The following is a 448578-nucleotide window of genomic DNA, read 5'->3' on the forward strand; positions in this document are numbered from 1 at the left end:
GGCGTTGCATTCGAGCCAGAGCGTCTCGCCCGACCCGAGCTCCGCCACGCCTTCGGTGACGCCGAGGCGGAGGCGATGCTCGCGCCAAGCCGAGGCCGGCGCCGCGGCCGGCGCGAGCCAGCGACGGCCGAGATCGGCGAGGCGAGGATCGGGCACGCCTTCGATGCCTGCGAGCGACCAATGGACGGCGCCCGCGGCGGGCTCGATCGTGATCGCGCGACGCAGCCGATAGAGCGTCAGGCGCCTGGCCAGCGCCTCTGCCTGATCGGCCTCGCAATCGATCAGCACGGCATCGCCGTCGGCCCAGAGAATGAAATCGAACAGGGCCTTGCCTTGCGGGGTGAGGAGACCGGTCCACAGCGGGTGGGCCGCGTCCAGCGTGGCGACGTCGCTGGTGACCAGCCCCTGCAGGAAGCCGCGGACGTCATCGCCGGCGAGGCGGATCAGGGCGCGGTCGGCGAGCATCGTCGGGGTGGTTTCGGCCATGGCGAACAGGTAGGGAGGCGCAGGACATAACGAAAGGGCTGGCGATGGCGACGTTCGATCTCAAACTGAGCGGCGGGACAGTACACACGCCCGGCGGGCCGGTGCGGGCGGATGTCGGCATATGCGACGGCAAGATCGTGGCGATCGGCGAGGCAGGCGATGCCGGGGAGGTGATCGATTGTACGGGATTGGACGTGCTGCCCGGCGTGATCGACACGCAGGTTCATTTCCGCGAGCCGGGCATGATCCACAAGGAGGATCTGGAAACCGGCAGCCGGGCCGCAGTGCTCGGCGGCGTGACCGCGGTGTTCGAGATGCCCAACACCAAGCCCAATACCGACAGCGCCGAGGCGATCGCCGACAAGCTGGCGCGCGCCAAGGGGCGGATGTGGTGCGACCATGCGTTCTACGTCGGCGCGACCAACGCCAATGCGGCCGCGCTGGCCGAACTGGAGCGGTTGCCGGGGACGGCGGGGGTCAAGATCTTCATGGGCGCCTCGACCGGGGACTTGCTGGTTTCGGAGGATTCGAGCCTGGCGGACGTGCTCGCTTCGGGCCATCGGCGGGTGGCGATCCATGCCGAGGACGAGCATCGGATGAACGATCGCAAGGGAGAACGCGTCGCCGGCGACCCCGCGTCGCACCCGGTGTGGCGCGACGACGAGAGCGCGATGCTGGCGACGCAGCGCATCCTGAAGCTGGCGCGAGCGGCGAAGCGGCGCATCCACGTGCTGCACGTGACGACGCCCGCCGAGCTCGAACTGCTCGGACGGAACAAGGATATCGCGACCTGCGAAGTGACGCCGCAACACCTGACGCTGGCCGGCGAGGAAGCGTATCCGCGGCTGGGGACGCTGGCGCAGATGAACCCGCCGATCCGATCCGGTGCGCATCGCGATGGCCTGTGGCACTGGCTCAACCAGGGCGTGCCCGACGTGATCGGATCCGACCATGCGCCGCATACGCTGGAGGAGAAAGGCAAGGCCTATCCCGACTCGCCAAGCGGCATGCCGGGCGTGCAGACGCTGCTGCCGCTGCTGCTCGATCATGTCGCCAAGGGGCGGATGAGCTTGCAGCGATTGATCGAGCTGACCTCGGCCGGCGCGCAGCGGATTTTCGGGATCGTCGGCAAGGGCCGGATCGCGGCGGGCTATGACGCCGATTTCTCGATCGTCGACCTGAAATCGCAATGGACGATCGACGAGAGCTGGCTTGCCTCGCGCGCGGGCTGGTCTCCGTTCACGGGGATGGCGCTGACCGGCCGGCCGGTGGGAACCATCATCCGCGGCCGGCGCGTGATGTGGGAGGGCGTGCTTGCTGATACGGCGAGCGGCGCGCCGATCCGGTTCGAGGCGACCGAATTCGCGGCCTGACCGGTGCGCATCAACCGCGCGATCTACCATGATCTGCTGGTGGCGCGGCGCGAGACGGCAGCGGCACTGGCGGGGTGGAGCGACCGATTGCTCGTGCTGGCGGGGCTGGCGCTGATCGTCGCGGGGACGCGGCAAGCGACCGCGGACGCGCCGATCCGGGCGATCGAGGGCATCGCCCTGCTGATCGGCGGCGCGATCGGCCTGGAATGCGGTCGGCTGGCGGCGCGGCGCCTGAGCTTCCATCGCGATGCCTATCTGTTCGCCGCCGATGTGCTGTCGCGCGCCGGCGGCTGGCGATATCGGCTAGGCGTGGGGTCGGTGGTGGCGCTGGTCGTTGCCAGCACGGCGGTGGTGATCGATCGGCGTGCCGCGTTTCCGGCGCTGGCGGGGGCGACCGCCGGACTTGCGCTGGCATTCGCGAACCAGCGAGCGGGCGCGCGGCTGACCGGTTCGGTTCGACCGAGCACCGACCTGCTGCGCCATGGCGTGGGCGCGACCGGTGCGCTGGCGATTGCGACGCTGCCATTGTGGTGGCCGACCGCGCCGGCCTGGGTTCCGGCGCTGCCGATCGCGGCGATCGTTGCGATGATGAGCCCCGCCGACGCCGAGGTGGTTCGATTCGAGGCGCGGATCGGTCGTCGGCCGTTGACGGCACTCGTGCGGTTGCGGCGTGCGGCATTGTGGCTGATCGGGCTGACGTTGATCGAGGCGATCGTCGAAGGACCGGCGGCGGCGGGGATCGCCGCGCTGATCGGGCTCATTCTCTTGTGGTGGGCGGCGTTGCGGCTGCTGGCCTGGCGGATGGCCGGACGGCGCAGCGGCGAACTGATCGTGATGGCGCTCGCCGCGGCGAGCGGCGTTGCCGGTGCGTTGGCGATCGTGCTGGCGCCGGCTGCGCTGGCGGCGGGATCGATATGGCTGTGGCGGCGATCCCGCACGGCGACATGGTTGATCGCATGACCAGCCTGGCGGTCGAGCAGCTTCGCGTCGAGCGTAATGGCGCGATCGTGGTCGATGGCGTCGGGCTCGGCGTCGACGGCGGCAAGTGGTGCGGGGTGATCGGCGCCAACGGATCGGGCAAGACCAGCCTGTTGCGGGCGATCGCCGGGCGCTTGCCCACGGCGGCGGGCCGGTTGCTGATCGACGGCGTGGACCATGCCGGCGATCGCGCCGCGCGCGCCCGGCGGATCGGGTTCGCGCCGCCGATCGAGACGCTGCCCGATGCCCTGCGCACGCGGGACGTGCTGCGGCTGGCAGGTGACACACTGGATGCCGCGATCGAGCGATTGGGGCCATTGCGATCGGCTTTGGGGATCGACGCCCTGATCGATCGGACGATCGGAACCTGCTCGGCGGGCATGCGGCAACGCGTGGCGATCGCCTGTGCGTTTGCCGGCGGACATGATGCGGTGGTGCTCGACGAGCCGTTCAACTGGCTCGATCCGGTAGCGGCGTATGACGTACGGATGGCGCTGCGGCAGATGGTAGAGCGCGGATTGCTGCTGGTGACGGCGCTGCACGATCTCGCGACGCTGATCGCGGCGTGCGACCAGGGCTTGCTGCTGAGCGACGGCAAGGCGGCCTTGACGATCGATCCGGCCGATCTGGTTGCAGCGCGGGCGGCGCCGGCGGATTTCGAGCGGCGGATGATCGGGTTGCTGCGCGGGCGATCCTGATCGGCGGGTTACGGATACGGTGCGGCCGACAGGGTGTCAGGATCGAACCGGCGCCAGCGAGCTTGTTTCAGGACCGATGTGCTTCATCGCCGTTGAGCGCGCCGGCCGGCGTTGCGCCATGGATGCTGAAACGAGTTCAGCATGACGGCAATTCAGGGGCCGCAGACTAGCTGCGCCGGATGCAGGCGCGGGCGAGGCGGCGGTCCTCGAGCGAATAATAGAGCCATACGGCATCGTCACGGTCGATGACCGACGCAGCGAAGGCGATGTCGGTGGCGGTGCGGTCGGCGACCGGGGGTGGGGTGATGAGCGGCTCGATGCCGCGATCGACGACATGGCGGCAGTCGCGATCGAACGCGACCCAGCCGATCCGCCAGCGCGCGTCATGCGTCGCGCCGTTGTAGAACATCACGGGAAAGCCGGGATCGGTCATCAGCATCGGGCCGGTGGAGAGATGCCAATTATCCCACGATTCCTTGCGCGGCAGGAACGGGGTGGGCTGTTCCTCCCAAGGCCCGGCCGGGCCATCGCCGATCGCCAGGCCGACGCGCGAGGCCTCTCCGGTCGCATATTCGTACCACAGGCGCCAATGGCCGTCGGCAGTGCGGCCGATCGTCGCCTCCTTGGTGTTGCCGGTCGATTTGGTCGATGCGAGCGCGATACCCTGTTTGACGAGGCGATCGGGTGACGGGCCGGTCGCATAGAGCATGTTGCCATGGGCGTGATCGGCGGCGACGCCCGTATAATAGACGATGTAGCCGTCATCGGTGCGAACCACGGTGGGATCTTCGACACCGCCGCGATCGAGCGCATCGGGGCCGGGCGTCAGCGCGGGATTGTCGTCCATCTGAAAGACGATGCCGTTGTCGCTCCAGCCCGCCCAGATCATGCCTGTATCGGTGCGATCGCCGCCGGCGGGCGGCACCGCGCGGACCATGATGCCGAGACGGCCGTCGGGCTCGGTCCAGACATAGGGGCTCATCAGATTGCGCTCGGATAGCGCCGATGGGCCTTCGAGGATGACCGGTTCGAGCGCCTCGACATTGAAATCGATCCGGGTGGTGCGCCGCGTCATGCGCCGACGCCCAGCAGGAGCGACAGCCCGCCATCGACGGTGAACGAGGCGCCGGTGACGTAGCTGGCTTCATCCGAGGCGAGCCAGCGCGCCATGGCGGCGACTTCCTCCGGCCGGCCAGCGCGCCCGATCGGGATATTCGCTTCGAGCTTGTGGCGATAGGCGAGGTCTTCGACCGCGCGCTCGTTCATCGGCGTGAGGATCATGCCGGGGCGGATCGAATTGACCCGGATGTGGTTGCGCGCTTCCTCGATCGCCAGCGTTTCGACGAGGTTGGTAACGCCGGCCTTGGCCGCGCAATAATCGGCGCCGCCGGCGCGGACGACCGCGGCGTGGATCGAGGAAATGTGGATCAGGGCCGCCGGGCCGCTGGCCTTTTCCCTGCCACGGATGAAGCGGCGCGAGACGTTGAACGCGCCGGTCAGGTCCGTCGCGATCATGTGCTGCCATTGCGTGTCGGCCATGTCACGCACCTTGACGCCCGCCATGTTGATGCCGGCTGAATTGACTGCGACCGAGGCCGGGCCGAACGCCCGTTCGGCTTCGGAAAAGGCGCGATCGACCGAGGCCGGATCGGCGACGTCGCACTGGATCGCTCGCGCGGTGCCGCCGGCCTTTTCGACGGCCGCGACCGATAAGGACGCGGCGGCGGTGTCGTTGAAATAGAACACGGCGACGGCGTCGCCGATTGCGCCGAAGGCCGCCGCGCACGCCGCGCCGATTCCCGATTCGGCGCCGGTGACGACGACGCTGCGCTGGTTGGTCATTTTGTTCTCCGCTGGTTCGCAGGGTCAACGCCGGCGGCGCGGGCGCGGTTGCGTGAAAAATCCTTCATCAAAACGGGGAGAAGCGGGATGGATGTGGATGCGCTGATCGACGCGGTGATCGCGCGTGAGGGCGGCTATGGCACCGATCCGGCCGATCGTGGCGGCGCGACCTGCTGGGGCATCACCGAGACGGTGGCGCGGCAACAGGGCTATAGCGGGGCGATGCGCGACATGCCGCGCGACACGGCCCGGGCGATCTACAAGCGGCTTTACTGGGAGCGGCCGGGGCTCGACCGGGTAGCCGAGCGGGCGCCGAGGCTGGCCGCTGAATTGTTCGATACCGGCGTCAACATGGGGCCGGCGGTGGCGGCGGGCTTCGTGCAGCGCGCGCTGAACGCGCTCAATCGCGGGGCGAGCGATTATCCCGACGTCGCCGTGGATGGCGCGATCGGCGCACAGACGCTGGCGGCGCTCGACGGCTATCTGCGGCGGCGGGGCGCGGCGGGGGAGGCGGTGCTGATCCGCGCGGTCGATGCCCTGCAGGGCGCGCGCTACATCGATCTTGCCGAGGCGCGGCCGGCGGACGAGGCATTCGTTTATGGTTGGCTGGCCAACCGGGTCGGCGGCCATGACTGAGCCGGGCGACGACGGCTGGACGCGCCGGGCGCGGCCGACCTTCCTCTACGTGATGTATGCGATGATCCTGTGGGCGATCCCGATGGGGCTGATCGCGGCGATCGATGCGGCGCGCGCGGCGGCGATGACCGCAGCGATCGCGGCTTATCTGCGCGCGATCCCGGAGCCGCTCTACACGCTCTTCGGCACCGGGTATCTCGGCTACACCGTCGCGCGGCAATGGGGGAAGGCGAAGGGGCAGCCTTGATGCCCCGTCCGCCGCTCTAAGGCTGCGTCGCCAGCAGGTAGGTCTGGCGGAGCGTGTCGATCGGCTTGAGGCCATCGGCGGTTTCATGGTGCCAGAAGGTCCAGCCGTTGCAGGCGGGCGCATCCTGAAGCAGCGCGCCGAGCTTGTGGATCGAGCCGGATTTGCCGCATGGCGACGCGAGGCTGCCGTCGGCGCGGACGGTCGCCTTCCAGCGGCGCTTGGCATCGGTGAGCACGGCGCCGGGCGTGAGATAGCCGTTTTCGACCAGCACGCCGAACGCGACCTTGGGCTGCTGCTTCGGGCTCTGCATCGTCGCCAGCGAGGATTCATCGAGCGGCAGCGCGGCGGCGATGCGTTCCTTGGCCGCGTCGATATAATCGCCCTCGCGTTCGATGCCGATCCAGCGCCGGCCGAGGCGCTTGGCGACGGCGCCGGTGGTGCCGGTGCCGAAGAACGGATCGAGCACGATGTCACCCGGCTTGGTGCAAGCCAGGAGGATGCGATAGATCAGCGCCTCGGGCTTTTGGGTCGGGTGGACCTTGGTGCCGTTCTTCTTCAACCGCTCCTGCCCGCCGCAGATCGGGAATTCCCAGTCGGAGCGCATTTGCAGCTCATCGTTCAGGGTCTTCATCGAGCGATAGTTGAAGGTGTATTTCGCCTTCTCGCCCTTCGAGGCCCAGATCAGCGTCTCGTGCGCGTTGGTGAAGCGCGTGCCGCGAAAGTTGGGCATCGGATTGGCCTTGCGCCACACGATGTCGTTCAGGATCCAATAGCCGAGATCCTGCACCGCGGTGCCGACGCGGAAGATGTTGTGATAGCTGCCGATCACCCAGATCGTGCCATTGTCCTTCAGGATACGGTGCGCCTCGGCCAGCCAGGCACGGGTGAAGGCGTCGTACGCGGCGAAGGTATCGAACTTGTCCCATTCGTCGTCGACCGCGTCGACATGGCTGCCGTCGGGGCGGAACAGCTCGCCGGCGAGCTGGAGATTGTACGGCGGATCGGCGAAGATCATGTCGACCGACTTGGCCGGCAACGCTTTCATATGGGCGATGCAATCGCCGCGCAGGATGCTGTCGAGCGGCATCGCCGAAGGCGCCGCAGCCTGCGTTGCCTTAACCTTTTCGAGTACCGCCATTCTTGCCCCCTTGATTGGACGCGCGATCCTGCGGAGCGGCGCGCCCGGGTCAAGCAGAGTTTAGTTAACGCTCGCGGTTGCCAATTCGTTAACGCTGCGGAACATTTTTGGACCATAGGCAGATGTTGAGTCCGCCGCGCGGCGCGAGACTCAACCCCTAGTGGTGTGACTCGAAAGACTCACATCGACCGTAAGTGGCAATTCGGCCTGGGCGACAGGCGCGAAGCTGCGGCGGTGGAGCGGGCAGGGGCCATGCTCGCGCAGCGCGCGCAGGTGCCCGGGCGCCGAATAGCCCTTGTTGGTATGCCAGCCGTAGAGCGGATACGTCTCGGCATGGGCGATCATGATCGTGTCGCGGGTGTGCTTGGCGATGATCGAGGCGGCGGCGATGCACATCGCCTGCGCGTCACCGCCGACGATCGGCGTCGCGGGATAGCGCCAGCGGGGCAGGCGGTTACCGTCGACGAGAACATGGCCGGGCGCGCAGCCCAGCGCGTCGACCGCGAGCGTCATCGCCTTCATCGTCGCCCAGTAGATATTGAGCTGATCGATCTCCTCGGCCTCGACCACGCCGATGCCGACGATCGCGCAGGCCATCAGCCGGTCGTGGAGGCGATGACGCTCGGCGGCGGTCAGCTTCTTCGAATCATCGATGCCCCGCGGGCACCCGCGCTCGGGCAGGATCACCGCCGCAGCCACCACCGGTCCGGCAAGCGGCCCGCGCCCGGCTTCGTCGACGCCGGCAACGGGGGCGAGGTGAAGCTGTTCGTGTTTGCGGCTCGGCATCAACCTTCCAGCTCTTCGTACGGATTATGGCCGAGCGCATGCCCGATCGGCCCATGACCTTCGCCGAAACCGGGCGCGCTGATCAAGGCGATCCGGGTGAAACGGACGGCATCGGCGAACGCTTCGTCGATTGGCATCCCCCGCGCAAGCCCGGTGGTGAGCGCGCTGGCGAAGGTGCAGCCGGTGCCGTGGGTGTCGTCTGTATCGAGGCGCTTGCCGTCGAGTTCGCCCAACTGCTGGCCGGTCGGAGCCAACAGGCTGTCGACCACGCGCGGGCCGCTGCCGTGGCCGCCCTTGACGGCGAGGTGACAGCCGTGTGCCAGCACCGCGTCGACCCCGCCGAGCGCCTCGAGTTCGGGCGCGTTGGGCGTTACCACGCTCGCGACGTCCATCAATCGGGCGAAGGCCGCGATGGTCGCCGCATCGGCGAGCGTCGAGCCCGACGTGGCGATCATCACCGGATCGAACACGATCGGGATATGATCGTCACCGCTATGGCGGCTGGCTCCGATCTCCGGTGCCTGTTCGTGCGACTCCGGCTGGGCGACCGGTTCTCGACGGCGGGGAAATGACGGGGCGGCGAGATAATCGGCCACCGCGTTGGCCGTCTCCGCCGAGCCGAGCATGCCGATCTTCACCGCATCGACGCCGAGATCACTGACCACCGATTCAATCTGGGCGAGCACCATCTCGGCCGGCACGGGCATCACCTGTTGGACGCCGAGCGTGTTCTGCGCGGTGATCGCGGTGATTGCGGTCATCGCGTGGCCGCCGAGCATCGTCACCGTCTTGATGTCGGCCTGAATGCCGGCACCACCGCCCGAATCGGAGCCGGCGATGATCAGGACGCGGGGGATGCGGCCGGTTGTCACGCCGGCTGCCCAGGCATCGTGCCGGGCCGTAGATAAGCGAACATGTGCGCCACATAATCGGCCTTGCCGAGGTCGACACCCTGATTGCGCAGGATCGCATAGGCCGCCATCACGTGGAAATAGAATTGCGGGACCGTCCAGTCGCGAACATATTGCTCGGCTGTAAGATCGAAGATCATCCCCATCGGCAGATCGTGGGCGATCAGGCGCTGCTCGTCTTCATCGACAGGATCGGCCGCGAGCGACTGGACGAGCGCGATCGTCTCGTCGATGCGCGCCTTCGCAGCGGCGATCGTGCCGGGATGATCGCCGCCGTTGCGCCCTTCATCGAGCAGCGTCCCGATCGTCGGCGGGAGCGACTCGCCTTTGAGGCGGTACATACCCTCCTGCGCCTGCACGCAGGCAAAGCGGATCTGCGTAGAGAGCGGGAACATGGCGGAGGCGAGGCGAGCCGAGAGCAGTGCCTCGGCCTCGGCGGCCGGCTTTTGTGCGGCCGCTTTGTCGAGCCAACCTGACAGCGCCTTGAGCATTTGCACGTAGCTTGGCACGACGAAATCGAGCAACGTCATTATATTTCCTTCTTTACCTAGGGTTCTGACCCTAACCGGCCACGGCGGCGCAGATGCGGTTCACCACGGCCTCCACCTGCGCAGGATCGTCGCCTTCTGCCATCACGCGGATAACCGGCTCGGTGCCCGATTTGCGGATCAGGAGGCGGCCCTTGCCATCGAGTTCGGCTTCGGCCGCGGCGATCAGCGCCTTGACGCGATCATCTTCCAGCGGGGCGCCGGTATAGCGGACGCTCTTGAGGCGCTGGGGCAGGGGATCGAAGCGGTGGAGCACCTCGCTCGCCGGAGCGCCGGCCTGGACGAGCTCGGCGAGGATCTGCAGCGCGGCGATCAGGCCGTCGCCGGTGGTGGCATAATCCGACAGGATGATATGGCCCGATTGCTCGCCGCCGACATTGTAGCCGTCGCGCCGCATCGCCTCGAGCACATAGCGATCGCCGACCGCGGTGCGGATCAGGCCGAGGCCCTGGGCCTCGAGATGGCGTTCGAGGCCGAGGTTGGACATCACCGTCGCCACCAGCCCGTTACCGGCGAGCTTGCCGCGCTTCGCCCAGTTGGTCGCGATCGTCGCCATCAATTGATCGCCATCGACGATCTTGCCGGTTTCGTCGGCGACGATGAGGCGATCGGCATCGCCATCGAGCGCGATACCGAGATGGGCGCCCGAGGCGACGACGGTTTCGCACATCGTCTCGGGCGCGGTCGAGCCGACGCCCTTGTTGATGTTGAGGCCATTGGGCTCGACGCCGAGCGCGATCACGTCAGCGCCCAACTCCCACAGCGCCGAAGGCGCGACCTGATAAGCGGCGCCGTTGGCGCAATCGACGACGACCTTGAGGCCATCGAGCGTCAGGCTTTCCGGAAAGGTCGACTTGGCGGCATGGATATAGCGGCCCCGAGCGTCCTCGACGCGGCGGGCGCGGCCGATATTGGCGGGCTCGGCGAGCGGGATATCGCCTTCGATTAACGCCTCGATCCTGGCTTCATCCTCGTCGGACAGCTTGTAGCCGTCCGGCCCGAACAATTTGATGCCGTTGTCGGCGAAGGGATTGTGGCTGGCCGAGATCATCACGCCGAGATCGGCGCGCATCGAATGGACCAGCATCGCCACCGCGGGCGTCGGCATCGGGCCGACCAGCACGACGTCCATGCCGACCGCGGTGAAGCCCGCAACCATCGCATTTTCGAGCATATAGCCGGACAAGCGCGTGTCCTTGCCGATCACCACGCGATGCTTGTGATTGCCGCGGACGAAATGCGCGCCGGCTGCCATGCCGACCTTCATCGCCATCGCCGCCGTCATCGGCGCGTGGTTGGTGAGACCGCGAATACCGTCGGTACCGAAATATTTTCTTGCCATCGTGCGTCGTTTCCGCCCCGCTATAGCCTTCAGGGAATCTCAGCCTTGTAGCGGCGGGAAGAAAGGAGCGCGAGCATGTCTCAGCCGACACGAATTCTGTTGGCGTTGGTTGCCGGGCTGGCACTCGGGATCGCGGCCGCGAGTCTCGGCTGGGCCGACACGCTGGTGCCGATTTCCCGGCCGGTCGGTCATCTATGGCTCAACGCACTGGAGATGACGATCATCCCGCTGGTGATGGCGCTGGTGGTGACGGGTATAGCGGCGACCGCCGAGGCCGCCAACGCGGGGCGGATCGCGGCGCGCGCGATCGTCACCTTCATCATAATGTTATGGCTGTTTTCGGCGCTGGCGGCAGTGATGGTGCCGTTGTTGCTCAAGGTGTGGCCATTGGGCGCGGACGCGGCGGCAAGCCTGCGCGGTGCGCTGTCCAGCGCCAAGCCGGTCGGCACCGTGCCGGGCTTCGGCGACTTCCTGGTCGGCATCGTGCCGACCAACGCGCTGGCGGCAGCGGCGAGCGACGCGTTTCTGCCGTTCATCGTCTTCACCCTCGTGTTCGCCTTTGCGCTGACCCGCCTGCCGGCCGAGCAACGCGAGCGGCTGACGGGCCTGTTCGAGGCGCTGCGCGATGCGATGCTGGTGATGATCGGCTGGGTGCTGCTGATCGCGCCGCTCGGCGTTTTCGCGCTTGCCTTCACGGTGGGCGCGCAGGCGGGCGTGGCGGCATTCGGGGCGCTGATCCACTATATCCTGATGGTCTCGTCGGTCGGCGTGGTGATCGGCCTGCTCGGCTATCCGGTGGCGATGATCGGCGGCCGCGTATCGCTGGTCCGCTTTGCGCGTGCAGTGGCGCCGGCGCAGGCGGTGGCGCTGTCAACCGAATCGTCGCTCGCATCCTTGCCGGCGATGCTGCGCGGGGCTGAAGACCTCGACGTGCCGGTCGCGGTGTCGGGCGTGGTGCTGCCGATCGCCACCGCGATCTTCCGTGCGACGAGCCCGGCGATGAACCTCGCCGTTGCCATCTACATTGCCCATTGGTTCGGCGTGCCGCTGACGGCGACCACGCTGGCAACCGGCCTTGCGGTGGCGGCGATCACGACATTGGGCTCGGTCAGCCTGCCGGGACAGATCAGCTACGTCGCGTCGATCGCCCCGATTGCCGTCGCGATGGGCGTGCCGCTGGCCCCGCTGGGGCTGCTCGTCGCCGTCGAAACGCTGCCCGATATCGTCCGGACGGTCGGCAACGTGACGATGGACCTTGCGGTTACGACGATGATCGCCGCGCGGGGGCCGCGAAGCGATGGGTTCGACGAGGGAGACACGCTGCTGCGGGCAAGCTGATGAAACGGCGCCGGAAAGGTGCACCCCTTTGGATCACGGTTCGTCGACGGAACAAAACGCTTCGTCGCGCCGTTTGTTATCCATCGTAAGGGAGTGAAGCCCATGAAGGACGTTCATCTGCCGCGTTACGGCTATCGAATGCATTATCGCGAAGGCGAGGTGAACCATTGCCCTGGTTGCAGCCAGACGCAGTGGATCGTTGGGCGCCTGACCGCCGAATGCGCCTTTTGCGCGACCGCTATCCCAGTGCGCGCCGCCGGTATGACGGGCACGGGCCTGTTCCGCGTCGGGCAGCGGCCGGTGAGCCGGTTCCCGATTGCCGCGTAATAGGGCGGATCGTCACCCTGAACTCGGTTCAAGGCCGTGGTGCCCCATCGCCGTCATTCACGCCGGTTGGTGTTGTGCCATGGATGCTGAAACGAGTTCAGCGTGACGACGCTCAAGCGGCGAATGCGGGTGGATCGATCGCGTAGAGCATCGCCGCCGGCGCGCACGCCGCGGCTTCGAGGCCGAGCGCCTCGGGCACGATCTGCGCAACGTAGAATTGCGCGGTGGCGCGCTTCATCGCCAGAAAATCGGGATCGCCCTCGCTATCCGCCGCGATGCGCCCCTGCCGCTCCATCAACCAGCCACACACCGCCACCGACAGCATCGTGAGGAACGGATAGCTGCCGGCCAGCCGGTCATCGGATTCCGCCGCCAGCAGGTGTCGCGCAACACGCTCGCACGCATCGACCAGCTGGATGAGATGTGCATCCCGGGCTTCCGCGCGCATGTCGGCGACCAGCCGGGCAAACACGCCGCCATTGTCCATCGATAATTTCCGACCCACGAGATCGGCGGCCTGGATGCCGTTGGTGCCTTCGTAGATCGGCGTGATGCGCGCATCGCGGAAATACTGGGCGACGCCGGTTTCCTCGATATAGCCCATGCCGCCATGCACCTGCACGCCGAGGCTCGCGACCTCGTTGCCGAGATCGGTGCCATGCGCCTTGGCGAGCGGAGTGACGAGTTCGAGCCGCTCGCCAGCGGCATCGTCACCCAGCGCGGCGCGATCGACTTGCGATGCCGCGTAATAGACCAGCGCGCGCGCCGCCTGCGTCTGCGCCTTCATCCGCATCAGCATGCGGCGGACGTCGGGATGCTCGATGATCGCGGCCGGCTTGCCCGCGCGATAGCCCTGGATGCGCTCGCGGGCATAAGCGACCGCAGCCTGCGTCGCGGCTTCGGCCACCTGCACGCCCTGCAGGCCGACGTTGAGCCGGGCATTGTTCATCATCGTGAACATCGCGCGCATCCCGCCCAGCTCCGGGCCGATCAGCTCGCCGATGCACTCGCCATTGTCGCCGAACGACAGCACGCAGGTCGGCGAGCCGTGCAATCCCATCTTGTGCTCGATCGAGACGACGCGGATGTCGTTGAAAGCGGCCGGCCGACCATCGGCATCGAGCCGGTATTTGGGCACGAGGAACAGCGAGATGCCCTTGGTGCCGGCGGGCGCGTCCGGGGTGCGCGCGAGCACGAGGTGGACGATGTTCTCCGCCATGTCGTGATCGCCGAACGAGATGAAGATCTTGGTGCCGGTAATCGAATACGTGCCGTCGCCGCGCGGGGTCGCCTTGGTCTTGAGCGCGCCGACATCGGAGCCCGCCTGTGGCTCGGTGAGGTTCATCGTGCCGGTCCAGGCGCCGGTCGCGAGGTGCGGGAGGTAGGCCGATTGCTGCTCCGCGCTGCCGTGATGCGTCAGCGCCTCGATCGCGCCGACGGTGAGGGTGGGGGCGAGCGCGAGGCTCAAATTGGCGCCGCCCAGCGTGTCGAGCACGGCGGCCTGAATGACGAACGGCAGGCCTTGCCCGCCCCATGCCTCGGGCACGCCGATCGTGCCCCAGCCGCCCTCGACATAGGCCTTGTAGGCGCGAACGAAGCCTTCGGGCATGACCACGCCGCGCTCGGTCCATTTTGCGCCCACCGTATCGCCCTCGCGGTTGAGCGGCGCCCATTCGCCCATTGCCAGCTGGCCGATGCCGTCGAGCACCGCGTCGATCACATCGGGGCTGGCGGCGGCGAAGCGATCCGCGGCGGCGAGATCGCCGATGCCGGCGATATGATCGAGCACGAAGCGCTGATCGGCAGTGGCGGCGGCAAACGGCATGGCGTCCTCTCTTGTCGTTCCTCGCCGGGCGCTATAGCGCCGCACGCATGACGGCGCCAAACCGCCCATATGAAACGCGCACCTTCCCCTACGGCACCGCCGCGATCGCCGAGGCGGCACGGCTGATCGCGATGGGCGAACCGGTCGCGGTGTCGACCGAAACGGTCTACGGCCTCGCTGCCGACGCGACCGATTCGGCGGCCGTCGCGCGCATATACGCCGCCAAGGGGCGGCCTAGTTTCAACCCGCTGATCGTGCACGTGCCCGATCTGGCAGCCGCCGAGCGGATCGCGGTGTTCGATGAATCGTCGCGGGCACTGGCAAAGGCTTTCTGGCCGGGGCCGCTGACGCTGGTGCTGCCGTTGCGGCCCGACGCCGGGATTGCGGCGCTGGTGACGGCGGGGCTCGACACGATCGCGCTCCGGGTGCCGGCGCATCGCGCGATGCGGGCGCTGCTCGCCGCGACCGGCAAACCGCTGGCCGCGCCATCGGCCAACGCCTCGAACCGGATCAGCCCGACGCGCGCCGAGCATGTGCTGGCGAGCCTCGACGGACGGATCGCGCTGGTGGTCGACGACGGGCCGACCAAGGCCGGGGTGGAGTCGACGATCGTCAAGGATGGCGCGATCCTGCGCCCGGGGCCGATCACGGCGAGCGAGCTCCGCGCTGTTCTGCCGGACGGGAGCCGGGCCGATAGCGCATTGCCGGCCTCAGAAACGGCGCAAGTGACCGCGCCCGGCCAGCTCGCGAGCCATTATGCGCCGATCAAGACAGTCCGCCTGAACGCCCGGCAAGCCGAACCCGACGAATGGCTGATCGGCTTCGGAGCGATTGCCGGCGATGATACGCTGTCCTCGTCAGGCAACCTTGTCGAAGCGGCCGCGCGGCTGTTCGACGCGCTGCACCAGGCCGACTCATCGCCGAAAGCGCGCATTGCGGTGGCGCCGGTCCCCCGCAGCGGCGTCGGCGTGGCGATCAACGACCGTCTTGCCCGTGCGGCGCATCGCGGCTGACGATACCTTTACGACGCCGAAACAACCCCTAAACTCGCTATGCCTCGCGAGTCGCAGGCCCGACGGGGCGATGACAGGAAGGGGGTTGCCATGACCAACATCCAACGTGGATTTGCGGAATTGTTCGGAACGTTCTGGCTGGTGTTCGGCGGCTGCGGCGCGGCCGTGCTCGCGGCTGGCGTGCCGAGCGTGGGGATCGGCTATGCGGGCGTCGCGCTGGCGTTCGGCCTCACGGTGCTGACGATGGCCTATACGATCGGCCATATTTCGGGGTGTCACCTCAACCCGGCGGTGACGATCGGCTTGTGGGCCGGCGGCCGTTTCCCGGCCAAGGACATTCCGCTCTACGTCATCGCGCAGGTGATCGGTGCGATCGCGGCGGCCGCGGTGCTTTACCTGATCGCCAGCGGCAATGCCGATTATTCGCTCGCCACCAACGGGCTGGCGGCGGACGGCTTCGGCGCGCACTCGCCACAGGGCTATTCGATGCTGTCCGGGCTGGTGAGCGAGACGGTGCTGACGTTCTTCTTCCTGCTCGTCATCATGGGATCGACCGACAGCCGCACGCCGGCCGGTTTCGCGCCGATCGCGATCGGGCTGTCGCTGACGCTGATCCACCTGATCAGCATCCCCGTCACCAACACGTCGGTCAATCCGGCGCGCTCCACCGGGCCGGCGCTGATCCAGGGCGGCTGGGCGTTGCAGCAGCTCTGGCTGTTCTGGGTGGCGCCGATCGCCGGCGGCGTGATCGGCGGGCTGGTCTACAAGACGCTTGGCGCCGACGCGACCAGGCGGCCGGACATTACCGGCGATCCGCTCTGATCGGACGGCAGGGGGCGTGACGCGACCGCGCCGCGCCCCTTAACGCCGGCATCAGGCGCCGGCGGTTTCCTTGACGCGGTTGGCGAAGCTCTTGCGGAGCTTCTGCAGCTTGGGCGGGATCACCGCCAGGCAATAGGGATTCCGCTGCCCTTCGCCTTCCCAATATTCCTGATGGTAATCCTCGGCGGGCCACCATTGGTCGGCGAGTTCGATAGAGGTGACGATCGGCGCCGGCCAGTTCGCCTGGTTGCGCTCGATCGCTTCCAGCGCGGCGTGGTGCTGCATCTGGTCCTGCGGGAAGATCGCCGAGCGATATTGCGTGCCGACGTCGTTGCCCTGCCGGTTGAGCTGGGTGGGATCGTGCGTCGCGAAAAAAATGTCGAGCAGATCGGCATAGCGCACGGCCTCGGGATCGTAGGTGATGCGGATCGCCTCGGCATGGCCGGTCTCGCCCGAGCATACTTCCTTGTAGGTGGGGTGGTCCTTCGAGCCGCCGATATAGCCGCTTTCGACCTTGGTGACGCCGATCACGTCATTGAACACTGCCTCGGTGCACCAGAAGCAGCCGCCCGCCAGGACCGCGGTTTCGCTTGCCATAATGATACTCCTTCTGTTTGTGGGCGGCACCGGACCGCTCCCCCATGTAATACTGCCGTTGGGCGGATGGGGAGGGGGCCGGTGCCGGACGGAATGCACGTCGTGCATTCCCGAACTCGGCCTGAATGTAGTGTGCCAGTCAGCAAAGGGAAACCGTATGGCCAAAGGTAGCGTATTGGTGACCGGCGGCGCCGGCTATATCGGCAGCCACGCGGTGCTGGCGCTCGCCGATGCCGGCTGGGACGTTGTGGTGATCGACAATCTCGTCACCGGCTTTGCCTGGGCGGTCGATCCGCGTGCCACGCTGGTCGAGATGGCGGTCGAAGACCCGGCGGTGCGCGAGGTGATGCGCGAGCATGACGTGTCCGCGGTGATGCACTTCGCCGGATCGGTGGTGGTGCCCGAATCGGTCAGCGATCCGCTCAAATATTACCGTAACAACACCGCCGCGAGCCGCTCGCTGATCGAGAGTGCGGTGGCCTCGGGCGTGAAACACTTCATCTTCTCCTCGACCGCCGCGACCTATGGCATTCCCGAGGTCGTGCCGGTTTCGGAGGACAGCCCGAAACAGCCGATCAATCCCTATGGCACGTCCAAGCTGATGACCGAGATCATGCTGAAGGATACTGCCGCTGCACACCCGATCAATTATTGTGCGCTCCGGTATTTCAACGTCGCGGGCGCCGATCCGCAAGGCCGCTCCGGCCAGTCGACGGCGGGGGCGACGCACCTCATCAAGGTCGCGGTCGAGGCGGCGACGGGCAAGCGCGATCACGTCTCGGTATTCGGCACCGATTTTGCGACGCCCGACGGCACCGGTGTGCGCGACTATATTCACGTCAGCGATCTCGCGGCTGCGCATGTCGATGCGCTGGAGGCGCTGATCGCCGAACCCGGGCGCAATCTGACGATGAACTGCGGTTATGGCCGCGGCTATTCGGTGCTCGAGGTGCTCGACGCGGTCGATCGCGTAACCAACATGACGATCGATCGGCGCCTGGAGGGCCGCCGCGTCGGCGATCCCGACGCGCTGGTTGCGGACAATGCCCGCATTCTGGAAACGCTGCCCTGGCGCCCGCAACGCGACGACCTGGACCTCATCGTCCGCGATGCGCTTGCCTGGGAGCGCAAGCTGGCCGAGCGCGGCTGAGATGACGCATCGCCTGCGCTCGCTGCTGTTCGTTCCCGGCGACCGTCCCGACCGGATGGAGAAGGCACTGGCTTCGGGAGCCGACGCGCTGATCCTCGATCTGGAAGACGCCGTCGCCCCGGACGCGAAGCCGGCGGCGCGTGAGGCGGTGGCCGCGTTCCTGCGCAAGGCACGCACGATCTCGCTTTATGTCCGGATCAACCCGCTCGATGGCGGGCTGGCCGAGGATGATCTCGCCGCGGTGTTGCCGGCCCGCCCCGATGGCATCGTGTTGCCGAAAGCGGAGGGCGCCGCCTCGCTCCGCGAACTCGATGCCCGGCTCGACGGTGCCATCGCCATCCTGCCGATCGCGACCGAAACGCCGGCGGCGATCTTCGCGCTGGGAAGCTATGGCGGCGTCACGCCCCGACTCGCCGGCCTGACATGGGGCGCCGAGGATCTGCCCGCGGCGATCGGTGCGGCGACCTCGCGAGAGGCGGACGGCAGCTATACGCCGCCCTACCAACTTGCCCGCTCGTTGACGCTGTTCGGCGCTCATGCCGCGGGCGTCGCGGCGATCGAGACGGTCTATCCCGATTTCCGCGATCTCGACGGGCTCGCCGCTTACGCCAAGCGCGGCGCGCGCGACGGGTTTGCCGGGATGATGGCGATCCATCCCGCGCAGGTGGCGGTCATCAACGCGACCTTCACGCCCGGCGCGGACGACGTGGCCCATGCCCGCCGTGTGGTCGCCTTGTTCGCCGCCAATCCGGGCGCGGGGGCGCTGAGCCTCGACGGCAAGATGATCGATGCGCCGCACTTGAAGGCAGCGCGCGCCTTACTCGCCCGCGCGGGCGAGCCGGATGTGCGCGCCGATTGACCACCAGGCGAGCGCCCAGAGCGTGCCGAAACTCCAGCCGGCGAGCACGTCGCTTGGCCAATGCACGCCCAGATAGACGCGGCTGATCCCGATCGCCGTCACCAGCACCACCGCGACGCCGATCACGTATCGCCGCAATGCTTCGTTGGGGATCACCTGGGTCAGCAGCGTCGCCAGCGTCAGATAGACGATCGCGCTGTTCGCCGAATGCCCGCTCGGGAAGCTGAGCGACGTCACCTCGACGAGATGCGGAACGACGTCAGGGCGCGGCCGCGCGACGACATGTTTGGCCAGATCGACCGCCAGCGAGCCCGATACCGTCGCCGCAAACACCAGCCCCGCCGTCAGCCACAAGCGTTCCACCGCCAGCGCGCCGAGGGTGACGACGATGGCGATCGTCAACACCGTGATGCCGCCCAGGGCGGTAACGTCGATCATCGCCGATCGCAGCCAGTGCGGCCCGATCGGCAGGATGAGATTGTCGGTATGCCGGGCCGCGAGCAGCAGCATGCGATCGAAGGCAAATTGATGTCCGCCGTCGATCGTCCAGCCGGCGACGACGAGAATGAAGATGGCGAATGCCACGGCGCCGCCAGCCGCCATCAGCCATGGCGGATGGCGTACGGGCTCGGGAACAGCGCCCGGCGCGTCGGCGCCTTCGGCTTCGGGCAGATGAGGATGCGTCATCCGCCCGGTGATAACGCGCCGGGCGCGCCTGTCATCCCGCTTGCGTTGCCGACAGCGCCGCGTCGAACGCAGCGTCGAGCGTCGCGCCCTGCGCCTGGACCGTCGCCAGCCGCGCCTTTGCCTCGGCGAGCTGGTCACTGCCCAGCACGGCCTTTGCCTCGGCGATGTTGTTTACCAGCTTGCCGATCAGGTCGATCACGAGATCGATGTCGGTAAGCACGTCCGATGCCGAAACGCCCATATTCCCCTCCCTTATTTCGACGTCCGGCCAGCGAGCGCATCGATCGTCTCGAGCGTGCCGTCCAGCGACTCGATCGCCGCCGACGCATCGCCGCCGCTCGCGACGATCATCCGCGCCTCGTCCCGATAGGTGCGGGCCTGATGCACCGCGTCGCCGATCGCGGCGTCCTGCGCCGGCGTCAGCGCGCCGGATTTGATCGCGGCGGTCGCCGCTGCCTCGCCGCTGTTATAGGCGAGTTCGGCCAGCGACAGGGCGGTCGTGCTCTTGAGCGCGATCGCATCGGCGCTTGCCATCGCGTTGCCGTTGTCCAGGCCATTTGCCGGCGCGCATGCCGCAAGGCCGAGCGTCATTGCCCAAGCCATCCATTTCCATTGCATTTTCCGATGTCCTTTCCGATTTTCGAGATCGGAACAAAAAATGAACATTTTCCAACATTGCAAGCTGGAGCGATCAGGCGTTAGCTTGAGCTGCTGCAAGGGAGAGGACCATGCAAAGTGATTGCGAACGTATTCACGCCAATCTGGAGGCGATCGGCATCCGCGCCTCGGGCACCGCGATCGGGCTGTTTCAACTGTTGAAGGAATTGCGCGATGCCGGCGTGCTCGGCCACGATGCGATCGGCCGGATCAGGGAGGCGATCATCACCGATCTCGCCGCGTCCCGCCCGCGCTCACAGACTTTGGCCGAATATCAGACGCGAGTGCGCGAGCGGATGGATACGCTGCTGCCGCTCGATCAAGAACCGGTCGGCACGGCGGCGACTCAGCATTAAGGCGGTGGAGCGTCTGGTGGGTCCGCCGGGATTCGAACCCGGGACCTCTCGATTAAAAGTCGCTTGCTCTACCGACTGAGCTACGGACCCGCCAGACGGCGTTCGCCCTAGGGTGAGCGGCGGCGCGGGTCAACCATGTGCGCGAGTTGGCGGATCGTGCGCCCCGTCACGGGATCGCGCCAGGCGGGCGCGATCGTGGCGAGCGGCCGGAGCACGAAATCGCGGTCACGAAACAATCGGTGCGGGATGGTTAGCGCCGGGCTCGACCAGGCGCCGCCCGACCACAGGACGATATCGAGGTCGATCACCCGCTCGCCCCAGCGGCGACCGCGCCGCCGCCCGAACGCGCGCTCGATCCGCTTGAGCCGGGCCAGCAGCGCATCGGGCGGTTCGGCGCTGTCGAGCAATATGCAGGCATTGGCGAAGCGGCGGATCGAGGGGCCGATCGGCGCCGTTTCGATGATCGGCGAGACGGCGACCGTGCCGCCGAGCGCGCCGATCGCGGCGCGCACTTCGGCGCGCGGTGCGCCATGCCGCCCGCGCCGGTTCGATCCGATCGCGATCGCGTAGCGCCAGCACGGGGTTGTCCGATCCATGCCGCCGTGCCTATCGAGGCGGCATGCCGCCGCCAAGCCCGATCCCCGCCGCCGAGGCGCCGCACGATTGTCCGCGCTGCCCGCGGTTGGTCGACTTTCGTGCGGGTCTTCGTGCGGAACATCCCGATTGGTGGAATGCGCCGGTATCGGCCTTCGGGGATGCGCGTGCCTGGCTGGCGATCGTCGGCCTGGCGCCGGGAATGCGCGGCGCCAATCGCACCGGCCGGCCGTTCACCGGGGATTATGCAGGCGACCTGCTGTTCACGACGCTGGCCAAGTTCGGCTTTTCGCACGGCGAGTACCGATCGCGCGCCGACGACGGCCTGAAACTACAGGGCGCGGTGATCCTCAATGCGGTCAAATGCCTGCCGCCGCAGAACAAGCCGACGCCGGAAGAAATCCGCACCTGCCGCCCATTCCTCGAGGATGCGCTCGCGGCACTGCCCGACGTGTGCGTGATCGTGGCGCTCGGCCAGATCGCCCATCAGTCGGCGGTCAAGGCGCTCGGCGGCCGGCTGCCCAAAGCGCGCTTCGGCCATCTCGCCGAGCATCGGATGCCCGATGGGCGCGTGCTGATCGATAGCTATCATTGCTCGCGCTACAATACGAACACCGGCCGGCTGACCGCCGATATGTTCGAGGCCGTATTCGCCCGCGCGCTGGCAGTTCGCGACGAGATGACGGCGCGCGCCTGATCTGCTAAGCTGCTGGCACGGTTACGGGAGGTCGCGATGCGCAAGCTGTTTTCCTTGCTGCCGATATTCGTCGTCGTTTTGTTTTCCGCCGGCGAGCAGCCGCCTGCCTCATCCGGCAAATGCCCCGAGGCCAAAATAACCGACGCCAGGCGCGATCAGCCGGTGAAAGCACATCCGCTCAATCGCGAACCGGGCGCCAAACAGGAAATCGCCGTCCTGCATTATGACGCCGATCATTGCGTCAAGCCGATCGTCGTGCGCGACGATGTCGGCGGCAAATCGAAATAGCGGTCAGATATCCTGAACGAGCCGGCCGTAAAGCTCCGGCCGCCGATCGCGGAAGAAACCGAAAGCGGCGCGGTGACGCTTGACCCGGTCGAGATCGAGCGTCGCGGTGATTACGCCTTCTTGCCTACGATCGAGCTCGGCCAGGATGTCGCCGCGCTCGTCAGCGATGAAGCTGGTGCCGTAGAAGGTCTGGCCATGCTCGCAGCCGACACGGTTGGCCGCGACGACCGGCACGACGTTCGACACTGCGTGGCCGATCATCGCCCGCCGCCATAGCCGCGCAGTATCCAGACTGTCGTCGTGCGGCTCGCTGCCGATCGCGGTGGGGTAGAACAGCACTTCGGCGCCCATCAGCATCATTGCGCGGGCGGTTTCGGGATACCATTGATCCCAGCACACGCCGACGCCGAGCTTGGCCGCCGGCCCGTCCCACACCTTGAATCCGGTGTTGCCGGGGCGGAAATAGAATTTCTCTTCGTACCCCGGTCCGTCGGGAATATGGCTCTTGCGATAGACGCCCGCGATCCTGCCGCCCGGCTCGATCATCGCCAGGCTGTTGTAGTGATGCGGCCCGTCTGCCTCGAAAAAGCTGGTCGGGATCCAGATGCCGAGCTCGTCGGCAAGGCGCTGCATCGCCTGCACCGAGGGATGCTCGGCGGTCGGGCGCGCGGTGGCGAACAGGCCTTCGTCCTCGATACGGCAGAAATATTCGCCTTCGAACAATTCGGGTGGCAGCACCACCTGCGCGCCGCGTGAGGCCGCCGTGCGGACCAGATCGCCGACATGGGCGATATTGGCCTTGGTATCGGCCGAAAAGGCAAGCTGCAGCGCGGCGACGGTGATCTCGGTCATGCGCCGCTATCTAATCGGTGCGGCTGCAAATGCCAGAGCGCGTCAGGCGTCGCTGTCGCCGCGATGGACATGGACGCCCGATTCATTGGCCATGCCGGGGGCGCCGGCGCCGCGATGCACATCGACGCCGAAGCTGCGCACCACGGCCGGTTGGGCGGCTGCGGGCGATTCATCGTCGATGGGGCTCGCGGTAGCTTCTTCGGCGGCGCGGTGGATGCGCACGCCCGCCTCGAGCGTCTGGACGAAGGCGTCGGTGGCTTTCTCCGGCGTCCGCACCGCGATCGCCGGGGTGGGTTCGACGCCGCCATAGGTCTGGCGATAAGCCAGCGCGCTGCCCCAGGCGCCGGGCAGCTGGAAGAAGACATGGGCGCCGATATGCGCGACTTGCGCGACCTTGGCGTCCCACCACGGATGCACAGCGGTGGTGTGATAATAGGTCGCGGCGCCGACAGGCTCGTACACGAACCCGGCCAGAGCCTGGGCAGCGATGCGGCGGGCGCGGTCCCAGGCGGCCGGCTCGCGGCGGCCGGCGAGCGACCCGTCGCAGGTAAAGGTGAACTGGCACCCCGTCTCGCGCGACGAGCCTTCGTAGACGGTGCCGCACACGCTGTTGGGAAAGGCGGGGTTTCGCACGCGGTTGAGCACCACCTGCGCCACCGCCTCCTGGCCCTCGACCGGCTCCGACCGTGCCTCGTAATAGATGGCGGCGGTGAGACAATCGAGCGCGCGCTCGGCGTCGCCGGGGCTGGCGGCGGCAGCCAGGAACGGCGGCGCGGCGGTGAGATCGACGACGATGCTCGGCCCTGCATCGGGCGCGGCGGCGAGCAATGCCGCGGGCGGCCCGGCCGGAATATCGGCAGGGCGCTGCGGCGTGGGGGTGCTGACGGGCGCGGGCCTCGCCGCCGGCGGCGCGACGCGCGCCGTCTCGACCGCCGACCCCACGCAGGAGGTGGCGGCCATCAAAGTGGCCAGCCCCAAGGCGATACGCGTGTGCATGTCCCCGCTCGACAGTTGCGAACCGGCCGGGGATAACCGCGAAGGCGTTGTGATCCGGTTAACTGTGTGCCCGTGGCCGAAAGCTCGGTCAGGGGGCGCCAAACAAAGGCTTGTTGCCCGTTGCCCGGCTGCCGCCTTATCTATGGCTCATGCACGTGACACCAAATACGCTAGACCTGATCGGCAACACGCCGCTCGTCCGCCTCAAGGGGCCGAGCGAGGAGACCGGTTGCGACATCTTCGGCAAGTGCGAATTTGCCAATCCCGGTGCTTCGGTGAAGGACCGCGCGGCGCTCTACATCATCGAGGATGCCGAGGCGAAGGGGCAACTGCTTCCCGGCGGGACGATCGTCGAGGGTACCGCGGGCAACACCGGCATCGGCATCGCGCTGGTGGCGAATGCCAAGGGCTACAAGTCGATCATCGTCATGCCCGAGACGCAGAGCCGGGAGAAGATGGACACGCTGCGCGCGCTCGGCGCCGAGCTGGTGACGGTGCCGGCGGCGCCCTATTCGTCGCCCTGCCATTTCGTCCACACCTCGCGCCGCATCGCCGAGGAAACCGAAAACGCGATCTGGGCCAACCAGTTCGACAATATCGCCAACCGCCGCGCGCATATCCACGGCACCGCCGAGGAGATCTGGGCGCAGATGGAGGGCAGGGTGGATGGCTTCACCTGCGCGGTCGGCACCGGCGGCACGCTGGCCGGCGTCGGGCTGGGGCTGAAAGGCAAGGACGAGCGCGTGACGATCGCGCTCAGCGACCCGTATGGCGCGGCGCTTTATGAATATTATGCCCATGGCGAGCTCAAGTCCGAAGGCTCCTCGGTTGCCGAGGGGATCGGGCAGGGACGGATCACCGCCAACCTCGAAGGCGCGCCGGTCGATACGCAATTCCGCATTTCCGACGAGGAAGGGCTGGACTGGGTTCGCCGCCTGTTGGCCGAGGAAGGCCTGTGCCTGGGCCTGTCCTCGGGGATCAACGTGGCGGGTGCGGTGCGGCTGGCGAAACAGCTCGGCCCGGGCAAGCGGATCGCAACGATCCTGTGCGATACGGGCTTCCGCTATCTGTCGACGCTCTACAATCGCGACTGGCTCGAGCAGAAGGGGCTGCCCGTCTTCCCGTGGCTGGCCGAAGCGCAAGGCTGATCGGCATCGGAGTCGCGTCGGCCATTGCCAGTCGGGGGGCCTGCCCCTAGGATCGCTGGCGGATTGCATGATGACGGACGGCCAGCATACCGCGCAAACGGCGCAGCGCGTTAAGGTGGGCATGACCGGGCTCGCCGTGGTGCTGCTGCTGCTGGGGCTCGCCAGTGCGATCTTCACCACCGCGAGCAAGGACAAGCCCGTCGATGTCGCGGGCGGGCCGAAGGCAGACGTCGTCGCCAATATCTCGATCACCAATGATAATGCCCCGGCGGCGGCCAGCGGCGAACCGCTGGCCGAGCTCGGCGTCGCCCCGAGCGCGCCCGACGCCAACAGCCAGGCCGGCAACCAGATGATCATCGTGCCACCGACCGCCGTCACCGAACCACCCGCGCAGCAGCCGGGCCACTAGTCATCTGAATCCAAAGTTCGCATTATAAATGTCGTCATGCTGAACTTGGTTCAGCATCCATGGCGCAACGGCAGCCGATGCGCTCAACGGTGAGGAAGCACCATGGACCCTGAAACAAGTTCAGGGTGACGGTTCAATCTTGATGCAGCGAACTTCGATTCCACCATACTAGGCACCCGACCCCGGATTCATGCGGCACCTGCCGTCACGCTGAACCTGCTTCGGCATTCATTGTGCGATCAGCTCAATCGTCATCGGCTCATGGCCGCTCCGCGAGAACGGGGCGGGAACAACGTGCGTACTGCGCATGATTTGCCGCGTCTTTACACTTGTTGACCCGCAAAATCCCCATTTCTCCCGTTGCATCCCCAGCTTCCCCTTGGTATTCCAGTATCGGACAGAGGGGGCAGGCTCCTTGTTCGCTGAAATGGCGTGGCCGAGGGGCGGTGAAGGCCGTTTTTCGGGGCAAGGGAGTCGTGCGCGCCGCTGCCGAGGTAGGTGGGCGTGTCGGAACGGGAACTTTATCAGGGCTATGGCCTGCAGGCCGTCGACGAAAAGGGGCGCGTGGCGATCCCGGCGTCGCTGCGCGGCAGCGTCGAGGCCAACAATCCCGATGACGGCGAAGGCAAGGCGATCCGCAAGCTGATCCTGTCGACTCACCCGCGCGAGAACTGCCTGATCGGCTATGACCTGCGCTATACCGCCCATCTCGCCGAGCGCCTCACCGCGCGCGAACTCGCCAATCCGGGCGATGACGGCGACATCGATTACAACATCAAGCGCAAGGGCGGCGGCGCCGCCGAATCGCTGCCTTTCGACGCGAGCGGACGGTTTATCCTGCCCCCGTTCCCTCGCTTTCAGGCGCAGATCGGCGCGCATGCCTTTTTCTGGGGCGTGCTCGATTTCTTCGAGGTCTGGGATCCGAAGACGCTGATCGAATGCGACAGCGCCACCGACGTCCAGAAGGCGGCGGCACGTTTCTTCATGGCCGAGAAAGGCATCGCGCTATGACCGCGCCCGGGGCCGACATCCGCCACGTTCCCGTCTTGCTCGACGAAGTGATCGACGCGCTCGCCATCCTGCCCGGCGAACGGCACGTCGATGCGACGTTCGGCGCCGGCGGCTACACCCGCGCGATGCTGGCCAAAGGCGCGACGGTGTTCGCGTTCGATCGCGATCCCGATGCGATTGCCGAAGGCGAGACGCTGGTGCGCGACGGCGAGGGGCGGCTGGCGCTGATCGAGGCGCCCTTCTCGGCGATGGAGGGCGAGCTTGCCGCGCTCGATGCGGTGCCGGTCGATGGCGTGACGATGGACATCGGCGTTTCGTCGATGCAGCTCGATCGTGCCGATCGTGGCTTCTCGTTCCAGGCCGACGGGCCGCTCGACATGCGGATGAGCCAGGCGGGCGAAACCGCGGCCGAGTTCGTCAACGAGGCCGCCGAGGAGGAGATCGCCGACGTCCTCTACCAATATGGCGAGGAGCCGCGCTCGCGGCGCGTGGCCAAGGCGATCGTCGCGGCGCGCCCGCTGACCCGCACCGCCGAACTGGCCCAGGTAGTGCGCAAGGCGCTCGGCTATCGTCCGCATGACAAAAAGGACCCGGCAACGCGGACCTTCCAGGCGATCCGCATTCATCTCAATCGCGAGCTCGATGAGCTGACCGATGGCCTGGCCGCGGCCGAGCGCGTGCTCAAGCCCGGCGGCCGGCTGGCGGTGGTGACGTTTCACAGCCTCGAGGATCGGCTGGTCAAGCGCTTCCTCAGGGAGCGTTCGGGCGCAACGCCCGCCGGATCGCGGCACCTGCCGCAGGCGGCGGCGAAGGATGCGCCGAGTTTCGAGATCGTCGGCCGCGCGGTGCGTGCCGGCGAGGCCGAGGTGGCGCGCAACCCGCGCGCGCGTTCGGCGACCTTGCGAGTGGCGCGGCGCACGGCCGCGGCGGCGTGGACAAAGGGGAAGGCAAGATGACGGCGACCTACAGGCTCAAGGGGCTGGGGTGGCTGGCGATCGCGGTGATCGCGGCGCTCGGCTTCTATCTGGTCTCGCTTCAGGTTTCGGTCGAGCGCAAGAAGCTCGATCACGTGAACCGCCAGATCGCGGAGGCGACGAACGATATCCGGTCGCTGCAGACCGAATTTTCCACGCGCGCCAATCTCGCCCAGCTCGAGCGCTGGAATGGCGATGTTCTCGCTCTCAGCGCGCCGACCGCGGCGCAATATATGTCGAGCGGGCAGCAGCTTGCCTCGCTGGGCAGCGAGGCGCCCGATGGCGCCGAGGTGCAGATGGCCTCGCTGGTGATCCCGACGCTGCCGGTGGTTTCCTCGCCTGATTCCGATGGTGATGCCGACGACGCTGCGTCGCAGTCTCCCGCGCGGGCGATGACCGCGGCGGCCGAGCCTGCTCATGCGAAATCGACGCCCGCGAAGGTCGAAGTGGCGAGCGCCAAGCCCGCTGCCGATCCGCTGGCCGCGATCGTCAAGGCGGCGGCAGCGCGGTCGGCCAAGTCTTCCGCCGCCTCGCATGCCAAGGAGCAGGCGATGGCGATGCTCGACCGCAAGCTGCTGAGCGACGCGACGCTGGGCGATCTGATGAGCAAGGCGCGCGCCGAGACGGCGTCGCTCAGGTGAGCGTCGCGCTCGCCCGCCCTCTGCCGCAGCGCGGCGGCAATGCGAAGCGGCATGCACTGCTGGCGACCAGCCATGCGCGGCTGATGATGCTGCTGCTGCTGTTCGGGGCGGGCGTGGCGATGATCGTGCTGCGGCTCGCCTGGCTTGCCGTCTTCACCCAGCCGGCGACGAGCAGGGATGCCGCCGCGGCGCTGGTGCCGTTGCGCGCCGATCTCGTCGATCGCAACGGCGCCCCGCTGGCGCGGACGATCGATGCCTGGTCGATCGGCGTGCATCCGCGCGACATCATCGGTGATCGCCGCGCGATCGCGCAGCAGCTCGCCCAGCTCATTCCGGCGCATGACGAGAGCTATTTCTACGCCAAGCTGACGCAGGATGTGCCGTTCACTTATATCGAGCGTCGCGCTCTTCCCGGCACGGTGGAGCAGGTCAATGCGATCGGCGAGCCGGCGATCGTCTTTTCGCGCGAGCCCGAGCGGCTCTACCCGCAATCGAAGCTCGCCGATCATGTGCTCGGCTTCGTTGATTATACCGGCCATGGCGCGCTAGGCATGGAGCGCGCGCTCGACACGAAGCTGCTCGACCAAGGCTCGCGTAGCCAGCCGATCGCGCTGTCGATCGATGCCCGCGTGCAGGCGGCGATGGAGAGCGAGCTTGGCGCGGCGATGGCGACGTTCCAGGCCAAGGCGGCGGTCGGCATCGTCGAGGACGTGCATACCGGCGAGATCGTCGCGATGACCTCGATGCCGCAGTTCAACCCGAACCGGATCAAGGACGCGACGCCGGACGAACTGCGCAATAACGCGACGCAGAGCGTGTTCGAGCTGGGATCGACTTTCAAGCCGATCACCATGGCCGAGGCGATCGAGAGCGGCACCGTCACGTCGATGGCGCGTCGCTTCGATGCGACCAAGCCGTTGCAAGTCGGCCGCTTCACCATTCACGATCTTCCCAGCGATCCCAAGCGCTGGCTCAACATTCCCGAAACGCTGATCTATTCCTCGAACGTGGCCACCGCGCGGATCGCCGACCTGATCGGCGAGCAGGGCATGAAAGACATCTTCCACAAGATGCACTTCGATACCCGGCCCGACATCGAGCTGAGGGAGAAAGGCAGCCCGCTCTGGCCCAAGTTCTGGGCGCGCACGACGACGATGACGACCGGCTATGGCCACGGCATAGCGATCACCCCGCTGCAACTCGCCAACGCCTATGCGACATTGGTCAACGGCGGCATCTGGCGGCCGACGACCTTGCTCAGGGTTGCGCCGGGGCAGGCCGCTGCCGGCGAGCGGGTGCTTTCGCAAGCGACCAGCGACCGGATGCGCCAGTTGCTTCGCCTGGTGGTGCTGAAGGGCACCGGCCGCCGGGCCGACGCGCCGGGCTATCGCGTCGGCGGCAAGACCGGCACCGCCGAAATCGCCGACGCGGGGGGATATGACAAGCACCGCAACGTCGCGACCTTCGCCGCAGTGTTCCCGATCGACAGACCGCGCTATGTCGTCATCACCATGCTCGATGCGCCGCACGCCACCGCTCAGACCTATGGCTGGACGACTGCTGCGTGGAACGTGGTGCCCGTCGCCAACCGCGTGATTCAGCGCATCGGTCCCTTGCTCGGCGTGCTGCCCGATATGTCGAGGGACATCGACGAATCGGACTTGCTGCCGCTGTTATGGAACGGGCCGGGCAGCGACGATGCCGGCAAAGGTGCGGACCAGTGAAGCTCGGCGATCTTACCGGGAGGGGTGAGACCGCGACGGTTTCCGGTTTCGCGATCGATCACCGCAAGGTCGCGCCGGGCACGGTGTTCGGCGCCTTCCAGGGCACCCGCGTCAATGGCGAGGATTTCATTCCCGCCGCCATCGCTGCCGGCGCCATCGCCGTGGTGACGCGGCCCGGCGTCACCGTCGAAGGCGCCGCGCACCTGGTCGACGACAATCCGCGCCAGCTGTTCGCCCGACTGGCCGCGCGGTTCTTCGCGCCGTTCCCCGAGGTGACTGCCGCCGTCACCGGCACCAACGGCAAGACCTCGACCGTCGAGCTCACCCGCCAGCTCTGGCGCATGGCGGGGCATCACGCCGCGTCGATCGGCACGCTGGGCGTGACCACCGCCGACGACAGCGTATCGACCGGACTGACGACGCCCGATATCGTCACCTTCCTGTCGAATGTCGCCGGCCTCGCGCGCGAAGGCGTGACTCATGTCGCGTTCGAGGCGTCGAGCCACGGCCTGTCGCAATATCGCACCGAAGGCCTGCCGGTGCGCGCGGCGGCGTTCACCAACCTCAGCCGCGATCATCTCGATTACCACAAGGACATGGCGGATTATTTCACCGCCAAGATGCGCCTGTTCGCAGAGGTGCTCGATCCCGACGGCGTCGCCGTGGTGTGGGCCGATGATGGCGAGCATTCCGCGCGCGTCATCGATCTCGCGCGCGAGCGCCGCAACCGACTGATTACCGTGGGCGAGCGCGGCGACACGCTCCGCCTGCTGTCGCGCGCGCCGACGCTGCTCGGCCAAGGGCTGGTGATAGAGGCCGAGGGCCGCGAGCATAAGGTAACGCTGCCGCTGATCGGCGCTTATCAGGCAGCCAATGCGCTGACCGCGGCGGGCATCGTCATCGGCACCGGCGGCGATGTGGAACAGACGATTGCCGCGCTCGGCCGGCTGGCGCCGGTGCGCGGGCGGCTCGAGCGCGCGGTCATCACGCGGGCGGGCGCGCCGGTCTATGTCGATTACGCGCATACGCCCGACGCGCTCGAAGCAGCGATTGCCGCGCTCAAGCCGCATGCGGCAGGCCGGTTGATCGTCATGTTTGGGGCTGGCGGTGATCGCGATCCCGGCAAGCGCGAGCCGATGGGCCAGGCCGCCGCGGCCGGCGCGGACACGGTGATCGTCACCGACGACAATCCGCGTACCGAGGATGCCGGCAAGATCCGCCGCGAGGTGATGAAGGGCGCGCCCGGCGCGACCGAGATCGGCGGTCGCCGCCAGGCGATCGCCGCGGCGATCGACATGGCCGGGCCGGAAGATATCGTGCTGCTCGCCGGCAAGGGGCACGAACAGGGGCAGATCATCGGCGACATGGTGCTGCCGTTCGACGACGTGGCAGTCGCGCGCGAGGCGGCGGCATGAGCCTGTGGACCTCAGCCGAGATCGCCGTTGCAACCGGCGGCAAGGCATCCGCCGATTTCGTGGTCGACGGCGTCACCTTCGATTCGCGTGAAGTCGGGCCGGGCGATCTGTTTATCGCGCTCAAGGGTGAGACGACCGACGGACACAAATTCCTCGATCAGAGCTCCGAGCGGGGAGCTGCGGGTGCGGTGGTCAGCGTATCGACCCCGCACCCGCATGTGCTCGTCGCCGACACGATGGCGGCGCTCAACGATCTCGGGCGCGCATCGCGCGCGCGCTCCGCAGCCAAGATCATCGGCGTCACCGGCTCGGTCGGCAAGACGGGGACCAAGGAGGCGCTCTACGCCGCTCTCGATCGCGTTGAGCCGGGCCGGGCGCACCGCTCGCTCAAGAGCTACAACAACCATACCGGCGTACCGCTCAGCCTCGCCCGGATGCCGCGCGCGACGCGGTTCGGCGTGTTCGAGATGGGCATGAACCATGCCGGCGAACTGGCCCAGCTCACCCGTCTCGTGCGCCCGCATATCGCTATCGTCACCGCGATCGCGCCGGCGCACAGCGAATTCTTTCCTGACGAAAGCGCGATCGCCGACGCCAAGGGCGAGATTTTTCAGGGCCTCGAGCCCGGCGGCACCGCGATCGTGCCGTTCGACAGCCCGCATCGCGATCGCCTGATCGCCGCGGCGAGGCCCTATGCCGCCGAAATCGTCACTTTCGGCCTCGGCGAAGGCGCCGACGTCCATGCGGTGGACACGATGCGCACCGAGCGCGGCACCTTCGTCAATGCCCGGCTGGGCGATGAGGAACTGAGCTACACCGTCTCGCAATTCGGCGCGCATTGGGTGTCCAACTCGCTCGCGTTGCTGGCGGCGGTACGCGCGGCCGGCGGCGACCTCGCGATGGCCGGGCTCGCGCTCGCCGAACTCGGCGGCATTGCCGGGCGCGGTGCGCGGTTCATGGCTCAGGTTGGTGACGGCGAGGCGTTGGTCATCGATGAAAGCTACAACGCCAATCCCGCGTCGATGGCCGCGACGCTGGCGGTGTTCGCCGACGAAACCGCCACCCGCAAGATCGCGGTCCTCGGCGATATGTACGAATTGGGGGAGGGCAGCCGCGCTTTCCACGAGGGGCTTGCCGGGCCGGTCAAGGCGAGCGGCGCCCAGATGGTCATTCTGGTCGGCGAAGCGATGGGCGCGCTGGCGAATGCGCTTGAGGGCGAGGTCGATTTCGTCCATGTGCCCGATGCTCAAACCGCGCGCGACCGGCTGAAGGCGATGCTGGCGCCAGGCGATGCGGTTCTCATCAAGGGTTCGAACGGAGTGGGGCTCGCCACGGTCGTCGCCGGGCTGGCGGGTGGAAAGACGTAAATGCTGTATTGGATCGCGGAACATCTGCACTTCGCCGGCCTGCTCAACCTCTTCCGGTATCTGAGCTTCCGCACCGGCGGCGCCGTCGCCACCGCCTTGTTCCTCGGTCTGTTGATCGGCCCCCGGTTCATCGGCTGGCTGCGCATCCGGCAGGGCAAGGGCCAGCCGATCCGCGACGACGGCCCGCAGAGCCATCTCGCCAAGCGCGGTACGCCCACCATGGGCGGGCTGATGATCCTCACCAGCCTCAGCGTATCGATGCTGCTGTGGATGGAATTCGCCAACCCCTATGTCTGGGCGTGCCTGTTCGTCACGCTGGGCTTTGGCGCGATCGGTTTCCTCGACGATTACGACAAGGTGACCAAGGCGAGCACCAAGGGCGTTTCGGGGCGTGTCCGCCTGCTTGCCGAGTTCATCATCGCGGCAGTCGCGGCGGCGCTGATCACGCACGAGAATGGCACCCATCTCTATCTGCCGTTCGTCACCGGCGTGTCGATCGATCTCGGCTATTTCTACATCGCCTTCGCGGCCTTCGTGATCGTGGCGTTCGGCAATGCGGTGAACCTGACCGACGGGCTCGATGGCCTCGCGACCATGCCGGTGATTATCGCCGCCGTCGCGTTCATGATTATCGCCTATCTGGTCGGCAACGCGAAATTCGCCGATTATCTCGGCATCCCACACGTCGAGGGCGCGGGTGATCTCGCGATCTATTGCGGGGCGATCGCCGGGGCGGGGCTTGCTTTCCTGTGGTTCAACGCGCCGCCGGCAGCCGTTTTCATGGGCGATACCGGCAGCCTCGCGCTGGGCGGCGCGCTCGGCGCGATCGCGGTGACGGCGCATCACGAGATCGTGCTGGCGATCATCGGCGGCCTCTTCGTCGTCGAGGCGTTGTCGGTCGTCATCCAGGTGTTCTTCTTCAAGCGCACCGGCAAGCGCGTGTTCCGCATGGCGCCGATCCACCATCATTTCGAGCAGCTCGGCTGGAGCGAACCGACCGTCGTGATCCGCTTCTGGATCATCGCGCTGGTGCTGGCGCTTGCCGGCCTGTCGACGTTGAAGCTGCGGTGATTACCAGCACAGCCTGGCGCGGCAAACGCTATGCGGTGCTTGGGTTGGCGCGCTCGGGCGCGGCGACGGTGTGTGCGCTGGTGGCGAGCGGCGCCGAGGTTGTGGCTTGGGACAGCGATGCCCAGCGATGCGAAAGCCTCGTAGAGTCGGTCCAAGAACTTGCGGTAAATCTTGATGCAGTCTCGTTGCAGATTGCTGATCTCGAAACGATTGATCTGGCCGATTTCGACGCGGTGATCGTCTCGCCGGGCGTCCCGATTAACAAGCATCCGATCGCCGCTAAAGCGCGCGCCGCAAACGTCCCGATCATCGGCGATATTGAGCTGTTCGCGCAGGCACGCGCCGAGCTGCCGCCGCACAAGGTCGTCGGCATCACCGGCACCAACGGCAAATCGACCACCACGGCGCTGATCCATCATATCCTCGAAACCGCCGGCATTCCCGCGCGGCTTGGCGGCAATATCGGTCTGCCGATCCTGGGGCAGGAGCCGTTGCCGGAAGGTGGCGTCTACGTCCTCGAACTGTCGAGCTATCAGATCGACCTGACGCAGAGCCTCGATTGCGACGTCGCGATCCTGCTCAACATCACCCCGGATCATCTCGATCGCTACGCCGATTTCCAGGCCTATGCCGACAGCAAGGCGCGGCTGTTCGCGATGCAGTTGCCCGACCACACAGCGATCATCGGCATCGGCGACGCGCCCTCGGCCGCTATCGCGCGCAGCCTGTCGGCGCGTGGCGAGCACCTCACCAAGATCGCGCCGGGCGTGTGCATGGATCAATCGCGCTGGCCGTCGCTGCAGGGGCCGCACAACGCCCAGAACGCGCTGGCCGCGATCAACGCCGCGCAGGCGCTCGGCGTGCCGGAAGCGGCGATCGACCGCGGGCTCGAGACGTTTGCCGGCCTGCCGCACCGCATGCAGCGCATCGGCGAGCGCGGCGGCGTCGCCTATGTCGACGATTCGAAGGCGACCAATCCGGAAAGCGTCGCGCCCGCGCTGGCCGCGTTCGATCGCATCCACTGGATTCTCGGCGGCCTTGCCAAGAGCGACGATCTCGATGCCTGCCGCCCGCATTTCGATCGCATCGCCCATGCCTATACGATCGGCGAGGCGGGGCCGCGCTTCGCGGAACTGCTCCGCCCGCACATGCCGGTCGACGAGAGCGGCACGCTGGACGTCGCGGTGACGACGGCGGCGGAGAACGCGCGGCCCGGCGAAACCGTGCTGTTGTCGCCCGCCTGCGCGTCGTTCGATCAGTTTCGCGATTACGAGGCGCGCGGCGATGCGTTCCGCGCCGCGGTGGAGGCTCTGTCATGACCGATGCACGCGCCGAACCCGCCGGGCTGCTCGCCCGGATCAAGCCACGCAGCGGGCGTGGCGACGCCACGCCGCTGGCGATGTGGTTCTGGGATATCGATCGCGTGCTGCTGCTGATCGCGCTGGTGCTGATCGCGATCGGCCTCGTCGCCGTCGCCGCGGCATCCCCGGCCAGCGCCGTTCGTTATTCGGGCGGATCGCGGCATATCGCGCCGCTTTATTATTTCTGGCGACAGCTCGGCTGGGTGGCGATCTCGCTGCCGGTGATGTTCGTCGTCTCGATGCTGCCGATCAACACGGCGAAGCGCTTCGCGATCCTCGGCTGCATCGTCTGCATCGCGTTGCTGGCGATGGTGCCGTTCGTCGGCGCGGCGGTAAACGGCGCGCGGCGCTGGTTCGGGGTGGGTATCGGGCAGTTCCAGCCGTCCGAATTCCTCAAGCCCTTTTTCATCGTGACCACCGCCTGGCTGTTGTCGCTCCGCGCGCAGGACAAGGATTTGCCGGTCTTTCCGATCACGCTGGCGATGACCGCCGCGATCGGCGCCTTGCTGATGCTCGAGCCCGATTTCGGCCAGACGATGATCTTCGGCCTGGTCTGGATGGCGCTGCTGATGGTCGCGGGCACGCCGTGGCGGACGCTGGTGACGCTGATCGGCTGCATCCCGGTCGGCCTGCTCGCCGCTTACACCTTCTATTCGACCGCGCGGGTGCGCATCGACGCCTTCCTGTTCCCGGATACCGATACCGCGCAGATCGACCATTATCAGACCGATATGGCCCACGCGACGCTCACCGCCGGCGGCCTGTTCGGCACCGGCCCCGGCGGCGGCGTCATGAAGTTCAAGCTGCCCGAGGCGCATACCGACTATATCTTCTCGGTGATCGGCGAGGAATTCGGGCTGATCGCCTGCGCGATCGTCGCGTTGCTGTTCCTCGCGCTGGTGATCCGCGTGTTCGTCAAGCTGCTCGACGAGCAGGACGAGTTCCGGCTGCTGGCGGCGGCCGGCCTCGCGACGCAATTCGGCGCGCAGGCGATGATCAACATCCTCGTCAACACCGGGCTCGCCCCGTCGAAGGGTATGACGCTGCCGTTCATCAGCTATGGCGGCTCGTCGATGGTCGCGCTGTCGATCGGCATGGGGCTGCTGCTCGCCTTCACCCGGCGAAACCCCTTCTTGACGCGGTCGCCCTATATCGTGCGATGGAGCGGACGATGACACGCGAACGCCACTTCGTCCTCGCTGCCGGTGGAACCGGCGGCCATATGGTTCCCGCTGCCGCCCTGGCGGCCGAGCTTACGCGCCGCGGCCACCGCGTCGCGCTGGTTTCCGACGAGCGGGGCGTGCGCTTCCCCGGCCTGTTCGAGGAAATCCAGACCCACATCCTGCCTGCCGGCCGCATGTCCGGCGGGCCGCTCGGCTGGATTAAGGGCGCGCGCCAGGTGCTCGCCGGCCGCGCGATGGCGGTGCAGCTCTATCGCACCTTCAAGCCCGAGGCGGTGATCGGCTTCGGCGGCTATCCCGCGCTCCCCGCGCTGCTCGCCGCGTTCAAGGCGAAGATCCCGACCGCGGTGCACGAACAGAATGCAGTGCTGGGCCGCGTCAATCGCCTCGTCGCGCGCAAGGTCGATGCGATCGCCACCTCCTATCTCGAGGTCGAGCGCCTGAAGCTCGATTGGCAACCCAAGACGCATCTCGTCGGCAATCCGGTTCGCGAGGCAGTGCTGACCTTACGCGATCGCCCGTTCCCGCTGCTTGAGGAAGACGGCATCTTCCGCGTCCTCGTCACCGGCGGCAGCCAGGGGGCGAGTGTGCTCAGCCAGGTGGTGCCCGATGGCCTGGCGATGCTGCCGGTCAGTTTCCGTCGCCGCCTGCAGGTGACGCATCAGGCGCGGATCGAGGACATCGACGCCGCGCGCGCCAAATATGCCGAGCTGCAGATCGCCGCCGAGCTCGCCACCTATCTTCCGGACATGCCCGAGCAGCTTGCCTGGGCGCACCTTGTCATCGCTCGCGCCGGTGCCTCGACGATCGCCGAGCTGACGGCCGCGGGCCGCCCTGCGATCCTCGTGCCTTTGCCGATCGCCACCGACGATCACCAGACCGCCAATGCCCGCGAGATCACGCAGGCCGGCGGCGCGCGGACGATCAGCCAGAAGGCGTTCACGCCCAAGGAACTCGCCAAGCAGATGCAGAAACTGGGGCTCGATCCGGTTGCACTGCAGAATGCCGCCGCGCGCGCCAAGAGCTGCGGCCGGCCGAACGCGACGCGCGATCTCGCCGATCTCGTTGAAGGCCTCGCGCCGGCGCGCGAAGGCGGTCAGGAATATGGTGTGCCGCTGCCGCAGGGCGTGGCGGCATGAAGGGCGTCGGCACCGATATCGGCACGATCCATTTCGTCGGCATCGGCGGCATCGGCATGTCGGGCATTGCCGAGGTGATGCACAATCTCGGCTATTCGGTGCAGGGCTCGGACCTCAGCGAAGGTGCGACGGTGCAGGCGTTGCGCAAGAAGGGCATCGCCGTCCACATCGGCCACAAGCCAGAGAATATCGGCGACGCCGCGGTGGTCGTCGTATCGACCGCGGTCAAGCGCGGCAACCCGGAGGTCGAGGCGGCGCTCGAACGGCGCGTGCCCTTGGTGCGCCGCGCCGAGATGCTCGCCGAGCTTATGCGGCTCAAGTCCACGGTCGCCGTGGCCGGCACGCACGGCAAGACGACGACGACCTCGATGGTCGCGGCACTGCTCGATGCCGGCGGCGTCGATCCGACTGTCATCAACGGCGGGATCATCAATTCCTACGGCTCGAACGCGCGATTGGGCGCGAGCGACTGGATGGTGGTCGAGGCTGACGAGAGCGACGGCAGCTTCCTGCGGCTTGACGGCACGTTGGCGGTGGTCACCAATATCGATCCCGAACACCTCGATCACTATGGCGATTTCGATGCGGTGAAGCGCGCCTTCGTCGAGTTCGTCGAGAACGTGCCGTTCTACGGCGCCGCCTTCCTGTGCCTCGATCACGCGGAAGTGCAGGGCATCGTGCCGCGCATCCGTGATCGGCGGATCATCACCTACGGCTTCGCCGCGCAGGCCGATATTCGCGGGCAGAACGTGGTGCCGTTCCCCGGCGGCAATCGCTTCGACGTCGTGGTGCGCAACCGCGATGGTGACAGCCGGATCATCGAAGGCGTCGAGCTGCCGATGCCGGGTCGCCACAACGTCCAGAACGCGCTCGCCGCGATCGGCGTGGCGATCGAGCTGGGGATCGACGACTCGACGATCCAGCGCGGCTTCGCGGCGTTCGGCGGGGTCAAGCGGCGCTTCACCAAGGTCGGCGAGGTCGAAGGCGTGCCGATCATCGACGATTACGGCCACCATCCGGTCGAAATTCGCGCGGTGCTGTCGGCCGCGCGCGAGGGCACCAAAGGTCGTGTGATCGCGGTCGTCCAGCCGCATCGCTACACGCGGCTGCGCGATCTGATGGGCGAGTTCCAGACCGCGTTCAACGATGCCGACATGGTGCTGGTGACGCCGGTCTATGCTGCCGGCGAAGCACCGATCGAGGGTGTCGACGCACTGGCGCTGGTCGATGGGCTCAAGCGTCGCGGGCATCGCTCGGCGGCGACGATCGCCGATGCGGAGGCGCTGGCGGCAACGCTGGCGGGCACGATCCGCGAGGGCGATCTCGTCGTGTGCCTGGGGGCCGGCGATATCACCAAATGGGCGGCCGGGCTGGCCGAGGCGATCGAGACCGCGCGGGTGCCGGCATGACCGTTTGCTATGCTCTCCCGCCCCTCAAGGGCAGCGTCGAGCATCACGGCAGCCTCGCCGATTTCATCTGGTTTCGCACCGGCGGCGCCGCGGAATGGCTGGTCCGGCCCGAAAGTGTCGAGGATCTGGCGAGCTTCATGGCTGGGCTCGATTCGGAAACGCCGGTGCTGCCGGTCGGGGTCGGCTCGAATTTGATCGTGCGCGATGGCGGCGTGCCGGGCGTGGTGGTGCGCTTGCCCAAGGCGATGGCGAAGGTATCGGTCGAACCCGGCAACCGCGTCCGCGCCGGTGCCGGGGCGATGGGTATCACCGTCGCCAGCGCCGCGCGTGACGCCGGGATTGCGGGCCTCGAATTCCTGCGTGGCATTCCCGGCACCGTCGGCGGCGCGGTGCGGATGAATGCGGGCGCCTATGGCCGCGATGCCAGCGACATCCTGATCGAGGCGACCGTCGTGACGCGGGCCGGAGACATCGAAACATGGCCGGCCGAGCGGCTGGGCTATACCTATCGTCATTCGGCATTGCCGCCGGGCGCCGTCGTCGTCGAGGCGCTGTTCGAAGGCATGCCGGGCGACAAGGCGGCGATCACCGCCGAGATGGATCGCATCGCTGCCGAGCGCGAGGCCTCGCAGCCGTTGCGCTCGCGCACTGGCGGTTCGACTTTCAAGAACCCGGACGGCGACAAGGCCTGGCGCCTGATCGATGCCGCCGGCTGCCGGGGCTTGCGTCGCGGCGACGCGCAGGTCAGCGAGAAACATTGCAACTTCCTGCTCAACCTCGGCGAAGCCAGCAGCGCCGATATCGAGGCGCTGGGCGAGGACGTGCGCGAGCGGGTGAAGGCGGCATCCGGCGTGACGCTCGAATGGGAAATCCAACGCGTGGGGGTGGCCGAATGAGCGGCGCTCTTAAAACCACTCTGCACATCGCCGTACTGATGGGCGGCTGGTCGGCCGAGCGCGAGGTGTCGCTGATGTCCGGCGCGGGCGTCAGCGACGCGCTGGAGAGTCTCGGTCATCGCGTGACGCGGATCGATATGGGCCGCGATGTCGCGCTTCGGCTCGCCGAGGCGAAGCCCGATCTGGTGTTCAACGCGCTCCACGGCACGCCGGGCGAAGATGGCTCGATACAGGGCATGCTCGACCTGATGGGGCTGCGCTATACGCATTCCGGCATGGTCACGTCGGTGATCGCGATCGACAAGGTGCTGACTAAGCAGGCGCTGGTGCCGCACGGTATCCCGATGCCGGGTGGCCGCATCGTCAGGTCTGCTGATCTGTTCGCGGGCGATCCGCTCAAGCGTCCCTATGTCCTCAAGCCGGTCAACGAAGGCTCGTCGGTTGGCATCGCGATCGTCACCGAGGACGGCAATTACGGCAATCCGATCGGGCGCGACGTTGCCGGGCCCTGGCAGGATTTCGAGGAGCTTCTCGCCGAACCCTATGTCCGCGGGCGCGAACTGACCACCGCCGTGCTCGGCGATACCGCGCTGGGCGTCACCGAATTGCGGCCCAAGAGCGGCTTCTACGATTACGACGCCAAATATACCGACGGCATGACCGAGCATCTCTTCCCGGCGCCGATCCCCGATGACATTGCCGCGGCGTGCAAGCGTATCGCGATCGAGGCGCACCGGCTGCTCGGCTGCAAAGGGTGCAGCCGCGCCGATTTCCGCTGGGATGACGAGTGTGGCGAGGACGGCCTCTTCCTGCTCGAGGTCAACACGCAGCCGGGGATGACGCCGCTCAGCCTCGTTCCCGAACAGGCGCGCCATGCCGGCATGTCGTATCCCGAACTCGTCCAGCGCATCGTCGACGAAGCGATCAGGGATTCCGCTCGATGAGCCGCACGATCCGCCGGGGTCCACCGCCGCGACGGCCGGTCGTGCGCGGCCGCAAGCAGCAGCGCAAATCGATCGGCGATCGATTGATCGCGCTGATCGGCATTTCCGAAGAAGCGCTGCAGCGGCTTGTCACCTGGACGATCGTCGCCGTGGTCGCGCTGCTCGGGCTGGGCGCGGCGACATGGCTGGGCGTGCCGGGCATGGTCGGCACCGCGCTTGCCGAAAGCCTTGGCCGCGCCGGGCTCAAGGTCGAGCAGATCCAGATCACCGGGTTGAAGCGGATGGACGCGCAGACCGTCTATGCCATTGCGCTGGACCAGAAATCGCGCGCGATGCCGCTGGTCAGCCTGGAGGACGTGCGCCAGCAATTGCTGCAATATGGCTGGATCAAGGATGCGCACGTTTCGCGGCGGCTGCCCAACATGCTGCTGATCCATGTCGATGAGCGCACGCCGGCAGCCGTTTGGCAGGACAATGGCAAGCTGATGCTAATCGACGCCTCGGGCGTGCTGCTTTCCACGGTGACGCCGCAGGCGATGCCCAACCTGCCGCTGATCATCGGCCCCAACGCCAACACACAGGAGCCGGCCTACCAGGCACTGCTCGATGCCGCGCCTGCGCTGCGCCCACGCGTGCGCGGCGCGACCTGGGTTGGCGACCGCCGCTGGAATATCACCTTCGATAGCGGCGAGACGCTCGAGCTGCCCGAAGACAATGCGCCGGCCGCGCTCGTCAAGTTCGCGGAGATGGATGGCACCGATCGTCTGCTCGGCCGCGGCTTTACCCGCTTCGACATGCGCGATCCGACCAAGCTGGTCGCGCGCAAGGGCGACGCGATGGAGAGCCATGACGTCAGCGAGGATTCACACGGCGCGCCAGCCGTGTATGATGGCGGCACAGGGGGCCACGGCCAGTCGGCCGGCGGCATCGAACAGGGGTAATCAGGGGGATGGCGAAGGCAGCACCTGAAGGACTGATAACGGCGCTGGACATCGGCTCGTCCAAGGTCTCGGCGATGATCGCGCAGAAGGGAGACGGCGGCGAGCTGATCGTGCTCGGCACCGGCCAGCGCGAGAGCCGCGGCGTCAAGCGCGGCTATATCGCCGACATGGCGGCGACCGAGCTTGCCGTTCGCGAGGCGGTGGAGCAGGCCGAGCGGATCGCCGGCACCAATATCGAGAACGTCTGGGTCAGCTTCTCGGCGGGCGGCCTGGTATCGGATGTCGCCTCGGTCGAGGTCGAACTCGGCGGCCATCAAATCGAGCAGGCGGATATCGACGAATTGCTGCAGGCCGGCCGCGAGTCGATCGACCCCGCTGGCCGCATGGTTTTGCATGCTCAGCCAACGCTTTACACGCTGGACGGGTTGACCGGCGTCAAGAAGCCGCTGGGTCTGCATGCCGATCGGCTGGGCGTGCATATCCATGTCGTCGCCGCCGACGGATCGCCGGTGCGAAACCTCGATCTGTGCGTGCGCAGCGCGCATCTCGAGGTTAAGTCGATCATCGCCTCGCCGGTGGCGACCGGGCTTGCCTGCCTGAGCGACGAGGAGCGCGAGCTCGGCGTTGCGTTGATCGAGCTGGGCGCGGGGATCACCAACGTCTCGCTGTTCGCCGGCGGCATGCTCGTCGGCCTGACCTCGATTCCCTATGGCGCTGCCGATATCACCGACGACATCGCGTCGGCGTTCGGCACGCGGCGCGCGCAGGCCGAGCGGATGAAGTGCTTCCACGGTTCGGCCAACATGAGCCCGCGTGACAATCACGACATGATCGAAGTCAAGCCGATCGCCGAGGACGACGCGACCGAAGGCAATCGCATCACCCGCGCGCAATTGATCGGCGTGATCCGCCAGCGGCTCGAGCATCTCAGCGGGCAGATCCAGGCCGCACTCAAGGAGCTCGGTTTCGATAGTCCGGTCGGCCGTCAGGTCGTGCTGACCGGCGGCGGGGCTGAATTGAACGGCATCGCCGACTATTTTCAGCAATCGCTGGGCCGGGCGGTGCGCGTCGGGCGTCCGCGTGGCCTGGTCGGCCTGCCCGAGGCGCATTCGGGCCCGGCCTTCGCGACGCTTTCGGGGCTGGTTTATTATGCCGCGTCGAACCCGGTCGATCTGCGGGCGACGGTGCGTGCGGACCAGACAGTCCATCGCCAGAAGGGATTCGCTGCGATCAGGCGGTTCGTTTCAGCGGTGAAGGCGAATTATTGAGTAATTATGACGCGCTCCCCGGATTTGGTCTTTCACCGGCTTCGGGCATCGTGCAAAAGCAGGGTTAATTGAAGTGCAAGCCTCCGCGTATCCGGGAGGCAGGGCGGAGACAGGGCGAATGAGCATCGAATTCCTTCCACCGGACGTCGACGAACTGACGCCGAAGATCAGCGTGATCGGCGTCGGCGGCGCCGGCGGCAACGCGATCGCCAACATGATGCGTGCGGAAGTGCAGGGCGTCGAGTTCCTCGTCGCCAACACCGACGCACAGGCGCTGAAGCAATCGACCGCGCCGCAGCGCATCCAGCTCGGCGCCAAGATCACGCAGGGGCTCGGCGCCGGCTCGCGGCCGGAGATAGGCCGCGCCGCTGCCGAGGAGACGATCGATCAGGTCGCCAAGAGCCTCGAAGGCGCGCACATGTGCTTCATTGCCGCCGGCATGGGCGGCGGCACCGGCACGGGGGCGGCGCCGGTGATCGCCAAGACCGCGCGCGACATGGGTATCCTGACCGTCGGCGTCGTCACCAAGCCGTTCGCGTTCGAGGGCAGCCGCCGCGCCAAATCGGCCGAGGCAGGCATCGAGGAACTGCAGAAGTTCGTCGACACGCTGATCGTCATCCCCAACCAGAATTTATTCCTGATCGCCAATGCGAACACGACCTTCAAGGAAGCGTTCCAGATGGCCGACGAGGTGTTGCAGCAGGGCGTGCGCGGCATCACCGACCTGATGGTGATGCCCGGCCTCATCAACCTCGACTTCGCCGACGTGCGTTCGGTGATGCAGGAGATGGGCAAGGCGATGATGGGCACCGGCGAGGCCGACGGCGACAGCCGCGCGATCGAGGCGGCGCAGAAGGCGATCGCCAACCCGCTGCTTGATGGCGTCAGCATGCAGGGCGCCAAGGGTGTGATCGTCTCGATCACCGGCGGCGAGGACATGCGCCTGCTTGAGGTCGACGAGGCGGCCAATCACATCCGCGAGCTGGTCGATCCCGACGCCAACATCATCTGGGGCTCGGCGTTCAATCCGGAGCTGGAAGGCAAGATTCGCGTTTCGGTGGTGGCGACGGGCATCGACGCCGGCGCACCGGGGCAAGCTGCTTCGGTCGAAACGACGCGTGCCTTCTCGTTCAACACGCCGCGCAAGGCGCCGGCACCGAGCCCGGCCCCCGAGCCCGAAGTGGCCGACGAGGAGAAAGCTCCGGCCGCCGAGGAGGCTGTGGCGGCTGATGCGACCCCGACGGTGGACGAGGCTGCGGTTACCGAAGCCGCGAGCCACGCCGAAACCGAGGCATCGGCGCCCGCCGAGAATGCCGATGCGGGCGACGACGAGCTGGTACTCGGGGCCGATACGGTCGTCCCCGAGCCGGCGCCCGCCGCGCCCAAGGTGTTTGGTGACGACCTGCCGCCGCCGTCACCCAATGCGGCGCGCCGCCGTTGGCTGTCCGCTGGGACGCCGGCAAGCGACGAGCCGGCGGAAGCCGAAAAGGAAGCCGCTCCGGCGCCCCGCGTGAAGCTGGGCGGGACGCTGTTCGAGCGTATGTCGAACATTACCCGCGGCTCCGCGCGCGATGAAGAGGAAGAAGGCGATCAGGATCCGCTCGACATCCCCCGCTTCCTGCATCGCCAGAACAACCAATAGCAGGGCGGCGCGTGCTGGTCGACGCTATGCGTCGGCTTGCCGCGCGCTACGCCGTTCGGCCATGATGCGTTCAGCCTCGACCGGGTCTAGATTTTTTCATCCATGAAGACCTACATTTCGTTCGGCGGCGCTTTCACAGCTTCTATTTGCGCGTTCATTGCAATGCCGGCCCCGGCGGCTGGACTGCAAGTTGCTCATCCGCCCGCATCTTCCGTCCTCGTCCCGCCGCCGACCCCCGATGCCGACGCATTGGCGGAGCAGATGCGTATCCTGGGCAAGGAGCCCAAGAATGCCGATGCACTGATCAAGGCCGGCGAACTGACGCTCAAGCTTGGCGACCCGACTGCTGCGGCGGTACTGTTCAGCCGCGCCGAAGCGGAGCGGCCCCACGATGGTCATCTCAAGGCCGATGAAGCGGCGGTGCTGGTCCATATGGAGCGTCCGGGCGAGGCGCTGCGCCTGTTTCAGCAGGCCGAGAGCATGGGCGCCGACATGGCTGATTTTGCCTCGGAACGCGGGCTTGCCTACGATCTGATAGGCCAGCAGGAGCGCGCGCAGCGCGACTATCGAACCGCGCTTGCGCAAAATCCGGACAATGCCGAGACGATGCGTCGCTATGCCTTGTCGCTGGGCATTTCGGGGCAACGCGATCGAGCTCTTGCCGAGATCGATCCGCTGGTTCGGCAACAGGATCATGCGGGCTGGCGCGACCGCGCGTTCATTCTGGCGATGACTGGCGATCCGGACCAGGCCGACAAGATCGCCAAGGCGATGCTGTCGCCCCAGATGGCGGTCGGCCTCGCGCCCTTCTTCCAGCGCCTGCCGCAATTGTCGCCCGTCGACCGCGCGTTCGCCGTGCATTTCGGCGAGGTGGCGTCGACGCCCCAGCGCGTCGCCGATGCGCGCCTGGTGCCACCGCTGCCCCCGCTCGCACCCGAACCGGTTTCGCCGCCAGTCGAGGTCGCCGCGGCGAAGCCGGCCAAGGAAAGCCGCGCTCAACGCCGGGCGCGCGAGAAGGCTGAGCGCCGGCAAGCAAGTGTAGCGCAGAGCGCGCGCCAGGAATCGAGCACGGCAGGCGTGGCTGCGAAGGCAGCGCCGACGCCTGCTCCGACGCCGGCCCAACTCGCCGCCACGGCGCCGGTCGCGCCTGCGCCGTCGTCGGCTCAATCGCAAGCGACGTCGCCCGCGCCCGCGGAAGCGGCCGTCGCACATCAGGCGGCGTCCACGCCGCCGCCGCCCAAGGCGGCGCCGACACCCGCGAAAGCCGCGCCGCCGGTCAAGGCAGCGACACGAGTCGGGCAGGAGGATGATATCCTGCATCAGATCATGTCCGGCATCAGCGTCCCGCCGTCGGAGACAGGGTCTGCTCCATCGGAGCCGGCGGCGGCGCCACCGCCCGCGGCGACCAAGCCCGTGCCCGATCCGGCCGCCGAAGCGAAACGGCTCGAAGCAGCCAACCTCGCGGCGGTGAAGAAAGCTGCCGAGGAAAGGGCAGAGGCGGAGGCCGAACGCAAGGCCGCCGCCGCAAAAAAGGCTGCCGAAGCCAAGAAGGCGGCCGACGCCAAGGCCGCTGCCGAAAAAGCCGCGAAGGAGAAGGAAGAAAAGGCCAATCCGTCGCGCATCTGGGTTCAGGTCGCGGGCGGCGCCAATGAGCACGATCTGCCCAAGGCGTGGGCGGCATTGAAGGCCAAGGCACCCGATGCCTTCAAGGGCAAACAGGGCTGGTCGACGCCGCTCAACGCTACCAATCGCGTGCTCGCCGGCCCGTTCAAGTCCGACGATGCCGCGCAGGATTTCGTCAATCAGCTCGCCAAAAAGGGCCTGTCCGCTTTCCCGTTCACCAGCGCCAAGGGCCAGAAGATCGACAAATTGCCGGCCAAGTGACAGACGACCGCGTGATGCAACGGGAAATCGGCATGACGCGGCCGCTCGCGCCCTGGGCTTCGCACCCCGAGAAGAGCCGTGGCCGTCGCCATGAGGAACAGAGCGGGGTGCGCGGCCCGCGCGACGCCTTTCAACGCGATCGCGATCGTATCATCCATTCGATCGCGTTTCGCCGCCTGCGCCACAAGACGCAGGTGTTCCTTGCGCCCGATGGCGACCATTTCCGCGTCCGCCTGACCCACAGCCTGGAAGTCGCGCAGATCGGCCGGACGATCGCGCGCGCCCTCGATCTCAACGAGGATCTGACCGAAGCGCTGTGCCTCGCGCATGATATCGGCCACCCGCCGTTCGGCCATGCCGGCGAGGACGCGCTCAAGGCGGCGCTGAAAGGCGAGGGTGGCTTCGATCATAACGGTCACACCTTGCGTGTGTTGACCGAGCTCGAGCGGCCTTATCCGTTGTGGGATGGCCTCAACCTGACCTGGGAGATGCTCGAAGGCCTGGCCAAGCACAATGGTCCGGCCCGGCACCCCGGCTGGGCACTTGCCGAGGTCGATGCCGGCTTTTCCCTCGATCTCGGCAGCCGCGCATCGTTGGAAGCGCAGGTTGCGGCGATCGCGGACGATATCGCTTACGACAATCACGACATCGACGATGGCCTGCGCGCGGGATTGTTGAGTTTTGACCAGATCCTCGACGTGCCGGTGGTCGCGCGCGGATGGCAGGCGGTGGAGGCGCGCTTCGGCGGGCGATCGAAGCGGCTGACCGGCGAACTGATCCGCAGCCAGATCGGCGCGATGGTCAATGATGTCATCACCGAATCGACGCGACGCATCGCCGAAGCCGGAATTGCGAGCGCTGACGACGCGCGGGCCGCCGATCGTGCATTGATCGGCTTTTCCCCCGCGATGGCCGACGATGAGCGCACGCTGAAACGCTTCATGTATGCCAATCTCTACCATCATCCGCGGCAGCTGGCGGCGGCGGATGCGGCGCATGGCATCGTCGATGGGCTGTTCGCCGCCTATCGCGCCGATCCGGCGGCGCTTCCCGACGAATGGCGCGCAGCGCTGCGGGAGGACGAACCCCGGCGCAGCCGCCACATTGCCGATTTCATCGCAGGCATGACCGACCGATACGCGATCGCGCGCTATCGCGACGTGGTTGGTGCGATCGACTTGCCCGAAGGCTTCTGACGGCTCGGGTTTTGCGGTTCGCGTCGGCTTGGTCTAAGGCGCGCGCACTTTCCGCACATTGGGAACGACCGATGACTCTCTACGCCCGTTTCGCCGCGCATCTCGATGCGGCGCTGGATACGCTCGTCGCCGACGGCATCTTGCCGGCGGGGCTGGAGCGCCGCGCCGTCACCGTCGAGCCGCCGCGCGATCCGACGCATGGCGATCTTGCCACCAATGCGGCGATGGTGCTGGCCAAGCCGGCGGGGACCAATCCGCGCGCGCTCGCTGAACGGCTGGCTGCCGAATTGGGCAGGCTCGATGAGGTTGCTTCGGCGACGATTGCCGGCCCCGGCTTCATCAACCTCGCCCTGACCGACGATACGTGGCGCGCCGAGCTTGCAGCGATTCTCGATGCGGGCGACGATTACGGTCGCATTACGCGCGCGGCGCCCTTCACGGTCAATGTCGAATATGTTTCCGCCAATCCGACCGGGCCGATGCACATGGGCCATTGCCGCGGTGCGGTGGTCGGCGATGCGCTGGCCAATCTGCTTGAATTCGCCGGCAACAAGGTGGTCCGCGAATATTATGTCAACGATGCCGGCGGCCAGGTCGACGTGCTCGCCCGCTCGGTTCATCTGCGCTACCGCGAGGCGCTGGGCGAAGATGTCGGCGGGATTCCGGAGGGCCTTTATCCCGGCGCGTATCTGATCCCGGTCGGGCAGGAGCTGGCGCGCGAGTTTGGCGATGCCTTTGTTGGTGCGCCCGAGGCCGAGTGGCTGCCCTTGTTCCGCACGCGTGCGGTCGCGGCGATGCTGGCGATGATCAAGGCTGATCTAGCACTGCTCGGCATTCATCACGACCTGTTCTCGTCCGAAGCCGAATTGCAGGCGGCGGGAAAGCCGGCCGCCGCCGAGGCGGAGTTGCGCGCGCGCGACCTCGTCTATGACGGCATGCTCGAAGCCCCCAAGGGCGAGACGCCGGAGGATTGGGAGCCGGTTGAATTGCCGCTGTTCCGCTCGACCGAGTTCGGCGACGATCAGGACCGGCCGATCCGGAAATCGGACGGCAGCTGGACCTATTTTGGCGCCGATCTCGCTTATCACTACCAGAAGGCCGCGACCGCCGACGCGCTGATCGACATCTGGGGCGCAGACCACGCGGGCACCGTCAAGCGGATCCAGGCTGCGGTCAAGGCGCTGACCGGTGGGCGGGTGCCGTTCGACGTCAAACTGGTCCAGATGGTGCGGCTGCTCCGCGCCGGTGAACCAGTCAAGATGTCGAAGCGGGCCGGCAACTTCGTGACGCTTGCTGATGTCGTGAATGAAGTCGGCAAGGACGTCGTGCGTTTCACGATGCTGACGCGCAAGGCCGACGCACAGATGGATTTCGACTTCGCCAAGGTCGTCGAAGCGTCGAAGGACAATCCGGTCTTCTACGTCAATTATGCGCACGCGCGGATCATGAGCCTGCATCGTCGCGCTGCCGAAGCCGGAATCGATTGTCCGCGCGTGCCCGACCTGTCCCAGCTCGGGACCGAAGAACTTGCGCTGGTCAAGCTCGCGGCGCAGTTTCCGCGGGTTGTGGAGACCGCGGCGATCGCGCGCGAACCGCACAGAATCGCATTTTATCTCTATGATTTATCGGCTGCTTTTCATGCCCAATGGAATGTTGGCAACGACCGGCCGGAGATGCGCTTTCTCGTCCCGGAGCGGGTCGACCTTACGTGCGCGCGTCTTTTCTTGGCCGATGCAATAGGGCAGATTATCAGGAATGGCCTCGCGATCATGGGGGTGGAGGCAGTTTCGGAGATGAACTGATGGCGACGTCAGGCGACGAATATCGCGACGAGGATCGGCTTCCCTGGCTCGAATCGGTCGAGGCGGATGACGAACCGCGCGGACAAACCTTGCGGGTCGTCGGCCTCGTCATCGTCGGCCTGATCGCCATCGCGGCGCTGGTCTATGCCATCTATTGGGTGCAATCCCACCATCATGCAGCCGGCGGCAATGGCGCGCTGATCGCGGCGCCGCAGGGCGATTACAAGGTCAAGCCCGATCAGCCGGGCGGCATGAAAGCCGAAGGCGAGGGCACGCAGGCGCTGGCGACGAGCCAGGGCGCCGACAACGCGTCGGCCGCGATTGACCTCAACGCCGTTCCCGAAGCGCCGATCGCCGGCAAGCCCGTCGCGACCGGGCAACAGCCCAACGACGGTGGCGCGGCGCACGTGGCTGCTGCGGTGCCTGCCTCGGGCGGCACGCTCAAGGCCGAAGCGCCGGTAAGCGCGCCCAAGGCGATGGCCGCGGCTGCGGCCAACGGCTCGGTCGTGCAGCTCGGCGCCTATCCAGATCAGGCGACCGCCAATGCGCAGTGGAAGCGGATGGCGGGGCGCTTCTCTTATCTCGCGCCGCTCGGCCAATCGATCGAGCAGGCCAATGTCAACGGCCGCAAGGTCTATCGGCTGCGGGTCAATGCGGGCAGCGCGACCGCGGCGAGCCAGCTGTGCGGCAAGCTGAAGGTAGCCGGCGAGGCTTGTTTCGTCCCCTGAGCCTGCGCTAGCGCGGGCGGCATGAAGCCCGTCATCTTCGGCCTTGCCGGCCCCACGCTCAGCGCCGACGAGCGCGCCTTCTTCGGCGACGCGGAGCCCGCCGGCTATATCCTGTTCAAGCGCAACGTCGAAAATCGGGCGCAACTGCTGGCGCTCACCGATAGCCTGCGCGATCTGGCGGGGCGCGAGGACGTGGCAATCCTGATCGACCAGGAAGGCGGGCGCGTGGCGCGCATGCAACCGCCCGAATGGCCCGCTTTCCCGGCAGGCCCGGCTTTCGATGCGCTATACGAGGTCGCGCCCGTCTCCGCGATCGAGGCGGCTCGCGCGAATGCCCAGGCGATCGCGCTGACGCTCGCCGAAGTCGGGATAACCGTCGATTGCCTGCCGCTGCTCGACGTTGCCCAGCACGATACCACCGATGCGATCGCCACGCGCGCGCTGGGCCACGAGCCGATGCGCGTCGCCGCGTTGGGGCGGGCGATTCTCGATGGGCTGGCGGCGGGCGGCGTGGTCGGGGTGGTCAAGCACATGCCCGGGCATGGCCGGGCGCGGCTCGATACGCATCTTGCGTTGCCGACGGTCGACGCGAGCGACGCCGAACTGGAAGTCGATATCGAGCCGTTCCGCACGCTCAACCGCGCACCGATGGGCATGACATCGCATATCGTTTTCCAGGCATGGGATCGCGAGCGGCCGGCAACGCTGAGCCCGATCGTCATCGAGCAGATCATTCGTGAGCGGATCGGCTTCGACGGACTGCTGATGACCGACGATATCGACATGAAAGCACTGTCCGGCACGCCCGGGGACAAGGCCGCGGGCGCGATTGCCGCTGGATGCGATATCGTGCTCGATTGCTGGGCGCGCATGCCCGAGATGATCGAGATCGCCGGCCGCCTCGGCGATATCGCGCCACGCTCTCGCGAGCGGCTCGATCGCGCCATGGCGACACGGCGCGCGCCGCAGGGCGATCTCGCCGCGTTAATCGCCAAGCGTGACGCGCTGCTGGCGCTCGCCTGATCGTTTCCGGATTTGTCGCAGACAGCTTCCGCCCGCACGCGATTTGTGGCTAGGATGCGACGATGATCGACGACGATCCCGATAGGCTCACGATCGATATCGATGGTTGGGAAGGGCCGCTCGACCTGCTGCTCGCGCTGGCGCGGGCGCAGAAAGTCGATCTTCGGAAGATTTCGATCCTCGATCTCGTCCAGCAGTATCTCGATTATGTCGAGGAGGCGCGCGCGCTGAAACTCGAGCTTGCGGCGGATTATTTGGTGATGGCGGCATGGCTCGCTTTTCTCAAATCGTCGCTACTGCTGCCGCGCGATCCCGAGCAGGAGCCGAGTCCCGAGGAACTCGCGCTTCGCCTGCAACTCCGGCTCGAACGTCTCCAGGCGATGCGCGAAGCGGGCGCGCGACTGATGGCGCGCGACCGGCTTGGCCGCGACGTTTTCGTCCGTGCCGCGCCGGAAGGGCTGCACACGGTCCGCAAGGCGCTGTGGCAGGTAGAGATCTACGATCTGATCGCTGCTTATGGCCGCGTTAGTGCGCGGACGCGGCCGGTGATGCACGTCGTTCAGGATCGCCAGGTGATGACGCTGGAAGTGGCGATCGAACGTGTCTCGCACTTGGTCGGCTCGCAGATCGAATGGTCGACGATCGAGAGTTTCCTGCCGCCCGATGCTGAGGGTTCGTTCCGCAAGTCGGCGCTTGCCTCCAGCTTTCTTGCCGCGCTCGAACTCGCCCGACAGGGCAGGGTCGACCTGCGGCAGAAGACGGCGTTCGCGCCGCTCTATCTGCGGGCGACGGCATGATCCCGCCCGACGACACCGTTCGCGCCGTCGAAGCGGTGCTTTTCGCATCCGAGGAGCCGCTGACGATCGACGCGATCCGGCTGCACGTCGGCGCACAGAGCGATGTCCGCGCCGCGCTCGGGCAATTGCAGCAAGATTATGCAGGCCGCGGCATCGCGCTGGTCCATCGCAGCGAACGCTGGCATTTCGAGACCGCCGCTGACATGGCGCATCTGCTGCGCCGGGATCGCGAGGAACCGCGCAAATTGAGTCGAGCCGGCACCGAAACGCTGGCGATCATCGCGTATCACGAGCCCGTCACCCGCGCCGAAATCGAGTCGATTCGCGGCGTACAAATTTCCAAGGGCACATTGGATGTGCTGATGGAGGCCGGCTGGGTGCGCCCCGCGGGCCGCCGCGAGGTTCCGGGGCGGCCGCTGATGTACGCCACAACTATCGAATTTCTCGCTCATTTCGGGTTGGAGAGCCGCCGTGACCTGCCCGGTATCGACGATCTGCGCGCCGCCGGCCTGCTTGATCCGGTCGATCTCGCTTTCGAGCAGGTCGAGGTGGAAAAAGCCGACGAGGCGGACTAGATAAGACAAATTCCCCAAGGAGAATCACCATGGGCAGTTTTGGCCCCCTTCACTGGATTGTCGTCGCCGTCATCGCCGTGCTCGTGCTCGGTGGCGGTCGTTTTTCGAACCTGATGGGCGACGTCGCCAAGGGCGTGAAGAATTTCAAGAAGGGCATGGCCGACGAGGACGATGAGGCGCCGCGCCGTGCACCCGATCGGATCGAGACGAAAAAGGCCGCCGAGCCGGCTTTCGATCGCGACGGCGAGAGGCTGCGCGAGCCGCGCGACGATCGTTGACGCGCTGACTCGCTGCTTTTTGCGCGCCGATGTTCGATATCTTCTCTCCGGAGCTGTTGGTCATCGCCGTGGTGGCGGTGGTCGTCATCGGCCCCAAAGACCTGCCCAAGGCGATGCGCGTCATGGGCTATTGGGTCGGCAAGGCGCGTGGCACGATGCGCCAGTTCCGCGCCGGCTTCGACGCGATGGTGCGCGAGGCCGAACTCGCCGAGATGGAAAAGAAATGGGCGGAGGAAAACAAGCGTATCATGGAGGCGCATCCGCCGAGCGAGGCCGATCCGCCGGCGCTTCCCCCGCCAGCCGCTCAAGAAGCTGACGCCGATCCGGCGCCGGTCATGACCGAAAAGCCCGCGGTTCATGACGAGCCCGAACTGCCGCTCGCCCAGGAGCCGGAGACGCGCGCGTCATGAGCGACGATGCCGACGAACTCGAAGACACACGTGCGCCGCTGCTCGATCACATCATCGAACTGCGTCGGCGGTTGATCTACTGCATCATTGCGCTGATCGTCACGTTTCTCGGCTGTTTCTATTTCTCCGAAGATATCTTCGCCTTCCTGCTCCAGCCGCTCAAGGCGGCGGGCCAGTCGACGGTGATCTACACCCAGATTTTCGAGGCGTTTTTCGTCCAGGTGAAGGTTGCGTTCTTCGCGGCGATGATGCTGTCGTTTCCGGTGATCGCCAACCAGTTGTGGCAGTTCGTCGCGCCCGGCCTTTACAAGAAGGAGCGACGCGCGCTGCTGCCGTTCCTGATCGCGACGCCGGTGTTGTTCCTCGCCGGCGCGGCGATGGCTTATTTCGTCGCGGTGCCGATGGCACTGCATTTCCTGCTCAGCTTTCAGGGCAATGTTGGCGGCGTTAATCGCGAGGCGCTGCCGGCGGTCGGCAATTACCTTTCGTTCGTCATGCAGTTCCTGTTCGCTTTCGGGCTCGCCTTCCTGTTGCCGGTGCTGATGATGCTGCTTGCCCGCGCCGGGATCGTCAGCCGGGCTCAGTTGAAGAGCGCCCGGCGCTACGCGATCGTCGCGGCGTTCGCGATCGCCGCCGTGCTCACGCCGCCCGATGTCGGCTCGCAATTGTTGCTCGCGATCCCGTTGTGCCTGCTCTACGAGCTCGGCCTAATCGGAATCTGGTTCACCGAGCGGAGCGCTGCGCGGGCCGCCGTGGCCGACGCGGCTCCTGCGGAATAAAAAGGGGCCCCCTCCATCCGGAGAGGGCCCAGCGGCTTTTGCAGCCTGAAGAACGCCGTTACTTTGCGTCGTCTGCCGTATTGGCGACGGTGTCGCCCGCCGAGGCGACGTCCTTGCCAGCGCCCTCTATCGTGTTGCAAGCGCTGACCAGCAGCGCACAGCCGATGAAAGCGAGTCCAACCAGTTTACGCATTGAGCTTCTCCTGAACTGTGCAGGCGGTGAAACCTGGCGCGCGATTCAATGTCCGGCAGGCGTATTTCGTTCCGTCAGCCGAACGGATTTGCCATCCCGGCGCGCGAATGAAATCTTGTTGTTCGGATGATATTTAGGCCCGGAAGCGTCACCGGGGGGGGAGGGTTGACGCTTCCGGGCCTATGTCGTGGATAGCGAGAGCGGGGGGGCATAAGGTCACTATCCGAGGATCAAAACGTGCTCGACGTGCCTCGGTTCCACCGCTGACGAAAATTTTTTCGCCTCAATCACGCCCGACCACGGCGATGGCGATTTCATAGGCGCCGCTCAGCGGTTCGTGATGCAATGCCGAGCGGAGCTGGCGCGACAATCCCTCGAGCACGCGTCCGTATCGAGTGTCGAGCTCGTGCTGCAGATTTTCGCAGTTGATGAGTGCCGGCGCGCTGATGCGCAGGATCGCGCGCTTCTCGTCTTCGTCCGGACGTAGCGAAATGCGGATTTGTGCGCGCGGATCGCAACTCATCGCCAATTCGACGATTTCGGTCACGATGAAGGCAACGGCAATCGCGCTGTCCTGCGTCGTCAGATAGGGCTCGATATCGAGCATGATCGAAAGGTCGGCCGATTCCTCCGGCGCGGTGGCGCGGATATTCGACGCCAGCTCGCCGATCACCGAGCGCAGGCTGAGTCCGCGGTTCTCTTCCAGCTCGGCAAAATGGTAACGATGGACCACGGCCAGCGCATCGACGCGGCGCTGGATCGAAGCATAAGCCTTGGTGACATCGGCCGAGCGGGCGCCGCGGGCGTGAAAATTGATAAGGCTCGAGATGACTTGCAGGTTGTTCTTGACGCGGTGATGCACTTCGCGCGTCAGCTTGGTCTGGCGGACCAGCCCCTCGGCGAGGCCCGTCTCGTGCGCCGCGACGGTGCGGCTGATCGTGCGGAAAGTATCGCCGAGTTCGCGAATTTCCTGCGCTGGCAGTGTGCGCATCGACCCGGTGTCGATTTCCTCGCCAGGAACATAGCTGGCGACGCTGGCGCGCAACCGCCGCAATGGCGCGACGAGCAGCCGATCGACCACCAGCCAGGCGATCGACGCCGCCGCCGCCCACATCAGCAGCGGCAGCAGCATGGCGAGCAGCAGTGGTGACGAGATCGGCGCGCCGCGCACCGTCATCTCCAGCGCGAGGCCAGCGAAGCCGAGCGTCGCCTGCATCCGTTGCCGTCGTTCCAGCGGGCCGGTACTGACCAGCGTTTCGAGCGGCAACTGGCCATCGCCGAGCAGCAGTTCGGTACCGTGCGGAGGCTGGAATTGGCTCGGCCGCGCGACGCGCGCGAGCATATCGGTCGGAAAGAAGGCGGTGGCCGTGGTCATGCCGCTCGAACCGCGCATGGCAAGGACGAGCCCCTGACCGGAAACCAGCTTTGCCGTAATCGCTTCGGGATCGTCGGCGGCCTCGACCCGCAAACTTTCCGGCAACGCGTCGCCGCACACCACCTTGCCTTGTCGGTCGGCGATCATGAATCGCGTGCCGCCGCTGATCTGGCCCGAGAATACGCCTTGCGCCCGCGCGCAACTAGGCGCGTCGCCCGTGTCCACATCGAGTGCGTTCAGGGTTACGCGCAGCGCGGTCATGTCGCCGATCAACTCGATCGACAGCGCCCGCGCGCTCTCGCGCACCGCAACGCCAAGCCGCGCGCGCGCTAGTTCATCGGCGTTGCGGTTGGTCTGCAAGGTCGCAACGATCGCGATGATCGCCAGCGGCAGCAGAGCGGCGCTCAGAATCAGGAACAGCTTCGCGCCGGTCGGCATCCGGGCGGCAGCGGCCCAGAAGCCGCGGCGGCGTCGATCGACGATCGGGTCCATCGCCCGCCGCTTCAGCCAAGCTTGCCGAGCAGGTCCAGCATTTCGTCCGGAATCGCCTCGTTGACGGTCTTTTGGTAGACCGAACGGAGCGCCGCCCCCATGTCCTTGTCCTTGCCGCCTTGCTTGGTCTGTTCTGCCGTTTTCCGCTTCGGCTCTGTCGATGACTTTCGATCCGAAGGCAACGTCGTCCCCCTCAAGGCGGCCGGTAAAGGACCGGCGTTAATCCATAAACGAACGGCCGTGCTGCGCGCCCGATTCCGGGAGCGCATACAACCCGTGACGAAATGATGAAACCAAAGATCGTCTCGTTGGTTCCCGCGAATGTCGCGAAATTGATCACTTTCAGCCGCGATGAAGCGAACGACGTTGCATTGGGGGGATGGCGATCCCACTAAGGCACAGGTTCTTTGAGGAGATTACGCCGATCATGTCGCTGGGACAGCAGCTTGCACCGCACCTTCCCTTCCTGCGCCGCTATGGCCGCGCGCTCACTGGCAGCCAGGCACATGGCGACAAATATGTCCGCGCGACGCTGGAGGCGATTGTCGCGGCTCCGGACGAGTTTCCTCGTGATGTCGACCCAAGGCTCGGCCTGTACCGGACGTTCCAGGCAATCTGGAATTCGGCCAATTACGAGGAACTGGACGAGGAGGTGATCGCCGATGCGCCCGACCAGGCCGAAGCGATCGCGCGTGCGCGCCTCGCGCGGATGACGCCGATGTCGCGGCAGGCCTTGCTGCTCACGGCGATGGAAGGATTCACGCCTGAAGACACCGGCTATCTGATCGACGTGGACAGTGGCGAGGTCGACGGCCTCGTCAAGGAAGCGCTCGCCGAGATCGAGAAGCAGACGCGCGCGCGCGTTCTGATTATCGAGGACGAGCCGATCATCGCGATGGACATCGAAACAATCGTCCGCGATCTTGGGCACGACGTTACCGGCGTCGCGGTCACTCGCGATGAAGCGGTTGCGCTGGCGATGGAGGATCGTCCCGGCCTGGTGCTTGCCGATATCCAACTCGCCGACGACAGTTCGGGGATCGATGCGGTCAAGGATATCCTGTCCAAGTTCAGCGTGCCGGTGATTTTCATCACCGCTTTCCCCGAGCGCCTGCTCACTGGAGAACGGCCCGAGCCGACCTTCCTGATCACCAAGCCGTTCCAGCGCTCCACGGTCAAAGCGGCGATCAGCCAGGCGCTGTTTTTCGATCAGGCTACGGTGCCCGCGGCCTGATCGATTCCCCGGTGCGCTACTGATACGGACCCAAAACGGTTCTCGGGTGTTTGACTCGGCATGGCTGACGATGACAAACCGATACACGTGGAGGCGGAGGAAGCGCGCGCCGGGGCAACGCCGCACATGACGCGCTACATTCTCGGCATCTCGCTCATCCTGATCATCGCGATCTACGCTTTTCTGGTGCTGCGCTGAGCGCCGTGGCTCCGGCGACCGTCGCTGGAAAAGCGTTCCTACCTCGCCTATGTTCGGCGCACGCCCGTGCGCCGGGCCGGCCCAATCGAACGGACCTGCATGACCGATTCCCGCCCGCGTGACGACGATCAGCCCGGTACGGGTGAGCACGTTGCGCTGCCCGACGATGAGTTCAAGCAGCAGCTTGCGCAGGTGATTCCGCATCTGCGCGCTTTCGGCCGGTCGCTATCGGGCAATCGCGATCTCGCCGATGATCTGGTCCAGGAAACGCTGATGAAGGCCTGGGCGGCGCGCAAGCGGTTTCAGGCCGGCACCAACATGCGTGCCTGGACCTTCATCATCCTTCGCAACCTCTATCTCAGCCAGATGCGTCGCGCGCGCTTCAAAGGCGAATGGGATGATCTCGTCGCTGATCGCGTATTGGCCGCGCCTGCGAGCCAGGATCGCCATGTCGAACTCGGCGACATGCAGCGCGCGTTGCTGCAATTGCCGCAGCCGCAGCGCGAGGCACTGATTCTGGTCGGTGCCGGCGGTTTCGCTTACGAAGAGGCGGCGGAAATCTGCGGCGTCGCGGTAGGCACGATCAAAAGCCGCGTGGCGCGAGGGCGCGTGGCGCTCGACGCGATATTGTCGGGTGGCGATCTATCGTCGCGCCGCGAGCATAGCCTCGAAGACGGCAAGACCGCGCTGGATACGATCATGGGCGAAGTCGACGATCTCAGCCGCGATCGATGACGCCGGGTTCAGCCGTGCTCAGCGCTGTCCATCCTGCGAAGCAACCGGATCATGTCGGCGGGCAGCCCGCAATCGCGATCGAATGCGTTGCGCAAGGCGCCGCCCACGGCATCGGATGCACGCGGACGCTCGACGGCAATGCCCCTGGAGGTTTTTGCCTTTGCATTCGAGACGGGCAGCGCAGTCATGACCGTAAAAACGACCGAATTCGTGATTTGTTGCTTGGTAGCATCATGATTCGACCGCGCGGAGCTGGGTCGGCCGCATGAAAGGCACAGTATCTAGCGGCAAAATTATTGATGCGGTCTCTCGCGCGTGTTCTTTTTCTCCATTTCTCCGTCAGTTGTTCGACAGTGAGGCCGATCTTGCGGAAATCCTCGGTTCGGGCGCCTGGCCCGGTCTCGATTTGGCTGGCGAGGCTGATGGCGCGACCGTTGCCGCCCGGCTCAGGATTGAACGCAGGCGTCTCGCCCTGCTCGTCGCGATTGGCGATCTCGCCGGCATACTCGATCTCACTCAGGTGACGGCGGCGCTCACCGCATTCGCGGACCGCGCGCTTGACACCGCAATCGCGACCGCGATCGCCGAACGCTATCCCGATGCTGAGCCGCGTGGTTTCGCCGCGATCGCGCTCGGCAAGCAGGGTGGACGCGAGCTCAATTATTCGTCGGACATCGACCCCATCCTGATCTTCGATCCGAAGACCGTGCCGCACCGCCAGCGCGAGGAGCCGGGGGAGGCGGCGGTGCGCATTGCCCGCCGCGTCGTCGAATTGCTCCAGGCTCGCGATGGCGACGGCTATGTGTTCCGCGTCGATCTCAGATTGCGGCCTGCCCCGGAAGTGACGCCGATCGCCCTGCCGATCGATGCCGCGCTCAGCCATTATGAATCGCAAGCCGTCGCCTGGGAGCGCGCCGCCTTCATCCGGGCTCGCGCCGCTGCCGGCGACCGTGCGCTCGGCGAACGTTTTCTCGATGGCGTGCGGCCATTCGTATGGCGCCGCGCGCTCGACTTCGGCGCGATCGGCGAGATTCGCGCGATGTCTCGCCTGATCCGTGACCATCATGCCCAAGGCCAGGCGTTCGGCCCGGGCTATGATTTGAAGCGCGGTCGCGGCGGCATTCGCGAGATAGAGTTCTTCGCCCAGATCCATCAGTTGATCCACGGTGGCCGCGATCCGGCATTGCGCGTGCCGGGCACGCGCGACGCTTTGGCGGCGCTTGCCGCGGCCGGCTGGATCGATGGCGACACTGGCGTCGACCTTGCCGAAGCCTACACGTTGCTGCGCACGATCGAGCATCGCGTCCAGATGATCGATGACCGGCAAACCCATGCACTGCCCGCCGATGCGGCGCTGAACGCCGTAGCCGGGTTGCACGGCCTCGATGGCGGCGCGGCGCTGCTCGACCTGCTTCGGCCGCACGTCGAATGCGTCGGTAGGATTTACGATTCGCTCGAGGCTGAGGACAGCGAAGTCTTGCCGCTCGATGCGACCCGGCTCGGCGAGACGGTCGGCGGGTTGGGGTATCGCGACGCCGGCGAGGCCGTGCGCCGGATCGAGCGCTGGCGCACCGGGCGTTATCCCGCATTGCGCAGTCCTGCTGCGCGGCGGGCGCTCGAAGATGCCTTGCCGGCGATGGTCGCGGCGCTCGGGCGTGCGGCGGATCCCGATGCGGCGCTCGCCCGGTTCGATCAGATCCTCGGTCGCCTGCCCAGCGCGATCAACTTCTTCCGTCTGCTCGAAGCGCAGCCCGTTCTTGCCCGGCTGCTCGGCGACATCCTGTGTCATGCGCCGCCGCTTGCGGAGGCGCTCGGGCGGCGGCCCGAACTGTTCGACGGGCTGCTCGATGCCAGTGCATTCGATCCGGTCGGCACCGTGGCAGCGATCGAAGCCGAGATGCGCCGCGGTGTGCTTCATGACGATTACCAGGGATTGCTCGATCACGTCCGGGGCGTGGTCGGTGAGAAGCGTTTTGCGCTCGGCGCGCAGATCGTCGCGGGAACCAGTGATCCGCTTGATGTCGCCGCGGGCTATGCTCGCGTCGCCGAGGCGGCGGTCGGGCTGCTCGGGGAAGCGACCGTTGCCGATTTTGCCTATCGCCATGGCCGCGTTCCCGGCAGCGAGTTGGTGATCCTCGCGCTCGGCCGTCTCGGCGGCGGCGCGCTCACCCACGCGTCGGATCTCGATCTCATCTACCTGTTCACCGGCGATTACACGGCCGAATCCGATGGTGAGAAGCCGCTCGGCGCGGTGCTCTATTACAACCGGCTCGCGCAGCGTCTGTCCGCGGCACTGTCGGTGCCGACGGCCTCCGGCCCGCTCTACGAGATCGATACGCGCTTGCGTCCCTCGGGCAATCAGGGGCCGCTGGTCGTCTCGCTGGACGGGTTCGCCCGCTATCAGCACGAAGAGGCCTGGACATGGGAACATATGGCGCTGACACGCGCACGGCCGGTGTTCGGGTCGGTGCAGGCGCGTACGGCGGTACAGGCGGTGATTGACGACGTGCTGGGCGGCAATCGCCCAGACCGCGATATCTTCGCGGATGCGGTCGCGATGCGCGCGGAGATGGCCGCGCACAAGCCGCCGCAAGGGCCGATCGACGCCAAGCTGGCGCCGGGCGGTCTCGTCGATCTCGAATTCGCCGTTCACGTTGCGCAACTCGTTCATTGCACGGGCTTCGATCCGCGTCTCGACCGGGCGATCGCATTGCTTGCCACCGACCGGCTGGTGCCGGAATCTCTGGCGCCGGCATATACCTATCTCACGCGGTTGCTCGTCACCGCCCGGTTGCTTGCGCCCGAAGGCGAGCCGCCGGCAGCCGCCACGCGCGATCTGATCGCGCGCGCGGTTGGCGTCGAGGGATGGGACGGGGTGGTTGCCACGCTCGATGCGACGCGGCAGGACGTGCTCGCTGCCTGGAAAGCCGTTGGAGGAAGAAATGATTGCTGAAGGTGATGCGCTGCCCGATCTCGAGCTGACGCTGCCCGACGGCGGGCCATTGCGGCTCGGCACCTACACCGGGGCGCCGTTCGTCCTCTATTTCTATCCCAAGGATGATACGTCCGGCTGCACGCGCGAAGCGCAGGATTTCAGCGATCGGATCGAGGCCTTCAAGGGCGCCGGCGCCGCCGTGCTCGGCGTATCGAAAGACACGCCGGCGAAGCATCGCAAGTTCATCGAGAAATATGATCTCGCCGTGCCGCTCGCATCCGACGAGGACGGCGCGGTGATCGAGGCTCTCGGCTCATGGGTCGAGAAATCGATGTATGGCCGCAAATATATGGGGATCGACCGGTCGACCTTCCTGTTCGACGCATCGGGCAAATTGGTGCGCATCTGGCGCAAGGTGAAGGTGCCCGGCCATGCCGACCAAGTGCTCGAAGCGGTGCGTGCGCTGCCCCGCTGAGCATCGAATCGGTCCCGCAACGACCCGCCTATAGCCGCGAATTTCCCGCCTCGGGAAGCGCTTGAACGCTCGACTCGCCGCAACTGCTGCGCGACTCGACGCGTATCGCGGCGCCTTTCCTTGCCCTGCCGGCCATTCGACGCTCAAAACACCCTCGTTCCGCGGAGCGGAGGGGCTGCCCGTCGGGATCTGTGAAGTTTCATGAAAATCATGCGGGCACGCAACCGTGCCCGTTCGGGTCGCCGGGGTGAAATGAAAAGACTTTCTGACGTTATCAACGCGCCGTCGTTCGCTCGATTCCGGCGCTTCTTCGATTCCCGCGATATTATCTTCCATAACGGTCGAGACATGAAGCGCTTGACGCTGGGCAGCACCAGTCAGGTGGCGATTGCCGGTGTCGCGGCGCTGGCGCTGGGCTTTACCGCTTATGGCGTCGGCCAGGCCGGGCGCGGTGTCGCCGAGGCCGCCGGCCTGATCGCGCCGAGCACGCCCGCGGGCAAGGTCGCGCGCATGGAGGCCGAGGTCGCGGCGATGCAGGCCAAGGTCAAGACGATCCAGATCGCGGCCAAGGCTCATGCGGCGACGATCGAGCAGCGTCAGGCGATTCTCGCCGGCGTGCTAAGCGGCAAGTTGAGCCCGGATCAGATCGCGTTGCACATGCCGGTCGGTCAACCGGCGCCGGCTGTCGCCGCGGATGCGATCGCGCCGTTCCGCGCCGCCGAGCACAAGCAGATGCAGCTTGCCGCCAGGGCGCAGCAACTCGCACAACAGCATTATCTCGATACCGTGGCGAAGCTGCGCAAGCTGGGCATCGATCCGTCGCGCCTGCTGGGCGGCAAGGATGAGGCGATGGGTGGGCCTTACGAGCCGGCTGCGACCGCCGACGCCTCTCCGGCGGCGGCGGCGGACGCACAATTCCGTTCGCTGTTCGCGAGCTGGAAGAAGCTCGATTCGCTTGAGCACAGCGTGATCGCGATCCCCTCGATCCATCCGATCCACGAAGCCAAGCTCATCTTCTCGAGCTATTTCGGCGTCCGTACCGATCCGTTCAACGGCACCGCGGCGATGCACGCCGGGGTTGATATGCCCGGCGCAGTCGGGACACCGGTATATGCCACCGCCGACGGCATCGTCGATCGTGCCGGCCGCGCCGGCGGATATGGCAATCTTGTCGAGATCGATCACGGCAAGGGCATCCAGACGCGGTACGGCCACCTGTCGAAGATTCTCGTCAGTGCGAACGAGCGGGTGAAGCGGGGCGAGGAAATCGGCCTGATGGGCTCGACCGGGCGTTCAACGGGCAGCCACCTCCATTATGAGGTGCGGATCGATGGCCGGGCGGTCAATCCGATCCCGTTCTTGCAGACCGCCAATTATCTGGTTGCGATGCAGAATCAGGCGACGGTGCAGACGGCATCGGCGACGACGACCAAGGCACCGAGCATTCCCGAAACCGAAGACTGATCCACGACGGTTGTCGCGTCGCCCGGCGCACCCTATTTCACCGTCTATGGCCGTTCCTGCTTCAGATATCGCGCTGACTCCAGCCGCCGCCGCTCGCGTTTCGGCTATCGCCGAGCGCCAGGGAAAGCCGCCGATGTTGCGGCTGGCGGTCGAGGGAGGGGGCTGTTCGGGCTTCCAATATCGCTTCGGGCTCGCTGAGAATATCGATGCGGACGATGCGGTTGCCGAAACAGACGGCGTCAAGCTCGTCGTCGATTCGATGAGCCTCGATCTGGTGCGTGGCGCCCAGGTCGATTTCGTCGAATCACTGGGCGGCGCGGCGTTTCGCGTTGAAAATCCCAATGCTGCGTCCGGCTGCGGCTGCGGTTCGAGTTTCTCCGTCTGAGCGGCCGTGCTACCCCGCGCTGACCAGTCAGCCGGGAACAGCGCGTGAAGATCGTCACCTATAACGTCAATGGCATCAAGGCGCGGTTGCCGCGCCTCCTCGAATATCTCGCCGAACAGCAGCCCGACATCGTCTGCCTTCAGGAATTGAAGTCGAGCGACGAGACTTTTCCCGAAACAGATATCCGCGATGCCGGCTACGGTGCCGTATGGCATGGGCAGAAGGGCTTCAACGGTGTTGCGGTGCTTGCCAGGGACGCCGATCCGGTCGAGCGTCAGCGTGGGCTCGCCGGCGATCCCGAGGACGCGCACAGCCGCTATCTCGAAGTCGATGTCGACGGACTCACCGTCGCGTCGATCTATTTGCCCAATGGCAATCCGCAGCCGGGGCCCAAGTTCGATTACAAACTGGCCTGGATGGATCGGCTGCGCGACCGCGCGCTGGCGCTGCTCGCCGAGGAGCGACCGGCGGTGCTTGCCGGCGACTATAACGTCATTCCGAATGACGATGACACCTTCTCGGTCCGGGCGATGCAGGATGATGCGTTGATGCAGCCCGAGAGCCGGGCGCGGTATCGCGCGCTGATGGCGCAGGGGTGGACCGATGCGCTGCGCACGCGCCATCCCGGCGGCGGCGTGTGGACCTTCTGGGATTATCAGGCGGGTGCCTGGCAGCGCGATGCGGGCTTCCGGATCGATCATCTGCTGCTCAGCCCGCAGGCTGCCGACCGGCTGGTCGATGCCGGGGTCGACAAGGACTATCGCGGCCGGGAAAAGGCCAGCGACCATGCGCCGACCTGGGTGCGGCTGCGCTGAGCGTCAATCGATGATCCAGGTGTGGTTCTCCTCGATCATCGATTCGACGGGGCGGCCGTTGGCGTCGAGCGACGGGCGGAAGCGGAATCGGCGGACGATGAGATCGCAGGTTGCGTCGTCGAGCTCGGCATTGCCGCTCGAATGTTCGATCTCGCAATCGGTGACGCGGCCGCGCGGCGAGACGACGTAGAGCACGCCGACGCGGCCCTGGATGCCGGCTGCGAACAAGTCTCGCGGATAATCGCGCTTGCTGATGCTGCCGGCGATCTGGCGAGGGGGCGTGCCGCCGCCCCCGCCGCTGCCATTGCCTTCCCCGCCGCTGCCCGCGCCGTTGCCGATGCCGCCGGCGCCGGTGCCGGGGCCGGGGATCGCGGCGTTGCCGCTGGTCGCGTCGGCGCCGGTGGCGGGCTGGGGCGTGGTGACCAGCGGCGGCGGGGTGACGATCGGGATGACGGGCTTGGGGGCGGCGAGATCGGTGGCATGGGACTTGAGGTTGGGTGGAGCGGCGGCGCCCTCCCGGTGCGGGGACGGGGCGGGGCGTTCGGCAGGTGGCGGGGGTGGTGGCGGGGGCGCCGGCGGGGTGACGTCGAAAGAGGCGAGCAGCGATTGCGGGGTGGCGACGATGCGGACGGTGAGGCCGGCGAGGAGGGCGTAGCCCATCGCCAGCACCAGCGCGGCGGTGATGGTCGCGGCGCCGAAGCGCTCGGCGGAGGAGGGGCGGCGGCGACGCATCAGCCGGGCATGGATCAGTAGCCGGCTTCGAGATCGACGGTGTTGGCGAGCGGCCGGCCGGCGCGGAAGGCGGCGAGGTTTTCGAGGAACAAGGCGGCGGCGCGCTGGAACATCCTGGTCTGGCTGCGGCCCGAGAGGTGCATCGAGTGGATCGCGTTGGCGGCGGCCCACAAAGGATCATCGGCCGGCAGCGGCTCGGGATCGACGGTATCGAGGAAGGCGCCGGCGATGCGGCGGGCCTCGAGCGCGGCGATCAGCGCGGGCTTGTCGATCATGTCGCCGCGGGCGATGTTGACGAGCCAGGCCGAGGATTTCATCGCGGCCAGCTCGTCGGCGCCGATCAGCGCCCGGGTCTGATCGGTCGAGGGCGCGGCGAGGACGATCCAGTCGAACCCGGCGAGGCGGGCGCGCCACTGGTCCGGCGTCAGCGTGCCGTCGCGGCCCGAGCGAGTGACGCCGGTAACCTCGACATCGAACGCGGCGAGGCGATCGCCGATCATGCGGCCGATCGTGCCATAGCCGATGATCAGCGCCGCGGTGCCGGCCAGCTCGACGCGGCCGGGCGGGGCCATCGTCCATTCGCGGCGATCGGCGAGGCGGACGACCTCATCGAACCTCTTGGCGGCGACCAGCATCCCCATCACCGCATATTCGGCGACCGCGATGGCGTTGATGCCGGTGCCGTTGGTGACCGTGACGCCGCGGCGGCGGAGCAGATCGAGCGGGAAGGCATCGAGCCCGGCATAAATGGTCGAGAGCCATTCGAGCCGTTCGCCCTTCGCCGCGATCTCCCCGGCAAGCGCCGAGCGTTGCTGATCGACCCAGGCGATCTCGGCATCGACCACCATCGCCGCCGCTTCCTCCGGCGAGGTGAACCAGGCGATTTCGAGATCGCCGGGCAGATGCTGTTCGAGCAGCGGACGGGCGAGGGCGGGGAGAACGGCTTTCATCGTCTGGATCAATTCCCTTCGCGGCGGATCGATCCAGACGATATAGGGCCGGCTCAGGGGATGCCAGCGAGCTCAATCATGGCGAAAATAAGGCAAAAGTCATCGAAGGTCACGGCTCCACGCGCGCGCGCCTGAGCGCATGGGGGCGGGCGTGGCGGCGCGCGGCGGCCTCCTCTGCGCGGCGACCAGGCTCCGGGCGGAGCGGCAGCGGCAGGCCGGCGCCATCGCAGGGAACATGGCCGAAACCGTCGAGATGCTTCTCAAGCTCTAGCCGGGCGCGATCGAGCGTGCGATCGCGGCCGGCATCCTCTGCATTCTGCGGCCCGAAATGCTGCGGATCGACACGGCGCAACAGGAACATCAGCAAATGATCGGACGGCCGCCGCGTCTCGCCGACCAGCTCGCCATTCTTCCACATCTGCTGCGGCGTGCCCTCGATCGCGCGCTCATAGGCAAGATCGACAAGGGCGTCGACCGCGATGCGCATCGCCTTCTTCCACGCGGCATGGAAATGACGGCCGAGCGGATGGCGGCGCAGGCGATAGGCCGAGCGCACCGACATGCCCACCTCGGCACAAGCGCGCGTCACCTGGCCGCAATCGGCGAGCACGATGATGAAGCGGCGCTGGCGCTCGATCGTCCAGCCGTCATGGCGCGGCGCGAGCGCGGCGGGGGTGAAGACGATGCCGTCCGCATCGACGGTTTCGCTCATTGAATTTGCTCCCGAGGTTTGCAGAAGCGCATTTATATAACCATATCGGTTCGTGTAGGAAAGCGGATTCCGCCGCGACGAATGAGCGATGCGGCTGTTCAAGCGGCGCCTGGTGCGGACGATCGAGCGGCGCTTGCGGTGGAAATCGGCAGGTGCGGGCAGCATCGCACAGGGCTATAGGAGAGCGACACGGTTTTGACGGGGGCAGCGATGCGGAACAACGAGCGGAACGACATGCGGGGCCCGGCGCGAATGGCCGACCGGCGGACGATCATCGGCGCCGGCGCGCTGCTGGCCGGCGCCGGCGCGGTGCCGGCACTGGCCGAGGCGCAGCAGGGCGCGGCGAGCGGCGGCGGCCCGGCCTATACCCCGCAATTCGAGCCGCAGGACGCGTGGCTCGACGATTCCGCCAAGCGCCACCGCATGGTGCTGGACACGACCAGCGCCGACGCGGCGGCGAGCGCGCTATTCTATGCCGACAATTTCTACACCGCGAACCACAGCGCCTACGGCATCGCCCCGCAGGCGCTGGGCGTGGCGATCGTGCTGCGCCACATGTCCACCCCGTTCGGGTTCAACGATGCGATGTGGAAAAAATATGGGGCGCTGATCGCCGCGCAACTGAAGCTGGAAGGCGCGCGGGCGATCGCGGCGACGACGGGCAATCCGCTGCTCTCCGCCGCCAAGGACGACAAGGACGCGGTGACGATCGCCGCGTTGGCGGCAAAGGGCGCGCGGTTCGCGGTGTGCGGCATGGCGACGCACGGGCTGGCGATGGGGCTGGCCAAGAAAACCGGCGCCAAGGCCGAGGACGTGGAGAAGGAGTTGCGCGCCAATTTGGCGCCCGGCGCGCTGATGGTCGCGGCCGGCGTGGTGGCGATCAACCGCGCGCAGGAGCATGGCTATGCGTTCATGTATGTCGCGGAGTGAGGGGGCACAGGGCGGCTTGCCGCGCCATTCGTAGCGCTTGCCCTGAATGGTCATGCCGGACGTGTTCCGGCATCCGACGTGCGGCAAGATCAATGCCTTGACGATGTGCGGCACGTTGGACCCCGGAACACGTCCGGGGTGACGGTGACGGGGGAACTGGCGCCGGGGGCGTCGCAAATGTCGTCATGCTGAACTCGGTTCAGCATCCATGGTGCAACGGTAGCGACAGGCGTGCGGCCGGGGTGGCGCCATGGACCCTGAAACGAGTTCAGGGTGACGATTTTTGGGCGAAGGGGGCGCGCCCCTAGAACTGGCGTTCAGCGCGGCAAGCTATTGAGGGGGAACGGAGATCGGTCAATGGGAGTCTCAGGATAGGAAGCACGATTCCGGTTACGCCGCATCTTTTGTCTCGCGCGGAGCTTCTTGGAAGGTCTGAAAGTCTATTTTAACCGATGTTGATAATATCTCGACCAACGCTTTCATCTCAGGCGGAATTTCGGAACTCCGCATCTCTTTGCATAACCCTTGCGCGGTAATTGAAACACCAAATCTCTTATGCGTTTTGTCGGATATACGACCTATGAAAGCCTTGCCGGACGCCAAATCTTTAATTTCAAATCCAGAATCGATCTTCCGGTTAACGATCTCCTCTGCTCTCCGGTAAGCCGTCTTCGGTTCTATACGTTTAGCAGAAGCCTTTTGGACAACGTCGCTGTATGATAATATCACGTCAGTCTTTAGATCGCGCTCGATTTCAGATATTATATCTATAATCTGATCATCAGATACGTCGTCATTATCATTTTGTCTATTTATATAACGAGTTATTATTTTCGGCTGAATAAAATAGTTTTCTATTTCTTTCTTTTTCCATATTTTTAGAAGCAAATTGGCAGATATAGCTTTATTTAGATATTCATCACGCTGCTCTGATAGCATGAAGTCGCTGTCTAAAAGAAGGGCGGTTTGAACACTTCCCCCAGAGGCTTCGTCCAAAGCCTTTGCAACTCCTATGGCGTGTTGCCAGTTTCCTTTTCCTTTGATCTCCTGAATGGCGATTGCAGCAAAATTGTCGAATACACGGCTGCCAAGTTTGTAGGCGACGTCTGTTAGAAATGACTTGTCGTCGCCTTCGACGAAGAGAAGTAATCCTCTCTGCGCCAGTTTAGATAACTGTATACTATGTATACTCCCCATGTTTTCGAGTGACCGCTGAATCTCCTCGGCGTTCCGCGCGGGTCTTGATGTTTTTTCCTGCTTTTTAATTACAATTACGCTTTCAAATGGAACATCACCTATTATTTCGGACGAATGTGTTGCTATAATCGCTTGCTTAAAGTTTAGATTTTCGATTACCTTGATAAGCTTTCTCTGCAGATCAGCATGCAAATAGACGTCTGGCTCGTCTAGGACGACTGTAGCGTCCTTGTTAACTCGCGATAAGAACCAAATAGTCTGCATCCAAGCTTGCAAGCCATGTCCGTGCCACGAAATTTCTGCGGGAAAGCGGTGTTCTCGTACTAATAATGAGAACTCATTTTGGTCTATCCCGTGGTCATTCTCAAAGTGTTCTATTTTTAACCCATGCCAAGTTTCTTCGAGTAGGGATTTAAATATCCTATATGCAGAGGGCATTTCCCAAAGCTGATTACGAAAATGACGGTAGGCTAAATAGCCATCCATGTATCGACGCAGCCGTTCCTTCGAAATAACTTTTTCGTGAGGAAGTAGAGACCCTATCGGCGGCATTACTTTGATATTGCCGAAAGAACGCTTTCCTAATTCCGACCTAGAATGAATAATCTTCCTCGATCCAACTCTGAGCTGGCAGAATACCTGGTCTGTCTCTTTCCCGATAAATATGTGAAGTTCACTATTGTTGGAGAGTTTAGCTACCAGAATAGCTGGAGAGTCGGAATCATAACCGTGCTGAACATTGGCAAAATCGAAGTCGATCGTTTCCAGCGAAGGTTTGAATCCAGCGCCTTGGCAATGTTGATCAAGCCACGGCGGACAGGGCGAAAATCCGGTGGTGAGCGCCCGCATCTGGCAAACGGATATGACTCGCAGAGCTTCTATCGTAGTGGTTTTTCCAGCATTATTCTGGCCGATAAGGATCGTTTCGCCACCGAACTCGATGCGGTGATCGGCAAATCCACGAAAATTTTGGAGTAAGAGGGCTCTAAGCAAATCTCACTCCGCCGCAATCCCTGCCTTCGAGAACATATCCCCGTCGCCATCCTCTTCCTCGTTGGCGGCAGCACCCGCGCCCTTCGCCTTCTGGCGCTTGTCGAAGCTGTCCCACACCTCGTTCCAGTTGCCGCGGGTCGCGGCCTTCGAATATTCCGTCGCGCGCTGTTCGAAGAAGTTGGCGTGCTCGACGCCGTTGAGCAGCGGCGCGAGCCAGGGCAGCGGGTGCTCGTCGATCATGAACATCGGCTTGAGGCCGAGCTGGCCCAGCCGCCAGTCGGCGATGTAGCGGATATACTTCTTGATCTCCTTGGGCGTCATGCCGGGGACGGGGCCCATCTCGAAGGCGAGATCGATGAACGCGTCCTCCAGCCGGACGGTCGTCTGGCACTGATCGAGGATGTCGTCCTTGACCGACTTGGTCAGGCAGTCGCGCTCCTTGGTGAAAGCGTGGAACAGGCGGATGATGCCCTCGCAGTGCAGGCTCTCGTCGCGGACCGACCAGCTGACGATCTGGCCCATGCCCTTCATCTTGTTGAAGCGCGGGAAGTTCATCAGCATCGCGAAGCTGGCGAAGAGCTGCAGGCCCTCGGTGAAGCCGCCGAACATCGCGAGCGTCTTGGCGATGTCCTCATCGGTGTCGACGCCGAACTTCTGCAGGTAATCGTGCTTGTCCTTCATCTCGGCATATTCGAGGAAGGCGCCGTATTCGCTCTCGGGCATGCCGATCGTATCGAGCAGGTGGCTGTAGGCGGCGATGTGCACCGTCTCCATGTTGGAGAAGGCGGCGAGCATCATCTTGATCTCGGTCGGCTTGAACACGCGGCCGTATTTCTCGTGGTAGCAATCCTGCACCTCGACATCGGCCTGGGTGAAGAAACGGAAGATCTGCGTCAGCAGGTTGCGCTCGTGCGGGGTGAGCTTCTGCGCCCAGTCGCGGCAATCCTCGCCCAGCGGCACTTCCTCGGGCATCCAGTGGATCTGCTGCTGGCGCTTCCAGAAATCATAGGCCCAGGGATATTCGAACGGCTTGTAGGTCTTGCGGGCTTCGGTGAGGGACATGGGGTTGGTCCTTACGATTTGATATCAAGATAGAGGTTGAGGGCGGAAAAAGCAGCCAGCGCTATGCCGAGCGCGCGGACGAGCCATATTCGGGATGGCGGTTTGTAGGTCTGCAGCGATCGCAGTTCGTCGAAATAGGCATCGGAGCCGCGCGCGAGGCGATCGGCCAATTTGCGCGCGTGCCGTTGCTGGGAACGCGCGATCCAGTGGCGGGTGCCGAACGCCATGAACAGGCCGGCGCCGATCAGGATGAGCCAGGAGAGCGCATCGACGGTCATTGTCCTGTCGCCCACCAGGCGGTCGCGAAGCCGCCGACGAACAGGGCCGCGCCGAACAGCATCGCGCCAAGGATGCGGCGGCGGTAGATCGCGGGCTCGTCGGCGCCAGGCGGCACGCGAAACACCAATGTAAGGCCGATCGCGGCGGCCGCCAGGGCGGGCACGTCGAACAGGGCGAGCGTGGTGGTCTTCATCACCGGCGATCCCGGTAGACGGTCTTGGTGACGACCTTGGTGCCGCCGCGATGCGCGCCGACGCCGAACACCATGATGCCGAGGAAATAGCCGAAATCGTACCAGCCGCCATTGTTGGGCACCGCGTAGATCGCGACGTCGGGCATGAACAGGCTGAGCAGCCAGGCGACCGGGAAGATGAAGCCGTGCCACAGGCCGAGCAGGAAGCCCGGCGTGTCGGGGGTGTGGGCGACGGCGCTCGATACCTGATGCGCGCAGGCGGCGAGCGCGGTCAGCGGGGACAGCGCAACCAAGCGGCGGGCAAGTCGTTTCATCTGCGAACCCAACCAAGGAGGACCAGCATGGCCGATACGAGCAACATCAAGGAACATATGAAGGTGATCGGCGCCGACGGCGTGCATCTCGGCACCGTCGACCATATGGACGGCGACCGCATCAAGCTGACCAAGGCCGACAGCCCGCAGGGGCCGGGCGGCGAGGGCGCGAAACATCACTGGATCCCGGCCGGGCTGGTCGCCGAGGTGGAGGGCGACACGGTGCGGTTGTCGGCCACCGCGCAGAACGCGCAGGACATGTTCGAAGAGGCCGAATAGGCCCGCTCGACGCGGATCAGGGCCGGGGGCGCGCACGTCAGCCGCCCTTGGCCAGCGCGACCGCGGCATCGAGGCGATCGGCATAAGCGTTGAGCACGGCGGCGGTCTTGGCGACATAGGCGCGCGCGTCGTCGAAGCGGCGCTGCTCGATCGCCTCGCGCACGCCGGGCAGCGTCTTGGCGCCATAGCCGGTCAGCGTGCCCGGCGCGTAGATCATGTTCCGGTACCACGGCCGGCCGGGCAGGCCGTCGGGATCGAGCAGCAGTTGATCGATGCCGGCGAGATCGGCGTTGATCTTCGCCTGCACCGCCGGGGGCAGCGCGTCTTCATCGGACAGCATCGCATCGGCGGCGGCGGCCGAGCGCGTCAGGCGATCCGACGCATCCTCGAGCGCGAGCGTGTCGATCAGCGGGGTGACCGGCTTGACCTCGGGCGCGGTGGTGGGGTCGCTCGGGTCCGAGGTGAGCTTGAAATCGCCGTCGGCGGCAAGCTGCTTGAGGGTGCGATCCTTGGCGCGCTGATCGGTGGCGAGCGTGTTCACCTCGTCGACATAGCGCGCGATGGTGGTGGCGAAATCCGAATAGCGCGCGGGCACGCGATCGGCATCGGCGGCGCGCATCACCAGCCGGCCGACCACCTTCGACAAGGCAGCGCCGTAGACCAGCCCCGGATCATCGAAATGGGTGACGTGGTAATAGCTGTCATAGACCGAGTGATACGAGCCGCCGGCATAATCCTGGCCGCCGAAGCCGAGGTTGATCGAAGCGATGCCGAGATGCTGGAGGAACGCCGAATAGTCCGATCCCGAGCCGAGCGGGCCGACCAGGAGGTCGCCGCCGCCCTTCGCCGCCGCGGCGAGCGCGGGGGTGACGCTGCCCGGATCCTCATAATGCGCGGTCAGGACGCGGGCACGGTTGCGCTCGAACACCGAGACGCCGGTCTGCGGATCGGTGACGTCGCGCGCGGCATTCTCGATGAAATGCTGGAGGTCGTGGCTCGCCTCGGCGAAGAGATAGCCGCGGCCGTTGTTATCGGTGTTGATGTAGACGACGGCCTTCTGCTTGAGCTCGTCGGCATGTTCCTCGGCCCATTCTGTCGAGCCGAGCAGGCCGGGCTCCTCGCCGTCCCAACTGGCGTAGACGATCGTCCGCTTCGGCCGCCAGCCCTGCCTGGCGAGCGCCCCCAGCGCCTTGGCCTCGTCCATCAGCGCGACCTGGCCGGTCAGCGGATCGGCCGCGCCGAACACCCAGCCGTCATGATGATTGCCGCGGATCACCCATTGATCGGGGAAGGTCGAGCCCTTCATCATCGCGATGACGTCGTAGACGGGCTTGAGCGACCAATCGGACTTGACCGCGAGATGCACCGTCACCGCGCCGGTGCCGCCCCAGTGATAGGCCATGCCGAGCGCGCCGCGCTGCTTGCCGGTGACTACCGGCCCCTTCAGCGCGGCGATGATCTTCGCGGCATCGGCATAGGAAATCGGCAGCGCGGGAATCTTGAGGATCACTTTCGACTGCGCGCGCGTCAGCCGTTTGGCGTCGGCGGTGGCGCCGATGCCGGGGGTCAGCGGATCGCCGGGATAGGTCGTCATATCCTCGACCGAGCCGCGCTGGACGCCGTCGGCCGGCCGGGCGCCGCCGGCGGGATAGGAATCGCCGGTGGCATAGCCGTCATCGGCCGGATCGGAATAGATCAGGCAGCCCGCGGCGCCATGCTCCTGCGCCAGCTTGGGCTTGAGGCCGCGCCAGCCGCCGCCGTAGCGCGCCAGCACGATCTTGCCCTTGACGCTGATGCCGCGGCGAGCGAGCGCGTCATAATCCTCCGGCATGCCGTAATTGACGTAGACCACCGGCGCGGTGACGTCGCCATCGCCCTGATAGGCGACATAAGGCGGGATCGCGCCCGCGGTGTTGCCCGAGGTGGTGTCGCCGGGCACCGCCGGCTCCTGCCCGCCGAGCGTGACGCGATCGGGCGCGATCATCTCGACCGTGGTCGAAATAGGCGTCGGGTAGAGGACGTTGAACGTCTCGATATGCGCATCCCAGCCCCATTGCCGGAACAGGCGGAGCTGCATCTCGGCATTGGCCTTGTCATGCGGCGAGCCGACCTGGTTGGGGGCCGACGACATATCCTTGAGCCAGGCCATCTGGTCGGCCGAGCTGATCATGCCATCGAACGCCGCCTCGCGCGCCTGCTCTCCATCGGCGGCCGCGGCGGCATTGGCGGGGATCGTCGCGGCGATCAGGGCGATCGCCGCGCTGCCGGCCAGAATACGTGCCACCATCATTGTCTTCTCCCCTGTTGGTGCGCTCCGAGGCCCGCTCGCCACGACAGGGTAGCGGCCCCCGCCGCGCCGATCCGGTGCCGGTTACTGGCAGGCCAGGCACTCGTCATAATCGGTCGACGGCAGCTCGTACTTGGCCAGTTCCGACGTGTTGTCGGCTTCCACGCCGCCCGCGAAGCCGGCGCGCTGGATCGATTTCGAGCGCAGGTAATAAAGCGATTTGATGCCGAGCTCCCAGGCGCGGAAATGGAGCATCAGCAAATCCCATTTCTCGACATCGGCCGGGATGAACAGATTGAGGCTCTGCGCCTGATCGATGAACGGCGCGCGATCGCCGGCGAGTTCGAGCAGCCAGCGCTGATCGATCTCGAAGCTGGTCTTGAAGCTGTCCTTCTCCTCCTGACTGAGGAAATCGAGATGCTGGACCGAGCCGCCCTTTTCGAGGATCGAATTCCACACCGCGTCCGAATTCTTCGATTTCTCGATCAGGATCTTCTCGAGATAGCGGTTCTTGACCACCGTCGAGCCCGACAAGGTCTTGTGGGTATAGATATTGGCCGGGATCGGCTCGATGCACGCCGAGGTGCCGCCGCAGATGATCGAGATCGACGCGGTCGGCGCGATCGCCATCTTGCACGAAAAGCGCTCCATCACGCCCTGATCGGCGGCGTCGGGGCAGGGGCCGCGCTCGGTGGCGAGGTGCATCGACGCTTCGTCAACTTGCGCGCGGATGTGCTTGAAGATGCGCATGTTCCAGCTTTTGGCCATGGCGCCTTCGAACGGCAGGCCGCGGGCTTGCAGGAACGAGTGGAAGCCCATCACGCCGAGGCCCACCGAGCGTTCGCGCATCGCCGAATAAGCCGCGCGCGCCATGCCGGGTTCGGCGCGGTCGATATAATCCTGCAGCACGTTGTCGAGGAAGCGCATGACGTCCTCGATGAAGCCCTTCTCGTCCTTCCACTGATCCCAGGTCTCGAGGTTGAGCGACGAGAGGCAGCAGACCGCGGTGCGATCGTTGCCGAGGTGATCCTTGCCGGTCGGCAGCGTGATTTCCGAGCACAGGTTCGAGGTCGAGACCTTGAGGCCGACGTCGCGGTGATGCTTGGGCATCGCCTTGTTCACATGATCGGCGAAAATGATGTAAGGCTCGCCGGTTGCAAGGCGGGTCTCGACCAGTTTCTGAAACAACGCGCGGGCATCGACGGTGCCGCGGATCGAACCGTCCTTGGGGCTCTTCAGCTCCCATTCGGCGCCGTCGCGGACAGCTTCCATGAAGGCATCGGGAATGAGGACGCCGTGGTGGAGGTTGAGAGCCTTTCTGTTGAAATCGCCGGAAGGCTTTCTGATTTCGAGGAATTCCTCGATTTCCGGGTGCGAGATATCGAGATAGCAGGCCGCCGAGCCGCGCCGCAGCGACCCCTGGCTGATCGCCAGCGTGAGCGAATCCATCACGCGGACGAACGGGATGATGCCGCTGGTCTTGCCGTTGAGGCCGACCGGCTCGCCGATGCCGCGGACATTGCCCCAATAAGTGCCGATGCCGCCGCCGCGCGAGGCGAGCCAGACATTCTCGTTCCAGGTGTCGACGATGCCGTCGAGGCTGTCGGGCACCGAGTTGAGGAAGCACGAGATCGGCAGGCCGCGCCCGGTGCCGCCGTTCGACAGCACGGGAGTCGCGGGCATGAACCACAGCCGCGAGATATAATCGTAGAGCCGCTGCGCGTGCGCCTGATCGTCGGCGTAGGCCGACGCGACGCGGACGAACAGATCCTGGAACGATTCGCCCGGCAGCAGGTAGCGATCCTTGAGCGTTTCCTTGCCGAAATCGGTCAGCAGGTCATCGCGGCCGTGATCGACATCGAGCGGGTAGGGCGCGGGCGTCTCGCGCTTGGGCTGATCGCTCGCCGCTGCTTTCGCAACGGTGGCGACGGCCTCGGCAGCAGCGGCCTCGATCGCATCGGTAGCCATGTCGTTCGGGCTCTCCTGTGAGTCTCTGAAATCCATGTGTACCTCCCTCGCACGCAATGCTCTACGTTCACGGTCCGTTCGAATCGGAGGCGAACCCCCATGCTACACCCGGACCCACCCGGCGGGGAAAGATTTTCGCCCGCCCGTGCCGGCGAAAAGGCGCAGAAACCCTTGCCGCGAATATAGGATCGCAGCCGCTGTTCTACCAGCGATTGGGTCGGCCCCCTGCCCTGACCACAATAGATTGTGCCAATCCGGCGAGGCGCGCAAGACCGTAAATGACAGTTAAGGGACTCGGTTCGTCGCTGATATGAGTCGGTTCATGGCAGCGACGAAACGGTGCGGCGCAGCGACGCGTGGAGTTGTGCGGGGTTCACGAAATGCAAGCGGACAAAGCCGGAACAAAAAAATATTTCCGGTTATGATCGGGTTGGTGGGCTGCGGCGGTGTTGATCCGGCTGGGCACTTGCTGTCGCCGGTTTTCAAGAAAGTGGGGCCCCGGCTCAAGGTCGGGGTGAGGAGGGGAGATTGGCTTTTGGAAATTGCTGGTTAGGCGACGGTCGGCTTTTCAGATTGCCAAGAGCAAAAGCAGAGATAGCGCTGCTTATCGAAAGCGCTTCTGCCGAGCTGCGGTCAGCAAACGCATCCCATAGAAAAGCGCTAGATAGAATAGGCTCGACGAAACAGACGAGATCGCGACCTCTCGGATAAAAGTTTCTCCTAACAAGGCCCAAGATCCGATCACCAATGGCGGTCCGAGGACGGCAAATAGAAAGGGGTGATCCTCGATTACCCTGCCCCGGAACCAGATAATTGCACCAAGGATGAGCATCCAAGGTATAGAAAGCACGCCGCCCAACCAGAGACCGAGCCAAGCGCCGCCGATGTTGAAACCAGCAGTCGTTCCAATTGTGTCGGCTATACCGGCGATGGAAAGCCCAAAGGCGTGCGCTGCGATGACGCGCATCGTTAGCTCGCCTCGACCTTCGCTTTCATCCATAGCTCTGTTTGCTCGCGGAAATCACCGCTGGCAATGGCGGTTATCGCGTGGCGCCATTGCCATTCGATCTCCCCTCCCTTTCAAGGGAGGGGATCAAGGGGGGCAGCAAAGCCGAGGCTCGATGCCTCGGTTTTGCGTGCTCCAGCGTCGAAGCTCGCTTCGCTCGCACCCACCCCCGACCCCTCCCTTGAAAGGGAGGGGAGGACAGGTGCCGGTCACCGCCCGTTATAGCCGCGATACCAGTCGACGAAGGCGGGGATGCCGTGATCGATCGAGGTGGTCGGCCGGAAGCCGAGATCACGCTCGATCGCGCTGATGTCCGCGGCGGTGGCGACGACGTCGCCGGGCTGGATCGGCTGGTAATCGCGCACCGCCTTGCGGCCGCACGCCGCCTCGATCACGTCGATCAGGTGGCCGAGCTGTTCGGAGCGGTTGTTGCCGATATTGTAGAGCGCGTGCGGCTGGGTGCTGCCGCCGGCCTTGGCCTCGCCGTCATCGGCGGGAGGATGGTCGAGCGCGGCGACGACACCGGCGATGATGTCGTCGATATAGGTGAAATCGCGGCGCATCTCGCCATGATTGAACACCGGGATCGGCTCGCCGGCGAGGATTTTCGAGGCGAAGATCCATGCCGCCATGTCCGGCCGGCCCCAGGGGCCGTAGACGGTGAAGAAGCGCAGGCCGGTGAGCGGGATGCGGTAGAGATGGGCATAGGCCTCGCTCATCAGCTCGTTCGACTTCTTGGTCGCGGCATAGAGCGAGACGGGGTGATCGACGCGATCCTCGACGCGGAACGGGAAGCTGTCGTTGCCGCCATAGACCGAGGAGGACGAGGCATAGACCATGTGGCGGACGCCGCGATGCCGCGCGAGCTCGAGCAGGTTGAGGTGGCCGGCGAGGTTCGAATGCGCGTAGGCGTGCGGGTTGATCAGCGAATAGCGCACCCCGGCTTGCGCGCCGAGATGCGCGATGCGGCCGAAGCGATGCGGCTCGAGCGCGGCGTCGAGCGCGGCGGTGTCGCCGAAATCGACCGGGAGCAAGGTGAAGGCATCGCCGAAGCGATCGAGCGTGGCGACGCGGGCGTGCTTGAGCGCGGGATCGTAATAATCGTTGAAATTGTCGATGCCGATGACGCGCTCGCCGCGCTCCAGCAAGGCGCGCGACAGGGCCGCGCCGATGAATCCGGCGGCGCCCGTGACGAGAATCGCGTCGCCGGATGCAGTCATACGCGCGCTTCTACCACAGATAGACCGCGGCACAGAGCCCGATCAGCGTGGCGACCGCGAAGCCGGTCAGGAACTCGCGCGAATGCCACAGCCGGCGCAGCGGCGCGAGCGGGCCGGCGTCGTGTTCCAGCCCGACGAAGCGCGGCCAGAGCAGCAGGATCAGCGTCGGCCAGGTGACGGTGAGCCAGAAATCGTGCAGCGAGGCGCGCAGATTGCCCTCGTCGGTGGGGAACACCGTCTGGGTGAGATCATAGGCCTCGTTGATCGTCTCGGCGACGACGACGGTAAGCCACGGCTGCCACGTCCATGGCGGCCGCCGCAGCAGATAGGCGGCGATCGTCAGCACCAGCATGCCCGAAAGCGCGTGCAGCGCATCGTCGGGCAAGCCGGTGATTGTGCCGAGATCCATCTTGGCGACCGTCCAGTTGAACGTCTCCAGCACGCGGTTCATGCCCGGTCTCCGGCGATGCCGTGCGGTGCCAAAGGGGCGGGGGCGGGGATCAGACCAGCGCCGCCGGGGCGGCCCGCCCGGCTTCGGCCGAGAGGAACCAGCGATCGGTGCCTTCGAGGCCGATCGCGCTCAGCCGGCCGGTGGCGAAAGCGCCGGTATCGAGGCCGATGCGGTTAGGCCGCTCGATCACGCCGTCGCTGATGCTGTGGCCGTGGACGACCAGCTTGCCGAACTCGGCGTCGCTGTCGAGGAAGCTCGAGCGGATCCAGCGCATGTCGGCGCGCTTCTGGTCCTCGATCGGCACGCCGGGGCGCAGACCGGCATGGACGAAGACGTAATCGCCGATCTCGATCCGGTCCTCGAACGCTTCGAGGAAAGCGATGTGGCGTTGCGGGACGTGCGCCTGCAGCAGCGCGAGCAGCTCGGTATAATCGGTGCGTTCGAAATCATGCTCGGAGACGCCGTAGCTCAGGATCGTCTCGCGGCCGCCGATCCGCACGAACAGGCGCAGCGATTCCATGTCGCCGGCGAGCGAGCGGAGGAAGATCTCCTCGTGATTGCCGAGGATGAAGCGGACGTTGCCGCGCGCCTCGGCAAGCCCGATCAGCCGATCGACCACGCCCGCCGAATCGGGGCCGCGATCGACGAGATCGCCGAGGAAGACGAGCTGCGTCTGCGCGGTGCCGCGGGCGCGGTCGTCCGCCTCGATCTGCCCGACCAGATCGTCGAGCAGGCCGAGGCAGCCGTGGATATCGCCGATCGCATAGACGCGCTGCCCTTCGGGGACGGCGCGCGTGATCGGCTCGCTATTCTGGCGTTTGCGGAAAAGTCCCAGCATCGATCGAGGATTCTATACACATTGCCGTGATCCGGCACGGAAAAAGCGGGCAATCGCCGATCGGGCACGCCCAATGGATGCCCGACCGCCGTCGAGCGGGGCGCCATGCCATAGCGCGCGCGGCGGTTCAACCGGCGAGGCGGACGGGGTGCGCGCGCGGCATGGCGACGGGCTGGTCCGGCCAGATGCCGCGGGTGTCGTAGACCACCTTGTCGGCGCGCTCGTCGAGCGGGACCGACTTGAACAGCTCGTGATCGACCAGCACGATCATAATGCCGCAGCTTTCGATCGCGTCGTCGAGATCGATCAGCGTGGCGGCGGCGAGGCTGGGCGGGAGCGCGTCGGCATAAGGCTCGACGATGCGGATGCGCGCGCCGAAGCGGGCGGTGAGGGCTTCGGCGACCTTGAGCGCGGGGCTTTCGCGGAAATCGTCGATATTGGCCTTGAAAGCGAGGCCCATGCAGGCGACCGGCACGCCGGGATGCGCGTCGATGAGCGCGGTAGCCTGGGCGATCGTATGGGCGACCTTGCCGTCATTGACCTGGCGGGCGGTGCGGATCAGCGGCGTCTGATCGGGCGCGGCGCTGACCAGGAACCAGGGATCGACCGCGATGCAATGCCCGCCGACGCCGGGGCCGGGCGAGAGGATGTTGACGCGCGGGTGGCGGTTGGCGAGGCGGATCACTTCCCAGACGTCGACGCCCATCGTGTCGGCGACGAGGCTCAGCTCGTTGGCGAAGGCGATATTGACGTCACGGAAGGCGTTTTCGGTGAGCTTGGTCATTTCCGCCGCGCGGCACGAGGTGGTGACGCAGGCGCCGCGGACGAAACGGCGATAGAAGGACAAGGCCTTGCGGGCGCAGCGCGGGGTGATGCCGCCGATCACGCGATCGTTATCGATCAGCTCGACGAGGATGCGGCCGGGGAGCACGCGCTCGGGGCAATAAGCGATCGCGACATCGGCGGTTTCGCTACTGCGGCCGGGGAGCTTGAGGTCGGGGCGCAGCTCGGCGAGGAGGTCGCGGACCTGTTCGGTGGTGCCGACCGGCGAGGTCGATTCGAGGATCACGGTGTCGCCCGGCTTGAGCACCGCGGCGATCGTGGTCGCTGCCTTGAGAACATAGCCGACATTGGGGCGATGATCCTCGGCGAACGGGGTGGGGACGGCGATGACGAACACGTCAGCGGGCTGGATTTCGGTTGAAGCGCGCAGGTTGCCGCGCGCGACGACGCCCGAGACGAGACCGTCGAGATCGACTTCCTCGATATGGACCTTGCCCGAATTGACCGTCTCGACGACATGATCGGAAACGTCGATCCCGAGCACCTTGACCCCGGTGCGCGCGATCACCGCGGCGGTGGGCAGGCCGATATAGCCGAGGCCGAGAACCGCGACATTCAGATCAGTGTTCGAAACCATTGGCGACGATCCCCGCAATCCGTGCCGCCGCATGACCGTCGCCGAACGGATTGTGGGCGCGGGCCATGGCGGTCCAGGTCTGCTTGTCGTCGAGGAGGGTGAAGATTTCGGAAACGATGCGGTTTTCGTCGCTGCCGATCAGCTTCGCGGTGCCCGCGGCGACGCCTTCGGGACGCTCGGTGGTGTCGCGCATGACGAGCACGGGCTTGCCGAGCGCGGGCGCTTCCTCCTGCACGCCGCCCGAATCGGTGAGGACGATGTGCGCGAGGCCGAGCGCGCGGATGAAATGCGGATAATCGAGCGGGTCGATGCGCGCGATATTGGGATGATGGCCGAGGATTTCGTCCATCACCGAGACGACGTTCGGGTTCGGGTGCATCGGGAACAGGATGGCGACGTCGTCGCGCGCGGCGATGCGGGCGAGCGCGCGGGCGATGCTGGCCATGCCGCCGCCGAAATTCTCTCGGCGGTGAGTGGTGACGAGGATCAGGCGCTTGTCGGCAAAGCGGGCTGCTACGGAATCGAGCCCGGCGGCAAGCGACGGATCGGCGTCGATCCGCGCGGCGGTCCAGTGCAGCGCGTCGATCACGGTGTTGCCGGTGACGTGGATCGTCGTGGGCGCGATGTTTTCGCGCAGCAGGGCCTCGGCGGCGGTATCGGTGGGGGCGAAATGCTGGTCGGCGATCGGCGCGACGATGCGGCGGTTCACCTCCTCGGGCCAGGGCGCGTAGATATCGCCCGAGCGCAGGCCGGCCTCGACATGGGAGACGGGGATGCGGCGGTAATAAGCGGCAAGCGCGCCGGCCATCGCGGTGGCAGTGTCGCCCTGAACGATGACGCGATCGGGCTTTTCGCTGTCGAGCGTGTCGCCGATTCCGGTCAACAGCCGCGCGGTGAGGCGATCGAGCGACTGGCCGGGCTCCATCAGGTCGAGATCGATGTCGGGTGCGAGGCCGGCGATCTCCAGCACCTGATCGAGCAGGCCGCGGTGCTGCGCCGTCACACAGGTCCGCACGCGGACGCCGGGCGTGTCGGCGAGCGCGCGGACCACGGGAAACAGCTTGATCGCCTCGGGCCGGGTGCCGAAGATCACCATCACGGTGCGCGTATCGCTGGTCATGGCGTTCGACGTAGCGACCTCCTCTTAAGGTGAGCCTAATCTGGAACTGTGGCCGGGGCTCAAGCGATTTGCTAGGCCCGCGCCCAGGCCGGGGGAGCCTGTTCAATGAGGAAAGAATCTCGATGACGATCAAGACGCTGCGCAAGGCCGTGTTTCCCGTGGCGGGGCTCGGCACCCGGTTTCTGCCCGCCACCAAGGCGACGCCCAAGGAGATGCTGCCGGTGGTCGACCGGCCGCTGATCCAGTACGCGGTCGACGAGGCGATCGAGGCGGGCATCGAGCAGCTGATCTTCGTCACCGGGCGCAACAAGAGCTCGATCGAGGACCATTTCGACATCGCTTTCGAACTCGAGACGACGATGAAGGAGCGCGGCAAGTCGCTCGAAGTGCTGAGCCAGACGCGGCTGAAGCCCGGCGCGGTCGCTTATGTGCGGCAGCAGGAGCCGCTGGGGCTGGGCCACGCGGTGTGGTGCGCGCGCGACATCGTGGGCGACGAGCCGTTCGCGATCTTCCTCGCCGACGAGCTGATGATCGGCAAGCCGGGCTGCATGAAGGCGATGGTCGAGGCCTATGAGAAGGTCGGCGGCAACGTGGTGTGCGGGCTGGAAGTGCCCGACAGCGAGACCGACAAATACGGCATCATCGATCCCGGCGCGCGCGATGGCGCGCTGGTGGAGGTCAAGGGGCTGGTCGAGAAGCCCAAGGCGGGCACGGCGCCGTCCAACATCATGATCCCGGGCCGCTACATTTTGCAGCCCGAGGTGATGCGCATCCTGGAGACGCAGGGCAAGGGCGCGGGTGGCGAGATCCAGCTGACCGACGCGATGGCGCAGATGATCGGCAAGCAGCCGTTCCACGCCTTCACCTTCGCCGGCAAACGCTACGATTGCGGCGACAAGGCGGGCTATATCCACGCCAACATGGCGCTGGCGCTCGAGCATCCCGAGATCGCCGACAAGTTGCGCGCGGCGGGCGAGGCGCTGTTCGCGAAAGGCTGAAGCGGGGGCAGGGGTGCGGTTGCGATCGTTGCCTGCTGAGGCGGGCGGTGGGCGCGGCGCCGTCAGTGCTTCGCTTGCGGGCAGTCGCCCTTCGACGGGCTCAGGGCGAACGGGGTGGGGTCACCTGAATCTGACGTTCGCCGCATATCGGTCGTCATGCTGAACTCGTTTCAGCATCCATGGCGCAACGCCAACCGGTCGCTGACGGCGATGGAGCCCCATGGACCCTGAAACGAGTTCAGGGTGACGCGCTTTAAACGACGAGACGTCGATTCCACCGCGTCAGAGCGACCGGAACGGCCATCATTCGTATCTGAGCGCGCGGGCGGGTTCGGCGCGGGCGACGCGCCAGGCCTGGCTGAATACGGTGGCACAGGCGATGGCGAGCGCGATCAGCGTCGCGGCGAGGAAGAACAGCGGCGACAGCGCGATGCGATCGTCGAAGCCCGACAGCCATTTGCGCATCGCGAAATAGGCGAGCGGCCAGGCGATCAGGTTGGCGATCAGCACGGGCTTGAGGAACTGCCCGATCAGCAGCTTGAGCACGTCGCCGGTGGAGGCGCCCAGCGTCTTCCTGATGCCGATCTCCTTCACCCGCCGCGCGGTATCGAACGAGGCGAGGCCGTAGAGACCGATGCAGCCGATCAACACCGCCAGCACCGCGCCGATCGTGAACAGATGGCTGCGTTGATCATCGGGCTTGTAGTAATTGTCATAAAGTTTCTGATCGACCGTCTGCGACTTGAACGGCACCGCCGGCGCGATTTGCTTCCAGGTACGTTGGAGTTGGGCCGTCAGCGTCTGGGCGTTGGTACCGGCAAAGCGGATCGCGGCGATCTGCGGCCAGCTGTCGTGGCGGTAGAAATAATACATGGTCGGGCGCACCGGCTCGTGCGGCGAATGGAAACGGACATCGTCGATGACGCCGACGACGCGCACTGGATCGCCATCGCCGCCGCGCTCGCGTCCCTGGATCACGATCTTGCCGATCGCGTCCTGCGCGCTGGCAAAGCCAAGCCTTGCTGCGGCGGCCTGGTTGATGACGACATTGTAGGCGGTTCGCTGCAGCGCGGCCTCGGGAACGTCAGTGAAATCGTCGAGCGCGTGCGACGGATCGAGGAAGCGGCCGGCGAGCAATCGCGCGGCATAGACCTGGAAGAATTGCGGACCGACGTCGACAGTGACGATCGACGGCGGCGACCCCTTATCGCCGGGGCGATGCATGTTGTTGGCGTTGGTGACCGAATCGTCGCCAGGCGCGTCCATCGCGTGGGTAACGCCAGTGACGCCGGGCAGCGCGGCGAAGGCGGTCAGCAACTCGCGCCGTTGCGCTTCGTCGAGCGAGCCATCGCCGAATGACGGGACGACGACCATGCCCTCGCGCTGGAAGCCGAGATTGGCGTTGCGCAGATGCTGGGTCTGCGCGACCAGCACGCCGGTGCCGATCATGAACGCGATGGCGATGGCGAATTGCAGTACCACCAGCGTCTGGCGCAGCCGCGATCCGGCGCGGCCGCCGCCGGGGCTGCGCGATGAGGCGAGCACGGTGGCGGGGCGATAATGCGACAGCATGAGCGCGGGATAGGCGCCCGCGAGCAGGCCGACGACGACGACCAGGATGACGAGCGGCGGCAGGATCGAATGGCCGCCCCAGTAATCGATCGCGAGCGAGGTGCCGCCGGTGCTGTTGACCAGCGGCAGCGCCACCTCGGCCAGCGCCAGCCCGATCAGCGCGGCGAGCGCGACGGTCGCGATCGCCTCTCCGACGAACTGGCGGACGAGCGCGCGGCGCGAGCCGCCCATCACCTTGCGGATCGCCACTTCGCGGGCGCGCAGGCCCGCGCGCGCGGTGGCAAGGTTGATATAGTTGACGATCGCGATCAGCAGCGTGAGCGCGCCGACGATGCCGAGCGTCGCCACCACCGCCTTGTCGGCCGGATCGAACAGGTGGACGTCACCGAGCGGGGTGAAGCCGATCGACAGCATCTTGTGCAGATCGGGCCCCTGATCGGTGACGCCGTGGCGATCGATGAACGACGGCATCTGCGCTTCCAGCGCCTTGGGCTCGGCGGCATTGTCGAAGCTGAGGAAGGTCTGCAGCTGCGAACTGCCCCAGTGACTGAAGTAGCGCGTGTCGGCCGCATCCAGCCGCGCCGGCACCAGCGGCGCGATCAGGTCGGCGGTGTAGGACATGTTTTTCGGCCTATCCTCGATCACCGCGCCGACATGATAAGCGAACGACTTGCCGTCGAGCACGATCGTCATCGGCTGGCCGATCGCATCCGAGGCACCGAAATATTTGGTCGCCATCTTCTTGGTGATCACCACCGAGGTCGGATCCCTGAGCGCCGCCTTGGGATCGCCGGCGATCGTCGAAAACGGGAACAGGTCGAAATAATTGGGATCGACCAGCGCCATCATCTCGTTGGTGGCGTTGGGTCCGCGCACGACAGTGGCGCCGCTGAACGTCCAGAAGCGCGTGCCGTTGACCTGCGGGAAATCGCCCTTGAGCTGGTCGAGCAGTGCTCCCATCGTCGAGAAATACGGCGTTTCCGGCGCACCGGGCAGGTGCCAGGTGTTGCTGACCGCCCAGATCTTGTCATGGCCCGGCAGCACCTTGTCGTAGCTGCGCTCGAACTGGACGTAGAGGAACAGCACGAGGAACACCGCGATGCCGAGCGCCAGCCCGCCGATCGAGAGCAGGGCGTAGAGCTTGTGCCGGGTGAGCGAGCGATAGAGCGTCAGCAGCGTCGAAGACATGGGGGCTGGTCCTATTCGTAACGAAGGGCGCGGGCGGGCTCGGCGCGGGCGACGCGCCAGGCCTGGCCGAACACGGTGGCCGCCGCGATCGCGACGGCGATGAGGGTGGCGGCGAGGAAGTAGAGCGGCGACAGCGCGATGCGATCGTCGAAGGCAGAGAGCCATTTACGCATTGCGAACCAGGCGATCGGCCAGGCGATCAGGTTGGCGAGAATGACGGGGCGGAGGAACTGGCCGATCAGGAGGCGCATGATATCGCGCGTCGAGGCGCCGAGCGTCTTGCGGATGCCGATTTCTTTGATGCGACGCGCAGTATCGAACGAGGCGAGGCCGTAGAGGCCGATGCAACCGATTAGCACCGCGAGCACCGCGCCGATGGTGAACAGGCGGCTGCGCTGAGCATCGTTCTGGTAGAATTGCCGGTAGAGCTGCTGGTTGATGGTGATGCTCTGGAAGGCGACCTCGGGCACGATCCGGCGCCAGACCGCGGCCAGCCGCCGGGTGACGGCGGGGACATCCGCCGGCGCGGTCCGCACCGTGGCGATCATGTTGTCGGTTGCGCGCGAATCATATTGATAGACGGTCGGCTGGATCGGCTCGCGCGGCGAGGCGAAGCGCATGTCGGCGATGACGCCGATGATCAGCGGATGGACACTCTGAGTGAACGGGGCGTCCTTGCCGATCGCGTCCGCGGGACGGGCGAAGCCGAGCGCCTTTGCCGCCGTGGCGTTGATGACGATGTTGCGCGGGTGCTTGGCGAGATCGTCGGGGGTGACGCCGAAGGCATCGTCTCCGGCATGGCGCGCGTCGAACAAGCGCCCCGCGAGCAGGTGGGCGCCGAACGTCTGGAAGAAGCCGGGGCCGGTTTGCACCTGCTGCACGGTGATCTTGTGGTCGTTATTCTGGTAGCTCAGGATATTGATGCTGCCGTCGCCCGGCGTCTGGCGCGACAGGCCGATATCGGCGACGCCCGGCACGCCCGCGAAGGCATGGACGAGCTCGGCGCGCTGCGCCCCGTCAAGCCCGTCGGCGGAGAAACTGCTCACCGCGATCAACCCGTCGCGGCGGAAGCCGAGATCGGCGTCGCGCATGTGCGCGGTCTGCGCGACCAGCACACCGGTGCCGATCATGAAGGCGATGGCGATGGCGAACTGCAGCACCACGAGCGCCTGCCGCAGCCGCGCGCCCGCCTTGCCGCCGCTCGGGCTGCGCGCCGAGGCGAGCACGGAGGCTGGCCGGAAATGCGACAGCACGGCCGCCGGATAGAGCCCGGCCATGCCACCGACGAGCAGGATCATCACCGCGAGCGGGATCAGGATCGAGTGGCCGCCGAGATAGTCGATCGACAGCGAGATGCCGCCGATCGTGTTGACGAACGGCAGCGCCAGTTCGGCGATGGCAAGGGCGATCAGTGCGGCGAGCGCGACAGTGGCGATCGCCTCGACAAGAAATTGCGCGACCAGCGACGCGCGCGTGCCGCCCAGCACCTTGCGCAACGCCACTTCGCGCGCCCGCAGCCCGGCCCGCGCGGTGGCGAGGTTCACGTAATTGACGATCGCGATCAGCAGCACGAGCAGGCCGACGAGGCCGAGCGTCGCCACCACCGCGCGGTCACGCGGCTCGATCAGGTGAACCGCGGCAAGCGGCAGCAGGGTGAGCTTCAGGAAATCCGACGGCTTCTTGGAATCGGAGCTAAAGCCGTCCGGCGGGTGGCGATCGACGAAGGCGGGCAAATGCTGTTCGAAGCCATGGGCCGCGGCTGCATCGGCGAAGCGCAGGAACAAGGTGGTATAGGGGCTGGGCGTGCCGGCGGTATCGGCGGCTGCCGGCATCGGCACGTAGATAGGGCTGGCATAGGTCATGTTGCCCGGCATCGGTTTCAGCACGGCTGCGACCTGATAATCGTGCGCGGCGCCACCGAAGATCAGCGTGATCGTCTTGCCCAGCGCCGGGCCTTCGCCGAGCAGGCGCGTCGCCAACCCCTGGGTGATGACCGCACCATCGGGCCGCGCGAGCGCCGCGCGCGGATCGCCGGCGACGGCCGGGAAAGGGAAGAAATCGAAATAGGCGGGATCCACCTCGGCGACGATCCCGGAGGTCAGCGCGTTGCCGTTCTTCACGGTCGCGTCGTCGATCATCGTAAGCCGCGCGCCCTCCAGGCCGCGAAAATCCGCCTGGAGCTGGCCCAGCATGGCCTGCGGGGTGGAAATGTTCACCGCAGGGAAGCCGGGAATGTCGTAGGCCGAGTTGATCGTCCAGATACGATCGGCGCCGGGCAGCATGCGATCGTAATCATGCTCGTATCGCACATAGAGGAACAGCACGAGGAACACCGCCAGCCCCAAGGCGAGCCCGCCGATGTTGAGGATCGCGTAAAGCCGGTGCCGCGTCAGCGAGCGGTAGAGGGTGAGGAGCGCCGAGCCCGCCATCACGCGCGCTTACCCGAACGGTCGGCGGCGAGGTGGCGCCAGAGCAGGATGGCGATCATTACCAGTACGATCGTCAGCAAGGCGTCGCGCAGTTTCATGCGGCCCGCCGCGCCGAGGTGAGGATGCGGCCGTCGAGCATGTGGACGGTGCGCTTGGCGATGTCGGCGTGTGCAGGCGAGTGCGTGACCATGATGATCGTCGCCCCCTCGGCGTTCAATTCGGTGAGGATTTCCATCACCTGCGCGCCGTTTTCGGTGTCGAGATTACCGGTCGGCTCGTCGGCGAGGATCAGCTTGGGACTGCCGACGATGGCGCGGGCGATCGCGGCGCGCTGCTGCTGGCCACCCGACAGCTGGTGCGGGTGATGGTTGCGGCGGTGCGCGATGCCCACGCGGTCCATCGCGGCGTCGACACGCTCGCGCTTCTCCTTCGACGGCATGTTGCGATAAGCGAGACCGAGCGCGACATTCTCGCCGATGGTCAGCTCGTCGATCAGGTTGAACGACTGGAACACGAAGCCGAGCCGATCGCGACGCAGCCTGGCGAGTTCGGGCTCGGGCTCCTTGGCGACGTCGTCGCCCTCGAACAGGTAGCGGCCGTCGGTCGGGCGGTCGATCGTGCCGAGGATGTTGAGCAGGGTCGATTTGCCGCAGCCCGACGGGCCCATGATGGCGACGAACTCGCCGGCCTCCACGGTGAGATCGATGTCGGTCAGCGCGGTGGTTTCGACCTCGTCGGAGCGGAACAGGCGGCTGATGCGCTCGAGATGGATCATGTGAAGGCCTTCCTCAATGAATGATGAGATGATCGTATTTGACGTCGGCGGCGATCGGCGAGGTGACGATCGTCTCGCCCGGCTGCAGGCCGCTGGTGACCTCGACCTGATCGGGGTTGCGGCGGCCGGTGGAGATCGTGCGCCGCGTCGCCGAGCGCCCGTTTTCGGCGACGACGAAGGCGACCGAGCCGCCGCCGTCGAGCCAGCCGCCGGCGGGCGCGACCACCGCCGGGCGATCGGCGCCGAGCACGAGGCGGACGTCGATCGTCTGGCCGCGGTTGAGCCCGGCGGGCGGCGCCGAATCGAAGCCGAGCTCGACCTTGAAGCGGCCGTCGGTCACTTGCGGCAGGATGCGGATGACGTGGAGGCTGACGGCCTGGTCGCCGATCGTCGCGGTGGCGCGCTGGCCGACCTTGGCTTGCCCGAGATAGAATTGATCGACATCGGCGGAGAGCTTCCATTGGCCCTCGGAATCGACCTGGCCGACATCGTCGCCGGGCTTGAGCGTCTGGCCGGGCTGGAGATCGAAATCGGTCAGCCGGCCGTCGGCGGGTGCGCGGATGGTGAGCGCGTCGAGGCTGTGGCGGACCATCGCGAGGCTCTGATTGAGCTCGGCCGCGGTGGTGCCGATCCGCGCCTGCTGATCCGATAGCGTGGCCGATTCCTCGGTGCGCCCCTGGGTCAGCGCGGCGACGCGCTTCTGCTGATAGGCGACCTCGTCCTTCAGCGGCTGCACGGCGGCGTTGTTGACGATGCCCTTGTCGAACAGGGTCTGCTTCTTCTGCAGCTCGGTCCTCGCCTTGAGCAGATCGTTCTGCGCGTCGGCGACTTCCTGGGCCGTATCGAGGCGGTTGCGCTGAATGGTCAGGCGCTGGCTGCTGATGTTGCCGAGCTGGCCGGCGATGTCGGCGGATTTGGTGGCGACCTCGAGCTCGAGATCGGGATTGGCGAGCGTGGCGAGCGGCTGGCCTTTCTTGACCATCGCGCCGTCGACCGCGATCACCTCCCCGACCTGTCCGCCCGAGATCGCCGCGACGAAGGTGGTGTGGAGCGGCACCACCTCCGCGCGTAGCGGCACGTAATCCTGGAACGGGGCGCGGACGACCTTGCCGGTCTGCACACTATCGGCATCGACCGACAGCGAGTTGGCCGAGGGAATCGCCCACCACAAGGCGAGCAGCGCAAGCAGCGCGCCGACGCCGATCGCGATGCGCTTCTCGCGCTTGCCGAAGCGGCCTCGCGGCCGTTCGATCTTCCTGTCCATGCCGGCGCCCGAATGCGCCGTCGTCCCCGTATCACTCATGCCGGACAGTGTATGGCGGCAGCGGGCAGTTATGAAATCAAGTTAAAACAGTTCGTTATTACGTCGTGTTTTACACTGGCATGGCACTTCTGTAGCGAGTGTCCGTTTCCGGACACCAGCAGGCCCATGTCAACCGAATCACCCGCGATCCTGTTCGTCGACGACGATGCCGATATCCAGAAGGCGGCGCGGCTGCTGGCCGAGCGGCACGGCATGGCGATGGTTTCGGCCGCCGGCCCCGACGAGGCCTGGGCGCGGCTTGCCGAACGGACGTTCGACGTGGTGATGCTCGATCTCAATTTCTCGCGCGGGCGGACCTCGGGCGAGGAGGGGTTCGCGATGCTGCGGCGGCTGCTGGCGGCGGATCGCGACGCGGTGGTGATCGTCGTCACCGGGCATAGCGGGATCACCGTCGCAGTGGAGGCGATGCGCGCGGGCGCGAGCGATTTCGTCATCAAGCCGTGGAGCAACGACAAGCTCGCCGCCGCGCTCGATCGCGCGGTGGCGCTGAGGCGCGCGACGCTGGCGGCGGGGCAGGGAGCGCCGGCCGACGACGATCGGCTGATCCTCGGCGAAGATGCCGCGATCGAGCGGCTGCGCGCGATGATCGAGCGCGTCGCGCCGACCGATGCCGCGGTGCTCGTCACCGGGCCGGCGGGATCGGGCAAGAGCCTGGTGGCGCGTGCGATCCACCATGCCTCGCGGCGGGCCGGGCAGACGCTGACGGTGTTGCCGGCGGGATCGATCGAGGACGAGGCGGGCGTGACGGCGGCGATCGCGGCGGCGCGCGGCGGCACGCTGGTGATCGACGATGTGGAAGCGCTGGCGGGGCGGCTGCAGCCGGTGCTGGCGTCGATGCTCGGCGAGGTGCGCACGATCGCGACGAGCCGGCTCGACCGCATGAGCCTGCGCGACGCGATCGACGCCGACCTGCTGTTCCGGCTCAACACCGTCGAGCTGGCGATCCCGTCGCTGGCGCGGCGCGAGGGCGATGCGCTGGTGCTGGCGCGGCATTTCCTCGACCGGTTTGCGGCGCGCCACGGGCGAGCGGCGCGGCCGCTGACCGACGAGGCGGCGGGGTGGATCGCGGCGCATCCGTGGCGCGACGACGTGCGCGGGCTGCGCCAGGCGATGGAGCGCGCGGTGCTGCTGGGCGAAGGCGATGCTTATGGAATCGCCGATTTCACCCATGGCGAGAGCGACGGCGGCACCGCCACGGCGAGCGGCGGCGACCTCAATCTCGAACGATCCGAGCGGACGCTGGTGGAAGCCGCGCTGAAGCGGCACGCGTTCAACGTCTCGCGCGCGGCGAGCGAGCTGGGGCTGACGCGGACCGCGCTTTATCGGCGGATGGCCAAATATGGACTCTAGGGTGTGCGGGTATTCGGCCCAGGGCGGGCCGCAAGGCGCGGCTTTCTGCGCTGCCGGTGCTCACGTGCCTGAAGCAGGCTGCGCGCCGGTTGGCGGTGCGCCATGGATGCTGAAACGAGTTCAGCATGACGACAATCATGATGCGACCTTGATTCAGGGGACTAGGGCGGATCGACATTCGGCTCCCACCGATTGTCGGCTCGCCGTCGGCTAAATGTCGATCCGCTCCAGCCTCAGTCGTCTCGCCGGGCCGGCGCTGCTGTTCGCGCTCGGTGCCGGCGCGATGTTCGCGGGGCTGCATGGATTGTGGGCGAACCTCGTGCTTGCGGTGCTGCTTGCGGTGTGGACGCTGGCGGCGATCCTGGTCGGCGCGGCGCGGAACCGGCGTCCGGTGCCGTCAGCGAGGCTGCCCGCGCATCTCGAAGCGCAGGCGCGCGAGCAGCGGCGGCTGACCGCCTATCTCAACCTCTCGCCGGCGCCGCTGGTGACGCTCGACAGCGAGCGGCGGCTGGTCGCGGTCAACCGCGCGGCGCGGCGGCTGTTCGGCTGCGAGGATCGCGTGCCCGATCCGCCCGACGACCTGATCGCGGCGATCGCGCTCGCCGCGCCGGGGCGCTCGGCAAGCGTGCAGATGACGACGCAGGGCGAACAGCGCACCTTCGCGCTGGCGACCGCCGATCTTGCCGCCGGCGGGGCCGGGCTGAGGATCGCGGCGATGGTGGATATCGGCGCCGAATTGCGCGCCGCCGAGGCCGGGGCGCTGCGCGACCTGCTGTCGGTGCTGAGCCACGAGATCATGAACGCGCTGACGCCGATCGCCTCGCTCGGCCGCACCGCCGCCGACATGCTCGCCGAGCGCGAGGAGGCCGGGCTGGCGCCGGTGCACGATGCGGTGGAGACGGTGGCGCGGCGGGCGGAGGGGCTGCAGCGGTTCACCACCGCCTATCGCGATCTCGCGCGATTGCCCCCACCCGAGCTGACGCGGGTGCCGGTGAAGCCGCTGCTCGATGACCTCGCGCGGATGTTCGCGGCGCGCTGGCCGGGCGTGACGCTGGTGCGCGAGGAAAACGGCGCGCCGGGCACGGTGCGCGCCGATGCCGACCAGCTCCACGCCGCCTTGTGGGCCCTGTTGCAGAACGCCGCCGAGGCAGTGGGCGAGGGCGACGCGGGGCGGGTGACGCTCGGTTGCCGGGCGGCGACCGAGGGCGTCGCGTTCATCGTCACGGACAACGGGCCGGGCGTCGCGGCCGCCGAGCGCGAGGCGATCTTCCGGCCCTTCCATACCAGCAAGCCGGCCGGCAGCGGGGTGGGCCTGGCGCTGGTCCGCCAGATCGCGCACGCGCACCACGGCATTGTCGCGCTGGCCGAGGCGCCGGCGGGCGCGCGGTTCGTGATGACGCTGCCGATCGCGGCGGCGTGACTAGGGTCTGGACCCTAACGCGCCGAGCGCTGGAAGAACAGTTTGCGGATGCTGATCATCACGGTGCGGCCGAGCGGATCGAGATAATCGGGCTGATAGCTGACCGGCGTGTCGCCATTGGTGTCATGGACGTGCTGGCGGCTGTCGAGCAGGTTGTTGACATAGAGCGTCACCCGCATGCCGCGCGCCCAGGGGTGCTTGGCGACGAAATGGAGCTGGCTGCTGAGATCGGCGAACAGCCGGAGGTTGAGCGTCGTCAGCGGGGAGAAGCTGAGCGGCTCGGTCGCGCCCGCGGTGCCGCCATTGACATGCGTGCCGCTCTGCCAGTTGACGCGAAGCTGCGCGCCGAGGCCGTTGTTGAAATAGCCGAGCTGGCCCTGGATCTGGTGGCGCGGCTCGCCGCCGCTTGAGCCGATCGTGTCGCCATCGAGCAGGTCGAGGCGCGGCAGGCCGTCGCGGATCAGCACCGTGTCTTCGAGTTTCCAGGTGTGATAGACCGCGACCTGGATGCGGCCGCTGCCGCTGCCACCGCCCCCGAACCTGCCGAAACCGCCATGGCGCCCGCCACCGCCGTGGAAGCCGTGATGGCCGCCGCCATCGGGGGCGCCCCCGGAGCCGCCATTGTCGCTGGGCGGATGACCGCCCTCGGGTGGGTGGTTGTCGCCGGCCTTGCCCGCCTGGGCGTCGTGATCGCTGCTCTCGGCCGATTGCCCGGCCTGCTTCCCATCGGAACGGCCGTGGCGCCATTCGCGGCGCAGCCCGGCCAGCGGATTGCTGCCCTTGCCCTCGCGATAGGCCTCGAATTCCTTCTGGATGTGCGATTTGATCGGGGCGGTGAAATTGAAGCCCCAGCGCAGCGTCTTTTCCGATTCCCCGGCGAAGTTGACCGGGCGCGCGTCGATCGAGACCAGCGCACCCGCGCCATCGCGGACGAAGCGATCGGGGAAGGCGGCCTCGATCGCCTCGGTCGGCGAGGGCAGGCTGGTGATCAGATTGTCGGTGCGCTTGGCGGTATAGGTCGCGATCAGCCGCAGATCGGCCTTGCTGAGCGGCTGGACGTTGAGCTCGGCCTCGAAGACGTGCTGGGTATCCGCCGCGAGATTCGGATTGCCGCCGCTGATCCGGGTGACGTCGACCGTCTCGCCGGTGACATAATCGAACACGCGGCGATCGGGCGTGATGATGGTGGGATTGCCGAGCTGCTGCGCGGTCGGCGCGTCCTGCTTGCGGGTCCAGGACACGAGCGCACTGACGCGATCGACCGGCGACCAGTTCACGCCATAGCCGATCCGCGTCAGCGTGCCGAAATCGGAAAGCCGGTTCACCGCGACGTTGACATTGGCCGACAGGTCGCCGAGCGGTTTCAACACGGCACGCCGCCGGCTGGCGATCGGCAGATCGACATTGACGCGGCCTTCCGCCGCGTCACGCGAGACATCGCCGTTCTGGATCAAGCCGTTGCGCACCGAATGGCTGGCGAAATCGCTGGTCGAGACGCCGACATGCCAGCTGGTCGAGACCTTGCCCGCCGGCAGGCTGAACGGCGAGCCGGTGACGAGCGTATTGAGCTCGGCGGTGTTCGAGATGGCGCGGGCAAGCGTGGTCTGGCCGGGCTGGATCAGCGGCGCGCCGAGCTGGCCGAACGGATCGACGTTCGGATCGCCGGCAAGGATCGCCGCCTGCAGCGCATCGGCATCGACCGAGCGGGTGGTGAAGGTCTTGGTTTCGGACCGATCGTAATTGCCGGTGACCGACCAGTTCCACTTCTTGACGGCGCCGTTGAAGGTCATGCCGAGATGCGAGGCGAGCGATTGCGCCGATTGCTGGAGCGGCTTGCCGAGATCGACATAGCGGCTGAGCGTCACATCGTTCGCGAACGGCGAATAGGGATTGCTCGCGGGCAGCGTGAGGGTGACGCCGGGCAGGCCGAGATCATCGGTGCTGTCGGTATAATCGATGCGGCCGTTGACGGTCGCCGAGACGTTGCCGAAGATCGTGCGCGCATAGACCGCGTTGGTCGAGAACTCGCGGCTGGCGGGCTTCAGCGTGCGATAGCGGCCGAGATCGGTGACATTGGCCTGGTTGGCGGTGGTCGCGAAATCGTCGAGCGTCGGTGATCCATTGGGGACGCCGGCGACGATGACCGGCGCGCCGGCGAGCGCCGAAAGCGCGGGATCGATCTCGCTCGCGCCCGCCGCGGGGGTGATGTTCCCGGCGAGATCGTAATAGCCCTTTTGCGGCTGGCCGGTGACGTTTCGCTCACTTTCGAGCAGCTTCGAGGTCTGCTGGTAATCGAAATTGAGATTGAAGCGGCCATCGGGCGTGATGTTGACGAGGCCGAGCCGCGCGCGCGGCGTGTTGCTGCCGCCCTCGGTGGCGAGCTTGTCGTTGAGCGTCACGACGGTCGACCGGAAATGGCGCCTGAGGACGATGTTGACGACCTTCTGATCGGCGGAAAAGCCGTATTCGAGCGCGGTTTGCTCGGGCAGGATATCGACGCGCAGGATCGCCTCGGTGGGGAGATCGCGGATTTCGTGAAAACTGGAAATGCGCTTGCCGTTGAGCAGCACCGCCGGCGCGCCGGTGCCGCGCGCGCTCTGCGTTTCCGGCGCGAGCTCGTCGATCAGGTCGGCGATCGAATCGACGCCATAGGCGCGGACGTCGGCGGGGCCGAGCTGCAATTCGGGCTTCACGTCGCCGATCACCTGGCCGGGCGGCGCGCGACCGGTGACGACGATCTCGTCGGCGGAATCGGCATAAGGATCGGTGGCGTCGTCGGTCGCCGCGCTACCCGCCTGCTGCGCCGGCGCATCCCCGGCCGGCGCCTGTTGCGCCCAGGCCAGCGCCGGATATGCCGCCAGCACCACGCCCACACTCCACGCCGCCAGCCGCATTCGCTTCTACTCCCGCCCGAATCACTCGGCGACGGCGGTAGCGGCTATTTGTCGCAGAAGTTTCGCAGGGCTGGTGCGACGAATAATATTTATTGTGCCGAGGCGGTTTCGATCGCGGGGCCGGTCCAGCCGCCGGCGGTCGCGACATAGAGCCGCGCGACATTGACGAACTGCTGCTCGCGCATGTCGACCAGCCCCATCCGCGCCTGCTCGTAGAGGCGTTGCGAGTCGAGGATCTGGAGCAGGCCCGAATTGCCGACCTGGAAGCTGCGGCGCGAGAGCTGCAGCGAATGCTGCGCCACGCCGACCGATTCCTCGCGATTGGCCACCGAGCGCGCATCGCTCTTGATCGCATCGAGCAGATCGGCGGTCTGGCGAAAGGCATCGAGCACGGTCTGCCGATAGGTGGCATCGGCTGCTTTGGCCTGATCGATCGCGGCGCGCTTCTGCGCCTTCAAGGTGCCGCCGTGGAAGATCGGCGCGGTGAGGCCGGCGAACAGATCGAAGCCGCGGAACTTGCTCGACAGGAGATCGCCGATCGTCGGCGAGCCCTGGGTGTAGGTGCCGCCCAGCGTGACATCCGGATAAAGATCGGCGGTGGCGATGCCGACCGCGGCAGTGGCGGCATGGAGATCGGCCTCGGCCTGCAGGATATCCGGGCGCTTGTGGACCAGCGCCGAGGGGAGCGTGACCGGAATCTGCTGCGGCAGCGTGAAGGCATCGAGATCGAAATCGGTCGGGCCGAGATCGGCGGGCGCGATCCCGATCAGCGTGGCGAGCAGGTGGCGCGCCTCGTCGAGTTGCTGTTCGAGCTGCGGGATGGTGCTGCGATCGGCCATGAACTGGGCCTGCGCGTTGAGCACTTCGGTGAGCGTACCTTCGCCGGCCTGCTTGCGCTTCTGCGTCAGATCGACGTTGCGCTGATCGTCGGCGAGCAGCGCGTTGGAAGTGGCGATACGCTCGCGGATCGCGGCGATCGTCAACACCTGATTGACCACTTGCCCGGCGAGCGCGAGATGCGCCGCCTCGGTCTGGCGCTGCTGCGCCTCGGCCTGGGCGGCGGCCTGCTCCACCTTGCCGCGCTGCTTGCCGAACAGATCGAGATCGTAGCTGATCCCGCCGCCGACCGAATAGAGATCGAACACCGGGTTGCTGGTCAGCCCCGGCAGCGCGCCGAGCTTGAAGCCGAAGCCGGCGAGATTGGCTTCTTCGTGATGCGCGCCGGCATTGACGTCGACCTGCGGCAGCTCGTGCCCGCGCGCGGCGGCGACCTGCTCGCGCGCGGCGGCGAGCGTGGCGTTGCTTGCCTCGAGGCTGGCGTTGTGCGCGATCGCCCGATCGACCAGCGCGTCCATCGCCGGCGAATTGAACGCTTTCCACCAGGCGAGCGACGGCCCCGCGCCAAGCGCGGCGCCGGGGCCGGGAGCTGGCTTGGGCAGCGCATCGTGGGGCGAGGCATAGGCGCTGGCGCCCGGCGCGGCGGGACGCTCGAAATTCGGCCCGACGGTGCAGCCGGCGAGCGCGGTCGCGGCGACGAGGGTTGCGGTGAGGGTGCGAAAGCGAGTCATGGGCTCAATCCATATGCATGGTCATCTGCTCGTCGCTGGCCTTGCGGCGCGGCGGGCGCATGAACAGGATCATCGGCGAGATGATGATGATGACGATGAACAGCGCGTAGAAAGCGTCGATATAGCCGACCATGCTCGCCTGCCGCGTGATCTCGGCGTTGGCGGCGGCGAGGCTGTGGAGCGAAGAGAAGTCGACGTTGAACGCGCCGCGCGCGAGGTTCGGATTGTCGGGCCGCACGCCCTCGACGAGCCGTGAATGGACGATCGCGCTGTTGCGGATCGTCATCGCCTGCAGCACCGAAATGCCGATCGCCGAGCCGACGTTGCGGATCAGCGTGAACATCGCGGTGCCTTCGTTGCGATATTGCGACGGCAGGGTGGCGAAGGCGACGGTCGACAAGGGCACGAAGATCAGCCCGGTGCCGAGCCCCTGGATCAGGCCGGTGCGCACGACCAACGAATCGTCCATGCCGAGCGAGAAACCGCTCATGTCGTAGGTCGACCAGGCGACCAGCACGAGGCCGATGCCGATCAGCACGCGCGGATCGACCCGCTTGATGAGCTGGCCGACGAGGATCATCGAGATCATCGTGCCGACGCCGCGCGGCGCGGTGACGAGGCCGGTGAGCACGACGGGATAGCCCATCAGCCCCTCGAGCATCGGCGGCAGCAGCGCGAGCACCGAGAAGATCAGCACGCCCAGGAAGAAGCCGAACACCGATCCGAACAGGAAATTGCGATCCTTGAACATCGCCAGATCGATGAACGAGTTCTTCGCGGTCAGCGTGTGAACGACGAACAGGTAGAAGAACGTGCCGGCCGACACTGCCTCGATCCAGATTTCGAGGCTGTTGAACCAGTCTTCCTGCTGGCCGCGATCGAGCATGATCTGCAACGATGCGATGCCGAGCGCGAGGAAGGCGAAGCCAATCAGGTCGAGCTTCACCTTGCCCGCCATCTTCGTCTCGTTGAGGAAGAACCACAGGCCGGCAAAGGCGAGCATGCCGATCGGCAGATTGATGTAGAAAACCCAGCGCCACGAATAGCTGTCGGTCAGATAGCCGCCGAGCGCCGGGCCGATGATCGGACCGAGGATCGCGCCCATGCCCCATACCGCCATCGCCGGGCCGTGGCGTTCGGGCGGGTTGATGTCGAGCAGGATCGCCTGGCTCATCGGTACGAGAGCAGCGCCGAATATGCCCTGGAGCAGGCGGAAGCCGACCAGCTCGCCGAGGCTGGTGGCGAGGCCGCACAGCCCCGAGGCGATGGTGAAGCCGACGATCGACCAGAGCATCAGCCGCTTGCGCCCGAACCGGCTGGCGAGCCAGCCAGTCAAGGGCGTCATGATCGCGGCGGCGACGATGTACGAGGTCAAGACCCAGGTAATCTGGTCCTGCGATGCCGAGACGCTGCCCTGCATATGGGGCAGCGCGACGTTGGCGATCGTCGAATCGAGCGAGTTCATCACCGTCGCCGCCATCACCGACGCGGTGATGAACCGGCGCGTCCCCGCGGCCGGATAAAGATGCGCGTCGCCGGCCATCAGCGCTGGGCGGCGGCCTGGGCGTTGGCGGCCGGCGTGGTCGGCGGGGTATCCTTGCCGAACAGGTGGCGCTTGTGGCCGGTATCGACCGTCACCTCGACGCTCAGGCCGGCGTGGAGCGGTACATCCGCGGGCGGATTGTCGATCGAGATGATCACCGGCAGGCGCTGGACGACCTTAACCCAGTTGCCGGTGGCGTTCTCTGCGGGGAGCACCGAGAAGCTGTTGCCGGTACCCGGCGAGAAGCTCTCCACGCGGCCCTTGAGATCGAGATCGGGATAGGCATCGACCTTGATCGTCGCCGGCTGGCCCAGGCGCATGTAGCGCAGCTGATTTTCCTTGAAGTTGGAAACCACCCAGATGCGCGTGCCGGCGAGGCTGAACACCGGCTTCGAGGCCGCCACCCAATCGCCGACCTGAAGCTGATCGACATTGGCGACGACGCCGTCCTGCGCGGCGCGGATCACGGTGTAGCCGAGGTTCAGCCTGGCGCGATCGAGCGCGGCCTGCGCCTGCTGCACGCCGGGCTGTTCGGAGACGGGCGCGTTGATGTCGCCGGCGAGACGCGCCTGGATGCTCTGGTTCGACTGGCTGGTGCTCTGGATCGCGGCGCGGGCATTCTGCAGCGCCAGCACCGCCTGATCATATTGCGACTGGCTGGAAATGCCCTCGGCAAGCAATTCCTTCTGCCGCGCCGCCTCGCGCTGGGCATAAGTCACCTTGTCGCGCGCGGCGGCGAGATCGGCCTGGCCCTGGCGATATTGCGCCCGCAGCGAGCCGACGTCGGTGCGCGCCGCGGCGAGCGCGGCCTGGGCCTGATCGACCGCGGTCTGATACGGCGCGGGATCGAGCCGGAACAGCACGTCGCCTTTCTTGACGTGCTGATTGTTGCGCACGTCGACCTCGATCACGCGGCCCTCGACATTGGGGCTGACCGAGACGAGGCCCGATTGCAGGAAGGCGTCGTCGTTGGATTCGTAGCGGCCGCCGTGGAGATAGAAGAACAGGGCGCCGATCAGGACGACGACCGGGGCGAGCAACAGCAGGGGCTTGCGCAGCGAGCGCTTGCGGCGCTGCTCCTGAACTTCTTCGCGCCGTTCCGCGCGATCGGCCTCGATGAACTCGTCGCCGACCACGTCATGGCCCTCGGCCTGCGGATCACCGGGATGAAGCTCGGGATCGGTTTCGAATGAAGGCGTGCGATCGGCCACGGCGGAACCCCTGTCGTCTTTATATGGGCGCAAAAATGAAAGTGCCGCTTCCGTGGGAGGGGAGCGGAAGCGGCACGGAGAATATAGTGCGACGCACAATTAGGCCTAATGATATTTCGTCCTTTCATGTATGAACGAAATTCATGGTAGAGATCGATCTCAATCTGCTGCGCGTGTTCGACACGCTGTTCGAAATGCGCAGCGTGACGCGCGCGGCGGGAAAGCTCGGGCTGACGCAATCGGCGGTGAGCCACGCGCTGCGCCGCTTGCGCGACGCGCTGGACGACCCGGTGTTCGTTCGCGCGCCGGGCGGATTGCAGCCGACGGCGCGGGCGATCGAGATCGCGCCGGGGGTGCGCGAGGGGCTGGCGCAGCTGCGCGGCGCGCTGTCGCCGACCGAATTCGTCCCCGAAACCGCCTCGCGCCGGTTCACCGTGGCGGCGGGCTCCTATTTCTGCACGCTGCTGGTGCCCGACTTGATCGCGCGGGTGCGCGCGGCCGCGCCCGACGTGACGCTGCGCATCATCGCGCCCGGGCCCGACCTGTTGTCGGAACTCGACGAAAGCACGGTCGATCTGGCGCTCGGCGCCTTCACGCGGATTCCGTCACGATTGTCGAGCGAGACACTGTATCGCGAGGAACTCGTCTGGGTTGCCGCGGCGGACAATCCAATCGTGGACCAGCCGTTCGATCACGGCGCCTTCGCCGCAGCGCCGCGCCTCACCATCTCCCACGGGCGGCCGTTCGAGACACTGCGCGCGGCGGCGCCCGAAGGGGCGCTGGGGCGCAAGGTCATCACCGAAACTGGGGACGCCGAGCCGCTGCCGCTCGGTGACGATGCCGCGATCGTCTATGACAGCCAGACCGCGATCGCGATCGTCGGCCGCACCGACATGATCGCGCTGGTGCCGCGCCGCTTTGCCGAGCGCGACCGGGCCGGGAAAGGCATCGCCATGCTCGATGCGGACGGGGAGGGCGGCGGCATCGATCTGCAGATGCTGTGGCACGGCAAGGTGGACGACGATGCCGGCCTCGCCTGGCTGCGCGGGGTGATCCGGGAAATCGCCGCGGGGTTCTGACGCGCGGCGTCAGGCGGCGAGGGCGATCGGGGCGCGCTCGGTCGCGGCGATCCAGCCGCCGCCGAGCACGCGGTCGCCATCGTAGAGCACCGCGGCCTGGCCGGGGGCGACGCCATATTCGGGCGCATCGAACGTCACGCTCTCGCCGTCGAACCGGGCGGCGACCGGCTTGGCCAGCGAACGGACCTTGGCGGTGAGCGGCCCGCGATGATCGCCGCCGAGCCAGTTGATGTCGCGCAGCCGCGCCGCCGACACCGCGAGCGCGGTGCGCGGGCCGACGATCACCCGCCGGGTTTCGGGCTCGAGCCGCAGGACGTAGAGCGGCTCGGCCTGGCCGCCGATCTCCAGCCCCTTGCGCTGGCCGACGGTGAAATGGATCAGCCCCTTGTGCTCGCCGAGCTTGCGGCCGGCCCGATCGACGATATCGCCGGCGGTATCCGCGTCGGGCCGCAGCTTCTTGACCAGTCGGGCATAATCGCCGTCGGGGACGAAGCAGATGTCCTGGCTGTCGGGCTTGGCGGCGACGCCGAGGCCGAGTTCGGCAGCGAGTTCGCGGACGCGCGGCTTGGGCAGGCCGCCCAAAGGAAAGCGCAGGAAATCGAGCTGCGCGGCGGTGGTCGCGAACAGGAAATAGCTCTGATCGCGCGCGGGATCGAGCGCGCGGTGTAGCTCGGGGCCGGCGGCGCCCTCGACGCGGCGGACGTAATGGCCGGTCGCCAGGCAATCGGCGCCGAGATCGCGGGCGAGCGCGAACAGATCGGTGAACTTCGGCCCCATGTTGCACTTCACGCACGGAATCGGCGTGCGGCCGGCGAGATATTCGTCGGCGAAATCGTCGATCACCGTCTCGCGGAAGCTGCTCTCGTGATCGAATACGTAATGGGCGATGCCCAGCCGATCGCACACCGCGCGCGCATCACGGATGTCGCGGCCGGCACAGCAGGAACCGGCACGGCCGACCGCCTCGCCATGATCGTAGAGCTGCAGCGTCACGCCGATCGTCTCCGCGCCGCTGGCATGCGCGAGAGCGGCCACGACGGAACTGTCGACGCCGCCCGACATGGCGACGACGATGCGCTTTGCGCGCGCGTTCGCCCCGAGCTGGAAATCGCCTTCGATCATCGTGGCCGCGCCATAGTCGATGCGCGGCTGCGGCGCAAAACATGCGTTACGCAAGGGTTGCCGGCGGCTTTACCGGACGTTGACCATCTGCGGTGTAAGCCATTGCTTCAAGTCGAGTCGCAACGAGGGGGAGCGGTCGTTTGAAGCAGAGTTTTCCGCCGGTCGGCGAGGGGGCACCCGCCAAGCCGCTGTCGGCGGATTTCGCGGTGATGCTGGTCGGGGTCGCGGCGCGTCAGGCGGCGAGCCCGACGGCGGTGCTGGCACATGAGGACGTGCCGGTTCCGCCGAAGGAAGGATTGCTGGCGCCGCAGCATGGCGCGTTCAACCAGGCCGTCGCAGACGACCTGAAACGATGGAAGGAGACTTCGACGGGACGACCCGACGAATGAACAAACGATTTACCTACCCGTTTCAGGGCATCTTCAATCCTGCCCAATAGGGCGTGTTTCAGGAGTAACCCGGAGCCCCCGCTCCCAATGAGGACCGCATGATCGAGAATCAGAAAATCCGTCCCGCAAAGGTAATCGGCCCGCTCGGCGAGGCACTGACGGTCGACACGTTGCCGCCGCCCGACACGACCCGTTGGGTGGTGCGGCGCAAGGCCGAGGTGGTCGCCGCGGTCAACGGTGGCCTGCTGACGGTGGACGAGGTTTGCGATCGCTACAGCCTCACGGTCGAGGAATTCGCCAGCTGGCAGCGCGCGATCGATCGGTCCGGCATGCCTGGTCTGCGCGTCACCCGGATCCAGCATTACCGCTCGCTCTACGAGCGGCAGCAGAAATATTGACGGGTTTGCTTTGATATCGTGCGGCGCCGTTTGATGGCGCCTCACCCAATTGAAACGCCACCGGAACTAATCCCGCAGTCGCGCGTCCTTCCCGCAGCCCCGGTCATTCGGGTGAAATAACGGAGGGACGAGACCATGATCGGTATCATCGTGTGGCTTATCGTCGGTGGCGTCGTCGGCTGGCTCGCCAGCCTGGTGATGCGGACCGACGCGCAGCAAGGCATTCTGCTCAACATCGTCGTCGGCATCGTCGGCGCATTCATCGCCGGGCTGATCTTCGGCGGTGGCATCAATCAGGCGATCACCGTCACGACGTTCATCACGTCGCTGATCGGCGCGATCATCCTGCTGGCGATCGTCAACCTGATCCGTCGCGGCAGCGTGCGCTAACCCGCCGCTGAGGCACAAAGCGATTCATCGGGGCCGCTCGTGGACGACACGAGCGGCCCCTTTCGCATCATTTGAGCAGGAAGCGGACGGACAAAGTCACGGTGACGTCGGTGGTGCCCGGCTCGATCGCAGTGTCGGCCTGCGGCGCGGCGGCGACGCGGGCGTACATCACCGGGCGGGGCGGCGGGCTGCCGGCATTTTCGCCATTCTCGTCGATCGAGACGATGCGCGACACGCTGAGCCCGGCGGCCTTGGCATAGAGTTCGGCGCGGGCGCGCGCACGGGCGACGGCATCGGTGCGCGCTTCATCGAGCGCGGCATCGGGGTTTTCGAGGCTGAGGTTGGGGCCGTCGATCTGGTTTGCCCCCTGCGCGACCAGCGCGTCGAGGATGCTGCCCGCCTTCTTGATATCGTGGAACTTCACCGAAACGGTGTTGGTTGCCTGATAGCCAGTGATCGCCGGCGGCTGATTGTCGGCATAGCGATATTGCGGGTTGAGCCGGACTGTCGAGGTGGCGATGTCGCGGCTTTCGACGCCGGCCGACTTAAGCGCGGCGAGCACCTTGGCCATCCGCGCGCTGTTGTCCGACAGCGCGGCGGCGGCCGTCGCGCCCTGCGTCACCACCCCGGCATCGATCGTCGCGAGATCGGGGGTGCGCGTCGTTTTGCCGGTGGCGGTCACGTCCAGGATCGTGCCATCGGGCAGGATCGCCGGCGTGGTCTGCGCGGCCGCGGCGCCGGCTGCCATCGGAATTGCGGCGAGCGCCGCCAGTGTCATCCATGCTCGCATGATGTCTCCCCTGTGCTGTGATGTGCGATGATGCTCCCATGTCAGCCGGGGAGGCAACCGCGGCTGAACGGTGCGAGCAGCTTTTATTCACCTTCCAACGGAAAATGCGCCGCTGGCGTAACGGGTTCCGAACCGCGGGCCGCCAATCGAGCGCTTGCGGACGGGAGCGAAAGCGGGCAAGATTCGCGCGCCCGAAAGATCGCTTGAGCTCGGTGCTATATTTCTCTAATACACCAATTGACGCAGCGACGGCCAAAGCCGGGACGGGGATGTGACGCAAATGAATTACGAACCGGGGCAGATCGGGGACAGCGACCGGCTGGCGCTTCCTGATTATGAGGAGCGGCCGCGGCGGCGGCGCTGGATCCTCGGCGCGTTGATCGTCGTGGTGGTGCTGATCGCCGGTTACCTGCTGTTCGGGCGCCACGACAAGCCGGCCGCGACCGCGGCTGCGGGCGACCAGGTGCCGTCGGTCAGCGTGATCGTGCCAGGGCGGCAGACCGTATCGCACCTTATCACGGCGACCGGTTCGCTGGCGGCGCGGCGCGAAATGCCGGTAGGCGTCGCCGGGCAGGGTGGCATGATTACCAAGGTGCTGGTCGATCCCGGCGACTGGGTGAAGGCCGGCCAGGTGTTGGCGACGATCGACAGTTCGGTGCAGGTGCAGACCGCCGCGTCGCTCGCGGCGCAGGTGAAGGTTGCCGAATCGGATGCGCGGCTCGCCCAGGCCAATCTCGACCGCGCACAAAAGCTGGTCAGCGACGGATTCATCTCCAAGGCCGATATCGACCAGCTTACGGCGACGCGTGATGCGGCGATCGCCAAGGTGCATGTCGCCCAGGCGCAGCTCGCCGAGACGCGCGCGCAGAACGCCCAGCTCGACATCCGCGCGCCGTCGGCCGGCCTGGTGCTGACGCGCGGCGCCGAGGCGGGCCAGATCGTCAACCAGACCAGCGGCGGGCTGTTCCGCATGGCCAAGGATGGCGAGATGGAGCTCGACGCGGTGCTGAGCGAGGCCGATCTCGCGCAGGTTTCGGTCGGCGTGCCGGCGCAAGTGACCCCGGTCGGCTCGAGCAAGTCTTATGCGGGGCATGTCTGGCAGGTCGAGCCGGTGGTCGATCCGCAGACGCGGCAGGGCATCGCCAAGATCGCGATCCCCTATAACAAGGATCTGCGCCCCGGCGGCTTCGCCACGGCGACGATCCATGCCGGCGCCAGCCAGGCCCCGATGCTGCCGCAATCCGCGGTGCTGAGCGACGACAAGGGCAATTACGTGCTGATCGTCGATGCCGACGACAAGGTCGAGCGGCGCGACGTCAAGACCGGCGTCGTTTCCGACAGCGGCGTCGCGATCGCCAGCGGGCTGAACGGCACCGAGCATGTCGTGCGGTCGGCCGGCGCGTTCCTCAACGCCGGGCAGAAGGTCGACCCCAAGCTCGTCAAATCGGAAAGCTGATCGGCGATGAACTTCCGCAACATTTCCGCCTGGTGCATCCGCAACCCGGTGCCGCCGATCGTCCTGTTCATCGCGCTGACGCTGGCCGGGATCGTCAGCTTCATGACGATGGACGTCGACAACGATCCCGACATCGATTTCCCGATCGTGTGGATCGACATCAACCAGCCGGGCGCCGCGCCTTCCGAGATGGAGACGCAGATCACCCAGAAGGTCGAGGCGGCGGTGCGCAGCCTGCAGGGCATCGACCAGCTGACCTCGACCGTCACCGAGGGCGATTCGCAGACCATCGTCCAGTTGCAGATCGGCACGCCGATCGATCGCGCGGTGGAGGATGTGCGCAGTGCGTTGCAGCAGATCCGCGGCAATCTGCCCGAAGGCATCCTCGAGCCGCAGGTCGGCCGCGCCAACACCACCGATCACGACCTCGCCAGCTATTCGGTGTCGGCCACCGACATGACGCTCGAGCAATTGAGCTGGTATGTCGATAACGACGTGGCCAAGGCGCTGCTGTCGGTGCCGGGCATGTCGGCGGTCAACCGCAACGGCGGGGTGACGCGCGAGATCCGCGTGATCCTCGATCCCGTCCGGCTGCAGGCGCAGGGGCTGACCGCCGATCAGGTCAACCAGCAGCTCAGGCTCGTCAACATGAACGCGGCGGGCGGCACGGCGGAGATCGGCGGGCTGCAGCAATCGGTGCGCGTGCTGGGCAATGCGCGGACCGCCTATGACCTCGGCCAGACGCAGATCGCGGTCGGCGGGCGGACGATCAAGCTGGCCGATATCGCGACGGTGAAGGATCTCTACGCCGATCCCACGTCGTCATCGAAGATCAACGGCCGCCAGGTGGTGAGCTTCGATTTCCAGCGCGCCAAGGGCTTTTCCGACGTCTCCGTGTTCCACGGCGCCGAAGCAAAGCTGAAGGAGTTGGAGAAGGAGAACCCGAAGGTTCATTTCGAGCTGCTCAACAACAACGTCAAATATGCCGAAGAACAGTATAAGAGCGCGATCGATGCGATGATCGAAGGCGCGTTCCTCGCCGTCGTGGTGGTGTTCGTGTTCCTGCGCGATTGGCGTGCGACGGTGATCTCCGCGCTGGCGATCCCCTTGTCGGCGATCCCGACCTTCTGGTTCATGGACTTGCTGGGCTTCACGCTCAACCAGATGACGCTGCTGGCGCTGAGCCTGGTGGCGGGCGTGCTGGTGGACGACGCGATCGTCGAGATCGAGAACATCGTGCGCCACATGCGGATGGGCAAATCGGCCTATCAGGCGGCGATCGATGCCGCCGACGAGATCGGGCTTGCGGTGCTGGCGACGACCATGTCGATCGTCGCGGTGTTCCTGCCGGTTGGCCTGATGCCGGGCATTTCCGGGCAGTTCTTCAAGAATTTCGGCCTCACCGTGGTCGCCGCGGTGCTGATGAGCCTGGCGGTGGCGCGCATGGTGACGCCGATGATCGCGGCCTATTTCCTCAAGTCGTTCGGCCATGCCAGTCACGGCGAGGGGCGGTTGATGGACTGGTATACGGCGACGCTGCGCTGGACGCTCAGGCATCGTTGGGTGCCGATGGTGGCCGCGATCGGCTCGCTGGTCCTGACCGTCGCTTGCTTCATGATGCTGCCGATGACCTTCCAGCCCGATCAGGACCAGGACACGGTGCGCGCCAACGTGCTGATGCCGCCGGGCAGCACGCTCGAGCAGACCGAGGGGGTGGTCAATCACGTCGCCGCGCTGCTCAAGGCGCAGACGCACGAAGTGACCAAGGTTTACCAGCGGTCGTTCATCGGCAACGGCCGGGTCGACGCGACGCTGGCCGACGATCGCCCGATGACCAGCTCCGAATTCCAGCGGACGCTGGGGCCGACGCTGGCCAAGATTCCCGACGCGCAGGTGACGTTCAGTTCGCAACAGGGCTTTGGATCGAGCGGGCGCGACCTGACGGTGGTGCTCGGCGGCGAAGACCCCGAGACGCTGAACCGCGCGGCGGTCAAGCTGGTCGAGCAGATGGGCAAGCTGCCGATGGTGGTGGCGCCGCGGATCACCGGCGACCTGCAGCGGCCGGAAATCCAGATCAAGCCGCGGCTCGACCTCGCTGCCAATCTGGGCGTGACGACCGAGGCGCTGTCGAGCGCGATCCGCATCGCGACGATCGGCGATATCGAGCAGAACAGCGCACGCTTCTCGCTTTCCGACCGGCAGATCCCGATCATCGTGTCGCTGCCGCAGAGCGCGCGGTCGAAGCTGAGCAATATCGAGAACCTGCCGGTGCAGACGTCGAGCGGCGGCTCGGTGCCGCTGAGCCTGGTCGCCGATATCAGCTACGGCGCGGGCCCGACGCAGATCGATCGGCTGAACCAGGAACGTCAGCTGACGGTCGGCGCCGATCTGCGCGCCGGCGTGGTCAGCAGCGTGGCGATGAAGGCGATCCACAACCTGCCGATCATGCAGCACCTGCCGCAGGGCGTGCACGAAATGACGGTGGGCCAGGCCAAGTGGCAGGCGGAGATGATCAGCAACTTCATCACCGCGGTGATCTCCGGCGTGTTCCTGGTGTTCGCGGTGCTGGTGCTGCTCTATCGCCGCTTCCTGGCGCCGTTCGTCAACATGGGATCGCTGTTGCTGGCGCCGCTGGGCGGCTTGCTGGCGCTGCTCGTTGTCGGCGATCCGGTGTCGATGCCGGTGTTCATCGGCCTGCTGATGCTGCTGGGCATCGTCGCCAAGAACTCGATCCTGCTGATCGATTTCGCGCTGGAGGAGATGAACAAGGGCGTCGACCGGTTCACCGCGATCGTCGATGCCGGGCACAAGCGCGCGCAGCCGATCGTGATGACGACGGTGGCGATGGTGGCCGGCATGGTGCCGACCGCGATCTCGCTTTCCGGCGATGCATCGTGGCGCGCGCCGATGGGCATCACCGTGATCGGCGGCCTGACGCTGTCGACGCTGTTGACGCTGCTGATCGTGCCGGCGGGCTTCAGCCTCGCGGTCGGCGCCGAACGCTGGATCGGGCCGCGGCTCGGCCGCCGCCTGCTCAACTATCAGCCGGGCGAGGACGGCACGCCGGTGATCGATCAGAAACCGGGCCCGCGCCCGATCGGCTATCATGGCGACGAGGACGCACCAGAGCCCGCGGAATAACGACGGACTTGAACAATCCCTCGTTTCGGGGATTGTTTCGCTGATGAATCCGTTCGCTCCACCGTCGCGCGCCGAGCCGCCTCCATCGGCACTCGTGCGGATGCGGCTGGTGGCGACCGGGCTGCTGGTGCTGATGGCGGCGCTGTTCTTCATCGCGCGGGCGCTGGAAGCACGGCATCCGGGCTTCGGCTATCTGCAGGCGTTCGCGGAAGCGGCGATGGTCGGCGGGCTCGCCGACTGGTTCGCCGTCACAGCGCTGTTCCGCCATCCGCTGGGCCTGCCGATCCCGCATACCGCGATCGTGCCGCGCAACAAGGATCGCATCGGCGATACGCTTGCAGCCTTCCTGCGCGCCAATTTCCTCACCCCCCAGGTGGTCGCGCGACGGATGCGGCGGGTCGACGTCGCCGGGACGATCGGGCGGTTCATGGCCGCGCCGCCGGCGGGCGGGCGCCTGTGGAAGGGGGGATCGCGGCTGATCGCCGACATACTCGAATCGCTCGATCAGAAGCGGCTGGGCAGCATGGTGAAATCGGCGCTTGCCGGGCAATTGCGCGAGATGGATATCGCGCCGCTGCTGGGGCAGGCGCTGCACGCGGCGATGGCCGAACGGCGCCATGTGCCGCTGATCGACGCGGTGATCCGCTGGACGCATCGCGCGCTCGCCGCCAATGAGCAGATGATCCGCGACATGGTGCAGGAACGCGCCGGCACGCTGTTGCGCTGGACCGGGCTCGACGAGACGCTGGCCAACAAGATCATCGACGGGCTCGACAAGCTGGCGCGCGATCTCGCCCGCGATCCCGATCACCCGATCCGGAAGCGCGCCGAAGAGGCGCTCGAGCTGCTCGCCTATGATCTGCAGCACGATCCGAAGATGCGCGAGCGGGTGATGCGGATGAAGGCCGAGCTGCTCGATAACCCGGCGGTCGAGAGCTGGTGGCTGAGCGTCTGGGAGCAGGCGCGCGGCGGGCTGTTGAAGATGGTGCGGCGGCCCGATGCGGCGATGGCCGGCCAGTTCGGCGAGGCGATCCGGCAATTGGGCGAGACGCTGCAGCGCGAGCCGCGGCTGCGGCTGACGATCAATCGCTTCGTGCGCCGGGCGGCGGTCGGCCTCGCGGCGGATTATGGCGACGGGATCGTGCGGCTGGTGTCGGAAACGGTGCGCAGCTGGGATACGGGGACGGTGACGCGCCGGCTGGAGAATGCGGTCGGCCGCGACCTGCAATATATCCGCGTCAACGGCACGCTGGTCGGCGGGCTGGTGGGGCTGGTGATCCACACGGTGGACGTGCTGTTGTGACCGCAGGCGATTATCGCTCCCAGTCGACGATCGTCCAGCCGCGCTTCTTTGCCAGCGCCTTGAGCGGCCCGTGGGCATTGACCGCGAATGCTTCGTCGGCCCAGGCCAGCGCGGGCGCGTCCGAGACGTGATCGGAGTAGAAACGGATGTGCGCCGCACGGCGATCGATCTTCTCGGCGGCGAGCCAGGCCTGGATGGCGCGCAGCTTCGCGGGCCCATAGACATTGTCGCCCATCATCTTCGCGCCGAGCCAGCCGGCGTCGTCGAACTCCGATTCGGTGGCGATGACGTCATCAAAGCCGAGGCGGTGCGCGATCGAGGCGGCGTAGAAGCGATACGAGGCTGTCGCCATGACGAGCCGATAGCCGGCGGCGCGATCGGCCTCGATCTGCTCGCGCGCGCCCTGAAAGACGCCGCTCGCGACGACCCGATCGGCGAAGGCGGTTGCCGCGCGATCGACCGCTTCGGGCGCCAGCTTGCCGCCGAGCAGGAGCCGTTGCATCGTCTGCTTGAGCCCGGCGCGATCGACCAGCCGCGCGGTATAGCCGAGCATCGCGAACGCCACCGCGGGCGCGAGCAGCAGCCGCCAGGGCGCGTGACGGCGAGCGGTCGACAGCAGGAACGGTGTCCAGGTTGGCGCATGGGTGATCGTGCGATCCATGTCGTAGATGGCAAGCTTGGTCATGGCGCCGCCTTAGAGGCCGATGCGCCCGCGTGGAAGGGGCGGTGGCGGAGCGCGCAATCGTGTGGGCGCCGCGAAGTGCTTGCCGATCCAGCCACTTTGCACCATGGATGGCCGCGATGAGCGCAATGGCCGATTTCAGCGGGGAAGACGCAGGCGCATTGCGCTTCTCGGGCAGCTTGACGCTGGCGGGTCTGGGAGACCTGGCCGACCGGCTGCGCGATTATGACGGCGACGCGAAAACGATCGACCTGTCGGGAATCGACCATATCGATACCGTCGGCGCCTGGGTGATCCATCGCTTCGCCGAGGATAGCGGCGCCACGGTCGAGGGGCTGGGGCCGGATGCGCAGCACCTGCTCGAACAGGTATCGAAAGCCGACGAGCCGGTTGCGGTGCGGCCCGACTACGATTCGTCGTTCAAGCGCGTGCTCGGCGAGATCGGCGAGGCCGTCACCGAATCGGCGCGAACGCTCTACGGCCTGCTCGGCTTTCTCGGCGGGACCACGCTGGCGTTCATCCATGTCGCGCGGCATCCGTCGCGCTTCCGCTTCAATGCGACGGTGCACCGGTTCGAAGTGGTCGGCGTCTCGGCGCTCGGCATCATCGGGCTGATGAGCTTCCTGATCGGCATCGTCATCGCGCAGCAGGGCGCGGTGCAGCTCCGCCAGTTCGGCGCCGAGGCATTCACCATCAACCTGGTCGGGCGAATTACCCTGCGCGAGCTGGGTGTGTTGATGACGGCGATCATGGTCGCGGGGCGATCGGGATCCGCCTTCGCGGCGCAATTGGGCACGATGAAGCTGACCGAGGAAATCGACGCGATGCGGACGATCGGCGTGTCGCCGATGGAGGCGCTGGTGCTGCCGCGAACGCTGGCGACGGTGATCCTGATGCCGCTGCTCGGCTTCTATTCGTCGCTGGTCGCGATTATCGGCGGCGGGCTGTTGTGCTGGGCGTCGCTCGGCATCCCGCCGATCACCTTCATCGAGCGCATCCGCGAAGTGGTGCCGATCACCGATCTTTATGTCGGGCTGGTCAAGGCGCCGGTGTTCGGCGCGATCATCGGCATCGCGGGCTGTTTCCAGGGGATGCAGGTGGAAAGCGATGCCGAGCAGGTCGGCCTGCGCACCACGGCAGCGGTGGTGCAGGCTATCTTTCTGGTGATCGTGCTCGACGCCTTCTTCGCGGTGTTCTTCACCTGGATCGGGTGGATCTGATGGCGGACGACGATGATGACGTCATCATCCGCGTGCGCGGGCTGAAGACCAGCTTCGGCGAGCAGGTAATCCACGACGACCTCGACCTCGACGTGCACAAGGGCGAGATTCTGGGCGTGGTCGGCGGTTCAGGCACGGGCAAATCGGTGCTGATGCGCGCGATCGTCGGCCTGCAGACCCCCGACGCGGGCGAGATCACCGTGTTCGGCGAGCCGACGATCGGGCGCGAGGAGACCGAGGCGGTCGAGATTCGCAAGCGCTGGGGCGTGCTGTTCCAGGGCGGCGCCTTGTTCTCGACGTTGACGGTGGCGGAAAACGTGCAGGTGCCGATCCGCGAATTCTATCCCCAGATCGACCAGGGGCTGCTCGACCAGATCGCCGCATACAAGGTTGTGATGTCCGGCTTGCCCGCCGATGCCGGGCCGAAATTTCCCGCCGAGCTTTCGGGCGGCATGAAGAAACGCGCCGGCGTGGCGCGCGCGCTGGCGCTCGATCCCGAGCTGCTGTTCCTCGACGAGCCGACGGCGGGGCTCGATCCGATCGGCGCGGCGGCGTTCGACGAGCTGATCGCGTCGTTGCAGAAGACCCTGGGCCTGACGGTCTTCCTCATCACCCACGATCTCGATACGCTCTACGCGATCTGCGACCGGGTGGCGGTGCTCGCCGACAAGCGCGTGATCGGCGTCGGCACGATTCCCGAGTTGCTGGCGATGGACCATCCGTGGATCCAGGAATATTTCAACGGCCCGCGCGGCCGCGCCGCCACCGCGACGCTCGAGCGCGACCGTGAACGGCAAAAGGCAGGGACGAAAGACTGATGGAAACGCGTTCGAACCATGTCCTCGTCGGCGCCGTGGTGCTGATCCTGCTGCTCGTGCTGGCGCTGTTCACGGTGTGGCTGGCGCGGCTCGGCACCAGCGAGAACAAGGAATACGATATCTTCTTCAAACAGTCCGTCGACGGGCTCGCGAAGGGATCGCAGGTCGCTTATTCGGGCGTGCCATCGGGCCAGGTCAAGGACATTCAGTTGTGGAAGCCCGATCCGCAATATGTGCGCGTGCGCGTGGCGCTGAACGGTGGCACGCCGATCTTGCAGGGCACCACGGCGGCGATCCAGTCGAGCTTCACCGGCACCTCGACCGTGGCGCTCGACGGGGGCGTGAAGGGCGCACCGCCGATCGGCTGCCCGAAGGAAAATCCGGAGCGCGAATGCCCCTATGGCGTGCCGGTGATCCCGACCAAAACCTCGGGGCTCGGCGCGATCCTGAGTTCGGCGCCGCAGTTGCTCGAGCGCCTGTCGACGCTGACCGAGCGGCTGACCATCCTGCTCGGCGACAAGAACCAGGCGTCGATCGCGGGCATCCTGGCCAATACCAACCGGCTGACTGGCGCGCTGGCCGATCGCGCGCCGGAAATCGCCGCGACGCTCGCCCAGACGCGAGTCGCGATCCAGCAGGCGGGCGACGCGGCGCAGAAGATCGGCGATCTTGCCGAGACGACCAATGGCGTGCTGTCCGATGACGTCAAGCCGACGCTGGCCAATCTCAACGATGCGATCGTCTCGGCCAAGCAGAGCACCGAGACGCTCAATGCGGCGGTCCAGGACGCGCGGCCGGGCCTGCAGGACTTCTCCAAGCAGACGGTGCCCAACGTCAACGAACTGATCCGCAACCTGCGCGATATGTCCAAATCTCTGTCCGAGGTGTCGGAACGGATCAACCAGGGCGGCGCCAGCTCGGTGCTCGGCCCGCAGAAGCTTCCCGACTATAAGGGCAAGAAATGAGGCGCATCATCATGAAGAAGCCGATCCTGCTCGCCATGCTGGCGCCGGCCGTGCTGCTGTCCGGCTGCATCAGTTTCGGTGCCAAGCCGCCGCCCTCGCTGCTGACGCTCGATCCCGCGACACCCGCGCCTGTCGGCAAGGTGGAGACGGCGACGCCCGAGCATACGATGACGGTGAACGTGCCGGTGGTGCCGCAGGAACTCGCGGTACAGCGCGTGCCGGTGCAGGCGAGCGATACCTCGATCGCCTATGTCAAGGACGCGCAATGGGTCGAGCCGCCGGCCAAGCTGTTCGCGCGGCTGCTCGCCGACACGATCACGGCGAAAACCGACTGGGTGGTGCTCGGCAGCGAGCAGAGCCGGGTCGATCCGGGCACGCGGTTGTCCGGCGAATTGCGCAATTTCGGCATCGATGCCGGAACGCACGAGGCGGTGGTGACCTATGATGCGGCGCTGCTGCGCTCGGGCGCGTCATCGGTCGTCAAGCAGCGGTTCGAGGCGCGGGTGCCGGTATCCGAAATCGCGGCGGGGCCGGCCGGCATCGCGCTCAACCAGGCAGCCAATCAGGTGGCCGCCGAGGTGGCGGGCTGGGTCGGGCAGTAGTCGCGGGTCAGTCCGAAAAGCGGAAGCCGATCCACAAGGTCCGCGGCGTGCCGAGATCGATCGAGCCGCCCTGGTTGCGAGTGAGCACGGTTTCGTCGAACAGGTTTTCCGCGCGCGCAACGATGGCGAGATGGCGATTGACCGGCACGGCGGCGACCGCATCGACGGTGGTCGCGGCGGGCAACACCTCGGTTTCGCGATCGTCCTCAAATTGCTTGCCTATGTAGCGGACGGTTGCCGACAGGCTCGGCCCACGAACTGGTGCCCAGGCGAGCGTGGCGCTGGCGCTATGGCGCGGGCTTTGCGCGGGCGTCATGCCATCGAAGGCGCGGCCGGGGGCATGCACGATGCTGTGATCGTAAGCGTAGGACGCGGATAGCGAGACCGCGCCGAATTGCGCCCGCGCCGAGGCTTCGATCCCCCTGGCGACGATCGCATCGACGTTCTGACGCTGGAGCAGGTTGGTGCCGATCGTGACATTGGCGATCGCGTCGTCGAGGCGGTTGTAGAAGGCGGTGACGCCGAGGGTGACGCCGGCGAGGGGCGCGAAGTCCACGCCGCCCTCGACGCCCTTGAGGCGTTCCGGGGCGAGATCGGCATTGGCTTCGGTCGTCACCGGATAGACGGTGTAGGGGCGGTAGAGCTCGTTCAGCGTCGGCAGGCGGAAGCCGGTATAGGCCGCCGCGCGCAGATCGATCGCTGGGCCGGCATGGAGCAGCGCGCCGAGGCGGCCGGTTGCTCGGGTGCCGCCGCGATCGGCGAAATGCCGGTCGCTATCGACCGCGCCGGTTGCGCTCAGCTCATGATAGAAACCATTGGTGATCGTCCAGCGATCGATCCGTCCGCCGCCGGTGAGCACCAGCGGGCCGAGCGTCCAGTCATCCTCGATGAACGCGCCGATCGTCTCGCTGTCGCCGCCGGCGCGGCGGTAGGCGGTGGCGAGGCCGGTGGCGGCGCTATAGGGCTGTTCGTGCAGCGTGCCTTCGGCATGGCGCAGGTCCATGCCGAGCCGCAAGACGTGACCGGCGCCGACCGGCGGGCGCAGCTCGATCTTGCCGCCGAGCCCGGTGGCCGGCGTGTTGTGTTGATCGAGCACCAGCTTGTAGCTCGACGAGCTGATCACCTTGTTCGAGAAATTGCGCGCCTGGACATAAGCAAGCGCGTCGATCGCCCAGCGGCCGCGGTGGACGAGGCGGATGCTGGCGTCATTGGCTTCGGTGCTGCTGTCGGCGCCCTTGAAACGCAAGGTGCGATTGTCGCGATAAATGGCGGCGCGGGCCTGGATTTCGGTCTCGGCGTCGATCGGCGCGACGGCGCGGATGCTGGTCGTCCAATCCTCGTAGCGGGCCCGCGCGGTCGCCGGCACGCGCTGATCGGCGGGCGTGGTGTAGAAACCGTCGCCGCGATCATATTGGCCGCCGATCGAAACGTAACCGCCGCCGAGATCGGGCGAGAAGGAGCCGGTGAGCATCGTCGAATCGCGGCTGCCGTAGAAGGCGCTGGCTTCGTAGCGCAGCAGATCGGCGCGCGTCGCGCTGGCGAGCTCGATCGTCCCCGCGACGGCGCCCGCGCCGAACGCGCCGGTGCCGCCGCCGCGCGTCACGCGGACCGCCGACAGGCGATCGGGGACCAGCGCGTTGAACGGAATATAGCCGAAGAACGGATCAGCTTGGGGGACACCGTCGAGCAGCACCAGCGTCCGGCTGGTCGCATTGCCGCCGATCGCGCGCAGCGTGACGCCCTGCGCCGAGGGATTGGCGGAGCGGCTGTCCGAGCGGCGAAATTCCTGCAGGCCGGCGACATTCTGAAGCACGTCCTCGAGCCGGCCGCTGGCGCTGTTTTGCAGCCGGTCGCGGTCGATCAGAATGGTGCCGTAGGCCGGCGTGCCGGGCGGCAGCGGCAGGCCGGTGCCGAGCACGACGATCTCGGGCGTGGCCGACGCGTCTTGTGACTCCCGGGCAGCGGCCGGCGCGGCGATGACGCAGGCAGCCGCCAGCACCGATAGTCGGTGAGCGTGCGTGCGCGCCATGTGCTTCTCCTCGCGAGCGGTTCGATGGCTTTCACCTATCGGCGCTGACCGGCGCGCGAAAGCCCCGGCCTCACGCGCGGCGGCGGATCACGGCCAGTGCCAGCAGGATCAGGCCCGCGCTGAGCGTCGCTAGGCCGAACCAATCGAGAATGGCCTGGCCGATCGGCCGGGTGCGCGATGCGGCGAGCATCGAAAGAGCGAGCAGGATCGCGCCACAGACCGGCGCCGCTCGCCATGCCCTGCCGCCCGGCCTCAGCCGCACGCTGCGCGGCGTCGCATACATCGCGGCGGCGAGCGCGGCGAAGCCGAATAGCTGCAGCAGCATCGTCATGCCGCGACACGCCTTCGCGCCCACCAGGACGCCGCGAAGAACGCCAGGCCCGCGACGACCATCGTCAGGTCGCCGACGCGCAGCACCATGGTTCCGGCGCCGCGCGTCGCGATGTCCGCCAGCGGCAGCACCGTCCAGGCGAAACCGGCGACGGCGAGCAGCGCCGGCCAGGCAACCCGCCGCGGAAGCGCGAAGGCGAGAACCAGCGCCGCCGCCCAGATCGAATAGAGGCACGTCACCTCGGTCGCGGCGCGGTCGGCGCCGCCCAGCGGAAGCAGGCGGTTGGCCCAGAAATAGCCGGCGAAGGCGATCGGCGCGCCGGCGATCACGCCGATGTTGAGCCGCTCGACAAGGCGGTTGCAGAAGCCCAGCGAGGCGCGTTCGCGACGCTTGACGATCCACAATATCAGGCCGGTGGCGATGCCGCCGGTCAGCGCGAGGCCGCTGGCGAAATAGAGCCAGCGGATCAACGGATCGGCGAAGCGCGCCAGATGGAGGCCATAGACCACGTCATAGGCCTTCACCATCGCCCGGCCTTCGCGATAATCGGCGAGCACGCGGCCGGTGGTGCCGTCGAAGCTGATCGCCTCCGGGCTGGTGGCAATGCCGCCGTCGTCTGCCTGATAGACCAGCACCAGCGAGGCCGCGTCCTTCGGGTTGAGCACCGAGATCAGCCCGACGTGACCGCCGCCGAAGCGCCGCTCGGCCTCGGCGATCATCGGCGCGATCGGGGCGAGCGTGCCGGGCGTGCCGGCGGCGGCGCGGCTGATCGCGCCGGGAACGAGATCCTGGAAGGCGGCGGCGCTGTTATTGCCGTAAACCGCGTGCGCGCCCCACGGCATCGCCAGCGAGAACAAGGTGACGAGCCCGGTGAAGGTAATCATGATGTGAAACGGCAGCGCGAACACGCCGAGCGCATTGTGCGCATCGAGCCAGGCGCGTTGGCCACGGCCGGGGCGGAAGGTGAAGAAATCGCGGAAGATGCGGCGGTGAGCGATCACGCCGCTGATCAGCGCGAGGAGCATCGCCGCCGCGGCGGTGCAGGCGAGCAGGCGGCCCCAGGGGTAAGGAAGCTGCAGCTCGAAATGGAGGCGATAGAAGAACTCGCCGCCGCGCGTCTGCCTGAGCGCGGGCAGGCCGGAGACGGGATCGAGCGCGCGCAGCGTGTAATCGAGCCCGTGAAACCAGACCGCCTCGACCGTGTTGGTGCGCGGACCCGGCGCATAAAGGAACCAGGCACCCGCATCGCTCGCGTGTTTTTGCAGCCACCCCACCGCCGCGGCGACAGCCTGCGGAGCCGGCGCGCGATCACGCGTTTCGGGGCGCATCCATTCGCCGATTTCGGGGCGGAACACCGCAAGGCTGCCGGCGAGGCACATGACGTAGAGCACCCAGCCGAGCAACAGCCCCGACCAGCCGTGCAGCCAGGCCATCGTCTGGCGGACGCCCTCGCGAACCTTCACGCCGGCGGCCCCGCCAGCCACGCCAGCGCCGCCAGCAGCGCCGCCGCGATCAGAATGCCGGCCCAGGCGCGCGTGGCGCTGCGCGCGAGGAACGCCCAGATCGCGACGCCGGGCATGACGAAGAAGGCGAGCATGGTGCCGGGTAGCACCGCCTCGATGCGCGGCAGCGGCAACAGCCGCGCGATCGCCGCCGCGAACAGTGCCGCGACCCCATAGCCGCCGAGCACCGCCGCGGCGGTGCGCGCGGTGACGTTGGCGCGATACCGCCAGCCGCGCCGCGCCGCGCTCACCAATGCACGCCGATCGTTGCCTGCACGGTGCGGCGATTGCCGTACCAGCACCAGGCATATTGAGCGAAGCAGCTGGTGATGTAGCGCTTGTCGAACAGGTTGGTGGCGTTGACGCCGACTGTCACGCCGGCCAGCGCCTGGCTGACCTTCGCCAGATCGTATCGCATCGAGGCATCGAACACGGTGTAGGCGGGGGAGCGCAGCGCGCTGCTGGTGCCATCGGCATAGGTGAAGAAATCGGCATAGACGCTGTCGACGTGACGTACCGTGCCGCCGATCGCGAAGCCCGCGGCCGGGCCAGTTTTGGGTGCCCATTCGAGATTGGCCGAAACGCCGCCGCGGCCGGTGGTGTCGAGCGGGCGACCGATGTGTTCCGCCACGGCGTCGTCGAGCACCTTGACGTTCTGGCGGCTGAACGCGACGCGGGCGTTGAAGCCATAGGGCAGCGATCCGCTCGCCTCGATCTCGACCCCGCGCGAGCGTACGCGGCCGGCCTGGTGATAGCTGAACGCATTGTCGGGCACCGCGACGTTGGTCTGGTGGATATCGAACCAGGCGCCGGTGAGCAGGATGTTGGTGCCGGGCACCTGATATTTGGCGCCCGCCTCGATCTGCTTGCCAAGCGACGGCTTGGCCAGCGAGCCATCGGACAGCACGCTGGCCTGCGGCTCGAACGAAGTCGAGTAGCTGACATAAGGCGCGATGCCGATCGCGGTCTTGTAGAGCGCCGCGGCGCGCCAGGTGAATTTGTGGTTGTGCTGGATCTGCGTGCCGTCGGTCTGGCGGGTCCAGTCCTGCCGGCCGCTCAGCGTGACGCGCAGGTCGCCGAGCGCGATCTGGTCCTGCGCGTAGATGCCCTGCTGGCGCTGGTGGGTATCGATGAAGCTCGGCGTGACGATGCCGTCGTCATAAGGCGGGCCGTAGCCGGGCACGTCATAGGGTGCGCGCGGGGTGGGCATGGTGCCATAGACGGGATCGAATACGTCGATCGGCGTGGCAGTGCCGAACGCGTAGAGCTCGGCCGAATGCGCGACCTGGCGATCGACGCCGATCAGCACTTGATGATGCAGCGGACCCGTGTCGAACCGCCCGGTGAGCTGGTTGTCGTAGGTCCAGTCGTTGAGCTGTTCGCGCGTCGCATAAGAGGCGCGGTTGTAGAGAGTGGGCGCGGGATCGGTCGGGTCGACCGGCGTGCCGCTGGTGTAGACGATGCCGAGCCGGCTTTTGACATATTGATAGCGGCCCGACGAGCGGAACGCCCAGCCGCCGCCGAAATCGTGCCGGAAGATATAGGTCAGCCCGAATTGTTCGCGCGAGAAGAAGTCGCCGGGCTCGCCACCGTAGAATTTGGTCGAGATGCGTCCGGCGGGATTGTCGATCAGCGTGCCCAGCGCGGGAAAGACGCCGTAATTGCCGTTATACGGATCGTGCGAATAGGCGGCGAGAACGGTGAAGCTGGTGCGGCTGCCTGCGCCAGCGGTGCCGGCGGCGGAGATCGTCTCGCGGCGGCGCTTGCCGAAACGCTGCTGATCGTCGGAGCCATTGACGCTGCCGTAGACGCGCCACAGCTCGCCATCGCCGAACCGCCCGCCCATATCGGCATCGAGGCGATAGAGATTGTAGGTGCCATAGGTGCCCGACGCCGCGCCGTAGAACGACCGATCGAGCGGCAGCTTGCTCTCCTCGTCGACGAAGCCACCGGGGCTGGAGGCGCCGTAGAGCGCGGAGGCCGGGCCCTTGACCACCTCGATACGATCGAGCCGCGAGACGTCGACCTGTGGCACGGCATAGCCGCTGGCGCTGGAGAACATGCGAAGGCCGTCGAGATAGACCGGCGCGTCGAACCCGCGCAGCTTGAACTGGTCGTAGACCTCGGCCGAAGCGCCGCGCGTTTCCGGCGTGACGCCGGCGACATAGCGCAGCGCCTGGTTGAGATTGTGCAGGCCGAGATCGGCGATCATCGACGAATCGATGACGCTGATCGATTGGGGGGTTTCGGCAAGCGGCGTGTCGCTCTTGGTGCCGCTGCTCGCCTCGGTGACGGGGCGCTGACCGGTGACGACGATATCGCTGGCCTGTTGCGGGGCACCTTCGGGGGGCAGCGGCTCGCTGGCCACCGCCGAACCGGAAAGCAGGGCGGCGGTGCCGGCGAACAAGGCGATGCGGTGGCGGCGAATGAACATGGCGACTCCCTTTGCAATGCCCGCGCTGCTAACGAGAATGAGAACGATTCGCAACATGAAGATAGGCTTGCCCTGGCGAAACGCGTTCGATGCAGAGAGCTCTCACGCGATGATGCACGCGATCGGCCGCTCGCGTTTGTAGCGACAGGGCAGATTATCTCGGGCGGGCGGCGCCGACGGTAGCAGGTGGGCGCGGGAGAGCGGCTGGAGCGGGTAGCGGGAATCGAACCCGCGTATTCAGCTTGGAAGGCTGCTGCACTACCATTGTGCTATACCCGCTCGACAAGCCGACGCGCGACGTAGCGCGGCTGTCGCCGCCGCGCAAGCTTCACGGGTTGCTTACCATTGCGGCCTATGGCTCAAGCCATGTTCTACGACCGCTTCCTCGCCAAACAGGCGCGCGCCGCCGATCCACGACCCAGGTCGGCGGTAAGCCACGGCGCGGGTATCGCGGGGATGGCCGGCCTGCTCGCCTGGACCGCCGTCTCGCTGGTTTACGGCATGGACGGGCCTTATTCGGCGATGGTCAACGTGCTGGCGTGCGGCGTACCGATGGTGGCCTGGTCGCTGGTGGTCGACAAGGTGCATCGCAACGCCTCGACCGGAATCGATTGGGCGATGCGGCGGCCGTGGCGCGAGAGCCTCGACATCAGCTTCGTGAAGCTCGCGGGATTGTGGGCGACCTGGGCGCTGATCGGCGTCGCCTACGGCACGATCCGGGCCTATTGGACCGGGCCTTTCCTGTTTTCGATGTGGTGCTTCGCGTGGAGCGCACCGGCGCTGTTCGTGCTGTCGATCCCCTATGTGCTGTGGCTCGATCGGCGGCTGATCGAGCCGAAGGACGGCGCCTGGGCGTTCGGCGCATGGCTGACGGGCACCGCGAAGCCGCCCGCCGAGCATCTCTATGCGCACCTGCGCAGCTGGACGGTGAAAGGCTTCTTCCTCGTCTTCATGCTGGCGATCGTGCCGCCCAATTTCCAGAGCGTGATCGATACGCCGTTCGCGCTCGGCGATCCGGTGGTGCTGGCGACGTGGTTGATCCGCTTCATGTTCCTGGTCGACGTCGCCTTCGCGACGGTCGGCTATCTGCTGACGATGCGGCCGTTCGATTCGCACATCCGATCGGCCAATCCGTTCGCGGCGGCGTGGATGGCGGCGCTGATCTGCTATCCGCCGTTCATCATGATGGATGACGGCGGGCCGCTCGATTATCGGGTGGGGACGCAGGACTGGAGCGTCTGGTTCGCCGGGCACGAGGCGATCCTGTGGCCGCTGGCGATCGCGCTGGTGGCGCTGACCGTGCTCTATGCCTGGGCGACGGTGGCGTTCGGACTGCGTTTCTCGAACCTCACCAATCGCGGCATCCTGACGCATGGGCCCTATGCGATCTCGCGGCATCCGGCCTATCTCGCCAAGAATTTGTTCTGGTGGCTGTCGTCGGTGCCGATCCTGACGACGGGGTCGATCGTCGACGCCGCGCGCGCGACGATCCTGATGGCAGTGGTGAGCGGCGTCTATTATTGGCGTGCGCGCACCGAGGAGCGGCACCTGAAGCTCGATCCCGATTACGTCGCTTATTGGGAATGGATGGAGCGCAACGGACCGGTGCCGCGGTTTTTCGCCTGGGTGTTCGGGCGGTCGCAGGCTGACGCGCCAGCGGATGTGCCGGAGATCCCGTCAGCCAAGGTTGAAGCCGCCTGATCCTCCTTTGCCGGCCGGCCGCTGGCGACTATGTTCTTGCCGATGAAGATGATCGGCTTGATCGGGGGGATGAGTTGGGAAAGCTCGGTTGAATATTACCGGATTCTCAATCGTGGTGTGAGAGACCGATTGGGACCGTCTGTCTCTGCGCGGTGTCTGCTTTGGTCTTTTGACTTTTCGGAGATCGAGCAACTGCAGCACAGCAATGACTGGGTGGGCCTCGGACAGCGCCTGGCCGACGCCGCCCGGCATCTCGAAGCGGCCGGGGCCGACGCGCTGTTGATCTGTACCAACACGATGCATCGGGTGGCCGACGACGTGGAACAGGCGGTATCGATCCCGTTGTTGCATATCGCTGACCCGACGGCGGCGCGGATTCGGGCCGAAGGCTACCGAAGAGTGGGCCTTCTCGGGACCGCGTTCACCATGGAGCAGGATTTCTACACGGGCCGACTACGCGAGCGTCACGGACTCGATGTCCTGGTTCCCGACGCACCGGATCGAGAGGCGGTTCATCGCATCATCTATGACGAACTGGTCGCCGGCCGACTCGAGCCGGCATCGCGGGCAGTATTTCGCGAGGTGATTGGTCGGCTCATCACCGCTGGCGCAGAGGCAGTGATCCTGGGCTGCACCGAGATCATGCTTCTGGTGCGCCCTGAAGATAGCGCAGTCCCGCTGTTCGACACCACCGAAATCCATGCCGAGGCGGCGATCGCGGTCGCGCTCGACCAGGATCAGAACCGCGTCTCTTCGTAGATTTTGCAGACGTTGCCGTCCCACGGGCCGGCATATTTGTCGAGCAGCACTTGCGCCGGGACTTTGCCGGTGCGGACGATGTCGCGCAGCGGCTCGAGGAAGCCGGTTTCGTTGTCGCCCGAGGAATTGAGGCGCGCGCGGGCGGAGAGGCCGGCCGCGGCGATGTCGAGCACCTCGCCGGCAATGTCACGGAGCTTGCCGCCGCCGGGGATCGGCGCGTCGAGCGCGAGCTTGGGGACGGCGTTGCGCAAGGCCTCGCGTTCTTCCATCGACCAGTCCTTGACCATGTCCCACGCGGCGTCGAGCGCGCCATCGTCGTAGAGCAGGCCGACCCAGAGCGCCGGGAGCGCACAGATGCGGCCCCACGGACCGCCATCGGCGCCGCGCATTTCGAGGAAGGTCTTGAGGCGCACCTCGGGGAAGGCGGTCGAGAGGTGGTCGTTCCAGTCGTCGAGCGTCGGCAGCTCGCCGGGGAGAGCCGACAATTTGCCCTCAAGGAAATCGCGGAACGAGAGGCCGGCGGCGTCGATATAGGTGCCGTCGCGATAGACGAAATACATCGGCACATCGAGCGCGTAATCGGCATAGCGTTCGTAGCCGAAGCCATCCTCGAACACGAAGGGCAGCATGCCGGTGCGCGCCGGATCGGTGTCCGACCAGATATGGCTGCGGAACGAAAGGAAGCCGTTGGGCTTGCGCTCGGTGAACGGCGAGTTGGCGAACAGGGCGGTGGCGAGCGGTTGCAGCGCGAGGCCGACGCGGAACTTCTTCGCCATGTCGGCTTCGGACGAATAGTCGAGATTGACCTGGATCGTGCAGGTGCGCAGCATCATGTCGAGCCCCAGGGTGCCGACGCGCGGCATGTGGCGCAGCATGATCTGGTAACGGCCCTTGGGCATCAGCGGCAGATCGGCGCGCGCCTTGTCCGGCCACATGCCGAGCCCGAGGAAACCGAGGCCGAGCTTGTCGCCGACAGCTTTCACCTGTTCGAGATGGCGGGCCGCCTCGGCGCAGGTCTGGTGCAGATTGTCCAGCGGGGCGCCGGAAAGCTCGAACTGGCCGGCCGGTTCCAGGCTGATCGTGCCGTCGGGGCCGGCGAGCGCGATGACGTTGCCGCCTTCCTCGATCGGGCGCCAGCCGAACTCGGTAAGACCAGTCAGCAGGTCGCGAATGCCGCCTGGCTCGTCATAGGAAGGCGCGTGGAGATCGCGGGTCGAATAGACGAACTTCTCGTGCTCGGTGCCGATGCGCCAGCGGTCCCTGGGCTTTTCGCCCCTGGCGAAGCTCTCGATGAGTTGCGACCGGTCGGTGATGACCGCTGCGTGAGTGTCCGTAACGGTCTTCGTCGTCATGGGCCGGGATGTAGGAAAGATGAACGGGCGGCGCTAGGGCGCCGTGCGTTAAATCGGTCACGTTCGCCCTGAGCCTGTGGAAGGGCGAGGTCGCGAGGGCGTGCTTCGACAAGGTCAGCACGAACGGAGATAGTGGAAAGCGTCGCCCTACCAATCCCCCGCCGCCGCCATCCACAACGCGACGGCGGCGGCAGCGGCGGTGTCGGCGCGCAGGATACGGGGGCCGAGCGTGATGCCGATCGCTTGCGGCAGCGCGCGGATCGCCTCGCGTTCGGACGCGTCGAAGCCGCCTTCGGGGCCGATCAGGATCGCCGCGGGGCCGGCATGGGCGCGCATCGCCGCGAGCGCGGGGGCGCCGCCCATCTCGTCGGCGAAGAACAAGGCGCGGTCGGCGGGCCAATCGTCGAGCAAGGCGGGCAGCTTGACCGGCTCGGCAAGCCGGGGGAGCGCGGTGCGGCCGCATTGCTCGGCCGCCTCGATCATGTGCGCGCGCAGGCGATCGGTCTTGAGCTTGTCGACCACCGCACGCCGGGTGAGGACGGGAATAAGGCGAGCGACGCCGAGCTCGCAGGCCTTTTCCGCCATCCAGTCGACCCGGCCCTTCTTGAGCGGGGCGGCGCAAAGCCAGAAATCGGGGACGGGCTCGCGCTCACGCAAGCGATCGGTGACGTCGACGACAAGGTCGCGCTTGTTGACGGTCGCGGCGACGGCGAGCCATTCGCCGGTCTCGTCATCGAATAATTTGACCGGATCGCCGGCCTTCAGCCGCATCACCGAGATCAGATAATGTGCAGCGGGCCCGTCGATACGACGCGAGCCCGGTGCGAGCGTGGCCTCGACGAACAGGCGCGGCGTCGATTGTGGTGGCCAGGCGGGAGTAGCGATCATGGGCGCCGCTTATCACGCCCGAGGAGCCGTCGCGCCAGCTTGAACACGACAAACAATGCCGCCGCGCCGGCGGCGACCTCAATCGTCGTCCAGAACGCGATCCCGAAGATCGCGTAGAGCAGGGCTTCGAAAAATCGCCCGATCGCGACCGACAGGTGAACCACGCAGCCTGCGGTAGCGCCCTATCGGCCGAGCGCAACCCCGCGGTAGCGGCGCGCGCCAAGCCGGATTGCCGTTCATGGGCCCGGACCCTAGACGGGCAGACATGAACGCGACCGAGATCGTCCCCGATTCCGAGCATCGCGGCCTGGTCGGCCGACTGCCCGCCCGCTTGCGAAACTATGCGCTGCTCGCCCGGTTCGATCGCCCGATCGGCTGGTGGCTGCTGTTCTGGCCGGGGGCCTGGGCCGTGGCGCTGGCGGGCGGGGCGGTCGCGCGCTGGCCGCTGATCCTGTGGCTACTCGCCGGTGCAATCGCGATGCGCGGCGCGGGATGCGTCTATAACGACATCGTCGATCGCGATCTCGACCGGCAGGTCGAGCGGACGCGGGCGCGGCCGGTGGCGAGCGGCGCGGTGTCGGTGAAGGCGGCGTGGGGCTGGTTGCTGATCCTCTGCCTGATCGGGCTGGTGGTGTGGCTGCAACTCGGCACGCTGGCGAAGATCGTCGCGATCGCCAGCCTGGCGCCGGTCGCCGCGTATCCGTTCATGAAGCGCATCACCTGGTGGCCGCAGGCGTGGCTGGGCCTGGTCTTTTCCTGGGCCGCGCTGGTCGGCTGGACGGAGATCGCGGGATCGATGCACTGGCCGCTATGGCTGCTCTATGCGGGCTCGATCTGCTGGGTGATCGGGTATGACACGATCTATGCGTTGCAGGATCGCGAGGACGACGCGCTGATCGGCGTGCGGTCCTCGGCGCGGCGAATGGGCGCACATGTCCGCGGCGGCGTTTCGCTCTTCTATCTCGGCGCGCTGACGTGCTGGGGCGGGGCGTTCTGGCTCGTCCGGCCCGATCCGCTCGCGCTCGTCGCATTGCTGCCGATGGCGGTGCACCTCGCCTGGCAGGTGACGACGCTGACCATGGACGACGGCGGCTCGGCGCTCGATCGTTTTCGGTCGAACCGGTTTGCCGGCCTGCTGATGTTCGCCGCCTGCTTCGTCGTCGGCACGACGCTTTGACGAAAGCGCCGCCGGCGCCGTTTCGAACAAAGACTCGCGCGCACGGCTTCCATGCGGCGGATGCAGACCCTAAGTCGCGTCGATGAAATCAGTCGATCAAGCCCGTAGCTTCGCCCAGGATATCGTTTCGCGCGCCATCGCCGCCGGCGCGGATGCCGCCGATGCGATGGTCTCCAACCATGCCTCGCTCAACGTCTCGGTACGGCTCGGCGCGCTCGAGGATGTCGGGCGGTCCGAAGGCGAAGACCTGAGCCTGCGCGTGTTCGTCGGCAAGCGGAATGCCAGCGTCGCGACTTCCGATTTCGCTTCGGCCGCGCTCGACGAGCTGGTTGCGCGCGCCGTTCGCATGGCGAAGGAGGCGCCCGAGGACAAATGGGCCGGGCTCGCGCCCGAGGAGCGCCTGCTGCGCGGCACGCCGCCGCAGCTCGATATCGATGATGGCGGTGTCGTCGCGCCCGAGGATCTGCGCGAGCGCGCGCTGGAGGCGGAGGACGCCGCGCGCGCCATCGACGGCGTCACCAACAGCGAGGGCGCGGGCGCCAGCGCCAGCCGCGCGGTGATGGCGATTGCCACCAGCCATGGCTTTGCCGGCGGCTATGCGGCGACGAGCTATGGCATCCATGCCAGCGTGCTCGCTGGCAAGGCGGGCGGGATGGAGCGCGATTACGCGCACCACGCCGCGCGCCACCTGCGGCATCTGGAAAGCGCCGCGGCGATCGGCGCGCGTGCCGGGGAGCGCGCGGTGCGGCGGCTCGATCCCGCACGCGTGCCGAGCGGCGCGATGCCGGTGGTGTTCGATCGCCGCATCGGCGGCAGCCTGCTCGGGCATCTGGTCGGCGCGATCGCCGGGCCGGCGATCACCCGCAAGACCAGCTTCCTGCTCGACGCGATGGGCGAAGCGATCTTTCCCGAGATCGTCACCGTGCGCGATGATCCGCACCGCCCGCACGGGCTGCGCTCGCGCCCGTTCGACGGCGAGGGGCTGGCGGTGCTGCCGGTCGCGCTGATCGAGGCGGGGCATCTGGAGACCTGGCTGCTCGACAGCGCCTCGGCACGCCAGCTTGGCCTGGAGCCGACCGGGCATGGCGGGCGCGGCGGCGGCGTTTCGGCGAGCAACCTCTATATGGACGCGGGCAATGTGTCGGTCGAATCGCTGATCGGCGATGTCGAGCGCGGCGTGTGGGTGACCGAATTGATCGGCCAGGGCGTCAACCTGACGACCGGCGATTATTCGCGCGGCGCCTCCGGCTTCCTGATCGAGAACGGCAAGATCACGCGGCCGATCGCCGAGTTCACCGTCGCGGGCAATCTCAAGACGATGTTCGCCGGCCTGACGCCCGCCAACGACCTTGAATTCCGCTACGGGATCAATGTGCCGACGCTGAGGATCGACGGGATGACGGTTGCCGGTGACTGATCTGGCCGCTCCGGTTGCCGCGGTCGCCGCCGAAGCGGGGGCGCTGGCGATGAAGCGGTGGCGAACTGACTTTAAGCGCTGGGAAAAGACGCCGGGCCATCCGGTGTGCGATGTCGACCTGGAGATCGACGGACTGTTGCGCGAGCGGTTGACCGCGCTCGATCCCGAGGCGGGGTGGCTGTCGGAGGAGACCGTCGACAATGCGGATCGGCTCGGCTGCCGCCGCGTCTGGGTGGTCGATCCGATCGACGGGACGCGCGATTACCTGCGCGGCCGCGAAGGCTGGGCGGTATCGGTGGCGCTGATCGAGGATGGCCAGCCGGTGATCGCGGTGCTCGATTGTCCGCCGCGCGCCGCGGTGTTTCGCGCCGTGGCGGGGCAGGGCGCGACGCTCAACGGCGGGCGCATCCGCGCTGCCTCGCGCACCGAGCTGGCGGGCGCGCGCGTGCCGACCGAGGCGCTGCCCAAGGCCGATCGCGACCTGACGACGGTCTATCGGCCCAATTCGATCGCGCTGCGCATCGCGATGGTCGCGGCGGGCGAGGCCGATCTGGTGGCGACGCTGCGCTGGGGCCATGAATGGGACATCGCCGCCGCCGTGCTGATCGCGCGCGAGGCCGGCGCGGAGATCAGCGACGCGCTGGGCCAGCCGCTCGCGTTCAACACGCGGCGCGCGGAGGCATTCGGTGTGCTGGCAACATCGCGTGGGCTGCACGACGCGGCCGTCGACCGGCTGCGCGAGCGGGCGGCGACGGCGTCGCGGCGGTGATTGGCTATGGTGTTAAGGAGTTAGAGCACGGGTCGGCACGGTAGCTTTCACCCCAATTGCCGACATTGTAGAATATGTTATCCTCCCTCGATGGAGAAGGACAGAGCTGGGCGGACGGCCCTCATCAACGCCTGCATTGAGGCTGACCCAGCTCTTGCCGAGCAATTATTAGAAGATGGCGCTGATCCCAACACTGTCGACAACGACGGCTGGTCTGCGCTGCATTTTGCAGCCGCTAATTCGGATGGGCTTTTGGTGCGCCGACTTCTTGAGAAGGGCGCATTGATGGAAATCCGCGATTGCTATGGTAATTCCCCCCTTTGGCGGGCGGTGATGTCCTATCGCGGTAACGGTGAAGCAATAATCGCGTTACTCCAAGCCGATGCGGATCCGGACGCCGTCAACGACCATGGTGTAAGCCCCCGCTCGCTGGCCCTGACCATCTCAAATTACGATGTTTCCAGATTCTTCGAATCTCAGTAGCTTTCCCACCGCGTTCCACCCAAAACCGTCCCTTCCAGCGCCCGGCGTCACCCCTCTATTACGTCGTCGCCCTGATATTTGATCTGGAGGTAGCGGCCGCGGGTCGCGAGGAGGTCGAGGTCGCCCTTGGCGAGTTGTTCGGTCATCTGCGCGATCTCGCGGTCGATCACGGCGAGGCCGTCGGCGAGTTGCTGGTCGGGGGTCTTGCCGTTGCGTTCGACGGTGCGCAGCGGCGTCGGCACGCGGTTGTAGCTTTCGACCAGACCGGGGAGGTTGTCGGCAAGCAGCTTGCGGATCTCGCTCGCCGCCGGAGTGCCCTCGTCGAGCCCGGCCAGTTGCGGCCCGAGCGTTTCGAGCCGCCGCTCGATGCCGTCGACCTGTCGCGCGGCCTGCGCTGGCATAGTCATCCGCTCGTGCGCCAGCCATTGCTCGGTCTTGAGCGGCAGGATGCGGATCGGCGTCTGATGGAAGGTTTCGGGCTTGATCTCGGGGATCGCCGCGCCGGGCATAACCGCGAGGGCGAAGGTGACCGCGACGAGCAGCAGCATGACCAGCAGCGCGCCGCCGATGCCCAGCGGCATGAACCAGCCGATCACCGTCGCGGCGATCAGGATCGCGACGTCGGCGATGGCGATGCGGCCGATCCGCTTGCCGATCGATTGCTGGCGCCATTCGCGTTGCCGCCCGCCGGGCGCGCGATAGCGATCCGAGGTGCGGTTGAGCAGCTCGGTCGAGCGCGCGATCTGCTCGTCGACCTCACTCGTCATCCGTTCAATGCCTCGAGCTTGAATTGATTGGTGGCCGATGCGCCGGCATTCTGCGCGGCCCCTTCGGCGCGGGCGATATAGCCTTTCGACTTCTCGACCTCGTTCGACAGCGTGTCGACGGTAGTCTTCATCGAATCGAGCGCCTTCAGTTTGAACGTGTCGATCGCGTCCATCGTGTCGTAGATGTTCTGGAACGCGCGTTGCAGCGTCTCGACCGGAATCGTCGAGGCGGCGGCCTGTTCGTGGATCGCGGCAGTCTGGCTTTTCAACAGCTTGCCGGTCGAATCGATGATATCCGAGGTGGTGGTGTTGAGCGCGGTGATCTGATCGAGCACCAGCTTCTGGCTGGTCAGCGCCTGCGCCACGGTGACCGCGGTGCGCAGCGCCGCGACGGTGGTGGTGGAGGCGCGATCGACGCCCTTGACCAGCTCGACATTGTTCTTCTTGACGAGATCGAGCGCGAGATAGCCCTGCACCGTCACCGCCATCTGGGTCAGCAAGTCCTGCGTGCGCTGGCGGACGTAGAACAAAGCGGTCTCGCGGATCGCCTTGGCCTTGGCGGGATCGGTCGCGTCGAGTTCGTTGGCCTTGTCCTCGAGCCGTTGGTCCATCGTCTTGGCGAGCACGATCATCTGCTCGAGCCGCCCCATCGCGTTCCACAGATTGGCGCGCTCGGTATCGATCGCGGCATTGTCCATGAGCAGCTCGTCTTTGCCCGAGCCCAGGCTCTTGAGGATCGCCGAAATGTGCGTCTGCGACGATTTGTACTTGTCGAAATAGACCGTCATCTTGCTGCCGAACGGGATTACGCCGAGCAGCTTGCGCGGGCCTTTGAGGCTGCCCTGCTTGCCGGGATCGAGCTGCTCGATCGTGCGGCGGAGCTGGGCGAGATCGGCGCCGACGCCGTTATCCTTGTCCATCGCGCGGATCGGGCGATCGAGGAAGCGGTTCGATTGGCCGGCCGCGTCGCGGATTTCCTTCTGCCCCATCGCGGTGATCGCATCGACGCGCTTGCCGAATTCGGGCGAATTGACGTCCTGCGCGACGAGATCGGTGACGAAGCCGTCGACCTTCTCCTCGAGCTGGGTGCGCGTCTTATCGTCCACGGGGACGAGCCCGGCGGACTTTTCAGCCGCCACAGCTGGCACCGGATCGGGCGGGGTCAGCTTCAGGTCCTGTTCGGCCGTGTCGGTCGCCGTCGTCGCCATCGAATATCTCCGCTTGGGAACCCCTGCCTAGATGACCGGGTTCGCGTTTGCGTTCAAGTGTATCATTGATGTAATACGCTTGTCGATGGCGGCAAGGCTCAATGCAGGCCGACGAGGCGTAGCAGCGCGAGGCTGAGTGCGATCAGCACGACGAGCGACAGGCAGACGGCGAGGGTGACGCGGCCGCCGGCTTGCGCCACCGCCTTAAGATCGGTCGAGAGGCCGAGCGCGGCCATCGAGATCACGGTCAGCATCGTTGCCGCGGCGGCAATCGGCGCCAGCGCCGCGTGGGGAACGACGCCCGCCGACCGCGCCGCCACGAGGGCGAGGAAGCCGACGATGAACCACGGCACCAGCTTGTGCAGCGGCGGCGTCGCGCCGGTGCGGCCGCGGCCCTTGGCGAGCGATAGCGCGATGCAGACCGGGCCGAGCATCAGGACGCGCACCAGCTTGACCAGCGTGCCGATCTGCACCGCGCGGGCGCCCATCGGCGCGGCGGCGGCAATCACCTGCGGCACGGCGTAGACGGTCAAGCCGGCGAGCGCGCCATAGCCGAGACCGGTCATCCCGAGCGCGAAGCCAAGCAGCGGCAGGCCGAGGACGACGATTACGCCGAGCACCGCGGTGAAGGCGATCGCCGCGGCGACGTCGTCGCCATCGGCGTCGATTACCGGCGCCACGGCGGCGATTGCCGAATTGCCGCAGATCGAATTGCCGCACGCGACGAGCAGCGCCATCCGCCGCGGCAGCCCGAGCGTGCGGCCGATCGTGAAGCTGGCGGCGATCGCGCCCGCCACGATCGCCGCGATTCCGGCGAGCAGCGCGGGCCCTGCCGCGAGCACCGTCGCGGCGCTGACCGAGGCTCCGAGCAGCACGACGGCGATTTCCAGCAATAGCTTGGCACTCGTCTCGACGCCGTGGCGCCAGCGTTCGCCGGGCGTCCAGAAAGCGCGCAGGCCGACGCCGAGCAGGATCGCCAGCACCAGCGCCTCCAGCCAGGCGCGCCCGAACAGATGTCGCTCGGCGCGTTCGGCGAGGAAGGCGGATGCGGTGATGGCAGCGCACAAGGCGATGCCGGGCAGGGGGCGGATAATGTGGCGGTGCAGGATCATGCGGCGACGATGCGCGGCATCGATCAATATAAAAATCGAATAATATTGCTCATTTCGATCGATTATGCTTGTTGATCGATATGACGCTGGAGCAGCTTCGCATCTTCGTCGCCGTTGCCGAGCGGCAGCACATGACGCGCGCGGCGACGGCGCTCAATCTCACCCAATCGGCGGTCAGTGCGGCTGTCGCGGCGCTCGAGACGCGGCACGACGTGCGGCTGTTCCACCGCGTCGGCCGCCGTATCGAGCTGACCGAGGCGGGGGAGGCGTTGCTCGACGATGCTCGCGCGCTGCTGTCATCGGCGGCAGCGGCGGAGCAGGCGCTTGCCGATCGCGGACGGCTGTTGCGCGGTCGGCTGGCGTTGGCGGCGAGCCAGACGATCGCGGGCTATTGGCTGCCGCGCTTCCTGGCACGCTTCAGCGCGGCCCATCCCGGCGTCGCGATCGATCTCGCCATCGGCAATAGCGCGCAAGCCGCCGCGCAAGTGCTGACCGGGACTGCCGAACTCGGCTTCGTCGAAGGGCGGATCGACGATCCGGCGCTGGCGCGCTGGCAGATCGGCGAGGATAGGCTGCAATTGGTGCGCGCCGAACCTGCCGGCGCGGTCGATGCCGGTTGGCTGGCTGGCGCGCGCTGGGTGATGCGTGAACCGGGATCTGGCACGCGGACTAGCCTCGAAGCGGCGCTGGGCGAGCTCGGCGTGGCGACGGGCGATCTGGACGTGGCGATGACCTTGCCGTCGAACGAGGCGGTGCGCACCGCGGTCGCGGCGGGGCAGGGGATTGCCGGGCTGTCGTCGCTGGTGGTCGAGCCGTTGGTCGCGCTCGGCCGGCTGCACCCGATCGACGTGAAATTGGCGCCGCGGCCGTTCTATGCGCTGCGGCACAAGGAGCGCTACCGCAGCCGCGCGGCAGATGTACTTATCGAGATGATCGCGGCCTGCTGACGGCTCAGGCGGCGGTAGGCTTCCACGGGCCGGTAATCACCATCGCCTCGTTCTCGCCCGACCGGATCGTGCGGCGGAACAACTCGATCTCCAGCATCTCGGTGAACAGGCAGCCGGTCGCCTTGTGGTCGCTCCATACGACGCGGGCCATTTGCGGTTCGGCGTCGGGAAGGCGGAGCCAGACGATACTTTCGGGTGCGAGCCCGTGGACGTCGACGCGAAAACCGAAGCGCGAGATATCGATCAGCCGCGCCGGCGTTGCCCGCTGTCCCTGTTCGCGCAGCGCGACCTTGACGCCGGTCGCTACCCGTTTGCCTCGGCGCGCTTCGCTGGTCCGCCGCGCCGTTCGTGCCGTTGCCATTCGGTCATCCCCCAAAGATGATGAACAAGGCGATAGTCCGATCCCGCTAACATTACGTAAAGCGAGTCTTCCCGCAACGCAGCAAATGCGCTAGGGCCGCGCGCGTATATCCGCATCCTACAACCGAGTATTTTCGAATGAGCCTCCGCAACGTGGCCATCATCGCGCACGTCGATCATGGCAAGACCACCCTGGTCGACCAGCTTTTCCGCCAATCGGGCACTTTCCGCGACAACCAGCGCGTCGAAGAGCGCGCGATGGATTCGAACGATCTGGAGAAGGAGCGCGGGATCACCATCCTCGCCAAGCCGACCTCGATCGAATGGGACGACGGCAAGGGCAGCAAGACGCGCATCAACATCGTCGACACCCCCGGCCACGCCGATTTCGGCGGCGAGGTGGAGCGTATCCTGTCGATGGTCGATGGGGTGATCCTGCTGGTCGACGCCGCCGAAGGCGCGATGCCGCAGACCAAGTTCGTCACCGGCAAGGCGCTGGCGCTGGGCCTGCGCCCGATCGTGGTGGTCAACAAGGTCGATCGCTCGGATGCGCGCATCCAGGAAGTGCTCGACGAGGTGTTCGATCTGTTCGTGACGCTGGATGCTAGCGACGAGCAGCTCGATTTCCCGGTGCTCTACGCCTCGGGCCGCAACGGCTATGCCTCGACCGATCCGGACGCTCGCGAGGGCGACCTGATCCCGATGTTCGAGACGATCGTCAGCCACGTGCCGCCGCCCGCGCTGAACGAAGATGCACCGTTCACCTTCCTGGTGACGCTGCTCGACCGCGACAATTTCCTCGGCCGCATCCTGACCGGCCGGGTCAACTCGGGCGTGGTGAAGCTCAACCAGCCGATCCACGCGCTCGATAATGACGGCAAGGTGCTGGAGACGGGGCGCGCCTCGAAGTTGATGAGCTTCCGTGGCCTCGATCGCGTGCCGGTCGAGGAAGCGCGCGCCGGTGACATCATATCGATGGCCGGCCTCGAAGTCGCCACCGTCGCCAACACCATCGCCGACACCTCGGTCTCCGAGCCGCTCCACGCACAGCCGATCGATCCGCCGACGCTGTCGATGCGCTTCGCGGTCAACGACAGCCCGATGGCCGGGCGCGAGGGCAGCAAGGTCACCTCGCGCATGATCCGCGACCGCCTGTTCCGCGAGGCGGAATCGAACGTCGCGATCAAGGTCACCGAAGCCGCCGACAAGGACAGCTTCGAGGTTGCCGGGCGCGGCGAACTCCAGCTCGGCGTGCTGATCGAGACGATGCGCCGCGAAGGCTTCGAGCTCGGCATCAGCCGCCCGCGCGTGCTGTTCCGTGACGGCGATGGCGGACGCGAGGAGCCTTATGAAACCGTCGTCATCGACGTCGACGAGGAGCATTCGGGCACCGTCGTGGACAAGATGAACCAGCGCAAGGCGGAGATGACCGACATGCGCCCGTCGGGCGGCGGCAAGACGCGCATCACCTTCTCGGCGCCGTCGCGCGGGCTGATCGGCTATCACGGCGAGTTCCTGTCGGACACCCGCGGCACCGGGATCATGAACCGGGTGTTCGAGCGCTACGGGCCGTACAAGGGCACGATCGAGGGCCGTAAGAATGGCGTGCTGATCTCCAACGGCACGGGCGAGTCGAACGCCTATGCGCTCAATTCGCTCGAGGATCGCGGTATCCTGATGGTCGGCCCGGGCGAGCCGCTCTACGAGGGCATGATCATCGGCGAGAATGCCAAGACCGACGACCTCGAAGTCAATCCGATGAAGGCCAAGCAGCTGACCAACATCCGCTCGTCGGGCAAGGACGACGCCATCCGGCTGACCCCGCCGCGCAAGCTGACGCTGGAACAGGCGATCGCCTATATCGACGACGACGAGATGGTCGAGGTGACGCCGAAATCGATCCGGTTGCGCAAGCGCCACCTCGATCCGCACGAGCGCAAGCGCGCCTCGCGGGCGAAGGCGGCCTAACCTTCAGCCATTTCCATCAGGGCCGCCCATTCGGCGGCGCTGACGGGGGAGACCGACAACCGCGACTGGCGGAGCATTTCCATGCCCGCCAGCTTCGGCTCGGCCTTCATCGCCTTGAGCGTTACCGGTGCGGCGAGCGCGGCCTTCGGCTTGACCTCGACCGATGCCCAGGCGCCGTCCGCGCCGTCGGGCCTCCAGGCGCGCGAGATCGTCATCACGCCGACGGCGGCCTTTTGCTTGCCGCTGTGATAGAACAGGGCCTCGTCGCCGGGCTGCATCGCTTTCAGGTGGAGCCGCGCGGCGGGGTTGCGGACGCCGTCCCATTCGGTGGTGCCGTCGTGCGTCAGATCGCCCCAACTATATGATTCGGGTTCTGATTTCATCAGCCAATAGGCCATGACGCGCGCTCCAGCAGGCTAAACGGACGCTTAACGCGCCATTCCGCACGAGTTCAGCACGGCTCGTCTAAAAAGGAAACAGTGAGCCGGACTCGAGCGTTTTACTCGCGTGTGAAGGTTTCGGTCTCGCGCGTGACTGGAGGTTCGACATGAAGACGTTTCTGAAAAAGGCAGGCCTCGGCGTGGCGCTCGGCGCGACGGCGATCGGCATGACGGCGGCGCCGGCTCAGGCTCAGCGCTGGCATCATGGTTATCACCATTATCATCACGGCGACACCGCGGGTGCGGCCATCCTCGGCGGTATCGTCGGACTCGGCGTTGGCGCGGCGATCGCGTCGAACCATCGCGACCGCTATTATTACGATGATGATGACGGCTATTACGCGCCCCCGCCGCCGCCGGTGGCCTATGAATATCGCTACGATTATCGTCCGCGGTGCTGGACGCAGTGGCGCTGGGATTCGTATTACGGCGAGAACGTCCGCGTGCGGGTATGCCGTTGAGCCGGTGAACGCAGGTGAGCGGCGCGGAAATTGCTTTTTCCGCGCCGCTTTCCTTTTGCGTGACGCGACATTTTGCGCCATGAGCGCGCGCCATGACCGACAGCAAACCCACCGCCGACACGCCGCCCGACCATCTGGCGATCAATCCGCGCAGCCCGTATTTCGACCAGAGCGTGCTCGAACGCGGCATCGGCATCCGCTTCAAGGGCAGTGAGCGCACCGACGTAGAGGAATATTCGATTTCCGAGGGCTGGATCCGGGTCGCGCTGGGCAAGAAGGTCGATCGTCACGGCCAGCCGCTGACGATCAAGCTGACCGGCCCGGTCGAGGCCTGGTTTCTCGATACCGTAACCGAGGACTGATCAGGCGAGCTCGTTTTCGAGCGCGCGCTGCACCGCGTCGCTGACCGGCTGCGGCACGCGATCCTCGCCCATTCGCTGCCATCCCCTGGGGCCGAGCATCTCGATCGGGCGATAGCGCGTCTTGTACGCCATTCGCGGCGATCCATCGATCCAGTACCCGAGATAGACATAGGGCAGCCCGACGGCGCGGGCGCGCAGGATGTGATCCATGATGATTACGTTGCCCAGCCCCTTGTGCGCCTGGTGATCGGCCTCGAAGAAGCTGTAGATCATCGACAGGCCATCGGCTTGCTGATCGGTCAGGCATGCGCCGATCAGGCGGCCGCGCTTGCCGCCGACGGCGGGCTCGCGATATTCGACGACGAACGAATTAACCGGGCTGTGCTCGACCATGTCGGCATAGTCGCTCTCGTCCATGCCCGCCATGCCGCCGCCCGGATGCCGCGCGGCGAGATAATTGCGCAGCAGCTGGAACTGCTCGTCGGTCGCCCAGGGGCGGCACGCGGTGACTTCGAGATCGTCGTTGCGCTTGAGCTGCTTGCGCTGGCTGGCATTGGGCCGGAATTCGTTGGCGACCACCCGGACCGAAACACAGGCCGAGCATCCCGCGCAGCTTGGCCGGTAAGCGACCGTCTGGCTGCGGCGGAAGCCGATCCGGCCCAGCGCATCGTTGAGCTCGCCGGCGTGCGGGCCGCTCAGCTCGGTAAACACCTTCCGTTCCTGGCGGCCGGGCAGATAGGGGCAGGGCGAGGGACTGGTGACGAAAAAGCGCGGAAATCGAAACGGCGCCGTCATCATCCGGACTCCCTGTCATGACGCGCGGGATTGCGCCGTCAGGGACCAATATGAGTCATGCGGCTTGTGATGAAAAGTCGATTTACCATGATTGAGGGTTAACGAGACGTCGGCGGCGGCCTGTGCCGCCGCCGTATCGCCTCGACGCCCCGGTGCGACCCGAGGGCTCCACTCGATACTCAAGAAACCCGCTGTTCGGACGTCGAGGCGACCTCGGGGGACTTGATTTATGTCAAATTGGTTTAATCGATCCGTCGGCCGACTGCCACCCGGCGAAGCTCCATTTACCGCGCACATGATTCGGTTCGTCACAAACCGGGAAGATGCGCAGCCTTTCGTCAAGCGAGCTCGACCTGGCTGACCTCGTAATGCGCGTCGCGAAGCGCCTGGATCAGCCGATCGAGATGGGCGCGATCGCGGGTTTCGCACTCGATATCGGTAATCAGACCCTTGGCGGGCAGCGAGGTGAATACGCGCTGATGATAGACCTCGATGATGTTGGCGCGCTGCTGATCGAAGATCCGCGCGACATTGTAGAGCGCGCCGGGCTGATCCTGCAGACGGATGCGGAGACGTGCGAGCCGGCCCGAGCGGGCGAGATCGCGCAGCAGCACGTTGGCGAGCAGCCGGGTGTCGATATTGCCGCCGCACAGCACGATGCCGCAGGTCTTGCCCCGGAACCGCTCGGGATAGGCGAGCAGCGCGGCGAGGCCGGCGGCGCCGGCGCCCTCCACCACGGTCTTTTCGATCTGCAGCAGCAGGCTGACCGATTCCTCGAGGCTGCGCTCGCTGACCAGCACGATATCGTCGACCAGCGCCTCGACCATCTTCGAGGTGATGCGGCCGGGCTCCTTGACGGCGATACCCTCGGCCAGCGTGTCGCCGGCGCAGGCCATCTCGGTGCCGTTCAGGCGATTGTACATCGAGGGATAAAGCTCGGCCTCGACACCGATCACCTCGATCGGCCGGCCGGCGGCGCGCGCCACCGTGGCCATGCCGGAAATCAGGCCACCGCCGCCGATCGGGGTGACGAAGGTGTCGATCGCCGGCACGTCTTCCAGCATCTCCAGCGCCACCGTGCCCTGGCCGGCGATGACGCGGGGATCGTCGAACGGGTGGACGAACGTGTAGCCGCGCTGGGCCTCCAGCTCGCGGGCATGGGCATAGGCCGCGTCGAACGTATCGCCTTCGAGAACCACGGTGGCGCCATGCCCCTCGGTCTGGGTGACTTTCACCGTTGGCGTGTTCTTCGGCATCACGATGGTGGACGGGATGCCGAGCCGCGTCGCGTGATAGGCGAGGCCCTGCGCATGATTGCCCGCCGAGGCGGCGATGACGCCCTTGGCGCGCGATGCCTCGTCGAGTTGCAGCAGCGTGTTGAGCGCGCCGCGTTCCTTGTAGGCGGCGGTGAACTGCAGATTCTCGAACTTGAGATAGACCGTGGCCCCGGTCATTTCCGACAGCGTGCGGCTGACCAGCGTGGGCGTGCGCACGATCGAGTCGCGAATGCGCGCATGCGCGGTGCGGACGTCGTCGATGGTGACCGGCAGGTCGGCGGGCTGGGGCTGTGCGTTGGTGGCCATGATCGTGGCGCCTAGACCATCTGGCGCCGTGGGGGAACAATGCTTATGCGGCTGATCCCATGGTACGACTGGTAAAGAGCAAGGGCGCGCCGCGCCGTTGGGTGGCCCGGCTGATCGGCGCGGGCGTGGCGGCATCGATCGCGGCGAGCCCGGCGCTCGCCGATGCGTTGATCGACAACGTCAACGGTATCGCGCTCGACCGGCAAGGCAAGGTGATTCACTTCACCGGCCTGCTGATGACGCCCCAGGGCAAGATCACGAAGCTGCTCGATGATCACGACAAGCGGCCGGAAAAGCTCGACTGGCGGACCGACATGCACGGCGCGGTGATGCTGCCGGGGTTCGTCGACGCGCACGGGCACATCATGGCTCTGGGCTTCCGCAGCATGGAAGTCGATCTTTCCGACACGCATTCGCTGGCCGAGGCCAAGGCGAAGATCGCCGCTTATGTGGCGGCGAACCCCGACAAGAAGTGGATATTCGGCGGCGGCTGGAATCAGGAGCAATGGGGGCTGGGCCATTTCCCGACCGCCACCGATCTCGATTCGGTGGTGAGCGACCGGCCGGTGGTGCTCGATCGCATCGATGGCCACGCCGTGTGGGTCAATTCGGCAGCGATGAAGGCGGCCGGGGTGACGGCGAGCACCAAGGCGCCGGCGGGCGGGCAGATCGTCAATGGCGTGTTCGTCGATGCGGCGCGGCAGCTGATCGAGAAAGCGTTGCCACAGCCGCTGGCGCGCGAGCGCGACGCTGCTTTCATCCGCGCGCAGCAGTTGCTGCTGTCCAACGGCATCACCGCGACCGACGACATGCGCACCACGCTGGCCGACTGGCTGACGATCCGCCGCGCCGGCGATGCCGGAAACCTGCGGATGCGGATCGTGAGCTATGCCGACAGCATCGAGACCGCGAACCTGACGGCGGGCAACGGCCCGTCGCCCTGGCTCTATGACGGCATGTTGAGGATGGTCGGCGTCAAGCTGTTCGCCGACGGCGCGCTCGGCTCGCGCGGGGCGTGCCTCAAGGCGCCCTATGCCGACGATCCGAAGAATTCGGGCAGTTGCCCGCTGACCGACGACCAGTTGCGCAACACGATGAGCCGCGCGGCGATGGACGGCTTCCAGGTTGCGGTGCATGCGGTCGGCGACAAGGCCAATGCGCAAGTGCTGAGCGCGATCGACGCGCTCGCCGATACCTACAAGGGCGACCGGCGGTGGCGGATCGAGCATGCGCAAATCGTCGACCCCGCCGATCTGCCGCAATTCGCCAAGCACGGCACGATCGCGTCGATGCAGCCGATCCATGCGGTGTCTGACATGCACATGGCCGAAGCCCGGCTTGGCCCCGATCGGCTGGCCGGCGCCTATGCGTGGAAATCGATGCTCGACAACGATGTGCCGCTGGCGTTCGGATCGGATTATCCCAATGACGATTTCAACCCGTTCCACGGCTGGGCGGCGGCGTTCACCCGGCAGGACGCGCAGGATCTGCCGTTCGGCGGCTGGCAACCGCAGCAGCGCATCACCCGCGACCAGGCGTGGCGCGCCTATACCCAGGGCGCGGCCTATGCGAGCTTCTCCGAAGACAAATATGGCATGCTCGCGCCCGGCGAATGGGCCGATTTCATCATCGTCGACACCGACCCGACGCTCGCCAGCCCGAGCCAGTTGCGCAACACCAAGGTGGAGCAGACCTGGGTCGGCGGTAAGATGATGTGGTCGAACGGGCAGGGCCGAAGCGATACGGACCGCAGCGGCGATTCGCGATAGCCGCACCGCCGGGCGGTGAAGTGGACAAAGTGGAGAGCGTCGCGGGGTTTCGCCGGGGGTTGCGCCGGCGAAGCGGCGTCTTGGCGACACGACGCGACGGCGACGCGACGGTCGCGCGACACATGCGCGCCGCGGGCGCGGCAGCAGCGCGGTTGAAGCGGGACGGTTTCGCGCTGCCGGCGCGCCGCGTTTGCAGCGCGCCTGCTTGGTGTGTGATGGTGGGGCCAGGCTGCGGTCTGATCCATCGGGCAGGGTAGATCAGAACAACTCCAACATTGGTAGGGGTGTGTGCTCGCATTCTTCCTCGTCATGCTGAACTTGTTTCAGCATCCATGGTGCGACAAGTCGGCAGAGCGGGCGGGTCGCGATTTGTCGTCTTCGGCAGCTAAAATAACCGTGGCGTGCGAGGCATTTGTTGATCCATGGATGCTGAAACGAGTTCAGCATGACGGTGCTTGGGAGGGAGTATAACGAGCGATGCGCGACCGGACGCCGGCGGTGTATATCCTGACCAACCAGAAGGGCGGCGCGCTCTATACGGGCGTCACGGCGGATCCGCTCGGACGCATTGCGCAGCACCGCGCGGGCAGCATTCCTGGTTTTGCCGCTCGCTATCGGCTCAAACGGCTCGTCCATATCGAGTTCTTCGGCGATATGGAGAACGCGATCCTGCGCGAGAAGCAGATCAAGCGCTGGCATCGTGACTGGAAGATCAGGCTGATCGAGGAGAGCAATCCGGAGTGGCGCGATCTGGCGACCGATTACGGGTTCGACCCGTTGCGAGGGGGCAGTCCCATTTACCCCAACCGTCTTGCTGAACTTGGTTCAGCATCCATGGTGCTCCGATAACCACGGGTACGCGGGCTGCTATTTGGCTGTCGCCGCGGCCAATCCCCTGTCGCGTGCTTACTTTCTGTCGGTCCATGGATGCTGAACCAAGTTCAGCATGACGGGGAGTGTTTTGGCTGGCGCTTCGTTTGGCAAATGGATTCAGCATGACGGGGTGTTTCGGGTGAGCCGCCCCGCTTCCCCCAAAAAGGAAAGGCCGCGGCACCCCCCGATGCCGCGGCCTCCCGCTCAGGTGACGATCTTGAAACGCTATACTCAGGCGACCGCGGCCTGTTTCTCTTCGTCGATGTCGCGCAGCACATAGCCGCGGCCCCACACCGTTTCGATATAATTGTCGCCATCGCAGGCCATGCTGAGCTTCTTGCGCAGCTTGCAGATGAAGACGTCGATGATCTTGAGCTCGGGCTCGTCCATGCCGCCGTAGAGATGGTTGAGGAACATCTCCTTGGTCAGCGTGGTGCCCTTGCGGAGCGAGAGCAGCTCCAGCATCGCATATTCCTTGCCGGTCAGATGCACGCGCGCGCCATCGACCTCGACCGTCTTGGCGTCGAGATTGACCGCCAGCTTGCCGGTCTTGATGACCGACTGGCTGTGCCCCTTCGAGCGGCGCACCACGGCGTGGATGCGCGCGACCAGCTCGTCGCGGTGGAACGGCTTAGTGACGTAATCGTCGGCGCCGAAGCCGAAGCTGCGGACCTTCGAATCCATCTCGTTGATGCCCGACAGGATCAGGACCGGCGTCTGTACGCGGGCGACGCGGAGCTTTTTGAGCACGTCATAGCCGTGCATGTCCGGCAGGTTGAGATCGAGCAGGATGATGTCGTAATCATAGAGCTTGCCCAGATCGAGGCCTTCCTCGCCCAGATCGGTGGTGTAGACGTTGAACCCCTCGGACGAGAGCATCAGCTCGATCGCCTTAGCGGTGGTCGGCTCGTCCTCGATCAGCAGCACGCGCATTGATCTTTTCCCCTGTCTTCGCCGCCGCCGGCTCCTCGTGCCACGACGCGCCCCGACGATTTATTAACCAAAGAACCTCTGAAGGCAAAAGGTTAATTTCGTCTTAAGCGGCGGAAATCCGCGAGTCGTTGTTTGGATGACGGCGCCGGCGAATCCGTTTCGGCCTCCGACTGCTCCATCGCCGTCGCTCGTGCCGGGTGCCGTTGCACCATGGATGCTGAAACAAGTTCAGCATGACGATGAAAGCCAGCGCGGCTCTGGCGGCACCGGCGATCAAGCGCCATGATCGCCGGGGGGATCGACCGGCTCGCCGACCATTTCGCGCAGATAGAGCGTGCGGACCAGGGTGAAGATCACCACCAGCATCGCCGCCGAGAAGAACAAGGCGTAAAGCCCGAACACGATGCCGATGCCGATGATCGAGAACAAGGTGACGGCGGGCGGAATGTCGATCACGCGATGCTGGACGAACGGGGTGATGAAGTTGGTCTGGATCAGGCGCACCACCGCATAAGTGGCGAGCGCGCCGATCACCGCATGGGGCGAGACGGTCGCGGCCAGGCCGAGCGCGGGCAGCATCGCCGCGGTGGGGCCGATATAGGGGACGAACTCGCTCAACCCGGCGAGGAGGCCAAGCGCGGCGGGCGAGGGGACGCCGGCGATCCACAGGCCGAGGCCGACCAGCACCCCCATCGTCGTCATCAGGATGAGCTGCGTGCGCAGCCACAGGCGCAGCGTGTTCGACACGTCGTCGAGCGCGTCGGCGAAGGCGGGGCGTTGCGGCCTGGGCACCAGCAGCAGGAGGCCGCGGGTGTAGATGCCGGGATTGGCGGCGAAGAACAGCGCGCCGACGATCAGCAGGATGATGTTGAGCAACAGCGTGCCGGCGCCTTGCAGGAGGCCGCTGACGTCCTGCGCCGCCTTGGACCCGGCATAGGCCGCCTGCACCGCGCTCACCAGTTTGGCGCCGATCGGCGATTGCGACAGCCAGCGCGCGAGATCGTCGATCAGGCCGGGCGCTCGATCGACCAGCAGGTTGATCTGCGGCGCGAACTGCACGCCGAACAGCCAGAACAGGAAAGCGACGATGGCGACGGCGGTGATCATTGCCGCACCCAGCGCCGGCTTTTCGGGCAGGTGCAGCCGGTTTTCATACCCCTCGGCGATGGCGTGGATGGCGATCGCGCCGAGGCTCGATCCGAACGCGAGGATCAGCATGTCGCCGGCGCGGAACAGGGCCCAGAGCACCGCGGCGATCGCCATGACGATCAGGACGCGGCGGACGAAGCGCGCATCGGCGTCGTCGGGGCGGAGGCGGCTCATCGCGACGAAACGCCGCGATGGCGGAAGCGCTCCGCGAGGAAAGCGATCAGCGCCTCGACCCGCGCCGGGCGCAACGGGCTGGGCGGGGTGAGCAGGTGGAGCGCGATCGCCGGCGGCGCCCACTCGGCGAGGATCGTTTCGAGCGTGCCGGAATCGAGATCGTCACCGACGATGAAATCGGGCAGCCGCGCGATGCCGAGCCCGGCGCGCAACGCGGGCAGCATTGCATCGCCGCTGTTGGTCATCAGCGGGCCGGACGGCCGCACCGCGGCTTCCTCGCCGCCGGGACCGGTGAAGCGCCACACGCCGCCCGGCGCGTTGGTATAGCCGAGGCAGGCATGATCGGCGAGCTGCGCCGGGTGGCCGGGGCGGCCGTGCGCGTCGAGATAGGCCGGCGAGGCGACGCAATGGACGGCGATCCCGCACAGCCGCCGGGCGCGCAGCGAGCTATCGGGCAGATCGGCGATGCGCAGCGCGATATCGTAGCCGTCGGCGACGATATCCACGCGCGCATCGGAAAGGTTGAGATCGATCTGGATCGCGGGATTGGCGGCGAGGAACTCGGCGATCGCGGGCGCGAGATAGGTCATGCCGAAGGTCATCGGCGCGGCGACGCGGACCAGCCCGGCGGGCTGCGTCGCGGTATCGTGCGCGGCTTCCTCGGCGCATTGCGCTTCGGCGAGGATGCGCTGTGCGTGCTCGGCGAGCGTCTTGCCGCTGTCGGTCAGCGTCAGCTTGCGCGAGGTGCGGTGGAACAGGCTGGTGCCGAGATGCGCCTCCAGCCGCGCGATCGCCTTCGACACGGTTGCCTTGGAGACGCCGATCGCATCGGCCGCGGCGCTGAACGAGCGGTGCTCGACCACGCAAGCGAAGATCGCCCAGGCTTCGAGATCGGGCAGGCGCATTCCTCTACCTCCGTCATGTCGGGCCAAGTGTAGCCGATGCCTTTGCTTGGAAACAATCCGTTTCCAGCGTTTCTATTTTCATCGGGATCGCGCGGCCTATCTTCGGGGGCAAGCAATCCTTCGGGAGATTCACGATGATCGAGAAACGTTCGTTCGAAAGCCTTGGCCATGCCGATCACGGCTGGCTCAACGCGCGCCATCATTTCAGCTTCGCCAATTATTATGATCCCGCCCGGATGGGTTGGGGCGCGATCCGCGTGTGGAATGACGACGAGATCGGCCCGAACTCGGGCTTCCCGCCGCATCCGCACAAGGACATGGAGATCATCACCTATGTCCGGACCGGCGCGATCACGCACCAGGATTCGATGGGCAACCAGGGCAAGACCGGCGCCGGCGACGTGCAGGTGATGAGCGCGGGCACCGGCGTGCGCCATGCCGAATACAATCTGGAGCCGGAAAAGACGACGCTGTTCCAGATATGGATCGAGCCGAAGCGGCAGGGCGGCAGCCCGTCGTGGGGCGCGAAGCCGTTTCCCAAGGGCGATCGCTCGGGCAGGTTCGTCACGCTCGCCAGCGGGTTCGAGGGCGATGAGGGCGCACTGCCGATCCGCGCCGATGCCCGCGTGCTGGGCGCGACGCTGAAGGCGGGCGAAAGCCTGACGCACAGCGTCGGCGACGGCCGCCATGCCTATCTGGTGCCCGCCACCGGGGCGATCGAGATCGATGGCGAGCGGTTCGACGCCCGCGACGGCGCCGCGCTGTCGGGCGGCCAGACCGTCACCATCACCGCGATCGAGGATGCCGAAATCGTCCTGGTCGACGCCGACTAACCCGTTTCCCCTCCCGCTCGCGGGAGGGGCGAGGGGAGGGCCTGTATTCCCTCCCACCAGGTCCTCCCCCCAACCAACACAGGAGCGCAGTTAGATGACCAAGGTCCTCGTTCTTTATTATTCGTCCTACGGCCATATCGAGCAGATGGCCGACGCGGTTGCCGAAGGCGCGCGCGCCGGCGGTGCCGAAGTCGATATCCGTCGCGTGCCCGAGACGGCGCCGAAGGAAATCGTCGAAGCGTTCGGCTTCAAGACCGATACCGCGCACCCGACGATCGAAAGCCCCGACAAGCTGGGCGAATATGATGCCGTCGTCATCGGCGCGCCGACCCGTTTCGGGCGGATGCCGAGCCAGATGGCGGCGTTTCTCGACACCACCGGCGGGCTGTGGATGAAGGGCGCGCTGATCGGCAAGGTGGGCGGCGCGTTCACCTCGACCGCCAGCCAGCACGGCGGGCAGGAGACCACGCTGTTCTCGATCATCACCAACCTGTTGCACCAGGGGATGACGATCGTCGGGCTCGATTACGGCTTCCAGGGCCAGATGGGCGTCGATGAAGTACGCGGCGGATCGCCTTATGGCGCGACGACGATCGCCGACGGCGACGGCAGCCGCCAGCCGCACGAGGAAGAACTCGCCGCCGCCCGCTACCAGGGCAAGCGCATCGCCGAGACGGCGGCCAAGCTGAAGGGCTGACGACGACCCGCTCCAACGCCGTCATGCTGAACCAGGTTCAGGGTGACGGCGGGAGTGGAGCGGGCGCGGCGGCCAGTTCGGAAACCGCCGGCGTCGGCAGCGGTGGTTGCGCGATGACGCGGACGATGATCGTCGGGATGCGCGGGTTCGCCGGGAAGCGGGCTCGCGCTTCGGCGAACAGCGCGCGCGCGGCGAGCGCGCCGGGCTCCGAATTGCTGGTGCCGACCCAGCGCCAGTGCCACGGCTCCCATGTCACGCCCTGCGCATTGCCGCGCGGAAAGGACAGTTCGAAGCCGTAATCGGGCGCGTTGGCGAGCAGCCATTGGCCGACCGGCGTATCGGCAAAGCAATCCTCCACATCGGCGCAATGCCCCTCCGGTCGCGCGCCGAAATCGAGCGCATAGCCGGTGGCGTGCTCGCTGTGGCCGGGCGGCGCGGAGCTGATCGCGCGCGCTTCGGGATCGACGCAGCGGTTATGCCGGCCATGCGCCTCGCAGAACACGCGCTCTTGATAGGCGATGCTGCGGAAGCACGACACACCGCGAAGCTCGGCGCCGAGATGCGCGGCCTGCGCTGCCGCGATCAGCCGGGTGAGATCGGGGATGACGACGGCCTGCAGCTTGCATTCGTGGCCGACCGCGAAACCGGCCGGCGCATCGACCAGGCTTGCCGGATCGGCCTCCAGATAGGGGATGTGGCCGAACAATCGGCCGTCGATGCTGGTTTCGACGAGTAGCGGCTTGTCCTGCGCTTGCGCCGCCGCGGCGACGTTCATGGCGAAAGCGATCGCCGCGATCATGCGGCACAGGATCGCGAGCGGACGGACCATGCAAACTCCCGGGGATGACAATCGCGCTCTGGCATGGCGGCGCGCGCGGTGGCAAGGGGACATCATGCTCAGCGACCGTATCCTGTTCATCGATGGCGAAGCGATCGTGCTCGACAAGCCCGCCGGGCTTCCCGTCGACGCGCCGCGCGACGGCAGCCTGAGCCTCGAGAACCATCTCGCCAGCCTGACCTTCGGGTTCCAGCGCTGGCCGCTGCCGGTTCACCGGCTCGATCGCGATACCTCGGGCTGCCTGCTGCTGGCGCGCAATCCCAAGGCGCACAAACGCTTTCAGCGCGCGTTCGAGGCGGGCGAGGTGACCAAACGCTATCTCGCGGTGCTGGACGGCGTGCCCGAGGGCGAAAGCGGCATGATCGACCTGCCGCTCATCAAGATCAGCAGCGCCGAACGCGGCTGGCGGATGACGGGGGCGACCAACGGCAAGCCATCGCGGACCGGATGGCGCGTGCTGACGGTGCGCGAGGGCCGGGCGCTGGTGGAATTCCGCCCGGAAACCGGCCGCACGCACCAGATCCGCGTCCACGCGGCGGAAGGGCTGGGCGCGCCGGTTTCGGGCGATCCCGTCTATGGCTCGGGCGGCGCAGCGATGCTGCTCCATGCCGCGGCGCTGACCGTGCCGCGCCCGCCCAAGCCGGATGTCATTGCCGAAGCGCCGCTGCCCGAGCGCTTTGCGGCGGCGGGATTCGCCGATGGTTGAGATTCCCGAAGACGTGCTCGAGGAGCGGTTTCTGGCCTCGACCGGACCGGGCGGGCAGAACGTCAACAAGGTCGCCACCGCCTGCCAGTTGAGGGCCGACGTGTTCCGGCTGGGGCTTGCGCCCGACGTCTACAAACGACTGAAGGAACTTGCCGGATCGCGACTGACCGCGTCGGGCGAGCTCGTCATCACCGCGCGGCGCTTTCGCACGCAGGAGGCCAACCGGCAGGACGCGCGCGAGCGGCTTGCCGAGCTGATCGCCAAGGCGCACCATCGCCCGGCCAAGCGCCGCCCGACCCGGCCGAGCAAGGCGGCCAAGGCGCGGCGCGTCGATGCCAAGAAGGGGCGGAGCGCCGTGAAGGCGGGGCGGGGGAAGGTGCGGCTCGATTGAGCTGACCTTGTTTCGGGGCCTCTGCGTAATCGCAGCCGGTGCATTTTGGCGGGATGGAGGTCCATGGACCCTGAAACAAGTTCAGGGTGACGAGTCCGTTTGGGGTGATCTTCGGTCTTCAAGCACCGTCATGCTGAACTCGTTTCAGCACCCATGGTGCGACGGCGGCCGGTATGCGTGGCGGTGATGGAACGCGATAACAGGCGCACGACGGGCAGCGCGGCGAGGCTGACCTTCACTCTCGTTATCGGCCAACTTGTTTCAGACGCGATCGAGCGCCATGTCCGGGGCGCGCGCCGCGGGCGTTGCGCCATGGATGCTGAAACAAGTTCAGCATGACGGGTGAATTGAAAGGACACCATGTATCAGTTCGATATCGCCGCCGGGAGCAAGGCCGAGCTTTACCGCGACCTCGCGTCCGCGCTCGACGCGCTGACCGCCGACGAGACGGACGGCATCGCCAACATGGCCAATGCCGCGGCGCTGATCTGGCAGTATTTGCCCGATCTCAACTGGGCGGGATTCTATCGAATGGTGGGCGGCGAGCTGGTGCTCGGCCCGTTCCAGGGCAAGGCGGCGTGCATCCGCATTCGGTTGGGCAAGGGCGTGTGCGGCACCGCGGCGGCGACCGGCGAGACGCAGCGCGTGGCCGACGTGCTGGCCTTTCCCGGCCATATCGCCTGCGATGCGGCGAGCCGGTCCGAGCTGGTCGTGCCGATCGTGCGCGACGGAGGGGTGATCGCGGTGCTCGATCTCGACAGCCCGCTGCCCGAGCGGTTCGATGCCGAGGATGCGGCGGGCTGCGAGGCGCTGGCGGTGCTGCTTTCTTCCAGGATCGGTTAACCATCCGGCGCCCCAAAGCGGGACGCGCTCGTCTGTGGCGAGCGTGAAGGCGGCATGATATGCAGGGGCGAAGATCGCGCGCGTTGGACGATAAGTGACGCGCCCGACAGGGAGAATCGACCATGCGAACCCTGCTTTTCGCCACCGTCGCCGGGCTTGGCCTGGTCATTGCCGGTCCCGCTTTGGCGCAACGCGCACCGCATCCGCCCGCCGGTGGACACTGGCATGGCGGCAATGGGCATTGGTCCGGCCATGGCCGCCACGATTGGGGCGGCAGCGTCGGCGGGCGCTGGATCGGCGGCACGCGCGCGCCGGGCGGCTGGAGCGCCTATCGCCGGCCGGTGAGGGGCTGGGCGATGCCGGGCTATTGGCTCGCGCCGCGATTCACCATCACCGCTTGGGGCGCCTATGGCCTCAGCGCGCCGCCTTACGGCTATCACTGGTCGCGCTATTACGACGATGCCGTGCTGGTCGACCAATATGGCCGGGCGATGGATTGCGTGAACAGCGTCGATTGGGATGGCGGCTATGCCGAGGGCTATGCCGACAATGGCGATGACGATTACGATTACAGCCATGATGCCGGGCCGGGCGCGCCCTATCCGCCGCCGGGCGATATGCCGCCACCGCCGCCGGGAGCCGTGCCGCCGCCGCCCGGCGCGCATGTCGAGACGCGGACCTATCGTTACGATGGCGGCGCGCCCGTGGTGGTTCATGCCGGCCCCGATTGCGGCTGCGCGGGCCGGGTCGTCGGCGGTTGGTATTATCCGCCGGCCACGACGACGACGGTGACGATCACCTCGGTTCCCGTGACGCGGACGGTGACGACCACCGAATATATCGAGGAAGCACGACCGGTTGTGCATCACGCCCGGCGCGTCTATCATCCGGCCAAGCCGACCAAGATCATCCGACGCTACCATACCAAATTGATCAAGCGCTAACGCGGGGTCGCAACCGCGTTTACCGGGCAGGAACGGCGCAGCACCTCGCTGAACGCCGCGCCGTTCCTGCAAGGAAGAGAGCTTCGTTGGAGGCGGATGCACCGGGCGCCCGCTTCACCTTGCCGCTGATCGTTGGCATTCGCGCGGCACGAGGAAGCCTTCAAGCATGACTTTTGTCATGCTGAACCTGGCTCAGCATTCCATGGTTCAACATTGACGTCTCGCGCGCCGCCGATGGTGGTCCATGGACCCTGAAACGAGTTCAGGGTGACGACCGGGGCGGTGGTTCCGTCCGCGTTACGGTTGCAAATGCTGCAACTGCGAAAGATTGAAATAAAATTGCAACATTGCGCAACGATCGACATATCGCCCGCGTCGGCAATCAAGCCGACAAGGAGGCCATCTCAATGCGTTACATGGAAACCGTCACGGGCAGCATGCTGACCCTGGCGACCCTGGCGCTGGTGGTCGGAACGGGTATCACCCTCATCTGACGCATCAGCCCCCGGCTGCCTTCCCGCGAGGGGAGGCATGCACGGGGGATGGGTGCTGTCGCTGTCGCGCCGGGCTGGATGCGTTTCAGCGCTTATGGCGCTCAATCCGTATCATGCTCGTCGTCCATGGATGCTGAACCAGGTTCGGCATGACGGACTCTATCAGGAGGACGGCGATCAGCCCCCGAACGCGGCCTTCACCTTGTCGAAGAAACCGCTGGCTTGCGGGCATTCCTCGCCGGTTTCGGTATCGCGGAACGCTTCGAGCAGCTCGCGCTGCTTGGCCGATAGCTTGGTCGGCGTCTCGACCTCGATCCGCACCACCAGATCGCCACGGCCGCGGCCTTGCAGCACCGGCATGCCGGCGCCGCGGTGGCGGATTTCGCGGCCCGACTGGATGCCGGCGGGAATCTTGACGGTATAGGTCTCGCCATCCGGATTGGGGATCTCGATCGCCCCGCCCAGCGCCGCCGTGGTGATGCTGATCGGCGCGCGCGCATAGAGCGTGGTGCCCTCGCGCTCGAAGATCGAATGCCGCGCGACGTGGAGGAAGATGTAGAGATCGCCGGCCGGCGCGCCGCGCATGCCCGCTTCGCCTTCGCCGGCGAGGCGGATGCGGGTGCCTTCGTCGACACCCGCCGGAATGTTGACCTGCAGCGTCTTGGTGGTGTCGATCCGGCCCTCGCCGCGGCAATCGCGGCATGGCTCGGCGATCATCTCGCCGACGCCGTGGCAAGCGGGGCAAGTGCGCTCGACGACGAAGAAGCCCTGTTGCGCGCGGACCTTGCCCATGCCGGCGCAGGTCGCGCAGGTCTTGGCCTGGGTGCCCGCCGCGGCGCCCGAGCCGCTGCACGATTCGCAGGCGCTGGTGACGTCGATGGTGATCTCGGTCGCCTTGCCGTGGAACGCGTCTTCGAGGCTGATTTCCATGTCGTAGCGCAGATCGGCGCCGCGCCGTGCGCCGGGCCGGCCGCGCTGCTGCGCCGCGCCGCCCATGAACTCGCCGAAGATATTCTCGAAAATGTCGGAGAAAGCGCCGAAATCGGCCGCGCCGGCATGGCCGCCGCCACCGCCGTTCTGGAACGCGGCATGGCCGAAGCGATCATAGGCCGCGCGCTTCTGCGGGTCTTTCAGGCAATCATAGGCTTCGCTGACCGCCTTGAACTTCGCCTCGTGATCCTTGCACCCGCCATTCTTGTCCGGGTGATATTTCATCGCGAGCTTGCGATAGGAGGACTTGATCGTCCCGGCATCGGCGTCACGCGAGCAACCGAGCAGTTCGTAATAATCGACTTGGGTGGTCATGATTGGCCCCCGGTCCCCATGCCGTCACCCCCGCGCACCGCCGTCGACGATCGACGGCGGCCGGCGCGGCGGTGACGGAGGGTCCGCATTCTACTTACGCCTTGTTGTCGTCCACTTCCGAGAATTCGGCATCGACGACTTCTTCTTCTCCGCCGGCCTCCGAGCCCGCGGCGGCGCCTTCAGCAGCGCCGGCCTCACCGGCCTGCTGCTTCTCGTAGATCGCCTGGCCGAGCTTCATCGCGACCTGGGCGAGCGCGTTGGCTTTTTCCTTCATCGCCTCGGCATCGCCACCCTCGACCGCGGTCTTGGCTTCGGCGATCGCCGCTTCGATTTCCGACTTGAGGCCGGCATCGACCTTGTCGCCATTCTCCTGGAGCTGGCGCTCGGTGGTGTGGATCAGGCTCTCGGCGTTGTTCTTGGCTTCCGCCGCCTCGCGACGCTTCTTGTCGTCGTCGGCGAACTGCTCGGCGTCCTTGACCATCTTGTCGATGTCGGCGTCCGACAGACCGCCCGACGCCTGGATGCGGATCTGCTGTTCCTTGCCGGTGCCCTTGTCCTTGGCGCTGACGTTGACGATGCCGTTGGCGTCGATGTCGAACGTGACCTCGATCTGCGGCACGCCGCGTGGCGCCGGAGGAATGCCGACCAGATCGAACTGGCCGAGCAGCTTGTTGTCAGCCGCCATCTCACGCTCGCCCTGGAACACGCGGATCGTCACCGCCTGCTGGTTGTCGTCGGCGGTCGAATAGGTCTGCGACTTCTTGGTCGGGATCGTCGTGTTGCGATCGATCATCCGGGTAAACACGCCACCCAGCGTCTCGATGCCCAGCGACAGCGGCGTCACGTCGAGCAGCAGCACGTCCTTGACGTCGCCCTGCAGCACGCCGGCCTGGATCGCGGCGCCGATCGCGACGACCTCGTCCGGGTTGACGCCGGTGTGCGGCTCCTTGCCGAAGAACGACTTCACGACGTCGCGCACCTTGGGCATGCGGGTCTGGCCGCCGACGAGAACGACCTCGTCGATGTCAGCCGCCTTGAGCCCGGCATCGGCCAGCGCCTTCTTGCAGGGATCGAGCGTGCGATCGACCAGCGAATCGACCAGCTTCTCGAGATCGGCGCGGCTGATCGTCTTGACCAGATGCTTCGGGCCGTTCTGATCGGCGGTGATGAACGGCAGGTTGACCTCGGTGGTCTGCGCCGACGAAAGCTCGATCTTGGCCTTCTCGGCAGCTTCCTTCAGCCGCTGCAGCGCCAGCTTGTCCTTGGTGAGGTCGATGCCCTCATCCTTCTTGAAGCCGTCCGCCAGGTAATTGACGATCTTGTTGTCGAAATCCTCGCCGCCGAGGAAGGTGTCGCCGTTGGTCGACTTCACCTCGAACACGCCGTCGCCGACTTCGAGGATCGAGATATCGAACGTGCCGCCGCCGAGGTCATAGACCGCGATCGTCTTGTTCTCGTTCTTCTCGAGCCCGTAAGCGAGCGCGGCCGCGGTCGGCTCATTGATGATGCGCAGCACCTCGAGGCCGGCAATCTTGCCGGCATCCTTGGTCGCCTGACGCTGGGCGTCGTTGAAATAGGCCGGCACGGTGATGACCGCCTGGGTGACCGTCTCGCCGAGATAGGCCTCGGCGGTTTCCTTCATCTTCTGCAGGATGAAGGCGGAGATCTGCGACGGCGAATAATCCTCGCCGCCCGCCTGCACCCAGGCGTCGCCGTTCGGCCCCTTGACGATGTGATAGGGCACCAGCTCGGTGTCCTTCTTGGTCACGGGATCGTCGAAACGACGGCCGATCAGGCGCTTCACCGCGAACACCGTGTTGTCGGGATTGGTTACCGCCTGGCGCTTGGCGGGCTGGCCGATCAACCGCTCGCCATCCTTGGCGAAGGCGACGATCGACGGCGTGGTACGTGCGCCTTCCGTATTCTCGATCACCTTGGGCTTGCCGCCCTCCATCACTGCCACGCAGCTGTTAGTCGTGCCGAGATCGATACCGATTACTTTTGCCATGGTCCTGTTTGGCCCCTCACGAACAATAATAACGTCGATGCACCGAGCGCCCGATAGGGCCGCTTTGTGCACCTTTCCGCCGAGCGATATAGGGGGGCTGATGCTTGCCGCAAGATTATCGCGTGCGTAGGACGGCCGCAAAGGTTCCCAATTCGGGAGATTCTATCGTGAAGACCGCGTTTTTGTATCCCCTGGCGGCGCTTGCGCTCGCATCGTGCGGCGGGCCCAAGGAGGTGACAGTCGATCACGGCTGGGTGCGGCTGCCGGTTGTCGCCGGGCGGCCGGCCGCGGCCTATTTCACGCTGCACGGCGGCAAGGCGGGCGCAATCATGATCGGCGTCTCGTCCCCCGATGCGCAATCGGCGCAGATGCACCAGAGCATGGAAGCGAACGGCGTTTCGACGATGATGCCGTTGACGCAGGTGGTGGCGCCCGCGGGCGGCAAGGTGCGCTTCGCCCCCGGCGGCAAGCACGTCATGCTGTTCGGGCTGAAACAGGGGATCGCGCCGGGGGGCAACGTGCAGCTGCACTTCGCCTTCGCCGACGGCAAGACGATCGATTACGCCGCCAAGGCGGTGGCGGCGACCGATCCGGCGCCCGAGGATTGAGCAGGCGGCATCCGTCTCGCCCGCTGACGCCGGGTGAGGCCGCGCTGGCCGGCACGATATTCGGCGCGGCGATCGATTATGAGCGGGTGCGCATCGTGCGCGGCAAATGGGCGTTCTTCCAGCCGCGACGGACGGTGATGGCGCCATGCGGGCATGTGCATTTCCATCCGCAAGGGCCGTATTATCGCGACGATTTCGCCGTGGGCGATCTCGGCGACCAGGGATTGTTCATCCATGAGATGACCCACGTCTGGCAGGCGCAAACGCGCGGGACGCTGTACCTGCCGCTGATGCGCCATCCGTTCTGCCGCTATGCCTATCACTGGCAGCCCGGCCGGCCGTTCGAACGCTACGGCCTCGAACAGCAAGCCGAGATCGTGCGCCATGCCTTCCTGCTCGAGCGCGGTTTCCGCCTGCCGGACAAGCCGCCGCTGGCCGCCTATCGCGCGCTGTTGCCGTTTTAGGGTGTGCGGATATTCAGCCCATGGCGGGCTGCAAAGCGCGGCTTACTGCGCTTTAAGGTGCTCACGTACTGAAAGTACGCTGCGCGCCGGTTCTCGCAACGCCTCACCCTGATCTGATGGAGATCGCAGTCCTGCGCGGAAGCCCCGTCATGCTGAACTTGTTTCAGCATCCATGGCGCATCGCTGACCGATCGGGTGTGGCTGCTGTCGGTCCATGGACCCTGAAACGAGTTCAGGGTGACGGTTCGATCTTGATACAGCGAAGGTCGTTTCCACCACACCAGGGCGTGCGGATATTCAGATCGCGGTGGTTGCCTTGCATCGTCATGCCGGACTTGTTCCGGCATTCACCGTGCCGCAAAATCAATGGCTTGAGGATATGAGGCGCTGTGGACCCCGGAACAGGTCCGGGGTGACGAGTGAAGCTGACATCCATGGCGCATTGCTGACCGATTGGGCGTGGCGGCTGTCGGTCCATGGATGCTGAAACAAGTTCAGCATGACGATGCAGATGGCCTCAGCTCGCCAGCGCTTCGACCTGTTCGGCGAGCTCCAGCCAGCGCAGCTCGGCGGCTTCCTTTTCCTCGCGCGCCTTGGCGATGCCTTTCATCAGCGCGTCGAACCGCGCCGGATCGCGGGTGAAGAGGTCGGGATCGGCGAGCGCCGCTTCGTCGCGCGCAATGCCCGCGTCGAGCTCCTCGATGCGCTTGGGCAGCAGGTCGTAATCGCGCTGGTCCTTGTAGCTCAGCTTGGTCTGCTTCTGGGGCGGCGGGGGAGCCGGCGGCGGGGCGCCGGCGGCCTTCTTCGCCTCGGCCTTCGGCTTGCGCTTGCGCTGCCAATCTTCATAACCACCGGCGACGATATCGACGCTGCCGGAGCCGTCGAGCCCGAGCGTCACCGTCACCGTGCGATCGAGGAAGTCGCGATCGTGGCTGACGATCAGCACGGTGCCGTCATAATCGGCGATCACTTCCTGCAACAGGTCGAGCGTTTCCATGTCGAGATCGTTGGTCGGCTCGTCGAGCACCAGCAGGTTCGATTGCCGGGCGAACTCGCGCGCCAGCAGCAGGCGCGAGCGCTCGCCGCCCGAGAGCGTACCGATCAGGGCATCGGTAAGGCTTTCCTCGAACAGGAATTCCTTGAGGTAGCCGCGAATGTGCTTCTTGGCGCCGCGCACCTCGATCCAGTCGCCGCCGTCGGCGAGCACGTCGCGGACGCGCTTTTCGGGCGATAGCAGGCTGCGCTGCTGATCGATGATGACGCCATCCAGCGTCCTGGCCAGCGTGACGCTGCCCTCGTCGGGCTGGATATCGCCGGTCAGCAGCTTGAGCAGCGTCGTCTTGCCGGCGCCGTTCGCGCCGACGATGCCGATGCGATCGCCGCGCTGGATGCGCAGGGTGAAATCCTTGATGATCGTGCGGTCGCCGTAGCGTTTGGTGACGTGATCGGCGGTGATGACGCTCTTGGTGCGAACGTCGTCGCTCTCGATCGCCAGTTTGGCGGCGCCTTGCGGGCCGAGCATCGCGGCGCGTTGCGCGCGCATCTGGTGGAGTTTCTCGAGCCGGCCCTGGTTGCGCTTGCGCCGCGCGGTGACGCCGCGTTGCAGCCAGTGCAATTCGAGCTTGAGCTTGGCGTCGAGCTTTTCCGCCGCGCGGGCTTCCTCGGCATAGACCGCCTCGGTCCATGCCTCGAAGCCGCCATAGCCGATCTCGCTGCGGCGCAGGCTGCCGCGATCGAGCCACAAGGTCTGACGGGTGAGCCGGGTGAGGAAGGTGCGATCGTGGCTGATGACGATGAACGCGCCGGTATAGCGGTTGAGCCAGTCCTCCAGCCACTCGATCGCGCCGAGATCGAGATGGTTGGTCGGTTCGTCGAGCAGCAGCACGTCGGGGTTCTGCGCCAGCGCGCGGGCGATCGCGGCGCGCCGGCGCTCGCCGCCCGACGCGGTTGCCGCCTCGCGGGCCATGTCGATGCCGATCTGGTCGGCGATCGCTGCGACCTCATGCTCGGCCGGCGCATCGTCGCCGGACAGGGCATACTCCATCAGCGTCGCGAAACCGGCGAGCTTCGGCTCCTGTTCGAGCAGCACCACCCTGGTGCCCGGCTGGATGATCCGGCGGCCTTCATCGACCTCGATCAAATCGGCAATCGCCTTGAACAGCGTGGTCTTGCCGGCGCCGTTGCGGCCGATCAGCGCCAGCCGGTCGCGCGCGCCGATGTTGAGATCGATGTTGCGGAACAGCCAGCCCGATCCCTGGATCAAGCCGAGTTTTTCATATGCGAGGACGGGAGCTGCCATGATGCCGCGCGAGGTAGGGGTATCAGCCGGGCGGGGCAAGCGGCGGAGTCTTTTGTTGGGTTACGGCACCAGCCCGCTCCCCCACCCGACGTCCCACAGGATAATCGCATTGGGTGGTCGGGTGGGGGGGGGAGCGGGCCGGTGCCGCTCTCTCATGGGCAACGCATTCATAGGCTATTCAACGGGGCGCCGATATGCGAGGCGCGATGAAGATGGGATCAACCGTTGCGATTGCCCTGGCGTCCGCGGTGTTGCTGCCGGCGGGCCACGCCGGGGCGCAGCACCGCCGCGACGACCAGCAGATGGCGCGCCAGGCGCGCCGCGACGGGCGCATCATGCCCGTTCCCGAGATCGAGCGCCGCGTCGTGCCGACGATGAAGGGCGCGCAATATCTCGGTTTCGATTTCGATCCGGACGGCGCCATTTACACGCTCAAGTTCCTGCGCAATGGAACGGTTATCTGGGTCGATGTCGACGGCCGCTCTGGCCGGGTCATCGGCCGCACCGATCAATAAGGCCGCTTCGCGCCGCCGCCGACAGGGGAAAGACATGCGCGTTCTGATCGTCGAGGATGAGCCCAATCTGGGCCAGCAGTTGAAGAATACGCTGGAGGGCGCAGGCTATGCGATCGATCTCGCCACCGATGGCGAGGACGGCCATTTCCTGGGCTCCACCGAGGCTTATGATGCCGTGGTACTCGATCTCGGCCTGCCCGAGATCGACGGGCTGACGGTGCTCGATCGCTGGCGCAAGGAAGGCAAGACGATGCCGGTGCTGGTGCTCACCGCGCGCGACAGCTGGTCGGACAAGGTTGCCGGGCTCGATGCCGGTGCCGACGATTATGTCGCCAAGCCGTTCCAGACCGAGGAACTGATCGCCCGCCTGCGCGCGCTGATCCGCCGCGCCTCGGGCAATGCCTCGAGCGAGCTCACCGCCGGCGACGTGCGGCTCGACACGCGCTCGGGCAAGGTCACCAAGGACGGCAATCCGGTGAAGCTCACCGCGCAGGAATACAAGCTGCTGAGCTACCTGCTCCACCACAAGGGCAAGGTGGTCAGCCGCACCGAGCTGATCGAGCATATCTACGACCAGGATTTCGATCGCGATTCGAATACGATCGAGGTGTTCGTGACGCGCATCCGCAAGAAGCTGGGGCAGGACGTCATCACCACGATCCGCGGCCTCGGCTACAGCCTCGAGGATCCGGATGAGGCGTAATCGACTGGCGGCGGCGGGATGAACACCACTGCCGACGAGGCGGACGCGCCGCAGCGCCGGTCGCTGTGGCAGCGATTTCTGCTCGGGCGCCGGCAGATCAGGCAGCGCACCGACGGCTCGCTGAGCCAGCGCATGATCCTGGTCGCGGCGCTGTGGATCGGCGTGCTGCTGGCGGGCGGCGGCTATGCGCTCGATCGCGTGCTGACCGGCGCCTTGACCAGCTATTTCGACCAGTCGCTCGAAACCGTGCTACGGGCGCAGATCCTGTCCGCCGAGATCGATCCCTATGGCGACGTGATGTTCAACCGCACCGCCGCCGATCAGCGGTTCCTGGAGCCCTATTCGGGGCTTTACTGGCAGGTGAGCGGCGCGGGGCATGAGGATCTGACGTCGCGATCGTTATGGGATCGCACGCTCGATTTCGGCGATCCCCAGCGCCATATCGAGCCCTTCTCGTTCAGCAGCGACCAGTTCCCGACCGAGAAGCTGCGGATCATCGCGCAGGACGTGAAGCTGCCCGGATCGAAGACGTGGTGGCGCTTTCAGGTCGCCGAGAGCCGGGACGGGCTCAATGCCCAGATCGCGGTGCTGCGGCGGACGCTGGTGCGATCGTTCCTGCTGCTCGGCGCCGGACTGGTGATGATGGCCGCGCTGCAGACGCTTTACGGCCTGTGGCCGCTGCGCAAGGTGCGGCTGGAGATCGCCAAGATGCGCGCCGGGCGCGCTTCGCGGATCACCGAGGCGATGCCGATCGAGGTCGCGCCGATGGTCGACGAATTGAACGCGCTGATCGAGCATAACGAGCGCCAGGCCGAGGAAGCACGGCGCCACGCCGGCAACCTGGCGCACGCGCTCAAGACGCCGCTGACCGTCATCATGAACGCCGCCACCGCCGATTCGGCCGATCTTTCCGAGACGGTGGTGCGCGAGGCGCGGACGATGCGGCGGCAGGTCGATCACCATCTGGCGCGCGCCCGCGCGGTGGGGCGGCGCGGCCATGCGCACAGCCGCGCCGACGTGTGGCCGAGCCTCGAATCGGTCGAGCGCGCGGTCTCGCGGCTCTACCCACACGTCCGCTTCGACATGGACGGGCCGACCGATCTGCAAGTCCATGTCGAGCGGCAGGATCTCGACGAGATGCTCGGCAATCTGATCGAGAATGCCGCGAAATATGGCGGCGGCAGCGTGTTCGTTACCGTGCGCGGGCAAGCCGGCTTCGTCGAGTTCCTCGTCGAGGACGACGGCGCCGGCATTGCCGAGGACGATCGCTCCCGGCTGTTCGATCGCGGCGCGCGGCTCGACAGCGGCAAGCCGGGCACTGGCCTCGGCCTCGCGATCGTTCGCGACGTGGCGGAAATTTACGAAGGCACCGTCGGGCTGGAGGAAAGCGAAGACTTGGGCGGGCTGCTCGTGCGGCTGCGTTTGCCGGCGGCGAACTGAGGAACGTCCACGGCTCGCCCTGTTTTGCGTTATGCCTCAGCCATACCGAGGGCCGCAGATCTGATCGTTGCCGGCAAGGCAGATCTGGCACCCCTTGCTGGTCGCCACGCCGTTGGCCAGTTCGGCGAAAATCTTCCGGGCCTGCGGGCTTTCCACCGCCGCGCGGATTCCGTCGAAATCGGATAACGAACCGAACGTCGCGGTGCTGTCCATATCGAGACAGCAGATGCCGAGCTTGCCGGTGGCGAAGATAGCGAGCGACGGTTTCTGGACGAAGCCGCAGCGATTGCCGTCGGCGTTGATCATGCGGCGGCCGACCGACCAGTCCGGATGATGCTCGAGCAGCAAATTGGCATATGTTCCGACCGGCCGAGGCGATATGAAAGCGAATTGATCCTTGCCGTCGACATCCCGCCACTTCAGCACCGGAAGATGCCCCTGGTCACCATGCGAGGCACCGAAGAACGATGCTTCGATCATTTCTGGCTGATTGGTGAGCGCCTTGACCCGGCGATCGGCCGGCGCGCCGGCGGCGATTTTCGCGGCGATATTCTCCCACTTGCGGACGTGGCGCATCATACGATCGGGTGAATCGGGGAAGGCGCCGCGCACGCGCGGATCGACGCGTTTGTCCTCGGCGCCATTGGAAACCATCTGATAGAGTCGGAGATGGCCGGGCGCGCCCTCGTGCGCCATCTGCGCCAGCAAGGCGGAGACGCGATCGACCAGCGTGTCATAATCCCCGATCTTGGCGCTGCGCGTGGCGGCATAGGATTGCTGGCTGTCATTGTGCAGCGAGACCGCGATGCCGGTCGGATAATTGTGCGACAGCTGCGCCAGCTTCTTTTCGACCAGCGTCATACCGTGCGTCGTGAAGAAGGTGGGGAAGGGTAGCGCCTTTTTCCGAATGTATGCCAGGATTTCTGCGATGTTGGGGTGCAGCAGCGGTTCGCCATAAGCATTGAGCTGCATCGAACCGACGTGGACGGTGGTGGCGAGCTGGTCGATGATCTGCTTGACCTGTTCCAGCGGCAGCCATTGCCGCGCGTCCTCGCGGTGCATATCCGGGCAGAAGCCGCATTTCTGATTGCAGAAATTGGTGATCTCCAGCCACACGATATCGATATGGGGGCGGCCGCCGACGGCCGGATAGGCGGGCCTCGGGGTATCACGGAAATGTTCGAAATAGCCCCGTACCTCTTTCAGGACGTCGGCGTCGATCGACCGCCACTCGGCGCTGCCGGGCGGCGCGGCGAGCAGCGCGGCGGCTTCGGCCGCGACGCGCGGGGCGGCAGCGAGCGCAAACACCATACTTTCGGTGCCGAACGACGCGCTTTTGCCGTCGCCGCACAGATGGACGGCCATCACCGCAAGGTCGGCGGCCAATCCCCGCCTGGCGTCGTCGGCCACCGGCAGCGCGATCGCACGCGCCAGGATCGCCAGCGAGCGGTCGAATTGTCCCGCCTCGGCGAGGTGCCGGGCGAGCGCGCGATGGGCAACGATTTCCAGCGGATTGGCCTCGATGATGGCAGGAAGGTCTTCGATAGCGCCGCCGAAGCCGCAAGGCGCCGTCCACAGCGCGCCGATGCCGGGCGCCAACCCCAGGAAGCGAAGCCGCGTCGCCCGGACCGCCGATTTGAACCTCGGCGACGGGCGCTCCGCCTTGGCAGTTTCGAGCAGGGCATCGGCGTCGGCGCCGCGGCCGGCCGCGTTGATCAGCCCGGCTAGGCACAGCACCGTCGCGTCGGGAAGCTCGGCAAGAACGCCTTCGCCGTTCGGGAAATTCGCCAGCAGCAGGAGGTTGTGCGCAGTTTCCGCCGACGCCTGATCGAGCATCGCGTAAAAGCGGTGAACGGCAAGCGCGGCCGGATCGGCCTCCAGCGCTTCGAGGACATGGCAGAGCAACTCGACGACCACCGGCTGCGCGCCGTCGTCACAAAGGGAAACCCCGCGATCCCGAAGAATGGCCAGCGCACTTTCGGTAGCCTGGATGCCAGCCGCTTCGAGCACCGCCAAGGCCGCGGCAACGGGATCGACGACGACGGCGGGAGAGAGACTGGCAACCCTGTTCATGTAGATAACCCCGGAGAATGCGCCCAGAAGAAGCGATGGTCATGAACGGGGCTGGTAAACATATCGCTAACCATGGCGGGCGGCGCCCGACGTTGGCGGTGATCGCCACTCATCCCCGCGCCAACTGTGGAACGTGGTGGAGCCGCGGACGTCGATCACCTGATCGACCAACGCGGGATCGGCGAGGATCTCTCCATCGAGCATCAGCACCGCGAAGTCATGGACCAGCGCCCAGCTGCGCAACGTCAGCAATCGCGTCGCGGTAAACGCCGCGTTCTGAAAATCTATCGGCCCTAGGCGGCGACGGTTTCGCGCATCGCTTCGGCGGTGATGGTCAGGCTGTGCTTGCGGGCGTCGTGATCGTAGATCGCGCTGGCGATCATCAGTTCGTCGGCCCGGGTGCGCTCGACGAAGGCGGCGATGCGGCGTTCGATCGTCGCTCGGCTGCCGACCGCCGAACATTGCAGGACATGATCGAGGATCGCATTGCCCTGCGCGCCCAGCGTGTCGCGATAGTCGGCGACCGGCGGCGGCAGCTGGCGCGGGTTGCCGGTCCGCAAGGCGACGAACGCCTGCTGCTGCGAACTGGCGAGCAGCTCGGCTTCGGCATCGCTGTCGGCGGCGAAGACGTTGAAGCCGCACATCACATAGGGTTTGTCGAGCTGCGCCGACGGCTTGAAGTCGCGGCGGTAGATGGCGAGCGCCTGATCGAGCGCATCGGGCGCGAAATGCGAGGCGAAGGCATAGGGCAGGCCGAGCGCGGCGGCGAGTTGCGCGCCGAACAGGCTCGATCCGAGAATCCACAAGGGCACGTGGGCGCCGGCGCCGGGCGTCGCGCGGATGCCGGTCTGGCCGTCATCTGCAAAATAGCTCTGCAGCTCCATCACATCGCGCGGGAAGGCGTTGGGATCGCTGTCGAGCGTGCGGCGCAGGGCGCGCGCGACGCGCTGGTCTGATCCCGGCGCGCGGCCGAGCCCGAGATCGATGCGGCCGGGAAACAGCGCCTCGAGCGTGCCGAACTGCTCGGCGATGACCAGCGGCGCGTGATTGGGCAGCATGATCCCGCCGGCGCCGACGCGGATCGTTCGCGTCGCCGCGGCGACATGGCCGATCACCACCGCGGTCGCGGCGCTGGCGATGCCCGCCATGCCGTGATGCTCCGCGCACCAATAGCGTTCGAACCCCAGCGCCTCGACATGCCGCGCCAGATCGGCGGCATTGGCAAGGCTTTGCGAGACCGTGCCGCCTTCGACGACGGGCACGAGATCGAGCAGGGAATAGGCTGTCATGACGCCGAACATGGGTGGCGATGGCGCCGGTGGGAAGGGGGCCATTCCTTCCCTCCCTACAAGAGAGGGGAGATCAAGGCGTCACGGCACCCCGTTCAGAACGCCACGCCGTAGCGCAGCGCCACGCCGCGATCGTTGGGCAGGCTGGCGAAATTGCCGGGGTCGCGGCGCCAGAACAGGTTGGTCTGCAGCGTGCCGCCGGCAAGCGGAAAGCCGTAGCGGGCCTCGACGTCGATCTCGCGGCCGGTGGGCGCAAGGTTGAGGCGTTCGTCGGACCATGACGTCACCGATCGCGTGGCATAGTCGTAATAAACCGGCATGTGCAGATTGATCCCACCCGAGGCGACGCGCAGCGGCTGCGCGACGCCGATGCCAAAGCTGTCCTGCGCGCCGAACACGCCTTGCTTGCCGAGGCTCGCGGCATAGGCGTTGGTGAGGATCGTGCCCGAGCCGCTGAGCCCCGAGCGCACGTCGGCGAAGGTCCAGCCCTGACGCGCGGTGCCGGCGAGCGACCAGCCGCCGCCGAGATCGAGCGTCGCGTGCGCATCGACGAACCAGCTCGTCGCGCGGCTGTCGCCGAGCCCGGCGCCGAACCGCGCGCCGAGCACGGTATCCTGCTCGGCGAGCCAGCTTCCCGCCAGCGACACGCCGAGGGGCCCGAACCGCCGATCGGCGGCGATCGTCGCGCGACTGTAGCCGAAGCGGCGATAGCCGTGGCGCTGGGCATAGCCGCCGGCGACGGGCGCGAGCACGTCACCGGTCTCGATCGCGGTGGTCAGGCCCCAGGCGCCGAGCCGCTGGCGCAGCGCCGCCGAGCTGCCCGCGTCGGTGAGGAAGCCCTGGCCCTCGGTGGGATCGCGCGCGACGAGGAAGGCGGGATCGCTGCGTCCCTCGAGCCGCGCCGTCAGCGTCGCGCCGCTTTGCGAGAAGCCAATGGCGAATTGCGCATCGTCGTTGAGCCGCGTCGTCACTACCCCGGCGATCGCGCGCGCCTGCATCGCCTGGCCCGGGGTGAGCATCAGGCGATCGATCCGCGCCTCATCCGGCCGGCCTTGCGCGATCGTCACCGCGATCGACATCCGCCCGGCATCGACCGAGAAGCTGCGGTCGCGGGTTTCCAGCGCGCCGGTCAACGTATGGACCGGGCCGGCGTTGCTGATCGTGCGTGCGAGATCGACGGCATAAGCGCGATCGAACCCGTCGAGCACCACCGCGCCGAGCGGCCCTTGCGCGGCATCGCCCATCGGCGCGGACAGCACCGCGTTCGACGCCAGCGAGACGGCGCCCTGCGTGCCGGCGACCGACGTCGTGCCCTGCGGCTGGAACGCGCGCGTAAGATCGAGCACGCCGTGGCCGAATATGTTGTCCACCCCGGCCGCGCCGACATCGCGCGCGCTGGAGAACAGGATGTCGATGATCTGCGCGCCGGTGAGGTTCGGGAATGCCTGGGCGAGCAGCGCGACCGCGCCCGAAATCTGCGGCGCGGCGAGCGAGGTGCCGCTCCACAGACAGGCCGTGTCGTCGCTAGGGCACGGCGCGATCACATTGTCGCCGACCGCGGCGAGATAATAAGCCGAGCCATCGCCGGCCTTGTTGCTGAACGACGATAGCTGATCGTCGGCGCCGACCGAGCCGGCGATGATGACCATGTGATTGGACGAGGTGGCGTGGGCCGAGACATCGGCGAAGCCATCGGGATTAGCGGCCGAATCGTTGCCCGCGGCGATCACCACGACGACGCCGGCTTTCGCTGCCGCGGCGATCGCGTTGAGCACGCTCTGGCCCGGCGTGTCGCCGCCGAGCGACAGGTTGATGACCCGGGCGCCGTTCTGGACCGCGGTGGTGATGCCCTTGGCGATCGCGGTATCGTAGAATTGGCAACCCGATTCGCCATCGGTGCCGGTCTGCGCGCAACTGCCCGGCGAATCGGCACGCATCACCAGCAAGGTGGCGTCGAAGGCGACACCTTCGGCCCCGGTGCCGTTGCGCCCGCCCGCCGCGGTGAAGGCGACGGCGGTGCCGTGGCCGTCCTCGTCGTTGATCCCGCGGTTGCTGGCGACATCGGTCGAGGCCGGATCGATGCGGCCGGTGAACGCGGTATTGGCGCTGTTGATGCCGCTATCGACGACGCCGATCTTGACGCCCTTGCCGGTCGAACCCGCCTGATAGGCGACCAGCGCGTTCATCGACACCGCGCCGGCGGTGTTGCGATATTCGGCCGTATCGTAATCGGTGGGCGGCTGGGTTGGCGTGGGTGTGGGCGTAGGTGTGGGTACAGGAGTGGGTGTGGGTGTGGGTGTGGGTGTGGGTGTTGGCGTCGGCGTCGGCGTCGGCGTCGGAGAAGGCGTCGGGTGCGGTGGCGCGGGCGTGCTGTTGACGCCGCCACCCCCGCCGCATGCCGCGACCATCATCATCGCGGCCAGCGCCGCCCCCTGCGTCAAGCGTGCGCGACATTCCCCCATGGCCAACGCTCCCCTGTTACCGGCCCCATGTGATCCGCATTATCGATCGGAAAGGTTTCCCAATCTTGTCACCTTCGGTTTCCGACCTCCCTTGCCCCCGGGCCGGACGGCGCCTAAGCCCGCGCCGCCATGCTTGCCCGCCTCGCCCCCGTCCGCAACTGGATTTTCGATCTCGACAACACGCTCTATCCGGCGAGCGCGAGCCTGTTCGAGCAGATCGACGCCCGGATCGGCGCCTATGTGGCCGATCGTTTCGCGGTCGACCGGCACGAGGCGCGGCGCATCCAGAAACATTATTTTCATCAGCACGGCACCACGCTTGCCGGGCTGATGGCCGAACATGACGTCGATCCGCACGACTATCTCGGCAAGGTCCACGACGTGGAACTGGACGTGATCGAGGAGAATGCCCCGCTCGCTGCCGCGATCGCGCGGCTGCCGGGGGAGAAGTTCGTCTTCACCAATGCCGATGCCGCTTATGCCGGGCGCGTGCTCGAACGGCTGGGGCTGAGCGAGAGCTTCGCGGGCATCCACGACGTCCACGCCTGCGGCTACGTGCCCAAGCCGCATCCCGATGCCTATGCCGGAATGTGCGACGCGTTCGGGATCGACCCGGCGCAAAGCCTGTTCGCCGACGATATGGCGCGCAACCTGAAACCCGCGCACGCGATCGGCATTACCACCTTGTGGATCGACAACGGCTCCGAACAGGGCGCCGACCCCGATCGTTCTTTCATCGACTTCAGCACCAGCGACCTCACGCGCTGGTTGCACGACATCTTGGAGGCCGCATGACCGACCAGCTTCAACAGACCATCGACGCCGCCTGGGAAGACCGCGCGAGCGTCAGCCCCGAAACCAAGGGCGACGTTCGCGTCGCGGTCGATCGCGCGCTTGCGATGCTCGACGCCGGCACTGCACGCGTCGCCGAGCCCGATGGCGCGGGCGGCTGGCGTGTCAACCAGTGGCTCAAGAAGGCGGTGCTGCTGTCGTTTCGCCTCAACGATATGGCGGAGATCGCCGGCGGGCCGGGAACGGCGAATTGGTGGGACAAGGTGCCGTCCAAATTCTCCGCCTGGGGCGAGGCTGAATTCCGTTCGGCGGGCTTCCGCGCGGTGCCCGGCTCGATCGTGCGCAAGGGGGCGTTCATCGGCAAGGGCGCAGTGCTGATGCCGAGCTTCGTCAATATCGGCGCTTATGTCGGGGAAGGAACCATGGTCGATACCTGGGCAACGGTGGGCAGTTGCGCGCAGATCGGCAAGAACGTGCACCTTTCGGGCGGCGCCGGGATCGGCGGCGTGCTGGAGCCGCTGCAGGCCGACCCCGTGATCATCGGCGACGGCGCGTTCATCGGCGCGCGCGCGGAGGTGGCCGAGGGCGTGCGCGTCGGCGAGGGCGCGGTGCTCTCGATGGGCGTCTATCTGGGCGCCTCGACCAAGATCATCGATCGCGCGACCGGCGAGGTGCATCGCGGCGCGGTGCCGCCCTATGCGGTTGTGGTGCCGGGGTCGATCGGGGGTGGCGACGGCAAGCCGGCGCTCTATTGCGCGGTGATCGTCAAGACGGTGGACGCGCAGACCCGCGCCAAGACCGGCATCAACGAGCTGCTGCGCGATTAAGGCGAAGCGTGACCGAGCCCAGCCACACCAACCCTGCTCGTCCCGAGCCTGTCGAAGGACGTGTTTACGCAAGCGTCTCGGCACCCGCCGGGGCGCCCTGCGACAAGCTGAGGGCGAACGGAAAACTGTGGTGGCGCCTCTTTCTTGCCGGTTGGCTGTCGGCTCTCGTCGCGCCCGTAGCGGCGCAGACGATCCCGATCGAGCCGGCCAGGGTGGTCGCGCGGTTTCCGCATGATCCCCGCGCGTTTACCGAAGGGTTGCTGTGGCATGACGGCGCGCTTTACGAGGCGACCGGGGAGCCGGGGCGCTCGTCGATCCGCAAGGTCGATCTCGCCACCGGCAAGGTAGTGCAGAAGATCGAGATTCCGCCGCCGACGTTCGGCGAGGGCATCGCGATCTGGAAGGGCGAGATCGTCAGCCTGACGTGGAAGCAGCAGACCGGATGGCGCTGGAATCTCAAGGATTTCCGCAAGATCGGCGAATTCCACTATCCCGGCGAGGGCTGGGCGTTGACCAGCGACGGCACGCACCTGCTGATGAGCGACGGCAGTGACGAGATCCGCGTGCTCGATCCCGCGACGATGAAGGAAGTGCGGCGGATCGCCGTCACCGCCGATGGCCGCCCGCTCGACAATATCAACGAGCTCGAATGGGTCGATGGCGAAATCCTCGCCAATGTGTGGATGACCAACGTGATCGCCCGGATCGATCCGGCGACCGGCAAGGTGACCGGCTGGATCGATCTTTCCGCGCTCACCGCCGAGATCGATCCGAAGAATGTCGACGACGTGCCCAACGGCATCGCCTGGGATGCCCGCGGCAAGCGGCTGTTCGTCACCGGCAAGGACTGGCCGACGCTATTCGAGATCAAGCTGCCGCCGCGCCCGGCCGCCGCGGCGCGATAGCGGTCGCATAGTCTCGACATCGTCACAGGCACCGCTTATCGCCGCGCCGGAAGGAGAGCCGTTTCATGCCCAAGGCCAGCCATATTCTCGATCGCGTCCTCGTTCTCGAAATGGTGCGCGTCACCGAAGCGGCGGCGATCGCGGCGTCCGCGATGGTCGGCCGCGGCGATGAAAAGGCCGCCGATGCCGCCGCCGTCGAGGCGATGCGCGAGGCGCTGAACGGGCTCGACATGAACGGAACGGTGGTGATTGGCGAGGGCGAGCGCGACGAGGCGCCGATGCTCTACATCGGCGAGAAGGTGGGCCGCGGCAACGGCGACAGCCCGGCGATCGACATCGCGCTCGATCCGCTGGAAGGCACGACGATCACCGCCAAGGCGGGGCCGAACGCGCTGGCAGTGCTGGCGATCGCCGAGAAGGGCTGCCTGCTCAACGCGCCCGACGTCTATATGGACAAGATCGCGATCGGCCCGGGCTATCCCAAGGGCACGATCGATCTGACCAAGTCGCCGACCGAGAATGTGAAGGCACTGGCCAAGGCGAAGGGGGTCAAGCCCAAGGAAATCATCGCCTGCGTGCTCGATCGCCCGCGCCACGAGAAGCTGATCGCCGAGCTGCGCGGGCTGGGCTGCGGCATCATGCTGATCCCCGACGGCGACGTGGCGGGCGTGATCGCGACCAGCGATCCCGACACCACGATCGACATCTACATGGGGCAGGGCGGGGCCCCCGAAGGCGTGCTGGCGGCCGCGGCGCTGCGCTGCGTCGGCGGGCAGTTCCAGGGGCGCTTGTTCTTCCGCAACGAGGACGAGCGCGCGCGGGCCCGCAAATGGGGGATCGAGGATCTCGACAAGGTTTATGATCTCAAGGAGCTGGCGCAGGGTGACTGCATCTTCGCGGCGACCGGCGTCACCGACGGCTCGCTGCTCGAAGGCGTCAAGCGTTTGCGCGGCAAGATGACCACAGACAGCGTGGTGATGCGCGCAAGCTCGGGCACCGTGCGCTGGGTGAAGGGCGAACACCGGATCGGGTGATGCTGGCGAGCGTCGTCGTCCTGGCGCTGGCGCTTGGGGCGTATGCCTATTTCTTCAAAGGCGATTTCGGGCGGCTGAGTGAGCTGACGGCCTTCCAGCCGCCGGGGTGGCGGCGGCGATATGGCGTGTGGATCGCCAAATCGTGGTTGCTGTTCGCCGCACCGGCGTTGATCGGGCTGGCGCTGCTGGGGAAGCTGGACGCGGTTGTGGTGATGCCCGCTGCCTTCCTGCCGCTGGCGCAGCAGGCGGGCTATCCGGCGCCGATCCTGGGGGAAGGCATCGCGATCGGGCTGATCGCCGGGTCGCTGATCGGTGCGGGCTGGACGCTGGTGCGCCGCCGCAAGGGCAAGCCGCCGGCGATGCTCGGCGATTTCTCGACGCTGCTGCCGCGCGACCGCAGCGAAGGCTGGCTCGCCGCCGCGTCGGCGATCTCGGCCGGGATCACCGAGGAGCTCTATTTCCGGCTGCTGCTGCCGCTGGCGATCGCCGGAGTGACGGGCAGCGCGGCGGCGGGCTTCGTCGTGGCGGCGATCCTGTTCGCGCTGGCGCATCGTTACCAGCGCTGGCTGGGGGTGATCGCGACCGGGCTGGTGGGCGTGCTGTTCGCCTATCTCTACCTGCAGAGCGGCGTCTTGTGGGTGGCGATGGCGGTGCATGCGGCGGTGGATCTCAACGGCATGGTGGTACGGCCGGCGCTGGCGGGCATGCTGCGGCGCACCGATTGAGTCCCCCGTGTTTCGTTCTGGAACAAGGGGCTGCCGAACCCGTAACGATTTTGCGGGAGCGCAATCGTAAACGCGGCGTTAACATCTTCATGATGAAACGCCGACTCGTCCTCACCAACGAAGGCGCGGGCCACCCCATGCGCCGCCGTTTGCCGCCGCCGCGCCTGCCCAGGCGGGCAGCCGATCAGGATCACGACTGGAAGCTGTTCGTGCTGAGCTTCTCGGCGTTTTTCGTCTGTTTCTATACCTTCTTCATTTAGGACGCGGGGTCGCAGCCGCTGCATCGACCCCGGCCCGAGCGCGAAAGCGCGAGGCTCAATCGCAGGCGAGGTGGAGCTTTTGGGCGATCCAGGCGGCGACCAGGCACATCGCGGCGGCGAGGAACAGCATGTCCTGAGGTGAGGTGCCGATTGCCGCGAGCGCCGATACCATCGCCGCGCCGATCACCATCGCGCCCGAATTGACGACGTTGTTCGCTGCCACCGTCCGCGCCGTCTGGTCCTTGGTGACGGTGGTGGTGAGGAAGGCATAGAGCGGCACCACGAACATGCCGCCAGTGATCGCGATGCCGGCCAGGGACAGCATGATCGGGATCGCCTGCGGCATCTCGACGAATTCGGTGATCGAATAGAGATGGCCGCCGGTCGCCGGGCTCCAGGTCCGCGACAGGAGCGAGAAGGCGACGACGAAGCCGCCCATCGCGATCACTGATACCGGCGCGAACCTGGCCGAAATGCGGCCGTTGAGCAGGCGGTTGATGATGACCGAGCCGATCGCGATGCCGACCGAGAAGATCGCCAGCACCAGGCTCGCCACGCGCTCGTCGGCGGTCAGCAGGTTTTTCACCAGCGGCGGGAACAGGGTGATCAGCACCGCGCCGATCGTCCAGAAAAAGCTGATCGCGCAGATCGCCAGGAACAGCCGCGGAATGTGCATGGTGGCGTTGATCAGCCGCCACGACGATGTGAACGGATTGTGGCTGATCTCCAGTTTGGGCCCGATGCGCGGCGCCGGCGGCACCATGCGGCCCGCGACCCAGCCGATCGCCGCGACGACCAGCACCGCGATCGAGGATTGCTCGACCGAGAGCGCGCCGGCGAGGATCGTGCCGAGCAGGATCGAGAGATAGGTGCCCGCCTCGATCAGCCCGGTGCCGCCCAGCACATGTGCGGAATCGAGATGCTGCGGCAGGATCGCGTATTTGATCGGGCCGAAAAAGGTCGAATGCACCCCGAGCAGAAACACCGCGCCGAGCATCAGGCCGATGCCGATCGCGGTGTGGCCCCGCAGCGCGATCATCAGCCCGGCGCCACCGACCAGCATGATGCCGATCTCCGCGGTCTTGACCCAGCGGATGATCTTGGCCTTGTCCACGGTATCGGCGAGCTGGCCCGACAGTGCCGAGAGGATGAAGAACGGAATCAGCGACAGGCCGATCGCGCAGGCGTTGAAGGTCGATTCGACGCGGGCATCGTTGAACACGCGATAGGTGGCGAACAACACCATCGCCTGTTTGAACAGGTTGTCGTTGAAAGCGCCCAGGAATTGCGTGACGAACAACGGGAGGAATCGGCGCTCCTTGAGCAGACCGAGCGCACCAATCATGCGGGAAAACGCCTCTTCGACACCTCAACCGGGGCCGGGCATAGCCGAGCGCGGCGACAAAGCGCAAATCATTGCCGACGGTCGGCCTTTCGCAGTCCGCCACGGACCGCTACATCGCGAGACGATGCTGACTTTACCCAACATGCTGACGCTGTCGCGGATCGTTGCGGTGCCGCTGCTGGCGTGGCTGCTGTGGCTGCCGGCCTGGCACGTCGGCTATGCGCTGGCCTTCGCGCTTTACTGCCTGATGGGCGTGACCGATTATTTCGACGGCTATCTGGCGCGCGCGCAGGGGACGGTCTCCAAGCTCGGTATCTTCCTCGATCCGATCGCCGACAAGATCATGGTCGCGGCGGTGATCCTGCTGCTGGTCGGCACGCGCGACGGCGCGCCGCCGGTGATCGGCGGGTTCAACCAGATCGCCGCGCTCATCATCCTGTTGCGCGAGATCATGGTATCGGGGCTGCGCGAGTTCCTGGGCGGCATCCAGGTTTCGGTGCCGGTATCGCGGCTGGCCAAGTGGAAGACGACGCTGCAACTCGTCGCGCTCGGCGCGCTGATCCTCGCCGGTGCGCTGCCCGATTGGCCGTGGCTGCACCTCGCCGGGATCGCCGCGCTGTGGGGCGCCGCCGCGCTGACGCTGATTACCGGCTGGGATTATCTGCGCGTCGGCTTGCGGCACATGGATTGAGCGCGTGGCGATCGAGATGCTCTATTTCGCCTGGGTGCGCGAGGCGATCGGCACCGGCAGCGAGCGGATCGATCCGCCGGGCGAGGTGACGACGGTCTCCGCGCTGATCGAGTGGCTGGCCGGGCGCAGCGCGGGCCATGCAGAGGCGTTTGCCGATCGCGCGCGGTTGCGCGCGGCGGTCGACCAGCGGTTCGTGCCGTTGGAAGCGCCATTGGGCGATGCGCGCGAGGTGGCGATCTTTCCACCGGTGACGGGCGGATGATCCGCGTTACCGAGCGGCCGATCGATGTCGCGGCGCTGCTCGACGCGCTGCCCGAGACGGGCGCGCTTGCCACGTTCGTCGGGCGGGTTAGAGCCGACGACGGTGTGACCGAGCTGATGCTGGAACATTATCCCGGCGCGACCGAGCGCGCGCTGGAAGCGGTGGCGGCAACGGCGACGGAGCGGTGGGAATTGGCGAATGCCATAATCGTCCACCGCATCGGCGCGATGGCGCCGGGCGAGGCGATCGTGTTCGTCGCGGCGGCGGCCGCGCATCGCCAGGCGGCGCTCGACGCCTGCGCCTTCATGATCGACCGGCTGAAGACGGACGCGCCGTTCTGGAAGCGCGAGACCCGCGGGCGCGAGGCCCGCTGGGTCGAGCAGCGCGGCGGCGACCGGGCCGCCGCCGCGCGATGGGATCACGACCCCGACGAGTCGTCCTGATCGCCGGTGTCGTCGGCTGGCGTCGCCTCGTCGCCGGTCGCCGGGGCGGCGGTGGTGTCGCCGGTGGCCGGAACGGCCGCGGCAGGCTGCGCCACCATGTTCGGCGACAACACGCCGTTGATATATTCGATCACGCCGTTCGATTCAGTGTCGGACAATTTGGCGATGAACGCCTTGCCACCCTTGACGTCGGTCAGCTGGATCGCGCTGGCGCCCTGCAGCGTGAGCGTCAGCGGCTGGCCGTCGAGCGTGTTGAGCGTCATCGTGCCGCCGCCGGCCTTGAGCTGCTTGAGCAGTTCCTGCGCGGTGTAGCTGCCCGAAACGATGTGATATTTGACGATCTGCGCGGCGCTCGACTTGTTTGCCGGATCGAGCAGTTGATCGACCGTCGCCTGGCCGAGTCGGCCGAACGCGGCATCATCGGGCGCGAAAATGGTGACCGGGCCGGGGCCGGAAAGCGTCGCGGTGAGATCGGCGGCCTGCGCCAGCTTGACCAGCGTGGTGTGGTCACTCGAGGTCTGCAGCGCCTGCGCGACGGTGGTGGTCGGGGCGGGCGTCGGCTGGACCGGAATCGGTGCCGGCGTGGGCGTGCCGGTCTGCCCGGCCGTTTGGGCCAGAGCAGGCGTCGCGGCGATCAGTGCCGCCGCCGAGAGAGCGGAAATGGAAACAGCCTTGGTCAATCGCATGATCTTCTCCTGTTGGTTCGCAAGGGGCCATAGGTTTGGCGGCGAGGGCTTGTCAAAAATCGGGTCGTGCGGTGCGCGCCGGCAGCCAATCGCCATGTTGTCCGTCATTATGCGAGATCCGGGATGAGCACGCCATTAACCACCTGGACCAGCCCATTGGCTTGCGGCACGTCGCCGGTCGTGACGTAGCTGTGGTTGCCGTTGGTATCGGTCAGCGTCACGATATCGCCGGTCAGCGTGACGGTGAGCGCATCGCCTTCGATGGTCGCGAGCCTGGCGCTGCCGCCGCCGGCCGCGACTTGCTGCTTGAGGCCCGCAATGGTGACGCGGCCGGGAACGACGACATAGGTGAGCAGCTTGACCAGCGACGCCTTGTTCTCGGGCTTGAGCAAGGTATCGACCGTGCCCGGCTGCAAGCGGCTGAAGGCATCGTTGGTCGGCGCGAACAAGGTGTAGGGGCCCGGACCGGTGAGCGTCTGATCGACCCCGGCGGCGCGAAGCAGCGAGACCAGAGTGGTGAGATTGGGCGCCTTGGCGACATTGGCGGCGATTGTGCCGGCAGGATCGACTACGGCGCCGCCGATGGTCGGTGCCGGCGCGGATTTGGCGTGGCGGGCGGCGGGCTTGGCCGATGGTGTTTCGGCATGGTCTCCGGACGAAGAGCAGCCGGCGAGGGCAAATGCCGCGGCGAATGGCAGAATCAGGGCAGTCGAACGCATTGGCGGCTCCGTGACGATCGCAAGAAATACGGACGAGCGGCTATTTGGTTTCGATTCGCTGCCGAAAGCAACTCATTGCGCCGCCGAAAGGACATCAGCGAGCAGGCGGAAATCCTTCTCGCGCGGGGAAGCCCGGCGCCAGACCAGCGCGATGGTGCGCGACGGATGCTCGGCCTCGAGCGGGCTTGCAACGATCGCGGTGTGATCGAGGATGCCGGCCTTGAGCGCCATTTCCGGCAGCATCGTCACGCCGAGGCCATTGTCGACCATCTGGACGATGGTGTGGAGCGAGGTGCCCATCATCGCCGCTTCGGCGCGCAATTCGGGACGGTTGCATGCGGCGAGCGCGTGATCCTTGAGGCAATGGCCGTCCTCGAGCAGCAGCAGGCGGTGCTCGTCGATTTCCGACGGGCGCACGCTTGCCGCGGCGGCATCGGCTTCGTCCTCGGGCGCGGCGACGAACAGCCGGTCCTCGAACAACGGCTGCGCGGCAACCTCGCCGCACGCATAAGGCAGCGCGAGCAGCACGCAATCGGTGCGGCCGCTGTGCAGGCCCTCGCAAGCGGGGCCGCTCGGCTCCTCGCGCAGGAACAGCCTGAGATCCGGGTAATCGCGCCGTAGCAGCGGCAGCACGCGGGGCAGCATGAACGGCGCGATCGTGGGGATGACGCTCATCCGCATCTCGCCAGACAGCGGGCGGCCGGCGGCGCGGGCGAGGTCGCCCAGCTCCTCCGCCTCGCGCAGCACGCGGCGCGCCTTGTCGGCGATCTGATCGCCCAGCGGAGTGAAGCGCACGACACGGCGGGTGCGCTCGACCAGGGTGACGCCGATCAGCGTTTCGAGCTCGCGGATACCTGCCGACAGCGTCGACTGGGTAACGAAACACGCCTCCGCCGCGCGGCCGAAATGGCCATGATCCTTGAGCGCAACGAGATATTGCAGCTGCTTGAGCGTCGGCAGGTAGGTGGTGCTCAGTGATCGTCTCCGTCGATGACGGGAAGGCGTTTAATCATTCTTGGCGATCACGCAACAACCTGTCACCCCGGACTTGTTCCGGCATGACGGCGGAAGTTCGCCTCATATGGATCGTCATGCTGAACTTGTTTCAGGGTCCATGGCGCATCGTCAGCCGGTGCGCTTAGCGGCGATGGAGCACCATGGACCCTGAAACAAGTTCAGGGTGACGATTTGATTTTGATGTCGCGACCTTCGATTCACGATGTCGGGATAGAACGACCCAAAGCGTTCGCCACGGCTCAACGATTCCGTTTGCCATCCCTAGGCCGCCTCCAGTTCCTCCGCCGGCAGCCGGATCAGGTAATCGAAGGCCGATAGCGCCGCGGTCGAGCCGGCGCCCATCGCGACGACGATCTGCTTGAACGGCTCGGTGGTGACGTCGCCGGCGGCGAAGATGCCGGGCTGCGAGGTTTCGCCGCGCGCGTCGATCTCGATCTCGCCGCGCGGGGTGAGCGCGACCGCTCCCTTGAGCCATTCGGTGTTGGGCACCAGGCCGATCTGGACGAACACGCCCTCCAGCTCGATCTCGTGCTGCGTGCCGTGGTTGCGGTCCTTGTAGGCCAGCGCGGTCACCTTCTCGCCGTCGCCGCGGACCTCGGTGGTCAGCGCCGAGGTGATGACTTTGACGTTCCTGAGGCTGCCGAGCTTGCGCTGGAGCACTGCGTCGGCGCGCAGCTGGCTGTCATATTCGATCAGCGTGACATGCGCGACGAGCCCGGCGAGATCGATCGCCGCCTCGACGCCCGAATTGCCGCCGCCGATCACCGCGACGCGCTTGCCCTTGAACAGCGGGCCGTCGCAATGCGGGCAATAGGTCACGCCCTTGGTGCGATAATCGGCCTCGCCCGGCACGTTCATCTGCCGCCAGCGCGCGCCGGTCGACAGGATGATCGTGCGCGCCTTGAGGCTGGCGCCGTTCTTGAGCACCAGCTCATGCAGCTTGCCCTCGCCGCCGGGCTTGAGCTCGACGGCGGTCTGCAGGTTCATGACATCGACATCGTAATCGCGGACATGGCGTTCGAGATCGGCGGCGAGCTTCGGCCCGTCGGTCTGCGGCACCGAGATGAAATTCTCGATGCCGGCGGTATCGAGCACCTGGCCGCCGAAGCGTTCGGCGGCGATCCCGGTGCGGATGCCCTTGCGCGCGGCATAGATCGCCGCCGCCGCCCCGGCCGGCCCGCCGCCGACGACCAGCACCTCGAAGGGATCCTTGGCGGCGATCTTCTCGGCGGCGCGGGCTTCGGCGCCGGTATCGAGCCGGGCAACGATCTGCTCGATCTCCATGCGCCCCTGCGCGAACGGCTCGCCATTGAGGAATACCTGCGGCACGGTCATCACCTGGCGCTGCTCGACCTCCTCCTTGAACAAGGCGCCGTCGATCGCGGTGTGGCGGACGCGCGGGTTGAGCACCGCCATGGCGTTGAGCGCCTGCACCACGTCCGGGCAATTGCCGCACGACAGCGAGAAATAGGTTTCGAAATGATAATCGCCGTCGAGCGCGCGGATGTCGGCCGCGACCTCGTCTGCGATCTTGGGCGGATGGCCGCCGACCTGAAGCAGCGCGAGCACCAGCGAGGTGAATTCGTGGCCCATCGGCAGGCCGGCGAAGCTGACGCCGACGTCGCTGCCGGTGCGTTCGATGCGGAAGCTGGGTTTGCGCGCGTCATCGCCGTCGCGCCGCACGCTGATGAGATCCGACAGCGCGGCGATTTCGGCGAGGAGCTCGTCCAGCTCGCGGCTCTTGGCGTCGTCGCCCAGGCTGGCAACGAGCGCGATCGGCTGGCGAACCTTGGTGAGATAGGCCTTGAGTTGCTGCGTCATCGTGGCGTCGAGCATCGGAAAAAAGCTCCTCGAAAAGAAGAAAACGGCCCGGGTCGGGAGGGGAGGGGGACCGACCCGGGCCGCTCTGCACCCGGCCGTCAGCGAGGGAAGACGGCGGGCAAACGGTAGCAAGGCAACCCGTCACCCCGGAACGCGCCCGGGGGCGACGGAGCGCGGATCGTCAGATCTTGCCGACGAGTTCCAGCGACGGGGCCAGCGTTTCTTCGCCTTCTTCCCACTTGGCGGGGCAAACCTCGCCCGGGTGCGCGGCGATATATTGCGCGGCCTTGACCTTGCGCAGCAGCTCGGCGGCGTTGCGGCCGACGCCTTCGCTGGTGATCTCGATCAGCTGGATCACGCCTTCGGGATCGATCACGAAGGTCGCGCGGTCGGCAAGGCCCTGGCCATCGCGCAGCACGTCGAAATTCTTTGCGATGTCGTGATTCTGGTCACCGAGCATGAAGAAATCGATCTTGCCGATCGCCGGCGACGTGTCGTGCCACGCCTTGTGGCTGAAATGGGTGTCGGTCGAGACCGAGAACACCTCGACGCCCATCTTCTGCAGCGTCGGATAGATGCCGGCGAGATCTTCCAGCTCGGTCGGGCAGACGAAGGTGAAGTCGGCCGGATAGAAGAAGAACACCGCCCACTTGCCGGCGACGTCCTCATTGGTGACGGGGACGAACTTGCCCTGCTTGTAGGCTTGCGTGGTGAAGGGCTTCAGCGTGTCGCCGATCTTGGCCATGTGAATGGTCTCCTGTTGGGATTGTGTTGCGGTGCGGGATATGGATGCGGCGGCGCAGCATTGAAAGCGGGAAAGCGCGATTGGCTTGATCGACTGTATCGATCAATCGGGCCCGGTCATTGCCGCCGGCGGCTGGGCGCACTAAATTGACGAGCCGCAACCAAGGGGACGCGCATGTTCGGCCGGTTCATCGCCTATCTCGACGCGGTCAAGGCGCGCGATCCGGCGCCGCGTTCGCGCTGGGAAGTGCTGCTCTATCCGGGCGTGTGGGCGCTTGGATACCACCGCATCGCGCACCGGCTGTATCGCGCGCGGCTGTTCTTCCTGGCCCGCGCGGTCAATCACTGGGCGCGGTTCCTGACCGCGATCGATATCCATCCGGGCGCTACGATCGGGCGCAACTTCTTCATCGACCACGGTTTTACCGTGATCGGCGAGACCGCCGAGATCGGCGACAACGTGACGATCTATCAATGCGTGACGCTGGGCGGCACCAGCCCGGACAACGGCGTCGCCGGCAAGCGGCATCCGACGATCATGGACGGCGCGATCATCGGATCGGGCGCGCAGGTGCTCGGCCCGGTGACGGTCGGCAGGCGCAGCCGGATCGGCGCCAATGCGGTGGTGACGCGTGACGTGCCCGAGGGCGCGGTGATGGTCGGCATCCCGGCGCGCGCGACGATGGTAGAGGGTGGGCGTGTCGAGGCGGGCTTCGTGCCCTATGGCACGCCCTGCAGCGAGATGTTCGACCCCGCGACGCAGCAGCTCGAATTGATGCGCTGCGAAGTGGAGACGCTGCGCAAGCGGCTCGACACGCTGCTCGCTTCCCAAGAGGACAAGCGCGACCGCGCCTGATGGGGACGGTAACCCCCTTCCCATTGCCGCCAGGGCGCGCGACCCAGATCGGTTTCGACCGGATGGAGCTGACGCGCATCCTCGATCTCTACGGCCGGATGGTCGCGGCGGGGCATTGGCGCGATTATGCGATCGACCTCGGTCGCGACGCGGCGATCTTCTCCGCCTTTCGCCGCGCGACCGAGCGGCCCGAATATCGCATCGAAAAGCGCCCCGCGCTGCGCCACCGCCAGGGCATGTGGGCGCTGGTCACCGAAGCCGGCGCGGTGCTCAAGCGCGGCCATGACCTCGCCGGCGTGCTGGCACCGCTCGAACGGCGGCTGCTGAAATTGGTCGGGGATTGAGTTTCGCCCTTCGACAAACTCCGGGCGAACGCGGGTAGGATCTGTCTTCCGTAAAAACATCCCCGGCGACCAAGGCCGCCGGGGTAGGCGTTTTGCGATTCGGCCGGTGCCGATGCTCAGGCCGGCACCATCGTCTGCACCGGCGGCAGGCGGTTGCCGAGATTGCCGAGCGTGCCGATCACCGCGCGGCGCATCGGGTGCCAGAAGGCCGACAGCGTGAGCAACGCCGCGCCGATCACCAGCGCGGTGAGCGCCCAGCCGAGATCGACCGCGCCGGCGCCGTGGATCACCGCCCACATCGCGTAGAGCACGTAGATCAGGCCCGAGACGAGCAGGGCGCGGCGATCGACCGCCAGCGCAACGAAGGCGAAGGCGAGATAGAGCGCGAGCACGATCGCCGCGGTGCCGATGCTGACATTGGGCCCGAATACGCCCAGCATCTGGAAGATCGGGTGGGCGATCATCGGCGCGGCGGCGAGGTGCAGCCAGAAGGCGACATCGGCGCGGCGCGTCTCGCGGTCACGGTCGCTCATGTCCCAGCGCATGGCGAGCGCGAACATCGCCAGCCCGCCGATCAGCAGCAGCGGATAGAGCGAGTTCTTGATCGTCGGCACTGCGGCGATCGCCAGCCCGATCGCCAGACCGACCAGCGCGACGGCGCCCGCCGCGACCGTGATCGGCACTATGAAGCGGCGCCAGTGCAGCCAGGCGGCGCCGGCGGTGACGAGCGCGATGCCCGCGCCGATCAGCGCGTTGACGCGATCGGGAAGGTTCGGATCGGCATGGACGAGCACGCCGATCATCGTCGCCGCGACGCCACCGACGAATGCGAGCAGCAGCACGATCGAGGGCAGCGCCATGCGCCGCGTCCGCGTGAAATATTCCGCCAGCCCCCAGGCGGTGATGGCGACGAACGCGCCGGCGAACGGCTCCATGATCCAGTCGCCCAATTGCGCCACCGCGGCGAGCAACAGCCCGATCGCGATGGTGACGAAGATGTCGTTGAAACCGGTCAGAAGCCGGAAATGCTCCTCGTCGACCGCCGGCGTCATGCGCATGCCGGCTATGTGGTTGCGGAACGCGGTGGCGATCTCGCGCGGCATCACGCCGGCGGCTACCGCGCCATCGATATCGCTTTCGCTGTACATCGGGCCGATCCTCCCTGTTGATCGACCCACTCTATCAGCTGTGTATTATTGCATCAATACACTATTGCGGTGCGCGATCGAGCCGCTGGCGAACGATCGCGATAAAGCGGTCGAGCGGGCAGGGATCGGCGCAACCGGGGACGGGCAGCGTCTCGACCGTGGCGGGCGCGGCATCGTCGAGCGGGGTGAGATTGCGAATCTGATCGAGCCCCTGCGCGCGCAGCACGATCCGAACATAGGCACCGTCGCCGGCATCGTGCAGCCGCTCGAAGCCGATCGCCTGGCCGGGCGAGGGATCGTCGGCGGCGAAGCCCGGCACATGCCAGTGGAGATCGAGCAGCCCGGCGAGCGCGGCGAGTTGCGTATCGTGGCCGACGATCATGCCGACCCTGGGGCCATTGGGGGCGGTCAGCCAATCGAGCATTTTCGGCACGACCAGCGCGCTGTTGCTCGCCGCGACATAAAGCGGGCGCGCGAGCACGCTGTATTCGACCGCGTGGAGACGGCCGGCGAGCGCGATATCGGCCTTGGTGGCGCGCCCCCAGCCGACCTCAGCCATCGGCTTGCCGTCGGCATATTCGAGCAGCAGGATTTGCCCCGCCGTCGATCCGAGATCGAGCGCGCCGGAAAAGCCGGGCTTTTCGCCGGCCCGCGGCGGATCGATCCGGGTCGGCTTGCCGGAGAAGCCGCATGCGCCCTCGGGGCTCGGGCCGCAATAGATGGCGTCGAGCCGCGCCAGCACGTCGCGCTGCTTCGCCTCGACCGCGGCGATGCCACCGGGGCCGAGCCCGGCCTTGACCGCGGCATCGGCGCGCGCCGGATCATAAGCGATGCCGCCGAGATCGAGCGGCGAGAACAACGGATCGGGCGTGTCCTGCGGCTTGTGCTGGTTGGCGATCGCGCAGCCCGGCGCGAAGCCGGCGAGCCAGGCGTCGCCGGTGGCGATCGTGCGTTGATCGCTGTCCGAATAGACCGCCACCGTGCCGGGAGCGGGGCAGCCGCCACCGACGAGGCCGGCGGCGAGCACGCGCGCGTCGAATGCGCCGACCAGCCGGATGGCGGCGGCGCCGTGATGCGTCAGATCGCCGGGCGGCACGTCCCAGCTTGGCCAGGGATCGGCGGCGACGCCCGGCTTCATCGGCGGGTTCTTGGTCGGCGGCCGCACGCCGTGGCGCATCAGCAGGACGAGGTGATCGGGCGTGAGGCCGGGGCGCGAAGCCGTCTGCGGGACGGTCGCGCAGCCCTGCGTCGCGATCAGCGCGAGGCTGAGCAGGGCGATCTTGCGCATCAGAAATGCACCTGCACGCCGCCGCGCAGCATGAAGCTGTAGCGCTCGCGCTCGACCAACTGGCCCGGCGTGCCGATATAGCGCCGCCACGGCGCGTCGGTGAGGTTGGTGCCATCGCCGAACACCGTCACCTGCGGGGTGAGCTGATAGCTGACATGGACGTCGAGCTGGCCATTGGCATCGGTATACTCGTCGCTTGCCGGATCGCTGCCGAGCGTATCGAGATAGGCCGAACGATACGAATAAGCGACGCGCGCGGCAAACCCATATTTTTCGTAGAACAATTGCGCGGTGGCGACGTCGTGCGACTGAAAGAACAGCGGAATCTCGCCGGGGCGGAAATCGGGCGCGGTCGCGTGGCCATCGACATAGGTGTAATTGGCCGAGAGGCCGAAGCCGTCGAACGGCGCCGGCAGGAAGGTGAACTGCACCTGGCCGTTGACCTCGATGCCCTTCAGCTCCTCGCTGTCGGCGTTGATCGGCTGGCTGACGTCGGCCTCGTCATAGGTGACGTTGCCATAGGTCGCGCCCGTGACCCGCTGCTGCGTGGTGTAGATCGGGTTGTCGATATGCTTGTAGAACAGGCCGATCGAGATGATGCCCTGGCTGGGCAGATAATATTCGACCGACGCATCGACATTGACCGCCTTCAACGGCTTGAGATCGGGATTGCCGAGCGAGATCGACGGCGGCGTATCGTCCTCTACCAGCACATAGGGGGCGAGATCGGGATAATTGGGCCGACCGATCGAGGTGGTGACAGCGCCGCGCAGGACGAGCGAACGGCCGGCCTCATACTTGGCGTTGATGCCGGGGAACCAGTCGGTGTAGCTCTTGTTGCCGAAGCTGTTGAAATCGTCTCCGAAATCGGATGCGTCGTCGACGATTTTGGCCTTGGTCCTGTCCTCGGTATGCTCGACGCGGACACCGGGGACGAGGGTCAGCCCACCCGATTTGATCGTCAGCATTGCATAGCCGGCGGTGATCGCCTCGCGCACGTCGTAATCGGATGACAGCGAGTCGGCGATCGAGCCCGCCTCGTCGAACTTGAGCACCTCGGGATGCGCGTTCACATAGGCCGCCGCAGCGGCATAATCGACGCGATCGCCATAATGGAACATGCCGTCGTAGAAATCGGTATCGCCGACATAAGCGAAATCGGTCAGCATGAGCGGCGTGCTGCTCTTCTTGTAGGTCAGCGCTTCCTCGTCGTCGCTCTTGTCACGATGGAGATATTTGGCGCCGACCTTGAGCGTCGAATCGTCGCCGATCGCGAGCGGCAGCGAATAATCGGCGCGCGCCTGCCACAGTTTCTCGACCGCGCGGCGATGATCGAAATTGACCTTGCTGAACTTGAATGCCGACGGATCGTCGAACACATCGCCGCGCGCAACGAACGAATAGGGGCCGCTGCCCGAGGTGAGATCGTAATCGACCGTCGAATCGGGGCCGTTGAAGGTGAATTCGCTACGGAGCGGATCGAGCTTGATCGCGCGGGTATAGCCGCCCGACACGTCGAGATGGCCGGGGCCGAGATCGAACTTGCCGCCGAGCGTCGCCGAGCGCGTGTTGTCGTTCTCGCGGCGGCGGCGCATCTTGATCGTGGTCGATCCTTCGAAGGTGCCGCTGGTTGCCGTCTGGTTGCTGAAATCCTCAGCGTCGCCGATCTCGATGATGTTCTGATCGCGATGTTCGTTGTCGGTATATTTCGAATAGCTGGTGCGCAGGTAGATTTGCGCGGTGTCGCTCGGCCGCCAGTCGAAATTGCCGACCACGCCGAGGCGGGTGCGGACCAGATTGTAGTCGCGCAGGCCCGCATAATCGGGAACGACGAAGCCGTTGATCGGCGCCCACGCTTCGGAGCCCTGGAAATTCTCCGATTCGATCGGGCGGCGGCTGTAATTGACCGAAACGACCGCGCCGAACTGCTTGTCGGGGCCGAACAAGCCGCCGATCTGGCCATCGGCTTCCCATGGCGATTTGTGGTTGAGCTTGTACCAGCCATAGGCACCGCGCGCGTCGAGGAAGAAGTCCTTGTTGCGATCGAACGCCGACACGGTGGAGATATCGACCGAACCGCCGATCGCATTGGCATCGAGATCGGGCGTGAGCGACTTTTCGATCACCACCGACTGGATCAGCGACGAGGGCAGATCGTCGAGCTTGACCTGGCGGCCGTCCGGCTCGGGCGCGGGGAGCGTCTGGCCGTTCAGGGTGACGTTGACGAGATTGGGATCGACGCCGCGGATGATGACGTAGCGGCCTTCGCCCTGATCGTTGGCGACCGAGATGCCGGGCAAGCGGCGCACGGCTTCGGCGACATTCTGATCCGGCAGCTTGCCGACATCGTTGGCGTACAGCGCCTCGACGACATTGTTGGCGGATTTTTTCGTCTGCAGCGCGCGGCGTTCGGCAAGCCGGTTGCCGGTGACGACGATGTCGCCCGCGGCGATATCGCCGGTGAGCGCGATCGTCGCGGGTTCGGGATTGGCCGCCGAGGTCAGCGTCAGCGTCTTGGCGTCATAGCCAATATAGGTGACGGTGAGCGCGACCGGGCCATCGGGGATATTGTCGAGCTCGAAGCTGCCGTCGGTGCCCGCTGTGGTCGAGGCGCCAGCGGCGGATATGGTGGCGCCGGGCAGCGCGCCGCCCTTGGCCGCATCGACGATACGGCCGCGGACGCTGGCGGCGAGGGCGGGAGACGCGGCGAGCAGACCGGTGCTGAGAGCGAGGACCGAGCACAAAGCGGCCGGCCGGGAAACCATGCGAATCATTACAATCCCCCAATATTGATTAACGCGGGCGCTAGGGGGCTTCGGCGTCCGATCGGTGACGGTTGCGCTACGGTTCCGTGACAATCATCGCATCGCGGGGCGGGCGAATTGACGCCGCGTTAAACACTGCCGGTGCATGGCAAGCGCGATCATGCGCATTCTCCACGTTCTCGATCACGGCCTGCCGCTGCACAGCGGCTATACGTTCCGCACTCGCGCGATCCTGAAGGCGCAGCAGGCGCTGGGCTGGGAAATCGCCGCCGTCACCGGACCGCGGCACGGCGAGGCGCCGGCGCCGGTCGAGCAGGTGGACGGCATCACCTTTCATCGCACGCCCGTGGTCCGCCGGCTGGCGCCCGTGATCGACGAGGCGCGCGAGATTGCCGCCTTCGCGCGGCGCATCGACACGGTGGTCGAAACGTTCCGGCCCGATATTCTCCACGCACACTCGCCGGTGCTCGATGCGCTTGCCGCGTTGCGGGTGGCGCGCCGGCGCAGGCTGCCGCTGGTCTACGAGATCCGCGCCTTCTGGGAGGATGCCGCGGTGGGCAACGGCACCGGGCGCGAAGGCTCGGCGCGTTATCGGCTGACCAAGGCCGTTGAGACCTGGGCGGTGCGCCGGGCTGATGGCGTCGCGGTGATCTGCGAAGGGCTGCGCGACGATCTGGTCGGCCGCGGGATCGATCCGGGCAAGATCATGGTCTCGCCCAACGGCGTCGATCTGACGCTGTTCGGCACACCGGGGCCGCGCGATTCGACGCTTGCCGCCGGCCTGGGACTCGACGGCGAGGTGATCGGCTTCATCGGCAGCTTCTACGATTACGAGGGGCTCGATGACCTGATCGCGGCGATGCCCGCGCTGGTCGCGCAACGCCCGCAGGCGCAATTGCTCTTGGTTGGCGGCGGGCCGATGGAACAGGCGCTGCGCGCGCAGGCCGCGGCCTCGCCGGTCGCCGGCCGAATCCGCTTCGCCGGCCGCGTGCCGCACGATCAGGTTGAGCGCTATTACAGCCTGGTCGACGTGCTCGCCTATCCGCGCAAGGCGATGCGGCTGACCGAGCTCGTCACGCCGCTGAAGCCGCTCGAGGCGATGGCGCAGCGGCGGCTGGTCGCCGCCTCCGATGTCGGCGGTCATCGCGAGCTGATTCGCGACGGCGATACCGGCACGCTGTTCGCGCCGGGCGATCCCGCGGCGATCGCCCGCGCGCTCGCGGGACTGCTCGACGATCGATCGGGTTGGGAGGTGCGGCGCACCCGCGCGCGCGCCTTTGTCGAGGCGGAGCGTAACTGGTCGTCAAATATTTCGCGTTACGCGCCGGTCTATGGGGCGCTTCTGGACGCCGCAACAACGGGTCGACCATGTTCTCGTATCGCAGCCACCGCCTGATCCTGCCCCTCGCGCCGACCGTCGGTGCCGCGCTGGGCCTTGCCACGGCCGCCGCCATCGCGGTGATACCGGGCGGGCTGCTCGAAGCGCTGGTGATGCGGAGCGGGATCGCGGCGGTGGTCGCGGCAGCGCAGCCGCCGCTCGGCGCGACCGCGCGGCTGATCCTGCTGATCGCGCTCGGCGGCGGCGTCGCCGCGTTCGCCGGAGTCGGCGCCTGGCTGGCGTTCGGCAAGCGGACCGTCGGTTTCGGCCGCACGCCCGCACATCCGCAATTGCCCTATCTGCGCCGCGCCGATTCGCATCCCGATGCCCCGCCGCGCGAACTGGTCCGCGCGCATCGCGACCTCGGCGCGCCGATGATTCCGCTGCTGCCCGAGGCCGACGTTGCGCAGGCGCTGCCCGCCGATCTCGACCGGCCGCTCGCGGACTATGATCCGGAAGCGATTCCCGCGGTGCCGCTCGAGCCGGCACGCGCGGTGGCGCCGCTGGCGAGGCCGCAGTTGATCGATCCCGGCGACCGCTTCGAAACCTTCGATCCGGCGCCGACCACCGCCGAGATCGAGCCGACCGCGACCCTGCACGCGCTGCTCGATCGGCTCGAGCGCGGCATCGCGCGCGGCCCACGCCCGGCACGATCGCTGGATGAGGCGCTCGGCGAGCTGCGGCGGCTGGCTTCCTAGCCGCCTGAATCTCAACGTCCGCGTCATGAACGTTATGCTGAACTTGGTTCAGCATCCATGGAGCAACGCCTGCCGCGACGCTTGACGCTGATGGAGCGTCATGGTTTCGCCGGTGACGGTCCTCACCGCAGGATCGCGGGTCAGCGAATCCAGCGGTCCTCGCGGAACCATTTGGTGACGATGTATTTCACGCCCTTCTCGACCGGCATGCCCTCGTGCAGCGTCGCCGGGTTGGCCTTGCCGTCGGGCGCCATGTTGTTCCAGACGAGCAGCAGCCCGCGTTTCGGCCGGAAGCGGGCGCCGGCTTGTGGGAACCAGGTGGCGCCGCCTTTCTCGACATCGTTGAGATAGACCATCGCGGTCCAGGTGCGTTGGCCGCCTTCGTGCCTGACGCGCTGCCAGTAATCTTCGCTCTCGTGGAAATAATCGTGGTGGGCGCGGAATTGCTGGCCGGGCGCATAGCGCTGGCCCTGCATCGTCTCGCCATATTCGGGGCTGACGCCGATCAGCCGGGCAAGCCCCTCGTCGATCGGACGGATATGGGGCGCCCAGCGATCCATGTCGCAGCTTTCCGAAGTGCGGAATGCCGAATCGTAATTGGACGACAGCAAGGTGGAGGGGCGCCGGTTGGCGTCGATCACCGCGACCAGCGCGGCGCATTGATCTGCATCGAGATAATCGGGCTGGAAATAGATTTGCGCCGCATCGGTCTCGACGCGGCGCAGCGCAGGATTGGCGGCGAGATGCCGGGTGACGGCCTCCCCGATGCGCTTGCGTTGCAGAACGGGCGAATGCGGTTTGGTGCTGAGCAATCCCATGACGACTGCGAATTTGCGCGGCCGGCGCCAAAAGGCAAGGCCCGGCGGGGATGCCGCCGGGCCAATTCGCCTTACCAGAAGATGTCGTAGACCACGTCGACGACCTCGCCGGTATCGATGTCGACGAGCAGCGCATCATTATAATAGCGCACCCAGCGATAAGGGCCATAGGCCGGCGGCAGGCGGTAATAATAGGGATCGGAAATCCAGTAGTTCGAGCCGAACAGGATCGAATCGAGCCGGAAGCCGATGCCGAAGCGGCGGTAGCCGTAATCCCAGCCGTAGGGGGCGTAATAGCGCGGTAGGCGATAGACGCTGCGGTGGCGCACCCGGTAATCGCGCCAGTCATAGCGGTTGTCGCGGCGCCAATCATGGTCGTACGCACCGCGCCGGCCGCGATCGTAATTGCCCCAACGGCCGTCGGAACGGCCCGGCGCGCGGTGCCACTGGTCCGACCCGCGATCGCGATTCCAGTTGCCGCGATCGGCGTGATCGCGATCGCGATCCCAGTTGCCGTGGTCCGAGCGATCGTGATCCCGGTTCCAATCGTTGCGATCGGGTCGGTCGTGTCCGCGATTCCAGTCATTGCGATCCGGCCGGTCTCCGAAATGCGAGCCGCCGGCCTGGGCGTGCCAATTGCCGCCTGGGCGCGCCTGTGTAGGACGCGGGGCGTCGGGACGACGATATTGTTGCGCGCGGTCGGTCACCTCGGGACGCGCCATCTGATTACGATCGAAGTGTGGCGGCGTTTGCGGGCGGTTGCCGGGCTGAAAGCTGGGGCGCGCCGCCGGGGCGTACCCGGTGTTCGGCCGGGCGGGGGATGCGGGGCGGTTGCCGCCGCGCTCGCCGCGATTGCCGCCCCGGTCTCCGCGATCACCGTGCCAGCTGCCGCGATCATGGTTCTGCGCGCTGGCGGCGGCGGGGATCAGCGCGGTCGCCGCGGCGAGGGCGGCAAGAAGCGAAAGACGCATGTCGGTCATCTCCTGATAGCCGGCACGAGCGCCGGCCTCATCATGGACCGGTTGTGCACCACCGGCGGTGAGCCGAGGCTGAATTCGAGTGTCAGCATTGCGAAAGAATCATTTCGGCGGCGTCAGCGCGGGCACCAGCTTCGCGGCCTGCGCGGGCGAGATGCCGGGGCGTGGGCCGGCGTCGATCGTTTCCTCGCCGCGCTGGACGCGCGCCGCGCGCTGGATCGCATCGATGAGGCGCGGATAGATGCCGCAGCGGCAGATGTTGGTGATCGCTGCCTTGATCTCGTCCTCGGACGGATCGGCATTCTTGCGCAGCAGCACCGCCGCCGCCATCACCACGCCGGGAATGCAGAAGCCGCATTGCGGTACGTTGGCGGCGATGAAGGCAAGCTGGACGGGATGATCGCGCTCCCGCGACAGGCCTTCGATCGTGGTGACGAAGGCGCCCTCGATCTGCCCGATCGTGACCTGGCATGCGCGCACGGCGGCGCCATCGACATCGACGGTGCAGGCGCCGCAATCGCCGGTGCCGCAGCCATATTTGGTGCCGGTGAGATTGGAAGCATCGCGCAGCGCCCAGAGCAATGGCGTGGCGGGGTCCATCTTGTATTCGACCGGTTGGTTGTTGACGGTGAAACGGGTCATGCGGAGACGCTAGCGGAGCGGCGCGCAAACGGAAACGGCCCGTTTCGCAACGCGCGATTGTCCGCGGCCGTCCGGACGCCGACATCGGCGGCATGACGCTTCCCACCCTGTTCATCCCGCATGGCGGCGGCCCCTGCTTCTTCATGGACCCGGCCGGCGGCCCGCCCGAGCCGATGTGGCGGCCGATGCAGGCGTATCTCGCCGGGCTGATCGCAACGCTGCCCGAGCGGCCACGTGCGATCCTGTGCGTCTCGGGGCATTGGGAGGAGGGTGACGCCACCGTGCATCTCGGCACCGGCCAGCCGCTGCTCTACGATTATTATGGCTTTCCCGAACACACCTATCATCTGCGCTGGGACGCGCCGGCCGCGCCCGACGTGGCGATGCGGGCGAGGGCGCTGCTGTCCGGCGCCGGCATGGCGGTGGGCGAGGAGCGGGCGCGCGGCTGGGATCACGGCGTGTTCGTGCCGATGAAGGTGATGGTGCCCGATGCCGACATTCCGCTCGCGCAGCTTTCGCTGCGCAGCGATCTCGATCCGGCCGGGCATGTTGCGATCGGGCGGGCGCTGGCGCCGCTGCGCGACGAGGGCGTGCTGATCGTCGGATCGGGCATGAGCTTCCACAATCTGCGGGCACGGGGGCCGGCGATCACGCCGATCGCCGATGAATGGGACGCGGCGCTGACCGCGGCCGTCACCGATCCCGATCCGGCCCGGCGCGCGGCGCGGGTGATCGCGTGGGACAGCCTGCCGCACGCGCGCGTCGCGCATCCGCGCGAGGAGCATCTGCTGCCGCTGATGGTCGCGCTGGGCGCGGGCGGCGAGGATGGCGCGGCGCGCGACTATCACGACCACGTCATCGGCTGGGCGGTGTCAGGCTATCGCTTCGGCTAATATGGTGGAATCGAAGCTCGCTGCATCGAGATCGAACCGTCGCCGGCGAACTCGTTTCAGGGTTAGGCCCTAATTCCGCCAGCTGGTATCGATCTTGTCGACGAGGCGGACCATCGCGTCGAAATCGGCCTTGCCGGCGCCGCCGGGGATCTGGACCTTGGAGAGGTCGCGCTGGTGGACCGCGATTACCTCGGGAGACACCTCGATCGGGGCGCCCATCGAGGCAGTGGCGATCTGAATCTCGCAGGCGCGCTGCAGCGACCAATGCTTGATGAACGCCTCTGGCAGGGTGCGGCCCATCACCAGGATGCCGTGGTTCTTGAGGAACATCACCCGCTTGTCGCCGAGATTCTTCACCAACCGCTCGCCCTCTTCCGAGCGGACGGTGACGCCCTCGAAATCATGATAGGCGATCTGGCCGATGAAATTGCAGGCGTAGAAATTGGTGGGCTTGAGGCCGCCCTCGACCGACGACACCGCCATGCCCGCCGTGGTGTGGGTGTGCATGATGCAGTGCGCATCGGGCAGGTGGCGGTGGAACACGGCGTGCTGGGTGAAGCCGGCGAGGTTCACCGGATAGGGCGAATCGTCGAGCTTGTTGCCGTCGATATCGATCTTGACGAGGTTCGAGGCGGTGACTTCCGAAAAGTGTAGCCCGAACGGATTGATCAGGAACGCGCCATCCTCGCCGGGGATTTTCAGCGTGATGTGGTTGTAGATCATCTCCGACCAGCCGAGCATGTCAAACACGCGGTAGCAGGCGGCGAGTTGCTGGCGCGCCTCCCATTCGGCGTCGCTGATCTGCGGCTTGTCTAGCGCGGCGGTGGCCATCGGGGCTCTCCTGGGTTGTCGTTTGCAACCCTTATCGCACGGCCCGGCGGGCGCGACAACGGCGGCGCGTCAGGTCTTGTCGAACGCGGCATAGCGCGGCGCCGGCGCGGGTTGGACGACGCCGTCGCGATCGACGAATGCGCCGCGGGCGAGATTGTGCGGATCGGCGGGCGCTTCTTCCCAATCGAGCACGGGGGCGACGCAGGCGTCGTGGCCGGCGAAGGCGGCGCACCAGGCATCGCGGGTCCGCTCCCTGAAGCGCTCGGCGAGCGCGGCCTTGAGCGCGGGCCAGCGCGCGGCATCGAATTGCGCGTCCCACTCGGGGCCGTCGAGCGCCATCACCCGGCGCAGCGCGGCGTAGAATTGCGGCTCGATCGCGCCGACCGCGACATATTTGCCGTCGGCGCATTCATAGGTGTCGTAGAAATGGGCGCCGCCGTCGAGCAGGTTGGTGCCGCGCGGGCCGGGCCAGCGGCCGGCGGCGCGGAAACCCCACATCATGCTCATCAACAGCGCCGAGCCCTCGGTCATCGCGGCATCGACGACGAGGCCCTCGCCGGTTTTCTGCGCGTGGAGGATCGCGGCGAGCATCCCGAAGGCGAGCATCATCGCACCGCCGCCGAAATCGCCGGCGAGGTTGATCGGCGGCACCGGCCTGCCGCCGGCCGGGCCGAGCGCGTGGAGCGTGCCCGAGACGGCGATATAGTCGATGTCGTGGCCGGGATCTTGCGCGCGCGGGCCGGTTTGCCCCCAGCCGGTCATGCGGCCGTAGACGAGACGGGGGTTGTCGGCGTGGAGCACGTCCGGGCCGAGGCCGAGCCGCTCCATCACGCCGGGGCGGAAGCCTTCGATCAGGCCGTCGGCATCGGCGGCGAGGCGGCGAACCTCGGCGACGGCATCGGGCGATTTGAGATCGAGCGCGATTGCCGTGCGGCCGCGCAGCAGCGGATCGCGAGGGTCGCCGGGCTTGTCCGGGTGCTCGATGCGGATCACCTCGGCGCCGTGATCGGCGAGCATCATGCCGCAGAATGGCCCCGGCCCGATCCCGGCGATCTCGATGATGCGAAGGCCGGACAGGGGGGTGAGCATGGTGCGCTCCTCAGCGGCGACGGGCGGTGATGAAATAATCGAGCTTGAGATCGTCCGAAACGACGAAACCGCGCGCGGGCGAAAAAGCGAGCCCGCGCGTGTCGACCATTTCGAGGCCGGCGTCGGCGACCAGCGCGGCAAGTTCGTCGGGGGTGAGGAACTTGTCCCAATCATGCGTGCCGCGCGGGATGCGGCCGGTGCCCTCGGCGAACAGGATCAGCGCGAGGCGTGATTGCGGGGTGCGGTTGGGGGTCGAGAGGATCATCAGCCCGTCCTCGGCGAGCGCGGCGGCGAGGCCATGGATGAAGGCGGCGGGATCGGCGACATGCTCGACGACCTCGAGCGAGGTGACGAGATCGAAGCGGGCGGGGCCAAGCGCCGCGAGTTCGCCGGCGCGATAATCGATCGCGAGGCCCGATTGCGCGGCATGCGCGCGCGCTGCGGCAATATTCTCCGGCGCGGCGTCGATCCCGGTAACGGTGGCGCCGAGGCGAGCGAGCGGTTCGCATAGCAGGCCGGCGCCGCAGCCGACGTCGAGCGCGGATCGGCCGGCGAGTGGGGAGAAGCCAGCGGCGTCACCGTGCCAATGCGCATCGACCTGTTCGCGGATATAGCCCAATCGCGCCGGGTTGAGCTTGTGCAGCATCGCCGACGAGCCCTTCGGATCCCACCAATCAGCGGCCATCGCGCCGAAATGCGCAGCCTCGGCGGGGTCGATCGTGGCGGTGGTGACGGTCATCGGCGGTCCTTGTGGCGGTGCGCGAGGTGAGTGCAGTCGCGGGTGATGCCGCAGAGTGACCGGCAGGCCAAGCCCCAACGGCATAACCCGCTCTCCGGTTCAGGGCGTCATCAGCGGCGCGAGAGACGTTGGGTTGCGCCACGGATGCTGAACCGGGTTCAGCATGGCGGATCGCACGCTGCTTCGCCTGGCAGTTTTGGCGCGCCGCGCAATAAACCTCGAATTTGGATGCCCCAAGACGACATGATCGGTGCGTCGCTTGCCTTTGTGGAGAAGCGTTTCTATCAGGCGCGCCGGTCCCTTTCCTCGATCACAGGATATTCCTTCCCCGATGGCCCGTATCGTGATGAAGTTCGGCGGCACCTCGATGGCGGGGATGGAGCGCATTCGCAGCGTCGCGCAGCGTGTGAAGCGCGAGGCCGAGGCGGGCAACGAGGTCGCGGTGGTCGTTTCGGCGATGGCCGGCGAGACCGACCGGCTGGTCAATTTCTGTCGCGAGGCGAGCTCGCTCTACGATCGGCACGAATATGACGTGGTGGTGTCGGCGGGCGAGCAGGTGACGAGCGGCCTGCTGGCGATCGCGCTGCAGGCGATCGGCGTCCGGGCGCGTAGCTGGATGGGCTGGCAATTGCCGATCCGCACCTCCGACGGGCACGGATCGGCACGGATCGAGGCGATCGACACGACCGCGCTCAACGCCGCACTGGCGAGCGGCGAGGTGGCGGTGATCCCCGGCTTCCAGGGGGTCGCGACCGGCGAACGCGTGACGACGCTCGGCCGCGGCGGATCGGATACCAGCGCAGTAGCGATGGCGGCGGCGATGAAGGCCGATCGCTGCGATATCTATACCGACGTGGACGGGGTCTACACCACCGATCCGCGGATCGTGCCCAGGGCGCGCAAGTTGAAGCGCGTGACCTATGAGGAGATGCTCGAGCTCGCCAGCGTCGGCGCCAAGGTGTTGCAGACGCGCTCGGTCGGGCTGGCGATGAAGGAACAGGTTCGCGTTCAGGTGCTGTCGTCGTTTCTCGACGAGGACGGGGGCTCGGAGCCCGGCACGCTGATCGTCGGCGAGGAGGAAATTGACGACATGGAACGGCAACTGATCACCGGCATCGCCCATGACAAGAACGAGGCGAAGATCACGCTGACCGCGGTCGCCGACCGGCCCGGATCGGTCGCGGCGATCTTCTCGCCGCTCGCGGACGCGAACATCAACGTCGACATGATCGTCCAGAATATCGCGCATACCGGCGAATCGACCGACGTGACGTTCACCGTGCCCAAGGCCGATCTGGCGCGATCGATCGAGGTGCTGAACGGCGCCAGGGACAAGATCGGCTTCACCGAGATGAAGCACGATACGCGCGTGTCCAAGATCTCGGTGGTCGGCGTGGGAATGCGCAGCCATGCGGGCGTCGCGGCGACGATGTTCGCAACGCTGGGCGAGCGCGGCATCAATATCCAGGCGATCACCACTAGCGAGATCAAGGTCTCGGTGCTGATCGAGGAAGATTATACCGAGCTGGCGGTGCGCGTGCTGCATACCGCCTACGGGCTCGATGCCGAGGACGCCGCCTGACGGGCGGTTCAGGCTTCGCCGATGATGTGCGCCGCCACCTGCCGACGGTGGGGGATGCGGCGGTGCTCGAACAGATAGATGCCCTGCCAGGTGCCGAGCGCCATCCGCCCGCCGGCGACCGGGATCGAGAGATTGGTCGCCGTCAACGCTGATCGCAGGTGCGCGGGCATGTCGTCCGGGCCCTCATCGTCATGTTCATAGGCCCCGCTTTCGGGCGCGATGCGGGCGAAATAGCGTTCGATGTCGCGGCGCGCGGCGGGGGCGGCATTCTCCTGGATCAGCAGCGACGCCGAGGTGTGGCGCACGAACAGCGTGATGAGGCCGGTTGCGATGCCGCTGGCCGCGACGAAGCGGGCGACGCGATCGGTGAACTCGATCAGCCCCTGGCCCTGGGTGGCGATCTCGATCGTGTTGCTGGCCTGGTTCATCTCGTTCCTCCGGTGCGCGGGCTTGCCCCGGCTTTGCCGCAGAGGCTACATCGAATGCAAATGGGGTGTGGCGCGTGAGATCGATGGCGAAGAGGGACGGGCGCGGCTGGCTGGCCCTGCCGCTCGCCGCGTGCCTCGCGGCGTGCGGATCGGGCGTGCATTATCGGCCGGTGAGCGATACGCCGGTGCAGATCGGGCGGCCCTATACGGTGCGCGGCGTGACTTATGTGCCGGCGGCCGATCCGACCTACGACATGCTCGGCTATGCCAGCTGGTATGGCAATGAATCGGGCTCGCAGGTGGCCAATGGCGAGCGTTTCCGGCCCGATGCGATCACCGCCGCCAACACCACGCTGCCGCTGCCAAGCTATGTCGAGGTGACCGATCTGGACAGCGGACACCGGATCATCGTGCGGGTGAACGACCGGGGGCCGTTCGCAAAGGGACGGATCATCGATCTGAGCCGCGGCGCGGCGGAGGAACTCGGCACGAAGGCCAAGGGGATCGCGCGCGTGCGGGTCCGCGTCGTCCAGCCGGCGGAGAAGGACAGGAAGCTGCTGCGCGAGGGCAAGCCGGCGCGGCGGCTGCCCGACGAGAAGCCGGCGATCCTCGCCAATCTGCGCGAGCAATTCGCGATGGGTATGGGGTCGCAGGGATCGCGGTAAACGCATAAATTCGCCATTGCGAGCTGGCTAAGCAATCCAGAACCGCGACAGCGACATTAGATTACCGTGGGCCTGCGGCCCTCGCAATGACGAGGCGCGCTTGCGCCATCGCGCGGGTTGAGGTTAACGGACCCGATGAACCAGATCAGCAACAGCGGCGCCGAGCGCCTTCAGCGGCGCATGGCGCGGGGTGCGGCGTTCCTCGGCAGCGAGATCGCGGTGATGGGCGGGGCGATGTCCTGGGTGTCCGAACGCAACCTCGTCGCGGCGATCTCTAATGCCGGCGGGTTCGGGGTGATCGCTTGCGGGGCGATGACCCCCGAGCTGCTGGATGCCGAGATTGCCGGCACCAAGGCGCTGACGTCGAAGCCGTTCGGCGTCAACCTGATTACCATGCACCCGCAATTGTTCGATCTGATTGCGGTGTGCGCGAAACATGAGGTCGGGCATGTCGTGCTGGCGGGCGGGCTGCCGCCGGCGGGATCGCTCGATGCGATCAAGGGCAATGGCGCCAGGCTGATCTGCTTCGCGCCGGCGCTGGCGCTGGCCAAGAAGCTGATCCGATCGGGGGTCGATGCGCTGGTGGTCGAGGGTATGGAGGCCGGCGGACATATCGGCCCCGTCTCGACCAGCGTGCTGGCGCAGGAGATTCTGCCCGAGGTCGCCGAGCAAGTGCCGGTGTTCGTCGCCGGCGGGATCGGGCGCGGCGCGGCGATCGCGGGGTATCTCGACATGGGCGCGGCGGGCGTGCAGCTCGGCACGCGCTTCGTCTGCGCGACCGAATCGATCGCGCACGCGAATTTCAAGAAGGCGTTCATCCGTGCCTCGGCGCGCGATGCGATCGCCAGCGTACAGATCGACCCGCGGCTGCCAGTGATCCCGGTGCGCGCGCTCAAGAATGCCGGCGGCGAGCTGTTCACCGCCAAGCAGCGCGAGGTGGCGCAAGCGCTCGACGAGGGCAAGGTCGAGATGGCCGAGGCGCAATTGCAGATCGAGCATTACTGGGCCGGCGCGCTGCGCCGTGCGGTGATCGACGGCGATGTCGAGCATGGATCGGTGATGGCGGGCCAATCGGTCGGCATGGTGACGAAGGAGGAGCCGGTCGCGGCGATCCTCGCCCAGTTGATGGACGAAGCGGCGCACGCGCTGGAGAAAAGAGTGGCCTGAGGTGCGGATCGCCAAGGTCGTCGCGATGCACGCGGCGAGACGCTGTGTTAGTCACCTGACTCTGAAGTTTCCCGCATAAGTTCGTCATGCTGAACTTGTTTCAGCATCCATGGTGCGACCTTGAACATCTCGCGCGGCGCCCATGTTGGTCCATGGACCCTGAAACAAGTTCAGGGTGACGACTTCTCATGAGGCGAACTTCGATGCTGCGGACCCCAACCTTGGCTAACGCCTCGTTAACCATTTGCGCCGATCATCCGCGTTGCCGGGGGGAGACGAGGAGGTTTGGCATGGCGATCGATCGCAAGGTGCTCGCTGGTTTGGCAATCGGGCTGATCGCACTCAACGGCTGCGCGGCGCGGCATGGGGAGGTGGCGTCGGTGCCGGCGCCGGTGCAGGCGCCGCTCGCGCCGATGCCGCAGCCCCCGGCCGGGGCCTATGCCGGGATGACGGTGCCGGCGCGGCTGGCCGACGGCAGCTATGCCACGCCGAACAACGGCCTCGATGCCGGGTCGACGGTATGGCATGTACGTGTCGCGCTCAATGTCGCAGCACTTGGCTGTCGCGGCGCCGAGGGGCAGGCGATCACCGCCGGCTACAATGCCATGCTGAGCCGCGACAAGGCCGAGCTCGCGCGCGCCAACGCGGCGACGATCAAGGCCAAGGGCGGGCAGGCGCGCTACGACGCGGCCATGACCCGGCTCTACAATTATTTCGCGCAGCCCGGCGCGCAGCAGGCGTTCTGCGCGGCGGCCGCCAGGGTTACGAGCGAGCTGGCCGGTTTCGGGGCACTGGGCAGCGCGGCGCCGGCGGCGCTGGCCGAGCTCGACCGGCCGTTTACCGATTTCTATCGCGCCTATGACGCCTATCGCGTCGAGCTTGCGCAATGGCAGGCCGATCGTCTGCAGCGCGCCACCCGGCCGCTCGACGAAACACCGCGGATCGCCTTTGCGGCAGCAGCGCCGGTCGGGGCCGGCAATGTACCGCATCTGAAGGTCGATCCGGCGATTTTTCGCATGCCGTAGGAAGGCTTGAACCGCCGATCAAGATTGGCGCAGCTTCGCGCAATCTGGTAGCGACGGATCATGCCCGTATCCGCCGCCGCATCCGCCCGCGAAATCCTGGTGCGTCTGCACGACGTGATGGGCTCGCGCGCCCGCGCGCCGGAGAAGCTGGGCGCGGTGGTCAACATCATCGGCGAGGCGCTGGATAGCGAGGTCTGCTCGATCTATCTGCTGCGTGACGGGGTGCTGGAGCTGTTCGCCACGCGCGGGCTGAACCAGAGCGCTGTCCACGTCACCAAGCTGGCGCTCGGCCAGGGCCTGGTCGGCACGATCGCGAAGAATGTCGAAACGTTGAACCTCGACGAGGCGGCGGCGCATCCCGATTTCGCGTTCCGCCCCGAAACTGGCGAGGAGCTGTTCCACAGCTTCGCCGGCGTGCCGATCATCCGGCGCGAACAGGCGGTCGGTGTGCTCGCCGTGCAGCATGTCGATCCGCGGCGTTACGAGGACATCGAGATCGAGGCGCTGCAGACGGTGGCGATGGTGCTTTCCGAGCTGATCGCCAATGCCGACCTGATCGACGAGGCGCAGGGCGGGCCCACGCAACCGCAGCCGACTGCGGCGGTGAGCCTGACGGGGCTCAAGCTGGTTGAGGGCATGGCGCGGGGCTATGCGGTCTATCACCAGCCGCGCATCACCATCGAGCATACCGTCGCCGAGGATATCGAGGCCGAACGTCACCGCGTCTATGCCGCGTTCGACAAGATGCGCGAACAGATCGATCGCATGGCGAGCCAGGCCGAGTTCGGCGTCGGCGGCGAGCATGACGACGTGATCGAGACGTACAAGATGTTCGCCTATGACGAGGGCTGGAGCCGGCGGATCAACGAGGCGATCGATTCGGGGCTGACTGCCGAGGCAGCGATCGAGCGCGTGCAGCAACGCACGCGGATGCGGATGCGGCAGATCGACGATCCGCTGCTCGCCGATCGCATGCACGACCTGGAGGATCTGTCGAACCGGCTGCTCCGGATCGTTTCCGGGCAGATGGGCACGGCCGCGCAGATGGGGTTGCGGCAGGACACGATCCTGATCGCACGCAACCTGGGGCCGGCCGAGCTGCTCGAATACGACCGGCGGCGGCTGAAGGGCGTGGTGCTCGAGGAAGGCTCGCTGACCGCGCATGTGACGATCGTCGCGCGGGCGATGGGCGTGCCGGTGCTCGGCCGGGTGCGCGACGTGCGGCGGCGGATCGCCGAGGGCGACCTGCTGTTGATCGATACCGGTGCCAGCACGGTATTCGTGCGGCCGACGGCGGCGATCGAGGAAGCGTTCGAAACCAAGCTGGCGCTGCGCCAGAAGCGCCGCGCCGCCTTCGCTGCACTGAAAAACGAAGCGCCGGAAACGCGCGACGGGCATCGGGTAACGGTGATGGTCAATGCCGGGCTGCGCGACGATATCGCCGCGCTCGACCTGACCGGTGCCGACGGGATTGGCCTGTTCCGCACCGAATTCCAGTTCCTCGTCTCGGCGACGCTGCCGCAGCGCGAGCGCCAGCAGCGGCTCTATCGCGACGTGCTCGATGCGGCAGGAGAGCGGCCGGTGGTGTTCCGCACCGTCGATATCGGCGGCGACAAGGCGCTGCCGTATCTGAACGGCGACGAGCATGACGAGGAGAATCCGGCGATGGGCTGGCGCGCGCTCAGGCTCGCGCTCGAACGCGACGGGCTGATGAAGGCGCAGGCGCGCGCGCTGATCGACGCGGCGGCGGGGCGGCATTTGAACGTCATGTTCCCGATGGTTTCCGAAGCCTGGGAATTCGACGAGGCCAAGGCGCTGTTCGAGGCACAGCGCGCCTGGGTCGAATCGCGCAACCGCAAGCTGCCGCTCGACATCCGCTACGGCGCGATGCTCGAAGTGCCGGCGCTGGCCGAGCAGCTCGACCTGTTGCTGCCCAAGATCGATTTCCTGTCGATCGGCACCAACGACCTGACGCAATTCCTGTTCGCCGCCGATCGCGCCAACCCGAAACTCGCCGAGCGCTATGACTGGCTGAGCCCGTCGATCCTGCGCTTCATCCGCCGCGTCGTCGGCCCGGCGCGCGAGGCGGGCGTGCCGATCGCGGTGTGCGGCGAGATGGGCGGGCGGCCGCTGGAGGCAATGGCGCTGATCGGGCTGGGGGTCGAGCGGCTGTCGATCACCCCGGCGGCGGTCGGGCCGATCAAGGCGATGATCCGCTCGCTCGATCGCGGCGCGCTGATGGAGCGGATGGCGGGCCTGCTCGCCGCGCCGCCGCGCGACATTCGCGGCACGCTGGCGCGCTGGGCGGCCGAGGCGGACGTCGAACTGGCATGATGGGGCCGGTGCCGTTCCGGTTCGGTTATGGCTGAACCACAATGATTCTGGCGGGTCGGCGCCGCATCACAAGCGCCGTTGACAGTAAGCGTGGCCTTTGGGACACAGCGAGCGCAAACGCAGGAGCCACGAGGGGTCGCATCCCTCCTGCCGGAGACGTGAATGACCGATGCCGAGGCCAATGGGCCTGCCAACCGTGCCGATCCGTCGCCCGTGCCACAGGGGGCTGGCGATCGGCTGCGCGCGGCGCGCGAGGCGCAGGGGCTGAACCTCGCCGATATCGCGGCGCGGACGCGGGTCCCGATCCGGCACCTGGAAGCGATCGAGAGCGGCGATTACCGCGAAATGCCGACGCCGACCTATGCGATCGGCTTTGCCAAGGCCTATGCCCGGGCGGTGGGCGAGGACGAGGTGGCGATCGGACGCGACGTGCGCGGGCGCACCGCGGCGATTTCCGCCGAGCGCCAGGAATATCAACCCTATGAGCTCGATGATCCGGCGCGGGTGCCGCCGCGCGGTCTGGCGCTGATCGCGGGCGTGATCGGCGTGATCTTGCTGATCGGCGCACTGATATGGCTGGGATCGGGCTGGTTCTCGGGCGGATCGCAACCCGCGACGTCCGACGAGATCGCCGCTGCCCCGGCCCCGGCCCCGACCGCCACGCCGATGGTGACGCAGCCGGTGCCGCAGGCGGCCGGCCAGGTGACGCTGACCGCGCTCGATCGCGTGTGGGTGCGCGTCCACGATGCGGCGGGCAAGACGCTATTCCAGAGCACGATGAACCCGGGCGACACGTTCGCTGTGCCGGCTGATGCCAATTATCCCGAGCTCACCGTCGGCCGACCCGACCAGTTGCGCATCAGCCTCGACGGCAAGGCGCTGGCGCCGCTGGGATCGGGGGCGCGGCCGATGAAGGACGTGCCGATCGACGCCGCCGCGCTTGCCGCTCGTCCGGCCGCGGCGCCGGGAACCGCCGCGCCGGTGACGACGCCGACGCCTGCGTCGAGCCCGACGGCCGCCGCATCGAGCACGCCGGCGCCGCGCAAGACGCCGGCCTCGGCCGCCGCGCCCAAGCCGAAACCGGCGGCGAGCAAGCCGCCCGCGGCATCGGCCAAGCCGCAGAACGCGCAACAACTGCCGCCGCCGAGCGGGATTTACTGAAGCCATCCCCATTCTTAAGGCTGGCGACAGGCGTGGCGTGTCAGCTATACCCGCGCCAATTCGCAGCCTTTACGGGAAATTCACCATGCGCCCATTCCTCGTCGCCGCGGTCGCCGTTCTGGGGATCGCCGGCAGCGCCGTTCCGGCCTTCGCCCAATCGGACATCCCCGGCCGTGTCGACCGGCTCGAGCGCGAGATGAACGCGGTGCAGCGCAAGGTCTTCCCCGGCGGTGCGGGGCAGAATTACATCCAGCCGCAGATCACGCCCAGCCAAGCGCAGCAGGACACCGGCTACGGCACGCCGGCATCGAGCCCGCTGACCGACCTGTCGTCGCGCGTGACCTCGCTCGAACAGCAGATGAGTTCGATGACCAACACGGTGGAGGAGACGCAGCACCGGCTCTGGGTGCTCGAGGATCAGTTCAACAGCTACAAGCAGGTCACCGACCAGCGGCTCGCCGCGCTGGAAGGCAAGGGCGGCGGGATCGGCGCGCCGGCCAGTGGCGGCGCGACGCCGATCGACAGCCCGCCGCCGTTGGGCGGGCCGGTAGCCGATGCCGGAAGCGATGCGTCTGCCGGCACCGGCGGCGTTGAAAAGCCGAGCACCGGCGATCCGGAAGAGGACGCCTATATCTATGGCTACCGATTGTGGGCGGCGAAGCAATATCCGGCGGCCGAGGCGCAGTTAAAATCGGTGGTCGAGAAATATCCGAATACACGCCGGGCGAGCTATGCGCAGAACCTGCTCGGGCGATCGTATCTCGACGATGGCAAGCCGAGCCTCGCGTCGATTGCTTTCTACGACAATTACAAGAAGATGCCCGATGGCGAACGCGCACCGGACAGCCTTTATTATCTCGGTCAGGCGCTAATGAAGCTCAACAAGCCGGCGGATGCCTGCAAGGTCTATGACGAGCTGAGCGACGTCTATGGCGACAAGATCTCGACGGGCATGAAGGCCGACATCACCGCTGCCCGCCGCACCGCCCAGTGTAAGTGACCAAGGCGGTCGATCCGGCCGACGCGAGCCGGCTCGCGACGCATTTCGAGCGGAACTTCGACCGGAAGCCCGATGCCGGGGCGCCGCTGGCGCTCGCGGTGTCGGGCGGGCCGGACAGCATGGCGCTGCTCGCGCTCGCTGCGGCGGCGTGGCCGGGGGGCGTGATCGCGGCGACGGTCGATCATCGCCTGCGCGCCTCGGCGGCGGACGAATGCGCGATGGTGGCGGCGGCGTGCGCCGGGCTGGGCGTGCCGCACGCGACGCTGGTGGCGGACGCCTTTCCGGACGGCGCCAGCCTGCAAGCGCAGGCGCGCCACCTTCGTTACGCGCTGCTGATCGACTGGGCAGCGCAGGCCGGCGCGATGGCGCTGGCGACGGCGCATCAGGCCGACGACCAGGCCGAGACCTTCCTGATGCGCGCGGCGCGCGGCGCGGGGCTCTCCGGGCTCGCCGGGGTGCGCGCCTCACGGAAAGTGACGGCCAGCGACGGGCGGGCGTTGCTGCTGGTGCGGCCGGTGCTCGACTGGCGGCGCGCCGAACTGCGCGCGATCGTGCGGCGCGCGGAACTGCCGTTCGTCGACGACCCCGCGAACGATGACCCGCGCCACGACCGGACGCGGTTCCGGCGCTTGCTCAATGAGCATGAGTGGCTCGATGCGCCGCGCATCGCGCGCGCCGCCGCGCACCTTTCCGAAGCGGACCGGGAATTGCGCGCGATCGCGGACTGGGTGTGGGCCGAGCGGGCCCGGCAGGGGCGGGGCGGGACGATCAGGATCGACATGGCCGGATTGCCGCGCGGGCTGCGGCGGCGGTTGGCGCTGCGCGCGATCGGCGCCGTGCGCGCGGCGGCGGGGGTCGATCGGCCCGACTGGTCGCCCGACGCCAATATCGAACCGCTGCTCGATGCGCTCGATCGCGGCAAGGCGGCGACGCAGGCGGGCGTGCTGGCGCGGCCCAAAGGCGACTTGTGGAGATTCGGCACGGCGCCGGCGCGGCGGACGGGATAGGGCGAATCGACATTCAGAACGCAGCGTTGGCCTTGCTTTGGCTTGACCGCGGTCAAGACTGAATGTCGGTCGGCTCTAGTCGCCTGAATCTCGAGTTCGCATCATGAGTGCCGTCATGCTGAACTTGTTTCAGCATCCATGGTGCAACGCCGACCGCCCCGCTTGGCGTTGATGGAGCACCATGGACCCTGAAACGAGTTCGCCGGTGACGGCTCGATCTTGATGCCGCGGAGTTCGTTCCCACCGCACCATGGCCGGCAAACCCTACACCCGGACGGGGCGTGGCTGATGGCCGGGATCGCCGAACACGCGGCGATAGCGGGCGATTTCGGCGGGGTCGCCCGAAGCCTTGGACGGATTGTCGGAGAGCTTGACGGCGGGGCGGCCGTCGGCGCTCGTCACCTTGCAGACCAACGAGATCGGATCGAGATCGGCATCGTGCTCGGGATCGCAGCCGCGGAAATCGTTGGTGAGATTGGTACCCCAGCCGAAGCTCATCCGCACCCGGCCGTGGAAGTGGCGATAGACCTGCTCGATCGACTCGACGTCCATGCCGTCGGAGAAGATCAGCAGCCTGGTGCGCGGATCCTGCCCATGCGCCTGCCACCAGGCGATGATTTCCTCGCCGGCCTCGATCGGCGGCGCGCTATCGGGGCGGAAGCCGGTCCAGCCCGCCAGCCAATCTGGCGCGTTGGTGAGGAAGGCGGTGGTGCCGAACGCATCGGGCAAGGCGATCAGCAGGTTGCCGCCGTAATGGCGCTGCCAATCCTCCAGCACGCGATAGGGGGCACGCGCGAGCGCCGCGTCATCGCCACCGGCGAGCGCGGCCTCGACCATTGGCAGCTCGTGGGCGTTGGTGCCGATCGCTTCGAGATCGGCGTCCATCGCCAGCAGGACGTTGGAGGTGCCGATGAAGCGGTTCCCAAGCCCTTCCTTCAACGCCTCGACGCACCAGCGCTGCCAGAGAAACGAATGGCGCCGCCGGGTGCCGAAATCGGACAGGACGAGATCGGGAAGCTGGCGCAGCCGCTCCACCTTCTCCCATAATTTGGCCTTGGCGCGGGCGTAGATGACATCGAGCGCGAAGCGGCCGCGATCACGCAGCGCGGCGCGCGAGCGCAGCTCGTTGATGATCGCCAGCGCCGGAATCTCCCACATCGTCGTGTGCGTCCAGGGGCCTTCGAAGCGGAGCTCATACTGGCCGTCGACGGTGCGCAGGTCGTAATCGGGCAGGCGGAAATCGGCGAGCCAGGCGATGAAATCGGGCGCGAACATCTGCGTCTTGCCGTAAAAGGTGTTGCCGGCGAGCCAGATCAGCTCCTTCTTGGTGAAACGCAGCGTGCGGGCATGATCGAGCTGCGCGCGCAACTCGGCCTCGTCGATCGCCTGCGCCAGGCGGACGGCATGGCTGCGGTTGATCAGCGAGAAGGTGGCGGTGACGTCCGGATGGACGTGGCGAATCATCTGCAGCATGAGCAGCTTGTAGAAATCGGTATCGAGCAGGCTGCGGACGATCGGATCGAGCCGGAAATTGTGATTGTAGGTACGGGTAGCGATATCGGTCACGGCCATGCAGGCGCTTTCGGGCAGGATTGTTCGGTGCCCATCGCTTTCGCAGGAAGCGCTGCCGGATGGCAAGCAAACCACGCCGAAAGGATATCCGGCGTGTGATGGCCACGATCGATCAGAGACTTCGCGATTGTTCCATTGCCATTAACCTCCATGCGCCTATCTTGGGTGCGAAAGGTACGACAGCGCGCATGGACGACAACAAGCAGAACGGCCCCGGCAATGAAGGCGGCGGCGGCAACCCCTGGATGAAGCAGCTGCTGATCTGGGCGGGCATCCTGCTCGCGCTGGCGCTATTCGTCGGGCTGATAAACGGCCGTTCGACGGAGACGGCGGGCACCACGATCCCCTATTCGACCTTCCTCGACAAGGTGCAGGACGGATCGGTGCGCGCGGTGAATGTCGGCGACGGCGTGATTACCGGCACCTATTCCAACGACGATCACTTCCGGACCTACACGATGGCCGATCCGGAGCTGACCGACCGGCTGCGCAAGGCGGGCGTGACGATCAACGCGCAGCCCAAGGACGAGCCGTCGATCTGGATGTACCTGCTCTATAATTCGCTGCCGTTCATCCTGTTTCTCGGCATCGCCTTCTTCGTCGTGCGTCAGATGCAGAAGAATTCGGGCTCGGGCGCGATGGGCTTCGGCAAGAGCCGTGCGCGGATGCTGACGCAGAAGGAAGGCAAGGTCACCTTCGACGACGTTGCCGGCATCGACGAGGCGCGCGAGGAATTGCAGGAAATCGTCGAGTTCCTGAAAGACCCGACCAAGTTTGCGCGATTGGGCGGCAAGATACCCAAGGGCGCGCTGCTGGTCGGCTCGCCCGGCACCGGCAAGACCTTGCTCGCCCGTGCGATTGCGGGCGAGGCTGGTGTGCCGTTCTTCACCATCTCCGGCTCGGATTTCGTCGAGATGTTCGTCGGCGTCGGCGCAAGCCGCGTGCGCGACATGTTCGAACAAGCCAAGAAATCGGCGCCGTGCATCGTCTTCATCGACGAGATCGATGCGGTCGGCCGCTCGCGTGGCGCCGGGCTGGGCAACCAGAACGACGAGCGCGAGCAGACGCTCAACCAGTTGCTGGTCGAGATGGACGGCTTCGAGGCGAACGAAGGCATCATCATTATCGCCGCCACCAACCGCCCCGATGTGCTCGATCCCGCGCTGCTGCGGCCGGGCCGCTTCGACCGGCAGGTGACGGTGCCGCGGCCCGATATCGAGGGCCGGGTCAAAATCCTGCAGGTCCATATGAAGAAGGTGCCGCTGGCGCCCGACGTCGATGCCCGCGTGATCGCGCGCGGCACGCCGGGCTTCTCGGGCGCCGACCTCGCCAACCTCGTCAACGAGGCGGCACTGCTCGCCGCGCGCAAGGGCAAGCGGCTGGTGGCAATGGCCGAATTCGAAGAGGCCAAGGACAAGGTCATGATGGGCACCGAGCGGCGCTCGATGCTGATGACCGAGGACGAGAAGCGGATGACCGCCTATCACGAGGCGGGCCACGCGATCGTCACGCTGCACGAGCCGGCATCGGACCCGATCCACAAGGCGACGATCATCCCGCGCGGGCGCGCGCTGGGCATGGTGATGCGCCTGCCCGAGCGCGACCAGAATTCGATGCACCGCGACCAGATGTACGCGCACCTGTCGATCGCGATGGGCGGCCGCGTCGCCGAGGAGCTGATCTTCGGTTACGACCGGGTGAGCTCGGGCGCTTCGGGCGACATCCAGATGGCGACGCGGCTGGCGCGCTCGATGGTCACGCAATGGGGCATGTCCGACGCGGTCGGACCGCTGGAATATGGCGATTCGGATGAGAGCTATCTCGGCTATTCGATGTCGCGCCCGGCGCACATGTCGAACGAGACCGCGCAGCTGATCGACAAGGAGATCAAGAGCCTGGTCGAAGGCGGGCTGGCGCGCGCGCGCAAGGTGCTGACCGAGCATATCGACCAGCTGCACGCGCTGGCCAACGCGCTGCTCGAATATGAGACGCTGACCGGCGACGAGATCAAGAAGCTGATCGCCGGCGAGCCGATCGAGCGCAACGACGGACCGGCGGCGGGCATGCAGCCGGTGCCGGCGGCGGGCACCTCGATCCCCAAGACGCGGCGCCCGTCCGGGCCATTCGGAACGCCGAAGCCCCTCGGGGCTTAGAAGGCGGTTCCGAGTCTCAGGTCGCCGCGCTGACCGGGGTGGTGCGCGCAGCGGCGGCTGCCGGTACGCGCTTCGCGGCCTTGCGGGGCGGGGATAGCTCGATCGCGGCGGCTTGCGGGGCATCCTCGACCGGATAGCCGAGCGCGCGTAGATCGAAGCCGCGCGACCTTTCGAGCCGGGCGTTGCTTTGCGCATAGCGCTGCCGGATGAAGGCGAGCAGGCGCTTGCCGAGCAGGCGATCCGCGCGTGCGCGCCCTTCGATACGCGCCGTCGCCTCGAGAGCCACCCGGCGCAGCGCATAGAAGCCGGGAATATCGATCAGATAACGCTTGTCGGCGACCGAGCGCGCGGTGAACAGGCCGAGCACCCGTCCGATCGCGATCGTGACATGGCCGAACGAACGATTGGGCTTCTTGTCGTGGATGCCATTGCGATCGACCGTCAATCCCGATGCGGAAGCGATCGCATCCAGAAAGGCATCGGGATCGGTGCGCAGCTGCTCATACGGCAGGACGAGCACGTTCTGGCGACCGAACAGGCTGTCATAATAGGCGATCAGCCGATCATATTCGAAATGGCCGAAGCCGAAGCGCGGCGCCTTGAACGGGTGGCTCAGCGCGCCGCGCCGGCGCGTTTGCGAGAACAGGTAGTTGCGGATGCTGGCGGTGCCGCCGGCGCGGACATATTGCACGTAGCTGGCCGCGATCATGCTTGGCTGCGCGCGGATCGCGATGACGATCAGCGCGTCGGGCAGCACCGCCTTTATGCGGCGCGCTACCTCGGGTGCCATCAGGCCGTGAAGGCCGTTGTTATGGATATAGCCGCTGAGATTCTCCTCGCAGATCACCGGCGGGCGCGGATCGGCGGGATCGGCGAGCTGGCGGGCGGCCTCGACGGCATCGAAGGCGAGGCCATCGGGAGCGAGAAGCGCCTGCTGCGCGCGATCGCGGCCAATCCAGCGGTGGCTGGTCGCGCGCGGATAGACCTGATTCTGAAACCAGGTCGTCGCGGTCTTGTGATAGCCGATATGGACAATCGCGCGCACGGCGTCTCCCTCTTGCGGGCGGCATCTTCGCTCAAACAGGTGACGGTCTCAAGGCGGCGGCGCCGCAGTTGCCGTCGTCAGGCGGCCTCGAGCGCAGCGATGAAGCGTTCGCGCCACCATGTCACGTCATGATCGCGAACATTGTCGAACATCGGCTGCCAGCGAGCAATACGCTCTTCCCTCGGCATCGCCAGCGCGGTGCCGATCGCCTCGGCGATGTCGTCGGCGGAATAGGGGTTTATCATCAGCGCGCCGGTCAACTGCTCGGCCGCGCCGGTGAAGCGCGAGAGGATCAGGACGCCGGGATCGCGCGGATCCTGCGCGGCGACGAATTCCTTGGCGACCAGGTTCATGCCATCGCGCAACGAGGTTACGAGGCCGATCCGCGCGGCGCGATAGACGCCGGCCAGCGTGTCGCGCGGATAGCCGCGGTTGACGTAGCGGATCGGCGTCCAGTCGATATCGGCATATTGGCCGTTGATCCGGCCCGACAGCGAATCGAGATGATTGCGGATCGCCTGGTAGCTCTCGACGTCGGTGCGCGAGGGCGGGGCGATCTGCAGCAGATAGACCAGCGCGCGGCGATCGGGATTCTTTTGCAGGAAACGCTCGTAGCCGAGGAAGCGCTCGGCCAGCCCCTTCGAATAATCGAGCCGGTCGACCCCGATGATCATCTGCCGGCCGACCCCGCTTTCGAGCACGCGCATCTTCACGTCGCGAGCGTGATCGGTGTTGGCGTTGGCGATGAAATCCTTCGAATCGATGCCGATCGGGCAGGCGATCGCGCGGATCGTGCGCCCGCCGACCGTGATCCGGCCGTTCTCGCCGAGCGTCCCGCCCATTTCATGGGTGACATAGTGGCGGAACGATTCGAGCCATTCGGCCGACTGGAAGCCGACCACGTCATAAGCGAACAATGCCTCCACCAGCCGCTTGTGGTCGGGCAGCGCGACGAGCAGCCGCGTTGGCGGCCAGGGGATGTGCAGGAAGAAGCCGATGCGGTTCTTCATGCCGTGCTGGCGCAGGATCCAGCCGAGCGGGATCATGTGGTAATCGTGCACCCACACCACGTCGTCGGGCATGATATGCGGCGCGACGATATCGCCGAACACGCGATTCACCCGCTCGTAACCGCCCTGATAATCACGTTCGAACTCGGTGAGATCGAGCCGGTAGTGGAACAGCGGCCATAAAGTCGAATTGGCATAGCCGTTGTAATATTCGTCGATTTCTTGCGCCGTGAGGTCGATCGTGCCCGAGGTGACGCCGGCATGGGTTTCGAAATCGAGCTTGTGATCTTCGCCTGCATGCCCCGACCAGCCGAACCAGATGCCCTCGCTTTCCCGAAGCGCGGCGGTGAGCGCCACGGCGAGGCCGCCCTGCGCGGCGGGCTGATCGGGTTTTGGCGCGGAAACGCGGTTCGAGATGACGATGAGACGGCTCAGCGGATGGCACTCCATGGTTTGGATAGCAGAACGGCACAGTTGATCATTCCGACGAGCGAATAGGTCTGGGGATAGTTCCCCCACAATTCACCTGTGTTGGGATCAATATCCTCGCTGAGCAGGCCGGCGGGCGTGCGACGCTCGAGCATTTCCTCGAGCAGGATGCGGGCATCGGCGTCGCGGCCGGTGAAATGCAGCGCCTCGATCAGCCAGAAGGTGCAGACGTTGAACGCGGTGTGGGGCAGGCCGAAATCATCTTCGGTGGCATAGCGCAGCATGTGGCTGCCGCGGCGCAGGCCATCCTCAACCGCTTTCAGCGTGCCGCGGAACCGGGGATCGTCGGGCGCGAAGAAGCGCAGATCGAGCAACTGGATCAGGCTGGCGTCGAGATCGTCGCCGGCGAACGTGGCGGAGAGACGGTTGGTCTCCGGACGCCACGCTTCCTCCTCGATCTTCCGGCGCATGGTCTGCGCGCGATCCTGCCAGAATTCGGCGCGTTCGGTGAGGCCGAGCGCGGCGGCGGCGTTGGCGAGACGGTCGCACGCCGCCCAGCACATCGCGGCGGAATAGGTGTGGACGTGGCTCTTGGTGCGCAATTCCCACAAGCCGGCGTCGGGCTGGTCATAGACTTGCCAGGCGCGCTCGCCGATCGGCTCCAATGCCTTGAAATCCTCGACCCCGCCGACGCGCAGCAGGCGGTGGTCGAAGAACGCCTGGACATTGGACAGCACGATCTGGCCGTAAGCGTCGTGCTGGACCTGCTCATAGGCCTGGTTGCCGACGCGCACCGGGCCCATGCCGCGATAGCCCGACAGCGCCTTGGCCTCATATTCGATCAGCGTCTGCTCGCCGCCGACGCCGTACAGCGGGTGGATGTGGCCGCCGGCGGCATTGTCGACGATGTTGCGGAGGTATTCGAGATAGGCTTCGAGGACATCGAGCGCGCCGAGGCGGTTCAAGGCCTGGACGGTGTAATAAGCGTCACGAATCCAGCAGAAACGATAATCCCAGTTGCGGCCCGAATCGGCATGTTCGGGGATCGAGGTGGTCAGCGCAGCGACGATCGCGCCGGTCTCCTCGTGCTGGCACAGCTTCAAGGTGATCGCCGAACGGATCACCGCTTCCTGCCATTCCACCGGCGTGGCGAGGCCGCGCACCCAATGGCGCCATTCCTCCGCCGTGCGATCGAGCATCGTCTCCAGCGCCTCGACGATGTCGGCGGTGAAGCTCTCGTCGGGGCCGAGGAAGAAGTGCAGCGAGCGTTCGACGCGGAACAGCCGCTCATCCTCGATCCAGCCGATCGGCGCATTGGTGGTGAGCCGCAGCACGCTTTCCTCGACCAGATAGCGGATATGGTTCGAGCCGCGGGTGTGATCGGCCATCGCGCCGCCCCACGCCCGCGCCGGGCGCAGCCGGACGCGGATGCGCGGTGCGCCGGCAACCGGACGGACGATTCGGGCGAAGGCGACCGGCCGGTACATCCGGCCCATCCGCTTGAAGCGCGGGCAGAAATCGATCACTTCGATGGCGTTGCCATGGAGATCGGTGTGGCGCGTGACGAGGATCGGCGTGTTGCGCAGATAGGCCTGCGTCGTCTCTACCTTGCCGTCGAGATCGATCTCCCAGAAGCCGAACGCGCCTTTGCCCGCGGGCGGCTTGTCGTCGAGCAGCGAGCAGAAGGCGGGATCGCCGTCGACGCGCGGCGTGCAGCCCCAGACGAATCGGCCGGAGCGATCGACCAGCGCCGAGACCTGGCAATTGCCGATCGGCCAGAGATCAAGGGTCGCGGTCAAAGCGCGGTCCTCAGGAAAGCGTGGACCGCCGCGACGTCGGGCAGGCGATAACCGGCGGCGGTTTCGCGGCTCGCCCCGATCAGGATGCCGGCGCCGCCGAGCCGCGCGCAGGCGGCGAAACCCGGCTCGTCGGTGAGATCGTCGCCGAGGAACACCGGCCGATGCCCGGCGAACGGCGCGCGCGCCATCAGCGCGGTGATCGCCGAGCCCTTGTCGTGGCCGGGCAGGCGCAGCTCGACCATCATTTTGCCGTGCTGAACGTCGAGCGCGTTCTCGCGCGCGAAATCCTCGACCAGCACATGCGCCTCGCGCTCGGCTTCTGGGGCGAGGCGATAATGCACGCCGACGCCGAGCGGCTTCTGCTCGATCACCACGCCGTCGCGCCCGCCGAGCCGATCGGTGAACAGATCGAGTGCGGCATCGAGCGCGGCGGGGCGCTCCGGCCGTTCGATCGCGCCGCCGGCGAGGCGCGTCTCTGCGCCGTGGCTGCCGACCATGCCGAGCGCCGTACCGTGGCTGGCGAGAAAGCCGTCGAGCGTCGCGATCGAACGCCCGCTGACCAGCGCCACGCGCCCGCCGAGCTGCGCGCCGATACCGGCGAGCAGCCGCCCGAGCGCGGCATCGACGGCGACGGCATCGGGACGGTTGGCAAGCTCCACCAGCGTGCCGTCGAAATCGAGGAACAGGCTCGCGCCGTCAATTAGCGCGGCGGGCGGCGGCGGAAGGTCGCGAGTGTCGGCCATTGCGGCCTTCATAACGGCTGGCATGACGCGGTGAACCCCTTGCGGCAAACTTTGTTGCACTGCACTCGTTACGCGAGCGTTCCGCGGCGGTTGCTTTGTCCGCGCATCGGCCTAGATCGCCACGTGATGATCGACGACGACAAGCGACTCGCGGCCGAGGCAGCGGTGGCGGAGATCGAGGACGGCATGCTGGTCGGGCTCGGCTCGGGCTCGACCGCGGCCTTCGCGATCGCCGCGATCGGCAAGCGGGTGAGCGAGGGGCTGGAGATCGATGCCGTCGTGACCTCGCTGGAAAGCGGGCGACTGGCCGCGCGGCACGGCATCGAGCTGCTCGATTTCGAGGATGTCGCGACGGTCGATCTGGTGATCGACGGCACCGACGAGATCGACCCCGCCTTCCGCGCGATCAAGGGCGCGGGCGGCGCGATGATGCGCGAGAAGATTGTCGCCAATGCGGCGAAGCGGATGGTGGTCGTCGCCGACGGGCGCAAGCGGGTGGCGCGGCTCGGCGGGGTGCCGGTGCCGGTCGAGGTACTGCCGTTCGCGCGCAGCGCCGTGCTGGGCGAGTTGCGCCGGCTGGGCGCCGAGCCGGTGTTGCGCCGGGCGGGGGCCGATCCCTATCTGACCGATCAGGACAATATTGTGTTCGACTGCGCGTTCGCCGCGCTCGACATGCCCGACGAGCTTGCCGTGGCGCTGTCGACGATACCGGGCGTGCTCGCCCACGGCCTGTTCCTGCGCGAAGTCGACGCCGCTTATATCGCCACCGGCGGCCGCGTCGATCGGCTCGAACGGCATTGAACGAAACAAAGCCGCGCGCATCCGCGTTCGGCACCTAGCTGGGGAAGACAAGCATGACCGACACCGCGACCACCAACAAGCCGCCGAGCGATCCGGTCCACGAAGACGGCAGCCCGGAGCGGCTGGCGATCGACACGATCCGCACGCTGGCGATGGACGCGGTGCAGAAGGCCAATTCGGGCCACCCCGGCACGCCGATGGCGCTGGCGCCGGTGGGTTATACTTTGTGGTCGAAGTTCCTGCGCACCGATCCCGACGCGCCGCACTGGCCCAATCGTGACCGTTTCGTGCTGTCGGTCGGCCATGCCTCGATGCTGCTTTACGCGCTGCTGCATCTCGCCCAGGTCAAGGAAGTCGATCGCGACGGCAAGCCGACCGGCAAGCCCGCGATCAGCCTGGAGGATATCGAGAATTTCCGCCAGCTCGGCTCGAAAACGCCGGGGCATCCCGAATATCGCCACACCACCGGCGTCGAGACGACCACCGGGCCGCTGGGGCAGGGCTGTGGCAATTCGGTCGGTATGGCGATCGCCGAGCGCTGGCTGGCCGCGCGCTACAATCGCGACGGCTTCGCGATCTTCGATCACGACGTCTACAATCTGTGCGGCGATGGCGACATGATGGAAGGCGTCTCGGCCGAGGCGGCGAGCCTGGCCGGGCACCTGAAGCTTTCCAACCTGTGCTGGATCTACGACAGCAACCATATCTCGATCGAGGGCGGCACCGATCTCGCATTCGACGAGGATGTCGGCGAGCGCTTCCTGGCCTATGGCTGGAACGTCATCCATGTCGATGATGCCAATGATTGCAATGCCCTGGCCGACGCCTTCGAAGCCTTCCGCCAGACCGACGACAAGCCGACGCTGATCGTCGTCCATTCGGTGATCGGCTGGGGGTCCCCACGCGCCGGCACCGCCAAGGCGCATGGCGAGGCGCTGGGCGAGGACAATGTCCGCATCACCAAAGAAGCATACGGCTGGCCTGACAAGCAGTTCTATGTGCCGGATGGCGTCGCGGAAGCGTTCAACAAGGCGATCGCCGATCGCGGCCGGCCGTTGCGCGAGGAATGGGAAAGCCTGTTCGCGCGCTACAAGACGGCGCATCCCGATCTCGCCGCCGAGGTCGAGCATATGCTGGCGGGCACGCTGCCCGACGGCTGGGATGCCGATATCCCGACCTTCGATGCCGATGCCAAGGGCCTCGCCTCGCGCGATGCCGGCGGCAAGGTGCTGAACGCGATCGTTCCCAAGGTGCCCTGGCTGCTCGGCGGCTCGGCCGACCTCGCGCCTTCGACCAAGACCGACATCAAAGGCGCGCCCTCGTTCGAGGCGAATGATTACGACGGCACCAACTTCCACTTCGGCGTGCGTGAGCACGGCATGGGCGCGATCGTCAACGGCATGACGCTCTCCGGCCTGCGCGGCTACGGCTCCACCTTCTTCGTGTTCCTCGATTACATGCGGCCGCCGGTGCGCCTGTCCGCGTTGATGGAGATCGGCGCGGTGTGGGTCTACACGCACGATTCGATCGGCGTCGGCGAGGACGGGCCGACCCACCAGCCGATCGAGCAACTGGCGATGCTGCGCGCGACGCCGGGAATCGACACGATCCGCCCCGGCGACGCCAATGAGGTCGCCGAGGCGTGGCGCGCGACGGTGACCGACGGCGGCCACCCGACCGCGCTGGTATTGTCGCGTCAGGCGATGCCCACGCTCGACCGGACCAAATATGCCGGTGCAGAGGGCGTGGCAAAGGGCGCCTATGTGCTCGCCGACAGCGACGACCCCGAGGTGATCCTGATCGGCACCGGCTCCGAGCTGGCGCTGGTCGCCGAGGCGCACGAAAAGCTGAAGGCCGAGGGCGTCCGCAGCCGCGTCGTTTCGATGCCGAGCTGGTATCGCTTCGAGCTGCAATCGGACGATTACAAGCAGAGCGTGTTTCCCGATGGGATCACCGCGCGGCTGGCGGTCGAGATGGGCGGCGAGCTCGGCTGGGATCGCTACGTCGGACGGCGCGGGCGGACGATCACCATGTCGACCTTCGGCGCGTCGGCGCCGATCGCCAAGCTGGCGGACAAATTCGGGTTCACCGTCGACAATGTCGTGAAGGTGGCCAAGGAAATGCTGGAGACCAAGTGATGGGTAAGCTCAACGAACTGGAAAAGCTCGGGCAGGCGGTGTGGCTCGATTTCGTCGACCGCAAGTTCCTCGAGGAGGGCGGGCTGAAAAAGCTGGTCGAGGAGGATGGGCTGTCGGGCGTTACCTCGAACCCGTCGATCTTCGAAAAGGCGATGGGCCACGGCACGGCTTATGACGGCAGCCTGGCCGATTACGACAAGGCGCATCCCGACGCGCCGACGATCGACCGTTACGAGGCGCTTGCCGTGCAGGACATCAAGGCAGCGGCCGACACGCTCAGGCCCGTCTATGACCGGCTGAATGCCAAGGATGGTTATGTCAGCCTGGAGGTCTCGCCCTATCTCGCCGACGATACCGACGCGACCATCGCCGAGGCGGCGAAGCTGTGGAAGATGGTCGGCAAGCCCAATCTGATGATAAAGATTCCGGGCACCGAGGCCGGCGTGCCGGCGATCGCGGCGACGATCGCGGCGGGCATCAACGTCAACGTGACATTGCTGTTCGGGATCGAGGCGTACAAGAAGGTCGCGCTGGCCTATGTCGAGGGGCTCGAGCAGCGCGTCGCGCGCGGCGAGCCGATCGACAAGATCGCGTCGGTCGCGAGCTTCTTCGTCAGCCGGATCGACGGCAAGATCGACGCCGCGATCGACAAAATCGGCACCGAAGAGGCCAAGGCCATCCGCGGCAAGGTGGCGATCGCCAACGCCAAGCTGGCCTATCAATGGTATCTCGATTTCATCAAGTCGGATCGCTGGCAGAAGCTCGCGGCCAAGGGGGCAATGGTGCAGCGGCTGCTGTGGGCATCGACCAGCACCAAGGATCCGAGCTATCCGGACACGCTGTACGTCGACACGCTGATCGGCGAGGACACGGTCAACACGCTGCCGCCGGCGACGATGGACGCGTTCCGCGACCATGGCACCCCGGCCGAGACGCTGACCAAGGACATCGACGACGCGAAGCACGTGCTGGCCGAGGCGGACCGGCTGGGCCTCGATCTCGACGGCGTCACCGACACGCTGGTCGAGGAAGGCGTGCAGTCGTTCGCCAAGGCGTTCGACACGCTGCTCGGTTCGATCGCGGCGAAGCATCCCGCGACGGCGTGACCTTCCTTTTGACGCCGCCTCCGATCGATCGGGACGGCGTCTTTCCTGACCCCAATCGGAGAAACACATGAAAATCGGCGTCATCGGGCTCGGCCGCATGGGCGGCAACATTGCGCGGCGATTGATGCAGCACGGGCACGAAGTGGTCGGCTGGGATCGATCGGCCGATGCGGTCGCCGATGTGGTCAAGGACGGGATGACCGGCGCCGACGGGCTGGAGGACATGAAAGCCAAGCTTGGCAACCACGCCACGTTCTGGGTGATGCTGCCCGCCGGCGCGCCGACCGAAAGCACGATCAAGGAACTTGCCGGGATCATCGCCCAGGGCGACGTCATCATCGATGGCGGCAACACCTTCTACAAGGACGATATCCGCCGCGCGAAGGCACTGCGCGAGAAGGGCATCCACTATATCGACGTCGGCACCTCGGGCGGCGTGTGGGGGCTCGAGCGCGGCTATTGCATGATGATCGGCGGGCCGGACGAGGAAGTGCGGCGGCTCGATCCGATCTTCGAGGCGCTGGCGCCGGGGCTCGGCACGATCCCGCGCACCAAGCGCAAGGAAGGCGAAGACCCGCGCGCCGAGAAGGGCTATATCCACGCCGGCCCGGCCGGGGCGGGCCACTTCGTCAAGATGGTTCACAACGGCATCGAATACGGGCTGATGCAGGCCTATGCCGAAGGGTTCGATATCCTGAAATCGAAGTCATCGGACAAGCTGCCCGAGGATGAGCGGTTCGACATCAACCTGACCGACGTTGCCGAGGTGTGGCGGCGCGGCAGCGTGATCTCGTCATGGCTGCTCGATCTCACCGCCTCGGCGCTGGCCGCGGATCAGATGCTCGAACAGTTCGAAGGCAATGTCGCCGATTCGGGCGAGGGCCACTGGACGATCGAGGCGGCGATGGAGGAAGCGGTGCCGGCCAATGTGCTGACCGCCGCCTTGTTCGCGCGCTATCGCAGCCGCGTCGAGCATACCTTTGGCGACAAACTGCTTTCCGCGATGCGCTTTGGTTTCGGGGGCCACGTCGAGATCCCGCAATGACGCTGGTCGTCTGCGATGTCGACGGCACGCTGGTCGATTCGAACAAGGCATTGAGCGAGGCGAACAAGGCGGCGGTCGCGCGGTTGCGCGCGGCCGGACTGGGCTTCACGATCATCAGCGCGCGGCCGCGATCCGGCATGATGTGGATCGCCGAGGCGCTCGATCTCGATGCGCCGATGGGCGCGTTCAACGGCGGCATCGTGTTCGATCGCGATGGCGAGATCTGCGCCCACGAGACAATCGAGCCGGAGGTTGCCCGGGGCATGATCGACCTGATGGCCGGCGCGCCGGTCGATCGCTGGGTGTTCGCCGACGATCGCTGGTATGCAAGCTCGGGCGAGGGTGTGCATGTTGAGCATGAGATACGCGCCTCAAACCGGCAACCGATCGTCACCGGCGATATCGCCGCGCTGCTCGACCATGCCGACAAGATCACCTTCGTCAGCGACGACCAGCCGCTGCTCAACGGGCTGCACGATCGCGCGGCGGCGGCGTTCGGCGCGGCGGCGACGGTGGTGCAGTCACAGACCTATTATCTCGATGTGACCGCACAAGGCGCCAACAAGGGCGACGGCATCGCGGCACTGGCGCGCGCGATGGGCGTCGATCTTGCCGACACGATCGCGATCGGCGACCAGGCCAACGACCTGGCGATGTTCGCGCGCGCCGGGCGCTCGATCGCGATGGGCAATGCGACCGAGGCGGTGAAGGCGCAGGCCGACGACGTCACCCTGTCCAACGATGAGAGCGGCGTCGCCCATGCGATCGATACGCTGATCCTGCGAGCGATGGCATGAAGACGCTGGTCGCGTTCGATCTCGACGGCACGCTCGCCGAAAGCAAGCAGGCGTTGACCGACGACATGGCGGAAGCGCTTGCCGACCTGCTCGGCGTGGCCGATGTCGCGGTGATCTCGGGCGGGGACTGGCCGCAGTTCGACAAGCAGGTGGCGAGCCGGTTGCCGCAGCGTGCCGACCGCGGCCGGCTGTGGCTGATGCCGACCACCGGCACCAAGCTCTACACCTATCGAAATGGTTCGTGGTCGGCGGTTTACGCCGAACTCTTCTCGGACGATGAGAAGAAGGAAATCGTCGCTGCCTTCGATGCCGCGCTCGATGCGACCGGCTTCGTGCCCGAGCGGAGTTGGGGCGAGCGGATCGAGGATCGCGGCAGCCAGATCACCTTTTCCGCGCTCGGCCAGCAAGCGCCGCTCGACGCCAAGGAAGCGTGGGATCCCGATCACGCCAAGCGCAAGGTGATCCAGGTCGATCTGCAGCGGCGGCTGCCGGGGCTGGCGATCAACATCGGCGGCACCACCTCGATCGACGTGACGCGCGCGGGCGTCGACAAGGCCTATGGCCTCAGGAAACTGAGCGAGCAGAGCGGGATCGCGCTCGACGCCATGCTGTTCATCGGCGACGCGATCTTCCCCGGCGGCAACGATTATCCGGCCAGGGAACTCGGACTCGACACCGTCAAGGTGCGCGATGCGCAGGATACGATGAGCGTGATCGCGGCGGTGGTCGCCTGCCTGAAGGACTAGTCGGTCGTCGCAATCGGCGATAGGGCGGCGCGATGATCGAGACCGTTCTGCCGCCCGCCATCGTCCTCGTCCGTCCGCAGCTCGGCGAGAATATCGGCAAGGCGGCGCGCGCGATGCTCAATTTCGGGCTGACCGAGATGCGTCTCGTCACCCCGCGCGACGGCTGGCCGAACCCGAGCGCGGGGCCGGCCGCGTCGGGCGCCGATATCGTGCTGGAAGGCGCGCGGGTGTTCGACAGCGTTGCCGAGGCGGTGGCGGATTGCGCGCATGTCTATGCGACGACGGTGCGCAAACGCGGCGTGACCAAGCCGGTGCTGACGCCCGAAGCCGCGTCGCGCGAGATCCACGGGCAGGTCGGGCGCTCGGCGATCCTGTTCGGGCCCGAGCGATCCGGGCTGGAGACCGACGACGTCGCGCTGGCGCGGACGATCGTGACGGTGCCGATCAATCCCGAGTTCGGCTCGCTCAACCTCGCGCAGGCGGTGATTCTGGTCGCTTATGAATGGTCGAAGGGGATGGCGCTGGCCTCGCCGCCCGAGACCGAGCTCGATCCGCCGGCATCGCAGGAGGAGTTCGAAGGCATGATCGGGCAGCTCGACGACATGCTCGAACGCACCGGCTTCTTCCATCCGCCCGAGCGCACGCCGGCGACCAGGCGAACGCTGCGGACGATGCTGACCAAGCCGGGCTGGTCGAGCCAGGAATTGCGCACGCTGCGCGGCGTGCTGAGCGCGCTCGACGGCGCGAAGCGGCCGCGCGGAGGATAGGCGTCCGCGCGGGGGGTCAGCGTTTGCCGAACCCCGTCATCGAATAGGGGCGCGCGGCGACGGAGGTCGCCCAGGTCTTGTTGGGCGTCGCCTGCATGGTGAAGTGCAACTCGCCGCCGCTCTCGATCTCGTCATGCGTGATGTAGCTGCGGGTGAGCGGCTTGCCGTTGAGCGTCACGCTGCCGACGTAGCGGTTCGCGTCGGACAGATTGTCCGCGGTGATCGTGAAATGCTTGCCCGACGGCAGATTGATGACCGCCTTGTCGACGAACGGCCTGCCGATGACATATTGCCCGCTGCCCGGCGTCACCGGATAGAAGCCCATCGAGGTGAAGATCAGCCAGGCCGACATCTGCCCGAGATCGTCATTGCCCGCGAAGCCATCGGGCGTGATGCGATACTGGCTGTCGACGATCTGCTTCAGTCGTTCCTGCGTGCGCCATGGCTGGCCGGCATATTCGTAGAGATAGGCGACCGAATGGCTCGGCTCGTTGCCGTGGATATATTGGCCGATCAACCCGGCGATATCCTCCGAGTCCGAATAATCGAGCTTCGAATTGTCGTAATTGAACATCGCGTCGAGCTTCTTGACCGTCGCCGCGTCGCCACCCAGCGCCTTGATAAGCCCGCCCTCGTCCTGCGGCATAAACCACGAATATTGCCAGGCATTGCCCTCGGTATAATCCGAGCCGTATTTGATCGAGGTCGGCGTGAACGGCTCGCGGAACTTGCCGTTTGAAAGTCGCGCGCGGACCCAGCCTTGCTTGAAATCGAAGCTGTTGCGCCAATTCTGCGCGCGCTTGAAGAAGGTCGCGGCGATATCGTCCTTGCCCATCTTCTTGGCCATCATCGCGATGGTCCAGTCGTCATAGGCATATTCGACCGTCTTCGATGCCGCCTCGGGCTCGTGGTCGATCGGCACATAGCCGAGCTTCATGTAATCCTTGAGGTCGCCATATTGGCCATAGGTTGCGCTGGCGACCATTGCCTTGAGCGCGGCGTCGGCATCGAAGCCCTTGATGCCCTTGAGATATGCGTCGGCGATGACGGGCACGGCGTGATAGCCGATCATGCACCAGGTTTCCTGCCCCTGGAACTGCCAGACGGGCAGGATGCCGAACGGGCTGTCCTGTTGGCTGGCGATCAGCGAGTTGATGAAATCGGCATTCTTCGCATCGGGCTCGATGATCGTCATCAGCGGATGCTCGGCGCGGAAGGTATCCCATAGCGAGAAGGTCGAATGGAAAGTGAAGCCATCGGCCTTGTGGACCTGATTGTCCGGCCCGCGATAGCGCCCGTCGGCATCGCCCGCGACCGAGGGAGCGAGCAGCGTGTGGTAAAGCGCGGTGTAGAAGCTGGTGCGCTCGTCCTTGGAAGCGGACACGTCGATCGCGCTCAGCGCCGATTGCCACGCGGCGACGGTCTTGGCCTCGATCTGATCGAAATTGCCGGGCTCGCTGGCGAGATTGGCGATCGCGCCCTTTTCGTCGACCGACGAGATCGCGATCTTGACCTCCAGCGGCTTGGCCAGCGTGCCGAAATCGAACCGCCCGACGAGATCGCGCCCGGTAATCGCCTGCACGTCGTCCTCGCCGCGCCCGGGGCCCTGAAAGCCCTTGTAGACGACGTCATCGCCCCGATCGACGAAGGCATGGTCCTTGAGCGGGGCGGAGAAGCGCATCGCGAAATAAAGCTTGCGATCGGGCGCCCAGCCGCGCGTCTGGCGGCTGCCGACGATCGTGCCGTCGGGCATGATGCGCAGCGACGACCACAGCACCTTGCCGGGGTAATTATAGATGCTCGATCGCATGTCGAGGACAAGGTGCGCTGCCTGGCTTGCCGGGAACGTGTAACGGTGCACGCCGACGCGCGTCCCCGCGGTCATTTCGGCGCGGACGCCGGGGTCTGAGAGCGTCACCGCATAATAGCCCGGCCGCGCCGTTTCGGTATCGTGGCTGAAGCGCGAGCGATAGCCCGAGCCGGGGGTATCTGACGTGCCCGGATCGAGCTTCACCGCCGCCGCGTCGCCGACCGCCGGCGCGATCAGGAAATCGCCGAGATCGCTGTGCCCGGCGCCCGAGAAATGCGTCATCGAGAAGCCGAGGATCGTCGGATCCTTATATTGATAGCCGGCCGCCCACGGATAGCTCTGCTTGAAGTTCTTGATCTCGGTGTCGGGGCTGAGTTGGACCATCCCGAACGGCGCGGTCGCGCCCGGGAAAGTGTGGCCACCGCCGCTCGTCCCGATCATCGGATCGACCGCATCATAGGCGCTCGATTGCGGCGGCGCGGCGAAGCCCGCGATCGAGGTGGAGACCAGGGCTGCTGCACCGAGCAGCCGGGCGACGCGCGAGCGGGTGAATGTCATGCGGGCGGTTAAAGCAAATCGTTTTCGATAAGTCACCCGACTTCGCGCCGCGCCTGCTTGTCGCTATACCGAAACAATGGCCATCCGCACCGCACCGCGCCCCAACGCCGATCCCGACGCCGACTGGAGCCTCCCCGCCTGGCTCTATCACGATCCCGATTATTTCGCGGTCGAGATGGCACGCGTGATGCGGCCAAGCTGGCAGGTCGTCTGCCACGTCAGCGATATTCCCGCGGCGGGCGATTGGCACACGCTCGAGTTTCTCGGCGAAAGCATCCTCGTCATTCGAGGGGGCGACGAAGAGGTGCGCGCTTTCACCAATGTCTGCCGCCATCGCGGCTCCCGGCTGGTGGACGGCAGCAGCGGCTGCGCGAAGAAGCTGGTCTGCCCCTACCATGCCTGGACTTACGATCTCGATGGACGGCTGGTGGGTGTGCCGAACCGCCGCGATTACGCGTCACTCGACATGACGGCCAGCGGCCTCGCGCCGGTCGAACTCGAACTCTGGCGCGGCTTCGTCTTTGTCCGGCTCGAAGCGGGCGGGCCTTCGGTCGCCGCGATGATGGCGCCGTATGAAGCGATGATCGAGACCTATCGCTTCGAGAACTTGCGCGCGCTCGGCCGCGTCACGATGCGCCCGCGCGCGGTCAACTGGAAGAACGTCGCCGACAATTATTCGGACGGCCTGCATATCCCGGTCGCGCATCCCGGCCTCACTCGGCTGTTCGGTCGCGGCTACGGCGTCGAGGCCGAAACCCACGTCGATCGCATGTGGGGCGAACTGGTCGAGCGGCCGTCCGCGAACCTGTCCGAACGCGCCTATCAGCATTTCCTGCCCGCGGTGGCACACTTGCCCGATAGCCATCAGCGGCTGTGGCTCTATTTCAAGCTGTGGCCCAACGTCGCGTTCGACATCTATCCGGATCAGATCGACTTCATGCAGTTCCTGCCCGTGTCCCCCACCGAAACGCTGATCCGCGAGATCAGCTACGCGCTTTCCGATGATCGCCGCGAGATGAGGGCCGCGCGCTACCTCAATTGGCGGATCAACCGCCAGGTCAATGCCGAGGACACCGCGCTGATCGCGCGCGTGCAGGCCGGGATGGCGTCCGACAGCTTCACCGTCGGCCCGATCGGCGAGAGCGAGGTGTGCCTGCGCAATTTCGCGCGGAAGATCAGGGAGCTGATCCCGGAGGCGCGCGAGCATCGCAAGCCGGCGGGGTGGTCGCGATGAAATACGATGCCGTCATCATCGGCGCGGGGCACAACGGCCTCGTCTGCGCATTCTATCTCGCGCGCGCGGGGCTGAAGGTCCGTGTCGTCGAGCGGCGCGCCGTGGTTGGTGGCGCGGCGGTGACGGAGGAATTCCACCCCGGTTTCCGCAATTCGGTGGCGAGCTACACCGTCAGCCTGCTGCAGCCCAAGGTGATCGCCGACATGAAGCTCGCCGATCACGGCTATCGGGTGATCGAACGCCCGATCTCCAACTTCCTGCCGCAGCCCGATGGCGGCTATCTCAAGCTCGGCGGCGGGCTCGAGCGGACGCGGGCCGAGTTCCGCAGGTTCTCGAACCGCGACGCCGAAACACTGCCGACCTATTACGATGCGCTCGAAAACGTCGCCGAAGTGCTGCGCGATCTCGCGCTCAAGGCGCCGCCCAACGTCGGCGACGGGTTGCGCACGCTGATCGACGGCGCGGCGCAGGGCCGGCTGCTGGCGAAGATGCCGCTCGACCAGCAGCGCGACGTGCTCGACCTGTTCGTCAAATCTGCGCGCCAGTTTCTCGATGGCTGGTTCGAGAGCGAGCCGGTCAAGGCCGCATTCGGTTTCGACGCGGTGGTCGGCAATTATGCCAGCCCGGACACGCCCGGATCGGCCTATGTCCTGCTCCACCACGTCTTCGGCGAGGTCAACGGCAAGAAGGGGGCCTGGGGCCACTCGGTTGGGGGAATGGGGGCGATCACCCAGGCTATGGCCGCGGTGTGCCGCGAGGCGGGCGTCGAGATCAGCCTCGACTCGCCCGTCAGCCGCGTACTCGTCGAAAATGGCAAGGCGGTGGGCGTCAAACTGACGAGCGGCGAGGAAGTGATCAGCGACACGGTGATCGCCAATGTCGGGCCGAAGCTGCTGTACGAGCGCCTGATCGACCCGAGCGACCTGACCGACGAATTCCACCGCCGCATCCGCGCCTTCAAGGCCGGATCGGGCACCTTCCGCATGAACGTCGCGCTCTCCGAGCTGCCGCGCTTCACCTGCCTGCCCGAACCGGGCGAGCACCATCAGGCCGGCATCATCCTCGCCCCCACGCTCGATTACATGGATCGCGCGTTCACCGACGCGAAGATCCACGGTTGGTCGAAGCGCCCGATCGTCGAGATGCTGATCCCCTCGACCGTCGACGACAGCCTCGCGCCGCCGGGACAGCATGTCGCCAGCCTGTTCTGCCAGCAATTCGCCCCCGAACTCCCCGATGGTCGCGACTGGGATGACGAGGAGGATGCCGCCGCCGAGACGATCATCGACACCGTCGAGGCCGTCGCGCCCGGCTTCCGCAGGTCGATCCTCGGCACGATGATCCTCTCGCCCAAGGGGCTGGAGCGCAAATTCGGCCTGATCGGCGGCGATATCATGCACGGCAACATGACGCTCGACCAGCTCTGGGCGGCGCGCCCGGTGCTCGGCAACGCCGCCTATCGCGGGCCGATCCGCGGGCTCTATATGTGCGGCGCCGGCACCCATCCCGGCGGCGGCGTCACCGGCGCGCCGGGGCACAATGCCGCGCGCGAAGTGCTACGCGACCGCAGCCTGCTCGGCCGCTTCCGCCGCCGGGCGTGAGCGGCGCATCAGCAGGAACACCGGAATGCCGCTCAGGAACAGGATCGCGCTCCACTTGTCCGAGCCGAGCCCGATCCCGACCAGCGCCCAGATCGCGAAGGCGAGCCCCGCGATCGCCAGCGCGGGCACTGTCGGCCGGCGCCCGAAGCGGCCGCGGGCATATTCGGTCAGCGCGGCGATCATCACGAAGAAATAGACGATCAGCGTGATCGCGGTCGACATCATCCCCATGAACACGAACATCGCGCCCATCGACTTGGCGTAGTTCGAGGCGACCAGCACCGAGGCGAGCCCGCTCGACAGCAATTGCGCGCGCACGGGCGTCGCCCGCGCGGATAGCCGCGCGAACCAGCGCGGGAACAGCCCGTCATGCGCCAGCGCGGTGGGCAACTCGCCCTGCACCAGCACCCAGCCGTTGAGCGTGCCCAATACGCTGATCGTGGCGAACAGGGTAATCAGCGCCGCCGGCCCCGGCGCCCAGAAATGCGCGACGAAGGTGCCGAACGGCGCATTCGAACCGGCGATGGCGTCTGCCGGCATCATCAGGATGATCCCTGAGCAGACGATCAGATAGAACGCGCCCGTCGCCAGCGTGCCGAGCGAGGTGGCGCGCGGGACGGTGCGATCGGGATCGACCACGCGGCCGGCCGGCACGGTCGCGGCCTCGAAGCCGATCATCGGCCACATCGTCAGCCCCGCCGCCGCGCTGATCGCGCCCAATCCGATCGTCTCGCCGCGATACGTCGCCAGCGAGGCCGTGCCGTGCACCGTGAGCACGCCAATGACGATCAGGATCACCGCGGCGAACGGCACCAGCTTGAGCAGCGTCGTCACCACCTGCACGCGGCCGGCGATGCCGACGCCCCACAGGTTGATCGCGGTGAACAGCCAGATCAGCCCGATCGCGACCAATGCCGGCAATCCCGGCACCGCCGCAATCCCCGGAAAGAAGCTCGACAGATAGCTCACCGCCGCGATCGCGATCGCCGCATTGGCGCTCCACACCGATATCCAGTAGCTCCAGGCGACCAGGAAGCCGCCCATTTCGCCGAACGCCTGGCGCGCATAGACATAGGGGCCGCCGCTTTCGGGCATCACGCGGGCGAGATGCGCGAACACCCGCGCCATGCACAGCACCCCGGCGATCGCGACCAGCCAGCCGAAGACGGCATTCCAGCCGAACGGCGCCAGCGCCGCGGGCAGCAGGAAGATGCCCGATCCGATCATGCTGCCCATCACCAGCGCGAGGCACATCCAGAAACCGAGCGCGCGCGGCGGCTCGGCGGGTACGACGGTCACGGTCTCGGTCGTCGTCATCGGTGCCCCCCAAAAAGGCCCCACGGACGACGCAGCCTATCGGGCTTGGGCGAGCCGCGCCAGCGCCTTTCCGGTAACGCGTTCGATGCGCCATTCCGCGATCATCTCGGCGCCCTGGCTGGTGTAGAAATCGATCGCCGGCTGGTTCCAGTCGAGCACCGCCCATTCGAACCGCGCGCAATCGCGCTCGACCGCGATCGCGGCGAGATGCTTGAGCAAATGCGTGCCGACCTCGGTGCCGCGTGCCTCGGGCGTGACGTAGAGGTCTTCGAGATACAGGCCCTTCTTTCCCGTCCAGGTCGAGAAATTGTGGAAAAAGACCGCGAAACCCACCGCGGCGCCGTCGCGCTCGGCGATCACCGCCTCGGCGCATTTCTCGACGAACAGCGCGCGATCGAGCGCTTCTTCATCGGCCTCGACCGCATCGGGCTCGCGCTCGAACGCGGCGAGATCGCGCACGAAGCGCAGGATGGTGGGCACGTCGTTGCGCCCGGCGGGGCGGATGATGGTCATGCGGCAGCCTCCGTTTGCGGCGCGGGCTGGGCGGAGCCGCGCACCGCGACCACGCACCCGGCGATGATCAGCGCCGCGCCGCCAACCGTATAAGGCGACACGCGCTCGTCGAACACCAGGAAGCCGAGGATACCCGACCAGACGAACGCGGTATATTCGACTGGCGCCAGCACCTGCGCCTCGGCGCGCGCATAGGCCCAGGCGAGCATCACCGCCGAGATCGATCCGAGTACCGCCGCGCCGGCGATGCGCGGAAGCTCGGCGACCTCCGGCAACCCGGAAAACCACGGCGCGCCGAGCAGCAGCACGCCGCCGAGCACGATGCTGGTGAACAACGCCACTTCGAGCGAATCCGCCACCTGCGCCTGCCGTCTCAACAGGATCAGGCTCACCGCATAGAGCAGCGAGGCGACGAGGATCGCCAGCGATCCCAGCACATGCGCGGTCGAGGCCTGCGCCTCGATCTCGCCCGCGGCGATCGCCAGCACGCCGAGGCTGGCGACCGCCGAGCCCCAGATCGCGCTGCGCCTGATCCGCTCGCCCAGCGTCACCGCGGCGAGGTAGAGTGCGATCAGCGGCGCCAGGAAGGTCAGCGCGACGCCCTGCGCCATCGGCACGCGCACCAGTCCCCAGAAGAACAGCACCACCGAGGCGCCAGCCGCCAGCCCGCGCCACCAGTGCAGCCGCAGCGCCTCACGCGTCGGCCACGGCCGCCGCCGGACGAGGAACACCGGCCCGAGCAGCAGCACGCCGGCGATCGAGCGCCACAACACCGCGCTATACGCGCCACTGGCGATCGACAGCCCCTTCATCAGCGCATCCATGCACGAATAGCTGGCGATCCCGACCGCGGCGACGGCAAAGGCAAACTGGGGGCTCCGCGCACGGGTCATACGCGGTGGCATACCGCCCCCGCCGCGCCCGGCAAACCCAAACGATCCTCCCCGTTCACGGGGAGGGGGACCAAGCCGCAAAGCGGCTTGGTGGAGGGGCGGCGCCACCAGCGACCCGCTTGCTTTTACGCAATCCGGCGAGAACCAACCAACGCCCCCCAACCGTCACCCCGCGCAGGCGGAGATCCAGACTTGCCATGCCCCCGCCAAGCAAGACACGCGTCGCGACATCGGGTCAACTCGCGCCCGCGCCTTCCCAAACGCGCCGACAATGAACGGCGAGGATTTGGGTGGCAGCGGATGCCGATATCCTCTCCCCCTGGCGGGAGAGGATACGGAGCCTTGGCAGCTTGCTGCCTAGGCGTAGTTGGTGAGGGGGATGCGCGGCTGTGCCGCGCGCGAGGCGAGGCCTCGCATCCCCCTCACTAAGCTCTGCTAGGCGGCAGAGCCGCCAAGCGCCGCTATTCTCTCCCGCAAGGGGAGAGAAATTCATGTCCACCATTGCGGCGAAAGCTGCCGTCGCTCCAGCCATCCCCTTCCAATGTTGGAAATTCTCTGAGACACCGGGACGGCCCTCGGGCCATCGCTCTTTGACCTGTCCATTCCCCGATCGCGTTGCCGGCGCGCCAGTGTCGCTTCGTGTTGCGTTGGTGTCGCGTGTCAGTCGCGCCGGTGCCGCGTCCCTGTCGCCGATGCGCGCGCAACAGGCGCGTCGCAGGCGCTTCACCGGCGCAAGGGCCGGCAAATCGCTGCCAGGCTCTACACTTTCTCCACTTAACGGCGGTGGACCCGCGCGACTCGCCTCGCCGCCACCGGCGCGGCGGCTATTCCGCCGCCACCGCCTGCGCCGTTTCCGCGGCTTCGATTTCCGCGGCCTTCGCCTCGACCAGCTTGACGATGTGATCGATCATGTCGGCGTCCTGGACATGGTGATCGGTGACGCCCGAAAGATAAACCATGTGCTTGCCGTTGCCGCCGCCGGTCAGGCCGATGTCGGTCTCGCGCGCTTCGCCGGGGCCGTTGACCACGCAACCGAGCACCGACAGGCTCATCGGCGTGCGAATGTGCTGGAGGCGTTCCTCGAGCTTCTGCACGGTGCGGATGACGTCGAAGCCCTGGCGCGCGCAGCTCGGGCAACTCACCACGCGGACGCCGCGATTGCGAATGCCGAGCGCCTTCAGGATCTCGAACCCGACGCGCACTTCGTCCTCGGGCTCGGCGGACAGCGAGACGCGGATCGTGTCGCCGATCCCGAACCACAGAAGCGAGCCGATGCCGATCGCCGACTTGACGGTGCCGGCGACGAACCCGCCCGCCTCGGTGATGCCGAGGTGCAGCGGGCAATCGACCATCTCGGCAAGCTGCTGATAAGCGGCGACCGCGAGGAACTGGTCGGATGCCTTCACCGCGACCTTGTATTCGTGAAAATCATGATCCTGCAGGATCTTGATATGATCCATCGCGCTTTCGACCAACGCGTCGGGACACGGCTCGCCATATTTCTCGAGCAGGTCTTTCTCGAGGCTGCCGGCGTTGACGCCGATGCGGATCGCGCAGCCATTCGCCTTGGCGGCGTTGACGACTTCCTGCACTCGCGATTCGGAACCGATGTTGCCCGGATTGATCCGCAGGCACGCCGCGCCGGCATCGGCGGCTTCCAGCGCGCGCTTGTAGTGGAAATGGATGTCGGCGACGATCGGCACCCGGCTCGCGCGGACGATCTGCTTCAACGCTGTGGTGCTCTCGACGTCGGGGCAGCTTACGCGAATGATGTCGACGCCGGCATCCTCGCAGCGGCGGATCTGGTCGATCGTCGCCTTGGCGTCGCTGGTCGGCGTGTTGGTCATCGTCTGCACCGTCACCGGCGCATCGCCGCCGACGGGGACGTTGCCGACCATGATCTGGCGACTCTTGCGGCGCATGATGTCGCGCCAGGGACGTACGGACATGTGTCTCGCTAACTTCTTGGTGAGGACATTGGAGATATAGCGGCTGGGGCGGCGCTGCGAAAGGCTTGGCAACGACGCCGGAGACCGAAGGCGGATGTATCACGACAGCGTGTCGCCGCAGCGCGACCGACCGACGCTGCGCCATTACGGGCTCGACTGGCTGCGCATCGGCGCGTTCGGCCTTTTGATCTTCTATCATATCGGCATGGCGTTCTCGCCTTGGCCGTGGGTGATAAAGGCCTCCGCGCCGGTCGACTGGCTCACCGTGCCGATGGCGTTGCTGACGCCGTGGCGGCTGGCGTTGCTGTTCGCCGTGTCGGGCTATGCCTCGCGCCGGCTTTATGAAAAATCGCCGTCTGTCCGCGCGTTTCTCGCCTCGCGCAACAAGCGCCTGCTGATCCCGCTGGCCTTCGGGATGGTCGCAATCGCGCCGATCGAGGTGTGGATTCGCGTGCGGGAAGCCGGCTATGCTCATGGTCTCGGCCATTTCTGGGCGATCGATTACTGGCGCTGGGGGCGTTTCTTCGGCGTCGACATGCCGAGCTGGGAACATCTCTGGTTCGTCGCCTATCTCTGGGCCTATACCGCGATCCTCTGCGCATTGATGGTCGGCGATGCGGCGCTGCCGCGTCGGCTTTCCGGCCTGATCGAACGACTCGGTCACCGCTCCCGTCTGCTCTGGTTCCCCGCCGCCGGGCTCGCGCTTGCCAAGCTCAGCCTGATGTTCATCGTTCCCGAACGCCAGGGCCTGACTACCGACTGGGGCGGCCACGCAGCCTATCTGCCGATCTTCCTGTTCGGCTTCGCGCTCGGCGGCACCGAGGCGCTATGGCCGAGCCTCAAGCGCCTGTTCGGGCCGAGCCTGGCCGTCGCGTTGCTCGCCGGCACGATCGTCGCCGCGCTCGAACTTCATTACGTTGACCATGATGCGCCGTCTCACACCGTGATGGCGCTCGACCGCATGGCGCGGCTGGCAATGGCCTGGAGCATGATCCTCATCCTGTTCCACGTCGCGCAGACCTGGTGGAATCGCGACCATCGCTGGCGCGCGACATTGGTCGAGGCGGTGTTCCCCTTCTACATCATCCACCACCCGATCATCATCGTTACCGTGTGGGCGCTGGCACCCCTGCATTTCGGCAATGCTGCCGAGTTCCTTGTCGTGCTGGCGGTAACCGTGGCCGGCTGCGCTGCTTTTTACGGGATCGGCAGGCGGATCGGCTGGCTGCGACCGCTGATCGGCCTCGGCCCGAAGCGGTTGCCTACAGCCGCTCGCGATAGCGCCGGCTCCCGCGCAACGCGGCACCGCTCGCCAGCGTCACGGTGAAATCCCCGCTCTTGTCGGTCTCGATCCGGCGTACCGCGTCGCGGCGCACCAGCCGGCCGCGATGGATGCGCGCGAACGCCTCGCCCAGTTCCTCCTCGACCGAGGCGAGCGTCGCGCGGTGCAGCAATGTGCGGTGCGCCCAAGCGATCTCGACATAATTGGCCGCCGAGGAAACGCTCTCGATCTCGTCGATCGGCACGCGATGGGTAACGGCGCCGTCGCTGACCGCGATCGTCCTCACCAAGGCCTCGTCCGCCGTGCCGGCGCGCGCGATCATCCATTGCGCGATCGCGGCGAGCGCGACGAACTGGAGATAGGTCGCGATATCCTTGCGAAATTCATAGAGGATGCGATGCGGCACGATCCCGAAGAAGCGATACGGCCCGCCGTCAGCCAAGGCATAATAGGCCTTCCGCAGCACGACCATCAGGCCGATGTGCCATGCCGAGGCAACCAGGCACCCGATCACCGCCGCGATCGCGACCTGCCCCCATGAAACGCGTGGCGGCCTGATCCGCGCGACGCCGACCCACAGCAGCGGATAGACGGTCAGCCAGGCGATCATGCTCGACCATTCCCACGACCAGACGAGATCGGGCCGCAGATGCACGTCGTCGGCGGCGAGATCGCTCAGCATCGACTCGGCATTGGCGACCATGATCGCGGCGAGGATGACGATGAAGCCGGCGGCGAAGGCGAGCGCCAGCCGGCGCTGCGTTCCGTTCATCCCGCGCCATCCGCCACTCGTCCCACCCGGTTGCAGCATCGTCCCTCTGGTGCAGCTTCTCGCCCCTCTCCGATACCGGCGGCGACCCGCCCGCGCCAGTCATCCGTCATCGACCGATGGAGGACGCAATGGAACGACATTATGGCATGGACTGGTTGCGGATCGGGGCCTTCGGGTTGTTGATCTTCTACCATATCGGCATGGTCTTCGTGCCCTGGCCTTTTCAGGTGAAGACCGCGCACCCGCTGATCTGGACCGAGATTCCGATGTTCCTGACCAGCCCGTGGCGGCTGACGCTGCTGTTCGTGGTGTCGGGCTATGCCAGCCGCGCGCTGATCGCCAAGTCGCCGGGGATCGCTGCTTTCTTCCGCCGTCGCAGCGGCCGGCTGTTGTTGCCGCTGCTGTTCGGCATGGCAGTGATCGTCCCACCGCAGACCTGGATCGAGGTGACGACACAGCATGGCTATGCCCACGGCTTCGCCCATTTCTGGCTGCACGATTATTTCCGTTTCGGCACGATGTACGGCATCGTCATGCCGACCTGGAACCATCTGTGGTTCGTTGCCTATCTGTGGGCCTACACCGCGCTGCTGTCGCTCGCCGCGCTGCTGCCCGGCGCGAATCGCACGCAGGCCTTGTTCGATCGCGCGTTTTCGGGGTGGCGCGCGTTGGTGATCCCGGCGCTCTATTTCATCCTGCTCGAAGCCGTGCTGTTCCACCGTATCGAGGATACGCACGATCTGTTCGGCGACGGCGTCGCGCACCTGCGCTACATCCCAGCCTTCCTGTTCGGTTTCGGCCTGGCCGGATCGCCCCCGGTGATGGTGGCGCTGGCGCGGCATTGGAAGACGGCGGCGGCACTGGCGATCGCCTGCTATGCGACGATCGCCACGCTGCTGATCGTCTATCCCGATTTCAGCTTTCCCTCATCGAGCGTCACCACGATCTATCGCCTCGTGCGCCACGGCGAGACGTGGACGGCGATCGCCGCGCTGATCGGCGTCGCCGAGAGCTTCTGGAACAACGACCATCGCTGGCGGGCAACGCTCGCCGAGGCGACCTTTCCCTTCTACATCATCCACCAGACGGTGATCGTGCTGGTCGGCGGTGCTCTGCTTGCGGTGCATGTCTCGCCGCTCGCAGAGTTCGCCATCCTTGTCGTGACGACGATCGCGGGCTGCTGGGCCTTCTATCTCGCCGGTCGCGAGATCGCGTGGTTGCGTCCGCTGATCGGCCTGAGGGTGGCGCGGCGCCCGGCTTCTGCTAAGCGCAGCGGCCATGACGACATCAAGCGACTGGACCCTGCTGGTCCACGGTGGAGCTGGAATGCTCGAGCGCGGGAAGATTGCGCCTGAGGCCGAACAAGGCGCGCGCGACGGGCTTGCGCGCGCCCTCGACGCGGGGAGCGCGGTGCTGTCGTCGGGCGGCACCGCGCTCGACGCCGTTGAGGCGGCGGTGCGCGTGCTCGAGGACGATCCGCATTTCAACGCCGGCCGTGGCGCGGTGTTCACTTATGAAGGCGACATCCGGCTCGACGCCGCGATCATGGACGGGGCAAGTCGCGACGCCGGCGCCGTCACCGGGGTCCATGCCACGCGCAACCCGGTGAGTCTCGCTCGCGCGGTGATGGAAAAGAGCCCGCACGTCATGCTGTCGGGCGTCGGCGCCGATCAATTCTCGCGCGAACAGGATCTGGGACAAGTCGATCCGAGCTGGTTCGCTACCGAGGAGCGCCGCCGCCAGCTCGACGTGATGAAGGCCGACAAGACCGACTGGTTCGACGTCGACATGAAATATGGCACTGTCGGCGCGGTGGCGCGCGATCGCGAAGGCCATGTCGCCGCCGCCACCTCGACCGGCGGCATCACCGGCAAGCGCTGGGGCCGGATCGGCGATTCGCCGCTGATCGGCGCCGGCACCTATGCCGACGACCGCGCCTGCGCCGTCTCGGCGACCGGATCGGGCGAATTCTTCATTCGCGAGTCCGTCAGTCATGAAATCGCCGCGCGCATCCGCATGCTCGGCGACGGTGCGGCACATGCGGCGGACGCCGTCATGGCGGAGGTGACGGCGCTTGGTGGCACCGGCGGGGTGGTAGTGGCGGGTGCTGACGGCAGCGTCGCCTCCAGCTTCACCACCGCAGGCATGAATCGTGGTTATGCCGACGCCAGCGGGGCGCGTCGCGTGGCGATTTACGGAGACGAATCGCTCGACGAGCGCTAGAGGCGCGCTCATGTTACGTCGTATCATTACCGCTGCCGCCGCCGTCACGCTGACGGTCGCGGTCGCTTCGCCCGCGCTCGCTTATTGGGAATTCGGCCACGAGACGATCGCCGAGATCGCGATGGCCAACGTCAAACCCGCGACGCGCGCGCATGTCCTCGCGCTGCTCAAGCAATCGGCAGTGCTCGATACGCCCGAATGCCCCGCCGCGACCCCGGCCGAGGCGGCGGTCTGGCCCGATTGCATCAAGAAGCTCGGCGATCGCTTCAAGAACACCTACGCCTGGCATTATCAGGACGTCGAAATCTGCCAGCCGTTCGATCTCGAATCAGCGTGCAAGGATGGCAATTGCGCCGCCGCGCAGATCGAGAAGGACGTGAAGCTGCTCAAGAGCGACAAGGGCACGACGAAGGAACGCGTCACCGCGCTTGCCTTCCTGCTGCACCTGGTCGGCGATATCCACCAGCCGCTCCACGCCGGCGAGGATCACGACGCCGGCGGCAATAAGGTCGCGGCGAGCTACGGCATCTACGCGCCGCCGCATTTCAACCTGCACTCAATCTGGGATGGCCCGCTAGCCGAGCGCGCGATCACCACCGGCCCGTCGCTGATCCGGCGCTATCCGGCGGCGGTGAAGGCGAGGTTGCAGGCCGGCACCGTCACCGACTGGTCGCGCCAGAGCTGGGAAATCGCGCAGAAGCAGGTCTATGCCAGCGTGATGAATGGCCAGCCCTGCGGCCCCGAGCCGAGCCATGTGGCGATGGACGAAGCGACGATCGCAAAGGAAGTCCCGGTCGCGCGGCTGCAGGTCGAGCGCGGTGGCCTGCGCCTCGCCAAGCTGCTCGATCAGGCGCTGGGCTGATAGGCGTGCGCATCGGATGCAGACGGCGTTTTTGCTGCAGTTGCGTTAAAAGTTGGACCGAATGCGCGTTTTGCACTTGCACAAAGCATTGCTGCGGTGCACAAAGACCGTGCCTTTCAGGCATCCTCTCCTAAAAACTTAAACGGCCGGGCTTGTCCCGGCCTTTTTTTTGCGCGCGGTTCGGCCTAGTCGTTATCGAGTCGTCGCGCTGACAAAACAGAAACTGCAGGAGTGGGGCCGCCGGCGAACCCGGCACCGCTGCGGCGATCGACGGGGGCTTGAGCGCCTGGGCAAGGGCAGCTCGCCCCCGTTTTACCGATTTCAGCGCGGCACCCGAATTGGCATCCACACTTTTACGGGGTCACCGATACGGCCTACGGGATGCAAGGTGCAATCGAGCGGCGCACCGCCAAGCGGCGATTGTTCGAGGCACCAGGTGGCCGATGCGAGGCTCGCAAGGATCACCGAACGAGCCGTGCCTTGAAGCCGCTGTGCCCCGTCCCCACCGCTCGCCTTGGCCTGGTTGGTGATGTCGCGGCGGAAGATTACGTCACCGCTCGGAATCCGCGACAGTTCATAGCGGATCGTCACCGTGGCATGGCTGGAGAAGCTGATCTTCTGCGGCGCATCGAAAGCGATCCAGGTGGCGGTTAGCCGCAGCGTCGGCGTAGTGCCGGCGGGCGCCAGCATGCCGGCATCGGCCATCGTGCGTTCGAGCGCGGCCTGGACTTCGCCGCGCTTGGTATAGGAAACGAGGAATGCGCCGAGTTTCTCGGGCATTCCGACGATCGGCGCGACTTCTATGTGATGGTAAAATGGATGCGCCGGCCCGATCACGCCCGGCGCTGCTGGCGCGAAGCTCAGCTTGGTATCGAACGGCAGCAACGATAGCTTGCGCGCCGAGGCGGGCGCCGCAACGGCGAGGGCGATCACGCAGAAAGTCAGCTTCTTCATGGCCTTGCAATACGCCGTTCGGCTTAGCGACCGGTAAATGGCGGAAATTCTAAAACGACGCGCCGATCGTCAGTGCCGGGCCGGAGCCGGGGCGGGCGTGGCCGGCGATGCGTTCTCGCCAATCGAGAGTCACGCGGATCGCGTGATGGCCGATCGGGACGGTCGCGCCCAGCGTCGGGCCGAGATCGAGCCGAGCGGCATCGCGTTGCGCGCCGCCCCAGCCGCCGGCGCCGAGATCGAATGCCAGCCCCGCGAGCGTGCCGAGCGGCCGCGTCGCGCGGATTGCGCCGTCGGCGAATCCTTCCACCCCGTTGCGCGCGATAATGCCGGCCTGGCCATAGCCTTCGAGGCGGACGCCGCCGTGCTCGGTCGACCCGAACCCGCCGACCAGGCCCGCCGCGGGCGCGGCTTTGCCGCCATCAAGCGGCACGCGCGCCTCGGCGACGATGCGTACCGGCAGGCGCGTCGGCTGCCAGTCGAGGCCGGCTGCCGCCTCACGCCCCTTGCCCGAGAGCGGCGTATCGGCGCGCACGAATGCGGCCAGGCGGTGGCGTCGATCGATCATATAAGCGACCCGCGCGCCGGCCTGCGATCCGCCAAGCTCGCCGCCGCCGAATCCGGCGCGCGGGGCGTGGCCGTTGCGAGCGACCAGCCACAGGTCGGCCGACCAGCGATGTTGTTGCGTTGCTGTTGCTGCTGCGCCGGCGAAAGACCGGGGCGGGGGCGGGGCGATTAGCTCTCCGGGTGGACCCGCGGCGATCTGCGCCCGGTCGAACCGGATCATCCCTGCGAGTGCCAGCGCGGTGAGCTGGGAATTGTGTGCGGAGGGCGTGGGTTGCGCCGCCGCCGCGTCGATCGCTTGCGCCGTGCTGGCGACGCCGGGCATCGGCAGTTGCGATGTCTTTTGCGCCAGCGTCGGCACGGTGGCTAGCGCCGGCGTCGCGAGCGGGGTGAAGGGCAGGGCCGCGCCGGGCGCTTGCGGCCAGAGCATGAATATTCTGAGGCCGATCCACGCCGCGATCATGATCGCAAGGAAGCGCAGCGGTCGGCCCGAGCGCGTCATCGCTGCTCGGTTCCGGCGATATCCGAAGGGAAGTCATGCGCCGTCTTTTCCCAGCGCGGCACGCCGTCGAACAGCATCCTGACGTAGAGCCACAGCGCGCGCCGCGCGGCGAGCATCGCGATGATGTTGGCGACAAGCGCGCGAGGCACGGCGAGCATCGCCTCGCGCCGGCCATAGGCGCGGCCAGTGAACAAGGCGCGCATCGCCAGCCGCCACAACATCGACGCACCGTTGGCGACGAGCAGCCAGCGCACTTTCGCGTCGATCGGCCGCGCCGGGATGCCGGTGATCGCGTGGCAGCCGAGCGAGCCGGTCCATAACACAAGCGACAGATAAGCGGCGCAGAGCACCAGCACTTCGAGCGGGGCGCGGCGATCGCGCATCCGCATCCAGTGATCGCGCCAGTCGCTCCAGCGACTCCAGCCGATCCGATCCCAGCCGGCGAGCGCGATCCCCGTCATCCAGCGCGCTTTCTGGCGCACGGCGGCGCCGCGCGTCGCGGGAAAATGGGCGCGGACCGCAACCGGCGGACCGCCCGGCGATTCGGCGGTGCGAACGAACGCCCCACGGCCGCCGTTGCGCGCGATCGTCAGCCCCAGTTCGTAATCCTCCGTCAGGCTGGCGGCGTCGAACGGGATGCCGCTTCGCGCCGCCGCCAGCGCATCGAGTGCGCGCCGAGAGATTGCACAACCCACCCCGGCAAGCGGCATGCCGGCGCCCAATGCCGTACGAACCACCAGGACTTTCGTGTGCGATTCGGCAAATTCGTCGCAATAATGGCCGGCAACGAGTGGCGACCCGCGATCGATCAGCGGCAGCACCGGCAACTGCACGGTCGCATAACGCCCGATCAGGCGATCGAATATGTTGAGCTCTGCGGCATGGACCACGTCTTCGGCATCGTGGAGCACGACGGCGACGGCGGCTCGCTCGCCGTACTGCTCGTCGCGGCGGAGCGCGCGCCACAAGGCGTTGAGGCAATCGCCCTTGGTGGTCGGGCCCGGCGTATCGCCGATCACGAGGCGGATACGCGGATCGGTTTCGGCGACGCGGGCGACGGCATCGATCGTCGCGCGGTCATTGGGATAGGTGCCGACATAGAGGCGGTAATCGGGATGATCGAGCCGGGCGAGGGCGGTGCGCAGCATCGCGCCAATCACGCGTGATTCGTCCCAGGCGGGGACGAAGATCACGATGCGGCGCGGGTTTGGTGGCGGGGTAATCGGCGTGTCGGCGAGCAGCGGCGGCTTGCCGCGCACCCGTCGGGTGGCACGAAGCGCGAGGTAAACGAGATCGACGGCAAAGTCGTCGATACCGCCGATCAGGATGCCGACGGCGGCAAATAGCATGGTTTCGCGTAACGCGATGTCGATCGCCGTGGCGACCCCGCCCCCGATCATGTGCGCGCCCCCCGAGTCGCGAACTCATTGTTCCAATTCGGGAAAGAATCATCAAGGGCGAAACGATCCCACGAGAGAACCAAATCGCCCGCCGCGCGTTTCGCGTTGCGGTCCTATCCCTTTCGGGACCGGCGTCTCCGCTTCCGAGGCGCGGCCGCGCCGGCGCGCAATCGCCGCGCGGCCAAGCGCCGTTCAGTCAGTTCGATCAGGGCGTGTTGCGCGTCCCGCCGCCGCTGGTCGGCGCGCCGGCGGCGCCGACGGTGCCGATGTTGCCGAACAGCTGCTGGAAGAAGCCGCGCTTGCGGCCCAGCGTCGGCGTCGTCTTCTTGGCTGGGTTGATCTTGACGATCTGATCGGCGCCGGTGCGATCGACGCGGGTCACGGTGCCTTGATCGTTGAAGCTGATCTTCAGCGTGATCTGGTTGGTCGGCTTCGGCTTGGTATAGGCGTAGTTGCGGTTATCCCGCGCGAGATAGAACCACTGGCCCTGGCCGAACTGATTGGTAAAGGTCGGCGTGCCGAGCGTCTGCAGCACCGATTGGCGGTTATCGACGCCGGGCTGGATCGAATTGACCAGATCGACATCGACGACATAGCCCGTGTGCGAGCGCAGCGGCGCGCACCCCGACATGCCGGCCACGGCGACGCCGGCGGCGAGGCCGAACAGGAACGGGGCTGACTTCAAACGCATTCGACTCTCCCAGGGCGCAACGCCGATGGAGCGCGGCGATTTGCATCGCGCGCCGATCGCCTCAATATGCGGGTCGCGGCGGGCAAACAAGGCCCGGCGCTCAGAGGATATGCGAGGAGGCGACAGGTGGGGTTGTGGCAACGGCTGTTCGGAGACCGGACCGGGGCGGAAGTCGCCCCGCTTTATGCCGCGATCGTCGCGCGGGCGCGAGAGCCGCACTGGTATCGGGATGGCGCGGTGCCCGATACGGTCGACGGCCGGTTCGACATGATCGCCGCGGTCCTGTCGATGATACTGATTCGGCTGGAGGGTGACCCCGCGGGGGCGGCGCCCGCCGCGCACCTCGCCGAGCGATTCGTCAACGACATGGATGCGCAACTGCGCGAGATCGGCATCGGTGATATCGTCGTCGGCAAGCATATCGGGCGGATGATGGGGATGCTCGGCGGCCGGCTCGGCGCGTATCGCGACGGGCTGACATCGGGCAACATCGCGCCGGCGCTGATTCGCAATCTCTATCGCGGCGAGGCACCGGCCCGGGAGGCGATCGATCACGTCGGCGGCGCATTGATGGCGCTGCACGAGCGGCTGGCGGCGCAACCGATCGGCGGCCTGGTGGCGGGCGATCTGCCGTGACGCCCGAATTCTCCCGCATCGAGCGTGTCGATACGATCGGCGAGCGCGCGCGCGACGTGCGCATCGAAGCGACCGCCGCCGAATGCGCTGCGCTGGCCGAGCGATTCGGGCTGATCGCGGTCGAAGCGCTCGCGGCCGAATTGACGTTGCGTCGCGAGGCGGCGGGAATCACCGCGCGCGGGCAGGTGAGGGCGCTTGTCCAGCAGGCGTGCGTCGTCACCGGAGAGCCGGTCAAAACGCGCATCGACGAAGCGGTCGCGCTACGCTTCGTGGCCGATCAAGACGAGACCGAGGAGGAAATCGAGCTCGACGCCGACGACCTCGACACGGTCGCGATCGAGGGCGGGGCGATCGATCTTGGCGAAGCGGCGGCGGAAACGATGGCGCTGGCGCTCGATCCGTTTCCGCGCGCGCCCGGCGCCGCCGAGGCGCTACGCGATGCCGGTGTGATGACCGAGGAAGAAGCGCGGCCGGCCGGCCCGCTCGCCGGGCTCGCGGCCGTGCTTGGTGGCAAGAAGGATTAGGGGCCTGACCCTAGAGGCCCGCGAAGCTGACCAGGCTTTCGCTGCCATCGGCGCCGATCGCCGACACGCCGACGAAATTGTCATCCACGGGCACGTTCCTGAGGATCGTTTGAGTGCCGGTAACGTCGCGGCTGTCGGTCCAGTCCTGCGTGTCGTCGCGGCGCCAGTGGACGCGATAGGCGGCGGCGCCCGGCACCGGTTGCCATTTGACTGTCGTGTCGAACGATAGCGCGCCCGAGATCGTCACGTCCTGCGGTGCCGCCGGTGCGGCGGCGAGGCGACGCAGCGTCGCGACATTGATCGCGGTGACCTTGGCGAGATAGGGAAAGTCCATCTTGTCGACGGTGTCGCCATAGGCCACACCCTTTTCGGTGCGCAGATCCTGGTGCTGTTGTGTCCAGTTTTCGGCGCCGACGGTGAAGCGCACTGCGGGATAGCCGAGCGCGAGGAAGGGGAAGTGGTCGCCGCCGCGGCCGAACCGATCCGGCCGGCGATTGACGAACACGTCGAGCCCGCCGGGCAGAGTTTGCGCGACATGATCGATCGCCTTAGCGAGCGCGCGGCTGGGGCCATCGTCCTCGCCGCCGATCGCGCGGCGGCGCATCTGCTGCTTGAGATCCTCCGAGGCGCGGATCCCTTCGGAGAACACCCGTACCCGGTCGGCGACGCGCATGCCGTTCTGCCCCATCGTATTGCCGACGATATCGTTGTTGAGCATCGCGTCGACCTGCCAGCCGCGTGCCTTGGCGGTCTTCGCCAGCAGCGTCGAGCCGTAGAGGCCCTGCTCCTCGCCCGCGACGGCCGCATAGACGATCGTTGCGCGGAAATGCTGGTGTGACAGGATGCGTGCCGCCTCCAGCACCAGCGCGACGCCGGAGCCGTCGTCATTGGCGCCCGGCGCATCATGAGTCGCATCCATCACGTCGGTGACGCGGCTGTCGATATGGCCAGAGACAATCACGTAGCGATTCGGATCGCTGCCTTTCTGGATGCCCAGGATATCGGCGATCTCGGCGCCCTCGGGCGGCAGCCGCTCGCCGGTCATGTGACCGGCGATCCGCTCGACGGTGATGCAGCCGCCGCATTGCCGGCCGATCGCTGCGAATTGCCGGGCGACCCAGTGCTGGGCAGCGCCGATGCCGCGCTTCGGATCAGTTTGCGACGACAGCGTATGCCGCGTGCCGAAGCCGACCAGCGCCTCCACCGTCGCCTTCAGGCGTGCGGGATCGGGTTGCGGTGTGGCGGGGGCGGCGGCGAGCAGGAGCGGCGCGATAAGGGCAAGAGGCATGGCGCCATCGTGGAGCGCGCTGCCACGATCCGCAAGATCGGTTTTATCAACCTTTTACGCCGGGCGTCAGCGGCGTTCGAGCAGCGCCAATTGCCGGCCGGTGATCGCCGTCTGAACGACGAACAGCGCCATCAGTACCGCCGCGCATGCGCCGATGAACACGTCGTAGCCCGAATAGCCGTCGAACAGGTTGGAGACCTTCCCGTTGATCAGCATGATCACGGTCAAGGTGATCAGCAGCAGCCGGATCTCGGTCGGTCCGGCGGCGAGGTAGGACAGTTTGAGCTCGCCGATCACGCGCGCTGACAGGAACGCGTGGATCGCGAGCAGCAGATAGCCGGCGAGCGCGAGCATCGCGATCGTCATCGCGACGTAGGGGCTGAGGCCCATCCCCGCCATGATCAGCAGCACCGCCGCGCCGTCGCAGCTATGATCGATGAAATAGCCGTAGGACGGCCGTTCGATATGCCGATATCGCGCCAGGCTGCCGTCGAGCGAATCGCCGAACCATTGCACCGCGTATCCGGCGAGCGCGAGATAGAGCCAGTCGACCGCGAAACTGCTCAGTGCATAGCCGAAGAAGATCATCACGGCGCCGATCATGCCGGTCGTGGTCAGCTTGTCGGGGGTCACCCAGAGCGGCAGCTTGCCGCAAATCCAGGTCAGAAGCCGGCGTTCGCTGCGAGCGAGCACGTTCTGCTGGACGCGAGAGAGCGGTTTGCGCTCGGGTGACAATTCCATGACACCTTATCGCGCGTGCGCAGCCCAGCGACAAGCCATTCAATCGGCATCAGACGTCCGGTGCGCCCGGTCGATCGCAAACGCATTCGCAAAGCGGCGGCTGACGGTCGGTTCAAGCCGTTTGTCGATCGAAGAGAGCATCAACAAAACAATCAATATTTTACGTTGAACATAAAATAACTTCTGCTATATCGAGAATCGATAGCGGAGAATCGATCATGAAACATCGCGCCCTCGAACATCTGCTCAGCCTCGGGATCGGGCTCGTAGCGATCGGCATGGCCGCCGGACTGGGCTTTTTCCTCATCGCGGCGCTCAACGGCGATGCCGTACAGACCACGCTGCCGCTGGCGATCGACGGCGCCGCCCGTCATGCCGTGACGATGCGCGATACCGGCGCCGCGGTGGGCGCAGTTGCCGGCGATCACGGCACGATGCAGGTGACGGCGGGCGGAGCGCTTTATCGTTTCGGCCAGTTGCTCGACATCGTGCTGAGCGGCGGCTTGCTAATCGTGATCCTCCATCGGCTGCGGCGCGTGGTCGCAGCGATCGCCGGGGGTCATCCGTTCGAGCACGGCACGGTGGCCGCGCTACGCATGATCGGGTGGGCGCTGATCGCGCTCAACCTGTGGAATTGGGTGCGCATTCTCGTGCTGCCGCTGCTCCTGCTGCCGCACCTGTCGGTCGAGGGGTGGCGACTGGCGCCGGCGATCGCGCGCGGCGCGCCGGGCGAGCACCTGATGCGGATCGACGCGCACGTCTCGATCGTGCCGTTGCTCGTCGGCCTGGTGGTACTGGTGCTGGCCGAAGCGTTCCGCGCCGGTCAGGCGCTGCGCGAAGACAATGAGGCGATCGTCTGATGGCGATGATCGTCAACATCGACGTGATGCTGGCCAAGCGGAAGATGTCGGTAACGGCGCTGGCCGAGGAGATCGGCATCTCGCTGACCAATCTGTCGCTGCTCAAGACCGGCAAGGTCAAGGGCGTCCGTTTCGCCACGCTGGAAGCGATCTGCAAGGCGCTCGACTGCCAGCCGGGGGACCTGCTCGAATATCGGCCCGACGCGGTGGACTGACCGCGCGCGCCGCAGCCTCAGGAGAACGATGATGCGTGTTTCGCGCCACGGATTGCTGCTGCCTGCCGCCTCGATGCTGCTCGGTTGCGTTTCAACTGCCGTGCCCGACGAGCCGCGCGTGGTCGTCACTTACGCCGATCTCGATTTGAGCGCGCCCGCCGATCGCCGCGAATTGTCGCGCCGGGTGCGCGCGGCGAGCTTGGACTATTGCCGCGAGCGCGCCGCGCTTCGACGACTGCCGCCGCATGTCGCGAGGGCGCAACCGGCCGAGTGCCTGAATCCCGCGCGAAGAGCGATCATCGACGCCGCGCCCGCCGCCGTGCGCGCGGCGCTGCGTTAGGCATCTGAATTCGACGTTCGCTCAAAGACCGCCGTCATGCTGAAACGAGTTCGCAGGTGGCGATCCGGTTCCTCGTTAGCTCAGCCGGTCGATCGCGGCATTGTCGAGGCTGCCGGGCACGATCATCAGCGGTACGGTGAGCCCGCTGGTGTCGCTGCCGACGAAATGGCTGATCAGCGGCCCCGGCGCGCCGCTCGCGGCGCTGGCCAGCACCAGCGCGGCGATATCCGGATTTTCGGCGATCACTTCGCGGATCACCTTGCTCGCTTCGCCCTGCCGCACGGTGATCGAGGGCCGCAGGCCCGATTCGGCGACGATCGTGCCCGCCGCCGCCTTGACCAGGCCTTCCGCTTTCTGCTGCGCTTCCGCCTCGATCGTCGCCTGCACGCCGCCCCATTGGACGAACTCGGCGGGCGGGATCAGCGCGAGGATTTCGACGCCGCCGCCGGTCTTGACCGCGCGCCGCGCGGCGAAGCGCAGGGCAACGCTGGCTTCCTCGCTTTCGTCGATCACCACCAGATAGATGCGCATCCCGGCCGCTCCCCCGTGTTTCGTCAGGAAGGTGGCGCGGGAATCGGGCGCTGGCAAGATCGGGCTTTTGGGGCACGGTCTTGACGCGAGCGCGTTGATGGCGAAGGAGGGCCCCCGCTCTCGCACTTCACTCAAGGACTCCGCAATCGATGTCGATCGAGATCAAGATGCCCGCGCTTTCGCCCACGATGGAAGAGGGCACGCTCGCCAAGTGGCTCGTCAAGGAAGGCGACACCGTGAGCGCCGGCGACCTGATGGCCGAGATCGAAACTGACAAGGCGACAATGGAATTCGAAGCGGTCGACGAAGGCACGATCGCCAAAATCCTGGTGGCGGAAGGCGCCGAGGGCGTGAAGGTCGGCGACGTGATCGCGATCCTTGCCGAGGAAGGCGAGGACGCGTCCGCGATCGAGGCGCCGACGGGCGGGGCCAAGAGCGAGGCGCCCAAGGCCGAGGAAAAGGCCGACGTCCAGGAAACCAGGGCTGCCGAGCAGAAGGCGGCGCCTGCCGCGCCGGCGCCGGCTGCGTCCGCCGCGTCGGGTGATCGCGTGAAGGCGAGCCCGCTTGCCCGCCGCATCGCCGCCGACAAGGGAATCGACCTCGCGTCGCTCGACGGCTCGGGGCCGGGCGGGCGGATCGTCAAGGCCGATGTAGAGGGCGCCAGGCCGGGTGCCGCACCGGCTGCGAAGGCCGAGGCGGCGGCGCCCAGCGCTGCGTCGGCTCCGGCGGCTGCGCCCGCCGAAGCCAAGGCGGTGTGGTTCGACGAGTCGATCCCGCACGAGGTCGAGAAGCTTTCCAACATCCGCAAGACGATCGCGCGCCGCCTGACCGAATCGAAGCAGCAGGTGCCGCACATCTATCTAACGGTCGACGTGCGGCTCGACGCGCTGCTCAAGCTGCGTTCGGAACTTAACAAGAGCCTCGAGAGCCGCGGCGTGAAGCTGTCGGTCAACGATCTTCTCATCAAGGCGCTGGGCGTCGCGCTCGAGGCGAGCCCGAAGTGCAACGTCACGTTCCTCGGCAACGAGCTGGTCAGCTACAAGCGTGCCGACGTGTCGGTGGCGGTGTCGACGCCGACCGGCCTTATCACGCCGATCATCAAGGACGCGGCGAACGCCAGCGTCTCTTCGATTTCGACGCAGATGAAGGATCTCGCCGGCCGCGCGAAGGAAGGCAAGCTGCAGCCGCACGAATATCAGGGCGGCACCGCCAGCCTCAGCAACATGGGCATGTTCGGGATCAAGCAGTTCGAGGCGGTGATCAACCCGCCGCAGGGCATGATCCTCGCGGTCGGCGCGGGCGAGAAGCGGCCCTATATAGTCGACGACGCGCTCGGCGTCGCAACGGTGATGACCGCGACCGGCAGCTTCGACCACCGCGCGATCGACGGCGCCGATGGCGCGGCGATGCTCAAGATCTTCAAGGAACTGGTCGAGGCGCCGCTGGGGATGATCGCCTGACGTGTCCGACGACGACGCCTGTCCGCCGTCCGGCGAACCCGCCATTCGCGTGTCAACCATGCCCGCCGATACCAACGCTTATGGCGACATCTTCGGCGGCTGGCTGATGAGCCAGATGGATATGGCCGCCGGCCTCGTCGCCGCGCGCCATTCGCAGGGCCGCGCGGTGACGATCGCGGTCGAGGGGATGAAGTTCCACGCGCCCGTCCATGTCGGCGACGAGGTGTCGGTCTATGCGCGGCTCGTCTCGGTCGGCAACACGTCGATGACGATTGAGGTCGAAGCCTGGCGCCGTGCCCGCCACACCGAAAACCAGCGCCGCGTGACGCAGGCCAAGTTCGTGTTCGTCGGCATCGATGAGGAACGCCATCCCCGGCGGGTGCCGGCGATGGGCGAGGCGTGACGGAAGGCACTCCTTTTCCCTCTCCCCTTGCGGGAGAGGGAGGGGCCCGCTCGCGAAGCGAGTGGGAGGGTGAGGGGGTGTATCCGACGCGCGAGACACTGCTCGCGCGCGCTAAATGGATGCGCGCCAACCAGACCGAAGCAGAGCGCCGCTTGTGGTCGATGTTGCGCGATCGCCGCCTCGCCGCGTTCAAGTTCAAGCGCCAGCAGATCATCGAGCCCTACATCGTCGACTTCATTTGCCTGGGCCGGCGCCTTATTATCGAGGCTGACGGATCGCAGCATGCGGATAACAAGGACGATGCCCGCCGCGATCGCTTTCTCCGCGGGCAAAGCTTCCAGGTGCTGCGGTTCTGGAACAACCAGGTTTTGACCGAGGCGAGCGCTGTCGCGGATGCGATTCATGCGGCGCTCTTGCCCCCTCACCCTCCCAAGCCTGCGGCTTGGGCCCCTCCCTCTCCCGCGAGGGGAGAGGGGTTAGAAAGTGGACACTTACATGGCTGAAACGTTCGATCTCATCGTGCTCGGTTCGGGCCCCGGCGGGTATGTCGCGGCGATCCGGGCGAGCCAGTTGGGCATGAAAGTCGCGATCGTCGAGCGCGAGCGGCTGGGGGGCATCTGCCTCAATTGGGGGTGCATCCCGACCAAGGCGCTGCTGCGCACGTCGGAAATTTATCATTACATGCAGCACGCGGCCGATTACGGGTTGTCGGCGGAGAAGGTCGGGTTCGATCTGACGAAGGTGGTCGAGCGGTCGCGCAAGGTGGCGGGACAGCTCAATTCGGGCGTCAAGGGCCTGATGAAGAAGAACAAGGTGACTGTTGTCGAAGGCACCGGCGCGCTGACGGGGAAGGGCAAGCTGACCGTCACCACCGGCGATCAGAAGCGCGAGCTCGAGGCCAAGCATATCATCGTCGCGACGGGCGCGCGGGCGCGCGACCTGCCGTTCGCCAAGGCTGACGGCAAGCGCATCTGGACCTATCGCCACGCGATGACCCCGGCCGAGATGCCGACCAAGCTGCTGGTCATCGGATCGGGCGCGATCGGGGTGGAGTTCGCCAGTTTCTACAACGACATGGGCGCCGACGTCACGATCGTCGAGATGCTGCCGCGCATCCTGCCGGTCGAGGACGAGGAAGTCAGCGCATTCATGGATAAGGCGCTGACCAAGCAGGGGATCAAGATCGTCACCGGCGCGGGCGTAGAAAAGATCGAGAGCGGGGCGAAATCGGTCAAGGCAGTGATCAAGGGCAAGGACGGCAAGTCGTCCACCGAGGAGTTCAGCCACGTCGTCGTCGCGATCGGCATCGTGCCGAACACCGAGGAGATCGGGCTGGAGAAACTGGGCGTCGAGACCGATCGCGGGCACATCAAGGTCGACGGCTATGCGCGCACCAATGTCGAGGGGCTCTACGCGATCGGCGATGTCACCGGCGCGCCGTGGCTGGCGCACAAGGCGAGCCACGAAGGCATCGTTTGCGTCGAGGCGATCGCGGGCCAGAAGCCCCATCCGTTCGGCACCTGGAACATCCCGGGCTGCACCTATTCGCGGCCGCAGGTGGCGAGCGTCGGGCTGACCGAGGCCAAGGCCAAGGAGGCCGGCAAGCAAGTCAAGGTCGGCAAATTCCCCTTCATCGGCAACGGCAAGGCGATCGCGCTCGGCGAGGCGGAAGGCTTCATCAAGACGGTGTTCGACGCCAAGACCGGCGAGTTGCTCGGCGCGCACATGGTCGGCGCCGAGGTGACCGAGCTGATCCAGGGCTATGTCGTCGCGCGCCAGCTCGAGACGACCGAGGCCGAGCTGATGGAGACGGTGTTCGCGCACCCGACCTTGAGCGAGATGATGCACGAGAGCGTCCTCTCGGCCTATGGACGCGCGATCCACTTCTGACGAGGAACTCGCGGCGCGGATCGCCGACGTCGCGCTGGTCCGTTCGCTGCTGGTGGCGGCGGCCAAGCGCGGCGAATCGGTGAGCTATTCGCAGGCGCTGAACGAGCTCGGCACGCGCTTCACGCGGCCGAAGATGCGCGCCTTGTGCAAGACGCTCGGGCGGATCGACGAGCTGGCCGAGGCGGCGGGCGAGCCGGAGCTGGCGGTGCTCGTCGTGCGCGAGGGCGACGGGCTGCCGGGGCAGGGCTGGTGGGTCGGCCGCTCGGCGCTTGGCTATGACGGGAGCTGGAGCGGGCGGGACGCGGAGAAGCTGGTGCGCACGTTGCAGCGCAAGGCGTTTCGCTATTGGAAGAAGCGCGCCTCCTGAGGTCATGCCGGACTTGTGCCGGCATCCACCGGGCGACAGGAGCGGACAGCGTTGGATGAGCGGCACGGTGGACCCCGGAACAAGTCCGGGGTGACGGTCAGGGGATTTGCGCGAATTCCGCGAGTAATCGTCCGTAATCCTCCGACGCAGGAAATTGCGCGAAGCTGTGTCGGGCGCCGGTTTCGGCCCAGGGTAATTTCTCGCTGGTGTAGCTCTCAACGAACGGGGCGAACCACGAAGGGTCATCGAGCGCCCCGCCGCGGACGTTGACGAACCCCATGTCGGGCTCGATCCGCGTGAACACCCAGCTCTTGCAATGATCGCAATGATGGTGGCGCACGCGGGCGTCGTGCATGCCGCCGATCACCGGCTCGCCGGCGATGACCTCGAAACCGTCGCTCGGCGTCATAACGGTTGTCGAGAAGGCGCTGCCGGACATCTTCTGGCATCCGGTGCAATGGCACGCCATCGTGATCATCGGCGGCTTGGTGATCGCGAAACGCAAGCGCCCGCAGCGGCAACCGCCGTTCATCGGCTGGGACCAGTCAGGCATCGGCAACGCTCCTCTTTGTGATGGACGCAGCCCTCATGCCGCGTCAGGATCGCCGGCTCAACAGGGAGGATGCCGATGCCCTTCGCCATGCTGTGGCCCACCTTCGCGCTGGTGCTCTTGATCTTCGTCGTATGGAGCGTGCTGTTCTACCAGCGTTTCGCCCATATGCGGCGCAATCCCCCCAAGGACGCCGATCTCGCGACCAGCGAAGCGGCGTTGCGCTATTTCCAGCCGGTAGAGATGTCGGCGAACAACCTGCGCAACCTGTTCGAAATGCCGGTCCTCTATTTCGCGCTGGTCCCGTTGCTGCTGATGACCCATTACGGCAACCATCTGCAGGCGATCCTCGCCTGGGTGTTCGTCGCGCTGCGGGTTGTCCACAGCTTTATCCACATCGGGCCGAAGAAGGTGCCCGCGCGCTTCATGGTCTATTTCGCGTCATGCGTGGTGCTCGCGGCGATGTGGGTCGGCTTCTTCGTCGACATGATCCACGCTGCGAGCCTCTATCACCAGGCAATGAACGCGATGCGCTAGGCAGAGACCTAAGCGGTCTGGCCCTGGGCGTCGATCAGGCGCAGCGGGTCTTCGGGCCGCGCCTCGATCGTCAGCGTATCGTCGCTCTCGCGGCTGGTCCGGCGGAGCTGGCCGTCGACCTTGGCGCCGGGCTCGATCGTGATCGCTTCATAGGAAATGTCGCCGACGATCCGCGCGGTCCGCTCGACGGTCAACTCGCGCGCTGAAACCGCGCCCTCGATCGATCCGGCGATCCGCGCGCTATCCGCCGTCACCGATCCGGCGATCCGGCCCTCGGCACCGAGCACCAGCGCGCCGCAGGTCACGTCGCCATCGATGCGGCCATCGAGGTGAAGGTCCGCGGCGGCGAGATTGCCGGTCACGGTCACGTCGCCGCCCAATATCGAGAAACTGCCGCGTCGTGCCGAGCCCTTGCCGTTCGCACTGCCTGCCTTGTCCTTGCCGAACATCGTTGCGCCCCCCAAATGCTTTCCGCTCGATTCGCCGCCTAGCAGCTTTGCACGGTTGATGGTGCTGTTTCCGGCAAGCCGTGCGCCATTCGCGGTGCCGCAGGCGCATCTGGGCGGCGCATGTTGACCGCTTCTTTCGCCGCAGCTATAGGCGCGCCTGCTTGCGGAAGGGCTGGTGGGCTCAAGACTCGCCCCGTTTCGATATAAGAGCATTGAACATTGCTGTGAAAGCATGAGGCCAAGGGGGCCGGCTACGGTCGCCTGGGTCTTTTTGCATTTGCGGCAGAGTAACCGCCGGAATTTGCCGGTAACACAAAGGTGAAGGGCTTCATGCCGACGATCAACCAGCTGGTCCGCAAGGGCCGTGACCCGCAGAAGGCCAAGTCGAAGGTCCCTGCGATGGAGCAGAACCCGCAGAAGCGCGGCGTCTGCACCCGTGTCTATACGACGACTCCGAAGAAGCCGAACTCGGCGCTGCGCAAGGTGGCCAAGGTCCGCCTGACCAACCAGCGCGAAGTGATCAGCTACATCCCCGGCGTCGGCCACAACCTGCAGGAGCACTCGGTGGTGCTGATCCGTGGCGGTCGTGTGCGCGACCTTCCCGGCGTGCGCTATCACGTGCTGCGCGGCGTGCTCGACACCCAGGGTGTCAAGGATCGCCGTCAGTCGCGCTCGAAGTACGGCGCCAAGCGTCCGAAGTGATCGCGTCCGGACGCGGCCGTTCCGCTATGGAGCGCGGCCAGCCTCATGCGGTCTCTCGCAGGTTTTGAAAGGCTTTTGAAATGTCACGTCGTCGTCGTCCCGAAAAGCGGGAAATCCTGCCCGATCCGAAGTTCGGGGATATCGTTCTGTCGAAGTTCATGAACAGCGTCATGCTGGACGGCAAGAAGGCCGTCGCCGAAGGCATCGTCTATGGCGCGCTCGACACTGTCGAAGCCCGCGCCAAGAAGGATCCGCTGGGCGTGTTCCACGAAGCGCTGAACAACATCAAGCCGGGCATCGAGGTCCGCAGCCGCCGCGTCGGCGGTGCGACCTATCAGGTGCCGGTCGAGGTTCGCCCCGAGCGTGCCCAGGCGCTGGCGATCCGCTGGCTGATCGCCGCGGCGCGTGCCCGCAGCGAGCACACCATGGCGGCGCGCCTGTCGGGCGAGTTGATGGATGCCTCGAACAATCGCGGCAATGCGGTCAAGAAGCGTGAAGACACGCATCGTATGGCCGAGGCGAACCGCGCCTTCTCGCATTACCGTTGGTAATGACTATATGGGGTCGGACGCGGCTGTAACGGCCGCGTCCCCCAGATTTTGAAGATCGTGTGTCCCGGGCCGCTGGTCGAGCAGTCCGGGCTTTCGCACGAAACAAACGAACCGCCGGACGTGCCGGCCCACGGAGTTGACAATGGCTCGCAAAGAACCGCTCGAAACCTATCGTAACATCGGCATCATGGCGCACATCGATGCCGGTAAGACGACGACTACCGAGCGCATCCTGTTCTACACCGGCAAGTCCTACAAGATCGGCGAGGTCCATGAGGGCACCGCGACGATGGACTGGATGGAGCAGGAGCAGGAGCGCGGCATCACCATCACGTCGGCCGCGACGACCTGTTTCTGGAACGGCCATCGCATCAATATCATCGACACCCCGGGCCACGTCGACTTCACCATCGAGGTCGAGCGCTCGCTGCGTGTGCTCGACGGCGCGGTTGCCTGCTTCGACGGCGTTGCCGGCGTGGAGCCGCAGTCGGAAACGGTGTGGCGTCAGGCGGACAAGTACAAGGTGCCGCGGATGTGCTTCATCAACAAGCTCGACCGCACCGGTGCCAACTTCGAATATTGCGTGCAGTCGATCATCGATCGCCTCGGCGCGAAGCCGGCCGTCCTCTACATCCCGATCGGCGCCGAGAGCGATCTCAAGGGCCTGGTCGACCTGGTCGAGAACCGCGGCATCATCTGGGAATCGGAAGGCCTGGGCGCCAAGTTCAATTATGTCGACATCCCCGACGACCTGAAGGACAAGGCCGCCGAATACCGCCAAAACCTTATCGAGCTTGCCGTCGAGCAGGACGATGACGCGATGGAGGCCTATCTGGAGGGCAACGAGCCCGACGCCGCGACGCTTAAGAAGCTGATCCGCAAGGGCACGCTGAACCATTCGTTCGTCCCCGTCCTGTGCGGCTCGGCGTTCAAGAACAAGGGCGTGCAGCCGCTGCTCGACGCGGTGGTCGATTACCTGCCGAGCCCGCTCGACGTGCCGGCGATCAAGGGTATCAACCCCGACACCGAGGAAGAAGACAGCCGTCCGTCGTCGGACGACGCACCGTTCTCGGCGCTGGCGTTCAAGATCATGAACGACCCGTTCGTCGGCACGCTGACCTTCACCCGCATCTATTCGGGCAAGCTGACCAAGGGCAGCTACCTGAACTCGGTGAAGGACAAGAAGGAAAAGATCGGCCGTATGCTCCTGATGCACGCGAACTCGCGTGAGGACATCGAGGAGGCTTACGCCGGCGACATTGTCGCGATCGCGGGCCTCAAGGAGACCACGACCGGCGATACCTTGTGCGATCCGGCCAAGCCGATCATCCTCGAGCGGATGGAATTCCCCGAGCCGGTGATCGAGCTGTCGGTGGAGCCGAAGACCAAGGCCGACCAGGAGAAGATGGGCGTCGCGCTCAATCGTCTCGCGGCCGAGGATCCGTCGTTCCGCGTGTCGACCGACCATGAATCGGGCCAGACGATCATCAAGGGGATGGGCGAGCTCCACCTCGAGATTCTCGTCGATCGCATGAAGCGCGAATTCAAGGTCGACGCCAATGTCGGCGCGCCGCAGGTCGCCTATCGCGAATATCTCGCGAAGCCGGTCGAGGTGGACTACACCCACAAGAAGCAGTCGGGCGGCTCGGGCCAGTTCGGCCGCGTCAAGGTGTCGGTGCAGCCGGGCGAGCGCGGTTCGGGCTTCCAGTTCTTCGACGAGATCAAGGGCGGCAATATTCCGCGCGAATATATTCCGTCGGTCGAAAAGGGCTTCAAGGAGACCGCCGAGACCGGTCATCTGATCGGCTTCCCGATCATCGACTTCGAGGTGCACCTGGTTGACGGTGCCTACCACGACGTCGACTCGTCGGCGCTGGCGTTCGAAATCTGCGCCCGCGGCGCGATGCGCGAAGTGGCGTCGAAGGCCGGCATCAAGCTGCTCGAGCCGGTGATGAAGGTCGAGGTGGTGACGCCGGAGGAATATCTCGGCGATGTCATCGGCGACATGAACTCGCGGCGTGGCCAGATCCAGGGCACCGATTCGCGCGGCAACGCGCAGGTGGTCGAGGCGATGGTGCCGCTGGCGAACATGTTCGGCTACGTGAACCAGTTGCGCTCGTTCACCCAAGGACGCGCGCAGTACAGCATGCACTTCTCGCATTACGACGAAGTGCCGCAGAATGTGGCCGACGAAGTGAAGGCAAAGCTGGCCTGAGCCCGAGGCGCACGGCGCTAAGCGCTTGCTTGGCGCCGAGATGCCGACAGGCCGGCTGGCCTCGGGTGCGTAGCCCCGAGAGTCGACGACGCGGAATTTACTTCCGCGTCGGCCTCCACCACCAAGTCCGGGGTGACGACGGGGTTGGGGCTGGCATTACGATGAATCACCCGCTATGGGGCCGCGTTCGCGCGGCTCCGCTCGCGGCGAAAGTTTGAATAAGAAGGTAGGGAAACATGGCTAAGGCAAAGTTCGAGCGGACCAAACCGCACCTCAACATCGGCACCATCGGTCACGTCGACCATGGTAAGACGTCGCTGACCGCTGCGATCACCAAGGTTCTCGCCGAGACCGGCGGCGGCACCGCGGTCGATTTCGCCAACATCGACAAGGCGCCCGAAGAGCGCGAGCGCGGCATCACCATCTCGACCGCCCACGTCGAGTATGAGACCGACAAGCGCCACTATGCGCACGTCGATTGCCCGGGCCACGCCGACTATGTGAAGAACATGATCACCGGCGCCGCGCAGATGGACGGCGCGATCCTGGTCGTGTCGGCCGCCGACGGCCCGATGCCGCAGACCCGCGAGCACATCCTGCTCGCCCGTCAGGTCGGCGTGCCGGCGATGGTCGTGTTCCTCAACAAGGTCGACCAGGTCGACGACGAGGAGCTGCTCGAGCTGGTCGAGCTGGAAGTCCGCGAGCTGCTCAGCTCGTACGAATTCCCGGGCGACGATATTCCGATCATCAAGGGTTCGGCGCTCGCCGTTCTCGAGGATTCGAACGACGAGATCGGCAAGAAGGCCGTGCTCGAGCTGATGGCGCAGGTCGACGCCTACATTCCCGAGCCGGAGCGTCCGCTCGACAAGCCGTTCATGATGCCGATCGAAGACGTGTTCTCGATCTCGGGTCGCGGCACCGTCGTCACCGGCCGTGTCGAGACCGGCATCATCAAGGTCGGCGAGGAAGTCGAGATCGTCGGCATCCACGACACCCGCAAGACCACGGTCACCGGCGTCGAGATGTTCCGCAAGCTGCTCGATCAGGGCCAGGCCGGCGACAACGTCGGCGCGCTGATCCGCGGCGTCGCCCGTGACGAGGTCGAGCGTGGCCAGGTTCTCGCCAAGCCGGGTTCGATCACCCCGCACACCGAGTTCAAGTCGGAAGTGTACGTCCTGTCGAAGGACGAAGGCGGCCGTCACACGCCGTTCTTCGCCAACTATCGTCCGCAGTTCTACTTCCGGACGACCGACGTGACCGGCACCGTCGAGCTGCCCGAGGGCACCGAGATGGTCATGCCGGGCGACAACGTCGCGCTCGGCGTCAAGCTGATCGCGCCGATCGCCATGGACGTCGGCCAGCGCTTCACGATCCGCGAAGGCGGCCGCACCGTCGGCGCCGGCGTGGTGAGCGGCATCGACAAGTAATCTCCCGCCCGAAAGGGTTTGGAGAACGAAAGGCCCGGCTTCCCCACGGGGAGGCCGGGCTTTTTGCGTCTTTCCGTCATTGCGAACGGAGCGAAGCAATCTGGGGGGGGCGCGCGCGTTGCGGTGGATTGCTTGGTCGCTGCGCTTCTCGCAATGACGGGCTCTCCATGGAGGTGTGCTTATGGCTTCGACAGATCATCCAACAATCCTCATCGTCGGCGCGTCGCGCGGGCTTGGCCACGCGATGGCGGAGGAATTCGCTAACCGGGGCTGGAACGTCATCGGCACTGCGCGCGCGGGCGGCCGAACCGAGCTGCACGAATTGGCGGAGCAGAATCCGAACGTCCGCGTCGAGACGGTCGACATCAACGCGGACGACCAGATCGCGGCGCTTCGTGAGCGGCTCGCGGGGAAACGGCTCGACATGCTGTTCGTCAACGCCGGCACGACGACGACCGATCCGCTGGCGCAGGTGGGTGCCGTCAGCGCCGAGGAGTTCACTCGCGTGATGCTGACCAACGCGCTCGGTCCGCTGCGCGTGATCGAGGCTTTGCAGGCCAATGTGCCGGCGGACGGACTGATCGGTGCGATGTCGTCGGGGCAGGGGAGCATCGCCGACAATGTGAAGGGCAGCCGCGAGGTCTATCGCGCCAGCAAGGCGGCGCTCAACATGCTGATGAAGAGCTTCGCCGCGCGCGAGGCGGACGCGCCCCGCGCGATGGCGCTGCTCGCACCCGGCTGGATCAGGACCGACCTCGGCGGCCCCGACGCGCCGTTCACCATGAAGGAAGCCGTCCCCAAGCTGGTCGACGTTCTGATCGAGAAGCGGGGACGGCCGGGGCTCGAGTACCTCGATCGCTTTGGCAAGACGGTGCCTTGGTGAGGCTCTCCCCCAACGTCACCTCAGGTCAAGCCCGGGGGGACGGTATTAGGAGACGACGCTAGCTTCTCCGACGAACCGGCCTTCCCACAAATAGAATTTGCCAACTTTTTTGAGGGCGTCGGCTGCCTCCTGGCCGGAAAGAAACACGAAGCCCAAACGTCTGTTTTCGCCGGGACGAAGATGTCGGTCGCGTAGAAGCGGGAGTGCGTCCCAGCCATACAGGGGTTCAATATCCGAGATCATCACTGGGCATCCCCATCCGGGAAGCGCAGGGCCTTCACGTCCTCCATTGACGGTTTCATACATGCGAACATCGGCGACGAGCTGCGGCTCGGCGTTGCGTTGAATGTCCTCTCTGCTCATCGTTCCAATGTGAATCGGGATTCTTGCGTCGGCAATGTGCAACGACGAGTCAAAAATTCGCCGCTCCAGGGCTTGATCTCCCCCGCGTCTCCGCGTAAAGGCGCGCCTTCGGTTTTTGGTTGAACAAGCAAGAGGCGGCCTTTCAGCCGTCGCCCTGGCCTGCGGGCCGGCGTGGCGATTGGGAGAGCTTCCCCGCTCTTTCGCATCGGTAGGGTTATGGAAACGCAGAATATCCGCATTCGCTTGAAGGCGTTCGATCATCGCGTGCTCGATCAGGCGACCGGCGACATCGCCGACACCGCACGCCGCACCGGTGCTCTGATTCGTGGTCCCATTCCCATGCCGACGCGCATCGAGAAGTTCACGGTCAACCGTGGCCCGCACATCGACAAGAAGTCGCGCGAGCAGTTCGAGGTGCGCACCTACAAGCGCATGCTCGACATCGTGCAGCCGACCCCGCAGACGGTCGACGCGCTGATGAAGCTCGATCTCGCCGCGGGTGTTGATGTCGAGATCAAACTGGCCTAAGGGCCGCACACGAGATTCGCGGTCGACGCTTGCGTCCCGCGCCAAGTCGGTCGCTTCGGTGATCGCAGGTTGGGCTTCCGCCACGCGGGCGCACTACTGAAACAAGAGATACCGCCAGCACCTTCGGGCTGCTGGGCCAGCGTCTCCCGTCACGTCCGGTTCACCGGACACCCAGCCCGGGACGGGGGCTCGCTTCGCATTTTCCGGGCTGGACCTGGGGTCGATCGCGAGATCGGCCTCGCAAGCACCCTTGGGATTGGCCCTGGGGTGCCTCTGTTAAGGAGCAACGGATCATGCGCACTGGCGTGATCGCGAAGAAAATGGGGATGACCCGCCTGTTCCAGGACGACGGCCGCCATGTGCCGGTCACCGTTCTGGCGCTCGAAGGCGTTCAAGTCGTCGCCCGTCGCGAAATGGATAAGGACGGCTATGTCGCCGTCCAGGTCGGCGCCGGCAGCGCCAAGGCCAAGAATGTCGCCAAGCCGCAGCGCGGCCACTTTGGCAAGGCCGAAGTCGAGCCGAAGGCGATCCTCTGCGAATTCCGCGTCGAGGAAGATGGCCTGCTGGACGTCGGGGCCGAACTCTCGGCCGATCACTTCGTCGCCGGCCAGCTGGTCGACGTGTCGGGTCGGACCCAGGGCAAGGGCTTTGCCGGCGCGATGAAGCGCTGGGGCTTCGGCGGTCTGCGCGCCACCCACGGCGTGTCGGTCTCGCACCGTTCGCACGGTTCGACGGGTAACCGCCAGGATCCGGGCCGCGTCTTCAAGAACAAGAAGATGGCCGGCCACATGGGCGACCGCAACCGCACGCAGCAGAACCTCGAGATCGTCGGCACCGACGCCGAGCGCGGCCTGCTTTTCGTCAAGGGCTCGGTGCCCGGCTCGAAGGGCGGCTGGCTGATCGTCAAAGACGCCGTCAAGGTCGCACGCCACAAGGACGCGCCGTACCCGGCCGGCCTGAAGGCCGCCGCCAACAGCAACAATGTAGCCGCCGAGACGCCTGCGGAAGACACCGCGGCTCCCGAGGCCACCGAAGGCCAGGAGGGCTGAACGTGAAGGTCAAGGTTTCCTCCTTCGACGCCAAGGCGAAAGCGGCGGACGTCGAGCTCAACGACGAGGTTTTCGGCCTCGATCCGCGCGCCGACATCCTCCACCGCGTCGTCACCTGGCAGCTCGAAAAGCGTCGCGGCACCGCCCGCGGCACCCGCGAGCGCGCCGATGTCGCTCGCACCGGCAAGAAGTTCGGTCGCCAGAAGGGCGGCGGTACGGCTCGACACGGCGATCGTCGTGCCCCGGTCTTCATCGGCGGTGGTAAGGCACACGGCGCCCGCGTCCGCGACTTCAATCCGTCGCTGAACAAGAAGATTCGTGCGCTTGGCCTGAAGATGGCGCTTTCGAGCCATGCCAAGGCCGGCTCGCTGATCATCATGGACGGACTCGAGGTCAAGGATGGCAAGACCAAGGTGCTCGCCGCCGATCTCGCCAAGCTCGGCTTCGGCAAGTCGGCGCTGATCATCGACGGCGACGCGGTCGAGACGAGCTTCGCGCACGCCGCGGGCAACCTGGTGCACGTCAACGTGCTCCCGGCCGCCGGCGCCAACGTCTACGACATTTTGAAGCACGACACGCTGGTCCTGACCCGCGCTGCCGTCGAGAAGCTGGAGGCGCGCTTCAATGGCTAAGAAGCAGAAAGCCGACGTCGACGTCCGTCATTACGACGTGATCCTCGCGCCGCACATCACCGAGAAGTCGACGCTCCTTTCCGAGCAGAACGCGGTGGTGTTCAAGGTGGCGGGCACCGCGACCAAGCCGCAGATCAAGGCGGCGGTCGAGGCGCTGTTCAGCGTCGACGTGACCGGCGTCAACACCATCGTCCAGAAGGGCAAGACCAAGAAGTGGAAGGGCGCGCCCTACACGCGCTCGGACATCAAGAAAGCGATCGTGACGTTGAAGGACGGCCAGTCGATCGACGTGACGACGGGGATCTGAGGCAATGGCACTCAAGCATTACAACCCGACCAGCCCGGCGCGACGCGGACTCATCCTCGTCGATCGTTCGGGGCTGCACAAGGGGGCGCCGGTCAAGGCGCTGACCGAGGGCAAGCGCAAGACCGGTGGCCGCAACAACAAGGGTCATGTCACCTCGCGTGGCATCGCCGGCGGTCACAAGCAGCGCTATCGCTACATCGACTTCAAGCGTCGCAAGTGGGACGTCGAAGGCACGGTGGAGCGGCTCGAATACGATCCCAACCGCACCGCGTTCATCGCGCTGGTGAAGTATGAGGATGGTGAGCTTGCCTATATCCTGGCGCCGCAGCGGCTCGCCGCGGGCGACAAGGTGGTCGCCGCCAAGAAGGCTGACGTGAAGCCCGGCAACGCGATGGAGCTCGGCCAGATGCCGGTCGGCACCATCGTCCACAATGTCGAGATGAAGCCCGGCAAGGGCGGTCAGATCGCGCGGTCGGCGGGCACTTATGCCCAGGTCGTTGGTCGTGACCGCGGCATGGTCATCATGCGCCTCAACTCGGGTGAGCAGCGCTACATTCGTTCGGAGTGCATGGCGACGGTGGGCGCGGTGTCGAACCCCGACAACCAGAACCAGAACTTCGGTAAAGCAGGCCGCTCGCGCTGGATGGGCAAGCGTCCGCTGACCCGCGGCGTCGCCAAGAACCCGGTCGATCACCCGCACGGCGGTGGTGAAGGCCGGACCTCGGGCGGCCGTCATCCGGTCACCCCGTGGGGCAAGCCGACCAAGGGCGCGCGCACGCGCAACAACAAGCAGACCGACAAGATGATCATCCGGTCGCGTCACGCGAAGAAGAAGAGGTAAGTCATGGCCCGTTCCGTCTGGAAAGGTCCGTTCGTCGACCTGCATCTGTTGAAGAAGACCGAAGCCGCGCAGGATTCGGGCGGCCGTGCGCCGATCAAGACCTGGTCGCGTCGTTCGACCATCCTGCCGCAGTTCGTTGGGCTGACGTTCAACGTCTACAACGGCCGCAAGTTCGTGCCGGTCTCGGTCAACGAGGACATGGTCGGCATGAAGCTGGGTGAATTCGCGCCGACGCGCTACTTCCCCGGCCACGCCGCCGACAAGAAGGGTAAGCGCTGATGTCGAAGCAAGCAGCTCCGCGCCGCGTGGGTGACAAGGAAGCGCTGGCCGTCGCGACGCAGATTCGCGGCTCGGCCCAGAAGCTGAACCTGGTCGCCGGCCTGATCCGCGGCAAGAAGGCCGACGAGGCGCTCAACATCCTCGCTTTCTCGAAGCGGGCGATGGCGGTTGACGCGCGCAAGGTCCTCGCCTCCGCGATCGCCAATGCCGAGAACAACCATAACCTCGACGTCGACGCGCTCGTCGTCGCCGAAGCGTCGGTCGGCAAGTCGATCACCATGAAGCGTTTCGCCACCCGCGGCCGCGGCAAGTCGACGCGCATCCTGAAGCCGTTCTCGCGGCTTCGCATCGTCGTCCGCGAGCAGGAAGAAGCATAATGGGTCAGAAGAGCAATCCGATCGGCCTGCGTCTGCAGATCAACCGCACCTGGGACAGCCGCTGGTTCGCCGAGGGCGCCGATTACGGCCGTCTCCTCATGGAGGATCTCAAGATCCGCAAGTACATCGTCGAAACGCTGCCGCAGGCCGCGATCTCGAAGGTGGTGATCGAGCGTCCGGCCAAGCTGTGCCGCGTGTCGATCTATGCGGCGCGCCCCGGCGTGATCATCGGCAAGAAGGGCGCCGATATCGAGAAGCTGCGCCGGAAGCTCGCTGCGATGACCTCGTCGGACGTAAGCCTGAACATCGTCGAGATCCGCAAGCCGGAGATCGATGCCAAGCTCGTCGCGCAGGGCGTCGCCGATCAGCTCGAACGTCGTATCGCTTTCCGTCGCGCGATGAAGCGCGCGGTGCAGTCGGCGCTGCGGCTCGGTGCCGAGGGCATCCGGATCACCTGCGGCGGCCGTCTCGGCGGCGCCGAGATCGCGCGGACCGAATGGTATCGTGAAGGCCGCGTGCCGCTGCACACGCTGCGCGCGAACGTCGATTATGCCGAAGCCACGGCGCACACCGCTTATGGCGTGTGCGGCGTCAAGGTGTGGATCTTCAAGGGCGAGATCCTCGGCCACGATCCGATGGCGCAGGACCGGCTGATGATGGAAGCGCAGACCTCGGGCGTGCGCCCGGCGCGCGACGATCGCCGCTAAGGTTGGGATAAGAGAAAATGCTGCAACCGAAACGCACCAAGTTCCGCAAGGCCTTCAAGGGCCGCATCCATGGCGACGCCAAGGGTGGCACGGCGCTCAACTTCGGCTCCTACGGGCTGAAGGCGATGGAGCCGGAGCGGATCACTGCCCGCCAGATCGAGGCCGCTCGTCGTGCGATCACGCGTCACATCAAGCGCCAGGGTCGCTTGTGGATTCGCGTGTTCCCGGACGTGCCGGTGTCGTCGAAGCCCGCCGAAGTCCGCATGGGCTCGGGCAAGGGTTCGCCCGAATTCTGGGCAGCGCGCGTCAAGCCCGGCCGCATCCTGTTCGAGCTGGACGGTGTGCCCGGCCCGCTCGCGGCGGAGGCATTCGAGCGTGCAGCGATGAAGCTGCCGATCAAGACCAAGGTGGTGGCGCGTCTCGGCGACACCTCGCACCTGGAAGGATAAGTCATGGCCCGGATCGATGATCTCAAGGCGAAGACCGACGACCAGCTCGACGAAGAGCTGGGCAACCTGAAGCGCGAGGCGTTCAACCTGCGTTTCCAGGCCGCCACGAACCAGCTCGAGAAGCCGAGCCGGGTTCGCGAAGTCCGTCGCGACATCGCTCGTATCAAGACGCTGCAGACCGCGCGGACGCGCGACGCTGCGGCCGCGAAGTAAGGAAGACGACAATGCCCAAGCGCGTGCTGACGGGACAGATCGTCTCGGACAAGACCGACAAGACCGTAGTGGTCCGGGTGGAGCGGAACGTGAAGCATCCGCTCTACGGCAAGATCATCCGCCGGTCGAAAAAGTATCATGCCCATGATGAGGGCAATGAATACAAGCAGGGTGAAACGGTGCGTATCGAAGAGACCGCTCCGATCTCCAAGCTCAAGACCTGGAAGGTGATCGAGCGGGTTAACACCCACGCGACACCCGAGCGGGTCGACGTCGACGCGTAAGCGATAAGAGAAGCTGGAACCGCCGGGCTTTCCCGGTAGGCCATTTGAGAAGGAAACGGATCGATGATCCAGATGCAATCCAATCTCGACGTCGCGGACAACAGCGGCGCCAAGCGGGTTCAGTGCATCAAGGTGCTGGGCGGCTCGAAGCGTCGCTTTGCCGGCGTCGGCGACATCATCGTCGTCAGCGTCAAGGAAGCGCAGCCGCGCGGCCGCGTGAAGAAGGGTGACGTGCACCGTGCCGTCATCGTGCGTACCGCGAAGGACATTCGCCGTGCCGACGGATCGGTGATCCGCTTCGACAGCAATGCCGCCGTCCTGGTCAACAAGAACGAGGAGCCGATCGGCACCCGTATCTTCGGCCCGGTGGTTCGCGAGCTGCGCGCCAAGAAGCACATGAAGATCATTTCGCTCGCGCCGGAGGTGCTGTGATGGCTGCCGCCAAGATCAAGAAGGGTGACCGCGTGATCGTCCTGTCCGGCAAGGACAAGGGCCGCACCGGCGATGTCCTCCAGGCGATGCCGAAGGACGGCAAGGTCGTGGTGTCGGGCGTCAACGTCCACGTGCGCCACGTCAAGCCGAGCCAGGCCGATCCCCAGGGTGGCCTGAAGCGTTCGGAAGCGCCGATGCACATTTCCAAGGTCGCGCACGTGACCAAGGACGGCAAGCCGACCCGCGTCCGGTTCGAGACGCAGGACGGCAAGAAGGTCCGCGTGGCCGTGAAGACCGGAGACAAGATCGATGGCTGATAAGGCTTACAAGCCCCGCATGCGCGGCATCTACGACGACACGATCGTCAAGGCGATGACCGACAAGTTCGGCTACAAGAATGTCTACGAAGTCCCCAAGATCGAGAAGATCGTGCTCAACATGGGCGTGGGCGAGGCGACGCAGGACAAGAAGAAGGTCGAGCAGGCCGCGCGAGAGATGGAGCTGATCGCCGGTCAGAAGCCGGTCGTCACCAAGGCGAAGAAGTCGATCGCGCAGTTCAAGCTGCGTGAGGGCATGCCGATCGGCTGCAAGGTCACGCTGCGTCGCGAGCGCATGTACGAGTTCCTTGATCGTCTGATCACGATCGCGATGCCCCGCATCCGCGACTTCCGTGGTCTGAACGCCAAGTCGTTCGACGGTCGCGGCAATTACGCGATGGGTCTCAAGGAACAGCTCGTGTTCCCCGAGATCAACTATGACCAGATCGACAAGGTCCGCGGCATGGACATCATCGTTACCACCACGGCGAAGACCGACGAGGAAGCGCGCGAGCTGCTGCGTCTGTTCGGTTTCCCGTTCCCGCAGGCCGACGCTGACCAGCGTCAGGCCGCGTAATAGAGGAAGAACTTAAGTCATGGCGAAACTGAGTTCGATCAACAAAAATGAGCGTCGCAAGAAGCTGGTGAAGAAGTACGCCGGCCGTTATGCGAAGCTGAAGGCGATGGCGAAGGATCAGTCGCTCGATGAGACCGAGCGTCTGATCGCGCGTCTGAAGATGGCGGAGATTCCGCGCAACGGAAACCCGACGCGCATCCGTAACCGCTGCGAGGTCACCGGCCGTCCGCGCGCTTACTATCGCAAGTTCCGTCTCTGCCGCGTGCAGCTGCGTGATCTGGCCAACAAGGGCCTGATCCCGGGTGTCACGAAGTCGAGCTGGTAAGGATTAGATCATGGCATTGACCGATCCCTTGGGTGATATGCTCACCCGCATCCGCAACGGCCAGCGCGCGCGCAAGGATTCTGTCCTGTCGCCGGGCTCGAAGCTGCGCGTCCGCGTGCTCGACGTGCTCCAGCGCGAGGGTTATATCCGCGGCTATTCCGAGGAAGAGATGGGGCCCGCCAAGGGCATCCGTATCGAGCTCAAATATTTCGAGGGCCAGCCGGCGATCAAGCACGTCGCGCGCGTCTCGAAGCCGGGCCGTCGCGTCTACAGCGGTTCCAAGGAACTGCCGCGCGTCCAGAACGGCCTGGGCATCACCATCGTCTCGACGCCGCGTGGCGTGCTTTCGGATGCCGAGGCACGCGACCAGAATGTCGGCGGCGAAGTGCTGGCGGAGGTGTTCTGATGAGCCGCACCGGTAAGAAGGCGATCACCGTTCCGAACGGTGTCACCGCCAACATGGCCGACGGGCAGCTTTCGGTGAAGGGGCCCAAGGGCACCCTGTCGATGCCGCTCGCTGACGAAGTGAGCTACGAGATCGGTGACGGCACCATCTCGGTGAAGCCGAACAACGAGACCAAGCGGGCTCGCTCGTTCTGGGGCATGCAGCGCACGCTGATCCAGAATTTGGTGACCGGCGTGACCGAGGGCTTCTCCAAGACGCTCGAGATCACCGGCGTCGGCTATCGCGCCACCGCGCAGGGCAAGACGCTCAAGCTGCAGCTCGGCTACAGCCACGACGTCAACTTCGCGGTGCCGGAGGGCATCGAGATCAAGACGCCCGATCAGACCACGGTCGAGATTTCGGGCATCGACAAGCAGAAGGTCGGCCAGGTTGCCGCCGAGATCCGCCGTTGGCGCAAGCCGGAGCCGTACAAGGGCAAGGGCATCAAGTATCGCGGCGAGTATATCTTCCGCAAGGAAGGGAAGAAGAAGTGATGACCAAGGGTCTTTCTCTTTTCGAAAAGCGGCGTCGCCGCAATCGCACCGCGCTCAAGGCGCGCGCCGGCGGTCGTCCGCGGCTGTCGGTCCATCGCTCGGGCAAGCATATCTATGCCCAGGTGATCGACGATGCCGAGGGCAAGACGCTGGCATCGGCCTCCAGCCTCGAGAAGAAGGACGCGCGGACCAAGTCCGGCGCGAATGTCGACGCGGCGACCGAGGTCGGCAAGCGCCTGGCCGAAGCGGCCAAGGCGGCGGGCGTGACGCAGGTCGTGTTCGATCGCGGCGGTTTCCTGTTTCATGGCCGCGTCAAGGCGCTGGCCGAGGCCGCCCGTGAAGGCGGATTGGAGTTCTGACGATGGCTGACGAAAACACCACCGGTCAGGGCAACCAGCCCGAAGCGACGCTGGCGCCCGAGACCACCAACCAGGAAATCACCAATCGCGAACCGCGCGGCCGTGGACCGCGCGGCGGTCGCGGTGGCGATCGTGGCGGTCGCGGTCGTGACGGCCGTGGTCGTCGTGACGATCGTCGCGGCGGCGGCGCCGATGACGGCGGCGAGGAGCTGATCGAGAAGCTGGTCCACATCAACCGCGTGTCGAAGACGGTGAAGGGCGGCAAGCGCTTCGGTTTCGCCGCGCTGGTCGTGGTCGGTGACGGCAAGGGCCGCGTCGGCTTCGGCCATGGCAAGGCCCGCGAGGTTCCGGAAGCGATCTCGAAGGCGACCGCTTCGGCCAAGAAGGCGATGGTCCGCGTGCCGCTGAAGGAAGGCCGCACGCTGCATCATGACGGCAACGGCCATTTCGGCGCGGGTCGCGTGACGGTGCGGTCGGCGCCGGCCGGGACCGGCATCATCGCCGGCGGCCCGATGCGCGCGATCTTCGAATCGCTCGGCGTCGCCGACGTGGTGACTAAGTCGGTCGGCACCTCGAACCCGTACAACATGATCCGCGCGACCTTCGAGGCGCTCGGCGAGCAGACCTCGCCCAAGAGCGTCGCGCAGCGTCGTGGCAAGAAGATCGCCGACCTGCTCGGCCGTGGTGGGTCGCAGACCGCCGAGGCCGACGCCGCGGCCGTCACGGAGTAAGTCACGATGGCAGCCAAGAAAGAAGCAGCCGCGACGGTGAAGGTGACCCAGACCGGGTCGCCGATCCGCCGCACCAAGGACCAGCTCGCGACCTTGAAGGGGCTCGGCCTCGGCAAGATGCACCGCACCGTCGAGTTGAAGGACTCGCCCGAAGTGCGCGGCATGATCCGCAAGGTCCAGCACATGGTGTCGGTCGAGGGCTGAAGCCTTCAATCGACCCGTGACAAACAAGGGGCAGGGGGCTAGAGGCCCCCTTCCTCATTTTTCAGCGCGAACATAGCGAAAGCGAGTGCACAATCATGAAACTCAACGAACTCCGCGATAATGACGGCGCCCGCAAGGGTCGGATGCGTGTCGGCCGTGGCATCGGCTCGGGCAAGGGCAAGACCGGCGGCCGTGGCCAGAAGGGTCAGAAGAGCCGCGAGGGCGTCTCGATCAACGGCTTCGAGGGCGGCCAGATGCCGCTGCACATGCGTCTGCCGAAGCGCGGCTTCAACAACATCTTCGCCAAGGATTATGCCGAGGTGAACCTGGGCGCGATCCAGAAGGCGGTCGACGCCAAGAAGCTCGACGCCAAGGGCACGATCGATCACGCCGCGCTGAAGGCTGCCGGCCTGGCGCGTGGCGGCAAGCACGGCGTCCGCCTGCTCGGCAAGGGCGAGCTGACCGCGAAGCTGAGCTTCGTCGTCGCCGGCGCGTCCAAGTCGGCCAAGGAAGCGGTCGAAAAGGCTGGCGGATCGGTCGAGATCCCGACGGTCGTCCCCGCTGCCGAGAAGGCCGCGGCCAAGAAGGGCACCGCGAAGAAGGCCAAGGCCTGAACGCCGGGTTAGACAATAGCCTTGTAACGACTATATGAGCGGCGGGGGCGGGTGACTGCTATCCCGCCGCTTTCAGTTTCCAGGACGAACAGCATAATGGCATCCGCAGCCAACCAGATGGCTTCCAGCATCAGCCTGGCGAATTTCACCAAGGCAACCGATCTCAAGAAGCGCCTGTGGTTCACCCTCGGCGCGCTGATCGTGTTCCGCCTGCTGAGCTATGTGCCGCTGCCGGGCGTCGATCCTACCGCGCTCGGCCTGCTGTCGCAGCAGACCTCGGGCGGCGTGCTCGATTTCTTCAATTCCTTCTCGGGCGGCGCCTTGAAGCGCATGTCGCTGACGGCGCTCGGCGTGATGCCGTACATCACCGCCTCGATCGTCGTGCAGCTCGCCACCTCGCTCAGCCCACAGCTCGCGGCGATCAAGAAGGAAGGCGAATCGGGCCGGATGCGGCTCAATCAATACACCCGCTACGGCACGGTCGCGCTCACCGCGATCCAGGGCTATTTCATCGCCGTCGGCCTTGAGGCGCTGGGCGCCAACCAGGGCGTTCAGGCGGTGGTGCTGCCCGGCATGCTGTTCCGCTTGACCGCGGTGGTCAGCCTGGTCGGCGGCACGATGTTCCTGATGTGGCTCGGCGAGCAGATCACCAGCCGCGGCATCGGCAACGGCGTCAGCCTCATCATCATGGCCGGCATCGTCGCCAACATGCCGACCCAGCTCATCAACCTGTTGAATGGGGGCCGCACCGGCTCGATGAGCACGCTCAACATCATCCTGATCATCTCGGCGATCGTCGGCCTGGTGCTGTTCATCTGCTTCATGGAGCTGGCGCAGCGCCGCATCCTGATCCAATACCCCAAGCGCCAGACCCAGCGCGGGATGCAGGCCGATCGCAGCCATCTGCCGTTGAAGCTCAACACCGCCGGCGTGATCCCGCCGATCTTCGCCTCGTCGCTGCTGCTGATGCCGCTGACGGTGAGCCAGTTCGCCGGCCAGAAGGTGGCGGGGCAGGGCTGGTGGGGCGATCTCATCATCACGCTCAACCAGTATCTCCAGCACGGTAGCCCGGTGTACATGCTGCTGTATGGCGCGGGCATCATCTTCTTCTCGTTCTTCTACACCGCGGTGGTGTTCAATCCCGAGGAGACGGCGGACAATCTGAAACGCCACGGCGGCTTCATCCCCGGCATTCGCCCGGGCAAGAACACCGAGGTCTATTTCGATTACGTGCTCACCCGCATCACGGTGGTCGGCGCCGGCTATCTGGCGATCATTTGCCTGGTGCCCGAATACCTCGTCTCGGCGCTGGCGATCCCGTTCTATCTGGGCGGCACGTCGCTGCTGATCGTCGTCAACGTGACGATGGATACGGTGACGCAGATCCAGAGCCACCTCTACGCGCAGCAATATGGCGATCTGATCAAGAAGGCTCGCCTCAAGGGCGGCCGCCTGCGCTGACAGCCCAAGACAACGAACAGGGGAGCGTTGCCGATGGACATCATTCTGCTTGGCCCGCCGGGGGCGGGTAAGGGCACGCAGGCGGAGCGGCTGGTGGCCGATCGCGGTATGGTGCAGCTTTCGACCGGCGACATGCTGCGCGCTGCGGTCAAGGCGGGCACCGAGGTCGGGCTCAAGGCCAAGGCGGTGATGGACGCCGGCGAGCTGGTGTCGGACGAGATCGTTTCGGCGATCATCGGCGAGCGGCTCGATCAGATCGACCACGCGACAGGCGTCATCTTCGACGGCTATCCGCGCACCAGGGCCCAGGCCGAATCGCTGGATACGCTGCTCGGCGATCGCGGGCGCAAGCTCGATTACGTGATCGAGCTCGAGGTCGACGAGGATGCGCTGGTCGAGCGGATCACCGGTCGCTTCACCTGCGCGGTATGCGGCGCGGGCTATCACGATAAATTCAAGTTGCCCAAGGTGCCTGGCACCTGCGACGTCTGCGGCAGCCACGAGTTCAAGCGCCGCCCCGACGACAATGCCGAAACGGTGCGCACCCGCATGGTCGAATATCGCGCCAAGACCGCGCCGATCCTGCCGATCTACGAAGCGCGCGGGCTCGTCCGCCGTGTCGACGGCATGGCCGATATCGATCACGTCACCCAGGCCATCGAAGCGATCCTCGACGGCAAGGCCTGATCGCCGCGTTTCACCGTCGCACCCGAACGGGCCGTCGTTCGGAACGCGGAAATATTTCATATTTCTCCGAACCGTAACGCGGGCGTCATGCTGGCTCGCCAAATCCCCCCTGCCAACACGCAGGCAAATCCGTTCGCGATCACTGCCGGCGACCGGGCCAAACAGGGGACTAGTTTATGCGCAAGATGCCGATGATGGCGGCCGTTTCCTGCATCGCGTTGATGCTCAGTTCGTGCCACGATTCGAATGATCCGCCGCCGGTTTCAGCGCCGACCCCGACGCCCAGCCCGTCGCCTTCGCCATCACCGACGCCCACGCCGACCCCGCCGCCTTCGCAGGAGGATGCCGCCGATACGGCGACGCCGATCAAGCACCTGGTGGTGATTTTCGACGAAAACGAATCGTTCGATCACTATTTCGGCACCTATCCGGAAGCGACCAACCCCAGTGGCGAGCCGATGTTCACCGCTGCCGCCGATACCCCGACGGTGAACGGCTATAACGCCGACAAATCGCTGCTGACCGACAACCCCAACACGAAGAACGCCGACAATCTGGCGACGGGCGTTCCGGCCGAACAGATGAACCCGTTCCGCATCGATCGCGCGCAGTTCGATACCACCAGCCAGAACCACGCCTATACCGCCGAGCAGAAAGCATCGGACAACGGCAAGATGGATGCCTTCGTCGCATTCACCGGCCGCAGTTCGCAAGGCGGCGCCGGCGCATTCGGCACCGCGGCGCAGGTGATGGGCTATTTCGACGGCAACACCGTCACCGCGCTGTGGAATTACGCCCAGCATTTCGCGATGAGCGACAACGCCTTCACCGATTCGTTCGGCCCCTCGTCGCCGGGCGCGATCAACGTCGTCTCGGGCACGACCGCCGGCGCGTCGAACGCCAACGGCGCGGTCGCCGACGGGCAGGGCGGCTATACGATGATCGGCGACCCCGATCCCGAAGGCGACGTCTGTTCGAGCACCAAGGCGAACAGCACGCTGCACATGCTCGGCAAGAATATCGGCGATCTGCTCAACGCCGCCGGCCTCACCTGGGGTGGCTTCATGGGCGGGTTCGATCTCACGCTGACCAACGACAATGGCACCACCGCGTGCAAGCGCAGCACCGTGTCGCCCAACACCAGCCGCACGGTGACGGACTACACGCCCCACCACGCCTGGTTCCAATATTACGCCTCGACCGCCAACCTGAAGCACACGCGGCCGAGTTCGGTCGCCATGATCGGTCATACCGAGCCCGATCTCGACAAGACCGATGCGCCGGTTCACCACCAATATGACCTCGAGGATTTCTATACGGCGGTGAAGGCGGGCAATTATCCGTCGGTCAGCTACGTCAAGATGTCGGCCTATCAGGATGCGCACCCGGGCAATTCAAACCCGCTCGACGAGCAGGCCGGCGTCGTCAAGCTGCTCAATTTCCTGCAGCAGCAGCCCGATTGGAAGAACACCGCCGTTATCGTCACTTACGACGATTCGGATGGTTGGTACGATCATCAGGCGCCGAACATCCTCAACGCCTCGTCCGATCCCGATGCCGATCAGCTCAATGGCGCGGGCAAGTGCACCGGCCCCGACGCGAAGCCGGCGGTGGGGCTGGACGGCAAGGTGGTGAACGGCCGTTGCGGCCCGGGCTCGCGCATCCCGTTCCTCGTGATCTCGCCTTATGCCAAGGTAAATTATGTTTCGAATACCTTGCTCACCCAGGCTTCGGTGGTGCGCTTCATCGAGGATAACTGGCTGAGCGGAAAGCGGCTCGGCGGCGGGTCGAACGACGCGATCACCGGCAGCATCATGGAACTGTTCGATTTCAAGGCCAATCCGCACCTCGCGCCATTCTATCTCGATCCGAAGACCGGCATGCAGGTTTCGCAGCCGCCCGCCTGACCTCGGGGTCGCCCGGTGCGCTATGCCTCGCGGCGTACCGGGCGGCACCATAGCAAAACAATGACCCGCCGCTCTTGACCGACACGCATCGCTTCACCTCCGCCGTTCCCGGCGCGAGCCGGCCTCGCAGGGTGTTGTCGCGCCTGGCGGCGGTCGCGGCGATCGTCTGCGCCGTGATGGCGATCGGCGCGGCGCGCATCCTGGCGCATCCGGCCGAATCGCCGGCCGTGCTCGTGCCGTTGGTCGAGCGGCTGACCGGCGCCAATCCGCATCCGATCAAGCTCGTCCGCCCGCCCGATCAGCCACTCAGTACCCTGGCAAAGATCGGCGAGCGGCTGTTCCACGATCCGTCGCTCTCCGCGTCGGGCCGCCAGTCGTGCGCCTCGTGCCACAGCCCGGCGCATGATTACGGTCCACCTAACGCGCTTTCGGTGCAGCTTGGCGGGCCTGATCTGCAGCGCGAGGGGCTGCGCCCGCCGCCGTCGCTCGCCTATCTCTATCGCCAGACGGTGTTCAGCATCGGCCCGCCGGTCGACGACAATGACAATCCGGTCTCGCTCGGCCAGCTCGCGCAGCAAGCGCAGGGCAAGGCGCTGGCGGTCAAATCGGCGGGGACGGCGCCCGTCGCCGCACCCGTGCCGCAGGGCGGGCTGTTCTGGGACGGCCGCGCCGATACGCTGATGGCGCAGGCGACGGGGCCGATGATGAACCCGGCGGAAATGGCCGATACCAGCGTCGCAGAGGTCGCCGCCAAGCTCGAGCGCGGCGGCTATGTGGCGCTGCTGCGGCCCTTGTTCGGGCGAACCGTGGTGAACAACCCGGCGATGCTCTACGATGAGGCGATGTCGGCTCTGTCGCGTTACCAGATCGAGGCACGCGCTTTCCATCGGTTCGACAGCAAATATGACTATTGGCTCGAAGGCAAGGCGCGGCTGAGCCCTGCCGAGTTGCGCGGCATGAAGCTGTTCAACGATCCGCTAAAGGGCAATTGCGCGGCGTGCCATATCAGCCAGCCGGGCGCCGACGGTATGCCGCCGATCTTCACCGATACCGAATATGAAGCGCTGGGCGTGCCGCGCAATCGCGCGCTCGCCGTCAACCGCGATCCTGGCTTTCACGACATGGGCCTGTGCGGCCCGCTGCGCACCGATCTCGCGCAGCAGACGCAATATTGCGGCATGTTCCTGACGCCGACGCTGCGCAACGTCGCGCGGCGCAAAGTGTTCTTCCACAACGGCGTCTATCACGATCTCCACGACGTGCTGCGCTTCTACGATTTCCGCGATACCGCGCCCGGCCGCATCTATCCGCGCGACGCCACCGGCCGGGTTCGCAAATATGACGATCTGCCGCGGCGCTATTGGGCCAATATCGACGTCGCCGATGCCCCGTTCGACCGCCATCGAGGGGACAAGCCGCCGCTCAGCGATGCCGAGATGGAGGACATCATCGCGTTTCTCGGCACGCTCGACGATGGCTACGAACCGCCCTCGCACTGACATTCGTTCGGCCGGCGCCCCTCCGTCACGACAGGGCCGAATGACGAATTTTTCATCATGGCGTCACAGCGCCGATCGCCGGCCGGTCGTAGAACGGCGGGGCAGGCGGCATCCCGCTGCCGCACCGGAGTTCCGACGATGACCCTTCGTATCCTCGCCTCGCTCGCCGCCGTGACGCTGCTCGCCGCGCCGGCGATGGCCGCCACCACCGCCAAGACCGTCACCAAGCACCATGTCGTCAAGCATCACGTGGTGAAGGCCAAGACCAAGGTGGCTGCCAAGCCCGCCAAGGCCGCTGCTCCCGCCAAGGCGTCGTAAGCGCCTCCCGACGCATCTCCTCGGGCGTCGCGGCCGGCGGGAAGCGGGGGCTTTCCGCCGGCCATTTTCTTGTCCTTCGCGAAGGCGTAAGCCGGGCATATGACGCGCAAGATCCTCGTCGTCGAAGACGATGCCGCGACCGCCGCCTATCTGGCCAAGGGGCTGGCCGAAGCCGGCTACAGCGTGGAAACCTGCGGCAACGGGCGCGATGGCCTGTTCCTGGCCAGCGAGGGCGTGTTCGATCTGATCGTCGCCGATCGCATGCTGCCGGGGATCGACGGGCTGGCGATGCTCTCCGCGATCCGCGCCGCCGGGATAACCGCGCCGGCGCTGGTCCTGTCCGCGCTCGGCACCGTCGATGATCGGATCGACGGGCTGCGCGCCGGCGCCGACGATTATCTCTGCAAGCCCTTCTCGTTCGGCGAGCTTTCTGCGCGCGTCGAGGCGTTGATGCGCCGCACGGATCGCGCGACCACCGGCGGCAAGCCGACGCGGATCATCGTCGGCGATCTCGAAATCGATCTGCTCGGCCGTCAGGTTTCGAGGCAGGGCCGGCCGATCGCGCTCGGCGCACGCGAATACAGCATCCTCGAATATCTCGCGCGCCACGCCGGCCAGGTCGTCACGCGGACGATGATGCTGGAGAAGATCTGGAATTATCATTTCGATCCCGGCTCTAACGTGGTCGACGTCCATGTCGGCCGGCTGCGGCGCAAGCTGGAGGAGGGCTTCGACAGCCCGATCCTGCATACCGTGCGCGGCGCCGGCTATCGCCTCGCCCCGGCCGCCTGATGCGGCTTTCCTTCACCGCGCGCCTCGCGGTGCTGGCGATCACGCTGGCGTTGATTTCCAGCCTCGCCTCGGTCTTCCTGATCTGGAACGGCATCCATAACGACGCGATCGCCGCGCTGCGCCGCGATACGGTGGAGCAGGCGCAGGATTTCGTTTCGGTTTACCGCAGCGGCGGCTTTCCGGCGCTCCGCGAGGCGATAAACGCGGCGCGCGATCCCGATGACGACACGCTGATCCTGGCGGTGCTCGATGCGCGCGGCCAGCGCGTGATGGGCGTTGGCCCGGTGACCACCGCGGTCCAGCCGCTCGCGGGAACGCCGTTCAGCATCGCCGTGCCCGGCCACAGCGCGCAATGGACAGGCCGCGAGGCGGGCTTCGCGATCCATCGGGTGGGCCGATACTGGCTGATGACCGGCCGCCTGCTTGACGATTGGGAGCAGGAACAGCGCACGATCGAGCATGTCGTCGGCCTGTCGATCCTGCTCGCGATCGTCACCGGCATCGCCACTGGCCTGGTGGTGACGCGCTATGTCGGCCGCCGGCTCAATCGCATCGCCGATGTCGTCGAGGCGGTGAGCGGGGGCGATTTCGCCGACCGCGTGGAAACCGTCGCGGGCGGGCGTGATGCGTTTGATCGGCTCGCTATCCGCCTCAACGCGATGCTCGATCGGATCGAGCAGCTCGTCGGCGAGTTGCGCGCCGTCACCGACTCGCTTGCCCATGATCTGCGCTCGCCGCTCGCCCGGCTGCGCGCACGCGCCGAGCAGGCGTCGCTGGCCGAGGATGCCGGCGCGCGCGAAGCGGCCTTGTCCGGGCTGCTGGTTGAAACCGACATGATGATGCGGATGCTGACGACGCTGCTCGAGATCGGGCGCTCGGCGGCGATGGGGCGCGATCGTTTCGTGATGGCGGAGCCAGGGGCGATCCTGGAAGAACTGACCGAGCTTTATGGTCCCGTCGTCGAGGAAGCGCGCATGGCGCTCACGCTCGACATTGCGCCCGATCTGCCGGCGATGGCGGTGCATCGCGAATTGCTCTCGCAGGCGCTCGCCAACCTCATCGACAATGCGCTGCGCCACGCCGGATCGGGCGGAACGCTGGCGCTATCGGTGTCACGCGGAGACGGCGGGGTGCGGTTCGCGGTCGCCGATCGCGGCCCCGGCATCGATCCCGCCGATCGCGAGGAGGCGATCCGCCGGTTCGGCCGTCTCGATCGCGCGCGCAGCCAGCCGGGGGCGGGGCTTGGTCTTTCGCTGGTCGATGCGGTTGCGCGGTTGCACGGCGGCCACCTTGAGCTTGCCGACAACGCGCCGGGCCTGCGCGCGACGATCGTGATCCCCGCCTGATCTGGCCATTTCCGGCGCCCGTCGATACAGGCTCGCGCGATGGACGCGCTCACTCTGTTCGGCCTGGCGGCGATCAGCCTCATGCTGGTTTGCTATCTTCTGGAGGATCGCGGGCCGATCTGGACGCTGGGCTTCGCTGCGTGCTGCGCGCTGAGTTCGGTATATGGCTTTCTGCAGGGCGCATGGCCGTTCGGCGTCGTCGAATTGATCTGGACCGGCGTGGCGCTGTATCGCTGGCGCAAGCGCATCGCGGGCGCTTGACTCGCGGCGTTCGCACACCTATCTGCGCATCATTCCGATCACACCGGTTTTCCGGCGGCGCCGCTGCGCGCTTGCCGGCATTCTTGCGTTTCGGAATGCAACGCGATGAGATGGGGCGTGTGCGGCCATGCCGCGCCCTGTGGAGCTAGGAGAACAGAGTTCATGGCACGTATTGCGGGCGTCAACATCCCGACCAACAAGCGCGTGGTGATCGCGCTTACCTATATCCACGGCATTGGCCCGGCCAAGGCCAAGCAAATCACCGAGAAGCTGAACATCGCGCCCGAGCGTCGCGTGCAGGACCTGACGGACGCCGAAGTCCTGCAGATCCGCGAGACGATCGATGCCGAGCACAGCGTCGAGGGCGATCTTCGTCGCGAAACCGCGATGAACATCAAGCGGCTGATGGACCTCGCGTCCTATCGCGGCCTGCGCCATCGTCGCGGTCTGCCGGTTCGCGGCCAGCGCACGCATACCAATGCGCGCACCCGCAAGGGCAAGGCCAAGCCGATCGCCGGTAAAAAGAAGTAAGCGCTTCGCCTCAACGGCAGCTGCTTTCCTTCCAGCTTTTCAGATTAGGTTAGGGATACAACAATGGCACGCGAACCTCAGCGCATTCGTCGGCGCGAGCGCAAGAACATCACCGCGGGCGTCGCGCATGTGAACGCCAGCTTCAACAACACCATGATCACGATCACCGATGCCCAGGGCAACGCGATCTCGTGGTCGTCGGCCGGCATGATGGGCTTCAAGGGCTCGCGCAAGTCGACCCCTTATGCGGCGCAGGTCGCTGCCGAGGACGCCGGCAAGAAGGCCGCCGAGCACGGCGTCCGCACCCTGGAGGTCGAGGTCAAGGGTCCGGGATCGGGCCGCGAATCGGCGCTTCGCGCGCTGCAGGCGGTTGGCTTCCAGATCACCTCGATCCGTGACGTGACCTCGATCCCGCACAACGGCGTGCGTCCGTCCAAGCGTCGCCGCGTCTGATTTTGCTTCGTCCGCGCGCGGTTGATCGCGCCGCGCGGACGATCCTCCCACGGCCGGAGCCAGCCCTCAGCTCCCGCCCAAAACCAAGGGGAAGCCCGTGTCTGTCAATGCAAAGAACTGGCAGGAACTGAAGAAGCCGAACGGCCTCGAGAAGAAGTCGGGCGGCGACGGCAAGCGCAAGGCGACCTTTGTCGCCGAGCCGCTCGAGCGTGGCTTCGGCCTGACGCTCGGCAATGCGCTGCGCCGCGTGCTGCTCTCGTCGCTGCAAGGCGCCGCCGTCACCTCGATCAAGATCGAGAACGTGCTGCACGAATTCTCGTCGCTCGCCGGCGTGCGCGAGGACGTCACCGACATCGTCCTCAACGTCAAGCAGATCGCGCTCAAGATGGAAGGCGAGGGGCCCAAGCGCCTGCAGCTTTCCGCGACCGGCCCCGGCGAAGTCAAGGCCGGCGACATCGCGGTCAGCGGCGATATCGAGGTGATGAACCCCGATCTCGTCATCTGCCACCTCGACGACGGCGCGACGCTCAACATGGAGCTGACTGCGGATACCGGTAAGGGCTATGTCCCTGCGGTTGCCAACCGTCCGGCCGATGCGCCGATCGGCCTGATCCCGGTCGACGCGCTGTATTCGCCGGTGCGCCAGGTCAGCTACAAGGTCGATCCGACCCGCGTCGGTCAGGATCTCGATTACGACAAGCTGACGCTGACGATCGAGACCGATGGCACCGTGACGCCCGAGGATGGCCTGGCCTATGCCGCGCGGATCCTGCAGGACCAGCTCACGTTGTTCGTCCATTTCGACGATCAGGCGATGGCGCAGGCGTCCGCCGTCGGCCAGGCCGCTCCGGCGGCCGCCGAGGCGCAGACCGACACGCAGCAGATCAACCGCTATCTGCTCAAGAAGGTCGACGAGCTGGAGCTCAGCGTCCGTTCGGCCAACTGCCTGAAGAACGACAACATCATCTATATCGGCGATCTCGTGCAGAAGACCGAGGCGGAGATGCTGCGCACGCCGAACTTCGGCCGCAAGTCCTTGAACGAGATCAAGGAAGTGTTGTCGTCGATGGGGCTGCGGCTGGGTATGGAAATCCCCGGCTGGCCGCCCGAGAACATCGAGGAAATGGCCAAGAAGCTCGAGCAAGAGATTTTGGGCTGAGGCGCACCGGATTAGCGGAACGCTAATCCGAAGACGTCGCAAGCCCGGCCGGCGGGCGTAGCCCGTCCGACGACGCGGAATTCACTTCCGCGTCGGGCCGAGAAAATTTGGAGCGAAGTGGAGAAACCCGCGCGACGGTCTCCACTTTCTCCACTTCAGGGTTGTGGGCGGTGGCCCGATCACACCGCCCGGTCGGGAATACCTGGTACGGTTCCCGGACGAACTGGAAGGAAATACCATGCGTCATCGTTATGGCGGTCGTAAGCTCAGCCGCACTTCTGCGCACCGCGCTGCCCTGTTCCGCAACATGGCGGCCGCGCTGATCAAGCACGAGCAGATCACCACCACGCTGCCCAAGGCGAAGGAGCTTCGCCCCTATGTCGAGAAGCTGATCACGCTGGCCAAGAAGGGCGGCCTTTCGAACCGTCGCCTGGCGCACGCCCGTCTGCTCGACGATGCGCAGCTCGCCAAGCTGTTCGACGTGCTCGCGGCGCGCTACGCCGATCGCAAGGGCGGCTATACGCGCGTCATCAAGGCCGGCATCCGCGCGTCGGACGCCGCGCCGATCGCGATCATCGAGTTCGTCGACCGCGATGTCGATGCCAAGGGCCAGGATTCGGGTCCGGTGATGGCGGACGAGGATTTCGACGAGGCAGCGTGAGCCTGGTTTGAGCCAATGAAAAACAAGGGGCCGCTCCGCAGCACCGGAGCGGCCCCTTTTCGTTTGCGAGTCGGCGCCGTTTGGTGAATCACCTCTTCTCCGTTCGTTCCGGTCTCGTCCGAAGGCTGTTCTTGCTTGTCGGCGGACTGGGTAGGCGGCGCTTCGACAAGCGCGGCATGAACGGGATGCAGTGGAAGTGAAGGAATGACCGAAAAGCTCGATTACCCGGACACTGCCCGCGAGGATGCCGTCGATACCCGCCACGGCGTCACCATCGCCGATCCCTATCGCTGGCTCGAAAACGATGTCCGCAGCGATCCCCGCGTCGCCGACTGGGTGAAAGCGGAGAATGCTGTCACCGACGCTTATCTCGCCACGCTTCCCGGCCGCGACCGGTTCAAGGCGCGGATCACCGAATTGTTCGATTTCGAACGGTTCGGCGTGCCCGAGCGCAAGGGCGGCCGCTATTTCTACATGCACAACAGCGGTCTGCAGAACCAGGCGGTGCTCTACGTTCGCGAGACGCTGAACGGCGAGGGGCGGGCGCTGATCGACCCCAATACGTGGTCGGATGACGGCGCCACCGCGCTTGGCGAGTGGCTGCCGTCCGAAGACGGTGCCAAGCTGCTCTACACCGTGCAGGAAGGCGGCGCCGACTGGCGCACCGTCAAGGTGCTCGATGTCGCCACCGGCGAGGTCGAACGCGATACGGTGCAATGGGTGAAATTCTCCAGCTTCGCCTGGGCGAAGAACGGCACCGGCTTCTTCTATTCGCGCTTTCCGGAGCCCGCTGAAGGCGCCGCCTTCCAGCAGCTCAATCTCCACCACGCGATCTATTTTCATCGTCTCGGCGATGACCAGTCGGCCGATTTGCAAGTCTATGCGACCAACGATCGTCCACGCCTGAACCACGTCGCCGAGATCACCGACGATGGCAACTGGCTGCTGATCTCTTCGTCCGAGGGCACCGACGAGCGCTACGAACTGACGCTGATCGACCTCACCTCACCGAAGATGACCAAGCGGATCATCGCGCGCGGCATGGAGCATCACTGGAGCCTCGCCGGCAACCAAGGCGCGACCTTCTATTTCGTCACCGATCAGAACGCCCCGCGCCGCCGCATCATCTCGATGGACGTCGCCTCCTCGACCCGCGCGCAGCGCGAGGTGGTGCCGCAGGACGAGGCGGTGCTCGAGGGTGCAGGAATCATCGGCGGCATGCTGGTCGCGCAATATATGCACGACGTGCAGAACCAGGTCCGCCGCTACACGCTCAAGGGCAAGCGGCTCGATGATGTCGCGCTGCCCGGCATCGGTTCGGTGTCCGGCCTGGCCGGCGATCAGGACAATCCCGAGACTTTCTACGCCTTCACCAGTTTCGCCACGCCGACCTCGATCTATCGCTGCGATATCGCCACCGGCGAAAGCACCGTCTGGGCCACGCCGGAGGTCGGCTTCGATCCCGCCGATTATGCGGTCGAGCAATTGTTCTTCACCTCGAAGGACGGCACTCGTGTACCGATGTTCGTCGTCGGCCGTCGGGACTTGCCGCCACAGCCCGCACCGACGCTGCTCTACGGCTATGGCGGATTCAACATCCCCGTCCCGCCCGCCTTCGCTGCCAGCCGGATCGCGTGGATGGAAGCCGGCGGCGTATTCGCAGTCGCCAACATCCGCGGCGGCGGCGAATATGGTAAGGAATGGCACGACGGCGGCCGCCTCGCCAACAAGCAGAACAGCTTCGACGATTTCATCGCCGCGGCCGAGTTCCTGATCGAGAAAGGCATCACGACACCGGAGAAGCTCGCGATCCAGGGCGGCTCGAACGGCGGTCTGCTGGTCGGCGCGGTCGTCAACCAGCGGCCGGACCTGTTCGCCGCGGCGATCCCGATCGTCGGCGTGATGGACATGCTGCGCTTCGATCAGTTCACCGCCGGTCGCTATTGGGTGGACGATTATGGCTCGCCCGGCGACGAGGCGGCGTTCGGCATCCTTCGTGCCTATTCGCCCTATCACAATATCAAGCCCGGCGCGGCCTATCCGGCGGTGCTCGTCGTCACCGCCGATACGGACGACCGCGTTGTCCCGGGCCACAGCTTCAAATATATTGCCGCGCTCCAGCACGCGAAGGCCGGCGACAAGCCGCACCTGATCCGCATTGAAACCCGCGCCGGCCACGGTTCGGGCAAGCCGACCGACAAGTCGATCGCCGAGGCGGCGGACATGTGGGCGTTCGCCGCGCAATGGACCGGGATGCAGCTCGGCTGACGGAGGTTCAGCCTCCGGTCAGTTGCGATGGAGCAGCATCGCCGCGCCGTGCGTTCAGGCGGCGAGTTGATGGGAGAAGCGTGATGGCAGGCTGGTCGATCCGGAGCGTGGTGATGGCGGCCGCGCTAGTGTCGGCAGCATCGACGCCGGTCTGGGCGCAGCAGGGCTGGGCACCGCCGGCCGCCGCCGACGATGGCTGGCAACAATCGCCACAGGATTATGATGCGTCGCCCGCCGGCGACGATCAGGCCAGCCCAGGCGACGGAGATTCTGGCGACCGCTGGTCGAACGACGACGCATCGGCGCAGGACGACGCGACCAGCTCCTATTCTGACGGCAATGACGCTCAGTCATCCGCCGATTCGGGCTCGACTTCCTATCATGGCGGTTTTGCCAGCCGCGATGCCGTTCCGCCCGATTCCGCTGCGTCCCGGCCCGAGCCGCACGACGAAGCTGACGGCTGGGGCACCTGGCGCAGCAACCCGACGCCTGCCGATCCCGGTGCGCCGCCTGCAAGTGCGGATGAGGATGCGCTCGACGCGCATCCGGCGCAGGCGCCGGGCACCGTGAACAGCTTCAACCAGCCGGATACCACGCCGGGTTTCGCAGCGACCACCGGCATCGACAATCGCAACCAGGCAGTGAGCGGTTGCCTTGCCGCGGTTCGCTCACGGGTCGGCGGGGGCGCCGGGGCCGCGCGCGTCGACGGGATCAACGGCGAATGGATGGTCAGCGGCGCGATCGCCGATGGCCGCGCTTTCTATTGCTCGATCCGCCACGGTGCGATCGACGACGTTCAGTTCGGCAACTGAACGCGCTACATTCGCCCTTTCCCGTGGCCGCGCATCTGCTATGCGGCTGAGGCATGGTGGATCATGCCCAGGACAATATCCTGATCGTCGATTTCGGCAGTCAGGTCACGCAACTCATCGCTCGCCGCGTTCGCGAAGCCGGTGTCTATAGCGAGATCGCTCCGTTCAACGCGGCGGAAGAAGCATTCGCGCGGTTGAAGCCCAAGGGCGTCATCCTCTCGGGCAGCCCCGCGTCGGTGGTCGATGAGGGCAGCCCGCGCATCCCACAGGTCATTCTCGATTCGGGCCTGCCGCTACTGGGCATCTGCTACGGCCAGCAGGCGTTGATGACGCAGCTCGGCGGCGCGGTCGCGCGCGGCGATTCGGGTGAATTCGGCCACGCCTTCATCGACATCGAGGATGGTTGCGAGCTGTTCGACGGCTTGTGGTGCGAGGGCGAGAAACATCAGGTGTGGATGAGCCACGGCGACAAGGTCACCGACCTCGCGCCGGGGTTCCGCATCGTCGCCTCGAGCCCCGGCGCGCCGTTCGCGGTGATCGCTGACGATGCGCGGCGCTATTACGCGATGCAGTTCCACCCCGAGGTCGTCCATACGCCCGACGGCGGGCGGCTGATCGCCAATTTCGCGCGCCATGTCTGCGGGCTTTCGGGCGACTGGACCATGGCCGAATTCCGCGACGCCAAGATTGCCGAGATCCGGCAGCAGGTCGGCAAGGGGCGGGTGATCTGCGGGCTTTCGGGCGGCGTCGATTCGGCGGTAGCGGCGGTGCTGATCCACGAAGCGATCGGCGAGCAGTTGACCTGCGTGTTTGTCGACCATGGCTTGATGCGCGCCGGTGAGGCCGATCAGGTCGTCAGCCTGTTCCGTGGCCATTACAATATCCCGCTCGTTCACGTGAACGCCGAAACGCTGTTCCTCAATGGCCTGGCCGGCGTTACCGACCCCGAGGCGAAGCGCAAGTTTATTGGTAAGACTTTCATCGATATCTTTGAAGAGGAAGCCAAAAAGATCGGCGGCGCCGAGTTTCTCGCGCAGGGCACGCTTTATCCCGATGTGATCGAGAGCGTCAGTTTCACCGGCGGACCATCGGTGACGATTAAGAGCCACCACAATGTCGGCGGCCTCCCCGAGCGGATGAACATGAAGCTGGTCGAGCCGCTGCGCGACCTGTTCAAAGACGAGGTGAGGGCGCTTGGCCGCGAGCTCGGCTTGCCCGAGATATTCGTCGGTCGCCATCCATTCCCCGGCCCCGGTCTCGCCATCCGCATTCCCGGCGAGGTGACCAAGGAACGCTGTGACATCCTGCGAAAAGCCGACGCCATCTATCTGGAAGAGATCAGGAATGCCGGGCTGTACGACGCCATCTGGCAGGCCTTTGCGGTGTTGCTGCCGGTACGCAGCGTCGGCGTGATGGGCGATGGGCGGACTTACGATTCGGTGCTCGCGCTACGGGCCGTCACTTCGACCGACGGCATGACCGCGGTGGCCTTCGAATTTCCCGGCGGTTTCCTGCCACGCGTCGCGACCCGCATCGTCAACGAAGTCCGCGGTATCAACCGCGTGACCTACGACTATACGTCCAAGCCGCCGGGCACGATTGAGTGGGAATGATCGGGCGCGCTGCGGCGTAAAATCCGAGTGCGATATTCCGTTATTGTTATGTCACGCCCACAGACCAATTGCACCGCCTCGAGACCGAACTCGCAGCCAAACCTTCTTCGCTTTTGACGATCTCAAATTACTATCTTGATATATCCGCCTTGGCGGGAAGTTCATAATATATTTGAAGTGCGATCGAGAGTGATTTAAGTAATATAATTACCTCTTTCCGAGGAGAGTAAATTCCTGCGAGTCACCTCCCGCGCAGCAATTGCATTATCATCGCCCGGACGCTGCCGTAATTATTCTTCAGCGGACCCAATATGCCGTGCTTCTCACGCGGCAGGTGAGCCAGCGGGTGGCCACGCGGGCGGAACACATAATGGTCGAAGAATGCCCGCCATGCGGCGCGCTCTGCTTCCGGCCTCTCGGCAATGGTGATCATCGCCAGCATCATCGCGGTGAAGGGCGCATCGGGGCCGGCCGCGAAGCCGTCCCACCAGAAGTTGACCATCAGGTTGCGGGGAGCCGTTGCCTGAACCTGATGCCACCATAATTTGGGCAGATAGAGCGCGTCCCCCGGGGCGAGATCGGCGATCAGCGCGCGATTGCGCGCGGCCGCGAAGCGCGGATAGCGGGGATCGTCCGCCGTGTTGCCTGCGGCCAGGCTCACTGGTTGCCCGGCCATGGTATGATCAAGCGGACCGACGTAGAGATCGCCGATCGCTTCGGGCGGGTACAATGTAAACCGCCGAGGGCCGCTTATCGCGCAGGCAAGATTGTCATAGGTGTCGAAATGACACGCGACGTGTGAAACATTGCCGATCCATAGCCGCGGCTCAATCGACCGATCGATCAGGGCCAGCCGATTTTCCTCGGCGAAGCCGGGCACGAAGACCGAGGCTGGCAACGACCCCATATAGACCGTGGAGGCTGCCCGATCGGCGCAGGCCGCATCGATGCGATCCAAGGCCTGGCTCAAAGTCAGCATTTCGCGCTTGAAGTTGAAGCCCTCTAGGCCCTCGCCATAATGATATCTGCCGGCGATGGCGGTATCCCCGACGAAGGCCTCCGCAGTCGAACCCACGTCAAAGCGTAGCAGGTAGCGCGTCAGCACGGCCCAGGACTCCGCCGCTGCGCGGTAAGCGGGCCATCCGGTGCAAAGGCCTCTGATGATGACTGGCTCGGCGGGTTCAGTGACGGCATGCCCGAAGGCTACTGCGTCAGCCAGCGCAGCAGCTGAGATTTCTCGGACGGGTTGGCCGTCAGCCATGCCCTGGCGCCCTTGCCAACGCACGATTGCGATGAGCCGCCAACACGCCAATCTGTTTGAGCGAGCCGATCATCGTATAGGCAAGCTGTAACCAGCCTTTGCGAAACAGCATCAGCGCGTCGGCATCACCAAGCTCCCGCAATCCATCGAGGCTTACCGTATATATTCCGGCAAGCGAGATACGCTCGCCATCGTCAAATCGAAGCGCGATATCGATTGGCTCGACGAGCCCAAGCGCGACCAGGGTTTCGACAAAGGCGTCCGTTTCTGAAAGCCCGGCTTTGAACGCGCCGAGAGCATGCTGTACCTCGCGGAGACGTTCGGCCGGCGCGCCATCATCATCGAACAATGGGTCACCCGTACCGAAGCGCGGATGTTCGACGTCGATCGCAATTTGGTCGTCGACGATAAAGAACCCCTCTCGAATGACGTCGAGCGGCCGAAAACCGGCGGCCCACGCCAGGCCGTCGCGCAACAAATTTTCGCCAGTCTTGAAGCCAAGAACCGCACCGGCATAGAATTTGCCGTTTTCGGGATTTTTCGACAGGATCACCGGGCATCGCGCCGCAGCAGCGGCGAATTCACCGGCAACGATCTGGACGAAATGGCGGTCGCCGAGGTCGGGCGGCCGAACCGCGAGCGCACGGTGAGCGCCTGCGTTGAGCAATTCGATCGTTGCCACTGCTTTCCCCTCCGCGGCCTGCAGCCGCTTTCTAACCGGGCTATTTGCTGCCGTCGATTCTACGGTGTCCCACCGGCCAATTTCGGTAGCGTTTAAACTCGGACAAATTCTTCTTGATAGCGATACCTTGTTTTCGTAAGCTCCGCTCAAGCTCAATACAAGGGCAAGCGGCATTGAGGAGGGGGTGCAGATAGGACGCGCATCGCAGCGGTTTATCTAAATCCCTAAAAATAAAAGATTTAACAGCAAATTTCTCGTCATCTTTGCGCAATGGGATGACGAGAAAATCAAGGGGAGATGGATATGAATAGCGATATCGAAAATAAAATCGGCGACCGAATTAGGTCGCGTAGGATCGATTGTCGGCGCCTGGCCGGAGCAACCAGTCTGATCGCCCTGGCCGTCGCCGCCCCCGCTTGGGCACGGCCGCTCCAGGTTAGTGTCAACACGGCGGCTGATGCGGCGGGCTCGGTATCGCAGGATCAGACGAGCGGGCAGTCGGGTCCCGCGGCTCCCGCTGCTCAGCAGGTAGCGCTCCCCTCCGATCAAGACCAGTCGAACGATATTATCGTCACCGGCATCATCGGCTCGTTGCAGCGCAACCTTGACGCCAAACGCGAGGCGCCTGGCGTCGTCGACGTGATCTCGTCCGAGGACATCGGCAAGTTTCCGGATTCGAACGTGGCGGCGTCGCTGCAGAGGCTGCCTGGCGTGTCGATCCAGCGTTCGGGCGTTCGGGGCGAGGCCAACGGCATCACCGTGCGCGGCTTCGGCGGTGATTTCAACACGACGCTGATCGACGGGCGGCAGATCTCCAGCGCCACCGGCGGTCGCTCGATCGATTTCACCACGGTCGGCTCCGAATTCATCGGCAGCTTGCAGTTGCTCAAGACTCCGGATGTATCGCTCAGTTCCAGTTCGATCGGCGCGACGCTCAACGTCGCCTATCCGAAGCCGATGGACAGGCCTGGTTTTCATGCCGCGGTATCTGCCGCCGGATCGCTGCAGGGCTATGCGGGCAAGATCACGCCGGTGGTCGGCGGGCTGGTCAGTGACACGTTCGCCAACGACACGATCGGCGTGCTCGCCGACGTCATCTATACGCGCCATGACACGCAGACCAATAATGTGTACGTCCACGGCTGGCCCGGCGGCTATTATGCGCCCTGTCAGCTTGCCGGCAGCACGGCGACGACCTGTTCGCCGACGAGCAACCCCGACGACGACGCCTACGCCGACCCGAATAACCGCCAGACGGTCGTCGGTTGGTACGAACAGCAATATGGCGCGCAACAATCCTATACGCGTGACGAGCGCGTAGATGCGCGTCTCGCGCTGCAATGGCGTCCCGCGGACAATCTACTGTTCACGCTAGACGACAATTACTCGAACCAGAAAATCCGCACCGAAACGTTCGGCTTCGGCATCTGGTTCAACCAAGGCAACATGCGCAACGTGGTGCTGGACGATAACGGCACAACGACGGACTTCACGCAGCCCAACTCGCAGACCGACTTCACCGCGGCGACCGACCGCACCTATCAGCGCAGCAACCAGGTTGGGCTGAATATGAAATGGGACATCGGCGACCATCTTCATGTCGAGGCGGATGGCGCCTATTCGAAGAGCGAACTCGATCCGGACGGCCGCTACAGCACCACCGATGCCGATGTCGGTTATGGCGGCGTTGGCATCGGACCGGCGCTAGGCATCTCGATCAAGGGCAACAGCAACGACACCATTCCGGTGCTGCACGATTACGGCGCTTTCGGCGATCCGTCGCGTTGGAGCGACGAGTCCGTGATCGGCTCGCATGTGGCCGTGGACCAGGCGCCGCGGAATAGCGATACGCTCAAGCAATTTCGACTGAGCGCCGAGTGGAAGCAAGACGATTTCTCGTTGAAGATCGGCGGTTCGTACGTCGACGATTCTTTCCATCTGAAAATGTACGACACCTTCACGAATAATTTCTGGCAGGCTTATTCCGGTTACGGGCCGGCCTCGGGAGGTGGTGGGGTCTCGATCCCGTCGGACCTGTTCCACGGTAAAGTAAGCACCGACAACTTTATTCCTGGATTCTCCGGTGCGCTACCGCCTGATCTGATCCGCCTGTCTGGCCCGGAATATCAGGCTTATCTGTCGAGCCTGGGTGATCCGTATCAGCAGAACATCCCGGGCTTCAATTATCCTGCCTCGGACGACAAAGGGAATGGGCTCAACAACTTCCACGGCACGTTCGACGTCCAACTGAGCCCGAGCAGTGTCCAGCATATTACCGAGAAGACGTGGGCCGGTTATGTGAGGGCGAATTTCGTCACCGACATCGGCAGCATGAGGTTCCACTTCAACGCCGGTGCCCGCGAAGAGATCACGCAGGTGCGCTCGAGCGGCCTCGGCCAGGTACCGACGAGTATCGCGCTGAACAAAGACGACCCGACATTGTTGACGGTTTCTTTCTCGCCGGACGTGGAACCGGTCACCACGGAGAGTAATTACTCCTATCTGCTGCCCAGCCTCGACATGAAGCTGGACATCACGGACAGGCTCGATGTGCGTTTCGATGCGTCGCGAACGCTGACGCGGCCGGCGCTCAACTTCCTCAATCCCGTGCTGAGCGTTCCGGTCGGTCCGCGGATCGGCGCGTTGACGGCGAGCGGCGGCAGTCCAAGGCTCAAGCCGTATCTTGCGGATAATTTCGATTTGGCCGCCGAATGGTTCTATGCGCGTAATTCCTATGCGTCGGTCGATTTCTTCCTCAAGAGTGTCAACAACTTCATCGTTCAGGGAACGCAGCGCCAGTCGATCAATGACCTGATCGATCCCAGCACCGGCACGCTCGCGCAGTTCGCGGTGTCGCAGCGAGTCAACGGCCCCAAGGCAACCGTGCGCGGTGTGGAACTCGCCTGGCAGCAGGTATTCGGCAATTCGGGGTTCGGCTTCAACGCCAACGCCACCTTCGTCAACACGAACAAGCCGTATGACAACACCGATATCAGCCAGAGCGGGTTTGCCGTTACAGGTCTTGCCAACTCGGCGAATTTCGTGGGCTTCTATGATAAGAACGGATTGGAGGCTCGCGTCGCGGTCAACTGGCGCGACGAATATCTGCTCCAGTTCGGCCAAACGCAGAACACGGGGCAGTTTGGATCGGAGCCAACGTTCGTCAACGCGAGTACCCAGGTCGATTTCAGTACGAGTTATCAGTTGACAAAGGCCGTCAACATATTCTTCGACATGACCAACATCTTCAATGAGACGCAGAGCACTCATGGTCGCTTCAAGAACCAGCTGCTCGACGTCTATGGCTATGGCAGGCGGATTACCGCAGGTGTCCGCTACCACTTCTGACCTCCACCCTGCCGGGGATGTCGTGGTTGACATCCCCGGCAATTTGTCTTTGCTCGATCGATGATGCAGCCGATCCGAAATATCGTGATTGTCGGCGGGGGAACCGCGGGTTGGCTGACCGCCGGCTTGATCGCGGCCAGGCATCGTGATCGAATGCCGGCCGGCTTCACGGTGACGCTGGTCGAATCCCCTAACACCCCGACGATCGGCGTGGGGGAGGGGACGTGGCCGACCCTGCGGACGACGCTGGCGCGTATCGGCGTTTCCGAGACCGACTTCTTCCGCGAATGCGATGCGGCATTCAAACAGGGCGCCCGCTTCGCGCGCTGGACCACCGGCGCCGACGATGACGCATATTACCACCCGCTGATGCTGCCGCAGGGCTTTCACCAGATCAATCTGGCGCCGCACTGGCTGGCGGCGGGAGACGGGCGCAGTTTCTGTGATGCGGTGAGCCCGCAGGGGCGGCTGTGCGATGCCGGTCTCGCGCCCAAGACGATCGCCACGCCCGAATATGATGCGGTGGCGAACTATGCCTATCATCTCGATGCCGGCAAGCTCGGCGCGTTCCTGCAAAAGCATTGCTGTGAGCGGTTGGGCGTGCGCCACGTTCTCGCCGACGTGCAGCGGGTGGAACTGGCCGAGGGCGGTGACATCCGCAGCATCATCACCGAACAGGCGGGCGAGATCGAGGGCGATCTGTTCGTCGATTGCACCGGCTTCAAGGCGCTGCTGATCGGCGAGGCGCTGGGCGTGCCGTTCCGCGATTGCAGCGACGTGCTGTTCTGCGATACCGCGCTCGCCGTCCGTTTGCCCTATGATTCCGAGATCAGCCCGATCGCCTCGCAGACGATCTCGACCGCGCAGTCGGCGGGCTGGATCTGGGACATCGGCCTGCCGACGCGGCGCGGCATCGGCCACGTCTATTCGAGCAGCCACATTGCCGACGACGATGCCGAGCGCGAGCTGCGCGCCTATCTCGGCCCGGCGGGCAAGGATCTGTCGGTACGCAAGCTCAAGATCCGCGCCGGCCATCGCGAGACGTTCTGGAAGCGTAATTGCGTCGCGGTCGGGCTGGCCGCCGGGTTCCTAGAGCCGCTCGAAGCGTCGGCGATCGTGCTGATCGAGCTGTCGGCCAAGCTGATCGCGGAGCAGATGCCGGCGTGCCGCGAGGTGATGGACGTGATCGCCTCGCGCTTCAACGCCACCACGCATTACCGCTGGGGCCGGATTATCGATTTCCTCAAGCTGCATTACGTGCTGACCAAGCGCACAGACAGCGACTTCTGGCGCGACAATGTTCGGCCCGAGACGATCCCTGATCGGCTGCAGGAACTGCTGTTGCTGTGGCGCTATCAATCGCCCTGGTTCCACGACGAGTTCGATCGCATCGAGGAAGTCTTCCCGGCCGCAAGCTACCAATACGTTCTCTACGGCATGGGCTACCAAACCGCGGTCGAGCCGGCGGCGTTACGCGGCGAGATGCGCGCTGCTGATCGGGCGATGCACGAGAACGCGGTTCAGACCGAGCGAATGCGCGCCGGCCTGCCGCGCCATCGCGAGCTTATCCAGAAAATTCACGAGCACGGGCTGCAGCCGGTCTGAGCGGACGGCTCAGCCGCCGGGACGGATCGGCACTTCGAACGGGCTGGCCGGCAGCTTCGATCCATCAGTCACCGTGCAGATCGGGCTGTCGCCCCAACAATAGCGGATACGCGTCGCGCGGCCGGTGAACTGGGTGGCGTCGATCGTCACGGTATCGCTGGAGCTGATATGCGCGTCGACGAAGCGGCACGATGCGTCGCTAGCGCCGCAAAGCTCGAACGCGGTCGGGCTGCCGCTGTAGGATAGCAGGCGATCGGCGACATCGGCGAAGCGCATTTCAATGGCGTTGCCATCGCGCGTGGCCCCCGCAGGCCGCGGGCCTGTCGCGGTCGGCTCGCCGAAAGCCAGCCGACGCACGGCCGATGCCAACCGGGCGCCGACCGCCTGCTTGTGGGTCGGATGGATGCTGTCGGGATCGCCGATGTCGATGGTGACGATATAGTCGGCCTTGGGGTCGGCGATCGCCGCGCGCCGTTGCGCTTCGCGAATGTCGGCGAAGGCGGAATTGGTCGGGTGCGTCGGGCGCGGGCCGAAATCGGGCAGTTGCACGATCACGAACGGCAGGCTGGCGTCGAACGATCGCCGCCAGTCAGCCATCATCGCAGTGAGGCCGGCCTGATAGTGCGGCGCGTAATGGATATCGGACTCTCCCTGGTACCAGAGCGCCGCCTTGAACGCATAGCCGCCGATCGGCGAGATCATGCCGTTGCGGATCACCGACACACCGTGCGCCGGTCCCCAGGGCAATTGCGGTGCAATATCCTGCGCGGGCATTTCGGCATAGCGCCAGGGCTGCGACAACGGCACCGATGAGCCGTCGGCGAACCGAATGGCGCGCGTTTCCGGTGGGCCATTGAGGCCGCAATAGCGCCAGCTGCAGAAGATGTTGGTGACGATCGTGTTGATGCCGGCGTGCAGCACGCCGTCCGGAATAACGTGGCGGGCGTCACGTGCGCCGGACGTGCCGCCGACACCATTGCCGTTGACCCAGCTTTCGTCTTCCTCGTTGACCGCACCGAGATCGAGGGTCGCGGCCTGTTTCGCCTGAGCCGCAGTCAACGTTACTTCGGTGCGCAGCCACATCTGACCGACAAAGCCATCGGGTGATGAGCCCGTCCACAGCGCCCAGGGGCCGAGCGCCTTCGGCGCGACCTTCCAGGTGCTGGCGTCATAGGATGGCTGCCACGGCTCACCGCCCGGGATGCCGAGACCGTGCCACCACGCTTCCCAAGTGGCGTCCCAGCCGCGTTCGGCCGCCTGCGCATCGGACCGATATTGATCGAGCAGATCGAGCGCATGACCATATTGGTCCGCGGCGCGCAATGCCGGCTCGCCGGTCCATGCGCGCAGGCGGCTGCCGCCCCAGGCGGCGATCACCATGCCCACCGGCGCGTGTGTATGGTTCGCCAGGTCTCTTACGAAGAAATAGCAGCTCGCGGACAGCGCACCGACCGTCTCGGGGGACACCACCTGCCAGTTCACCGGATCGGCGAACCGGGTGAGCGGGCTGGGGCTGGCATGCATCGGAATGGTCAACGCGCGAAGATCCGGGTGATCGGCGTCGGCGATCTCCTCGCGGGCATTGTCGGCGCTTTCGACCGGGAATTGCATGTTCGATTGTCCGGCGCACAGAAACACATCGCCGATCATCACGTCCTGCGCATGCTCGGATCGACCGTCAGCGCTGGCGGTTAGAGTATAGGGGCCGCCCGCCGGCATGGCGGGGAGGGATGCCTGCCAATGTCCGTCGGCTCCAGCAGTGGCGCGCGCCGTCGCACCGCCAAGGCTCACCGTGACCACACTGCCTTGTGTCGCATCACCATAAACCGGGATCGGTCGGCCACGCTGCAGCACCGCGTGATCCTGAAACATCGGGTGAAGCAGATTTTGCGCCATCGCCGGGGATGATGCCGCAGCCAGCAGAGCGGCAGAAACGATCCGGACAGTCAGACTCCTCATTGGCTGGCGGCGAATTGCAGATGATCGCTGAAGAACGGCAGTACGTGATCCTGAAACCGAAAGGCCACGTTGCTGACGTGCGTGCCGGGATAGATTTCGAAGCTGTTGGCGACGCCGTAGCTGTCAAGAATGTCGTGAAGCTTTCCCGCATCAAAGCGCAGACCATCCTGATCGCCGACATCGATCGCGATCGCCCGATATTGCCTCAGATTGCCGATATATTGATCGACGAACGCCAGCGGCGCGTTGGCGGTCCATCTCGCGAGTACGTCGGGCTGCAGTGTTCCATCTTTGGTCGGCAGGTCGAGAAAAAGCGGCGGCTTCTTCGGATCGGGCGACCAGGCCGCCGCCGTCGCCAGCATCGCCTTGGTCAGGAACGGCAGATCGGCAGCGTCAGCGGGCGATTTGATTGCCTCGAGCGACGCCAGCGCCTTGGGGTCGATCTGATAGGTGGGGCGTGGCGACAGACAGCATGGGCTCATGATGTAGAGCGCCCCGAAAACGTCGGCATGTTTCATCCCGATCCGTGTCGCGCCGTAACCACCCATCGAGTGGCCGACGAGTCCGCGGCTCAGCCTGTCCGGAATCGTACGATAATGCCCGTCGATATAATGAACGAGATCGCGATAGATGAAGGTTTCGAAATCGCCGACTGTCTGCCCGCCAGAATACATCGAACCGCCGTAGACCGTCTTCGAATCGGGCAAGACGATGATCATGTCGCGAGCGCCTTTGGCGTCGGCGTTTTCGATCGTCTGCGGCACATGGATTTCATGAATCCATTGTTCGGCGCCGATCGAATAGCCGTGGAGCGCATAGACCACCGGGTACCGCCGGTGCGGGTGACTGGAATAGCCCGGCGGCAACACCACCAGCACATCACGATCGGGCGATTCGCCTTCGAGATTGCCCACCAGCGAGGGCGCATGAACCCTGATATGTTCGACGGTCACGGTTGGCGCGCCGGCGACGGGCGGCGGGCTGTTGGTCACCGCCTGCGCGAGCAGCGGCACCGGTGCGCCCAATGCCACCAGTGCTGTCGTGACCAATGCTATCGTGCGTCTGTGCATATGCCATCTCCCCTAAGATGTCGTTTCGCTTGCCGCGTTAGCGCGCGTCCTGCAGCGGGAACTGGTAGATCGACGTGGAAATTGGCGGCACCGTCAGCGTCTTGCCGAGCGGATCAACGCCTTGCTGACGAATTGTTACCCCCGGCGGCGCGCCGACCTTGTTGGCAGCATCGAGGCTGGCGCCGGTCAGCCGCCAAACGGTGCCGCGCCCCTGCGTCGTGCCCGCCGTCAGACTGATCGCTATCGATTGCGGCTTGGCCGTAGCATTGACCACGGCGATCGCGAGATGGTGACGGTCAGGCGTCAGCGCCGCGATCACGTCGAGCGGATAAGTCGGGCTGCCCGCCTTTACTTGCGGATGATCGTATCCGACCGGATATTTGGGATCCGGCTGGGGTACATTGCCGGTCAGGTAAACGGGGATCATGCCGGCGCCGAAATGATCGCCATATAGTTTGAATACTTCGCCGGTCGAATTGAGCACCGATGCTGTTGGCGTGATGTCCATCGTCGACGCGCCGGTAGTGAACGCGGCCATGCGCAGGAAATCCGTGTGGCGCAGCATTTCCTGCAACACCATCGAATAAGCCAGCGCCAGCTTCAGGTCGGGCTTGGCGCCGATATAGGCGTATTCATCGATCGACAGGAACGTGTGCTTTGCCTTCATCTGCGGGAATCGCTGCTGGTAGATCGCCCATTCGTCGGCCTTCATCCGCACGTCGTTCGATGGAGAGCGGATGAATTCCATTACCGCCTCATCTATCGGCGCATCGGGGCGCTTTTCGGCGCGATCATACCAATGCTCGCTCAAGCCGTCGAAATTGCCCCAGGCCTGTTTAAGCAGCCCGCCAGTCCAGTCTTCGTCGGTGCCGAATTTGTGCTGGATGCTGGCCGGCGACGGATTCTCCTTGGCGTCGCGCGGGTGGAGTTGATCCGGCATCGCCCCGGAGCCGATCAGCGTGATCGACGGATCGACCGCGCGCATCGCCGCGGCAAAGCGATTGTGCTTCTCCATGAAGTAATCGAGCGTCGTCCTGCCGATTTGCCACCAGCCATAGGGCTCGTTGCCGATGTTCCAGAATTTGACGCCATAGGGTGCCGGATGACCATTCGCGGCCCGCTTCGCGCCCCATTCGCTCGATGCCGGGCCGTTGATATAGTCAACCTCTTCAGCCGCCGAATTGGCGTCTCCCAGGCCGGCATTGACGGTGACATACGGCCGCACGTCGATCAGCCGTGTCAGCGCCATCCATTCGTCCATGCCGAGATCGTTTGCCTGCATCGCGCTCCACGCGTGGTCATACATCGGCGCGCGTTTGTCGCGGGGCCCCAGCGCGCCATGCCAATCCCAATTCGACAGGAAATTGCCACCGGGCAGGCGCCAGAATCCCGAATGCAGCGTCTTGAGGATCGCAACCGTGTCGGCGCGCCACCCGTCGATATTGTCGGCCGGCATCAGCGACACCACGCCGGTACGGAAATCGCCCGATCCGGTGCCGGTGACGGAGAAGCTGGCATCGTCACTATCGGTACCGGCGATGTAATGCAGCTGCACCGTCTGCCACGCGTCGGTGAGTGCCGGCAGGCGAATGATTTGTCGCTGGCCGGGGTTCGGCCCCCAAGCCAACGTCGCCGAGACGCGGGCGCCTGGCGTGCCGCGAATGACGATATGACCGGTATAGGCGCGCCCCTTCGCTACGCCGAGCCCGCTTTGCCCGAAGCCGCGCAGCTGGTCAGCATCGAGCGTCACCTCGACGTCCTGCTGACCGACATAGGGATTATCGGTCGGCATCGTCACTGCCCCGGTATCGCCGATCGGTCGCCATTTGCGCAGCGCCATCGCGGGACGGCCTTCGGCGCTCGCGGGGAGTTTGGGGTCGTGCTTGGCGTCGACTACCGGAAAATAGAATTTCCGATCGTCGAGCATCTCAGCCCACAGGCTGTGCGCAACGAGACCGCCAATCGGCTCGATGAACATGCCATATTCATAGGGCGATATCGCCTCGCTCTGTTGGTCGAGGTCGATCTGGGCCGTGATCGCCGGGACGGCTGCGGCAACCGGTGCGACAGCGCCACACATCGCGATGGTCGCGATGCCGATCCCAACAAAAGACGCTGATCGAGCGTGCTTCATCAATCCTCTCCTGGTCATTCTCGCCGGTCGATCCCGGTCTTCGCTGTGCGGCGTTGTTTGCCGGGCGGCGTTGGCGAGGCCGCCCCGGCCTGCTCAATGCTCCTCGTTCGCCGCCGCGATCGCGGCGTTGGCGGCCAAGATGTAGGCCGTCGTAGTGCTGACGGTGTATTCGTTCTCGAACCACAAGAACGGCCAATCGGTCTTCAACTCGGGGAAATCGGGTTTGATGATGATGACGCCGGGCACCATCCCGCCGGGCACGAAGGTGTAATCGGCGCGATTGTGGCCATAGCCGACCAGCTTCGATTTGGTGCCGACGGTGGAGACCAGCGACAGGTTGTTCGCCGGATGGCGGCCGAGCATGTAATCAAGTGCGCGCAGCGTGTATTCGGGACCGATGATACCGGGAAACGCCTTGTGCAGCAGGTACATGTTCGATCCGAACATCGCCACCTGCGCCGATCCCGCCCAGGACCCTTCGCTGATCGGCACACCGAATGGATTGGCGGCAAGCTGGCTGTCGACCTTCTGCTTGAAAGCCTTCACCTCCGGCGCCAGCGCGGTCCGATAGTCGGTGCCCATATAGGGAATGGCGCGCACCGCAGCGCCGCCGATCCAGTCGAAATGCTGTTTGATCGCCGGCAGTAACTGCTCCAGCCGCTCGCGGTAAACGGGATCGCCCTTGGTTGTGATGAGCAGATCGATTGTCGCCATTGCATCGCTGATCGTGATCATGCCGGGGCCGTCCCGGCCGTCGCCGCTATTGTCGCCTGCGGCTACCTTGGCACGTTGAGCCTGCCACAAAGCCTTGGCTGCGGTGAGCGCCTGGGCGGCCATCGCCGGATCGCTGCCTTGCAGCGCTCGCGACGCGGCGGCCAGCGCGTCGGCCACGGTCAGGTCATTCGCCGGCAGATCGGTGGTGTAGGCCCAACGGTCGTCGGGTTTGCCCGATCGATCGCCCGCGCGCTCGTTCGGCCCGAGCGCGGGATCGTAGAGACGGCCATCGGTCTGCGACGCCGCGTCGCCTAGATGGGTATATTGTTTGAGCGTGGGTGATACGATGCCGACGATCGCGTGCCCGAACGCCTTGTATTGTGCCAGCAGTTGCAGTGTGCCGTGCTGGATTTGCTGGATGGCATCCGGTTTTCCGTCGGGCTTGCGGATGTGAACCTCGCGGGCCGCCTCGTCGATCGCCGTCTCGTCCCAATCCAGCCCGAACAGCTCTCGCGCCCAGACGAGATCGCGGATTACCGCCGCGTTGCTCGGCGTCTGGATGTCGAAGTCGCCGGCATCCTGCCAGCCGCCGACATTCAACCCCGGAATGTGTTCGCCCGCCTTATACGGGGAATCGAGGTTCGGCCCCATGTGGTAGCCGTCGAAATGGACGATGTTGGGTGGTGCTTGGCGCGCATCATCGAGGTGCGAGAGCCCTTGCCATATGCGGTATTCCTCCCGCACCCGCATATGATCCATCTGCTCGGCGAGATACGTGTCCAGCGAGGTCTGCCAGATGTGATCGTAGGCGTGGGCGGAAATCGGGAATGGGTTGGTCGTGTGCCCGGCGTAGGAAATTGCGTAAATGCCGGGTTCGTGCACGCTGGAGAAATCGAACGCTGCGTAATGGTAGCGCATCCACTTTCCGCGCGAGCTCGTCTTGGCGGTGAACACCGGCTGTTCGCCGTCGGCGGTGATCTTGACCAGCGTCGCTTCGCCGGGCGCCTTGAAATTGGGATCGAGCTCGATCAGCGCGACCTTATGGCGTGCAGGCGTATAGCCGGCCTGGTTGAACGAGACGACGGGCTGGCGCGCCCAATCTTTCACCAGGTTGGGGCGTACGTGCCAAACGATCGCATTGTCCTTGGCGCCGGCAGGGATCAGAGAGCGGACCACGAACCAGCCGTTTTGCGCGCGGTTGCGTGCGTCATAGAGTGCCAACGGCGATCCGTCGGAGGTGATCGTCACCCGTCGCGACGGATCCTCGGGGGCCAGCGTCAGCGATTTGCCGCCCGAAACGAGCGGCAGCGGGTTGCCTGAGTCGTCCTTGGCCATCGGGCCGGCGGCATCGCGCGGGAACAAGCCGGGATCGGCGTCCATCAGATAAGTCTTGCCAAAATAGGCGGTTGGCAGAAAATCCAGGTTGAACCCCGCCTTGCCCGCGAGGCTTTCCGGCAGCGGCTTGTCGAGATCGACGGCGATACGGAAGCCATCTCCTTCCGCCGTCACTTTGATGGCGTAGCTCAGGCCGACCTTCGCATAGGTCGATCGCATCACCACCTGGTTGGGCGCGCTGCCGAGCGTTCGGCTAACGAAGGCCGGCACGGGCGCCCATTGCTCGGGGGTAGGATCGAGCCGCACCTCGCCGTCGGCGGCGATGCGGTCACCCTGCATGATGATCTGGATGCCGCCGTTCTTTTCATCGAAGAAAATGGGGCTGAAGGTATTCTGGCCAGTGATGACGCTGAGGCCGGGCGCTTCGAACGTCTGATCTCCGGTCAGCTTCAGCGATTGCGCTCCTGCTGTGGGAGTTATCGCAACCATGCAAGCCGACGCGAGCAGCCGGAACCACAGCTTATTATTCATTTTCCTCTCCCTTGGTATCGATACCATAATACGTTTCGGGAGAGGATTGTAAATGGGGCAGGAGTTTGCGGTTTGGCTTATCGATCCGAGTGACGAAGGTAGCCGCGCCACCGCCCCGGATGATCGACCCGGCGGCGCGGGGCCGCCGGGTCGTGGTCAGCCCGCTCAGCCGCCGGAAGCATCGCTCAAGCCCCGACATTGGTCCCGGACCGGCGCGCTCGAATGCTCTGGTCATCCTTGGAGACGGGGACAGTGAGGCTCCTGAATCAGAACTCCGGCCGATGCTTGCGGGCGACGAGCGGAAGGGTCGTCAGACGAAGCGATTGACGATATTTTCGAACCACTCCTGGCGTCCGGAGCGCTGATGCGGCTTCAGATCACGCTCGATCGCAAGCTCGGCGACCGAGGCGAGGGTGGCGCTATCGCCGGTTATGGCGCGGCCGATGTCGCCGTCCCAGCCGGCATAGCGCTCGGCGCGTGCGGTATCGAGCCGGCCGTCCGAGATGATCGCTTCTGCGGCCAGCAGCGCGCGCGCGATAACGTCGATCGCGCCGACGTGACCATGAAGCAGGTCGATCGCATCGATGCTCTGCCGGCGTACCTTGGCGTCGAAATTGAAGCCGCCGGTGGTGAAGCCGCCGGCGCGGAGGATTTCGATCATCGCCAGCGTCATGTCGGGCACCGAATTGGGGAATTGATCGGTATCCCAGCCGTTCTGATAATCGCCGCGATTGGCGTCGATCGAGCCGAAGATGCCGAGCGCGCGCGCGGTTGCGATTTCATGCTCGAACGTATGCCCGGCGAGTGTCGCGTGGTTGGCTTCGATATTGACTTTGACCTCGTTTTCCAGGCCGTAACGCTTCAGAAAGCCGTACACCGTTGCGGTATCGAAATCATATTGGTGCTTGGTCGGCTCGGCCGGTTTCGGCTCGATCAGGATAGTGCCCGAAAAGCCGATCTTGTGCTTGTGCTCGACGACCATGGAGAGGAAACGACCCAACTGGTCGAGCTCGCGCCCGAGATCGGTATTGAGCAACGTCTCATAGCCTTCGCGCCCGCCCCAGAGTACGTAATTGGCGCCGCCCAGCCGGTGCGTCGCCTCGATCGCGTCGCGGACCTGCATTGCTGCGAAGGCGAATACTTCGGGATCGGGATTGGTCGCCGCGCCGGCAGCGAACCGGGGATGGCCGAACAGGTTGGCGGTTCCCCAGAGCAGTTTGCGCTTGTGGTCGGCCTGCAGCCGCTCGAGATGATCGACCGCTTCGGCGAACAGCCGACGGTGCTCGCCCACCGTCTCCGCAGCCGCCATCACGTCGATGTCGTGGAAGCAATAGAACGGCACGTCGAGACGATCGAAGAACGCGAAAGCAGCCTCTCGCTTTGCGGCAGCCGCGGCGCTGTCATTGGCGCCGGCGAGCCACGGCCGCTCGAAGGTGCCGGCGCCGAACACGTCGCTGCCTGGCCAGCAGAACGTATGCCAGAAGCACACCGCGAAGCGCAGATGATCCTCCATCCGCTTTCCCATCACCAGCCGGTTCTTGTCGTAGAAGCGGTAAGCGAGCTCGTCGGTCGCGTCGGCGCCCTGATAGGTGACCGTCGGAAGATCGGCGAAATAATCGGATGCGGACATGGTCAGCCTTTCTGCTGGGGAGTGATACGCGGATAGGCGGCTACGAAAGCCGCCTGCTTGTCCGCGAAACGGGAAATGAGATCGGGCTCCGGCTCGGCAATGCGCTCGATCGGTGGCGCGATGCAGATGTCGGCCGGATCGCCGCCCTCGATCGCGACCTGGGCAAGGCGCGCGGCGCCGAGCGCCGGACCGACCTCGCCGCCACGTAGATAGGCAAGCGGCGTTTGCATCGCGGCCGCGAGAATTCGCCCCCAATAGCTCGAACGTGCCCCGCCGCCGATTACCGCGAGGCGCTCGATCACCGTTCCGGCTTCTCGCAGCACTCTCAGCCCATCAGCCAACGCGAAGGCCACGCCTTCCAGCACGGCCTCTGCCAGCCGTTCGGGTGTGGTCTCGTTGTCGAGGCCGAGGAACGCGCCACGCACCAACGGATCATTATGCGGCGTCCGTTCGCCCGAAAGATAGGGGAGGAAGAGTTCGGGCCCGCTCGCCGGCCCGGCAGCTTCGGCGCGCGCGAACAATTCGGCGGGCCCGGCAGCGCCGATCAGGCGCGCCGCCCAGTCGACGCATGATGCCGCGCTCAAATGGACCGACATCTGGTGCCACATGCGGGGAACGCAGTGGCAGAAGGCGTGGACCGCGCGCGCCGGATTGGGGCGAAAATCCTTCGTCGCAACAAAGATGACGCCGGAGGTGCCGAGCGACAGCAGGGCGTCACCGTCATTCACGACGCCGACGCCCACCGCACCAGCGGCGTTATCGCCACCGCCGGCGACCACCGGGACGGCGGACATGCCCCATGCTTCGGCAACGGCGTCGCGCAACACGCCGGTCAACTCGGTACCTTCGCTGAGCGCCGGCATCTGCGCCGTCGTGAGGTCGCAAGCCGCCAGCAATGTGTCGCTCCACCGCCGCGCCGCGACATCGAGCCAAAGCGTTCCCGCCGAATCGGACAGGTCACTCGCCTTGTCGCCCGTCATTTGAAGCCGCACGAAATCCTTGGGCAGCAGAACCGTCATGACCCGATCGAAGACCTCGGGTTCATGCCGCTTGACCCACAACAGCTTGGGTGCGGTGAAGCCCGGCATCGCGATATTCCCCGCGATCGTGCGCAGGTCCGGCACCGCGACCTCCAGCGCCTCGCATTCGGCGAACGAACGGCCGTCGTTCCAGAGGATAGCCGGCCTCAGCGGCCGGTCGTCGGCGCCCAGCAGCGTCGCGCCGTGCATCTGCCCGGCAAGTCCTATTCCGCGCACCAGCCGCCTGATCGCCGGATCGATCGCGCGCACCGCGGCATCGGTCGCTTGCCACCACGCCTGGGGATCCTGCTCGGACCAAAGCGGCTGCGGGCGCGAGACCGTCAGCGCAGCGACACCCTGACCGAGGACCGCGCCCGACTCGTCGAGCACCACGGCCTTCACCCCGGAGGTGCCAATATCGATGCCGAGAAACATGGGAATATCCTGTCGCGGTCAGTCGGTGAAGGGATCGACTGGCTGAATCGTGCCGTCGGGATTGAAATGCAGTTCCGTTACCTTGACGTCACGCAGGCTATTCTTGTTCGATAGTTGCGTATCCGCGTAGAACAGCCACCATTTGCCGTTCCATTCGACAATCGAATGATGTGTCGTCCAGCCCTGCACCGGTAGCAGGAAGTGACCCTGATAATGAAACGGCCCGTACGGATTGTCGCCGATCGCATAGGCCAGGAAATGCGTGTCGCCGGTCGAATAGGTGAAGTAATATTTGCCCTGACGCTTGAACATCCACGAGGCTTCGAAAAAGCGCTTGTCGTGTTCGCCCCCGGTCACCGGTTTGCCATCGGCGCCGAGAATGACGACGTCGCGCGGCTTTTCGGCAAGCGTTTTCATGTCGGGGCCAAGTTTGGCGACTTTCGCGCTCAACGCCGGCTTGTCGTCCTGGTGCAGGTCCGTGTTCGACCCATTGGGGTCGAACTTGCCCGACACCCACCGCTGAAGCTGCCCGCCCCAGATCCCGCCGAAATACATGTAACTCGCGCCATCGTCGTCGGTGAAAACGGCGGGGTCGATACTATAAGCCCCCGGAATCGGGTCAGGCTCGGCCTTGAACGGCCCCATCGGATTCGTCGACGTGGCAACGCCGATGCGGAACACGCCCGCGGGGTCGCGCGCCGGAAAATAGAGATAATAAGTGCCGTTTTTCTCTGCGGCGTCAGGCGCCCACATCTGTTTCGCAGCCCAAGGCACTTGCTTGACGTCGAGCGCGACCGGCCCGACGGTCACCTTGCCGCCGATGCGATCCATTTCGAGCACGCGATAGTCGTGCATCGCATATTCGCTGCCCAGGTCGTCATCGGGAATGTCGGTCTTCACGTCATGCGATGGATAGATATAGATTTTGCCGTTGAAGACGTGCGCCGACGGGTCTGCGAAATAGAGCGAGCTCACCAGCGGTTGCGAAAGATAATGGCGACCGTCAGGTGCTTTCGGCTGCGTCGTTTCAGCCATTTTGTTGGGCGCGGTATCGTGGGGAGAATTGCAAGCCGCCAAAGCAGCGAAGCCCGGAACCAATGCGATTGACAGCATTCTCTGGCGAAGGCTTCTCATTCTCTCTCTCCCGAATCGCCGCCCTTTGTGGAGGCTGTCAGTTTTGCGATGTCGCATTTAGGTAGCGATACCATAAAAAGGCCGGGCGCTCTTCGCAAGCATTGATGCGTGGTTGCAGCAATCTGTTTGGATCAACCGGCCAGCATCGCTGCTCCACCGCTATACTCTCGACCGACGATCGCACCATTTTGCAAAAGCGACGGTATTGCATCGCCTTTCTGCCGCCGCGAGGCGCGCGCAGAACATCTGGCGATGCCCGACAGGGAAAATGGGGGCGCCTGCAAGACACGATCACCTACCAATCATCAGGCGCGAAACGATATCTTATCGGATAGCGCTATCTTTGCAGCGCTTGCCAACCGTGCCAAGGTCGACAGCGCCGTCGAAGGAGGGGCGGAAGAGTCGTGATCGCCACCCTGTTCCGCTTTGTCGCAATTGCCGTGGCCTCGGCAGTCCTGACTGTCGGCCCTTCCGTGAATGCCGAGGACGGGCACAAATTGTGGCTGCGCTATGCACCGCTCGATACCGCTGCGCGCGCCGCCCTCGCGTCGCGGGTGACGGCAATTACCGCTGCCGCAGATACGTCGCCGACGCTCGCTGCCGCACGCGCCGAACTCGATCGCGGTTTCGCCGGCATGCTTGGCGCGCCTTTGCCGCACGACACGGCGTTGCATGACCACGGCCTCGTTATCGGCACGCCGGCGAGTTTGCCCGCGCTCGCCGCTTTGCATCTTCCGCTCGGCCGCCTTGGTCACGACGGGTATCTGATTCGCAGCATACGGATGAACGGCAAGGACGAGACAATCGTTGCCGCCAATACGGATATCGGCGTTCTCTATGGCGTGTTCGCCTTGCTCGAGCGGATCGAGCGGCAGCAGCCACTTGCCGACCTCGATATCGTCTCCGCGCCGCGGATCGACCTGCGCATACTCGATCACTGGGACAATCTCGACGGCAGCGTGGAGCGCGGATATGCCGGCCGTTCGCTATGGGACTGGTGGACGCTACCGGATTATAAGGATCCGCTTTACACGGATTATGCGCGTGCCGATGCCTCGATCGGCATCAACGGCGCCGTGCTCAACAATGTCAACGCGTCTCCGGATATCCTTAGGCCGCGCTATCTCGCCAAGGTTGCGGCGCTTGCGGACGTGTTCCGGCCCTATGGCATCAAGGTCTACCTGTCGGTGAATTTCGCCTCACCGATGGTGCTCGGTGATCTGAAGACCGCCGATCCGCTCGATCCGGCCGTTGCCGCGTGGTGGAAAAGAAAGGCTGATACGATCTATCGGGCGATCCCCGATTTCGGTGGGTTCCTGGTGAAGGCCAATTCGGAAGGCCAACCCGGGCCGCAGGATTACCATCGCAGCCATGCCGATGGCGCCAACATGCTCGCCGCCGCGCTTGCACCGCACGGTGGCGTCGTGATGTGGCGCGCATTCGTCTATGGCGCTGCCGACAAGGACCGGGCCAAGCAGGCCTTTGACGAATTCAAGCCCCTCGACGGCGCTTTTGCCGCCAACGTCATTCTCCAGGTCAAGAACGGACCGATAGATTTCCAGCCGCGCGAGCCGTTTTCGCCGCTGTTCGGGGCGATGCACCGCACGCCGATGATGCTGGAGTTGCAGATCACCAAGGAATATCTCGGCCAAGCGACCAGCCTCGCTTATCTCGGCCCGCTGTTTGAGGAAGCGCTGCGGGCCGATACCTATGCCCGCGGGAAAGGGTCTACAGTCGCCAGGGTGATCGACGGCAGCTTGTTCGGCAATCGGCTCAGCGGGATCGCCGGCGTCGCCAACACCGGGCGTGATCGCGATTGGGCGGGATCAACCTTCAATCAAGCCAATTGGTTCGTCTTCGGCCGGATGGCCTGGAATCCCGATGCCGATGCCGGAGCGGTGGCGCGCGAATGGTCGGAACTCACCTTCGGACCAGATCGGCGGATCACGACGCCGGTTGTCGACATGATGATGCGCTCGCGCGAGGCGGTCGTCGATTACATGACGCCGCTTGGGCTCGCGCATCAGATGGGCACCGGCAACCATTATGGCCCGGCGCCGTGGGTCAGCGATCTCGCCCGGCCCGAATGGAACCCCACCTATTACAATCGCGCGGACCGTACCGGGATCGGATTCGATCGGACCGCGAGCGGCAGCGACGCCGTGTCGCAATATGCGCCGCCGGTTGCGCATCGCTTCGACGACCTTGCCACCGTCCCCGATGCCGATCTGCTGTGGTTTCATCACGTGCCTTGGGATTACCGCCTGCATTCGGGGGAAACCTTGTGGCATTCGCTCGCCGATCATTATCAGCATGGCGTCGAGGAGGTCGCGGCGATGCAGCGCGAGTGGGCGACGCTGGCGCCTCTGATCGATGCGCAACGCTTCGCCAAGACCGCTGCCTTTCTCTCGATCGAGCATCGTGAAGCGGTATGGTGGCGCGACGCCAGCATGGCCTATTGGTTGCATGTTTCCGGGCTGCCGCTGCCCGCCGGCTATCCTGCGCCGGCGCACGACCTCGGTTATTATGAGGCGCTCAGCTTTCCCAATGCGCCGGGGCAAGCAAAGTGATCTCGACGCGCGCCGATTTTTCGTGTCGTCCGGCGGTTGAGTTGGTCTAGAATGATGCCGAGGAGCATTGCCGCAAGTGCCTGACAAGAAAAACCGAGCCGCCACGATCAGCGATGTCGCCCGCGAGGCCGGTGTCTCGCCGATGACCGTGTCGCGGGTGATCAATGGCGAACAGAGTGTCCGCCCTGCGACCCGTGCGCTCGTCGAGAAAGCGATCGCCGCGTTGGATTATGCGCCGAATTCGGCGGCACGAGCGCTTGCGGGTGCCAAGCCGATCCGCATTGGATTGCTCTACAGCAACCCCAGCGCGGCCTATCTTTCCGAATTCCTGGTCGGCGGGCTCGATTATGCCAGCCGTGGCACCGTCGAGCTCGTGGTTGAAAAATGCGACGCTGGCGTCCGCGAATGTGAAGCGACCGCTCGGTTGATCAAGGCTCGCGTCGATGGCGTCGTGCTGCCGCCGCCGCTGTGCGATTCCAAGGCCGTGATCGACACGCTGGCCGATGCCGGCCTTCCCGGCGTTGCCGTGGCCAGCGGCGAGCCCGACGCCCGCATCTCGGCGGTCAGCATCGACGATCACCGCGCAGCGTTCGAAATGACGCGTCACATCCTTGCGCTGGGCCATCAACGGATCGGCTTCATCATCGGCAATCCCAACCAGACCGCGAGCGAGCGTCGATTGTTGGGGTATCGCGCGGCCCTCGAACAGGCTGGAATCACGCCGGACGATGCCCTGATCGTGCAGGGCATGTTCACTTATCACTCGGGCCTTGACGCTGCCGAGCAATTGCTCGGCAGCGGCGCGGCGCCCTCGGCGATCTTCGCCAGCAACGATGATATGGCGGCTGCCGCCGTGGCCGTCGCGCACCGCTGCGGGCTCGATGTGCCGAGCGACCTCACCGTATGCGGATTCGACGATTCGGCGCTGGCGACAACGATCTGGCCGGAACTCACCACGATTCATCAGCCGATTGCAGATATGTCGGTCGCCGCTCTGGAGGTCCTGGTCCGCGAAGTTCGCGCGCGCCGGGCCGGCAATCCCATGGCGCCATCGCGAGAGCTGCTCGATTACAGCATGATCCGTCGCCAGTCCGATGCGGCGCCGCGTCGCCGGCCACCCGCGATTGGGCGGCTTTAGGCCGAAGCGCGCAACGCCGCCGGATGAGCGGTGCCGCTCATCGCGGCACCGCAGCCCGATCGATCAACCCTCCATATCCTCAAGCTCGCGCCCGCGGGTTTCATGCACCAGCGCCTTAACGAAGAAAAAGCTGACGAACGCGCTGACCGCGTAGAAACCGTAGGTGACGGGCAAGCCGATGCCGGCGGCCAGCGCCGGAAACGACACCGAAATGCCGAAATTGGCGATCCACTGCGCGAAGCCCGATACGGCGAGACCCGAGCCGCGAATCTGGTTCGGGAACATCTCGCCGAGCATCACCCACATCACCGGGCCCCAACTGGCGTTGAAGAACACGACATAGGCATTTGCCGCGATCAGCGCGACAAGCCCGACATTGTCCGACATGTGCAACGCGCCGTTGACGAGGCTCGCGGTCGAGAAGCAACCGGCCATCACCGCCAGCGTCACCGTCATGCCCGCCGAGCCGACCAGCAGCAGCGGCTTGCGGCCGATCCGGTCGACCGTGAGGATGGTGAAGATACATGCCAGGATCGACAGCGCGCCCGACAGGATGTTGATCTTGAGCGAATCGTTCTCGCTGAAGCCGACCGATTGCCACAACACCGAGCCGTAATAGAAGACGATGTTGATCCCGACGAGTTGCTGGAAAACGGCGATGCCGATGCCGGCCCAGACTACCCTTCTGATACGTCCGCTTGTCGGATCGATAAGGTCGGCCAGCCGCGGGCGGTGATCGGCGGCGAGGCTGGCGCGGATATCGACGACCTTGCGCTTCGCCTCTTCGGCGCCGAACAGCCGGGTGAGCACTCCCTCGGCCTCCGTGTCGCGACCGCGCAAGACATAGAAGCGCGGGCTTTCCGGAATGAAAAGCAAAGCCAGGAAATAGATGCCGGCGGGGATCACCTGCATCCAGAACATCCAGCGCCACGCGGGATAGCCGCCCCAGAACGGTGCAGTCGAGCCGCCCGCACTCGCCGCGAGATAATAATTGGCGACGAACGCTCCGGTGAGGCCGGTGATGATCATCACCTGCTGCACACTGGACAACCGGCCACGGATCGCGGCAGGCGTCACCTCGCTGATGTAGACCGGCGAGAGAACACTCGCCGCGCCGACGCCCAGCCCGCCGATCAGACGCGCGATGATGAATATGGCCGAGCTACCCGCGGCGCCCGCGACAAGCGCGCTGCCGACGAACAATACCGCCGCAATCAGCATCACGCTGCGTCGCCCGATCCGGTCAGCAAGCCGCCCGGCAACGAACGCGCCCGCCGCGCACCCCAGCAGGATCGCTCCGACGTTGAACCCGGTGCCCAGCTTCGACAGATTGAAGGCGCTCTCCAGCCCCTCCTGCGTGCCGTTGATCACGCCGCTGTCATATCCGAACATGAAGCCGCCGATGGTCGCCACCGCAACGATCAGCACGATAAAGGCGATGTTGACCCGCATGGCCATGCTTCGATCCATTTTTCCCTCTCCCTATTCTTCCGATAGTTTCGCAGTCATCGTACCGTCGTCAATGCCGCGCCGGCGACACCCGGATCGAATGCCAGCAGATCACCGGCCAGCGGCTGCCGTTCGCGCGCGGCCGCGTCAAGCCCCTGGCGCGCAGTTGTAGCGAAGGCGGTGCGCAGGTCCGCGCCGCCGAACGCAATCTTGGTGACATTGGCTACCGGCATCGCGACCGATCGCATCAGGCGCCCGTCGGGATCATAGCGCCGCACCACCCAACCGCCATACAGGCCGGTCCACAGACAGCCCTCGGCGTCGATCGTGGGGCCGTCGGGATAGCCCGCGCCTTCCTCGATCGTCGCGAACACGCGTTGCGGGCCGAGCGTATGATCGTCGTTGACGGCTTGCGCCCAGATCGTCCGGCCGAGCGTATCGGTGGTATACAAGGTCCGGCCGTCGATCGAGCAGGCGGGACCATTGGTGATCGCAACGGGTGGATGGCCGCTATCGATCACCGTCCGCCCGTCGAGCCGATAGAAATGTCCTGTCTCCGCCTGTTCATCGTCGTCCATCGAGCCGAACCACAAGGTCCCGTCCGGGGCCACGGTGGCATCGTTCAGGCGATTGCCGGGGCGATCGGGTTCGACCTCCACGATCAGCGTGAACGATCCGTTGCCCGGATCGAACCGGTGCAGACCCGTCTGGAGGCCGGCGATCATCGTGCCGTCGGCGGCAGGCAGCGCCCAACCGATCTGCGCCGGTGCGGCCCAATGGTCCAGCGTTCGCGTGGCGGCATGAAAACGATAGAGACGGGGATGCTTGATATCGACGAACCAGAGCGACTGGTCGCGCGCGATCCAAGCCGGCCCCTCGCCAAGCGTGGCGCCGACCCGGCAAACCGCTTGTACGTCAGCGTTTGTCATCGCCAGCCGGCATCTACGAAATAATCGTGCCCGGTGCACATCCGCGCGTCGTCGGAGGCGAGGAACAGCGTCAGCGCCGCAACGTCCGCCGGGGTGACGCGCCCGTCGAGGCATTGCGCGGCGACAATTTCCGCTTCGCCTTCGGGCGTGTACCATTTCATCTGCCGCTCGGTACGGACATTGCCCGGAACGATCGTATTCACGCGAATGTTGTTGCGGCCGAGGTCGCGTGCCAGGCTGCGCGTCAGGCCTTCGATCGCTGCCTTGGCGGTCTGATAGACGACCAGTTCGGGCAGGGCGAGATGCCAACTGATCGACCCGAAGTTGAGGATCACGCCCCCACCCGATTTCGTCATCGTCGGCGCGACGGCCTGAGCGGCGAAGAACTGGTGTCGCAGGTTTACCGAAAGCCGGTTGTCCCAATAATCGGGCGTAATCTCATCGATGCCGTGTCGATCATCGTTGCCGGCGTTGTTGATCAACACATCGATGCCGCCAAGATCCGCCTCGATCGTGCTGATCGTCTCCTTCAAGCTGCCGATATCGGTCAGATCGCAATGATGATAGACGGGAACGCGCGCGTCGCCATCGGTCAGTCGGGCGACCAGCGCATTGCTGGCATCATCGGCGATATCAATGAAGGCGACACGAGAGTCCTGCGCAACGAAGGCCTCGACCAGGCCCTCGCCGATGCCGCTTCCGCCGCCGGTGATGAGCACGCGCTTGCCGGCAAGGCTGGGATAGACCGCGCGCATCGAAGCGGCGGACGCGACATGCGTCATAGATTGGAACTCCGGCAAAAAAGACTGCTCATGAAAGGATGTTGGGATCGGCGCTGGCGGGAAGCAGGCCGCGTCTGGCAAGATTGTCCATCAATGCACCGATACCGAACTGCCAGGGCGGCGCCGCAGCCGCGCTGGTAACGACGTTGCGTAGCGTGCCGAGGCGGGGCGAGGAGATGGTTACGACGTCTCCGTCTCGATGGGTGAAGCCACGGCCTGGTTCGTCGCGATCCTCGGTCGGCGCGAACAAGGTGCCCAAAAGCAAAACAAAACCGTCGGGATAATGGTGCTCGCTGGTCGCTTGCGCCAAAAGGTCGAGAGGGTCGCGGCTGATCTCGGCCATGTTGCTGCTGCCGGACAACCGATAGCCGTCCACGCCGTCGATCCGCAAATCGACCTTGGCGGTGCGCACGTCGTCGAGAGTGAATTCATTGTCGAACAGCCTGACGAACGGGCCGATGGCGCATGAAGCGTTGTTATCCTTGGCCTTGCTCAGCAGGAGTGCGGAGCGGCCCTCGAAATCGCGCAAATTGACGTCATTGCCGAGAGAGGCGCCCACCGCGGCGCCATGCTCATCCGCGAGCAGCATGATTTCAGGCTCGGGATTGTTCCAGCTGGAATCGGAGCGGACGCCTACAGCGACGCCCGAGCCGACCGTCGATAATACCGGCGATTTGGTGAAAATCTCCGCGTCAGGGCCGATCGCGACTTCGAGATATTGTGACCACATGCCATCGGCGATCAGTCTGCGCTTGAGCGCAGCGGCTGGTGCGGAACCGGGCACAACGCCGCGCAACGATCCGCCGATTACCGCTTCGAGCTGGCGCCGGATATCGGCCGCGATCGACGCGTCGCCTTGCGCGCGCTCTTCGATCACGCGCTCCATTGCGGAGACCGCGAAGGTGACGCCGGCGGCCTTGACGCATTGCAGGTCGATCGGGCTGAGCAGGCGATAGCGTGCTTCCGCGACATCGGGCGCCAGGTCCAGCGTTTCGAGATCGCCGATCGCGTTGCCGGCGGCGGGATCGAAGGCCCGCATCCGCACAAGAGCAGAGACGGTCGGCGCGACCTTGCTCATATCGTATGCTATGCCGTCCGCGATGAGAACGGGGCTCGGCCCCGCCGCCGTTCCGATGCGCCCGAGGAAGCGGCCGCGCCGCCAGTCTTCGGGCAATAGCTCGGTCATCGCACCCATTTCAGGTATCGCTCCCCTTATCGTTGTGATAGCGATCCCATCAAACTCTCAAGCCGCGCTGTCAAGCGCTTAACGCAGCGCACTCAAGCCAAATGCCGATTTCCCTGAGTCAATGCTCCGTTGGGGAAAGGGGATTGACAAAGGCAGCGCCGGATAATCACTGATATCGATACCAGTTCGCAATTCATAAGCGAGAACGAGATTAATGCGCCTAGCGCGGGAGGAGAGACGCGTTTTGCCGGTCAAATATTTGATTGCAATCTTGCCGTTGATGATTGCCCAAGTGGCATCTGCGCGACCGGCAACCGATCATTGGGTGGCTTCCTGGGGGGCGGCGCAGCAAATTCCGGAGCCGCAGAACGCACTGCCCGCGGCTCAAGCGGGTGACGTCACTTTGCGGCAGATCGTCCATCTGTCGCTCGGCGGCAAGCGCGTGCGCGTGCGGATTTCCAACGAATTCGGTACCCAGCCGCTGGTCGTCGGCGCGGCCCACATCGCGCGGGCTCCGAAGCCGGGGACGAGCGCCATCGTACCGGGCAGCGACGCGGCTCTCCGCTTCGATGGTCGCGAAACCGTAACGATCCCGGCTGGCGCGGCCTATTTTTCGGATCCGGTAGCGCTGGTTGTGCAGGATGGCGGTGATCTTGCCATCAGTCTTTATTTGCCGAAGGCGGCCGCGCAGCAGACCGGCCATCCGGGATCCCGCTCGACCAGTTTTGTCATGTCGGGCAATCATGTCGGCGATGCCAGCTTGGCAGGAGCGACTGCCATCGAGCATTGGTACCAGATAAGCGACGTCGACGTCGCCGCGCCAGCCGATGCTCGCACGGTGGTCGCCATTGGCGATTCGATCACCGATGGTCATGCCTCCACGGTCGATGGCAACACCCGTTGGCCCGACCAACTGGCGGCGCGTTTTCGGGCCGATCCGGCCGCTCGCGACGTCGCTGTCGTCAACACAGGCATCGGCGGGAATCGCGTCTTGCTCGACGGGCTTGGCCCCAATCTGATGGCGCGTTTCGGGCGCGACGCGCTCGATCGTGACGGGGCAGTCAGCATCATCGTACTCGAGGGCGTCAACGATCTCGGCACGCTGACCCGCGATCATCCCGCGACGGCGGCCGAGTTGGCGACGCAGCGTGACCAGATCATAGGCGGGTTTCGACGGCTGATAGAGCGCGCTCACGCCCGAGGGCTGCGCATATATGGCGGCACGATCACGCCATTCGTGGGATCGGACTATTATCACCCTGACGCCGCGGTCGATGCGGATCGCCGCGCGATCAACGCCTGGATCCGCGCGCCGGGCCATTTTGACGGCGTCGTGGATTTCGATCGGGCGGTGCGTGATCCGGCCCACCCCGAGCGGCTTTTGCCCGCTTACGATTCGGGCGATCATCTCCACCCCTCGAACGCGGGTTATGCCGCGATGGCCAAAGCGGTCCCGCTGGCTGTCGTGGCGGAGACGGCGCCTCGGTAAGCTCTGCCGGGACGGATTTCGACCGGCGATCAAACGGTTGACGAAGCACAATCAAATCACGCTAAAGGCATCAGGTGTCGATACCATCAATGGCGCCATCGGGTGATGAGTTATTCTCGATGCTAAAAAATACCCCATTGTATATTGACGTTACTAGTTCTTCTTGAAAAGGTAGCGATATCAAAAACGGGCGGGCGGTAATGGCCCGAATTCTTGGGAGATGGGGCATGGCACGTATCGGCGGTCGACTTTTATCGTCGGTGGCATCTGTTCTCGCGCTTGCTGTGTCCCCGTCCGCCCACGGGCAGGTCGCGACGGCAGCGAAGGCGGTTCCCGATGCTGCGACGGCCAAGGCCGAGGCGCTCGTTGCCCGGATGACGTTGGACGAGAAACTGCCGCAGTTGCTCAACGTCGCGCCGGCGATCCCGCGCCTCGGCATTCCCCGCTACAATTGGTGGACGGAATCGCTGCATGGCGCGCTCGGCACGCTGCCGACGACCAACTTTCCCGAGCCGATCGGGCTCGCCGCGACTTTCGATCCGACGATGGTCAAGCAGGTTGCCGGGGCGATCAGCACCGAGGTTCGCGGATTGCATACGCTGGCCCGCAAGACCGGGCGCTATGGGCGGATCGGTACCGGTCTCGACACCTGGTCGCCCAACCTGAACATTTTCCGCGATCCGCGCTGGGGGCGCGGGCAGGAAACCTATGGCGAAGATCCGTTTCTGGTCGCGCGCATGGGCGTCGCCTTCATCGAGGGGATGCAGGGGCCCGATCCGCAACGGCCGGAGGTGATCGCGACGCCCAAGCATTTCGACGTCCACAGCGGCCCTGAATCGACTCGCCACGTCGCGGACGTGTTCGTTTCCAAACACGATCTCGTCGACACTTATCTGCCCGCCTTCCGCGCCGCCATCACCGAGGCGAAGGCGGGATCGATCATGTGCGCCTATAACCGGATCGACGGCCAGCCAGCCTGCGCCAACGACATGCTATTGCGCCATTATCTGCGCGGCGAATGGGGCTTCAAGGGGTACGTGGTGTCCGATTGCGACGCTGTTAAGGATATCAGCGACACGCACCATTATGCCCCCGATGGCGCCGCCGGTGTGGCAGCGGCGATCCATGCCGGGGTCGACAACGAATGCAATACCGCGACGCTGTCCGACACCGGCGGGTTGACCGACCGCTATCGAAAGGCGCTCGATCGCGGCCTCATCTCGACCGCGGATATCGATCGCGCGCTGGTCCGGCTATTCGCGGCGCGCTATCGCACGGGTGATCTCGCCGGCTTGTCGGATACAGCGCCCGCCGTGCCAGCCTCGGCGGTGGGCAGTCCGGCGCACGGCGCGCTGGCGCTCGAAGCCGCGGAAAAGAGCCTGGTGCTGCTCAAGAATGACGGCGTCCTGCCGCTCAAGCCCGGCGTCAAGGTGGCGGTGATCGGCCCCCTCGGCGATGCAACGCGCGTGTTGCGCGGCAATTATTCATCGCCGCTCAGCGGTCCGCCGATTTCGGTGGCGGACGGCCTCGATCAGGTGCTGTCGTCGAAGCAGGTCGTGCTCGTCCCGTTCGGCCCGTCGATCACCGATGGCGATCGCGTGCCGACAACGGCGCTTCAAACGCCGGACGGCAAGGCCGGTTTGCTGGCACGCTATTATAATCCCGTCACGCCACCGCCGGCATTGTTCAAGCCCGATCAGCAGGCCGAACAGATGCAGGCGATCAAGTATCTGGATACACCGGTCGCTACGCGGATCGAGCCGGACGTTGGCCAGCGAGACCTCGATCTCGCGAAGGTCGCGCATTTTCATCGTACCGTCTGGACGGGCTTTCTGGTGCCGCCGGAAAGCGGAACGTACAGGGTCGGCCTGTCAGGATCGGGGGGCACGCTGAGCTTCGATGGCCACGCCTTTGTCGATCGTACCAAGGCGCGATGGAACGACTTGCCGACGATGAAGACGGTTACGCTCGAGCAGGGCCATCGTTATCCGGTGACGATCGATGCCACGGCGGGCGTCGACCTCGTGTGGAAACGCATCTCGACCGCGCCGGAAGCCGATCTCGATCGTGCCGCGACCAACGCCGACGTGCTCGTCGCCGTCGTCGGTCTGACATCGGATCTCGAGGCTGAGGAAACCAGCCTCAAGGTGCCGGGCTTCGCCGGCGGCGACAAGACGACGCTCGATCTGCCTGCCGATCAGATCAAGCTGCTTGAACAGGCGAAGGCGACCGGCAAGCCGCTGATCGTCGTGGTGATGAATGGCAGCCCCATCGATCTTGCCTGGGCGAAGGACAATGCAGCCGCGATTGTCGAAGCCTGGTATCCGGGGCAATCGGGGGGGCTGGCGGTCGCCCGCGTGCTGGCGGGCAAGGTCGATCCCGGCGGGCGCCTGCCGCTGACATTCTACCGCAGCGTTGCCGATCTGCCTCCGTTTGCAGACTACAGCATGAAGGGGCGCACATACCGCTATTTCACGGGCGAGCCCGTCTATCCGTTCGGCGCCGGGCTGAGCTACACCAGTTTCAGCTACGGGCCGCTCACGGTCACGCCGATGAAGCAAAATGCGGCGAATGGCCTGCATGTTTCGACCGTGGTGACCAACACCGGCGCGCGGGCCGGTGACGACGTCGCCCAGCTCTATCTCAATTTCCCTGACGTTCCAGGGGCGCCCCGTATCGCCTTGCGGGGGTTCCAGCGTGTGTCGCTCAAGCCCGGCGAGCGGCGGACGCTGACGTTCGATCTGTCACCGCGGGACCTCAGCGCCGTCACGGCGGACGGCACCAGGGAGGTGATGCCCGGCGCTTACGCCGTCACGGTCGGTTCCGGTCAGCCCGGTACGGCGGCGGCAACGCAGCAGGCCCATTTCTCGGTCGCCGACGCGGTGACAATGTCCGACTGAAGCTAGCGAGCCCTTGTCATTCGACGGCGCGAGCAGGCGCTGCGAGGCTGGCCGATGGTCTGCCCTCGACCAGCCATGATGCGATCGGCGCAGAGGTTTGCCACAGCAACAGCATGATCGCGGCGCCCAGGATGCCGTCGGCGGCGTAATGCCAGCCGAGGTGGATCGAGCCGATCCAGATCAAGGCGGCAAAACCGGTCATCAACCAGCCGACCGGGCGAGTGATGCGAAATCCGGCGATGGCGAACAGCGTTGCCATGGTGACGTGAACGGACGGCGCGGCCGAAATACCGCCGGCGGGCGCGTAATGGCCGCTCGCCTGCGCGGCGAGGAGCACCGGCTGGAAATCGCGCGCGCCGATGACGAGGCCGTGCGCCCGTGCCTGTGCGGCGAGCTGGTCAAGATGGGCGCCAAGCGCGCGGAACCCCGGATTGGGCGCGATCAGCGTATCGAAATAACAAGGGCCGGCCGAGGCGAGCAGCCAGGCGAACACGGTGCCGACCACGATCCATCCGGCCAGCCAGCAGCCGAGTAGCCGGAAGCGATCGAGCGGCGTTCTGACCAGCGCGATCGCAAGGATGGGGAAGACGACCATCAGGATCATCGCGGCCGAATAGGCCGAATCGATCGCGACGGTGGGCCAGAGCGTTCCCAGCACGGCGTGGGTCACTTCCCACGGCTGGTGCCCCAGGAACAGCAGGCGATCGGCTGTGGCGAGCGCGGGATCGAGCGGGAAACCGCGAGCGGGGAGCAGAAGCTGCTTGAAGATGCCGTAGATCGGGATCGTCGCGCCGCCGATCGTCGCGGCGGCGAGATACCAGGCGAGATCGGTGGCGGTGAACGACGTGCGGCTGCGCAGCAGGCGGCGGCCGACGGCATCGATCAGCCCGACGATGGCGGCGAGAAACAGGCTGACGGCGAGGAAACCGTGCAGCGTCGCGCCCAGCATCGCATAATTACCGCGCGCAGCGGGCAGCAGCAGCGCGGTGTAAAGCGCCAGCGCGCCGATCAGCGTGCCGATCGGGCGCCACGTCGCGCCGGCATCGCCGGCATGGGCCACAGGAGAGCGGACGAGCGTCGCGATCATGGCAGGGGGACTTGCCACGCAAGCGTTAAGATTGCGTGCGGACGCCCGATCAGCCGCCGCGCAGCCGGGCGATCGTGGTGGCTGCAGTAATTACCTCGATATCGGTTTTGATGTGGAGCAGCTTCACGCCGGGCTGCGCCAAGGCGCGGTCGAGCGCCGGGACGAAGGCATCGGTGGTGTCGACGGCTTCGGCCCAGCAGCCATAAGCCCGCGCGAGCGCCGCGAAATCGGGATTGGCCAATTGCGTGCCCGAGATGCGGCCGGGAAATTCGCGCTCCTGGTGCATGCGGATGGTGCCGTAACCGCCATTGTCGATCACCAGCACCAGCATGTCGGCGCCATGCGCGACCGCCGTGGCGAGTTCCTGGCCGTTCATCATGAAGCAGCCGTCGCCGGCGAGCGCGACCACCTGCCGGTCCTTGTGGCGGAGCGCTGCGGCGGTCGCGGCGGGGACGCCATAGCCCATCGCCCCGGCGGTCGGCGCGAGTTGCGAGACGGGGCCGGCATAATGCCAATAGCGGTGCCACCAGCCCGAATAATTGCCGGCGCCGTTGCAGATGATCGTATCGGCGGACAGCCGCTCGTGCATCGCCGCGACGCACGGGCCGAGGTCCATCGCCACGCCGTCGCGCGGCTGCGGCGTCGACCAGGCGCGCCAGTCCGCATGCGCCTCGGCACCGGCCGCCAGCGGCTCCCGTTCGATGGCGTGAACGTCTGCGGCAAATTCGGTCATGTCCGCGCAGATCGCGAGATCGGTGCGATAGGTCATGCCGAGCTCGGCCGGATCGGGGTGTACGTGGACCAGCACCTGACCGGGATGATCGGGGGTGATGAGCGTGTAGCCGTCAGTGGTCGCCTCGCCGAGCCGCGGGCCGACGACCAGCAGCAGATCGGCGTCCCTGATCCGCTCGACCAGCTTCGGATTGGGCCCATAGCCGAGGTTGCCCGCATAGACCGGGCAATCATTGGCCACGGCATCCTGGCGGCGGAAGGCCGCCGCGACAGGAATGCCGGTCTTTTCCGCCCAGGCGGCGAAATCCTGCGCGGCATCCCGGCTCCACCCGGCGCCGCCGATGATCGCCACGGGGCGTTCGGCACGATCGAGCAGCGCGGAAAGCGCGCCCATCGCTTCGGGATCGCATGGCTGGGCGGGCGGCTCGATCCGCGGCCGGTCGATCGCCTCGACCTCGTCGAGCAGCATGTCTTCAGGCAGCGCGAGCACGACGGGGCCGGGACGGCCGGACATCGCGACGCTATAGGCACGCGCGACATATTCGGGGATGCGGCGGGCGTCGTCGATCCGCGCCGCCCATTTGGCGATGGGCGCGAACATCGCCTCGAAATTGATCTCCTGGAACGCCTCGCGGTCGCGGGTTTCGCGCGCGACATCGCCGACGAACAGGATCATCGGCTGCGAATCCTGCCGCGCGACATGGACGCCGATCGAGGCGTTGGTCGCGCCGGGCCCGCGGGTGACGAAGGCGATGCCGGGGCGCTTCGTCAACGTGCCATCGGCGCAGGCCATGAAGGCGACGCCGCCTTCCTGACGGCAGACGACCAGATCGATTGCGGGCGTGTCGTGCAGCGCATCGAGCACCGCGAGGAAGCTCTCGCCGGGCACGGTGAAGATGCGGTCGCAGCCTTGCGCGACGAGATTGTCGGCCAGGATGCGGCCGCCGGTACGTATTGTCATCGTGTTTGCCTGCGAATCGCCCGGGCGCAGTCTGTTCCGCGATCCTGAGCAGTGCATGTGAAGTGGACAAAGTTCACACTCTGGAAGGGCCCGCTTCCCTCGTGTGCGAGGTCCAAGGGCAACCATCGGGTTGAATGTCGTGCGCCGTTCGTCATGGCGATCGTGTGGCAGGAAATTTCCAACATTGGTAGGGGCGCAGAGGACGCGCGGCCGGGTTGGCGCCACGCTTGCTCCAGCCCCGCGTCCGTGGTTTTCTCGCCGCCGATAAAAGACAGGCAAGGAGAGGGTGATGGGCGGACTGGAGATCGTCGCATCGGGGCTGCGCTTTCCCGAAGGGCCGGTGGCGATGCCTGACGGCAGCGTCATCCTGGTCGAGATCGCGGCGGGCCGGATCACGCGGGTGAAGCCGGACGGATCGACCGAAACGGTGGCGGAAACGGGCGGCGGGCCGAACGGGCTGGCGATCGGCCCCGACGGCAAGCTCTATTGCTGCAACAACGGCGGGTTCGGCTGGGTGGAGACGCAAGGCCTCTTGGTGCCGCACGGCACCGCGGCGGATTATCCCGGCGGCTCGATCCAGCGTGTCGACATCGAGACGGGCGCGATCGAGACGCTTTACAGCGAGGCATCGAACGCGCCGCTCGCCGGGCCTAACGACATCGTGTTCGACGATGCCGGCGGCTTCTGGTTTACCGATCACGGCAAGACCCGCGAGCGATCGCGCGACGTGACCGGGGTGTTCTACGCGAAAGCCGATGGCAGCGATTGCCGCGAAGTGATCTTCCCGCTGGAAAATCCCAACGGCATCGGCCTCTCGCCCGACGGCAAGCGGCTCTATGTCGCCGAGACCTATACCTGCAAATTGTGGGCGTTCGATGTCGTTGCGCCGGGCGAGGTCGCCGGCGGGCAGGGGCTGTCGGGCGGGGGCGGCAGCTTCCTCTACTGCCCCGGCGGCTACACCTATTTCGACTCGCTGGGGGTCGATGACGGCGGCAACATCTGCGTCGCGACGATCGGCGCGAGCGGGATCAGCGTCGTCGCACCCGATGGCGCGCTGGCCGATTTCGTGCCGACCGACGATCCCTTCACCACCAATATCTGCTGGGGCGGCGAGGATTTGCGGACGGCATATATCACGCTTTCCGGCACCGGCAGGCTTGCTACAATGCAATGGCCCAGGCCCGGGCTGAAGCTCGCTTATTGACAGGGGATAGTGTGTGACGCGCCATCACGAGATGCATCTGGTGAAGCGCATCGGCTGGCTGCGCGCCGCGGTGCTCGGCGCGAACGACGGCATCGTCTCGACCGCCAGCCTGGTGATCGGCGTCGCCGCCGCCGGCCAGCCGCGGATGACGATCCTGTTGACCGGGGTGGCCGGGCTGGTGGCGGGCGCGATGTCGATGGCGGCGGGCGAATATGTTTCGGTGAGCTCGCAATCGGACATCGAAAAGGCCGATCTGGCGCGCGAGAAAAGCGAGCTGGCGACCGATTGGGACGCCGAGCATCGCGAGCTGGCGCTGATCTATCGGCGGCGCGGGCTGACCAAGGAGCTGGCCGACGAGGTCGCCACGCAATTGATGGACCATGATGCGCTCGGCGCCCATCTGCGCGACGAACTGGGCATTTCCGAGCAACTCGTCGCGCGCCCGGTGCAGGCGGCGGCGGCCTCCGCGGCGAGCTTTTCGATCGGCGCGGCGGTGCCGTTGCTGCTGGTGGTGCTGCTGCCGCTGGCGTTGATCGGCTGGGGCGTGGCGATCGGCTCGCTGTTCTGCCTTGCCGCGCTGGGGGCGATCAGTGCGCGGACCGGCGGCGTCGGGATGCTGGTGCCCACGCTTCGCGTGACCTTCTGGGGGGCGCTGGCGATGGCGATCACCGCGGGCGTCGGGCTGGCGTTCGGGGCCACCGGCTGATTGACCCCAAGGGCTGCTGCTCGCTATGCGCGAAGCCATCCCAGCGAGCCTGACCAGGAGCGAGTCCCGTTATGAAAAAGCTTTATCCCAGCGCCGCGGCCGCGCTCGAAGGCCTGCTGTTCGACGGGATGACGCTGTGCGCGGGCGGGTTCGGCCTGTGCGGCATTCCCGAGCGGCTGATCGACGCGATCCGCGATGCGGGGGTGAAGGACCTGACGATCGCTTCGAACAACGCCGGGATCGATAACGAGGGGCTCGGCAAGCTGCTGCGCACGCGGCAGGTGAAGAAGATGATCTCGTCCTATGTCGGCGAGAACAAGGAATTCGAACGGCAATTCCTCTCCGGCGAGCTGGAGGTCGAATTCTGCCCGCAGGGCACGCTGGCCGAGCGCTGCCGCGCCGGCGGGGCGGGCATCCCCGGCTTCTACACCAAGACCGGGGTCGGCACGCAGGTCGCCGAGGGCAAGGAGGTCAAGACCTTCGACGGCCAGGACTATATCCTTGAGCGCGGCATCCGCGCCGACGTGTCGATCATCAAGGGCTGGAAGGCCGACGAGGCGGGCAATCTGCTGTTCCGCAAGACCGCGCGCAATTTCAATCAGCCGATGGCGACCGCCGGCAAGGTGTGCGTCGCCGAGGTCGAGGAAGTGGTGCCGGTCGGCAGCCTCGATCCCGATCAGATCCATTTGCCGGGCATCTACGTCAATCGACTGATCCTGGGCGCGCCCTACGACAAGAAGATCGAATTCCGCACGGTGCGGGAGCGGGCGGCGGCGTGAGGCGCTGGCGGGCCCTGCTCGCCGCGGGAGCGGCGGCGCCGCTGCTCTCCGGCTGCATCGCCGCGGCCGTGCCGGTGGCGGCGGCGGGCGTGGTCGGCAAGCACGAGCTCGACCGGCGCCACGCCAAGCAGGAAGCCACCGAACAGGCGCAGACGCCGCCGGCGCTGGTGCGCGGCCCCGGCGTGCCGCCGCCGGGCGGCCTGATGGCGACCAAGGTGCCGCCGTCGGTGCAATATCTCTACGGCTCGGCCGAGGCGGCGGCGCAGCAGCGCCAGACCTATCTGGAACTCGCCAATTTCCTGATCGCCAAATCGTCGGATCGCGCGGTCGGCCATCCGGTCAAGTCGGTAGTGCTGGCGCCGGGCTCGACGCTCGACCAGCCGGTGTTCGAGCCGTGCGGCGACAAGCCGCTCGCCGTGGTGCTCGATGCCGACGAAACCGCAATCCTCAATTACGGGTTCGAGGGCGATCAGGTGCTGCGCGGCGGCGCCTATGACCAGCAGCGCTGGAACCGCTGGGAACAGACCGGGCAGGGCAAGGTGCGGCCGGTGCCCGGCGTGCTCGATGCGCTGGAGGTGGCGCGGCAGGCGGGCGTGACGGTGGTGATCAATTCCAACCGGCTCGCCGCCAATGCCGATGCCACCGCCGCGACGCTGAAACAGGCGGGGCTGGGCAGCTTCACCCATCTCGATACATTGTGGCTGAGCGGCGACGCGGGTAGCGGCTCGGGCAAGGACGCGCGGCGCTGGGCGATTTCGGCCAAATATTGCGTCGTCGCGATGGTCGGCGACCAGCTCGGCGATTTTAGCGATCTGTTCAACGCGCCGGCGCTCGGCCTGAAGCAGCGCCGCGAGGCGCTCGGCACGCGCGATTTCGAAGTGATGTGGGGCCAGGGCTGGTTCATCCTGCCCAACCCCGTTTACGGCACCGCGCTCAAGGGCGATTACGGCGCCGTCTTTCCGGTCGAGACACGCTGGAGCGATCCGGCCGAAACCCAGACACCAACGCCAAGTGGGAGTGCCAACTGATGCCCTGGACCCGTGACGAGATGGCCGCCCGCGCCGCGACCGAATTGCGCGACGGCTTCTACGTGAACCTCGGCATCGGCATCCCGACGCTGGTCGCGAACCACATTCCGGCGGGCGTCGAGGTGACGCTGCAATCGGAAAACGGGATGCTGGGGATCGGGCCGTTTCCCTATGCCGGTGAGGAAGACCCCGATCTGATCAACGCCGGCAAGCAGACGGTGAGCGAGCTGCCGCAGACGGTCTATTTCTCGTCCGACCAGAGCTTCGCGATGATCCGCGGCGGGCATATCGATCTCGCCGTGCTCGGCGCGATGGAGGTCGCCGAGAATGGCGACATCGCCAACTGGATGATCCCAGGCAAGATGATCAAGGGGATGGGCGGGGCGATGGACCTCGTCGCCGGGGTCAAGAAGATCATCGTCGTGATGGAGCATACCAGCAAGAGCGGCGACGCCAAGTTCATCCCCGAATGCACGCTGCCGCTGACCGGCCGGAATGTGGTCGACATGATCGTCACCGATCTCGCGGTGTTCCAGCGGCCCGATCACGACAGCCCGTTCCGGCTGATCGAGCTCGCGCCCGGCGTGACCGAGGAAGAGGTCGCCGCCAAGACCACCGCCAGCTACGAGGCGATGGCGGCGGCGTGATCGCGCGCCGATGAGGGTTCTGCTGACCGGCAGCTCGGGGTGGCTGGGGCGCTTTCTTGCGCCGGCGCTGCGGGATGCCGGGCACGGCGTGATCGGCCTCGACGTCGCGCCGGGCGCGGACACCGCGATCGTCGGCTCGGTGGCGGATCGGAACCTGGTGGACCGCGTTTTCGTGGACCATCGGCCCGACGCGGTGATCCACGCCGCGGCGCTGCACAAGCCCGATATCGCGCGCTATCCGGCGCAGGCGTTCGTCGACGTCAACATTACGGGCACGCTGAACCTGCTCGAAGCCGCGACGGCGCATGGCGCGAGCCGCTTCGTGTTCACCTCGACCACCTCGCTGATGATCTCGCAGGCGATCCGCGACGGTGCGGGCGAGCGTGCGGCGTGGATCGATGAGACGCTGGCGCCGCTCGAACCGCGCAACATCTACGGTGTCACCAAGCTGGCGGCCGAGCAGCTCTGCCGGTTGCAGCACCATCTCCATGGCCTGCCGGTGGTGATCCTGCGCACCGCGCGCTTCTTTCCGGAGGAAGACGACACGCATCGTGCGCTCGACGGCGAGAATATGAAAGCCAACGAGCTGCTCCATCGCCGGCTGACGGTCGAGGATGCGGCCGAGGCGCATCTCGCCGCGCTCGATCGCGCGCCGGCGCTGGGGTTCGATACGTTCATCCTGTCGGCGCCAACGCCGTTCGATCGCGGTGATGCGGCGGCGCTCAAGAGCGACGCGGCAACCGTGATCGCGCGCTATTTTCCCGAGGCGGCCGCGCTGTACGCCGCGCGTGGCTGGTCGCTGCCCGCCTCGATCGACCGCGTCTATGATGCGGCACATGCCGCAAACCGTCTCGGCTTCCGTTGCCGCACCGACTTTGCCACGGCGCTAGAGGCGCTGCGCGATGGCGCGCCATTGCCGTTTGCGCATGACGCCGCCTATCAATCGCCCGCGCTGGGCCGATTGTCGGCCTGATCGGCGCTGCGCGCCTCGCCGCGCCGGGCGTCGATCCCGGCTAGCGAGGCGCGCCAAGCGTCGCTCAATGGACGAAGCGCGCCACCACGTCGCGATAGGAGCGGCTGACCTTCACTTGCGCGCCCGAGCCGAGCACCAGGAAGCATTCGCCATTGGTGTGCGGCTTCACCTCGCGGACGAGATCGAGATTGACGATCGTCGAGCGGTGGACGCGCTGGAAACGACGCGGGTCGAGACGCTTTTCGAGATCCTTCATCGTCTCGCGCAGGATCAGGTTCCGGTCGCCGGTATAGATCACCATGTAATCGCCGGCGGCATCGATCCGCTCGATCGTGTCGACATCGACGCGGAAAATCTGCCCCTGATCCTTGATGTTGATGAGCTTCTCATACCGGCTGGACGCCATCTCGCTGCCGTCAGTGAAACCTTCGGCGGCCTCCGGGGCGACCTCGGCGAGGACTTCCTTGAGCTTCTCGATCTCCTCGACGCCGCGCTTTTCGGTCAGGCGCTGGCGGACGCGGTCGAGCGTGTCGGCGAGCCGCGATTCCTCGACCGGCTTCATCAGATAATCGACTGCCTGCGCCTCGAACGCGCGGATCGCGTGATCCGAATAAGCGGTGACGAAGACGAACAGCGGCGGCTCGACTTCCATCAGCCCCTGGACGACGGAGAAGCCGTCGAATCCGGGCATCTGGATATCGAGAAACACCAGATCGGGCTTGTTGGTCTTGATCGATCTGATCGCCTCGCGGCCGTTGGTGCATTTGTCGATGATCTCGACATCCTCATGGTTCTGGAGGCGCAACTCCAGCCCCTGGATGGCGAGCGGTTCGTCGTCGACGAGGATGGTACGTATGGTCATGCGGCTTCTCGTGCTGGTTCCTCGAGTTGGAACGGTATCTCGATTTCAACACCGAACCCGCCCCCGCGGTTCGATCGGGTTTCAAAACGGTGATCCGGCCCGAAGGCCTGGGCTAGCCTGTCCCTGATATTGGCCAGCCCGACACCGGTTGAAAGGCTTGGACGTGGTTTCGTTCCGTGAACACCGGGGCCGGTGTCGGATACGGTGATCTGCACCCTCTCACCGATGAGCCGAGCCGAAACGGCGATCTCGGCGCCCTCTTCCTTGGGCGTGACCGCATATTTGATCGCATTTTCGACCAAAGGCTGAAGCAGCAGCGAGGGCAGGCGTGCCTTGGCGACGCGCGGATCGATGTCGAAACGCGGGCGCAGGCGATCCTCGAAGCGCATCTTCTCGATCTCGAGGTAGAGCTTCAGCGTCTCGATCTCCTGCGCGATCGTGACATTGGCGGTCGGCTCGTTGGCGAGCGTGTAGCGCAGGAAGGAGGAAAGGCGGCTCAACATCGAATTGGCGCGCTCGGTCTGCTTCAGCAGCACCAAGGTCGAGATCGAGTTGAGCGTGTTGAACAGAAAATGCGGGTTGAGCTGGTAGCGCAGCATTGCAAGCTGCGCCGAAGAGGCCTGGGTTTCCAGCCGCTGGAGCTGATCGATCTGATCCTCGACGATCAGATAATAATTGATCCCGTAATAGAGCGCCGACCAACCGGCGAGCACGATGAAGGCGATGTAGATCGAACCGAACACCAGGTGCATCGGGCTGCCGCCGCCCGACGACGAGTTGAGGATCGAGAAGGCAAAGGCGTCGAGCACCGCGAACAGGAAGGTCGCCGCCGCCAGCGTCGCAAGCGCGAGCAGAATGCCCGAGAATTGCGGCAGCCTGCGGCGATAGAGGCCATAGAGCGTCGACAGCAGCAAGGTGATGCAATAGCCGATGATCGCTTCCATCACGTTGCCGATCAGGCCCTTGAGCGGCTGATCCCCGGCGATCGTGGGCAGGCTGCGCAGCAACAGATAGCCGGTCCAGCCCGCCGCCTGCAGCATCCAGAAGGCGCGGTTCTTGTCCTCGAAGAATGGGCGCGCGAAGATGCCCGGCTTGATCGGGCTGCTCGCCTTCACGGCGGGGTCGAGGCGCATCGGCCGCATTGGCCCACATATAGCGGTTGGCGCGCGCGCGGAAAGGGCGTGTTGCCGCTTGTTTCGTGCCGGCCACGGTGGCAGGGCGCGGGGCGCGATGCACGCGCTGCGATCCTTGACGACAGGCCAACGCCGGCTGCTGCTGGCGCTGTTCGCCTGCGCGATGGTGCTGAGAATCGCGATTCCCGAAGGCTGGATGCCGATAACCGACGCCAGCGGCACGCGGCTGACGATCTGCACCGGCATGGGGCCGGTCGAGACGATGGCCGACATGGCGGGCATGGCCGGCATGAGCCATCACAAGGCGCCGATCGGACACGATCAGGGCGACCATCCGTGCACCTTCGCCGGGCTGGGCCTGGCCGCGGCGCTGCCCGATCTGCCGCCGGCGCCGAAGCTGCCTGTAACGATCGCGGTGCCGACGCTGATCGTGCTCGGCGTGATCGCGGTCGGTCGCGGGCTCGCTGCGCCACCGCCGCCGGCCACCGGACCACCCGCGCTCGCCTGACATCGCCGGCGCGCCCGTCGTGGCGCGCCCGACATTGTTCAGGTGAGGAAATTCAATCAATGCGCTATTCCATCGGCGCGCCGACACGCGCGCTCGTCTGCCTGTCCGCCATCGCGGCGGCCACCGCGATGGCGGCGGGGCAGGACCAAGCCACCAAATCCGATCAGGACATTCTGGTCGTCGGCCAGCGATCGGCGCCGATCTCGATCGAGCCGCGCGGGCTTTCGGTCAGCCTCGGCGACGACCAATTCGGCGGCGTCAACGCGACCAATGTCGAGGATCTGATCAAATATGCGCCCGATTTCTTCGTGCGCACGCGCTTCATCGGCGACAACAATGCGGTGCCCGGCTTTCGCGGCACGCATTCGACGCAATCGGCGCGCAGCCTGGTAATGGTCGACGGCTTCGTCATTTCCAATTTCCTCGGCAATTCGTTCAGCTATCCGCCCGCCTGGGGAATCGTCGGGCCCAATGAGGTGAGCCAGTTCGATATCGTCTACGGGCCCTATTCGGCGCGCTATCCGGGCAATTCGATGGGCGGGATCGTCAACATCACCACCCGCGCGCCGACCAGGAACGAGGTATTCGGCACCGCGCAGGGCTTCGTCCAGCCGTACCATCAATATGGCAGCGACGAGGATCTTTACGGCTATTCGCTGGAAACCGGCTTCGCGCTCAAATCGGCGAAGAGCCCGCTGGGGCTGCGTGTCTCGGTGCGGCGGCTGCGCAACCAGGGGCAGCCGATGCAATGGTATCAGTTCGGCTATTCGGCGACGCTCTACGATCGGCCCGATGCCGGCACGCCCGTCACCGGCGCCTATCAGGATAATCGGCTGGTCCCGGTGAGCGGCGCCGACGGCATCGTGTCCCCGGTGATCGGCGATTATTCCTACACCGCTTCGCGACAGGATCAGGCGCGCGCGCAACTGCGCTACGATCGCGGCGACGTCCATGCCGAGGCGCTGTTCACTTATTGGTGGAACCGTGAGGAGACGCTGCACCCCAAAACCTATCTGCGCGACGCCGATGGCAATCCCTTCTATGGCGACGCGACCGGGATCGTCAGCTTCGGCGGGCACAGTTACACGCTCAATCCCAATTCGACCTTTCGCCTCGGCATCGCCAGCAAGGACGAGTGGCTGGCCGGGCTCAAGCTGGAAGCGCCGCTTGCCGGGTTCGACGTCCGCACCAATCTCTCGACGCTGCGCTTCGCCCGGCAGGACAGCCGCAGCTCGAGCGGCTATGCGGCGGGAATCAGCGACGGGCCGGGGCAGTTCACCCGCCAGGGGCCGACCGGCTGGTATACCGGCGACCTCACCGTCACCCGCACCGCGGGCGCGCACGATATCGCGTTCGGCCTCAACTCGAACCTCTACCAGACCGACCAGAGCGTGTTCGCGACGCGCGACTGGCGCGCGGCCAGCGACCGATCGCTGACGACGCGGACGTTCGGGCGGACGCGGGCGATCGGGGTTTATGCCGAGGATGCGATCAGCCTGGGCAGCGCGACGCTGCTGACGCTCGGCGCGCGCGAGGATTGGTGGCGCGCGTATGACGGCGGGCTCACCGCCAGGGTGAGCGACGGGCTGGCAACGCAGCGTTACGCCGGGCGGACGGCAAGCGCGTTCAGCCCCAAGCTGGCGCTGCGCCACAGCTTCGGCGGCGACTGGACGGCCGAATTGAGCCTCGCCGAGGCGACGCGCTTCCCGACCGTGGGCGAGCTGTTCCAGGGCGCATTGAATGGCGACGGGACGTTCAACCAGAACAGTTTCGATCCCAATCTGAAGCCCGAAAAGAGCAAGGATGCCAACCTGCTCGTCCGCCATGCCTTCGGGCCGGTAGCGGTGACGGGGAGCCTGTTCTACCAGCGCATCCGCGACGCGATCTTCAGCTTCACGGGCTTCAACCAGAACGGGGTATCGACCTCCAATTTCAAGAATATCGACGCGACCCGGCAATATGGCGCCGAGCTGATCGCCGAGACGCATGACTGGCCGGCGCGCGGGCTCGATATCGACGCCAACGCGGCGTGGATCGACGCGATCACCGCGAAGAACGCGGCCGATCCCGCCTCGGTGGGCGTGCAGTTTCCGCGCATCCCGCGCTGGCGATTGAACGGCAACCTGCGCTGGCGGCTGGCGCCGCGCTTCCAGGCGGTGGTGGGCGTGCGTTATGCCAGCCGGCCGAACACCGATCTCGACGGGCAGCTGCGTGGCGACGCTTATGGCTATACCTCGGAGCTGTTCGCGCTCGATCTCAAGGGCAATGTGGATGTGACGGATAAAGTGCGCTTTTCGGCGGGCGTCAACAACCTGACCGATGATCGCGCCTGGGTCTATCATCCCTATCCGCAGCGCACCTTCTTCGTCGAGGCGGGGGTGAAGTTATGAGCGTCCATCCGCCGGGCACGCGCTGGTATAATGCGGTGTGGCGCTGGCATTTCTATGCCGGGCTGCTGTGTGTGCCGCTGGTGCTGTGGCTGGCGGCGACCGGCACGATCTATACGTGGCGGCCGCAGATCGAGGCGTGGCTCGACCGGCCGTACGAGCATCTCGCGCCGCACGGCCCCCTGGCGTCGCCCGATGCCGAGGTGGCCGCGGCGCTCGCCGCGGTGCCGGGGGCGAGGCTGCACAAATACCAGCTCCCCGCCGCGCCCGACGATGCGGTGCAGATCGTCGTCGGCTCGGTGGGCGGGGAGACGCGCGTGTGGCTCGATCCGACCACGACGCGGGTGCTCAAGGTCGAGCGCGAGGAGCGGCGGCCGATGCGGCTCGTCTTCCATCTCCACGGCGAGTTGCTTGCCGGGCCTGCAGGGAGCGTGCTGGTCGAGACCGCGGCATGCTGGGCGATCGTCATGCTGCTCACCGGCCTTTATCTGTGGTGGCCGCGCGGGCGGCGAGGGCTGGCGGGCGTGCTCTACCCGCGGTTGCGCGGCGGCAAGCGCGTGTTCTGGCGTGACCTGCATGCGGTTTCGGGCATCTGGGTGTCGGTCGCGGCGCTGTTCCTGATCGTCACCGGGCTGCCCTGGGCGCAGGCGTGGGGCAGCTATCTGCGCGAGATCCGCCAGGTGACGGGCACGCTCGACGGCCCGGTCGACTGGACGATCGGCGGACGACACCCCGGCGCGGCCGACGATCCGATGCTCGGCGACCATGCCGAACATGGCGGGATGACGATGCGCCATGCCGCGCCCAGGCCCGGCGAGCTGGCACGCGTGATCGCCGCGGTGCGGCCGCTCCATATCGCCGGGCCGGTGCTGATCGCGCCGCCGCTTGCCGGCAGGGCGGGCTGGACGGCGACATCGGATGCCGCCGACCGGCCGCTGCGCAGCGAGGCGGTGATCGACGGCGCGACCGGCGCGGTGCTCGCGACCAGGGGGTTCGCGCAACGCCATTGGATCGACCGGCTGGTCGGCTATGGCATCGCGATCCACGAGGGCGCGTTTTTCGGCCTCGCCAACCAGATTGCCGGGACGGTGACGGCGCTGCTGCTCGCGGCGCTCTCCGTGTCCGGCGTGGTGATGTGGTGGCGCAGGCGCCCGACCGGGTCGCTCGGCGCGCCGGTGCCGCTCCGCCGGCCGCGCTTCGGCGGGGTGCTGATCGCGGCGATCGTCGCGCTCGGCCTCTATTTGCCGATGTTCGGAGTGACGCTGATCGCGGTGCTGCTGGTCGAGCGCTTGCTGCTGCGGCACCTGCCGGGGGCGCGGCGCTGGCTCGGGTTGAAGGCGATGCCGATGCAGGGCTGACAGCGCGCGGCGGCAGGCGTAGATTCGGCCCAAGGAGAGAGAACCATGGCCGATATCGATGCGGCGCCGACGCGTGCGCGATTCACCGCGATGACCGAGGGCACGCAGGAGGACTGGACGGCGATCAGCCGCCATTTCATGGAATTCGCGGCGAAACTGCCCGATCGCGTGCTGGCCCACCTCAAGCTGCTCGACGGCGATTACGGCGGCTTCCCGGTCGATCGCCTCCAACATTCGCTGCAGACCGCGACGCGCGCGCATCGCGCCGGGCGGGCTGAGGATTATGTCGTCATGGCGCTGATCCACGACATCGGCGACACGCTGGGCAGCTTCAATCACCCCGAGATTGCCGCGGCGATACTGCGCCCGTTCGTTTCCGAGGAACTCCACTGGGTCGCCGAGAAGCACGGCGTGTTCCAGGGCTATTATTTCTTCCATTATATCGGCGCGGATCGCGACATGCGCGAGGCCTGGCGCGGCCATCCGCATTTCCAGGCATGTGCCGAATTTTGCGAAAAATACGATCAGGCGGCGTTCGATCCGGCGTATGAAAGCGCGCCGCTATCGTTCTTCGAGCCGATGGTCCGCCGCGTCTTCGCGCGACCGATCAACAGCATCTACGCCAAGGCCGCGAGCGAGGCCGCTGCCTGATACTCGGCTCGGGTCGTGTGACCCCGTCATAATCGCATCGTTCACGCCCTGAAAAGAAAAACGCCGCCCCAGCATGGCTGGGACGGCGCCTTTCGCTTTTCTGATCGAAGCGATCAGAACTGGACGTTGAGCGTCGCCGACATGGTGCGCGGGGCACCGATGTAGGTGAACGGATCGTTCGACGCGGCTAGCGCGCCGCCGAAGCTGCCCGGATAGACGACGTCGAACAGGTTGGTGACGTTGAACTGCAGCCAGGTCTTGTCGTTGAGACCCGCCCAGCCGAGGTTCAGACGCGCGTCGGCGTTGACGACGTTATAGGCCGGCGAGGTCTTGCCGAGGTTGACCGGATCGCCACCGCCATAAGGCGTGTAGATCAGATCGACGTTCTGGTCGTTCAGGTAACGCTTGCCGGTGCGCTTGGCCTCGACGCCGAAGCGGACCGGGCCAAGATCGACATCGATGCGGCCGCCGAGCGTATAGACCGGCGCGCCCGATTCACGCTTGCCCTTGGTGATGACGTAGATCGGGTTGCCATCGCCATCGACGCCGGTCTGGACGTTGTCCTGGATCTCCGACTTCAGCCACGAGCCGAACGCATAGAGCGAAACCTGCTTGATCGGCTGGTAGGAGACGCTGCCGTCGATGCCGTACTTATGCACGGTGCCGAGGTTGCGATAGGTCGTCGTGTCGGTGATCGGATCGTAGGACGAGGCCAGACGGTTCTGGAAGATCGTCAGCCACGGGCCAACCTGGGCCTGGATCTTGCTGCTGGTGTAGCGCAGGCCGGCATCGAAATTGTCCGTGGTTTCCGGGGTCGGATTCACGAACTGGTCGGTGCCGTAGAAATACAACGCCTGATACAGATTGTCCGTGCCCGGAACCTGCTCGCCCTTCGAATAGCTGGCATAGATCTGGAAGGCCGGCGTGAAATTGTACGTCACGTTGGCCGCGGGCAGGAACTTGTTGTACGTCAGCGACGCATCGACCGGGCCGGTCGCGTCCGGGTTGGCAGCGGCATAAGCAGCCTGATCGGCGGCATCGCCGGCCACGCAATCGACATAGCCGTTTGCGCCAGTGGTGAAGCAATATTGATGCAGGTTACGCTTCATCATGGCGTAGCTGACGCCGAGATCGACACGCAGTGCATCGTTCAGGAAGTTGCCGCGATATTCGGCGCCGACCTTGTCCAGGATGGCGAACGACTTGCGATCGCGCTTGTTGACGACCGCGCCATTGGCCGCCGTGATCGGATCGTTGATCGGGAACGGGTCCTTCGCCTGGCCATTGGCAAGCAGATATCCCACCTGGCCGCTCTGGCGATGACGGCCATAATCGTGCGTGTAGGCGATACGGACCGACTGGCCATCGGTGATCTTCCACAGCAGCGAGCTGGTGATCGTGTAGCGATGCGTGACCGTCTGGCTGGGGGCGTGCAGGCTGACGGTATCCAGCAGGTCGCCGTCGCCGTTCAGATCTTCGCCGAAGTAATATTTATTGCCGATATAGCCATACAGGCCGTCGGGGCTGGCGCCCTCCGTGCCGGTGACGGTGTTGCCGCCGCCATTGGCCTTGACGTAGGAGAACGAGGGATCGACCGTCAGAATGATGTTGTCGGCGAGGTGGAACGACGAGGCGATACGGATATTGCCCGTGTTCGACGGGTTCAGGCCCTCGGCATAGTTGGTGCCGCACTTATTCGGATTGTCCTGAACACCCGGGGTTGCGGCGGCAACCTGGCAGCGATCGAGCTGCAGGTCGCGATCGTTCTTGTCGAGCGGGAACTCGTCGAAATAAACGTCGGTCGTGTTGTTGTTGCGATTGACGTTGTAGTTGCCGGCGATCGAGATGAAGTCGCCGTTGCTGCCGATCGGCTGGTAGATCTTGGCGTTGTACGCGGCCTTACGGATCTTGCCCTTCGGATTGTAGACGGTGCGATAATCCTGGTGCGTGGCCGAAATCCACGCCTTGGTGCCCCACGGGGTGAACACGCCGGTGTTGAACAGGCCGAACACGCGGAACATGTCCTGATCGCCGATCGAGCCCTTGAGCTGGGCGCTGATATTGTCGGTCGGGACGATCGTGGTGTAGGCGACGGTCGAGCCCGAGGCCGAGGCCGAGGGGCTGTCGATATCGACCGAACCCAGCGTCACGTTGACCTGATCGATCAACTCGGGATCGATCTGCTGGTTCGAATAGATTGCATAGTTGCCGGTGTCGTTGAGCGGCAGGCCATCGACGGTCTGCAGGATGCGGCTGGCGTCGAAGCCGCGGATCGACAGCGAGCCGCCCGACGAGCCATAGCCGTCATAGCTGTTGAAGCTCACGCCCGGCAGCATGTTGATCATCTCGTCGACCGACTGGCCGGCGGTTTCGTGGCTGAAGAACTTGTTGGTCAGTTCGACGCGCGTCTTGCCGGTATCGGGAATCTTGACGCCGGCGACGTCGGTCGAGCGCGTGCCGGTGACGACGATGTCGCCCTTTTCGAATTCGAGCGTACCGGTCGACTGGGCATAAGCCGCGCCCGGGATCATCAGCGCGGCAAAAGCCACGCCCGCGTAGAGCTTCTTGTGCATTTGAGTGTCTTCCCCTGAGGAACCTAGTAGCGCGGCCAATTGGCAGCAGTCCTGCGACCCCCGCGCCGTAGCCGGCCTCTGCCCCTCAAATATTTCCTTTAGATGACAGTCAATCTTCTTGAACGCAGGTGCAGCAAATGGGTGAAAACGCGTTGCAAAAAAGCATCACCGCGCGGCGGCGACGATCGCGTTCCATTCGGCTTCGTCGATCACCTTAACCCCCAGTTCTGCCGCCTTTTTCAGCTTGGAGCCGGCGCCCGGCCCGGCAATTACCAGGTCGGTCTTGGCGGAAACCGATCCTGACACGCGCGCGCCCAGCGCCTCGGCCTGGGCCTTGGCTTCGTCGCGGGACAGGGTCTCCAGCGTGCCGGTGAACACCAGAGTCTGCCCGCTGACCTGCGACTCGCGGATTTCGGCGGCATAGGGCCGGGGGTGCACCTCGCCGAGCAGGTCCGCCCATGCCTCGCGATTGTGCGGCTCGGCGAAGAAATCGACCAGCGCCTGCGCCACCACCGGGCCGACGCCATCGACCGCGGTAAGCTCGGCCAGCGCGGCCTCGTCGTCTGCCGCGCGGGTGGCGACCTCTGCGATCGCCTCGACCGTGCCGAACGCCCGAACGAGGTCGCGCGCCGTCACCGCGCCGACGTGGCGGATGCCGAGCCCGAACAGGAAGCGCGCCGGATCGGGCTCGCGCTTGGCCTCTATCGCGGCGAGCAGATTGTCGACCGATGTCTCCGCCCAGCGCTCGCGCCCGATCAGCGCCTCGCGCTTGTCGTGCAGGCGGAAGATGTCGGCCGGCGAATGGAGCAGGCCGTCACGGAAGAAGCTCTCGACGCTGGTTGCGCCGAGCCCCTCGATGTCCATCGCGCCGCGGCTGGCGAAATGACGCAGCCGCTCGACGCGCTGCGCCGGGCAGATCAGGCCACCGGTGCAGCGGATATCGACTTCGCCTTCCTCGCGCACGGCGTCGGAGCCGCATTCGGGGCAGGTGTCGGGAAAATGCCAGGCCGGCCGCTCGACATCGCGCGTCAGATTCTCGACGATCTGCGGGATGACATCGCCGGCGCGCTGCAGCACGACGCGATCGCCGGGGCGGACGCCGAGCCGGGCGACCTCGTCGGCATTGTGCAGCGTCGCGTTGGTGACGACGACGCCGCCGACCGTGACCGCTTCGAGCCGGGCGACGGGGGTGAGTTTGCCGGTGCGGCCGACCTGGATGTCGATCCGTTCCAGCGTGGTCTGCGCGCGTTCGGCGGGGAATTTGTGCGCCAGCGCCCAGCGCGGCGCGCGGCCGACGAAACCGAGCCGCTCCTGCCAGTCTATCCGGTCAAGCTTGTATACTACGCCATCGATGTCGAAAGGCAGGTCGGCGCGAGCGGCTTCGATCTTGCGATATTGGGCGAGGGCGCCAGCGAGATCTACAGGACCGGCAAACAAATTCGAGACTGGAAAGCCACCGTGGATAAAATGAGCTATGATCGCGCTTTGCGTCTTGCCAGGCAGCGCGCTTACATCACCCCAGCCCCAGGCGAAGAAACGCAGTGGGCGAGACGCTGTCACGTTCGGGTTCTTCTGGCGGAGCGATCCAGCCGCGGCATTGCGGGGATTGGCGAATTGGCGTGGTTCTTTGCCAGTCCCCTCAGCCTCGGCAAGCAGGCGTTCATTTAAGGCAAGAAAATCCGCCTTGGCCATATAGACTTCGCCGCGAATCTCGAAAACCTCGACGGGGCCGAAATCCTCCTCAGGCAGAAAATCGGGAATGTCTGCGATGGTACGGACATTCTCAGTGACGTCCTCACCGATCTGACCGTCACCGCGCGTCAGCGCCCGCACCAACCGGCCTTCCTCATAGCGCAGCGAGCATGACAGCCCGTCGATCTTCGGCTCGGCGGTGAGGATCACCGGTTCGGCATCGTCGAGCCGCAGGAAGCGGCGGATACGTGCGACGAATTCCGCGACCTCCTCGTCCGAAAACGCGTTTTCGAGGCTCATCATCGGCCGCGCATGCGCCACCTTGGCAAGATGTTCGGCGGGCGCCGCGCCGACCTGGCGGCTCGGCGAATCGGCGCGGACGAGCTGCGGGAAGGCCGCCTCGATCGCCGCGTTTTCGCGGATCAGCGCATCGTAATCCGCGTCCGAAATCTCCGGCGCGTCCTCGGTATGATAGAGCCGATTGTGCCGCGCGATCTCGGCAGCGAGAAAGGCGAGGCGGTCGGCGGCTTCGGTGTCGGTTGCGGGCAGCGCGGTCATGGCCGACCGCTACCCGAAGCCGCCGTAAAACGACAAGCGCTCGTTAGTGGCTGACCCTAAGCCCTGGCCGTCACACCTCGAAATAATTGTCGCAGGTGAACAACACGCCGTCACCATCCGGCGTCAGATACGAATCGGCATATTCCTCGGCATCGCCATCGGCGGTGAGGCCGAGGTCGCGCGCGGTATCGTCGTTCTTGCTCGCCTTGCTCAGCACGAAGCCGGCATTGCGCAGCGCCGCGGCGACCTGCGCTTGCGGATCGCTGAAGCGGATCTTGAGCCCGGTGCTCTCGCCGCCGAAATAACTGTAGTGGATCAGCCGCGTGACGTGCAGCCCCAGCCATTGCCCGTCGAGCGGCAGGCCGAATTCCCAAGAGCCATTGTCATCCTTGCTGATCTGTTTGGCCGCGACCGTGACGGGTGCGTCATACCCTGGCGGTGTTACCGGGGCGTCGACGAAATGATAGTCGCCACGACTCGTCGCTTCTTCCATTTTGGTGATCAAGCCGGACAGCGTCTTGCCGGGTTCGCAGCGCGCCGGCTTGTCGAAGCCCAGCAGGGTGGCGAGGTCGCGCGGTGCCGGCGTGGGCTGGGGCGTGGGCTGGGGCGCGGTCGCCGCTTCGTTGGCGGCGGTGAGATTGCTCGCGCCTGCGGTGTTGGTGGTGCCGGCCTTGGTCGCCGTACTGCCGGAGCAGGCGGTTACGGCCAATGCCATGCAGCCGATCAGGATCGTCTTCATCTTTCCCCCCGTTTTGTTTCCCTTGAAGGAGAACAGGTTAGACGGGAAACGTGATCCAGATCAAGATTGACGCCAATCGCTAGGCAGCGTCGAGCAGGCGTTCGGCCTGGGCGCGGGCTTCGTCGGTGATCGTCGCGCCGGACAGCATGCGGGCGATTTCCTCGCGTCGCGCGGTCTCGTCGAGCGCGGCGACGCCGGTGCGCGTGACGATGCCGTCGTGGCTCTTGGCGATCAGCAGGTGCTGGCGCCCGCGCGCCGCGACCTGCGGGCTGTGTGTCACGACGAGCACCTGCGCGCCCTGCGCAAGCCGGGCGAGGCGCTCGCCGATCGCGCTCGCCACCGCGCCGCCGACGCCGCGATCGATCTCGTCGAAGATCATCGTCGCCGCGCCGCCTTCCGCGGCCAGCGCGACCTTGAGCGCGAGGATGAAGCGCGACAGCTCGCCGCCGCTGGCGATCTTCGCGAGCGGGCCGAACGGCGCGCCGGGGTTGGTCGCGATCTCGAAGGTGACGCGATCGTGCCCGGCGGCCGACCATTGCGCCTCGGGCAGCGGCGCGATCACCGTGCGGAACCGCGCGGCATCGAGCTTGAGCGGGACCAGCTCGGCCGCCACCGCAGCGTCGAGCCGGCCAGCGGCCTCGCGCCGCGTCGCGCCCAGCGCATCGGCGGCGGCGATATAGGCATCGCGCGCGCGGGCAGCGTTCGCCTCGAGCGTGGCGATTCCCTTGGCGCCGCCGGTGATGCGATTGAGCCGCGCGGCAAGCTCGATCGCGAGTGCCGGCAAGTCGTCGGGCTGGACGCGATGCTTGCGCGCCAGCCCGCGCAGGTCGAACAGCCGCGCCTCGTCGGCATCGAGCCGCGCGGGATCGAAGGCGAGGGCGTTGGCCGCGGCGTCGATCCGGTCCTGCGCCTGCGCGCCCTCGATGATTGCGCGGTCGATCGCCGCCAGCGCCTCGGCCAGCGCTTCGTGGTCGCCCGAAACGCGATCGAGGATGCGCGCCGCCTGGCGCAAGCGCGCTAGCCCGCCTTCGGAACCATCGAGCAGGTCGGCGATCGCCTGCAGGTCGCCGGCGATTTTCTCGCCGCGCTGCATCGCCGCGCGCCGCTCGGCGAGTTCCTCCTCCTCGCCGGGTTGCGGGGCGAGCGCGGTCAGCTCTGCGACGGCATGTTCGAGATATTCGCGATCGCGATCGGCATTTTCCTGTTCGGCCCGCGCCTCGGCCAGCGTTGCCGCAGCAGCCTGCCAATCGCGCCACGCTGCCGCGACAGCCGCGCCGTCGGCATTGGCGAAAGCGTCGAGCAGCGCGCGATGGCCGCGCGCGTCGAGCAGGCCGCGATCGTCATGCTGGCCGTGGATCTCGACCAGCGCGCCGCTCAGTTCACGCAGCAATCCGGCCGAGACCGGCTGGTCGTTGACGAACGCGCGGCTGCCGCCATCGGCCTTGACGACGCGGCGGACGATCAGCGCCTCGCCGGGCGCAACTGCCAGGCCGTTGTCGGCGAGCATGGCAAGCGCGGCATTGTCGGCCGGCGGATCGAAGCTCGCGGTGACGACGGCCTGTGCGGCGCCGGCGCGGACGAGGCCGCTGTCGCCGCGCGCGCCGAGCGTCAGCCCCAGCGCATCCAGCAGGATCGACTTGCCCGCGCCGGTTTCGCCGGTCAGCACGCCGAGCCCGGCGTGGAAATCGAGATCGAGCGCCTCGATCAGGACGACGTCGCGAATGGAGAGCGCGGTCAGCATCGTGCCGCTTCTAGCGCCGGTTCCACCGGCGTGGAAGCAGCACCGGATCGCCTGGCCGCTTTGCCGGGACTAGTCCTCAGTCGTCGCTCGCCGCGCCGCCGGCAGTGCCGCTTGCCGTGGTGCGATCGACCGGGCGCACTGCGGCCGGGCTGGCGGCATTCGGCGCCGTCTCGGTCGCCGTGCCGGGCTGGCCCATGTTGCCGATCGTGCCGGCTTCGCCGCGGGTAACGATCTCGGCACCCGAATTGAGCGTCTTGCTCTGCTCGGGGCCGGGCTTCACCGGATGTTCCTCGATCAGCTTGTAGGCGCGCTGATACCACCAGGTGCCCGGATAATTGGCGCCGAGCACGGCGGCCGCTTGCTTGGCCTGATCGGGCACGCCGAGCTCCAGATAGGTCTCGGTCAGGCGCATCAGCGCCTCGGGGACGTGGGTGGTCGACTGATAGCCGTCGACCACGCGGCGGAAGCGCAGCGCCGCCGCCAGCCACTGGCCGCGCTTTTCGTAATAGCGGCCGATCTCCATTTCCTTGCCGGCGAGGTGATCCTTGACCAGATCGACCTTGAGCCGCGCGTCCTGGGCATAGCGCGAATCGGGATAGCGGCGAATCAGCTCGTTGAGCGAATCGAGCGCCTGCTGCGTGATCTTCTGATCGCGCGTCACGTCGGCGATCTGCTGATAATAATCGAGCGACACGAGGTAGTAGGCATAAGCCGCGTCGGGGCTGCCCGGATGCACCGCGATGAAGCCCTGTGCCGACTGGATCGACTTGGTGTAATCCTGATCGAGATAATAGCTGAACGCGCTCATCAGCTGCGCACGGCGTGCCCAGATCGAATAGGGGTGCTGGCGCTCCACCTCGTCGAACAACGCGGCGGCGAGCTTGTATTGATGCTTGTCGAGCCGGTCTTTCGCGGTGTCGTACAAGGTGCCGACATCCCGCGCGACATAGGGCAGTTCGCCCTTGGTGCGGTTGCGCGCGCAGCCGGCGACGGTGAGCGAGGCGGCGATCAGAACGAGCGCAAGCGGGCGGGACGTGAGATTACGCATGGGCGAGGTCTTTAGCCGACGGTTACGGACGCGAACAATCCCCATTCGTCGCTGACCCGCGGCTGAACGGCGGGATCGGCTGGCGGATCGGCGGCGTTGGAGCTATCGCGCCCACGAACCAAGAACCGAGGAGTCGTCATGCCCGCCACCCTGCTCGCCACCCGCCGCGTCGACAAGCCATGGGGCCGCCACGATCTGTGGCCCGGCTTCGCCGATCCCGCGCCCGATGCCTCGCCGGTCGGCGAAGTGTGGTTCCAGGAGCCAGGCGGCGCCGATCCCGAGCTGCTCGTCAAATATCTGTTCACCAGCGAGCATCTGTCGGTGCAGGTCCACCCGACCGATGCCGAGGCGCAGAAGGCCGGCTATCCGCGCGGCAAGGACGAGGCATGGCTGATTCTCGCCGCCGAGCCCGGCGCGACGATCGCGCTCGGCACCAAGCGGCCGATGAGCAAGGACGAGCTGCGCGCCGCGTCGCTCGATGGTTCGATCGAGCATCTGCTCGACTGGAAGCCGGTCAAGCCGGGCGACTTCATCTATTCCGAAGCGGGCACGGTCCATGCGATCGGCGGCGGGCTGACGCTGATCGAGATCCAGCAGAATGTCGATCTGACCTATCGCCTTTACGATTACGGCAGCGATCGCGAACTGCACCTCGACGAAGGCGTTGCGGTTTCCGATGCGCGGCCGTTCGAGCCGCTGCCCAAGCCGGCGCCGTCGGGCGATCCGGATCGGGTGATCCTGGCCGAGGGGCCGAAGTTCGTCGTCGAGCGCTGGCCGGCGGGCACGCGGCACATTGCGCTGCCCGAGGGCAAGCCCGGCTGGCTGGTGCCGGTGAGCGGCGAGGGCGTGGTCGGCGGCGTCGCCTGGCGCGCGGGCGAATGCGTGATGGTGACCGGCAAGGCCGAACTGCACGCGGAGGAAGGCAGCGACCTGTTGTTCGCCTATCCCGGCGACATGCGGCTTTGACGGGAAGCCTTTCGGCCCAGGGCTTGACGGGTTGTCGGAGCGCCGCGCTTTGAAGTCGGAAGGAAGAGCGGCGCTTCGACAAGCTCAGGGTGAACGGGGGCGGATCGGATAATCGGGGCCTGACATTCACCCCACAATATCGTCATGCTGAACTTGTTTCAGCATCCATGGAGCGACCCCCGCCGGTGCAGGTGACGCCGAGGGAGCACCATGGACCCTGAAACAAGTTCAGGGTGACGGTGCCTAGGAGGATTGGGCGAACCAGATCTTATCCCCCGAGGTTTGTCCGCCGATCCACGTCTCGCGCACGGTGAAATCGTCGTCGAGCAGCACGAGATCGGCGGCGAGCCCGGCGGCGATCGCGCCGCGCGTATCGGCAAGCCGGAGGAATGCGGCGGGCGTGGCCGAGGCCATCGCCGACGCCTGGCGCAGCGTGACGCGGCCCTGCGCAATGACGTTGGCGACGGCGCGCGCCATCGTCAGCGTCGAACCGGCGAGAACGCCGTCGTCGCTCTTGAGCATATCGCCCTCGCGATGGATCGCGCGGCCCTGAAGCACGAACGAATCGGTTTCCACGCCGACCGTCGGCATCGCATCGGTGACGAGCATCAGGTGATCGGTGCCCTTGGCGCGAATCGCGACGCGCAGGCTCGCCGGGTGGAGATGGTGGCCGTCGACGATCACGCCGGCATAGGTCGCGTCGTCCTCCAGCGCGGCGCCGACCATGCCCGGCGCGCGGTTGGCGAGTTGCGACATCGCGTTGAACAAATGGGTGAAGCCGGTAACCCCGGCGTCGATCGCGCCGCGCACGGTGGCGTAATCGGCGTCCGAATGGCCGGCGGCGACGATCACCCCGGCGGCGACGAGCCGCGCGATCTGCGCCGGTGTCGCGCGTTCGGGCGCGAGCGTGACGAGGGTGCGGCCGTGGCGCGCCGAGGCGAGCAGGTCGATCACCGAATCGTCGAGCGGGCGCAGCTTCGATTCGAGGTGGATGCCGTGCCGCTTGGGGCTGAGGAACGGGCCTTCGATATGCACGCCGAGCACGCCGGGCACACCGGCCTCGATTGCGGCATCGCTGGCGGCGATCGCGGCCTCGACGACCGCCAGATCGTCGCTGATCAGCGTCGGCAGCAGGCCCGTGGTGCCGTAGCGGCGATGCGCGGCGGCGATCGTCGCGATCGTCGCGACGCTGGGATCGTCGTTGAGCAGCTTGCCGCCGCCGCCATTGACTTGCGTATCGATGAAGCCGGGCAGCAGCAGCTTGCCCGCGCAATCGACCAGCCGCGCATCGGGCGGTGGGCTCGACGACACGGCGCGGATCGCGCCGTCGTCGATCACCACGCAAACATCGTCGCGCAGCCCCGAAGGCAGCATCACGCGGGCGTTGACCAGTGCCTCGGCCATCAGACGGTCTCGGTCACTTTGGCGAGGTGCGGGGGGCGATCGGGATCGCGGCCGCGCGCCACCGCCAGCGCGTTGGCCAGCCGGTAGAAGCTCTCGATCTCGAGCACCGGCGCGATCAGCGGATCGGCGTCGAGCACCGGCAGCGCGAGGCCCGGCGCACCCGGCAGGCCGGCGTGGATCACCGCCGCCTCGCGGCCGGCGAATTCGGCGGCCAGCTCGGCGACGCTGTCACGGCTTTCGTCGTCCTGACCGAACAGCAGGACCGGGAAACCCTGGTTGACCAGCGCCATCGGGCCGTGGCGCACCTCGGCGGCGCTGAACGCCTCGGCGTGGAAGCCGCAGGTCTCCTTGATCTTGAGCGCGGCTTCCTGCGCGATGCCGAAGGCGTGGCCGCGCGCGACCGCGTAAAGATGCTCGGCCGGAATGAGCAGGGGCAGGGCGGGCGACCAATCGAGCTGCCATGCCCGGTCGAGCAGATCGGGCAGGGCGTCGAGCGCGGCGGTGAGAGCGGCATCCTGCGTCCAGACGGCGACCAGATCGAGCAGCGCGGCGAGGCTGGCGATGAACGACTTGGTCGCCGCGACGCTCTTTTCGGGGCCGGCGCCAAGCGGCAGGCAGGCATCGGCCATCGTCGCCAGCGGCGAGGCCTCGTCATTGACGAGCGAGACCAGCATGGCGCCGCGATCGCGCGCCTGCTCGGCGGCGGCGATCAGGTCCGGGCTGCGGCCCGATTGCGAGATCGCCAGCACCAGCGCGCCGGCCATGTCCGGCACCGCGTCATAGACCGAGGCGACCGACGGCGAGGCCGAGCTGGTCAGCACGCCGGCGCGGCGCTCGATCAGATAGCGGCCGAACGTCGCGGCATTGTCCGAGCTGCCGCGCGCCAGCGTGACGACCGCGCGAGGCGGCGCATCGCGGAGCCTGGCCGCGAGCGCGGCGAGCGGGCCGGCATTGGCCGCGCGCTGGCGGCGCACCGCGGCGCCGGCCTCGGCGGCTTCGTGGAACATCAACGTCGATTCGGCGGTGACGGCGTCGGGCAACTCGTTCCTCCACTGGCCGCTAGCGCGGCGCGACACTCAGTTCGGCGACGAAATCATAAGCGTCGCCGCGATAATAGGATTTGGTGAATTCGACGGTGCGGCCGTCACGGGTGAAGCCGCGGCGTTCGATTTCCAGCCCCGCCGAATCCGCCGGAATGCCGAGCAATTCGGCCTGTTCGGCATTGAACAGCACGGCGCGCAACCGCTGCAGCACCCGCATCGGCCGCGCATCGCCGAGCGCGTCGTAGAGCGACTCGCTGACGGCATCGAGCGATTCGAGCGACCAGGCCGGCACCGTGGCATATTCGAGCGCCATCGACATGCCGTCGGCATAACGGATGCGGGTGAAGCGATAGACCGGGCTGCCGGGGCCGAGGCCGAACGCCATCGCTTCCTCGGGCGTCACGCTGCCTTCCGCGCGCGACAGCCATTCGCTGTGCGGCTGGCGGCCGCGCGCGAGCATGTCTTCGGAAAAGGAGGAGATGGTGGCGAAATTCTTCTCGACGCGCGCGGCGACGAACGTGCCCGCGCCCTGGCGCCGGGTCAGCAGCCGGGCATCGACCAGCCCGTCGAGCGCCTTGCGGACGGTGACGCGCGATACCTTGTAGGCTTCGGCGAGATCGCGTTCGGGGGGCAGTGCCTCGTCGGGCGAGAGGACGTGGCGCTCGATCGCCGAGCGCAGCACGCGCTGCAACTGGAGATAGAGCGGCGCGCTGTCGCCTTCGTCCAGTCTTCCGATGCGTTCGACGACCATCCGCTCCCCCTTGCTCCGGCCGTCTTAAGCCGGTCGATAATGCCTTTTCAATACCAAAGTGCAGAAAAATTACATTGGCATCATTTTTGGTATTGCAAAATGATGACGTTTGGCAGTTAATCCATGCTCGGAAGGCCGAACCGATGAGTCAACCACGCAAAAGACGGGGGCTCGGCAGGCGATTTGGTCATATTTTGGTCCTGTCCATTCAGGCCTCATGGGAAGGGGGATATCATGATCCAGGCTCCGATCGAAATCCGTAAGTTGCTGTTCGCCGGCACGGCAAGCGCGCTGGCGCTGGCCGTCTCGACGCCGGTCTTCGCGCAGGCGAACGATACCGCGCCGGTCTCGCATGACGATGCCGTTGCCGGCAGCGACGCGCAGCCCGGCGATATCGTCGTCACCGGCATCCGCGCCTCGCTGCGGGCCGCCCTGGAAGCCAAGCGCAATGCCAATGCCATCATCGATTCGGTTTCGGCCGAGGATGTCGGCAAGTTTCCCAACACCAATGTCGCCGAGGCGCTGACGCTGGTGCCGGGCGTCACCGTCGACCGCCAGTTCGGGCAGGGCGAGAAGGTGTCGATCCTGGGCACCGATCCGGCGCTCAACCGCACGCTGCTCAATGGCCAGACGGTGGCCTCGGCGGACTGGTTCATCCTCGATTCCCCGGGCCGCACCTTCAATTACGCGCTGCTCGCGCCGCAACTCGTCGATCGCGTCGATGTCTACAAATCGCCCGAGGCGCGGATCGACGAGGGCTCGATCGGCGGCACCGTCAACGTCATTACCCGCCGCCCGCTCGAGATGGACCCGTTCACCGGCGCGGCGTCGCTCGGCTATCTCTACAACGATCGCTCGAAAAAGGGCGATATCCAGGGCTCGGCACTGCTGAGCTGGCATAATGATGCCGATACGTTCGGCGTGCTTGCCTCGTTCCAGCGCTCGAAGGACCGGTTGCGGCGTGACGGGCTGGAAAGCTACGGCACGATTCCGGCCGATTTCTGGAATGGCACCAACGATGGCGGCGTAAGCTCGATCACCACCGGGAACTGCACCGGCGAGTGCGCGACGACCCTGCTCGCCAATCCCGACGCGCGCTTCCCCAATGCCTTCGGCACCAGCTATTTCGAGCAGCAGCGGGAGCGGAAGACCTATTCGGGCACGGTGCAGTGGAAGCCGGTCGACAAGCTGACGCTGACCGGAGACTATCTGCGGATCGATGCCAATTACGACAATTTCAACCAGTCCGAATATGCCTTCCCGGGCAACACCTGGAACAGCGCCGGCGCGCTGACCGGGCTGACCGTCGAGGACGGCATCGTCACCAGCGCGACGTTCAAGCACGCGCTGTCGGTCTATGATGCGCAATACCGCAAGGCCGAGATGCATTCGCAGACCTGGCACGGCAAGGCCGACTGGAACGACGAGCATTATGAAATCAGCGTCGAAGGCGGCATTTCCAACGCCAATGGCGGCACCAAGCACCAGGTGTTCCTCGAATTCCTCAACTGGGCCGATTACACCGTCGATATCAGCGGCGCGCCGAAATCGCCCGGCACGATCAGCTATGCCAATGGCGACGTGCTCGGCAATCCGGATGCCTTCGCCACCGATCCGGGCTGGAGCGGCAACCTCGTCGATAAGCCGACGAAGGACAAGGAGCGCTACGCCCAGGGCGACATCACGCTCAAGTTCGACGGGTCGCTCAAGAGCATCCAGGTCGGCTACAAATGGCGCCATCACGAGACCAGCCAGCATTATGCCGGCGTCACCGTCGCGGGCGTATCCGCGCCGACCTCTCTGTTCGATCCCAGCGGCGCGGGCAGCAATTATCTCGATGGCTTCGATGGCGTGAACGACCAGATGGCCGGCCGCTTCAAGATCAGCGGATCGTCGATGGTCGATTATGTCGAAGGCGGTGACTGGCTGCCCGCCGGCGCCTCTTTCCCGGTGCCGTCCGAATTCGCCGCGGCGGAGTTCACCGCGGGCAATTGGGACGTCAACGAGAAGGTCAACGCGGTCTACGCCCAGGCCAATTTCGAGCAGGGCGCGCTGCGCGGCAATGTCGGCGTGCGCTATGTCGGCACCAATACGAGCAGCGCGGGCTTCGTCTGCACGCCGGTCGACCCCAAGGTCGGTTGCGTCGGCGAGCCGGACTGGACGTGGGAGACGACCAAGAAACATTACAGCAACGTGCTGCCGAGCGTGAACGTCGCGATCAATCTCGAGCACAATCTGATCTTCCGCTTCGCCGCGTCCGAGGTGATCGCGCGGCCGAACTATGCCGACATGACCAATTATTTCTGGCTATCGGATCAGATCCTGACCGGCGGCGGCGGCAATCCCGATCTCGATCCTTATGAGGCGACCAATTACGACGCTTCGGTCGAATGGTATTTCTCGCGCAACTCGATCCTCGCCGGCGAGGTATTCTACAAGGATATCGGCAACTACATCCTGCAGACGACCGCGCCCGAGGACCATTTCAACCAGTCCCGGCACATGGTGACGACCTACGACATCAGCCGCCCGCACAATGCCGGGACGGCGACCTCGAAGGGCTTCGCGATCGCCTATCAGCAGAACCTGCCTTACGGCTTCGGCATCCTCGCCAATTACACTTATGCCGATGCCCACGGGAAGGACGGCGCGGCGCTGCCGTACAATTCGAAGCACCAGGTGAGCGTCAGCCCGTTTTTCGAAACCGGGCCGATCTCGCTGCGCGGCACCTACACCTGGCGGTCGAAATATTTCACCGGGATCGATCGCGGCGACATGATGTTCGTCCGTGACAGTGCCAATGTCGATGTTTCGGCGACCTATAACTTCACCAAATATCTCGGGCTGACGCTGTCCGGCATGAACCTGACCGACAGCCAATATTATGCTTATGCCAACACCCCGCTGCTGCCGCGTGGCGTATACAAGAACGGCCGCAAGTTTCTGGCGACCGTGAACCTCAATTTCTGATCAATGGCAGGGGGCGGCATCGACGGGAACACTCGCGATGCCGCCCTTTTTCGCGCCGCGGTGAGGCGGTGATTGACGATCGTGTGCCGTTTCGCGGTATGTCGGTCGCGCGACGCTCGTGAGGTTTGTCTGATGCGTGGATTCCTGGTGCTCTCCCTGATCGCCGCGATGGTGCCCGCGGCGGCGCGGGCGGCACCGTCCGGCCCGCTGCCGCTCTTGCCGATGCCCGCATCGGTCGAGGTCGGCGCGGGCCGCTTTGTCGTCGCGGGTGCGGCGATTTCGGTTACTGACGACGGCGGCAAGGAAGCGGGAAGCCGGCTGCGCGATCTCGTTGCGCGAAGCGGTGGGCCGGCGCTGTCCTTTTCCGCCAGGGGCGCGATCCGGTTTCGACGTGATGCGGGGATCAAGGGCGCCGAGGCCTATCGGCTGGTGGTGACGCCGGCCGGCGCGACCATTTCGGCGGCGAGCGATGCCGGGCTCTATTATGGCGCCGAGACGCTGTGGCAGTTGATCGCCTCCAGCCCGGACGGCCGCATCCCCGCCGTCACCATCGCCGACGCGCCGGCGTTTGGCTGGCGTGGGGTGATGCTCGATTCGGCACGGCACTTCCAGCCGGTCTCCTATGTCGAGCAGTTGATCGACCGCATGGCGATGGCCAAGCTCAACACGCTGCACTGGCATTTGAGCGACGACCAGGGCTGGCGGATCGAGATCGATCGCTATCCGCGCCTCACCGGGATCGGCGGTTGCCGGCAGGAGGCCGGTGCCGCCGGCACCGATCCCGCGACGGGCAAGCCGGTTCGCTATTGCGGCTATTATACCAAGGCCGAGATCCGCGCCGTCGTTGCTTATGCCAGGGCGCATCACGTCACGATCGTGCCCGAGATCGACATGCCCGGCCATGCGACCGCGATGGTCGCCGCTTATCCCGCGCTTGCCTCGATTCCCAATCCACCGAAAACGCCGAGCAACCAATGGGGCGTGCTGCCCAATCTGCTCGACCCCGATGATGCGACGCTCGGCTTCGTCGATAATATGCTCGACGAGGTGATGGCGCTGTTCCCCGGCCGTTACATCCATATCGGCGGCGACGAGGCGGTGAAAGACCAGTGGAAAGCGAATCCCGCGATCCAGGCGCAGATCAAGCGGCTCGGCCTCAAGGACGAGAACGCGTTGCAAGGCTGGTTCATGGCGCGGCTCGGCGATTATCTCGACAAGCACGGCCGGCGGATGATCGGCTGGGACGAGATTCTCGAAGGGCAGGTGCCGGGCGATGCGACGGTGATGTCGTGGCACGGCATCGACGGGGCGATTACTGCGGCCAGGAGCGGGCATGACGCGATCCTGGCGCCGGCACCGATCTTCTATCTCGATAACCGCCAGAGCGATTCACCCGGCGAGCCGCCGGGGCGCGGGGCGATCATCGACTGGCAGAAGCTCTACGGCTTCGATCCGGCGCCGACCGAACTGACCGCCGATCAGCGGCGGCATTTGCTCGGCCTTCAGGTCAATCTGTGGACCGAGCACGTCCGCACGACCGATTATGCCGATCGCATGATCTGGCCGCGCGCCGCGATCCTCGCCGAGCTAGCATGGCGCAATCCGGCGAAGGACTGGCCGGATTTCTCGGCGCGGCTGGTGGCGGCAATGACGCGGTGGCAGCATATGGGCCTGCGCTACGACAAGGCGCCGCTCGACGTCGAGGCGCGCTTTTCCGGCAGCGACGATGCGTTGACAGTGGCGCTGCGCCAGCCGGCGGCGATCGGCACCTTCCGCTATACGACCGACGGCAGCGCGCCGTCGCCGCGGTCGCCGGCCTATCAGCAGCCGCTGTCGCTATCGCCGGGAACGCCGCTGATGGCGCAGGCTTTCGCCGGCGATGTCGCGCTGGGAGAGCCGCAGCGCTGGCTGGCCGCGCCCGAATTGTTGCGGACGCGCAGCGCCAGCGAGATGGAATTGTGCAGCGACGCGATCCCGTTGCGGCTCGAAGATGACGGCCCGACCGATGGCGTGCGCAAGATCCATTGGGCGGACATCATGCACCCGTGCTGGATCTGGCGCGCCGCGCCGCTCGACGGGGTGACGCGGCTGACCGCGACGGTCGGCCGCCAGCCGTTCAACTTCGCGATCGGCGACGACATCAAGAAGGTGGTGTTCGAACAGCCGACGACGCCGGCGGGCGAGCTCAAGGTGCGCCGCGATGGCTGCGACGGCACGGTGATCGCCACGGTGCCGCTGGCCGCCGCCACCGATACCTCGGGCGATGCCACCGTATCCGGGGTCATCCCCCCGCAACACGGCGCGCATGACCTGTGCATGACCTTCGCGCAGACCGGGCCGGACCCGTTCTGGGTGCTCGATCGATTGACGCTGGGCCGATGACGATCGAGATCATCAGCCCGCTCGCCGGATGGGCGACGCCGCTCGATGCCGTGCCCGATCCGGTGTTCGCCGATCGGATGCTGGGCGACGGCCTGGCGATCGATCCGATCGAGGGGCAATTGGTCGCGCCGGGCGACGGTGTGGTGACTACCGCGCATCCCGCCGGACACGCGGTGACGCTGACGCTGGACAGCGGGCCGGTGCTGCTGATGCACATCGGACTCGATACGGTGGGCTTGCGCGGCGCGGGATTCACGCCGCGCGTCACCGAGGGGCAACGCGTCGCGCGAGGCGATGTACTGGTAGCATTCGATCTCGACCAGCTGGCGCGAACGGCACGCAGTCTCGTCACGCCGGTGATCGTCACCAATGGCGATGCCTTCCGCATCGTCGAGCGCGCGGGCGAGGGGGCCATGGCGATCGGCGCGCCGCTGTTCGTGCTCGAAGCGGTTGCCGGGGGCGAGGCTGCGGCCGCACCGACCGGCCCCGCCGTCGAGCGGACGCTGCGCCTGCCGCTCGCGCACGGGCTCCACGCGCGCCCGGCGGCGCGGATCGCCAGGCTCGCGGGTGAGTATGACGCGGCTGTCGACATCGTCGCGGACGGTGGCCGCGTGGCGCCGGCGCGCTCGTCGGTGGCGATGCTCGGGCTGGCGCTCGGCCATGGCGCGCCGATCACGATCCGCGCGGCCGGGCCGGACGCCGACCGCGCCGCCGACGCGATCGTCGAGCTGATCGCCGGCGGCATGGTCGAGCTGCTGCCCGTCACGGAGACTACGCCCGACGCGCCACCGGCGCCCGCCGAGTTGCCCAACACGCTCGGGGGCATCACCGCGGCGCCCGGCATGGCGATCGGTCCGGCATTCCGCTTGCGCAATGCCGCGATCGCGGTGCCCGAGACCGGCGGCGATCCCGCGCACGAGCGGCAGGCGCTAGCCGCCGCCAAGGCCGAGGTTCACGCCGCGCTGGAACGCGAGGCGGCCGGCGCCGGACCGCAAGCGGACATCGCCGCGGCGCACCTCGCCTTGCTCGACGATCCGACGCTCGACGATGCCGCCACCACGATGATCGCGGCGGGCAAAAGCGCGGGGCTCGCCTGGCGGCAGGCGATCGAAAGCGCCGCCGCGCCGTTGCGTGCGACCAGCGACCGCCGCTTCGCCGAGCGGCTCGACGATCTCGCTGATCTCGAACGCCGCGTGCTTGTCGCGTTGCTCGGCGAGGCGGCCGAACCGCCGCGCCCGCCCGCCGGCGCGATCCTCGTCGCCGAGACGCTTTATCCGTCGCAGCTCGTCGCGCTGGCCGATGCCGGGCTCGGCGGCATCGCCACGGCGGAGGGCGGCGCGACCTCGCACGTCGCGATCATCGCCGCCGGTCTGGGCTTGCCGATGCTCGCCGGGCTGGGGCCTTCGCTGGCGCTGGTCGAGGACGGCACCGGGCTGATCCTCGCCGACGGCAGCCTCCGCGTCGCGCCCGACGCACAGGCGCTGGACCGCGCGCGCGCCGAGGCGGCGCTGCGCAGCGAACGGCGGCGCGCGGCGATGGCACGGGCGCACGAGCCGGCGGTTAGCGCGGACGGCACACGGATCGAGGTGGTCGCCAATCTCGGCTCGGCCGCCGATGCCGAGGCGGCGGTCGCTGCGGGCGCGGAAGGATGCGGCCTGTTGCGCACCGAATTCCTGTTCCTCGATCGCGCCGCGCCGCCCGACGAGGCGGAGCAGCGCGCCGCCTATCAGCAGATCGCGGATGCGCTCGCTGAGCGGCCGCTGATCGTCCGCACGCTCGACATCGGCGCCGACAAGCCCGCGCCGTGGCTGCCGATGGCGGCGGAGGAGAACCCCGCGCTCGGCCTGCGCGGCATCCGCCTGCAACTCGCCCGGCGCGCGCTGCTGGAGACGCAGTTCCGGGCGTTGCTCGGCGTCACCGCTGCAAACCTGAAGATCATGCTGCCGATGGTCGCCGACGCGGCGGAATTGCGCGAGGCGCGCGAGACGCTTGACCGGCTGGCGGGCGCGGCGGGGCGGCAGGCGCCCGAGCTCGGCATCATGGTCGAGACGCCGGCGGCGGCGCTGATCGCCGGAACGCTCGCCGCCGACGCCGCCTTCTTCTCGATCGGTAGCAACGATCTCAGCCAATATGCGCTGGCGCGCGACCGGACCAACCCGGCCGTTGCCGCCGGGCTCGACGGCTTGCACCCCGCGGTGCTGCGGCTGATCGACATGACGGTGCGCGGCGGCGCGGCGCATGGGCGCTGGACCGGGGTGTGCGGCGGGCTCGCCGCGGTGCCCGAGGCGGTGCCGGTGCTGATCGGGCTCGGCGTCGGCGAATTGTCGGTGCCGGCCGCGGCGGTCGCCGAAACCAAGGCGCTGGTCCGCACGCTCGATCTCGCCCGCTGTCGTGCGCTCGCGGCCGAGGCGCTGGCGGCGCCCGATGCGGATGCCGTCCGCGCCCTTGTCGCGCCGTTGATGGAGAAGGCCGCATGAAGCTCTCGCTGCAATCGCTCCAGCCGCTCGGCCGCGCCTTGATGCTGCCGATCGCGGTGCTGCCGATCGCCGGGCTGCTGCTGCGGCTCGGCCAGCCCGATCTGCTCGATGTGCCGTTCGTCGCGGCGGCGGGCGCGGCGATCTTTGACAATCTCGGCCTGCTGTTCGCGCTCGGCATCGGCGTCGGGCTGGCGCGCGACAACAACGGCGCGGCCGGGCTGGCCGGGCTGGTCTGCTATCTCGTTGCGACCAAGGGGGGCGAGACGCTGCTCACCGTGCCGCCCGATGCGGCCGCCGGCATGGCCAAGGACGCCGCGGCGCTGGCCGACGCGGCGTGGCGCAGCGCGGCGATCGCCAAGCTGTCGGTGCCGATCGGCATCCTTTCGGGGCTGATCGCGGGCGGCTTCTACAATCGCTATGCGACGATCAAGCTGCCGGACTATCTCGCCTTTTTCGGCGGGCGGCGGTTTGTGCCGATCATCTCCGGGCTGGCCGGGCTGGCGCTCGCGCTGGTGTTCGGCGGGCTCTACACGCCGATCAATGCCGGCATGAACACGCTGTCGACGCTGGTGATCGGATCGGGCGAGGTGGGTCTGTTCTTCTACGGCGTGCTCAACCGGCTGCTGATCGTCACCGGATTGCACCATATCCTCAACAACGTCGCCTGGTTCATCGTCGGCGATTATCACGGCACCACCGGCGACCTTAACCGCTTCTTCGCCGGCGATCCCAGCGCGGGCGCGTTCATGTCCGGTTTTTTCCCGGTGATGATGTTCGGCCTGCCTGCAGCCTGCCTGGCGATGTATCGATCGGCGCTGCCCGAGCGGCGCAAGGCGGTCGGCGGGATGCTGCTGTCGATGGCGCTTACCGCGTTCCTGACCGGCGTGACCGAGCCGATCGAGTTCAGCTTCATGTTCCTCGCGCCTGCGCTCTACGCGCTGCACGCGGTGCTGACCGGGCTGGCGATGGCGTTGATGGACATGCTCGGCGTCAAGCTCGGCTTCGGCTTTTCGGCCGGGTTCCTCGATTACGCGCTCAACTTCACCAAGGCGACGCGGCCGCTGCTGTTGCTGCCGGTGGGACTGGCCTATTTCGCGCTCTATTATGGCGCGTTCCGCTTCGCGATCGTGCGGTTCGACCTCAAGACGCCGGGCCGCGAGGCCGAGCCGGTCGGCGAGGAGATCGCCGATGCGCTGGGCGAGCGGGGCGGGGCGTTCGTCACCGCGTTGGGCGGCGCGGGCAACCTTGCCAGCATCGATGCCTGCACCACGCGGCTGCGGCTGGTGGTGCACGATCAGGCGAAGGTCAACGAGGCGCGGCTCAAGGCGCTGGGCGCGGCGGGCGTGATCCGGCCGTCGGCGCAGGGGCTGCAGGTCGTGCTGGGGCCGATCGCCGACGCGGTGGCGATGGAAATGCGCGCCGCCGCCGGGCCGTTGTCCGCCGCGCCGGTTGCGACCAGCATGGCGCCGGCCGGGACGCATGTGGCGGTCGATGCAGCGCCGTGGCTCGCGGCGCTCGGCGGGCGTGACAATGTCATCGAATCGGGTGCGGCATCGAGCCGGGTGTGGCTGCGGCTGCGCGACGCGGCGCGGATCGACGAGGCGGCGTTGCCCCGGCTCGGCGTGCGGATGGTGGCGCATCCCGGCGGCGACACCGTCCACCTGATCCTCGCCGACGCCGCGCCCGTCGCCGCCGCGCTGCAGGCGGCGTAAGGGGGGACTGAGATCATATTGTCACCCTGAACTTGTTTCAGGGTCCATGGCGTTTCGTCAGCGTCACGCGCGGCGGCAGGTGATCAACAAACCCGCGCGATCGCCTCGGCCAGCGCGTCGGCATCGCCGGTGCGGGCATAGCTGTGCGATGCGGTGTCGATACGCACGATGGCGCCGGGCCATCGCCGACGCTCGGCCTCGGCGGCGAAGGCCTGCGCGGTGGCGTCGCGCGCGGCGAGGATCACCGTCGTATCGCGTGGCAGGCGGGAGAAGAAGCGGGTCGCGAGGTCCCCGCTATCTTCACCGCTCCTGGCAGCAATCTTCATCAAGCCGTTAAAAAGCTTCCCGATGTTGACGCCGCCGGTGAGCAGGCGCCGCCATTCCCGCGGATCGCGCAGGCGCTCGGCATAGCGTGCGCGGATCGCGGCGGCGGGGGGCAGGTCGTCGGCCGGCTCGATCACCCACGGGTTGGAGAGGATCAGCCGATCGATCCCCGCCTCGCGGCCGAACAGCACCAGCGCGGTCGCGGCGTCGCAATTGCCGAAGCCGACGATATGCTCGAGCGACGGCGCGTGTTCGCGGAACGCTGCCGCCGCCGCGGCGATGTCGGGGCCGCTCGACGCATAGCCGCCATTCTCGCCGCTCGAATCGCCGATGCCGCGGCGATCGAAGCGAAAGACGGGGATGCCGGCGGCGGCGAGGCGCGCGGCGAGCGACGCCATGCCGCGATGCGCGCCGATGCGGATCTCGTTGCCGCCCGATACGATCAGCACGCCGGTCTTGCCCTCGGCGGTATCGAGCGTGCCGAGCAGCGTGTCGCTCGCGCAATCGAAGGCGATCAGTTCTCGCATCGGCGCACCCAATCGGCGAGGTCGGCGGCGAGCAGAGCCGCCAGCGCCCGATCGGTATCGGGTTCCGCGCGGCGCCACAGCGGAGCGCCCGAGACATGGCGATCGGCGGGTGCTGGGTCGCTGTCGAGGCGGACGACGCGGCAGGGCGGCGCGGCGTCCGGCTCGGTCGCGCGCAACGCCCGGAGCAGGGCGCGCGGCACGCGATTGCCGGCGAGTTCGATCGGTGGGCCGTCGCGGTCGATATCGACCGGGTCGAACGCGCCGCCGGTTTCGCGATCGGCGGCCTGGCGCGCGCGGACGAGATCGCGGACGATCGCTTCGCCCGATGCCGGCGACAGGAACCAGTGCGAGCGCGCCGGGATATTGCCCGCGATCAGGCAGCCGCCGCGGATGCCGGCAGCATGACAACGCCCGTCTCCGGATGCAGCAAAAAGCGCTTCCGTCCAGTCCGTTGGTGTTACATCCTCAAGTGCAGTCTCGCTCTCAACGGTGCCTGGCAGATCGGGCAACAGCGCTGCGATGCCGTGCCCGGCGAGCGCGCGCAACATAGCCACGGCAAAGGCGCGCGTGCGGTTCGCTTCTTCGAACAGCGGCAACGCCAGCACCACGACTGGGCCGCCCGCGGGCCCGAAGCGCAGCATCGCTTCGCGGCCGCCGGCCCAGTCGTAATGGCCGATCACATGAGCGCCTTGTTCGACGCGAATGTGGTCAGCGCGCCGAACGTCTCGAGCATCTCGCCGTCGACCTCGTCGTCCTCGATCAGGATGCCGAGCCGGTCCTCGAGTTCGGTCAGCACGCCGGCGACCGCCATCGAATCGAGCTCGGGCAGCGCGCCGAACAGCGGCGTCGTGGCGTCGAACGCGGCAGCGCGCTCGGCGGACAGGCCAAGAACGTCGCGCAGCACGGCGCGCACGGTGGTGTCGATTTCGGGTTTCTGTTCGGGAACCAAGGCAGCGCCCCTGTCTCAATTCTGGTCGGCCGCTTGCGGTACTCAAGCGCGGGGCAGCGGGCAAGGGGGCCTTGTGGCGCGCGTGCGCGGGCTTATCAAGGCGATCATGGTTCCACTCGATCCCGTGCCGCGCCCGATCGATCACTTGACCCGCTGCGGCGCGCCGGGGGACGTCGCGCTGGCGGACAAGGCGGGGACGCTCGATTTCGCCGCGCTGGAAACGATGGTCGGCGCGGTGGCGGCATGGCTGCGCGGGCAGAGGCTCGCACCCGGGGACCGCGTCGCGACATGGCTGCCCAAAACGCGCCTCGCCTGCATCATGCCGCTCGCCGCGCCGCGAGCCGGGCTGATCCATGTGCCGATCAATCCCGCGCTCAAGCGCGCGCAGGTCTCGCACATCTTGGCCGATAGCGGCGCACGGCTGCTGGTGACGCAGCCGGTGCGCGCCGGGCTGTTCGAGCCGGGCGACGTGCCGGCGGGCTGCGCGATCGCCGATGAAGCGACGGTGCCCGTAACCGGTGAGGGGTTGCCGCCATCCGATGCCGCGTCCGATGCGCTGGCGGCGATCCTCTACACCTCCGGCTCGACCGGGCGGCCCAAGGGCGTGATGCTCAGCCACGCCAACCTGTGGCTCGGCGCGATCAGCGTCGCGCATTATCTGAAGCTCGCGGCGGACGACCGCACGCTGGCGGTGCTGCCGCTGAGCTTCGATTATGGCCAGAACCAGTTGCTGTCGAGCTGGGCGGCCGGCGCGCGGGTCGTGCCGTTCGATTATCTGGTGCCGCGCGACGTGGTGAAGGCGGTAGAGCGCCACGGCATCACCACGCTCGCCGGCGTGCCGCCCTTGTGGATGCAGCTGCTTGAAGTAGATTGGCCGGAATCGTCGTCATCTCTGTTGAAACGATTGACCAATTCCGGTGGCGCCTTGACACGGTCTTTGGTCGCCGGATTGCGCCAACGCTTTCCGCACGCCGATCTCTATCCGATGTACGGGCTGACCGAGGCATTCCGCTCGACCTATCTCGATCCCGCGCTCGTCGATGCCCGCCCGGACTCGATCGGCCGCGCCGTGCCGTTCGCCGAGGTGATGGTGGTGCGGCCCGACGGCGGTGCCGCGGCCGCCGGCGAGCCGGGCGAATTGGTCCATGCCGGGCCGCTGGTCGCGCAGGGCTATTGGCAGGATGCCGAGCGCACCTCGCGCCGCTTTCGCCCCGCGCCGGCCTTTTCGCGGGAGGGCGGGACGGCGGTCTGGTCCGGCGATACGGTGATGGCGGACGCCGATGGGCTGCTGCGCTTCGTCGGGCGCGACGACGAGATGATCAAGTCCGCCGGCAACCGCATCAGCCCGACCGAGATCGAGGAGGCGGTGCTGGCGGGCGGCGAGGTCGCCGAGGCGGCGGCGTTTGGCGTGCCCGACGCGCGGCTGGGGCAGGCGATCGTCGTCGTCGCCCGGGCAGCGGGCGAAGCGGATCAGGCCGAACAGGCCTTGCGCGCGCGGCTGCGGCGTGATCTGCCGGGCTTCATGCAACCCGCCCGCTACGATTGGCGCGACACCCTGCCGCGCAACGCCAACGGCAAGCTCGATCGCGCTGCGCTCAAGGCGCAATTGGCATGAAACCGATCGGCCCGATCCCGCCCGATTTTTCCGGGCAATCCAGGCTCACCATCGCGGGTCGAGAGGTTGCCGGCTGGATTGAGGAAGCCGGCTCAACACCCTTATTCATTTATGATTTCTCCATTATCGCGAGCCGCGTCGCACGGCTCCGCGCGGCGTTGCCCGCTGGCGTCGATCTCCATTATGCGATCAAGGCCAATCCGTTCGCGCCGCTGGTCCGCGCGCTGGCGCCGCTGGTCGATGGCCTCGATGTCGCCTCGGCGGGCGAGCTCCGGCAGGCGCTTGGCGTCAAGCAGGCCGGGACGATCAGCTTCGCCGGGCCGGGCAAGCGCGATGCCGAGCTGGAGGACGCGATCCTTGCCGGCGCGACGATCAACCTCGAATCCGAAGGTGAGGCCGCCCGCGCGTTGGCGATCGGAGACCGCACCGGCGTGACGCCACGGCTCGCGGTCCGGGTGAATCCCGATTTCGAACTGCGCGGCTCCGGCATGCGGATGGGCGGTCGTGCCTCGCCATTCGGCGTCGATGCCGATCGCGCCGCGGCGCTGGTCGGAACGATCCGGTCCAGCGGCGCGGACTGGCGCGGGTTTCACATCTTTGCCGGATCGCAATCGCTCGACACGCAGGCGATCATCGAGACGCAGGCGGCGACGCTGGCGCTCGCGGCGCGGCTGGCGAACGATGCGGGCGCGCAGCCTCCCCTGGTCAATCTCGGCGGTGGCTTCGGCATTCCCTATTTCGCGGGCGATACGCCGGTCGATGTCGAGACGATCGGCGCCGCGCTGGGCGACGCCTTGGCGTCACGCGACGACGCGCTCGCCGCCAGCCGCTTCGCGATCGAGCTCGGCCGCTGGCTGGTCGGCGAGGCGGGCGTCTATCTGACCCGCGTGATCGACTGCAAGCAAAGCCAGGGCGAAACTTTCCTCGTCGTCGATGGCGGCTTGCACCACCAACTCGCCGCCTCGGGCAATTTCGGCACCGTCGTGCGCCGCAACTATCCGGTCGCGCTGGCGAATCGGCTCGATGCGCCCGCTACCGAGACTGTCAGCGTGGTCGGCTGCCTGTGCACCCCGCTCGATCGCCTCGCCGACAAGGTGGCGCTGCCCGAGGCGCATCCGGGGGATGTCATCGCCATCTTCCTCGCCGGCGCCTATGGCCTGTCGGCCAGTCCGGTGAACTTCCTCTCGCATCCCGTTCCGGCACAGATTCTCGCCGGAAGCCCCGATAATCCTAACGCTATCTTCACCTCTTGATCGCATAGGCTTGCCCTCGAAGCGCTGCATTCCGCCGGATTGACGTCACCCGGCGGGCGTGGCTGCGGGGGGTGATTCGATGCGTTTGCGACTGTTGTCGAACTGGGGATCGGGTACGGCGCTCGCCGCGCTGATGCTGTCGGGCTGCGCGGGCGGAAGCCGCCCCGAGCTGCCGCCGGCGTCGTTCGTCGGCGCCAATCAGCAGCCGAGCGAGCAATATATCATCGGCCCGCTCGATACGCTGAACGTGTTCGTGTGGCGCAATCCCGAGCTGTCGGCGAAGGTCCAGGTGCGCCCCGATGGCCGCATCACCACGCCTTTGGTCAGCGATATGCCGGCGGTCGGCAAGACGCCGGCGATGCTTGCCGACGACATGAAGATCGCGCTGGCGCAATATATCAAGGATCCGATCGTCTCGGTGATCGTCGACAATTTCTCGGGCACGTTCAGCCAGCAGATCCGCATCGTCGGCGCGACCGAGAAGCCGGCCTCGATTCCCTATCGCGCCAACATGACGGTGCTCGACGCGATGATCGCGGTCGGCGGGCTCAACCAATATGCCGCGGGCAACCGCGCCAAGCTGATCCGCTATGATCGCAAGACCGGCAAGCAGACCGAATATGCGCTCAAGCTCTCCAGCCTGCTCAAGGACGGCGACCCGAAAGCGAACGTCATGCTGCAACCGGGCGATGTGATCATCATCCCCGAGAGCATGTTCTAAAGGGGCGGCGCGGTGAACGGTCTCTACGACGAAATCCGCCTTGCGCTGCATGGCATCTGGCGCCGCCGCTGGGTGGCGCTTGCCGCCGCCTGGGGAATCGCGATCCTCGGCTGGCTGGCGGTCGCGCAGATCCCCAACAGCTATACCTCGCACGCCCGCGTGTTCGTCGATCTGCAGACGCTGCTGCCGGGCAAGCTCGGCATCACGACCGCCGATCAGCAGCAGAGCGTCGATACCGTGCGCCAGACGCTGACCTCGGCGGTCAACCTGCAGAAGGTCGTGCGCGGCACCTCGCTCGCCAACAGCGTGGCGAACGACAAGGACATGGCGGCGCGGGTCGGGTCGCTCCAGCAGCAGATCAGGATCACCGCGCAGCAGAACAACCTGTTCCAGATCGAGGCGACCGCGGGCAATCCCAAGCTGGCGCACGACATCGTCCAGAAGCTGATCGACATCTTCGTCGATCAGAACATGGCCGACGATCGCGACGAGAACAGCACGACGCTGCAGTTCCTCGATACGCAGCTCCAGCAGCGCCAGCAGCAATTGCAGGACGCCGATCAGGCGCGGCAGGATTTCCAGAACCGCTATCTGGCGGCGCTGCCCGGCACCGGCTCGCTCGATGACCGGATCAGCGCGGCGCACAGCCAGCTGGCGCAGGTCAATGCCGATCTCGCCGCGGCGCAGAGCGGGCTTTCCACAGTCAACGCGCAGATCGCCGGCACGCCGCCGGTGGTGCCCGGCGCGAACGGCGTCGCGGGTGGTCCGGCGGCGGCGCGCGTCGCGGCGATCCAGGGCCAGCTTGCCGATGCCCGCGCGCGCGGCTGGACCGATAATTATCCCGACGTGATCGCGCTCAAGAGCCAGCTCGCCGCCGCCCAGGCCGCGGCGAAGAACGAGCCGGCGGGGCAGGTCGCGGGCGGCACGCCCAACCCGATGTACCTGTCGCTGAAGTCGATGCAGGCCGACAAGCAGGCGACCGTCGCCGCGCTGACCCAGCAGAAGACCCAGCTCGAGCATGATCTCGATACGCTCAACGCCAAGCTTGCCGACGATCCCGGCGTCGCCGCGCGGCAGGCGCAGATCGAGCGCAATTATCAGGTGATGAAGGACCAGTATGACAAGATGCTGGCCGATCGTGAGGACATCAAGCTGCGCGGCCAGGTCCAGACGCAGACCGACGCGGTGAAATTTTCGGTGATCGATCCGCCGACCAGCCCGAGCGTGCCGACCTCGCCCAATCGCCCGCTGCTGCTCACCGGCGTGCTGCTGGTGGCGCTTGGCGGCGGCATCGGCGTCGCCTTCGCGCTGGGCCAGCTCAAGACCACTTATGCGACCGCCAGCCGGCTGGAGAAGGCCTCGGGGCTGCCGGTGCTCGGCTCGATCGGCGAGGTGGTGACGGCGGGGCAGGCGACGCTGCGCAAGCAGCGGCTGCGCTATCTGCTCGCCGGCGTCGGCGGCCTCGGCATCGCTTATGTCGGGCTGCTCGCGGTCGAGTTCCTGCAGAGAGGATTGGCGGCATGAACGACGTGACGCCCCGCAAGTTGACCGGCTCGCTGCTCGAGCGCGCGGCCGAGGTCTATGATTTCGGCGATCATTTCCGCGCCCGGACGGGTGCTGCCGCGCCGATCGCGGATACGCCGCCACCGATCGCGCCGGTCCGTGCCGAACCGGCCACGCCAGCGCCGCCGCGCCGGATGGCGCCGCCACCGGCCGGGCCGGCGGTGCCGATCGATCGCGAGCATCTCGCCGAACGCGGTTTCCTCATCCCCGGCGCGGCCGTTTCGATGCTCGCCGAGGAATTCCGCCTGGTGAAGCGCCAGCTGTTGCTCACCGCGCGCGCGATCGACGAGGCGGGCGGCATGCGGTCGCGCGCCATCCTGGTCTGTTCGGCCAAGCCGGGCGAGGGCAAGACCTTCTGCTCGATCAACCTCGCTCTCTCGCTCGCCGCGGAACGCGACGTCGAGGTGCTGCTGGTCGATGCCGATTTCGCCAAGCCCGATGTCATGGCCCAGCTCGGCCTCGACGAAGGCCCCGGCCTGCTCGATGCGCTCGCCGATCCCGCGATCGATGTCGAGACGTGCGTCGTGCGCACCGATATTCCCAAGCTCAGCCTGCTTCCCGCCGGCACGCGGACCAACGACGATACCGAGCTGCTGACCAGCAAGCGCACCGATCAGGTGCTCGACGCGCTGGTCGCCAATGATCCGCGCCGCATCGTGATCTTCGATTCGCCGCCCGCGCTGGCCGCATCGCCCGCCTCGGTGCTTGCCGCCGCGGTAGGGCAGGTGATGATGGTGGTCCGCGCCGACCGCACCGGCGACACCGACCTGCGCGAGGCGGTCCAGCTGCTCGACGGCTGCGAGCATATCCAGCTCCTGCTCAACGCGGTGACCTTCACGCCGGGCGGCGCCCGGTTCGGCAGCTATTACGGCTACAAGCCGCAGGAGAGCGTGCGATGATGCGCTGGCCGCTCCTCGCCGCGCTCGCGCTCGCCGCGTCCCCGGCGCTCGCGCAGGACATGGGCGGCGATACGCCGCCTGCGCAGGACAGCGCCGCCGCGACGCAGGCGCCGCGCGCCGAGAAATATGTCGCGCCCTATATCGAGCTCGGCCAGGTGCTCACTGCCGATCTCACTTATGACGACGTGCTGACCTATTCGGAGGTCGCCGCCGGGATCGACGCGGGGATTTCGACGCGCTCGGCGCAGGGCCAGCTCAGCTATCGCTATGAGCGGGACATCGGCTGGGGCAAGCATCTCGACGATAGCGATTATCACCAGGGCCTTGCGCGTGCCGCTGTTGGCGTTGCGCCGGGCGTCAGCATCGAGGGCGGCGCGCTCGCCGTGCGCTCGCGCACCGATATCCGCTCCGCCGCGCCCGCCGCGTCGCAGCCCAATGGCGACAATCTGAGCCAGGTCTATGCCGTCTATGCCGGGCCGACGATTGGCACGCATGTCGGCGTGGTCGGCGTATCGGGCAGCTATCGCTTCGGCTATACCAAGGTCGATAGCCCCAATTACGTGCCGCTGGGCGCAGATCAGCCGCGGCTCGATCTGTTCGACAGCGCGACGAGCAACACCGCGCAGGCCAGCCTCAATCTCGCCGCGGGTGACGTGCTGCCGGTCGGCATCACCGTCTCGGGCGGGTGGGACCGTGAGGACGCGCACCAGCTCGATCAGCGTTACGAGGGCAAGTTCGCGCGCGCCGATCTGCTGTTCCCGGTCAGCCGCACGCTCGCTCTGGAGGCCGGCGCGGGCTATGAGAAGATCACGATCGGCCAGCGTGACGCGCTGCTCGATGCCGATGGTAACCCCGTCACCGATGCCAACGGCCGCTTCGTCACCGACAAGAGCTCGCCGCGCCGCATCGCCTATCGCACCGATGGCGTGATCTACGACGGCGGCGTGCTGTGGCGGCCGAGCCCGCGCACCCAGCTCGAGGCGCATGTCGGGCGGCGCTACGGCGGCACTTCCTATGCCGGCAGCCTGACGTGGCACGCGACGCCCAGCGTCGGTGCGCGCGTCGTGGTCTATGACGATGTTGAGACCTTCGCGCGGCAATTGCGCAACGGCATCGACGGCCTGCCGACCAGCTTCCTCACTGCCGGCAACGTGTTCGGCAATGCGTTCGGCGGCTGCACTTTCGGCACCTCGGGCGATCATCCCGGCGGCTGCCTCAACGATGTGTTCCAGTCGATTTCCAGCTCGGGCTATCGCGCGCGCGGCGTCGATGCCGTGGTCGTCGCCAGCCACGGGCCGGTGCAGACCGGGTTCGGCGTCGGCTATGCCCGTCGCCATTTCTACGCGCCCGATACCAATGCGAACTTCACCATCGCGGGTGTCGACGATCAGAGCTTCTACGCGCAATATTTCTACAATCGCGCGCTCGATTCGCGGTCGAGCATCGGCGCCAACCTCTATGCCGATTATTATGAAAGCGGCATTCGGGGCGCGGCCGGTGTTTATTCGACCGGCGCCACGGGTACCTATAATCGCCGGTTCGGGCGGCTCGATACGACCGCCTCGCTCGGCCTGTTCGCGTATGATTCGAAAGACATCGACAAGGATATCACGGCGCAGGCGCTGATCAGCGCGCGATACAATTTCTGACGCGCCCGACAGACAGACAGGCAGGACGACGATGTACGAAGACCATTACGGATTGACCGGCCGGCCGTTCGCGCTGACCCCCGATCCGCGCTTCTGGTTCGAGACGGCGACGCACCGCAAGGCGATGGCCTATCTCGGCTTCGGCCTGACGCAGGGCGAAGGTTTCATCGTCATCACCGGCGAGATCGGGTCGGGCAAGACGACGCTGGTCGGCCATCTCACCGCGACGATCGATCGCGCGCGCCAACACGTCATCCAGATCGTCTCGACCCAGGTCGAAGGCGACGATCTGCTTCGTCTCGTCGCCAGCGGGCTCGGCGTCTCGACGCCGGGGCTGGAGAAAGCCGATCTGCTCGAAGCGATCGAGGCGGCGCTGCACGCGGTGGGGCGCTCGGGCCGGCGCACGCTGCTGATCGTCGACGAGGCGCAGGCATTGCCCAATTCGTCGCTCGAGGAATTGCGCATGCTGTCCAATTTCCAGGCCGGCGGGCAGGCGTTGCTGCAGATTTTCCTGCTCGGCCAGCCCGAGTTCCGCGAGCGCCTGCACGGCACCGACGCGCTCGAGCAATTGCGCCAGCGCGTCATCGCCGTCCACCATCTCGAGCCGATGCAGCCGCAGGAGATCGAGCCCTATATGATTCACCGCCTGTCGCTGGTCGGCTGGCAGGGGCGGCCGGATTTCACCGGCGACGCGCTCGATGCGCTGTATCAGGGATCGGGCGGGGTGCCGCGCATCCTCAACCAGCTTGCCGCGCGCGTGCTGCTCTATGGCGCGATCGAGGGGCTCGAACTGATCGACGGCGACATCGTGCGTGCGGTGGTCGATGATATGCGTGGCGACGTGCCGGACAAGGCCGAGCCGCTCGAACCGATCGCGCCCGGTGACGCCGACGAGGTGATCCGCCGCATCGCGATGCTCGAGGCGCGCGTCGAGGATCAGAACACCGCGCTGCGCCGCGTGCTGACGCTGCTGGTCGATTGGGTCGAGGCGGATACCGCGCGGCATGAAGGGCCACGCGACGCCTCCGTCGCCTAGCGCGATGCGCATCGAAAACGGTCTGTCCGTCGATGTCGAGGAATGGTTCCAGGTCGGCGCGTTCGAGCGGGTGATCGACAAGGCCGATTGGCCCGGCCTGCAATCGCGCGTCGAGGCCAATACCGGCGCGGTGCTCGACCTGTTCGCCGAAACCGGCGCGAAAGCGACCTTCTTCACGCTCGGCTGGGTCGCCGAACGCGCGCCCCGATTGCTGCAGCGGATCGTCGCCGCCGGCCATGAGATCGCCAGCCACGGCGTCGACCACCAGCGCGTGTTCACCATGACCGCCGCGCAGTTCCGCGCCGATCTGCGCCGCGCCCGTGCTGCGCTGGAGGATGCCTCTGGCGTGGCGGTGACCGGCTATCGCGCGCCCAGCTTCTCGATCGACACGCGCACGCCCTGGGCGCATCAAGTGCTGGCGGAGGAAGGCTATGCCTATTCGTCGAGCGTCGCGCCGGTGCGCCACGATCATTACGGCTGGCCCGATGCGCCGCGCTTCGCGTTCCGCCCGGTCGCCGGTGCCGATCTTGTCGAGCTGCCGGTGACGGTCGCGCGGATCGGCAATCGCCACCTCGCCACCGGCGGCGGCTTCTTCCGGCTGTTCCCCTCGGCGCTGACCAATTGGGCGGTGCGCCAGGTCAATGCCGAGGAGCGGCCGGCGATCTTCTATTTCCATCCCTGGGAGGTCGATCCCGGCCAGCCCCGCGTCGCCAACGCGCCGCTCAAATCGAAACTGCGTCATTACAGCCGGTTGGGTGCCATGGCTGGCAAATTGCGGCATCTCGTCGCCGGCCATGCCTGGGGCCGCATCGATGCCATCGCCGCGCGCGAGGCGGCGCGACTGGGATGACCGCGCCGCTCGTCGCCCCGCCGGTCGCGCTGCGCGTCGCCGATCTCGCCGATGCGGGCGAGTGTGCGGCGATCGACGCTTTCGTCCGCGCGCATCGTGACGGCACCCCGTTCCACCTCACGGGCTGGAGCATCGGCGTCGCCAGGGGCTGCGGCCAGCGCGCCCATTATCTGGTTGCCGAGCAGGCCGATGGCAGCCTCGCCGGCGTGCTGCCGCTCACCGAGATCCGCTCGCGCCTGTTCGGCAACGCGATGGTGTCGAGCGGATTCGCGGTCGATGGCGGTGCGCTCGCGCATGACCCGGCGAGTATCGACGCGCTGGTCGCCGAGGCCTGGGCGCTGGCGGAACGGCGCGGCATCACGACGCTGGAGCTGCGGGGCGGCCCGACCCCCGGCCACGGCTGGCATGTCGACGAGCACAGCTATCTCGGCTTTGCCCGCCCACTGGCGGCGGACGATGATGCCGAGCTGAAGGCGATCCCGCGCAAGCAGCGCGCCGAGGTGCGCAAGGCGCTGGGCAACGACCTGACGGTCGAGACCGGGGTCACCGAGCGAGATCTCGCCGCGCATTATGCGGTGTACGGCGAATCGGTCCGCAACCTCGGCACGCCCGTGTTCCCGCGCGCGCTGTTCCGCCACGTCCTCGCCGCGCTGGGAGATGCGGCCGATATCCTCACCATCCGCCATGACGGCGCGCCGGTCGCCAGCGTCCTCAGCCTCTACTTTAATGATACCGTATATCCCTATTGGGGTGGGGGCATTTTTCCCGCACGCGGGCTGCGTGCCAACGACCTGATGTATTTCGCGCTGATGCGCCACGCTCGCGAGCGCGGCTGCACCCGGTTCGACTTCGGCCGCTCGAAAGCGGGCACCGGGCCGGCCGCGTTCAAGAAGAACTGGGGGTTCGAGCCGCATGCGCTGGCCTATGCCAAGCGCACCGCGGACGGTGCCGAGCCGCGCGAGATCAACCCGCTTAGCCCGCGCTATCGCCTGCAGGTCGCGGCGTGGAAGAAGCTGCCGCTGTGGCTGGCCAATCGCCTTGGCCCGCCGCTTGCGCGGGGGTTGGGCTGATGGGCGATATGCTGTTCCTTGCCCATCGCGTGCCTTATCCGCCCAATCGCGGCGACAAGATCCGCAGCTATCATCTGCTGCGCCACATCGCCGCGCACGCCCGCGTCCACTTGATCGCCTTTGCCGACGATCCCGCCGATCGCGGCCATGATGCGGCGCTGTCGCGCCTTGCGGCGAGCCATCGCGTCGTCGATCGCACCCGGGGAACGGCGCGCGCGGCTGCCGCGGCGCTGGCCGGCGGCGAGCCCGTCTCGCTGACTGCCTTCGCCTCCCGCGATCTTGCCGACGCGGTGGAGAAAACGCTGGCAACTCACGAAATCGATACGATCTTCGTCTTCTCCGGGCAGATGGCTCAATATGTTCCGAAAGATTTTCCGGGGCGCGTGGTGATGGATTTCGTCGACATGGATTCGGCCAAGTTCGCCGCTTATGCGCAGGATGCTCGCGGCCCCCGGCGCTGGATGATGGCGCGCGAGGCGCGCTTGCTCGGCGCGTTCGAGCGGCGCGTGGCGGCGCGCGCCGACGCCAGCCTGTTCGTCAGCGCGGCCGAGGCCGCCTTGTTCCGCGCGCATGGCGGCGGGGATGCACTGGCGATCGGCAACGGCATCGATACCGCTTTCTTCGATCCCGCCGCCGATTTCGCCCGCGTCGAGCACCCGCAACCGCTGATCGTCTTCACCGGCCAGATGGATTATCGCCCCAATGTGGATGCGGTCGATCGCTTTGCGCGCCGCATCCTGCCGCTGGTCCGCGATACCGTGCCCGATGCGCGCTTCGCCATCGTCGGCCGCAAGCCCGATCCGCGGGTGAAGGCGCTCGGCGGCCTGCCCGGTATTTCCGTCACTGGCGAGGTGGCGGACGTGCGCGGCTGGCTCGCCGCTGCGTCGGTGGTCGTCGCGCCGCTGCAGCTCGCGCGCGGCGTGCAGAACAAGGTGCTCGAAGCGATGGCGATGGCGCGGCCGGTGGTCGCCTCCGCCGCAGCGGCCGAGGGTATCGATCATGATGGCGCGATCCGCGTCGCCACCGATGCGCCGTCTTTGGCGGCCGAGGTCGTTCGCCTGATCGACGATCGCGCCGCCGCCGCCGCGCTCGGCGCTGCCGCGCGCGCGCGGGTGATCGATCATTATGGCTGGGATGCCCGGCTCGCCGCGCTCGATCCGGTGATGGGCTTCGCGGCCTCGGCCAGGCGGAGCGCGGCATGACCGTGGCGATGTCTGCCGCGCAATTCGAGGCACCCGGTCGCGCGCAGGCGTGGCGGCGCCACCTCGTTGCGCTTGCCGTCGTCGCTACGGCGATCCTGGCGATGTTTCGCGCCGATCTCGCCAAGCTCGCCGATCTGTGGTGGACTAGCACGACCTTCGGCCATTGCCTGTTCATTGGCCCCGTCATCGCCTGGTTGGTCTGGCAGCGGCGCGCCGAAGTGGCGCAACTCGCGCCGACCGCCTGGTGGCCGGGGCTTGGCCTCGTCGCCGGCGGCGGCTTCGTCTGGCTGGTCGGCGATGCCGCGAGCGTCGATCTCTTCACCCAGCTCGGCCTGATCGTCATGCTGCAGGGCGCGGTGGTGACGCTGCTCGGCCCGATGGTGGCGCGCGCGCTGCTGTTCCCGCTGCTCTATGCCTTCTTCCTCGTGCCGTTCGGCGAGAGCATGGAAGGGCCGTTGCAGACCGTCACCGCCCGGATGGTCATGCCGATGCTTCACGCGGTCGGCGTGCCGGCATCGATCGATGGCGTGCTGATCACCATTCCCAATGGCTATTTCGAGGTTGCCGAGGCGTGTTCGGGCGCCAAGTTCGAGATCGCGATGATCGCGTTCGGCACGCTGGTCGCCAATGTCTGCTTCGTATCGTGGCGGCGGCGCGGCGTGTTCATGGCGGTCGCGCTGGTCGTACCGATCCTGGCCAATGCGCTCAGGGCCTTCGGCACGATCTACGCCGCGCACCTGACGTCGGTCGCCGCGGCGACTGGATACGATCATATCGTCTACGGCTGGATTTTCTTCGGGCTGGTGATGGCGGCGGTGCTGGCGATCGGCTGGCGCTGGTTCGATCGCGACCCGCTGGCGCCGTGGGTCAACGTAGCGCGCCTGCAGGCGATTCCGCGCGCGCGGATCGCGCCCTGGGCGGCGGCGCTGCTCGCGATCGCCGTCGCCGGCGTGTTTCCGCTGTGGGGCAGCGTCGTCGTCGCGCGCGCCGATCCGCTGCCCGATCACATCACCTTGCCCGAAGTGCCGGGCTGGACTCGCGCCCCGCTCAGCACGCGGGCGCCGTGGGTGCCTTATTATCCCGGCGCCGACCGCTTCCTGATCGGGCGCTATATGGATGGCTCGGGCGACGCGGTCGATCTCGGCATCGCGGTGTTCGGCGGGCAGCATGACGGCAAGGAACTGGTCAGCTTCGGCACCGGGGTGTTGCGCCAGAACGACGTCTGGGTCCGCGTCGAGGACGTGCCCGATATCGCCGGCGGCAGCGCGATGCGCATCACCGCGCCGGGAAATGTCGAACGGATCGTTGCGACATGGTATCGGGTCGGCGATGTCCTCACCGCGAATCCGAGTGTCGTGAAACTCCAGACCCTGAAAACGAAGCTGCTCGGCGGCCCGCAGCGCGCAGTTGCCGTGCATGTCTCGGCCGAAGTGCTGCCGGGCCATGACGCGCGCGTCGCGATCGCGCGCTTCCTTGCCGCGCTCGGCCCGGTCGATGCGCTGGCGGATCGCGCGGCGGGAGCGGCCGCCCCGCCAGCGCCGACCGCCTCGCCGGGACGGACGTTCCAGCCGGTCGGCAGCTGATGTGCGGTATCGCCGGGCTGTTCTACCCGGCCACGCCCAAGCCCGTCGATCCGGCCCGCATCCGCGCGATGACCGACGTGCTGGCGCATCGCGGGCCGGATGGATCGGGGGTGTGGACTGCCCCCGGCGTCGGGCTCGGCCATCGGCGGCTGGCGATCATCGATCTCGGCGGCGGCGCGCAGCCGATGCTCTCGGCCGACGAGAGCATCGCGGTCACGTACAATGGCGAGATCTACAATTTCCAGGAGGTGCGCCGCGCGCTCGAGGCCAAGGGCGCGGTGTTCCGCACCGACAGCGATACCGAGGTGCTGATCCACGGCTGGGCGGCGTGGGGCCCGGCGCTGCTCGATCGGCTCAACGGCATGTTCGCCTTCGCGCTCCACGATGCGCGCCGCCAAAGCCTGTTCCTCGCCCGAGACAGGCTCGGGGTGAAGCCGCTCCATTATGTCGAGCTGTCGGACGGTGGCCTGGCCTTCGCGTCCGAATTGAAGGGGCTGCTCGCGCATCCGCTGCTCCGTCGCGTATCGGATCTGCGCGCGGTCGAAGATTTCATGGCGTTCGGCTATGTGCCCGATGACGCCTGCCTCGTCGCCGGGGTGAAGAAGCTGCCCGCCGGCCACAGCCTGCTGGTCGAGCGCGGCAAGCCGGTGCCGCAGCCGAGCAAATGGTGGGATATCGATTTCTCCAATCGCGCTCGCGGCTCGGCCCGCACACTCGAAGCCGAACTGATCGAGCGGATGCGCGAGGCGGTGCGCGCGCGCCTCGTCGCCGATGTGCCGCTGGGCGCGTTCCTGTCGGGCGGGGTCGACAGCTCCGCCGTCGTCGCGTTGATGGCCGAAGCCTCGAAGCGCGCGGTCAAGACCTGCACGATCGGCTTCGACGAGGCGAGCCATGACGAGCGCGCTTATGCCGATGCGGTTGCGCAGCGTTTTGCCACCGAACATCGCACTCGCGTCGTCGCGCCGGACGATTTCTCGCTTGTCGATACGCTCGTCGCCGCGTTCGACGAGCCGTTCGCCGATGCCTCGGCATTGGCGACCTATCGCGTCTGCCAGCTTGCTCGCGAGACCGTCACCGTCGCGCTGTCGGGCGACGGCGCCGACGAGGCGTTCGCGGGTTATCGCCGCTACCGTTTCCAGGCGGCCGAGGAGCGGGTGAGGGGGGTGTTGCCGCCCGATCTCAGGCGTTCGCTGTTCGGCACGCTGGGCGGCTGGTATCCCAAGGCCGATTGGGCGCCGCGCCCGCTGCGCGCCAAAACGACGCTGCTCGCGCTCGCCGGCGATGGCGCGGAAGCCTATGCCACCGCGGTCGGCATCACCACGCCGGGGGCACGCGCGCGGCTGTTCAGCGATCAGGCCAGGCGCATGCTGGGCAGCCATCGTGCCGAGCAACGCTATGTCGATACGATGCGCGCCGCCCCCGCGCGCGACCCGATCGACCGCGCGCAATATGCCGATCTCAAGCACTGGCTGCCCGGCGACATCCTGACCAAGACCGATCGCACCAGCATGGCCGTCAGCCTCGAGGCGCGCGAGCCGCTGCTCGATTATCGCCTGATCGAATTCGCCGCGACTTTGCCCGCCTCGATGCGCCTGCGCCATGGCGAGGGCAAATGGCTGATGAAGAAGGCGCTCGAGCCCTATCTGCCGCGCGAGGTGCTGTATCGGCCGAAGATGGGTTTCGTCACGCCGATCAGCGGCTGGTTCCGCCATGCGCTCGCCGAGGAAGCGGCAGCGCTCGCCCGCTCGCGCACCCTCGCCGCGACCGGCTGGTTCGATATGGCCGCGATCGCCACGATTGCCGACGACCACCGTTTCGGCCGCGCCGAGCATGGCCGCACCTTGTGGCAGCTGATGATGCTCGAACGATCGATGGCGCGGCTGTTCGGCTGATCCCGAAAATGGTGCGGCCCGTCGGTGACGGGCGCGGCCGGTTTGCCTCTCGTGCCTCGGCCATTATGGTCCATCGCCTTCGATCATCAGCAAAAAACAGGGGGGATCGTGACGACGAAGATATGGGGTTGGACGGCGCTGGCGTTTGCGCTCGCCGGGTGCGGGCATGGCGGCGCGGGTGGCAACAACGCAGCCGCGCTCGCCGATGCCGATCAGGCGGCACCGGTCAATCAGGCAGCGCCAGCCGCTGCCGCCACGCCGGCCGCCGCCGAAACGCCCGCCGCCTTCTCGATCGACAGCGTGCCCGTCACCAATGTCGCCTTGGGCAGCTTCCCCTATTTCTCGCTGCCCGACGGCTATCAGGTCATGAACAAGCCGGTGACGCTCGATTTCGGCCATTTCCCGTTCTGGACCGGCAAGGCATTCCATTATGTCGAGGGCAAGGTCTATCAGGCGAGCATCGAGGCGGGCGACGACAAGACCTATTCGTCGTTCGAGCTCAAGAAGAACATCGCGGCAGAATTGCAGCAGGCGGGCGCTACCCAGATCGCCGACGGCAAGATTCCGTCGGACCTGTCGCACGGCCTGCCCGACGAGATCGCGGTCGGCATGATTGACGGTCTTGGCGATATCTACAACGACCCCACCGAGACCTGGGTGATCCATCGTCCCGATCGCCAGATCTGGGTCCACTTCACCACCAACAGCGCAAGCGGGGCATGGACGATCGTCGAAAGCAAGCCGTTCGTCCCGACCGCCAAGCTGCTCCCGGCAAGCGAGCTCAAAAAGGATATCGATGCCAATGGCAAGGCGGTGATCCACGTCAATTTCGCGACCGACAAGACCACGATCCTGCCCGATTCCACGTCGCAGATCGACGCGGTGACGACGCTGCTCAAGGATAATCCGGGCCTCAGGCTGGCGGTCAACGGCTATACCGACGATACCGGCTCGGCCGCGCACAACCAGGCGTTGTCCGACGGCCGTGCCAAGGCGGTGATGGCGGCGCTGGTCGCGGCCGGGATCAGCGCGGATCGATTGCAGGCTAAGGGCCAGGGCGCGTCTGATCCGGTGTCCTCGAACGACAGCGAAGAGGGCAGGGCGGCCAACCGCCGGGTCGAGCTGGTCAAGCTGTAAGGCGAGGCTCGAACCGCTCAACTGCAATCGAAATATGGGGGGATTATCCGTGTTCATCCGAAAGCCAGTCGCTGCGACCGTCGCCGGTCTGTTCATCGTCGCCGGAATCGCTGCCGGTGCCTGGGCCGCAGACGGGGGTGCGATCATCCCGCCGGCCGCGCCGGCAGCGCAAGGCGGCGGCATCCTGCTGACCAGCGACCTGCTCGCCCGGATGACCGCCGCGACCCGCGAGATGCAGGCGATCGGCGCCGATGGCGCGGTGGCGGATGATGACGATGACGACGGCGTGTCGTCGCTTGCCCAGGCGGGTGCGCGGATGGACGCCAATCCGAAGCTGCACGCCATTCTGGCGAAACATGGCCTGACCGGGCAGCGCTATATCGCGGTGATGACCACGCTGGCGCGCGCCGGCGCCGCGGCCAAGCTTGCCGGCACCAAATGGGCGTCGCGCGTCGGCGGCGGAGCGCCGGTCGATCCGCGCAACATGGCTTTCTATAACGCACACAAGGACGAGGTCGACGCCTTCACCAGGGCGATGGGGATGACCGATTCCGCCGGCGAGGCCGATCGTGTCACGCAAGAGATGCGCAGCATCGATCCCGACGACTTTTCGGACTGCGTGACGCTGGTGCCGGGCATCATGGCGATCACGCCGCTGGCGGTCAGGGGCAGCTCGGCAGCGCCGCCGTCGAGCCGGGTGAAGCTTGCCGACGCGACGGCGGACCTCGCACCCAATTTCAACAACCTCGGCTTGCGCAAGGATTTCACCACCATGGCCGACGAGATCCGCCGCCACGCTTACGAGCCGCGCCTCGAATCAGCCGCCTTCGGCACCGCGCTGAACGACGCGCGGCAATGGGCGGCGCAGCATTGCAAGGGAAAGGGGCAATAGGCGGCGTGGTGACCACCGTTCGCTGTCCGGCTCCAGACACCTCAATCCAAAGTTCGCGTCAGAAGTGTCGTCATGCTGAACTTGTTTCAGCATCCATGGCGCCACGCCAGCCGGTGTACCTGACGGCGACGGAGCACCATGGACCATCCACTCGATCCTGGTGACGCGAACGTCGATTCAGCATCACTAGGCAATGCTTCGCCGATCACGCACGATCGGGCAGCAGCACGACCAGCTTGTAATCGGGACGCTCGGCCGGCGCGAAGCTGTGCTGGCGATAGCTGATCGCGCCGAGCACAGGGTGCGCGAAGGTGCGCACGCCGCCCTCGCGCGCGGTCACCGTCTGCGTTTGCCATTCGGCAGCGAACAGCGGCGATGCCTGCTTCATTTCCTCGACCAGCGCGTTAGCCGCGGGATCGTCGAGCGCCCGGCCAAAATCGGCGCGGAATTCGGCGAGCAGGCGCCGCGCGCGATTGTCCCAATCGGGTATCAGCGCCATCGCCGCCGGTGCGGTGAAGGTATAGCGCAGCAGGTTCTTCGGGTCGCCGGCGCCCGGCCAGCCGCCGAACAGACGCGCGGCGGCGTCATTCCAGCAGCGGATCGTCCAGCAGCGGTCGAGCCCATAAGCGGGCGTATCGAGCGTATCGATCATCGCGCGCAACGAGGCGGGGGCCTCGTCGGCCGGCGCGGCCTCGGGCTCGTCGGGATCGCGGCGCTCGGCCAGCTCGAACAGATAGGCGCGCTCCGCCGGCGTCAGCGCCAGCGCGATCGCCAGCCGCGCCAGCGCTTCCGGCGACGGCCGCACCTCGCGTCCCTGCTCGATCCAGGCGCACCACGTCACGCCGATGCCGGCGCGCTGCGCCAGTTCCTCGCGCCGCAGCCCCGGCGTGCGGCGCCGCGGCGTCGGCACGTCGGGCGTGGCGCGCTCGCGATGCGAGCGGATGAACTGGCCGAGCAGGCGGCGTTTCTCGTCGGGCTTCATGGGCTCATTGATAATAGGATAAGTGGATCTCTTGTAATAGGCTGAAAAGCGCGCTCAGGTCACGCTAGAAACAGGAGAAACGATCATGACCCGTCTGCACGATACGCTCGTCCAAGATCAATTCGGCCCGCGCGCGCATGCTTATGTGGAAAGCGCCGTCCATGCCGCGGGCGCCGATCTCGACGCGCTCGAAGCGATTGCCGCGCGCGCCGCGCCGCGTCACGCGATCGATCTCGGCACCGGCGGCGGCCATGTTGCCTACCGGCTGGCGCCGCATGCCGCCGCCGTCACCGCCGTCGACCTGTCTGTCGAGATGATCGGTGCCGTCGCGGAAACCGCGCGGGCTCGCGGCCTCGCCAATATCGACACCGCCGTCGCGCCCGCCGAGGCGCTGCCGTTTGCCGATGCCGCGTTCGATTTCCTCGGCTGTCGCTTCTCGGCGCATCACTGGCGCGATTTCGAGGCCGGCCTGCGCGAGGCGCGGCGCGTGCTGGCGGCAGGGTCGGTCGCGGTGTTCATCGACATCGCCGCGCCCGCGACGGCGGCGTTCGACACGCATCTCCAGGCGGTGGAGCTGTTGCGCGATCCCTCGCACATCCGCGATTATTCGGCCGCCGAATGGCACGCCGCGCTGGCGCGCGCGGGCTTCGCGATCACCGCGACACGGCACCGCCCTCTGCGCATGGACTATCCGAGCTGGGTCGAGCGGATGCGCACGCCCGAGGCGAACCGCGCGGCGATCCGCTCGCTTCAGCTGAGCGCCGCGCGCGAGACGGCCGCGCATTTCGAGATCGAGCCCGATGGTTCGTTCACGATTCACAGCCTCGAGATCGAGGCGGTCGCGGCTTGATCGCCTAACCGAGCTGCATTCGCATCCAGGCCGAGAACAGCTCGGGCCACAGTTTCGCCGTGCGCGCGTCGGGCGCCATGCGCTTCGGCCCGAAGCCATGGCCACCCTTTTCGAACAGATGCGCCTCCACCGGTACATTCGCAGCGCGGGCCGCGGCTAGCATGGCGAGGCTGTTGCGCGGATCGACCGTCTGGTCGTCGAGCGCCTGGGCGATGAACAGCGGCGGCGTTTCGGGGGTGACGCGCTTGTCGGTATCGTAGCGCGCGGTGATCGCCGGATCGGGATTGGGGCCGAGCAGGTTCTTGTAGGTGCCGCCGCTCGAGCCGAGCACGCTGTTGATGACCGGATAGAGCAGCCCGGCGAAGCGGGGCTTGGCCGACAGTTTGTCGGCGGCGTCCACCGGCTCGTAGACCTTGTCGCCCGAACTCGTCGCCAGCGAGGCGGCGAGATGCCCGCCAGCGGAAAAGCCGATGATGCCCAGCTTGTCGGGATTGATGCCGTATTTCCCGGCATTGGCGCGGATCAGCCGCATCGCGCGCTCGGCATCCTGCAGCGGCACGTCCCAGCGGTTGGCCCATCCTTCGCCGGGCAGGCGATAGGCGAGCACGAACACGGTGATGCCCTCGGGCGTGAAGGTATCGGCGACCTCAATCCCTTCGTTCTGCACCGAAAGGAAGCCATAGCCCCCGCCGGGAATCGCCATCAGCGCCCGGCCATCGGGGTTCTTCGGACGATAGACCGCGACGATCGGCTCGCGAACGCCGTAGAGCCAGAGCTGGCGGTGGCCCGCCGGGCCGTTCATCGTGTTGTGATGCTGGGGCAGGTCGGCGGGCGCGCCGGGCGGGCGGCCGGGCCACAGCGGGAAATGCTCGGGCGGCCAGTTGGGTCGATCCGGCGCGGTGGCGGCGGCGCTCGGCGCCGGCCATTGCTGCGCGCCGGCCGCGCTCGCCAGTGTGAGGCCGATGCCGGCGCCGATCAGTCCGCGGCGGTCGATGGTCATGGGCGCGCTCCTCTATCCTGCTGCGGCGCGCAACCTAGCTTCACGGCCCGCCGCCGTCCAACCTCAGTGCATCAGAAACAGCGCGATCAGCGCGTGGAGCGTCAGGGCCACCAGCGCGAGGCTCGACAGCAGGAAGAACAGGAAGCGCACCGCGACGCGGTTCCACGTCGCCTGGACGATGCTGTGGATCACCCGGCAGCCGACATAGGCCCAGGCGATCGCAGCGTTGATTCCGCCGCCCTGGCCGATCAGCGCGAGCGTGATCGTGATCGCGTAGAACAGCGTCGGCTGCTCCATCAGGTGATTGTAATTGTGCGCCTTCCACTGCGCGCGATCGGGCAGCACGCCATCGGCATCGGTCCCCTTGCCGCCGGTCAATTTGTTGAGATCGACGCCCGCCGCCTTCAAAGCCGGAATACGCTTGGCCAGCATCCACACCAGCATCACCAGCGTCCAGGCGACCAGCACCGCCACCGGCTTGAGGATCGCAAGACTCGGCTCGACCATCGGTATTCCCCCTCCAATTGTCACCTCATGCTGTGCTTTCCAGTTCGGTTTCGCAACTGAAATGACGCTCGTTCCGGCACGGCCTGCCGGAACGAGAAACGGGGCCGAAGCTCAGCGCCTCGACCCCGCCTTGTTGTCCCAACCCCGTTCGTCAGCTCGAACGGAACGGTCAGGATCAATCGAAGATTGCGCCCCAGCGGCGCTTCGGCCGATCCTTCCAGTACCCGCGATGATAAGCGTCGGACGCCAGCAGCGGCATCACGCTGCCGGCCTCGGCGAACACCATCTGCTCGAGCGTGGTGTCGACCTTGCCCCAGCTCGCCGCTTCCTTGAGGGTCGAGGACGAGCATGCCCCGTCGCGCACGTCGGCGACGGTGATCTGCACGGCATATTTGTGCATCTCGATGTCATCATGTCCCAGGATCTCCGCGCAAACCACGGTATCCTGGATGAAATTCTTCGGCACGCCGCCGCCGATCATCAGCAGGCCGGTGGTGCCGGCCTTGATCTTGATGTCGGTCAGCTCGCGGAAATCGGCGACCGCGTCGATCGTCATGTAGTGGCGGCCCTGCTTCATGCAGTCGACCTGGTGCTTGACCAGTCCGAAGCCGGCCGAGGAGTCGACGAACGCCGGGCAGAAGATCGGCACGTCGTGCTCATAGGCCAGCTTGACCAGGCTGTTGTCCTTCTTGCCGTGTTCGGCGAGATACTTGCCCATCTCGCGGATGAAGGCGCGCGAGGAATAGGGCCTGGGCTCCAGCGAATCCGCGATCTTGCCGATCGTATGGTCGCAATCCTGCAGCTGCTCCTCGTCGATATAGGTGTCGTAGATGCGATCGATATAGAGCGAGCGCAGCGTGTTATCGTCGGGGATTTCAAGCGCCTGATAGTGTTTGTGGCCAAGGCCCTCGAAGAAATCCATGTCGACGATCGACGCGCCGGTGGCGACCACGCCGTCGATCATGTTCGAGCGCAAGAGCTCGGCATAGAGGTCCATGCACCCGCCGGCGCTCGTCGACCCGGCGATGACGAGGAAGATCGAGCAATCCTTGTCCTTGAGCATCTGGTTGTAAATGCCGGTCGCGCGCGCGAGATCGCGGCTGGTGAAGCTCATCTTTTCCATCGAATCGATGATCGGCCGCGCGTCGAACGAACGGATGTCGACATGCTCGACAATGGTCGAAAGCAGCTCGGCCTTGCGGGTGTCGTTGGCGGTCATGGTATCTCCCGTGTCACAGAACCGCAGTCGTTAAGGGGACGCGGAAACCCGTGGACAGCGGCGGCGCGCCGGGGGCACGCCGCCGTCCGATTCACTGACAGGCGCTGGTTACAGCGTTACGACGTTCGACGCGACCCGCTCGGCATCGCCCATGTAGAGCGAGGCCATCGGCTCGTCGGCGACGATCACCGTCTCGTCCGATCCGAAGCCGTTGAACGCGGTGCGCATCGCCGCACCATAAGCGCCCAGCATGCCGATCTCGATATAATCGCCGGCCTGCACGTCGGCGGGCAGCTCGAACGGGCCGGCCATATGGTCGAGATCGTCGCAGGTCGGTCCATAGAAGCTGAACGGCATGTCGCGCACGTTGCTCTCCGGCTCGCGCAGCAGGCGAACGGGGAAGCGCCAGCCGATGTGCGCGGCATCGAACAGCGCGCCATAGGCGCCGTCGTTGATGTAGAGCTCGCCCCCGCGCCGTTTCTCGACGCGAACGATCAGCGACGAATATTCGGCGCACAAGGCGCGGCCCGGCTCGGCCCACAATTCGGCCGAATAGCTGATCGGCAGGCTCTCGAAGGCGCGGTGGATCGTCTCGAAATAGGCTTCGAGCACCGGCGGCTCCATGCCCGGATAGACGCTCGGAAAGCCGCCGCCGACGTCGATCACGTCGACCGTAACCGCTGCCTCGACGATCGCCGCGCGCACGCGCTCCATCGCTTCCGAATAGGCCTCGGGCGTCATCGCCTGGCTGCCGACGTGGAAGCAGATGCCCAGCGCATCGGCCGCCTGGCGCGCCGCGAACAGCAGCGCCTTGGCTTCCGCGGGCGCCGCGCCGAACTTGGCGGCGAGGCTCAGCTTCGAATGTTCGGAAGACACGCGCAGCCGCACGCACAGCGTCAGGTCGGTCGCGTCATGCGTCGCGCGCATGATCTTCTCCAGCTCCTCGATCGAATCGAGGCTGAAGGTGCGTACGCCATGGGTGAAATAGGCTTCGCGGATCGCTTCCTCGGCCTTGACCGGGTGCATGAAGCACAAGGTCGCGTCCGGCAGCGTGCGCGACACCAGCCGCACCTCGGCGATCGAGGCGACGTCGAAATGCGTCACGCCGCTGTCCCACAGCACGCGGATCAGGTCGGGCGACGGGTTCGCCTTCACGGCATAAAGCGACTTGCCCGGAAACTTCTCGACGAAGAACCGGGCGGCGCGAGCCGCGGCGTGCGGGCGAACGAGCGTGACCGGCTGCGCCGGACGCAGGTTTGCGATATCGATGCCACGGGTGACATCAACGAAGGGCGTTGCTAGCCCCAGCGCGCTATCGTGCTTGGCCAATTCAAGGGACCTCCATGGGTAGTTCGTAGAGGCTGCCTTGCGGTAGGAAGTCCCATGGGGCAGCGGACGGGCGACATAGGATCAGCCGACCGCGATGTAAAGCGTTGTGAAAACATGAAGGACGAAGTGAGATGATCGTGCGACAACCGACCCGGGCAGGCGTTCGCGATGCTGCTGCAAAGATTGCACAAATTCTGCCTCCGTCGCCGCTTTTCGTGCGCGAGATTTCCGGCGTGTCGATCGCCTTCAAGGCCGAATCGCTGCAGCCGATGGGCGCGTTCAAGCTGCGCGGCGCCTGGCATCGACTTACCGCGCTCGATTCGAACGCGCGGCGGCGCGGGGTCGTTGCATTTTCCTCGGGAAATCATGCTCAGGGCGTGGCGTGGGCAGCGAAGCGGCTCGGCCTGCCCGCGGTGATCGTGATGCCCGCCGATGCGCCGCGGGTGAAGCGCGATGCGACTTTGGCCCTGGGCGCGGAGGTCGTCGCCTATGATCGTGCCACCGAAAGCCGCGAGACGATCGCTGCCGAGCTTGCCGAAGCGCGCGGCGCGGTGCTGGTGCCGAGCTTCGACGATCCGTGGGTGATCGAAGGGCAGGGCAGTGCCGCGATCGAGGCGGCGAAGCAGATGGTCGAGGCGGGGCTTCCAGAGCCGCTCCACGCGGTCGTCCCGTGCGGTGGCGGCGGCCTCGCCTCGGGCACCGCGCTGGCGTTGCCCGATGCGACGATCACCGTGGTCGAGCCCGAAGGGTGGGACGACATGCGCCGCAGCCTCGATGCCGGCTGGATCGAGCCGGTCGGCGACAATCCGCCGCCGACCGCCTGCGATGCGCTGCAAACCACGCGCGTCTCGCCGTTGACCTTCGAGGTGCTGGCCAATCGCGGCACCACCGGCGTCGCGGTCAGCGAAGCCGAAATTTGCGCCGCGCAGCGCTGGGCGGTCGAGAAACTGCATCTGGTGATCGAGCCGGGCGGCGCGGTCGCTCTCGCCGCCGTGCTGGCGGGCAAGGTGGCGCCCGCGGCGGGGATGCTGGTGATCCTGTCGGGCGGCAACACCGATGCCGAGTCCTTCGCCCGCGCGCTGGCGGTCGAGGATACGCGGATCGCCGAGCCGGCATGAATGCCGCCGCGCCCGCTATCGCGATGCTCGCCGCCGTGGCGCTCGTCGTCGGCGGCATCGCGCTCATCCGCCGCCGCGACGCGCGGACCAAGGGCGTGTTGATGCTGGTGATGGCCGCGGTGCTCGTGGCGAACGTCGCGATCTGGACGCTGTAGCGTTTCCTTGGCACACGCCGGACCCATTCACCGCTGCCATTCGTTGGTCGCGCCCATCATTAAAATTATGGAATCTAAGTTCGCTGCATCAAATCAGACCGTCACCCTGAACCAGGTTCAGCATGACGACACGCATGACGCGAACTTTAGGGTCGGGTAACTAGCGGGAGAACGAGCGATGCGGATTGGTTTGGCAAGCGCGGCCATGGCGTCGCTGGCGCTTCTCGCGGCGTGCGACGGCACGCCCGGCGCCGACGCCCCGGCCAATACCGCTGCGGCTGCGCCCACACCCGAAGCCGTCGCACCCACGCCGCCCGCGATGGCGACGCCCACCCCAGCCTCGACGCCGGTCAGCCGGCCGACAACCGACGTCACCACCGGCCAGCGCACGCCGGCCGACGCGGCGGCGGTCGTCCAGGCTTATTATGCGGCGATCGATCGTGGCGATTTCGATGCCGCTTATGCCTTATGGGATCGCGATGGGGCGGCAAGCAACCAGACGCTCGCCCAGTTCAAGCGCGGCTTTGCCGAGACCGCGACCACCGCGGTCGAAACCGGCGCGCCGACCAACGGCGAGGGCGCGGCCGGCTCGGTCTATATCGACGTGCCGGTAACCGTGACGGCGACGCTCAAGGACGGCACAAAACAGCGTTTCACCGGCACCTACACGCTGCGCCGCGTCAACGACGTGCCCGGCGCGACGCCCGAGCAATTGAGCTGGCACCTCGCCTCGGCGACGCTGCACAAGAAATAGGCGCGCCGGCCACCTTTGGCATCATCGGCATCGGTTACATTTCGTTACCAATGTCCGGTCGCGGATCGCGGTCGGCGCCGGTAGGATGCAGGCTCCTTCCACAGGAGATCCGCGATGCCTCGTTCCTTTGCCGCCATGCGCTCGCTGCTGGCCTCGCTGGCGTTGGCCGGTATGGCGCTTGCCGCGCCGGCGGTCGCCGCATCGCCGCCCGCGCAGGAACTGGCCTATGGCGTCGATCCGCTGCAGCGTCTCGATTATTATGCCGCGCCGGTTTCGCACGAGCCGCCGCCGCTGATCGTCTTCGTCCATGGCGGCGGCTGGAAGCGTGGTGACAAGGGCAACGCCACCGGCGCCGAGAAGGTCGCACACTTCCACGCGGCCGGCTACGCCTTCGCCTCGATCGATTATCGCCTTGTCCCGCAGGCCACTGTCGAGAACCAGGCACAGGACGTTGCCGACGCGCTCGCCTGGCTCCTATCCCGCGCCGGCAAGCTCGGCTTCGATCCGGATCGCGTCGTGCTGATGGGGCACAGCGCGGGTGCGCATCTGGCGGCGCTGGTCGGCACCGATCCGCGCTATCTGCGCCACGCCGGCCTCGAAGAGACGCGGCTCAAGGGCGTAGTCCTGCTCGATGGTGCCGCTTATGACGTGCCGCGCCAGCTCGACATCGGCGCGCCGCTGATGCACGGCACCTACGTTCAGGCGTTCGGCACCGATCCCGTCCGCCAGCGGGCATTGTCGCCGACCGACCAGGCGGCAGCGCCCAACGCGCCCGCCTTCCTGATCCTGCATGTCGATCGCGCCGATGGCATCGCCCAGTCCGACGAACTCGCCGCCGCGCTCGAAAAAGCCGGCACGCCGGTCGAGCTCAAGGGCTTCGCCGGCAAGGGCCTGCGCGGCCACATGCAGATCAACCGAGAACTCGGCGATCCGTCCTATCCGGCGACCCCGGTGGTCGATGCCTGGCTCGAGCGTGTGCTCGGCCGTTAGATCCTCACTTGATCGGCGAGTTCGGGTCGAGCCGCATGTCGAGGTAATTGTCGACCGATTCCATCAGCTCGGGCATCTCATGCTCGAAGAAATGGTTGGCGCGCGGGATCACGTCGTGATGGATCGTGATGTGCTTCTGGGTGCGCAGCTTGTCGACCAGCTTTTGCACGGCCGCCGGCTGCACCACTTCGTCGGCCTCGCCCTGGATGATGATGCCCGAGGAAGGGCAGGGCGCCAGGAAGGTGAAATCGTACATATTGGCCGGCGGCGCGATCGAGATGAAGCCGCGGATCTCCGGCCGCCGCATCAGCAATTGCATGCCGATCCACGCGCCGAAGCTCACGCCGGCGATCCACGTCGTCTGCGCCTCCGGGTGGAAGCTTTGCACCCAGTCGAGCGCGCTCGCTGCGTCGCTCAACTCGCCGATGCCGTTGTCGAACGTCCCCTGGCTCTTGCCGACGCCGCGGAAATTGAACCGCAACGTCGCGAAGCCGCGGCGCTGGAACGTCTTGTAGAGTTCCATCACCATGCGGTTGTTCATCGTCCCGCCCGATGCCGGATGCGGATGGAGGATCATCGCCACCGGCGCGCGCGGGCGGGGGGCGGGGGCGAAACGCCCTTCGAGACGGCCTTCGGGGCCGGGAAAGATGACTTCGGGCATGGGACCTGCGTGTTGGCGCGGTAGCGCGGAAAAACCTGGCGGCTATATAAGCGGGAGAGCGTATTTCGCAATTCTTTCGGAAAAAGGCCCGTGCCCGATCGTCTTTATCTGGATCACGCCGCGACCACGCCGGTCATCGAGGCGGCGCGCGCCGCGGTGATCGAGGGCATGGCGCGCTGGGCCAATCCCTCCTCGCCGCATGCCGAAGGCCGCGCCGCGCGCGCCGCGCTGGAGGACGCGCGCCGCCGCATTGCCGCCGCTTATGGCTGGCGGCACGAGACGATCCTGACCAGCGGCACCAGCGAGGCGCTGGCGATCGCGCTCAACCGCGCCTCGGTCGAGCGCCGGCTGGCGAGCGCGGTCGAGCATGATGCCGTGCTGCGCGCCGGCGCCGATCTCGACATCATTCCCGTCAGCTCCGAAGGCCTGCTCGACATGCCCGCCCTCGATGCCGCGCTGGCGAGCGGCGGCCGCGCTTTGGTCTGCGTGCAATGGGCGAACAGCGAGACCGGCGTGCGCCAGCCGGTCGCCGCAATCGCCGAGCGCGTTCACGCCGCCGGCGGCCTGCTGCTGCTCGACGCGGCACAGATGCCCGCCGACGCCGAGGATAACGGCATCGCCGCCGCCGATTTCGTCGCCTTGTCGGCGCACAAGCGCGGCGGCCCGCCGGGTATCGGCGCGCTGCTGGTCCGCGATCTCGCCACGCTCGCCCCCAGCGGCGGGCAGGAGCGCGGCTATCGCCCCGGCACCGAGAATCTGCCCGGCGCGCTCGGCTATGCCGCCGTGCTGGACGAGCCGGAGCCCCTCGCCGACTGGGCCCGGCTGCGCGCCCTGCTCGACGACGCCATCGCCCGCTCGGGCGGCGAGGTCGTCGCCGCGCACGCGCCGCGCCACCCCGCGATCGCGTCCTACCGTATGCCCGGCACCGCGGCGGCGGCGCAGCTCATCCGGTTCGATCTCGCCGGCATCTCGGTTTCGGCCGGCTCGGCCTGTTCGTCGGGCAGCATGAAGCCCAGCCACGTGCTTGCCGCGATGGGCTGGGCCGAGGCCGCCTCGCGCGAAGTGGTCCGCGTCAGCTTCGGCCGCACGACCGGCGAGGCCGACGTCACCCGCTTCATCCAGGCCTGGCGCCAGATCGCGCGGGAGACGCGGAGCTTCGCGGCATGACCTATCTCGATTACCAGGCGACCACGCCGCTCGCGCCCGAGGCGTTGCAGGCAATGCTGCCGTGGTTCGAGACCAGCCACGGCAACCCGCATTCGCCGCACCGCGAAGGCAGGGTGGCGCGATCGGCGGTCGAGATCGCGCGCGGGCAAATCGCGGAATTGTTGCCGCCGGGCGGCCGCCTCGCTTTCACCAGCGGCGCGACCGAGGCGCTCAACTGGGCGATCAAGGGCACCACCGGTGCCATCGTCACGCTCGCCACCGAGCATGCTGCGGTGCTCGATACGGTCGCAGCGGAGCGGGCGAAGGGCAGGGCGGTGACGGTGCTGCCGGTCGGCGCCGACGGCCTCGTCGATCTCGATGCAGCGCGCGCCGCGATCCTCCCCGGCACCGGCCTCGTCGCCGCGATGCTGGTCAATAACGAGATCGGCGTGATCCAGCCGATCGCCGCGCTCGCCGATCTGGCGCATGCGGCGGGCGCGCTGATGCTGTGCGATGCCGTGCAAGGCTATGGCCGTGTCGCGATTCCCCAAAACTGCGATCTCGTCGCCGTTTCCGCGCACAAGATCTACGGGCCGAAGGGCATCGGCGCCTTGTGGCTGCGCGACGGCATCGAGCTTGCGCCGCTGCTTCACGGCGGCGGGCAAGAGGCACCCGGCCGCTCGGGCACGCTGTCACCCGCCTTGTGCGCCGGGTTCGGCGCCGCAGCGGCGCTGATGAAGGCGCGCGCCGAGCAGGATGAGGCGCATGTCGAAAGGTTGTGGGATATCGCGCTGCAGCGGCTCTCTCTGGAAGGGCGGGGAGGATGGACGCTCAACGGCGCCGCCTCGCCCCGCTATCACGGCAATCTCAACGTCCGCCGCGACGGGCTGGACGTCGCCCGCCTGATGAGCGACCTGCGCGACATCGCCTTTTCGGCGGGCTCGGCCTGCGCCAGCGGGTCGGGCCGCGCCAGCCATGTGTTGCGCGCGATCGGGCTCGACGAGCGGCGGGCGCGGTCGAGCATCAGGATCGGCTTCGGCCGCTACACCACGGAGGAAGACCTGACCGACGCCCTCGATCGCATCATCGCCGCCGCTGATGCGCAGCGGATCGCGGCATGATCGTCCGCTTCATCAGCGCCGACGGCGCCACGACCGAGGAAGCGCGCGGCGCCCCCGGTGACAGCCTGCTCGATCTCGCCCAGGCCTATGGCCAGCCGCTCGAAGGCACGTGCGAAGGGCAGATGGCGTGCTCCACCTGCCACGTCATTGTCGCCGCCGAGGATTTCGATCGCCTGCCGCCCGCCAGCGAGGAGGAAGAGGACATGCTCGATCTCGCGGTCGGCGCCACGCGCACCAGCCGGCTCGCGTGCCAGATCGCGCTGACCGACGCGCTCGACGGCCTCACCGTGAAGATGCCCCCCGCCGCGCGCGACATGCGCCGCTGGCGGTAGGGCGGACCGCCATCGGCGCTGACGGCGGTCAAGGCGATGCGAGCCCGCCGTTCGACTGGGGCGAACGCCTCGCCAGTTCCGCCCGTCACCCCGGACTTGTTCCGGGGTCCAACGTGCCTCGAGCGCTCGCGTTGGTGGATGGTGATCCGCTTAGTCCGTTGAACGTCGACTTCTCCCAAAAAAGCGCCGTCATGCCGAACTCGTTTCAGCATCCATGGTGCAACGCCGGCCATGCTCTTGACGGCGATGGAGCACCATGATTCTACGATCACAGCATGAATGGAGTCCGGCTTTGATGTTCGATCGGCGCATGGTTGTGGGCGGCGCGCTCGCTGCCGGGCTGGTCGGCGTGGCCGGCGCGCGGGCGGCGGTGCCCGGCCTCGCCGATCTCGCTCAGCGCAGCGGCGGCCGGCTCGGCGTGTTCGCGCTCGATACCGGCAGCGGCCGATCGATCGGCCACGACGCCGACAGCCGCTATGCCTTGTGCTCCACCTTCAAGGTCTTGCTCGGCGCCGCGGTGCTCGCGCGGGTCGATGCTGGCGGGCTTGCGCTCGATACGCCGCTCGCCTTCACCGATGCCGACGTGCTCGCTTATGCGCCGGTGACGAAGCAGCATCTCGCCACGCATCGCCTCACTGTCGCGGAAGCCTGCGCCGCCGCGATCGAATTGAGCGACAACAGCGCGGCGAACCTTCTCCTCCACCGGATCGGTGGCCCGGCCGGGCTGACGCGCTTCATCCGTGGCGCTGGCGACAATATCACGCGGCTCGATCGCTATGAAACCGCGCTCAACCTGGTGCCACCGGGCGAGGTGCGCGATACCACCACACCGCGAGCGATGGCCGGGCTGCTGCAGACGCTGCTGCTCGGCAAGACGCTGCTTCCACAAAGCCGCAAGCAATTGCTGCGCTGGATGGTCGCCTGTCAGACCGGCAAGGCCAAGCTGCGGGCCGGGCTGCCGGCCGGCTGGCTGGTCGGCGACAAGACCGGCAACAGCGGCGATGGCAAGATCAACGATGCCGCCATCGCCATCCCGCCGCATCGCTCGCCGATCCTGATCGCCAGCTATCTCGATGCGCCGAAACTCGATGCGGCAGCGGTCGATGCGATCCATGCCGGAGTTGGCCGCGCCGTCGCCGCGGCACTGGGGTGAATGCGATCGCGGAAAGGCTTGAATGCGCTCGTCCGCTCCGCCATATGGCGCGCGGGAGTCGGGCGGACGGTGCCGTCGCCAACCCGGTCAGGTCCGGAAGGAAGCAGCCGCAACGATTTCGCCCCGGGTCGTTCCGGCTCCCACCGCGCAGCGCGCACGCCGGCAGCAAAGCTGCCGACGAGACGCGCAAGCGCGGCCGGCGTAGCGCAGCTACGACCGACGGCGCGGCTCCGCCGCGACGCCGCTCCGCCACCAACGACGCCGCTCCGTCACCAACGACGCCGCTCCGTCACCCACGACGCCGCTCCGTCACCCACGAATCACAATGACCACCCCCGCGCTCACCACCGGCACCGACCACGTCACGCTCACCGTCCGCGCCAAGCCCGGCGCACCACGCAGCGCGATCCTCGGCGAGGTAGACATCGGCGACAACAAACGTGCCCTCGCCGTGGCACTCGCCGCCCCGCCGGTCGATGGCGCCGCCAACAAGGCGCTGATCGCGCTGTTCGCCAAAGCCTTCGACATCCGAAAATCCGCCGTCACGATCGCGTCGGGCGAATCATCCAAACTCAAGATCGTGCGGATCGCTGGAGACGGCGCACGTCTGGCGGACCTCGCTTCACGATTCGCATGATGCGGTCATTCACAAACATCGCTGTCCTACAGCGCCCTTGTCTACTATAGAACAAAACATGATCATCGACGCCCTTGATCGTGCCCGATTCGCCGGCGGCGGCCCGAGCCTCGGCAAAATCGCGCGACGCTCTCCACTTTCTCCACTTCACCTGCCGAGCATCCGCCTTCGACAAGCGCGCGCCGCGTCCCTAGATAGCAGGCGATGACCGATTCCCTTGATCTCGGCGAGCCGCCGCAGCCCGCGAAAAGCGATGCCTATCGCGTGCTGGCGCGCAAATACCGGCCGCAGACCTTTGCCGAGCTGATCGGCCAGGATGCGATGGTGACGACGCTGGGCAACGCGATCAATCGCGGCCGGCTGGCGCATGCCTTCTTGCTCACCGGGGTGCGCGGCGTCGGCAAGACCTCGACCGCGCGGTTGATCGCCAAGGCGCTCAATTGCATCGGGCCGGACGGGCAGGGCGGGCCGACAATCGATCCGTGCGGCGTCTGCGAGCCGTGCCGCGCGATCGCCGAGGGCCGCCACATCGACGTGATCGAGATGGACGCCGCCAGCCACACCGGGGTCGACGACGTCCGCGAGATCATCGATGCCTCGCGCTACGCCGCAGTGTCGGCGCGCTACAAGATCTACATCATCGACGAAGTCCACATGCTGTCGAAGAACGCGTTCAACGCGTTGCTCAAGACGCTCGAGGAGCCGCCCGAGCATGTGAAGTTCCTGTTCGCCACCACCGAGGTGAACAAGGTGCCGGTGACGGTGCTGTCGCGCTGCCAGCGCTTCGACCTGCGGCGTATCCCGACCGAGAAGCTCGCCGCGCATTTCGCCGCCGTTGCCGGGAAGGAAGGCGTCGAGGCCGAGCCCGAGGCGCTGGCGCTGATTGCCCGCGCGGCGGAAGGCTCCGCGCGCGACGGCCTGTCGATCCTCGATCAGGCGATCGCCCATGCCGGAATGGAGGGCGGCGGGGTCAAGGCCGATCAGGTGCGCGAGATGCTCGGCCTGTCCGATCGCGGCGCGATCCGCGAGTTGATGGGGTTGATTCTCGCTGCCGACGCCACTGGCGCGCTCGCCGCGCTGCGCCGGCAATATGATTATGGCGTCGATCCGCAGAGCGTACTGCGCGCGCTGCTCGAAACCGTGCATGGCGTGACCTTGGTCAAGCTCGGCACGCCGCGCGATCCGGCGCAGCCCGCCGAGGAGCGCGGCGCGTACGAGGAATGGTCCGCCAAGCTGTCGTTCCAGGCGCTGCACCGGCTGTGGCAGCTGATGCTCAAGGGCCATGACGAGGTGGCTCGCGCCGCGCTGCCGATCGAGGCGGGTGAGATGGCGCTGCTGCGCGTAATCCACGCCGCGTCGCTGCCCGATCCGGGCGAGCTCGCGCGGCAGATCGCCAGCGGCAAGGTGCCCGCCGCCGCGGTGCCGGCCCCCGCACCGGCGTCGGCGCCGTCCCCGACGCCCGAACCAGCCGCGGCGATGCCTGCCGATCTCGATGCGATCATGACGTTGCTCGCCGACAATCGCGAGCTCGGCCTCGCCGAGAAGCTCAAGCGTTCGGCGCGGGTGGTGCGCTGCGGCGCGCAGGAACTGGTGCTGAGCTCCTCCAAGCCGTTGCCCGCCGATATGGTGCCCGATCTCAATGAGGCGCTGAAGCGGATCACCGGCAAGCCGTGGCGCGTTGTGGTGGAGGACGCGCCGGGCGCGCCGACCCCGCACGAGGCCGAGCAGCAGCGCGAGGAGGAGGCGAAGCAGGCGATCCTCGCAACCCCGATCGTCAAGGCCGCGTTCGAGGCGTTCCCCGACGCCGAACTCGAGGACTGGCCGCAGAATCAACGGAGCAACCAGGCATGAACAACATCGAAGACATCATGGCGATGGCGCAGAACGTCCAGAACGAGCTCGCCAAGGCGCAGGAGGATCTCGACAAGATCGAGGTCGAGGGCGCGGCCGGCGGTGGGCTGGTCAAGGTCAAGGCCTCGGCCAAGGGCCGGATCATCGGCGTCGAGATCGACGAATCGCTGCTGCAAGTGTCCGAAAAGCAGATGCTCGAGGATCTCGTTGCCGCCGCGCTCAATGATGCGCGGGCCAAGGCCGATGCCGCGTCGAACGAGCAGATGGCGAAGTTTTCCAGCGGCCTGCCGCTGCCGCCGGGGTTCAAGCTGCCGTTCTGATCGGAACCAGCGCGCGGCGCCTGTCGTTACTCCTGCTCAATAATGACAGGAGGGATATATGGTCGAGGAAGAACGCGTCGTGGAGACGCCCGAAGGCCGCCCCGCCGAAACCCACACCACGGTGATCGAACGTCGTGGCGGTGGTGGCGGTGCGGTGTTGATCGGTATCGCGGTGCTGGTGCTGGCGATCATCGGCGCCTTCTATTTCTACAACAAGAGCCAAAACGACAACGTTCGTACCGATGCCATCACCTCGGCTGCGCAAAGCGTGTCCGATGGCGCACAGAAGGTCGGCGACGCCGCGCAGCAAGCGGCCGACGACAGCACCAATCAATAGGTCCGATCGGGCTGGCCGTCAGCGCAAGCAGGCGTCCAGCCCGTCCCGCTTCACCACGCTGGCACGTGCGGCGATCATATTGCCGTAACGCCGCGTGAAGCCGCGCGGGTCGATCGCGCCGCGCTTCTTGGGCAGCGGCAGCACCGCGGCGATCCGCGCCGCCTCGGTCGCGGTCAGATGCGAGGCGTCATGCCCGAAATAGCGCATCGCCCCGGCATTGGCGCCATAAGTGCCGATCCCCGTCTCGGCGACGTTGAGATAGACTTCCATGATCCGCCTTTTGCCCCAGATCGCCTCGATCAGCACGGTGAACCACGCCTCGAATGCCTTGCGGACATAGCCACCGTCCTGGATCAGGAACACGTTCTTCGCGGTCTGCTGGCTGATCGTCGATCCGCCGCGGATGCGCCCGCCGCGCTCATTGTGGTGATAGGCCTTCTCGATCGCGGTGAAATCGAAGCCATGATGGGTGCAGAACCGCGCGTCCTCACCCGCGATCGCCGAACGCGCCATGTCCGGGTCCATCCGGGAGAGCGACATCCAATCCTTGTGGATGCCGCGCCCGTCGAGCGCGTTGCCGAGCATTGTGAAGGTCACCGGCGGCGGCACGAAGCGATACAGCGCGACCCACGCGACCGAGATCAGCACGAACCACAGCGCGATCTTCGCCACCAGCCGCAATAGGCGCCTCGGCAACGACCGGCGCGAGGCGCGGATCCGAGCGGCGCGGCGGCGGACGGAGCGGCTGCGGTCGATCATGGCAGCGCTTCAACCATATTCGCAGGCGCGACGGAAGCCGGATCGTGCGCACGAAAAAGGCCGATGCCCCGGGGGCACCGGCCTCATCAGATCGTCGCGCGGATCAGGCCGCGGCCAACACCCGCTTCTCGCCGGCCAACCGCATCATCGCCTTCTGCAGCTTCTCGAACGCGCGGACTTCAATCTGGCGAACGCGCTCGCGCGACACGCCATAGACCTGCGAGAGTTCTTCCAGCGTTTTGGGATCGTCGGTCAGCCGCCGCTCGGTGAGGATATGCTTCTCGCGATCGTTGAGCGAATCCATCGCCGAGACCAGCATGTCGTGGCGCACGTCGGCTTCCTGAGCCTCGGCGACGACCTGGTCCTGCAGCGGCTCGTCATCGGCGAGCCAATCCTGCCACTGGCCTTCGCCATCCTCGCGCATCGGCACGTTGAGCGACGTGTCGCCGCCCATCGCCATGCGGCGGTTCATGCTGACCACCTCATCCTCGGTCACGCCGAGATCGGTGGCGATCTTGGCGACATCCTCGGGCTTCAGATCGCCATCCTCGAACGCGTCGAGCTTGGCCTTCATCCGGCGCAGGTTGAAGAACAGCTTCTTCTGCGCGGCGGTGGTGCCCATCTTCACCAGGCTCCACGAGCGCAGAATGAATTCCTGGATCGAAGCGCGGATCCACCACATCGCATAGGTCGCGAGGCGGAAGCCGCGATCGGGCTCGAACTTCTTCACGCCCTGCATCAGGCCGATATTGCCTTCCGAGATCAGCTCGGAAACGGGCAGGCCATAGCCGCGATAGCCCATCGCGATTTTGGCGACGAGGCGCAGGTGCGAGGTGACGAGCTGCGCCGCAGCCTCTGTGTCGCCATGCTCCTGAAAGCGCTTGGCGAGCATATATTCCTGCTCGGGCGCCAGGATCGGAAATTTCTTGATCTCGGCAAGATAGCGGTTGAGGCTTTGCTCACCGCCCAGCGCGGGGATCGTCGCGGGGACGTTGCTGCTGGCCATGATCGTTTCTCCCTAAAACAGCCGAAACCTCGTTAAGCGTTTCGGCATGAAACCTATACGATAAGTGACGTGAACAGTTCCTGCATGTCAGCAGGCAATTCGCTATCGAAGGACAAAGCGTTGCTTTTAACGGGGTGGATGAACCCCAGATGCGCCGCATGCAAGGCCTGGCGCCTGAAACGCAGCGTTTCCAGCAACTGCCGGTGGGCCACTTTCGTCCTGCCATAAACGGGATCGCCGAGCAACGGGTTCCCGATCGAGGTCATGTGGACGCGAACCTGGTGGGTGCGCCCGGTTTCCAGCCGGCATTCGACCAGCGCCGCCTCGCGCAGCGGCCGAATGGTGCGGTAATGCGTCACCGCGCGCTTGCCCGATTGCACGATCGCCACCTTCTTGCGGTTGACCGGCGAGCGGGCGAGCGGGGTGTCGATCGATCCCGCCATCGGATTGGGCCGTCCGGCGACGATCGCCTTGTAGCGGCGGTCGATCGAATGGACCGCGAATTGCTTGGCGAGACCTTCGTGCGCCCGGTCGGTCTTGGCGACGACCATCAGCCCGGAGGTATCCTTGTCGATCCGGTGGACGATCCCCGGCCGCGCGACCCCGCCGATGCCCGACAATCGTCCGGCGCAATGATGCAGCAGCGCGTTGACCAGCGTGCCGTCCGGGTTGCCCGCCGCGGGGTGGACGACGAGCCCGGCAGGCTTGTCGATCACCAGCAAATGGTCGTCCTCGAACACGATCTCGAGCGCGATGTCCTGCGGTTCGTTGTGCGCGGGCGCTGGTGCGGGGACCGAGACGGTGAAGGCTTGCCCGCCGACCGCCTTCTTCGCCGGATCGCGCACCGCGCTGCCGTCCTCGCCGAGCACCTTGCCCGATGAAATCAGTGCCTTCAGCCGTTCCCGCGACAAGGTGGGCACCGCGTCGGCAAGCGCGCGATCGAGCCGCCAGCCGTCGGCTGCCTCGGCAATTGCTACGTTGAAGGTGGAATCCCCCCGGATCATGCCCTAGCTAAATGGGGATGAGGGTGCGGATTTCAAGTGCCATAGTCGAGCAGATCACCACGTTGGCGGCGGCGTCGCCCGAGGCGGAGATCTGCGGTCTTTTGTTCGGAACGGGCGATGCGATTGACCGCGCGCAGCCGTGCCCGAACGCCGCTGCCGATCCCGCGCGCGCCTTCGAGATCGACCCGGCTGCCCTGATCGCCGCCCATCGCGCCATGCGAGCGGGCGGCGCGCGCCTGATCGGCCATTTCCATTCGCACCCCAATGGGCAGGCGATGCCGTCACCGCGCGACGCCGAGGCGGCCGCCGCTGACGGGTCGATCTGGCTGATCGCCGCGGCGGGCGGGGTCACCGGCTGGCGCGCCGTCGCTGATGGCCCCGTCGAAGGCCGGTTCGAGCCGCTCCTGCTCGACCGGATCGCATCGGGTTGCGCCGAGCGCTCGCGTCCGCCAGAAGGAGCGCAACTCAAGCACCTTGCGGGAGAGGCTTCGCGATGACGGTGAGCTCGGTCGAATTCGCCAGCCTGTTGTGTTCACGGCTGTGCCACGACCTGCTGAGCCCGGTCGGCGCGCTCAACAACGGGCTGGAGCTGCTCGCGGACGAGCATGATCCCGAAATGCGCACCCGCTGTATCGATCTGCTGGGAGAGAGCGCGCGGGCCTCGGCCAACAAGCTCAAGTTCTTCCGCCTTGCCTTTGGCGCCGCCGGTGGTTTCGGCGAGACGGTCGACACGCGCGAGGCGCGCACCGCGATCGAGGGCCTGTTCGCGGACAACAAGCGCATCCAGCTCGGCTGGCTGGTCGAACAGCCGGTGCTGCCCAAGAGTGCTATCAAGGTGATGCTCAATCTCGCGCTGATCGCCGGCGACGCGCTGGTGCGCGGCGGCCAGCTCGATATCGGCGGCGAAACCCGCGATGACGGGACGGTCGAGATCGTTGTGCGCGCGGCGGGGCCGCGGATCGTGCTCGATACCGAGCTGCGCGAGGCGCTGACCGGAAACATCGCCGACGGCCAGCTAACCCCGCGCGCCGCTGCGGCGCATCTCGTCCACGCGCTCGCCCGCGAAGGTGAAGGCGACGTCCAGGTTTCCGAGCCCGATGCCGAAGTCCTGCTGTTCGGCGCCGCGCTGAAGGGTTGAAGGCCGGCAGCGCATGTCGCGTCATGCTGAAACAAGTTCAGAGTGACGGTTTTCACTAGGGCGAATGGCTGCAAGGGATCCATTCTTCCTTTGCGCAACGCGCTGCCGGGTAAACGCCTCCTTAACCGTCGCCGGTCCACAGTTCCGCGCGAACCGGGGTTCGGGGGACCATGGACGACCTGCTGCAGGAATTCATCGCCGAAACGCGCGAAACGATGGAGGCATTGACCGGCGAGATCGTCGCCTGGGAAGCCGATCCGTCCGATCGCGCGCGGCTCGATGCGATCTTCCGCTTCGTGCACACCGTCAAGGGCAGCTGCGGCTTCCTCGATCTGCCGCGCCTCGCCCGGCTCAGCCACGCGGCGGAGGATGTGCTGTCGGCGGTGCGCGGCGGCGAGCGCGCGCCCGATGCCGCGTTGGTCAACGCCGTTCTCGCCATCGTCGATCGCATCGGCGAGATCGTCGAGGCGATCGACCAGGGCACGGCGCTGGATGATTCGGGCGAGGAATTGCTGATCGCCGCGCTCGACGGCAAGGCCGAGGCGGAGCCGGCGCAGCCTTCGGCTGTATCGATGGCACCACGCGCGCCGACCCGCAGCGTTCGCCTCTCGGTCGATCTGCTCGATCGGATGATGAGTGGCATGTCGGACATGGTGCTGGCGCGCAACGAACTGGCGCGCCGCCTGCGCGAAGCCGACGATCCCGCGGTCGAGGCATCGCTCGAGCGGCTGTCGCTGACCGTCGCCGAAATGCGCGATACCGTCACCCGCACGCGGATGCAGAAGATCGACGCTTTGTTCTCGGCGCTGCCCCGGATGGTGCGCGATACCGCGGCCGGACTCGGCAAATCGGTCGCGCTGAGCATCGAGGGCGCGGATGTCGAGCTTGATCGCGAGATGATCGAGATGATGCGCGATCCGCTCGGCCATATCATCCGCAACTCGATCGATCACGGCATCGAAGCGCCGGCCGATCGCCGCAAGGCGGGCAAGAGCGAGAACGGCAGCCTCACCGTATCGGCGCGGCAATCGGGCAATCAGATCATCATCGAGATCGCCGACGATGGCCGCGGCATCGATGTCGACAAGGTGATCGCCCGACTGGCCGCAACGGGGCGCAACGCAAGCGAGCTGCGCGCGCTGCCCGAAAAGGCGAAGCTCGATCTGGTGTTCGAACCGGGTCTGACCACCAAGGATGAAGTCACCGGCGTGTCCGGCCGCGGTGTCGGCATGGACGTGGTGCGCGCCAATGTCGAGCAGATCGGCGGGCGCATCGATTTGTCGAGCCAGCGCGGGCAGGGGCTGACGACGACGATCCGGGTGCCGCTTACCCTGTCGATCATCTCGGCAATCATCGTCGGTGCCGGGGGCCAGGGATTTGCGCTGCCGCGCCAGTCGATCGAGGAGATCGTCGGGATTCGCGACGACGGGTCGATCCGGATCGATCGGCTCGGCGCGACCGCGATCGCCACCGTGCGCGAGCGCCGGCTGCCGCTCGTCGATCTCGGTGCGCTGCTCGGCTTGGCCGCGCCCGATCGCGGCGATCCGCGCATGCTGGTGATCGTCGGCGTGCCCGGCGGTGCCTATGCGCTCGCTGTCGACGATGTGCTCGATAACGAGGAACTGGTCATCAAGCCCGCCGCGCCGGCGGTGATGGCGCCGGGCGTCTATGCCGGCCAGACGCTGCCCGACAGCGGCCGGCCGATGCTGCTGCTCGACGGTGCCGGCATCGCCAACGCAGCGGGGCTGGTCTTCACGCGCGAGGTCGCGGCGGAGCCCGCCAACGAGGACGAGGCCGAGCCGGTGATGCCGGCGCTGATGTTCCTCGATCTCGATGGCGTGCGCCGGGCGGTGCCGCTCGCTGTCGTCGATCGCGTCGAGCCGGCCGATCCGCACGACATCCACTTTACCGCGGGCGAGCTGCGCTTGTCGGTCGACGGCCGGATCGTGCCGCTTGCCGCGCAGGGCACGCTCGACGGGCGCGAGGGCGTATCGATCCTGCGCCTGACCGATGGGGCCAGCGATATCGGCTATGCCATTGCCGAAGCCCTCGATATCGCCGATCTGCCGTGCGCGATGACGCCCGCGCGCGAGCCCGGGCCGGTCGCCGGCGTCGTCGCCTGGCGCGGCGAGCAGATCGAGATGCTCGACGCGCATTGGCTGTTCGCGGAACATGTGCGCGTGGCTTCGGATGGTGTCGCGCGGCCGATCTGCCTGTTGGCCGGGCGCGAAGCGGGGTGGATGGCGACCTTCCTGCGCCCCGCGCTCGAACGCGCCGGTTATCGTGTCGCCACCGCGCTCAAGCCCGGCGAAACCGCCGCGCTCACGCTGGCGATGGATGACGACGCCGTCACCGATAACGCCCCGGTGCTGCGCCTGTCGCGCGAGCCGCGCGAGGGCGCGGACACGATCTTCCGCTACGATCGCGCCGGCCTTGCCCAGGCCCTGGCGCGCCATGCCGCTGGAGCACGCTGATGGCCGATCTTTTCCTCATTGCCGAAATCGCCGGCCGCCCGGTAGCGATCGCTTCCGATCAGGTCGAATCGGTCGTCGATATCGGCGAGGTGGTGCCGGTCCCGCGTGCCGATGCGCGCGTGCGGGGACTTGCCGCGCTGCGATCCAGGGTCGTGACTGTGATCGATACCCGTGCGGTGCTCGGTCTCAATGGCGGCGATATGCAGAGCCGCGCGGTGATAACGGCGATCGAGGGGCATCACTATGCCGTGCTGGTCGATGCGCTCGAAGACGTGACGCCGTGCGCGCTGCAACCGCTCGCGGGCGGTATCGTGCTCGATCCCGCCTGGCGTCCGATCGGCTGCGGGATCGTTGAACTCGGCGGCGAGCCGGTGCTGGCGATCGATCTGCGGGCGATGATCCCCGGCCTCGCCGTCGCGGCCTGATTCCACGCCGAGGACGTCCCCCGATTAACGGGACGCTTACGCATTTCGGGCACACAAGAAGCCCGACCGTTCGTCAAACAGGGTGCGCACTCATGAAGACCTGCCTAGTCGTCGATGATTCGAAGGTGATCCGCAAGGTCGCCCGGCATATCCTGGAGACGCTCAACTTCGAAGTCAGCGAGGCCGGCGACGGCCGCGAGGCGCTCGACAGTTGCCTCGCCTCGGCGCCCGACGTGATCCTGCTCGATTGGAACATGCCGGTGATGAGCGGAATGGACTTCCTTCGCGCGCTGAAGGACAGCGCGGTATCGCAAAAGCCCAAGGTCGTGTTCTGCACCACCGAGAACGGCATGGCCTATATCCGCGCGGCGATCGAGGCGGGGGCCGACGAATATGTCATGAAGCCGTTCGACCGAGAGACGCTCGAAAGCAAGCTGCAGATCGTCGGCATGGCCTGAACGGGCCGGAGCGAGACGCGATGGCCGTCATGCCAGATCAGCACGTGAGGCCAGATTGGGCCGGCCCGGTCGCGCGCATCCTGATCGTCGACGATTCGGTCGTCGCGCGCGCAGTGATCGCGCGAATGATCGATCAGGGGCGCGGCTATGAAGTCGCCGCCGCGGTTTCCGACGTGCACATGGCGCTCGCCTTTCTCGCGCAGGAAAAGGTCGACGTCATCCTGCTCGACATCGAATTGCCCGGCATCGACGGGCTGACCGCGCTGCCTGACATCATCGCGGCCGGCGGCGGCGCCAAGGTGCTGGTCGTTTCCTCGGCGTGTGACGAGGGCGCGGCGGTCACGGTCCAGGCGCTCGCGCTCGGCGCCGTCGACACGCTGGTGAAGCCCAACAACGGCTCGATGATCGGCGGGTTCGCGACGAGCCTGGAACGCAAGCTTCAGCGGCTGACGCAATCGGGCGAGCCGGCGCCGCAACCGCAGCGCCAGGCGCCCTCGCTCGCGGCGGGCGACGAATTCGATATCGTCGCGATCGGCGCCTCGACCGGCGGCATCCATGCCCTGAGCCATGTGCTGCGCGCGCTGCCGCCCAGCTTCCAGGTGCCGATCCTCATCACCCAGCATCTGCCCGAATCGTTCATGCCCTATTTCGCCGCGCAGGTGGCGATCCTGGCCGGGCGGCCGTGCGACGTCGCCACCGATCACATGCGCATCCGCCCCGGCCGCGCGATCCTCGCGCCCGGCGACGCGCACCTGCGCTGCACGCGGCTGGCCGAAGGTGGCGCCGCGTTGCGCCTCCTGCGCACGCCGGCATCCAGCGGGTGCATGCCGTCGGTCGATCCGATGCTGGCCTCCGCCGCCGAAATATTCGGCGCGCGGACGCTCGCGATCATGCTCAGCGGCATGGGGCGCGACGGTGCGGAGGGCGCGGCGAAGGTGGCCGCCGCGGGCGGCTGCGTGATCGTGCAGGACCAGGCGAGCTCCGTGATCTGGGGCATGCCCGGTGCCGTCGCGCGGGCGGGCAATGCTTCCGCGATCCTGCCGCCCGACGAGATCGGCCGCGTCGTCGCGGCGCAAAGGCGGCCGGCATGATCCCGCTTGCGGCGCCCGAAATGCCGGCGAGCGGCGCGCTCAACGTGCTCGCCGCGCTGCTCGAATCGCGCACCGGCCAGCAGATCGCGGCCAATCGCGCGTGGCGCGTCGAAACGACGCTGAAACCGCTGATGCGCGCGCGCGATATCGCCGGGCTCGATCAGCTCGTCTCGGCGATCCTCGACGGCAAGCATCCCGATCTCGCCGACAAGGTGGTGGACGCATTGCTCAATCAGGAGAGCTTCTTCTATCGCGACGCCGCGATCTTCGAGATGATCGCGGCCGCCGTCAGCGCGCTCGATTCGCTGGCATTGGGGCGGCGCGTACGCATCTGGTCCGCCGGGTGCGCGAACGGGCAGGAGCCGCTGTCGCTGGCGATGCTGTTCGCCGAGCGCGAGGAAGCGGGCGGCCCGCAGGCGCCGGAGATCGTCGCTACCGACGTTTCCGAAGCGGCGCTCGCACGGGGGCGGGCAGGGCGTTATTCGCAATTCGAAATACAGCGCGGCTTGCCGATCCGGCGGATGATGCGCTGGTTCGATCAGGAGGGCGAGGATTGGATCGCCAAGCCCGATCTCGTCCGCCGCATCCAGTTCAAGCGGCAAAATCTGGTCGGCGACCCGCCGCCGATCGGGCGCTTTGATATCGTGCTGTGCCGCAACGTGCTGCTCTACCTGTCGGCATCGCACCGTGGCCGGGTGTTCGCCCGCATGGCCGAGGTGATCCGGCCCGGCGGGCTGCTCGTGCTTGGCGCCGGTGAGACGGTGATCGGCCAGACGAGGGCCTTTACCCCCTCGGGCCGCTTCAAGGGTTTCTACGAGGCCACCGGGCTGGGATGCGCCAGCGTCGCGGCCTGAGCGCACGGCAAACCCCGTCCGACAGTTGATTTTCCGCCCGACCCGCGACAAGCCGGGCGATATGAAGCCGATCGACGCGCCCTCGCCCAATTTCGACGCGCGTGCGCTGCCGATCTCGATGATCGTGCTGCATTATACCGGCATGCAGGATGCGCAGTCGGCGATCGAGCGGCTGCGCGATCCCGAAGCCAAGGTCTCGGCGCATTATGTCGTCGATGAGGACGGCAGCGTGCTTCGGCTGGTCGATGAGGCGAACCGCGCCTGGCACGCCGGCAAGTCGCACTGGCGCGGGGTGGACGACGTCAATTCGGCCAGCGTCGGGATCGAGATCGTCAATCCCGGTCACGATTGGGGCTATCGCGCCTTTCCCGACGCCCAGGTCGCCAGCGTCCTGCGCCTCGTCGCCGAGATCAAGGACCGCCACGAGATCACGCGCGGCAATATCGTCGGCCATTCGGATATCGCGCCGGCGCGCAAGCGCGATCCCGGCGAATTGTTTCCCTGGCACGAGCTTGCCCGCCGCCGGCTCGCGCTGCCGCGGCCGACCAGGAACCTCGTCGATCCTGGCTGGGGTGAGGGCGGCTTCCTGATGGCGCTCGAGCGGTTCGGCTATGATGTCGGCGATCCGATGGCGGCGATCATGGCGTTCCAGCGCCGTTTCCGCCCCGAGCTGATCGACGGCGAGATCGACGCCGAACTGCGCATGATCCTGCTCGCGCTGCTCCTGCCCAAGCCGCAAGGGGACGATTGAGGAGGCTTGTGGTTCAGCTTGCGCTGAACCGGTGCCGCTTCCCATAACGCCGGCCGGGCGCTATGGGCCGAAACGCCAGAGGGTCGGGCGGCCGCGGGGGCTTCGTGCCCGCGAGGAAAGTCCGGGCTCCACGGAAACGACGGTGGCGGGTAACGCCCGCCGGGGGTGACCCCAGGGAAAGTGCCACAGAGAGCAGACCGCCGATGCTCGCATCGCGAGCAGGCAAGGGTGAAAGGGTGCGGCAAGAGCGCACCGCGGGCCTGGTGACAGGACCGGCTTGGCAAACCCCACCGGGAGCAAGACCGAATAGGGGCGCCACATGGGCATCGTTCCGGCCCGGCGCCCGGGTTGGTTGCTCGACCCCGGATGCGAATCCGGGGCTAGAGGAATGGCCGCCCATCGCCTGCCAAGGCGTGGACAGAACCCGGCTTACAGACCCTCTGGCGATTTCTCTCGATCCGCGACATAATCGCAAAACAAAACAGGGGGATCGCGATGAGGGGACGATTTCTTTTCGGCGCCGCGCTGATGTCGGCGGGCGGAGTGGCTGCGGCCGCGCAACAGCAGCCGGAGACGACCGTGCAGCAGGATTTCGACCGCGCGACCCAGCTCAGCGACGGCACCGACAAGGTGGCTGCGCTTGCCGCGTGGCAGGCGCTCGAACGGCGCATCAGCGCGAACAAGCGCAGCCATGCAATCGTGCTGGTACGCAAGAGCGAGGTGCTGTTCGATCTTGGCCATAAGGATGATGCGATCGCGGCAGCCAAGGCCGGGCTCGCCGACCTCCCGGAGACCGATCATACCCTCGATAACGACCGCATGCGGGCGGAGCGCAATCTTGGCGGCGTGGCCGAATCGTCGCTCGATTATGCTGGGGCAGCGGTCTATTATCGCCGCGCGCTCCCTCTGGCGGCGACGCCGGTCGACAAGCTCGCAATATTGCGCGGGTTGATCCAGACGGGAATCTTCACCGATCCGGCGACGGTTGAGCCGGAGTTCGGCCAGGCCGACACCCTGCTCGGACAGATCAAGGCGGATCGCACTGTCAAAGCGATGTTCGCGCGCTTGCGTGACCAGTGGCTGATGGCCCAAGGCAAGTACGATGCGGCGGCCAAGGCCGCGAAAGGTGCGGTTGAGGACCTTGGCGGCCTAACGGTGCTGACCGATATCAACGATGCCGCGGCACGGTCCGATACGGCGATCGCCCTGCTACTCGCCGGTCAATCAGATGAAGCGCGCAAGTATATGGCCTATACCGGCGCCGGCCAGTTGCCGGGCAACGAGTTCGATCCCGGCGCGGAGATGACGGTGCCGCCGTGCGGCGGCGATTCCGGGTTGAGGCCCCAGGATGCAGCGGTCGTCCAGTTCAGCGTCGGCGACGACGGCCGGGTCATCGACAGCCAGCCGGTTTATGCAGCGGGCGGCGGCGCCGCGGCGCTGGCCTTCGCCAAGGCGGCGCGCGATTGGTCCTGGACGCCGGAACAGGCAAAGAAGCTGCCACCCTTCTTTCGGTATAGCGCGCGGGTCGAGTTGCGCTGCTCTACGGCCTTCGAACGCCCCTCGATCGGAAGTTATCTTGATCAGGATCTCGGCGCCTGGCTGATCGCCAAGGGCGTGGAACTGCCGCCCCCGCTGACGGGCAGCGACATTGCCGTGCTGCCGCATTTGCGCGAGCGGTTGGCGGCGCAGCAGACGGCGCAGGGAAATGGTGCGCTGGTGCTGGTGCCGACGCTGATGGCGATCGCGGAAAATGCCGCGAGCGGCCGCGAGGAAATGCACACGATGGCGGTGCGGGCGGTCGCAATTCTCACCGCCAACGGCGCGACGCCGGTTGCCCGGCTCGCGGCAGAGGCGCTGGTATGGATTTCGGCCGATGCCGAAAGTTGGCGTGCGGCTGATTATGTGCGCGCGGTTCAGCCGCGGCTGGAAGATCCGTTTTATGCGACTGACCCGGAAGCGCGTTCGGCGATCCGCTTGATGGTTGCAGACCGGCTGCTCGATCATGCGAGCGATCGTGCGCGGATCCTGCTTCAGCAGGTTGCGGATGACAATAGCCTGGCGGCCAACGACCCGTTGAAGGTAGGCGCACTTGTTCGACTTGCGTCGATCGACGCTGCTGACGGCCATGTCGATCAGGCGCGAGCGGCATTCGAAAAGACGGGATTGTCCGCTGATCAATGTGCCTTGCTCGACGCGCAGCCGCACATCGTTTCGTCTAATGTGGGCTCGGGTAGTTTCCCTCAGGAAGCGAGGCGCTGGGGATTTGAAGGCTGGACGCAATTGCAGTTCGACGTCACCGCCGATGGCCACCCGAAAAACGTGCGTGCGATCGTATCCTATCCGCCTTTCGTCTTTACGGCGGCGGGAACCAATGTCTTGGAGCGCGCGCGATTCTCGAAGAGCTACCGTCCCGACGGAGATCTTGGTTGCGGCGGTGATACGCAACGGGTGAAATTCCAGATCCAAAGCTAGAACCGACGCGCAGGGGCGACGTTGCCGCTTGCGCTCCGCGTGCTGCCGCTTATGTCGTGGGGCGATGCCACGTTCCTCCCGATCGACCGACTGGGGCTTTCCCCGCTGGCGCAGCTACGGCGCCGAGCGCGAGGCCGTGAAGGTGCGCATCTGCGATCGCCATGGATGCGAGGAGCCGGGGGATTGCCCGGCGCCGAAATCGCCCAACAGCAAGGATCGCTGGTATTTCTGTGCGACCCATGCCGCCGAATACAACCGCAACTGGAATTATTTCGAGGGGCTGAGCGAGGAAGAGGCCAAGGCGCGCGAAACGCAGGAGCGGGCCGAGGCGGCGGGCTTCACCGCGTCCAAGCACCATGGCTGGGCGGGGCCGGGCGACGGCAGCCGCAGCCGCGACGAGATGCGCGCGCTCGAATTGTTCGAGCTCGAGGCGGATGCCGATTTCGAGGCGGTGCGCCAGGCGTGGCGGCGGCTCGCCAAGGATACCCATCCCGACGTCCGGCCCGGCGATGCCGAGGCGGCACAACGGTTCCAGGCGGGGCAGGCGGCCTATGAGGTGCTGCGCGTCGCCGAGGAAAATCGCCAATGGCGTCCGGCCTAAAACGCACCGTCCGCTCCGATTGGTCGGGCGCGGTGCTGGTCTGCCGCAAATGTTCGAAGAAGATGGGCGGCGGGTTCGGGCCTAAGGGCAAGGCGCGGCTCGGCAAGGCGCTGCGCAAGCGGCTCGGGCTCAAGAAGGGGCGCAAGGCGCCATTCGGCATCGTCGAGGTCGGCTGTCTCGGCGTCTGCCCGCACAAGGCGGTGACTGTGATCGATGCCGGCGAACCGGCGCGCTGGCATATAGTGCCGGCGGGCAGCGACATCGACGACATCGCCGCCGCGCTCGGCCTCGCGCCGGTCAGGGCTCAGCGCGCGTAGCGCTCCGCGGTGGCGCGGATCAGGGCGATCATGTTGGGAATGCCCTGCGTCCGGTTCGAGCTGAGCTGGTTCCGGAGGTCGAACGGCGCCAGCGCGGCATCGATATCGGTGGCGAGGATCGTCTGTGGCGGCTGGTCCTGCACGGTCAGCAGGACGAGCGCGATGATTCCCTTGGTGATCGCCGCATTCGAATCGGCCAGGAAATGGAGCGTGCCGTCGTCGCGGACGGTGGGATAGACCCACACCGATGCCGAGCAGCCACGCACCAGCGTCGCGTCGGTCTTGAGCGGATCGGGCATCGGCTCGAGCGCGCGGCCGAGGTCGATCAGCAATCGGTAGCGGTCGTCGGGTTCGAGGAATTCATATTCGTCGCGGAGGTCGGCCAGGCTGGTCATGCCCGGCAAGTAGGAGGGGCGGCCGGTCAAATCAAACCGTCATGCCAGCATATCGTGCCGTCGCCCCAGCCCGCGCTGGGGTGACGGCGTTGGTCAAAGATCCACCCCGGCGGCGATCGCTTCCAGCTTGCGGATGCGTTCCTTGAGGTCGGCGATCTCGATCCGCTGGCTCGCGCTCGGCACCGCAGGCTCGCGCCCCGGGGCCCGCTGATCGAGCTCGTGCTGCTTGAATTGCAGCCAGCCACGCCAGCCGGTCAGCGCGGCGACCGAGAGCATCGCGAGCCCCGCGAGCCCGGCGACGGCCATGGTAAGATAGAAGGTCGGGTCGTTCATGACACGGTTCCTCTGGTGAATGTCAGCTCTTGTCGCGCAGCCGCTCGATCTCGCGATCGAGGTCGCTCGACGAATGATTGTCGGTGATGACGCGTTCGAGGACCTGGACCCGTTCGCGCAGCGCCTGGACTTCCTGGCGCAACTGGCGGCTTTCCAGCGCTTCGGCCGGATCGGCTTGCGGCGCCCGTCCCTGATAGCGGTAGCGCGACTGGATCACGCGGCCGATGGTCACGACGATGATGATCGCAACGACCATTTCAAACGGGTTCATGGGTCCAGTTCCTCCTGAATTCTCTTATCTGTTCAATTAATTGAGCGGTTCGTCGCGGAGCCGCTCGATCTCGTCGGAAAGCGCCAGCCCCTTGTCGGTGACGATCCGTTCGAGCACGCGGACGCGCTGCTCCAGCCGCTCGCTATGCGCCGCATATTGCGCGGCCTTTTCGGCGACCATCTGCGATTCGATCTCCATCTGGCGCTCGCGCAGCTTGAGCCAGGGACGGACGATCATCGATGCGATGATCGCGACGATCGGGATGCTGAGCGCCAGCATCGGAATGAGAAGGGCGTTCATCGCGGCGGTTCCTCAATTGCTCGGCTTGCGCAGCCGCTCGATTTCCTCGTCGAGCATGTGCGAGCTGTCGGTGACGATGCGCTCGACGTTCGACAGGCGATCCTTGATCGAGCCGAGTTCGGCGCGCAGCTGGGCGTTTTCCTGGCTCAACAGCTTGACGCGCTCGGTCGTCTCGCCGTTGGTCTTGGGATAGATCGCCTGGCCCCATGCGCCATCGAGCGGGTAGCCATTCTTGATCCGCATCCAGATCGTCAGCACCCAGCCGACTACCCCGATCAGCGTGATCATCACGATCAGCGGCCCCATCCGCATGATGATATCGGCGGCGTCCATTTTCTCTCTCCCCGTGAATCTGGTCAGTCGGCGTCGCGCAGCGCTTCGATTTCGCGCGCGGTCCGTTCGGCGGGATCGGTGGCGATGCGTTCGAGCACGCGCAGCCGCTCTTCGAGCCGGCCGATCTGGCCGGTCAATTTCTCGTTTTCGCTCGAGAGCAGGTCGATCTTGCGCTGCGCCCCGGGGCTGTAGTCGTCATCATTGTCGCGTGCATCCCAGATGCCCACGCCCATGAACGGGTGACGGCCCCGGCGCATCGCGCGGCGGGCGCGGCGGTCGTGCAGCGGATAGCCGTGCTTGGCCATGATCCCCATGCGGACGACCCCGGCGAACAGCGACATGCCGATGATCGCGAGAACGAAGAATTGTCCGTGGTCCATTGTCCGAACTCCCTTGAAACACTGGCGCTCAGCGCAGCTGCTCGATCTCGTCGGCAAGGCGCGTGTTGCGGCTGGTGTACATCAGCTCGATGTCGGCGAGGCGACGATCGATATCGCGGAACTTGGAGCGTACCTCGGCGGTCGACCGCTTCGGATTGCTGCGGACGCCCTGCCAGAACTTCGCGTTGTCCTCGGACTGATAGAGGCCGATCGGCTTCTTCGGCGCCAGCCAGCCCGCGGCGAGATAGGCCAGCAGCATCCAGCCACTCGTCACGAAGGTCAGCACGATCATCGCCACGCGAACCAGGGTGATGTCGAGGCCGGTGTAATCGGCGATCCCCGAACAGACGCCCAGCCACTTTGCATTCTGCTTGTCGAGATAGAATTGGGTACGGCTGGCGGACATCAGTTCCTCCTGTTGCGTTCGAAGGTTTCGAATGACTGGTAAGTCTCGACCGGCTCGCCCGCGGGCGGCAGCGGCTTCCAGTCGGGGTGGTCGGCGGCGACGATCCGCTCGACGGTGTTCAGGCGATCCTCGAGCCGGCGGGCGAGATTGTACATCTCGTCGAGCAGCTTCTCGTCCTCGTCGGTGATCCGCGGCGCCTGCTTCCACTTGGTGATGTAGTGGAAGATGATCCACGGCAGCCCGACGAACAGGATCAGGCAGATGAACACGGGCATCAGGTCATCCATCTCAGCCCTCCTTGTTCATCTTCGCCTTTAAGGCAGCGAGGTCGGCCTCCACCTTGTCGCTGGTCTTGAGCTCGGCGATCTCTTCCTCGAGCGTCTTTTGCGGCGCGCCCAGCGACAGCGCATCGGCGTGGCCCTCGGCCATGTCGACGCGGCGTTCGAGCACGTCGAAGCGCGAGAAGGCCTCCTGCGTCTTGGGGCCGGCATAGACCTCGCGCATCCGCGCGCGGTTGGTCGCGCTTTCCAGGCGGGTCATGATCGTGTTCTGCCGGTTGCGCGCTTCGCGCAGCTTGTTCTGCAGCTTGGCGATATCCTCTTCGGACGCGCGCAGCGCATCGTCGAGCACGGTGATCTCGGCCTGCAACTGGTCGCACATGTCGGCGGCCTTCTGGCGCTCGACCAGCGCCGCCTTGGCCAGATCCTCGCGATCCTTCGACAGCGCCAGCTCGGCCTTCTCGGTCCAGCTCTCCTGGAGCTTTTCCAGCTTGGCGATATGGCGGCGCATCTCCTTCTGGTCGGCGATGGTGCGCGCGGCGGACGCGCGAACCTCGACCAGCGTCTCCTCCATCTCGAGGATGATCATGCGGATCATCTTGGCCGGGTCTTCGGCCTTGTCGAGCAGGTCGGTGACGTTGGCGGCGATGATGTCTCGGGTTCGGGAGAAAATACCCATCAAATGTGCTCCTGGGTCAAAAGGGATGCCGGGGCGGAGCAAGGGATTTCCGCCCCGGCTGCCATCAGGCGAAACCACCTGCGGCAATATGCCCGACCGCGGGCGCCAATGCACCAAGCATGAACACCGAGCTGACGAGCGCGGTGCAGGCGAGGGCGGCGAGGGTGCGGCCGGCTTTATCGACGTTGAACATGGGAACCTCCCTGAAAGTGCGTGTCCGCCGCATGTCGGCGGGCTTGCCCCATATTTTGCAGGAGCCGTGCCAATTTCAGAAATGGCCGATTTCCGCGGTGTTTATTCGGGCAATACACTTTGTTCTTGCCAAGGTTTGGCGAAATGCGCCAAGGCTTGGTCATGGAGCGCACGACCCAGGTCATTGGCCAATCTTCCGCCTTTCTGGACGCGCTGGAGCGTGCCAGCCGCGCCGCCGCGCTCGATCGCCCGGTGCTGGTGATCGGCGAGCGCGGCACCGGCAAGGAGCTGGTCGCCGAGCGACTCCATCGTCTCAGCCCGCGTTGGGATCAGCCGCTGGTGATCATGAACTGCGCGGCGCTGCCAGAGACGCTGATCGAGGCCGAATTATTCGGTCATGAGGCGGGCGCCTTCACCGGCGCGACCAAGGCGAGGGCCGGGCGGTTCGAGGAAGCCGATGGCGGCACCTTGTTCCTCGACGAGCTCGGCACCTTGTCGATGGCGGCGCAGGACCGGCTGCTGCGCGCGGTCGAATATGGCGAGGTCACCCGGATCGGCTCGTCGCGGCCGATCAATGTCGACGTTCGCATCGTCGCGGCGACCAACGAGCATCTGCCGCACAAGGTCGAACAAAGCGAATTCCGGGCCGATCTCCTCGATCGCCTGAGCTTCGAGGTCGTCACGCTGCCGCCTTTGCGCGCGCGCAAGACTGATATCCTGATTCTCGCCGATTTCTTCGGGCGCCGTATGGCCTCGGAGATGGGGCGCGAGGAATGGCCCGGCTTCGGGCCTCATGCCACCGATGCGCTCAGCGAATATGCCTGGCCCGGCAATGTCCGGGAATTGCGCAACGTCGTCGAGCGCGCGGTCTATCGCTGGGAGCGCGAGGGGCCGATCGAGCAGATCGAGTTCGATCCCTTCCATTCGCCCTGGAGCCCGGCCGCCGTCAAGGCGCGCACCATCGAGCCAGCGCCCGCCGAGGAGGCGGAAGAGGACGATCCGGTCGCGGCGTGCGAGGAAGGACCGTCCGACTTCAAATCGCGCGTCTCGCGGTTCGAGCGCGAGCTGCTCCGCAAGTCGCTTGCCGAAAACCGGTTCAACCAGCGCGCGACCGCCGACGCGCTGGGGCTCAGCTACGATCAGCTCCGTCACGCGCTGCGCCGGCATGACTTGCTTGGCGCGCGCTGATTTGGCGTCCGATTCCCGCCCGGCCTTCCCCAGCACAGCCGATCGCGCCGAAGCCGACGCGCATTTTCCTGAATAACTCGGTTGCGTAACGAGTTTCTCGGACCCATTTGCGTAGGTCCGGCGTTGCCCCAAGCGACCCCAACCCAGATCAGGAGGATGAGCCATGGCTTTCGAACTGCCGCCGCTGCCGTACGACTATAACGCGCTCGAAGCGACGATCAGCGAAGAAACGATGAAATATCATCATGACAAGCACCACAAGGCCTATACCGACAACCTCAACGCCGGGGTCGCCGAGAGCGGACTCGAGGGCCAGTCGATCGAGGATATCCTGGCCAAGGCGGGAACGCTGTCGGCCAAGGTCCGCAACAATGGCGGCGGTTTCTGGAACCACGATTTCTTCTGGAAGATCATGTCGCCCAACGGCGGCCAGCCCTCGGGCAAGCTTGCCGACGCGATCGCCGAGTTCGGCGGGCTCGACAAGCTCAAGGAAGAATTCAACGCCAAGGGCGCCGGCCAGTTCGGCTCGGGCTGGGCTTGGCTGATTGCCGACGCGAACGGCAAGCTCAAGGTCACCTCGACTCCCAATCAGGACAATCCGCTGATGGACGTGACGCCCGACAAGGGCACACCGATCCTCGGCAACGACGTGTGGGAGCACGCTTATTACCTCACCTATCGCAACGATCGCGGTGCCTATCTTAAGGCGTGGTGGGACGTCGTGAACTGGAACGAGGCCGCCAAGCGCTACGACAGCGCCAGGGGCTGAGCCGCCAGCGAATGAAGGGAAGGGGCGTCGGGCGACTGGCGCCCCTTTTCGTTGCGGCCGTCACCCCTCCGGCGGCGCGTCGGTGATCGCATCCTTTTCGACCATCAGCCCGTGCTTGAGCAGCATCGGCACATTGGCGATTGCGAACAGCAACGTGATGATGACGCAGCCGGGAAACTTGAACAGCACCCAGGCATTCCACGCCGCTTCCTTGGCCATATAGGCGGCGGTCAGGCGCCACACCGCCTCGTTCAGCACCGCCATGAAGGCGAAGAAGATCGCCCAGTTGCGCGTCAGCTTGCGCCAGCCTTCCTCGTCGAGCCCGGCATAAGCGGTGCCTAGCAATTGCTGGAGCAGCGGCCGCCCCGTCACCAGCCCGAAGGTCAGCACGCCGGCGAACAGCGCGTAGACGAAGGTCGGCTTCATCTGGATGAATTTCTGATCGTGGAAATAGAGCGTCAGCCCGCCGAACACGATCACCAGCGCCGCGGTCAGCCACAGCATTGGCGAGACGTGCCGCGTCTTCACCCACGACACAATCACCGCGATCACCATCGCCGCCATGAATGCGCCCGTCGCCGCGAGCACCCGCACGATCGGCAGCCCCGGCATCAGGAAATTGACCGCGAAGAACACCAGCAGCGGCCCGTAATCGAGCGCCATGCGCAGGCCCGGCGAGGCGGGCGGTGGGGTCGGCTTGTCGGTCATTTGCGCACCGTATCCACCCCGGCGATGATCCGCGAGACTTCGCGGGCATCGAACGGCCGGAAATCCTCGATCGTCTCGCCGACGCCGATCGCGTGGATCGGCAGTCCGTATTTCTCCGCCGCCGCCACCAGCACGCCGCCGCGCGCGGTGCCGTCAAGCTTGGTCATCACCAGCCCGGTGACGTTCGCGGTTTCCTTGAACACCTCGATCTGGCTGAGCGCATTCTGCCCGGTCGTCGCGTCGAGCACCAGCACCACGTCGTGCGGCGCCTTCTCGTTGAGCCGCCCCAGAACGCGACGGATCTTGGCGAGCTCGTCCATCAATTCGGTGCGGTTCTGCAGGCGTCCGGCGGTGTCGACGATCAACACGTCGGTGCCGTTGGCGGTGCCGCGCTTGACGCCTTCATAGACCAGGCTCGCCGCATCGCCGCCCTGCTCGCCGGAGACGATCGGCACGCCGATGCGGTCCGCCCACACCTTCAGCTGCCCGATCGCGGCGGCGCGGAAGGTGTCGCCGGCGACCAGCATCACCGAATAATCCTGCTCGGTCAGCAGATGCGCGAGCTTGGCGATCGTCGTCGTCTTGCCCGATCCGTTGACGCCGATCACCAGGATGACCTGCGGGCGCGGGAACGCCTCGATCTCGATCGGCTTGGCGACCGGCTGCAGCGTCTTCTCGATCTCTTCGGCGACGACAAGGCGCACACCGAGTTCGTCCATATTGCGCTCGACCGGCGTTTCCGCGAGCCGTTGTCGTACCCGTGCCGCGGTCTGCGGCCCGAGGTCGGAAGCGATCAGCGCCTCCTCGATCTCGTCGAGCTGATCGTCGTCGAGCCGCCCGAGGCCAAGCCCGGCGAGATTGCCGACCAGCCGGTCGGACGTGCGGCGGAAGCCGCCGAGCAGTTTGTTGTGCCAGGAAGGAGTGGTGCTCATGCGTATCCTGTTGCTCGCGCGCGAGCGGTGAGGGCGCCGTTATCGACCGCATCGATCGTAACGGTCTGGATCGAGCCGATCTCGGCAGGTTCGGCGAGCCTGATATCGGCGAAATTGCCGGCATGGCCGCGATCGCCGGGGCGCTCGACGAGAACCGATTGCTCAGTCCCGATCAGCGATTTGAGCCACGCCGCGCGCCGCCGTTCCGCCGCCTCGCGCAGTCGCGCCGCGCGCGCCTTCGCGAGCTCGGGCTCGACTTGCGGCATCCGCGCGGCCGGCGTGTTATCGCGCGGCGAATAGGGGAAGATATGCGCGTGAACCAGATCGCAATCGTCGATCAGCGCCAGCGTATTGGCGAACATCGCCTCGCTCTCGGTCGGGAATCCTGCAATCAGGTCGGCGCCGATCGCGATTGCCGGCCGTGCCGCCTTAAGCTGCTCGACGATCGTCACCGATTGCGCACGCGAATGGCGGCGCTTCATCCGCTTCAGCACCATGTCGTCGCCGGCCTGAAGCGAGAGGTGAAGGTGCGGCATCACGCGCGGCTCCTGCGTCACCAGCGCGAACAGGCGATCGTCGATCTCGATCGAGTCGAGCGAGGAGAGCCGCAGGCGTTCGAGCGTCGGCACGTGCCGCAGGATACGCTCGACGAGCTGGCCGAGGCTCGGCGCGCCGGGCAGGTCGGGACCGTAACTGGTCAGGTCGACCCCGGTCAGCACCACTTCGCGATGGCCGCGATCGACCAGCATGGCGATGCGATCGACCACCGCGCCGGCCGGGACCGAGCGGCTGTTGCCGCGGCCCAACGGGATCGTGCAGAAGGTGCAGCGATGGTCGCAGCCATTCTGCACCTCGACGAAGGCGCGGGCATGGCCGTCGAAGCTGGTGGCGAGATGCGGACTGGTCTCGCGCACGCGCATGATATCGCCGACGAGGACGGGGGCAGCAGCCTCCCAAGCTGACGACGACAGCTTCTCGCCATTACCGATAACCCGATCGACCTCAGGCATCGCGGCGAAGGTGGCGGGGTCAATCTGCGCCGCGCACCCCGTCACGACCAGCTCCGCCTCAGGCCGATCGCGCCGCGCGCGGCGGATCGCCTGGCGCGTCTGGCGCACCGCGGCATTGGTCACCGCGCAGCTGTTGACCACGATCGTGTCCCGCTCGCCCAGCAGCGCGCGGATCGTCTCGCCCTCGGCGAGGTTGAGCCGGCAGCCGAGATTGATGATATCGGGACCGGTCACGCGCAACGATGGGCGAGGGGGACGAACATGGCCGACGATCTAGGGGCGCGGGCACGCGAAGTCCATGCGGCAGCGCAGGGCGTCCTGACCTTCTGGTTCGACGAGACGACGGAGGAGCAATGGTTCGCCAAGGATGATACGCTCGATCGCACGATTGCCGCGCGCTTCGGCGCCCTGCGCGATGCCGTGCTGGCGAGCGGTGCGGCGGGATGGGATGGCGATCCCGATACGTTGCTTGCCGCGATCATTTTGCTCGATCAATTCTCGCGTAACATTCACCGCGGATCGCGTGAGGCATTCGCCGCCGACAGTCTGTCGCTCGATCTGACGCATCGGGCGCTCGCGAGGGGGTGGGACGAAACGATCGCACCCGAGCGTCGCGCCTTCCTCTACATGCCGTTGATGCACGCCGAGGATCGCGAGGAGCAGCGATTGAGCGTGGATTGCTTCACGCGCCTCGGTAATGCGGAGAATCTCGATTTCGCTCGCAAGCACCGGGCGGTGATCGATCGCTTCGGCCGCTTTCCGTCGCGCAACCAGGCGCTCGGCCGCGTCTCGACCGAAGCCGAGAAAGCCTATGTCAGCCAGCCAGGCGCCGGCTGGTAGGCTCGCCTTCCTCGTCGCCGGATTGCGACTGCAGCAGCCGCCGTTCGGCGAGGTGGCGGCGGACATGCGCGACGCTCAGCGGACGGCCGTAGAGCCAGCCCTGCCCTTTCGAACAGCCGAGCGCGCGCAGCCGCTCCTCTATCGCCGCGTCCTCGATCCCTTCGGCGGTGACCGGCAGGTTGAGGCTGTCGCCGAGCCGGGTGATCGCGTTGACGATCGCCGCGCTCTCGGCGTTTTCGTTGATCGAGATGACGAAGCTGCGGTCGATCTTGATGCGATCGAAGGGCAGCGCGCGCAGGTGCGCGAGGCTCGAATAGCCCGTCCCGAAATCGTCGAGCGCCAGCTGGACGCCCTGGTTCTTGAGGCTGCCGACGATCGATTGCGCCAGCGCGAGATTCTCGAACAAGGCGCTTTCGGTGATCTCGATCTCCAGCCGTCGGGCCAGGAAGCCGGTTTCGGTCAGCGTCTTGATGATCTTCTGCGCCAGCCAGGGATCGCGCAATTGCCACGGCGAGATGTTGATCGAAAGCGTCAGCGACGCGTGCCAGTCCTTCGCCGCGGCGAACGCCTGGCGCATCACCGATAGCGACAGGTCGGCAATCATCCCCGTCTCTTCGGCGATCGGGATGAACAATTCGGGCGAGATCAGCCCGCGGGTGGGATGCTCCCAGCGCGCCAGCACCTCGAAACCGTGCAGCCGCCCGGTGGTGAGATCGACCTGCTGTTCGAAATAGGGCACGATCTGCTGTGCGGGGATCGCGGCGCGAAGTCCCATTTCCAGCTCGTTGCGCGCCTTCAATTCGCGCTCCATCGATTGGTCGAACCAGGCGAAGCGATTCCGTCCGCCTTTCTTGGCGGCGTACATCGCGATGTCGGCGCTGCGGGTCAGCGAGTCGATGCCCGAGCAGTCGAAGTCGGAGCGCGCGATTCCCAGCGATGCGCTGACGTGGAGGTGCAACCCGTCGACGCAGAACGGCTGCGCGAGACGCGATACCAGTTGCTCGGCAACGCGTTCGACCGTTTCGGGATGCGTGGGCTCGAACGGCATCGCGCAGGCGAATTCGTCACCGCCGAACCGCGCGATCAGCGCGCCTTGCGGCAGCCGGTCCTCGATCGCTTCGGCAACCTGGCGCAACAGCGCGTCGCCGATCGTGTGGCCGTGCATGTCGTTGACCATCTTGAAATGATCGAGATCGAGCATCAGCAGCGCCAGCGCCTTGCCCCGCTTGCTCACCTGCGTCAGCGTGACGGCGCCGTCTTCGGGGAAGGAGCGGCGGTTGAGGAAGCCGGTCAGTGGATCGCGCGCGGCAAGCTGTTGCGCGCGCTGCTCCGCGGCGGCGTGCACCAGCACCTCGGTCGACAGCGCGCTGTGCCGCCGCCAGCCGATCAGGATCAGCGCGACGTTGAGCAGCAACGCAATGACCAGCGTGCGATCGGGAATGTCGCTACCTGCCACATAATGTTGCAACGTGCGCGACAGCACGGCGCTGCCGGTGCCGACGAACAGCAGGATCGCCGCGACGGTGATCGCGCCGGTGACGAGATCGCCGCGTCGCGCAAACATGGGGTCGTCGGTCATGGCCTTGGAAGCCAAGGGCTGGTCCTCTCGCGGTCCTGTTCGTGACGCGCTATCCCACGGGCCCGGTGTAAAAGAGGTTAAGGGCGGTCGACGGGCTCAGGCGCCTTGCCTTTGCCGGTCGCTTGGGCTATCCGCCCGCTCACGTTCCGATAAAGAACGCACGATGACAAACGCCCACGGGCGTCCGCTGGCCGGCGAGGTTTCGCCCGCCGGCGTATTTTGCGTTTGGCGGATGGCGATGTGAGGTGAGCCCATGTTCGACAGCTTGAGCGACCGGCTTGGCGGCGTATTCGACCGCCTGCGCGGCCGTGGCGCGCTGACCGAGGCGGATGTCCGCTCGGCGATGCGCGAGGTGCGCGTCGCGCTGCTCGAGGCCGACGTGGCGCTCCCCGTCGCGCGCGAGTTCACCGAGAAAGTCACCGAACAGGCGATCGGCCAGAACGTGCTGCGCTCGGTCACGCCGGGGCAGCAGGTCGTTAAGATCGTTTCCGACGCGCTGACCGAGATGCTCGGCGCCGACGCGTCGGAGCTGATGCTCGACGTCACGCCGCCCGCCGTCATCATGATGGTTGGCCTGCAAGGCTCGGGCAAGACAACCACCACGGCGAAGATCGCCAAGCGGCTCGCCAAGGACCGCAAGAAGGTGATGATGGCGTCGCTCGACGTCAATCGCCCCGCCGCGCAGGAACAGCTCGCGACGCTCGGCACCCAGGCCGAGGTGGCGACGCTGCCGATCGTTCAGGGGCAGCAACCGGTCGATATTGCGCGGCGCGCGCTGCAATCGGCCAAGCTGCAGGGCTATGACATCCTGATGCTCGATACCGCCGGTCGTCTGCATGTCGACCAGGCGCTGATGGACGAGATGAAGGCGGTCGCCGACGTGGCGAACCCGGCCGAAATCCTGCTCGTCGTCGACGCGCTGACCGGCCAGGACGCGGTCAACGTCGCGCAGAACTTCTCCGAACAGGTGCCGCTGACCGGCGTCGTGCTCACCCGCATGGACGGCGATGCGCGCGGCGGCGCGGCGCTGTCGATGCGCGCGGTCACCGGCAAGCCGATCAAGTTCGCCGGCACCGGCGAAAAGCTCGACGCGATCGAGGCGTTCCATCCCAGCCGCGTCGCCGGGCGCATCCTCGGCATGGGCGACGTCGTCAGCCTGGTCGAGCGCGCCGCGCAGACGATCGAGCAGGAAGACGCCGAGAAGATGGCGGCGAAGCTCGCCAAGGGTCAGTTCGACATGAACGACCTCAAGGCGCAGCTTCAGCAGATGCGCAAGATGGGTGGCCTCGGCGCGCTCGCCGGCATGCTGCCCGGCATGAAGAAGGCGCAGGCGGCGATGAATGCGTCGAACATGGACGACAGGATCCTGATCCGCATGGAAGCGATGATCGGATCGATGACGCCTAAGGAACGCGCCAAGCCCGCATTGCTCAACGCCAAGCGCAAGATCCGCGTCGCCAAGGGCTCGGGGACGACCGTGCAGGACGTCAACAAGCTCATCAAGATGCACCTCGAGATGTCGACCGCGATGAAGAAGATCAAGAAGATGGGCGGCTTGAAGGGCATGATGGCGATGCTCGGCAAGGGCGGCATGGGTGGCCTCGGCAACGCGCTGGGCGGCCCCGACATGGGCGAGGCGATGGGCAAGCTGGGCGGCGGTCTGCCGGGTGGCGGCAACATCCCGCCCGAACTCGCGGATTTCATGAACAAGAAGAAGAAATGACGCTGCGGCGTCGCATTGGTTGAAAGAAGGAAAGACTAAATGGCACTGAGCATTCGTTTGTCGCGTGGCGGCTCCAAGAAGCGCCCCTATTACCGCATTGTCGTTGCCGACGCGCGCAGCCCGCGCGATGGCCGCTTCATCGAGAAGATCGGCACCTACAACCCGCTCCTCGCCAAGGATTCGGACGAGCGCATCAAGCTCGACGGCGATCGCGCCAAGCATTGGCTGGGCGTCGGCGCGCAGCCGACCGATCGTGTCGCCCGCTTCCTCGATGCCGCCGGCATCCGTGAGCGCGCCGCGCGCAACAATCCGAAGAAGGCCGAGCCTGGCGAGAAGGTAAAAGAGCGCGCTGAGGAGCGTGCCGAGAAGCTGAAGGCTGCCGAGGAAGCCGCCGCCGAAGCCAAGGCTGCGCCCGCCGAGGGGTCGAACGAGGAAGCCGAAGCGGTGATCGCTGCCGAGGTCGAGGCTGCCACCGAGGAGCCGACGCCTGAGGCCGAGAAGGTTGCCGAGGCGACCGCCGAAGAGACCCCGGCGTCCGAATGAGTGCCGACGATCCCCTCCCCGCGGGGAGGGGAGACCGGCCGGTCACGCTTGCCGCCGTCATCGGCGCGCACGGCGTGACCGGCGAGGTCCGGCTCAAGGTCTTCGCCGACGATCTGTCGGCCTATCGCCAGTTCAATGGCGGAGCGCTCACGCTCAAATCGGTGCGGAACGGCACCAACGGCGCGATCGCGCGGTTCGCCGAAATCGCCGATCGCAACGCGGCGGAAGCCTTGCGCGGCACCGAACTCACCGTCCCCCGCTCGGCGCTGCCGCCGCTCGACGAGGGCGAATATTATCACGTCGACCTGATCGGTCTCGCCGTCGTCACTGATGCGGGAGAGCCGGTCGGCACAGTCGCGGCAGTCGAGAATTTCGGCGCCGGCGACATTCTTGAGATCGAGCGGCCTGACGGTCGCCGCTTCATGGTTTCCGTGTCGCAAGCGGTGATCGGCGATCCCATCACCCTCGCCGCGGAACTCGCTGACTGACCACGTTTCCCCTCGCGCGGCTCATCGTTAACAATGATCCGGCCTTGCCAAGGCGTTGCCGGTCGGGTCAGGGTGCTGCGCGGACGATTCTCACAGGCCAAATGGGCGGGAGTGTCGGTTCGGGAAGGGTGGGAGCGGCGCGAGTGATCGGGCCGCGCCGCGATCCTTCGATCAGGGGTTGCAAAAGGGGTTTACATGAAATTGTTGATGCGTGCGTTTGCGGCGTCGTTCCTGGCGACGGCCGCTCTGGTTCCGGCTGCCGCGAATGCCGAGAATCTCGATGAGGTGGACAGTCAGGTCTATACGACGACCGGGACGCATCAGGAGATCATGGCGCGGGCGGCAACCTGCGTTGCCCAGTTGATGAAGCCAGGCCGCCCCGACACACCGTTGATCTTGTCGCGCGACGATGCCGCCGGGGTGATGGTGATCGACAATTACACCACTTTTTCTGCGCGCATGATTACCTGGGCGTTGCACACCAAGATGACGTTTGAGGCGAAGGACGGCCGCTTCCGCATCATTCATACGGGGATCGAGCAGACTGCCGATGTGATGGGCCAGATGAGCCCGCACCCCGATTGGGTGCCCGTCAACAAGGGTTTCCCCAATCCATGGAAACATGCCCAAAAGGCGGTCGAGGACACCTCAACGCGGTTGGCGACATGCGTGATGAATCCGGCTCGATCCGATAATTGGTAGCCGTCGCCTGACCTGCCGGCGGTCGAGTCCTATGCCAGCCGGATGCGGCTCCCCGCTTCCTGCCGCGGCATCGCCTGCTCGGCCGGCACGTCCGGCCGCGGCAAGGTGTCGATTTCCTGTTGCGCGATCTGCAGCAGCTTTTCGGTATCGGGTAGCTGCGGCACGTCGAATCGCGGCGGTCGGTCGAAGGCGAACGCGCTGGTCATGTCGCCGCAGGTCTCGCGCCGCCACGGGCTGAGGTTCGCGACCTCGACGCCGAAGCGCTTTTCGAGCAATTGCAGCGTCGAGCTATGATCCATCGTCGTGCCGCACACGAAAGACCCGCGGCTGAACGGCGAGATGACCATGCACGGTACGCGGAAGCCCAGCCCGATCGGCTCGCCGCGGATGAATTCCTGTGCGGCGCCGGGCTCGGGCGTCGGCGGGACGACGTGGTCGAACTGGCCGTCATTCTCGTCGTAATTGAGGATCACCGCGGTCTTCGCCCACAGTTTGGGGTTGGACCACAGGGCCTTGAGCACCTGATGCGTGTGGTTCTCGCCCGCCGCAGGCAGGTAATCGGGGTGCTCGCTCAGCGTCGAGGGCGGCACGATCCAACTCACCTGCGGGATGTTGCCGCTGCGGATGTCGCCGAGCAATTCCTCGAACGGCCGGTCGCGCATCGCATTGTCCCACAGCGAGGACGTTTGCGGCGCGTTCTGGAACTGCGTGAAATATTTGCAGACGTTACAGCCGTAATCGTCGACGTCGTGATAGATGCGCCACGAAATGCCCGCACGATCGAGCCGTTCGGGATAGGTTTCCCACGAATAAGCGGTGCCGGCATTGTTGATCGCCGGCCCGCCGTTCTTGCCGTCGGGATCGATCGTCGCCGTCATCAGATAATAGCGATTGGGGTGCGTCGGCCCCATCACCGAGCAATGATAGCCGTCGCAGATCGTGAACGCATCGGCCAGCGCATAATAGAACGGAATGTCGTCGCGCGTGTGATAACCCATCGTCAGCGGCCCGGCGGCAGTGCCGTCGGCGCCGCGATGCACCGCGATCCAGTCGTCCATCTCGCCCTGGTTCCAGGCGATATGCTGCGCTTCCCAGCTGTGGCTCAGGTCGTGCAGCCGCTGTGCGCTGGTCGTCCGCGTGTCGAGCCGGAAAGGGAGGACGTGCCCATCGGGATTGAGGTGGTCGCGCTGGCGGAAGATCGAGCTGCCGTCGGCGCGCTGTCCGCGCGGATCGTCATAGCCGCGCACGCCCGCCAGCGTGCCGAAATAATGGTCGAACGAGCGGTTCTCCTTCATCAGGATGATGAAGTGATCGATGTCGTTGAGCGAGCCGCCCGCCATCTTGCCGAACGCCGCCGAGGCCAGTGGCCCGAACGGCAGCGCCGATGCGGCGGAGGCGGCCGCGGCGGTCTGGAGCAATCGGCGGCGGATGTAATCGGGCATGGCGTAACCTCGCTGGTATCATCGGGCGGCTGAGCCGCAGGCTCGTACCGCAATATTACCGGCACATGTCGCCGGCGCCTTTTTCCGCGTCGTCCCCGCCTAGATCAATCGCCGTAATGGATGCCGAACGTCCACGGCTTGGGGCGGCCGGTCGGATGCGGCGTGCCGTCGAGTCGGACGGCCTTCACGATCTTGATCCGCTTGAGCAGCATCTGGCCCTTCATCTCACCACTGCCGCCGCCGGTCGGCTGCGCTAGGATGCGCTTCACCACGTCCATCCCCGACACGACATGCCCGAACGCGGCGAAGCCGAGGAACGAGCCGCGCGCGTCGAGCGACGGGTTGGGGCCGATCATGATCGAGAAATTGCCCGCCGCCGAATTGGGATCGGGGCCGTGCGCCATCGAGATCGTGCCGTCGGTGTGGTGGATGCCGGTCTTGCTGGTTGGCTCGATCGGCACCGAATCGAGGATGCGGCGCGCGTCCATGCCGATGCCGCCCTGGATCAGGCCGTGGGTCGGATCGCCCTTGCGCCGCGAGGCGCGGTAGAAATCGGTGCCGTCGAACCGGCCGTCGTCGACATAGCGCATGAAATTGGCGACCGTTTTGGGGGCATGGCGCGCATCGAGCGCGAGCACGATCGGCCCCGCAGTGGTGACCAGTTTGACATGGACGATGCCCGGTGTGGCGGCGAGGGCAGGGACGGAGAACAGCGCGAGCGCGAGTGCCATCAGAAAACGCATGGCCGCGCGGTTAGCCTATTGTCGCTCGCGGCGCTACCGCGTCTGCTTGAACCCGGTGACGGCGCATGTATATACATGATGTATATACGGAGACGGGTGATGGCGAAGGAATATCGCGCCAAGGTGTTCAAGTCTGGCAATTCGGTCGCATTGCGATTGCCCAAGGCATTGGGCCTGAAAGAGGGCGACGAGATGGTGCTGCGCGAGGACCGCGGGAAATTCGAATTCGAGTCGGCAGCGAGCAAACCCGAGAGGATCGACCTGACTGGAATCTACGGATCATGTCCAGGCCTCAAGCCATTGTCTCCGGAGGACCGCATCATGGAACCGCGCGAACTCGATTGGGAAGGAAAGCTCCTCAAACGTGATTGAGCCGCAATTTCTGCTCGATTCGAACATCTGCATCTATTTGTTGGAGGGTCTGTCGGATGAAGCGCGGGCGCGTGCCGAACGGTGCCGCCCGGGCGACCTCGTTACCTCGGCGGTTACCTATGCCGAGGTGATGAGAGGCCTCGATCGAGACAACAAGGATGGCATGGCGATCGTCGAAGCGTTCTTTGGCGTGGTCAATATCGTCCCGTTCGACCGCGCCGCTGCCGCATGCTACGCCGATGTTCCCTTCAAGCGCGGTCGATTTGACCGGCTGATTGCCGCGCACGCGCTGGCGCTTGGCCTGACGCTGGTAACCAACAACGAACGCGACTTTGCCGATGTGCCGGGGCTGCGCGTGGAGAATTGGACCTTGCCGTTATGACCTGGCGCGCCACCGTGCTGACGCTCTATCCGGATATGTTCCCGGGCCCGCTCGGCCATTCGCTGGCCGGGCGCGCGCTCGCCGAAAATCGCTGGTCGCTCGATACCGTGCAGATCCGCGATTTCGCCACCGACAAGCATCGCACCGTCGATGATACGCCGGCAGGCGGCGGGGCGGGGATGGTGTTGCGCGCAGACGTCGTCGCGGCCGCGCTCGACAGCATTGCGGCCGACGCGCCGGTGCTGGCGATGACGCCGCGCGGCGCGCCGCTCTCGCAGGCGCGCGTCCGATCGCTGGCGGCCGGTCCTGGCGCGACCATCCTGTGCGGCCGGTTCGAGGGATTCGACGAGCGCTTGTTCGAGGCCCGCGCGATCGAACAGGTCTCGATCGGCGACTATATCCTCTCGGGCGGAGAGATGGGGGCGCTGGTGCTGCTCGACGCTTGCATTCGCCTCATTCCCGGCGTAATGGGCGCGCCTTCGAGCGGTGACGAGGAAAGCTTCGAAACGGGGCTCCTCGAATACCCTCACTATACCCGACCTTATGAATGGGAAGGGCGCACGATCCCCGAAGTGCTGCGATCGGGGGATCATGCGAAGATCGCCGCCTGGCGCAAGTCGATGGCGGAGGCAGATACACGGCTAAGGCGGCCGGACTTATGGGAGCGCCATGGGGGCGATCCGGTCCAGTCGCCCTCTGGCGCGCGGCGCAAGAATGGGAACGAATGAGATGAACCTCATCCAGACGCTCGAAGCCGAGCAGATCGCCAAGTTCAACGAAGCCAACAAGGCCCCCGAATTCCGCCCCGGCGACACGCTGCGCGTCGGCGTGAAGGTGGTCGAGGGTGAGCGCACCCGCGTCCAGAATTTCGAAGGCGTGTGCATTGCCCGTGCCAACAAGGGCATGGGCTCGTCGTTCACCGTCCGCAAGATTTCGTTTGGTGAAGGCGTCGAGCGCGTCTTCCCGCTCTATTCGCCGAACATCGAATCGATCACCGTCGTCCGCAAGGGCGCCGTGCGTCGTGCCAAGCTCTATTATCTGCGCGGCCGCACCGGCAAGTCGGCGCGCATTGCCGAGCGCCGCGACAATCGTGAGGTTGCCGCCGCCGCTGCTGAATAAGCCCGGCGACAGGCCAGTTCGAATAGGGGCGCGGCGGGCTTCGGCCTTCCGCGCCCTTTTTCGTGATGCCTTGGCGTTGGATTCAGCCGAACTGAATCGCTCCCACGAAAATGGATCAAACGCCAAAAGCGCGATGGTTGCGCGCTTTACCTTCTCCGCTTCGGCCGCAATAAGCCCCGCACGATGGCCCGTCGGCGCGGGCTGATACTCTCGGGGAGCGGGGATAATGTATAAATCGTGGATATGTGCAGGCGTCGTGGCCGCGATCGTGTCCAGCCCGGCGCTGGCTGCACAGCAGACCGGCAAGGAGCTCACGCTCGATGCGCTGTTCCAGAGCCCCAGCATCTCCGGCCCCAGCTTGCGTGGCTTGCGGCTGTCGCCCGACGGCAAGCTGGTGACGCTGCTCAAGGCGCGCCCCGACGAGACCGACCGTTTCGATCTGTGGGCGATCGATACCCGCACCGGCGCCGAGCGGATGCTGGTCGATTCGAAGAAGGTCGGCACCGGCGCTGAGCTTTCCGAGGCCGAAAAGATGCAGCGTGAGCGAATGCGGATCGGCGGCGAAAAGGGGATCGTCTCCTACGATTGGGCGCCCGACAGCAAGCACATCCTCGTGCCGCTCGACGGGCAGCTTTATCTCGCCGATACCGATGGCCGCGTAGTCAAGCTGACCGACGTGAAGGGCGGCGCACTCAACCCGGTGGTCAGCCCCGGCGGCACTTATCTGAGCTATGTCGCCGATGACGAGCTGGTGGTCGAACCGCTTGCCACCCGGCAGCCGCGACAGATCACCGAGGGCGCCAGCGACACGGTGAGCTGGGGCACCGCAGAGTTCGTCGCGCAGGAGGAAATGGACCGCCGCACCGGCTATTGGTGGGCGCCGCACGACAAATATATCGCGGTCCAGCGCACCGACGTCAGTCCGGTCAAGATCGTCACGCGCACCGCGATCGGCTCCGATGGCGCCAGGGTCTATGACCAGCGCTATCCCGCCGCGGGCACGCCCAACGCGCTGGTCGATCTCTATGTCATGAAGCCGGACGGCTCGGGCAAGGTGAAGGTCGACCTAGGAGCGAACCCCGATATCTACCTCGGCCGCGTCTATTGGTCGGCGGACGGCAACACGCTCTATGTGGTGCGCGAGGCTCGCGACCAGGCGACGCTCGATCTGCTCAAGGTCGATCCGGCGACCGGCAAGTCGAGCGTGCTGATCGCCGAAAAGGCTGGCCCCAAAAGCTGGCTCAACCTGCCGCCGGCCTTTCATGCGATGAAGGACGGCAGCCTGATCTGGTGGTCCGAGCGAAGCGGCCACGGCCATCTCTATCGCTTTGCGCACGGCAAGCTGACCGCGCTCACCAGCGGCGATTGGGATGTGCAGCGCCTCGCCGGCGTCGATGAGGCCAAGGGACGGCTCTATTTCGTCGCCGACAAGGAAACGCCGCTCGAAGAACAGCTTTACAGCGTCGATATCGCCCATCCCGGCGCCGTCACCCAGTTGACCGAGAATGGCTGGACCAACAGCGCGACGATGGACAGCGACGCGACGCGGGTGATTGTCGGCCGCTCGAACACCGAGCATCCGCCGCAGGTCTATCTCGTGGACGCCAGCGGCAAGCGGATCAAGTGGCTCGAGCGCAATGATATCGATGCCCGGCATCCTTATGCGCCCTATCTCGCCAGCCTGCGGCCGACCGCTTTCGGCACGATTCTGGCGGCGGACGGCACCACGACGCTGCATTACGAGATGATCACGCCGAAGCTCGAACCCGGCAAGAAATACCCGGTGTTCATGGAGCATTATGGCGGCCCCGGCGCGCAGCAAGTCGTCAACAAATGGAACGGCGCCTCGCTCGCCCAATATGTCGTCGATCGGGGCTACGTTTATTTCGAGGTCGATAATCGCGGCGCGACCAATCGCGGCACGAAGTTCGAGGACGCGATCTATCACGCGATGGGAACGGTGGAGGTCGCCGACCAGTTGAAGGGCGTCGATTTCCTCAAGCGCCAGCCGTTCGTCGATCCCGGCAAGATCACCACCTTCGGCTGGTCCTATGGCGGCTACATGACGTTGAAGCTGCTCGAAAAGGCGCCCGGCACCTTCGCCGCCGGCGTCGCGGTGGCGCCGGTGACCGACTGGACGCTCTACGACACGCATTATACCGAGCGTTACATGGGCGATCCCAACAAGGATCCGGCGGCCTATACCGCGTCCGGCGCGTTGGCCGAGTCCGACAGGATCGTCGATCCGCTGCTGCTGATGCACGGCCTGTCGGACGATAATGTCGTGTTCGACAATTCGGCGCGGCTGATGGCCAAGATGCAGGCCAACGACCAGCCGTTCGAAGCGATGCTCTATCCCGGCAAGACCCACGCGATGTCGGGGGTGGTCGAGCATGTCTATATGACGATGATGAATTTCCTCGATCGTCACGTCGGCTTGCCGCCGGTCAAGGGCAAGGACTGATCGGCGCCAAAGCAAAACTTGCTTCCATTCCGCGTCATGCGTCTTAAGTAGCGGTCCCGCCCGCGGATGGCGCGGACAAGCAACAGGACGGATTCATGGGTTATCGGGTGGTGGTCGCTGGTGCGACCGGCAATGTCGGGCGCGAGATGCTCAACATTCTCGCCGAACGCGAATTTCCGGTGGACGAAATCGCGGCGGTGGCGTCGTCGCGGTCGACCGGCGACGAGATCGAGTTCGGGGAGACCGGCCAGAAACTCAAGGTCCGCAACATCGAGCATTTCGATCCCACCGGCTGGGATATCGCGCTGTTCGCGATCGGTTCGGAAGCGACCAAGGTCTATGCGCCGAAGTTCGCCGCTGCCGGCTGCACGGTGATCGACAATTCGTCGCTCTATCGCATGGACCCGGACGTGCCGCTGATCGTGCCCGAAGTGAACCCGGAAGCGATCGACGGCTATCAGCGCCGCAACATCATCGCCAACCCGAACTGCTCGACCGCGCAGCTCGTCGTCGCGCTGAAGCCGCTGCATGATGCGGCGAAGATCAAGCGAGTCGTCGTCGCAACCTATCAATCGGTCTCGGGTGCGGGCAAGGCGGGGATGGACGAACTGTTCGAGCAGAGCCGCAACATCTTCGTCGGCGACAGTGCCGAGCCGCACAAGTTCACCAAGCAGATCGCCTTCAACGTCATCCCGCACATCGACAGCTTCCTCGAGGACGGCTCGACCAAGGAAGAGTGGAAGATGGTGGTCGAAACCAAGAAGATTCTCGATTCGAAGATCAAGCTGTCGGCAACCTGCGTCCGCGTGCCGGTGTTCGTCGGCCATTCGGAAGCCGTCAATATCGAGTTCGAGAACGAGCTGTCGGCCGAGGAAGCGCAGAACATCCTGCGCGAGGCGCCCGGCGTGATGCTCGTCGACAAGCGCGAGGACGGCGGTTACGTCACGCCGGTCGAGTGCGTCGGCGAATATGCCACCTACATCAGCCGCGTCCGCGAGGATCCGACGGTGGAGAACGGCCTGGCGCTGTGGTGCGTCAGCGACAATCTGCGCAAGGGCGCGGCCCTGAATGCGGTTCAGATCGCCGAACTGCTCGGAAGGCGGCATCTCAAGAAGGCGGCTTGAGCGTCTGCTATCGCGGTGATATCATCATCGCGTGGCACAGGTTCTGATCCGCAATCTGGATGATGCGGTCGTCGCCGATTACAAGCAGGCGGCGGCCGAGCACGGCCGGTCTCTCGAAGCCGAGTTGCGCGATGTATTGACCAATGCGCGGCCGAAGCGGCGCTTGTCCAAAGCCGAGCTGATCGCCCTGTCCGAACGCCTGCGTGCCGCGACTCCCTTGTCGTCCGCGAAGATTGACAGCACTGACCTTATCCGCGCTGACCGCGATGCGCGATGATCGTCGCCGATGCGAGCGTCATCGTTAAGGTGCTGACCGAGGAAGTGGGCTCGGCGGAGGCAACCCGCACGGTCGCCGACACCGACGTTGTCGTGCCCGATTTCATTCAATTCGAAGTGGCAAGCGCCTTGTCGAAGAAAGTGCGTTATGCGGGCCTGCCTGCCAAGCAAGCCGAGGATGCGCTCGAGGTGCTGCCGCTGATCGTTCCTGATCGCTACGATACGTCACGGTTGCTCGATCGCGCCTTCGCCTTGTCGGTCTCGATCCGGCACGCACTCTACGATTGCATCTATCTGGCGCTTGCCGAGCAACTGGACTGCAAACTTGTCACCGCCGATGAAAAATTTCTGAATGTAGTCGAGCGGACTGACTTGAGCCCGCGAATCGAGCGTCTGGTATGACCGTCGAAGGCGGCTGCAATTGTGGCGCGGTGCGCTACACGCTTGCCCTCGATGCGCTGCCGCGGACCTATGCCTGCCACTGCCACCAGTGCCAGCGCTGGTCGGGCAGCGCGTTCAGCCAGCAGGCGCTCGTTCCCGAGGCCTGCGTGACGGCGACGGGGCCGATCGCCATCTACGAGAAAGTGACCGGGGACCGCACCTCGGTCCAGCGCATGTGCGGCGTCTGCCATTCGCGCATCTACAACACCAACACGCGTCGCCCCGGCATCGCGGTGGTGCGCGCCGGCACGCTCGATCGCTCGGAGGAGCTCGAGTGCGTCGCGCATATCTACACGGCCTATAAGCAACACTGGGTCGATATCCCGGCGGCGGTGCCGTCGTGGCCGGAGGCGGCGCCGCAGGACGATTTCATTCGCGCGCTGATGCGAGGATAGGATGAGCGAGACGATGACCGGCGGCTGCCAGTGCGGCCGCATCCGCTACGCGGTCGAGGCCGACGACGACGCGGCCTATCTGTGCCATTGCCGGATGTGCCAGCGCGCGACGGGCGGCGTTGCGGCGACGCTCAAGGAGGTGCCGCGCTCGGCCGTGCGCTGGAAGACCTGCGAACCCGATCGCTACCGCTCGTCGCCGATTGCTGTGCGCGGCTTTTGCGCGTTGTGCGGTACGCCGCTCACCTATGAAGGTTACGGATCATCGCACATGGATCTCACCGTCGGCAGTTTCGATACGCCCGGCAAATTGCGTCCGACCGGGCATTCCGGCGTCGAAAGCCGGCATGACGCCTGGCTCGATACGCGCGGCTTGCCCGAAACGCGCACCGATCAATTGCCCAATATCGTCAACAAATGGATCGAGGCCGTTGGCAAACTCCCCGATTGACCCGCACTTCTTCGACAGTTTCGATGGCGTCCGCCTTGCCTGGCGCGAATTGGGGGAGGGGCGCCCAGTCGTCCTGATCCACGGCTATTTCTCGAATGCCGAGGTCAACTGGCTGAAATACGGCCACGCCCAAACAATCGCGGCGGCCGGCTTCCGCGTCATCATGCCGGACCTGCGCGGCCATGGTGACAGCGCCAGGCCGCATGAGGCGGCCGCTTATCCGCCCGACGTGTTGATGCGTGACGGTTTCGCGCTGGTTGAGCATCTCGGCCTCGCCGATTACGATCTCGGCGGCTATTCGCTCGGCGCGCGCACGACGGTCAGGATGCTGGCCAACGGAGCGACGCCGCGGCGCGTGGTGATTTCGGGGATGGGGCTCACCGGCCTCGTCGATACCGGCGGTCGCGGCAGCTATTTTCGTGACGTGCTCAATAACCTTGGTAGCTTCGAGCGCGGCTCGGCCGAATGGCTGACCGAGGCGTTCCTCAAGACCACGCAGGGTGATCCGATCGCGCTGACGTGCATCCTCGACACCTTTGTCGACACGCCGGAAGCGGCGATCGCGGCGATCGAGCAGCCCACGCTGGTCGCGGCCGGCGTCGACGATGACGACAATGGTTCCGCCGAGGCACTCGCCCGCGTGCTGCCGCACGGACGCTATGTCGCGCTGCCGGGCAACCACATGAGCGCCGTCACCAAGCCAGAGCTGGGCAGCGCGATCGCCGCCTTCCTCGGCGGCTGAGCCTCAGGCGTCGTCGTCGGGCTTGGGTGGCTTGGCGCGATCATCGCGCCGCCGCCGCGCACTGCCTCTGAGCGACAGCAACGCCGCGCCCGCCGCCAGCACACCCGCGCCGGCAAAGGCAGGGAACCAGCGCCCGCGCCGGCGCGTCGCCGGATCGGTCGCGCGCGTGTCGAAGGCCTTGGGCTCGGTGGGCACCGCGGCATGAAGATCGGGCGCTTCGGTGCGCTTGGGGGCCGCCGGGCGCTTGGGCGCGGTCGGCTTCGGTCGTGCCGATCGGCGCGGCGCCGGCGTCTTGGCGGCAGGCTTCTTGGCGCCCGATTTCGCCGCCGGCTTCCGGCTCGGCGGCTTCGGCGCGGCGGGCTTGGCGCCGCGAGCGCTGGCGCGGCCGGGCTTCGGTGCGACTTCGGGCGGCGTCGCCTGCGCCGGGTTGCCGGCGTCGGGCGTGCCCTCACCCTCGGGTGGCGAAGGTGGGGCGGGCGGTGTGGATGACTCGTCGGCCATATGATCTCCCCGAGCTTGTAATCGCGACAACGCCTAACACAGCCGCGCGTTGCACGCGATCAGCGGAACGGCGGCTCATCGAATGCGCGCAGCTTGCGGCTGTGCAGCTTCGGCCCCTCGCGGCGCAATTCCTCGCAGGTTTCGATGCCGATCCGCATATGCTCGTTGATCGCGCGCTCGTAGAAGCGATTGGCCTGGCCGGGCAGCTTGAGCTCGCCGTGCAGCGGCTTGTCCGACACGCACAGCAAGGTGCCGTAGGGCACGCGGAAGCGATAGCCCTGCGCCGCGATCGTCGCCGATTCCATGTCGACGCCCACCGCGCGGCTCAATGAGAAACGCAGCGCCGAGCGCGAGAAGCGCAGTTCCCAGTTGCGATCGTCGGTGGTGACGATCGTGCCGGTGCGCAGCCGCCGCTTGAGCTTGTCGCCCGACTGGCCCGACACGGTCTCCGCCGCGCGCGCCAGCGCCTGCTGGATCTCGGCGATCGCCGGCACCGGGATTTCCGGCGGCAGCACTTCGTCGAGCACATGGTCGTCGCGCAGATAGGCGTGAGCGAGAACATAGTCGCCGATCCGCTGGCTGGGGCGCAGGCCGCCGCAATGGCCGATCATCAGCCACGCCTCGGGCCGCAGCACCGCGAGGTGATCGCAGATCGTCTTGGCGTTGGACGGCCCGACGCCGATGTTGACCAGCGTGATGCCGGTGCGGTCCGGCCCGATCAGGTGATAGGCCGGCATCTGGTGGCGCCGCCACGCGCTGTCGCTGACCACTCGTTCTGGATCGTCGCCTGCTTCGATCATCAGCCCGCCGGCACCGGACAGCGCGGTATAACGGCTGCCGTCCTCGGCAAGCTGCGCGCACGCCCAGCGGACGAATTCGTCGACATAGCGGTGATAATTGGTGAACAGCACGTAGCGCTGAACGTGCTCGGGCGGCGTGCCGGTGTAATGCCTGAGCCGCGCGAGCGAGAAATCGGTGCGCAGCGCATCGAACAGCGCGAGCGGGCGATCCTCGTCGCCATGCTGCCACAGGCCATCGGCGATCTCGTCGCCGATCATCGCCAGCTCGGTCGCCGGGAAGTGCCGCGCGAGTTCGGTCGCCGATACCTCGTCGAGGCTCAGCGCGTGGCCAGGGTCGAGCACATAGGGGAACGGGATTTCCTGCCGCCCCGTCACCGCTTCCACCTCGACATCGTAATCTTCCATCAGCAGCGTCAGCTGCTCGATCAGATAATCGGCGAACATCGCCGGCTTGGTGACGCTGATCCGGTAATGGCCGGGCGTGATCAGCCGGCCGTACGACCGCATCGGCGTCGGCCGGTCCTCGTCGCTGCCGCGAAAGGTGAGGCGGATTTCGGGATAGGCGAACGAGCCGTCGCGGCGCGCCTGCGGATCGGGCGCGGTGCCCTCGACCAGATAGGCGTTGAGCGCCGCCTTCAGCCGCGTCACCGAGGCGGTGTAGAGCTGGTCGAGTTCAGAGACGATGTCGGAAGCTGTTGTCATCGTCTGCGGCTAAATCGTGCGGCGGCCGGAAGCAAGAGGGTGTCATCCCGCCATTCGCCCTGAGCTTGCCGAATGATCCGACAAGCTCAGTACGAACGATCAGGATTACAATTGCTCGAGCAGATGCTCGGCGGAGCTCACGTTGAATTCGCCCGGCGCCTCGACGTTGAGCTGCTCGACGACGCCGTCGTTGACCAGCATCGAGAAACGCTGACCGCGCGTGCCCATGCCGAATTTGGAGCCGTCCATCTCCAGCCCCACTGCCTTGGCGAACGCGCCGTTGCCATCGGCCAGCATCGTCACCGCATCGGCATGATTGGCCTGCCGCCACGCGCCCATCACGAAAGCATCGTTGACCGCGGTGCAGGCGATCTCGTCGACACCCTTGGCCTTCAGCTCGGCGGCCTTGTCGACGAAGCCGGGCAGGTGTTTGGCCGAGCAGGTCGGGGTGAAGGCGCCGGGCACGGAGAACAGCGCAACCTTGCGGCCCTTGAAGAAGGCGTCTGAATCCACCTGCTCGGGGCCGCTGTCGGTGGCCTTCACGAAGGTCGTCTGGGGCAAGCGGTCGCCGACGGTGATAGTCATCAATTCCTCCTCTTTGGTACCGGTCGTTAGCTTGTGCGGCGGCGCGCCATTTTCAAGCGTGGCGGGGGCGGCTGCCGTGGGCTATAGCCAACCACATGGAATCCGTTGAATACCTCACGGGACAATTTCTCCTCGCCATGCCGGGGATCGGCGATCCGCGCTTCGAACGCTCGGTGATCGCGATCTGCGCGCATGATGAAAAGGGCGCTTTAGGCATCGGCATCGGCGCGACGGTGGCCGGGCTCGGCTTCCATGACCTGCTCGAGCAGTTCGAGATCGAGCCGGGTGAAACCCCCGATGCTCCGGTTCACTTCGGCGGCCCGGTCGAGCCGCGGCGCGGCTTCGTGCTGCACACGCTCGATTGGGGCGGGCAGGATACGATCGACGTCGCCGGGCGCTGGGCGCTTTCCGGCACGATCGATGTGTTGCGGGCAATCGCCGCGGGCACCGGGCCGAGCCGCTGGCTGGTCGCGATCGGCTATGCCGGCTGGGGCGAGGGCCAGCTCGATGAGGAAATGACGCGCCACGGCTGGTTCTCGACGCCGGCCGATACCGGCCTGATCTACGACGTGACCGCGGCCGGGCGCTGGGAAGGCGGTTTCGCCGCCGCCGGTATCGACCCGCGACTGCTGGCAAACAGCACCGGCACGGCGTGATGCGTCAATGCAGCGCGGCCGCGATGTGGCCGAGCTTATCCGGGTTGCGCACCACGTAGATCGCGACGATGCGGCCATTCTCGATCGCCAGCGCGGTGGTCTGCGGCAGGCCGTCATGCTCGATAGTGACCATGCCGGGCAGACCGTTGACCCAGGTGAATTCGACGCCGAGCGCGGGATGCCCCGCGAGCAGCCGCGCGATCGCCTTGTGCGCGCGGAGCACTTCGCTGCGGCCGATCATCGGCCGGCCTGCCGCCGGCCGCTTCCCGCCGCCGTCCGAATAGAGCACGACGTCCTCGGCCAGCAGGTCGCCGAGCTGCGCCATGTCGCCCGAACGCGAAGCTGCGAAAAACGCTTCGGCCAGCGCCATGCCGCGCTTGGGCTCGACCGGATAGCGCGGGCGTTCGTTGCGCACATGCTCACGCGCGCGCGCAGCGAGCTGGCGGCAAGCCGCGGGCTCGCGGCCGATCGCCGCGGCAACCTCGTCGAAGCCCTGGCCGAACACGTCGTGGAGCAGGAAGGCCGCGCGTTCGAGCGGCGACAGGCGTTCGAGCGCGAGCATCAGCGGCAAGGTGACGTCGTCGCTCTCCTCGGGCTCGACCACCGGATCGGGCAGCCATGGCCCCCAATAGGTCTCGCGCCGCACGCGCGCCGACTTGAGCTGATCGAGGCACAGGCGGGTGACGACGCGGCGCAGGAAGCCGGCCGGATTCTCGATCTCCGCTTGGTCTACCGCCGACCAGCGCAGCCAAGCCTCCTGCACCACGTCCTCGGCATCGGCGACCGAGCCGAGCATGCGATAGGCGACGCGGCGCAGCATCGGCCGCTCGCGGTCGAACGCCGCGCCGACGTCGCCGTCGCTCATGCCGCGAGCGACGGATCGAACAGGTTGAAGCCGACCGCGAGCCGGTTCCAGCCGTTGATCACGTTGATCATCATGGTCAGTTGCACCTGTTCCTCCGGGGTGAATTGCTCGGCCAGCGCGGCATAGACCGCCTCGGGCGCGCGCTTTCCAGCGATTTCGGTCAGATGATCGGTCCAGGCAAGCGCCGCGCGCTCGCGATCGGAATAGCACGGCGCTTCTTCCCAGGCATTGAGCAGATAGAGCCGCTGCTCGGTCTCGCCGGCCTTGCGCGCTTGCGCCGAGTGCATGTTCAGGCAGTTGGCGCAGCCGTTGATCTGTGACGAGCGCATCTTGACGAGTTCGAGCAGCGCCGGCTCGATCGTTCCCTTCTCGGCGGCGGCGGACATGGCGAGGAACGCCTGAACGTGGCGCGGGGCGGCTTCATAGGGATTGAGGCGAGGGGTCATGGCAGGTCTCCTTCAAGGGGTGTCGCTGCCTTGACGAGGGCCGCCGCCGGATTGTGACATCGCGCTTCGATTTTTTTGGCCTACGCCTTTCGGGAAACATATAAAGACATCTTTATATTTGATTTGGGCGCTGCGGCCCTCTATGTGGCAGGCATCCACGGCGCGCATGCGGCGCGCCCATTCGAGATCAACCGACCTCAGGAGACTTTTTGTGGCCACCGCCCCCGCGATCGAGCGCGAAGATTACGTCGTCAAGGACATCAGCCTGGCCGATTACGGCCGTGCCGAGATCAACATCGCCGAAACCGAAATGCCCGGCCTGATGGCGTTGCGCGAGGAATATGGCGCGTCGAAGCCGCTGAAAGGCGCGCGCATCACCGGCTCGCTGCACATGACGATCCAGACCGCGGTGCTGATCGAGACGCTGACTGCGCTCGGCGCCGACGTCCGCTGGGCGACCTGCAACATCTTCTCCACCCAGGACCATGCCGCCGCCGCCATCGCCGCGACCGGCGTGCCGGTGTTCGCCATCAAGGGCGAGAGCCTGGCCGATTACTGGGATTATGTCGGCCGCATCTTCGATTGGGGCGACGAAACCTGCAACATGATCCTCGACGATGGCGGTGACGCCACCATGTTCGCGCTGTGGGGCGCGCGTCTCGAGGCCGGCGAGGAAATGCCCGAGCCCGAGAATGACGAGGAAGTCGAGATGCAGCGCGCGCTGAAGGCCTTCATCAAGGCCAAGCCGGGCTATCTCACTGAGACGGTGAAGAACATCAAGGGAGTCTCCGAAGAGACCACCACCGGCGTTCACCGCCTCTATCACCTCGCCAAGGCGGGCAAGCTGCCGTTCCCGGCGATCAACGTCAACGACAGCGTCACCAAGTCGAAGTTCGACAATCTATACGGCTGCAAGGAATCCTTGGTCGACGCGATCCGCCGCGCGACCGACGTGATGCTCGCCGGCAAGGTGGCGACCGTTGCCGGCTTCGGCGATGTCGGCAAGGGCTCGGCGCAGTCGCTGCGTAACGGCGGCGCGCGCGTGCTGGTCACCGAGATCGACCCGATCTGCGCGCTGCAGGCGGCGATGGAAGGCTTCGAGGTCGTGACGATGGACGAGGCGGTCAGCCGCTCGGACATCTTCGTGACGGCGACCGGCAATGCCGACGTCATCACCGCCGATCACATGAAGGCGATGAAGCCGATGGCAATCGTCTGCAACATCGGGCACTTCGATTCCGAGATCCAGATTTCGGGCTTGAGCAACTACAAGTGGACCGAGATCAAGCCGCAGGTCGATCTTGTCGAATTCCCCGACGGCAAGCAGATCATCATCCTCGCCAAGGGCCGCCTGGTGAATCTGGGCTGCGCGACCGGCCACCCCAGCTTCGTGATGTCGTCGAGCTTCACCAACCAGACGCTGGCGCAGATCGAGCTGTTCACCAAGACCGACGAGTACAAGAACGACGTCTACGTGCTGCCCAAGCATCTCGACGAGAAGGTCGCCGCGCTGCACCTCGAAAAGCTCGGCGTGAAGCTGTCCAAGCTCAGCCAGAAGCAGGCCGATTATATCGGCGTGCCGGTCGAGGGGCCGTTCAAGCCGGATCATTACCGGTATTGATCGCAAGGGATTCGTCCCTTGTTGAGCCGGGGCGTCGTGCAAGGCGCGATGCCCCGGCCGACGATGCGCCATTGACGATCGGCGGAAGGCGCACCTAGGCGTTGGCGATGGCCAACTCACCGATCGATCTGTCTGTTTCGCCACTGGCTGCTCTGCGCGATGAATGTCGTAGCGCGCGATCCGCCGTCGCGGCCGACCCCAAAGACGGAACCGCCGCCGAAGCATTATATACTTGCGTGCGCCGCGCCGCGGACAACGCAATGCGCCAGCCGGCCAAGCCGCAACGCCCGATTGCGCCGGAGGTGGCCGAGGCGGCGCGTCTGCTGCAAAATGGCGCGAGTGAGCAGGCGGAAATTCTGCTGCGCCGCTATCTCGCGGTCGTTCGCAACGAACCGGATGCCATGCTGCTCATGGCGAACATCGCCGCGCAGTGCGGCTTTCCGGAAAATGCCGAGCGCATTCTGCGTCGTTCGGTAGAATTGCACCCCGACCGCAACGCGAACTGGATTGCGCTCGCCCGCCTCCAGCATGATCGCGCCAAGCAGGACGATCAAGTCGAATTGGTCGACGATGCCCTGGCGTGCCTCGATCGCGCTCTTGCCAACGATCCACTCGACGAAGAGGCGCTGGGCTTCAGGCCCGCGCTGCTGACACAGATCTGGCGTCTCGACGAGGCGCATGAATCGTTCCGGATACTCGTTGAGAAGTACCCTGAGAGCCAGCCCGCTTGGATCAATTATGCGCACCTGCTTAAGACGCGCGGCGATTTCGGCGAGGCGGTGGCCGCCTATCGCACTGCGCTGGCGCTCGATCCGGATAATGGGACGGCGTGGTGGTTATTTGCCGATCTCAAGCTGGCGCGCTTCTTTCCGTTCGATGTCGAACTGATGACGGCGGCATTGCCGCGCCAGCGTGACGTCATGGCCGAAGCGAGCCTGCATTTCGCGCTCGGTGCCGCAATCCATCAGATGCAGGATTACGAGGCGGCGGCCGGCCATTTGCGGCAAGGTAATGCCCTGCGTTTGAAAGAGCGCCCGCATGATGTCTCCGCGATGAGGGCGGGAGTCGACCGGGCGATCGAAACCTATAGCCCCGGCTTCTTCGCTGAACGCGCCGTTGCAGGGCATGACAGCAACGAGCCGATCTTCGTTCTTGGATTGCCGCGCTCGGGCTCGACTCTGCTCGAACAGATATTGGCGAGCCATTCGGCGATTGAGGGAACAGCCGAGTTATTCGCCATCCAGCAAATCGAGGTCGAGTTGTTCCGTCGTCATACTGCGGACACGGTCGAGGCGTTCATCGACACCCTCGGCGCCGAGGAATTGGCCGCGCTCGGCCAGCGCTACCTTGATCTCACGCGATTCCACCGGCGCAGCGCGCGGCATCACTTCATCGACAAAAACCCCGGCAACTGGAGGCAGATCGGCTTCATCCATTCGATCCTGCCGAACGCCCGGATCATCGACATTCGCCGCAATCCGCTGGATTGCTGCTTCGCCAATTACGCGCAGCATTTCATGGTCGGGGTGAATTACAGTTACGGCCTGGCCGAGGTCGCATCGCAATATCGCGAATATCTTCGATTCATGCGCCATATCGATCGCGTCTTGCCCGGGCGCGTCCACCGGGTGATCTACGAAGATCTGGTGGAAGACATCGAGAGCGAGACGCGCCGGCTGTTCGCTTATCTGGAATTGCCCTTCGAGGAATCCTGCCTGCGGTTCTTCGAAAGCGATCGACCGGTACGAACCCCGAGTTCAGAGCAGGTGCGCCAGCCGATCAACCGCGCGGGGATCGACAAATGGCGCCGTTACGAACCATGGCTCGATCTGGTCGCCGCTGTTGGCGACTTGGCCGACGACTGGCGAAGCTGACATTGGTTACGACTGTGACTTTTCGGTCACGTCGAGTGCGGAAAATGGGGAAGCCTGCTTAAACGTTGTTCTATTACTCCCGGCAGTTGGGCACAAACGTGTGATTCATGTTCAGGGGGTATTAACAATGAAAAGACTTGGCATTGCCATTCTCTCGTCGGTGTCGTTCGCGGCCATGATGGCGGCGCCGGCGTACGCGCAGACCGCGACGTCGCTCGATGCGAACACCGATACGTCGGACCTCCAGACGAATACGGATGCCTCTGTCACCAATGCGCAGGGGCAGTCTGAAAAGGCGGGCGACATCATCGTCACCGGCTCGCGTATCCGGCGCGACAATTTTGCGACGCCGCAGAACGTGGATATCTTCACGCGTGATGACGAAATCCTCGCCGGTTCGCGCTCCACGACGGACGTGCTGCAATCGGCCACCGTCACGTCGGGCACCTCGCAGATCAGCGGCAGCTTCCTCGGCTATCTCTCGGATGGCGGCCAGGCGGCGAATGTCGTCGGCCTTCGCGGCCTCGGCGCGTCGCGCACGCTGATCCTGCTCAATGGTCGCCGCTTGGCGCCTGCTGGCGTCGGTCCGCAGCTCGTCTCGGCGGACCTCAACGTGCTGCCGACGTCGATCGTGCAGCGGATCGAGGTTCTTCGCGAGGGTGCATCGTCGATCTATGGGTCGGATGCGATCGCGGGCGTCATCAACATCATCACCGATACCAAGGTGGACAAGACGACGATCGACGCCTTCTCGTCCGTGCCTGAGTCGGGCACCGGCGCCAGCTACCGTGCATCGCTGACCACCGGCAAGGTGTTCGATCGCGGCCACATCACGGCTGCTTTCGAATATCGCCAGGATAACGGCATGCGGCTCGGCGACCGCAGCATCTACCGCTGCCCGCGTGAGCTTGCTTATATCAACGGTCAGGAAGTCGGCCAGGGTTCACCGGACGATCCCAGCCAGCTGCGCTGCTTCCCGTTCGAACGTGCCGGTCTCGGTACGGCCAATGGCTACGGCATCGCCTACACCGGCTATACCGATGGCACCGATCTTCTTGGCTTCGGCTTCGCTGGCCGCCAGGGCCTGCGGAATGGCAGCATCGACAACCCGCCGCTCAACGTCGATAATTACGACCTGCGTCCTCTCACGAACCCGATTTCGTTGAGGGATACGGTGTTCTCGCCGGTCAAAACGTACACCGCTTATGCTAATGGTTCCTATGAACTCGGCATCGGTGATCTCGAGCTGTATGGGGAATCGCTGTTTAATCGGCGCGAGTCGCATCAGCAGGGCTCGACGCAGATTAACTTCCAGAGCATCACAAATTCCGGTGAGGCGCAGCTCTACGGTGGCAATTTCACTGATTACTATACCGGCGCGGCGGTTCCTTGCGCCGACGTGCTGGGCAGTGCGTGCAGCCCCTTCTTCCCGACGGCATGGGCGAACAGCGGCGTCAATTATTATGGCCCGTTCATCGTTCCCAACCGCGAATTCAATCAATCGCAGCGGGTCGATTTCCTGCGCGCAAACCTCGGCTTGCGCGGCAGCATCGGCCTTGGTGACTGGCGTTTCGATGCCAATGCGATGATCTCTCGGACCCGGTCGCGTGATTCGATCCAGAATGCGGTCACCGATCGCGTCGATAACGTGCTGGTCGCGGTTGATGCGCCCTCGGGAACGCCGGACCAATATATCACCACGGCGCTGCCTGGCGAGTTCGGCGCGGGCAACAAATACACTTGCGCCGCCAACGTGACCAACGGAGCATATAACGGCGGCACCTGCGTGCCGATCGATATGTTCAATCCCGACGTTCTCGCGCGGGGTAATCTGCCGCAGTCGTTCTACGATTACGTCTACACCAACAGCGTGGGCCACACGAAGTACAACCAGGAGACGTTCAGCATCGGGTTCGACGGCTCGATGTTCAAGCTGCCCGGTGGCATGGCCAAGGCAGCCTTCGGCTTCGAGCACCGCCATGACAAGATCGACGACGAACCGTCGCCCGAACGCCTGGCGGGCACACTCTACGGCTATGGTCTGGCGCAAGCGACGCGCGGTAGCGACATGGTCAACGAGGCTTATGCCGAAGTGCAGCTGCCGTTTATCGCCGACAAGCCGTTCTTCAACCTGCTCGAACTCGATGCTTCGGGCCGGTATACCCATTACCAGTCATACGGATCGGGTTGGACTTACTCGCTGCGTGGCGAGTGGGCGCCGGTCAGCGGCATCCGGTTGCGCGGCAATTATGGCACCAACTTCCGCGCGCCGAACCTGTACGAGCAGTTCGTCGCCGATCAGATCGGTTTCTATCCGGGGAGCGACGACCCTTGCGACGAGTTCGGAACGAAAACGTCGCCCTCGACCAACACCTATAAGAATTGTCTAGCTGAGCTGACGCCGATTCTTGATAATCCGGCAACGCCCCAAAATGAGGCGCTCAACTATTTCACCTCTGGCTCGATCCAGGTGACGACGAGCGGCGGACGCGGCGTCCTTAAGGCCGAGAAGGCGACCACGTGGGGCTTCGGCACCGTTTTGACGATGCCGAAAAGGATCGCCGATCTGTCACTGGCAATCGACTATTGGGACATCCGGGTCCGTGGTGAAGTCGGCAACCTGGGCAACTTGATCCTGAACTTCTGCTATCAAGCCGATGATTTCCCATCGAATCCGTATTGCGCCTTCATCAATGGACGTAATCCTGCGTCCGATACGCATCCCGGCGAGATCACCAGCTTCCGGAATCCGTATCTCAACATCGCACAGCAGCGTGCGTCGGGCATCGATTTCGATGCGCGTTACGCGACTGGCCTGCTCGGTGGGCAATTCTCGACCCAGCTTCAGGCGACCCGCAACACGCGGCAGGCCACCGAATATTTCCCGGGCGATGGCTTGACCGATTATAACGGTAACCTCGGTTATCCGGGCGCCGGAGCTGGTCCGAAGTGGGTCGGTACGCTCGATACGCGGTTCACGACCGGAAGCGGGATCACGTTCCGTTGGGGCATCAAATATGTTGGCGAGGCCCATGATACGCTCACCGATCCGGTCTTCCTCACGATGGGCGGCGTCTCCTGCGCCGAGGGAAGTCCGGGCTGCTACCAGGCGACCTACGATCTCAAGGCCGAGGCATATTGGGAGCATGGGTTCTCGGTGCAGTTCCGTTGGAAGGACATCGGTGAATTCACCTTCGGCGTGAACAACGCGTTCGATGCCAAGCCGCCGAAGCTCAGCGCTGCCCAGGAAGACAATGCGCCGCGTCTGGGGAATTACTTCGCAAATGGTCCGTATGATTACTACGGCCGCTCGTTCTTCATGAACGTGACGCGCAGCTTCTGATAGGCCGGAGCCTTGGCTCCGATCTGATGCGATGAACGGGCGGAACGAAAGTTCCGCCCGTTTTTTTTGTTGTTTTGGATCGATCGGGCTGGTGCCTGCAAATGAGGTCACATCGCGATTTCATGCCGGCCGCGATGAAGTCCTCTTTATCGCCTCGGCTGCACGTATATGATCCGCTCGCTTCCGCCCAGGCATTGGTCGGCTAATTACTCATCTGCCTCGGTCTCGAGGTGTGACAACGACGGAGTCAGGTCATCAACGTCACGAATGCGGTAATCGCCGGCGTGATACTCGCTCTTCTGCTAGCGGCGGCGGTGTGGGCGTTGTTCGTCGGCCTGTTCGCGCGGAAAGCGGCGGCGATCCGCGCGGGCGGGCATGCCGATCAGGAGACGCTTTCGGCGTCCTCGCCAGCGCAGCCGTTGATCGTCCGCAGCGATGGGCGGCTCGTGATGTCGGGCCTCCTGGCAGACTGGCTGGGGCTGACGCAGCCGCCACGCTATCTGGCCGATCTGTCGGCGGCCGACGCCGGTCTTAACGCAGATGATCTCCGAACACTCGAAGAGAAGGTGGCGGCAACGCAACGATCGGGCCGCGCGTTTTCCCTGGCTCTGAGCCCGCAGGGCTCGCCACGCGCGCTGATGATCCGGGGGCAACGGGTTCCGCTTGAAGGGGACGGTCGCGAAGCGGTCGTTCTCTGGGTCTTCGATGCCACCGAGACCCAGCAGGAAATCCACCGCCTCGAAGCCGAGAACGCGCGGCTTGAGGCGGCGTTTCAGTCGCTCACCGGGCTGATCGAGGCGGCGCCGTTGCCGATGTGGTATCGCGGCCCCGATCTCAGGCTGGCGATGGTCAATTCGGCCTATGTCGACGCGGTCGAGGCGAACAATGCCGATGATGTGATCGCGCGCGGCACCGAGCTTGTCGAGGCGGCAGGGCTCGGCGGTCCGCTCGCCGGCGCTGCCGCCGCGCGCGACAGTGGCGGGATGCACCAGCAGGCGATGCCCGCGACGATCGGCGGCGCGCGCCGGATGCTGTGCATTTACGACGTGCCGCTGCCGACCGGCGGCGTCGCCGGTTTCGCGGTCGATATCGAGGAACTCGAACAGGCGCGTGGTGGTATCCGTCGCTTCGCCGAGGCGCAGCGGACGATGCTCGATCGGCTGTCGGCCGGCGTCGCGCAATTCGCCGTCGATCGCACATTGGTGTTCTGCAACGAGGCGTTCCGCCGCCTGTTCGCGATGCGCCGCGAATGGATCGCCGACAAGCCCGAGTTCGATCGCGTGCTCGAACGGATGCGAGAGACCAACCGCCTACCCGAAGTGCGCGACTTTCCGACCTGGAAAAGCGAGCGGCATGAATGGTTTACGGCCGCCGGTGCGGTCGAGGAGAACTGGCATCTCGCCGGCGGCAAGCACATCCGCCTGCTCGCGCAGCCGCTCCCTGACGGTGGCCTGCTGCTGGTGTTCGAGGATCGCACCGAGCAGGTCCAACTCGCCAGCGCGCGCGATACGCTGCTGCGGGTGCGCACCGCCACGTTCGACAATCTGTTCGAGGCGCTGGGCGTGTTCGCCGCCGACGGCCGGCTGCAATTGTGGAACACGCGCTTCGCCCGCACCTGGGGGTTCGATGACGAGTTCCTCGCTGGTCATCCGCGCGTCGATACGCTGGCCGAGGCGGCAACGGCGAGCCTCGGCAATCCCGAGCGCGCGGCGCTGATCGGCGATCTCGTGCGCTCGGCGACCGTGGAGCGTCAGCAGCGCGGTGGGCGTGTCGCCTTCGCCGACGGGCGGCATTTCGAGTTCGCCGCGGTGCCGCTGCCCGATGGCAACGCGCTGTTCACGATGCTCGACATCACCGACAGCCGCCGCATCGAACGCGCGCTGCGCGATCGCGCCGAGGCGCTCGAGGCGGCGGACAAGGTCAAGACCGCATTCGTCGCCAACATGAGCTACGAATTGCGCACCCCGCTCACCTCGATCAGCGGATTCGCCGAGATGCTGCACGGTGGTTATGCCGGCGATCTGTCGGCATCGGGCAAGGCCTATGTCGAGGCGATCCTCGATTCGTCGGCGCGGCTCGGCACGTTGATCGACGAGGTGCTCGATCTGACCCAGCAGGGCGAAACGCCGGAGCTCGAGCGGTCGGCGGTCGATCTGACACGGATCTCGCGCACCGCCGCCGATGCCGTCGCGCCGCTGGTCGAGCGCAACCGGCTCGACTTCGTGATCGATCTGGCGCCGAGCCTCGGCGAGGTCGATGGCGACGGCCGGCGGTTGCAGCAGGTGGTCGAGAACTTGCTGCGCCATGCCATCGCGACGACGCCGGAGGAAGGCCGCATCCTGCTCCATGGCGACGGCACGCCCGATCGGGCGCGGCTGGTGGTGTCGGACAACGGCCCCGGCCTCGATGCCGACGCGGCGAAAGGCGCGTTCGATCGCTTCGCGCGGCCGGGGCTGACCGCGACGGGAGAGCCCGCGCTCGGGCTGGGCCTGCCGCTCGCCAAGCGCGTCGTCGAGGCGCATGGCGGAACGATCGCGCTTTATTCGGAGCCGGGCGAGGGGACGATGATCGCCGTCGAACTGCCGCGTCGATGATCCAGCGGGGCGTGAGGCTTCCCGATCCCGCCGCCAGCGAGGCGTTCGGCGCGCGCCTCGCCGCGGCGGCGCGCATCGGCGACGTCATCACGCTTTCGGGCCCGCTCGGCGCCGGCAAGACCAGCATCGCGCGCGGGTTGCTCGGCGCGCTCGGGCTTGCGGGCGAGGCGCCGAGCCCCAGCTTTGCGATCGTCCAGCCGTACGATCCGCCCGAGGTGCGGTTCGCCGTGCTGCACGTCGATCTCTACCGGCTGGACGATCCGTCGGAGCTCGACGAGCTCGGGCTCGATGACGCGCGCTGGGATGCGCTGCTGGTGGTCGAATGGCCCGAACATGGCGGCGACTGGCAGGATGCGCTCGCGCTGACCCTCGCGATCGAACCGGACGGCGCGCGCGTCTTGACAGCGCGCGTGCCGCCGTCATGGGAAGCGCGATGGCGATCGATATGACTCCGCCGGCCGATGCGGCCGATTTCCTCGACACGCATGGCTGGGCCGGCGCGGCCATCGCGCCGCTCGCCGGCGACGCCTCGTTCCGTCGCTATTTCCGGGTCAGCGATGGCGGCCGGCGCGCCGTGCTGATGGATGCGCCGCCGCCGCACGAGAATCCGCGGCCGTTCGTCGACGTGGCGTGCTGGCTGCACGAACGCGGCTTCGCGGCGCCGGCGATCCTTGCCGCCGATCTCGATCGCGGGCTGGTGCTGCTGGAGGATTTCGGCGACGTAAGAATGCGCGAGACGGTCGATGCCGATCCGGCGCGCGGCGAAGCGCTCTATGCCGAGGCGATCGATCTGCTGGTCGCGCTGCACAAGCACGAAGCCGGGCCGCTGCGCCCGTACAATCGCGCCGAGCTCGATCGCGAGGCGGGGCTGTTGGTCGACTGGTATTGCCCCGCCGTCGGGCTCGATGTCGATTCATCGGACTATCGCGAGGCATGGGCATCGGCATTCGATCTCGTCGCCGATACGCAACACCCCGTCACGGTGCTGCGCGATTATCATGCCGAAAACCTGATGCTGATCGAAGGCGGCGGCCTCGGGCTGCTCGATTTCCAGGATGCGCTCGCCGGGCATCGCGCCTACGATCTGGTCTCGCTGCTGCAAGACGCGCGGCGCGACGTCGAGCCCGAGATCGAGGCCGCGATGCTCGCCCGCTATTGTGCCGAAACCGGGGCGGGGGACGATTTCGTCGCCGCCTATCGCGTGCTCGGCGCGCAGCGCAACGCGAAGATCATCGGCATCTTCACCCGGCTGTGGAAACGCGACGGCAAGCCGCGCTACGCCGCGATGTGCCCGCGCGTCTGGCGCTACCTCGAGGCCGATCTCGCCGTGCCCGAGCTTGCCAGCGTCAAGGCATGGTTCGATGCCAATGTGCCGCCTGCGCGGCGCGGCAACCCGATGGAGATCGGCACGCGATGACCACCAAGCGCACGCTCGCGATCCGGCCCGATCCCGGCGGCAAAGTGCCCCAAACGGCGATGGTGATGGCCGCCGGGCTCGGCAAGCGGATGCGGCCGTTGACCGCGACGCGGCCAAAGCCGCTCATCAAGGTCGCCGGCAAGGCGTTGATCGATCACGTGTTCGATCGCCTGCGCGCGGCCGGCGTCAAGCGTGCGGTGGTCAACGTCCATTATCTCGCCGACGCGATGGAGGCGCATCTGCGCAACCACGCGAAGGATATCGAGCTGGTTATTTCCGACGAGCGCGGCCGGCTGATGGAAACCGGCGGCGGCCTCGTCCAGGCGCGCGCCTTGCTCGGCGACGAGCCGTTCCTCGTCGTCAACAGCGACAATCTCTGGCTCGACGGCCCGACCGACGCGATCCGCGCGCTCGCTGCCGCCTGGGACGATGCGAAGATGGACGCGCTGCTGCTGCTGGTGCCGCTGGCACGCGCCAACAATCATGGCGGGCAGGGCGATTTCCACCTCGACGCGCAGGGCCGCATCACCGGCTGGCGCAAGCCCGGCCGGCTCGCGCCGTTCGTCTATACCGGCGTGCAGATCCTGTCGCCGCGCGTGATCGCCGATTGGCCCGAGGGGCCGTTCTCGACGCGGCTGTTCTGGGAACGCGCGATCGACGCGGGGCGTGCCTATGGCTTCGTCCATGAAGGCCTGTGGTTCGACGTCGGCTCGCCGCCTGCGATCAAGGCGACCGAGGCGATGCTCGCGGGCGATTGAAGCTGTCGCTGCTGGACTGGCGGTTCGGAAAACCTCTCCTGCTTCGCCGCGCCCCTTGCGGGCGGGGATCAGGTGAGTAGGGTGCGCCGGTGCCCGGTCCCGCCGTCTACACCATTCCCGCCCACCGTGCTTTTGCCGACGCGCTCGCGCATGGGCTGATTCGTCGTTTCGGCAAGGATCGCATGGCGTTGGCGCGCGGGCTCGTGCTGCTGCCGAACAATCGCGCCAAGCGCGCCGTCAGCGACGCCTTCGTTCGCGCCAGCGAGGGCGGACTGCTGCTGCCGCGCCTCGTCGCGATCGGCGATCCGGAGATCGACGAGGCAGTCGGTGCCGCGCTCGATCCGGCCGACGACCCCGATCCGGTTCCGCCGGCGATCGCGCCGCTCGCACGACGGATGATCCTGGCGCGGCTGGTCAGCGAGGAACGCACGCGCGCCGGTCAGCCGGTCGATGGCGGCGAGGCGGTGCGGCTCGCCAGCGAGCTCGGCCGCACGCTCGATCAGTTGCTGGCCGAGGAGGTCGACCCGCGCCGCTTGCGCACGCTCGATCTCGGCGAGGATCTCTCGGGCCATTGGGCGCGCGCGCTGGACCTGTTCACCATCGTCCTCGATCGCTGGCCGGCGGAGCTTGCCCGGCGCGGCGCGATCGATCTCGCCGATCGGCGCGCCCGCTTGATGCGGCGGCTCGCGATCCGATGGCGCGCTACGCCCCCGCCCGGTTTCGTCTGCGCGGCCGGCATCACCACCGCGGTTCCCGCCGTCGCGCGGCTGCTGCGCGTGGTCAGCGAGATGCCGCGCGGCCTCGTCGTCCTGCCCGGCCTCGCGGTCGAGATGGACGAAGCCGAATGGCAGGCGCTCGGCCCCCACGATCCCGACCCCGTGACCGGCCGCCGCTCGCGACCGATCGAGACGCATCCGCAATTCCACCTCAAGCTGCTGCTCGATCGCATGGGCATCAACCGCGACGAGGTCGTGACATGGCGCGAAGGCGGTGGGCATGATGCTGGCGCCGTGCGCGGCCGCGCGGTCGAGAACGCGCTCGCCCCGGCGGCATTCACCGGCAAATGGACCAGCCTGCCCGCCGAGGCGCGGCGGCTGTCCGGCGTGACGGCGGCCGAGCTGGCGACGCCGGCCGAGGAAGCGCAGGCGATCGCGCTCAAGCTGCGCGAAACGCTGGAAACCGACGGCCGGACGGCGGCGCTGGTAACGCCCGATCGCGGCCTCGCGCGGCGGGTGGCGGCGCATTGCGCGCGCTGGAACATCGCGATCGACGATACCGCCGGCTGCCCCTTGTCGATCCTTCCTCCCGGCACGCTGATCGCCGCGCTGGCCGAAGCTGTGGCGCAACGCTTCGCGCCCACCGCGTTGCTGGCGCTGGTCAAGCATCCGCTGGTCCGGCAGGGCGAGGCGCGGCTGGCGTGGCTGGACGGCGCGCGGGCGCTCGATCTCGCGCTGCGCGGCCCCCGTCCGGCGCCGGGGCTCGACGGCATCGACGCTCACCTCGCCGATCCCGAGGCGCGCGATTGGCGCACTCGCAAGGCGGCGGCGCGCTGGTGGCCGGAAGCGCGCGCGCTGCTCGCGCCGCTCGAAGCCGCGTTCGGTGACGGCGCCCGGCCGCTACCCGCGCTGCTGGCGGCCATTCGGGAGGCGGCGAGCGCGCTGTGCGGCGATGCCTTGTGGGCGGAGCCGGCCGGCCGCGCGCTGGCCGATCTGTTCGGCGATCTCGAAGCCGAAGCGGGGGCCGGGCCGGCAACGGTCGCGCCCGAAGCCCTCGGGCCGCTGCTGACCACGCTGATGAGCGAGGTCGCCGTGCGTCCGCCGCAGGGTGGCCATCCGCGCCTCGCGATCTACGGCCTGATCGAGGCGCGGTTGCAGACCGCCGACCTGATGGTGCTCGGCGGCCTCAACGAGGGCGTGTGGCCGGCGCAGGCCGCGCCCGATCCGTGGCTTGCGCCGCGCATCCGTGCCGAGCTCGGCCTGCCCGCGCTCGATCACCAGGTCGGGCTTGCCGCGCACGATCTCGCCGGTGCGCTCGGCGCGCCGCAAGTGCTTGTGACGCGCGCGCGCCGCGATGCGCGCGCGCCGGCGATCGCCTCGCGCTTATGGCTCCGGCTCGAGGCGATGTCGGGGGGCTTGGCGACCGATGCGGCGCTGGAAAGCTGGACACGCCAGCTCGATACGCCTCGCGATCATGCTCCCGCCGCGCGCCCGGAGCCGGTCGTCCCGCCGCAATGGCGGCCGCAGCGCCTGTCGGTGACCGAGGTCGATCGCCTCAAGGCCGATCCGTTCGCTTTCTATGCGCGCCGCGTGCTCGGGCTGGCGGCGCTCGATCCGGTCGATGCCGATCCCAGCGCGGCATGGCGCGGCACGGCGGTGCATGCGATCCTCGAAGCCTGGGCGAAGCAGGACGGTTGCGATCCGGGCAAGCTCGCCCAACGCGCGCTGGCGATGATGGCCGATGCGCGCACCCATCCGATGCTGCGCGCCTTGTGGCAGCCGCGCCTGCTCGAAGCGATCGACTGGATCGCTACCGAGATGGCGGCGCAGCAGGCCGAGGGTCGCCGGGTGATCGCTGCCGAAGCCGCCGGCAAGGCGGAGATCGCGGGTGTGCTGCTCACCGGCAAGGCCGATCGCATCGATCGCCTGCCGGATGGCGGCCTCGGCGTGGTCGATTACAAGACCGGCAAGCCGCCCTCGTCGCGCGCGGTCGCGGCCGGGTTCAGCCTGCAGCTCGGCCTGATCGGCGCGATCGCCGAACGCGGCGGCTTCGACGGCATCGAAGGGCGCGCCACCGCCTTCGATTACTGGTCGCTCGGCAAGAAGCGCGATGCGTTCGGCTATATCGAAAGCCCGGTCGATCCCAACGGCAAGTACAACAAGGTGCCGACTGACGATTTCGTCGCCGTCGCCGTGGGCCATTTCGCTGACGCCGCGGCAACCTGGCTGACCGGCGACGCGCCGTTCAAGGCCAAGCTCCATCCCGAATATGCGCCTTATGCCGAATACGACCAGTTGATGCGGCTCGACGAATGGTATGGCCGTGGCTGAGCGCCGCGCGCCTTCCGCGTTGCCGGCGCTGACCGGGAACCAGGCCGCCGCCAGCCGGCCCGATGCGCATGTCTGGCTGTCGGCCTCGGCCGGCACCGGCAAGACGCAGGTGCTCGCTGCGCGCGTGTTTCGCTTGTTGCTGCGTGGCGTCGATCCGGGGGCGATCCTGTGCCTCACTTTCACCAAGGCCGGCGCGGCGGAAATGGCCGGGCGGATCAGCCGCCGCCTCGCCGCCTGGGTGCGGATGAAGGATGAGCCGCTGTTCCGCGATCTCCAAGCGCTCGGCGAGGATGGTGGGCCGGAGCAGCGGGCGCTGGCGCGTACCCTGTTCGCCAAGGTGCTCGACGCGCCGGGCGGCGGCATCCGCATCTCGACGATCCACGGTTTCTGCCAGAGCCTGCTCGCCGCCTTTCCGCTCGAGGCGGGGCTGGTCCCCGGCTTCCGGCCGCTCGAGGCGCGCGAGGAAGCGGTGCTGGTGCGCGAGGCGCTTGCCGAGATGCTCGTCGATGCCGAGCGAGAGGGCCGCGAGCGACCCGTCAAGGCGATCGGCGCGCTCAGCGTCCGGCTCGGCGAGGGCGGGGCGGAAGCGTTTCTCGCCGCCTGCGCGAAAGCCACCGCCGCGATGGCGGCGCTGCCCGCCGGCGATGGCGTCCAGCCTTATCTGCGCCGCGCGCTCGATCTGCCGCCGGGCGACATCGCCGCCGAGATCGAACGCTGCTGCGGCGACGATGCGTTCGACGTGGTGGGGCTCAGGCGCATCGCCGCGGCCAATCGCGCCTGGGGCACCGCGACCGGCGGCAAATATGCCGATCTCGCCGAAACATGGCTCGCGGCGTCACCGGCTGATCGAGCAGCCGGGCTCGGCGATCTCGCCGCAATTGCGCTCACCGGCAAGGGCGAAGCGCGCAAGGCGTCGGCCAAACTGATCGATGCCGAGCCCGATTATGTCGATCTCGCCGCGGCGCTGGGCGCGCGTTGCACCGAGTTGATCGGGCTCGCCAAGCGGGCCGACTATGCCGATCTGCTCGCCGAGGCGCTGATCGTCGGGCGCGACTATGCCAATGCTTATGCCCAGGCCAAGCGGCGTATCGGCGCGGTCGATTTCGATGATCTGATCGCCGCCACCGTCGCCTTGCTCGATCAGCCTGGCATCGGCGCCTGGGTGCGCTACAAGCTCGATCAGGCGACCGATCACATCCTGATCGACGAGGCGCAGGATACCAATCTCCAGCAATGGAAGATCATTGAGGGTGTCGCCGAGGAATTCTTCGTCGGTGAAGGCGCGCGCGCCGGGGTGACGCGCACCTTGTTCACCGTCGGCGATTTCAAACAGGCGATCTTCGGCTTCCAGGGCACCGATCCGATCTATTTCCGCTGGGCCGAGCGCCATTTCGAGCGGCAGGCGCGCGATGCCTTCGATTCCGATTCGGGGCAGGGGGTGGCGTTCAACCGCTTGTCGCTGACGCATTCGTTCCGCTCGACGCGCCCTGTGCTCGAATTCGTCGACGCCGCGATCGCCTCGATCGGCGATCCCGGGCTCGGCGATATCGGCGATCTCGAAGCACATGCCAGCGAAGTGCCGGGGCCGGGCAGGGTGATGCTCTGGCCGGTCACGACAGCGGCCGACGGCGGCGATGACGAGGATGAGGAAGGCTGGGTGGGCGATGCCACGCGCATCCTTGCCGGGCGTATCGCCGAAACCGTTCGCCACTGGCTCGATAGCGGCGCGATGCTCGAAAGCCGGGGCCGCCCGATCCGTCCCGAAGACGTGATGATCCTCGTCAAGCGGCGCGGCGAACTCGCCTCGCTGCTCGTCGCGCGGCTCTATGCCGAGGGCGTGCCCGTCGCCGGCGTCGATCGCCTGCGCCTCAATGCCCCGCTCGCGGTGCAGGATCTGCTTGCCGCCGCGCGCTTCGTCCTGCAGCCCGACGACGATCTCTCGCTCGCCAATCTGCTCGTCTCGCCGCTGCTCGGCTGGAGCCAGGAGCAATTGATGCATGCCGCTGCGCCCGATCGGCGCGGCAGCCTCTGGCGCCACCTGCGCGAGACGGCGCAGCCCGATAGTCTCGCCCCGCTCGAGGCGATGCTCGCGCGCGCCGATCTCACAACGCCCTATCAATTCTTCGAGGAGCTGCTGTCCGGCCCGCTCGATGGCCGCCGCAAGCTGATCCGCCGCCTTGGCGAGGAAGCGCGCGATCCGATCGAGGAACTGCTCAGCGCCGCGCTCGATTTCGAGACGCTGTCGACGCCGTCGCTGCAACTCTTCCTCGACTGGTTCGATCGCGGCGATGTCGAGATCGTGCGCGATCCTTCCGCCCCGCTTGATGCGGTCCGCGTCATGACCGCGCATGGCGCCAAGGGCCTGCAGGCGCCGGTCGTCATCCTCGCCGATGCGACCGTCGATCCGGCCGCGGCGCCGCGCGGTATCGTGAGCTGGGCGATCGAGCCGGAAGCGCCCAGGGTGCCGATCTTCCGCCCCCGCGCCGCCGAGCGCGGCGGGCCGCTCGACGAGTCGCTGGCGACGATCGACCGCAGCGAACTCGCCGAGCATTGGCGCCTGTTCTACGTCGCCGCGACGCGCGCGGAGGAGCAATTGGTCATCGCCGGCGCGCTCGGCCCGCGCGCGCAGGGCAACGTCCCGGCATCGAGCTGGTACGCCGCTGCCGATCGCGCGCTCGATGCGCTCGGCGTCGCCGCGGCCGAGGATGACGCGCGGCTCTTCGCGGGAATCGAGCCGCCGCGGCCGGTCGCGATGGTGCAAGCGACGGCATCCGCCGCGTCCCCGGCCACCCCGGTGCCGGCATGGGCGCACGCCCCGGCGCCGGTCGAATCGCGTCCGCCGCGGCCGTTGGCGCCATCGTCGCTCGGCGCGGACGATGTCGCCGATCCGCCGCCGTCGCCGGCGTTGCGCGTGGCGGCCGAGCGCGGACGGCTGATCCACGCCTTGTTCGAGCGGCTGCCCCCGGTCGACCCCGACCGTCGCGCCGACGCTGCCGCGCGCTGGCTCGCCGGGCCGGGCGGCATCGCCGACGCCGGGGAGCGGCAGGAGATCGCCGCCACCGTTCTCACGATCCTCGAAGACCCGCGCTTCGCCGATCTGTTCGGCCCCGACTCGCTCGCCGAGGCACCGATCGCGGCGGTCGTTGCCGATGGCGTCGTCGTCTCCGGCACGATCGACCGCTTGCTGGTGACTGACGATTGCGTGCGCCTGATCGATTTCAAGACCGGCCGCCGCGCGCCGTCCTCGCGCGACGCGGTGCCGCCCTATCACTTGCGTCAGATGGCGGCTTATGCCGCGGCGCTCGCCGCGATCTTCCCCGGCCGGCGGATCGAGGCGGCGCTGCTCTACACTGCCACCGCGGCGCTGTTCGACCTGCCCGAGGCGCTGCTCGCCGCTCACAAGCCGGGCTTCGCGGAGGCGCAGCAAAGCTTGGCGACGGGAGGTTGAGACGCGTCACCGCAGCGCCTAGATCAGATCGCGAAGGAGATAGTTCGATGGCAACCAAGAAGATCACCGATGCCAGCTTCCAGTCCGACGTGATCGAGGCCGATGGCCCCGTGCTGGTCGATTTCTGGGCGGAATGGTGCGGCCCATGCAAGATGATCGGCCCCAGCCTCGAGGAGATTTCGGACGAGCTCGGCGAGAAGGTGACGATCACCAAGCTCAACATCGACGACAATCCCGAGGCGCCTGGCAAGTTCGGCGTGCGCGGCATTCCGACGATGATCCTGTTCAAGAACGGCCAGCCCGCCGCGACCAAGGTCGGCGCCGAGCCCAAGAGCCGCCTCAAGTCCTGGCTCGAGGGCGAGCTCGCTTGACGCTTGCGATATAACTAACTCGTCATGCCGGACTTGTTCCGGCATCCAACCATCGACGGGCAGTAACGCTTGTTGCTCGTTGGACCCCGGAACAAGTCCGGGGTGACGACTTGGGGTCAGCGCCCCGCCTCGATCCGCTCCAACCCGTCGAGCCACGGCCTGAGCGCCTCGGGCGCCGTTACCGACCCGTCCTCGTTCTGGTAATTCTCCAGCACCGCGACCAGCGTGCGGCCCACCGCCAGCCCCGACCCGTTCAGCGTATGTACGAAGCGCGTCGCTTTCTCGCCCTCGGGGCGGTAGCGCGCGTTCATCCGCCGCGCCTGGAAATCGGTGCAGGTCGAGCAGCTCGAAATCTCGCGATAGCGTCCCTGGCCCGGCAGCCATACTTCGAGGTCGTAGGTCCGCGCGGCCGAGAATCCCATGTCGCCGGTGCACAGCTTCATCCGCCGGAAGGGCAGGCCCAGCGCGGTCAGCATGCCCTCGGCGCAGGCGGTCATCCGCTCGTGCTCGCTCTCAGACTGATCGGGCGTGGTGATCGACACCATCTCGACCTTGTCGAACTGGTGTTGACGGATCATCCCGCGCGTATCGCGGCCCGCCGCACCCGCTTCCGACCGGAAGCACGGCGTCAGCGCGGCGAAGCGCAACGGCAGTTCCTCCTCGCTCAGGATTTGCTCGCGGACGATGTTGGTCAGGCTCATCTCGGCGGTCGAGATCAGCCAGCGGCCATCGGTCGTCTTGAACAGATCCTCGGCGAACTTGGGCAATTGCCCGGTGCCGAACGCCACCTCGTCGCGGACCAGCAGCGGCGGCACCACCTGCTCGTAGCCATGGTCACGCGCCAGCGTCGTCAGCATGAACTGGCCGAGCGCGCGATAGAGCTGCGCCACCGGCCCGCGGAGCAGGGTGAAGCGCGCACCGGCCAGCTTCACCCCGGTCTCGAAATCCATCCCCATCGCGGGGCCGATCGCATCGTGCTCGCGGGCCTCGAACGGGAACGCGCGCGGCTCGCCGTGCTCGGCGATCAGCACATTGTCGTTCTCGTCGGCGCCATCGGGCACGTCGCCGAGCGGCAGGTTGGGGATCGCCGCGAGCGCGCTCTCCAGCTCCTCGCCCAGCGCCTTTTCGTCGGCTTCCAGTGTCGGCAGCGTTTCCTTGAGCGTGGCGACTTCGGCCATCAGCGCCTGCGCCGTCGCTTCGTCCTTCTGCGCCTTGGCCGCGCCGATCGCTTTCGAGGCTTCGTTGCGTCGCGCCTGGCTCGCCTGCATCTCGGTAATCAGCGCGCGGCGGCGCTCGTCGAGCGCGATCAGTTCGGCGGCGCGGGGCGCCAGGCCACGCTTGGCGAGGCCGGCGTCGAAGGCGTCGGGATTATCCCGGATGGAACGGATGTCGTGCATCGTGGCGCTATGACCGGGCGGCCGAATGCGCGCAACCCCGTGTCGATCCTGCGCGTTGGTCACATGAATGTAACGAGCGAGGAGAAAAACCCATGCAGGTTCCCCATGACGCCTTCGTGGTGGTGGCCGATGGCCGCAAGATGCTGTTTTTCAGGAATGATGGCGATGCGGCTTATCCCAACCTGATCGTCGAACGGGTTCGCGAGCAGGACAATCCGCCCAATCGCGATCAGGCGACCGATGGACCGGGAACCAGCTTCTCCAGCGTCGGCAATGGCCGCAGCTCTTATGAAGAGACCGACTTCCACCAGCTCGAGGAGGATCGCTTCGCGGCGGAGACGGCGGAGCGCCTGCGCAAGCGCGCGCTGGCCAACAATTTCGAGAAACTGATCGTGGTCGCGCCGCCCCGCACGCTGGGCGAGCTGCGCAAACATTATCACAAGGAAGTCTCGTCCCGCCTGATCGGCGAGCTCGACAAGGATTTGACCGGCCATCCCGTCCGGGAAATCGAGATCGCGCTGGTCAACGCCTGACGTCCTGGCCGCCTCCGACGCGGTGTCATGCTGAACTTGTTTCAGCATCCATGGATCACCGCCAGCCCGCCCGGGCGACGGTGATGAAGCACGAGCGGCCCGGAGACCGGACCGCCGGCGGATCACGAAATTAGCGGGCCGGAGTCGCCTCCGGCCCGCCTCCCCCCGGAGCTGCTCGAAAAATTCAGGCGGCCGCTTGCTTGCGGTTGGCGAAGCGCTTGCGCGCGACCAGCGCGGCGGCGGCAGCGCCGAACAGCAGCACCATCGGCGGCGCTGGCACCGGCTGCGGCGGCCCGCCCGACGAGCCGGGATGATGATGGCCGCCATGATGCCAGCCGCCGCTGGTGCTCCAGCCGTGGCTGCTCGATCCGTAACCGTTCGACGACGAGCTGGTCGACGAGGACGAACTGGTGCTCGACGAGGTCGATGAGGAAGAGCTGGTCGACGACGAGGAACTGGTCGAGGACGACACGTTGCCGCTCGACGAACTCGTGCTCGAGACGTTGCCGCTCGACGTACTGGTGCTCGATCCGCCGGTA

At 66.3% G+C, this 448578-nt stretch carries 439 protein-coding genes, 2 tRNA genes and 2 other RNA genes (2 of these 443 only partly in view); 270 read left to right on the forward strand and 173 right to left on the reverse strand.

Annotation, left to right across the window (positions count from 1 at the left end; all coding sequences use genetic code 11):
* Positions 1 to 486: the 5' portion of a CAF17-like 4Fe-4S cluster assembly/insertion protein YgfZ gene (gene ygfZ / locus K7G81_RS01260; protein ID WP_223028926.1), read on the reverse strand. Its footprint begins 243 nt before the window's first position; the window shows 486 of its 729 coding nt (coding positions 1-486); the start codon lies at positions 484 to 486; its stop codon lies off the left edge, out of view.
* A 44-nt stretch (positions 487 to 530) separates the two neighbouring features.
* Here ygfZ and K7G81_RS01265 point away from each other — a divergent pair, with 44 nt between their 5' ends.
* Genes K7G81_RS01265 through K7G81_RS01275 form a run of 3 tightly spaced genes read left to right on the forward strand, consistent with a single transcriptional unit; the run spans position 531 to position 3535 of the window.
* Positions 531 to 1859: a dihydroorotase gene (locus tag K7G81_RS01265; RefSeq protein WP_223028927.1), complete on the forward strand. Its 1329-nt coding sequence runs from the start codon at positions 531 to 533 to the stop codon at positions 1857 to 1859.
* 3 nt (positions 1860 to 1862) lie between these two features.
* Positions 1863 to 2819 carry a hypothetical protein gene (locus tag K7G81_RS01270; protein ID WP_223028928.1) on the forward strand — a complete coding sequence of 319 codons (957 nt, stop codon included), beginning with the start codon at positions 1863 to 1865 and terminating at the stop codon, positions 2817 to 2819.
* Positions 2780 to 3535: an ATP-binding cassette domain-containing protein gene (locus K7G81_RS01275; RefSeq protein ID WP_369412002.1), complete on the forward strand. Its 756-nt coding sequence runs from the start codon at positions 2780 to 2782 to the stop codon at positions 3533 to 3535. Before K7G81_RS01270 ends, K7G81_RS01275 begins: the two co-directional genes overlap by 40 nt.
* A 166-nt stretch (positions 3536 to 3701) precedes the next feature.
* On the opposite strand, the gene K7G81_RS01280 is transcribed toward K7G81_RS01275, so the two are convergent.
* Complete coding sequence (locus K7G81_RS01280) at positions 3702 to 4610, reverse strand: glycoside hydrolase family 130 protein (RefSeq protein WP_223028929.1); 909 nt, start codon at positions 4608 to 4610, stop codon at positions 3702 to 3704.
* A complete protein-coding gene (locus tag K7G81_RS01285; RefSeq protein WP_223028930.1) occupies positions 4607 to 5377 on the reverse strand; it encodes an SDR family NAD(P)-dependent oxidoreductase in 771 nt (256 codons plus the stop codon). Before K7G81_RS01285 ends, K7G81_RS01280 begins: the two co-directional genes overlap by 4 nt.
* A gap of 87 nt (positions 5378 to 5464) precedes the next feature.
* Between K7G81_RS01285 and K7G81_RS01290 the strand changes: the two genes are divergently transcribed.
* Positions 5465 to 6013 (forward strand): glycoside hydrolase family 108 protein, encoded by a 549-nt coding sequence (locus K7G81_RS01290; RefSeq protein WP_223028931.1) that lies wholly within the window; start codon positions 5465 to 5467, stop codon positions 6011 to 6013.
* Entirely contained in the window at positions 6006 to 6260 is a 255-nt protein-coding gene (locus K7G81_RS01295) for a 3TM-type holin (RefSeq protein ID WP_255586468.1), read from the forward strand. The genes K7G81_RS01290 and K7G81_RS01295 overlap by 8 nt, the downstream gene beginning before the upstream one ends.
* 16 nt (positions 6261 to 6276) lie before the next feature.
* Here the strand turns inward: K7G81_RS01295 and K7G81_RS01300 are convergent, their stop codons facing one another.
* The 5 genes from K7G81_RS01300 to glmM form a co-directional block, all read right to left on the reverse strand.
* Entirely contained in the window at positions 6277 to 7398 is a 1122-nt protein-coding gene (locus K7G81_RS01300; protein WP_223028933.1) for a site-specific DNA-methyltransferase, read from the reverse strand.
* A 150-nt stretch (positions 7399 to 7548) separates the two neighbouring features.
* Positions 7549 to 8184 (reverse strand): ribonuclease HII, encoded by a 636-nt coding sequence (gene rnhB, locus K7G81_RS01305; RefSeq protein ID WP_223028934.1) that lies wholly within the window; start codon positions 8182 to 8184, stop codon positions 7549 to 7551.
* Complete coding sequence (gene thiD / locus K7G81_RS01310; RefSeq protein WP_369412003.1) at positions 8184 to 9056, reverse strand: bifunctional hydroxymethylpyrimidine kinase/phosphomethylpyrimidine kinase; 873 nt, start codon at positions 9054 to 9056, stop codon at positions 8184 to 8186. Before thiD ends, rnhB begins: the two co-directional genes overlap by 1 nt.
* On the reverse strand, positions 9053 to 9625 hold the full coding sequence (locus K7G81_RS01315) for a DUF1993 domain-containing protein (RefSeq protein ID WP_223028935.1): 573 nt from the start codon (positions 9623 to 9625) through the stop codon (positions 9053 to 9055). Before K7G81_RS01315 ends, thiD begins: the two co-directional genes overlap by 4 nt.
* 31 nt (positions 9626 to 9656) lie before the next feature.
* Positions 9657 to 10985: a phosphoglucosamine mutase gene (gene glmM / locus K7G81_RS01320; protein ID WP_223028936.1), complete on the reverse strand. Its 1329-nt coding sequence runs from the start codon at positions 10983 to 10985 to the stop codon at positions 9657 to 9659.
* 75 nt (positions 10986 to 11060) lie between these two features.
* Here glmM and K7G81_RS01325 point away from each other — a divergent pair, with 75 nt between their 5' ends.
* A complete protein-coding gene (locus K7G81_RS01325) occupies positions 11061 to 12323 on the forward strand; it encodes a dicarboxylate/amino acid:cation symporter (RefSeq protein WP_223028937.1) in 1263 nt (420 codons plus the stop codon).
* A gap of 102 nt (positions 12324 to 12425) precedes the next feature.
* Positions 12426 to 12650: a hypothetical protein gene (locus K7G81_RS01330; RefSeq protein WP_223028938.1), complete on the forward strand. Its 225-nt coding sequence runs from the start codon at positions 12426 to 12428 to the stop codon at positions 12648 to 12650.
* 112 nt (positions 12651 to 12762) lie between these two features.
* Here K7G81_RS01330 and K7G81_RS01335 read toward each other — a convergent pair whose 3' ends face one another.
* Complete coding sequence (locus K7G81_RS01335) at positions 12763 to 14475, reverse strand: acyl-CoA dehydrogenase family protein (RefSeq protein WP_223028939.1); 1713 nt, start codon at positions 14473 to 14475, stop codon at positions 12763 to 12765.
* Between the two features lie 47 nt (positions 14476 to 14522).
* Between K7G81_RS01335 and K7G81_RS01340 the strand changes: the two genes are divergently transcribed.
* Positions 14523 to 15488 (forward strand): L-threonylcarbamoyladenylate synthase, encoded by a 966-nt coding sequence (locus K7G81_RS01340; RefSeq protein WP_223028940.1) that lies wholly within the window; start codon positions 14523 to 14525, stop codon positions 15486 to 15488.
* 90 nt (positions 15489 to 15578) lie between these two features.
* The gene (gene aqpZ / locus K7G81_RS01345) at positions 15579 to 16310 is read left to right on the forward strand and encodes an aquaporin Z (protein WP_223028941.1); all 732 of its coding nucleotides are present in this window, start codon (positions 15579 to 15581) and stop codon (positions 16308 to 16310) included.
* 51 nt (positions 16311 to 16361) lie between these two features.
* On the opposite strand, the gene msrA is transcribed toward aqpZ, so the two are convergent.
* Entirely contained in the window at positions 16362 to 16907 is a 546-nt protein-coding gene (gene msrA, locus K7G81_RS01350; RefSeq protein WP_223028942.1) for a peptide-methionine (S)-S-oxide reductase MsrA, read from the reverse strand.
* A 157-nt stretch (positions 16908 to 17064) separates the two neighbouring features.
* On the opposite strand from msrA, the gene galE reads away from it, so the two are divergent.
* Together galE and K7G81_RS01360 are read left to right on the forward strand one after the other, a co-directional pair.
* A complete protein-coding gene (gene galE, locus K7G81_RS01355; RefSeq protein WP_223028943.1) occupies positions 17065 to 18057 on the forward strand; it encodes a UDP-glucose 4-epimerase GalE in 993 nt (330 codons plus the stop codon).
* Position 18058: 1 nt separating this feature from the next.
* Positions 18059 to 18916 (forward strand): HpcH/HpaI aldolase/citrate lyase family protein, encoded by an 858-nt coding sequence (locus tag K7G81_RS01360; protein WP_223028944.1) that lies wholly within the window; start codon positions 18059 to 18061, stop codon positions 18914 to 18916.
* Here K7G81_RS01360 and K7G81_RS01365 read toward each other — a convergent pair.
* From K7G81_RS01365 to K7G81_RS01375, 3 genes are read right to left on the reverse strand one after another with little or no spacing between them, the layout of a single operon-like run.
* The gene (locus tag K7G81_RS01365) at positions 18875 to 19603 is read right to left on the reverse strand and encodes a phosphatase PAP2 family protein (RefSeq protein ID WP_223028945.1); all 729 of its coding nucleotides are present in this window, start codon (positions 19601 to 19603) and stop codon (positions 18875 to 18877) included. The two genes, K7G81_RS01360 and K7G81_RS01365, sit on opposite strands and share 42 nt — an antisense overlap.
* 31 nt (positions 19604 to 19634) lie before the next feature.
* Positions 19635 to 19844, reverse strand: a complete 210-nt coding sequence (locus K7G81_RS01370) for a hypothetical protein (RefSeq protein ID WP_223028946.1) — start codon at positions 19842 to 19844, stop codon at positions 19635 to 19637.
* 11 nt (positions 19845 to 19855) lie between these two features.
* Positions 19856 to 20206: a hypothetical protein gene (locus K7G81_RS01375; protein WP_223028947.1), complete on the reverse strand. Its 351-nt coding sequence runs from the start codon at positions 20204 to 20206 to the stop codon at positions 19856 to 19858.
* Between the two features lie 125 nt (positions 20207 to 20331).
* On the opposite strand from K7G81_RS01375, the gene K7G81_RS01380 reads away from it, so the two are divergent.
* Positions 20332 to 20616 (forward strand): hypothetical protein, encoded by a 285-nt coding sequence (locus K7G81_RS01380; protein ID WP_223028948.1) that lies wholly within the window; start codon positions 20332 to 20334, stop codon positions 20614 to 20616.
* A gap of 14 nt (positions 20617 to 20630) precedes the next feature.
* On the opposite strand, the gene K7G81_RS01385 is transcribed toward K7G81_RS01380, so the two are convergent.
* Together K7G81_RS01385 and folK are read right to left on the reverse strand one after the other, a co-directional pair.
* A tRNA-Lys gene (locus tag K7G81_RS01385) sits at positions 20631 to 20706 on the reverse strand.
* A 17-nt stretch (positions 20707 to 20723) separates the two neighbouring features.
* Positions 20724 to 21212, reverse strand: a complete 489-nt coding sequence (gene folK, locus K7G81_RS01390; protein ID WP_223028949.1) for a 2-amino-4-hydroxy-6-hydroxymethyldihydropteridine diphosphokinase — start codon at positions 21210 to 21212, stop codon at positions 20724 to 20726.
* A gap of 23 nt (positions 21213 to 21235) precedes the next feature.
* Between folK and K7G81_RS01395 the strand changes: the two genes are divergently transcribed.
* On the forward strand, positions 21236 to 21907 hold the full coding sequence (locus K7G81_RS01395) for a uracil-DNA glycosylase (RefSeq protein ID WP_223028950.1): 672 nt from the start codon (positions 21236 to 21238) through the stop codon (positions 21905 to 21907).
* Positions 21908 to 21943: 36 nt separating this feature from the next.
* On the forward strand, positions 21944 to 22195 hold the full coding sequence (locus K7G81_RS01400) for a hypothetical protein (RefSeq protein WP_223028951.1): 252 nt from the start codon (positions 21944 to 21946) through the stop codon (positions 22193 to 22195).
* Positions 22196 to 22198: 3 nt separating this feature from the next.
* On the opposite strand, the gene aguB is transcribed toward K7G81_RS01400, so the two are convergent.
* Both aguB and K7G81_RS01410 read right to left on the reverse strand, forming a co-directional pair.
* The gene (aguB, locus tag K7G81_RS01405) at positions 22199 to 23047 is read right to left on the reverse strand and encodes an N-carbamoylputrescine amidase (protein ID WP_223028952.1); all 849 of its coding nucleotides are present in this window, start codon (positions 23045 to 23047) and stop codon (positions 22199 to 22201) included.
* A 42-nt stretch (positions 23048 to 23089) separates the two neighbouring features.
* Positions 23090 to 24043 carry a cell wall hydrolase gene (locus K7G81_RS01410; protein WP_223028953.1) on the reverse strand — a complete coding sequence of 318 codons (954 nt, stop codon included), beginning with the start codon at positions 24041 to 24043 and terminating at the stop codon, positions 23090 to 23092.
* Between the two features lie 149 nt (positions 24044 to 24192).
* Between K7G81_RS01410 and K7G81_RS01415 the strand changes: the two genes are divergently transcribed.
* From K7G81_RS01415 to tatC, 28 genes are all read left to right on the forward strand, one after another.
* Positions 24193 to 25191: a cysteine synthase A gene (locus K7G81_RS01415; protein ID WP_223028954.1), complete on the forward strand. Its 999-nt coding sequence runs from the start codon at positions 24193 to 24195 to the stop codon at positions 25189 to 25191.
* Between the two features lie 67 nt (positions 25192 to 25258).
* Positions 25259 to 25600 carry a hypothetical protein gene (locus tag K7G81_RS01420; protein ID WP_255586469.1) on the forward strand — a complete coding sequence of 114 codons (342 nt, stop codon included), beginning with the start codon at positions 25259 to 25261 and terminating at the stop codon, positions 25598 to 25600.
* Positions 25601 to 26104: 504 nt separating this feature from the next.
* Complete coding sequence (locus K7G81_RS01425; protein WP_223028955.1) at positions 26105 to 26611, forward strand: division/cell wall cluster transcriptional repressor MraZ; 507 nt, start codon at positions 26105 to 26107, stop codon at positions 26609 to 26611.
* Positions 26608 to 27567 (forward strand): 16S rRNA (cytosine(1402)-N(4))-methyltransferase RsmH, encoded by a 960-nt coding sequence (rsmH, locus tag K7G81_RS01430; RefSeq protein WP_223028956.1) that lies wholly within the window; start codon positions 26608 to 26610, stop codon positions 27565 to 27567. The genes K7G81_RS01425 and rsmH overlap by 4 nt, the downstream gene beginning before the upstream one ends.
* Positions 27564 to 28226, forward strand: coding sequence for a hypothetical protein (locus tag K7G81_RS01435; RefSeq protein WP_223028957.1), 663 nt, complete (start codon positions 27564 to 27566; stop codon positions 28224 to 28226). The genes rsmH and K7G81_RS01435 overlap by 4 nt, the downstream gene beginning before the upstream one ends.
* The gene (locus K7G81_RS01440; RefSeq protein WP_223028958.1) at positions 28223 to 29950 is read left to right on the forward strand and encodes a peptidoglycan D,D-transpeptidase FtsI family protein; all 1728 of its coding nucleotides are present in this window, start codon (positions 28223 to 28225) and stop codon (positions 29948 to 29950) included. The genes K7G81_RS01435 and K7G81_RS01440 overlap by 4 nt, the downstream gene beginning before the upstream one ends.
* On the forward strand, positions 29947 to 31365 hold the full coding sequence (locus tag K7G81_RS01445; protein ID WP_369412004.1) for a UDP-N-acetylmuramoyl-L-alanyl-D-glutamate--2,6-diaminopimelate ligase: 1419 nt from the start codon (positions 29947 to 29949) through the stop codon (positions 31363 to 31365). Before K7G81_RS01440 ends, K7G81_RS01445 begins: the two co-directional genes overlap by 4 nt.
* The gene (locus K7G81_RS01450) at positions 31362 to 32732 is read left to right on the forward strand and encodes a UDP-N-acetylmuramoyl-tripeptide--D-alanyl-D-alanine ligase (RefSeq protein WP_223028960.1); all 1371 of its coding nucleotides are present in this window, start codon (positions 31362 to 31364) and stop codon (positions 32730 to 32732) included. The genes K7G81_RS01445 and K7G81_RS01450 overlap by 4 nt, the downstream gene beginning before the upstream one ends.
* A complete protein-coding gene (mraY, locus tag K7G81_RS01455; RefSeq protein ID WP_223028961.1) occupies positions 32733 to 33803 on the forward strand; it encodes a phospho-N-acetylmuramoyl-pentapeptide-transferase in 1071 nt (356 codons plus the stop codon).
* Positions 33800 to 35122, forward strand: a complete 1323-nt coding sequence (murD, locus tag K7G81_RS01460; RefSeq protein ID WP_223028962.1) for a UDP-N-acetylmuramoyl-L-alanine--D-glutamate ligase — start codon at positions 33800 to 33802, stop codon at positions 35120 to 35122. The genes mraY and murD overlap by 4 nt, the downstream gene beginning before the upstream one ends.
* Entirely contained in the window at positions 35119 to 36339 is a 1221-nt protein-coding gene (gene ftsW, locus K7G81_RS01465) for a putative lipid II flippase FtsW (RefSeq protein WP_223028963.1), read from the forward strand. Before murD ends, ftsW begins: the two co-directional genes overlap by 4 nt.
* Positions 36336 to 37484: an undecaprenyldiphospho-muramoylpentapeptide beta-N-acetylglucosaminyltransferase gene (gene murG / locus K7G81_RS01470; protein ID WP_223028964.1), complete on the forward strand. Its 1149-nt coding sequence runs from the start codon at positions 36336 to 36338 to the stop codon at positions 37482 to 37484. The genes ftsW and murG overlap by 4 nt, the downstream gene beginning before the upstream one ends.
* Positions 37481 to 38893, forward strand: coding sequence for a UDP-N-acetylmuramate--L-alanine ligase (murC, locus tag K7G81_RS01475; protein ID WP_223028965.1), 1413 nt, complete (start codon positions 37481 to 37483; stop codon positions 38891 to 38893). The genes murG and murC overlap by 4 nt, the downstream gene beginning before the upstream one ends.
* Complete coding sequence (murB, locus tag K7G81_RS01480) at positions 38890 to 39789, forward strand: UDP-N-acetylmuramate dehydrogenase (protein ID WP_223028966.1); 900 nt, start codon at positions 38890 to 38892, stop codon at positions 39787 to 39789. The genes murC and murB overlap by 4 nt, the downstream gene beginning before the upstream one ends.
* Positions 39786 to 40733 carry a D-alanine--D-alanine ligase gene (locus K7G81_RS01485; protein WP_223028967.1) on the forward strand — a complete coding sequence of 316 codons (948 nt, stop codon included), beginning with the start codon at positions 39786 to 39788 and terminating at the stop codon, positions 40731 to 40733. The genes murB and K7G81_RS01485 overlap by 4 nt, the downstream gene beginning before the upstream one ends.
* On the forward strand, positions 40730 to 41674 hold the full coding sequence (locus tag K7G81_RS01490; RefSeq protein ID WP_223028968.1) for a cell division protein FtsQ/DivIB: 945 nt from the start codon (positions 40730 to 40732) through the stop codon (positions 41672 to 41674). Before K7G81_RS01485 ends, K7G81_RS01490 begins: the two co-directional genes overlap by 4 nt.
* 8 nt (positions 41675 to 41682) lie before the next feature.
* Positions 41683 to 42942: a cell division protein FtsA gene (ftsA, locus tag K7G81_RS01495; RefSeq protein ID WP_223028969.1), complete on the forward strand. Its 1260-nt coding sequence runs from the start codon at positions 41683 to 41685 to the stop codon at positions 42940 to 42942.
* A 118-nt stretch (positions 42943 to 43060) separates the two neighbouring features.
* Positions 43061 to 44584 carry a cell division protein FtsZ gene (gene ftsZ / locus K7G81_RS01500; protein WP_223028970.1) on the forward strand — a complete coding sequence of 508 codons (1524 nt, stop codon included), beginning with the start codon at positions 43061 to 43063 and terminating at the stop codon, positions 44582 to 44584.
* A gap of 261 nt (positions 44585 to 44845) precedes the next feature.
* Complete coding sequence (locus K7G81_RS01505; RefSeq protein WP_255586470.1) at positions 44846 to 46468, forward strand: tetratricopeptide repeat protein; 1623 nt, start codon at positions 44846 to 44848, stop codon at positions 46466 to 46468.
* 32 nt (positions 46469 to 46500) lie between these two features.
* Complete coding sequence (locus K7G81_RS01510) at positions 46501 to 47664, forward strand: deoxyguanosinetriphosphate triphosphohydrolase (protein ID WP_223028972.1); 1164 nt, start codon at positions 46501 to 46503, stop codon at positions 47662 to 47664.
* A gap of 71 nt (positions 47665 to 47735) precedes the next feature.
* Positions 47736 to 49466, forward strand: a complete 1731-nt coding sequence (argS, locus tag K7G81_RS01515; RefSeq protein ID WP_223028973.1) for an arginine--tRNA ligase — start codon at positions 47736 to 47738, stop codon at positions 49464 to 49466.
* Positions 49466 to 50194, forward strand: a complete 729-nt coding sequence (locus K7G81_RS01520; protein WP_223028974.1) for an SPOR domain-containing protein — start codon at positions 49466 to 49468, stop codon at positions 50192 to 50194. Before argS ends, K7G81_RS01520 begins: the two co-directional genes overlap by 1 nt.
* A 21-nt stretch (positions 50195 to 50215) precedes the next feature.
* Positions 50216 to 51217, forward strand: a complete 1002-nt coding sequence (locus K7G81_RS01525) for a glycoside hydrolase family 3 N-terminal domain-containing protein (protein WP_223028975.1) — start codon at positions 50216 to 50218, stop codon at positions 51215 to 51217.
* A gap of 62 nt (positions 51218 to 51279) precedes the next feature.
* Complete coding sequence (locus K7G81_RS01530) at positions 51280 to 52014, forward strand: segregation and condensation protein A (protein WP_223028976.1); 735 nt, start codon at positions 51280 to 51282, stop codon at positions 52012 to 52014.
* Positions 52011 to 52589: an SMC-Scp complex subunit ScpB gene (gene scpB / locus K7G81_RS01535; RefSeq protein WP_223028977.1), complete on the forward strand. Its 579-nt coding sequence runs from the start codon at positions 52011 to 52013 to the stop codon at positions 52587 to 52589. The genes K7G81_RS01530 and scpB overlap by 4 nt, the downstream gene beginning before the upstream one ends.
* Positions 52590 to 52618: 29 nt before the next feature.
* Positions 52619 to 52867, forward strand: a complete 249-nt coding sequence (locus tag K7G81_RS01540; protein ID WP_223028978.1) for a twin-arginine translocase TatA/TatE family subunit — start codon at positions 52619 to 52621, stop codon at positions 52865 to 52867.
* A 29-nt stretch (positions 52868 to 52896) separates the two neighbouring features.
* On the forward strand, positions 52897 to 53277 hold the full coding sequence (tatB, locus tag K7G81_RS01545; RefSeq protein WP_223028979.1) for a Sec-independent protein translocase protein TatB: 381 nt from the start codon (positions 52897 to 52899) through the stop codon (positions 53275 to 53277).
* Entirely contained in the window at positions 53274 to 54056 is a 783-nt protein-coding gene (tatC, locus tag K7G81_RS01550; RefSeq protein ID WP_223028980.1) for a twin-arginine translocase subunit TatC, read from the forward strand. The genes tatB and tatC overlap by 4 nt, the downstream gene beginning before the upstream one ends.
* A 58-nt stretch (positions 54057 to 54114) precedes the next feature.
* Here tatC and K7G81_RS01555 read toward each other — a convergent pair whose 3' ends face one another.
* The 3 genes from K7G81_RS01555 to K7G81_RS01565 all read right to left on the reverse strand — a co-directional run bounded on the left by K7G81_RS01555 (position 54115) and on the right by K7G81_RS01565 (position 56298).
* On the reverse strand, positions 54115 to 54249 hold the full coding sequence (locus K7G81_RS01555) for an entericidin A/B family lipoprotein (protein WP_223028981.1): 135 nt from the start codon (positions 54247 to 54249) through the stop codon (positions 54115 to 54117).
* A 283-nt stretch (positions 54250 to 54532) separates the two neighbouring features.
* On the reverse strand, positions 54533 to 56116 hold the full coding sequence (locus tag K7G81_RS01560) for a sensor histidine kinase (protein ID WP_255586471.1): 1584 nt from the start codon (positions 56114 to 56116) through the stop codon (positions 54533 to 54535).
* Positions 56117 to 56127: 11 nt separating this feature from the next.
* Positions 56128 to 56298 (reverse strand): NepR family anti-sigma factor, encoded by a 171-nt coding sequence (locus K7G81_RS01565; RefSeq protein WP_255586472.1) that lies wholly within the window; start codon positions 56296 to 56298, stop codon positions 56128 to 56130.
* A gap of 245 nt (positions 56299 to 56543) precedes the next feature.
* On the opposite strand from K7G81_RS01565, the gene K7G81_RS01570 reads away from it, so the two are divergent.
* The 3 genes from K7G81_RS01570 (at position 56544) to K7G81_RS01580 (ending at position 58283) form a co-directional block, all read left to right on the forward strand.
* A complete protein-coding gene (locus K7G81_RS01570; RefSeq protein WP_223028982.1) occupies positions 56544 to 57350 on the forward strand; it encodes a response regulator in 807 nt (268 codons plus the stop codon).
* Positions 57351 to 57410: 60 nt separating this feature from the next.
* Positions 57411 to 57548, forward strand: coding sequence for a hypothetical protein (locus K7G81_RS01575; RefSeq protein ID WP_223028983.1), 138 nt, complete (start codon positions 57411 to 57413; stop codon positions 57546 to 57548).
* Between the two features lie 99 nt (positions 57549 to 57647).
* Complete coding sequence (locus K7G81_RS01580) at positions 57648 to 58283, forward strand: sigma-70 family RNA polymerase sigma factor (protein WP_223028984.1); 636 nt, start codon at positions 57648 to 57650, stop codon at positions 58281 to 58283.
* 8 nt (positions 58284 to 58291) lie between these two features.
* Here K7G81_RS01580 and K7G81_RS01585 read toward each other — a convergent pair whose 3' ends face one another.
* Positions 58292 to 58471, reverse strand: coding sequence for a hypothetical protein (locus K7G81_RS01585; protein ID WP_223028985.1), 180 nt, complete (start codon positions 58469 to 58471; stop codon positions 58292 to 58294).
* Positions 58472 to 58548: 77 nt separating this feature from the next.
* Between K7G81_RS01585 and K7G81_RS01590 the strand changes: the two genes are divergently transcribed.
* The 5 genes from K7G81_RS01590 (at position 58549) to xth (ending at position 64357) form a co-directional block, all read left to right on the forward strand.
* Positions 58549 to 61236 carry a bifunctional [glutamine synthetase] adenylyltransferase/[glutamine synthetase]-adenylyl-L-tyrosine phosphorylase gene (locus K7G81_RS01590; protein WP_223028986.1) on the forward strand — a complete coding sequence of 896 codons (2688 nt, stop codon included), beginning with the start codon at positions 58549 to 58551 and terminating at the stop codon, positions 61234 to 61236.
* Positions 61226 to 61693 (forward strand): peroxiredoxin, encoded by a 468-nt coding sequence (locus K7G81_RS01595; RefSeq protein ID WP_223028987.1) that lies wholly within the window; start codon positions 61226 to 61228, stop codon positions 61691 to 61693. The genes K7G81_RS01590 and K7G81_RS01595 overlap by 11 nt, the downstream gene beginning before the upstream one ends.
* 348 nt (positions 61694 to 62041) lie before the next feature.
* Positions 62042 to 63157, forward strand: a complete 1116-nt coding sequence (locus K7G81_RS01600) for a M23 family metallopeptidase (protein WP_305038449.1) — start codon at positions 62042 to 62044, stop codon at positions 63155 to 63157.
* Positions 63158 to 63203: 46 nt separating this feature from the next.
* A complete protein-coding gene (gene erpA, locus K7G81_RS01605; RefSeq protein WP_223028989.1) occupies positions 63204 to 63542 on the forward strand; it encodes an iron-sulfur cluster insertion protein ErpA in 339 nt (112 codons plus the stop codon).
* Positions 63543 to 63586: 44 nt separating this feature from the next.
* Positions 63587 to 64357 carry an exodeoxyribonuclease III gene (gene xth / locus K7G81_RS01610; RefSeq protein ID WP_223028990.1) on the forward strand — a complete coding sequence of 257 codons (771 nt, stop codon included), beginning with the start codon at positions 63587 to 63589 and terminating at the stop codon, positions 64355 to 64357.
* 3 nt (positions 64358 to 64360) lie between these two features.
* Here xth and K7G81_RS17945 read toward each other — a convergent pair whose 3' ends face one another.
* The 3 genes from K7G81_RS17945 to K7G81_RS01625 form a co-directional block, all read right to left on the reverse strand.
* Positions 64361 to 65089, reverse strand: coding sequence for an energy transducer TonB (locus tag K7G81_RS17945; protein ID WP_305038450.1), 729 nt, complete (start codon positions 65087 to 65089; stop codon positions 64361 to 64363).
* Positions 65090 to 65103: 14 nt separating this feature from the next.
* Positions 65104 to 66039, reverse strand: a complete 936-nt coding sequence (locus K7G81_RS01620) for a D-2-hydroxyacid dehydrogenase (protein ID WP_223028991.1) — start codon at positions 66037 to 66039, stop codon at positions 65104 to 65106.
* A 109-nt stretch (positions 66040 to 66148) separates the two neighbouring features.
* Positions 66149 to 66751 (reverse strand): hypothetical protein, encoded by a 603-nt coding sequence (locus K7G81_RS01625; RefSeq protein WP_223028992.1) that lies wholly within the window; start codon positions 66749 to 66751, stop codon positions 66149 to 66151.
* Between the two features lie 234 nt (positions 66752 to 66985).
* Here K7G81_RS01625 and K7G81_RS01630 point away from each other — a divergent pair, with 234 nt between their 5' ends.
* The gene (locus K7G81_RS01630) at positions 66986 to 67681 is read left to right on the forward strand and encodes a hypothetical protein (RefSeq protein WP_223028993.1); all 696 of its coding nucleotides are present in this window, start codon (positions 66986 to 66988) and stop codon (positions 67679 to 67681) included.
* A 390-nt stretch (positions 67682 to 68071) separates the two neighbouring features.
* Here K7G81_RS01630 and K7G81_RS01635 read toward each other — a convergent pair whose 3' ends face one another.
* Genes K7G81_RS01635 through K7G81_RS01655 form a run of 5 tightly spaced genes read right to left on the reverse strand, consistent with a single transcriptional unit; the run spans position 68072 to position 71719 of the window.
* On the reverse strand, positions 68072 to 69871 hold the full coding sequence (locus K7G81_RS01635; RefSeq protein WP_223028994.1) for an ATP-dependent nuclease: 1800 nt from the start codon (positions 69869 to 69871) through the stop codon (positions 68072 to 68074).
* Between the two features lie 3 nt (positions 69872 to 69874).
* Positions 69875 to 70933 carry a ribonucleotide-diphosphate reductase subunit beta gene (locus K7G81_RS01640; protein WP_223028995.1) on the reverse strand — a complete coding sequence of 353 codons (1059 nt, stop codon included), beginning with the start codon at positions 70931 to 70933 and terminating at the stop codon, positions 69875 to 69877.
* Positions 70934 to 70944: 11 nt separating this feature from the next.
* Positions 70945 to 71211 carry a hypothetical protein gene (locus tag K7G81_RS01645; RefSeq protein WP_223028996.1) on the reverse strand — a complete coding sequence of 89 codons (267 nt, stop codon included), beginning with the start codon at positions 71209 to 71211 and terminating at the stop codon, positions 70945 to 70947.
* The gene (locus K7G81_RS01650) at positions 71208 to 71405 is read right to left on the reverse strand and encodes a hypothetical protein (RefSeq protein WP_223028997.1); all 198 of its coding nucleotides are present in this window, start codon (positions 71403 to 71405) and stop codon (positions 71208 to 71210) included. Before K7G81_RS01650 ends, K7G81_RS01645 begins: the two co-directional genes overlap by 4 nt.
* On the reverse strand, positions 71405 to 71719 hold the full coding sequence (locus K7G81_RS01655; protein ID WP_223028998.1) for a hypothetical protein: 315 nt from the start codon (positions 71717 to 71719) through the stop codon (positions 71405 to 71407). The genes K7G81_RS01650 and K7G81_RS01655 overlap by 1 nt, the downstream gene beginning before the upstream one ends.
* 27 nt (positions 71720 to 71746) lie before the next feature.
* On the opposite strand from K7G81_RS01655, the gene K7G81_RS01660 reads away from it, so the two are divergent.
* A complete protein-coding gene (locus K7G81_RS01660) occupies positions 71747 to 71998 on the forward strand; it encodes a DUF2171 domain-containing protein (RefSeq protein WP_223028999.1) in 252 nt (83 codons plus the stop codon).
* Positions 71999 to 72035: 37 nt separating this feature from the next.
* On the opposite strand, the gene K7G81_RS01665 is transcribed toward K7G81_RS01660, so the two are convergent.
* From K7G81_RS01665 to wecB, 8 genes are all read right to left on the reverse strand, one after another.
* Complete coding sequence (locus K7G81_RS01665; RefSeq protein WP_223029000.1) at positions 72036 to 74288, reverse strand: transferrin receptor-like dimerization domain-containing protein; 2253 nt, start codon at positions 74286 to 74288, stop codon at positions 72036 to 72038.
* An 81-nt stretch (positions 74289 to 74369) separates the two neighbouring features.
* Entirely contained in the window at positions 74370 to 76289 is a 1920-nt protein-coding gene (locus K7G81_RS01670) for a ribonucleoside-diphosphate reductase subunit alpha (RefSeq protein ID WP_223029001.1), read from the reverse strand.
* 568 nt (positions 76290 to 76857) lie between these two features.
* The gene (locus K7G81_RS01675; RefSeq protein WP_223029002.1) at positions 76858 to 77220 is read right to left on the reverse strand and encodes a hypothetical protein; all 363 of its coding nucleotides are present in this window, start codon (positions 77218 to 77220) and stop codon (positions 76858 to 76860) included.
* Positions 77221 to 77468: 248 nt separating this feature from the next.
* Entirely contained in the window at positions 77469 to 78479 is a 1011-nt protein-coding gene (locus K7G81_RS01680) for an NAD-dependent epimerase/dehydratase family protein (RefSeq protein ID WP_223029003.1), read from the reverse strand.
* Between the two features lie 10 nt (positions 78480 to 78489).
* A complete protein-coding gene (locus tag K7G81_RS01685; RefSeq protein WP_223029004.1) occupies positions 78490 to 78930 on the reverse strand; it encodes a hypothetical protein in 441 nt (146 codons plus the stop codon).
* 49 nt (positions 78931 to 78979) lie between these two features.
* Positions 78980 to 79768: a metallophosphoesterase family protein gene (locus K7G81_RS01690; protein WP_223029005.1), complete on the reverse strand. Its 789-nt coding sequence runs from the start codon at positions 79766 to 79768 to the stop codon at positions 78980 to 78982.
* Positions 79769 to 79895: 127 nt separating this feature from the next.
* Positions 79896 to 81188: a UDP-N-acetyl-D-mannosamine dehydrogenase gene (wecC, locus tag K7G81_RS01695; RefSeq protein ID WP_223029006.1), complete on the reverse strand. Its 1293-nt coding sequence runs from the start codon at positions 81186 to 81188 to the stop codon at positions 79896 to 79898.
* The gene (wecB, locus tag K7G81_RS01700) at positions 81172 to 82308 is read right to left on the reverse strand and encodes a non-hydrolyzing UDP-N-acetylglucosamine 2-epimerase (protein ID WP_223029007.1); all 1137 of its coding nucleotides are present in this window, start codon (positions 82306 to 82308) and stop codon (positions 81172 to 81174) included. Before wecB ends, wecC begins: the two co-directional genes overlap by 17 nt.
* Positions 82309 to 82430: 122 nt before the next feature.
* Between wecB and galU the strand changes: the two genes are divergently transcribed.
* A complete protein-coding gene (galU, locus tag K7G81_RS01705) occupies positions 82431 to 83306 on the forward strand; it encodes a UTP--glucose-1-phosphate uridylyltransferase GalU (RefSeq protein WP_223029008.1) in 876 nt (291 codons plus the stop codon).
* Positions 83307 to 83609: 303 nt separating this feature from the next.
* Here the strand turns inward: galU and K7G81_RS01710 are convergent, their stop codons facing one another.
* The 4 genes from K7G81_RS01710 to K7G81_RS01725 all read right to left on the reverse strand — a co-directional run bounded on the left by K7G81_RS01710 (position 83610) and on the right by K7G81_RS01725 (position 90573).
* Entirely contained in the window at positions 83610 to 86066 is a 2457-nt protein-coding gene (locus K7G81_RS01710; protein WP_223029009.1) for an ABC transporter permease, read from the reverse strand.
* 11 nt (positions 86067 to 86077) lie between these two features.
* On the reverse strand, positions 86078 to 88495 hold the full coding sequence (locus tag K7G81_RS01715) for an ABC transporter permease (protein ID WP_223029010.1): 2418 nt from the start codon (positions 88493 to 88495) through the stop codon (positions 86078 to 86080).
* A gap of 94 nt (positions 88496 to 88589) precedes the next feature.
* Positions 88590 to 89270, reverse strand: coding sequence for an ABC transporter ATP-binding protein (locus K7G81_RS01720; RefSeq protein ID WP_223029011.1), 681 nt, complete (start codon positions 89268 to 89270; stop codon positions 88590 to 88592).
* Between the two features lie 13 nt (positions 89271 to 89283).
* Complete coding sequence (locus tag K7G81_RS01725; protein ID WP_255586473.1) at positions 89284 to 90573, reverse strand: efflux RND transporter periplasmic adaptor subunit; 1290 nt, start codon at positions 90571 to 90573, stop codon at positions 89284 to 89286.
* Positions 90574 to 90699: 126 nt separating this feature from the next.
* On the opposite strand from K7G81_RS01725, the gene K7G81_RS01730 reads away from it, so the two are divergent.
* Both K7G81_RS01730 and K7G81_RS01735 read left to right on the forward strand, forming a co-directional pair.
* A complete protein-coding gene (locus tag K7G81_RS01730; protein ID WP_223029012.1) occupies positions 90700 to 91944 on the forward strand; it encodes a sigma-54-dependent transcriptional regulator in 1245 nt (414 codons plus the stop codon).
* Between the two features lie 214 nt (positions 91945 to 92158).
* Positions 92159 to 93364, forward strand: a complete 1206-nt coding sequence (locus K7G81_RS01735) for a sensor histidine kinase (protein WP_223029013.1) — start codon at positions 92159 to 92161, stop codon at positions 93362 to 93364.
* Positions 93365 to 93378: 14 nt separating this feature from the next.
* Here K7G81_RS01735 and K7G81_RS01740 read toward each other — a convergent pair whose 3' ends face one another.
* The 4 genes from K7G81_RS01740 to K7G81_RS01755 form a co-directional block, all read right to left on the reverse strand.
* Positions 93379 to 96258, reverse strand: coding sequence for a porin family protein (locus K7G81_RS01740; protein ID WP_223029014.1), 2880 nt, complete (start codon positions 96256 to 96258; stop codon positions 93379 to 93381).
* Between the two features lie 89 nt (positions 96259 to 96347).
* A complete protein-coding gene (locus tag K7G81_RS01745) occupies positions 96348 to 97826 on the reverse strand; it encodes an efflux transporter outer membrane subunit (RefSeq protein WP_223029015.1) in 1479 nt (492 codons plus the stop codon).
* A gap of 4 nt (positions 97827 to 97830) precedes the next feature.
* The gene (locus K7G81_RS01750) at positions 97831 to 99369 is read right to left on the reverse strand and encodes a DHA2 family efflux MFS transporter permease subunit (RefSeq protein WP_223029016.1); all 1539 of its coding nucleotides are present in this window, start codon (positions 99367 to 99369) and stop codon (positions 97831 to 97833) included.
* Positions 99369 to 100580 carry an HlyD family secretion protein gene (locus tag K7G81_RS01755; RefSeq protein ID WP_439649518.1) on the reverse strand — a complete coding sequence of 404 codons (1212 nt, stop codon included), beginning with the start codon at positions 100578 to 100580 and terminating at the stop codon, positions 99369 to 99371. The genes K7G81_RS01750 and K7G81_RS01755 overlap by 1 nt, the downstream gene beginning before the upstream one ends.
* 143 nt (positions 100581 to 100723) lie before the next feature.
* Between K7G81_RS01755 and K7G81_RS01760 the strand changes: the two genes are divergently transcribed.
* Complete coding sequence (locus K7G81_RS01760) at positions 100724 to 101659, forward strand: LysR family transcriptional regulator (protein ID WP_223029017.1); 936 nt, start codon at positions 100724 to 100726, stop codon at positions 101657 to 101659.
* A 9-nt stretch (positions 101660 to 101668) separates the two neighbouring features.
* Here K7G81_RS01760 and mnmA read toward each other — a convergent pair whose 3' ends face one another.
* Positions 101669 to 102781 carry a tRNA 2-thiouridine(34) synthase MnmA gene (gene mnmA / locus K7G81_RS01765; RefSeq protein WP_223029018.1) on the reverse strand — a complete coding sequence of 371 codons (1113 nt, stop codon included), beginning with the start codon at positions 102779 to 102781 and terminating at the stop codon, positions 101669 to 101671.
* A 140-nt stretch (positions 102782 to 102921) separates the two neighbouring features.
* Here mnmA and K7G81_RS01770 point away from each other — a divergent pair, with 140 nt between their 5' ends.
* The 3 genes from K7G81_RS01770 (at position 102922) to K7G81_RS01780 (ending at position 103958) form a co-directional block, all read left to right on the forward strand.
* A complete protein-coding gene (locus K7G81_RS01770) occupies positions 102922 to 103170 on the forward strand; it encodes a hypothetical protein (protein ID WP_255586474.1) in 249 nt (82 codons plus the stop codon).
* Positions 103171 to 103268: 98 nt separating this feature from the next.
* On the forward strand, positions 103269 to 103568 hold the full coding sequence (gene sciP / locus K7G81_RS01775) for a CtrA inhibitor SciP (RefSeq protein ID WP_223029019.1): 300 nt from the start codon (positions 103269 to 103271) through the stop codon (positions 103566 to 103568).
* A gap of 138 nt (positions 103569 to 103706) precedes the next feature.
* Complete coding sequence (locus tag K7G81_RS01780; RefSeq protein ID WP_223029472.1) at positions 103707 to 103958, forward strand: GlsB/YeaQ/YmgE family stress response membrane protein; 252 nt, start codon at positions 103707 to 103709, stop codon at positions 103956 to 103958.
* Between the two features lie 67 nt (positions 103959 to 104025).
* Here the strand turns inward: K7G81_RS01780 and K7G81_RS01785 are convergent, their stop codons facing one another.
* Positions 104026 to 104748 (reverse strand): SIMPL domain-containing protein, encoded by a 723-nt coding sequence (locus tag K7G81_RS01785; RefSeq protein WP_223029020.1) that lies wholly within the window; start codon positions 104746 to 104748, stop codon positions 104026 to 104028.
* Positions 104749 to 105028: 280 nt separating this feature from the next.
* On the opposite strand from K7G81_RS01785, the gene K7G81_RS01790 reads away from it, so the two are divergent.
* Genes K7G81_RS01790 through K7G81_RS01800 form a run of 3 tightly spaced genes read left to right on the forward strand, consistent with a single transcriptional unit; the run spans position 105029 to position 110648 of the window.
* Positions 105029 to 106204 carry an efflux RND transporter periplasmic adaptor subunit gene (locus K7G81_RS01790; protein ID WP_223029021.1) on the forward strand — a complete coding sequence of 392 codons (1176 nt, stop codon included), beginning with the start codon at positions 105029 to 105031 and terminating at the stop codon, positions 106202 to 106204.
* Between the two features lie 6 nt (positions 106205 to 106210).
* Positions 106211 to 109345 (forward strand): efflux RND transporter permease subunit, encoded by a 3135-nt coding sequence (locus K7G81_RS01795; protein ID WP_223029022.1) that lies wholly within the window; start codon positions 106211 to 106213, stop codon positions 109343 to 109345.
* Positions 109346 to 109388: 43 nt separating this feature from the next.
* Complete coding sequence (locus tag K7G81_RS01800; protein WP_255586477.1) at positions 109389 to 110648, forward strand: DUF445 domain-containing protein; 1260 nt, start codon at positions 109389 to 109391, stop codon at positions 110646 to 110648.
* A gap of 10 nt (positions 110649 to 110658) precedes the next feature.
* Here the strand turns inward: K7G81_RS01800 and K7G81_RS01805 are convergent, their stop codons facing one another.
* Positions 110659 to 111333 carry an HAD family hydrolase gene (locus K7G81_RS01805; RefSeq protein ID WP_223029023.1) on the reverse strand — a complete coding sequence of 225 codons (675 nt, stop codon included), beginning with the start codon at positions 111331 to 111333 and terminating at the stop codon, positions 110659 to 110661.
* Positions 111334 to 111449: 116 nt separating this feature from the next.
* Here K7G81_RS01805 and K7G81_RS01810 point away from each other — a divergent pair, with 116 nt between their 5' ends.
* From K7G81_RS01810 to K7G81_RS01825, 4 genes are read left to right on the forward strand one after another with little or no spacing between them, the layout of a single operon-like run.
* A complete protein-coding gene (locus K7G81_RS01810) occupies positions 111450 to 112550 on the forward strand; it encodes an ABC transporter permease (protein WP_223029024.1) in 1101 nt (366 codons plus the stop codon).
* On the forward strand, positions 112550 to 113368 hold the full coding sequence (locus K7G81_RS01815; protein ID WP_223029025.1) for an ABC transporter ATP-binding protein: 819 nt from the start codon (positions 112550 to 112552) through the stop codon (positions 113366 to 113368). The genes K7G81_RS01810 and K7G81_RS01815 overlap by 1 nt, the downstream gene beginning before the upstream one ends.
* The gene (locus K7G81_RS01820) at positions 113368 to 114333 is read left to right on the forward strand and encodes an MlaD family protein (RefSeq protein ID WP_223029026.1); all 966 of its coding nucleotides are present in this window, start codon (positions 113368 to 113370) and stop codon (positions 114331 to 114333) included. Before K7G81_RS01815 ends, K7G81_RS01820 begins: the two co-directional genes overlap by 1 nt.
* Before the next feature lie 11 nt (positions 114334 to 114344).
* Positions 114345 to 114935: an ABC-type transport auxiliary lipoprotein family protein gene (locus K7G81_RS01825; protein WP_223029027.1), complete on the forward strand. Its 591-nt coding sequence runs from the start codon at positions 114345 to 114347 to the stop codon at positions 114933 to 114935.
* A gap of 7 nt (positions 114936 to 114942) precedes the next feature.
* Here K7G81_RS01825 and K7G81_RS01830 read toward each other — a convergent pair whose 3' ends face one another.
* From K7G81_RS01830 to K7G81_RS01855, 6 genes are all read right to left on the reverse strand, one after another.
* Entirely contained in the window at positions 114943 to 116964 is a 2022-nt protein-coding gene (locus K7G81_RS01830; RefSeq protein ID WP_223029028.1) for a TonB-dependent receptor plug domain-containing protein, read from the reverse strand.
* 70 nt (positions 116965 to 117034) lie between these two features.
* Positions 117035 to 117295, reverse strand: a complete 261-nt coding sequence (locus K7G81_RS01835) for a DUF3325 family protein (protein WP_223029029.1) — start codon at positions 117293 to 117295, stop codon at positions 117035 to 117037.
* Positions 117292 to 118779, reverse strand: a complete 1488-nt coding sequence (locus K7G81_RS01840; protein ID WP_369412005.1) for a PepSY-associated TM helix domain-containing protein — start codon at positions 118777 to 118779, stop codon at positions 117292 to 117294. The genes K7G81_RS01835 and K7G81_RS01840 overlap by 4 nt, the downstream gene beginning before the upstream one ends.
* On the reverse strand, positions 118755 to 119048 hold the full coding sequence (locus K7G81_RS01845) for a DUF3649 domain-containing protein (RefSeq protein WP_369412006.1): 294 nt from the start codon (positions 119046 to 119048) through the stop codon (positions 118755 to 118757). The genes K7G81_RS01840 and K7G81_RS01845 overlap by 25 nt, the downstream gene beginning before the upstream one ends.
* A complete protein-coding gene (locus tag K7G81_RS01850) occupies positions 119045 to 121231 on the reverse strand; it encodes a TonB-dependent siderophore receptor (RefSeq protein WP_223029031.1) in 2187 nt (728 codons plus the stop codon). The genes K7G81_RS01845 and K7G81_RS01850 overlap by 4 nt, the downstream gene beginning before the upstream one ends.
* A 205-nt stretch (positions 121232 to 121436) precedes the next feature.
* Positions 121437 to 121510, reverse strand: a tRNA-Gly gene (locus tag K7G81_RS01855).
* 87 nt (positions 121511 to 121597) lie between these two features.
* On the opposite strand from K7G81_RS01855, the gene K7G81_RS01860 reads away from it, so the two are divergent.
* Together K7G81_RS01860 and K7G81_RS01865 are read left to right on the forward strand one after the other, a co-directional pair.
* Positions 121598 to 122932: a methyltransferase family protein gene (locus tag K7G81_RS01860; RefSeq protein ID WP_223029032.1), complete on the forward strand. Its 1335-nt coding sequence runs from the start codon at positions 121598 to 121600 to the stop codon at positions 122930 to 122932.
* 42 nt (positions 122933 to 122974) lie between these two features.
* The gene (locus tag K7G81_RS01865) at positions 122975 to 123691 is read left to right on the forward strand and encodes an aspartate/glutamate racemase family protein (RefSeq protein WP_223029475.1); all 717 of its coding nucleotides are present in this window, start codon (positions 122975 to 122977) and stop codon (positions 123689 to 123691) included.
* Here K7G81_RS01865 and K7G81_RS01870 read toward each other — a convergent pair.
* From K7G81_RS01870 to K7G81_RS01880, 3 genes are all read right to left on the reverse strand, one after another.
* Positions 123670 to 125043: a glutamate--cysteine ligase gene (locus K7G81_RS01870; protein ID WP_223029033.1), complete on the reverse strand. Its 1374-nt coding sequence runs from the start codon at positions 125041 to 125043 to the stop codon at positions 123670 to 123672. The two genes, K7G81_RS01865 and K7G81_RS01870, sit on opposite strands and share 22 nt — an antisense overlap.
* 147 nt (positions 125044 to 125190) lie before the next feature.
* Positions 125191 to 125931, reverse strand: a complete 741-nt coding sequence (locus K7G81_RS01875; protein WP_223029034.1) for a 16S rRNA (uracil(1498)-N(3))-methyltransferase — start codon at positions 125929 to 125931, stop codon at positions 125191 to 125193.
* Entirely contained in the window at positions 125928 to 126095 is a 168-nt protein-coding gene (locus K7G81_RS01880) for a hypothetical protein (protein ID WP_223029035.1), read from the reverse strand. Before K7G81_RS01880 ends, K7G81_RS01875 begins: the two co-directional genes overlap by 4 nt.
* A 101-nt stretch (positions 126096 to 126196) precedes the next feature.
* Between K7G81_RS01880 and ubiA the strand changes: the two genes are divergently transcribed.
* From ubiA to K7G81_RS01900, 4 genes are all read left to right on the forward strand, one after another.
* Positions 126197 to 127108 (forward strand): 4-hydroxybenzoate octaprenyltransferase, encoded by a 912-nt coding sequence (gene ubiA, locus K7G81_RS01885; protein ID WP_223029036.1) that lies wholly within the window; start codon positions 126197 to 126199, stop codon positions 127106 to 127108.
* Positions 127109 to 127190: 82 nt separating this feature from the next.
* Entirely contained in the window at positions 127191 to 128525 is a 1335-nt protein-coding gene (locus tag K7G81_RS01890) for a TldD/PmbA family protein (protein ID WP_223029037.1), read from the forward strand.
* Positions 128518 to 129294, forward strand: a complete 777-nt coding sequence (locus K7G81_RS01895) for a 3'(2'),5'-bisphosphate nucleotidase CysQ (protein ID WP_223029038.1) — start codon at positions 128518 to 128520, stop codon at positions 129292 to 129294. Before K7G81_RS01890 ends, K7G81_RS01895 begins: the two co-directional genes overlap by 8 nt.
* Positions 129295 to 129384: 90 nt before the next feature.
* On the forward strand, positions 129385 to 129777 hold the full coding sequence (locus K7G81_RS01900) for an ankyrin repeat domain-containing protein (protein ID WP_223029039.1): 393 nt from the start codon (positions 129385 to 129387) through the stop codon (positions 129775 to 129777).
* Between the two features lie 47 nt (positions 129778 to 129824).
* Here K7G81_RS01900 and K7G81_RS01905 read toward each other — a convergent pair whose 3' ends face one another.
* From K7G81_RS01905 to K7G81_RS01915, 3 genes are all read right to left on the reverse strand, one after another.
* Complete coding sequence (locus tag K7G81_RS01905) at positions 129825 to 130544, reverse strand: hypothetical protein (protein ID WP_223029040.1); 720 nt, start codon at positions 130542 to 130544, stop codon at positions 129825 to 129827.
* Positions 130541 to 131752, reverse strand: coding sequence for a toxic anion resistance protein (locus tag K7G81_RS01910; RefSeq protein ID WP_223029041.1), 1212 nt, complete (start codon positions 131750 to 131752; stop codon positions 130541 to 130543). Before K7G81_RS01910 ends, K7G81_RS01905 begins: the two co-directional genes overlap by 4 nt.
* Positions 131753 to 131850: 98 nt before the next feature.
* Positions 131851 to 132891, reverse strand: coding sequence for a YeiH family protein (locus K7G81_RS01915; protein WP_255586480.1), 1041 nt, complete (start codon positions 132889 to 132891; stop codon positions 131851 to 131853).
* A gap of 53 nt (positions 132892 to 132944) precedes the next feature.
* Between K7G81_RS01915 and K7G81_RS01920 the strand changes: the two genes are divergently transcribed.
* Positions 132945 to 133811, forward strand: a complete 867-nt coding sequence (locus K7G81_RS01920; protein ID WP_223029477.1) for a LysR family transcriptional regulator — start codon at positions 132945 to 132947, stop codon at positions 133809 to 133811.
* A gap of 4 nt (positions 133812 to 133815) precedes the next feature.
* Here K7G81_RS01920 and K7G81_RS01925 read toward each other — a convergent pair whose 3' ends face one another.
* Positions 133816 to 134172, reverse strand: coding sequence for a PilZ domain-containing protein (locus tag K7G81_RS01925; RefSeq protein ID WP_223029042.1), 357 nt, complete (start codon positions 134170 to 134172; stop codon positions 133816 to 133818).
* Between the two features lie 137 nt (positions 134173 to 134309).
* Here K7G81_RS01925 and typA point away from each other — a divergent pair, with 137 nt between their 5' ends.
* Positions 134310 to 136139 (forward strand): translational GTPase TypA, encoded by a 1830-nt coding sequence (typA, locus tag K7G81_RS01930; RefSeq protein ID WP_223029043.1) that lies wholly within the window; start codon positions 134310 to 134312, stop codon positions 136137 to 136139.
* Here typA and K7G81_RS01935 read toward each other — a convergent pair.
* Positions 136136 to 136537, reverse strand: a complete 402-nt coding sequence (locus K7G81_RS01935) for an EVE domain-containing protein (RefSeq protein ID WP_223029044.1) — start codon at positions 136535 to 136537, stop codon at positions 136136 to 136138. The genes typA and K7G81_RS01935 overlap by 4 nt on opposite strands.
* 149 nt (positions 136538 to 136686) lie before the next feature.
* Between K7G81_RS01935 and K7G81_RS01940 the strand changes: the two genes are divergently transcribed.
* Positions 136687 to 137040, forward strand: coding sequence for a hypothetical protein (locus K7G81_RS01940; protein ID WP_223029045.1), 354 nt, complete (start codon positions 136687 to 136689; stop codon positions 137038 to 137040).
* 92 nt (positions 137041 to 137132) lie between these two features.
* Positions 137133 to 137402, forward strand: coding sequence for a DUF3297 family protein (locus K7G81_RS01945; protein WP_223029046.1), 270 nt, complete (start codon positions 137133 to 137135; stop codon positions 137400 to 137402).
* Here K7G81_RS01945 and K7G81_RS01950 read toward each other — a convergent pair whose 3' ends face one another.
* Positions 137403 to 138197, reverse strand: coding sequence for an arginyltransferase (locus tag K7G81_RS01950; RefSeq protein ID WP_223029478.1), 795 nt, complete (start codon positions 138195 to 138197; stop codon positions 137403 to 137405).
* Between the two features lie 338 nt (positions 138198 to 138535).
* Positions 138536 to 139780 carry a threonine ammonia-lyase gene (locus K7G81_RS01955; RefSeq protein WP_223029047.1) on the reverse strand — a complete coding sequence of 415 codons (1245 nt, stop codon included), beginning with the start codon at positions 139778 to 139780 and terminating at the stop codon, positions 138536 to 138538.
* A gap of 59 nt (positions 139781 to 139839) precedes the next feature.
* Between K7G81_RS01955 and K7G81_RS01960 the strand changes: the two genes are divergently transcribed.
* Both K7G81_RS01960 and K7G81_RS01965 read left to right on the forward strand, forming a co-directional pair.
* Positions 139840 to 141549, forward strand: a complete 1710-nt coding sequence (locus K7G81_RS01960) for an amidohydrolase (protein ID WP_223029048.1) — start codon at positions 139840 to 139842, stop codon at positions 141547 to 141549.
* Positions 141550 to 142026: 477 nt separating this feature from the next.
* Positions 142027 to 142398, forward strand: a complete 372-nt coding sequence (locus tag K7G81_RS01965; RefSeq protein WP_223029049.1) for a GIY-YIG nuclease family protein — start codon at positions 142027 to 142029, stop codon at positions 142396 to 142398.
* 255 nt (positions 142399 to 142653) lie between these two features.
* On the opposite strand, the gene ctrA is transcribed toward K7G81_RS01965, so the two are convergent.
* The 3 genes from ctrA to K7G81_RS01980 form a co-directional block, all read right to left on the reverse strand.
* Positions 142654 to 143355 carry a response regulator transcription factor CtrA gene (gene ctrA / locus K7G81_RS01970; RefSeq protein ID WP_223029050.1) on the reverse strand — a complete coding sequence of 234 codons (702 nt, stop codon included), beginning with the start codon at positions 143353 to 143355 and terminating at the stop codon, positions 142654 to 142656.
* 273 nt (positions 143356 to 143628) lie between these two features.
* The gene (locus K7G81_RS01975) at positions 143629 to 144678 is read right to left on the reverse strand and encodes an AI-2E family transporter (protein WP_223029051.1); all 1050 of its coding nucleotides are present in this window, start codon (positions 144676 to 144678) and stop codon (positions 143629 to 143631) included.
* Positions 144675 to 145583, reverse strand: coding sequence for a LysR family transcriptional regulator (locus K7G81_RS01980; RefSeq protein ID WP_223029052.1), 909 nt, complete (start codon positions 145581 to 145583; stop codon positions 144675 to 144677). Before K7G81_RS01980 ends, K7G81_RS01975 begins: the two co-directional genes overlap by 4 nt.
* A gap of 134 nt (positions 145584 to 145717) precedes the next feature.
* On the opposite strand from K7G81_RS01980, the gene K7G81_RS01985 reads away from it, so the two are divergent.
* On the forward strand, positions 145718 to 146416 hold the full coding sequence (locus tag K7G81_RS01985) for a pirin family protein (protein WP_223029053.1): 699 nt from the start codon (positions 145718 to 145720) through the stop codon (positions 146414 to 146416).
* A gap of 94 nt (positions 146417 to 146510) precedes the next feature.
* Positions 146511 to 147113 carry an NAD(P)H:quinone oxidoreductase gene (gene wrbA / locus K7G81_RS01990; RefSeq protein ID WP_223029054.1) on the forward strand — a complete coding sequence of 201 codons (603 nt, stop codon included), beginning with the start codon at positions 146511 to 146513 and terminating at the stop codon, positions 147111 to 147113.
* A gap of 37 nt (positions 147114 to 147150) precedes the next feature.
* Here wrbA and K7G81_RS01995 read toward each other — a convergent pair whose 3' ends face one another.
* Complete coding sequence (locus K7G81_RS01995; RefSeq protein ID WP_223029055.1) at positions 147151 to 147942, reverse strand: M15 family metallopeptidase; 792 nt, start codon at positions 147940 to 147942, stop codon at positions 147151 to 147153.
* Between the two features lie 64 nt (positions 147943 to 148006).
* On the opposite strand from K7G81_RS01995, the gene K7G81_RS02000 reads away from it, so the two are divergent.
* From K7G81_RS02000 to K7G81_RS02020, 5 genes are all read left to right on the forward strand, one after another.
* Positions 148007 to 148657, forward strand: coding sequence for an RluA family pseudouridine synthase (locus K7G81_RS02000; protein WP_223029056.1), 651 nt, complete (start codon positions 148007 to 148009; stop codon positions 148655 to 148657).
* Positions 148650 to 149048 carry an alternative ribosome rescue aminoacyl-tRNA hydrolase ArfB gene (gene arfB / locus K7G81_RS02005; protein ID WP_223029057.1) on the forward strand — a complete coding sequence of 133 codons (399 nt, stop codon included), beginning with the start codon at positions 148650 to 148652 and terminating at the stop codon, positions 149046 to 149048. Before K7G81_RS02000 ends, arfB begins: the two co-directional genes overlap by 8 nt.
* Positions 149049 to 149408: 360 nt before the next feature.
* A complete protein-coding gene (locus K7G81_RS02010; RefSeq protein WP_223029058.1) occupies positions 149409 to 149891 on the forward strand; it encodes a free L-methionine (R)-S-oxide reductase MsrC in 483 nt (160 codons plus the stop codon).
* 122 nt (positions 149892 to 150013) lie between these two features.
* Positions 150014 to 150835, forward strand: a complete 822-nt coding sequence (locus K7G81_RS02015) for an RcnB family protein (RefSeq protein ID WP_223029059.1) — start codon at positions 150014 to 150016, stop codon at positions 150833 to 150835.
* Positions 150836 to 151182: 347 nt separating this feature from the next.
* Positions 151183 to 151329: a hypothetical protein gene (locus tag K7G81_RS02020; protein ID WP_223029060.1), complete on the forward strand. Its 147-nt coding sequence runs from the start codon at positions 151183 to 151185 to the stop codon at positions 151327 to 151329.
* A gap of 177 nt (positions 151330 to 151506) precedes the next feature.
* On the opposite strand, the gene dnaJ is transcribed toward K7G81_RS02020, so the two are convergent.
* Together dnaJ and dnaK are read right to left on the reverse strand one after the other, a co-directional pair.
* Positions 151507 to 152634 (reverse strand): molecular chaperone DnaJ, encoded by a 1128-nt coding sequence (gene dnaJ / locus K7G81_RS02025; RefSeq protein WP_223029061.1) that lies wholly within the window; start codon positions 152632 to 152634, stop codon positions 151507 to 151509.
* A 94-nt stretch (positions 152635 to 152728) separates the two neighbouring features.
* Positions 152729 to 154642 carry a molecular chaperone DnaK gene (gene dnaK / locus K7G81_RS02030; protein WP_223029062.1) on the reverse strand — a complete coding sequence of 638 codons (1914 nt, stop codon included), beginning with the start codon at positions 154640 to 154642 and terminating at the stop codon, positions 152729 to 152731.
* 167 nt (positions 154643 to 154809) lie between these two features.
* Between dnaK and K7G81_RS02035 the strand changes: the two genes are divergently transcribed.
* Both K7G81_RS02035 and K7G81_RS02040 read left to right on the forward strand, forming a co-directional pair.
* On the forward strand, positions 154810 to 155250 hold the full coding sequence (locus tag K7G81_RS02035) for a copper chaperone PCu(A)C (RefSeq protein WP_223029063.1): 441 nt from the start codon (positions 154810 to 154812) through the stop codon (positions 155248 to 155250).
* Positions 155247 to 155714: a vgr related protein gene (locus K7G81_RS02040; protein ID WP_223029064.1), complete on the forward strand. Its 468-nt coding sequence runs from the start codon at positions 155247 to 155249 to the stop codon at positions 155712 to 155714. The genes K7G81_RS02035 and K7G81_RS02040 overlap by 4 nt, the downstream gene beginning before the upstream one ends.
* A gap of 517 nt (positions 155715 to 156231) precedes the next feature.
* On the opposite strand, the gene K7G81_RS02045 is transcribed toward K7G81_RS02040, so the two are convergent.
* On the reverse strand, positions 156232 to 158013 hold the full coding sequence (locus tag K7G81_RS02045) for an ABC-F family ATP-binding cassette domain-containing protein (protein WP_223029065.1): 1782 nt from the start codon (positions 158011 to 158013) through the stop codon (positions 156232 to 156234).
* A 212-nt stretch (positions 158014 to 158225) separates the two neighbouring features.
* On the opposite strand from K7G81_RS02045, the gene K7G81_RS02050 reads away from it, so the two are divergent.
* From K7G81_RS02050 to K7G81_RS02060, 3 genes are all read left to right on the forward strand, one after another.
* A complete protein-coding gene (locus tag K7G81_RS02050) occupies positions 158226 to 158528 on the forward strand; it encodes a hypothetical protein (RefSeq protein ID WP_369412007.1) in 303 nt (100 codons plus the stop codon).
* 34 nt (positions 158529 to 158562) lie between these two features.
* Positions 158563 to 159231: a response regulator transcription factor gene (locus K7G81_RS02055; protein WP_223029067.1), complete on the forward strand. Its 669-nt coding sequence runs from the start codon at positions 158563 to 158565 to the stop codon at positions 159229 to 159231.
* A 132-nt stretch (positions 159232 to 159363) separates the two neighbouring features.
* Positions 159364 to 160671, forward strand: coding sequence for a sensor histidine kinase (locus tag K7G81_RS02060; protein WP_223029479.1), 1308 nt, complete (start codon positions 159364 to 159366; stop codon positions 160669 to 160671).
* Positions 160672 to 160707: 36 nt separating this feature from the next.
* On the opposite strand, the gene K7G81_RS02065 is transcribed toward K7G81_RS02060, so the two are convergent.
* The 4 genes from K7G81_RS02065 to K7G81_RS02080 all read right to left on the reverse strand — a co-directional run bounded on the left by K7G81_RS02065 (position 160708) and on the right by K7G81_RS02080 (position 166474).
* Positions 160708 to 162744 (reverse strand): radical SAM/SPASM domain-containing protein, encoded by a 2037-nt coding sequence (locus K7G81_RS02065; RefSeq protein WP_223029068.1) that lies wholly within the window; start codon positions 162742 to 162744, stop codon positions 160708 to 160710.
* Positions 162745 to 162810: 66 nt separating this feature from the next.
* On the reverse strand, positions 162811 to 162996 hold the full coding sequence (locus tag K7G81_RS02070; protein WP_223029069.1) for a hypothetical protein: 186 nt from the start codon (positions 162994 to 162996) through the stop codon (positions 162811 to 162813).
* A gap of 41 nt (positions 162997 to 163037) precedes the next feature.
* Complete coding sequence (locus K7G81_RS02075) at positions 163038 to 164033, reverse strand: LLM class flavin-dependent oxidoreductase (protein WP_223029070.1); 996 nt, start codon at positions 164031 to 164033, stop codon at positions 163038 to 163040.
* Positions 164034 to 164128: 95 nt separating this feature from the next.
* Positions 164129 to 166474: a S8 family peptidase gene (locus K7G81_RS02080; protein ID WP_255586483.1), complete on the reverse strand. Its 2346-nt coding sequence runs from the start codon at positions 166472 to 166474 to the stop codon at positions 164129 to 164131.
* 150 nt (positions 166475 to 166624) lie between these two features.
* On the opposite strand from K7G81_RS02080, the gene K7G81_RS02085 reads away from it, so the two are divergent.
* From K7G81_RS02085 to K7G81_RS02110, 6 genes are all read left to right on the forward strand, one after another.
* On the forward strand, positions 166625 to 167290 hold the full coding sequence (locus K7G81_RS02085; RefSeq protein ID WP_223029072.1) for a pyrimidine 5'-nucleotidase: 666 nt from the start codon (positions 166625 to 166627) through the stop codon (positions 167288 to 167290).
* A complete protein-coding gene (gene dapD, locus K7G81_RS02090) occupies positions 167287 to 168114 on the forward strand; it encodes a 2,3,4,5-tetrahydropyridine-2,6-dicarboxylate N-succinyltransferase (RefSeq protein ID WP_223029073.1) in 828 nt (275 codons plus the stop codon). Before K7G81_RS02085 ends, dapD begins: the two co-directional genes overlap by 4 nt.
* 8 nt (positions 168115 to 168122) lie before the next feature.
* Positions 168123 to 169019 (forward strand): glutaminyl-peptide cyclotransferase, encoded by an 897-nt coding sequence (locus K7G81_RS02095; protein ID WP_369412008.1) that lies wholly within the window; start codon positions 168123 to 168125, stop codon positions 169017 to 169019.
* A 65-nt stretch (positions 169020 to 169084) separates the two neighbouring features.
* Complete coding sequence (gene glpX, locus K7G81_RS02100) at positions 169085 to 170053, forward strand: class II fructose-bisphosphatase (protein ID WP_223029074.1); 969 nt, start codon at positions 169085 to 169087, stop codon at positions 170051 to 170053.
* Entirely contained in the window at positions 170053 to 170778 is a 726-nt protein-coding gene (locus K7G81_RS02105) for a CPBP family intramembrane glutamic endopeptidase (RefSeq protein WP_223029075.1), read from the forward strand. The genes glpX and K7G81_RS02105 overlap by 1 nt, the downstream gene beginning before the upstream one ends.
* Before the next feature lie 89 nt (positions 170779 to 170867).
* Positions 170868 to 171038, forward strand: coding sequence for a hypothetical protein (locus tag K7G81_RS02110; protein WP_223029076.1), 171 nt, complete (start codon positions 170868 to 170870; stop codon positions 171036 to 171038).
* 55 nt (positions 171039 to 171093) lie between these two features.
* Here K7G81_RS02110 and K7G81_RS02115 read toward each other — a convergent pair whose 3' ends face one another.
* On the reverse strand, positions 171094 to 172383 hold the full coding sequence (locus K7G81_RS02115) for an MFS transporter (RefSeq protein ID WP_223029077.1): 1290 nt from the start codon (positions 172381 to 172383) through the stop codon (positions 171094 to 171096).
* A 124-nt stretch (positions 172384 to 172507) separates the two neighbouring features.
* On the opposite strand from K7G81_RS02115, the gene pgsA reads away from it, so the two are divergent.
* From pgsA to K7G81_RS02130, 3 genes are read left to right on the forward strand one after another with little or no spacing between them, the layout of a single operon-like run.
* Positions 172508 to 173074 carry a CDP-diacylglycerol--glycerol-3-phosphate 3-phosphatidyltransferase gene (pgsA, locus tag K7G81_RS02120; RefSeq protein ID WP_223029078.1) on the forward strand — a complete coding sequence of 189 codons (567 nt, stop codon included), beginning with the start codon at positions 172508 to 172510 and terminating at the stop codon, positions 173072 to 173074.
* A 4-nt stretch (positions 173075 to 173078) separates the two neighbouring features.
* Positions 173079 to 173336: a molybdopterin converting factor subunit 1 gene (gene moaD / locus K7G81_RS02125; RefSeq protein WP_223029079.1), complete on the forward strand. Its 258-nt coding sequence runs from the start codon at positions 173079 to 173081 to the stop codon at positions 173334 to 173336.
* Positions 173333 to 173779: a molybdenum cofactor biosynthesis protein MoaE gene (locus K7G81_RS02130; RefSeq protein WP_223029080.1), complete on the forward strand. Its 447-nt coding sequence runs from the start codon at positions 173333 to 173335 to the stop codon at positions 173777 to 173779. The genes moaD and K7G81_RS02130 overlap by 4 nt, the downstream gene beginning before the upstream one ends.
* Here the strand turns inward: K7G81_RS02130 and K7G81_RS02135 are convergent.
* The 5 genes from K7G81_RS02135 to ahpC all read right to left on the reverse strand — a co-directional run bounded on the left by K7G81_RS02135 (position 173755) and on the right by ahpC (position 178767).
* Complete coding sequence (locus K7G81_RS02135) at positions 173755 to 174465, reverse strand: fasciclin domain-containing protein (protein ID WP_223029081.1); 711 nt, start codon at positions 174463 to 174465, stop codon at positions 173755 to 173757. The genes K7G81_RS02130 and K7G81_RS02135 overlap by 25 nt on opposite strands.
* Positions 174466 to 174572: 107 nt before the next feature.
* Positions 174573 to 175184, reverse strand: a complete 612-nt coding sequence (locus K7G81_RS02140) for a fasciclin domain-containing protein (protein ID WP_223029082.1) — start codon at positions 175182 to 175184, stop codon at positions 174573 to 174575.
* A gap of 72 nt (positions 175185 to 175256) precedes the next feature.
* The gene (locus K7G81_RS02145) at positions 175257 to 176159 is read right to left on the reverse strand and encodes a hydrogen peroxide-inducible genes activator (RefSeq protein WP_223029481.1); all 903 of its coding nucleotides are present in this window, start codon (positions 176157 to 176159) and stop codon (positions 175257 to 175259) included.
* Positions 176160 to 176462: 303 nt separating this feature from the next.
* Positions 176463 to 178037 carry an alkyl hydroperoxide reductase subunit F gene (gene ahpF / locus K7G81_RS02150; RefSeq protein WP_223029083.1) on the reverse strand — a complete coding sequence of 525 codons (1575 nt, stop codon included), beginning with the start codon at positions 178035 to 178037 and terminating at the stop codon, positions 176463 to 176465.
* A 166-nt stretch (positions 178038 to 178203) separates the two neighbouring features.
* On the reverse strand, positions 178204 to 178767 hold the full coding sequence (gene ahpC / locus K7G81_RS02155) for an alkyl hydroperoxide reductase subunit C (RefSeq protein ID WP_223029084.1): 564 nt from the start codon (positions 178765 to 178767) through the stop codon (positions 178204 to 178206).
* Positions 178768 to 178941: 174 nt separating this feature from the next.
* Between ahpC and epsC the strand changes: the two genes are divergently transcribed.
* Both epsC and K7G81_RS02165 read left to right on the forward strand, forming a co-directional pair.
* Positions 178942 to 179622 (forward strand): serine O-acetyltransferase EpsC, encoded by a 681-nt coding sequence (epsC, locus tag K7G81_RS02160; RefSeq protein WP_223029085.1) that lies wholly within the window; start codon positions 178942 to 178944, stop codon positions 179620 to 179622.
* Entirely contained in the window at positions 179622 to 179966 is a 345-nt protein-coding gene (locus tag K7G81_RS02165; protein WP_223029086.1) for a DUF2794 domain-containing protein, read from the forward strand. The genes epsC and K7G81_RS02165 overlap by 1 nt, the downstream gene beginning before the upstream one ends.
* Before the next feature lie 116 nt (positions 179967 to 180082).
* Here the strand turns inward: K7G81_RS02165 and K7G81_RS02170 are convergent, their stop codons facing one another.
* From K7G81_RS02170 to K7G81_RS02180, 3 genes are all read right to left on the reverse strand, one after another.
* A complete protein-coding gene (locus K7G81_RS02170) occupies positions 180083 to 181114 on the reverse strand; it encodes a DUF2339 domain-containing protein (protein WP_223029087.1) in 1032 nt (343 codons plus the stop codon).
* 61 nt (positions 181115 to 181175) lie between these two features.
* On the reverse strand, positions 181176 to 182402 hold the full coding sequence (locus K7G81_RS02175) for a histidine-type phosphatase (protein ID WP_223029088.1): 1227 nt from the start codon (positions 182400 to 182402) through the stop codon (positions 181176 to 181178).
* Positions 182402 to 185167, reverse strand: coding sequence for a TonB-dependent receptor (locus tag K7G81_RS02180; protein ID WP_255586485.1), 2766 nt, complete (start codon positions 185165 to 185167; stop codon positions 182402 to 182404). Before K7G81_RS02180 ends, K7G81_RS02175 begins: the two co-directional genes overlap by 1 nt.
* A gap of 160 nt (positions 185168 to 185327) precedes the next feature.
* Between K7G81_RS02180 and K7G81_RS02185 the strand changes: the two genes are divergently transcribed.
* On the forward strand, positions 185328 to 186563 hold the full coding sequence (locus K7G81_RS02185) for a TIGR04063 family PEP-CTERM/XrtA system glycosyltransferase (protein WP_223029090.1): 1236 nt from the start codon (positions 185328 to 185330) through the stop codon (positions 186561 to 186563).
* Positions 186536 to 187243 carry a hypothetical protein gene (locus K7G81_RS02190; RefSeq protein WP_223029091.1) on the forward strand — a complete coding sequence of 236 codons (708 nt, stop codon included), beginning with the start codon at positions 186536 to 186538 and terminating at the stop codon, positions 187241 to 187243. Before K7G81_RS02185 ends, K7G81_RS02190 begins: the two co-directional genes overlap by 28 nt.
* Before the next feature lie 140 nt (positions 187244 to 187383).
* Here the strand turns inward: K7G81_RS02190 and K7G81_RS02195 are convergent, their stop codons facing one another.
* The 3 genes from K7G81_RS02195 to K7G81_RS02205 form a co-directional block, all read right to left on the reverse strand.
* Complete coding sequence (locus tag K7G81_RS02195) at positions 187384 to 188061, reverse strand: prolyl hydroxylase family protein (protein ID WP_223029092.1); 678 nt, start codon at positions 188059 to 188061, stop codon at positions 187384 to 187386.
* A 71-nt stretch (positions 188062 to 188132) separates the two neighbouring features.
* The gene (locus K7G81_RS02200; RefSeq protein ID WP_223029093.1) at positions 188133 to 189032 is read right to left on the reverse strand and encodes an RcnB family protein; all 900 of its coding nucleotides are present in this window, start codon (positions 189030 to 189032) and stop codon (positions 188133 to 188135) included.
* A gap of 108 nt (positions 189033 to 189140) precedes the next feature.
* Complete coding sequence (locus tag K7G81_RS02205; protein ID WP_223029094.1) at positions 189141 to 189680, reverse strand: (2Fe-2S)-binding protein; 540 nt, start codon at positions 189678 to 189680, stop codon at positions 189141 to 189143.
* Between the two features lie 92 nt (positions 189681 to 189772).
* Here K7G81_RS02205 and K7G81_RS02210 point away from each other — a divergent pair, with 92 nt between their 5' ends.
* Entirely contained in the window at positions 189773 to 190573 is an 801-nt protein-coding gene (locus tag K7G81_RS02210) for a DODA-type extradiol aromatic ring-opening family dioxygenase (RefSeq protein WP_223029095.1), read from the forward strand.
* Between the two features lie 69 nt (positions 190574 to 190642).
* Here the strand turns inward: K7G81_RS02210 and K7G81_RS02215 are convergent, their stop codons facing one another.
* The 3 genes from K7G81_RS02215 to ubiG form a co-directional block, all read right to left on the reverse strand.
* A complete protein-coding gene (locus tag K7G81_RS02215) occupies positions 190643 to 191404 on the reverse strand; it encodes a class II aldolase/adducin family protein (protein WP_223029096.1) in 762 nt (253 codons plus the stop codon).
* Between the two features lie 69 nt (positions 191405 to 191473).
* Positions 191474 to 192493, reverse strand: a complete 1020-nt coding sequence (locus K7G81_RS02220) for a CaiB/BaiF CoA transferase family protein (RefSeq protein ID WP_223029097.1) — start codon at positions 192491 to 192493, stop codon at positions 191474 to 191476.
* 10 nt (positions 192494 to 192503) lie between these two features.
* Positions 192504 to 193232, reverse strand: coding sequence for a bifunctional 2-polyprenyl-6-hydroxyphenol methylase/3-demethylubiquinol 3-O-methyltransferase UbiG (gene ubiG / locus K7G81_RS02225; protein ID WP_223029098.1), 729 nt, complete (start codon positions 193230 to 193232; stop codon positions 192504 to 192506).
* Positions 193233 to 193563: 331 nt separating this feature from the next.
* Between ubiG and K7G81_RS02230 the strand changes: the two genes are divergently transcribed.
* Entirely contained in the window at positions 193564 to 194814 is a 1251-nt protein-coding gene (locus K7G81_RS02230; RefSeq protein WP_223029099.1) for an aspartate kinase, read from the forward strand.
* An 8-nt stretch (positions 194815 to 194822) separates the two neighbouring features.
* On the opposite strand, the gene K7G81_RS02235 is transcribed toward K7G81_RS02230, so the two are convergent.
* Positions 194823 to 195242 (reverse strand): secondary thiamine-phosphate synthase enzyme YjbQ, encoded by a 420-nt coding sequence (locus tag K7G81_RS02235; protein WP_223029100.1) that lies wholly within the window; start codon positions 195240 to 195242, stop codon positions 194823 to 194825.
* An 83-nt stretch (positions 195243 to 195325) separates the two neighbouring features.
* Here K7G81_RS02235 and K7G81_RS02240 point away from each other — a divergent pair, with 83 nt between their 5' ends.
* The 7 genes from K7G81_RS02240 (at position 195326) to tilS (ending at position 203601) form a co-directional block, all read left to right on the forward strand.
* The gene (locus tag K7G81_RS02240; RefSeq protein ID WP_223029101.1) at positions 195326 to 195907 is read left to right on the forward strand and encodes a septal ring lytic transglycosylase RlpA family protein; all 582 of its coding nucleotides are present in this window, start codon (positions 195326 to 195328) and stop codon (positions 195905 to 195907) included.
* A gap of 135 nt (positions 195908 to 196042) precedes the next feature.
* Positions 196043 to 197074, forward strand: a complete 1032-nt coding sequence (locus K7G81_RS02245; RefSeq protein WP_223029102.1) for an NAD(P)H-dependent flavin oxidoreductase — start codon at positions 196043 to 196045, stop codon at positions 197072 to 197074.
* A gap of 290 nt (positions 197075 to 197364) precedes the next feature.
* Entirely contained in the window at positions 197365 to 198099 is a 735-nt protein-coding gene (locus K7G81_RS02250) for a hypothetical protein (protein ID WP_255586486.1), read from the forward strand.
* A 60-nt stretch (positions 198100 to 198159) separates the two neighbouring features.
* Entirely contained in the window at positions 198160 to 200433 is a 2274-nt protein-coding gene (gene ptsP, locus K7G81_RS02255) for a phosphoenolpyruvate--protein phosphotransferase (RefSeq protein WP_223029103.1), read from the forward strand.
* A 162-nt stretch (positions 200434 to 200595) separates the two neighbouring features.
* A complete protein-coding gene (locus K7G81_RS02260; RefSeq protein ID WP_223029104.1) occupies positions 200596 to 201594 on the forward strand; it encodes a helix-turn-helix domain-containing protein in 999 nt (332 codons plus the stop codon).
* Positions 201595 to 201679: 85 nt separating this feature from the next.
* Complete coding sequence (locus K7G81_RS02265) at positions 201680 to 202594, forward strand: tetratricopeptide repeat protein (RefSeq protein WP_223029105.1); 915 nt, start codon at positions 201680 to 201682, stop codon at positions 202592 to 202594.
* Positions 202591 to 203601, forward strand: coding sequence for a tRNA lysidine(34) synthetase TilS (gene tilS, locus K7G81_RS02270; RefSeq protein ID WP_369412009.1), 1011 nt, complete (start codon positions 202591 to 202593; stop codon positions 203599 to 203601). Before K7G81_RS02265 ends, tilS begins: the two co-directional genes overlap by 4 nt.
* Before the next feature lie 264 nt (positions 203602 to 203865).
* Here tilS and pncB read toward each other — a convergent pair whose 3' ends face one another.
* Positions 203866 to 205173, reverse strand: a complete 1308-nt coding sequence (pncB, locus tag K7G81_RS02275; RefSeq protein ID WP_223029106.1) for a nicotinate phosphoribosyltransferase — start codon at positions 205171 to 205173, stop codon at positions 203866 to 203868.
* A 188-nt stretch (positions 205174 to 205361) separates the two neighbouring features.
* Between pncB and ftsH the strand changes: the two genes are divergently transcribed.
* Positions 205362 to 207326 (forward strand): ATP-dependent zinc metalloprotease FtsH, encoded by a 1965-nt coding sequence (gene ftsH / locus K7G81_RS02280; RefSeq protein ID WP_255586487.1) that lies wholly within the window; start codon positions 205362 to 205364, stop codon positions 207324 to 207326.
* Between the two features lie 16 nt (positions 207327 to 207342).
* On the opposite strand, the gene K7G81_RS02285 is transcribed toward ftsH, so the two are convergent.
* The 4 genes from K7G81_RS02285 to otsB form a co-directional block, all read right to left on the reverse strand.
* Positions 207343 to 208371 (reverse strand): sulfotransferase, encoded by a 1029-nt coding sequence (locus tag K7G81_RS02285; RefSeq protein WP_223029107.1) that lies wholly within the window; start codon positions 208369 to 208371, stop codon positions 207343 to 207345.
* A gap of 77 nt (positions 208372 to 208448) precedes the next feature.
* Positions 208449 to 209831 carry an alpha,alpha-trehalose-phosphate synthase (UDP-forming) gene (locus K7G81_RS02290; RefSeq protein WP_223029108.1) on the reverse strand — a complete coding sequence of 461 codons (1383 nt, stop codon included), beginning with the start codon at positions 209829 to 209831 and terminating at the stop codon, positions 208449 to 208451.
* Positions 209813 to 211609, reverse strand: coding sequence for a glycoside hydrolase family 15 protein (locus K7G81_RS02295; protein WP_223029109.1), 1797 nt, complete (start codon positions 211607 to 211609; stop codon positions 209813 to 209815). Before K7G81_RS02295 ends, K7G81_RS02290 begins: the two co-directional genes overlap by 19 nt.
* Positions 211606 to 212352 (reverse strand): trehalose-phosphatase, encoded by a 747-nt coding sequence (gene otsB / locus K7G81_RS02300; RefSeq protein WP_223029110.1) that lies wholly within the window; start codon positions 212350 to 212352, stop codon positions 211606 to 211608. The genes K7G81_RS02295 and otsB overlap by 4 nt, the downstream gene beginning before the upstream one ends.
* A gap of 126 nt (positions 212353 to 212478) precedes the next feature.
* On the opposite strand from otsB, the gene rpiA reads away from it, so the two are divergent.
* The 7 genes from rpiA (at position 212479) to K7G81_RS02335 (ending at position 219752) form a co-directional block, all read left to right on the forward strand.
* Positions 212479 to 213153, forward strand: coding sequence for a ribose-5-phosphate isomerase RpiA (gene rpiA, locus K7G81_RS02305; protein ID WP_223029111.1), 675 nt, complete (start codon positions 212479 to 212481; stop codon positions 213151 to 213153).
* Between the two features lie 53 nt (positions 213154 to 213206).
* The gene (gene tkt / locus K7G81_RS02310) at positions 213207 to 215291 is read left to right on the forward strand and encodes a transketolase (RefSeq protein WP_223029112.1); all 2085 of its coding nucleotides are present in this window, start codon (positions 213207 to 213209) and stop codon (positions 215289 to 215291) included.
* Positions 215291 to 216397, forward strand: coding sequence for a transaldolase (gene tal, locus K7G81_RS02315; protein WP_223029113.1), 1107 nt, complete (start codon positions 215291 to 215293; stop codon positions 216395 to 216397). The genes tkt and tal overlap by 1 nt, the downstream gene beginning before the upstream one ends.
* Positions 216398 to 216464: 67 nt before the next feature.
* Complete coding sequence (gene gnd, locus K7G81_RS02320) at positions 216465 to 217442, forward strand: phosphogluconate dehydrogenase (NAD(+)-dependent, decarboxylating) (protein WP_223029114.1); 978 nt, start codon at positions 216465 to 216467, stop codon at positions 217440 to 217442.
* On the forward strand, positions 217439 to 218239 hold the full coding sequence (locus K7G81_RS02325) for a Cof-type HAD-IIB family hydrolase (protein ID WP_223029115.1): 801 nt from the start codon (positions 217439 to 217441) through the stop codon (positions 218237 to 218239). The genes gnd and K7G81_RS02325 overlap by 4 nt, the downstream gene beginning before the upstream one ends.
* Positions 218236 to 218985: an HAD-IIB family hydrolase gene (locus K7G81_RS02330; protein WP_223029116.1), complete on the forward strand. Its 750-nt coding sequence runs from the start codon at positions 218236 to 218238 to the stop codon at positions 218983 to 218985. Before K7G81_RS02325 ends, K7G81_RS02330 begins: the two co-directional genes overlap by 4 nt.
* A 32-nt stretch (positions 218986 to 219017) precedes the next feature.
* On the forward strand, positions 219018 to 219752 hold the full coding sequence (locus K7G81_RS02335) for an RNA methyltransferase (RefSeq protein WP_223029117.1): 735 nt from the start codon (positions 219018 to 219020) through the stop codon (positions 219750 to 219752).
* Positions 219753 to 219768: 16 nt separating this feature from the next.
* On the opposite strand, the gene K7G81_RS02340 is transcribed toward K7G81_RS02335, so the two are convergent.
* Positions 219769 to 222120: a GH92 family glycosyl hydrolase gene (locus K7G81_RS02340; protein ID WP_223029118.1), complete on the reverse strand. Its 2352-nt coding sequence runs from the start codon at positions 222118 to 222120 to the stop codon at positions 219769 to 219771.
* A gap of 76 nt (positions 222121 to 222196) precedes the next feature.
* On the opposite strand from K7G81_RS02340, the gene K7G81_RS02345 reads away from it, so the two are divergent.
* Both K7G81_RS02345 and K7G81_RS02350 read left to right on the forward strand, forming a co-directional pair.
* Positions 222197 to 223354 (forward strand): aromatic ring-hydroxylating oxygenase subunit alpha, encoded by a 1158-nt coding sequence (locus K7G81_RS02345; RefSeq protein ID WP_223029119.1) that lies wholly within the window; start codon positions 222197 to 222199, stop codon positions 223352 to 223354.
* Positions 223351 to 224955, forward strand: a complete 1605-nt coding sequence (locus K7G81_RS02350; protein ID WP_223029120.1) for a phytoene desaturase family protein — start codon at positions 223351 to 223353, stop codon at positions 224953 to 224955. The genes K7G81_RS02345 and K7G81_RS02350 overlap by 4 nt, the downstream gene beginning before the upstream one ends.
* On the opposite strand, the gene K7G81_RS02355 is transcribed toward K7G81_RS02350, so the two are convergent.
* The 4 genes from K7G81_RS02355 to ispG form a co-directional block, all read right to left on the reverse strand.
* Positions 224911 to 226272 (reverse strand): amino acid permease, encoded by a 1362-nt coding sequence (locus K7G81_RS02355; protein WP_223029121.1) that lies wholly within the window; start codon positions 226270 to 226272, stop codon positions 224911 to 224913. The two genes, K7G81_RS02350 and K7G81_RS02355, sit on opposite strands and share 45 nt — an antisense overlap.
* 36 nt (positions 226273 to 226308) lie before the next feature.
* Entirely contained in the window at positions 226309 to 226785 is a 477-nt protein-coding gene (locus K7G81_RS02360; RefSeq protein WP_223029122.1) for a GNAT family N-acetyltransferase, read from the reverse strand.
* A complete protein-coding gene (locus K7G81_RS02365) occupies positions 226782 to 227678 on the reverse strand; it encodes a DMT family transporter (protein ID WP_223029123.1) in 897 nt (298 codons plus the stop codon). Before K7G81_RS02365 ends, K7G81_RS02360 begins: the two co-directional genes overlap by 4 nt.
* Before the next feature lie 824 nt (positions 227679 to 228502).
* Entirely contained in the window at positions 228503 to 229627 is a 1125-nt protein-coding gene (gene ispG / locus K7G81_RS02370; RefSeq protein ID WP_223029124.1) for a flavodoxin-dependent (E)-4-hydroxy-3-methylbut-2-enyl-diphosphate synthase, read from the reverse strand.
* 94 nt (positions 229628 to 229721) lie between these two features.
* Here ispG and K7G81_RS02375 point away from each other — a divergent pair, with 94 nt between their 5' ends.
* A complete protein-coding gene (locus tag K7G81_RS02375; RefSeq protein ID WP_223029125.1) occupies positions 229722 to 230954 on the forward strand; it encodes an acyltransferase family protein in 1233 nt (410 codons plus the stop codon).
* Here K7G81_RS02375 and K7G81_RS02380 read toward each other — a convergent pair.
* A complete protein-coding gene (locus K7G81_RS02380) occupies positions 230890 to 231681 on the reverse strand; it encodes a LytTR family DNA-binding domain-containing protein (RefSeq protein ID WP_223029126.1) in 792 nt (263 codons plus the stop codon). The two genes, K7G81_RS02375 and K7G81_RS02380, sit on opposite strands and share 65 nt — an antisense overlap.
* Positions 231682 to 231809: 128 nt before the next feature.
* Between K7G81_RS02380 and K7G81_RS02385 the strand changes: the two genes are divergently transcribed.
* From K7G81_RS02385 to K7G81_RS02395, 3 genes are read left to right on the forward strand one after another with little or no spacing between them, the layout of a single operon-like run.
* The gene (locus tag K7G81_RS02385; protein WP_223029127.1) at positions 231810 to 233036 is read left to right on the forward strand and encodes an acyltransferase family protein; all 1227 of its coding nucleotides are present in this window, start codon (positions 231810 to 231812) and stop codon (positions 233034 to 233036) included.
* Positions 233008 to 233904, forward strand: coding sequence for an isoaspartyl peptidase/L-asparaginase family protein (locus K7G81_RS02390; RefSeq protein ID WP_369412010.1), 897 nt, complete (start codon positions 233008 to 233010; stop codon positions 233902 to 233904). Before K7G81_RS02385 ends, K7G81_RS02390 begins: the two co-directional genes overlap by 29 nt.
* A gap of 10 nt (positions 233905 to 233914) precedes the next feature.
* Entirely contained in the window at positions 233915 to 234766 is an 852-nt protein-coding gene (locus K7G81_RS02395) for a S1/P1 nuclease (protein WP_223029129.1), read from the forward strand.
* Between the two features lie 321 nt (positions 234767 to 235087).
* Here K7G81_RS02395 and K7G81_RS02400 read toward each other — a convergent pair whose 3' ends face one another.
* From K7G81_RS02400 to K7G81_RS02415, 4 genes are all read right to left on the reverse strand, one after another.
* The gene (locus K7G81_RS02400; RefSeq protein ID WP_223029130.1) at positions 235088 to 235720 is read right to left on the reverse strand and encodes a hypothetical protein; all 633 of its coding nucleotides are present in this window, start codon (positions 235718 to 235720) and stop codon (positions 235088 to 235090) included.
* Positions 235721 to 235769: 49 nt separating this feature from the next.
* Positions 235770 to 236783 carry a hypothetical protein gene (locus K7G81_RS02405; RefSeq protein ID WP_223029131.1) on the reverse strand — a complete coding sequence of 338 codons (1014 nt, stop codon included), beginning with the start codon at positions 236781 to 236783 and terminating at the stop codon, positions 235770 to 235772.
* A complete protein-coding gene (locus K7G81_RS02410; RefSeq protein ID WP_223029132.1) occupies positions 236780 to 238183 on the reverse strand; it encodes a glycosyl transferase family protein in 1404 nt (467 codons plus the stop codon). The genes K7G81_RS02405 and K7G81_RS02410 overlap by 4 nt, the downstream gene beginning before the upstream one ends.
* Before the next feature lie 205 nt (positions 238184 to 238388).
* Positions 238389 to 238874 carry an outer membrane protein assembly factor BamE gene (locus K7G81_RS02415; RefSeq protein WP_223029133.1) on the reverse strand — a complete coding sequence of 162 codons (486 nt, stop codon included), beginning with the start codon at positions 238872 to 238874 and terminating at the stop codon, positions 238389 to 238391.
* Positions 238875 to 239000: 126 nt separating this feature from the next.
* Here K7G81_RS02415 and K7G81_RS02420 point away from each other — a divergent pair, with 126 nt between their 5' ends.
* Positions 239001 to 239510: a ubiquinol-cytochrome C chaperone family protein gene (locus tag K7G81_RS02420; protein ID WP_369412011.1), complete on the forward strand. Its 510-nt coding sequence runs from the start codon at positions 239001 to 239003 to the stop codon at positions 239508 to 239510.
* A complete protein-coding gene (locus K7G81_RS02425) occupies positions 239507 to 240034 on the forward strand; it encodes a YceD family protein (protein ID WP_223029135.1) in 528 nt (175 codons plus the stop codon). Before K7G81_RS02420 ends, K7G81_RS02425 begins: the two co-directional genes overlap by 4 nt.
* 10 nt (positions 240035 to 240044) lie before the next feature.
* Here the strand turns inward: K7G81_RS02425 and K7G81_RS02430 are convergent, their stop codons facing one another.
* Positions 240045 to 241322, reverse strand: a complete 1278-nt coding sequence (locus K7G81_RS02430; protein ID WP_223029136.1) for a M20/M25/M40 family metallo-hydrolase — start codon at positions 241320 to 241322, stop codon at positions 240045 to 240047.
* A gap of 66 nt (positions 241323 to 241388) precedes the next feature.
* Positions 241389 to 242063, reverse strand: coding sequence for a CDP-alcohol phosphatidyltransferase family protein (locus K7G81_RS02435; protein ID WP_223029137.1), 675 nt, complete (start codon positions 242061 to 242063; stop codon positions 241389 to 241391).
* A 218-nt stretch (positions 242064 to 242281) separates the two neighbouring features.
* Between K7G81_RS02435 and K7G81_RS02440 the strand changes: the two genes are divergently transcribed.
* The 3 genes from K7G81_RS02440 to K7G81_RS02450 are packed head-to-tail and all read left to right on the forward strand — an operon-like array spanning position 242282 to position 243478.
* Entirely contained in the window at positions 242282 to 242923 is a 642-nt protein-coding gene (locus tag K7G81_RS02440; RefSeq protein ID WP_223029138.1) for a DUF2975 domain-containing protein, read from the forward strand.
* The gene (locus tag K7G81_RS02445) at positions 242923 to 243138 is read left to right on the forward strand and encodes a helix-turn-helix domain-containing protein (RefSeq protein WP_223029139.1); all 216 of its coding nucleotides are present in this window, start codon (positions 242923 to 242925) and stop codon (positions 243136 to 243138) included. Before K7G81_RS02440 ends, K7G81_RS02445 begins: the two co-directional genes overlap by 1 nt.
* A 28-nt stretch (positions 243139 to 243166) precedes the next feature.
* Positions 243167 to 243478 carry a UrcA family protein gene (locus K7G81_RS02450; RefSeq protein WP_223029140.1) on the forward strand — a complete coding sequence of 104 codons (312 nt, stop codon included), beginning with the start codon at positions 243167 to 243169 and terminating at the stop codon, positions 243476 to 243478.
* A 75-nt stretch (positions 243479 to 243553) separates the two neighbouring features.
* Here K7G81_RS02450 and K7G81_RS02455 read toward each other — a convergent pair whose 3' ends face one another.
* Positions 243554 to 244009: a universal stress protein gene (locus tag K7G81_RS02455; protein WP_223029141.1), complete on the reverse strand. Its 456-nt coding sequence runs from the start codon at positions 244007 to 244009 to the stop codon at positions 243554 to 243556.
* A 149-nt stretch (positions 244010 to 244158) separates the two neighbouring features.
* On the opposite strand from K7G81_RS02455, the gene K7G81_RS02460 reads away from it, so the two are divergent.
* The 5 genes from K7G81_RS02460 (at position 244159) to K7G81_RS02480 (ending at position 248129) form a co-directional block, all read left to right on the forward strand.
* Positions 244159 to 245469, forward strand: coding sequence for a pyruvate dehydrogenase complex dihydrolipoamide acetyltransferase (locus K7G81_RS02460; protein WP_223029142.1), 1311 nt, complete (start codon positions 244159 to 244161; stop codon positions 245467 to 245469).
* Between the two features lie 58 nt (positions 245470 to 245527).
* Positions 245528 to 245872, forward strand: coding sequence for an acyl-CoA thioesterase (locus K7G81_RS02465; RefSeq protein WP_223029143.1), 345 nt, complete (start codon positions 245528 to 245530; stop codon positions 245870 to 245872).
* Positions 245873 to 245949: 77 nt separating this feature from the next.
* Complete coding sequence (locus tag K7G81_RS02470; RefSeq protein ID WP_369412012.1) at positions 245950 to 246375, forward strand: endonuclease domain-containing protein; 426 nt, start codon at positions 245950 to 245952, stop codon at positions 246373 to 246375.
* The gene (lpdA, locus tag K7G81_RS02475) at positions 246368 to 247762 is read left to right on the forward strand and encodes a dihydrolipoyl dehydrogenase (protein WP_223029144.1); all 1395 of its coding nucleotides are present in this window, start codon (positions 246368 to 246370) and stop codon (positions 247760 to 247762) included. Before K7G81_RS02470 ends, lpdA begins: the two co-directional genes overlap by 8 nt.
* Complete coding sequence (locus K7G81_RS02480) at positions 247740 to 248129, forward strand: ribose-phosphate pyrophosphokinase (RefSeq protein ID WP_223029145.1); 390 nt, start codon at positions 247740 to 247742, stop codon at positions 248127 to 248129. The genes lpdA and K7G81_RS02480 overlap by 23 nt, the downstream gene beginning before the upstream one ends.
* A 97-nt stretch (positions 248130 to 248226) precedes the next feature.
* Here K7G81_RS02480 and K7G81_RS02485 read toward each other — a convergent pair whose 3' ends face one another.
* On the reverse strand, positions 248227 to 248682 hold the full coding sequence (locus K7G81_RS02485) for a GFA family protein (protein WP_223029146.1): 456 nt from the start codon (positions 248680 to 248682) through the stop codon (positions 248227 to 248229).
* Between the two features lie 75 nt (positions 248683 to 248757).
* On the opposite strand from K7G81_RS02485, the gene K7G81_RS02490 reads away from it, so the two are divergent.
* On the forward strand, positions 248758 to 249216 hold the full coding sequence (locus K7G81_RS02490) for an MAPEG family protein (protein ID WP_223029147.1): 459 nt from the start codon (positions 248758 to 248760) through the stop codon (positions 249214 to 249216).
* Between the two features lie 8 nt (positions 249217 to 249224).
* Here the strand turns inward: K7G81_RS02490 and K7G81_RS02495 are convergent, their stop codons facing one another.
* Complete coding sequence (locus tag K7G81_RS02495; protein ID WP_223029148.1) at positions 249225 to 249665, reverse strand: bactofilin family protein; 441 nt, start codon at positions 249663 to 249665, stop codon at positions 249225 to 249227.
* Positions 249666 to 249995: 330 nt separating this feature from the next.
* On the opposite strand from K7G81_RS02495, the gene rpsL reads away from it, so the two are divergent.
* The 5 genes from rpsL to K7G81_RS02520 all read left to right on the forward strand — a co-directional run bounded on the left by rpsL (position 249996) and on the right by K7G81_RS02520 (position 255443).
* Positions 249996 to 250367, forward strand: coding sequence for a 30S ribosomal protein S12 (gene rpsL / locus K7G81_RS02500; RefSeq protein WP_223029149.1), 372 nt, complete (start codon positions 249996 to 249998; stop codon positions 250365 to 250367).
* A gap of 80 nt (positions 250368 to 250447) precedes the next feature.
* Positions 250448 to 250918, forward strand: a complete 471-nt coding sequence (rpsG, locus tag K7G81_RS02505) for a 30S ribosomal protein S7 (RefSeq protein ID WP_223029150.1) — start codon at positions 250448 to 250450, stop codon at positions 250916 to 250918.
* A gap of 142 nt (positions 250919 to 251060) precedes the next feature.
* On the forward strand, positions 251061 to 253133 hold the full coding sequence (gene fusA / locus K7G81_RS02510) for an elongation factor G (protein ID WP_223029151.1): 2073 nt from the start codon (positions 251061 to 251063) through the stop codon (positions 253131 to 253133).
* A 236-nt stretch (positions 253134 to 253369) separates the two neighbouring features.
* Positions 253370 to 254560 carry an elongation factor Tu gene (gene tuf, locus K7G81_RS02515; protein ID WP_223029152.1) on the forward strand — a complete coding sequence of 397 codons (1191 nt, stop codon included), beginning with the start codon at positions 253370 to 253372 and terminating at the stop codon, positions 254558 to 254560.
* Between the two features lie 181 nt (positions 254561 to 254741).
* The gene (locus K7G81_RS02520) at positions 254742 to 255443 is read left to right on the forward strand and encodes an SDR family NAD(P)-dependent oxidoreductase (RefSeq protein ID WP_223029153.1); all 702 of its coding nucleotides are present in this window, start codon (positions 254742 to 254744) and stop codon (positions 255441 to 255443) included.
* Positions 255444 to 255488: 45 nt separating this feature from the next.
* On the opposite strand, the gene K7G81_RS17690 is transcribed toward K7G81_RS02520, so the two are convergent.
* The gene (locus K7G81_RS17690; RefSeq protein ID WP_255586594.1) at positions 255489 to 256067 is read right to left on the reverse strand and encodes a hypothetical protein; all 579 of its coding nucleotides are present in this window, start codon (positions 256065 to 256067) and stop codon (positions 255489 to 255491) included.
* Here K7G81_RS17690 and rpsJ point away from each other — a divergent pair.
* The 23 genes from rpsJ (at position 256023) to K7G81_RS02640 (ending at position 268118) form a co-directional block, all read left to right on the forward strand.
* Positions 256023 to 256334, forward strand: a complete 312-nt coding sequence (rpsJ, locus tag K7G81_RS02530; RefSeq protein WP_119037652.1) for a 30S ribosomal protein S10 — start codon at positions 256023 to 256025, stop codon at positions 256332 to 256334. The two genes, K7G81_RS17690 and rpsJ, sit on opposite strands and share 45 nt — an antisense overlap.
* Before the next feature lie 293 nt (positions 256335 to 256627).
* A complete protein-coding gene (rplC, locus tag K7G81_RS02535) occupies positions 256628 to 257383 on the forward strand; it encodes a 50S ribosomal protein L3 (protein WP_223029155.1) in 756 nt (251 codons plus the stop codon).
* Positions 257384 to 257385: 2 nt separating this feature from the next.
* Entirely contained in the window at positions 257386 to 258015 is a 630-nt protein-coding gene (gene rplD / locus K7G81_RS02540) for a 50S ribosomal protein L4 (RefSeq protein ID WP_223029156.1), read from the forward strand.
* Complete coding sequence (locus tag K7G81_RS02545; protein WP_223029157.1) at positions 258008 to 258322, forward strand: 50S ribosomal protein L23; 315 nt, start codon at positions 258008 to 258010, stop codon at positions 258320 to 258322. The genes rplD and K7G81_RS02545 overlap by 8 nt, the downstream gene beginning before the upstream one ends.
* Before the next feature lie 4 nt (positions 258323 to 258326).
* Complete coding sequence (gene rplB / locus K7G81_RS02550; RefSeq protein WP_223029158.1) at positions 258327 to 259163, forward strand: 50S ribosomal protein L2; 837 nt, start codon at positions 258327 to 258329, stop codon at positions 259161 to 259163.
* A 3-nt stretch (positions 259164 to 259166) separates the two neighbouring features.
* Positions 259167 to 259442: a 30S ribosomal protein S19 gene (gene rpsS / locus K7G81_RS02555; protein WP_223029159.1), complete on the forward strand. Its 276-nt coding sequence runs from the start codon at positions 259167 to 259169 to the stop codon at positions 259440 to 259442.
* On the forward strand, positions 259442 to 259819 hold the full coding sequence (gene rplV / locus K7G81_RS02560; RefSeq protein WP_223029160.1) for a 50S ribosomal protein L22: 378 nt from the start codon (positions 259442 to 259444) through the stop codon (positions 259817 to 259819). Before rpsS ends, rplV begins: the two co-directional genes overlap by 1 nt.
* A complete protein-coding gene (gene rpsC / locus K7G81_RS02565) occupies positions 259819 to 260526 on the forward strand; it encodes a 30S ribosomal protein S3 (RefSeq protein ID WP_223029161.1) in 708 nt (235 codons plus the stop codon). The genes rplV and rpsC overlap by 1 nt, the downstream gene beginning before the upstream one ends.
* Positions 260527 to 260543: 17 nt before the next feature.
* Positions 260544 to 260975 (forward strand): 50S ribosomal protein L16, encoded by a 432-nt coding sequence (gene rplP, locus K7G81_RS02570; RefSeq protein ID WP_223029162.1) that lies wholly within the window; start codon positions 260544 to 260546, stop codon positions 260973 to 260975.
* Positions 260976 to 260978: 3 nt separating this feature from the next.
* On the forward strand, positions 260979 to 261188 hold the full coding sequence (gene rpmC, locus K7G81_RS02575) for a 50S ribosomal protein L29 (RefSeq protein ID WP_223029163.1): 210 nt from the start codon (positions 260979 to 260981) through the stop codon (positions 261186 to 261188).
* Between the two features lie 11 nt (positions 261189 to 261199).
* A complete protein-coding gene (gene rpsQ / locus K7G81_RS02580; protein WP_223029164.1) occupies positions 261200 to 261472 on the forward strand; it encodes a 30S ribosomal protein S17 in 273 nt (90 codons plus the stop codon).
* Positions 261473 to 261535: 63 nt separating this feature from the next.
* Positions 261536 to 261904, forward strand: a complete 369-nt coding sequence (gene rplN / locus K7G81_RS02585; RefSeq protein WP_223029165.1) for a 50S ribosomal protein L14 — start codon at positions 261536 to 261538, stop codon at positions 261902 to 261904.
* Complete coding sequence (gene rplX, locus K7G81_RS02590; protein WP_223029166.1) at positions 261904 to 262221, forward strand: 50S ribosomal protein L24; 318 nt, start codon at positions 261904 to 261906, stop codon at positions 262219 to 262221. Before rplN ends, rplX begins: the two co-directional genes overlap by 1 nt.
* On the forward strand, positions 262214 to 262798 hold the full coding sequence (gene rplE / locus K7G81_RS02595; RefSeq protein WP_223029167.1) for a 50S ribosomal protein L5: 585 nt from the start codon (positions 262214 to 262216) through the stop codon (positions 262796 to 262798). The genes rplX and rplE overlap by 8 nt, the downstream gene beginning before the upstream one ends.
* Positions 262799 to 262817: 19 nt before the next feature.
* Complete coding sequence (gene rpsN / locus K7G81_RS02600; protein WP_223029168.1) at positions 262818 to 263123, forward strand: 30S ribosomal protein S14; 306 nt, start codon at positions 262818 to 262820, stop codon at positions 263121 to 263123.
* A 10-nt stretch (positions 263124 to 263133) separates the two neighbouring features.
* The gene (gene rpsH, locus K7G81_RS02605; RefSeq protein WP_119037675.1) at positions 263134 to 263529 is read left to right on the forward strand and encodes a 30S ribosomal protein S8; all 396 of its coding nucleotides are present in this window, start codon (positions 263134 to 263136) and stop codon (positions 263527 to 263529) included.
* Positions 263529 to 264062, forward strand: coding sequence for a 50S ribosomal protein L6 (gene rplF, locus K7G81_RS02610; protein WP_223029169.1), 534 nt, complete (start codon positions 263529 to 263531; stop codon positions 264060 to 264062). Before rpsH ends, rplF begins: the two co-directional genes overlap by 1 nt.
* Positions 264062 to 264421, forward strand: coding sequence for a 50S ribosomal protein L18 (rplR, locus tag K7G81_RS02615; protein WP_223029170.1), 360 nt, complete (start codon positions 264062 to 264064; stop codon positions 264419 to 264421). The genes rplF and rplR overlap by 1 nt, the downstream gene beginning before the upstream one ends.
* Positions 264422 to 264423: 2 nt before the next feature.
* Positions 264424 to 265152, forward strand: a complete 729-nt coding sequence (rpsE, locus tag K7G81_RS02620; protein ID WP_255586489.1) for a 30S ribosomal protein S5 — start codon at positions 264424 to 264426, stop codon at positions 265150 to 265152.
* A gap of 6 nt (positions 265153 to 265158) precedes the next feature.
* On the forward strand, positions 265159 to 265356 hold the full coding sequence (gene rpmD, locus K7G81_RS02625; protein ID WP_223029171.1) for a 50S ribosomal protein L30: 198 nt from the start codon (positions 265159 to 265161) through the stop codon (positions 265354 to 265356).
* Positions 265357 to 265451: 95 nt separating this feature from the next.
* Positions 265452 to 265970: a 50S ribosomal protein L15 gene (rplO, locus tag K7G81_RS02630; protein ID WP_223029172.1), complete on the forward strand. Its 519-nt coding sequence runs from the start codon at positions 265452 to 265454 to the stop codon at positions 265968 to 265970.
* A 96-nt stretch (positions 265971 to 266066) separates the two neighbouring features.
* Positions 266067 to 267431, forward strand: a complete 1365-nt coding sequence (secY, locus tag K7G81_RS02635) for a preprotein translocase subunit SecY (protein WP_223029173.1) — start codon at positions 266067 to 266069, stop codon at positions 267429 to 267431.
* 33 nt (positions 267432 to 267464) lie between these two features.
* Positions 267465 to 268118 (forward strand): adenylate kinase, encoded by a 654-nt coding sequence (locus K7G81_RS02640; RefSeq protein ID WP_223029174.1) that lies wholly within the window; start codon positions 267465 to 267467, stop codon positions 268116 to 268118.
* Between the two features lie 169 nt (positions 268119 to 268287).
* Here K7G81_RS02640 and K7G81_RS02645 read toward each other — a convergent pair whose 3' ends face one another.
* On the reverse strand, positions 268288 to 268488 hold the full coding sequence (locus K7G81_RS02645; RefSeq protein WP_223029175.1) for a hypothetical protein: 201 nt from the start codon (positions 268486 to 268488) through the stop codon (positions 268288 to 268290).
* Positions 268489 to 268498: 10 nt separating this feature from the next.
* Here K7G81_RS02645 and K7G81_RS02650 point away from each other — a divergent pair, with 10 nt between their 5' ends.
* The 13 genes from K7G81_RS02650 to guaA all read left to right on the forward strand — a co-directional run bounded on the left by K7G81_RS02650 (position 268499) and on the right by guaA (position 281738).
* Entirely contained in the window at positions 268499 to 270025 is a 1527-nt protein-coding gene (locus K7G81_RS02650) for a phospholipase C (protein WP_223029176.1), read from the forward strand.
* A 74-nt stretch (positions 270026 to 270099) separates the two neighbouring features.
* Positions 270100 to 271524: a cytochrome-c peroxidase gene (locus K7G81_RS02655; RefSeq protein ID WP_223029177.1), complete on the forward strand. Its 1425-nt coding sequence runs from the start codon at positions 270100 to 270102 to the stop codon at positions 271522 to 271524.
* A gap of 138 nt (positions 271525 to 271662) precedes the next feature.
* Positions 271663 to 271842 (forward strand): hypothetical protein, encoded by a 180-nt coding sequence (locus K7G81_RS02660; RefSeq protein WP_223029178.1) that lies wholly within the window; start codon positions 271663 to 271665, stop codon positions 271840 to 271842.
* A 99-nt stretch (positions 271843 to 271941) separates the two neighbouring features.
* On the forward strand, positions 271942 to 272634 hold the full coding sequence (locus K7G81_RS02665; protein WP_223029179.1) for a response regulator transcription factor: 693 nt from the start codon (positions 271942 to 271944) through the stop codon (positions 272632 to 272634).
* Complete coding sequence (locus tag K7G81_RS02670; RefSeq protein ID WP_223029180.1) at positions 272634 to 273980, forward strand: HAMP domain-containing sensor histidine kinase; 1347 nt, start codon at positions 272634 to 272636, stop codon at positions 273978 to 273980. Before K7G81_RS02665 ends, K7G81_RS02670 begins: the two co-directional genes overlap by 1 nt.
* A gap of 39 nt (positions 273981 to 274019) precedes the next feature.
* Positions 274020 to 274241, forward strand: a complete 222-nt coding sequence (locus K7G81_RS02675) for a hypothetical protein (RefSeq protein ID WP_223029181.1) — start codon at positions 274020 to 274022, stop codon at positions 274239 to 274241.
* Between the two features lie 162 nt (positions 274242 to 274403).
* On the forward strand, positions 274404 to 274772 hold the full coding sequence (rpsM, locus tag K7G81_RS02680) for a 30S ribosomal protein S13 (RefSeq protein WP_223029182.1): 369 nt from the start codon (positions 274404 to 274406) through the stop codon (positions 274770 to 274772).
* Positions 274773 to 274835: 63 nt separating this feature from the next.
* Positions 274836 to 275225: a 30S ribosomal protein S11 gene (rpsK, locus tag K7G81_RS02685; protein ID WP_007405180.1), complete on the forward strand. Its 390-nt coding sequence runs from the start codon at positions 274836 to 274838 to the stop codon at positions 275223 to 275225.
* Between the two features lie 97 nt (positions 275226 to 275322).
* A complete protein-coding gene (locus tag K7G81_RS02690; RefSeq protein ID WP_223029183.1) occupies positions 275323 to 276384 on the forward strand; it encodes a DNA-directed RNA polymerase subunit alpha in 1062 nt (353 codons plus the stop codon).
* Between the two features lie 238 nt (positions 276385 to 276622).
* Entirely contained in the window at positions 276623 to 277045 is a 423-nt protein-coding gene (rplQ, locus tag K7G81_RS02695) for a 50S ribosomal protein L17 (protein ID WP_223029184.1), read from the forward strand.
* A 204-nt stretch (positions 277046 to 277249) separates the two neighbouring features.
* Positions 277250 to 279313, forward strand: coding sequence for a prolyl oligopeptidase family serine peptidase (locus K7G81_RS02700; RefSeq protein WP_223029185.1), 2064 nt, complete (start codon positions 277250 to 277252; stop codon positions 279311 to 279313).
* A gap of 83 nt (positions 279314 to 279396) precedes the next feature.
* The gene (locus tag K7G81_RS02705; protein WP_223029186.1) at positions 279397 to 280125 is read left to right on the forward strand and encodes a hypothetical protein; all 729 of its coding nucleotides are present in this window, start codon (positions 279397 to 279399) and stop codon (positions 280123 to 280125) included.
* A 53-nt stretch (positions 280126 to 280178) separates the two neighbouring features.
* A complete protein-coding gene (guaA, locus tag K7G81_RS02710) occupies positions 280179 to 281738 on the forward strand; it encodes a glutamine-hydrolyzing GMP synthase (RefSeq protein ID WP_223029187.1) in 1560 nt (519 codons plus the stop codon).
* Between the two features lie 241 nt (positions 281739 to 281979).
* On the opposite strand, the gene K7G81_RS02715 is transcribed toward guaA, so the two are convergent.
* Together K7G81_RS02715 and K7G81_RS02720 are read right to left on the reverse strand one after the other, a co-directional pair.
* Positions 281980 to 282999: a cupin-like domain-containing protein gene (locus K7G81_RS02715; protein WP_223029188.1), complete on the reverse strand. Its 1020-nt coding sequence runs from the start codon at positions 282997 to 282999 to the stop codon at positions 281980 to 281982.
* The gene (locus K7G81_RS02720) at positions 282992 to 283681 is read right to left on the reverse strand and encodes a SapC family protein (protein WP_223029189.1); all 690 of its coding nucleotides are present in this window, start codon (positions 283679 to 283681) and stop codon (positions 282992 to 282994) included. Before K7G81_RS02720 ends, K7G81_RS02715 begins: the two co-directional genes overlap by 8 nt.
* A gap of 303 nt (positions 283682 to 283984) precedes the next feature.
* Between K7G81_RS02720 and K7G81_RS02725 the strand changes: the two genes are divergently transcribed.
* Together K7G81_RS02725 and K7G81_RS02730 are read left to right on the forward strand one after the other, a co-directional pair.
* Complete coding sequence (locus K7G81_RS02725; protein WP_223029190.1) at positions 283985 to 287029, forward strand: TonB-dependent receptor; 3045 nt, start codon at positions 283985 to 283987, stop codon at positions 287027 to 287029.
* A 63-nt stretch (positions 287030 to 287092) separates the two neighbouring features.
* On the forward strand, positions 287093 to 288634 hold the full coding sequence (locus tag K7G81_RS02730; protein ID WP_223029487.1) for a tryptophan halogenase family protein: 1542 nt from the start codon (positions 287093 to 287095) through the stop codon (positions 288632 to 288634).
* A 9-nt stretch (positions 288635 to 288643) separates the two neighbouring features.
* On the opposite strand, the gene K7G81_RS02735 is transcribed toward K7G81_RS02730, so the two are convergent.
* The 7 genes from K7G81_RS02735 to K7G81_RS02765 form a co-directional block, all read right to left on the reverse strand.
* Positions 288644 to 290284 carry a sialate O-acetylesterase gene (locus K7G81_RS02735; protein WP_255586568.1) on the reverse strand — a complete coding sequence of 547 codons (1641 nt, stop codon included), beginning with the start codon at positions 290282 to 290284 and terminating at the stop codon, positions 288644 to 288646.
* Positions 290285 to 290589: 305 nt separating this feature from the next.
* Positions 290590 to 291663: an alpha/beta hydrolase gene (locus tag K7G81_RS02740; RefSeq protein WP_223029192.1), complete on the reverse strand. Its 1074-nt coding sequence runs from the start codon at positions 291661 to 291663 to the stop codon at positions 290590 to 290592.
* A 37-nt stretch (positions 291664 to 291700) separates the two neighbouring features.
* Positions 291701 to 293797 carry an alpha-L-arabinofuranosidase family protein gene (locus K7G81_RS02745; RefSeq protein ID WP_255586493.1) on the reverse strand — a complete coding sequence of 699 codons (2097 nt, stop codon included), beginning with the start codon at positions 293795 to 293797 and terminating at the stop codon, positions 291701 to 291703.
* A 93-nt stretch (positions 293798 to 293890) separates the two neighbouring features.
* Positions 293891 to 296377, reverse strand: coding sequence for a glycoside hydrolase family 9 protein (locus tag K7G81_RS02750; RefSeq protein ID WP_223029193.1), 2487 nt, complete (start codon positions 296375 to 296377; stop codon positions 293891 to 293893).
* 310 nt (positions 296378 to 296687) lie between these two features.
* The gene (xylA, locus tag K7G81_RS02755; protein ID WP_223029194.1) at positions 296688 to 298007 is read right to left on the reverse strand and encodes a xylose isomerase; all 1320 of its coding nucleotides are present in this window, start codon (positions 298005 to 298007) and stop codon (positions 296688 to 296690) included.
* 2 nt (positions 298008 to 298009) lie between these two features.
* Entirely contained in the window at positions 298010 to 299461 is a 1452-nt protein-coding gene (gene xylB, locus K7G81_RS02760; RefSeq protein WP_223029195.1) for a xylulokinase, read from the reverse strand.
* Positions 299462 to 299479: 18 nt separating this feature from the next.
* A complete protein-coding gene (locus K7G81_RS02765) occupies positions 299480 to 300496 on the reverse strand; it encodes a glycoside hydrolase family 43 protein (RefSeq protein ID WP_255586494.1) in 1017 nt (338 codons plus the stop codon).
* 503 nt (positions 300497 to 300999) lie between these two features.
* Here K7G81_RS02765 and K7G81_RS02770 point away from each other — a divergent pair.
* Positions 301000 to 303165, forward strand: coding sequence for an alpha-glucuronidase family glycosyl hydrolase (locus K7G81_RS02770; RefSeq protein ID WP_223029196.1), 2166 nt, complete (start codon positions 301000 to 301002; stop codon positions 303163 to 303165).
* Positions 303166 to 303241: 76 nt separating this feature from the next.
* Complete coding sequence (locus tag K7G81_RS02775) at positions 303242 to 304303, forward strand: LacI family DNA-binding transcriptional regulator (protein WP_369412013.1); 1062 nt, start codon at positions 303242 to 303244, stop codon at positions 304301 to 304303.
* A 63-nt stretch (positions 304304 to 304366) separates the two neighbouring features.
* Here the strand turns inward: K7G81_RS02775 and K7G81_RS02780 are convergent, their stop codons facing one another.
* From K7G81_RS02780 to K7G81_RS02795, 4 genes are read right to left on the reverse strand one after another with little or no spacing between them, the layout of a single operon-like run.
* Entirely contained in the window at positions 304367 to 305761 is a 1395-nt protein-coding gene (locus K7G81_RS02780) for a sugar porter family MFS transporter (protein ID WP_255586496.1), read from the reverse strand.
* Between the two features lie 47 nt (positions 305762 to 305808).
* On the reverse strand, positions 305809 to 306681 hold the full coding sequence (locus tag K7G81_RS02785; protein WP_223029198.1) for an SMP-30/gluconolactonase/LRE family protein: 873 nt from the start codon (positions 306679 to 306681) through the stop codon (positions 305809 to 305811).
* The gene (gene xylB / locus K7G81_RS02790) at positions 306678 to 307463 is read right to left on the reverse strand and encodes a D-xylose 1-dehydrogenase (RefSeq protein WP_305038451.1); all 786 of its coding nucleotides are present in this window, start codon (positions 307461 to 307463) and stop codon (positions 306678 to 306680) included. Before xylB (K7G81_RS02790) ends, K7G81_RS02785 begins: the two co-directional genes overlap by 4 nt.
* 28 nt (positions 307464 to 307491) lie before the next feature.
* Positions 307492 to 308649 carry a fumarylacetoacetate hydrolase family protein gene (locus tag K7G81_RS02795; protein ID WP_223029199.1) on the reverse strand — a complete coding sequence of 386 codons (1158 nt, stop codon included), beginning with the start codon at positions 308647 to 308649 and terminating at the stop codon, positions 307492 to 307494.
* Positions 308650 to 308974: 325 nt separating this feature from the next.
* Here K7G81_RS02795 and K7G81_RS02800 point away from each other — a divergent pair, with 325 nt between their 5' ends.
* Both K7G81_RS02800 and K7G81_RS02805 read left to right on the forward strand, forming a co-directional pair.
* On the forward strand, positions 308975 to 310138 hold the full coding sequence (locus K7G81_RS02800) for an SGNH/GDSL hydrolase family protein (RefSeq protein ID WP_369412014.1): 1164 nt from the start codon (positions 308975 to 308977) through the stop codon (positions 310136 to 310138).
* Between the two features lie 227 nt (positions 310139 to 310365).
* The gene (locus K7G81_RS02805; RefSeq protein WP_223029201.1) at positions 310366 to 313038 is read left to right on the forward strand and encodes a glycoside hydrolase family 3 C-terminal domain-containing protein; all 2673 of its coding nucleotides are present in this window, start codon (positions 310366 to 310368) and stop codon (positions 313036 to 313038) included.
* Between the two features lie 16 nt (positions 313039 to 313054).
* On the opposite strand, the gene K7G81_RS02810 is transcribed toward K7G81_RS02805, so the two are convergent.
* Together K7G81_RS02810 and K7G81_RS02815 are read right to left on the reverse strand one after the other, a co-directional pair.
* Positions 313055 to 314125: a phosphatase PAP2 family protein gene (locus K7G81_RS02810; RefSeq protein ID WP_223029202.1), complete on the reverse strand. Its 1071-nt coding sequence runs from the start codon at positions 314123 to 314125 to the stop codon at positions 313055 to 313057.
* A 49-nt stretch (positions 314126 to 314174) separates the two neighbouring features.
* Entirely contained in the window at positions 314175 to 315818 is a 1644-nt protein-coding gene (locus K7G81_RS02815; protein WP_223029203.1) for a thiamine pyrophosphate-binding protein, read from the reverse strand.
* 289 nt (positions 315819 to 316107) lie between these two features.
* Between K7G81_RS02815 and K7G81_RS02820 the strand changes: the two genes are divergently transcribed.
* The 6 genes from K7G81_RS02820 to K7G81_RS02845 all read left to right on the forward strand — a co-directional run bounded on the left by K7G81_RS02820 (position 316108) and on the right by K7G81_RS02845 (position 321155).
* On the forward strand, positions 316108 to 317022 hold the full coding sequence (locus K7G81_RS02820; protein ID WP_223029204.1) for an SMP-30/gluconolactonase/LRE family protein: 915 nt from the start codon (positions 316108 to 316110) through the stop codon (positions 317020 to 317022).
* A gap of 31 nt (positions 317023 to 317053) precedes the next feature.
* Entirely contained in the window at positions 317054 to 317728 is a 675-nt protein-coding gene (locus K7G81_RS02825) for a VIT1/CCC1 transporter family protein (protein WP_223029492.1), read from the forward strand.
* Between the two features lie 71 nt (positions 317729 to 317799).
* Positions 317800 to 318507, forward strand: a complete 708-nt coding sequence (locus tag K7G81_RS02830; protein WP_223029205.1) for a CoA transferase subunit A — start codon at positions 317800 to 317802, stop codon at positions 318505 to 318507.
* Positions 318504 to 319535: an HAD family acid phosphatase gene (locus K7G81_RS02835; protein WP_369412016.1), complete on the forward strand. Its 1032-nt coding sequence runs from the start codon at positions 318504 to 318506 to the stop codon at positions 319533 to 319535. The genes K7G81_RS02830 and K7G81_RS02835 overlap by 4 nt, the downstream gene beginning before the upstream one ends.
* Positions 319535 to 320182: a 3-oxoacid CoA-transferase subunit B gene (locus K7G81_RS02840; RefSeq protein WP_223029206.1), complete on the forward strand. Its 648-nt coding sequence runs from the start codon at positions 319535 to 319537 to the stop codon at positions 320180 to 320182. The genes K7G81_RS02835 and K7G81_RS02840 overlap by 1 nt, the downstream gene beginning before the upstream one ends.
* A 10-nt stretch (positions 320183 to 320192) precedes the next feature.
* Entirely contained in the window at positions 320193 to 321155 is a 963-nt protein-coding gene (locus K7G81_RS02845) for an NAD-dependent epimerase/dehydratase family protein (protein WP_223029207.1), read from the forward strand.
* A gap of 64 nt (positions 321156 to 321219) precedes the next feature.
* On the opposite strand, the gene K7G81_RS02850 is transcribed toward K7G81_RS02845, so the two are convergent.
* Positions 321220 to 322017, reverse strand: a complete 798-nt coding sequence (locus tag K7G81_RS02850; protein ID WP_223029208.1) for a LytR/AlgR family response regulator transcription factor — start codon at positions 322015 to 322017, stop codon at positions 321220 to 321222.
* On the reverse strand, positions 322014 to 323150 hold the full coding sequence (locus K7G81_RS02855) for a sensor histidine kinase (RefSeq protein ID WP_223029209.1): 1137 nt from the start codon (positions 323148 to 323150) through the stop codon (positions 322014 to 322016). Before K7G81_RS02855 ends, K7G81_RS02850 begins: the two co-directional genes overlap by 4 nt.
* 115 nt (positions 323151 to 323265) lie before the next feature.
* Between K7G81_RS02855 and K7G81_RS02860 the strand changes: the two genes are divergently transcribed.
* Genes K7G81_RS02860 through K7G81_RS02875 form a run of 4 tightly spaced genes read left to right on the forward strand, consistent with a single transcriptional unit; the run spans position 323266 to position 328054 of the window.
* Entirely contained in the window at positions 323266 to 323658 is a 393-nt protein-coding gene (locus K7G81_RS02860) for a hypothetical protein (protein WP_255586498.1), read from the forward strand.
* 59 nt (positions 323659 to 323717) lie between these two features.
* Entirely contained in the window at positions 323718 to 326048 is a 2331-nt protein-coding gene (locus K7G81_RS02865; protein ID WP_255586499.1) for a TonB-dependent receptor, read from the forward strand.
* A complete protein-coding gene (locus tag K7G81_RS02870) occupies positions 326045 to 327403 on the forward strand; it encodes a PepSY-associated TM helix domain-containing protein (RefSeq protein ID WP_223029211.1) in 1359 nt (452 codons plus the stop codon). The genes K7G81_RS02865 and K7G81_RS02870 overlap by 4 nt, the downstream gene beginning before the upstream one ends.
* A gap of 45 nt (positions 327404 to 327448) precedes the next feature.
* Positions 327449 to 328054 carry an HD domain-containing protein gene (locus K7G81_RS02875; protein ID WP_223029212.1) on the forward strand — a complete coding sequence of 202 codons (606 nt, stop codon included), beginning with the start codon at positions 327449 to 327451 and terminating at the stop codon, positions 328052 to 328054.
* Between the two features lie 113 nt (positions 328055 to 328167).
* On the opposite strand, the gene K7G81_RS02880 is transcribed toward K7G81_RS02875, so the two are convergent.
* The 5 genes from K7G81_RS02880 to K7G81_RS02900 all read right to left on the reverse strand — a co-directional run bounded on the left by K7G81_RS02880 (position 328168) and on the right by K7G81_RS02900 (position 336405).
* Positions 328168 to 330627, reverse strand: coding sequence for a TonB-dependent receptor (locus K7G81_RS02880; protein WP_223029213.1), 2460 nt, complete (start codon positions 330625 to 330627; stop codon positions 328168 to 328170).
* A 165-nt stretch (positions 330628 to 330792) separates the two neighbouring features.
* Entirely contained in the window at positions 330793 to 332877 is a 2085-nt protein-coding gene (ligA, locus tag K7G81_RS02885; RefSeq protein WP_223029214.1) for an NAD-dependent DNA ligase LigA, read from the reverse strand.
* Positions 332878 to 332947: 70 nt separating this feature from the next.
* Complete coding sequence (locus K7G81_RS02890; protein ID WP_223029215.1) at positions 332948 to 333616, reverse strand: hypothetical protein; 669 nt, start codon at positions 333614 to 333616, stop codon at positions 332948 to 332950.
* A 79-nt stretch (positions 333617 to 333695) separates the two neighbouring features.
* Positions 333696 to 335357: a DNA repair protein RecN gene (recN, locus tag K7G81_RS02895; protein WP_223029216.1), complete on the reverse strand. Its 1662-nt coding sequence runs from the start codon at positions 335355 to 335357 to the stop codon at positions 333696 to 333698.
* Positions 335358 to 335433: 76 nt separating this feature from the next.
* Complete coding sequence (locus tag K7G81_RS02900) at positions 335434 to 336405, reverse strand: outer membrane protein assembly factor BamD (RefSeq protein WP_223029217.1); 972 nt, start codon at positions 336403 to 336405, stop codon at positions 335434 to 335436.
* 138 nt (positions 336406 to 336543) lie between these two features.
* On the opposite strand from K7G81_RS02900, the gene K7G81_RS02905 reads away from it, so the two are divergent.
* Complete coding sequence (locus K7G81_RS02905; RefSeq protein WP_223029218.1) at positions 336544 to 337371, forward strand: class I mannose-6-phosphate isomerase; 828 nt, start codon at positions 336544 to 336546, stop codon at positions 337369 to 337371.
* A 243-nt stretch (positions 337372 to 337614) separates the two neighbouring features.
* On the opposite strand, the gene nagA is transcribed toward K7G81_RS02905, so the two are convergent.
* Genes nagA through K7G81_RS02920 form a run of 3 tightly spaced genes read right to left on the reverse strand, consistent with a single transcriptional unit; the run spans position 337615 to position 340569 of the window.
* A complete protein-coding gene (gene nagA, locus K7G81_RS02910; RefSeq protein WP_223029219.1) occupies positions 337615 to 338775 on the reverse strand; it encodes an N-acetylglucosamine-6-phosphate deacetylase in 1161 nt (386 codons plus the stop codon).
* Entirely contained in the window at positions 338775 to 339815 is a 1041-nt protein-coding gene (locus K7G81_RS02915) for an SIS domain-containing protein (protein ID WP_439649519.1), read from the reverse strand. The genes nagA and K7G81_RS02915 overlap by 1 nt, the downstream gene beginning before the upstream one ends.
* A gap of 19 nt (positions 339816 to 339834) precedes the next feature.
* Positions 339835 to 340569 carry a GntR family transcriptional regulator gene (locus K7G81_RS02920; RefSeq protein WP_223029220.1) on the reverse strand — a complete coding sequence of 245 codons (735 nt, stop codon included), beginning with the start codon at positions 340567 to 340569 and terminating at the stop codon, positions 339835 to 339837.
* Positions 340570 to 340803: 234 nt separating this feature from the next.
* On the opposite strand from K7G81_RS02920, the gene K7G81_RS02925 reads away from it, so the two are divergent.
* The 4 genes from K7G81_RS02925 (at position 340804) to nagE (ending at position 350110) form a co-directional block, all read left to right on the forward strand.
* Positions 340804 to 343539 (forward strand): TonB-dependent receptor, encoded by a 2736-nt coding sequence (locus K7G81_RS02925; RefSeq protein WP_223029221.1) that lies wholly within the window; start codon positions 340804 to 340806, stop codon positions 343537 to 343539.
* 132 nt (positions 343540 to 343671) lie between these two features.
* Positions 343672 to 345921, forward strand: a complete 2250-nt coding sequence (locus tag K7G81_RS02930; RefSeq protein ID WP_255586502.1) for a family 20 glycosylhydrolase — start codon at positions 343672 to 343674, stop codon at positions 345919 to 345921.
* A complete protein-coding gene (ptsP, locus tag K7G81_RS02935; protein ID WP_223029222.1) occupies positions 345918 to 348398 on the forward strand; it encodes a phosphoenolpyruvate--protein phosphotransferase in 2481 nt (826 codons plus the stop codon). The genes K7G81_RS02930 and ptsP (K7G81_RS02935) overlap by 4 nt, the downstream gene beginning before the upstream one ends.
* On the forward strand, positions 348395 to 350110 hold the full coding sequence (gene nagE, locus K7G81_RS02940; RefSeq protein ID WP_223029223.1) for an N-acetylglucosamine-specific PTS transporter subunit IIBC: 1716 nt from the start codon (positions 348395 to 348397) through the stop codon (positions 350108 to 350110). The genes ptsP (K7G81_RS02935) and nagE overlap by 4 nt, the downstream gene beginning before the upstream one ends.
* A gap of 83 nt (positions 350111 to 350193) precedes the next feature.
* On the opposite strand, the gene K7G81_RS02945 is transcribed toward nagE, so the two are convergent.
* From K7G81_RS02945 to K7G81_RS02955, 3 genes are read right to left on the reverse strand one after another with little or no spacing between them, the layout of a single operon-like run.
* Positions 350194 to 350961, reverse strand: coding sequence for a hydrolase 1, exosortase A system-associated (locus K7G81_RS02945; RefSeq protein ID WP_223029224.1), 768 nt, complete (start codon positions 350959 to 350961; stop codon positions 350194 to 350196).
* Positions 350949 to 351641, reverse strand: coding sequence for a hypothetical protein (locus K7G81_RS02950; RefSeq protein ID WP_223029225.1), 693 nt, complete (start codon positions 351639 to 351641; stop codon positions 350949 to 350951). Before K7G81_RS02950 ends, K7G81_RS02945 begins: the two co-directional genes overlap by 13 nt.
* A complete protein-coding gene (locus K7G81_RS02955; protein WP_223029226.1) occupies positions 351638 to 351910 on the reverse strand; it encodes an acyl carrier protein in 273 nt (90 codons plus the stop codon). Before K7G81_RS02955 ends, K7G81_RS02950 begins: the two co-directional genes overlap by 4 nt.
* Before the next feature lie 106 nt (positions 351911 to 352016).
* On the opposite strand from K7G81_RS02955, the gene K7G81_RS02960 reads away from it, so the two are divergent.
* The 14 genes from K7G81_RS02960 (at position 352017) to K7G81_RS03025 (ending at position 369272) form a co-directional block, all read left to right on the forward strand.
* Positions 352017 to 353525, forward strand: coding sequence for an acyl-CoA ligase (AMP-forming), exosortase A system-associated (locus K7G81_RS02960; RefSeq protein WP_223029497.1), 1509 nt, complete (start codon positions 352017 to 352019; stop codon positions 353523 to 353525).
* Positions 353522 to 354778 (forward strand): pyridoxal-dependent decarboxylase, exosortase A system-associated, encoded by a 1257-nt coding sequence (locus K7G81_RS02965; RefSeq protein WP_223029227.1) that lies wholly within the window; start codon positions 353522 to 353524, stop codon positions 354776 to 354778. Before K7G81_RS02960 ends, K7G81_RS02965 begins: the two co-directional genes overlap by 4 nt.
* Positions 354779 to 354857: 79 nt before the next feature.
* Positions 354858 to 355499 carry an XrtA/PEP-CTERM system exopolysaccharide export protein gene (locus K7G81_RS02970; protein WP_223029228.1) on the forward strand — a complete coding sequence of 214 codons (642 nt, stop codon included), beginning with the start codon at positions 354858 to 354860 and terminating at the stop codon, positions 355497 to 355499.
* Positions 355500 to 355511: 12 nt separating this feature from the next.
* On the forward strand, positions 355512 to 357023 hold the full coding sequence (locus K7G81_RS02975) for an XrtA system polysaccharide chain length determinant (protein WP_223029229.1): 1512 nt from the start codon (positions 355512 to 355514) through the stop codon (positions 357021 to 357023).
* Positions 357020 to 357961 carry an AAA family ATPase gene (locus tag K7G81_RS02980; RefSeq protein WP_223029230.1) on the forward strand — a complete coding sequence of 314 codons (942 nt, stop codon included), beginning with the start codon at positions 357020 to 357022 and terminating at the stop codon, positions 357959 to 357961. The genes K7G81_RS02975 and K7G81_RS02980 overlap by 4 nt, the downstream gene beginning before the upstream one ends.
* On the forward strand, positions 357958 to 359610 hold the full coding sequence (locus K7G81_RS02985; RefSeq protein ID WP_223029231.1) for a hypothetical protein: 1653 nt from the start codon (positions 357958 to 357960) through the stop codon (positions 359608 to 359610). Before K7G81_RS02980 ends, K7G81_RS02985 begins: the two co-directional genes overlap by 4 nt.
* A 31-nt stretch (positions 359611 to 359641) precedes the next feature.
* Positions 359642 to 360646 carry an ExeA family protein gene (locus K7G81_RS02990; protein WP_223029232.1) on the forward strand — a complete coding sequence of 335 codons (1005 nt, stop codon included), beginning with the start codon at positions 359642 to 359644 and terminating at the stop codon, positions 360644 to 360646.
* A 4-nt stretch (positions 360647 to 360650) separates the two neighbouring features.
* Positions 360651 to 361496, forward strand: coding sequence for an XrtA system polysaccharide deacetylase (locus tag K7G81_RS02995; protein WP_223029233.1), 846 nt, complete (start codon positions 360651 to 360653; stop codon positions 361494 to 361496).
* Positions 361493 to 362566, forward strand: coding sequence for a FemAB family XrtA/PEP-CTERM system-associated protein (locus tag K7G81_RS03000; protein ID WP_223029234.1), 1074 nt, complete (start codon positions 361493 to 361495; stop codon positions 362564 to 362566). Before K7G81_RS02995 ends, K7G81_RS03000 begins: the two co-directional genes overlap by 4 nt.
* Positions 362566 to 363768, forward strand: a complete 1203-nt coding sequence (locus K7G81_RS03005) for a TIGR03087 family PEP-CTERM/XrtA system glycosyltransferase (RefSeq protein WP_223029235.1) — start codon at positions 362566 to 362568, stop codon at positions 363766 to 363768. The genes K7G81_RS03000 and K7G81_RS03005 overlap by 1 nt, the downstream gene beginning before the upstream one ends.
* The gene (xrtA, locus tag K7G81_RS03010) at positions 363765 to 365351 is read left to right on the forward strand and encodes an exosortase A (protein WP_223029236.1); all 1587 of its coding nucleotides are present in this window, start codon (positions 363765 to 363767) and stop codon (positions 365349 to 365351) included. The genes K7G81_RS03005 and xrtA overlap by 4 nt, the downstream gene beginning before the upstream one ends.
* The gene (locus tag K7G81_RS03015; RefSeq protein WP_223029237.1) at positions 365351 to 367243 is read left to right on the forward strand and encodes an XrtA/PEP-CTERM system amidotransferase; all 1893 of its coding nucleotides are present in this window, start codon (positions 365351 to 365353) and stop codon (positions 367241 to 367243) included. The genes xrtA and K7G81_RS03015 overlap by 1 nt, the downstream gene beginning before the upstream one ends.
* A gap of 108 nt (positions 367244 to 367351) precedes the next feature.
* Positions 367352 to 368380: an OmpA family protein gene (locus K7G81_RS03020; protein ID WP_369412017.1), complete on the forward strand. Its 1029-nt coding sequence runs from the start codon at positions 367352 to 367354 to the stop codon at positions 368378 to 368380.
* Between the two features lie 49 nt (positions 368381 to 368429).
* Positions 368430 to 369272 carry a hypothetical protein gene (locus K7G81_RS03025; protein ID WP_223029238.1) on the forward strand — a complete coding sequence of 281 codons (843 nt, stop codon included), beginning with the start codon at positions 368430 to 368432 and terminating at the stop codon, positions 369270 to 369272.
* Positions 369273 to 369477: 205 nt separating this feature from the next.
* Here K7G81_RS03025 and K7G81_RS03030 read toward each other — a convergent pair whose 3' ends face one another.
* Complete coding sequence (locus tag K7G81_RS03030) at positions 369478 to 370254, reverse strand: helix-turn-helix transcriptional regulator (protein ID WP_223029239.1); 777 nt, start codon at positions 370252 to 370254, stop codon at positions 369478 to 369480.
* Between the two features lie 85 nt (positions 370255 to 370339).
* Here K7G81_RS03030 and K7G81_RS03035 point away from each other — a divergent pair, with 85 nt between their 5' ends.
* Positions 370340 to 371104, forward strand: coding sequence for a class I SAM-dependent methyltransferase (locus K7G81_RS03035; RefSeq protein ID WP_223029240.1), 765 nt, complete (start codon positions 370340 to 370342; stop codon positions 371102 to 371104).
* A gap of 4 nt (positions 371105 to 371108) precedes the next feature.
* On the opposite strand, the gene K7G81_RS03040 is transcribed toward K7G81_RS03035, so the two are convergent.
* The 4 genes from K7G81_RS03040 to K7G81_RS03055 all read right to left on the reverse strand — a co-directional run bounded on the left by K7G81_RS03040 (position 371109) and on the right by K7G81_RS03055 (position 375159).
* Entirely contained in the window at positions 371109 to 372104 is a 996-nt protein-coding gene (locus K7G81_RS03040; RefSeq protein ID WP_223029241.1) for an alpha/beta hydrolase, read from the reverse strand.
* 63 nt (positions 372105 to 372167) lie between these two features.
* Complete coding sequence (locus K7G81_RS03045) at positions 372168 to 372611, reverse strand: MAPEG family protein (RefSeq protein WP_223029242.1); 444 nt, start codon at positions 372609 to 372611, stop codon at positions 372168 to 372170.
* Positions 372612 to 372786: 175 nt separating this feature from the next.
* A complete protein-coding gene (locus tag K7G81_RS03050; RefSeq protein ID WP_223029243.1) occupies positions 372787 to 373830 on the reverse strand; it encodes a 1,9-bis(guanidino)-5-aza-nonane synthase in 1044 nt (347 codons plus the stop codon).
* 108 nt (positions 373831 to 373938) lie between these two features.
* Positions 373939 to 375159 (reverse strand): type III PLP-dependent enzyme, encoded by a 1221-nt coding sequence (locus K7G81_RS03055; protein ID WP_223029244.1) that lies wholly within the window; start codon positions 375157 to 375159, stop codon positions 373939 to 373941.
* A 131-nt stretch (positions 375160 to 375290) separates the two neighbouring features.
* Between K7G81_RS03055 and K7G81_RS03060 the strand changes: the two genes are divergently transcribed.
* The 4 genes from K7G81_RS03060 (at position 375291) to K7G81_RS03075 (ending at position 378176) form a co-directional block, all read left to right on the forward strand.
* Positions 375291 to 376277 (forward strand): threonine ammonia-lyase, encoded by a 987-nt coding sequence (locus tag K7G81_RS03060; RefSeq protein ID WP_223029245.1) that lies wholly within the window; start codon positions 375291 to 375293, stop codon positions 376275 to 376277.
* Complete coding sequence (locus K7G81_RS03065) at positions 376274 to 376432, forward strand: hypothetical protein (protein WP_223029246.1); 159 nt, start codon at positions 376274 to 376276, stop codon at positions 376430 to 376432. The genes K7G81_RS03060 and K7G81_RS03065 overlap by 4 nt, the downstream gene beginning before the upstream one ends.
* Positions 376433 to 376637: 205 nt before the next feature.
* Positions 376638 to 377186, forward strand: a complete 549-nt coding sequence (locus tag K7G81_RS03070; RefSeq protein WP_223029247.1) for a hypothetical protein — start codon at positions 376638 to 376640, stop codon at positions 377184 to 377186.
* Between the two features lie 114 nt (positions 377187 to 377300).
* On the forward strand, positions 377301 to 378176 hold the full coding sequence (locus tag K7G81_RS03075) for an alpha/beta hydrolase (protein ID WP_255586506.1): 876 nt from the start codon (positions 377301 to 377303) through the stop codon (positions 378174 to 378176).
* A 4-nt stretch (positions 378177 to 378180) separates the two neighbouring features.
* On the opposite strand, the gene K7G81_RS03080 is transcribed toward K7G81_RS03075, so the two are convergent.
* Complete coding sequence (locus K7G81_RS03080; RefSeq protein ID WP_223029248.1) at positions 378181 to 378837, reverse strand: alpha/beta hydrolase; 657 nt, start codon at positions 378835 to 378837, stop codon at positions 378181 to 378183.
* Between the two features lie 90 nt (positions 378838 to 378927).
* On the opposite strand from K7G81_RS03080, the gene K7G81_RS03085 reads away from it, so the two are divergent.
* The 9 genes from K7G81_RS03085 (at position 378928) to K7G81_RS03125 (ending at position 385734) form a co-directional block, all read left to right on the forward strand.
* Positions 378928 to 380004 carry a cysteine desulfurase family protein gene (locus K7G81_RS03085; protein ID WP_223029249.1) on the forward strand — a complete coding sequence of 359 codons (1077 nt, stop codon included), beginning with the start codon at positions 378928 to 378930 and terminating at the stop codon, positions 380002 to 380004.
* Positions 380001 to 381104, forward strand: coding sequence for a cysteine desulfurase family protein (locus tag K7G81_RS03090; protein ID WP_223029250.1), 1104 nt, complete (start codon positions 380001 to 380003; stop codon positions 381102 to 381104). The genes K7G81_RS03085 and K7G81_RS03090 overlap by 4 nt, the downstream gene beginning before the upstream one ends.
* The gene (locus tag K7G81_RS03095) at positions 381101 to 381436 is read left to right on the forward strand and encodes a 2Fe-2S iron-sulfur cluster-binding protein (RefSeq protein WP_223029251.1); all 336 of its coding nucleotides are present in this window, start codon (positions 381101 to 381103) and stop codon (positions 381434 to 381436) included. Before K7G81_RS03090 ends, K7G81_RS03095 begins: the two co-directional genes overlap by 4 nt.
* Positions 381437 to 381731: 295 nt before the next feature.
* Positions 381732 to 382589: a class A beta-lactamase gene (gene bla, locus K7G81_RS03100; protein WP_223029252.1), complete on the forward strand. Its 858-nt coding sequence runs from the start codon at positions 381732 to 381734 to the stop codon at positions 382587 to 382589.
* A gap of 50 nt (positions 382590 to 382639) precedes the next feature.
* Positions 382640 to 382737, forward strand: an RNA gene (ffs, locus tag K7G81_RS03105) — signal recognition particle sRNA small type.
* A 177-nt stretch (positions 382738 to 382914) separates the two neighbouring features.
* Positions 382915 to 383226 carry a DUF167 domain-containing protein gene (locus K7G81_RS03110; RefSeq protein ID WP_223029253.1) on the forward strand — a complete coding sequence of 104 codons (312 nt, stop codon included), beginning with the start codon at positions 382915 to 382917 and terminating at the stop codon, positions 383224 to 383226.
* Between the two features lie 204 nt (positions 383227 to 383430).
* Positions 383431 to 385077, forward strand: a complete 1647-nt coding sequence (locus K7G81_RS03115; RefSeq protein ID WP_223029254.1) for a DNA polymerase III subunit gamma/tau — start codon at positions 383431 to 383433, stop codon at positions 385075 to 385077.
* Positions 385074 to 385397, forward strand: a complete 324-nt coding sequence (locus K7G81_RS03120; protein WP_223029255.1) for a YbaB/EbfC family nucleoid-associated protein — start codon at positions 385074 to 385076, stop codon at positions 385395 to 385397. The genes K7G81_RS03115 and K7G81_RS03120 overlap by 4 nt, the downstream gene beginning before the upstream one ends.
* A 58-nt stretch (positions 385398 to 385455) precedes the next feature.
* A complete protein-coding gene (locus K7G81_RS03125; protein ID WP_223029256.1) occupies positions 385456 to 385734 on the forward strand; it encodes a hypothetical protein in 279 nt (92 codons plus the stop codon).
* 18 nt (positions 385735 to 385752) lie between these two features.
* Here K7G81_RS03125 and mtgA read toward each other — a convergent pair whose 3' ends face one another.
* The 3 genes from mtgA to K7G81_RS03140 all read right to left on the reverse strand — a co-directional run bounded on the left by mtgA (position 385753) and on the right by K7G81_RS03140 (position 388503).
* Positions 385753 to 386493 carry a monofunctional biosynthetic peptidoglycan transglycosylase gene (gene mtgA, locus K7G81_RS03130; RefSeq protein ID WP_223029257.1) on the reverse strand — a complete coding sequence of 247 codons (741 nt, stop codon included), beginning with the start codon at positions 386491 to 386493 and terminating at the stop codon, positions 385753 to 385755.
* Positions 386494 to 386596: 103 nt separating this feature from the next.
* Positions 386597 to 387502 carry an RNA polymerase sigma factor RpoH gene (gene rpoH / locus K7G81_RS03135; RefSeq protein WP_223029500.1) on the reverse strand — a complete coding sequence of 302 codons (906 nt, stop codon included), beginning with the start codon at positions 387500 to 387502 and terminating at the stop codon, positions 386597 to 386599.
* A 50-nt stretch (positions 387503 to 387552) separates the two neighbouring features.
* A complete protein-coding gene (locus K7G81_RS03140) occupies positions 387553 to 388503 on the reverse strand; it encodes an RluA family pseudouridine synthase (RefSeq protein ID WP_223029258.1) in 951 nt (316 codons plus the stop codon).
* Positions 388504 to 388520: 17 nt separating this feature from the next.
* Between K7G81_RS03140 and K7G81_RS03145 the strand changes: the two genes are divergently transcribed.
* The 12 genes from K7G81_RS03145 (at position 388521) to K7G81_RS03200 (ending at position 399084) form a co-directional block, all read left to right on the forward strand.
* Positions 388521 to 389000, forward strand: a complete 480-nt coding sequence (locus K7G81_RS03145) for a M67 family metallopeptidase (protein ID WP_223029259.1) — start codon at positions 388521 to 388523, stop codon at positions 388998 to 389000.
* Complete coding sequence (locus K7G81_RS03150; RefSeq protein ID WP_223029260.1) at positions 388997 to 389641, forward strand: histidine phosphotransferase family protein; 645 nt, start codon at positions 388997 to 388999, stop codon at positions 389639 to 389641. Before K7G81_RS03145 ends, K7G81_RS03150 begins: the two co-directional genes overlap by 4 nt.
* Positions 389642 to 389811: 170 nt before the next feature.
* Positions 389812 to 392115, forward strand: a complete 2304-nt coding sequence (locus K7G81_RS03155; protein ID WP_223029261.1) for a chemotaxis protein CheA — start codon at positions 389812 to 389814, stop codon at positions 392113 to 392115.
* Positions 392115 to 392540 (forward strand): chemotaxis protein CheW, encoded by a 426-nt coding sequence (locus tag K7G81_RS03160; RefSeq protein ID WP_223029262.1) that lies wholly within the window; start codon positions 392115 to 392117, stop codon positions 392538 to 392540. The genes K7G81_RS03155 and K7G81_RS03160 overlap by 1 nt, the downstream gene beginning before the upstream one ends.
* Before the next feature lie 92 nt (positions 392541 to 392632).
* On the forward strand, positions 392633 to 392998 hold the full coding sequence (locus K7G81_RS03165; protein WP_223029263.1) for a response regulator: 366 nt from the start codon (positions 392633 to 392635) through the stop codon (positions 392996 to 392998).
* Positions 392999 to 393018: 20 nt separating this feature from the next.
* Positions 393019 to 394089 carry a chemotaxis protein CheB gene (locus K7G81_RS03170; protein WP_255586511.1) on the forward strand — a complete coding sequence of 357 codons (1071 nt, stop codon included), beginning with the start codon at positions 393019 to 393021 and terminating at the stop codon, positions 394087 to 394089.
* Positions 394086 to 394943, forward strand: a complete 858-nt coding sequence (locus tag K7G81_RS03175) for a CheR family methyltransferase (protein ID WP_223029264.1) — start codon at positions 394086 to 394088, stop codon at positions 394941 to 394943. Before K7G81_RS03170 ends, K7G81_RS03175 begins: the two co-directional genes overlap by 4 nt.
* 61 nt (positions 394944 to 395004) lie before the next feature.
* Positions 395005 to 395694: an N-acetylmuramoyl-L-alanine amidase gene (locus tag K7G81_RS03180; RefSeq protein ID WP_223029265.1), complete on the forward strand. Its 690-nt coding sequence runs from the start codon at positions 395005 to 395007 to the stop codon at positions 395692 to 395694.
* Positions 395695 to 395769: 75 nt separating this feature from the next.
* Positions 395770 to 396142: RNase P RNA component class A (gene rnpB, locus K7G81_RS03185), an RNA gene on the forward strand.
* A gap of 47 nt (positions 396143 to 396189) precedes the next feature.
* On the forward strand, positions 396190 to 398166 hold the full coding sequence (locus tag K7G81_RS03190; RefSeq protein ID WP_223029266.1) for an energy transducer TonB: 1977 nt from the start codon (positions 396190 to 396192) through the stop codon (positions 398164 to 398166).
* A 64-nt stretch (positions 398167 to 398230) separates the two neighbouring features.
* Positions 398231 to 398767 carry a J domain-containing protein gene (locus K7G81_RS03195; RefSeq protein ID WP_223029267.1) on the forward strand — a complete coding sequence of 179 codons (537 nt, stop codon included), beginning with the start codon at positions 398231 to 398233 and terminating at the stop codon, positions 398765 to 398767.
* Positions 398752 to 399084: a hypothetical protein gene (locus tag K7G81_RS03200; protein WP_223029268.1), complete on the forward strand. Its 333-nt coding sequence runs from the start codon at positions 398752 to 398754 to the stop codon at positions 399082 to 399084. The genes K7G81_RS03195 and K7G81_RS03200 overlap by 16 nt, the downstream gene beginning before the upstream one ends.
* Here the strand turns inward: K7G81_RS03200 and K7G81_RS03205 are convergent.
* The 10 genes from K7G81_RS03205 to K7G81_RS17695 form a co-directional block, all read right to left on the reverse strand.
* The gene (locus K7G81_RS03205) at positions 399072 to 399479 is read right to left on the reverse strand and encodes a SufE family protein (RefSeq protein WP_223029502.1); all 408 of its coding nucleotides are present in this window, start codon (positions 399477 to 399479) and stop codon (positions 399072 to 399074) included. The two genes, K7G81_RS03200 and K7G81_RS03205, sit on opposite strands and share 13 nt — an antisense overlap.
* Before the next feature lie 93 nt (positions 399480 to 399572).
* Positions 399573 to 399812: a hypothetical protein gene (locus tag K7G81_RS03210; RefSeq protein ID WP_223029269.1), complete on the reverse strand. Its 240-nt coding sequence runs from the start codon at positions 399810 to 399812 to the stop codon at positions 399573 to 399575.
* A gap of 22 nt (positions 399813 to 399834) precedes the next feature.
* Positions 399835 to 400083 carry a hypothetical protein gene (locus K7G81_RS03215; RefSeq protein ID WP_223029270.1) on the reverse strand — a complete coding sequence of 83 codons (249 nt, stop codon included), beginning with the start codon at positions 400081 to 400083 and terminating at the stop codon, positions 399835 to 399837.
* Positions 400084 to 400119: 36 nt separating this feature from the next.
* Complete coding sequence (locus K7G81_RS03220) at positions 400120 to 400383, reverse strand: hypothetical protein (RefSeq protein ID WP_223029271.1); 264 nt, start codon at positions 400381 to 400383, stop codon at positions 400120 to 400122.
* A gap of 12 nt (positions 400384 to 400395) precedes the next feature.
* Positions 400396 to 400716 (reverse strand): hypothetical protein, encoded by a 321-nt coding sequence (locus K7G81_RS03225; protein ID WP_223029272.1) that lies wholly within the window; start codon positions 400714 to 400716, stop codon positions 400396 to 400398.
* A gap of 23 nt (positions 400717 to 400739) precedes the next feature.
* On the reverse strand, positions 400740 to 401096 hold the full coding sequence (locus K7G81_RS03230) for a hypothetical protein (protein ID WP_223029273.1): 357 nt from the start codon (positions 401094 to 401096) through the stop codon (positions 400740 to 400742).
* Positions 401097 to 401124: 28 nt separating this feature from the next.
* Positions 401125 to 401502 carry an envelope stress response membrane protein PspC gene (pspC, locus tag K7G81_RS03235; protein WP_223029274.1) on the reverse strand — a complete coding sequence of 126 codons (378 nt, stop codon included), beginning with the start codon at positions 401500 to 401502 and terminating at the stop codon, positions 401125 to 401127.
* Complete coding sequence (pspB, locus tag K7G81_RS03240; protein WP_223029275.1) at positions 401502 to 401789, reverse strand: envelope stress response membrane protein PspB; 288 nt, start codon at positions 401787 to 401789, stop codon at positions 401502 to 401504. The genes pspC and pspB overlap by 1 nt, the downstream gene beginning before the upstream one ends.
* Before the next feature lies 1 nt (position 401790).
* Positions 401791 to 402459 carry a phage shock protein PspA gene (pspA, locus tag K7G81_RS03245; RefSeq protein WP_223029276.1) on the reverse strand — a complete coding sequence of 223 codons (669 nt, stop codon included), beginning with the start codon at positions 402457 to 402459 and terminating at the stop codon, positions 401791 to 401793.
* Positions 402460 to 402523: 64 nt separating this feature from the next.
* Positions 402524 to 402652 (reverse strand): hypothetical protein, encoded by a 129-nt coding sequence (locus K7G81_RS17695; protein WP_255586512.1) that lies wholly within the window; start codon positions 402650 to 402652, stop codon positions 402524 to 402526.
* Positions 402653 to 402813: 161 nt separating this feature from the next.
* Here K7G81_RS17695 and pspF point away from each other — a divergent pair, with 161 nt between their 5' ends.
* Both pspF and K7G81_RS03255 read left to right on the forward strand, forming a co-directional pair.
* Entirely contained in the window at positions 402814 to 403839 is a 1026-nt protein-coding gene (gene pspF / locus K7G81_RS03250) for a phage shock protein operon transcriptional activator (protein WP_223029277.1), read from the forward strand.
* 163 nt (positions 403840 to 404002) lie between these two features.
* On the forward strand, positions 404003 to 404608 hold the full coding sequence (locus K7G81_RS03255; protein WP_223029278.1) for a superoxide dismutase: 606 nt from the start codon (positions 404003 to 404005) through the stop codon (positions 404606 to 404608).
* Positions 404609 to 404668: 60 nt separating this feature from the next.
* Here the strand turns inward: K7G81_RS03255 and K7G81_RS03260 are convergent, their stop codons facing one another.
* From K7G81_RS03260 to mtaB, 3 genes are read right to left on the reverse strand one after another with little or no spacing between them, the layout of a single operon-like run.
* Complete coding sequence (locus K7G81_RS03260) at positions 404669 to 405316, reverse strand: inner membrane-spanning protein YciB (RefSeq protein ID WP_255586513.1); 648 nt, start codon at positions 405314 to 405316, stop codon at positions 404669 to 404671.
* A complete protein-coding gene (ftsY, locus tag K7G81_RS03265; RefSeq protein WP_223029279.1) occupies positions 405313 to 406248 on the reverse strand; it encodes a signal recognition particle-docking protein FtsY in 936 nt (311 codons plus the stop codon). Before ftsY ends, K7G81_RS03260 begins: the two co-directional genes overlap by 4 nt.
* Complete coding sequence (gene mtaB, locus K7G81_RS03270) at positions 406245 to 407492, reverse strand: tRNA (N(6)-L-threonylcarbamoyladenosine(37)-C(2))-methylthiotransferase MtaB (RefSeq protein WP_223029280.1); 1248 nt, start codon at positions 407490 to 407492, stop codon at positions 406245 to 406247. Before mtaB ends, ftsY begins: the two co-directional genes overlap by 4 nt.
* Before the next feature lie 27 nt (positions 407493 to 407519).
* Here mtaB and K7G81_RS03275 point away from each other — a divergent pair, with 27 nt between their 5' ends.
* A complete protein-coding gene (locus K7G81_RS03275) occupies positions 407520 to 408098 on the forward strand; it encodes a DUF924 family protein (protein WP_223029281.1) in 579 nt (192 codons plus the stop codon).
* On the opposite strand, the gene K7G81_RS03280 is transcribed toward K7G81_RS03275, so the two are convergent.
* The gene (locus tag K7G81_RS03280) at positions 408073 to 409677 is read right to left on the reverse strand and encodes a putative bifunctional diguanylate cyclase/phosphodiesterase (RefSeq protein WP_223029282.1); all 1605 of its coding nucleotides are present in this window, start codon (positions 409675 to 409677) and stop codon (positions 408073 to 408075) included. The genes K7G81_RS03275 and K7G81_RS03280 overlap by 26 nt on opposite strands.
* Positions 409678 to 409930: 253 nt before the next feature.
* Between K7G81_RS03280 and ffh the strand changes: the two genes are divergently transcribed.
* From ffh to K7G81_RS03300, 4 genes are all read left to right on the forward strand, one after another.
* Positions 409931 to 411400, forward strand: a complete 1470-nt coding sequence (gene ffh, locus K7G81_RS03285) for a signal recognition particle protein (protein ID WP_223029283.1) — start codon at positions 409931 to 409933, stop codon at positions 411398 to 411400.
* A gap of 39 nt (positions 411401 to 411439) precedes the next feature.
* On the forward strand, positions 411440 to 411943 hold the full coding sequence (gene rpsP, locus K7G81_RS03290) for a 30S ribosomal protein S16 (RefSeq protein WP_223029284.1): 504 nt from the start codon (positions 411440 to 411442) through the stop codon (positions 411941 to 411943).
* The gene (rimM, locus tag K7G81_RS03295; protein WP_223029285.1) at positions 411940 to 412431 is read left to right on the forward strand and encodes a ribosome maturation factor RimM; all 492 of its coding nucleotides are present in this window, start codon (positions 411940 to 411942) and stop codon (positions 412429 to 412431) included. Before rpsP ends, rimM begins: the two co-directional genes overlap by 4 nt.
* Positions 412432 to 412626: 195 nt before the next feature.
* Entirely contained in the window at positions 412627 to 413133 is a 507-nt protein-coding gene (locus tag K7G81_RS03300; RefSeq protein ID WP_223029286.1) for a hypothetical protein, read from the forward strand.
* A 29-nt stretch (positions 413134 to 413162) separates the two neighbouring features.
* Here the strand turns inward: K7G81_RS03300 and K7G81_RS03305 are convergent, their stop codons facing one another.
* Complete coding sequence (locus tag K7G81_RS03305; RefSeq protein ID WP_223029287.1) at positions 413163 to 414575, reverse strand: alkaline phosphatase family protein; 1413 nt, start codon at positions 414573 to 414575, stop codon at positions 413163 to 413165.
* 104 nt (positions 414576 to 414679) lie between these two features.
* A complete protein-coding gene (locus K7G81_RS03310) occupies positions 414680 to 415318 on the reverse strand; it encodes a peptidylprolyl isomerase (RefSeq protein ID WP_223029288.1) in 639 nt (212 codons plus the stop codon).
* Positions 415319 to 415417: 99 nt separating this feature from the next.
* Between K7G81_RS03310 and K7G81_RS03315 the strand changes: the two genes are divergently transcribed.
* The 11 genes from K7G81_RS03315 to K7G81_RS03365 all read left to right on the forward strand — a co-directional run bounded on the left by K7G81_RS03315 (position 415418) and on the right by K7G81_RS03365 (position 423081).
* On the forward strand, positions 415418 to 415690 hold the full coding sequence (locus K7G81_RS03315) for an AbrB/MazE/SpoVT family DNA-binding domain-containing protein (RefSeq protein ID WP_223029289.1): 273 nt from the start codon (positions 415418 to 415420) through the stop codon (positions 415688 to 415690).
* Entirely contained in the window at positions 415683 to 416072 is a 390-nt protein-coding gene (locus tag K7G81_RS03320; protein WP_223029290.1) for a type II toxin-antitoxin system VapC family toxin, read from the forward strand. The genes K7G81_RS03315 and K7G81_RS03320 overlap by 8 nt, the downstream gene beginning before the upstream one ends.
* On the forward strand, positions 416069 to 416800 hold the full coding sequence (gene trmD / locus K7G81_RS03325; protein ID WP_223029291.1) for a tRNA (guanosine(37)-N1)-methyltransferase TrmD: 732 nt from the start codon (positions 416069 to 416071) through the stop codon (positions 416798 to 416800). Before K7G81_RS03320 ends, trmD begins: the two co-directional genes overlap by 4 nt.
* A gap of 1 nt (position 416801) precedes the next feature.
* Positions 416802 to 417191, forward strand: coding sequence for a 50S ribosomal protein L19 (gene rplS / locus K7G81_RS03330; RefSeq protein WP_223029292.1), 390 nt, complete (start codon positions 416802 to 416804; stop codon positions 417189 to 417191).
* A 226-nt stretch (positions 417192 to 417417) separates the two neighbouring features.
* On the forward strand, positions 417418 to 419655 hold the full coding sequence (locus K7G81_RS03335) for a S9 family peptidase (RefSeq protein WP_223029293.1): 2238 nt from the start codon (positions 417418 to 417420) through the stop codon (positions 419653 to 419655).
* Between the two features lie 95 nt (positions 419656 to 419750).
* The gene (locus K7G81_RS03340; RefSeq protein WP_223029294.1) at positions 419751 to 420779 is read left to right on the forward strand and encodes an aspartate-semialdehyde dehydrogenase; all 1029 of its coding nucleotides are present in this window, start codon (positions 419751 to 419753) and stop codon (positions 420777 to 420779) included.
* Positions 420780 to 420810: 31 nt separating this feature from the next.
* Positions 420811 to 421056, forward strand: a complete 246-nt coding sequence (locus K7G81_RS03345) for a FitA-like ribbon-helix-helix domain-containing protein (protein ID WP_223029295.1) — start codon at positions 420811 to 420813, stop codon at positions 421054 to 421056.
* Complete coding sequence (locus K7G81_RS03350; protein WP_223029296.1) at positions 421053 to 421457, forward strand: type II toxin-antitoxin system VapC family toxin; 405 nt, start codon at positions 421053 to 421055, stop codon at positions 421455 to 421457. The genes K7G81_RS03345 and K7G81_RS03350 overlap by 4 nt, the downstream gene beginning before the upstream one ends.
* Entirely contained in the window at positions 421454 to 421891 is a 438-nt protein-coding gene (locus K7G81_RS03355; RefSeq protein WP_223029297.1) for a GFA family protein, read from the forward strand. Before K7G81_RS03350 ends, K7G81_RS03355 begins: the two co-directional genes overlap by 4 nt.
* A 1-nt stretch (position 421892) precedes the next feature.
* On the forward strand, positions 421893 to 422339 hold the full coding sequence (locus K7G81_RS03360; RefSeq protein ID WP_223029298.1) for a GFA family protein: 447 nt from the start codon (positions 421893 to 421895) through the stop codon (positions 422337 to 422339).
* Positions 422320 to 423081: an alpha/beta fold hydrolase gene (locus K7G81_RS03365; protein ID WP_223029299.1), complete on the forward strand. Its 762-nt coding sequence runs from the start codon at positions 422320 to 422322 to the stop codon at positions 423079 to 423081. The genes K7G81_RS03360 and K7G81_RS03365 overlap by 20 nt, the downstream gene beginning before the upstream one ends.
* A 3-nt stretch (positions 423082 to 423084) precedes the next feature.
* On the opposite strand, the gene K7G81_RS03370 is transcribed toward K7G81_RS03365, so the two are convergent.
* The 3 genes from K7G81_RS03370 to K7G81_RS03380 all read right to left on the reverse strand — a co-directional run bounded on the left by K7G81_RS03370 (position 423085) and on the right by K7G81_RS03380 (position 425669).
* Positions 423085 to 423582 (reverse strand): hypothetical protein, encoded by a 498-nt coding sequence (locus K7G81_RS03370; RefSeq protein ID WP_223029300.1) that lies wholly within the window; start codon positions 423580 to 423582, stop codon positions 423085 to 423087.
* A gap of 59 nt (positions 423583 to 423641) precedes the next feature.
* Positions 423642 to 425084, reverse strand: coding sequence for an AMP nucleosidase (locus K7G81_RS03375; protein ID WP_223029301.1), 1443 nt, complete (start codon positions 425082 to 425084; stop codon positions 423642 to 423644).
* Positions 425085 to 425189: 105 nt separating this feature from the next.
* Complete coding sequence (locus K7G81_RS03380; protein WP_223029302.1) at positions 425190 to 425669, reverse strand: peroxiredoxin; 480 nt, start codon at positions 425667 to 425669, stop codon at positions 425190 to 425192.
* Between the two features lie 95 nt (positions 425670 to 425764).
* Here K7G81_RS03380 and K7G81_RS03385 point away from each other — a divergent pair, with 95 nt between their 5' ends.
* On the forward strand, positions 425765 to 426325 hold the full coding sequence (locus K7G81_RS03385; protein WP_223029303.1) for a YqgE/AlgH family protein: 561 nt from the start codon (positions 425765 to 425767) through the stop codon (positions 426323 to 426325).
* Between the two features lie 4 nt (positions 426326 to 426329).
* Here K7G81_RS03385 and K7G81_RS03390 read toward each other — a convergent pair whose 3' ends face one another.
* Both K7G81_RS03390 and K7G81_RS03395 read right to left on the reverse strand, forming a co-directional pair.
* Positions 426330 to 427190, reverse strand: coding sequence for a sigma-70 family RNA polymerase sigma factor (locus K7G81_RS03390; RefSeq protein WP_223029304.1), 861 nt, complete (start codon positions 427188 to 427190; stop codon positions 426330 to 426332).
* Positions 427187 to 427636 carry a carboxymuconolactone decarboxylase family protein gene (locus K7G81_RS03395; protein WP_223029305.1) on the reverse strand — a complete coding sequence of 150 codons (450 nt, stop codon included), beginning with the start codon at positions 427634 to 427636 and terminating at the stop codon, positions 427187 to 427189. The genes K7G81_RS03390 and K7G81_RS03395 overlap by 4 nt, the downstream gene beginning before the upstream one ends.
* Positions 427637 to 427802: 166 nt before the next feature.
* Between K7G81_RS03395 and ahcY the strand changes: the two genes are divergently transcribed.
* The 10 genes from ahcY to trxA all read left to right on the forward strand — a co-directional run bounded on the left by ahcY (position 427803) and on the right by trxA (position 446109).
* Positions 427803 to 429257, forward strand: coding sequence for an adenosylhomocysteinase (gene ahcY, locus K7G81_RS03400; RefSeq protein ID WP_255586521.1), 1455 nt, complete (start codon positions 427803 to 427805; stop codon positions 429255 to 429257).
* Positions 429258 to 429517: 260 nt separating this feature from the next.
* The gene (locus K7G81_RS03405) at positions 429518 to 431131 is read left to right on the forward strand and encodes a tetratricopeptide repeat-containing sulfotransferase family protein (protein WP_223029307.1); all 1614 of its coding nucleotides are present in this window, start codon (positions 429518 to 429520) and stop codon (positions 431129 to 431131) included.
* Positions 431100 to 434474, forward strand: a complete 3375-nt coding sequence (locus tag K7G81_RS03410; RefSeq protein ID WP_223029308.1) for a TonB-dependent receptor domain-containing protein — start codon at positions 431100 to 431102, stop codon at positions 434472 to 434474. Before K7G81_RS03405 ends, K7G81_RS03410 begins: the two co-directional genes overlap by 32 nt.
* 287 nt (positions 434475 to 434761) lie before the next feature.
* Positions 434762 to 437068 (forward strand): sensor histidine kinase, encoded by a 2307-nt coding sequence (locus K7G81_RS03415; RefSeq protein WP_223029504.1) that lies wholly within the window; start codon positions 434762 to 434764, stop codon positions 437066 to 437068.
* Complete coding sequence (gene tsaE / locus K7G81_RS03420; protein WP_223029309.1) at positions 437065 to 437517, forward strand: tRNA (adenosine(37)-N6)-threonylcarbamoyltransferase complex ATPase subunit type 1 TsaE; 453 nt, start codon at positions 437065 to 437067, stop codon at positions 437515 to 437517. Before K7G81_RS03415 ends, tsaE begins: the two co-directional genes overlap by 4 nt.
* Entirely contained in the window at positions 437514 to 438485 is a 972-nt protein-coding gene (locus K7G81_RS03425; RefSeq protein ID WP_223029505.1) for an aminoglycoside phosphotransferase family protein, read from the forward strand. The genes tsaE and K7G81_RS03425 overlap by 4 nt, the downstream gene beginning before the upstream one ends.
* On the forward strand, positions 438482 to 439243 hold the full coding sequence (locus K7G81_RS03430; RefSeq protein WP_223029310.1) for a nucleotidyltransferase family protein: 762 nt from the start codon (positions 438482 to 438484) through the stop codon (positions 439241 to 439243). Before K7G81_RS03425 ends, K7G81_RS03430 begins: the two co-directional genes overlap by 4 nt.
* 89 nt (positions 439244 to 439332) lie before the next feature.
* The gene (gene addB / locus K7G81_RS03435) at positions 439333 to 442290 is read left to right on the forward strand and encodes a double-strand break repair protein AddB (protein ID WP_223029311.1); all 2958 of its coding nucleotides are present in this window, start codon (positions 439333 to 439335) and stop codon (positions 442288 to 442290) included.
* A complete protein-coding gene (gene addA, locus K7G81_RS03440) occupies positions 442277 to 445738 on the forward strand; it encodes a double-strand break repair helicase AddA (RefSeq protein WP_223029312.1) in 3462 nt (1153 codons plus the stop codon). The genes addB and addA overlap by 14 nt, the downstream gene beginning before the upstream one ends.
* Positions 445739 to 445785: 47 nt before the next feature.
* Positions 445786 to 446109 carry a thioredoxin TrxA gene (trxA, locus tag K7G81_RS03445; protein WP_223029313.1) on the forward strand — a complete coding sequence of 108 codons (324 nt, stop codon included), beginning with the start codon at positions 445786 to 445788 and terminating at the stop codon, positions 446107 to 446109.
* A gap of 116 nt (positions 446110 to 446225) precedes the next feature.
* Here trxA and serS read toward each other — a convergent pair whose 3' ends face one another.
* Positions 446226 to 447506, reverse strand: coding sequence for a serine--tRNA ligase (gene serS / locus K7G81_RS03450; RefSeq protein WP_223029314.1), 1281 nt, complete (start codon positions 447504 to 447506; stop codon positions 446226 to 446228).
* 92 nt (positions 447507 to 447598) lie between these two features.
* Here serS and K7G81_RS03455 point away from each other — a divergent pair, with 92 nt between their 5' ends.
* The gene (locus K7G81_RS03455) at positions 447599 to 448039 is read left to right on the forward strand and encodes a host attachment family protein (RefSeq protein WP_223029315.1); all 441 of its coding nucleotides are present in this window, start codon (positions 447599 to 447601) and stop codon (positions 448037 to 448039) included.
* Positions 448040 to 448223: 184 nt separating this feature from the next.
* Here K7G81_RS03455 and K7G81_RS03460 read toward each other — a convergent pair whose 3' ends face one another.
* Positions 448224 to 448511, reverse strand: coding sequence for a hypothetical protein (locus K7G81_RS03460; protein WP_223029316.1), 288 nt, complete (start codon positions 448509 to 448511; stop codon positions 448224 to 448226).
* On the opposite strand from K7G81_RS03460, the gene K7G81_RS03465 reads away from it, so the two are divergent.
* Positions 448450 to 448578 carry the start of a hypothetical protein gene (locus K7G81_RS03465; RefSeq protein WP_369412018.1) on the forward strand. It continues 339 nt past the right edge of the window, so 129 of the gene's 468 nt are visible here — the first part of the coding sequence; the start codon lies at positions 448450 to 448452; its stop codon lies off the right edge, out of view. The genes K7G81_RS03460 and K7G81_RS03465 overlap by 62 nt on opposite strands.

It is taken from the genome of Hephaestia mangrovi, from assembly GCF_019880555.1.
GTDB classification, from domain to species: domain Bacteria; phylum Pseudomonadota; class Alphaproteobacteria; order Sphingomonadales; family Sphingomonadaceae; genus Sphingomonas; species Sphingomonas mangrovi.

What these genes read in the sequence shown, in the direction of transcription:
- K7G81_RS01265 (WP_223028927.1), top strand. Translation starts at nt 531, where the DNA reads ATGGCGACGTTCGATCTCAAACTGAGCGGCGGGACAGTACACACGCCC.
- K7G81_RS01280 (WP_223028929.1), bottom strand. Translation starts at nt 4,610, where the DNA reads ATGACGCGGCGCACCACCCGGATCGATTTCAATGTCGAGGCGCTCGAA.
- K7G81_RS01285 (WP_223028930.1), bottom strand. Translation starts at nt 5,377, where the DNA reads ATGACCAACCAGCGCAGCGTCGTCGTCACCGGCGCCGAATCGGGAATC.
- K7G81_RS01290 (WP_223028931.1), top strand. Translation starts at nt 5,465, where the DNA reads ATGGATGTGGATGCGCTGATCGACGCGGTGATCGCGCGTGAGGGCGGC.
- K7G81_RS01295 (WP_255586468.1), top strand. Translation starts at nt 6,006, where the DNA reads ATGACTGAGCCGGGCGACGACGGCTGGACGCGCCGGGCGCGGCCGACC.
- K7G81_RS01300 (WP_223028933.1), bottom strand. Translation starts at nt 7,398, where the DNA reads ATGGCGGTACTCGAAAAGGTTAAGGCAACGCAGGCTGCGGCGCCTTCG.
- rnhB (WP_223028934.1), bottom strand. Translation starts at nt 8,184, where the DNA reads ATGCCGAGCCGCAAACACGAACAGCTTCACCTCGCCCCCGTTGCCGGC.
- K7G81_RS01315 (WP_223028935.1), bottom strand. Translation starts at nt 9,625, where the DNA reads ATGACGTTGCTCGATTTCGTCGTGCCAAGCTACGTGCAAATGCTCAAG.
- glmM (WP_223028936.1), bottom strand. Translation starts at nt 10,985, where the DNA reads ATGGCAAGAAAATATTTCGGTACCGACGGTATTCGCGGTCTCACCAAC.
- K7G81_RS01325 (WP_223028937.1), top strand. Translation starts at nt 11,061, where the DNA reads ATGTCTCAGCCGACACGAATTCTGTTGGCGTTGGTTGCCGGGCTGGCA.
- K7G81_RS01330 (WP_223028938.1), top strand. Translation starts at nt 12,426, where the DNA reads ATGAAGGACGTTCATCTGCCGCGTTACGGCTATCGAATGCATTATCGC.
- K7G81_RS01335 (WP_223028939.1), bottom strand. Translation starts at nt 14,475, where the DNA reads ATGCCGTTTGCCGCCGCCACTGCCGATCAGCGCTTCGTGCTCGATCAT.
- K7G81_RS01340 (WP_223028940.1), top strand. Translation starts at nt 14,523, where the DNA reads ATGACGGCGCCAAACCGCCCATATGAAACGCGCACCTTCCCCTACGGC.
- aqpZ (WP_223028941.1), top strand. Translation starts at nt 15,579, where the DNA reads ATGACCAACATCCAACGTGGATTTGCGGAATTGTTCGGAACGTTCTGG.
- msrA (WP_223028942.1), bottom strand. Translation starts at nt 16,907, where the DNA reads ATGGCAAGCGAAACCGCGGTCCTGGCGGGCGGCTGCTTCTGGTGCACC.
- galE (WP_223028943.1), top strand. Translation starts at nt 17,065, where the DNA reads ATGGCCAAAGGTAGCGTATTGGTGACCGGCGGCGCCGGCTATATCGGC.
- K7G81_RS01360 (WP_223028944.1), top strand. Translation starts at nt 18,059, where the DNA reads ATGACGCATCGCCTGCGCTCGCTGCTGTTCGTTCCCGGCGACCGTCCC.
- K7G81_RS01365 (WP_223028945.1), bottom strand. Translation starts at nt 19,603, where the DNA reads ATGACGCATCCTCATCTGCCCGAAGCCGAAGGCGCCGACGCGCCGGGC.
- K7G81_RS01370 (WP_223028946.1), bottom strand. Translation starts at nt 19,844, where the DNA reads ATGGGCGTTTCGGCATCGGACGTGCTTACCGACATCGATCTCGTGATC.
- K7G81_RS01375 (WP_223028947.1), bottom strand. Translation starts at nt 20,206, where the DNA reads ATGGCTTGGGCAATGACGCTCGGCCTTGCGGCATGCGCGCCGGCAAAT.
- K7G81_RS01380 (WP_223028948.1), top strand. Translation starts at nt 20,332, where the DNA reads ATGCAAAGTGATTGCGAACGTATTCACGCCAATCTGGAGGCGATCGGC.
- folK (WP_223028949.1), bottom strand. Translation starts at nt 21,212, where the DNA reads ATGGATCGGACAACCCCGTGCTGGCGCTACGCGATCGCGATCGGATCG.
- K7G81_RS01395 (WP_223028950.1), top strand. Translation starts at nt 21,236, where the DNA reads ATGCCGCCGCCAAGCCCGATCCCCGCCGCCGAGGCGCCGCACGATTGT.
- K7G81_RS01400 (WP_223028951.1), top strand. Translation starts at nt 21,944, where the DNA reads ATGCGCAAGCTGTTTTCCTTGCTGCCGATATTCGTCGTCGTTTTGTTT.
- aguB (WP_223028952.1), bottom strand. Translation starts at nt 23,047, where the DNA reads ATGACCGAGATCACCGTCGCCGCGCTGCAGCTTGCCTTTTCGGCCGAT.
- K7G81_RS01410 (WP_223028953.1), bottom strand. Translation starts at nt 24,043, where the DNA reads ATGCACACGCGTATCGCCTTGGGGCTGGCCACTTTGATGGCCGCCACC.
- K7G81_RS01415 (WP_223028954.1), top strand. Translation starts at nt 24,193, where the DNA reads ATGCACGTGACACCAAATACGCTAGACCTGATCGGCAACACGCCGCTC.
- K7G81_RS01420 (WP_255586469.1), top strand. Translation starts at nt 25,259, where the DNA reads ATGATGACGGACGGCCAGCATACCGCGCAAACGGCGCAGCGCGTTAAG.
- rsmH (WP_223028956.1), top strand. Translation starts at nt 26,608, where the DNA reads ATGACCGCGCCCGGGGCCGACATCCGCCACGTTCCCGTCTTGCTCGAC.
- K7G81_RS01435 (WP_223028957.1), top strand. Translation starts at nt 27,564, where the DNA reads ATGACGGCGACCTACAGGCTCAAGGGGCTGGGGTGGCTGGCGATCGCG.
- K7G81_RS01450 (WP_223028960.1), top strand. Translation starts at nt 31,362, where the DNA reads ATGAGCCTGTGGACCTCAGCCGAGATCGCCGTTGCAACCGGCGGCAAG.
- mraY (WP_223028961.1), top strand. Translation starts at nt 32,733, where the DNA reads ATGCTGTATTGGATCGCGGAACATCTGCACTTCGCCGGCCTGCTCAAC.
- ftsW (WP_223028963.1), top strand. Translation starts at nt 35,119, where the DNA reads ATGACCGATGCACGCGCCGAACCCGCCGGGCTGCTCGCCCGGATCAAG.
- murG (WP_223028964.1), top strand. Translation starts at nt 36,336, where the DNA reads ATGACACGCGAACGCCACTTCGTCCTCGCTGCCGGTGGAACCGGCGGC.
- murC (WP_223028965.1), top strand. Translation starts at nt 37,481, where the DNA reads ATGAAGGGCGTCGGCACCGATATCGGCACGATCCATTTCGTCGGCATC.
- murB (WP_223028966.1), top strand. Translation starts at nt 38,890, where the DNA reads ATGACCGTTTGCTATGCTCTCCCGCCCCTCAAGGGCAGCGTCGAGCAT.
- K7G81_RS01485 (WP_223028967.1), top strand. Translation starts at nt 39,786, where the DNA reads ATGAGCGGCGCTCTTAAAACCACTCTGCACATCGCCGTACTGATGGGC.
- K7G81_RS01490 (WP_223028968.1), top strand. Translation starts at nt 40,730, where the DNA reads ATGAGCCGCACGATCCGCCGGGGTCCACCGCCGCGACGGCCGGTCGTG.
- ftsA (WP_223028969.1), top strand. Translation starts at nt 41,683, where the DNA reads ATGGCGAAGGCAGCACCTGAAGGACTGATAACGGCGCTGGACATCGGC.
- ftsZ (WP_223028970.1), top strand. Translation starts at nt 43,061, where the DNA reads ATGAGCATCGAATTCCTTCCACCGGACGTCGACGAACTGACGCCGAAG.
- K7G81_RS01505 (WP_255586470.1), top strand. Translation starts at nt 44,846, where the DNA reads ATGCGTATCCTGGGCAAGGAGCCCAAGAATGCCGATGCACTGATCAAG.
- K7G81_RS01510 (WP_223028972.1), top strand. Translation starts at nt 46,501, where the DNA reads ATGACGCGGCCGCTCGCGCCCTGGGCTTCGCACCCCGAGAAGAGCCGT.
- argS (WP_223028973.1), top strand. Translation starts at nt 47,736, where the DNA reads ATGACTCTCTACGCCCGTTTCGCCGCGCATCTCGATGCGGCGCTGGAT.
- K7G81_RS01520 (WP_223028974.1), top strand. Translation starts at nt 49,466, where the DNA reads ATGGCGACGTCAGGCGACGAATATCGCGACGAGGATCGGCTTCCCTGG.
- K7G81_RS01525 (WP_223028975.1), top strand. Translation starts at nt 50,216, where the DNA reads ATGAAGCCCGTCATCTTCGGCCTTGCCGGCCCCACGCTCAGCGCCGAC.
- K7G81_RS01530 (WP_223028976.1), top strand. Translation starts at nt 51,280, where the DNA reads ATGATCGACGACGATCCCGATAGGCTCACGATCGATATCGATGGTTGG.
- scpB (WP_223028977.1), top strand. Translation starts at nt 52,011, where the DNA reads ATGATCCCGCCCGACGACACCGTTCGCGCCGTCGAAGCGGTGCTTTTC.
- K7G81_RS01540 (WP_223028978.1), top strand. Translation starts at nt 52,619, where the DNA reads ATGGGCAGTTTTGGCCCCCTTCACTGGATTGTCGTCGCCGTCATCGCC.
- tatB (WP_223028979.1), top strand. Translation starts at nt 52,897, where the DNA reads ATGTTCGATATCTTCTCTCCGGAGCTGTTGGTCATCGCCGTGGTGGCG.
- tatC (WP_223028980.1), top strand. Translation starts at nt 53,274, where the DNA reads ATGAGCGACGATGCCGACGAACTCGAAGACACACGTGCGCCGCTGCTC.
- K7G81_RS01555 (WP_223028981.1), bottom strand. Translation starts at nt 54,249, where the DNA reads ATGCGTAAACTGGTTGGACTCGCTTTCATCGGCTGTGCGCTGCTGGTC.
- K7G81_RS01560 (WP_255586471.1), bottom strand. Translation starts at nt 56,116, where the DNA reads ATGGACCCGATCGTCGATCGACGCCGCCGCGGCTTCTGGGCCGCTGCC.
- K7G81_RS01570 (WP_223028982.1), top strand. Translation starts at nt 56,544, where the DNA reads ATGTCGCTGGGACAGCAGCTTGCACCGCACCTTCCCTTCCTGCGCCGC.
- K7G81_RS01575 (WP_223028983.1), top strand. Translation starts at nt 57,411, where the DNA reads ATGGCTGACGATGACAAACCGATACACGTGGAGGCGGAGGAAGCGCGC.
- K7G81_RS01580 (WP_223028984.1), top strand. Translation starts at nt 57,648, where the DNA reads ATGACCGATTCCCGCCCGCGTGACGACGATCAGCCCGGTACGGGTGAG.
- K7G81_RS01585 (WP_223028985.1), bottom strand. Translation starts at nt 58,471, where the DNA reads ATGACTGCGCTGCCCGTCTCGAATGCAAAGGCAAAAACCTCCAGGGGC.
- K7G81_RS01590 (WP_223028986.1), top strand. Translation starts at nt 58,549, where the DNA reads ATGAAAGGCACAGTATCTAGCGGCAAAATTATTGATGCGGTCTCTCGC.
- K7G81_RS01595 (WP_223028987.1), top strand. Translation starts at nt 61,226, where the DNA reads ATGATTGCTGAAGGTGATGCGCTGCCCGATCTCGAGCTGACGCTGCCC.
- K7G81_RS01600 (WP_305038449.1), top strand. Translation starts at nt 62,042, where the DNA reads ATGAAGCGCTTGACGCTGGGCAGCACCAGTCAGGTGGCGATTGCCGGT.
- erpA (WP_223028989.1), top strand. Translation starts at nt 63,204, where the DNA reads ATGGCCGTTCCTGCTTCAGATATCGCGCTGACTCCAGCCGCCGCCGCT.
- K7G81_RS17945 (WP_305038450.1), bottom strand. Translation starts at nt 65,089, where the DNA reads ATGCGTCGCCGCCGCCCCTCCTCCGCCGAGCGCTTCGGCGCCGCGACC.
- K7G81_RS01620 (WP_223028991.1), bottom strand. Translation starts at nt 66,039, where the DNA reads ATGAAAGCCGTTCTCCCCGCCCTCGCCCGTCCGCTGCTCGAACAGCAT.
- K7G81_RS01625 (WP_223028992.1), bottom strand. Translation starts at nt 66,751, where the DNA reads ATGAGCGAAACCGTCGATGCGGACGGCATCGTCTTCACCCCCGCCGCG.
- K7G81_RS01630 (WP_223028993.1), top strand. Translation starts at nt 66,986, where the DNA reads ATGCGGGGCCCGGCGCGAATGGCCGACCGGCGGACGATCATCGGCGCC.
- K7G81_RS01640 (WP_223028995.1), bottom strand. Translation starts at nt 70,933, where the DNA reads ATGTCCCTCACCGAAGCCCGCAAGACCTACAAGCCGTTCGAATATCCC.
- K7G81_RS01645 (WP_223028996.1), bottom strand. Translation starts at nt 71,211, where the DNA reads ATGACCGTCGATGCGCTCTCCTGGCTCATCCTGATCGGCGCCGGCCTG.
- K7G81_RS01650 (WP_223028997.1), bottom strand. Translation starts at nt 71,405, where the DNA reads ATGAAGACCACCACGCTCGCCCTGTTCGACGTGCCCGCCCTGGCGGCC.
- K7G81_RS01655 (WP_223028998.1), bottom strand. Translation starts at nt 71,719, where the DNA reads ATGAAACGACTTGCCCGCCGCTTGGTTGCGCTGTCCCCGCTGACCGCG.
- K7G81_RS01660 (WP_223028999.1), top strand. Translation starts at nt 71,747, where the DNA reads ATGGCCGATACGAGCAACATCAAGGAACATATGAAGGTGATCGGCGCC.
- K7G81_RS01665 (WP_223029000.1), bottom strand. Translation starts at nt 74,288, where the DNA reads ATGATGGTGGCACGTATTCTGGCCGGCAGCGCGGCGATCGCCCTGATC.
- K7G81_RS01670 (WP_223029001.1), bottom strand. Translation starts at nt 76,289, where the DNA reads ATGGATTTCAGAGACTCACAGGAGAGCCCGAACGACATGGCTACCGAT.
- K7G81_RS01675 (WP_223029002.1), bottom strand. Translation starts at nt 77,220, where the DNA reads ATGCGCGTCATCGCAGCGCACGCCTTTGGGCTTTCCATCGCCGGTATA.
- K7G81_RS01680 (WP_223029003.1), bottom strand. Translation starts at nt 78,479, where the DNA reads ATGACTGCATCCGGCGACGCGATTCTCGTCACGGGCGCCGCCGGATTC.
- K7G81_RS01685 (WP_223029004.1), bottom strand. Translation starts at nt 78,930, where the DNA reads ATGAACCGCGTGCTGGAGACGTTCAACTGGACGGTCGCCAAGATGGAT.
- K7G81_RS01690 (WP_223029005.1), bottom strand. Translation starts at nt 79,768, where the DNA reads ATGCTGGGACTTTTCCGCAAACGCCAGAATAGCGAGCCGATCACGCGC.
- wecC (WP_223029006.1), bottom strand. Translation starts at nt 81,188, where the DNA reads ATGGTTTCGAACACTGATCTGAATGTCGCGGTTCTCGGCCTCGGCTAT.
- wecB (WP_223029007.1), bottom strand. Translation starts at nt 82,308, where the DNA reads ATGACCAGCGATACGCGCACCGTGATGGTGATCTTCGGCACCCGGCCC.
- galU (WP_223029008.1), top strand. Translation starts at nt 82,431, where the DNA reads ATGACGATCAAGACGCTGCGCAAGGCCGTGTTTCCCGTGGCGGGGCTC.
- K7G81_RS01710 (WP_223029009.1), bottom strand. Translation starts at nt 86,066, where the DNA reads ATGTCTTCGACGCTGCTGACGCTCTATCGCTCGCTCACCCGGCACAAG.
- K7G81_RS01715 (WP_223029010.1), bottom strand. Translation starts at nt 88,495, where the DNA reads ATGGCGGGCTCGGCGCTCCTCACCCTCTACCGCTCGCTGACGCGGCAC.
- K7G81_RS01720 (WP_223029011.1), bottom strand. Translation starts at nt 89,270, where the DNA reads ATGATCCATCTCGAGCGCATCAGCCGCCTGTTCCGCTCCGACGAGGTC.
- K7G81_RS01725 (WP_255586473.1), bottom strand. Translation starts at nt 90,573, where the DNA reads ATGAGTGATACGGGGACGACGGCGCATTCGGGCGCCGGCATGGACAGG.
- K7G81_RS01730 (WP_223029012.1), top strand. Translation starts at nt 90,700, where the DNA reads ATGTCAACCGAATCACCCGCGATCCTGTTCGTCGACGACGATGCCGAT.
- K7G81_RS01735 (WP_223029013.1), top strand. Translation starts at nt 92,159, where the DNA reads ATGTCGATCCGCTCCAGCCTCAGTCGTCTCGCCGGGCCGGCGCTGCTG.
- K7G81_RS01740 (WP_223029014.1), bottom strand. Translation starts at nt 96,258, where the DNA reads ATGCGGCTGGCGGCGTGGAGTGTGGGCGTGGTGCTGGCGGCATATCCG.
- K7G81_RS01745 (WP_223029015.1), bottom strand. Translation starts at nt 97,826, where the DNA reads ATGACTCGCTTTCGCACCCTCACCGCAACCCTCGTCGCCGCGACCGCG.
- K7G81_RS01750 (WP_223029016.1), bottom strand. Translation starts at nt 99,369, where the DNA reads ATGGCCGGCGACGCGCATCTTTATCCGGCCGCGGGGACGCGCCGGTTC.
- K7G81_RS01760 (WP_223029017.1), top strand. Translation starts at nt 100,724, where the DNA reads ATGGTAGAGATCGATCTCAATCTGCTGCGCGTGTTCGACACGCTGTTC.
- mnmA (WP_223029018.1), bottom strand. Translation starts at nt 102,781, where the DNA reads ATGATCGAAGGCGATTTCCAGCTCGGGGCGAACGCGCGCGCAAAGCGC.
- sciP (WP_223029019.1), top strand. Translation starts at nt 103,269, where the DNA reads ATGATCGAGAATCAGAAAATCCGTCCCGCAAAGGTAATCGGCCCGCTC.
- K7G81_RS01785 (WP_223029020.1), bottom strand. Translation starts at nt 104,748, where the DNA reads ATGCGAGCATGGATGACACTGGCGGCGCTCGCCGCAATTCCGATGGCA.
- K7G81_RS01790 (WP_223029021.1), top strand. Translation starts at nt 105,029, where the DNA reads ATGAATTACGAACCGGGGCAGATCGGGGACAGCGACCGGCTGGCGCTT.
- K7G81_RS01795 (WP_223029022.1), top strand. Translation starts at nt 106,211, where the DNA reads ATGAACTTCCGCAACATTTCCGCCTGGTGCATCCGCAACCCGGTGCCG.
- K7G81_RS01800 (WP_255586477.1), top strand. Translation starts at nt 109,389, where the DNA reads ATGAATCCGTTCGCTCCACCGTCGCGCGCCGAGCCGCCTCCATCGGCA.
- K7G81_RS01805 (WP_223029023.1), bottom strand. Translation starts at nt 111,333, where the DNA reads ATGACCAAGCTTGCCATCTACGACATGGATCGCACGATCACCCATGCG.
- K7G81_RS01810 (WP_223029024.1), top strand. Translation starts at nt 111,450, where the DNA reads ATGAGCGCAATGGCCGATTTCAGCGGGGAAGACGCAGGCGCATTGCGC.
- K7G81_RS01815 (WP_223029025.1), top strand. Translation starts at nt 112,550, where the DNA reads ATGGCGGACGACGATGATGACGTCATCATCCGCGTGCGCGGGCTGAAG.
- K7G81_RS01820 (WP_223029026.1), top strand. Translation starts at nt 113,368, where the DNA reads ATGGAAACGCGTTCGAACCATGTCCTCGTCGGCGCCGTGGTGCTGATC.
- K7G81_RS01825 (WP_223029027.1), top strand. Translation starts at nt 114,345, where the DNA reads ATGAAGAAGCCGATCCTGCTCGCCATGCTGGCGCCGGCCGTGCTGCTG.
- K7G81_RS01830 (WP_223029028.1), bottom strand. Translation starts at nt 116,964, where the DNA reads ATGGCGCGCACGCACGCTCACCGACTATCGGTGCTGGCGGCTGCCTGC.
- K7G81_RS01835 (WP_223029029.1), bottom strand. Translation starts at nt 117,295, where the DNA reads ATGACGATGCTGCTGCAGCTATTCGGCTTCGCCGCGCTCGCCGCCGCG.
- K7G81_RS01850 (WP_223029031.1), bottom strand. Translation starts at nt 121,231, where the DNA reads ATGTTCATTCGCCGCCACCGCATCGCCTTGTTCGCCGGCACCGCCGCC.
- K7G81_RS01860 (WP_223029032.1), top strand. Translation starts at nt 121,598, where the DNA reads ATGTTCTACGACCGCTTCCTCGCCAAACAGGCGCGCGCCGCCGATCCA.
- K7G81_RS01865 (WP_223029475.1), top strand. Translation starts at nt 122,975, where the DNA reads ATGAAGATGATCGGCTTGATCGGGGGGATGAGTTGGGAAAGCTCGGTT.
- K7G81_RS01870 (WP_223029033.1), bottom strand. Translation starts at nt 125,043, where the DNA reads ATGACGACGAAGACCGTTACGGACACTCACGCAGCGGTCATCACCGAC.
- K7G81_RS01875 (WP_223029034.1), bottom strand. Translation starts at nt 125,931, where the DNA reads ATGATCGCTACTCCCGCCTGGCCACCACAATCGACGCCGCGCCTGTTC.
- ubiA (WP_223029036.1), top strand. Translation starts at nt 126,197, where the DNA reads ATGAACGCGACCGAGATCGTCCCCGATTCCGAGCATCGCGGCCTGGTC.
- K7G81_RS01890 (WP_223029037.1), top strand. Translation starts at nt 127,191, where the DNA reads ATGAAATCAGTCGATCAAGCCCGTAGCTTCGCCCAGGATATCGTTTCG.
- K7G81_RS01900 (WP_223029039.1), top strand. Translation starts at nt 129,385, where the DNA reads ATGGAGAAGGACAGAGCTGGGCGGACGGCCCTCATCAACGCCTGCATT.
- K7G81_RS01905 (WP_223029040.1), bottom strand. Translation starts at nt 130,544, where the DNA reads ATGACGAGTGAGGTCGACGAGCAGATCGCGCGCTCGACCGAGCTGCTC.
- K7G81_RS01910 (WP_223029041.1), bottom strand. Translation starts at nt 131,752, where the DNA reads ATGGCGACGACGGCGACCGACACGGCCGAACAGGACCTGAAGCTGACC.
- K7G81_RS01920 (WP_223029477.1), top strand. Translation starts at nt 132,945, where the DNA reads ATGACGCTGGAGCAGCTTCGCATCTTCGTCGCCGTTGCCGAGCGGCAG.
- K7G81_RS01925 (WP_223029042.1), bottom strand. Translation starts at nt 134,172, where the DNA reads ATGGCAACGGCACGAACGGCGCGGCGGACCAGCGAAGCGCGCCGAGGC.
- typA (WP_223029043.1), top strand. Translation starts at nt 134,310, where the DNA reads ATGAGCCTCCGCAACGTGGCCATCATCGCGCACGTCGATCATGGCAAG.
- K7G81_RS01935 (WP_223029044.1), bottom strand. Translation starts at nt 136,537, where the DNA reads ATGGCCTATTGGCTGATGAAATCAGAACCCGAATCATATAGTTGGGGC.
- K7G81_RS01940 (WP_223029045.1), top strand. Translation starts at nt 136,687, where the DNA reads ATGAAGACGTTTCTGAAAAAGGCAGGCCTCGGCGTGGCGCTCGGCGCG.
- K7G81_RS01945 (WP_223029046.1), top strand. Translation starts at nt 137,133, where the DNA reads ATGACCGACAGCAAACCCACCGCCGACACGCCGCCCGACCATCTGGCG.
- K7G81_RS01950 (WP_223029478.1), bottom strand. Translation starts at nt 138,197, where the DNA reads ATGACGGCGCCGTTTCGATTTCCGCGCTTTTTCGTCACCAGTCCCTCG.
- K7G81_RS01955 (WP_223029047.1), bottom strand. Translation starts at nt 139,780, where the DNA reads ATGGCCACCAACGCACAGCCCCAGCCCGCCGACCTGCCGGTCACCATC.
- K7G81_RS01960 (WP_223029048.1), top strand. Translation starts at nt 139,840, where the DNA reads ATGGTACGACTGGTAAAGAGCAAGGGCGCGCCGCGCCGTTGGGTGGCC.
- K7G81_RS01965 (WP_223029049.1), top strand. Translation starts at nt 142,027, where the DNA reads ATGCGCGACCGGACGCCGGCGGTGTATATCCTGACCAACCAGAAGGGC.
- ctrA (WP_223029050.1), bottom strand. Translation starts at nt 143,355, where the DNA reads ATGCGCGTGCTGCTGATCGAGGACGAGCCGACCACCGCTAAGGCGATC.
- K7G81_RS01975 (WP_223029051.1), bottom strand. Translation starts at nt 144,678, where the DNA reads ATGAGCCGCCTCCGCCCCGACGACGCCGATGCGCGCTTCGTCCGCCGC.
- K7G81_RS01980 (WP_223029052.1), bottom strand. Translation starts at nt 145,583, where the DNA reads ATGCGCCTGCCCGATCTCGAAGCCTGGGCGATCTTCGCTTGCGTGGTC.
- K7G81_RS01985 (WP_223029053.1), top strand. Translation starts at nt 145,718, where the DNA reads ATGATCGAGAAACGTTCGTTCGAAAGCCTTGGCCATGCCGATCACGGC.
- wrbA (WP_223029054.1), top strand. Translation starts at nt 146,511, where the DNA reads ATGACCAAGGTCCTCGTTCTTTATTATTCGTCCTACGGCCATATCGAG.
- K7G81_RS01995 (WP_223029055.1), bottom strand. Translation starts at nt 147,942, where the DNA reads ATGGTCCGTCCGCTCGCGATCCTGTGCCGCATGATCGCGGCGATCGCT.
- K7G81_RS02000 (WP_223029056.1), top strand. Translation starts at nt 148,007, where the DNA reads ATGCTCAGCGACCGTATCCTGTTCATCGATGGCGAAGCGATCGTGCTC.
- arfB (WP_223029057.1), top strand. Translation starts at nt 148,650, where the DNA reads ATGGTTGAGATTCCCGAAGACGTGCTCGAGGAGCGGTTTCTGGCCTCG.
- K7G81_RS02010 (WP_223029058.1), top strand. Translation starts at nt 149,409, where the DNA reads ATGTATCAGTTCGATATCGCCGCCGGGAGCAAGGCCGAGCTTTACCGC.
- K7G81_RS02015 (WP_223029059.1), top strand. Translation starts at nt 150,014, where the DNA reads ATGCGAACCCTGCTTTTCGCCACCGTCGCCGGGCTTGGCCTGGTCATT.
- dnaJ (WP_223029061.1), bottom strand. Translation starts at nt 152,634, where the DNA reads ATGACCACCCAAGTCGATTATTACGAACTGCTCGGTTGCTCGCGTGAC.
- dnaK (WP_223029062.1), bottom strand. Translation starts at nt 154,642, where the DNA reads ATGGCAAAAGTAATCGGTATCGATCTCGGCACGACTAACAGCTGCGTG.
- K7G81_RS02045 (WP_223029065.1), bottom strand. Translation starts at nt 158,013, where the DNA reads ATGGCAGCTCCCGTCCTCGCATATGAAAAACTCGGCTTGATCCAGGGA.
- K7G81_RS02050 (WP_369412007.1), top strand. Translation starts at nt 158,226, where the DNA reads ATGGGATCAACCGTTGCGATTGCCCTGGCGTCCGCGGTGTTGCTGCCG.
- K7G81_RS02055 (WP_223029067.1), top strand. Translation starts at nt 158,563, where the DNA reads ATGCGCGTTCTGATCGTCGAGGATGAGCCCAATCTGGGCCAGCAGTTG.
- K7G81_RS02060 (WP_223029479.1), top strand. Translation starts at nt 159,364, where the DNA reads ATGATCCTGGTCGCGGCGCTGTGGATCGGCGTGCTGCTGGCGGGCGGC.
- K7G81_RS02065 (WP_223029068.1), bottom strand. Translation starts at nt 162,744, where the DNA reads ATGAACAGGGTTGCCAGTCTCTCTCCCGCCGTCGTCGTCGATCCCGTT.
- K7G81_RS02075 (WP_223029070.1), bottom strand. Translation starts at nt 164,033, where the DNA reads ATGACAGCCTATTCCCTGCTCGATCTCGTGCCCGTCGTCGAAGGCGGC.
- K7G81_RS02085 (WP_223029072.1), top strand. Translation starts at nt 166,625, where the DNA reads ATGCTTGCCCGCCTCGCCCCCGTCCGCAACTGGATTTTCGATCTCGAC.
- dapD (WP_223029073.1), top strand. Translation starts at nt 167,287, where the DNA reads ATGACCGACCAGCTTCAACAGACCATCGACGCCGCCTGGGAAGACCGC.
- glpX (WP_223029074.1), top strand. Translation starts at nt 169,085, where the DNA reads ATGCCCAAGGCCAGCCATATTCTCGATCGCGTCCTCGTTCTCGAAATG.
- K7G81_RS02105 (WP_223029075.1), top strand. Translation starts at nt 170,053, where the DNA reads ATGCTGGCGAGCGTCGTCGTCCTGGCGCTGGCGCTTGGGGCGTATGCC.
- K7G81_RS02110 (WP_223029076.1), top strand. Translation starts at nt 170,868, where the DNA reads ATGATGAAACGCCGACTCGTCCTCACCAACGAAGGCGCGGGCCACCCC.
- K7G81_RS02115 (WP_223029077.1), bottom strand. Translation starts at nt 172,383, where the DNA reads ATGATTGGTGCGCTCGGTCTGCTCAAGGAGCGCCGATTCCTCCCGTTG.
- pgsA (WP_223029078.1), top strand. Translation starts at nt 172,508, where the DNA reads ATGCTGACTTTACCCAACATGCTGACGCTGTCGCGGATCGTTGCGGTG.
- K7G81_RS02130 (WP_223029080.1), top strand. Translation starts at nt 173,333, where the DNA reads ATGATCCGCGTTACCGAGCGGCCGATCGATGTCGCGGCGCTGCTCGAC.
- K7G81_RS02135 (WP_223029081.1), bottom strand. Translation starts at nt 174,465, where the DNA reads ATGCGATTGACCAAGGCTGTTTCCATTTCCGCTCTCTCGGCGGCGGCA.
- K7G81_RS02140 (WP_223029082.1), bottom strand. Translation starts at nt 175,184, where the DNA reads ATGCGTTCGACTGCCCTGATTCTGCCATTCGCCGCGGCATTTGCCCTC.
- ahpF (WP_223029083.1), bottom strand. Translation starts at nt 178,037, where the DNA reads ATGCTCGACGCCACGATGACGCAGCAACTCAAGGCCTATCTCACCAAG.
- ahpC (WP_223029084.1), bottom strand. Translation starts at nt 178,767, where the DNA reads ATGGCCAAGATCGGCGACACGCTGAAGCCCTTCACCACGCAAGCCTAC.
- epsC (WP_223029085.1), top strand. Translation starts at nt 178,942, where the DNA reads ATGTTCGGCCGGTTCATCGCCTATCTCGACGCGGTCAAGGCGCGCGAT.
- K7G81_RS02165 (WP_223029086.1), top strand. Translation starts at nt 179,622, where the DNA reads ATGGGGACGGTAACCCCCTTCCCATTGCCGCCAGGGCGCGCGACCCAG.
- K7G81_RS02170 (WP_223029087.1), bottom strand. Translation starts at nt 181,114, where the DNA reads ATGTACAGCGAAAGCGATATCGATGGCGCGGTAGCCGCCGGCGTGATG.
- K7G81_RS02175 (WP_223029088.1), bottom strand. Translation starts at nt 182,402, where the DNA reads ATGCGCAAGATCGCCCTGCTCAGCCTCGCGCTGATCGCGACGCAGGGC.
- K7G81_RS02180 (WP_255586485.1), bottom strand. Translation starts at nt 185,167, where the DNA reads ATGGTTTCCCGGCCGGCCGCTTTGTGCTCGGTCCTCGCTCTCAGCACC.
- K7G81_RS02185 (WP_223029090.1), top strand. Translation starts at nt 185,328, where the DNA reads ATGCGCATTCTCCACGTTCTCGATCACGGCCTGCCGCTGCACAGCGGC.
- K7G81_RS02190 (WP_223029091.1), top strand. Translation starts at nt 186,536, where the DNA reads ATGTTCTCGTATCGCAGCCACCGCCTGATCCTGCCCCTCGCGCCGACC.
- K7G81_RS02195 (WP_223029092.1), bottom strand. Translation starts at nt 188,061, where the DNA reads ATGGGATTGCTCAGCACCAAACCGCATTCGCCCGTTCTGCAACGCAAG.
- K7G81_RS02200 (WP_223029093.1), bottom strand. Translation starts at nt 189,032, where the DNA reads ATGCGTCTTTCGCTTCTTGCCGCCCTCGCCGCGGCGACCGCGCTGATC.
- K7G81_RS02205 (WP_223029094.1), bottom strand. Translation starts at nt 189,680, where the DNA reads ATGACCCGTTTCACCGTCAACAACCAACCGGTCGAATACAAGATGGAC.
- K7G81_RS02210 (WP_223029095.1), top strand. Translation starts at nt 189,773, where the DNA reads ATGACGCTTCCCACCCTGTTCATCCCGCATGGCGGCGGCCCCTGCTTC.
- K7G81_RS02215 (WP_223029096.1), bottom strand. Translation starts at nt 191,404, where the DNA reads ATGGCCACCGCCGCGCTAGACAAGCCGCAGATCAGCGACGCCGAATGG.
- K7G81_RS02220 (WP_223029097.1), bottom strand. Translation starts at nt 192,493, where the DNA reads ATGCTCACCCCCCTGTCCGGCCTTCGCATCATCGAGATCGCCGGGATC.
- ubiG (WP_223029098.1), bottom strand. Translation starts at nt 193,232, where the DNA reads ATGACCGTCACCACCGCCACGATCGACCCCGCCGAGGCTGCGCATTTC.
- K7G81_RS02230 (WP_223029099.1), top strand. Translation starts at nt 193,564, where the DNA reads ATGGCCCGTATCGTGATGAAGTTCGGCGGCACCTCGATGGCGGGGATG.
- K7G81_RS02235 (WP_223029100.1), bottom strand. Translation starts at nt 195,242, where the DNA reads ATGAACCAGGCCAGCAACACGATCGAGATCGCCACCCAGGGCCAGGGG.
- K7G81_RS02240 (WP_223029101.1), top strand. Translation starts at nt 195,326, where the DNA reads ATGGCGAAGAGGGACGGGCGCGGCTGGCTGGCCCTGCCGCTCGCCGCG.
- K7G81_RS02245 (WP_223029102.1), top strand. Translation starts at nt 196,043, where the DNA reads ATGAACCAGATCAGCAACAGCGGCGCCGAGCGCCTTCAGCGGCGCATG.
- K7G81_RS02250 (WP_255586486.1), top strand. Translation starts at nt 197,365, where the DNA reads ATGGCGATCGATCGCAAGGTGCTCGCTGGTTTGGCAATCGGGCTGATC.
- ptsP (WP_223029103.1), top strand. Translation starts at nt 198,160, where the DNA reads ATGCCCGTATCCGCCGCCGCATCCGCCCGCGAAATCCTGGTGCGTCTG.
- K7G81_RS02260 (WP_223029104.1), top strand. Translation starts at nt 200,596, where the DNA reads ATGACCGATGCCGAGGCCAATGGGCCTGCCAACCGTGCCGATCCGTCG.
- K7G81_RS02265 (WP_223029105.1), top strand. Translation starts at nt 201,680, where the DNA reads ATGCGCCCATTCCTCGTCGCCGCGGTCGCCGTTCTGGGGATCGCCGGC.
- pncB (WP_223029106.1), bottom strand. Translation starts at nt 205,173, where the DNA reads ATGGCCGTGACCGATATCGCTACCCGTACCTACAATCACAATTTCCGG.
- ftsH (WP_255586487.1), top strand. Translation starts at nt 205,362, where the DNA reads ATGGACGACAACAAGCAGAACGGCCCCGGCAATGAAGGCGGCGGCGGC.
- K7G81_RS02290 (WP_223029108.1), bottom strand. Translation starts at nt 209,831, where the DNA reads ATGGAGTGCCATCCGCTGAGCCGTCTCATCGTCATCTCGAACCGCGTT.
- otsB (WP_223029110.1), bottom strand. Translation starts at nt 212,352, where the DNA reads ATGGCCGACACTCGCGACCTTCCGCCGCCGCCCGCCGCGCTAATTGAC.
- rpiA (WP_223029111.1), top strand. Translation starts at nt 212,479, where the DNA reads ATGATCGACGACGACAAGCGACTCGCGGCCGAGGCAGCGGTGGCGGAG.
- tkt (WP_223029112.1), top strand. Translation starts at nt 213,207, where the DNA reads ATGACCGACACCGCGACCACCAACAAGCCGCCGAGCGATCCGGTCCAC.
- tal (WP_223029113.1), top strand. Translation starts at nt 215,291, where the DNA reads ATGGGTAAGCTCAACGAACTGGAAAAGCTCGGGCAGGCGGTGTGGCTC.
- gnd (WP_223029114.1), top strand. Translation starts at nt 216,465, where the DNA reads ATGAAAATCGGCGTCATCGGGCTCGGCCGCATGGGCGGCAACATTGCG.
- K7G81_RS02325 (WP_223029115.1), top strand. Translation starts at nt 217,439, where the DNA reads ATGACGCTGGTCGTCTGCGATGTCGACGGCACGCTGGTCGATTCGAAC.
- K7G81_RS02330 (WP_223029116.1), top strand. Translation starts at nt 218,236, where the DNA reads ATGAAGACGCTGGTCGCGTTCGATCTCGACGGCACGCTCGCCGAAAGC.
- K7G81_RS02335 (WP_223029117.1), top strand. Translation starts at nt 219,018, where the DNA reads ATGATCGAGACCGTTCTGCCGCCCGCCATCGTCCTCGTCCGTCCGCAG.
- K7G81_RS02340 (WP_223029118.1), bottom strand. Translation starts at nt 222,120, where the DNA reads ATGACATTCACCCGCTCGCGCGTCGCCCGGCTGCTCGGTGCAGCAGCC.
- K7G81_RS02345 (WP_223029119.1), top strand. Translation starts at nt 222,197, where the DNA reads ATGGCCATCCGCACCGCACCGCGCCCCAACGCCGATCCCGACGCCGAC.
- K7G81_RS02350 (WP_223029120.1), top strand. Translation starts at nt 223,351, where the DNA reads ATGAAATACGATGCCGTCATCATCGGCGCGGGGCACAACGGCCTCGTC.
- K7G81_RS02355 (WP_223029121.1), bottom strand. Translation starts at nt 226,272, where the DNA reads ATGACGACGACCGAGACCGTGACCGTCGTACCCGCCGAGCCGCCGCGC.
- K7G81_RS02360 (WP_223029122.1), bottom strand. Translation starts at nt 226,785, where the DNA reads ATGACCATCATCCGCCCCGCCGGGCGCAACGACGTGCCCACCATCCTG.
- K7G81_RS02365 (WP_223029123.1), bottom strand. Translation starts at nt 227,678, where the DNA reads ATGACCCGTGCGCGGAGCCCCCAGTTTGCCTTTGCCGTCGCCGCGGTC.
- ispG (WP_223029124.1), bottom strand. Translation starts at nt 229,627, where the DNA reads ATGTCCGTACGTCCCTGGCGCGACATCATGCGCCGCAAGAGTCGCCAG.
- K7G81_RS02375 (WP_223029125.1), top strand. Translation starts at nt 229,722, where the DNA reads ATGTATCACGACAGCGTGTCGCCGCAGCGCGACCGACCGACGCTGCGC.
- K7G81_RS02380 (WP_223029126.1), bottom strand. Translation starts at nt 231,681, where the DNA reads ATGAACGGAACGCAGCGCCGGCTGGCGCTCGCCTTCGCCGCCGGCTTC.
- K7G81_RS02385 (WP_223029127.1), top strand. Translation starts at nt 231,810, where the DNA reads ATGGAACGACATTATGGCATGGACTGGTTGCGGATCGGGGCCTTCGGG.
- K7G81_RS02390 (WP_369412010.1), top strand. Translation starts at nt 233,008, where the DNA reads ATGCTCGAGCGCGGGAAGATTGCGCCTGAGGCCGAACAAGGCGCGCGC.
- K7G81_RS02395 (WP_223029129.1), top strand. Translation starts at nt 233,915, where the DNA reads ATGTTACGTCGTATCATTACCGCTGCCGCCGCCGTCACGCTGACGGTC.
- K7G81_RS02400 (WP_223029130.1), bottom strand. Translation starts at nt 235,720, where the DNA reads ATGAAGAAGCTGACTTTCTGCGTGATCGCCCTCGCCGTTGCGGCGCCC.
- K7G81_RS02405 (WP_223029131.1), bottom strand. Translation starts at nt 236,783, where the DNA reads ATGACGCGCTCGGGCCGACCGCTGCGCTTCCTTGCGATCATGATCGCG.
- K7G81_RS02410 (WP_223029132.1), bottom strand. Translation starts at nt 238,183, where the DNA reads ATGATCGGGGGCGGGGTCGCCACGGCGATCGACATCGCGTTACGCGAA.
- K7G81_RS02415 (WP_223029133.1), bottom strand. Translation starts at nt 238,874, where the DNA reads ATGCGTTTGAAGTCAGCCCCGTTCCTGTTCGGCCTCGCCGCCGGCGTC.
- K7G81_RS02430 (WP_223029136.1), bottom strand. Translation starts at nt 241,322, where the DNA reads ATGCCTCTTGCCCTTATCGCGCCGCTCCTGCTCGCCGCCGCCCCCGCC.
- K7G81_RS02435 (WP_223029137.1), bottom strand. Translation starts at nt 242,063, where the DNA reads ATGGAATTGTCACCCGAGCGCAAACCGCTCTCTCGCGTCCAGCAGAAC.
- K7G81_RS02440 (WP_223029138.1), top strand. Translation starts at nt 242,282, where the DNA reads ATGAAACATCGCGCCCTCGAACATCTGCTCAGCCTCGGGATCGGGCTC.
- K7G81_RS02445 (WP_223029139.1), top strand. Translation starts at nt 242,923, where the DNA reads ATGGCGATGATCGTCAACATCGACGTGATGCTGGCCAAGCGGAAGATG.
- K7G81_RS02450 (WP_223029140.1), top strand. Translation starts at nt 243,167, where the DNA reads ATGATGCGTGTTTCGCGCCACGGATTGCTGCTGCCTGCCGCCTCGATG.
- K7G81_RS02455 (WP_223029141.1), bottom strand. Translation starts at nt 244,009, where the DNA reads ATGCGCATCTATCTGGTGGTGATCGACGAAAGCGAGGAAGCCAGCGTT.
- K7G81_RS02460 (WP_223029142.1), top strand. Translation starts at nt 244,159, where the DNA reads ATGTCGATCGAGATCAAGATGCCCGCGCTTTCGCCCACGATGGAAGAG.
- K7G81_RS02465 (WP_223029143.1), top strand. Translation starts at nt 245,528, where the DNA reads ATGCCCGCCGATACCAACGCTTATGGCGACATCTTCGGCGGCTGGCTG.
- lpdA (WP_223029144.1), top strand. Translation starts at nt 246,368, where the DNA reads ATGGCTGAAACGTTCGATCTCATCGTGCTCGGTTCGGGCCCCGGCGGG.
- K7G81_RS02480 (WP_223029145.1), top strand. Translation starts at nt 247,740, where the DNA reads ATGGACGCGCGATCCACTTCTGACGAGGAACTCGCGGCGCGGATCGCC.
- K7G81_RS02485 (WP_223029146.1), bottom strand. Translation starts at nt 248,682, where the DNA reads ATGCCTGACTGGTCCCAGCCGATGAACGGCGGTTGCCGCTGCGGGCGC.
- K7G81_RS02490 (WP_223029147.1), top strand. Translation starts at nt 248,758, where the DNA reads ATGCCCTTCGCCATGCTGTGGCCCACCTTCGCGCTGGTGCTCTTGATC.
- K7G81_RS02495 (WP_223029148.1), bottom strand. Translation starts at nt 249,665, where the DNA reads ATGTTCGGCAAGGACAAGGCAGGCAGTGCGAACGGCAAGGGCTCGGCA.
- rpsL (WP_223029149.1), top strand. Translation starts at nt 249,996, where the DNA reads ATGCCGACGATCAACCAGCTGGTCCGCAAGGGCCGTGACCCGCAGAAG.
- rpsG (WP_223029150.1), top strand. Translation starts at nt 250,448, where the DNA reads ATGTCACGTCGTCGTCGTCCCGAAAAGCGGGAAATCCTGCCCGATCCG.
- fusA (WP_223029151.1), top strand. Translation starts at nt 251,061, where the DNA reads ATGGCTCGCAAAGAACCGCTCGAAACCTATCGTAACATCGGCATCATG.
- tuf (WP_223029152.1), top strand. Translation starts at nt 253,370, where the DNA reads ATGGCTAAGGCAAAGTTCGAGCGGACCAAACCGCACCTCAACATCGGC.
- K7G81_RS02520 (WP_223029153.1), top strand. Translation starts at nt 254,742, where the DNA reads ATGGCTTCGACAGATCATCCAACAATCCTCATCGTCGGCGCGTCGCGC.
- rpsJ (WP_119037652.1), top strand. Translation starts at nt 256,023, where the DNA reads ATGGAAACGCAGAATATCCGCATTCGCTTGAAGGCGTTCGATCATCGC.
- K7G81_RS17690 (WP_255586594.1), bottom strand. Translation starts at nt 256,067, where the DNA reads ATGATCGAACGCCTTCAAGCGAATGCGGATATTCTGCGTTTCCATAAC.
- rplC (WP_223029155.1), top strand. Translation starts at nt 256,628, where the DNA reads ATGCGCACTGGCGTGATCGCGAAGAAAATGGGGATGACCCGCCTGTTC.
- K7G81_RS02545 (WP_223029157.1), top strand. Translation starts at nt 258,008, where the DNA reads ATGGCTAAGAAGCAGAAAGCCGACGTCGACGTCCGTCATTACGACGTG.
- rplB (WP_223029158.1), top strand. Translation starts at nt 258,327, where the DNA reads ATGGCACTCAAGCATTACAACCCGACCAGCCCGGCGCGACGCGGACTC.
- rpsS (WP_223029159.1), top strand. Translation starts at nt 259,167, where the DNA reads ATGGCCCGTTCCGTCTGGAAAGGTCCGTTCGTCGACCTGCATCTGTTG.
- rplV (WP_223029160.1), top strand. Translation starts at nt 259,442, where the DNA reads ATGTCGAAGCAAGCAGCTCCGCGCCGCGTGGGTGACAAGGAAGCGCTG.
- rpsC (WP_223029161.1), top strand. Translation starts at nt 259,819, where the DNA reads ATGGGTCAGAAGAGCAATCCGATCGGCCTGCGTCTGCAGATCAACCGC.
- rplP (WP_223029162.1), top strand. Translation starts at nt 260,544, where the DNA reads ATGCTGCAACCGAAACGCACCAAGTTCCGCAAGGCCTTCAAGGGCCGC.
- rpmC (WP_223029163.1), top strand. Translation starts at nt 260,979, where the DNA reads ATGGCCCGGATCGATGATCTCAAGGCGAAGACCGACGACCAGCTCGAC.
- rpsQ (WP_223029164.1), top strand. Translation starts at nt 261,200, where the DNA reads ATGCCCAAGCGCGTGCTGACGGGACAGATCGTCTCGGACAAGACCGAC.
- rplN (WP_223029165.1), top strand. Translation starts at nt 261,536, where the DNA reads ATGATCCAGATGCAATCCAATCTCGACGTCGCGGACAACAGCGGCGCC.
- rplX (WP_223029166.1), top strand. Translation starts at nt 261,904, where the DNA reads ATGGCTGCCGCCAAGATCAAGAAGGGTGACCGCGTGATCGTCCTGTCC.
- rplE (WP_223029167.1), top strand. Translation starts at nt 262,214, where the DNA reads ATGGCTGATAAGGCTTACAAGCCCCGCATGCGCGGCATCTACGACGAC.
- rpsN (WP_223029168.1), top strand. Translation starts at nt 262,818, where the DNA reads ATGGCGAAACTGAGTTCGATCAACAAAAATGAGCGTCGCAAGAAGCTG.
- rpsH (WP_119037675.1), top strand. Translation starts at nt 263,134, where the DNA reads ATGGCATTGACCGATCCCTTGGGTGATATGCTCACCCGCATCCGCAAC.
- rplF (WP_223029169.1), top strand. Translation starts at nt 263,529, where the DNA reads ATGAGCCGCACCGGTAAGAAGGCGATCACCGTTCCGAACGGTGTCACC.
- rplR (WP_223029170.1), top strand. Translation starts at nt 264,062, where the DNA reads ATGACCAAGGGTCTTTCTCTTTTCGAAAAGCGGCGTCGCCGCAATCGC.
- rpsE (WP_255586489.1), top strand. Translation starts at nt 264,424, where the DNA reads ATGGCTGACGAAAACACCACCGGTCAGGGCAACCAGCCCGAAGCGACG.
- rpmD (WP_223029171.1), top strand. Translation starts at nt 265,159, where the DNA reads ATGGCAGCCAAGAAAGAAGCAGCCGCGACGGTGAAGGTGACCCAGACC.
- rplO (WP_223029172.1), top strand. Translation starts at nt 265,452, where the DNA reads ATGAAACTCAACGAACTCCGCGATAATGACGGCGCCCGCAAGGGTCGG.
- secY (WP_223029173.1), top strand. Translation starts at nt 266,067, where the DNA reads ATGGCATCCGCAGCCAACCAGATGGCTTCCAGCATCAGCCTGGCGAAT.
- K7G81_RS02640 (WP_223029174.1), top strand. Translation starts at nt 267,465, where the DNA reads ATGGACATCATTCTGCTTGGCCCGCCGGGGGCGGGTAAGGGCACGCAG.
- K7G81_RS02660 (WP_223029178.1), top strand. Translation starts at nt 271,663, where the DNA reads ATGACCCTTCGTATCCTCGCCTCGCTCGCCGCCGTGACGCTGCTCGCC.
- K7G81_RS02665 (WP_223029179.1), top strand. Translation starts at nt 271,942, where the DNA reads ATGACGCGCAAGATCCTCGTCGTCGAAGACGATGCCGCGACCGCCGCC.
- K7G81_RS02670 (WP_223029180.1), top strand. Translation starts at nt 272,634, where the DNA reads ATGCGGCTTTCCTTCACCGCGCGCCTCGCGGTGCTGGCGATCACGCTG.
- K7G81_RS02675 (WP_223029181.1), top strand. Translation starts at nt 274,020, where the DNA reads ATGGACGCGCTCACTCTGTTCGGCCTGGCGGCGATCAGCCTCATGCTG.
- rpsM (WP_223029182.1), top strand. Translation starts at nt 274,404, where the DNA reads ATGGCACGTATTGCGGGCGTCAACATCCCGACCAACAAGCGCGTGGTG.
- rpsK (WP_007405180.1), top strand. Translation starts at nt 274,836, where the DNA reads ATGGCACGCGAACCTCAGCGCATTCGTCGGCGCGAGCGCAAGAACATC.
- rplQ (WP_223029184.1), top strand. Translation starts at nt 276,623, where the DNA reads ATGCGTCATCGTTATGGCGGTCGTAAGCTCAGCCGCACTTCTGCGCAC.
- K7G81_RS02700 (WP_223029185.1), top strand. Translation starts at nt 277,250, where the DNA reads ATGACCGAAAAGCTCGATTACCCGGACACTGCCCGCGAGGATGCCGTC.
- K7G81_RS02705 (WP_223029186.1), top strand. Translation starts at nt 279,397, where the DNA reads ATGGCAGGCTGGTCGATCCGGAGCGTGGTGATGGCGGCCGCGCTAGTG.
- guaA (WP_223029187.1), top strand. Translation starts at nt 280,179, where the DNA reads ATGGTGGATCATGCCCAGGACAATATCCTGATCGTCGATTTCGGCAGT.
- K7G81_RS02715 (WP_223029188.1), bottom strand. Translation starts at nt 282,999, where the DNA reads ATGGCTGACGGCCAACCCGTCCGAGAAATCTCAGCTGCTGCGCTGGCT.
- K7G81_RS02725 (WP_223029190.1), top strand. Translation starts at nt 283,985, where the DNA reads ATGAATAGCGATATCGAAAATAAAATCGGCGACCGAATTAGGTCGCGT.
- K7G81_RS02730 (WP_223029487.1), top strand. Translation starts at nt 287,093, where the DNA reads ATGCAGCCGATCCGAAATATCGTGATTGTCGGCGGGGGAACCGCGGGT.
- K7G81_RS02735 (WP_255586568.1), bottom strand. Translation starts at nt 290,284, where the DNA reads ATGATCGGCGATGTGTTTCTGTGCGCCGGACAATCGAACATGCAATTC.
- K7G81_RS02740 (WP_223029192.1), bottom strand. Translation starts at nt 291,663, where the DNA reads ATGCACAGACGCACGATAGCATTGGTCACGACAGCACTGGTGGCATTG.
- K7G81_RS02745 (WP_255586493.1), bottom strand. Translation starts at nt 293,797, where the DNA reads ATGAAGCACGCTCGATCAGCGTCTTTTGTTGGGATCGGCATCGCGACC.
- K7G81_RS02750 (WP_223029193.1), bottom strand. Translation starts at nt 296,377, where the DNA reads ATGAATAATAAGCTGTGGTTCCGGCTGCTCGCGTCGGCTTGCATGGTT.
- xylA (WP_223029194.1), bottom strand. Translation starts at nt 298,007, where the DNA reads ATGTCCGCATCCGATTATTTCGCCGATCTTCCGACGGTCACCTATCAG.
- xylB (WP_223029195.1), bottom strand. Translation starts at nt 299,461, where the DNA reads ATGTTTCTCGGCATCGATATTGGCACCTCCGGGGTGAAGGCCGTGGTG.
- K7G81_RS02765 (WP_255586494.1), bottom strand. Translation starts at nt 300,496, where the DNA reads ATGGCTGAAACGACGCAGCCGAAAGCACCTGACGGTCGCCATTATCTT.
- K7G81_RS02780 (WP_255586496.1), bottom strand. Translation starts at nt 305,761, where the DNA reads ATGGCCATGCGGGTCAACATCGCCTTTATCGTGCTGATCGTTGCGGTG.
- K7G81_RS02785 (WP_223029198.1), bottom strand. Translation starts at nt 306,681, where the DNA reads ATGACAAACGCTGACGTACAAGCGGTTTGCCGGGTCGGCGCCACGCTT.
- xylB (WP_305038451.1), bottom strand. Translation starts at nt 307,463, where the DNA reads ATGACGCATGTCGCGTCCGCCGCTTCGATGCGCGCGGTCTATCCCAGC.
- K7G81_RS02795 (WP_223029199.1), bottom strand. Translation starts at nt 308,649, where the DNA reads ATGACCGAGCTATTGCCCGAAGACTGGCGGCGCGGCCGCTTCCTCGGG.
- K7G81_RS02805 (WP_223029201.1), top strand. Translation starts at nt 310,366, where the DNA reads ATGGCACGTATCGGCGGTCGACTTTTATCGTCGGTGGCATCTGTTCTC.
- K7G81_RS02810 (WP_223029202.1), bottom strand. Translation starts at nt 314,125, where the DNA reads ATGATCGCGACGCTCGTCCGCTCTCCTGTGGCCCATGCCGGCGATGCC.
- K7G81_RS02815 (WP_223029203.1), bottom strand. Translation starts at nt 315,818, where the DNA reads ATGACAATACGTACCGGCGGCCGCATCCTGGCCGACAATCTCGTCGCG.
- K7G81_RS02820 (WP_223029204.1), top strand. Translation starts at nt 316,108, where the DNA reads ATGGGCGGACTGGAGATCGTCGCATCGGGGCTGCGCTTTCCCGAAGGG.
- K7G81_RS02825 (WP_223029492.1), top strand. Translation starts at nt 317,054, where the DNA reads ATGCATCTGGTGAAGCGCATCGGCTGGCTGCGCGCCGCGGTGCTCGGC.
- K7G81_RS02830 (WP_223029205.1), top strand. Translation starts at nt 317,800, where the DNA reads ATGAAAAAGCTTTATCCCAGCGCCGCGGCCGCGCTCGAAGGCCTGCTG.
- K7G81_RS02840 (WP_223029206.1), top strand. Translation starts at nt 319,535, where the DNA reads ATGCCCTGGACCCGTGACGAGATGGCCGCCCGCGCCGCGACCGAATTG.
- K7G81_RS02845 (WP_223029207.1), top strand. Translation starts at nt 320,193, where the DNA reads ATGAGGGTTCTGCTGACCGGCAGCTCGGGGTGGCTGGGGCGCTTTCTT.
- K7G81_RS02850 (WP_223029208.1), bottom strand. Translation starts at nt 322,017, where the DNA reads ATGACCATACGTACCATCCTCGTCGACGACGAACCGCTCGCCATCCAG.
- K7G81_RS02855 (WP_223029209.1), bottom strand. Translation starts at nt 323,150, where the DNA reads ATGCGCCTCGACCCCGCCGTGAAGGCGAGCAGCCCGATCAAGCCGGGC.
- K7G81_RS02865 (WP_255586499.1), top strand. Translation starts at nt 323,718, where the DNA reads ATGCGCTATTCCATCGGCGCGCCGACACGCGCGCTCGTCTGCCTGTCC.
- K7G81_RS02870 (WP_223029211.1), top strand. Translation starts at nt 326,045, where the DNA reads ATGAGCGTCCATCCGCCGGGCACGCGCTGGTATAATGCGGTGTGGCGC.
- K7G81_RS02875 (WP_223029212.1), top strand. Translation starts at nt 327,449, where the DNA reads ATGGCCGATATCGATGCGGCGCCGACGCGTGCGCGATTCACCGCGATG.
- K7G81_RS02880 (WP_223029213.1), bottom strand. Translation starts at nt 330,627, where the DNA reads ATGCACAAGAAGCTCTACGCGGGCGTGGCTTTTGCCGCGCTGATGATC.
- ligA (WP_223029214.1), bottom strand. Translation starts at nt 332,877, where the DNA reads ATGACCGCGCTGCCCGCAACCGACACCGAAGCCGCCGACCGCCTCGCC.
- K7G81_RS02890 (WP_223029215.1), bottom strand. Translation starts at nt 333,616, where the DNA reads ATGAAGACGATCCTGATCGGCTGCATGGCATTGGCCGTAACCGCCTGC.
- recN (WP_223029216.1), bottom strand. Translation starts at nt 335,357, where the DNA reads ATGCTGACCGCGCTCTCCATTCGCGACGTCGTCCTGATCGAGGCGCTC.
- K7G81_RS02900 (WP_223029217.1), bottom strand. Translation starts at nt 336,405, where the DNA reads ATGCGTAATCTCACGTCCCGCCCGCTTGCGCTCGTTCTGATCGCCGCC.
- K7G81_RS02905 (WP_223029218.1), top strand. Translation starts at nt 336,544, where the DNA reads ATGCCCGCCACCCTGCTCGCCACCCGCCGCGTCGACAAGCCATGGGGC.
- nagA (WP_223029219.1), bottom strand. Translation starts at nt 338,775, where the DNA reads ATGGCCGAGGCACTGGTCAACGCCCGCGTGATGCTGCCTTCGGGGCTG.
- K7G81_RS02920 (WP_223029220.1), bottom strand. Translation starts at nt 340,569, where the DNA reads ATGGTCGTCGAACGCATCGGAAGACTGGACGAAGGCGACAGCGCGCCG.
- K7G81_RS02925 (WP_223029221.1), top strand. Translation starts at nt 340,804, where the DNA reads ATGATCCAGGCTCCGATCGAAATCCGTAAGTTGCTGTTCGCCGGCACG.
- K7G81_RS02930 (WP_255586502.1), top strand. Translation starts at nt 343,672, where the DNA reads ATGCGTGGATTCCTGGTGCTCTCCCTGATCGCCGCGATGGTGCCCGCG.
- ptsP (WP_223029222.1), top strand. Translation starts at nt 345,918, where the DNA reads ATGACGATCGAGATCATCAGCCCGCTCGCCGGATGGGCGACGCCGCTC.
- nagE (WP_223029223.1), top strand. Translation starts at nt 348,395, where the DNA reads ATGAAGCTCTCGCTGCAATCGCTCCAGCCGCTCGGCCGCGCCTTGATG.
- K7G81_RS02945 (WP_223029224.1), bottom strand. Translation starts at nt 350,961, where the DNA reads ATGCGAGAACTGATCGCCTTCGATTGCGCGAGCGACACGCTGCTCGGC.
- K7G81_RS02960 (WP_223029497.1), top strand. Translation starts at nt 352,017, where the DNA reads ATGGTTCCACTCGATCCCGTGCCGCGCCCGATCGATCACTTGACCCGC.
- K7G81_RS02965 (WP_223029227.1), top strand. Translation starts at nt 353,522, where the DNA reads ATGAAACCGATCGGCCCGATCCCGCCCGATTTTTCCGGGCAATCCAGG.
- K7G81_RS02970 (WP_223029228.1), top strand. Translation starts at nt 354,858, where the DNA reads ATGCGTTTGCGACTGTTGTCGAACTGGGGATCGGGTACGGCGCTCGCC.
- K7G81_RS02980 (WP_223029230.1), top strand. Translation starts at nt 357,020, where the DNA reads ATGAACGACGTGACGCCCCGCAAGTTGACCGGCTCGCTGCTCGAGCGC.
- K7G81_RS02985 (WP_223029231.1), top strand. Translation starts at nt 357,958, where the DNA reads ATGATGCGCTGGCCGCTCCTCGCCGCGCTCGCGCTCGCCGCGTCCCCG.
- K7G81_RS02990 (WP_223029232.1), top strand. Translation starts at nt 359,642, where the DNA reads ATGTACGAAGACCATTACGGATTGACCGGCCGGCCGTTCGCGCTGACC.
- K7G81_RS02995 (WP_223029233.1), top strand. Translation starts at nt 360,651, where the DNA reads ATGCGCATCGAAAACGGTCTGTCCGTCGATGTCGAGGAATGGTTCCAG.
- K7G81_RS03000 (WP_223029234.1), top strand. Translation starts at nt 361,493, where the DNA reads ATGACCGCGCCGCTCGTCGCCCCGCCGGTCGCGCTGCGCGTCGCCGAT.
- K7G81_RS03005 (WP_223029235.1), top strand. Translation starts at nt 362,566, where the DNA reads ATGGGCGATATGCTGTTCCTTGCCCATCGCGTGCCTTATCCGCCCAAT.
- xrtA (WP_223029236.1), top strand. Translation starts at nt 363,765, where the DNA reads ATGACCGTGGCGATGTCTGCCGCGCAATTCGAGGCACCCGGTCGCGCG.
- K7G81_RS03015 (WP_223029237.1), top strand. Translation starts at nt 365,351, where the DNA reads ATGTGCGGTATCGCCGGGCTGTTCTACCCGGCCACGCCCAAGCCCGTC.
- K7G81_RS03030 (WP_223029239.1), bottom strand. Translation starts at nt 370,254, where the DNA reads ATGAAGCCCGACGAGAAACGCCGCCTGCTCGGCCAGTTCATCCGCTCG.
- K7G81_RS03035 (WP_223029240.1), top strand. Translation starts at nt 370,340, where the DNA reads ATGACCCGTCTGCACGATACGCTCGTCCAAGATCAATTCGGCCCGCGC.
- K7G81_RS03040 (WP_223029241.1), bottom strand. Translation starts at nt 372,104, where the DNA reads ATGACCATCGACCGCCGCGGACTGATCGGCGCCGGCATCGGCCTCACA.
- K7G81_RS03045 (WP_223029242.1), bottom strand. Translation starts at nt 372,611, where the DNA reads ATGGTCGAGCCGAGTCTTGCGATCCTCAAGCCGGTGGCGGTGCTGGTC.
- K7G81_RS03050 (WP_223029243.1), bottom strand. Translation starts at nt 373,830, where the DNA reads ATGACCGCCAACGACACCCGCAAGGCCGAGCTGCTTTCGACCATTGTC.
- K7G81_RS03060 (WP_223029245.1), top strand. Translation starts at nt 375,291, where the DNA reads ATGATCGTGCGACAACCGACCCGGGCAGGCGTTCGCGATGCTGCTGCA.
- K7G81_RS03065 (WP_223029246.1), top strand. Translation starts at nt 376,274, where the DNA reads ATGAATGCCGCCGCGCCCGCTATCGCGATGCTCGCCGCCGTGGCGCTC.
- K7G81_RS03070 (WP_223029247.1), top strand. Translation starts at nt 376,638, where the DNA reads ATGGCGTCGCTGGCGCTTCTCGCGGCGTGCGACGGCACGCCCGGCGCC.
- K7G81_RS03075 (WP_255586506.1), top strand. Translation starts at nt 377,301, where the DNA reads ATGCCTCGTTCCTTTGCCGCCATGCGCTCGCTGCTGGCCTCGCTGGCG.
- K7G81_RS03080 (WP_223029248.1), bottom strand. Translation starts at nt 378,837, where the DNA reads ATGCCCGAAGTCATCTTTCCCGGCCCCGAAGGCCGTCTCGAAGGGCGT.
- K7G81_RS03090 (WP_223029250.1), top strand. Translation starts at nt 380,001, where the DNA reads ATGACCTATCTCGATTACCAGGCGACCACGCCGCTCGCGCCCGAGGCG.
- K7G81_RS03095 (WP_223029251.1), top strand. Translation starts at nt 381,101, where the DNA reads ATGATCGTCCGCTTCATCAGCGCCGACGGCGCCACGACCGAGGAAGCG.
- bla (WP_223029252.1), top strand. Translation starts at nt 381,732, where the DNA reads ATGTTCGATCGGCGCATGGTTGTGGGCGGCGCGCTCGCTGCCGGGCTG.
- K7G81_RS03110 (WP_223029253.1), top strand. Translation starts at nt 382,915, where the DNA reads ATGACCACCCCCGCGCTCACCACCGGCACCGACCACGTCACGCTCACC.
- K7G81_RS03115 (WP_223029254.1), top strand. Translation starts at nt 383,431, where the DNA reads ATGACCGATTCCCTTGATCTCGGCGAGCCGCCGCAGCCCGCGAAAAGC.
- K7G81_RS03120 (WP_223029255.1), top strand. Translation starts at nt 385,074, where the DNA reads ATGAACAACATCGAAGACATCATGGCGATGGCGCAGAACGTCCAGAAC.
- K7G81_RS03125 (WP_223029256.1), top strand. Translation starts at nt 385,456, where the DNA reads ATGGTCGAGGAAGAACGCGTCGTGGAGACGCCCGAAGGCCGCCCCGCC.
- mtgA (WP_223029257.1), bottom strand. Translation starts at nt 386,493, where the DNA reads ATGATCGACCGCAGCCGCTCCGTCCGCCGCCGCGCCGCTCGGATCCGC.
- K7G81_RS03140 (WP_223029258.1), bottom strand. Translation starts at nt 388,503, where the DNA reads ATGATCCGGGGGGATTCCACCTTCAACGTAGCAATTGCCGAGGCAGCC.
- K7G81_RS03145 (WP_223029259.1), top strand. Translation starts at nt 388,521, where the DNA reads ATGAGGGTGCGGATTTCAAGTGCCATAGTCGAGCAGATCACCACGTTG.
- K7G81_RS03150 (WP_223029260.1), top strand. Translation starts at nt 388,997, where the DNA reads ATGACGGTGAGCTCGGTCGAATTCGCCAGCCTGTTGTGTTCACGGCTG.
- K7G81_RS03155 (WP_223029261.1), top strand. Translation starts at nt 389,812, where the DNA reads ATGGACGACCTGCTGCAGGAATTCATCGCCGAAACGCGCGAAACGATG.
- K7G81_RS03160 (WP_223029262.1), top strand. Translation starts at nt 392,115, where the DNA reads ATGGCCGATCTTTTCCTCATTGCCGAAATCGCCGGCCGCCCGGTAGCG.
- K7G81_RS03165 (WP_223029263.1), top strand. Translation starts at nt 392,633, where the DNA reads ATGAAGACCTGCCTAGTCGTCGATGATTCGAAGGTGATCCGCAAGGTC.
- K7G81_RS03170 (WP_255586511.1), top strand. Translation starts at nt 393,019, where the DNA reads ATGGCCGTCATGCCAGATCAGCACGTGAGGCCAGATTGGGCCGGCCCG.
- K7G81_RS03175 (WP_223029264.1), top strand. Translation starts at nt 394,086, where the DNA reads ATGATCCCGCTTGCGGCGCCCGAAATGCCGGCGAGCGGCGCGCTCAAC.
- K7G81_RS03180 (WP_223029265.1), top strand. Translation starts at nt 395,005, where the DNA reads ATGAAGCCGATCGACGCGCCCTCGCCCAATTTCGACGCGCGTGCGCTG.
- K7G81_RS03190 (WP_223029266.1), top strand. Translation starts at nt 396,190, where the DNA reads ATGAGGGGACGATTTCTTTTCGGCGCCGCGCTGATGTCGGCGGGCGGA.
- K7G81_RS03195 (WP_223029267.1), top strand. Translation starts at nt 398,231, where the DNA reads ATGCCACGTTCCTCCCGATCGACCGACTGGGGCTTTCCCCGCTGGCGC.
- K7G81_RS03200 (WP_223029268.1), top strand. Translation starts at nt 398,752, where the DNA reads ATGGCGTCCGGCCTAAAACGCACCGTCCGCTCCGATTGGTCGGGCGCG.
- K7G81_RS03205 (WP_223029502.1), bottom strand. Translation starts at nt 399,479, where the DNA reads ATGACCAGCCTGGCCGACCTCCGCGACGAATATGAATTCCTCGAACCC.
- K7G81_RS03210 (WP_223029269.1), bottom strand. Translation starts at nt 399,812, where the DNA reads ATGAACGACCCGACCTTCTATCTTACCATGGCCGTCGCCGGGCTCGCG.
- K7G81_RS03215 (WP_223029270.1), bottom strand. Translation starts at nt 400,083, where the DNA reads ATGAACCCGTTTGAAATGGTCGTTGCGATCATCATCGTCGTGACCATC.
- K7G81_RS03220 (WP_223029271.1), bottom strand. Translation starts at nt 400,383, where the DNA reads ATGAACGCCCTTCTCATTCCGATGCTGGCGCTCAGCATCCCGATCGTC.
- K7G81_RS03225 (WP_223029272.1), bottom strand. Translation starts at nt 400,716, where the DNA reads ATGGACGCCGCCGATATCATCATGCGGATGGGGCCGCTGATCGTGATG.
- K7G81_RS03230 (WP_223029273.1), bottom strand. Translation starts at nt 401,096, where the DNA reads ATGGACCACGGACAATTCTTCGTTCTCGCGATCATCGGCATGTCGCTG.
- pspC (WP_223029274.1), bottom strand. Translation starts at nt 401,502, where the DNA reads ATGTCCGCCAGCCGTACCCAATTCTATCTCGACAAGCAGAATGCAAAG.
- pspB (WP_223029275.1), bottom strand. Translation starts at nt 401,789, where the DNA reads ATGGATGACCTGATGCCCGTGTTCATCTGCCTGATCCTGTTCGTCGGG.
- pspA (WP_223029276.1), bottom strand. Translation starts at nt 402,459, where the DNA reads ATGGGTATTTTCTCCCGAACCCGAGACATCATCGCCGCCAACGTCACC.
- K7G81_RS17695 (WP_255586512.1), bottom strand. Translation starts at nt 402,652, where the DNA reads ATGTTCAACGTCGATAAAGCCGGCCGCACCCTCGCCGCCCTCGCCTGC.
- pspF (WP_223029277.1), top strand. Translation starts at nt 402,814, where the DNA reads ATGGAGCGCACGACCCAGGTCATTGGCCAATCTTCCGCCTTTCTGGAC.
- K7G81_RS03255 (WP_223029278.1), top strand. Translation starts at nt 404,003, where the DNA reads ATGGCTTTCGAACTGCCGCCGCTGCCGTACGACTATAACGCGCTCGAA.
- K7G81_RS03260 (WP_255586513.1), bottom strand. Translation starts at nt 405,316, where the DNA reads ATGACCGACAAGCCGACCCCACCGCCCGCCTCGCCGGGCCTGCGCATG.
- ftsY (WP_223029279.1), bottom strand. Translation starts at nt 406,248, where the DNA reads ATGAGCACCACTCCTTCCTGGCACAACAAACTGCTCGGCGGCTTCCGC.
- K7G81_RS03275 (WP_223029281.1), top strand. Translation starts at nt 407,520, where the DNA reads ATGGCCGACGATCTAGGGGCGCGGGCACGCGAAGTCCATGCGGCAGCG.
- K7G81_RS03280 (WP_223029282.1), bottom strand. Translation starts at nt 409,677, where the DNA reads ATGACCGACGACCCCATGTTTGCGCGACGCGGCGATCTCGTCACCGGC.
- ffh (WP_223029283.1), top strand. Translation starts at nt 409,931, where the DNA reads ATGTTCGACAGCTTGAGCGACCGGCTTGGCGGCGTATTCGACCGCCTG.
- rpsP (WP_223029284.1), top strand. Translation starts at nt 411,440, where the DNA reads ATGGCACTGAGCATTCGTTTGTCGCGTGGCGGCTCCAAGAAGCGCCCC.
- rimM (WP_223029285.1), top strand. Translation starts at nt 411,940, where the DNA reads ATGAGTGCCGACGATCCCCTCCCCGCGGGGAGGGGAGACCGGCCGGTC.
- K7G81_RS03300 (WP_223029286.1), top strand. Translation starts at nt 412,627, where the DNA reads ATGAAATTGTTGATGCGTGCGTTTGCGGCGTCGTTCCTGGCGACGGCC.
- K7G81_RS03305 (WP_223029287.1), bottom strand. Translation starts at nt 414,575, where the DNA reads ATGCCCGATTACATCCGCCGCCGATTGCTCCAGACCGCCGCGGCCGCC.
- K7G81_RS03310 (WP_223029288.1), bottom strand. Translation starts at nt 415,318, where the DNA reads ATGCGTTTTCTGATGGCACTCGCGCTCGCGCTGTTCTCCGTCCCTGCC.
- K7G81_RS03315 (WP_223029289.1), top strand. Translation starts at nt 415,418, where the DNA reads ATGGCGAAGGAATATCGCGCCAAGGTGTTCAAGTCTGGCAATTCGGTC.
- trmD (WP_223029291.1), top strand. Translation starts at nt 416,069, where the DNA reads ATGACCTGGCGCGCCACCGTGCTGACGCTCTATCCGGATATGTTCCCG.
- rplS (WP_223029292.1), top strand. Translation starts at nt 416,802, where the DNA reads ATGAACCTCATCCAGACGCTCGAAGCCGAGCAGATCGCCAAGTTCAAC.
- K7G81_RS03335 (WP_223029293.1), top strand. Translation starts at nt 417,418, where the DNA reads ATGTATAAATCGTGGATATGTGCAGGCGTCGTGGCCGCGATCGTGTCC.
- K7G81_RS03340 (WP_223029294.1), top strand. Translation starts at nt 419,751, where the DNA reads ATGGGTTATCGGGTGGTGGTCGCTGGTGCGACCGGCAATGTCGGGCGC.
- K7G81_RS03350 (WP_223029296.1), top strand. Translation starts at nt 421,053, where the DNA reads ATGATCGTCGCCGATGCGAGCGTCATCGTTAAGGTGCTGACCGAGGAA.
- K7G81_RS03355 (WP_223029297.1), top strand. Translation starts at nt 421,454, where the DNA reads ATGACCGTCGAAGGCGGCTGCAATTGTGGCGCGGTGCGCTACACGCTT.
- K7G81_RS03360 (WP_223029298.1), top strand. Translation starts at nt 421,893, where the DNA reads ATGAGCGAGACGATGACCGGCGGCTGCCAGTGCGGCCGCATCCGCTAC.
- K7G81_RS03370 (WP_223029300.1), bottom strand. Translation starts at nt 423,582, where the DNA reads ATGGCCGACGAGTCATCCACACCGCCCGCCCCACCTTCGCCACCCGAG.
- K7G81_RS03375 (WP_223029301.1), bottom strand. Translation starts at nt 425,084, where the DNA reads ATGACAACAGCTTCCGACATCGTCTCTGAACTCGACCAGCTCTACACC.
- K7G81_RS03380 (WP_223029302.1), bottom strand. Translation starts at nt 425,669, where the DNA reads ATGACTATCACCGTCGGCGACCGCTTGCCCCAGACGACCTTCGTGAAG.
- K7G81_RS03385 (WP_223029303.1), top strand. Translation starts at nt 425,765, where the DNA reads ATGGAATCCGTTGAATACCTCACGGGACAATTTCTCCTCGCCATGCCG.
- K7G81_RS03390 (WP_223029304.1), bottom strand. Translation starts at nt 427,190, where the DNA reads ATGAGCGACGGCGACGTCGGCGCGGCGTTCGACCGCGAGCGGCCGATG.
- K7G81_RS03395 (WP_223029305.1), bottom strand. Translation starts at nt 427,636, where the DNA reads ATGACCCCTCGCCTCAATCCCTATGAAGCCGCCCCGCGCCACGTTCAG.
- ahcY (WP_255586521.1), top strand. Translation starts at nt 427,803, where the DNA reads ATGCGGCGCGCCCATTCGAGATCAACCGACCTCAGGAGACTTTTTGTG.
- K7G81_RS03405 (WP_223029307.1), top strand. Translation starts at nt 429,518, where the DNA reads ATGCGCCAGCCGGCCAAGCCGCAACGCCCGATTGCGCCGGAGGTGGCC.
- tsaE (WP_223029309.1), top strand. Translation starts at nt 437,065, where the DNA reads ATGATCCAGCGGGGCGTGAGGCTTCCCGATCCCGCCGCCAGCGAGGCG.
- K7G81_RS03425 (WP_223029505.1), top strand. Translation starts at nt 437,514, where the DNA reads ATGACTCCGCCGGCCGATGCGGCCGATTTCCTCGACACGCATGGCTGG.
- K7G81_RS03430 (WP_223029310.1), top strand. Translation starts at nt 438,482, where the DNA reads ATGACCACCAAGCGCACGCTCGCGATCCGGCCCGATCCCGGCGGCAAA.
- addA (WP_223029312.1), top strand. Translation starts at nt 442,277, where the DNA reads ATGGCCGTGGCTGAGCGCCGCGCGCCTTCCGCGTTGCCGGCGCTGACC.
- trxA (WP_223029313.1), top strand. Translation starts at nt 445,786, where the DNA reads ATGGCAACCAAGAAGATCACCGATGCCAGCTTCCAGTCCGACGTGATC.
- serS (WP_223029314.1), bottom strand. Translation starts at nt 447,506, where the DNA reads ATGCACGACATCCGTTCCATCCGGGATAATCCCGACGCCTTCGACGCC.
- K7G81_RS03455 (WP_223029315.1), top strand. Translation starts at nt 447,599, where the DNA reads ATGCAGGTTCCCCATGACGCCTTCGTGGTGGTGGCCGATGGCCGCAAG.